Genomic DNA, 461373 nt, shown 5'->3' with positions numbered 1-461373 from the left:
GATCATTGACGCTGCTTTTCGCTCCCCCCCACGACGCCTGCAGAGCGTCATGCGCTGCTGAACGGGCAGGGTGTGGAGGAGACGGTGGATCCGGGACGCATTATCTGTAGCTGCTTCAGCGTCGGAGAAAATGCGATTCGGGAGGCGATAGCCGGAGGGTGTGAAAGCGTCGCCGCGCTGGGGGCAACGTTACGGTGCGGCACGAACTGTGGCTCCTGCGTTTCGGAGTTGAAAGGACTGTTTGGATAATGGTGTAAGGGCGTCGGGTGGCGGAGCCGCCACCCGACAATCAGTTTCAGGATAATCCTGAAATTTCCGCCAGAACTGCATTTCCAGGCTTATCGCGTTAACATAATAAGAGTTTATCCATAAACACAGGTTCTTTTTTACGACGTTGATGGTTGTATCGTCCCGCATTCGTTTTCTGCTCTTACTCCCCCTTCTTACGGCCGGAGCCGTTCACGGTGCGCCGCGTTCCTTTATCCAGCAGGCACAAAATCCTTTTGATAATAACGGGGATAATCTGCCCGACCTGGGTATGGCTGCTCCCTCAGGGGAAGGGGAAAAGCACCTGGCCGAAATGGCGAAAGCCTTTGGTGAAGCCAGTATGACCGACAACGGCCTGACAACGGGCGAGCAGGCGCGTCAGTTTGCCTTTGGTCAGGTGCGCGACGCGGTGAGCGGCGAAGTGAACCAGCAGATTGAGTCCTGGCTGTCGCCCTGGGGGAACGCCAGCGTCAATTTACTGGTCGATAACGCGGGCAAATTTAACGGCAGCAGCGGGAGCTGGTTTATCCCCTGGAATGATAACAACCGTTACCTGAGCTGGAGCCAGATTGGCCTGACGCAGCAGACGGATGGCCTGGTCAGTAACGCCGGAATCGGCCAGCGCTGGGTCGCCGGAAAATGGCTGCTGGGCTATAACACCTTCTACGATAATCTGCTGGACGAAAACCTGCAGCGTGCCGGACTGGGCGCCGAGGTGTGGGGGGAGAATCTGCGCCTGTCAGCGAACTATTACCAGCCGTTTGCCGGATGGCGCGACAGGTCTGATGTTCAGGAACAGCGAATGGCGCGGGGATATGATGTCACCGCCAAAGCCTGGCTGCCGTGGTTTCATCACCTGAACACCAGCGTCAGCGTCGAGCAGTATTTTGGCGACAACGTTGATCTCTTCAACAGCGGAACCGGCTATCACAACCCGGTGGCGGTCAATCTTGGGCTTAACTATACCCCGGTTCCGCTGGTCACGTTGACCGCCGCGCATAAGCAGGGTGAAAGCGGCGAAAGCCAGAATAACCTCGGCCTGAAGCTTAACTACCGCTTTGGCGTGCCGCTGGTAAAGCAACTCTCCGCCAGTGAAGTTGCGGCCACGCGTTCTCTGCGTGGCAGCCGCTATGATTCCCCCGAGCGCAACAGCCTTCCGATTATGGAGTTCCGCCAGCGTAAAACGCTGTCCGTCTGGCTGGCAACGCCGCCGTGGGATCTGAAAGGGGGGGAAACCGTCATGCTGAAGCTACAGATTCGTAGCACGCACGGCATCCGTCAGATCCACTGGCAGGGCGATACCCAGGCACTGAGCCTGACGTCGCCCGGAAAGGGTAACAGCAGCGACGGCTGGAGCGTGATTATGCCTGCCTGGAATGAGGCAGAAGGCGCGACAAACCGCTGGCATCTTTCGGCGGTAGTGGAAGATGAGAAGGGCCAGCGCGTCTCGTCCAATGAGATCACGCTTGCGGTGGTGCAGCCGCTGATCGCTATACCTGACGACGACCCGCGCTGGAAGCTGCTGCCGGATGAGTAATCCTTAAAAAATGCGTTCCTGATGTACCCACACGGCGGCCTCAACGCGGGATTTTAACTTCATTTTCTTCAGCATATGCTTCACATGCACTTTGACCGTGCTTTCGGTGATATCCAGACGGCGGGCGATCATTTTATTCGGCAGCCCCTGGGCGATTAGTTTGAGAATATCGCGTTCGCGCGGTGTTAACTGGCTGACGTCACGGTCAGACGTGGCGCGGTTGGCCCTCAGGCTGGCGGCCAGCACCGGCGTCAGGGCTTCACTCAGCACCATCTCGCCGGCCGCAGCCTGCTGCAGTGCTTTAAGCAGATCTTCCGGCTCCATATCTTTCAGCAGATAACCATCCGCGCCGCGCTTCAGCGCCGTGACCACATCTTCTTCATGGTTCGAGACGCTAAAGACGACGATGCGTCCGGAAAGCGATTTTTCCCGCAGCTTGTCGAGGGTCTCCAGGCCGTTCATGCCGGGCATGTTCAGATCGAGCAGGATCAGATCGGGATCGAGGGACTCGGCGAGCTCAATGCCCTGTTCCCCGTTGCTGGCTTCGCCAACCACGGTAATATCAGGTGCCATGCTGACCAGCTGTTTTACGCCAGTACGCAGCATCGGATGGTCGTCGATCAACAGGATGGATGCCGGTTCCTGATTAGTCATGGGTTTCTCCTTGAGAAGTTGTAAGCGGTTTTTCGGGAATAAAGGTGACCACGACTTCCGTGCCACCCGTCTCTCTCCGGCGAACCTGACAATCACCGCGCAGGCTTTGGGCGCGGTCTCGCATAATGATTAAACCATAGTGGTTCGTGCGCTCGGCATTTTCCGGCACGCCGCGGCCGTTGTCGTGAACCGTGAGTCTGACCTGGTTAGCGTGCTGGCTGACGGTGACCGTGACCGCCGTCGCTTCCGCGTGTTTAAGCACGTTGCTGAGTGCTTCACGGGCGATCTGCAGTAGATGAATAGCCTGATGTGACGGGACAAACCGCGGCGGCAGCTGGTAATCCAGCTTCACCGGGAACCCCAGCCGGGCGCTAAACTCCTGACAGCTGGCTTCCAGCGCCGGACGCAGGCCCGGCTCGGTCAGCTGCAGGCGGAAGGTGGTCAGCAGCTCACGCAGCTGTACCCAGGACGTATTCAGCTCGTTGCGTATCTGGCTGAGCAGCTGTTTATTACTGTCCGGCATCTGCGCATCCTGCATCTGCAGGCAGCTTACCTGCATTTTCATACAGGAGAGCGATTGGGCGATTGAGTCATGCAGCTCGCGGGCGATGGTGGCGCGTTCTTCCATAACGATCAGCTGCTGCTGTTTTTCCTGATGCCTGTCGAGCGCCAGCGTGGCCGTTAGCTGTTCAACCAGCGTATCAACCAGCTGTTGCTGATCGTGGCTCAGGTGACGCCCGGCGGGCAGGGTCGCCAGCAGAATACCGTACTGGGTATGGCTGTCCGTTAGTCGCCATTTCAGCGTCGTGCCGCCAGTGGTCGACGGCGGCAGGCCGCGAGGGCATAAATGACAGCCTTTATCATCACAGGACATGTCGGACTGACAGGTAAACTCCTGATGATTATCTTCATCTTCCACGTCGTAAACTCGCAGTTCCAGGTCATGCAGCAGGGTCAGATTTTGCAGGCCATTCAGCACCGGGGAGAGGCGTTCACAGAGCGGCACCTGCATGTGCAGCCGGCGGTTGGCCTGCCACAGGAAAGAGAGGATTTCGTTTTTCTGCTCCAGCCCGGCCGTTTTTTCCTGTACGCGCTGCTCAAGCACCGCGTAGCTTTCGGACAGCTCTGCCGACATGGTGTTGAGCGCCTGGCCGAGCATCGCCATTTCGTTGCGTCCGCTGATGTGCGTGCGCTGGGTAAAATCCCGGGCGGTAACCGCCCGGGCCATGGCCAGCAGTTGTTTCCACGGATTCAGCAGCCGCGCGCGAAGCCAGATAATGGTGAAGATCAGCAGCAGGCCCATAAACATCGCCATGGCACGGTGTACCATCACCACCCGATCGATGCGTAATTCAGTGGTTTGGTCAAAAGAGGAGACCAGGGCATCAATGCGTGAGACAAAACCCGCCACGTCCTGCGCGACCGTCTCAGGGCTTTGCGCCTGTTTCAGTCCGGGTTCCAGTTGGGTGTGCCAGTAGCCCTGAAGGGCTTTAAGCTGGGATTGCTGACCGGCGCGGATGGCTGCATTTTCCAGTTCAGGGCTGAAAGCCGTGCGCTCCATTTCATCAATGAGAGGCTGGTCGTCCTGCGTCAGAGGCACCGACGCCAGCAGACGGTAACTCTGCATGCGTAGTGAGCCTGCCTCATTGATGGCATGCGCATTACCCTGTACCCCTTGTACCAGCCAGCCGGAAATCGCCATGCCGGTCACGCCGAGTGCGGTGGACAGCAAAACGATCAGGGCTAACTGATTGACGAGTGTCAGTGGTGATAAACATCTTTTTAACATAGAGTTGCCGGGCTCCTGACGTGGCCTGCTTGCAGGAATGGCGCTATTCTGGTGCATACCCTGGAGTATACCCATACCTATAAATGATTACTCCTAAATTGCCAGTGGAGTATGCATCTGAGGGTAGGGGGAGCAGGGACGCGTCAGCGCCGTGAAAAACAACGTCTTTTTGACCTGATTTGCCTACTCACTAAGGATAAGACCTTTTTTCGTGCCGCAAATCCTCGCACTTTTCCTTTGATTTATATCAACTTACCGCCGCTCTAAAACCCTAATGTTTGCAGCATCATTCGAGAATCAGAGGTGTCTATGAGTCACTCATCCGCTCCCGAAAGGGAAAATGGTGCCGTTATTACAGACTGGCGTCCAGAGGATCCGGCGTTCTGGCAACAGCGCGGCCATCGTGTAGCAAGCCGGAATCTGTGGATTTCCGTTCCGTGTCTGTTATTAGCGTTTTGCGTATGGATGTTGTTTAGTGCAGTGGCGGTAAATCTGCCAAAAGTTGGGTTTACGTTCACAACCGATCAGCTGTTTATGCTGACCGCGTTGCCGTCACTGTCTGGCGCGCTGCTGCGCGTTCCTTACGCCTTTATGGTGCCGGTCTTTGGTGGCCGTCGCTGGACGGCATTCAGTACCGGGATCATGATCGTGCCTTGCGTGTGGCTCGGCTTCGCGGTGCAGGATACGTCCACGCCGTTTAGCGTGTTCGTGATCATCTCCCTGCTGTGCGGTTTTGCGGGTGCGAACTTCGCCTCCAGTATGGCGAACATCAGCTTCTTCTTCCCGAAAGCGAAACAGGGTGGCGCGCTGGGCATTAACGGTGGTCTGGGCAACATGGGCGTGAGCGTGATGCAGCTGATCGCGCCGCTGGCGATCTCGGTGTCCATTTTTGCTGCCTTTGGTGGCGGTGGCGTTGAACAGGCGGATGGTTCTTCCCTCTACCTGCAGAACGCCGCCTGGATTTGGGTGCCGTTCCTGGTGGTCTTCACCCTGGCAGCGTGGTTCTTTATGAACGATCTGTCTGCGTCGAAGGCGTCACTGAGTGAACAGCTGCCGGTGCTGAAACGTGGACACCTTTGGGTGATGGCGCTGCTGTATCTGGCCACCTTCGGGTCGTTTATCGGTTTCTCTGCCGGTTTCGCCATGCTGTCGAAAACCCAGTTCCCGGACGTGCAGATCCTGCAATTCGCCTTCTTTGGTCCATTTATTGGCGCGCTGGCTCGCTCACTGGGCGGCATGGTTTCTGACCGTCTGGGCGGTACCCGCGTGACGCTGGTGAACTTTGTCGTGATGGCTGTCTTCTGTGCGTTGCTGTTCCTGACGCTGCCAGCGGACGGACAGGGCGGAAACTTCATCGCCTTCTTCGGCGTGTTTATGGTGCTGTTCCTGACGGCCGGTTTGGGGAGTGCGTCCACCTTCCAGATGATCTCCGTGATCTTCCGTAAGCTGACGATGGATCGCGTGAAAGCGCAGGGTGGAAGCGAAGAGCAGGCGATGCGTGAAGCGGCGACGGATACCGCTGCTGCGCTGGGCTTTATCTCTGCCATCGGCGCCATTGGCGGCTTCTTTATCCCGAAAGCGTTCGGTATTTCGCTTGACCTGACCGGTTCCCCGGCGGGTGCGATGAAAGTGTTTCTTGTGTTCTATATCGCCTGCGTTGTGATTACGTGGCTGGTATATGGCCGTAATACCAAGAAAAATAAGTAAGTGTGATTATCCGTTTGCGCGGCCTTGGGGCCGCGTTTTTTTTGATCTGGAAGTAGTTACAACATACTGGTGGGTTTGCACAGAAGCGCACCGGTAACACTGTGATCGCCGTCGCCTTGCAGGGAGGTCTACCCCTTAATACCTGAGATGTTAAATTTTGCCGTGGTTATTGTACGACGAAATGAAAATGTCATTAAAAATCATATTATTATGAATTTTTAAAATCTACCACTTTGGTGGTATTTGGCCTAACCCCACCCCTGAAAGTCCCTCGTCGCCTTGATCGTTATCAATTCTCCTCCTCTTTCAGAGCGTTACCTTCGCTGCAAATCAGCAATGTCGATTTAGAGAGCCACAGGCTCCACACAGGAGATACCCGATGAGCAAATTTTTGGACCGGTTTCGCTACTTCAAACAGAAGGGTGAAACTTTTGCCGATGGGCACGGCCAGGTTCTGGATACCAACCGGGACTGGGAAGACGGTTACCGTCAACGCTGGCAGCATGACAAAGTTGTCCGTTCTACCCACGGCGTAAACTGCACTGGCTCATGTAGCTGGAAGATTTTCGTTAAAAACGGTCTGGTGACCTGGGAAATGCAGCAGACCGACTATCCGCGCACCCGCCCGGATATGCCGAACCACGAACCGCGCGGCTGCCCGCGTGGCGCCAGCTACTCCTGGTATCTCTATAGCGCTAACCGTCTGAAATACCCGTTGATGCGTAAGCGTCTGATGAAAATGTGGCGTGAAGCGAAAGTGCAGCACAGCGATCCGGTTGATGCCTGGGCGTCCATCATCGAAGATGCGGATAAAGCGAAAAGCTTTAAGCAGGCTCGCGGCCGCGGTGGCTTTGTTCGTTCCTCCTGGAAAGAGGTGAACGAGCTGATTGCCGCCTCTAACGTCTACACTGTCAAAACCTACGGCCCTGACCGCGTGGCAGGCTTCTCGCCGATCCCGGCGATGTCGATGGTCTCTTACGCCTCCGGCGCGCGCTATCTGTCACTGATCGGCGGCACCTGTCTGAGCTTCTACGACTGGTACTGCGACCTGCCGCCTGCGTCTCCGCAGACATGGGGCGAGCAAACCGACGTGCCGGAATCTGCTGACTGGTACAACTCAAGCTACCTCATCGCCTGGGGCTCTAACGTTCCGCAGACCCGTACCCCGGACGCGCACTTCTTTACCGAAGTCCGCTACAAAGGGACCAAAACCGTTGCGATCACCCCGGACTACGCGGAAATTGCCAAACTGTGTGACCTGTGGCTGGCACCGAAACAGGGTACCGACGCCGCGATGGCGATGGCGATGGGCCACGTTATGCTGCGCGAATTCCACCTCGATAAACCAAGCCAGTATTTCACCGACTATGTACGTCGCTACACCGACATGCCGATGCTGGTGATGCTGGAAGAGCGTGACGGTTACTACGCCGCTGGCCGTACGCTGCGCGCCGCCGATCTGGTGGACGCGCTGGGCCAGGAAAATAACCCTGAATGGAAAACCGTTGCGTATAACAGCAACGGCGAGCTGGTGGCACCTAACGGCTCTATCGGCTTCCGCTGGGGTGAGAAGGGCAAGTGGAACCTCGAACAGCGTAACGGTACCACCGGTGAAGAGACGGAACTGCGTCTCAGCATGCTGGGCAGCCAGGACGAGATCGCCGAGGTCGGCTTCCCGTACTTTGGAGGCGAAGGATCAGAGCATTTCAACAAGGTTGAACTGAAAAATGTTCTGATGCATAAACTGCCGGTTAAACGCCTGCAGCTGGCTGATGGCTCAACGGCGCTCGTCACTACCGTTTACGATTTGACCATGGCGAACTACGGTCTGGAACGGGGTCTGAATGATGAAAACTGCGCAACCAGCTATGACGACGTAAAAGCCTACACCCCGGCATGGGCGGAGCAGATCACCGGCGTTCCTCGCGCACAGATTACCCGTATCGCCCGTGAATTTGCAGAAAACGCGGATAAGACGCACGGTCGCTCAATGATCATCGTCGGCGCGGGTCTGAACCACTGGTATCACCTGGATATGAACTATCGTGGCCTGATCAACATGCTGATCTTCTGCGGCTGTGTCGGTCAGAGCGGCGGCGGTTGGGCCCACTACGTAGGCCAGGAAAAACTGCGTCCGCAGACCGGCTGGCAGCCGCTGGCGTTTGCCCTTGACTGGCAGCGTCCTGCACGTCACATGAACAGTACCTCGTACTTCTATAACCACTCCAGCCAGTGGCGCTACGAGACGGTTACCGCGCAGGAATTGCTGTCGCCAATGGCGGATAAATCCCGCTACAGTGGCCACCTGATTGACTTCAACGTCCGTGCTGAGCGCATGGGCTGGCTGCCGTCTGCGCCGCAGCTGGGTACTAACCCGCTGCGCATCGCGGAAGAGGCGAAAAAAGCAGGAATGTCACCGGTGGATTACACCGTTAAGTCCCTGAAAGACGGCTCAATCCGTTTCGCGGCTGAACAGCCAGAGAACGGCAAAAACCATCCGCGTAACCTGTTCATCTGGCGCTCCAACCTGCTGGGCTCGTCCGGTAAAGGTCACGAGTACATGCTGAAATACCTGCTCGGTACCGAGAACGGTATCCAGGGGAAAGATCTCGGCAGGCAGGGTGGCGTGAAGCCGGAAGAGGTGGAATGGAAAGACAACGGTCTGGACGGCAAGCTGGATCTGGTGGTGACCCTCGACTTCCGTCTGTCCAGTACCTGCCTGTATTCCGATATCGTGCTGCCAACCGCGACCTGGTACGAAAAAGACGATATGAATACCTCGGATATGCATCCGTTTATTCATCCACTGTCTGCCGCGGTTGACCCGGCGTGGGAGTCGAAAAGCGACTGGGATATCTACAAAGATATCGCGAAGAAATTCTCTGAAGTGTGCGTCGGGCATCTGGGCAAAGAGACCGACGTGGTGACGCTGCCAATCCAGCACGACTCTGCGGCCGAGCTGGCGCAGCCGCTGGACGTCAAAGACTGGAAAAAAGGCGAATGTGACCTGATCCCGGGCGTGACCGCGCCGCACATCATTCCGGTGGAGCGTGATTACCCGGCGACGTACGAGCGATTTACCTCTATCGGTCCGCTGATGGAGAAAATCGGTAACGGCGGGAAAGGGATTGCCTGGAATACCCAGAGCGAAATGGATCTGCTGCGTAAGCTCAATTACACCAAAGCGGACGGCCCGGCGAAAGGCCAGCCAATGCTGAACACGGCGATTGATGCCGCAGAGATGATCCTGACCCTGGCGCCGGAAACCAACGGCCATGTGGCGGTGAAGGCGTGGGCAGCGCTGAGCGAGTTTACCGGTCGTGACCACACGCATCTGGCAACGAATAAAGAGGAAGAGAAAATCCGCTTCCGCGATATTCAGGCCCAGCCGCGCAAGATTATCTCTAGCCCGACCTGGTCAGGACTTGAAGATGAGCATGTCTCCTATAACGCCGGTTACACCAACGTTCACGAGTTGATCCCATGGCGCACGCTGTCCGGTCGTCAGTCCCTGTATCAGGATCACCAGTGGATGCGTGACTTCGGTGAAAGCCTGCTGGTGTACCGTCCGCCAATCGACACCCGCTCCGTCACCGCAGTTATGGGCGCGAAATCCAACGGTAACCCTGAAAAGGCGCTGAACTTCCTGACGCCGCACCAGAAGTGGGGGATCCACTCGACCTATAGCGACAACCTGCTGATGCTGACGCTTTCGCGCGGCGGTCCGATTGTCTGGATGAGCGAGACGGATGCCAAAGATCTGGGTATTGAAGATAACGACTGGATCGAGGTGTTTAACAGCAACGGTGCCCTGACGGCACGTGCGGTGGTGAGCCAGCGCGTACCGGCCGGGATGACCATGATGTACCACGCGCAGGAACGTATCGTTAACCTGCCGGGGTCAGAAATCACCGAACAGCGCGGCGGGATCCACAACTCCGTGACCCGTATTACGCCGAAGCCGACCCATATGATCGGGGGCTATGCGCAGCTGGCCTACGGCTTTAACTACTACGGCACCGTAGGATCGAACCGCGATGAGTTCGTGGTGGTACGTAAGATGAAGAACATTAACTGGTTAGACGGCGAAGGTAATGACCAGGTACAGGAGAGCGTAAAATGAAAATTCGTTCACAAGTCGGCATGGTGCTGAATCTGGATAAATGCATCGGCTGTCACACCTGCTCGGTCACCTGTAAAAACGTCTGGACCAGCCGTGAAGGTATGGAGTACGCCTGGTTCAACAACGTGGAAAGCAAGCCGGGTACCGGCTTCCCGACCGACTGGGAAAACCAGGAGAAGTGGAAGGGCGGTTGGATCCGTAAAATCAACGGCAAGCTGCAGCCGCGCATGGGTAACCGCGCGATGCTTCTGGGGAAAATCTTCGCTAACCCGCATCTGCCGGGCATTGAGGATTACTACGAGCCGTTTGACTATGACTACCAGAACCTGCACAACGCGCCAGAAAGCAAACACCAGCCGATCGCGCGTCCTCGCTCGCTGATCACCGGCAAGCGCATGGACAAAATTACCAGCGGTCCAAACTGGGAGGAGATTCTGGGCGGCGAGTTCGAAAAACGCGCCAAAGACCAGAACTTCGAGAACATGCAGAAGGCGATGTACGGCCAGTTCGAAAACACCTTCATGATGTATCTGCCGCGCCTTTGCGAGCACTGCCTGAACCCGGCGTGCGTGGCGACCTGCCCAAGCGGCGCCATCTACAAGCGTGAAGAGGACGGCATCGTTCTGATCGACCAGGACAAATGCCGCGGCTGGCGTATGTGCATCACCGGCTGCCCGTACAAAAAAATCTACTTCAACTGGAAGAGCGGGAAATCAGAGAAGTGCATCTTCTGCTACCCGCGTATCGAAGCAGGTATGCCAACCGTCTGCTCCGAAAGCTGCGTAGGCCGTATCCGCTACCTCGGCGTGCTGCTGTATGACGCAGACGCGATTGAAAATGCCGCGAGCACTGAGAACGAGAAAGATCTGTATCAGCGTCAGCTTGACGTGTTCCTTGACCCGAACGATCCGAAAGTCATTGAGCAGGCGCTGAAGGACGGTATTCCACAGAGCGTTATCGACGCGGCGCAACAGTCGCCGGTGTATAAAATGGCGATGGACTGGAAGCTGGCTCTGCCGCTTCATCCGGAATACCGCACGCTGCCGATGGTCTGGTACGTGCCGCCGCTGTCGCCAATCCAGTCTGCTGCCGATGCAGGCGAGCTGGGCAGCAACGGCATTCTGCCGGACGTCGAGAGCCTGCGTATCCCGGTTCAGTATCTGGCAAACCTGCTGACCGCAGGGGATACCCAACCGGTACTGCTGGCGCTGAAACGTATGCTGGCGATGCGTCACTTTAAGCGTGCGGAAACCGTTGATGGCGTTAACGATACCCGCGCGCTGGACGAGGTCGGTCTGACTGAAGCACAGGCCCAGGAGATGTACCGCTACCTGGCAATTGCCAACTATGAAGACCGTTTTGTGGTGCCGAGCAGCCACCGTGAACTAGCTCGCGAGGCCTTCCCGGAGAAAAATGGCTGTGGCTTTAGTTTTGGCGACGGTTGCCATGGGTCAGACAGCAAATTCAACCTGTTTAACAGCCGCCGCATCGACGCCATGGATGTGACCAGCAAAACGGAGCCGCACCAATGATTGAACTCGTCATTGTTTCGCGTCTGCTCGAGTATCCGGATGCTGCGCTTGCGCAGCATCAGCAGGAGCTTTTTGATGCACTCGCGTCATCTGAAAACCTGGATAAAGAGGATGCCCAGACGCTGGGCGTTTTCCTCCGCGACCTGTTAGCGCGCGATCTGCTCGACGCGCAGGCGGACTACAGCCAGCTGTTTGACCGTGGCCGTGCAACGTCGTTACTGCTGTTCGAACACGTTCATGGTGAATCCCGCGACCGGGGTCAGGCGATGGTGGACCTGATGGCTCAGTACGAGCAGCACGGCCTGATGCTCGACAGCCGCGAGCTGCCGGACCATCTGCCGCTGTACCTGGAGTATCTGGCTCAACTGCCGAAAGACGAGGCGCTGGGCGGTCTGCAGGACATCGCGCCGATCCTGGCGTTGCTCAGCGCGCGTCTTCAGCAGCGTGAGAGCCGCTATGCGGTGCTGTTCGACCTGCTGATGAAGCTGGCAAACGCCGCAGTCGACAGTGAAAAAGTGGCGGAGAAAATCGCGGATGAAGCCCGCGATGATACCCCGCAAGCGCTGGATGCGGTCTGGGAGGAAGAGCAGGTGAAATTCTTTGCTGACCAGAGCTGCGGCGAGTCTGAAATCTCCGCTCACCAGCGTCGTTTTGCCGGGGCGGTCGCTCCGCAATATTTGGATATCTCTAACGGAGGACGGCACTAATGCACTTCCTGAATATGTTCTTCTTTGACATTTACCCGTATATCGCGGGCACCGTGTTCCTGGTGGGAAGCTGGCTGCGTTATGACTACGGCCAGTACACCTGGCGTGCTGCCTCCAGCCAGATGCTGGATCGTAAGGGGATGCACGTCGCGTCTAACCTGTTTCATATCGGGATCCTCGGGATTTTTGCCGGGCACTTCCTCGGGATGCTGACCCCGCACTGGATGTACGAAGCGTGGCTGCCGATTGAGGTGAAGCAGAAGATGGCGATGATCGCGGGCGGTGCCTGCGGCGTGATGACCCTCGTCGGGGGCCTGCTGTTGCTGAAACGTCGTCTGTTCAGCCCGCGTGTGCGGGCAACGACCACCGCGGCGGACATCCTGATCCTTTCCCTGCTGGTGGTGCAATGCGCGCTGGGTCTGCTGACCATTCCGTTCTCGGCGCAACATATGGACGGCAGTGAAATGATGAAGCTGGTCGGCTGGGCGCAGTCCGTGGTGACCTTCCACGGTGGCGCGTCCGAACACCTGGATGGCGTGGCGTTTATCTTCCGCGTTCACCTGGTGCTGGGGATGACGCTGTTTGTGCTGTTCCCGTTCTCCCGTCTGGTACACATCTGGAGCGCGCCGGTGGAATACCTGACGCGCAAGTATCAGATTGTGCGTGCCCGTCGCTAATTCACCGTTTTAATACCAACCCCGCACTCGCGGGGTTTTTTTTCGCCCCAGCCCAGGTTGTTGCCCGCTGCGGCAAACAGGATTAACGCGCCACCCGCCAGCTGCGTCAGGTTCAATGCGTGTCCGAACACCAGATTATCTACAATAATTGCCACCACCGGATAGATAAACGACAGGGAGCCGGTCACCGGCGTTGGCAGTTTCTGGATCGCGCTATACAGCAGTTGATACATAATACCGGTATGGACGATGCCCAGCGTCAGCAAGATCGGCCAGGGAAAATCACCGGAGAGCGACGGCTGACTGGCAAAAGGCAGCAGCATCACCACGCCGGTCAGCACCTGGATAAAAGCGATATGCTGTGGGGCGATTGTTTTGAGTTTGCGCGCAATGATTGCCGTCAGCGCATAGAAGAAGGCCGCGGCCATGGCCAGACCAACCCCTGCGAGCCATTTACTGTTATGGGCTCCGGTCAGCTCGCTGGAGAGCAATATCACCACTCCGCCAAAGGCGAGGAACAGCCAGCCCCATTTTACCAGGCTGACGCGCTCACCTAAAAACATCCCCATCAATACCAGCATAAACGGCTGGGTGTTATATACCACGGTAGACAGGCCAATAGAGATACGTTCGTAAGCGGCGAAAAGCAGTAGCCAGTTCACAACTAATGCCACACCCCCGAGAATCGCCAGCATCAGCGTGGTGCGGCTGAGGGGACTAAAGGGCTTTTGACTGACCCGGATAAAAATAAAAAGTGTTATGGCCCCAATAAGACAGCGCCAGAAGACCACTTCCGTGACGGGCAGACCGGAGAGTAAAACAAACGCACCGATAGAGCCGGAAATTAACATCGCCAGGCTCATTTGCCAGACGCCTTTATGGAAATCACGCATTATCCACCTCCTGATTTAATGACCTTATTGTCGAAAATCGCTGTCGGGTTTTACAGGGGTGATATAAGGTGAAAGAGAGTGATGACTTTTTAAAATGAGGCAAAATCGATGGAAAACCTTCTCGATGAGATCGACAGACACATATTAACCTGCCTGGTTGAAGATGCGCGCATGTCGCTGAAGGTGCTCAGTGGCCGTATCGGTTTGACCTCACCCAGCACGGCGGAACGGCTGAAAAGGCTGGAAGAACGCGGTGTGATTCAAGGATATCGTGCGCGGGTGAATCTGGCGGCGTTGGGATATACGCTGCAGGCGCTGGTGCGCGTGCGGCCGCTGCCTGGGTTGCTGCATAAAGTCGATAAGTACATTCAGGCGATGCCGGAGTGTATTGAGAGCGACAAAGTGACCGGGGAAGATTGCTTCGTGATCAGGCTGGTGGTGCGCTCGATAGAGCAACTGGATGTGTTGCTGGACGGGCTGGCGGAACATGCGCAGTGTAATACGTCGATTGTGAAGAGTTCGCCGGTGAAGCGACGATTGCCACCGATGTAGCTGCCTGTCGCCTGCGCCTTACCCGGCCTACAACGGCTTAGTCGAAGCTTCTTATCCTTCCCCATAACGGAAATGCATGACATCGAGTGCGAGCAGATAATTCAGAGGTGTTTGGAAATGATGATGGTGGGGGAAGGATTCGAACCTTCGAAGTCGATGACGGCAGATTTACAGTCTGCTCCCTTTGGCCGCTCGGGAACCCCACCAGGGGTAATTCACATTTTGAGGTAATGCTGAGAGATGGTGGTGGGGGAAGGATTCGAACCTTCGAAGTCGATGACGGCAGATTTACAGTCTGCTCCCTTTGGCCGCTCGGGAACCCCACCACGGGGTAATGCTATTTACTGGCCCGCTTCCTGCTGGAAGCGGGGCGCATCATATCAAATGACACGCCCCTGTAAAGCGTTACCACAATAAAAATAAACTGGTTGCCTGATTTTTACACGCAAAGCTGGAAAGCTAACCAGTTCATTTCATTGTCGATTAAAGAATAATCGTTCTGTTACCGTAGACAAAGACACGCTGTGCCAGCACCTGATACAGCGCACGGCTTAACACATTCTTCTCAACGTCGCGGCCTGCGCGCATCATGTCTTCAGCCGTGTAGGTGTGATCCACGTGAATGACGTCCTGCATGATGATTGGGCCTTCGTCCAGATTGTCATTCACGTAGTGCGCGGTCGCGCCGATGATCTTCACGCCGCGCTCGTACGCCTGATGGTAAGGGCGGGCACCAATGAAGGCTGGCAGGAATGAGTGGTGAATGTTGATGATCTTGTTCGGGAAACGCGCCACGAAAGAGGGCGTCAGCACGCGCATATATTTCGCCAGCACCACGTAGTCCGGATTATGCGCTTCAATGGCTTCAGCCATCAGGTTGTCATGCTCTTCACGGGTATGGCCTTCATGGCTCACCAGTTCAAACGGAATATCAAACCGTTCAACCAGCGTGCGCAGGGTCTCGTGGTTGCCGATAACCGCGGCGATTTCAACATCCAGACCGCCGTAATTGGCTTTCATTAGCAGATCGCCCAGGCAGTGAGCTTCTTTCGTCACCAGAATCACAACGCGGCGACGGCCCGCTGGATTCAGCTCGCGCACCGAACCTTCCGGCAGCGCGCTGTCCAAATCGGCAAGCAGGGTGGTGTCGTTGAAAATACCTTCCAGTTCGGTTCGCATGAAGAAACGACCGGTACGGTGGTCAACGAACTCGTTGTTCTGCACGATATTCAGTTCATGTTTGTAGCAAATGTTGGTAATTCGTGCGATCAGCCCTTTTTGATCGGGACAGATAGTGCGCAGAACTTTACGTTGTAATGATTGCATCGCCGGGAAATCCTGTTTGTATTTGCGAAGTCTGGGTTGTCAGGCGTTACTGCCCGCAACACTTTTTAAATTTTTTACCTGAACCACAAGGGCAGGGATCGTTACGACCAAACTGTGGGCGCGTACCGTCAATATAATACCATTGCCCGCTTTCCTTTAAGAACCGGGAACGCTCGATAATGGCGCCAGGTTTATTGTTCTCGGTAAAGCGGGCGACAAAGCTGACAAAGCCTTCGTCGTCGTGACTGCCGGGTGACGATTCAAAGACGGTAAGTCCTAGCCATTGGGTATGCGTAAACCCGGCTTCGATCTCTTGTCTGAAGTCGGCGGCGTGGCAGGATGGGTGCCAGGTTTTTATCAGGTAGTCTGCGTCTTTGATCACAAAAGCAGTATACCGTGAACGCATGAGGTGTGACGGGTCCGGTGCAACCTGATTGCCAGAAAGATATCGCTGGCAACATAGGCTATACTCCAGAGCGCTACCACAGGGGCAGAGTTGAGACACGATTCTCTTCCTGGAATAAAAAATAAGGGCGTTAAACGCCTCGGGTAGCACTATGTTAACTGAGCTGTTGCGTTGACGCTATGTCAGGAATCCAGGGGAAGTAAAACAGGGCTAATGAGAAAGGTTAAAATTGGACTGGCGCTGGGCTCAGGTGCAGCCCGGGGATGGTCCCACATCGGCGTGATTAATGCCTTAAACAAGATGGGCGTTGACGTCGATATCGTTGCGGGATGTTCCATAGGATCGCTTGTCGGCTCCGCGTATGCGTGCGGCAAACTCCCGGAACTCGAAACCTGGGTACGTTCCTTCAGCTACTGGGACGTGCTTCGCCTGATGGATCTCTCCTGGCAACGCGGTGGACTGTTGCGCGGCGAACGCGTCTTTAACCAGTTCCGCCAGGTTATGCCTCTTCAGGACTTCACGGATTGTCAGATGCCTTTCGGCGCCGTCGCGACGAATCTCAGCACCGGACGCGAACTCTGGCTGACCGAAGGAGATATTCACCTTGCGGTGCGTGCCTCATGCAGCATTCCCGGGCTTATGGCACCTGTCCCCCATAACGGTTATTGGCTTGTCGATGGTGGCGTCGTTAATCCTGTTCCCATCTCTCTGACGCGTGCCATGGGGGCCGATATCGTTATTGCCGTGGATTTGCAGCACGATGCTCACCTGATGCAGCAAGACCTTATGCCGGTCAATCTCCAGAGCGAAGATGGCGAAGGCGAGAAGCTTGCCTGGCACGCGCGTTTGCGTGGAAGGATTGGGCGTCTGGCCGCACGACGCTCGGTCGCCGCACCGACGGCGATGGAAATCATGACCACCTCTATTCAGGTTCTTGAGAATCGCCTTAAACGTAACCGTATGGCTGGCGATCCTCCGGATATTCTTATTCAGCCATACTGTCCACAAATCTCTACCCTTGATTTCCATCGGGCTGAGGCCGCCATCGCAGCGGGCTCATTAGCCGTCGAAAAGAAAATAGACGAGTTGCTGCCATTTGTGCGAACAGCACGTTAAGCACCTTTTTTTGACTACTTCAGCAAAATCTGACAGGCGATAGTACCGATAGCATGCCACTATTTAGTAACTATCAGCCAGGGGAGGAACCATGACGCAGCCATTGGCCGGAAAACACATTTTGATTGTTGAAGACGAGCCCGTTTTCCGATCGCTACTGGATTCATGGTTATCCTCACTGGGCGCAAACACGTTACTGGCTGAAGATGGCATCGACGCGCTGGAAAAAATGACCAGCATTACGCCCGATCTGATGATTTGCGATATCGCGATGCCGCGCATGAACGGACTGAAACTGGTTGAACATCTGCGTAACGAGGGTGACCAGATGCCCATTCTGGTGATCTCTGCGACAGAAAACATGGCGGATATCGCCAAAGCATTGCGCCTTGGCGTCCAGGATATCCTGCTTAAACCCGTTAAAGATCTGAACCGGTTACGTGAAACGGTATTAGCGTGCCTCTATCCGAATATGTTTAATTCCCGCGTTGAGGAAGAGGAACGTCTTTTCCAGGACTGGGACGCGCTGGTAAGTGATCCGCCTGCAGCAGCCAAACTGTTGCAGAAACTTCAGCCACCCGTTCAGCAGACTATTTCACACTGCCGCGTAAATTATCGCCAGCTGGTGGCGGCTGACCAGCCTGGGCTGGTGCTGGATATTGCGCCACTGTCTGACTCTGATCTCGCGTTTTATTCTCTGGACGTAACCCGTGCAGGGGATAATGGCGTATTAGCCGCGTTGTTACTTCGTGCGCTATTTAACGGTTTATTGCAGGAACAGTTATCGCATCAGGGACAACGGCTTCCTGAGTTAGGCAGTTTACTCAAACAAGTAAACCAGCTTTTTCGTCAGGCCAATTTACCGGGACAGTTCCCGCTGCTGGTGGGTTATTACCATAGCGGTTTAAAAAATCTTATCCTCGTTTCAGCAGGTCTGAATGCGTCACTGAATACGGGCGAACACCATATTCAGGTGAGTAACGGTGTACCGCTTGGAACACTGGGTACGGCGTATCTTAATCAAATTAGCCACCGTTGTTCCTCATGGCAGTGCCAAATTTGGGGGGCTGGGGGAAGGCTACGCTTAATGTTGTCCACGGAATAAGCAACTGGAGCGTAATTTTAAGATTGCTTTACCTCTGTTTTCTCGGGAGTGCTACTATCGCAGCCCAGAATCATGCGTATTTGTCCTAATTGATCGGCAACGCGTTCTTTTCAGACCCGGACTGTAGGGCGAGGCTGATATACTCAACGCGTTATTTATTGCATAAAAGTTCAAAACTTGAACAAATCAGGAGAATTTGAATGGCTGCCCTAAATTCGAAAGTCAGAAAGGCCGTCATCCCGGTAGCGGGATTGGGGACCAGGATGTTACCAGCAACTAAGGCGATTCCTAAAGAGATGTTGCCTCTGGTTGATAAGCCATTAATTCAGTATGTCGTCAATGAGTGTATTGCAGCCGGCATCACTGAAATTGTGCTGGTTACGCATTCATCAAAAAACTCTATCGAAAACCACTTCGATACAAGTTTTGAACTCGAAGCCATGCTGGAAAAACGTGTTAAGCGTCAGCTGTTAGAAGAAGTTCAGTCTATTTGCCCTCCGCACGTCACCATTATGCAGGTGCGTCAGGGGCTGGCTAAAGGCCTGGGTCACGCGGTGATGTGTGCACACCCGGTTGTCGGTGATGAGCCGGTAGCGGTTATTCTGCCTGACGTTATTCTGGATGAATACGAATCCGATCTTTCCCAGGACAACCTGGCAGAGATGATCAAGCGTTTCGATGAAACGGGTAGCAGCCAGATCATGGTTGAGCCTGTTGATGACGTGACGGCTTACGGCGTGGTTGACTGCAAAGGCGTTAACCTTGAACCAGGCGAAAGCGTACCCATGGTTGGCGTTGTAGAGAAGCCTAAAGCCGACGTAGCGCCTTCTAATCTGGCGGTTGTGGGGCGCTATGTCCTGAGTGCTGAAATCTGGCCTCTGCTGGCGAAAACGCCTCCAGGCGCAGGGGATGAAATCCAGCTGACGGATGCTATCGATATGCTGATCGAGAAAGAGACCGTTGAGGCTTACCATATGAAAGGTAAGAGCCATGACTGCGGTAATAAGCTCGGTTATATGCAGGCTTTCGTTGAATATGGCATTCGCCACAATTCACTGGGTGAAGAATTTAAAGCCTGGCTCAATGAGAGTATGGGTATTAAGAAATAACCCCCCGGTGTAAATGTCTGAAACCGGTGTGGCGTTGCCCACCGGTTTTTTTATGCCCATAAAACGCCCCGGGGTGCCTGATTGTAAGCATAGCTATATCGATGAATAAAGCTTTATGACGTTGTGTAAGAGGATGTTTGCAATAAATTGCGGCCAAAAAAAATCCCGCCAGAAGCGGGATTTTTCTGAATTCGGCGTGATTAATCCTTGATCAGGAAGTCATCAAGCTGTTTACCTTGCTCATCCATAGCTTTCTTGATTACAGCAGGAGTGCGGCCCTGGCCAGTCCAGGTTTTAGTTTCGCCGTTCTCATCAACGTAGCTATATTTAGCAGGACGCGCAGCGCGTTTTGCTTTGGTACCGGTTTTAGCTGCAGCCATGCTGTTCAGCAATTCATTTGGATCGATACCATCAGCAATCAGCATTTCACGATATTGCTGCAGTTTACGAGTACGCTCTTCGATTTCAGCAGCAGCAGCGCTTTCTTCTTCGCGACGTTCATTAACTACAACTTCTAATTTTTCCAGCATTTCTTCGAGCGTTTCAAGGGTACATTCTCTTGCCTGCGCACGAAGAGTACGGATGTTGTTCAGAATTTTAAGTGCTTCGCTCATTGTAGTAATCTCAAACTTATAATGGGGGGTGGTTTGTTGTCCTAATAATAGAGCCATAAATTCAGTTGTGCAATAGCCAGGAATGTAAGGAATTCAAAAAATACTAAATAAAGCCGCTATTATTAATTACGCTAACTTAAATTTCCTCTTCGACTGTGTGTCGCTTGTTATCACGTTAACCTGCTTAACCCCGCCGATTGCATCTTTTTTTTGTGACATTTACCGCAGGAATTATAGTTTCGGCGGATAAATATCAGCCTTTTGTATTAGTTCCAGGCTGGGGTGTTAAGGCAGGAATAGTTAATAAATAGTGAATTTTAATGAACGCTGATGCCACTATAAAAAGAAGTGTTATGTTTGGCTCACCCTATAACATATTCACAAATGAGCTTATCTTTACTCTCTGTTTTAACGGATTATTTTCGCCAGAAGTAGCTGTTTTACACCTTTCAGCAAGGCATCTTCTGTGCGGCCTGTCGCGGAAGACCAGACAAAATATGGTACAATGAATCATCGGTAATATTACACATTGATTAGGGTTTTACGGCCAATGGCACAGCTTTATTTCTACTATTCGGCAATGAATGCCGGCAAATCTACCGCACTGCTGCAATCCTCATACAATTACCAGGAACGAGGGATGCGTACCGTTGTTTATACCGCTGAAATCGACGACCGCTTCGGTGCGGGGAAGGTGAGTTCAAGAATAGGCCTGTCTTCGCCAGCCAGATTGTTTAACCCGCAAACTGACCTGCTGAATGACATCCGCGCTGCGCATGCGTCAGAGCCTATTCATTGCGTTCTGGTTGATGAGAGCCAGTTCCTGACGCGTGAACAGGTTCATGCGCTCTCCGAAGTGGTGGATGAGCTGGATATTCCCGTTCTGTGCTACGGACTGCGTACGGACTTTCGCGGGGAGCTGTTTGCCGGGAGCCAGTATCTGCTCGCCTGGTCAGATAAGCTCGTGGAACTGAAAACTATCTGCTTCTGCGGACGTAAAGCCAGCATGGTGCTTCGACTCGATCAGGCCGGAAAACCTTATGCAGATGGGGAGCAGGTGGTGATAGGCGGCAATGAACGTTATGTCTCGGTCTGTCGTAAGCATTATAAAGAAGCGCTGTCAGTCGGCTCTCTGACGGCGATTCAGCACGACAACAGAAAATAACCTCTTTGTTATTCAGACATAAAAAAACCCGCCTGGAAGGCGGGTTTTTTTCATCAGGCTGTCAGTTAAGCGCTTTTCTTCGCTTTCTTGTCAGCTTTAATGACAGGTGCTTCTGTTTTCACAGCAGCAACGTCACCTTCTTTGAACTCACGACCGTAGTAGGTATCCAGCAGAATCTGTTTCAGCTCGGAGATCAGTGGGTAGCGCGGGTTAGCACCAGTACACTGGTCATCGAATGCATCTTCAGACAGCTTGTCTACGTGAGCGAGGAAGTCAGCTTCCTGAACGCCTGCTTCACGGATAGATTTAGGAATACCCAGTTCAGCTTTCAGGCTTTCCAGCCATGCCAGCAGTTTCTCAATCTTCGCAGCAGTGCGGTCGCCCGGTGCGCTCAGACCAAGGTGGTCAGCGATTTCAGCATAACGACGGCGCGCTTGCGGACGGTCGTACTGGCTGAAAGCCGTCTGCTTGGTTGGGTTGTCGTTGGCGTTATAACGGATAACGTTGCTGATCAACAGGGCGTTCGCCAGACCGTGAGGAATGTGGAACTGTGAACCCAGTTTGTGCGCCATAGAGTGGCAAACACCCAGGAAGGCGTTCGCAAACGCGATACCGGCGATAGTGGCTGCACTGTGGACACGTTCGCGCGCTACAGGGTTCTTAGAACCTTCGTTGTAAGACGCTGGCAGGTTTTCTTTCAGCAGTTTCAGTGCCTGCAGAGCCTGACCGTCAGAGAACTCAGATGCCAGAACAGAAACGTAAGCTTCCAGAGCGTGAGTCACGGCATCCAGACCACCGAAGGCACACAGTGATTTCGGCATTTCCATAACCAGGTTGGCATCAACGATAGCCATATCTGGGGTCAGTGCGTAGTCAGCCAGTGGGTATTTCTGACCGGTTGCATCGTCAGTTACTACTGCAAATGGCGTAACTTCTGAACCCGTACCGGAAGTGGTGGTGACGGCGATCATTTTCGCTTTCACGCCCATTTTCGGGAACTTGTAGATACGTTTACGGATGTCCATAAAGCGTAGCGCCAGTTCTTCGAAGTGGGTTTCTGGATGTTCGTACATAACCCACATAATTTTCGCGGCGTCCATTGGGGAACCACCACCCAGAGCGATAATCACATCTGGTTTGAAGGAGTTCGCCAGTTCAGCACCTTTACGCACCACGCTCAGGGTTGGGTCAGCTTCAACTTCAAAGAACACTTCAGTTTCAACGCCAGACGCTTTCAGAACAGAGGTGATCTGGTCAGCGTAGCCGTTGTTGAACAGGAAACGGTCAGTCACGATGAGCGCACGTTTGTGGCCATCAGTAATCACTTCATCCAGCGCGATTGGCAGAGAGCCACGGCGGAAGTAGATAGATTTCGGAAGTTTGTGCCACAACATGTTTTCAGCTCGCTTAGCAACGGTTTTCTTGTTGATCAGGTGTTTTGGACCAACGTTTTCAGAGATGGAGTTACCACCCCAGGAACCACAACCCAGAGTCAGGGAAGGTGCGAGTTTGAAGTTGTACAGGTCACCGATACCACCCTGAGAAGCAGGGGTGTTAATCAAGATACGGGCAGTTTTCATCATCTGACCGAAGTGAGCAACACGTTCAGGCTGGTTATCCTGGTCGGTGTACAGGCAAGAGGTGTGACCGATACCGCCCATGGCAACCAGTTTCTCGGCTTTCTCTACCGCGTCTTCAAAATCTTTCGCACGGTACATGGCAAGCGTAGGAGACAGTTTTTCGTGAGCAAACGGCTCGCTTTCGTCGACAACTTTTACTTCACCGATCAGGATCTTGGTGGTTGCCGGAACGGTAAAGCCTGCGAGTTCAGCAATTTTATAGGCGGGTTGACCTACGATAGCGGCGTTCAGTGCGCCATTTTTCAGAATGATGTCCTGAACCGCTTTCAACTCTTTACCCTGCAGCAGGTAGCCGCCGTGGCTGGCGAAACGCTCGCGTACAGCGTCGTATACGGAATCAACCACAACAACAGACTGTTCAGATGCACAGATAACGCCGTTATCGAAGGTTTTAGACATCAGTACAGAAGCAACGGCACGTTTGATATCAGCAGTTTCGTCGATAACAACAGGGGTGTTACCCGCGCCAACACCGATGGCAGGTTTACCGGAGCTGTATGCAGCTTTAACCATGCCAGGACCACCGGTCGCCAGGATCAGGTTAATGTCAGGATGGTGCATCAGTGCGTTGGACAGCTCAACGGAAGGTTGGTCGATCCAGCCAATCAGATCTTTTGGTGCGCCTGCGGCAATCGCAGCCTGCAGAACGATATCTGCTGCCTTGTTGGTCGCATCTTTTGCACGTGGATGTGGAGAGAAGATAATTGCGTTACGGGTCTTCAGGCTGATCAGAGATTTGAAGATAGCCGTTGAAGTTGGGTTAGTCGTTGGAACAATACCGCAGATAATACCGATAGGTTCAGCGATGGTGATCGTGCCGAAGGTGTCGTCTTCAGACAGCACGCCACAGGTTTTCTCATCTTTATAGGCGTTGTAGATATACTCTGAAGCAAAGTGGTTTTTGATCACTTTATCTTCAACGATACCCATGCCAGATTCGGCAACGGCCATTTTAGCGAGAGGGATTCGAGCATCTGCAGCAGCCAGAGCGGCAGCGCGGAAGATTTTATCAACCTGTTCTTGGGTGAAATTGGCATATTCACGCTGGGCTTTTTTAACGCGCTCGACGAGGGCGTTCAGTTCAGCGATATTAGTAACAGCCATAATGCTCTCCTGATAATGTTTAAACTCTTTTAGTAAACCAGCGCTCGATACGTCAGACAGTATAGACAGTGCCAATACGACTTGCGTTACATAAAGTAAAACAATGGGTTACTTTATGCTCCAGCACACTAATTTACTAAAAGAGCCTTACCTTAGCATCATCCCTTTTTGACAGGTGACCTTCCTGGGGGGCGTAATCAAGATTACTCACTTCTGAGTACGGAAATCATGATCTGCGTCAATTTCTCCCCAAGCTGATACCTTTCAGCAGGGTTATTTCATGGATATTTTTCCACTGTTAATTAATTAAGTAACTATTGGAAGTGGTGGCATCAATGATTCAACATATGTTTAACATTCTGAAATGCTAACGTTTTGGCACAGATTTCTGGTGAAGTATGCTAATAAAAAGCGTATCTTCAGCGCGATTTTTCATGACAACGTTGTCAGTCCCGGGCATGTGCAAAGGCGGAGCAAAACGTGATCCAAACGCTCTTTGATTTTCCAACGTATTTCAAATTTTTTATCGGTTTGTTTGCCCTGGTTAACCCGGTGGGTATCATTCCTGTCTTTATTAGTATGACCAGTTACCAGACGGCGGCGGCCCGGAACAAAACCAATCTCACCGCTAACCTGTCTGTGGCGATCATCTTGCTCACCTCGCTTTTCCTGGGGGATGCCATTCTCCAGGTCTTCGGTATCTCCATCGACTCCTTCCGCATTGCGGGTGGGATCCTGGTGGTGACCATCGCCATGTCGATGATCAGCGGTAAGCTGGGCGAGGATAAACAGAACAAGCAGGAGAAGTCAGAAACCGCGATACGCGAAAGTATCGGCGTGGTGCCACTGGCTTTACCGCTCATGGCCGGTCCCGGTGCTATCAGTTCGACCATTGTCTGGGGTACGCGTTACCATAGCCTCATGCACCTGATTGGTTTTTCTGTCGCCATTGCTGTTTTCGCGCTCTGCTGCTGGGGGGTATTTCGTATGGCGCCCTGGCTGGTTCGCTTGCTGGGACAGACGGGGATTAACGTCATCACCCGTATTATGGGGTTGTTGTTGATGGCGTTAGGGATCGAATTCATTGTCACCGGTATTAAAAGCATTTTCCCCGGCTTGCTACACTAATATTTCGAATGAAAGAACGGAGCTACGGCTCCGTTTTTTTTACGTGAATATCAGCAAATCATATAACTAAAGTTGAAATGCTCACATATCATAATAAATTCTACTAATAATGTTCATCTCTTTTATTTCAAAGAGTTATGAATTTCGCACAATCCCGCCTGCACAGAAAATCTTCGAACGCTCTGTTATTTTACTCACACGATACTCTGGGGCTTGCTGAGAGATAACCGAAATGTTATTAGTAATTTCAACTTTCCCTTAGAGGAATGTGCTAAATAATGATCAGTTGTTAAATTTTTGTACAAAATCACTCAAAAGTAGCGCAGCGACGCGCGAGTAGAGGAAGTTTTCTCTACCTTATTGAATACCCGGTGTTTTTACCGGCTTTCGATGTCTGGCAGGGCTGCCCCCAACGATACGACGTACTTCGTAAAAGAGAATTGCTTAACAAATTTGCAAAATGTATTGGCGCGCGTTTACGCCATTTGATACTTTCCGGCCTATTATTTTGCAGCATAAAACAATCAGATGAGAATTATTTTCATATAGCTCTCTTCTCAGATATCCAGCTCAGGTCTCAAACAGGGGAGGCCTGTGAAGAATCGACGCAAGACGGCCATACGAGCAGTCAGTAATAAAAAAAGTCGGTGATAGCAAGTAGTAAAAGAAGAACCTGACAGCAGCAAAAAAAACTCCTGCGCTGTACAGGCCCCAACAGGGGAATAGACAGCTGGCGAAAGCCAGTAATTATAATGAGTGGAGTACCAACACAATGTCCATCATCACAAAAAAAAATCTGGTAGCGGCGGGGATTTTAACTGCGCTAATCGCGGGCAATGCTGCAATGGCTGCGGACGTTCCTGCAGGAGTACAACTGGCGGAGAAACAGACGCTGGTGCGTAACAACGGTGCGGAAGTTCAGTCTCTTGACCCGCACAAAATTGAAGGTGTTCCTGAGTCAAACGTTAACCGTGACCTGTTCGAAGGTCTTCTGGTGACTGACGTTGACGGCCACCCGGCACCGGGTGTGGCAGAAAAGTGGGAAAATAAAGATTTTAAAGTCTGGACCTTCCATCTGCGTAAAGATGCCAAATGGTCCGACGGTACGCCGGTTACCGCCGAAGATTTCGTGTATAGCTGGCAGCGCCTGGCGAATCCAAATACCGCCTCTCCGTATGCGAGCTATCTGCAATATGGCCACATCGCCAATATCGATGACATCATCGCCGGTAAAAAGCCGGTCACCGACCTGGGCGTGAAAGCGATCGATGCCAATACCTTTGAAGTGACGTTGAGCGAACCTGTTCCGTACTTCTATAAGTTGCTGGTTCACCCATCCGTTTCCCCGGTACCAAAATCCGCTGTGGAAAAATTTGGTGAAAAATGGACGCAACCTGCCAATATCGTGACCAACGGTGCCTATAAGCTGAAAGACTGGGTGGTCAACGAACGTATGGTCCTGGAGCGTAACCCGCAATACTGGGATAACGCGAAGACCGTGATTAATCAGGTCACCTACCTGCCAATCTCTTCTGAAGTAACGGATGTTAACCGCTACCGTAGCGGTGAAATCGACATGACCTATAACAACATGCCGATTGAACTGTTCCAGAAGCTGAAAAAAGAGATCCCGAAAGAAGTTCACGTCGACCCATACCTGTGCACTTATTACTACGAAATCAACAACCAGAAAGCACCGTTCACCGACGTACGCGTTCGTACTGCGCTGAAGCTGGCACTGGATCGCGATATTATCGTGAACAAAGTGAAAAACCAGGGCGATCTCCCGGCGTATAGCTACACCCCTCCTTATACCGATGGAATGAAACTGGTTGAGCCTGAATGGTTCAAGTGGTCTCAGGAAAAACGTAACGAAGAAGCGAAAAAGCTGCTGGCTGAAGCGGGCTACACTGCCGATAAGCCATTAACGTTTAACCTGCTGTACAACACGTCAGATCTGCATAAAAAACTGGCTATCGCCGTCGCGTCTATCTGGAAGAAAAACCTGGGCGTCAACGTTAAGCTGGAAAACCAGGAGTGGAAAACCTTCCTCGATACGCGTCATCAGGGGACCTTCGACGTGGCGCGTGCAGGCTGGTGTGCGGACTATAACGAACCGACCTCCTTCCTGAACACGATGCTCAGCGACAGTTCAAACAACACTGCGCACTATAAGAGCCCGGCGTTCGACAAGATCATCGCTGATACGCTGAAAGTGTCTGACGATGCGCAACGCGCAGAATTGTACGCGAAATCTGAAGAGCAGCTCGATAAAGACTCTGCAATCGTACCGGTTTACTACTACGTTAACGCCCGTCTGGTGAAACCGTGGGTAGGGGGTTATACCGGTAAAGACCCGTTGGATAATATTTCCGTTAAGAATCTTTATATTATCAAGCATTAATGGCAATACGTGGGGTGAGCCTGGCTTGCCCCACTGTGTCTACTTTGTAACATTCATCAGGCACACGCCAGAAGGTACGGGCAATGTTGAAATTTATCCTGCGTCGCTGTCTAGAAGCGATACCAACGTTATTTATTCTAATTACGATTTCCTTCTTTATGATGCGTCTCGCACCGGGAAGTCCATTTACCGGTGAACGTACGCTGCCGCCGGAAGTTATGGCGAATATCGAGGCGAAGTATCACTTAAACGATCCCATCACTACCCAATACTTCAATTATTTGAAGCAGCTGGCGCACGGTGATTTTGGACCGTCATTTAAATATAAAGACTATTCCGTAAACGACCTGGTGGCCTCCAGCTTCCCGGTTTCGGCAAAACTGGGTGCTGCGGCATTCATTCTGGCCGTCGTTCTCGGGGTCACCGCAGGCGTTATCGCCGCGCTCAGACAAAATACCAAATGGGATTATGCCGTAATGGGGGTGGCAATGACCGGGGTAGTGATACCCAGCTTCGTTGTCGCGCCATTACTGGTGATGATATTTGCCATTACGCTGAAGTGGCTGCCTGGCGGCGGCTGGAACGGCGGGGCGCTGAAGTTCATGATTTTGCCAATGGTGGCATTATCTCTGGCCTATATCGCCAGTATCGCGCGTATCACCCGTGGTTCTATGATCGAAGTGCTGCATTCGAACTTCATCCGCACCGCGCGCGCGAAAGGGCTGCCGATGCACCGGATTATCTTCCGCCATGCGCTCAAGCCGGCGCTGCTGCCGGTGCTCTCCTATATGGGGCCTGCATTCGTTGGGATCATCACGGGCTCGATGGTTATCGAAACCATCTACGGCCTGCCGGGCATTGGTCAGCTGTTCGTTAACGGCGCGCTCAACCGCGACTATTCGCTGGTACTGAGCCTGACGATCCTCGTTGGTGCGCTCACCATTCTCTTTAACGCGATCGTTGATGTGCTGTATGCCGTCATCGACCCGAAAATCCGTTACTAACTGGAGCACGCCATGATGTTGAGTAAGAAAAACAGCGAGGCGCTGGAAAACTTCAGTGAAAAACTGGAAGTGGAAGGTCGTAGTCTCTGGCAGGATGCACGCCGTCGCTTTATGCACAACCGTGCCGCCGTCGCCAGTCTGGTGGTTCTGGTGATCATCGCGCTGTTTGTGACCCTGGCACCGATGCTGTCGCAATTTACCTATTTCGATACGGACTGGGGCATGATGTCCAGCGCGCCGGATATGGAATCCGGTCACTATTTCGGGACCGACTCATCCGGCCGTGATCTGCTGGTGCGCGTCGCGATTGGGGGGCGTATCTCGTTGATGGTCGGTATCGCCGCCGCGCTGGTGGCGGTAATTCTGGGTACGCTCTACGGCTCACTTTCCGGCTACCTTGGCGGCAAAGTGGACTCAGTGATGATGCGTTTGCTGGAAATCCTGAACTCCTTCCCGTTTATGTTCTTCGTCATTCTGCTGGTGACCTTCTTCGGCCAGAACATTCTGTTGATTTTCGTGGCCATCGGGATGGTTTCCTGGCTGGATATGGCGCGTATCGTACGCGGCCAGACGCTGAGCCTGAAACGTAAAGAATTTATCGAAGCCGCGCAGGTTGGTGGCGTATCTACCCGAAATATCGTGGTTCGCCATATTGTTCCTAACGTGCTGGGGGTGGTTGTGGTCTATGCCTCACTGCTGGTGCCAAGCATGATCCTGTTTGAATCCTTCCTCAGCTTCCTGGGGCTGGGTACGCAGGAACCACTGAGCAGCTGGGGCGCGCTGTTGAGCGATGGTGCAAACTCGATGGAAGTATCACCGTGGCTGTTGCTCTACCCGGCGGGTTTCCTGGTGGTCACACTGTTTTGTTTCAACTTTATCGGCGATGGCCTGCGTGATGCCCTCGACCCGAAAGACCGTTAAGGAGCGCCGTCATGACAATTATTGAAACGGCCACTGCGCCACAGGCGCAACAGCAGAGCAATCTTCTGCTGGACGTAAAAGACCTCCGTGTGACCTTTAAAACCCCTGACGGGGATGTTACCGCCGTCAACGATCTCAACTTCAACCTGAGCGCGGGTGAAACGCTGGGGATTGTCGGTGAATCAGGCTCCGGAAAATCCCAGACCGCCTTTGCGTTGATGGGCCTGCTGGCATCTAACGGTGTGATTGGCGGTTCCGCAAAATTCAATGGTCGCGAAATCCTCAACCTGCCGGAGCACGAGCTGAACAAGCTGCGTGCCGAGCAGATCTCGATGATTTTCCAGGACCCGATGACCTCGCTGAACCCGTATATGCGCGTCGGTGAGCAGCTGATGGAAGTCCTGATGCTGCATAAAGGTCTGGGGAAAGCGGAAGCGTTTGAGGAATCCGTCAAAATGCTGGATGCGGTAAAAATGCCGGAAGCGCGTAAGCGCATGCGCATGTTCCCGCACGAATTCTCCGGCGGTATGCGTCAGCGCGTGATGATTGCTATGGCGCTGCTGTGCCGGCCAAAACTGCTGATTGCCGATGAACCGACTACCGCACTGGACGTTACCGTTCAGGCGCAAATCATGACCCTGCTGAACGAGCTTAAGCGTGAGTTCAACACGGCGATTATCATGATTACCCACGATCTGGGTGTTGTTGCCGGTATCTGTGACAAAGTGCTGGTGATGTATGCCGGTCGTACGATGGAATACGGCAAAGCGCGGGACGTGTTCTATCAGCCTGCCCATCCATACTCCATTGGCCTGCTGAACGCGGTGCCGCGGCTTGATGCGGAAGGGGAATCCCTGCTCACCATTCCGGGTAACCCGCCAAACCTGCTGCGTCTGCCAAAAGGCTGTCCGTTCCAGCCGCGCTGTCCGCATGCGATGGAAATCTGCAACAGCGCACCGCCGCTGGAAGCATTTGCACCAGGCCGTCTGCGCGCCTGCTTTAAGCCGCAGGAGGAGCTGGTATGAACGCATTAGATGAAAAACGCAATGTGCTGCTCGAAATCGCTGACCTTAAAGTGCATTTCGACATTAAGGACGGTAAACAGTGGTTCTGGCAGCCGCCGAAAACCCTAAAAGCGGTCGATGGCGTCACCCTGCGTCTGTACGAGGGGGAGACCCTGGGGGTCGTGGGCGAGTCCGGCTGTGGGAAATCCACTTTCGCACGTGCCATTATCGGCCTGGTCAAAGCTACCGACGGAAAAGTGGCGTGGCTGGGTAAAGACCTGCTGGGGATGAAGCCCGACGAGTGGCGCGACGTGCGAAGCGACATCCAGATGATTTTCCAGGATCCGCTGGCATCACTTAACCCGCGTATGACCATCGGAGAGATTATTGCCGAGCCGCTGCGCACCTATCATCCTAAGATGCCGCGTCAGGAAGTCCGTGATCGCGTAAAGGCGATGATGCTGAAAGTGGGGCTGTTGCCTAACCTCATTAACCGTTATCCGCACGAATTCTCCGGCGGTCAGTGTCAGCGAATTGGTATTGCGCGTGCGCTGATCCTTGAGCCGAAGCTGATTATCTGTGATGAGCCAGTTTCCGCGCTGGACGTTTCCATTCAGGCGCAGGTGGTAAACCTGCTGCAGAAACTGCAGCGTGAGATGGGGCTGTCGCTGATCTTCATTGCGCACGATCTGGCCGTCGTAAAACACATTTCTGACCGCGTGCTGGTGATGTATCTGGGTCATGCCGTGGAGCTGGGCACGTATGATGAGGTGTACCACAATCCGCTGCACCCTTACACCAAAGCACTGATGTCTGCAGTACCCATCCCCGATCCCGATCTGGAGAAAAATAAAACGATCCAGCTTCTGGAAGGAGAATTGCCTTCACCGATTAATCCGCCGTCAGGTTGCGTGTTCCGTACGCGCTGCCCGATGGCCGGGCCGGAATGTGCGAAAACACGACCGGTTCTGGAAGGCAGTTTCCGACATGCGGTTTCCTGCCTTAAAGTAGACCCGTTATAATCGCAAGGGCTGACATGATGTCAGCCCTTATTTATTGCGAGGTTACCGTGTCGCGTTTATTCACTTCAGCCCGTCGACGGCTCTATCATCTTTTATTCGATCCAGAAACGGTATCGGGACGCCGTTTTGAGGGACTCTGCGCGCTGTTTGCGTTACTTAGCGTCATTGTCATCTTTATTGAATCCGGTGTCGGGACACAATATCACCTGACTTTTGATGAATGGCATGCCTTTGTCTGGCTTGAACTGGCGATCACCCTGGTCTTTACCGCTGAGTATATTCTGCGGGTCGTTTGCTGGCCCAATCCGGCAAAGTACGTATTCAGCTTCTGGGGTTTTATCGATTTAGCGACGATCCTGCCGCTCTATGTCATGTGGCTATGGCCAGAAATCAGTCTCAACTATGTTTTCGCCTGGCGCGCCATGCGCGTGATTCGCGTATTGCGAATTCTTAAATTGCTGCGTTTTATGCCGTCGCTGCGCGTATTCTGGAGTGCCATCGTTAGCGCACGACATCAGCTTATTCTGTTTTACTCGTTTATTGCCATTGTGATGATTGTTTTCGGCGCGCTGATGTATTTGATAGAAGGGCCCAAATACGGCTTCACAACGCTCAACGCCTCCGTCTACTGGGCCATCGTGACCGTGACGACCGTGGGGTACGGTGATATCACACCCCATACGCCGCTGGGGCGCATAGTGGCATCTGTGCTCATTCTGATTGGGTATTCGGTGATTGCTATCCCGACGGGGTTAATTACCACGCACATGAGCAGTGCATTTCAAAGCCACAAAGCGCAGCGTAAATGTCCGCGCTGTCATCAGGGCGAACATGAGCAGAGCGCGCGGTTTTGCAACCGCTGTGGGAGCGAGTTACCGTAGTAAATAAAAAAGGCTGCCATCGCAGCCTTTTTTATTATTCGCGCCAGAGAATGTGGCACAGCTTGTGGTCTTTCTCCCGGCAGAGCAGGACGCGAGCGAAAATGTCGTTAATTTCCCCACCATCTTCATCAGCCAGCCCAATCACCACTTCGGCAAAGAAGTCAGGATTCAGGTCGAAATCCACATGTTCAGCCCAGTCTTCTGCAGGGTCGAACAATTCGGCACCGCCGCGCTCTTCGAACTGCAGATTAAAGAGGATCACGTCCGCGGGATCGAGGTTATCAACCGCCAGTTCGAGAAAAATGTCATAGGCCTGCTCGAGCGTTTCGTCTTCGGTCAGGCGATTGTTCAGATCCATTTCCATGATGACTACCTGTTTAACATCGTTGGGCACGTTTTACAGCAACGGACTAAAGAAGTAAAACAGTCGTTCAGCTATTCTCTGCCACAGCGGGCGTTTTACCCACAGCCTGGCATCCAGCAGCCGCGAGCGGGAGATATAATCATCCTGCACCGCCGCCAGGTCACCGCCAAATCCGGCGTCATCAATCACCAGGGTGATTTCAAAGTTCAGCCACAGGCTGCGCATATCGAGGTTTACCGTGCCCACCAGGCTTAATTCGCCGTCGACAAGCACGCTCTTGGTGTGCAGCAGCCCGCCTTCAAACTGGTATATTTTCACCCCGGCGGCCAGCAGTTCGCTAAAGAAGGCGCGGCTGGCCCAGCCCACCAGAAGCGAGTCATTTTTGCGGGGCAAAATGATACTCACATCGACACCGCGCTGCGCTGCGGTACAGATCGCGTGCAGCAGGTCATCGCTGGGGACGAAGTAGGGCGTCGTCATGATCAAATATTCACGCGCTGAGTAGGTAGCCGTCAGCAGCGCCTGATGAATTAAGTCTTCCGGGAAGCCAGGCCCGGAGGCAATGGTATGAATAGTATGACCGCTGGCCTCTTCAAACGGCATGATGTTGCCATCTGGCGGTGGGGGCAGAATACGCTTGCCGGTCTCTATCTCCCAGTCGCAGGAGTAAACGATACCCATCGAGGTGGCAATCGGCCCCTCCATTCGTGCCATCAGATCCACCCATTGCCCGACGCCGGAGTCCTGTTTAAAGAAGCGCGGGTCAACCATGTTCATACTGCCGGTATAGGCAATATAATTATCAATCATGATCATTTTACGGTGCTGGCGTAGGTCCATCCGGCGCAGAAAGACGCGCAGGAGATTTACCTTTAGCGCCTCAACCACTTCGATACCGGCATTACGCATCATGCCTGCCCAAGGGCTGCGGAAAAACGCCACGCTGCCTGCGGAGTCCAGCATCAGACGGCAGTGGATCCCCCGACGCGCGGCCGCCATCAGGGATTCAGCGACCTGGTCGGCCATGCCGCCGGGCTGCCAGATATAGAACACCATCTCAATGTTATGGCGAGCAAGCTGGATATCGCGGATCAACGCCTGCATCACGTCATCGGAGGAGGTCAGAAGCTGGAGCTGGTTCCCCTTAACGCCGCCAATCCCCTGACGCCGTTCGCAGAGCTTAAACAGCGAGGAGGCTACGCTGCTGTTCTCCTCGGCAAAGATATGTTTGCAGGCTTTAAGATCGTTAAGCCACTTCGCGGTGGAAGGCCACATGGCACGCGCCCGCTCGGCCCGGCGTTTACCCAGATGAAGCTCACCGAAAGAGAGATAGGCAATAATTCCCACCAGCGGGAGGATGTAAATGATCAGAAGCCAGGCCATGGCAGAGGGTACGGCTCTGCGCTTCATCAGGATGCGTAATGTCACACCCGCGATTAACAGCCAGTATCCCAAAATGACCAGCCAACTCACCACGGTGTAGAAGGTTGTCATGGTTAAAAAATCCTTTTGAAAGCGTATTGTTATGAGTGTACGCATCAGGATTCATCTGGCAAATAAAAACGCCAGGTAAAAGCGCTGGTTTGCTGCCGGGTTGGGTTTATAATGGCGGCTCTGTTTGAGAAAGAGTTGTAGACATGAAGCGCAGTAGAACAGAAGTAGGGCGCTGGCGCATGTTGCGACAGGTGAGTCGTCGTAAGGCTCGTTGGCTGGAAGCACAATCCCGCCGCAATATGCGTATCCACGCCATCAGAAAATGTGGATTGAACAGGCACCGCAACGCGTTGCTGTTCGCCGTCCAGGATATCTGAAAACCCTGAGGGCACCGCAAGGTGCCCGCTGATTTTATAGTGTCTTATTTAGAGAATATCGTTATTGCTGCGATATTCCGGTGATGTTTAGCAAAAGGAGGGAGAGGTGTTTGCGGAGTTTGGCGTACTGAATTTCTGGACGTATGTTGTTGGCGCATTTTTTATTGTGCTGGTGCCGGGCCCGAATACCCTGTTTGTGCTGAAGACCGGGATCGGTCACGGCGTTAAAAAAGGATATCTTGCCGCCACAGGTGTGTTTATCGGCGATGCGGTTCTGATGTTTCTCGCCTGGGCCGGTGTCGCGGCTTTAATCCAGACCACGCCTGTACTGTTTAATATCGTACGCTATCTGGGTGCTTTCTATTTACTCTGGCTGGGCGGCAAAATGCTCTGGTCGGTGATTAACCGTCAGAATCATGCTCATGAGAGCGGAACTGAACCTGCCAGTATGATCATGAAACGTGCCCTGGTACTGAGCCTGACGAATCCAAAAGCGATTCTGTTCTACGTTTCGTTCTTTGTGCAGTTTATTGACGTGAATGCACAAAATACCGGGACCTCTTTTCTGATCCTCGCCACCACGCTTGAGTTGATTAGCTTTATGTATATGAGCTTCCTGATCTTCTCCGGTGCGTTTGTCACGCGTTATTTGAAAACCAAAAAGAAACTGGCAAAGCTGGGGAACGGGCTGATAGGGCTGCTGTTTGTCGGATTTGCGGCGCGGTTAGCGTCACTGCATTGATGTGAAGAAAGGCTCCTGAGGGAGCCTTTTTAATGTCTGGCGTAGCTGGGAAGCCGCGCCAGACAAGGCTTCACGTTTTACTACTAGCAGTCAAAAGCCATAAAAAGCGGCTAGGGTGTGGACACATTGTGGACATTCTGACAACCATTTGCACCCTTCAACGGGTTAAGCGAAATCGCATCCTGCAGGTACTGAGGAGCGAAGTGCGCATAGACCATCGTCTGCGCTATCTTCGTATGACCTAAGATCCTCTGCAGTGTGATGATGTTGCCCCCGTTAATCATAAAGTGCGTGGCGAAAGAGTGTCGTAACGCATGTGTTGCTTGCCCCGCCGGTAAGTCGGGCTTAACTTCTTTGAGGATTCGCCTGAATTCAGCATAACTGGCATCAGGAAACAGAAAGCCTCGTGCTTTGCCGACTACGTAAGCTGCAACGTCATCAGAGATCGGGACCGTGCGCGGTGTGTTGGTTTTCGTCTTAACGAAAGACACCCGGTTATGAATCACGTTCTCCGCTTTTAGCCTTGCAGCCTCACCCCATCTTGCCCCGGTACTCAGACACAAGACGGCAATTTTACGATTATCTCCTGATAGCGCTGCCAGTAAGGCGTCAATTTCCTCAAGAGTGAGATAGCCTGTTTCGGCAGTCTGCTCTTTCAGTTTTTTGAACCCCCTAAACGGATGCTCGCCGTTATACATTTCTGACTCAATCAGGGTAGTAAACATCCCACCTAATGTAATCAGGTCGCGGTTGATGGTAGTTGGCTTAATACCTTCAGCCCGGCGTTGAGCACAATATTGCGTTATCAGGCTCTTGGTGATCTGGAAAGCGCATGGGTTACCGGTCATCGTTTCGAAACGCTCAATTTTCCTTAGATACGATTGACCGTGTTCCTCGTGTTTACCTTTCAGCTTCCACCATAACTCTTTCAGTTCTGACAGTTGGCGTTTGTCCGTGGGTTTTGAAAGCCATTCCTTTGAGTGATGGTTATATTGAGTATGCTTTTCAAAAGCCATCGCCTCGCTTTTCTTGTCGAACTTCCGACGGATGCGTTTTCCGTTACGCCCAGCCGGTCTAATGTCCACTTCATATCGACCATCATCGAGCTTTTTAACAGACATAAAGCCTCCCGATGATGTTACTGCGTACTTCAATTTCCTGATTTAGATAGCAAAAACTCACTGTGCATTTATTGCACAAAAAAACGCCGTAAATGGTTAGCCAGTTTTCTGGTCTGAGTGGGGTGACGTTGTTGTCTGCTGCCCAAAGTGCGCGAGAGCCGGTGCAATCTGCCCAGCTTCAGGTGATATCGTCTCTGTCATGAACCACATCGTGTATTTTTTGAACTGAGGATGATTCAAAATCTTCATCACCGCCTGTATGCCCATATCTTTTACACCCTTTTCGTAACTCGAAAGAGAGCTGTATGGAACGCCTGTTAAGTCACTGAATTCCTTCCTATTCATACGTTCTGACTCACGCATGATCGCTAGCTTTTCATTTACGGGTATCATCGTAATTAACACTCCACTATTGATAGAAAAACGATAACGGAGTAATCTTAAATTCGTTATCGCAAACCAATGGCTCCAATATGGCAATTAATAGCCATTAGGAGCAATTAAAACACTAACGAGGAATACTCACAAATGAATAGGGTCATTGATAGTGTGAGCGACGCAGTTCCATACCAGGAATTCGCGCGCCTTATTGGTAAAACACCTGCAGCCGTTAAAGGCATGATTGAGAAGGGCAAGCTGCCTGTAGTCGAGATGACTGATCCACAGTCAACGAGTGGGCGCGCAGGGGAATATTGGGTTTATCTGCCAGCGTGGAACAAGGGCATGAAGATGGCCTATGACAGCCGCCCGAAGGAAATTAGAGATGGTTGGTTGATGTGGCTCGGATTAGGGGAGCCAGTATGAAGAATGAACCTCGCTGTATCGCACAGCTGCTTCGAAGAGAAAGCCCTAATCCAATCAACTTCACTATCACACACGGTCGCGGACGCAAGGGCATCATCATCCGAACCCGTAAGACGGGTGTAATCGAGAAGCTTCGTCGCTTGGTCAAAAAGAGAGGGCTGTGGTTATGACAGTAATGACACTTGATGTGATCCAGAAACAACCAACAGCGCTCCGCGGTCTGGTCTGCAAGTATCTGGCTCAGCCTCGCTGGCAGGACACTTGTGATTTTTACAATCAGATGATGGAGCGGGAGCGTCTTACGGTTTGTTTCCACGCTCAATTAAAACAGCGTCACTCTGTGATGCGCTTAGAGGAAATGGCTGAAGCCGATCGTGAGCGTCTTGTTTGTGCGCTTGATGAATTGAGAAATGCATTCGCCCGGCACCGCCAACTTGGCGTGTCGAAAGCAACTTTCATCAGTCGCCTAACCGTTAGCCAAAGGCGAACACTGTTTCTTCATGCGGGACTGACCGAGCAGGAATTTATGATGCCGCACTGGCGTTTGAATGAAGAGGGCTGTTATTGGCGCGACAAACTTTTCCGCGCTTTGCGAGAACTGTTTAGCCTATTTGAGTACGCACCAACCATTTTAACCTCGGTAAAACCTGAGCAGTATTTACATTAATTAATCTGGATTCGTTTTATTACGCGCCTTACAGCGTGGGGACTCCCTTTGTCCGGAGATAGGCAAATGCAAAAACAAAATACAGCTCCAAGTGGCATGTTTTCCGCTCTTCTGGAGCAGGCAGTAAACGAAGCACAGCGCGACCTCGTGACACGATTCTCATCTCGATTTGACGGGCTTATCGCGCATATCAGCAAGTCTGAGCTCAATCGTACCGAGATTATCGAGTTATTAGGTCAAGAGTCGGCAAATTTGCACAACTCAATTTTCGATTGAGCAGGCAAACCACTTTTAAAAGGAAGCCAGAATGAGCATACGCATCGAGATTAATAACCAATACGTCATCACCAGTGACCGCTATCAATTCATTTTGCAGGAAAAAAAGACCACTACATCCGGGAAGAATGAAGGTAAGGAATGGCTGGACGTTGTGGGTTACTACCCAACTATCCCTAAGCTTATCTCAGGCCTGGTATTGCATGATCTTTTGACCAGCGATCTTACTGGCTTCACAGCTCTGGAAGCTCGGATTGAACGCATGGGGAAGCAATGTCTGGACGCCTTTAAATAGTATGTCCATCGAATCTCGGGGGCGTATTGCCCCCTCGCCACCACCACCATTTTTGAAGGGCACCAGTGATTCATTCGTTGGTGCTTATCCCTGGAATAACGTCAACGAAAAGGCTATTGGCCGCGACAGACCCCTTACACGTGCCGAACTCCGTCAGGTGCAAGGTGTTTTAAACCGTATTGGCCGTCTGCCGTTTTTCCTGCAAACGCTGTATACATCGCGTTATAACTTCATCCGCCGTAAAAAGAGCCCTTTGGGTGGGCTGTATTTCCTTAAAAACACGTTTGAGCGCAAGCTGCTGCCGCGTCTTGAGCGTGTTAATGAGCTGTGCGGGATGAATGAATCCGCCTCGATTGGTTTTCTGTCCGAGCGCGACCAGTATGCGCGCTTACCAGATATGAATGACAAAGAGCTCAGGAAATTTGCGGCCAGAATTGCCTCTCAGCTCTGGAGCAAATACGAGGAGTTAAGCGACGCCTGGGGGGATGCTCACGGCGGGAAAGAGACACTTTTCACCGATGAAGCTCAGTCGCACCTATACGGGCAAGTGGCCGGGGTTGCTCGCGCATTTAACATCACCCCGATGTACTGGAAAAAATACCGTAAGGGTCAGATGACGATCCGCATGGCATTTTCCGCTATTTCACGTCTGATCAAGGATGAGTGGTGGGTTAACCAGCTCAAGGCGCAGAGGATGCGCTGGCGCGAGGCGCTGCTCATCGCAGCAGGTGAGGTCAACAAAGACCGTTCACCTTACGCAAGCAAAATAGCGATCCGCGATGTTCACACGCGCCGCCTGGCTAATCTCGAATACCTCAAATCCTGCGAGCTGGAAAACAAAGTCACCGGTGAACGTATCGACCTCATCAGCAAGGTTATGGGGAGTATTTCTAACCCTGAAATACGTCGTATGGATCTGATGAATACCATCGCCGGGATTGAGCGCTACGCGGCCAGCGCCGGTGATGTGGGGATGTTTATCACCCTGACCACACCCTCGAAATACCATCCGACCCGACAGGTCGGCAAAGGCGAAAGCAAAACAGTGCAGCTCAATCACGGCTGGAACGACACCGCATTTACGCCAAAAGACGGCCAGCGCTATCTCTGCCGAATCTGGAGCCTGATGCGTACCGCTTTCAAGGATAACGATTTGGAAGTGTACGGGATGCGCGTTGTCGAACCGCACCACGACGGCACGCCACACTGGCACATGATGCTGTTTTGCAAACCCTGTCAGCGTAAAGCCATCAACGAAATCATGCGTCGTTATGCCCTCAAAGAGGACGGACACGAAAAGGGCGCGGCAAAACAGCGCTTTGAGTCCCGTCATCTTAATCAGGGCGGCGCGGCGGGTTATATCGCTAAATACATTGCCAAAAATATCGACGGCTACGCACTTGACGGCCAGCTCGACCACGACACCGGCAAGCCCCTGAAAGATACGGCCGCAGCCGTCACCGCATGGGCGTCTACATGGCGCATCCCGCAGTTTAAACCGATTGGCCTCCCGACGATGGGCGCTTACCGCGAACTGCGCAAGCTGCCGCGCGGAGTGAGTATCGCGAGCGAATTTGACGACAGGGTCGAGGCCGCGCGTGCTGCTGCAGATGAAGGGGATTTTGAGCGGTACATCATCGCGCAGGGTGGGGCAAACATGCCGCGTGATGCTCAGGCCGTCAGGGTCGCCCGTAAGGTGACGGATGAGGTCAACGAGTACGAGGAAGATATCGAGAGGGTGGTCGGGATTTATGCCCCTCATCTCGGGGCTGACCGTGTCCATGTAACCCGTACAGCCGAATGGCGAATCGTTCCAAAGGTTTTGGCCGTTGAGCCTTTGACCTTAAAAAGCGGCTCTGCCGCGCCTCGGAGTCCTGTCAATAACTGTGGAAAGCTCACCGCCGCTGGCGATCCAGTTATGACACCCACACCGTCTGAGCAAGCCGCAGCGGTGTTAAATCTGATTGAGCGCGGGGTTATCGGCTGGAATGAGCCGGACGTCGTGAAGGTGCTTAACAGGGCGTTAAAAGCTGGCGCACCGCGCAAAAATCGGCAGCAAAGAAGCAATGCGCCGCTCAAAACCAGCGAGCAAGCGCCATCAGCCAGGATGACAAAACCCGAAAGGGATCGCGTCGCAAAAATTCGTTTCGATTTAGCTCAGGAGGGCATTTCCCCGGAACGGTGGGAGCTCGATGCGCTGACTCGTGGGGCAATGGTGATTTATGGCGATAAAAAATTCAGATATCCGGTTGCTGATGAGTGGCCGGGAAATTCAACTAAAAAGGAGTGGGCTTTATGAAAACTTATTACATCCATCCGATGGCATTCGGTAGCACACAAGACCCAGGACACGGCCATGTGCACGTTGTTAAGGCTGATGAAGCAGAGAAGCGCATAGCAGAACTGCAGGCGCGGGAGGTGAAATTACCTGAACGTTATGAAGTTGAAATGTGTCCCACGCCGTCCCCGAATGGGGAAGTGCGCATTCTCTACGCAGCCCTTAACAGTACACCAACGATAGCAACGCCACCGGTGCTGAAACTTGCTTTCAGTGCCGGTGGTGTTGAACAACGTTATTAATCAGATATCTGCAAAAAAATTGCTCGCTTTGACATTTTGCATTTACGGGACGAATTATTTAGATATAGGATTAGCTCAGGCTGACAAGAGCATGACTTTATAAGTCATTAATTAGTATGTAATTTATGAGCATTTAAAGGTGTAATGATGTCAAAATTCGATGAACTATGCGCGGCATACAAAAACTTTAGGTCTGAATATTCATCTGTAAGGGAGGATGCAATTAGTTTTTCAGGCTGGCTAGTTGCACAATATCTATCATATTTGGGGATAGACCACAGCTCACCCGCATTCAGGTTGATACCTTTAGTGGGTGAGGAAAAGGTCAATTCAACATACAGCCCTTTCGGCGCAACACATCTTGGCGATGATGGCTACTGGTGTATGGGGATTAGGCTTACAATTTACGAGCAGAAAAATATGCACCCTCAACTTCCTTTGCAAATCGGGATCAAGTTCCTCCGCAACATTGATAGTTCTCATACTGTAGGTCTCTTGGGCTCGGACTCAACATTTAAGGTATCGCGTGATGATGACGGGCGTGAATTGAATGTCTTCTTCGATTCGATACAAAAAGAAATCCAAAAAGTCCTAAAGGCTCAGGCTGATTTTTTGCATGGAAAAAATAATAAAATGAGCACCATCGGATTTATACAGCAACAAGTTGATGATGATCTCAAAGCAGAAAGTAGCGGGGAATAATGAGTTTTAGCTGGCCTTTTTGGGGCCAGCTTTTCACTGTTAGTGTCAAAGATAGCTGCGCATGAATCAGGTGCATTAGATTGCATGCGATTAGGATATTTATTAATAGCATTTAGCGCCAGCGCTGGCGCGGGTCGGCTCTCCCGTTGCACCTGCATGAAAAGAGATACATCAAGCGGGCAGGCGAGGCGGGGATAGCACTGCGCGCCGGGCGTGGTGACAGGATTTATTTTACGCGTCTGCGTGCGTCGTGGTGGCGCGTTGTTGGGTGCGGTCGGCTTATGAGGTCTTGGCGCAGTTGCGTCACGTGTGCGGCGTCTGGCTCGCTCTGAGGTGATGCCGCCCTGAGGCGGCATTTTGGGCGGAGTTTAGTCGGTCTCGATGCCGTAATCCTTAAAGCGGATCACCTCCATTTCTAACCAATCATTAATCTCTTTGAAACGCTCCTGCAGCGGCGTCAGCTCATTACGCACAAACACCCGCGCCACCTTCTCGATATCGCCCATCGAGCCGAGATTTTCAGGCTTGCCGCCCATGAGCTGGAACGGCACGCGATGCGCGTCGAGCAGGTCGGCGGCGCTCACCTTCTTGATGTTAAAAAAATCATCCTTTGTAGCGACTTCACTCAGCGGCACGATCTTGATGCCGTCCGGTTTTCCGTTCGGGGCATAGAAGAAAAGGTTTTTGAAATTCCCGAGCCCTTTCGAATCCCGCATCGCGGAGCGCAGCGACTCAACGTCAGTGCTGCTCTGCGCCGCGTCGGTCACGTACATGATGTAACCCGCGTGCGCGCCGTTCTGGTAATACTTGCGACGAAACAGCGTGGCGGATTCATTCAGCCAGGCTGAATTGAGCGCGCTCAGGTATTCGGGCATCCCGTAGAGCTCCTGATTGATATCGGGCTCCAGCAAATGACATACCGAGCCGGGCGCAAACTGGTGCGGGTGTGTGAAGTCAGACACGTACCAGTAAACGCCATCCTCGACGCCACGGCGGGTATATTTGGCCGGTGAGGTTTCCAACTTCAGGAGCTGGCCGGTGACGCTCATGCGCTTTTCGAGATAGCCGTTGGCAAAGACCAGATAATCGAGCACAAGGCGGCTGAAATCCTGACGTGACAGCAACGGGTGCGGGATATAGGTACTCGTCAGGATGTTGCGCTTTACGTAAATCGGAGAGCTGTGGTGCACGGCGGCGCGCAGGCTTTTCGCCAGCCCGGAGAAGTTGACCGGCGGCTCGTACCATTTTCCGTTATTGATGCACTCGACATAGTCGAGTATGTCGCGGCGATCCAGAACGGGTGACGGTTCGCCAAAGGTGAACGCCTCGATTTTCTGCGGTGCGCTGGCGGTCATGTTGGTCTGCTTTGTCTGTTTCTTTTGACGTTTTTTCATCTTAGTTAATGTCCAGAATTGAGCTTGATTGCATACCGCTACCGGCTGAAAGCGGCTCGTTTAACAGGGCGTGCATGGTCGCCCACGCGATATCCGCGTGGCTGGCTTCCTCACTGCGGCTGGCTTCATAGGTGGCGCTGCGGCCACTGCTGGTCATGGTTTTGCGGATAGCCATAAATGATTGAGTGATGTCGGTTGCACCGGCGTCATATTCCAGACACCCGCGCCTGATGGTGTCTTTTGCTTTCAGCACCATCGCGGTTTTCATTTCCGGCGTGTAGCGGATGGCACGCGCTGCCGGGAAGAATGAGCGCACGAGCTGATAGACACCCTGGCCGATGCCTGTCGCATCAATGCCGATATAGTCGACGGTGTATTTCTCGGTCAGCGCCCGGATGGCCTCGGCCTGCGCGGCAAAGTCCATGCCTTTCCACTGGTGACGCTCAAGGATGCGGAACTTGCCACCGGCAACCAGCGGCGGAGCTAGTACCGCGCACCCGGCGCTGTCGCCGGTGTGTGACGGGTCATAGCCAATCCAGACCGGTCGCCAGTTAAACGGACGGTCGGCGAACGGCTCGAAGTCCTCCCATTCTTCCATCGCATCGACCATGCAGCGCTGCAGCTCCTCGAACGGGAATACCGACGCCTTATCGTCGACAAACTCGCACATAAACAGGTTACGGAAGTCATCCGCGCTGTTTTCCTGCTTAAGCTGGTTGAGGTTAAACAGGGTGCAGCCACCGGCGAGCGCGTCCTCAATGGTGACAATCTGCCGCCATTGTCCATCACCGCACAGCATTCCACCGGCAAGCGCCTGATGACTGATATCGATGTCGACACGTTCGTAGCGGTTGCTGCGGCCACGGTTAAACAGCTCGCCTGACCAGAACGGGTAAGCGCCGTGCGCCAGCGTCGACGGGGTCGAAAAATAGGTGGTGCGCAGGTGCGACTGCGAGGCCATGCCCGAGGCGACTTTGCGCAGCTTCTGGAAATTGGGTATCCAGAAAATTTCATCGACGTACAAATCCCCGTTGTGACTCTGCGCAGTGTTGGAATTGGTCCCGAGAAAAATCAGCTCAGCGCCATTGTTGCCAATGACGATCGGGTCGCCTGACAGATCGACATCAACCAGACGGGCAAAGGCGATGATGTACTTACGGAACACGTAAGCCTGCGTTTTACTGGCCGACAAAAATATCTGGTTTTGCCCGGTCTTAAGCGCGCGCAGGAGTGACTCGCGCGCAAAGTAGAACGTCGCGCCAATCTGGCGGGATTTCAGGATGTGGCGGATGCGGTGCTCTAATCCCGCTTTATGCCAGCGGAGCTGATAGTCAAACGACTGGTCGAAGAAAATCTCTTCCAGCTTTTCAATCGCTTCATCACTGAAGAAATTGCGTTTCGGCTTTTTGCGATCCCCTTTATTACGGCTGGCGATATTGGGGTTTAAATCCACCTCGTTTCCGGTCTGGCCGTAGCGGTTAATGCGCGCGAGCCGCTCCATCTGGCGCGACAAAAAATCCGCGACTTTGAAGTCATGCGCGGTCAGGTCTGGCTTAGCGTAGAGCTGGATAAGCCGCGCCTCTAATGTCGATTCCACGCGGTTAATCGGCGCGGTTTCTTCCCATCCATCCCGCTGTTTCCAGCTCTGCACGGTCGGGCGCTTGAGCTGCAGCATGTCGCAGATTTGCGGTACGGCGAACCCCTGCCAGTACAACAGCCGCGCCTGTCGTCGCGGGTCATTTAACAGTGAAAGATCAGTTGAAAAGGTCATGCTTGCCTCGTTTTTGGTGTGACGTGGCAAGGCTAAGGAAATAGGGGGGTATTCGCGCTAAGTGCCTGTTGTGTCAGATCTAATCAGATCGTAAGCGGTGGCTGATACGGGTCAGAGTCGGGAAACTAACCCCGACCCGAAAACCCAACATCAGGACACCTGAACAATGGCAAAGAAAGTTTCTAAATGGTTTCGCATCGGCGTCGAGGGTGACACCTGCGACGGCCGCGTCATCAGCGGCGATGATATTCAGGATATGGCCGACATGTTCGACCCGCGCGTCTACGGCTGCCGCATTAACCTCGAACATATCCGGGGGTTGATGCCTGACAGCCAGTTTAAACGTTATGGCGATGTGACCGAGCTTAAGGCGGAGATTATCAGCGATGGATCTGCGCTCGATGGCAAAAAAGCGCTGTTTGGCAAAATTCAGCCGCTCGACGAGCTGGTCAGCATGGTGAAAGCCGGTCAGAAGGTTTACACCTCGATGGAGATCCGCCCGAACTTTGCCAACAGCGGTAAATGTTACCTCGTTGGCCTTGCCGTCACCGATGACCCGGCAAGCCTCGGCACGGAATACCTCGAATTCTGCAGCCGCGCCACGCAGAACCCGCTCGCCGGTAAAAAAGACCAGCCAGACGACGTTTTTTCTGTCGCCTCACTGGCTGAACTGGAATTTGAGGACGTTCCCGACACCATGCTCAACAGCCTGACCGACAAGGTTAAGGCCATCTTCAGCCGCAAACAGGTCAGCGATGATGCACGTCTCGCCGATGTGCATGAGGCTGTCACCACCGTCACCGAGCTGGTGCAAACCAACCTCACTGCCACCGACCAGCGCATCACCGAGCTGGAGACCGCTTTTGCGCAGCTTAAGCAGGACGTGACCAGCAAAGTCGATGAAAACGCGCAGGCGTTTACCTCACTGAAAAGCTCCCTCGACTGCACCGAAAGCCAGCGCCAGCCGCGCCGCGAGCTTTCAAAAGGCGGTACCGGCGACGAGCTGCTGACCAACTGCTGATAACCCGCCGGGCGTGCAGCCCGGCCAGATACCTATTACCCGAACAGGAATAACCATGCGTAAAGATACCCGCTTCAAATTCAATGCCTACCTGTCCCGCGTTGCGGAGTTGAACGGCGTTTCCGCCGATGACGTGGCGAAGAAATTCACCGTCGAGCCGTCGGTCACGCAAACCCTGATGACCACGCTGCAGATGTCATCCGCGTTTCTGAACAAAATCAACATCGTGCCGGTCGACGAGCTGAAAGGCGAAAAGGTCGGGGTGGGCGTTAACGGTACGATTGCCAGCACTGCCGACACTGCCGGTGATGATGAACGTAAGACCGCTGATTTCACGGCGCTGGAATCCAATAAATACGAGTGCGCGCAGATTAACTTTGACTTCCATATCCGCTACAAACAGCTCGACCTGTGGGCGCGATTCCAGGACTTCCAGACCCGCATTCGTGACGCGATTATCAAGCGCCAGTCGCTCGATTTCATCATGGCCGGATTCAACGGCATCGAGCGCGCGGCGACGTCCGACCGCAAAAAGAATCCGATGCTGCAAGACGTGGCGACCGGCTGGCTGCAGAAGTACCGCAATGAAGCGCCAGCGCGCGTGATGTCCAAAATCACCGACGAGGAAGGGGCGGTGATTTCTGAAGTGATCCGCGTGGGTAAAAACGGCGACTATGCGAACCTCGACGCGCTGGTCATGGATGCCACCGGCAATCTGATTGACGAGATTTATCAGGACGACCCGGAGCTGGTTGTCATCACCGGGCGTAAGCTGATGGCGGATAAATATTTCCCTATCGTTAATCAGGAGCAGGCAAACACCGAGTCGCTGGCCGCTGACATCATCATCAGCCAGAAGCGAATCGGCAACCTGCCAGCCGTGCGCGTGCCGTATTTCCCGGCTAATGCCCTGATGGTGACGCGCCTCGACAACCTGTCGATTTACTTCATGGATGACGCACACCGCCGCGCCATCATCGAAGAACCGAAAAAAGACCGCGTCGAAAACTACGAGTCAATGAATATCGACTATGTGGTCGAGGCTTACGCCGCCGGGTGTCTGATTGAAAATATCACGCTCGGTGACTTCACCGCACCTGCAGCACCGGAAAGCGGAGAGTAAGCCATGACGAGTCCCGCAGCGCGTCACATGATGCGGGTCTCGGCCTCTGAAACTGCGCAGCGGGCTGCAGTCCCGCTGCGTAATGCAACTGCCTATGAGCAGATGCTCGTTAAGCTGGCCGCAGACAACCGCACGCTGAAACAAATCAGTTCAAAAGAGCGTAAAGCCGCGAAAAAACGCGAGCTGCTGCCGTTCTATCTGCCGTGGGTGGCTGGCGTCCTCGACAGTGGTAAAGGGGCGCAGGATGACATCGTCATGACGGTCATGCTGTGGCGTCTCGATGCTGACGATATCGCCGGGGCGCTGGAGATAGCCCGTTACGCCATGACCTACGGCCTCACCATGCCGGTCGGTCGCCGTCCGACGCCGTGCCTGCTGGCCGAAGAGGTCACGCTCGCCGCGCAGCGCCTGCTCGCTGCAAAACAGCCGGTCGAACTGGCAAACCTGCTCGACACCATTGCGCTGACGGAGCGCGCGGATATGCCCGATATCGTGCGTGCGAAGCTGCACAAAATCACCGGCTACGTGCTGCGTGAGGCGAAGCAATTACCCGAGGCGCTGGCGCACCTGCAGCGTGCGATCCAGTTAGAAAGCACTATCGGGGTGAAAAAGGATATCGAGCAGTTAGTGCGCCAGCTCAGGCCAAAACCTGAACCCGCCCCGAAAACCCAAAAGACTAAACCGCGCACGCGCAAACCTGCCGCTAAACCGGCGGCACGGCACGGGCGTCCACCAAAGGCGGTAAAAGCCGCAGGTTAACCGAGCGCTCCCCGAGCCGGGCGGCACGCCGTTCAATGCGGGTATTCCTTACCCTGACTGCGAACGGCGTCCACCGCCCACCTATTACCCGAGGTTGTCATGACGACGCTGATTATTGAGCCAAAAAAAGAGCCGCAGGATGTGCCGGGCGTGGTGATACCGCCACCGGGCGTGAGTGAGCCGGTAATCAAAAACACCCCATTTTTTCCTGACGTGGATCCGAAGCGCGTGCGGGAGGAAATGCGGTTAGAACAGACCGTTTCCCCCGTGCGCCTGCGCCGGGCGATTAAGACCGCCATCGCGGAAACGAACGCGGAGCTGAGCGAATGGCGCGAGCGTCAGCTCGAAGCCGGTCACGCCACGCTGGCGGATGTCCCGACCGACCAGCTCGACGGCGAGAGCGTGCGCGTTTTCCACTATTTCAACGCCGTGTGTGCCATGGCGACGGCAACGCTTTACGAGCGCTTTCGCGGCGTGGATGCGACCGCCAAAGGTGACAAAAAGGCCTACAGCATCGACAGCACTATCGATGAGATGTGGCGGGATATGCGCTGGTCAGTGGCGCGTATCCAGGACAAAGCGCGCTGTATTGTGGGGCAAATCTGATGAAAGCGTATGCGCTGCAGGGCGACACCCTCGACGCGATTTGCGCCCGTTATTACGGGCGAACTGAGGGCGTAGTCGAAACCGTGCTGGAGGCTAACCCCGGCCTGTCTGAGCTCGGCGTCATTCTGCCGCACGGCACGGCAATTGAGCTGCCCGAGACCGACAGCGCGGCCAGAACCGAAACGGTGAATCTATGGGACTGAGCATGGAAAAAATCACCACGTTTATCGCCTACTGGCTGGCCGTTGCGCTGGCGTATCTCGGGGCAATTTCACCCGAAAAGATGGCGCTTTACGTGGGCGGCGGATGCGCCATTTTTACCGCGCTGACGAACTACTGGTTTAAGCGCAAAACCTATCTCTATCTGACGTCACTCGGACTCGATAAGGGGGCTATTCGTGAAATTAATCGTTAAACGTTGCAGTGTGGCCGCAGTGCTGGCGCTGGCGGCGCTGATGCCTGACTTTCGACTGCTTAACACCTCGCCCGAGGGGCTGGCGCTGATTGCTGACCTCGAAGGTTGTCGCCTGACGCCTTACCAGTGCAGCGCGGGAGTGTGGACGTCAGGCATCGGCCACACTGCAGGCGTCGTCCCGAAAGGGGACATCACCGAGCGTCAGGCTGCGGCGAACCTTGTCGCAGATGTGATGAACGTCGAGAAACGTCTCGCGGTCTGCGCGCCGGTAGAAATGCCGCAGCACGTTTACGACGCGCTGGTCAGCTTCTCATTCAACGTGGGAACCGGCGCGGCCTGCCGCTCAACGCTGGTTTCGTACATCAAGCGTCATCAATGGTGGCAGGCGTGCGACCAGCTCACCCGCTGGGTTTATGTGAATGGCAAAGTCAGCACCGGGCTGGAAAATCGCCGCGCGCGCGAGCGTGCCTACTGCATCAGGGGGATTCAATGAAAGTGATGTTGTTTTTACTGGCCGCGCTGATGGCGATTGTGCTCTGGCAGCGTCATGAAAACGGCAACCTGATCCGCTCCTTTGAACGGGCAAACAAGGTCGCAGGTGAACAGAACAACGTGATCGGAATGCTGAAAAATCAGCTTTCCGTTTCGCAGGGAATTGCCAGGAAAAACGAAACCGCGCAGGTCACTTTACGCGGTGAGTTAATCGCCGCCGGTGCAATGGCCGTGAGACGGGAAGAAACCACCACGAGGCTGATAAATGAGAATGAAACGTTACGCCGCTGGTATAGCGACAAGCTGCCTGATGTTGTGCGCAGGCTGCACACCCGCGCCGGTTGCGCCTCCGCCGGTCATTGTTTACAGCGCCTGCCCGAAGGTGAGCTATTGCCCGATGCCGGAAAGCGATCCGGTCACTAATGGCGACCTGAGTGCAGATATCCGCAGGCTTGAGCACGCGCTCGCCGCCTGCGCGCTACAGGTTGAAACCATCAAAGACTGTCAGGATAAACTCGATGAAGAAAGCAATCAGCCTGCGCAAGGCGTTAACTGACGCCGTACCGCAGCTTAAAACCAATCCCGAGATGATGCGCATTTTTGCCGACGAGGGGAATATCGATGCGCGGCTCGCGGCTTCCCTGTCCCACGAGAAAATTTATACCCTGAATGTGATCGTGTGTGACTTTGTGGGCGACCCTGATTTGATTTTCGTGCCGGTGGCCGCATGGCTCAGGGAGAACCAGCCGGATATCTGCACGCTCGATGACGACCGCAAAAAGGGCTACCGTTTCCAGATGGATTTGAACGACGGGGACAGCGTCGATATCAGTATCAGCCTGCACCTCACCGAGCGCACCATCATTAAAGAGGAAAACGGCGCGCTGCACGTGAGCTATGCCCCTGAGCCGCCGCTGCCGGAGCCCGTTACCCGGCCAAAAGAGCTCTATATTAACGGCGAACTGGTGAGCAAATGGGATGAATGAATTTAAGCCCTTTGACGACAGGCTCAATGGTCTGATCGCTGCCCTGTCACCTGAAGCGCGTCGGAAGCTGGCCGGTGAAATAGCAAAGGAGCTGCGCAAGTCGCAACAGCAACGCATCAAGCTGCAGAAAGCCCCGGACGGCTCGCCGTATCAGGCGCGAAAGCGTCAGCCGCTCAGGGCTAAGACCGGGCGGATTAAGCGGGCTATGTTCCAGAAACTCCGCACGAGCCGGTACATGAAAGCCACTGGCAGTGAAAGCAGTGCAGTGGTGGAGTTTACCGGCAAAGTGCAGCGAATTGCGCGTGTCCATCAGTACGGTCTCAAAGACCGGCCAAGCCCTCGCGCTCAGGTTATGCGCTACTCGGAGCGACAGCTATTAGGATTTTGTAGGGAGGATTTACGTTCAATTGAGTACTCCATTTTAAAAAAAATTGGATGAGGACTACTATAAAAAATAAAATATTTTATATAATGTTTTATGCCGTGATTGCCATATTTGTTTTTGATTTTAAGTTGATTCATAGGTAGTGGCATGGTATATAAAAAGCTGAGAGAGGCAGGCATTTCCTCTTACCTCAGGTAAGGGCGGCTCTGATAAAGAACAGCGTTAGCTGTTGAGTTTGACTCATGATCCTACGGGATGTTCAAAGTATCCAAACCTTCCTGCCTCTCTCTTCATTTAAATGGAGTTATCTCATGTTAGATAAAGTTTGGTTTACTTATAAAGCAAGAATTCATGCATACCATCGCTTGGAATGGATGGATTCGCATTCACAGTTTATTCTCGTTTGGTATGCAGTGCTAGGTGCGGCACTGGCGGTTGTTGTTATACGTTTCCCTACTTTGTTAGGAAGTAATACAGATATATTTAGTGCCATTTTATCCATTGCTTTGCTTGGTGTGTCATTATCCGTTGCAAACAGAAATTTTCGCGGCCGTGCAATTAATATGCGTAGTAATTATTTGGCATTACAAAATCTTTATAATCTAATCTATACCAGAGGAAAGGTAGAAGATGAAGATATAGTTAAATATGATGAGTTACTTAACGAGGTAGATAATCATAGCGATATGGATGATAAGGTTTTTCGAGTGAAGAACTTTAGAAGTTTAAGCACTCGCAAGCCTGACTGGAAAGAGTTTGCACATGTATACATTGTTTGCATAGTTAAATATATGATATTATTTTTAGTGTATCTTGCCCCTCTATTAATTGGATGGAGTCTTTATGAGCAGTGCGGCTCGGGCCTTTAAGAAATGTTTTAGTGAAAAATACCTAAGATCTTTATATTTTGATAAAATTAAAGAGACTGGTGCTATCGGTATCGATAGGGTTAGACCAAGTTCCTTTGAAAAGGAATGCGCTAAAGAAGTAGCTCTAATATCCAAAAAGGTTTTTAATTGCAGTTATAAATTTACTGCCTATAAGGAAAAGTTGATTTCTAAAGGTGCTCATTCTTTCCCTAGACAAATATCAATCCCTACTGTACGGGATCGTATAACATTACGAGCTCTATGCGATGCTTTAGTTAAAGTATATCCTGATGCAAAACTATCGCTACCTCAGGTAGTAATTGAGTCACTAGATAGTGCTGTGAAATCTGGTAAATATTACGAGTTTGCTAAGATTGATCTTAAAAACTTTTACCCATCAATACCACATGGTTTAATAATAGCGTCAATTAAGCAGAAAATTAGAAAGCCAGAATTTCGTCAGCTAATTAATAAGGCTATTTCTACCCCTACAGTTAATGAGTCAAGAGGCAGTAAAGGAAGCCTGGCGTGTTCAATAGGGGTTCCTCAAGGTTTATCGATCTCAAATATTTTAGCGGAAATCGCATTGCAAAAGATAGATGCTGAGATCGAAGGTATCAAAGATATATGGTATAAACGATACGTAGATGATATTTTAGTGCTTAGCCCTATCGGGCGAGCATCTGATGTAGCCAATTTAATTATCAATAAATTGACAAAAGTTGGTCTCTCACCTCATCCGCTCGGAGAAGAAGGATCTAAATCTGTAGTAGGCATGCTAAGTGATCCTTTCAATTTCTTGGGATATGAGATTAGCGATCAGGGTATCAGTATCAAAAGGGATAGCATATTAAGATTTGAATCATCTCTGGCAAAGATATTTACTGCCTATAGACATGCTCTCGTTAGGGCTGAAAGTAAGAAAGAAAAAGAAAAAGCGTTAGCATATTGCCAGTGGAAGCTTAATCTACGCATTACTGGATGTATTTTTAATGGCAAGAGAATGGGGTGGGTTGCTTATTTCTCTCAGATTTCTACTACAGCTCAGCTTAGGGTCGTAAATCATACTATTGCTAACCTGGTGAAACGTTTTGAACTAAATTCAGAAATTAAACCAAAATCATTGATTAAAACATACTATGAATGGCGACGAGGAGAAAAAAGCTCACATAAATACATCCCAAATTTTGATGAGTTATCTATCGAACAGCAAAGAGAGATTGTTTCATTATGGATAGGAAAGGAAAAAGCAAAAGGATTGAGTGCAGCGTCAATAGAAAGAATGTTTAAGTATAAAATAAACACATCTGTTAAAGAGCTTGAACAAGATATTTCAGGTTTCTCATGAGATGGACTGGTGCTGTTCTTCAACATCTATGAAATGACATTTATTATCAATAGGGTTGTGAGCAGTGCCTAATTTTATTTTTATATATCATCAGTTTCAGATGGATAAAGTTCTTTTCTCATTACTTTTAACTTATCATCAGTTAAGCCATACTGCAATTCAAGTCTTTTCGAGATCGGCTGGAGAAGGTTCTCGGCTAAGTTAAATAATTCTATAATCTCTTCAAGCTCGCCTATCATTTGATTTCGACCGCTTTTGTTTAAAAACTCAATAGCGCGATCTACAAAATAACCATGCGCTAACCAGTTTCTTTTGGTCAAAGCTTTTGATAGTGTGCTTTCAATCACTTCATTTAGTACCCCTAATTCCTTTAATGCGCCAAAAAGATGTCCCATGGTTTTTTTTGATAAGGTTTTATCGAAATTATCAAAATCCAACTCCCACTTTTCTATTGACGAAAATTTTGTTGCGTTTTCTTTAAAAAACACTAAAAAAATAAGCAGTTGTATTATTGATTGTTCCACACATTGTGCACGGAACATGGCTAATCCAAAATAAGCGTACACTTCCTTATAATGCTCTGCTTTATTCATTGCTACCTGCTGAATATATAATTGGTTAAAGTCCATCGTAACAATTAGGTGTTCTCAAATGACCTTCACATATTACATTATGTCGCAAATAATTTAAGTCAGATAGACATTTGCCAAAATTTGTAGTGAAAAATTCAGTTGTTGTTACATCCACCACAAAACCTACCTCGATTGTCGCAGACCTTGCCCGGCGGCATCCTTTACCCATGAATAATTTAAATTCTCTGCAGGAAATCGCACGCGCGATCCGCAACCTTATCCGCACCGGCATTGTGACAGACGTCGACCACGACGAGGGGCTTTGTCGTGTCCAGACCGGCGGCATGGAAACCACCTGGCTTAACTGGTTGACCTGCCGCGCCGGTCGCTCGCGCGTATGGTGGGCTCCATCCGTTGGCGAGCAGGTGCTTTTGCTGGCGATCGGCGGCGAACTCGATACTGCGTTTGTGCTGCCCGGCATTTTATCGGATGACCATCCCGCGCCGTCTGCCTCCCCTGATGCGCTTCATGTTTCCTTTCCTGACGGGGCGGTTATCGAGTATGAGCCCGAAAACGGCGCGCTCACCGTGTCAGGCATCAAAACCGCAGACGTCACCGCGTCTGAGTCCATTACGGCCACCGTGCCGGTGGTGCTGGTGAAAGCGTCGAGCCACATCACGCTCGATACGCCGGAGGTGGTGTGCACCAACAAGCTGACAACCGGCACGCTCGAAGTGAAGAACGGCGGGAAGATGAGCGGGGACATCGAGCACACCGGCGGGACACTGAAATCAAACGGCGTGCAGGTGGATAACCACGCGCACGGCAACGTACAGAGCGGCGGAAGCTGGACTAAGGGGACGCAATGACGGTGCGTTATCTGGGAATGAACAGCCAGACCGGCCTCAGTATCTCTGAGGTAGAGCATATCCGGCAAAGCGTGCGCGACATTCTGGTCACGCCGGTTGGCTCGCGCGTCATGCGCCGTGAATACGGCTCGCTTCTGTCGCAAATGATTGACCAGCCGCAGACCCCGGCGCTGCGCCTGCAGATTATGGCCGCGTGCTATTCCGCGATCCAGAAGTGGGAGCCCCGCGTCAGCCTCACGACCATCACCTTTGAACGGTCGGAGACCGACGGCGGCCTGTATGTCGATATCACCGGCACGCGCTCCACCGGCGGCCAGTCTTTTTCTCTCACCATTCCACTGAGTTAAACGCTATGGCAATTGTTGACCTTAACCAGCTCGCCGCGCCTGACGTCGTGGAAGAACTGGACTATGAAACCATCCTGAGCGAGCGAAAAGCGACGCTCGTCTCGCTCTACCCGGAAGACCAGCAGGACGCGATCGCGCGCACGCTGTCGCTTGAGTCTGAGCCGCTGGTCAAGCTGCTGGAGGAAAACGCCTACCGGGAAGTCATCTGGCGACAGCGCGTCAACGAGTCCGCGCGCGCGGTCATGCTGGCCTATGCCGCCGGTGCTGACCTCGACCAGATAGGCGGAAATTACAACGTCGAGCGCCTTGTCATCACCCCTGCAGACGACACGACGTTACCGCCGACGCCAGCCGTGATGGAGTCGGATACCGACTACCGGCTGCGCATTCAACAGGCCTTTGAGGGGCTGAGTACCGCAGGCTCTACCGGCGCATATCAGTTTCATGGCCGCAGCGCTGACGGGCGGGTCGCCGATATTTCGGTTATCAGTCCCGCGCCTGCGTGTGTCACGGTGACGGTGCTGTCCCGCGAAAATAACGGCGTGGCGTCTGACGAGCTGCTCGCTATCGTGCGCAACGCGCTCAACGATGAGGACGTCAGGCCGGTTGCAGACCGTGTGACCGTGCAGTCGGCGAACATAGTCGACTATAAAATCACCGCGTCGCTTTACCTTTACCCCGGTCCCGAAAGTGAGCCGGTGCTCAGTGCTGCGAAAGCAAAGCTGCAGGCGTATATCACCGCGCAGCACCGGCTCGGGCGCGATATCCGCAAATCGGCTATTTATGCCGCGCTCCACGTCGAAGGCGTTCAGCGTGTCGAGCTGGCCGAACCGGTGGCCGACATCGTGCTCGATGACACGCAGGCGTCATGGTGCAGCGAGTACAGCGTGACGATCGGGGGCAATGATGAATGATACCCGCCTGCTGCCGGTGGGCTCGTCACCGCTTGAGGTGGCGGCGGCGCGCGCCTGCGCTGAGATTGAAAATACCCCCGTTCCGCTGCGTCGCCTCTGGAGTCCTGACGACTGCCCGGCAAATCTGCTGCCGTGGCTGGCGTGGGCGTTTTCCGTTGACCGCTGGGACGAGAACTGGCCGGAGGCCACAAAACGGGAAGTGATCCGCGCGGCGTGGTTTATCCACGCGCACAAGGGGACGATTGGCGCGGTGCGTCGTGTGGTGGAGCCGCTCGGCTACCTGATTAACGTGTCCGAGTGGTGGGAAACCAACGACCCGCCCGGCACGTTTCGCCTCGATATCGGTGTGTTAGAGACCGGCATCACAGAGGAAATGTATTACGAGATGGAGCGGCTCATCGCGGATGCCAAACCAGCCAGCCGCCACCTTATCGGCCTGACTATCATTCAGGACATTCCCGGCAACCTCTACACCGGAGCCCTGACCTATGACGGCGACATCATCACGGTTTATCCCGGATAAGTGAGAGAACAATGACAGTGAAATACAAAACGGTCATCACCAAAGCCGGTGCAGTTAAGCTGGCCGCAGCGACCGTCCCTAACGGTAAAAAAGTGAATTTTACGGCGATGGCCATCGGCGACGGTGGCGGCACGCTGCCGGTGCCTGACCCGAACCAGACAAAGCTCGTCAAAGAGGTCTGGCGTCACGCGCTGAACAAAATCAGCCAGGACAATAAAAACAAAAATTATGTCGTGGCGGAGCTACTTATCCCGCCGGAGACCGGCGGTTTCTGGATGCGTGAAATGGGGCTTTATGATGATACCGGCACGCTGATTGCGGTCGGTAACATGGCCGAAAGCTACAAGCCAGCGCTGGCAGAGGGGTCAGGCCGTGCGCAGACCGTGCGTATGGTCATCATGGTAAGCGACATCGAATCAGTCGAGCTGACCATCGACACCTCAATGGTAATGGCAACGCAGGACTACGTTGACGACAAGCTCGCGGAGCATGAGCAGTCCCGCCGGCACCCTGACGCCACGCTCACAGCAAAGGGTTTCACGCAGTTAAGCAGTGCGACCGACAGCACGTCTGAGAGCGTCGCAGCAACGCCGAAAGCGGTAAAGGCGGCGTATGACCTTGCTAAGGGGAAATATACGGCTCAGGACGCCACCACGACGCAAAAGGGTATCGTCCAGCTCAGTAGCGCGGTAGACAGCGCGTCTGAGAGCGTCGCAGCGACGCCAAAAGCGGTTAAAGCGGCTAACGATAATGCAAATAGCCGTTTACCGCTTGCGGGCGGCTGGCTGACAGGTGGGTTTGGAATTAAAACCTCTATTGGCAGCGTGTCGTTTGGGGTGGGTAACTCTGATGTGTATATCGCTAACGGTGCGTCGAATAAGTTTCTGCAACTGAAGCATACGGGCGAGCTGAAGTATGACGACAAGGCTATCTACCATGAGGGGTATAAGCCCACAGCTGACGATGTCGGCGCGTTACCAGTTAAGGGTACAGCGGAAGCCGCAAATAAACTCGCCACCGCGCGAAAAATTGCAGGTGTGGATTTTGACGGCACCAAAGATATCAGCCTGAAAACCTCGAATCTGGATGATGCGGGCACGGCGGCTAAAAAAGATGCGACCACCTCCCGCACAGATACCACCGACGGGCGAGTCTTACAGGTCGGTGACTTTGGTGTGGGTGCGGTGGCAGGTGTCAGTCTGACTGATGCTAATAATATCAATTTTAATGGTTTTTTCAGAATGAGCGCCGAGGGTGTTCATGGCCCGGTTGCGAATAAGGCCTCTGAGCTGATTCATTGCCAGTACGACCAGAATACTGGTCGACAGATTGGCTGGCGTGCAGGTAGCCCGGAAGAGCCCCTGCGCCACCGGACAAAAATTAACGGCCAGTGGCAGGGCTGGATTAAGCTTTACGATTCAAATAACCCGCCCACGGCTGATGAAGTCGATGCCGTTTCAGCGTCAAAGGGGGGCACTTTCCTGAAAGAGGTCGCTTTCTCTGAAGGCGTGAAAATCAGGAACGCAACGGGGATTTATCAGGGCGAGGATAGCGCAGGTTTTTCCAGTAATAACCTGATGCTGAAATCATGGAACGGTATCGGATTCTATTGCACCCTCACCGGCAGTGAGGGCGTCACGGTCTTTGTCGATACCCGTGGCGGGCATGTGGAGGCGAGAGGCCAGATTAAGCCGGGTAGCTATGAGAATTTCGATAACCGTTTTTATACCAAGTCGCTGGCTAACAGCACTTTCCAGAAGGTCAATACCGCATCGAGAGGGTCGCGCGGATGGTTTAAAGATTCCAACACGGGAATGATATTTCAGTGGGGGATTGAGAGCGTTAGCGGGGCAACCACGCGAACATTAAGTTTCCCGGTTTCGTTTCCGACTGGTTGCGCATCGCTGACGGTATCAAACAACATCGAGCGAACGGCTGGCGAAAACTCAATGACGGGATTTATTAAATCGGCATCACAATATTCCCTGTCAAATACTGCCGCAACAGATCGCCAGTTATGCTGGTTTGCAATTGGTTATTAGGAAGATAAAAGATGAATTATTATTTTTCGAAAACAACGCTGGGTTTTTATTGCGACGAGGTGAATAAATCCACTCCTGCTGATGCCGTGGAAATCAGTGAAGAATCATACTTTTCGCTGCGTGAGGGGCAATCCACGGGCAAAGTGATTGCTGCTGACGAGGCCGGAAACCCCATTTTAGTCGACCCGCCGGAGCCCACGCCTGATGCGCTCATTGCACTGGCTGAAGAAACCCGGACTGCACTGATGGCTGAGGCTAACGCCAGAATCACGCCGCTGCAGGATGCATACGAGCTCGGGATTGACACCGGGGAAGAGGCTGAATTGCTCACCCGCTGGAAGCGTTACCGCGTGATGTTAAACCGACTCGATATCAGCGCGGCGCCATCAATAGAATGGCCTGAAAAACCAGTCTGACCTGAGCCCTCCACCCGGAGGGCTTTTGTTTGTTGTTTCATTCCCCCACCAACGGCATTGCATCGCACCCGTGCAGCACACAACAGAAAATAGTCGCACCCCTTAACCACGGAGTTAAACAGATGGGCGACTATCATCACGGCGTCGAGGTCATTGAGATTAACGATGGCACGCGCACCATTTCCACCGTCTCGACGGCCATCATCGGCATGGTCTGCACGGCCAGCGATGCTGACGAAAAGACGTTTCCACTTAACGAGCCGGTGCTGATTACCAGTGTGCAAACAGCTATCGGTAAAGCCGGTAAAAAAGGCACGCTGTCAAAATCCCTGCAGGCCATCGCCGACCAGTGCAAGCCGGTCATTGTGGTGGTGCGCGTTCCCGAAGGTATCGACGACCCGGAAGACCCGGAAGCGGCGCAGAAAGAAACCATTTCCAACATCATCGGCACGACCGACGAAAACGGCAAATACACCGGGCTGAAAGCGCTGTTAACGGCGAAAACCGTCACCGGCGTTAAGCCGCGCATTCTCGGCGTGCCGGGACTGGATACGCAGGAAGTGGCGACCGCGCTTGCGTCGACCTGTCAGAGCCTGCGCGCGTTCGGCTACGTGAGCGCGTGGGGTTGCAAGACCATTTCCGAGGCGATCGCCTATCGGGAAAACTTCAGCCAGCGCGAGCTGATGGTCATTCACCCTGATTTTCTGGCATGGGACACCACGGCGAACGAAACCGATATTGCATGGGCGACCGCCCGCGCGCTCGGCCTGCGCGCCAAAATCGACCAGGAAACCGGCTGGCACAAAACGCTCTCTAACGTCGGCGTGAATGGCGTCACCGGCGTCAGCGCCTCGGTGTCATGGGATTTGCAGGAGCAGGCTACCGACGCCAACCTGCTGAATCAGGCCGGGGTGACAACGCTCATCCGTAACGACGGTTTTAAATTCTGGGGCAACCGCACCTGCTCAGATGACCCGTTATTCGTGTTTGAAAATTACACCCGCACGGCGCAGGTGCTGGCCGACACGATGGCTGAGGCGCACGCGTGGGCGATGGATAAGCCCGTTTCCGCAACGCTCATCCGCGACATCGTCGCCGGTATCAATGCCAAATTCCGCGAGCTGAAAAATAACGGCTATATCGTTGACGGCTCCTGCTGGTACGACCCGGAGTCAAACACCGTGGAAACCCTGAAAGCCGGGAAGCTGTATATCGATTACGACTACACCCCCGTCCCGCCGCTGGAAAACCTGACCCTGCGCCAGCGCATCACCGATACCTATCTGGCAGACCTGTCAGACTCGGTCAACAGCTAAGGAGCTCAGAGCATGGCGTTACCACGCAAACTGAAATACCTGAACATGTTTAACGACGGTCTCAGCTACATGGGCGTCGTTGAATCCGTCACCTTGCCAAAGCTGACCCGAAAACTTGAGAAATATCGCGGCGGCGGGATGCCGGGCTCGGTGTCGATTGACCTCGGCCTCGACGATGACGCGCTGTCACTTGAGTGGACGCTGGGCGGCCTGCCTGACGTTGAGCTGTGGGCGCAGTACGCGTCACCGGGGGCGGATAGCGTGCCGCTGCGCTTCACCGGCTCATTCCAGCGCGATGACACCGGCGCTATTTCTGCCGTTGAGGTGGTCATGCGTGGCCGTCATAAGGAGTACGACGGCGGCGAAAACAAACAGGGCGAAAGCGGCACGACCAAAATCGCGACCGAGTGCTCGTACTACCAGCTCACGATTGACGGCAAAGAGGTCATTGAGATTGACGTCGTCAACATGGTGATGAAAGTCGACGGCGTCGACCGTCTCGCTGAGCACCGCCGGGCGATTGGCCTGTAACCCCTTAACCGGTCAGCCAGGCTGGCCGGTCACTTACTCACGTTCAAAGAGAGCAACATCATGGAAAACATTAACGAAACTGCCACCACCGAAACCGAAAACTTAAACATTGTGATCCTCGATAATCCCGTCATGCGCGGTGAGCAGAAAATCGAACAGGTGACCGTCACTAAACCCAACGCGGGAACCCTGCGCGGCGTGAGTCTGGCGTCGCTGGCAAACTCGGACGTCGATGCGCTGATTAAGGTGCTGCCGCGTATGACGTACCCGGCGCTGACCGAGCATGAGGTCATGCGTCTGGAAGCGTCAGACCTGATTTTGTTCGCCGGTAAGGTGGTCGGTTTTTTGTCGCCATCTTCGGCTCGCTGACCTTCCCGGATAACCTTTCGGTCGATGACCTGATGGCGGATATCGCGGTGATATTTCACTGGCCGCCATCAGAGCTGAATTCCCTAAGCGTGACCGAGCTCATCACATGGCGCGAAAAAGCGCTGCAGCGAAGCGGACACCACCATGAGCAATAACGTCAGGATTGAGGTACTGCTGAACGCAGTCGACCGGGCAAGCCGACCGCTTAAAGCTATCCAGAATGCCAGCAAGACCCTTGCTGGCGATATCCGCACTTCTCAGAACAGCCTGCGCGATCTGAATGCGCAGGCGTCCCGGATTGACGGATTCAGGAAAGCGAGCGCACAGCTTGCCGTGACCGGCCAGTCGCTTAACAAGGCGAAACAGGAAGCCGCCGCGCTGGCCGTCCAGTTTAAGAACACGGAAAACCCCACTAAAGCGCAGGCGCGGGCGATGGAGGCGGCAAAGAAATCCGCCGCTGACCTGCAGCTCAAATACAACAGCCTCAGGCAGTCGGTGCAGCGCCAGCGCACGGCGCTCGCGCAGGCTGGCATAACCACCAGAACTCTGTCGGCGGATGAGCGCCGCCTGAAAACCAGCATCAGTGAGACGACCGCGCAGCTCAACCGGCAGCGCGGGGCACTGGCGCGGGTCAGTCAACAGCAGGCGCGACTGAGTCGCATTAAAGAGCGTTATCAGGCCGGTAAATCCCTTGCCGGAGGCGCTGCAGCGGCAGGCGCGGCGGGCGTCGGTATCGCCACGGCGGGAACGATGGCCGGAGTAAAATTACTCACGCCCGGTTATAACTTTGCACAGAAAAACTCTGAGCTGCAGGCCGTGCTCGGGGTCGAAAAACAGTCGCCCGAAATGGAGGCGCTGCGCAAACAGGCGCGCCAGCTCGGGGACAATACCGCTGCGTCTGCAGACGATGCGGCGAGCGCGCAGATTATCATTGCGAAAAGCGGCGATGATGCCGCAGCGATTCAGGCGGCGACGCCGGTCACGCTGAATATGGCGCTGTCTAACCGTCGCTCGATGGAAGAAAACGCCGCGCTGCTGACAGGGATGAAATCCGCGTTTCAGATGTCAAACGACCAGATCGCACACATCGGCGACGTGCTGTCGATGACGATGAACAAAACGGCCGCTGACTTTGACGGGCTGAGCGACGCGCTGACGTATGCTGCGCCGGTGGCAAAAAATGCCGGGGTCAGTATCGAGCAGACCGCCGCAATGGTCGGCGCACTCCATGACGCCAAAATCACCGGCTCGATGGCGGGGACCGGCAGCCGTGCCGTCCTGAGTCGCCTGCAGGCTCCGACCGGCAAGGCATACGAGGCCATCAAAGAGCTCGGCGTTAAAACGTCTGACAGCAAGGGCAACACGCGCCCGATATTTGCCATTCTGAAAGAAATGCAGCGCAGTTTTGAGAAAAACAATCTCGGAACAAGCCAGCGCGGCGAATACATGAAAACCATCTTTGGTGAGGAAGCCAGCTCGGCGGCGGCGGTACTGATGACCGCGGCCTCAAGCGGTAAGCTCGACCAGCTCACGGCGGCGTTTAAAGCCTCGGACGGCAAAACCGCTGAGCTGGTCAAAATCATGCAGGACAACCTCGGCGGCGACTTTAAAGAATTTCAGTCAGCTTATGAGGCCGTTGGTACTGACCTGTTTGACCAGCAGGAGGGCTCACTGCGTGAGCTCACTAAAACCGCCACGAAATATGTGTTAAAGCTCGACGGCTGGATCACCAATAACAAAACACTTGCGTCAACCATCGGCATCATAGCAGGCGGCGCACTGGCAATTATTGGCATCCTCGGGGCAATTGGTCTGGTCGCCTGGCCGGTCATTACCGGCATTAATATTTTGATTGCCGGTGCATCACTGCTAGGGACTGTTTTCTCTGCGGTGGGCGGTGCCATCATGACCGTGCTCGGGGCGCTTACCTGGCCGATTGTGGCTATTGGCGTTGCCATCGTCGCCGGTGCGCTGCTTATTCGCAAATACTGGGAACCAATAAGCGCATTTTTCTCAGGCGTAATGGAGGGGATAAAGCAGGCTTTTGCCCCTGTAGTGGAGTTATTCGAACCGTTAAAGCCGGTTTTTGAATGGCTGGGTGAAAAACTTAAAGCTGCGTGGCAGTGGTTTAAAGACCTGATCGCACCGGTTAAGTCGACGCAGGAGACGCTCGACAGCTGCAAAAATGCGGGTGTGATGTTCGGTAAGATGCTGGCCGACGCGCTGATGTTACCGCTCAAAAGCTTTAATACATTGCGTACCGGCGTTAACTGGCTGCTGGAAAAGCTCGGGGTTATCAATAAAGAATCGACCGACCTTGACCATAAGGCAGCAAAAGCCAATGCCGCCACCGGCTCGCAAAATGAATCTTATATTCCGACAACCTCAACATATGGCGGTTATCAGGCATATCAGCCGGTAACGGCGCCGACTGGTATGACTTACGTCGACCAGAGCAAGCCAGAATATAACATCAACCTGAATGGTGGCATCGCGCCGGGCAGCGACCTCGACCGTCAGCTGCGTGAGGCTGTCGATAAACTTGACCGTGAAAACCGTGCGCGTCAGCGCTCAAGTATGCGTCATGACTCAAGGGGATAAAGCATGTTAATGGTTTTAGGTTTGTTTGTGTTTGAGCGCCGCACGCTGCCCTATCAGTCCATGCAATATTCGAAGGATTACCGCTGGGCGTCAAACGACCGTATCGGCAAGCCACCGGCTTACCAGTATCTCGGGGAAGGTGAAACCACGCGCACGCTGTCGGGCGTGCTTTATCCCGAAATTACCGGCGGGCGTCTTTCACTGACCGCCATCGAGCTGATGGCAGACGAGGGGCGCGCGTGGCCGCTGATTGACGGAACGGGCATGATCCACGGCATGTATGTCATCGACAAAGTGACGCACACGCACACCGAGCTATTCAGCGACGGCGCGGCGAGAAAAATCGAGTTTAGCCTTTCTCTTAAGAGGGTCGATAAGTCGCTGGCGGCCATTTATGGCGACCTGAAAACGCAGGCCGACAATCTGGTCACGTCTGCCGGTGACTGGCTGGGAGGGCTGGCGGGATGATTACGGGTATGAATATTCAGGCCGGGGCGAAGATAGCCCCGGCGTTTATGCTCAAGCTGGATAACGACGATATCACCCAGGATTTTAGTGACCGTCTTATCAGTCTGACCATGACCGACAATCGCGGATTCGAGGCCGACCAGCTCGATATCGAGCTCGATGACACCGACGGCCAGATAGCAATGCCACCGCGCGGCGCAACGTTGACGCTGTGGTTAGGCTGGCAGGATTCCGCGCTGATAAAAAAAGGGACGTTCACGGTCGACGAAATCGAGCACAGGGGCGCGCCTGATACGCTGACCATCCGGGGGCGAAGCGCTGATTTTCGCGGGTCGCTGAACTCGCGCCGGGAACAGTCATGGCATGACACCACGCTCGGGCAAATTGTCGAGACGATTGCGGCACGCAATAAGCTGACGGCCAGCGTGGCCGACACGCTGAAAGCCGTCACAGTGCCTCACATTGACCAGTCGCAGGAATCCGACGCGGTGTTTCTGTCCCGCCTGGCAGACCGGAACGGGGCGGCGGTTTCGGTAAAAGCAGGGAAACTGTTATTCCTGAAAGCGGGGAGCGGTAAGACTGCCAGCGGGAAGCCCATTCCGCAGATGACGCTTGAGCGCGGGGACGGCGATCGTCATCAGTTTGCCATTGCTGACCGGGAAGCCTACACCGGCGTGTCGGCAAAATGGCTGCACACCAAAGACCCGAAGCCGCAAAAGCAAAAGGTGAAGCTCAAGCGTAAGCCCAAAGAGAAGCACCTCCGCGCGCTGCAGCACCCGAAAGCGACAAAAGCCCCGGCAAAGACTAAAGCCAAAAAAGAGCAGGAGGCGCGCGAGGGTGAGTACATGGCCGGTGAGGCTGATAACGTGCTGGAGCTGACGACCATCTACGCGACTAAGGCGCAGGCCATACGCGCCGCTCAGGCGAAGTGGGACAAGCTGCAGCGCGGCGTTGCGGAGTTTTCAATCTCGCTGGCGATTGGCCGGGCAGATTTATTTCCTGAAACGCCAATCGCGGTGAAAGGGTTTAAGCGCGTTATAGACGAGCAGGCGTGGATAATCAGCCGGGTGGTGCATAACCTCAACGGGAGCGGCTACACGACGGGCTTAGACCTTGAGGTTAAGGTTTCGGACGTGGAGTACGAAAGCGAAGAATTAACGCAGTGACTTGTTTTTAAGTGTTTGTTATATAATGATAAAATGAGTAAAATTAACGCATCGAAAAATAAATGAGGTGCTCGCCATGTTTCACTGTCCAAAATGCCATTTCGCCGCTCACGCCCGCACAAGTCGCTATTTTACTGAGACGACGAAAGAGCGGTATCATCAGTGCACAAACATCAATTGCAGCGCGACATTTGTGACCACCGAGACGGTCGAGCGTTTTATCGTATCGCCGGGGGTAGTAGTACCAGCTACACCGCACCCAACATCATCCGGACAGCAACAAATTCACTGGCAGTGACTAATTTAAGCCCTTAAATAGGGCTTAATTTTTTCTATGAAGTTGCCGATAACTAGTAAATCTATATTAGAAAGTTTGTGTTCAACATTAATTTGAAAGGTTTAAGGTTGTTAGTGTGAAAGAGAGAATGCAAGTAACAAGGCGTCAGCATTATGTATTCAGGAAGTATTTAAAAGCTTGGGCTGACACTAAGACAAGTGACCCGCAACTATCTGTAATTGACAAAAAATCAAAAAGAACTTTTCGATCTGGGCTTATGGGAGTTGCACAGCAAAATTATTTCTATGAATTTAAATTGCTGACTGAGGTTGAGAAAATGATGGTTTTCATTCTCTCGACTACAAAATATAAAGCATTAAATGACTTTGACCCATATTCTGTACTTCGCGATGTGGAAGCTATCAACTTAAATGAAAGATTAGAAACCGCTAAATCAACAAGTCAGTATACTCCTCAGCATTTTACTGACGAACGTCGGCAGCTAGGTGAAACGAAGCAATCACGGTATGAAAACATTGGGCAAAAGTTCCTTGATCAACTCTTACGTGAAAATGTAGATTTTTATTGTATTGATAAAGATAGAAACGACTTTATTTTTTTCTTAATGATGCAGTATGTTCGAACAAAGGCGATGAGAGAAAGCCTTAACAGCACTTTTTCGAACATAAATGATGATTTGGAAAAATTGAAACGTTCAGTTGATTTTGTCAATAATTTAGCAATACAATATAATATACCTTTCGATAAGGCAAAGGCAGAGGAGGAGTTAGAGAATTTAAACGCTAACTTTAATTTTGATAATGTCACACCCTTCATAATATACAGTACGGTTGATGAACTCACTTACGCATTTGCCTATCTGCAAAAAATGAATTTAAATTTTATAAAAGCACACCCAGACATAAAGTTCATAACTGGAGATCAGCCAGTAATAAATATTCACTCACCATCTCGAAATTCTCAAGAGGAAATATATGATCTTGAGTTTTATTATCCAATATCACCCATGTTCGGCATTATTTTAAATTTCAAAAAACACGAGCCATGGCCGGAGGAAATAAGCAAGGAGCAAACTTTGGAGCTAAATAAAAAAATATTTGAGGCTGCACATCTTCAGATTTATGCAGGCGAAGAAAATGATTTTCGTTCAGGGGGGGTTATATAATGAAGGTCATTCATTAATAACCACTGATTTTTATTGAGACTAATATTGAAAGGCATACATATTGGTTATGCCTTATTTACCTCAAAAAATATAAGTTCCTTTAAATGTTATCATTTCAGCTAATTTATTTGACGGAACGGAATGTTAGTTCATTGCTTACACAGAATTCCAAAATAGTAAGCATTGCTTGCTAAATATGTCAATCCTACTTTTACCAATTCAAAGTATAAGCCCCGCTTGTGCGGGGCTATAGATATCGATGTGGTCAATATGTGGACGCTAGATAAAATAAATCCTTTTAATTCATCTTGTTGAAGCGATTTTAAAAGCTCCTGAGGGAGCCTTAGTTATATCAGAACACTTTCTTATACGGTCGCACCGTCACCTTCGCATACACGCCCGCCGCAACGTACGGGTCTGCGTCAGCCCAGGCCTGCGCCGCTTCCAGAGATTCAAACTCTGCAATAACCGTGGAGCCAGAAAAACCGGCTGCACCCGGGTCGTTGCTGTCGACAGCAGGCATTGGGCCAGCGGTCACCAAACGACCTTCATCCTGTAGCAGCTGTAAGCGTGCCAGGTGAGCAGGGCGGACAGACTGGCGTTTCTCAAGTGAATCAGCGACATCTTCAGAGTAAATCACGTAAAGCACGGTGAAGCTCCTTAAGCGTTTTAAAGTGTCAGTTACGTTATGTGAAAGGGCAACTGACTGCAATGTAAAGATAAAAACAATGTTAATACCCTGATCTGAATGCCCCTTTTTTGGCCACATTGACGCTTAAATTGCGCCAGAACAAAGTGTCTTATTGAATATGATTGCTATTTGCATTTAAAATCAGGGTTCGATTTTTTAACGTTGATGACTATGACTTCGATGACCCTTGATTTACCTCGCCGCTTTCCCTGGCCGACGCTGCTCTCCGTCGTGATTCACGGTGCTGTCGTGGCGGGTTTGCTCTATACCTCGGTTCATCAGGTTATTGAAATGCCCGCACCCGCGCAGCCGATTTCGGTGACCATGGTATCGCCTGCGGATCTCGAGCCGCCGCAGGTCGCACCGCCACCGCCACCGCCACAGCCGGTTGCTGAACCGGAGCCAGAGCCCGAGCCTGTTCCGGCGCCACCGAAGGAAGCCCCGGTGGTGATCCATAAACCTGAACCGAAGCCCAAACCTAAGCCGAAGCCAAAGCCGGTGAAGAAGGTCGAGGAGCGTCCGAAACGCGAAGAACGTCCGGTTGAGCCACGCGCGACCCAGACGGTTGAGAATGCCGCACCTTCACGTCCGGTAATGAACAACTCCGCACCGGCGCCAAAACCAACGGTTGCCGCGCCAGCGGGCCCGCGAGCACTGAGCCGAAACCAGCCTCAGTATCCGGCGCGAGCGCAGGCTTTACGTATTGAAGGCCGCGTGCGGGTGAAATTTGACGTTACCGCAGATGGCCGCGTTGATAACGTGCAAATCTTGTCCGCTCAGCCTTCTAATATGTTTGAACGCGAAGTGAAATCGGCGATGCGCAGATGGCGCTACGAAGCCGGTAAACCGGGTAGCGGACTGATCGTGAACATTGTCTTCCGCCTGAACGGCGGGGCGCAGATGGAATAAAAAAAGCCTCCGGATGGAGGCTTTTTTGTCAGATAATCAGGCCTGCGGAAGCTGACGAGGTTTACCCTCGCTATCCACTGCCACATAAATAAACAGTGCTTCAGTAGCTTTATAGCGCTGTCCAATCGGTTCTGAAGAGACCTTCTTCACCCAGACTTCAATGTTGATAGAGATGGAGGTATTGCCGCGTTTGACGCAGCGCGCGTAACAGCACACCACGTCACCTACCGCCACCGGGCGCAGGAAGGTCATCCCATCGACCCTCACGGTTACCACGCGTCCATGAGCTATCTCTTTTGCCAGAATTGCGCCGCCCATATCCATTTGCGACATCAGCCAGCCGCCAAAAATATCGCCATTGGCATTGGTGTCAGCGGGCATTGCCAGTGTGCGTAAAACCAGTTCGCCCTGAGGGGCGTTAGTTGTTGTCATTGTTTTAACTCGTAACGGAAGACTTCAGGCGGGATGCTACTATGATTTCACAGCGGAGAGAATAGACCAGAACGCCTGTCGAACACGTTCTGGTCAACCAGCAGTTAGTGCTTATCGTCCTGCGGCATATGGCGATAGATGTAAACGCCGCTGAGCAGGGTGAAAATCAGCGTCAGGGCGGTCAGGCCGAAGACCTTAAAGTTGACCCAAATGTTTTGCGGCAACCAGAAGGCAATGTAGATATTGGCAAGACCGCAAAGAATAAAGAACACCGCCCAGGCGATATTCAGTCGGGACCAGACCTGCTGCGGCAGCGTCAGCTCTTTACCCAGCATGCGCTGGATAAGCGGTTTTTTCATAACCCACTGGCTGATTAACAATGCGCCTGCAAACAGCGCGTATATCACCGTGACCTTCCACTTGATGAATTCATCATTGTGGAAGAACAGGGTCAGCCCGCCGAAAACAGCGACCAGCACGAACGTGACCAGCGCCATTTTTTCAACTTTACGGTAACGTACCCAGCTGTAGATCAGCACAACCGCGGTCGCGATAATCAGCGCAGTGGTCGCAGCATAGATGTCATACAGCTTATAAAACGCGAAAAAGACCACGAGCGGTAAAAAATCAAGAAACTGCTTCATTCTGTGATTCCATCTCTCTGTTGAGCCGGGAAGCGGGTCATGCTCCCGGCATCAGGATTACTGACGAATTAACATATACAGGCGGAACAGATAGACCAGCAGTACCGCTGAAATCAGGTTGCTCAGCGTATTCGCGACTACCGCGCCAACATTAGGTGTTAAAACCGCAAAATTTGGCGCAAACAGGAGCAGAAGCGTTTTCGCAAGCAGCCAGCCGATCACGGCAGGGGCCACCAGGCGCATATTCGCCCATGCGAGCCTGATGCTGCTGCGCATTGCGGTAAAAATCCCCATTTTGTCCTGCACGATCATGATCGGGGCAAAAGAGAGCACGATAGCCAGCAACACGCCCGGTACCACGACCAGCATAATCCCCATCTGCACCAGCAGGGTGGTTAAGAAGATCAGGATAAACAGCTTCGGCAAAACGGGAGCACTGGCGCCAATCGCGCGTAAGGCACTGACCCGATGGCCCGCTGACACCAGCTGAATCATCAGGAGAACGCCGCCCGCCAGAATCGCATTACCAATGAGACCAGAGAACGTCGATGCGGCTGAAGCCCGCAGCAGGATTTGCTGCTGCTCTGGCGTCATGTTTTGCACCAGTTCAAACAACCCGACGCTTCCTGCCAGATTGTCACCCTGGCTCAGGCTGGCAATCTGTTCATCACTCGGTGAGAAGGCATGGCCCAGCACCACAGTGATAAAGGCGCAAAGCAACGCGATCAGTAAAAAAGTTATGAACTGATTGCGGAAAAAGTTTCCCGTGTCACGGTAGACAGACTTCGCCGTGATAGACATGCACTCTCCTTGAGTATTGCAGGTGTTAATTAGCCGGCAATTGTACACCGGATGCACCTGCTGTGGCAGCATCAAGGCTTGTATGGAAAAGCATATCTTTGTAAAGCGGCGGTAATCCGACCCGTGCGCGGGCGCGATTACAGGCGTCGTTGACCTGCCCATCTTCCCCCGACATAGCAAATTCCCGGCAGGGGCTGGGGCGATCCTCATAGATGGAACACCGGGTTGAGACCCCGGGTTCACCCTGTAGCGCGACGCAGCGGGCTTGTTTTTGGTTCGTGCCGCGCATACAGCGCAGAAAAGGGGTCAACGGCTCAGTGAGATGAACCGGAACGGTACCGCCGCCATCGCTGGCCTCGGCCCAGTAGAAAGAGACTCGAAAATACGCACAACAGGCTCCGCACGTCATGCACGGGTTAACTTCACTCATGGCACACCTGCAAAAAAGAACGCATCAAATCAATTTGTGAGAGCGATAAATTAGCCAGCCGCCTGAGGAAGAGCAAGAGGGGGAAAAGAGAAAATTTTGTAACTGTGAAATGCCAAAAATTGACATGGAAACAACTTACTGCCTTTCAAAGCGCCACAAAAAATTAACCCAGATCAATGAATGTTAACTTACTGGTTTTAATGTGATCTGTGGCAGATCACTTATTACTCATTTGTGAGTATATTCTCACCCGCGATTAAAACCACAACGATGGAGCGGATATGAAAAAATTAGCGGTGGCAGCCCTTGTATTAAGCAGTCTCTCTGGCGGCGCGTACGCGCACGAAGCAGGTGAATTCTTTATTCGTGCCGGTTCGGCCACGGTTCGCCCAACTGAGGGCTCTGATAACGTGCTGGGTATGGGCGGTTTTAACGTCAGTAATAACACCCAGTTAGGCTTAACGTTCACTTATATGGCGACGGATAACATTGGTGTCGAGCTTCTGGCGGCAACGCCGTTCCGTCATCGCGTCGGTCTGGGGGCAACTGGTGATATTGCCACCGTACACCATTTACCGCCAACGCTGATGGCGCAATGGTACTTTGGCGATGCCAGCAGCAAGGTACGTCCGTATATTGGCGCCGGTGTAAACTACACCACCTTCTTCGATGAGAAATTTAACGATACCGGTAAAGAGGCCGGTCTGACTGACCTCAGCCTGAAAGATTCATGGGGTATGGCGGGACAGGTGGGGCTGGATTACCTGATTAACCGTGACTGGCTGATCAACGCCTCAGTCTGGTACATGGACATTGATACGGACGTACGCTTCAAGCATAACGGTGACCAGCAAAGCATCAACACGAGACTGGACCCGTGGGTGTTTATGTTCTCTGCGGGGTATCGTTTCTAATCCCCCGGTTAAACTGGCCACGCGGTGGCCAGTTTGCATCGCACTCTTAAAACGACGGATAAACCGGTCGTTCGTCCAGCTTAAGGCAGTGCCTGAGGCGCGTTTCCCCATCATATAAATAGCTGAATGCATCGCTGGACACCGAATGGAACAGAATATCACCGTTGGCAAACGGGATAATTTCCGTGTCACCCGCGCGCTTGTGCCCCGCCCCGGTTTCAAAATGATCTCGCCAGCGTTCCTGCGTATGGTCGTAAACGTGCAGAATAACCTCGACAAGTCCTCTTTCCGGACAGTTAAGGCGCAGGAAGGTGGAAGAGTAATTCATGGACAGCACGTGAAAGGGAATCAATAAGGCGAAAACCAGTAAAGCTCGTAAATACATCAAACTGCGAAAACCTCCTTCAAAATGGATGTGAGATTTTACTTAAGTCAGATGCGGCGGCTTTGCCCTCGATCAAGAGGTCTTATAATTCAATGCGATAAAGGCCTCTGACGAGGCCTGAACGTTCATTTTTGAATCAAATAGCGGATTGTTGGCCCGTCCTGCTGAATATCCAGCACCGTGTAGCCATGGTTTTTAGCATCCAGCGGAATGTTGTTAATGGATTGCGGGCAGTCGCTCACCACCTCCAGAATTTCCCCTTTTTTGAGCTGCGGTAGCGCTTCAAGGGTAGCCACTGCCGGATAAGGGCAAGGTTCGCCGATCATATCCAGTCGATAATCAGGCACGATCTCTTTCATGCAGCGTTCTCCTGCGTTTCAGGTTTAGCGGTGGTGCGACGGAAGAAGCGTTTCTCCTGCGCGACAACCAGTAAAAAAGCGACCAGCAGCAAGGCATAGGTTACCAGCAGGCCGCCGAGCGGACCGAAGGTGCTCAACAGATTGACCTTATCCCAGTTTGTTGCGAGTACAGGTGAGACATCATCCCAGTAGTACGCCAGAATGGTTGAACCAATGACATTACCAAGGCCGACCCACCAGTAATGCACCTGGCCTTCGACGGCGCGATACATCCAGCCGGTTTCACACCCGCCTGCCAGCACAATTCCGAAGCCAAACAGCAGGCCACCAATCACCGCGTTAGGACCGGCCCACATGATTTTCGGTTCAACACCGAGTTGTACATAGCTGAAAATGCCGATGGCACTCACCGCCATACCGGCAATGATCGCTTTTGCCATCATGGTTCGTCCGGTGATCCACATATCGCGAAACGCAGAGGTAAAGCAGATCTGCGCGCGTTCGATCAGCAGACCAAACCCTACGCCAAACAACATCGCCAGGCCGAGTTTCGGTTGATTCAGCGCTGTGCAGATTGCCCACGCGATCATGGCAAAAAAGACAAGCATACCGAGGCGAAAACGGCGTTTCGCCTGGTCCGGCTTCTGGGTCAGCGGCGACGCCGCGCTAACTTTGGTCATTTTTACCGGAATACGGAACAGCGGCAGCAGGGTGAATTTTGCACCGAAGTAAGAGCCAATTGCGGTGGCGACGGCAAAGAACCAGGCATGCAGTGAGAATTGCGGAATACCCGTGAAGAACGCGGCAAGGTTACAGCCCATCGCCAGGCGAGCACCAAATCCGGCAATAATCCCGCCGACGACCGCCTGCATAATGCGGATGCGGCTTTTGGGCATGCGCAACTTGACGTTATTTGCCCACAGCGCCGCTGCGAAACAGCCGCCGAACATCCCGATGATCATCATTCCGTCGATGCGGGTAAGCGGAGTACCGTCAAGGTGAATGAGTTTAAAGTAGCCCCACTCTTCGGCATGCACGCCAGCGAGTTGCAGAAGTTGACCACCCCAGCGGGTAAACTCGCCGGTCACGGCCCAGAAGGTACCGGTAATGCCGAAATAATAAGTAGAGAGAATGCCTGCCGCGATAACGGCCGGAACAGGTGACCAGAACTTAACTAAATAAGTCTGTTTGAAGTATTGCCATGACATGAGTAAGCCTCTGAACTCAGAAGGTGTATTTGGATTTAACGGGCCGGAATATATAACTTTTTGGCTTACTCTAAAACCTCTCCAAACCTACTCTCCGGGATAGCGTCTTTTTTTATGACCTCCGTCATTAAATCTTCCGGTTATTTCCTGGCAATCACACCCCCGGCTGCAAAATATTCATTCCTTTCGCGGAGCCTTACTCAGAATGCGAGAGCGGCAGACATCCAGAATTTCGTCAGCCAGCGCGGAATTATCCGGGCAGGCACGGGACAACACCAGAGCCCCGACAAGATGTGCAAAGGTGTTTATCAGGTCAGCACGTGAGACATTTTCGTCGCTTAACATTGCCAGCTGACGTTCAACCCCGGCTGCAAATGTCTCTTTGATGGACTCAGACTGGCGTGCGGTGTCCGTGCCCAGGGCAGACATCACGCAACCTCCGGCCATATCATCGCGATGCTGCCGGGAGAGGTAATATTCAATGAATTTGTCTCGATCTACACCCGCCAGGTTTTCCGCGGCATGCACAAACCCGCAATTCATGGCCTCTGACATCAGGTCGGCCTTCGAACCAAAGTGCTTATAAAACCCGCCGTGGGTTAAACCCGCAGCAGACATCAGCTCCGCCACGCCCACGCCGTCATAGCCGCGTTCACGAAAAAGTTCGGATGCCGTTTCAACTATGCGCATCCGGTTCTCCCGGACCTGCTCTTTTGACACTTTCATGCTGCCCACCCCCTATAAAACAAGGCTCAATTATACATTGATGATGACCATAATCAAACCAGTTGACTTTATAGATTATGATCATCATCATTAAATCCGTATCTCCGACAGCGCTTCGCAGAGAAAGGCACGCTCTGTCAGTCTGGCTGAGATCAGCAAAGAGAGCCGGATATCTCCCGGATTTACCTGCATCGAACGGTGCAGATTGTGTTTAACATTTGATAAAGAAGATCACACATGACGAAAACTTCAGTTCTCATTACAGGCGCATCGACGGGTATTGGTGCTGTTTATGCGGAAAGGTTTGCAAGCCGTGGACATGACCTGATTCTGGTTGCCCGGGATAAAACAAAATTAGACGCACTTGCCGAACGTCTGAGACAGGAGAAGGGCGTTTCTGTAGATGTCCTGCCTGCCGATCTCACTCAGGCAGCGGAGTTAGCGACGGTGGAAACGCGTCTTCGTGAAGACGAAAAAATAGGGGTGCTGATCAATAACGCCGGCATCGCACAGTCGGGCCATTTTATCGGCCAGACGTCCGAGGCAATTGAGCGTCTTATCGCCCTGAATGTCACCGCGCTGACGAGACTTGCCAGTGCCGCGGCACCAAGGTTTGTCAACGCCGGAGAAGGTGCGATCGTCAATATCAGTTCAGTCGTTGGGCTCGCCCCGGAATTTGGCATGTCGATTTACGGTGCAACCAAAGCCTTCGTGCTTTTCTTGTCGCAGGGATTGCATCTTGAGCTGTCCTCCGCAGGCGTTTACGTCCAGGCGGTACTTCCGGCCGGCACTTACACTGAAATCTGGGAACGTGCCGGTATTGATATCAGTAAGGCGCCCGAGATGATGGAAGTGGATCAGTTAGTTGACGCAGCCCTGGCGGGCTTTGACCGTCGCGAACTCGTCACCATCCCTCCTTTACAACACGCTGCCCACTGGGATGACCTGGAGAGGACGCGTCAGGCTCTGCTTGCGGACATCAACCAGGCTAACGTGGCAGAGCGCTACAAAGTGTAGTCACGGGGGATTCGGCATAGGACTGAGTATCGTTTTTTCACTCAGCAACAGCGTTGTTAAGAAACATGCCACAGGCAAACCCGGCAGAGTAAAAGACAAATGAATAAGAAGACGATGAAAGCGTTTACGTTTAAACGCTATGGTAAATCCCCGGGACTGGGGATCGATGACGTCGATTTTCCGTCCCCCGGTGATGATGAAATTCTGGTCAAAGTGTATGCAGTAGGTCTGAACCCAATCGATAACATGATCCCGACCGGCATGTTCAAACGCGTTCTGCATTTCAGTCTCCCCGCGACCTTGGGCAGTGATGTGTCCGGCGTTGTCGTTGCCACAGGACGTCGCGTGACGCGATTCAAGGCAGGCGACGAGATTTTCGCCAGTATTTTTGACAGGGGAACGGGGTCGCTGGCCGAATTTGTCCGGGTGCCAGAAAGCCTTGCGGCGTTAAAACCCGCCAGTCTGGATTTCGTACAGGCCGCGTCACTTCCTATGGTCAGTCTCACCTCCTGGCAAGCGCTGACAGAACGCGCGATGCTGCGAGCGGGGCAGAAAGTATTTATCCCTGCCGGATCCGGTGGAATCGGCAGTTTTGCTATTCAGCTGGCGAAACACTTTGGCGCAACGGTTGGGACGACCACCAGCGCAGCCAACATTGACTGGGTGAGCCGCCTTGGTGCAGATGACGTCGTTGACTATAGAAAGCAGGAATTCGAAAAAGTGCTGAGCGGCTACGATATTGTCCTCGGTACTATCAGAGGTGATGCGATTGAGAAATCCACGCAAATCCTTAAGCCGGGAGGGAAAATTATTTCCCTGATCGGGCCGTTAGATGCTGCTTTCGCGCGGGAACGACACCTAAATGTTTTCCTGCGTTTCGTATTAGGGCTGATGAGCCGCAAAATCATGCGGCTGTCAAAAAAGCGAGGTTTGACCTATTCGTTTCTCTTTGTTCGCCCTGATGGCAGCCAGCTCAGCCAAATCGGTGAACTCATGGACGCTGAACTCATCAAGCCCGTAATCGACAAGGTTTACCCCTTTGCCGAAACGAGCGACGCCTTCACCTATCTGGCTCGCGGGCATGCAAAGGGGAAAGTCGTCGTTAAAGTTCATGGGTAATAGCCACGAAGGCTTGAGCGCCGTTGCAGCGGCGGACCGCAGATAATGGTGATGCGCTGAGTGGAACCCTGCGCATTGCCCCCCTATGCTGCCGGACCTTGTTACTGAAGGCGTGGATATTTCGCTACGTTTTGGTGAGACGGGGGAAGGATGAACCCAATATACGTTGTACTCTGCGCGGGATTAAAACCTGGGCATTACGGATATGGCCACCCCTCAGGCGAGGGGTGGCTTTCGGGGCGGGAGAGTGATGTTTACTTCGCCGCTTCCTCGATAAGTGTGGCGACATCCTGGGGATGTGAAACCATCACGACATGGGATGCGCCTTTAATCACAACGGTGTGTTTTGATCCCGCGCGTTCAGCCATGAATCGCAAACCCTGGGCGGGGATATTCTTGTCGCCGTCACCGTAAATGAAGTAAGAGGGCAGTTTTTTCCAGGCTGGTGCACCCGATTTTTCAGTTAAAGCCGCTTCGGTAATCGGTCTTTGCCCTGCGGCCATCAGCGCCGCCTCTTCAGCTGAAACGTCATGCGCGAATTGCTGGTGGAACTTCACCCGATCGATGGAGAGATCGACGCTACCATCAGCCAGCTTCACGGGGGTGGCAAGCGCCTGACCAAGCGTGCCGCCAGGGAATTTCCCTGCCAGGTCGGCCGCGGCTTCACCCGCGTCCGGAGCAAATGCGGCGACATAAACCAGCGATTTGACATTGTTTGTATCACGGGCCGCGTTCGTAATAACCTGGCCACCATAGGAATGCCCGACAAGGACGACCGGCCCCTTAATGTTGTTCACCACAGAAGAGACGTAAGCCGCATCACCCGAAACACTGCGCAGCGGATTCGCGGCAGCAACGACATTGTATCCATCCTTTTGCAGGATCCGGGTAACGCCATTCCAGCTAGAAGAGTCGGCAAAGGCACCATGAACCAGGACAACGGTCGGCTTAGCGGTTTCGGCGATTGCGCTGGCAGACAGCAGAACGGCGGCAACGGCAAGGGAGGCAGCAAATTTGGACATGATCATTCCTCTTTTCAATACAGTTTAAAGGGTATGCGTAGGGGGGATTGTGGCCTGTCTGAAACAGGCCACCTGGTTAGCCGCGAATAAAGGCCAGTACGTCAGCGTTAAAGCGATCGGCCTCTGTCTCCGCCAGTCCATGTGAACCGCCGGCATATATCGTCAGCGTCGCATTCGCAACGATCTCAGCGGCGCGGTGTGCGGATGCCTTAATGGGGACAATCTGGTCATCGTCGCCATGAATAATCAGCGTAGGGCGATCAATCTGCTGCAGGTCGCGTGTGTAATCGACTTCAGAGAACTCATGGATGCAGTCATATTGCCCTTTAATGCCGCCCTGCAGGCCAATTCTGCGGAAGTTTTCCCGTAACCCGTCATTGGTGGGGACATGGTCACGGTTAAAGCCATAGAACGGAATTGTCAGGTCAAAGTAAAACTGTGAGCGGTTTTTGGCCGTGCCTTCGCGGATAGCATCAAACACCTCAATCGAAGTACCGTCTGGGTTGGCATCCGTCCGGAGCATAAGAGGAGGGACTGCGCCGACCAGAACGACTTTAGCCACGCGTGAGGTACCATGACGGCCGATATAATGTGCAACTTCGCCGCCCCCTGTGGAGTGACCCACTAAAATCAGATCCTTCAGATCCAGCGACTCAATCAGCTCAGCGAGATCGTCCGCATACTGATCCATATTGTTGCCGTGGAAAGTCTGGTCTGAACGCCCATGGCTGCGACGGTCATGCGCGATGACCCGGAAACCATTCTGGCTGAAAAACAGCATTTGCTGATCCCAGGCATCAGACGATAACGGCCATCCGTGAGCGAAGAGGATAGGCTGACCTGAACCCCAGTCTTTGTAAAAAATGCCTGTTCCGTCTTTGGTGATGAAAGTTGTCATTTTGTACTCCTGTTATGTGTTGTGTTATTTGTTTGTGTGCGATTTGTTTGTGTGTAAATGAATGTGGCAGCCCTTTTTGCCTTTGTCAATCGCTTGCAATTAAATCGTATGCAAATTATTTTAAGGGGACTGGAGGACATATGACTAAACACACTAATTCCGAGGATTCCCTGCCAGATGTGCACGGTATGCTCTGTTTTTCTCTTTACTCTGCGGGACATGCTTTTACTCAGCTCTATCGTCCCATGCTTGATAAGCTTGGCCTGACCTATCCCCAGTATCTGGTGATGGTTACCTTGTGGAATCAGGATGGGCGAACAGTGAAGGAACTGAGTGGAATTCTTTTTCTTGAGTCCAGCACGTTGACCCCTTTACTGAAGCGGCTGGAGACTGCGGGGTTGATCACCCGGACACGTAATCCGAAGGATGAGCGCGAAGTGCTTATCCACCTGACGGAGAAGGGGGAGGAGCTGAAAAGCGAGACCAGCACTATCACGCGCTGTATTGTGGATACCCTGGGGATGGACGCCGACATCATTGCTGACATCAAAGCATCAGTCGATAAGATCCGTGACAAGATCCACCGTGCGCAGAAACCGGACGCCAATGACCTGGCCTGATGGGGTCATTCGGGCAGAGACATACTGTCCATTCGTACGCTCTATGAAACACTGAATTTACTGGAGGGCTGTTTTTCGCATTGAGGAATCTCATTATGATGAGGGCTAATCATTCCCAGGGCATACCACATGCGCATTGACAATCTACAGTATTTTTTTGACCCACTTTGCGGCTGGTGTTATGCCAGCTCGCCCGCCCTGAATTATCTGGCACAGCATTACATCGAAAAACTCACGTTAATGCCCAGCGGTCTTTTTTGTGATGAGGGTGCCCGGCACATCACCGCCCAATGGGCAGAATATGCGTGGACAAACGATCGGCGTATCGCTTCGCTGACCGGTCAGCCATTCAGTGAGAGCTATCACCAGCTCCTGAGCTCAGGTGCGCGCTTTGATTCGACGTTTATGAACCGGGCACTTACGGCTTTTCATGAAATCAGCCCGGCGGCAGAGGCAGGGCTGCTTCGTGCACTGCAACATGCCCGCTATGTACTGGGGCGTGATACCGCGCAAAGTGATGTGGTGGAAGAGATCGGCATCGCCTGGGCTCGGGAAAATAACGTTGACCTCAACCCTAATGACTTTGCCGGCCGGCTTGATGCCGATAACGCGCTTCGCAGCCTGACGGACGACAGGATCGCTGACGTAAAGCGTCTTATGAATCAAAAAGGTTTCAGCGGGGTTCCGCTGCTGTTGGTTACGGTTGACAGCACTGAGCACATTATCAGCGGCCACGATCTCTACGGTGGAGCAAAAAGCATCGGCGAGGCGCTGGCAAAGCTTGCGTAGCCAAAACGAGGCTTCCGGTTTTACACACCGGAGCTTCGTTTAACACCTGTTCGAATGCCCGAATCATTTCTGGCGGGAGAGGGAACGGAAAGAGCAGTAGTACCCTGCAGATGCGATAAGGCAGAGCATATACCCGAATGATTCGCTACCTTCCTCCACGACATTCTTGACCACCCTGACGTAGCTTTGATCGAGTATCGCGTACCATAATTCGTGCATTCCAAACAGCCTGGAGAAAACCAGGACTGCCAGCAGACCACTGAGCATCATGCCGTACCACGGGGTACGGGTATAGTGGGTCAGTTGCGTAAGAGTAAGTCGGAAATGGATAACGGGATAAAGCAAAGCGCAAATGGCGGAAAGTAGTGCAAACCACACCCAACTTCCATGAGTCAGAAGATCAAAAAATGCATCCAGTTCGCGAATCAGCATGGAGAGGAAAAAGCCGCCGATCAGGATGTTGCAATAGCGCATGAATTCCCATTTCTTCGCCAGGAGGAAGTGAATAAATACGATGCTCACTAAAACCGATTCCTGCACAATTTCGGTCAGCGATATCTCCGGTATATCCAGATTAAATAAAGAGATATCCGCCCACAGACAAAGTACGGGCAAGGAGCAGGCTGCTGACGCGAAAAGAAAGAAGAAAAAGCTTTTGAGCACAGACATTAACACCACCACTTTCATTCAAAATACCTATGATAAGTGGCTTCGAACGAAAATCTATTTCACTTTGTGCGCTATAGGCATGAATTTTAAGCATATTGAGCTATTTAGTGAGGGTGCGTTACCTTTCCACATCAGACTTCAGCCTTGCACCAGAAATCCAGGTGGGAACTCGCCAGGGGGATGTTATCACAAGTGTTACTGACAACCTGAGCACCAGGGAGGCTTGCGAGATAGGGGATTATATAAAGAAAGCATTATTTATTACGTTTTTTTTATTAATACTTTTTGGGTAAAACACCTATACTAATAAGCTTGCCCTGCTCAATATTTATGTAACCACCTGACTTTAATGAGGAAAGGATTTTCATTACACCACTGCGTGACAGCGGTGTTTTGTTACGAATATATCTTTCAGCGGTTATGGATCCACGTACAGACTCATCTTCACTCATTAGTTCGTGCAGTTGAGAACAGATTATTTCATACGTTGTAGGGGCCGAGAGTTGCATGCCCACTGTATATAACTTTGCAGCAATAATAAGCATATGATTTGCCAGTGGGCGCCATAGATCTTCCTTTTCAATCAGACCGAGCGCTTCTTGTGCAGAAAGCATACCGATTTTGCATGTTGTCAGTGTTCTGATAAACATACCTTCATACATATTGGTAATGCTGCCTAACCCTAAAACTAACGGGGCCTTACCAATGGCAATGACAATGCTATCTTCCCGACATAATTCAACTTTTCCCTCTGCAATGATATAGCAAAAATTTGCGTTATTACTCGAAATGTATAATGTTCGCCGCGCAGGGTAACTTTTAACAGGTGTATGGGGTAAAAGTTTTTCAACCAACTCACCTGCGTAAAGGGAGGGTATTGAAAGTGGCGTAGAAGCATTGTCGCGAGTGCTCATTTCTTGATCCTGAATATAAAATGCTGAGTCGTAGATTACAAAGTCGAAGGGGAACAACGCAACACTATTTTTTTAAGGATAGCACAACAGATCGAAGTCTAGTATTTTTGCGGTAAATTATTTATTTTAATAAGAATTCCTCGGTTTAAGGTGATACAACCTGCTTCCTTCAGTTTCGAGAGAATACGCATGGTTCCGCTGCGGGAAAGATAGCTTCGATTAAGAATATAAGTTGCAGCTGTCGTATTTAGCCGCAACCTTTCTGGCTCCTGCATTAATTCAACCAGATGAAACCTTATGATTTCGTACGCAGATAGCTGCGAAATCATGGTGCAATGCTGATAAACCCTGCCTGCCGTGTAGAGGATGAAGTAGCACAAATCTTCCCACAAGTTTTCTCTTTCTATCAGGAGAATGAAACGTTCTGAGGGGATACGGCTCAATTTAACATCGCTGGTTGCCCTTCCGTAAAGATGTTCCTGGCGGGCTTTCATGTTACTTACGCCCATAATGAACGGCGCTTGTTCGGAATTAAGGACCATCCCATCTCCACGGCGATAAAGAGTGGTATGACCTTCATGAAGTAGATAGCAAACACGCTTGTTATTATAGCTGTAACGTAAAACCTCGCCTTTTGATACTGAAAAATCTTCTGCGTAGGGGGCCACGATATCGATTATACGTTGGATACGAGTAACTGGCTTCAACTCGGTCGTTGATGTAACCGGCGCGGGGGGCTCAATTGTAAACTTAGCCTTCATGGTAAACTCCATACATATAAATAAAGAAATACGTGTAAGAGATAATTATCAGGCTAATGATCTAAGAATTACACTGGTATGTAATCCATAAGTAGACTGGTTTTTTAACATACATTTCATATTTAAACGCATGGACTTTATTGTAGCGATGATTTTTAAGTTGAATTGAAATTAAAACTAATGCAAATGGTTGTTAATCATGGTTTTTCCTTTAATCAAAATAAATGTTTAAATGTTGTTAATGTTTGAGTCTATAGTTGGTCTCGATAAAGTTTGAAAAGGGTTTAAGAATTATCTAAATTTAGCCCCAGCAAGGCGGCCCCATTTTCTCACAGTGTTATGAACTATGTGGTTATCATTTTTCTGCACCAAGTTAGTATTGGCGATTAAATGATTTCAGCTGCCTGCACTTCAATTTGAAGTAAGGAAAAACTGTCGGGGTGCTCACGAGAATAATGATTTATTTCTCGTAGTGGCTTGCAGGTAAATAATTTTATTCTCAAGGAATTAGTAAATGAAAAAGTCTATTATCGCAGTTGCTTTTGCCACTGTTGCAACACTCTCTGCTGCAAATGCTTTTGCTGCCGCCGGCACTGTTAACTTCACTGGTGAAATTCTGGATGCAGCTTGTGATGTTTCTGTTGCTTCTCAGAACCAGACTGTTGCTCTGGGTTCTTACAACAAGTCTGAATTCACCGCTGCTGGTGATGTGACTGCTGCGAAGAAATTCACCATCGTACTGCAAAACTGCCCTGTAGCTGTTACTTCTGCACATGTGCGTTTTGATGGTACACCAGAAACGACCGACTCAACACTGCTGGCAATCGACAGTTCTGTCGCAGGTGCTGCAACAAACGTTGCAATCAATCTGATGACTGCAGATAAAGCTCAGCTGCCACTGCATGGTGATACCGCTTACCGTTACCCACTGGTAAGCACTGCCGACAACAACCTGGATTTCTACGCTCAGTATAAATCAACAGCAGCATCAGTAACCGCTGGTCCGGCAAACTCTGTAGCTAACTTCTCTGTAATCTACAACTAATTTCCTGCCGGGAATTAACTAAGGGTCCGGGGCAACCCGGTCCCTGTTTTTAGAGGTATAAAATGAATTTCCTTAGTAAATCTTTAATTGCCCTGACTATAATGAGTGCTGGTTTCACTGCAGCAAATGCAGGCGTTGTTATTGGAGGCACGCGTGTAATTTATGATGGCAATAAAAAAGAAGCAACCCTCAGCGTAAATAATCCTGACAATACGCCTTATCTTATTCAGTCCTGGATTGAGACATTGAACGGTGGCGCTGAGAAAGCTCCTTTTGTTATTACACCTCCGCTATATCGTCTCGATCACGGCCAACAAAACGTTGAACGCATTATCATGGCCGGTGCATTGCCTCAGGATAAAGAGAGCCTGTACTGGCTAAACATTAAATCTATTCCATCCGCGCCGCGTAAAGACAATACGCTACAAATTGCCATTAAAACTCGTATTAAGTTAATTTATCGACCCGCTGCATTAAAAGGTACTGCCCCCGAAGAAGTAGCGGATAAATTAACCTGGTCCGTTGCGGGTAATCAACTTCAGGTCACCAATCCAACAAATTATGTGATGAACTTTAACGAAGTTACCGTCAACGGTAAGAAACTTGATGATGTGACTTTTGTTATGCCTGGTTCAAGCGCTCGCTTTAATTTACCTCAGGGTGTTCACGGCGGTGCTATGACCTTTACCATTATTAATGATTATGGCGGCCCGGGTAAAAAACATAACGCAAACATTTAAAAATAACGACCGCAAAATTAATGGATTCACAGGTAACCGGTGATGATAAGTAGTAATGTTTGTTTAAAACCTGCCAGGCTGGCAATCTTGATCGCGGTCGCTTTAAATGGTTTCATTCCGTTTGCCAGCGCCCGCGACTATTTTAACCCTGAATTGCTGGAGCTTGATAACCCCACGGGCGGTAAAATCGATCTTACCGCTTATGAATCTGGTGCGCAGGCACCGGGGACCTATCACGTTGATATCGTGCTCGATGAACAGCTCGTTGATACCCGTGATATAGAATTTATAGCCGTAAAAGATAAAGATGGGGATGCTACGTTACAGCCCTGTATCAGCGCGGAGTTATTGAAAAGTTGGGGTGTGAAGACGGAACTCTTCCCCGATCTTTCACCAGATTCAAAATGCGCCAATTTGGCAGCCATCCCACAGGCTTCCACTGATTTTCAATTCAGTACTCAGAGACTACTTGTCAGTATTCCGCAGGCGGCTTTGATACCGCAGGCGAGAGGCTATGTTTCTCCCGATAAATGGGACGAAGGGATAACGGCCATGTTGCTTAACTACAGTCTGAGCGGTGCCAGTAATCGGGGGCGTGGCAGTAACAGTTCAAATGACAATACTCAATATGCCAACCTACGTCCGGGTATTAATATTGGACCATGGCGCCTGCGCAACTATACAACCTGGAACCGTGACAGCAACGGTCAGGATAAATGGGATACCGTTTATACCTATGCTCAACGCGATATTATTTCGTTAAAAGCACAGCTCACTGCGGGTGATAGCTCCGCGCCTGCTGATGTTTTTGACAGTATCCCGTTCCGGGGGGCTCAACTTGCGTCAGATGACGATATGTTGCCCGATTCATTAAAAGGATATGCACCGGTGGTACGTGGCATAGCCCGTACTAATGCGCAGGTGGTCATTCGACAGAATGGTTATGTTATTTATCAGAGTTATGTCGCACCGGGTGCCTTCGAAATTACGGATATGTACTCAACTGGCGGAGCGGGTGATCTTTATGTCACCGTTAAAGAAGCTGATGGTAGCGAGCAGCATTTCACCGTACCTTTTGCGTCACTGCCAGTGCTCCAGCGTGAAGGCCGTTTGAAATATGCTATTACCGGTGGTCAGTACCGTTCCTATGACAACAGCGTAGAAAAGACACCCTTTTCACAGATGACAGCCATCTATGGTTTGCCAAAAGGCTTCACCCTGTATGGCGGTCTCCAGGAATCGAGCAAGTATCAGTCTCTCGCAACTGGACTTGGCAAAAATATGGGCGACCTGGGCGCGGTGTCTGTAGACGTGACCCAGGCCTGGTCAAAACCGCAGGATGAAGCAAAAACCAGCGGTCAGTCCTGGCGAGGGCGCTTCAGTAAGAACTTCGCTGAGACCGGGACTAACTTTGCTATTGCCGGCTATCGCTATTCGACCAGCGGTTATTATGGGATGCAGGAAGTGCTGGATTCGTATAGCAACAATTACGCACTGATTGACCGCCGCCGTAACCGTATGGAGTTGACGATGAACCAGACACTCGGTGCTGACTTCGGCTCACTGACGCTGGGGGCGGTGCGTGAGGATTACTGGACGTCAGGCAAAACGATGCAATCCATCAGTGCAGGCTATAACAACTCCTGGAATGGTGTTAACTACGGTATCACTTACACCTACAGCAAAAATGGCGCAGCGGATGGCTACAGCGAGCAAACGCGATACGATAAAGATCAGCAGATTGCACTAAACATCAGTATTCCGTTAGAGAAGTTCCTCCCGGGGACATGGGCAAACTACGGCATGAACGCCAGTAAGATGAGTGGCACAACGCATACCGTGGGTCTCAACGGTGTGGCGCTGGAGAACAACGCGCTTAACTGGAGCGTTCAGCAAGGTTATGGCACGGATAATGTCGGCTATAGCGGCACAATGAATGCCGATTATAAAGGGACATATGGTGAAGTCACCGCGGGTTACGGTTATGACCGTAATAGCGATCGCCTCAACTACGGCTTACAGGGCGGTATTCTGGCTCATGCTGATGGGGTGACGCTCTCCCAGCCGCTGGGAGAAACTAACGTACTGATTAAAGCTCCGGGCGCCAAAGGCGTAGGCGTTCAGAACCAAAGCGGGGCGAAAACGGACTGGCGAGGTTATACCGCTGTCAGTAACGTCACTCCTTTCCGCAAAAATGACGTGACGCTATCTCCTGATTCTATGCCAGATGACGTCGAACTGGACCTGACAACCAAAACCGTTATTCCAACCCGAGGCGCAATTGTTCGGGCCGACTATGTGGCGAGTGTGGGAATGCGCGCATTATTAACTCTGAAACAGACAAACGGGGAACCCGTACCTTTCGGTGCCATCGTGAGCTCTGCAGGAAACAGTGAACAGGGTGCAATAGTCGGGGATCAGGGACAGGTTTATTTAACGGGTTTACAAGGTAGCGCAGACCTGAGCGTGAAATGGGGCGATGAAACATCACAGCAATGCCGGGCGAGAGTCAATATTCCTGAGACTGCGCCAAAAAATGGGATTGCGTCCCTTAATGCGATCTGTAGATAAATTTAACGCACAATAAAATTTTATACTGGATTAATTATCAGTATGAATTTACATCTCAGTAATGGTATGAATATGAAATTATCATTCAGAATATTATTTATATTTCTGACGCTCGCGTCGGGTTATAGCTATGCGGGTTGTAGCAATTTAATTTCTTCTGCAACCCTTAACTTTGGCAATGTGATTGTTCAGCGGGATGCGCCTTCTAACTCGGCGGTCAGTGGCCTAATTTATGGAGTTCAACAGGATGTTGCGACATGTGTCGACCCTGGCGGAACAGGCGTTGCGAATGGAATTGTTTCTGTTTTAAATACTGCAGGGTCCTATAATGGTAATGCGGTCTTTAACACGTCACTAAACGGTATTGGTATCTCCATGGGGCTCCTCGGTGGATTTTACGCCGGTCAGTATGATAAGCCTATGCTTGCGGGTACCACTTTCACAAGCGAAGGGTGGTCATCGGGACCTCCAACCCGTACCTGGACCTATCAGCCCTATATACAATTTGTAAAAACGGCCGCATTAGCGACCTCAGGTTATATTAATCAACAAATAGCTTACTATCGCCCTGAATATGGCTCTACTAATTTTATGGCGGGTGTCAATTCTGGAGTTATACCCCTATATATATCAGGCACTGTAACGGTAGTGGCATGTTCTATAAGCACGCCAAATTTAACGTTTCCTATTGGAGATGTACCTGTTTCTTCTTTTGGAAGCACAGTCGGAACTACCCCAGCGGTTGCTCAGAACACACAGAATCTGGGATTAAATTGTGATGTAGGTGCAAATATTAACGTCAGCCTTTCAGGTACCCAGAATCCCGATATAAGCGATAGCAGCGTTTTGGCTCTAACCGGACAGGGGGGGGCAGGGGTGGCAAAAGGTGTGGGTGTGCAAATTGTCTATAACGGTGCGCCACTGATGCTGAATAACCGAATTGTTCTCAAGACATCCTCGGGTGGACAGGAAACGTTCCCGCTGACGGCGCGTTATTACCAGACAAGAACAACAGTATCAACAGGTACGGCTAATGCATCAGCAACCCTGAATTTAACGTATCAATAAGAAAGAAGAGCGACTCATGAAAAAACATTATTTAAAAACCCTGGCGATTGGTTGTTTCTCTTTAAGCATGCTGGCGCATGCCGCTGATCCCGTCACACTGAATATTACGGGAAATATTATTGCCTCCCCTTGCCAAATCAGCAGCGATAGCGTCACAAAGGCGATAGATTTAGGGCAAAATATCCAGGCGTCATCGCTACAGGCTGCGGGCGCGTCCAGTACCTGGGTACCCTTTACGATTAACCTTACCTCCTGCCCGGCAGGGACCACTAAAGCAATAATGACCATGCACGGAGCGGCGGATCCTGCACGGCCGGCAGATCTGTATCTTAGTACTGGCACAGCAACCAACGTTTCAGTCCAACTGCAAATGCAAAGTGGGGAACCAATGGGTGACGGCAAGTCCTATGCGGGGAATATTTCCAGCAATGCATATTCTTATAATATGCAGGCACGCGCTTATTCCGTGAGCGGCGGGGCTACACCTGGCACTATTAGTTCAGTCGTGACGGCAACGTTTGTCTATCAATAGTTATCAGTTCTTCCTGTCTGGTAGCCAAGTTTAGTCGCACCATATCAACACTTCATAACCGCATGAGAAGCTTGTAAAGGGGCGCGTCACGATCTTTTAGCGCTTCTTATGCGATATGGGGTTTAAATACAATGGGTGATCTATTTTTTATTCCTATTATTACGGGACGATTTTCCTAAAATTAATGATTGTGCTTGTTTTAATCACAAGTGTGATCTGGTGTTTTATTCCAGAATAAGACGTGGCATGCTGATGTAAGGTTTTTTATGATTAGTGCTCTTCGCTTTCAGCCAATTTTTTCCGTTAGGCAGCTAAACATTTTAGGCTATGAGGTCTTAAGCCAGCTCAAAAGCTCAGTGGACAACGAGATTTATTTCAGTGCGCTGGATATTCCAGCGCACATTACTCTTCTGGAAAAACAACTTACCATTTTGAATCAACTTGATGATAATGAAAAATATTATATAAACCTGCCTGTTTCAATGCTGTGCAACGTAACGGCAATTCATTTTATATTAAGTTCTTTAAATAAAAACATCATCATTGAACTTCAGGATCCTGCTAATCTTGATAAGCTTAATGGTTTTGAACGCATGGCGTTGATGAGCAATCTTCATCTTATTCATTCGAATGGATTTGAAGTATGGATTGACGATCTCACACCAGCACTATTACGGGTGCTATCATCTTTTATTTTTGCATTTGATGGGGTTAAAGTGGATAAAAATTTTTTCTGGCAGCAGTTAGAAAATCCGAGCTTATTGCGTTCCTTTGTTTACTGTTCTAGTCTGTTAACTAACAATATCCTTATTGAAGGAATAGAAACTATCGAGCACTACAATATAGCCATTGAGTGTGGCGCAACGCATTTACAGGGTTATTTGTGGCCAGAGCATCACTATACCTTACCATTGGTAGTGGGATGATTTTATGATGAATGTTGTGATTAACGATAAGGACTTATTCTTTCGGTTTGGGCTGCTTAAACTTCTTCAGCAAATTTTCTCCCTTGCAGAAACGGATTTCATTGTTAGTGATAAACTGGATGCAACGACAGTTCATGACGTTGACGTTATTGTTATGAATTTTTCGGTAGGCGAAACGGTTATTTGTCATCAGGTTCTCAAAAAAAGGAAGAAAAAAAGTTTATTGATAGGCATCTATCCGGAGAAAAAAAATCCTCGGTTCGCAAGACTACCGTTGTGTGTCAAGAACAGTGTTTTTATTGCTCGTGACGATTCTATCAAAGCGATCACAGACAAAATTCATTTTGCTGCTAAGAGTCTTACCGTGTCGCGAAAAGGGGAGTATGCCTTTAGCTGTTTAGACTGCGCGTGTAGAGTGTTGTCGCCACAACAAATGAAAATTGCTGTTGGGTTTTTCCATGGACAAGATACGAAACAGATTGCGAAGGTGTTAAGTATCAATGCCAAAACAGTCAGTGCCCACAAGCGACAGATCATGCAAAAGTATGATCTTGACTGTGATTTTGAGCTGCTGACTCTCCTGAATCGAATGGGGCATCAACAGAATATGCGATATTTATTTAGTGAGCGATTAATCTTCATTGTGTAGCATTGTCAGGGATGACATGCACGTAATCCGTCCTGCTCGAGTATGCATTAAGTTAACAGCAGTACGGGTAGGTCAAGGGCATCCTGGCGGGACAAGGGGCAGTATGCTCTGGCTAAACAGGGCGTGAATACGCTGCTCCAGCGCCTTAATTTCCATAGCCATTCAGCCGTCCGGGTGTTTAAGCGGTTATAATAAAAAATAAAAACTTTGCTTAAAAAAATTTTCTGTGCCTAAATAGCGTCATCGGTTTGGAATACAGACCTTATAAAAGCAGTTTAGTAAAGCAGTCCTCAGTTCAGGTGTTATCAATAGATACTCTTCTTCGTGAGCCTCCTCCTAAGTGCCAAATAAGTTACTCTTTAAATACAGGCCATCATCGCCGCGCTTAGTGGCTCAAAAAATAAGGAATTATCTATGTCTAATAAAATGACTGGTTTAGTAAAATGGTTTAACGCTGATAAAGGTTTTGGCTTTATCACGCCTGACGACGGCAGCAAAGATGTATTCGTACATTTCTCTGCTATTCAGAGCGACAGCTTCAAATCGCTTGATGAAGGCCAGAAAGTGTCCTTCACCATTGAAAATGGCGCTAAAGGCCCGGCAGCGGGTAATGTTTCTCCGCTGTAAGTCGCGCCTGTTATCTATGACCCTTACGATAGCGATGAAGACGCGAGTCTGAGCAGTTAAGCTTCACTGATAACAAAAAACCCGCCGAGTGCGGGTTTTTTTATGGCTCCAGGAAAATTGTTATTCTGTTTTGCCGACCTGTTTTCAGAGACAATTATCCTTCACCCGGAGGCGGGATGCGGTCCCGAAGGCTGTATTCCTGTGATAAACGCCAGAAATCATGACCAGCCGGATGCTGATATAAGCGGAGCGAGAATTGACCGGCGACAGCAGTGATGTATTCAAATATCGCTGACTGGGTATTTTCATACTCCATCCACAGTACGGATGAGGTAAAACAATAAATTTCCAGGGGAATACCCGACGGCGTAGGCTTTAGCGTTCGCACGACAATATACATATCTTTGATAATATCAGGCCGATCGGCGAGCCATGCCATCAGGTAATGCCGAAAAAGCGTTAAATTTGTCAGGCCATTATCCATAAACCAACTGTCCGGTACGCCCATGGGATCACGCCCGTCGATGAGCTTTGCCAGCGGTTCATTCGTGCCGCGCAGGGCCAGCATCGGGGCCAGCGTTTCCTGAGTGAGGAATTTAACAGAGTGCTGATCGATAGTGGTGCTGCGCATAATCCGGCGCGCCCCTGACGAAAACATGGCCTGCCAGTTGGTATACGTTTCGGTCAGGAAGTTTTTGGTCGGGATACGCGAGATTGTGTTATCCCAGTTACGGATGGTAATAGTGTGCAGCGCTATGTCGGTCACTTCGCCACTCAGGTTCTTATCGGGCATTTCAATCCAGTCCCCCAACTGCAGGACATCATTTGACGAAAGCTGGATATTGGCCACGAGCGAAAGCAGGGTGTGCTGAAAGACTAACATCAGTACGGCTGCTACGGCCCCGAGGCTGGAAATAATGATCGCGGGGGATTTATTCGACATGACGGCAAGGATCATGATCGCAGCGATGATGTGGATAAATATTTTCCCTATCTGAATATAGCCTTTGATAGAGTGATTTTTACGCTTCGTCTTGCGTAAATAAGAGCTGTTGACAATATCCAGCATCTCATTGAAGAAAACCGACAGAAAAATAAAGAATAAAATCCCACAGATGGTATTTATTGTCGTCACCAGCGATGCCGGCATATTGGGCATAAACTGCAGGACGTAATAAACGATAATAACCGGAATGAAATTCGACAGCTTCTCGGCAATACGACGATCTTTTTCCAGCGGGACATCCTGTTTATGGCTGGAAAAGAAGACCTTACGAACGATTTTTATGAGCAGGAATTTGCACATCAGGTGCGCAAAGAAACCGGAGATGACCAGCAAAATAAGATTAAATCCAATGGCCAGAGCCGGATTGCTTTCTATGAATGTTAATAAATAATCCAAGTACACCACCGCTTATCGCCTGAATCGTATGCCATTTTGTATTTACCTCATTCAGGAGGTAAATACAAAGATTTAACCAAATCATATAATGGCATATCCGGTACAGGCAAGTCCACGACCTGAATCCTAAGCCGCACCGAGCTATTTTGTTGCGGTCAGTAACTTTATTTTCAAATTCGTTCCAGGCGATAAAAGCAGGCGAATGTGCGTGGCAGTGCCCAGAATGGCGGCGCTAAAGAAACACCGTCTGGCGGCGAAGCCAGACGGTGGAGAGATTACGCTTTGCGCGTTGCTGCTTTCATTGCGCTGACAAAGGTTTTCAGCTCAGCCAGCATTTGCTCTGGCTTGTCCACGTTCTTCTCAATGATTTTAACGATAGCGGAGCCTGAGATTGCACCGGCTGCGTTAGCGTCAATCGCCGCCGTGACCTGGTCGGGAGATGAAATCCCAAAGCCCTGCAGCGGAGGCGCGGCATGGTACTCGGCCAGCTTTTCGACCAGATGATGCAGAGGCAACGCCGCTTTGTTCTCCGCGCCGGTTACACCCGCACGGGAGAGCAGGTAGGTATACCCGCGACCATAGGAGGCAATCTGGCGCAGCAGTTCATCATCGGCGTTTGGCGGGCAGATGAAGATAGGTGCCACGTTATGGCGCATCGCCGCCTGACGGAACGGCGCAGACTCTTCTACCGGTACGTCTGCCACCAGAACGGAGTCGACACCCACGCGCGCGCACTCGGCGTAAAACTCATCAATACCACGGTTAAACACCAGGTTGGCGTACATCAGCAGGCCAATCGGGATCGTCGGATGCTTCTGGCGGATCGCCGCCAGCATCTCGAAGCACTGAGTGGGCGTCACGCCTGCGGCAAACGCGCGCAGAGTGGCGTTCTGGATGGTCGGGCCATCCGCCAGCGGGTCAGAGAACGGAATACCCAACTCCAGCGCGTCAGCACCCGCTTCAATCAGGGCATCGATAATCTTCAGCGACTGCTCCGGGCCAGGGTCGCCCAGCGTAACGAAGGGAACGAACGCGCCTTCCTGGCGGGATTTCAGTTCGGCAAATGCATTATCGTAGCGTTCCATCAGATTTCCCCTCGTGCTTTCAGAATATCGTGAACGGTGAAGATGTCTTTGTCACCGCGACCGGAAAGGTTAACGACCAGCAGTTGCTCTTTTTCCGGGTTCTCTTTCATCATTTTCAGCGCGTGCGCCAGGGCGTGGGAAGACTCCAGCGCCGGGATAATCCCTTCGCTGCGGCACAGCGTTTTGAAGGCTTCCAGCGCTTCGTCATCGGTAATAGAAACGTAATCCGCCCGACCCGTGCTGTTCAGATACGCATGCTGGGGTCCAACGGACGGGAAATCCAGGCCCGCAGAGATAGAGTAGGACTCTTCAATCTGGCCTTCCTCGGTTTGCATCATCGGCGATTTCATACCGAAGTAGATCCCCACGCGGCCATGCTTCAACGGTGCGCCATGCTCACCCGATTCAATGCCGTGACCGGCAGGCTCGACGCCAATCAAACCCACGCGGGTGTCGTCGATGAAATCAGCAAACATGCCGATGGCGTTAGACCCGCCGCCGACGCAGGCGATCACCGCATCCGGCAGACGACCTTCTTTTTCAAGGATTTGCGCTTTGGTCTCTTCACCGATCATGCGCTGGAATTCGCGCACGATGGTCGGGAACGGGTGCGGACCCGCCGCGGTACCGAGCATGTAGTGCGCGGTTTCGTAGCTGCCAGACCAGTCGCGCAGCGCTTCGTTACAGGCATCTTTCAGCGTCGCGGAGCCGCTGTGCACCGGGATCACTTCCGCCCCCATCAGGCGCATACGGAACACGTTCGGAGACTGACGCTCAACGTCTTTCGCACCCATGTAAATGCGACATTTCAGACCCAGCAGGGCGCTGGCGAGCGCAGAGGCTACGCCGTGCTGCCCTGCACCGGTTTCAGCAATAATTTCGGTTTTCCCCATACGCTTCGCGAGCAGCGCCTGGCCGAGAACCTGGTTAGTTTTATGTGCGCCACCGTGCAGCAGATCCTCACGCTTGAGATACAACGTCGTGTTTGTGCCTTCGGTCAGGTTGCGACATTTCGTCAGCGCTGTCGGACGGCCCGCATAGTTTTTCAGCAGGTCGGTAAATTCCGCCTGAAATGCCGGATCTTTCTGCGCACTGACGAACGCCTCTTCCAGCTGGCGCAGGGCGGGCATCAGGATTTGCGGGACGTACATCCCGCCGAACTCACCAAAATACGGGTTAAGTAATGTCGTCATCTTCTCTTCCTTAATATGCACGCAGAGTGTTAAAAACCGAGGCCAGTTTGCTGGCATCTTTAATACCCGGTTGTGACTCTACGCCTGAATTGAAATCGAGGCCTGCGCAGCCCGCTTTGGCGGCTTCCACGCAGTTATCCGGGCTTAATCCACCCGCCAGCAGGACGTTGTCCAGCTTTTCGCCATTTAGCAGTGACCAGTCAAAACGCTGACCCGTACCGCCCTGGCCGTTATCGAGCACATATTTATCAACATGATTCAGATTACGTGCGGGCAGGGTGGTACCCACGCTTTGCGCTTTCCAGATCTGCACCTGAGGGGCGAGGTCTGCACGCAGCTTATCGATGTAGGCTTGATCCTCATCGCCATGCAGTTGCACCGCACTCAGGGATAACGTTTCGGCTTTTGCCACGACGTCTGCGATATCCGCATTACGGAACACGCCCACATAGCTAAGTGGCGCTGCTGCGATCACATTGCGCGCCTGTTCCTCACTGACGGCACGAGGCGAGGCGTCAATAAAGATCAGGCCGCCGTAAATGGCCCCCGCGTCATACGCGGCCAGGGCATCCTGTTCGCGAGTTAAGCCACACACTTTGTTTTCACCGAGCAGGACGCGACGAACCGCGGCGTTAAGGTCGTCATGTTCCATCATGGCGGAACCAATCAGGAAACCGTTGGCGAAGTGGCTCAGCTCGCGCACCTGAGCGTAGCTGTTAATGCCGGATTCGCTGATTACCGTGACGCCAGAACCCAGACGCGGCGCAAGCTGGCGCGTACGGTTCAGGTCAATCGACAGGTCGCGAAGATCGCGGTTGTTAATGCCGACCACTTTGGCTTCCAGCGCGATAGCGCGCTCCAGTTCTTCTTCATTACTTACTTCGGTCAGCACGCCCATGTTCAGACTGTGCGCTACGGCAGACAGCTGGCGATACTGCTCGTCGTCAAGTACCGAGAGCATCAGCAGGCAGGCGTCAGCCTGGTAAAATCGCGCAAGCCAGATCTGATACGGGTCGATAATAAAGTCTTTGCACAGGATCGGCTGCGGCGCGATGCCGCTGACGATGGGCAGAAAATCGAAGCTGCCCTGGAAATATTTCTCATCCGTCAGCACGGAGATGGCTGACGCATGATGCTTATAAATACCGGCGATACGCGCCGGGTCGAAATCGTCACGAATAACGCCTTTTGACGGAGAGGCCTTTTTGCACTCCAGAATAAAGGCGGTGCGTGCGCCCTGCAGGGCGTCATAGAAACGACGGCTGCTGGGAACAACATCATTCTGGAAACTGGCAAGCGGCTGCTCTGCTTTGCGGGCTTCCACCCAGATGGCCTTATCGGCAACGATTTTCGCTAAAACGGTCTGCATTCTTTACCCTCTTGCCGCAAGTGCGGTAACGCGATCGTAAGCTGCACCGGAGCGCAGTACATCCAGAACTTTTTGGGCGTTAGCCTTCAGGTCTTCCTCACCGTGCAAACGCATCAGCATGGCGACGTTGGCTGCCACGGCGGCCTCATGCGCGGCCTCACCTTTACCTTGTAGTAAGCGCGTCAGAATGTCACGGTTTTCTTCTGGCGTGCCGCCCGCCAGCGCGTCCTGATGATAGGGTGTTAAGCCGAAATCAGACGCCTCCAGCTGATAGCTAAGCACTTCGCCGTTGTTCAGCTCGGCTACAAGCGTCGGTGCATGGAGAGAAACTTCATCCATACCGCCGCTGTGTACCACGGCGGCACGCTGGTAACCCAGGACGCGCAGCGTCTCGGCAATCGGCAGGACCAGCTCAGGGCTGTATACGCCAATCAATGCCAGCGGCGGATGGGCCGGGTTAATCAGCGGACCGAGCACGTTAAAGAGCGTGCGGGTTTTAAGCTGCTGGCGCACTGGCATCGCATGGCGGAAACCGGTGTGGTACTTCGGCGCGAACAGGAAGCAGACGCCCAGGTCATCCAGCGCTTCGCGGGAACGTTCGGCATTCATGTCGAGGTTAATACCGAATGCGGCCAGCAGATCGGAGGAGCCAGACCGACTGGAAACGCTGCGATTACCGTGTTTCGCCACCTTCATCCCGCATGCCGCCGCCACAAAGGCGCTGGCAGTCGAAATATTGATACTGTTGCTGCCGTCGCCACCGGTACCCACGATATCGGCGAACGGATAGTCCGGGCGCGGGAACGGGGCGGCATTTTCCAGCAGGGCCGTAGCGGCACCGGCAATCTCCTGCGGGCTTTCGCCGCGCACTTTCATGCTCACCAGCGCCGCGGCCAGCTGTTCAGGCTTCAGCTCGCCACGCACTACAGCGGAGAAGAGCTGGTGGCTCTCCTGCTGGCTAAGGGTCTGCGCCTGGTACAGTTTCTCCAGAATCGGTTGCAGGGTATTGGTCTGCTCCAGCTTCTGTAGCGCCCAGTCGAGGGTCTGCTCCAGCAGACGAGCACCGTGTGATGTCAGGATCGATTCCGGGTGGAACTGCATGCCGCAGACGCGATCCGCGTCGTGACGTACCGCCATCACCATCCCTTCAAACGAGGCATTAATCGTCAGCCCGGCGGGAATATTACTCCCGACCAGCGAGTGATAGCGCGCAACCGGAAGTGGATTCGGTAACCCGGCAAACATCGCCTGGCCGTCATGTTCAATGCTGGAGGCTTTACCGTGCAGGATCTCGCCCGCCTGGCCGACATAGCCGCCGTAGGCTTCAACGATCGCCTGGTGACCGAGGCAGATGCCGATAATCGGGAGCTTGCCGCGCATGCGGGTCAGCAGCTCCGGCATACAGCCTGCTTCGCTTGGCGCGCCCGGACCCGGGGAGAGCATCAGCACCGGGTTTTGCATGGTCGCCAGACGGTCAATCAGGGTCTGCGCCGGTACGTGGTTGCGGTAAATAACGACGTTATGGCCATTCGCACGCAGCTGATCTGCCAGGTTATAGGTAAAGGAGTCGATATTATCGAGCAGCAGAATGTCAGCCATCAGAAAATCTCCTGTGCATGATGTGCGGTAGCAATGGCGCGCAATACCGCGCGAGCCTTACTGCGGGTTTCGTCAGCTTCAGACTGCGGAACAGAGTCGAGAACAATCCCGGCGCCGGCCTGGACGGTGGCAATTCCGTCTTCAACGTAGGCAGAGCGGATCACGATGCAGGTATCGAGATCGCCGTGGGCGGTGAAGTAACCCACCGCGCCGCCGTAGCTGCCGCGACGACGACCTTCGGCGGCGGCAATCAACTGCATCGCACGCACTTTCGGCGCGCCGCTCAGGGTGCCCATGTTCATGCAGGCCCGGTAGGCGTGCAGCACATCGAGGTCGCTGCGCAGTTCACCCACCACGCGTGAGACCAGATGCATGACGAAGGAATAACGGTCGACTTTGGTCAGATCGGCCACGTAGCGGCTACCCGGCGTGCAAATACGCGCAAGGTCGTTACGCGCCAGGTCAACCAGCATCAGATGCTCGGAGAGCTCTTTGTGGTCAGTACGCATTTCCAGTTCGATGCGGCTGTCGAGATCGCGATCCAGTGAACCGTCGGCACGACGGCCGCGGGGGCGGGTGCCTGCAATTGGGTAGATCTCAATCTGGCGGCTTGTAGCGTCGTATTTCAGGGAGCTTTCCGGTGACGCACCAAACAGAGTGAAATCATTGTCCTGCATAAAGAACATGTAAGGGCTCGGGTTACTCTTTTTCAGCACATCGTACGCTGCCAGCGGCGACGGGCAGGGCAGAGAGAAACGACGGGAAGGCACTACCTGGAAAATTTCCCCGGCGCGAATCGCTTTTTGCATCTGGCGAACCACGGCCCCGTACTGATCGTCGGTCTGGTTAACCTCACACGTCATCTGCTCGACGCGATGTACCGGCAGCGCAGGGGGCGCCTCCGTCATTTGCTGCTGGAGTTGAGCGATGCGATTTTCGAGGCGCTCTTTCTCAGCCGCGGACGGTGTGAACAGGCTGGCCTGGATGCGGGTGTATTTTTTCTGATGGTCGATCACCAGCAGGGTCTCGGCCAGATAGAAGCAGTAATCCGGGCAGCGGTTACCCTGCTCGGTTTCCGGCAAATCTTCAAACCCGGCGACCAGGTCATATGCAAACAGCCCGCCGAAGAACATCGCTTCACGCTCATCTTCCGGCACGGTGACCAGATTTTGCAGCAGGCGGAAGGCGTCGAAAACGGACAGCGAGCAGAGGCGGGCATCTTCGTCCAGCAGCTGGCTTACCGGAGGAAAATGCAGAATTCGCTGGTCCGGGTGACGTTTATTCTCGATGCCCGCAGGCAGGGCAGCATCGAGCAGCGGCAGCAGCGATGCGCCATTGTCAGAAAGTGCCTTGATGGTGACAGTGTCACCTAACGCGGTAATGCGCAGCGCGCTGTCGACCAGCAACAGGCTTTTGAGATCGTCCTTGCTGTCTATATCTGCAGACTCCAGCAGCAGCGTTGCCGGACGTGCGCCGCACACCTGATGAAACAGCGCGGTCGGGTTGTGGCGATAGGCCGCCTCGCAGGTCAGCAGGTCGAGATGGGGTTTGGCTGTTTGCATGTTGTTGTTCTCATTTATTCTGTTCAAAAAAAAGCCCGCTGGGTAGCGGGCTGGGTATCTGTTTGCATTTCGCAGACGCGTGACACTGCCCGAAAATCAGGAAGTGCGCCACCAACCGTGCAGAGTGAAATGTGCTGTCATTTTCAGATACCTTTCTCGTGTGAACTTGCGTACTAGTTAACTAGTTCGGTGGCGAGTTGTCAACCCTTGATTTCAGAATTTCGCGTTAAGTCGGTATCATGGCGGTTTCGGATGTCTCCAACCTGTTATGGGAAGTGCTTTGAGCGATACCACCTACGCAATTATTTATGATTTACACAGCCATACGCAGGCTTCTGATGGTCTGCTGACACCCGAAGCCCTGGTTCATCGCGCGGTTGAGATGCGCGTCGGCACGCTGGCGATAACCGATCACGATACCACTGATGCCATTCCGGCAGCGCGCGCTGAGATTGCCCGCAGCGGGCTGGCGCTGAATCTGGTCGCCGGGGTTGAGATCTCAACCGTCTGGGAAAACCATGAAATTCATATCGTTGGTCTGAACATCGATATAGAACATCCGGCACTTGTAACGTTTTTGCAAGAACAAAAAACGCGCCGCAACCAGCGAGCGGAGATGATCGGCGAGCGTCTGGAAAAGGCGCATATTCCGGGCGCGCTGGAAGGGGCACAAGCGCTCGCGAACGGTGGGGCAGTCACGCGCGGTCATTTCGCCCGTTTTCTGGTTGAAGCGGGCAAGGCAACGACCATGGCGGATGTTTTTAAAAAGTATCTGGCGCGCGGGAAAACCGGATACGTTCCGCCACAGTGGTGTACAATAAAACAAGCTATTGATGTGATTCATCATTCTGGCGGTAAGGCCGTGCTGGCCCATCCGGGGCGGTATAATCTTTCTGCTAAATGGCTGAAAAGACTGCTGGCACACTTTGCTGAATGCGGTGGCGAGGCGATGGAAGTCGCCCAGTGTCAGCAGGCACCCAATGAGCGTGCGCAGCTTGCGACTTATGCTCGCCAGTTCGGCCTGACAGGGTCGCAGGGCTCTGATTTCCATCAGCCCTGCGCGTGGATTGAACTGGGGCGCAAGCTTTGGTTACCGGCAGGCGTTGAGCCGGTCTGGCAGCTCTGGGAACAGCCGCAGCAAATTGAAGAGAGGGAAGTATGAGTCAGTTTTTCTATATTCATCCGGATAACCCGCAGCCACGTCTGATCAATCAGGCCGTGGAGATCGTCCGCAAAGGCGGCGTGATTGTTTACCCGACCGATTCTGGCTACGCGCTTGGCTGCAAAATTGAAGACAAAGGGGCGATGGAGCGTATCTGCCGTATTCGCCAGCTTCCGGACGGCCATAACTTTACGCTGATGTGTCGCGATCTCTCTGAGCTGTCGACCTATGCGTATGTTGATAACGTGGCGTTTCGCCTGATTAAAAACAACACGCCGGGTAACTACACCTTCATCCTGAAAGGGACGAAAGAGGTTCCGCGCCGCCTGTTGCAGGAAAAACGGAAAACCATCGGGATGCGCGTGCCGTCCAACCCGATTGCGCAGGCACTGCTGGAAACCCTCGGCGAACCGATGCTCTCGACTTCGCTGATGCTGCCGGGAAGTGAGTTTACCGAGTCCGACCCGGAAGAGATCAAAGATCGTCTGGAGAAGGTGGTTGAGCTGATTATTCACGGCGGCTATCTTGGTCAGCAACCGACCACCGTGGTCGACTTAACCGAAGATGCGCCAGAAGTGATTCGTGAAGGCGTGGGCGATGTTAAGCCTTTCTTGTAGAGGTGTAAGCAGATATACTACGCGGCCATCAAAGCAGGGCCAGGCCCTCTTTTGACCTGATTCGACGCCTGTGAAGGCGACACCTGAGGAAGCTCAATGAGCGAGAAGTTACAGAAAGTGCTGGCGCGCGCCGGCCACGGTTCGCGCCGTGAAATCGAAGCCATTATTGAAGCGGGCCGCGTGAGTGTGGACGGTAAAATCGCCACGCTGGGTGACCGCGTAGAAATCGTACCGGGGCTTAAGATCCGCATCGACGGTCATCTTATCTCCGTGAAAGAGTCTGCTGAACAGATTTGCCGCGTGCTGGCTTACTATAAGCCGGAAGGCGAGCTGTGTACCCGCAACGACCCGGAAGGTCGCCCGACGGTGTTTGACCGTCTGCCTAAACTGCGAGGTGCGCGCTGGATTGCCGTGGGTCGTCTGGACGTTAACACCTGCGGCCTGCTGCTGTTTACCACCGACGGTGAGCTGGCAAACCGTCTGATGCACCCAAGCCGTGAAGTGGAACGTGAATATGCCGTGCGTGTCTTCGGCCAGGTTGATGAAAATAAACTGCGCGACCTGTCGCGTGGTGTTCAGCTGGAAGACGGTCCTGCAGCATTCAAAACCATCAAATTTACCGGTGGTGAAGGGATTAACCAGTGGTACAACGTCACCCTGACAGAGGGGCGTAACCGCGAGGTGCGTCGTCTGTGGGAAGCGGTAGGGGTTCAGGTCAGCCGCCTGATTCGCGTTCGTTACGGCGACATTCTGCTGCCAAAAGGTCTGCCGCGTGGCGGCTATACCGAACTGGATCTGACCCAGACCAACTACCTGCGCGAGCTGGTGGGGCTCACGCCGGAAACCACCTCAAAAGTGGCGGTGGAGAAAGATCGTCGTCGTATGAAGGCGAACCAGATCCGTCGTGCGGTGAAACGCCATAGCCAGGTGAACAGCAGCAACCGTCGCTCTGGCAGCCGCAATAACAACGGTTAATCTAAAAGCCCGGTGAACGCACCGGGCTTTTTTCTTTAGTAATCAATCCCAGGCTGCGCTTTGATACCTGCATCAAATGCATGCTTGACCGGACGCAGCTCGCTGACGGTATCTGCCAGTTCCAGAATATCCCGATGACACCCACGACCCGTGACGATTACCGTCTGATGTGCAGGGCGGTTTTTCAGTGCATCCAGCACGGCATTCAGCGGCAGGTAGTCGTAGGCGACCATATAGGTGATCTCGTCCAGTAGCACCATATTGAGCGTCGGATCGGCCAGCATTCTTTTGGCGTGCTCCCAGACAGCAAGGCAGGCTGCGGTGTCGGTTTCCCGGTTCTGCGTGTCCCACGTAAAACCGGTTGCCATCACCTGAAACTCAACGCCGTGAGGTTCCAGCAAATTGCGCTCCCCATTGGGCCATTCGCCTTTGATAAACTGGATTACGCCCACTTTTTGCCCGTGTCCGACGGCGCGGGTGGCGGTGCCGAACGCGGCGGTGGTTTTGCCTTTGCCGTTGCCGGTAAATACGATGACGATCCCTCGCTCGTCCTGGGCTGACGCAATGCGCGCATCAACCTGTTCTTTCAGACGCTGCTGGCGCTGCTGGTGACGTTCTTCACTCATTGCGAAATCCCCGGTTTACGGCCCGGTTGGGCATCAAAAGTCATTCCGGTTTTGCGACGGCTGTCGTCGCCCATTAGCCAGAGATAGAGTGGCATAATATCGGCCGGGGTTTTCAGCTTCTGCGGATCTTCTGTCGGGAACGCGCTGGCGCGCATTTTGGTGCGTGTTCCGCCCGGATTAATGCAGTTTACGCGCAGATGGCGGCTCTGATATTCCTCCGCCAGCACCTGCATCATACCTTCGGTCGCAAATTTAGAGACAGCATATGCCCCCCAGTTTGCGCGCCCCTCACGGCCTACGCTGGAAGAGGTAAAGACCAGAGAGCCTGACTCGGATTTGAGTAATAAAGGAAGTAAGGCCTGGGTGAGGAAAAAGGTGCCATTGACGTTAACCTGCATGACCTGCTGCCAGATATCAGGATCCTGCTCATCCATTGGACGAACTTCGCCTAACAACCCGGCGTTATGCAGCACACCGTCCAGACGTGGATAATGGGTGCTGATACGTTGGGCTAATTCCTGACATACCGCTGGCGTACAGGTCAGTAAATCAAGAGTATACCAGGGGGCCGGTATGCCACCTGCCGCTTCAATTTCCTGAGCGACACCTTTGAGTTTTTCTTCGTTGCGACCGATCAGAATAACGCTCGCGCCATATTCAGCATACGTCAGGGCCGCTTCGCGACCAATACCCGCGCTGGCACCGGTGACAAGAATGATCCGGTTCTGCAGCAGGTTTTTTTGCGGTTGATAGTGCACGGTGACTCCTCAGGCGCACGGTGACTCAATGGCGCCTTCATAATGACTTTTCGGCTTTATGCCCGAATTAGCGTGAGAATTCAATCAGTCTACAGGACGTATTACTGTAAAATTAACAATTTGCAAATATTTAAACCGCCGGGCGGGGATTCCTGAAGATGGCTCGCACAGGTAATGTCACGGGCGAGACGCAAAGGCAGGGCTGTTGTACACTGCCGTGAAAGATTCGTGGTTAAATCAAGGTGGAACGCGTGGAATTACTTTCTCAATATGGGTTGTTTTTGGCTAAAATCGCGACGGTGGTGATTGCCATTGCGGTCGTTGCCGTTCTGATTGTCAATCTCACGCAGCGCAAACGTCAGCGTGGGGAGTTACGCATTACCCGTCTGAGCGAGCAGTACAAAGAGATGCAGGAAGACATGTCCCTCTCACTGCTTGATAGCCATCAACAGAAGGCATGGCTGAAGGCCCAGAAGAAAAAGCACAAGCAGGAAGCCAAAGCCGCAAAGGCGAAAGCTAAGCTTGCAACGCCACAGTCTGACGCGAAGCCTCGCGTCTATGTACTCGATTTTAAAGGCAGTATGGATGCGCATGAAGTCGCTTCGCTACGGGAAGAGGTGACTGCCGTTCTGGCCGTGGCCACTCCGCAGGATCAAGTGGTGGTGCGTCTTGAAAGCCCAGGCGGCGTTGTGCACGGCTACGGACTGGCCGCTTCTCAGCTACAGCGTCTGCGAGAAAAGCAGATCCCGCTTACCGTGGCGGTAGATAAAGTCGCGGCAAGTGGTGGCTATATGATGGCCTGCGTGGCGGACAAAATTGTTGCGGCACCGTTCTCCATCATTGGCTCTATCGGCGTGGTCGCACAGATCCCAAACTTTAACCGTTTTCTGAAGAATAAAGAGATTGATATCGAACTGCACACGGCGGGTCAGTACAAACGTACCCTGACGCTGCTGGGGGAAAATACGGAAGAAGGGCGCCAAAAATTCCGTGAGGATCTCAACGAAACGCACCACCTGTTTAAAGATTTCGTACACCGTATGCGCCCAACGCTGGATATTGAGCAGGTCGCGACAGGCGAACACTGGTACGGTATTCAGGCGCAGGAAAAAGGGCTGGTTGATGAAGTGGGAACCAGCGACGATCTGCTGCTCAACCTGATGGACGGAAGGGAGCTGATAGGCGTGCGGTTCACCCAGCGTAAGCGCCTGATGGACCGCTTTACCAACAGTGCAGCGGAAAGCGCAGATCGCCTGCTGCTTCGCTGGCTACAGCGCGGACAAAAACCGCTGCTGTAAGCAAAAACGCGAGGCATATGCCTCGCGTTTTGCATTAATCGACCAGGTGATATTTTTCAGAAAGCGTATGCGCCAGGTATTTAAACATATTAAACACAGCGGTGCTTTTTGGGGTGGGTAATCCCTGTTCGTCAAGGAAGTATTCGCCGCTGAAAACCAGCACGCCATTACGCTGCTCTACACCGGTGGCTTCAATGCCCGCCAGGGTATCTTCATGGTCACGGATAAGCTTATTTGCTTCGATAAGCAGAGAGGCTCGGTCAATAGGTTGGGTCGTATTCTGCATAATCCACTCCTTAAACAGTGACAATAGTCTACGCCGGGGCCGCTTTGGGGGCAAATTTTCCCTGTATTGTGAGGGGATAAGATACAGGGGGCAGGTTGGCGGGATTTGCTTTTGCATGCTAATAAAGTTGCGTAACGAATTTTATCAGGTAGAGTGTGCGCTTTCGTCATTCTGGCAACAGAATTGCTTGACATTCGACCGGGAACTCGTCACGAATTATACGAGGTGTGAGAAAAATACCCGATAACTCAATCACCTGGGCGTCTTTCCTCAGACACCCGGTAGGACAAAGGGGTTGATATCTCCTGACGCAGCCGCAATATCATTGGCTCGTCGTCAGCGGAAGGGAAATCAACGTGCGGCGTATTCCTGGAAGAATTAAATTAGGTAAAGGTGAATATGGGTAAAGCTCTCGTCATCGTTGAGTCCCCGGCAAAAGCCAAAACGATCAATAAGTATCTGGGTAATGACTACGTGGTTAAGTCCAGCGTGGGTCATATCCGCGATTTGCCGACCAGTGGCTCAGCCAGCAAAAAGAGCGCAGACTCTACCTCCACCAAAGGGGCTAAAAAGCCTAAAAAGGATGAACGTAGCGCGCTTGTCAACCGCATGGGTGTTAACCCATGGCACAACTGGGATGCACAATACGAAGTGCTGCCCGGAAAAGAGAAAGTCGTTAACGAGCTGAAGCAGCTGGCTGAAAAAGCAGACCACATTTATCTCGCAACCGACCTTGACCGCGAAGGGGAAGCCATTGCATGGCACCTGCGGGAAGTGATCGGGGGCGATGACAAACGCTACAGTCGCGTAGTGTTTAACGAAATTACAAAAAATGCGATTCGTCAGGCGTTTGAGAAGCCTGGCGAGCTGAACATCGACCGTGTCAACGCCCAGCAGGCGCGTCGCTTTATGGACCGCGTTGTAGGCTATATGGTCTCTCCACTGCTGTGGAAAAAGATTGCCCGTGGCCTGTCCGCAGGACGTGTGCAATCCGTCGCCGTGCGTCTTGTCGTTGAGCGTGAACGCGAAATTAAAGCCTTCGTGCCGGAAGAATTCTGGGAAATTGACGCCAATGTGACCACGCCGGGCGGTGACGCTCTGCCACTGCAGGTGAGCCATCAGAACGATAAGCCTTTCCGTCCTGAAAACCGTGACCAGACCATGGCTGCCGTCGCGTTGCTGGAAAAAGCACGCTATCAGGTGCTGGAACGTGAAGATAAACCGACCAGCAGTAAACCTGGCGCGCCGTTTATCACGTCTACCCTGCAACAGGCGGCGAGTACGCGCCTTGGCTATGGCGTGAAGAAAACCATGATGATGGCCCAGCGCTTGTATGAAGCGGGTTACATCACCTACATGCGTACTGACTCAACGAATCTGAGCCAGGATGCGGTAAACATGGTACGCGGTTATATCAGTGATAACTTCGGTAAAAAATACCTGCCGGAAAGCGCCAATCAATTCGCCAGCAAAGAGAACTCTCAGGAAGCGCACGAAGCGATTCGTCCTTCTGATGTCTCTGTGTTAGCCGAGTCGCTGAAAGATATGGAAGCCGACGCCCAGAAGCTGTATCAGCTGATCTGGCGTCAGTTTGTCGCCTGTCAGATGACGCCTGCGAAGTATGACTCCACGACGCTGACCGTCGGTGCGGGCGACTTCCGTCTCAAAGCGCGCGGTCGTATCCTGCGTTTCGACGGCTGGACAAAAGTCATGCCTGCGCTGCGTAAAGGTGATGAAGACCGTACGCTGCCAGCGGTGAACAAGGGAGATGAGCTCTCTCTGGTTGATCTCGTTCCTGCTCAGCACTTCACCAAGCCGCCTGCGCGCTTTAGTGAAGCGTCGCTGGTGAAAGAGCTGGAAAAACGCGGTATTGGTCGTCCATCGACCTACGCGTCAATCATCTCGACGATCCAGGATCGCGGCTACGTTCGAGTTGAAAACCGTCGTTTCTATGCGGAAAAAATGGGTGAGATCGTCACCGACCGTCTGGAAGCTAATTTCCGCGAGTTGATGAACTACGATTTCACCGCGCAAATGGAAGACAGCCTCGACGAGGTTGCCAGCCATAAGGCGGAGTGGAAGAAGGTTCTCGACAGCTTCTTCAGCGATTTTACCAACCAGCTTGAAAAAGCGGAGAAAGATCCTGAAGAGGGCGGCATGCTGCCTAACCAGATGGTTCTGACCAGCATCGACTGCCCAACCTGCGGCCGCAAGATGGGTATTCGTACGGCAACCACGGGCGTCTTCCTTGGCTGTTCCGGCTATGCGCTGTCGCCAAAAGAGCGCTGCAAAACCACCATCAACCTGGTGCCGGAGAACGAAGTTCTCAACGTGCTGGAAGGTGAGGATGCGGAAACCAACGCTCTGCGTGCTAAACGCCGCTGCAAAAAATGCGGCACGGCGATGGACAGCTACCTGATCGATCCTAAACGTAAGCTGCACGTCTGCGGTAATAACCCAACGTGTGACGGGTATGAGATTGAGGAAGGTGAATTCCGCATTAAAGGCTATGACGGCCCGATTGTGGAGTGCGAGAAGTGTGGCTCTGAAATGCACCTGAAAATGGGGCGTTTCGGGAAGTACATGGCGTGCACCAACGACGAGTGTAAAAACACGCGCAAAATTCTGCGTAACGGTGAAGTGGCTCCGCCGAAGGAAGATCCGGTTCCGTTGCCAGAGCTGCCGTGTGAAAAATCCGACGCGTACTTCGTGCTGCGTGATGGTGCTGCGGGTGTCTTCCTGGCGGCCAATACCTTCCCGAAATCGCGTGAAACACGTGCGCCGCTGGTAGAAGAACTGCACCGCTTCCGTGACCGTCTGCCAGAAAAACTGCGTTACCTGGCCGATGCGCCACAGCAGGATCCTGAAGGCAATAAGACGGTGGTTCGCTTTAGCCGTAAAACGAAGCAGCAGTACGTGGCGGCAGAGAAAGAGGGCAAAGCGACCGGCTGGTCCGCCTTCTTTGTCGATGGCAAATGGGTTGAAGGCAAGAAATAAGCTTGCCTGACCGTCACTTACCTGTGAAAGGGCCGGACTTCCGGCCCTTTTTTATTACCTTATTATTATTTTTTGTTCCGTACTATACAGTCAGGCTATAAATGATATAGTGGTTATAGTTAACCCATTTCTTATTATCAAATCGTCTTAAGCGATTGACCGCGTGCGCTAAATCGGATGGTCTGGCATGAAATTACAGCAGCTTCGTTATATCGTTGAGGTGGTGAATCACAACCTTAATGTCTCTTCTACTGCCGAGGGGCTATATACCTCGCAACCGGGCATCAGCAAGCAGGTTCGCATGCTGGAGGATGAATTAGGTATTCAGATTTTCGCCCGTAGCGGTAAGCACCTTACGCAGGTGACGCCAGCGGGGCAGGAAATTATTCGCATTGCGCGTGAAGTCCTCTCCAAAGTCGATGCGATTAAATCTGTTGCAGGAGAACATACCTGGCCAGATAAAGGCTCGCTGTATATTGCCACCACGCACACCCAGGCGCGCTATGCATTACCTGGCGTCATTAAGGGCTTTATCGAGCGTTATCCGCGCGTCTCTTTGCATATGCATCAGGGGTCACCGACGCAAATCGCTGAAGCGGTGTCGAAGGGGAATGCCGATTTTGCCATCGCGACGGAAGCGCTCCACCTGTATGACGATCTGGTAATGCTTCCGTGCTATCACTGGAACCGATCGATCGTAGTGACTCCCGATCACCCGCTGGCGGGGAAAGGGTCGGTGACGATTGAAGAGCTGGCGCAATATCCGTTAGTCACTTATACGTTTGGCTTTACCGGACGTTCCAGCTTGATACCGCCTTTAACCGTGCCGGGTTAACCCCACGCATTGTCTTTACCGCTACCGATGCCGATGTCATCAAGACTTACGTACGGCTTGGTCTGGGCGTGGGCGTTATTGCCAGCATGGCGGTCGACCCGGTGTCAGACCCTGATCTGGTACGTCTTGATGCACACGATATTTTCAGCCACAGCACCACAAAAATTGGCTTCCGTCGCAGTACCTTCCTGCGTAGCTATATGTATGATTTTATTCAGCGCTTTGCCCCGCATTTAACGCGTGACGTGGTGGATACCGCCGTTGCATTACGCTCAAATGAAGATATTGAAGAGATGTTTAAAGACATCAAACTCCCCGCAAAATAATCACACCCGGTATCTTTCCCTAACGGAAAGATACCGAAATACCGCCTTAAAGCTAAATTAGAATTATCATCATCTGCGCTCTCCCTGCCATATATTGTCATTATCCTTTTATTTTGTATGGTTTTAATGTCGTGAATTGGCGACAAAAATAGAAACTAATTAACGGCTACGCAAATTTTTCTTTTCAAATATTTATTTGTGGTCAAAAGAATGAATATTTCATACCTCCGGATGCGTAAATTCACTGGCTTTTCGGCTAAAGTTTCTTTAGGATTTATCTCAACAGATGATTAATTGTACCAATTGTTTGGTCCTAAATGATAAGCGATATCGATTGTATGAGGTTAGCAATGCCTTCAGGAAGTGAAGAACCGCAAAGGGATCCTGCGCTCAAGCGTAAAGCCTGGCTGGCGGTCTTTCTCGTCTCCGCCCTGTTCTGGCTGATGGTTGCTCTCCTGGCCTGGAAATATTGGGGTTGAATATGGCAGTGACGGTACGTACAGAAACGGTAAAACAGATGTGTCAGCGTCATGACACTGTCCACAAAGGACGTAAGGCTCCTGCGACAGTTGTGCCTGCATCCTGGAAACTGACGCCGCAGCAGCAAGCCTTTATTGATGTGTTCGCGGAAGACGAACCCAAAAAACAATAATCTAGTTTTTTGCGTAATGATGCATTGGGTCTGAATAACGACTATGCACCTTTGTACTCTTTAATAAATACACATCAGCAATATCGCACTGAGGACCTGCCTCGGAATGTTTAATAAATAATGCCTGGTGTCCCTATGATGAATAACATGACGTCTCACAAATACTGGTCATGGATTGGCGTGTTTACCCTGTCGATCCTGTTCTGGAGTCAGCTCATCTGGCTGGCCATCCGCTAAATGATAAAACCTCGCTGCGGCGGGGTTTTTTGTTTTGACGTCCTCTGGACCATTCCTAAATTTATCAATTCGGGTTGTTATCAAAACGTTACGACATCTTTGTGTTATCTTTAATTACGGCCCTGATGATTGTCAGGACATCTCTGTAATTAAGGAGGAGCTTATGTCGTTAACCCTACGCGAAGCCAGTAAGGACACATTACAGGCAGAAAATAAAACCTGGCATTACTATAGCCTGCCGCTGGCTGCCAGAACGCTTGGGGACATTTCGCGTTTACCCAAGTCCTTGAAAGTTCTGATGGAAAACCTCTTGCGCTGGCAAGACGGTGATTCCGTCACGCTCGATGATATCCAGGCGCTGGCGGGGTGGCTGAAGCATGCCCATGCCGACAGAGAAATCGCCTACCGCCCGGCAAGGGTCCTGATGCAGGACTTTACCGGCGTACCTGCCGTGGTGGATCTCGCCGCGATGCGCGAGGCGGTTAAACGCCTCGGCGGCGATACGGCCAAAGTGAACCCGCTTTCCCCCGTTGACCTCGTGATTGACCACTCCGTGACCGTTGACCATTTCGGTGATGACGATGCCTTTGGCGAGAACGTCCGTCTGGAGATGGAGCGTAACCACGAACGTTATGTTTTCCTGAAGTGGGGCCAGCAGGCATTCAGCCGCTTTAGCGTGGTTCCACCGGGCACGGGTATTTGCCACCAGGTTAACCTTGAGTATCTCGGTAAAGCCGTCTGGAGCGAATTACAGGACAAAGAGTGGGTGGCTTATCCGGATACGCTGGTGGGTACAGATTCCCACACCACCATGATTAACGGCCTCGGCGTGCTGGGCTGGGGTGTCGGCGGAATCGAAGCGGAAGCCGCCATGCTCGGTCAGCCGGTCTCCATGCTGATTCCGGATGTCGTGGGCTTTAAGCTGACAGGAAAACTTTCAGAAGGCATTACCGCGACCGATTTGGTACTCACCGTTACCCAGATGCTGCGTAAGCATGGGGTGGTGGGTAAATTTGTTGAGTTCTACGGGGACGGGCTGGATTCGCTGCCCCTGGCTGACCGGGCGACCATTGCCAACATGGCACCAGAATATGGCGCAACCTGTGGCTTTTTCCCAATTGATGACGTCACGCTGGAGTACATGCGTCTGAGCGGACGCAGCGAAGAGCAGGTGGCGCTGGTAGAGGCCTATACCAAAGCGCAGGGCATGTGGCGCAATCCGGGCGATGAACCGGTATTTACCAGTACGCTTGAGCTTGATATGGGCAGCGTTGAGGCAAGCCTAGCCGGGCCAAAACGTCCGCAGGATCGCGTCGCGTTGACAGACGTGCCGAAAGCCTTTGCCGCCAGCAATGAGCTGGAAGTCAACGTGGCGAAAAAAGACCATCGTCCCATCGACTATGTGTTGAACGGCCATCAATATCAACTTCCGGACGGGGCGGTTGTGATTGCCGCCATCACCTCCTGTACCAACACCTCAAACCCCAGTGTTTTAATGGCGGCCGGTCTGCTGGCGAAAAAAGCGGTTGAACTGGGTCTGAAACCTCAACCGTGGGTCAAAGCCTCGCTGGCGCCGGGCTCCAAAGTGGTTTCGGATTACCTGGCGCAGGCTAAGCTGACGCCTTATCTTGATGAGCTGGGCTTTAACCTCGTGGGGTATGGCTGTACGACCTGCATTGGTAACTCCGGTCCGCTGCCTGAGCCCATTGAAACGGCGATCAAGCAGGGCGATTTGACGGTAGGCGCCGTTCTTTCCGGCAACCGTAACTTTGAAGGGCGTATTCATCCACTGGTCAAAACCAACTGGCTTGCTTCGCCGCCCCTGGTGGTGGCCTATGCGCTGGCCGGGAACATGAACATTAACCTGGTGACCGATCCGATTGGTCACGATCGCAAGAACGATCCCGTCTACCTGAAAGATATCTGGCCGTCCTCGCGTGAAATTGCGATGGCCGTTGAAAAGGTCTCTACAGAAATGTTCCGCAAAGAGTATGCGGAGGTCTTCGAAGGCACGCCGGAATGGAAAACCATCAATGTCGTGGGGTCGGACACCTATGACTGGCAGGATGACTCGACCTATATTCGTCTGTCTCCGTTCTTTGATGAGATGCTCGCCGAGCCTGCGCCGCTTAAAGATATTCATGGGGCGCGCATCCTGGCCATGCTGGGGGATTCTGTCACCACTGACCATATCTCTCCGGCGGGGAGTATCAAAGCCGATAGCCCGGCGGGCCGTTATTTGCAAAGCCGGGGAGTGGAGCGCCGCGATTTTAACTCCTACGGTTCGCGCCGCGGTAACCATGAAGTCATGATGCGGGGCACGTTTGCCAACATTCGCATTCGTAATGAAATGGTTCCGGGGGTGGAAGGGGGGATGACGCGCCATCTGCCGGGGACGGACGTCGTGTCGATTTACGATGCAGCCGTGAAATATCAACAGGAAGGTACGCCGCTGGCGGTGATTGCCGGGAAAGAGTACGGTTCCGGTTCCAGCCGTGACTGGGCGGCGAAAGGGCCGCGGCTGCTGGGCGTTCGTGTGGTGATCGCCGAATCGTTTGAACGTATTCACCGCTCGAACCTCATCGGCATGGGGATCCTGCCGCTTGAGTTCCCGCAGGGCGTAACCCGTAAAACGCTGGGGCTGACCGGAGAAGAGCAGATTGATATTAGTGGTCTGCAAAACCTGCAGCCGGGTAAAACGGTGCCGGTGAAGCTGACGCGAGCTGACGGGAAGACGGAGGTACTGGACTGCCGGTGCCGTATTGATACGGCAACCGAATTGACCTACTACCAGAACGACGGCATTTTACACTATGTGATTCGTAAGATGCTCGATTGATAAAAAAGCCCGGCGCTTATGCCGGGCTTTTTACTTTCACTCTTTCAGCAGATGGCCCATCTTGGCGGCTTTAGTATCAAGATAGTGGGCATTTTTCGGGTTGCGGCCAACAATCAGCGGCACACGTTCGACAATGTTGATTCCCGCTTCGGTGAGGATTTCCACTTTTTTCGGGTTGTTCGTCAGCAGACGAACCTCGTCGACGCCCAGCAGCTTGAACATGTCCGCACACAGAGTGAAGTCACGTTCATCGGCGGCAAAACCGAGCTGATGGTTGGCTTCTACCGTATCGTAGCCCTGGTCCTGCAGCGCGTATGCGCGGATTTTATTCAGCAGGCCAATATTACGACCTTCCTGACGGTGATAGAGCAACACACCGCGGCCTTCTTCGGCAATATGAGAAAGGGCAGCTTCCAGCTGGAAACCGCAATCACAGCGCAGGCTGAACAACGCATCGCCGGTCAGACACTCCGAATGGACGCGGGACAGCACCGGCGTCTGCCCTGAAATATCGCCGTAGACCAGCGCAACATGATCCTGTCCGGTTGCCAGTTCTTCAAACCCCACCATCAGGAAATCGCCCCATGGGGTTGGCAGTTTGGCTTCTGCCACACGTTTAAGCTGCATGTGATTCTCCAGAGTAGGCTGACACGTTTCGTGTCTTGCGCCTGTTTTACTTTCTGTATCTGTTCATTTTGCCACAAGCTCAGCACGTTCGCCTAATGGGCACCATGCTATATGAACGTTAAACGCACGATCCGACATCTCCACCCATCGGATGAATTTCAGTTATGATTGTGAGGCTTAGCGTAAAAGGAGAAGACATGCTTTCAATCGCCAGACGTACGGCAGCAGGCGCGGCCATTTTACTGATTATGCCTTTGACCGTATGGGTCTCCGGCTGGATGTGGCAGCCCGGGCATAATGCCACGTGGCTGAAAACGTTGTACTGGGTAACGGAGACGGTCACGCAACCGTGGGGAATTATCACCCATATCATTCTCTGTGGCTGGTTCCTGTGGTGCCTGCGTTTTCGTCTGCGCGCGGCGCTGATGCTCTTTGCTATCCTGGGTGGTGCGATTGTTATTGGTCAGGGCGTTAAGTCCTGGGTGAAAGACCATGTTCAGGAGCCACGACCGTTTGTCGTCTGGCTGGAAAAAACACACCATATTCCGGTAGATGAGTTCTACAATTTAAAGCGTAAAGATCGCGGTGCGCTGGTGAAAGAACAGCTTACGGAACAGCAGGATATTCCGAAGTTCTTGCGTAAACACTGGCAAAAAGAGACGGGCTTCGCGTTTCCTTCCGGCCACACGATGTTTGCGGCCAGCTGGGCGCTGTTGGCTGTTGGGCTGCTTTGGCCACGACGTCGAACGGTTACCATCGGGATATTACTGATCTGGGCAACGGGAGTGATGGGCAGCCGCTTGCTGCTGGGGATGCACTGGCCACGGGACCTGGTGGTCGCTACGCTGATCTCATGGCTGCTGGTGACGCTGGCAACCTGGCTTGCAGAACGACTCTGTGGCCCGCTTACGCCACCGCCTGAAGAGAAAGAAGAAATCGCCGAAAGGGAGCAAAGCGACGCCTGACGGTTGATATTGCGCATTTCGCCCATAAATCCATGACGTGTGCGTCACTTTTTCCGTTTCGCGCCCGTCGCTAAAATGGTAGTTTATAAGGCTGATTGCGGTAAGTTGAACACACTTTATTCGCTTGAACCACATAACGGGAAGTAATGTGAAATATTTACTCATTTTCTTACTGGTATTGGCGATTTTTGTCATTTCAGTCACATTGGGTGCACAAAACGATCAACAGGTGACGTTTAACTATCTGCTGGCGCAGGGCGAGTATCGCGTATCAAGTCTGCTTGCGGTCTTGTTTGCCGCAGGCTTTGCCATTGGCTGGCTGGTTTGCGGTCTGTTCTGGCTGAAAGTCCGTGTTTCTCTTGCACGCGCTGAACGTAAAATTAAACGACTTGAGCATAACATTGCGCCTGCGTCCGACATTCCGGAAAGCTCTGGTGTGCCGGTCGTAAAGGAATAATCGACGATGCTGGAGTTGTTGTTTCTGCTTTTGCCTGTAGCCGCTGCCTATGGCTGGTATATGGGCCGCAGAAGTGCGCAACAAACAAAGCAGGATGAGGCTAACCGTCTCTCTCGCGACTACGTTGCGGGGGTGAACTTCCTCCTGAGTAATCAGCAGGACAAAGCGGTAGACCTGTTCCTCGATATGCTGAAAGAGGATACGGGGACCGTCGAAGCCCATCTCACGCTCGGTAACCTGTTCCGCTCGCGTGGCGAGGTTGACCGTGCCATCCGTATCCACCAGACCCTTATGGAAAGCGCCTCGCTGACCTACGATCAACGTCTCCTCGCGGTCCAGCAGCTGGGGCGCGATTACATGGCTGCCGGGCTGTACGACCGCGCTGAAGATATGTTCTCGCAGCTGATTGATGAAACGGATTTCCGTATCGGTGCGTTGCAGCAATTACTGCAAATTTATCAGGCCACCAGCGAATGGCAAAAAGCCATTGATACTGCCGAGCGGCTGGTGAAGCTGGGTAAAGATAAGCAGCGTGTTGAGATAGCCCATTTCTACTGTGAACTTGCCCTTCAGCAGATGGGCAACGACGACATGGACAAAGCCATGGCGTTGCTGAAGAAAGGTGCAGCAGCAGATCGCAATAGCGCGCGTATCTCTATCATGATGGGACGCGTTTTTATGGCGAGTGGCGATTACGCCAAAGCCGTTGAAAGCCTGCTCCGGGTGATTGACCAGGACAAAGAGCTGGTCAGTGAAACGCTGGAGATGCTGCAAACCTGCTATCAACAGCTGGGCAAGCAGGAAGAGTGGGTAGCATTCCTGCGCCGTTGCGTGGAAGAGAATACCGGCGCAACCGCAGAGCTGATGCTCTCAGACGTGGTTGAGCAGTACGAAGGGACCGACACCGCACAGGTGTATATTACCCGTCAGCTACAGCGTCATCCGACGATGCGGGTATTCCATAAGCTGATGGATTACCACCTGAACGACGCAGAAGAAGGGCGAGCCAAAGAGAGCCTGATGGTGCTGCGCGACATGGTCGGCGAGCAGGTGCGGAGTAAACCGCGCTACCGTTGCCAGAAGTGTGGTTTTACCGCGTATACGCTTTACTGGCATTGTCCCTCCTGCCGGGCCTGGTCCACCATCAAGCCAATCCGTGGTCTTGACGGCCAGTAATTTTTTAAAACACCCCATTTTAGTTACAACATACTGATGGTTTTTACCCCTTCCTTAACACCGTGCGGTGTGCCAGCCTGGCAGGGGCGCAAATGGATTCTGTCAATTTGCGGCGGCGGCAGGTAGAATGCTGGCCGTTTATCTGTTCCGCGCCGCTGCGCGCCCATAGACGAAAAGGGCTGGTCATGACGTCTGTTACTTCCTCCACTTCCCGCGTTATTACGGATTCTCCTGTTGTTGTCGCGCTTGATTACAATAAGCGTGACGCTGCACTGGCCTTTGTCGACGGTATCGATCCTCGCGATTGCCGCCTGAAAGTTGGTAAAGAGATGTTCACGCTGTTTGGACCGCAAATCGTCCGCGATCTGCAGCAGCGTGGTTTCGATGTCTTCCTCGATCTCAAGTTCCATGACATCCCGAATACCACGGCGCACGCCGTTGCCGCCGCCGCAGAGCTGGGTGTATGGATGGTCAACGTCCATGCGTCGGGCGGGGCGAGAATGATGACTGCCGCCCGTGAAGCCCTCCTGCCGTTCGGGAAAGATGCGCCATTGCTGATTGCGGTGACCGTATTGACCAGTATGGACGAAAGTGATTTACGCGATCTTGGCGTGACATTGTCACCTGCCGAACATGCCGAGCGTCTTGCGCGTCTGACGCAGAACTGCGGTTTAGATGGCGTCGTCTGCTCCGCACAGGAAGCGGTCCGCTTCAAATCAGAACTGGGCAAAGATTTTAAACTGGTCACGCCGGGTATTCGTCCGGCAGGCAGCGACGTAGGCGATCAGCGCCGTATTATGACGCCTGAGCAGGCGCTGGCTGCTGGTGTGGATTATATGGTTATCGGGCGGCCAGTAACGCAGTCAGCTAACCCGGCAGAGACGCTTAAGGCAATCAACGCATCACTGAAAAAGGGGGCGTAATGACCGATTCCAACAGTCGTCTGGTCTACTCAACGGAGAGTGGGCGCATAGATGAGCCGAAAACCAAAGTGGAACGTCCGAAGGGCGACGGTATTGTGCGTATCCAGCGTCAAACCAGTGGACGAAAAGGGAAAGGGGTTTGCCTTATCTCAGGAATTGACCAGGATGATGCTGAACTAACAAAACTGGCGGCTGAGTTGAAAAAGAAATGTGGCTGCGGTGGGGCCGTGAAAGACGGCATTATCGAAATTCAGGGTGATAAACGCGATTTAATTAAATCGCTGCTTGAAGCAAAAGGCATGAAAGTCAAACTGGCAGGCGGTTAAAATAAATGAGCCACGGCAAATGCCGTGGCTCGTGATATATACGTGCGTAAGTCAGACCTGAAATGCGACGCTAAATCGCGATGTCGGGAAGGCTTATAGAATAATTATTTGCCAACCTGGTGACCGATAATACCACCGACAGCAGCGCCACCCAATGTACCCAGCGTGCTACCATCTGTTAAGACTGCACCACCGAGTGCACCTGCACCGGCACCAATGGCGGTGTTACGGTCACGTTTAGACCAGTTAGAGCATGCGCTCAGGGACATTGCTACAGTGATTGCCAGAACAGCGGCGGCTAATTTTTTGCTGGTTAAGGTCATAATACTTTCTCCTGAATTATCGATTCACGGAAAGAGGTACACGTTAAGTATAGACAAAACGAATACCTAATTCTTTTTTCCGTGAAAGCTGGTCGCGCAGGCGTTACGTAATCACGCAAGTGATAGTCACTTCCTGTTATATCGCTAACATTAATTTTACGACTTTAATGCGGGTTAAACAGGTAAAAACTCTTAAAGGGGGGTTAGGAATCGTCTCAGACGAAGGGATATGCAGGCGCCCGAATGACGGGCGCGAAATGGACTCAGGCGGACGTTTTAATAATATCGACAATCAGACCGTCTTCTTCCAGCTTATTACGATGCTCGTCACTTAACCGTTCGTCGGTAATGACGCGACTGAAGCGTGAGACGGGACCCATTGTGTAAGGATGGACGGCGCCAAATTTGGAACTGTCAGTGAGCACAATGGCTTCACACTCTTTTTCCAGTACGGCATTCACCACGTCAGTGCGCATCATATCCCGGCCGGTGAAACCTGTTTCCGGCTGCCAGCCGTCAATGCCGATAAAGGCCTTACTGAAATGCACCTGCTGAACATATTGCCGGGTCAGCGGGCCCACCATGCTTTCACTTTTCTTTTGGTAAATGCCACCCAGCAAAATGACCTCACAGCGCGTCTCTTTGAGTAAATGGGCGATATAGCTGCTGACAGTGATGATAGTCACGTCTTTTTGTTCCGCGAGCGTCCGTGCCAGAAGGGCGTTGCTGCTGCCGTTTTCAATAAAGACCGTCTCGCCAGGGTTTACCAGTGATGCGGCAAACTCAGCCAGTTCACGTTTAAGCGCGTAGTTATTCATCATGCGCGTCTCAACGTCGTCGCTGTCCAGCGGCACGGCATAACCATGCGCACGGCGCAGGTAACTCTGTTTTTCCAGCAGATTAAGATCCTGACGAATGGTGACTTCGGAGACGCCGGTGGTTTTAGCGAGATCGACCACGCTTACACGCCCCTGATCGATGACCATCTGCAAAATGAGTTGTTGTCGGGAATTCATAGCATCCATTTAATAAAGCGAAACGAGGTCGGAAACGGTGGGATTAAACTTCCCACGGCGCTTTTGGCTGTTTGTTTTCGGGGGCGTTGTCAGCGCCATTCTGAGCAAGAAGTTCAGACTTCAGGATCTCGAGATTACGGATCGCAGAGTGATAATCACCCGCCACCAGAATATCCAGCACGGTATCAATACGTTGTGCTACAGCTTGTGGATCAATAGTAGACATAATCTCTCCCCGGGAGCGAAAAGTGAATAATTTCAATGATGCAGAAAATGGGGTCAAAAGAGAAGGGAAAAAATGCGATAACGAAATTACATAAATGAAAGTGATAAATTTATTCCCCCTCATATAGCAGGCTTAATCGGTGGATTAGTCTAAAACTGCGCGCAAGGCGCTTTTTTATATGAGGAATTGGACTATGACAGTTATCAATCAGCCTACCTGTACACTGTTTACCGATACTGAACGTTTCACGCAGCTCTCAGGGTATTACGAGGCGGAGCGACGCACCGTCTGGATGATGCTGCGGGCTCAGCCGCGTCCTTGCTTCAACCATGCCTTAATTGAGGAGATCATGAACCTTTCCTGGCTGGTCCGTCAGTCGGGTTTTGCGGTCGATTTTTGGGTTACCGGCTCGCTTGTTCCTGAAATGTACAACGTGGGAGGGGACTTGCAGTTCTTCGTCGAGTGCATTCAGAACGGGCGGCGTGAAGCGTTACGGGCCTATGCCCGCGCCTGTGTTGATTGCGTCCATGCGGCATCAAGAGGGTTTGATACGGGGGCCATCACGCTGGCAATGGTCGAAGGCAGCGCATTAGGCGGCGGATTTGAGGCAGCGCTGGCGCACCATTTTGTCCTGGCTCAGCGTGATGCCCGGTTAGGTTTCCCGGAAATTGCCTTTAATCTGTTCCCGGGGATGGGGGGGTATTCTCTGGTCGCACGACGTTCAGGCATGAAGCTGGCGGAGGAGCTCATCTACAAAGGGGAGTCCCACACGGCAGAATGGTACGAGCAGCACGGGCTGGTGGATGTGCTGTATGAAACCGGGCAAAGCTACGTCTCGGTCAGGACCTTCATCGACACATTGCGGCCAAAACTGAACGGCGTAAGAGCCATGCTGCGTGCTCGTACGCGCGTTCTGCAGTTGCCACGCAGTGAGCTGATGGATATTACCGAAGACTGGGTCGATGCCGCATTCTGCCTTGAGCCAAAAGATATCGCCTACATGGAGCGTCTGGTGATGCTGCAAAACCGCCATCATGCGGCGGGCTTACGCAAGGCCAGCTAGCGCTGTTGTCGCGCCTGATAGCGTTTTAGCCATCGCTCGAATGCGGCAGCGGGCATCGGCTTAGCAAAAAGGAAACCCTGCCGTTCGTTGACGCCATTCTTAGTCAGAAAGGCGTCTTCTTTTGCATTCTCCACACCCTCGGCGATCACCTGAAGATTCAGGGCCTGTGCCACTGCGACAATGGCGCGTACCAGAGACTGAGAGATGGACTGCTTATGAATATCTCTGACAAAAGATTGATCGAGTTTAATGGCGTCAATAGGAAAACGCGCCAGCTGGGAAAGGGAAGAGTAGCCCGTACCAAAGTCATCCAGATGTATTTGTGCCCCGAGTCGGCTGAATTGCTGGATCACCGAAAGCGCCAGCTCTTCGTTTTCGATGAGACAGCTCTCTGTTAACTCGACGTCGATAGGGCAGTACTCAAAATGCAGATCCTTAAGCGCCTGCTTTAAATCGCTGAAAATCGTCTGGTCGGCAAGCTGACGTGCAGAGACGTTCACGGCCACGCGCAGGTTAATCCCCTTGTCACGCCATTTCGCCACCTGACGAACCACGTCGAGCATCACCCAGCGCCCCAGCGGCACAATCAAACCGGACTCTTCGGCATAAGAGATAAATTCCAGCGGTGGGATCAAGCCGCGCTCCGGCGACTGCCAGCGGACCAGCGCCTCAAGACTTCTAACCTCACCGCGCCAGGTCATTTTAGGCTGGTAGTGAATCAGAAGCTGATCGTTATCCAGCGCTTTACGCAGATTGGTGTCCAGCCAAAGATACTCAAATACGCGCTGGTTCATTTCAGGGGAGAAGACGCAGAACTTACCCCTGCCATTTTCCTTGGCGGTGTACATGGCCGTATCGGCATTGCGAATCACACTTTCCCGATCGTTCCCGTGCTGCGGCGCGAGGGCGATCCCCAAAGAACAGCCGGTATATATCTCAATCAGCCCGATTCTGAACGGCTGGCGCAGGCGGGTCAGAATGCGCGACGCCATCGCTTCCAGCGAGCCCTGAGACGTATTCGTGGCCATCACGATAAACTCATCGCCGCCGAGCCGGGCCAGAACCTGCCCCTCGTCAAGGCAACTCAGAATGGCGAGTGCAACCGCCTGTAAGAGCTGATCGCCAAACATATGCCCGTAGGCATCGTTGACCTTTTTGAAGTTATCCAGGTCAAGATACACCACGCCAACCTGCGTTTCGCCCCGATGGTTGATGGCGTCTGAGATCTGTTCGTGGATGGCATTGCGGTTGGGTAAACCGGTGATGGTATCGGTATTGGCCAGCACGCGCAGGCGCTCCTGCGCCCGACGTTCCTCGGTAATGTCGGTGCCGGAGCAAATAAGAAATATTTCGTTTTTACCGCTGCCGCTGTGAACGAATTTGTTTCTGAACAGAAACAAGCGTTGTCCTTTCCGCGTCTTGATCCAGCGTTCGACTTCGTAGGAGCTGCCGTTACGGAAGAAACCGGTAATATTTCGCTTCGAGGCTGCCGCCTCGCTGCGACTCATAAACAATTTGAACACGTTCTGACCGATCACTTCCTGCTCTTTCAGACCGGTATACTCTTCGCTCAGGCGATTAAAACGCTGAATATTGCCGTGCTGATCGAGAATCACAATGACGGAATTCGCTTCCGAAACCACCTGTTCCGCGAAGGAGAGTCCTTGAGCGAGATCGCGTGCTACGGAGGGGGTATCGTTCCAGGCCGATGCCGTGCCGGCCCACTCGTTTCGGGTGATTTTGCGGCCGACAAGATGCACGGGAACCTCTTCGCCATACAGGGAGAGGTTCATTGAAATGCTGGAGGTAATTACCGTTAACTGGCGGATCAACGTGGCTTGTTCATCGTCCAGCGTCACCACCTGAGTCGCATCGGCATTTTCGCTGGCGGCAAGGTGCAGAGCGTTGCTGTCTGCCGACAATCGCCACCACGGACTGTGAGTACCCATGTAACGAAACAGCAAATTCTGCTCAAGATCGTCGATCATGATTTCTCCCGCTGCTACTCATTAGCGCACAAATTATTCATTTGCAGTCGACTTTTCCGTTGTGAAACAGCGGTAAAACCGAAGTGAACGTATTGTTTTTTCCCTACTTTCTTATAATAAAACGAGTCTGCCAAAAAAGAATACTGAGCATCCAGCTATTCAGGTGACCGAATATGACGGCACTCTTTTACTGTAGATAATTATGGCCATTTTGGGCGGGGGGAATCGGAAAATAGTCAGAAAAAATGATGAATTTGTGGTGCGGGTTAAAAAGAAAAATTGTCGGCCTTTCCGAACGGAAATGGCCGACAATTTAGCGGGTTATCAGACAGCTGGTCGCGCGATAATACTGCGGGTTTCCATGCGGACTTCAGCGATAGTTACGTCAATCACCTCAGTGACTTTGTAAACTGTTTCACCTTTAATCTGCACGGTGCCACTTTCCTGGCTACAGACCAGTTCGTCACGAACGGCATGCAGGAATGGGGCAGGGATAAAGGCGACAGCACCGTTATCCACCAGACGGACACGCATCCCGCCACGGCTGATATCAATAATCTCCGCAGCGAAGCGGGTGTCGGTTCCGGCCTTATCCTGCAGGAAACGCGCGTACAGCCAGTCTCCAACGTCACGTTCCGCCATGCGGTTCAGACGGCGACGCTCTGCCATCTGCACGGTCGTGTCGTCCTGAGGGCGTGCAATCGTTTCGCCTTTGATAATCGCTTTCAGCAGACGGTGGTTAACCATGTCGCCATATTTACGAATTGGGGATGTCCAGGTGGCGTAAGCTTCCAGACCGAGGCCGAAGTGCGGGCCTGGTTCGGTGCTGATTTCAGCGAAGGACTGGAAGCGGCGAATACGGCTATCAAGGAAACCGGATGGCTGTGCGTCCAGCTCGCGGCGAAGCTTGCAGAATCCTGGCAGCGTCAGGACTTCTTCCGGATCAACATGCACATCGTGATTCTTCAGCAGGGCCGCCAGCGCTTCGGTATTGGCCGGATCGAATCCGGTGTGAACGTTGTAAATACCAAAGCCCAGCTTGTCGCGCAGCACGCGTGCGGCGCAAATGTTGGCGGAAATCATCGCTTCTTCGACGATGCGGTTAGCAATGCGTCGCGGCTCGGCCACGATATCCAGCACTTCGCCTTTCTCACCGAGAACAAAACGGTAGTCCGGACGATCTTTGAACACCAGGGCGTGGGTTGTACGCCATTCGCCACGCTTCAGGCAAATACGGTGCAGCAGACGAATCTGCGCCGCAATGGCATCGGATTCAGGTTTCCAGCTGCCGGTGTTTTCCAGCCAGTCAGAGACATTGTCATAGGCCAGCTTGGCTTTGGATTCGATGGTGGCGGCAAAGAATTCGATATCGTCTTCAATCGTCCCATCCGCGGCGATGGTCATGCGGCAGGCGAGAGCCGGGCGCACTTCATTTGGGCGCAGCGAGCAGAGATCGTCTGACAGTTCGCGCGGCAGCATCGGGATGTTAAAGCCTGGCAGGTAGTTGGTAAACGCACGGATTTTGGCCGTTTCGTCCAGTTTACTGCCTTGTGCAATCCAGGCGGTAGGATCGGCAATGGCGACGGTCAGATGCAGTTTGCCATCGGCGCTCTCTTCAGCGTAGAGCGCATCGTCCATATCTTCTGTGCTGGCGCTGTCGATGGTGACAAATTCCAGCGCAGTGAGATCGCGGCGCGTCAAACCTTCGTCCTGCATTTCAGTCGCTACGCCGTTCGGCGCTTCTTTTTCAAGATTATGGCGCGCCAGCGTGACCCACCACGGGACGAAATGGTCATCGCCAAAGGTAATGAACTGCGTCAGTTCTGCATAGAAACCACGGTCGCCTTTCAGAGGATGACGGCGCATTTCTGCTACGGCCCAGTCACCTTCTTTAAAATCATGCTCAACGCCGCGGGCGGCCCGGCAGGGAATGGCATCTTTCAACAGGGGATGATCCGGCACGATAGAAAGACGATCGTCTTTTCGCTGAACCTTACCGACAAAGCGGGTCAGGAACGGTTCAATCAGTTCTTCCGGCTCAGCGGATTCACGTTCCTTCTCTGTATGAATGACGGCCATGACGCGATCGCCATGCATCACTTTCTTCATCTGCGGTGGCGGAATGAAGTAGCTTTTCTGCGCGTCAACTTCAAGGAAGCCAAAGCCCTTTTCCGTGGCTTTCACGACCCCTTCTGCACGCGGCGTCTGGGAATGCAGTTGCTGTTTAAGCTGCGCTAGCAGCGGGTTGTCCTGAAACATAATGTTCTATTTTCGTAGCCATTGAGCGGCTGACAGTTTTACGCGATTCTCACTTCTACAGCAAGCGGTCTTTGGGGAATGCGTGTGGTTATTCCGCTTTGCCAGCCGCGACTTTTAGTCGATTAAGCCAGCCCTCAAACGCGCTTTGAGACAGGCGGTTGATCGCCTGGGCGACAGTCAGTCCTTCTTCCATGAGTGGGGTAAACTGCGCGGCACTAAAGCGGTCCGGCGAGCGTGTCAGCAAGTCGACTGCTGCCAAAAGCGACGGCGGGGAAAGCGCACTCTCTTCCCGGCTGTTTATCAGGATCTCTCCCGTCAGGTCGAGCAAGGTCGGTTCATGGCACAGGACGGGTGTCAGCGCCTCAAGCGCAGGTTCTGCCTGCCAGCGGGAGAGGGACTCAAGCTGATGCGCACTCGCATAGCGAAGCTCGACTACGGGAAGAAGCGTCACCCACGCACCGGCGCACGCTGGCAGAGCGTGCGGCTGAATATGATGGCCCGGCAACCAGCGAACGGGATGGCCAAGCAGAGCCTGAAAGACCGCCACCACGCGCGCCTGAAAACCGATAAAGCCGATGATCTGGTTAATCACCACAATGTCATAGATGGAGAGACCCACCTCATCAAGCTGGTTTCGCGCCTTGTCGTCAATGACATCCGGTGAGCTGGCGAGCTGACGGGCATACTGCGTGATTTGCGCCAGCCGCCGGTTACTTTCGCGGGAGGAGTCAGGACCCGGCAGCGGCGCAAGAAGGGCGGCGTAATGGTTGCATAGCCGCTGAACGCCACAGGCCTGCGCAACCGTCAACGCGGTACTTAACCGGTCATAGGCGCTGAGCGTTCGCAGACGATTGACGGGAAGTGAGAGGGGAAACAGCTGATGGCATAAGGCTCTGGCAGGGGCAAGCCAGCCGGTACAGGCGGCGACAATCTCATCGGGCAGGGCTAAATCGAGCAAAAAACGATCGTCAACGTTAGCGGCTTCGGGCACCAGGGGCAGCGCATCCGACTGCGCGTGGTTTGACTGGGTTTCGTGATACCAGTGGCCTTTGCCGGAAAAACGGCGTTGTTCCATGGGCGTTCCTTGATCTCAAAATGGCGATCAATATCCTGGCGTAACGCAGATAAAGGGAAAAATATTGTTAGGTGATAACAAATAGCAGAACGGAATAACGAGGGGATGGTGCGGGGAAAACTCTCTTCCCGTGCGGGAAGAGAGTCTGAGCTTATTTAATTTCCAGCTCGTTCATTGCAGCGATGTTGAAGCCGCCGTCAACGTGAACCACTTCGCCGGAGATACCTGCGGACAGGTCAGAGCACAGGAATGCAGCAGAGTTACCCACATCCTCAATGGTAACAGTACGACGAATCGGGGTAACCGCTTCGCAGTGTGCCAGCATTTTACGGAAATCTTTGATGCCGGATGCCGCAAGGGTGCGGATAGGACCCGCGGAGATGGCGTTAACACGCACACCTTCAGGACCCATTGCGTTCGCCATATAGCGTACGTTGGCTTCCAGAGACGCTTTAGCCAGACCCATCACGTTGTAGTTAGGGATAGCACGTTCCGCGCCCAGGTAGGACAGGGTCAGCAGCGCTGCGCCTGGGTTCAGCATCGCGCGGCAAGATTTAGCCATCGCAACGAAGCTGTAGGAGCTGATGTCGTGAGCGATTTTAAAGCCATCACGGGTAACCGCGTTCACATAGTCACCGTCCAACTGGTCGCCAGGCGCGAAGCCGATGGAGTGAACGAAACCGTCGAATTTCGGCCATGCTTTTGCCAGCTCAGCAAACATGCCATCGATGCTTTCATCTTGTGCAACGTCACATTCCAGAACGATGCTGGAACCCAGCTGCGCGGCAAACTCTTCAACACGGCCTTTCAGCTTGTCGTTCTGGTAGGTGAACGCCAGCTCAGCGCCTTCACGATGCATTGCCTGTGCGATGCCGTATGCGATGGACAGTTTGCTGGCAACGCCAGTCACCAGAATGCGCTTACCGGAAAGAAAACCCATAGCTTTAATCCTTATATTCATTGCTTATTTTGCCTTGTAATTCATAGCGTTACAGGCAGTATTTCAAAATCATTCGAAATTAGCTCGAAATTATAGCCCACTCACAGCCCCTTGTGTCACGATATTTCTCGCCGATCGCCAAAGACGAATGCCCCAGAAGGTGAGGCGTGGGTTCAAAATTTCAGCATTCGTCCAGTATATCACCCGGCAGCAGCTTCGCCTCATCCAACCAGCGTGGATGCGCGATCCCTCACGATAGTGACCCTTTCCTGGCGCTTTCTATAAAACGCGCGATGACAATAAAGAAAACCGGGACGAAGAAGATCGCGAGAAGCGTACCGCTAATCATGCCGCCAAAGACGCCGGTGCCGATGGCGTGTTGTGTGCTGTCACTTGCGCCACTGGCCAGCATTAAGGGAACCACTCCCAACGTAAAGGCTAACGATGTCATCAGAATAGGGCGCAGGCGCTGGCTTGCGGCCTGTATCGTTGCCGCCACCAGAGGGTTCCCTTCACGATGCAACTGTCTGGCAAACTCCACAATCAATATGGCGTTCTTGGCAGACAGGCCTATCAGGGTGATAAGGCCGACCTTGAAGAAAACATCATTCGTCATGCCGGCAACAGACACGGCCATGACTGCACCGATCAGTCCCAATGGCACCACCAGCATGACGGCAAAAGGTATTGACCAGCTCTCATACAGGGCAGCGAGCACCATAAACACCACCAGAATCGACAGGGCGATCAGACCCGGGAGCTGCGACTGGGATTTTATTTCCTGCAATGAGCTCCCGGCCCATTCTCCCGCCAAGCCCTGAGGTAAATCCCTGGACAAATTCTCCATAACTTTCATTGCGGTACCGCTGGATTCACCTGTGGCCGCACTGCCGGTAATGCGGATAGCAGAATACCCCTGATAACGCGTTAGTTGTTGCGGTGCAACGTTCCAGGAGAGCGTCGCAAACGTTGACACTGGCACCCTCTGCCCCTGGCGGTTTTTAACGGATAATTTCAGGATCTGCTCAGGTTGCATTCGGTAAGGCGCATCGGCCTGGATAATCACCTGCTGAACACGCCCATTGTTCGTGTAGTCATTAACGTAGTTTGAACCCATGGTAACGGAGAGCGTCTGGTTGATTTCATCAAATGAGACGCCCAGAGCTTCCGCTTTTTCCCGGTCAATCTGAAGCGCCAGGCTAGTGCCTTCCGGCAGGCCGTCGATATACACGCCACTCAGTTCAGGACGTTGATTCGCTTTCAGCACCAGCGCATCGGCCGCCTGCTTTAACGCCTCGTAGCCCAGTCCCGCTCTGTCCTGCACGTACCAGGTGAAGCCCGATGATGTGCCCATATCCGAAATGGCAGGCGGGAGCAGGCTCATCGTTACGGCATCAGAGACGTTTGCCATACTGGCCTGCATATGGTCGGCTTCATCCTCGGCTGTAGAGCCGTGCCTTTCTTTCCAGTCCTTCAGCGTGGTGAATGCCATGGCCGAATTCGGTCCTGATCCTGAAAACCCAAAACCCAGGATCATAATGTTGCTTTCAATATCCGGTCGGGTCGCAATTTCCTGTTCAAATGTTTTTACTACTTTCAGGGTGCGCTGCATTGTGGCATCAGAGGGAAGCTGAATAGAGGACATAAAATAGCCCTGATCTTCGTCCGGCAGAAAGGATGAGGGCAGCGAAGACAATCCAAAAAATAGCGCAGCACAAAGCGCAACATACAGAAGCAGCATTCGGCCGGTTCGTTTCAGAACCGCACCCAGGCCGGATTCGTACCATGTCGTCAGGGTATGAAAACGGGCGTTAAAGCCTACCGCGAACCTGCCGCCACCGTGTTTTTGCGCGCTGTGGGGCTTAAGCAACGTCGCACAAAGCGCGGGAGTCAGCGTGAGGGCAAGAAATGCCGACAACAGTATGGATACCGCCATGGAAATACAAAATTGTCGATAAATAATGCCTACGGACCCTTCAGCAAAACCCATGGGTATAAAGACAGCGGTAAGTACCAGCGTGATCCCGATAATTGCCGGGGTGATTTCGGCCATGGCCTCCCGGGTAGCGTCGTGCGGAGAAAGTTTTTTTTCTTCCATCAGCCGTTCAACGTTCTCCACGACCACAATGGCGTCATCCACGATAATCCCTATCGCCAGCACCATGCCGAACATGGTCAGAATATTGATCGAGTATCCACTCAATAGCATCACTGTGAAGGTGCCCAGCAGCGCGACGGGGGCCACAATCGCGGGGATAAGCGTACAGCGTATCTTATGTAAAAACAGCAGCATAACGAGAAAGACAAGGACCATCGCTTCCACAAAGGTTTGCACCACCTTCATGATGGACAGCTTTACAAACGGTGCGGTATCGAAGGGAACCGTAAACGCCATTCCTTCCGGCAACACCTGAGAAAGTTCGTCGATACGTGCACGTACGCCTGACGCCGTGCTCATCGCATTGGCGCCTGGCGACAACTGGATTGCCGCAGCTGTTGCCGGCACCCCATTTTCGCGGATACCGAAAGCGTAACTTTGCAGGCCAGACTCAATCCGCGCAACGTCGGACAGTTTCAGCCTTGCGCCAGACGCATCTGCTTTAAGGGTAATGTTTCTGAAAGCCTCTACAGAAGTGAGTTGCCCTTTCACTGTGATGGGATAGGTTACGCCTTGTCCTGCAGTTGCCGGTTCGTCTCCCGTTTTCCCCGGCGAAACAAGGGCATTTTGCTGACCTACAGCGGTAAGAACATCGCTCACCGAAAACCCGTAACTGTGCAGCTGCATGGGATCCAGCCAGATGCGCAGCGCTTTTTCGCCACCAAACAGCTGGACTTTTCCGACTCCCGGCACACGGCGTAGTTCGTCGCTGACGTTGCGGGCAAAATAATCGCTTAAATCCGCCTCTTCAAATTTGCCGGTTGTGGACTTCAACCCCACCATCATTAAAAATCCGGAATTGGCCGCCTCGACGTTGATGCCATTTTGCCTGACCGCCTGCGGCAAACGTGGCTCTACAATCTTGATCTGGTTCTGAAGATCCATCTGTGCCAGCTTAATGTCTGTGCCGGGCTTAAAGGTCACGGTAATAGATGCAGAACCGGTTGTGTCGCTGGATGATTCGAAATAGAGCAAATTATCCACGCCCGATATTTCACGCTCGATGAGCGACACCACGGACGTATTCATGATATCGGGGCTGGCCCCCGGATAAGTGACAGAAATAATGATCCCCGGCGGTGCCACCGCCGGATACTGCGCAACCGGCAACCGGGGTATAGACAGGACACCCGTTAGGACAATAAAAAGCGCCACTACCCAGGCGAATACGGGGCGTTCAATAAAAAAATGAGGCATTAAATTAACGTCCAGATACGTGAATTTCGTCATCGGCTGATACGCGTTTACCGATATCCCTGAGCTGAGAAAATTTCTCAAGAAGCTGCGGGGCGTCATCGAGACTTGTCGCGAACATCCACATGTATGTCATCACGGAATAAATATGTCCGGCGGTGATGCCAGCCGATTGCGTCATCCAGATAATGGTCAGCGTAAAAAGCAGGGCAACGAGTATACCCACCCATAAATAGCCCCACGCCTCCCGGTCCGATAACGCAATGCGTAAACGTGCAAGCGTGACGTAATGGCGGTGAAGGGTGGCGGTGCCTGCCTTATGAACATAATCAACTTCTTTCTCAAGACGATTATTCAGGCGCATGAATAACCATTCATTTTTACGGGCATATTCCGAGACAAATCCCATCAGAATGATGACGATTGCACAGCACATGATGCCGGCCCAGAATTCGATAAATAACAGCATGATTGCCGCACCAAAGAGAGAACTCAGCGAGGTAATAAGCAGGGGCAAGTGCATTTCAAAGAAATCCACATACTCGCGCGAGAGTGTGACCCTGGCGGCGATAGCCGAATGGTTAAGCTGGTATTTCCGCTGTGAAAGCACAACGGAGACCGCAAGCCCGGCATAAATACGAGCAAACGTTCGTGTATCAACACTCCGTCTTGTCGCACCTATGATCCACATACAGAGCACCATCAGTCCGTACAGTGCGGCGTTAAGTGTCTTACCCGCAAGAATGGCATTAATCGCGATGCCTGCCAGAACGGGATACAGTAAAAACATCACGTTTTCAGCCACGACAAGGAAAAAAGTCACAACCAGTTTTTTCCGGTGACGTACCGCGAGTTTTTTAAGTGAGTACATAACGCCAGCTGTATCTGGAGAACGACGATTGTTATTAAGGTTATTCATTCTGGGTAACAGGTTTCAGACTCTTTAAGTGAGTGTATTTTGAGCAATAAGGGTTGGCAGGAAGTCTACAACTCGCCTGTTTAGCGGAAATGGCAGTTTTATGGAGAGAGTGTGGAGCGCAACCGTGCGGTTGTTCAAATCATTCTCATAATGAGGTACAACGGCGAACCGCAGAAAAAAAGAATTAAATAACACTCGTAGTAAAACACCAAATCGTCGAAATCTGGCGTAGCGTTCAGCAGCACAGTGAACGTAATTATGAGATATATAAAAATCACCATTAGCCAGAAGGCGATGACAAGTAATTCAATGAATGCACCTGCTTTGTTTTGTATTATCAAAGAGACAACCGACAAAGCGATGCAACCATAAATAATGGGAGAGGAGGGCAGCGTCGCGGCAACTTTTTCATCCATTTTATGCATCAACACCAGCCAGGTATAAAGTAATCCCCACGACAGCAGCAGGAACAGCGTATATATACCGATTTTCTTAGTAGAGAAATATTTCGAAAATTCCATGTTCATTATCTCAGCCAGATTCATAAAGCCTTAAAGCGACAGGGTTAATTCTCACCGTTCTATGAAAGAAGGGTTCTGCCCGAATAACTATTCTGGCCAGGCATTGTCGAGTCTTTATTGACTGAATGTGTAGGCTGTGTGGAGGCATGGCCGGACATTTAAATTAGTGCTGGAAATTTTCATGGCTACGGCACTTTTTCCCGGAGGCTGTGTCTTATTGTGCTAAAGATATCTGATAGCGTGCTCAAAGGGATTTCACCCGCGGAGATAAAATGAACAAAAATACTCTAATCCTTGTTGTTGAAGATGAAGACGACATTGCTGAAATACTGATGAGTTACTTAGAGCGTTCAGGGATGAAAACGCTGAGGGCCAGACAGGGCGAGCAGGCGATAGCGCTTAATCGCCTTCATAAACCGGATCTCATCTTGCTGGACATTCATCTGCCCGTATGCGACGGCTGGAGCGTCCTCACGACGCTTCGTCAGGAAAGTTCCGTGCCCGTCATTATGGTTTCTGCCCTCGATCAGGACGTAGATAAACTCATGGGGCTGAGGCTTGGCGCAGATGATTACGTTATCAAGCCTTTTAACCCTTCTGAAGTTGTCGCGCGGGTTGAAGCGGTGCTGCGCAGAACCAAACCCGCTATTCAGCAGGCGGGGGCCGCGCCTATCAGGACGCCTTTTATTACGGTCTATCCGGATGATTTCTACGTTGAGGTTACCGTGGGACCTGAAGTGATCTCCCCGGTGTTAACGACGACGGAATTTAAGCTTCTTACGTATCTGGTCAGATATCCGCGAAAGGTCTGCTCCCGCGAAGAGTTACTCAACGCATGTCTTCCGGAAGGTGATACCCTCGACAGAACAGTAGATAGCCATATGAGCAAGCTGCGTAAAAAACTTGAGCTCGCGGGGCTTTACGGCGTCCCTGAGAGCATCAGGGGCATGGGTTACCGGCTTGGGGAGAAAAAATGAACAGAGAGTCTGTCCTGAGTCGTCAGATCTTAACGTACATGATGTTGCTGACGTTTACGATCATTGCCATTTCCATACTGGGCTCCTGGTTTTTTTACTCCTTTATTCTGGATCACCTCCCCGGCGGCGCTGCGGCGGGGGAAGACGAGCAGATGACCCTGTGGGACTGGGTGTGGATCGGGACAGCAACAACAATCAGTCTGATATTCGCGGTTTTTTTAACGATCAAACTTTCCTCGCGGATACTCACCCCGCTAAACGCGGTCGCGTCCAGCCTGAAAAAAATTTCGCAGGGCCAACTGGATGCCCGGGCTTATTGTGCCAGTTCCAGGCTGGGAGAGATCAATCACCTGGTCATGGATTTCAATGAAATGGCGGAAAAACTGCAGACGCTGGATATGCAGCGTAAATCCTGGAATGCCGCCATTGCCCATGAACTCAGAACCCCGGTCACGATTTTACGCGGGCGGCTTCAGGGTCTGGTAGACGGCGTTTTTGAACCGGATCCGGTGCTTTTTAATAATCTTCTCAGGCAGACCGAAGGGTTAACCCGCCTGATTGAAGATCTACGGGTTGTCAGCTCTGACGGTGGGGCGGGTTATACGTTGTCTAAATCCAGAACGGATCTCAACGGGACAATACAGGACGCGCTTGATACGTTCATGCCCGAATTTAAACGTAATCAGTTTACGATAAAGACAGCGTTGAGGGAGCAGCGTTGTGTGTTCGATCCGTTGCGTATCAACCAGTGTCTGGCCGTTCTATTTGACAACGCATTACACTATTCAACCTCGCGGACGCTCATTGTCAAAAATGGCGTGTCTGATAAAGGCAATTATATTCTTATTCAGGATGGCGGACCGGGCATCCCTGAGGCCTTCCACGATTTTTTATTTCAGCCTTTTCAGCGGGATAATGGCGCCAGGGCATTGAATCCCGAAGGGTGTGGTTTAGGCTTATCGGTGGTAAAAGCCATCATGCTGGCCCATGGTGGCGATGTCACTTATACCTTATCAAAGCAAAACCACTCAATATTTAAACTCACCTGGCCCGACCCGTGAGTTTCAGCGGCAGATTAAATGTGCTTGCTGGCGATAAATGCCATATTTGTCCTAGCTTAGCATCCCATTCCTGTGGGGTAATCGTCAGTTTACCGCGTCTCGGGCTTAGGGTTATTTCACTGAAATAGATTTCATCTTTTTTTAGCATAAGATCAACGCGGCAGTAATCAATTCCCTGCGCCATCTCCTGGGAGGCCAACAATGCTTCTCGGAATAAAAGCGGTTCGCCAGGATCTGCTGAAGTATTCGGATATTCCATCTGGAAAGGTTGTAAGTTCCAGTGCCTGTCATAAACGTTGATAAACCCTTTCCCGTTATCATCCGTAAAATCCGCTTCAACATAGTGGGCAACGCCATGAAAGCAATGGATCCTCAACATTTCGGGCGTTGTATTCCTGTCAGCATCGTCGAAGAGATCGACAAATGGCTCGCAAAGTATACTCGGCGTAATGTTTTTGTACTGCCATTCGCGTGTGGTGTAGTACAGATTTTTCTTTAACGCGAGGCTCAGTTTTTTACAGGCTTCCCTGTCATTAAAGTGCGCTTTGTCGGTACATACTATTGTGCTACCACTGTCATGGTTGCACTTAAGGACGAATTTGTCAGGAAGTACTGAAAAATCAATTTGCGATGCCTTGGTATAAACACCAAGTAAGGGCACCGTTTTCACGCGCGTAGTTCTGGAAGAAACGTATTCCCGAACGGCGAGTTTATCGGCAAGCATTGTATAGACGTTAGTATGGTCATAGACCAGACGATGGCATATTTTTTCACTCAACGTCGAGGGTGATTTAATGTCAGGGGTTTTCCCGGTTGTTCTCTTGAGCCTCACAGTATGGAAGTGCAGGTCCGTCATTAAAAATGAACGGCATTTTCTGATGAGATACTCTGTGTATTTTAGAACATAAGTGGCGGTGATCATTTTTTCTCCTCCGTAATGTCCTGATATTCTGGAGAAGAACTGTTGATGGATATTGCGTAAAATATGGAGCAAGGATGGAGACGAAAATTAAAAGGATTAAATAACGTACGCAGGTTATTTAATCCTTGATTTAGCGGGGGGGTTACCGTTGTGCTTAGCGGTCCTTTCTCCACGCATCGGCGGTCAGCGCTTCACCGAAATGACCGGCAATCAGTCGTTTCGTCAGCTCATGAAGCGGAGAGGCCATGACATCCGCTGTGCTGCCACGTTCGACAACTTCCCCCTGGTGCATCACCATCACCTGGTCGCTGATGTGCTTCATCATTCCGAGATGTTGGGTAACGTAGATATAGGAGATACCCTGTTTTTCCTGCAACTCCAGCATCAGGTTAATCAGTTGCGAACGCATCGACATATCCAGCGAGGCAAGCGCTTCGTCGGCAATGATTACCTTCGGGCGCAAAATCAACGCGCGCGCCAGACCGAGGCGCTGTTTCTGGCCGGGGGCCAGCATGTGCGGATAGTAGCTTTCGTGATCCGGTAACAGTCCCACCATGCGCAGGGTTTCAAAGACGCGCTTTCGTCGCGCCTCGGGCTCCAGCTCGGTGTTCAAACGCAGAGGAAAATCCAGAATCTGCGAAATACGCTGGCGGGGATTGAGCGAGGTTGACGGATCCTGGAAGATCATGCGGATACGCTGGCTGCGGAAAGAGTAATCCCCAAACGCCAGAGGATGATCGTCAATCAACACTTCTCCAGCGGTAGGCTCTACCATGCCGGCAAGCATCTTCGCCAGCGTCGATTTCCCGGAACCGTTTTCGCCAATAATCGCCAGCGTCTGTTTTTCACGCAGGGTAAAACTTAGCGGCTTTACCGCCTCGACAGTCTGACGATGAAACAGCCCCGTACGATAGCGAAAGGTCTTACTCAGGTTGCGGACTTCCAGTAAGGTTTCGACCATTTCACTCTCTCTCCATGTTCAGCGGGAAATGACAGGCGTAAAGATGATTTTTGGCGCCGGTCAGGCGTGGTGTCTCAATACATTTACGCTGAGCATACGGGCAACGAGGCCCAAGACGGCAGCCTATCGGCAAGGATTCCAGCAGCGGAATCGCCCCTGGCAAGGTATTCAGGCGGCTCTTGTGCGGCATGGCACTGCCAAAATCAGGAATAGCCCGGATAAGCGCCTGCGTATACGGATGATGCGGGGCGTTGATCAGGTCTTCGCTGGGGGCGGTTTCGACCGTTTGCCCGCAGTACATCACATCAATTTTGTCCGCCCATTTGCTTAACATCTGCAGGTCATGGCTGATCAGCAAAATGGTGGTGTTGTTGTTCTGGTTCAGACGTGACAGCAGGCGGAAAATTTGCGCCTGCGTGGTCGGCTCCATCGCGTTAGTGGGTTCATCCGCAATCAGCAAGCGCGGCTGATTAGCCAGCGCGATAGCAATCATCACTTTCTGACATTCACCGTCGGTAAGCTCATACGGGAAGCTGCGCATCGCGTCTTTATGATCTTTGATCCCGACGCGGTGCAACAGTTCGATGGCGCGACGTTTACGCCAGCCGAAACGCTGCCACCAGCGGCCTTTATAGGTCCAGCCGGGGATGTTCTGCATGAGCTGTTTACCCACGCGCTCGGACGGATCGAGACAGGATTGCGGTTCCTGGAAGATCATCGAGACGTTGTGGCCAACCAGCTTACGCCGCTCGCGCGGGGAGAGGCGCAGCAGGTCAATGTCGTCGAAGCGCATACGGTCGGCGGTCACGCGCCAGTTGTCTTTCGCCACGCCGCAGATAGCTTTGGCGATCAGGCTTTTCCCTGAGCCAGATTCCCCCACCAGCCCGCGGATTTCACCCTCAGCAAGCGTGATACTGATGCGATCGACGGCCTTAACCCAGCCTTCACCGGTTTTGAATTCGATGGTGAGGTTGCGGATATCTAGAAGCGGCATTATTGCACCCCCGCGTTAATTGCACGGCGAATACCGTCGCCCAGCAGGTTGATCAGCAACACGCTCACCATAATCGCCGCCCCCGGCAGCATGACTGTCCACGGCGCCACGTAGATTAACTCCAGCGCGTCACCCAGCATTGCGCCCCATTCAGGTGACGGCAACTGGGCGCCAAGGTCGAGGAAGCCGAGCGCAGCAATATCGAGAATCGCCATCGACAGCGCACGGGTGATCTCGGTGACCAGCCCGGCGGCGATATTCGGCAGCACGGCAAACCACAAGATGTTGAAGGTGGTCGCGCCGTCCAGACGGGCGGCGACGACATACTCTTTCTCCAGCTCGTCATGCACCATGCTGTAAACCGAGCGCACGATGCGGGGCAGGATTGCCAGCCAGACGGCAAACATTGCATGCGACAGATGCGGTCCGGCAAAAGCAACCACAATGATCGCCAGCAGCAGAGACGGAATCGACAGCAGGGTGTCCAGAATGTGGTTCAGTACCGCCGAACGCAGGCCATGCGTGGATCCCGCAAAAATACCGAGCGCCAGTCCACAGACTGTCGCCGCAAGCGTGACCACAAATGCGCCACCCACCGTCGGGGCAGCGCCGCTTAACAGGCGACTCAATACGTCACGTCCGAGGTCGTCAGTGCCGAGGAAGAAAGAGACTTCGCCGTAGCGTGACCAGGAAGGCGGCAGAAGCTGATAGCCGAGGAACTGCTGGTCAATGCCATACGGGGCAAACCACGAGCCAAAGAGGCAGAGTAATACCAGCCCGGCGCAGCCATAAAGGCCGATCATCGCCGTGGTGTCACCATAGAACTTACGCCACACGGTACGCAGCGCACCGGGTGTGCGCTTTTCACTGTATACGTTATCGTAAGGCATACCATTCCTTATGCTTCAACGGGTTAGCCATCGCACCCAAAATATCGGACAACACGTTAACAATAATCACCAGCGAACCAATCACCATCACACCCGCTGAAATAGCGGCGTAGTCCTGCTGGCGAATCGCGTTGATCATCCACCGTCCCAGCCCGGGCCAGCTAAAGACCATCTCGGTGATCATCGCCAGAGTGAGCATGGTGGAGAACTGCAGCCCCAGACGCGGAATCACCGGCGGTAGCGCGTTATGGAGAACGTTGCGGCGCAGGATGGTCAGGCGTGACAAACCCCGCGTGGCGGCGGCTTTGACATAGTTCTGGTCAAACACCTCGATGGTGCTCAGGCGCATCAGGCGAATTACTTCCGTGGTCGGGGCGACGGCCAGCGTCAGTACCGGCAACACCATATGGCGCACGGCGCTGACGATCATCTCATGACGCCACACTGAATCGGACAGCCAGGCGTCAATAATGGCAAAACCCGTCACCGTTTTCACCGTGTAGAGCAGGTCGAAGCGGCCCGAGACTGGTAGCCAGCCCATCGTCAGTGAGAAGAAGAGCGTTAACAGCAGCGCCAGCCAGAATACCGGGATGGAGAAGCCTAACAGGGCGAGGGCGCTGATGAACTTATCCTGCCATTTGTTGCGATAGATCCCGGCCAGCATACCCACGGGGATCCCCACCATTAGGGCAAAACCGAAGGCCAGAATGCACAGCTCCATCGTGGCCGGAAAAACCTCTTTCAACTGGTCGGAGATAAGCTGCCCGTTGATGCTGGACACCCCGAAATCCCAGTGCAGCAGACCGTTAAACCAGAACAGCCAGGCATCCCACAACGATGAGCCCTGAAGCGGGGCGTGCGGCGTAAAATAGCTCAGGCTGAAACCGACAAAGGTCAGCAGAAAGAGCGTCACCAGCAGCAGCAGGAGTCGGCGCAAGGTAAAAATAATCATGGTTTTTTCACCTCTTGTTCTTTTTCGCGTGAGACGCCCGCGAACGAGGCATTGCCGAACGGACTCAGCACCAGACCTTTAATATCATAGCGATAGGCCTGGAGACGCAGGGAAGAGGCCAGCGGCAGCACGGGCAACTCCTCGGCGAGGATTTTCTGCGCTTCATCATAAGCATCGATGCGTGAGGCCAGCTGTTGGGAAGAGAGCGCTTTTTGCAGCACGGCGTCAAACTCCCGGTTACACCAGTGAGCGTAGTTGGTCTGCGAGTTGATCGCCGCACAGCTCAGCAGCGGCCGGAAAAAACTGTCCGGGTCGTTACTGTCGGTAGCCCAGCCGGTCAGCGTGAGATCGTGATTCATGTCCATCAGGCGCGCCTCCTGGAAACGGCCTTCAACCGGCACGATGATCACCTTGACGCCCACCTGTGCCATATCTGCCTGCAACAGTTCGGCCGTTTTCAGCGGGCTCGGGTTCCACGCCTGGGAACTGGTCGGCACCCAAAGCTGGAGGGTGAGGTTTTCCGCGCCCAGCGCTTTCAGTTGTTCGCGTGCTTTTGCCGGATTGTATTCCGTAATTTTAGCTTCACCGTCGTAGGCCCACGAGGCGCGCGGTAAAATAGAGGCCGCGGTTTCCGCCGTGCCGTAGTAGATCGACTGCATCAGACGCTGGTTGTTAATCGCCAGCGCCAGGGCATGACGGACGGCAGGGTTGTTCAACGGCGGCTTATCCGTGTTAAAGGCCAGATAAGCGATGTTCATTCCCGGGCGTAGCGTCAGACGCAGACGCGGATCGTCACGCAAAATAGTGAGCTGGCTGGCGGCAGGCCAGGCGAGCACGTCACATTCCCCGGTGAGCAGTTTTGAGAGACGTCCTGTTCCGCCAGAGCCGAGGTCAACCACCACCTGCGGCATAAGCGGCGTGCCGCGCCAGAAATGTTCATGACGCTGCAGGCGTATATATTGCCCCGCACGGTATTCCGCCAACTGGAACGGACCGGTGCCCACCGGCTGGCGATCGAGCAACTCCTGGCGATCTTTTTTCGCAAGCTGCGACGCATATTCAGCAGACATGACGGACGCATAGTGGGTCGCCAGATGCCAGAGGAAGGAGGCATCCGGGCGCGTTAGCGTAAATTCAACCGTTCGGTTATCCAGCTTACGCACGCTCTTAACCGTGTCGGCAAACTGCAGACTGTCGAAGTAAGGGAAATGATCCCCGTTGACGTTATGCCACGGATGATTGCGATTAAAGATCCGCTGGAAGGTAAAGACCACATCGTCCGCATTCAGCTTGCGCGTGGGGGTAAACCACGGCGTGCGCTGAAACGCGACATCATTGCGCAGGTGGAAGCGGTAGGTTGCACCGTTGTCCAGCACTTCCCAGCTTTCCGCAAGCTCAGGGACCAGACGGTAGGTGTACGGGTCGACATCAAGCAGACGGTCATACAATTGCGCGGCAAGCGTATCGACAATCAGGCCGCTGCCCGCTTTTTGCGGGTTGAAGGTATCCACCTGGCCGCTCACGCAATAGACGAAGCCACTGTCACGGATGTCAGGCTGCGAAGTCTGCCCCGGCGCGGCAAAAGCCATGCTGCTGAACAGACCGAGTGCAAAAAAGGACGATAAAACCAGACGCATAATTTTTAAGGTTTTTAGGTTCGATCTGCAAAGTGTATCGCACTTACGCCTGCTTCGTAAAAATGTCTGCGGGTAAGTGCCGATATTGTCAGCGCATTTGATGCTTTTTGAGCAATGCCCGTAACTGATGGTAGGTCAGACCCAGGAGTTCAGCCGCCCGTTTCTGGTTATATTTCGCCGTCTTCAGGCTTTGCTCCAGCAATTCTTGTTCCTGGTCGTGCTGGAACTGACGTAAATCAAGAGGGAGGGCGGGGGCGTGGTCAGACGATGAGGGGGCGGTGACCGGCGGCGCATGACGCTGAAAAGGATCGATAATGATGTTATCCAGTTCCGCCTCGCTGCTGCCGTGGCGGTAGACAGAGCGCTCCACGACGTTTTTCAGTTCGCGAATATTTCCCGGCCAGTGATAGGCCAGTAGTGTCTCCTTTGCATAATCGCTGAAGCCGGAGAACAGAGGCAGGCCGAGCTCGCGGCACATCTGAATCGCAAACTGGTCTGCGAGCAGCATAATGTCACTTCTTCGCTCGCGCAGGGGGGGAAGCTGAACAACGTCAAAGGCCAGGCGGTCGAGCAGATCGGCTCTGAATTTCTCCTCCGCGACCCTCTCCGGCAGATTGGCGTTGGTGGCGCACACCAGACGCACGTTAACCTGCAGCGGCTGGCTACCGCCGACGCGCTCCAGTTCGCCATACTCAATGACGCGCAGCAGTTTTTCCTGCACCAGCATGGGCGCGGTGGCGAGTTCATCAAGAAACAGCGTACCGCCGTCGGCGCGCTCAAACCGTCCCGGATGGCGCTTCTGGGCGCCGGTAAAGGCGCCTGCTTCGTGGCCGAAAAGCTCTGTATCGAGCAGGTTTTCATTTAGCGCCGCGCAGTTTAACGAGATAAAGGGGCCGTCCCAGCGTCCGGATAAATAGTGCAGGCGGTTGGCAATCAGTTCCTTACCCGTGCCGCGCTCGCCGATAATCAGCACCGGCTTGTTGAGCGGTGCAAGGCGGGACACCTGTTCCAGCACCTCCAGAAAGCTGTTTGCTTCCCCGAGTAAATTGTCTTTGTATCCAGCCATGATGAAATTAACCACTCCTTAGCGATATTCACCAGGTCAGCATAGTTCTTCATTGCGTATAAATCAAACACATCAAGCAAAATCAATAGGATAAAAAACTGGCACGGGAATTGTATTATCTCAACAGCAGGGCATTGCCCGACCACAGAAATAAGAGGATTTTTATTATGGGTATTTTTTCTCGTTTTGCCGACATCGTGAACGCCAACATCAACTCACTGCTGGAAAAGGCGGAAGACCCGCAAAAGCTGGTGCGTCTGATGATTCAGGAGATGGAAGACACGCTGGTTGAAGTGCGTTCTACCTCTGCTCGCGCGCTTGCTGAGAAAAAACAGTTAACGCGCCGGATTGAGCAGGCTACCGCCCAGCTCAATGAATGGCAGGAAAAAGCGGAACTCGCCCTGCGTAAAGATAAAGAAGATCTGGCTCGTGCGGCGCTGATTGAAAAACAGAAGCTGACGGACATGGTCGCGACGCTTGAGCATGAAGTGACGCTGGTGGATGACACGCTCACCCGCATGAAAAAAGAGATTGGTGAGCTCGAAAATAAACTGAGCGAAACCCGCGCACGTCAGCAGGCGCTGTCGCTGCGTCATCAGGCGGCAAGCTCTTCCCGCGACGTACGTCGTCAGCTGGACAGCGGCAAGCTGGATGAGGCCATGGCGCGATTTGAGTCCTTCGAGCGTCGCATCGATCAGATGGAAGCGGAAGCAGAAAGCCACAGCATCGGGAAGCAAAAGTCACTGGATCAACAGTTTGCCGACCTGAAAGCGGACGATGAAATCAGCGAGCAGCTGGCGGCATTGAAAGCCAAAATGAAGCAAGATAACCAATAATACTGTTGCGGCACCTGAGCGTGCCGCTATGCATCCTAAGACAAGGAGTACACATGAGCGCGCTTTTTCTGGCCATTCCCCTGACGATTTTCGTGCTGTTTGTTTTGCCGATTTGGCTATGGCTGCACTACAGCAACCGTTCTTCACAAGGCGATCTTTCCCAGAGTGAACAGCAACGTCTTGCGCAGCTTACCGAACAGGCGAATAAGATGCGTGACCGCATTCAGGCGCTGGAAGCGATCCTGGATGCAGAACATCCAAACTGGAGGGATCGTTAATGACCGGACTGAATCTGAACAAAAAGTTGTGGCGAATCCCACAGCAGGGGATGGTGCGTGGCGTTTGTGCCGGGCTGGCACACTATCTTGACGTTCCGGTAAAACTGGTTCGTGTGGTGACGGTACTGTCTATTTTCTTCGGTCTGGCGTTTATCACGTTCGTGGCATACATCGTTCTGTCATTTGTCCTTGATCCCATGCCCGACGGAGAACTGGCCGCAGAAAGTGCGCCAACCAGTAACGATCTTCTGAACGCGGTTGACGAGCAACTGGCCGCAGGGGAGAAGCGGTTACGTGAAATGGAACGTTATGTCACGTCGGATACCTTTACGCTGAGAAGTCGTTTTCGTCAGCTTTAAGAGAGAATTTATATGAAGCAAAACTGGCAACAGGCCGGTCATAAGGTAAAACCCGGCCTGAATATCGCAGGTAAGCTGGTTCTGATGACGGCATTACGTTACGGCCCGGCAGGTGTGGCGGGTTGGGCGATCAAATCTGTTGCCCGTAAGCCGGTCAGAATGTTGCTGGCCGTAGCGCTCGAACCAATGCTGCAAAAAGTGGCAAAACGGCTATCGCGCCGTTACTTATCCCGCTAATTCACACGCGCGTCAGCCCCTACTTTCCCAGAGAAGGGCTGGCGCCGTCTCAAACATTTCCCTCCCTTTAATGTGCTTTCTTTGCGGCAGCTCACAATACTGAGCAGACCCGCTTTGGAATTGCGTTTTTCAGCCTCCCGCTTCGTTGACAGATATTTTTCATGGGAGTAGATTGCCCTTCGTGGGACCGCTACCATGGAAAATAAAGTGAACGCAAAAATTAAAAAACTTATCAATCATATCTACGGTGAATCATTTTCTGACGCACATTTAGACGTGTTATTATCAAAGCTTGAGCAAGCCGCTATTGATATTACAGAAAAGCGCAAATCAGGCTGGGATGAAAAAGATGTTGTCCTGATTACTTACGCCGATCAGTTCTCCGCGAAAGGGGAGAAAGCGTTGCCGGTGTTTACCCGCTTTTATAATGAATGGCTTGCCCGCACGTTTTCCCATGTCCATCTTTTACCTTTTTATCCGTGGTCCTCTGATGACGGATTTTCCGTTATTGATTACCACAGCGTCGCGCCTGAAACCGGAAGCTGGCAGGATGTTGCTGAATTAAAACAGTCTGCCAGCTTAATGTTTGACTTCGTGTGCAACCATATGTCAGCAAAAAGTGAATGGTTTGCTAATTATCTTGCGCAGAAGCCGGGCTTTGACGATTTCTTTATTTCTGTCGATCCTGAAACTGATTTATCTGCCGTGACGCGGCCTCGTGCATTACCGCTGCTGACGCCATTTAAGCTGCATGATGGAAGCGTGCGTCATCTTTGGACCACGTTCAGTGATGACCAGATCGATCTCAACTTCGCCTCGCCTCAGGTACTGATTGCGATGGTTGACGTACTGCTCCATTACCTGGCGGAAGGGGCGCGTTACATTCGCCTCGACGCCGTTGGGTTTATGTGGAAGATTCCAGGAACCAGCAGCATCCATCTTGAGCAGACACACTGCCTTATCCAGCTTTTCCGTGCGATTACCGACGCTGTGGCACCCGGCACGGTGATCATTACCGAGACAAACGTCCCGCATAAAGACAATATCTCGTACTTCGGTGATGGTGAAAATGAAGCCCAGATGGTCTATCAGTTCTCCTTGCCACCGCTGGTGCTGCATGCTGTTCATCGTCAGGATGTAAAAGCACTTTGCCAGTGGGCGGGTTCGCTGGCGCTGCCTTCAACAAAAACGACCTGGTTCAACTTCCTGGCGTCTCATGACGGTATCGGCCTGAACCCGTTACGCGGCATTCTTCCGGAGTCAGAAATACTGTCACTGGTTGAAAAACTTCAGCAGGAAGGGGCGCTGGTTAACTGGAAAAATAATCCTGACGGAACGCGCAGTCCTTACGAAATCAATGTGACCTATCTGGACGCATTAAGCTCGCAAGACAGCCCGGATGATGAACGTATTGCGCGGTTTATTCTGGCGCATGCTGTACTGCTGAGTTTCCCGGGTGTACCTGCCGTATATATTCAAAGCATTCTTGGCTCGCGTAACGATTATGAAGGCGTTGAACGCCTCGGCTATAACCGCGCGATAAACCGCAAGAAATACACCGCCGGTCAGGTTGACCTTGAGCTCAATAATAAACAAAGCATTCGCCATAAAATCTATTCCCGTTTAAGCGAGTTTATTGCTATTCGTCGTGGAGAACGCGCATTTCATCCTGATGCTCAGGCAATGTTTGAATCACTTGATGAACAGATTCTTAAAATTGTTCGCGTGGCTGATAATGGTGAAAGAATTACCGCGCTATTTAATTTTAGTCATAACGTTCATACCGTTTACGAGAAAGTACTTTCCGGTGTGGAATTGCTATCAGGACAGGCTATTGACGGTACGGAACTGACCCTCAATCCATGGCAGGTTATGTGGATTAAAGAAAACTAAAAAAGGACCCTTAAATGAAAATGCCTAAAATTGTGCTGTTATCAGCACTGGTTTCGTGCGCCCTGTTATCAGGCTGTAAGGATGATAAAACGTCTGCTGTGACCATTGAGTTTATGCACTCTTCAGTAGAGCAGGAGCGTCAGGCGGTTATTACGAAACTGATCGAGAAATTTGAAAAAGAGAACCCTGGCATCACGGTGAAACAGGTGCCTGTGGAAGAAGACGCCTACAACACCAAGGTGATTACGCTCGCGAGAACCGGGGCGCTGCCTGAGGTGATTGAAGTCAGCCATGATTACGCAAAAGTCATGGATAAGGAACAGCTGCTGGATCGCAAAGCGATAGGCGAAGCCATTAAAGCGGTAGGCGAAAACACCTTCTATGACGGGATCCTGCGCGTAGTCCGTACCGAAGACGGTACCGCCTGGACGGGCGTGCCAATGAGTGCCTGGCTGTCCGGCGTCTGGTATCACAAAGATGTGCTGGCTGCTGCGGGTATTGAGGAGCCTCACAACTGGGAACAACTGCTGAAGGCCAGTGAGAAACTAAACGACCCGGCCAAAAAACATTACGGCATTGCGCTGCCTACCGCGGAAAGCGTCATGACCGAGCAGGCATTCTCCCAGTTTGCACTTTCCGGCGGTGCGAACGTTTTTGATGCCAACGGGAACGTCGAAATCGATACCCCTGTGATGGCGAAAGCGCTCTCTTTTTATAAAGCGCTGGCCGCGACCACCATGCCGGGCTCGAACGACGTCATGGAGATCAAAGATGCCTTCATGAACGGTTCCGCACCGATGGCGGTTTATTCCACCTACATCCTGCCTGCGGTATTCCATGATGGAAACCCTGCCAATCTTGGCTTCGTAGTCCCTACCGAAAAGACCTCTGCAGTCTACGGCATGATCACATCGCTGACGATCACCACGGGGCAATCTGAAGGTGAAACGCAGGCGGCTGAAAAGTTTGTGACGTGGATGGAGCAGGCTCAAAACGCAACCGACTGGGTCATGATGTCTCCTGGTGCGGCGCTGCCGGTGAACAAGCTGGTGGTAGGTACGGATACCTGGAAAAACAACGAGGTCATTAAAGCGTTTGGGCAACTGCCTTATGAGCTGATTGCTCAGTTCCCAAATGTGCAGGTGTTTGGCGCTGTGGGCGACAAGAACTTTACCCGCATGGGCGATGTCACCGGGTCCGGCATTATCAGTTCCATGGTGCATAACGTCACGGTGGGTAAACAAGATCTCAGCGCTACGCTCAGCAATAGCCAGAAGCGACTGGCTGACCTGATTTCACAACGATAGGAGCGCTTTGCGGAAGGAAATTATGAAGACGTTGTTTTCTGGTCGATCAGATATGCCTTTCGCCATGCTGCTGTTGGCCCCCAGCCTGATTTTGCTGGGGGGCCTGGTGGCCTGGCCAATGATTTCCAATATTGAAATCAGTTTCTTACGACTGCCGCTTAACCCGCGCATTAGCGCTGTGTTTGTTGGGCTGGACAATTATATTCGCATCCTCAGTGATGCGGCATTCTGGCACTCGCTGTGGATGACGTTCTGGTATACGGCGCTGGTGGTGATGGGCAGCACCGGGCTGGGGCTGGCCGTGGCGATCTTCTTTAATCGCGAATTTCGGATGCGCAAAACGGCACGTTCACTGGTGATTTTATCCTACGTGACGCCGTCTATTTCCCTGGTGTTTGCCTGGAAATATATGTTCAACAACGGCTACGGCATTGTGAACTATCTGGGCGTTGATCTGCTGCATCTTTATGACCAGGCACCGCTGTGGTTCGACAACCCCGGCAGTAGCTTTGTGTTGGTCGTGCTGTTCGCCATCTGGCGCTACTTCCCGTACGCCTTCATTTCATTCCTGGCGATTTTGCAGACCATCGACAAATCGTTGTACGAAGCCGCAGAGATGGACGGGGCTAACGCCTGGCAGCGTTTTCGTATCGTGACGTTGCCCGCCATCATGCCAGTGCTGGCAACGGTGGTGACGCTGCGAACCATCTGGATGTTCTACATGTTTGCGGATGTCTACCTGCTGACCACGAAGGTCGATATTTTAGGCGTCTATCTCTATAAAACCGCATTCGCATTCAATGACTTGGGTAAAGCAGCAGCAATTTCTGTGGTGCTGTTTGTGATCATCTTCGCTGTGATTCTGCTGACCAGAAAAAGGGTAAACCTCAATGGCAACAAATAAACGCGTACTTAGCCGTATTGGTTTTTATCTGGGGCTGGCGGTATTTCTGATCATCACGCTGTTCCCGTTCTTCGTGATGCTGATGACGTCGTTTAAGAGCGCGAAAGAGGCTATATCGCTGCACCCGACTATTTTGCCGCAGGCGTGGACGCTTCAGCATTATGTCGACATCTTTAACCCGCTGATCTTCCCGTTTGTGGATTACTTCCGCAACAGCATGGTGGTATCGCTGACCTCGTCGGTGGTTGCGGTGTTCCTTGGCACGCTGGGGGCTTACGCCTTGTCGAAACTGCGTTTTAAAGGACGCACGACGATCAATGCGAGCTTCTACACCGTCTATATGTTCTCCGGGATTTTGCTGGTGGTGCCGCTGTTCAAGATCATCACCGCGCTCGGCATTTATGACACGGAACTGGCGCTGATCATCACCATGGTGACCCAGACATTGCCTACGGCGGTATTCATGCTGCGCAGCTATTTCGACACCATCCCGGACGAAATAGAAGAGGCCGCGATGATGGATGGCCTGAACCGCCTGCAAATTATCTTCCGCATTACCGTGCCGCTGGCGATTTCCGGACTCGTGTCGGTGTTTGTTTACTGCTTCATGGTGGCATGGAACGACTACCTGTTTGCCTCCATTTTCCTGTCCAGCGCCAGCAACTTTACGCTGCCGGTCGGGCTGAACACGCTCTTTAGCACACCAGATTATATCTGGGGTCGCATGATGGCGGCATCGCTGGTGACGGCGCTTCCGGTGGTCATCATGTATGCACTTTCTGAACGTTTTATTAAAAGTGGTTTGACCGCCGGTGGCGTTAAGGGCTAAGGCGGCCAATTTTTTATCAGGAGCAAGTTATGAAAAAGTTAGTTGCGACAGCGCCTCGCGTGGCGGCGCTCGTGGAATATGAAGATCGTGCTGTGGAAGCACATGAAGTGAAAATTCGTGCCCGTTTTGGTGCACCAAAACACGGTACCGAAGTTGTGGATTTCCGTGCGGCAAGCCCGTTTATTGATGAAGAGTTCAACGCGGAGTGGCAGATGTTTACGCCGCGTGAAGAGGGCGCTGCGCGCGGAATCGAATTCGGTAAGTTCCAGCTGGGGAATATGATCGTCGGCGACATTATTGAATGCGGTGCTGACGTAACGGAATACCGGCCAGGCGACAGCGTCTGTTGCTATGGTCCGCTGCAGGAGACGGTCATTGTCAATGCGGTTAACAACTACAAGCTGCGCAAAATGCCGCAGGGCGCATCCTGGAAAAACGCTGTTTGCTACGATCCGGCGCAGTTCGCCATGAGCGGCGTGCGTGATGCCAATGTCCGTGTAGGCGACTTTGTGGTGGTGGTCGGTCTGGGTGCCATTGGACAGATTGCCATTCAGCTGGCAAAAAAAGCCGGTGCGTCAGTGGTCATCGGTGTCGATCCTATCGAGCACCGCTGTGAGATCGCTCGCCGTCATGGCGCAGATCACTGTCTGAACCCAATCGGTACCGATGTGGGTCTGGAAATTAAAAAGCTGACCGGCAAGCAGGGCGCGGACGTGATCATCGAGACCAGCGGTTTTGCGGATGCGCTGCAGTCTGCGCTGCGTGGACTTGCCTACGGCGGCACCATCTCCTACGTTGCGTTCGCTAAACCATTTGCCGCGGGTTTCAACCTCGGCCGCGAAGCACACTTCAATAACGCGAAGATTGTTTTCTCCCGCGCCTGCAGCGAACCCAACCCAGACTACCCGCGCTGGAGCCGCAAGCGTATCGAAGAGACCTGCTGGGAATTGCTGATGAACGGTTATCTCAACTGTGACGATCTGATTGACCCGGTCGTGACCTTCACCACCAGCCCGGAAAGCTACATGAAGTATGTCGATCAGCATCCGGAACTCAGTATCAAAATGGGCGTCACTTTTTAAGCTAAGGACAGCAAATCATGAAAATCGCAACACAAAACCAGGCCTTTTTCCCAACTAACATCATGGAAAAGTTCGAGTACATCAAAGCGATGGGTTTTGATGGCTACGAAATTGACGGCAAACTGCTGGTCGAAAACCTCGACGAAGTGAAAGCGGCTATCAAAGCCACGGGTCTGCCGGTGACGACGGCATGTGGCGGATACGATGGCTGGATCGGTGACTTTATCGAAGAGCGTCGTCTCAACGGGCTGCAGCAGATCGAACGCATTCTGCAAGCCCTGGCTGAAGTGGGTGGAAAGGGCATTATCGTGCCTGCGGCCTGGGGAATGTTTACCTTCCGTTTGCCGCCAATGACCTCCCCACGCAGCCTGGACGGCGACCGCAAAGCGGTAAGCGCGTCGCTGCGCTGGCTGGATGAGGTTGCTGCACGCACCGGTACGACCGTCTACCTGGAACCGCTGAACCGCTACCAGGATCATATGATCAATACCCTGGCAGACGCGCGTCGTTATATCGAAGAGAACGATCTCAAGCACGTGCAGATCATCGGTGATTTCTATCATATGAACATTGAAGAAGACTCGCTGACGGATGCGCTGCATCAGAACCGCGATCTGCTGGGGCATGTGCATATTGCTGATAACCACCGCTATCAACCGGGCAGCGGCAGCCTCGATTTCGCCAGCCTGTTCGATCAGCTGCGTGCCGATAACTACCAGGGTTATGTGGTGTATGAGTGCCGCGTTCGCGCCGACAATCCGGCTCAGGCTTATCAGGACTCACTCACTTATTTGCGTGAATGCTAAGGATGACGAGCGTGATGAGTGCTTCTACACCTTCGCCTCTGCGCGTCGCCATTATTGGCGCCGGGCAGGTCGCGGACAAAGTGCATGCCTCGTATTACGCCACGCGCAGTGATGTTCACATGGTGGCTGTCATGGACAGCCGCCTTGAGCAGGCACAGGCGTTCGCGGAACGTTATGCTATTCCATCGGCATGGCAGGACGCTCACGAGATGTTGCAAACGGTGAAGCCGGACGTGGTGAGCGTCTGCTCGCCTAACCGGTTCCATTTTGAACATGTCATGGCTGCCCTCGAAGCGGGGTGTCATGTGATGTGTGAAAAACCCCCGGCGATGACGCCGCAACAGGCCGACCAGATGCGCATCGCGGCGCGTAAAGCAGGCAAAGTGCTGGCCTATGATTTTCACCACCGCTTTGCCCTGGATACCCAGCAACTGCGAGAGGCGGTAATGAATGGCACGCTCGGTGAAGTTTACTTCACATCGGCGCAGGCTGTGAGGCGGTGCGGTGTGCCGGGGTGGGGCGTGTTTACCAACAAATCATTACAGGGTGGCGGACCGCTGATTGATATCGGCATTCATATGCTTGATGCCGCCATGTATGTCCTGGGTTTCCCTGCGGTAAAGCGTGTGACCGCGCACAGCTTTCAGAGGCTGGGAAACCGCAAAAGCACCGGCCAGTTTGGCGAGTGGGATCCTACGCAATACACCGTTGAGGATGCCCTGTTTGGCACGATTGAATTCTGTAACGGCGGCATTCTGCGTCTGGACACCTCCTTTGCGCTTAACATCCGCGAGCAGTCCATCATGAATGTCGCTTTCTGCGGCGAAAAAGCGGGAGCAACGCTGTTCCCGGCGCACATCTATAACGACGAAGCCGGGGCGTTAGTCACCCTCGCGCAGCGTGAAGAGGCTGATGACCAGCGACATTTACGCAGTATGGATGCCTTCGTACGCCATGTGCAGGGAGAACCCGTCATGATCGCGGATGCAGAACAGGGCCTGGTTATTCAGCAGCTTGTCGCCGCGCTTTATGAATCAGCAGAAACAGGGGAATGCGTGACATTATGCTGAACGTGTCTGTCTTAACCGATCCGGGCTTTTGTCCTCACAGCCTGAATAAATACGCCTCTGTTATGGCCTGCGGCAATGGCTACATGGGCATTCGCGCTGCGCATGAAGAAGATTACACCCTGCAAACCAGAGGCATGTACCTTGCGGGTCTGTATCATCGTGCGGGACGCAACGAAACCACCGAGCTCGTCAATCTGCCCGATATCACTGGCATTGATGTTGAGCTGGATGGCGTCAATTTCACCCTCCTTGCAGGGGAGATTCTGGAGTGGCAGCGCGAGCTGGCCTTTGCCAACGGCGAGCTGCATCGTCGCGTTGTCTGGCGTTCGCCCGACGGAAACCGTTATCGGCTGGAAAGCCGTCGTTTTGTGTCGCTGGACCAGTTGCCTCTGGTGGCCATGCAGCTTTCGATCACACCGCTTGATGCTGCTTCGCAGGCCGTGCTGAAAACCGGTATTGATGCAACGCAAACGAACAGCGGCAGACAGCATCTGGATGAAATCTCGGTCAGAGTCTTTGACCAGCACTACATGCAGGGCGTGTATGAAACGCAGGACCGGGCGTCAGACGTCGTCGTTTCGGCGTTTTGTCAGCTCTCAACGAAGAGCGACAGCTGTTTTACCGCCAAAAATCGTCGTCTTAACGTGCACCATTCCCTGACGATTGCGCAGGGTGACACTGTCACGCTTGAAAAAATTGTCTGGGTAACCCACCGCTGTGACAAAGCGCTTTCGCAGGAGTCTTTCGCTCGCAACGCGCTGGCCGATCTCAAAGTTTGCGCAGCAAGAGGCTACGACGCCTTGCTGGAAAGTTCAGCGTATGCCTGGAAAGCCGTCTGGCGTGACGCTCGTGTGGAAGTGACGTCTGCGGAACCTCAGGATCAGATGGCGCTGGATTATGCGGTCTGGCACCTGACCACGATGACGCCTGCCCATAACGAGCGAAGCAGTATCGCCGCGAAAGGGCTGACGGGAAAGGGGTATAAAGGCCACGTATTCTGGGATACCGAAATATTCTTGCTGCCTTTCCATCTCTTTACTCGCCCGCAGATTGCCCGCAGCCTGCTGCGTTATCGCTGGCTTAATCTCGCTGGCGCCCGGGAGAAAGCCCGTCGTAACGGCTGGCCCGGCGCGTTGTTCCCATGGGAAAGCGCGGCGAGTGGGGAGGAAGAAACGCCAGAGTTTGCCGCTATCAACATCCGTACCGGGATACGCCAGAAGGTGGCCTCCGCGCTTGCTGAGCATCACATCGTGGCAGATATCGCCTGGGCCGTCGTCGCTTACTGGCAGGCGACACATGATGATGCCTTTATGCGTAATGAGGGTCTGACGCTGCTGATGGAAACCGCCTCGTTCTGGATGGGACGCGCAACGGAAATCAATGGTCGTCTCGAAATCCATGACGTAATAGGGCCGGACGAATACACCGAGCATGTGAATAACAATGCCTACACCAACTATCTGGCCTGGCACAACGTTGCCTGTGCCCGTCAGTTTATGGCGATGTTTGGGCGTGAAGATGCGCGTTTTACGGAGAATGCCACGCAGTTCCTGGCGCGCTTATGGCTGCCAGAGGCCGATGCAGAGGGTGTGATCCCACAGGATGACTCCTTTATGTCAAAACCTGCCATTGATCTGACCCGCTATAAAGCCAAAGCGGGTAAGCAGACGATTCTGCTCGATTATTCCCGTGCGGAAGTGAACGAGATGCAGATCCTGAAGCAGGCCGATGTGGTGATGCTTAACTACCTGCTGCCGGAACGGTTTACGCCGCAGCAGTGTGCCGCCAATCTGGCGTTCTATGAGCCACGCACGATCCATGATTCGTCATTGAGCAAAGCCATTCACGGGATTGTTCTCGCGCGCTGCGGTGACACGCAGGGGGCCTATGCCTTCTGGCGTGATGGCATCGGCATTGATTTGGGTGACGATCCGCACAGCAGTGATGAAGGGATACATGCTGCGGCCACCGGTGCGATCTGGTCTGGCGCGGTTCAGGGGTTTGCTGGCCTACAAATTATCGAAGGGGAACTGCATCTTGCGCCGAAACTGCCTGCTCATTGGCAGAAACTGGCATTCCCACTGCGGTGGCGCAACGCAACCCTGCATTTCACCTATGAAAACGAGGTGTTAACCATTGAAACGACGGCACCTGCCACGCTAACGCTGTGGGGCAAAACGCTACATGTGTCGGCGCGAAAAGTTATCACCCGTAAGGACTTTCTTGCATCTAAAGATGGGACCGCTACCACGGAGGGGCACCATGGCGCTTAAGGCTGTTGTATTCGATCTGGACGGTGTGATCACCGATACCGCACATCTCCACTTTCTGGCCTGGCGAGCCGTGGCGGAGGAAATTGGCATCACCTTCGACGAAGTCTTTAACGAACAGCTGAAGGGAATAAGCCGTATGGATTCTCTTCTGCGCATTCTGAAGCATGGCGGAAAAGAGGGGATGTTTAGCGATGAGCAGTGCCTTGCGCTTGCGACGAAAAAAAACGCGCGTTATGTCCAGTCGCTGGCATCGCTGACGCAGGATTCGCTGCTTCCGGGGATTCGAGACGTGCTGGCGGATATCCGTGCAGCGAAAGTCAAAATTGGGCTCGCGTCCGTATCGCTCAATGCTCCGGGGATTTTGCACGCGCTGGGCATTCATCAGGCATTTGATTTTTGCGCGGATGCTTCCCGCATTCACCGCTCAAAGCCAGACCCGGAAATCTTCCTCGCCGCCTGTGCCGGTCTGGACGTACGTCCTGAAGAGGCTATCGGCATTGAAGATGCCGCTGCGGGCGTTCAGGCAATCAACGCCGCAGGGATGTTGTCGGTAGGGATTGGGCCTGGCCTTAACCATGCAGGACTACAACTTCATTCAACGCAGGAACTGACCTGGACATGCCTGACTGAATTCTGGGCAACCCGGCGTATTGATAAGGAATAAATTATGGCTCAACTGTCTCTAAAACATATTCAGAAAATCTACGATAACCAGGTCCATGTGGTTAAAGATTTCAACCTCGAAATAGAAGACAAAGAATTCATTGTGTTCGTTGGTCCATCGGGATGTGGTAAATCCACGACCCTGCGCATGATTGCCGGGCTGGAGGAGATCAGCGCCGGTGAGCTGATCATTGACGGGGTCTGCATGAATGATGTCCCCGCTAAATCTCGCGATATCGCGATGGTCTTCCAGAACTACGCGCTTTACCCGCATATGACGGTCTACGACAACATGGCGTTTGGCCTGAAAATGCAAAAAATAGCGCCTGCGGTGATTGAGGAGCGTGTTAACTGGGCGGCGCAGATTTTGGGGTTACGTGATTATCTCAAGCGTAAGCCTGGCGCACTGTCCGGTGGTCAGCGCCAGCGCGTGGCGTTAGGCCGGGCGATCGTGCGTGAAGCCGGTGTCTTCCTGATGGATGAACCGCTGTCCAACCTTGATGCCAAGCTTCGCGTGCAGATGCGTGCTGAAATCAGCAAGCTGCACCAGAAGCTTAATACCACCATGATTTATGTTACGCACGACCAGACGGAAGCCATGACGATGGCCACCCGCATCGTGATCTTAAAAGACGGCATCATTCAGCAGGTCGGGGCGCCGAAGCAGGTGTACAACGAGCCGGCCAATATGTTTGTCGCAGGGTTCATTGGCTCACCGGCGATGAACTTCATTCGGGGCGCTATCGACGATCGTTATTTCGTCACGGAAACGTTGCGTCTGGAGATCCCTGAAGACAAGCTGGCCGAACTGAATGCGCAAGGTTACCAGCGTAAAGCGGTCGTCTTCGGTATCCGTCCGGAAGACATTCTTACCCTGCAGAGCAGCGGAGAAGACATCACGGCGAAAGTCAGCGTGGCTGAACTGACCGGCGCTGAATTTATGCTTTATGCCACCGTAGGGGGGCATGAACTGGTTGTCCGTGCAGGTGCAGCGAATGACTACGTCGCCGGAGATAATATTGGCATCCAGTTCGATATGAATAAGTGCCATTTCTTCGACGCTGATACAGAAGCGGCTATTAGATAAGAAAGGTGTTTGCCGGAAATGCAAATTTCCGGTTTTTTTGTTGGTTAATTAGAAAGGGAATATCTCATGAGTACTCTACTAAAAAGTGCTGCGCTCGTTCTGTGCGCAGGGGTTAGCTGTGCGCAAGCGGCAGAAACTGCGAAAAAGTGGGAATTTAATATCGGGGCCATGTATGAAATTGAAAACGTCGAAGGTCAGGGCGACGATAAAGATGGATTATATGAACCTTCCGTGTGGTTTAATGCGACCTGGGATGCCTGGACAATTTCTCTGGCGATGTATCAGGAAGGGCCCGTTGATTACAGCAGCATGACGCGCGGAACCTATTTTGACCGTCCGGAATTTGAATTACGCTATCGCTTTATTGGAACCGATGATTTTACTTTTGGTCTGACCGGCGGCTTCCGTAATTATGGTTATCACTTTAAAGATGAGCACGGTGCCAAAGACGGCAGCGCAAATATGCAGCGCTACAAAGTACAGCCAGACTGGGATATTAAATTAACCGATGACTGGCGCTTTAGTGGCTGGCTTGCTATGTATCAGTTTGCTAACGATCTGGAAAAAACCGGTTATGCTGACAGCCGTGTTGAGACCGAAACGGGCTTTACCTGGACTATCAATGAAACCGTCTCCGCAAAAGTAAATTACTATTTAGAGCGCGGTTTCAATATGGACAGCTCACGTAATAACGGCGAGTTTTCCACGCAGGAAATTCGCGCCTATCTGCCTGTTTCGTTGGGCCAGACAACCTTAACGCCTTACACCCGCTTGGGTCTTGACCGCTGGTCAAACTGGGACTGGCAGGACGATCCGTCGCGTGAAGGGCATGATTTCAACCGCCTGGGTATGCTGTATGCCTATGACTTCAACAACGGTTTATCCATGACGCTGGAATATGCGTATGAATGGGAAAACCACGATGAGGGCGAGAGCGACCGCTTCCACTATGCGGGCGTAGGTGTGAATTACGCGTTCTGATACATCACTTACCAGGGGCGATCCGCCCCTGGTTTTAGCGCAGAGAAGCCGCTAACACGAAGTGGGTGTCGACAAGCACTTTTTGCGGGGCAGGTTGACCACCAATGCGCCTGAAGAGCAGATTGCAACTCTCTTCACCCAGCTTGCGAGTAGGGATATCAAACCCACCTGGCGCTGGCGTGAGAATGAGAGAGAGCATCGGGTCGCTGTATCCGGCTATCACGACCTGCTCAGGGATCATCAGATTTAACTCATCCGCAGCACGATAGAGGCTTAGCAACTTCATGCTGTCGGTGGCGAATACCGCATCAGGAGGAACTGGCGAGGATAATAATGTAATCGCCGCAGCGAGTGCACTCTCGTGGGTATAACCACCATCCATGATCCAGTCGTAATGAATAGCAATATTATGTTTTGCCAGACTGGCTTTATAGCCCGCCAGACGATCAATTGAAACGTGGTAATCAAGCGGTGCATGCAGACAGGCAATTTTCCGTCGCCCATTTTTAATGAAATTATCCGTCAGCGTGGCGCTGTCATTAAAATTATCCGTATCGACGGAATAGATATTCTGATAATCACCTTCCACTTTGCCAATGACGACGACGGGTACGCCATACGCATCCAGCGTGCTGAAAAAAGATTCATTTGCCGGTGAACTCAGCATGATGACGCCTTTGATCATCTTCTGCTTTATTTTGCTCACACATTTCAGCAGATCGTCTTCGCTGCTTTTGGATGTTTGCAAAATAACGTCAAAACCTTCTTCTTCCGCTTTTGTTGTAATCGCATGAAGAACATCAGAGAAAAAAGGGTTACCGGCTGTGGTTTTGGTCGAGCGGGTCGAAATAACCATAATGGCATCAAAGCCAGAAGAGGTCAGTGCGCGGGCCAGTTTGTTGGGCTGATAATTTAATTCGTCTATCGCCTTCAGCACTTTGTCACGTGCTTCGGGGGATATATTCGTTTGTTTATTCAGAACGCGGGATACGGTTGATTTCGATACGCCCGCAACCCGTGCGATATCATAGATGGTGGGTGACATACACCTTACTCACTCCGGACTGACAGCAATGCCGCTCATCTTACTGGAGAGAAAACGGCAATAGCAATAAATAAGAATTGATAATCAACGATCTGCCCCCATTTATTGTATTCTGAAGCCATGCATTCCAGGCTTCCGGGCAATGAAGGATGGCGATGAAGCGACTTAAGAACGAACTCAATTCACTGGTGAACCGTGGCGTTGACCGACATCTGCGCCTGGCCGTCACCGGGCTAAGCCGCAGCGGCAAGACGGCATTCATAACGGCGATGGTGAACCAGCTCCTGAGCCTGCACGCCGGAGCGCGCCTGCCGTTGCTCAGCGCCGTAAGAGAAGAGCGTCTGCTGGGCGTTAAGCGCGTCCCTCAGCGCGATTTTGGTATTCCTCGTTTTACCTATGACGAAGGGCTGGCACAACTTTACGGGGATCCGCCCGCGTGGCCGACGCCGACGCGAGGCGTGAGTGAAATTCGCCTTGCGCTGCGTTTCCGCTCAAATGAATCCCTGATGCGCCACTTCAAGGATACCTCCACCCTGTATCTGGAAATCGTCGATTACCCGGGCGAATGGCTGCTCGATTTGCCGATGCTGGCACAGGACTACCTCAGCTGGTCCCGTCAGATGACAGGGTTGCTGCAGGGAGAACGCGCTGCGTGGTCAACGAAATGGCGAGCGCTGTGTGAAGGCCTGGATCCGCTGGCACCAGCGGATGAAAACCGTCTGGCGGCGATTGCCGAGGCCTGGACGGACTATCTTCATCAGTGCAAACAGGAAGGGCTGCACTTCATCCAGCCGGGTCGTTTTGTCTTGCCGGGGGACTTAGCTGGAGCGCCTGCGCTGCAGTTCTTCCCCTGGCCAGATGTGGACGGCGCCGGTGAATCGAAGCTGGCCCAGGCCGGTAAACACACGAACGCCGGGATGCTGCGCGAGCGGTACAATTACTACTGCGAAAAAGTGGTCAAAGGATTTTATAAAAACCACTTCTTGCGTTTCGACCGCCAGATTGTGCTGGTAGATTGCCTGCAGCCGCTTAACAGCGGGCCGCAGGCATTTAACGATATGCGCCTCGCGCTGACCCAGCTGATGCAGAGTTTTCACTACGGGCAGCGGACGCTATTCCGTCGTCTTTTCTCGCCGGTGATCGATAAGCTGCTGTTCGCGGCCACGAAAGCCGATCACGTGACGGTCGATCAGCATGCCAACATGGTTTCTCTGCTGCAGCAGCTGGTGCAGGATGCGTGGCAAAATGCCGCGTTTGAAGGGATTAGCATGGATTGTCTTGGGCTGGCCTCCGTCCAGGCGACGCAGAGCGGGCTGATTGATCTCAACGGCGAGAAAATACCGGCATTGCGCGGGAATCGCCTCAGCGACGGTGAGCCGCTTACGGTCTATCCGGGCGAAGTGCCTGCCAGGCTGCCGGGCCAGGCCTTCTGGCAGAGCCAGGGTTTCCAGTTTGAAGCCTTCCGCCCTCAGGCGATGAGCGTCGATCGGCCGTTACCACACATCCGTCTGGATGCGGCGCTGGAGTTTTTGATTGGAGATAAATTGCGATGACGGAACCGTTAAAACCACGCATAGATTTTACCGGAACGCTTGAGCAGGCGGATCGCGAAGCGTTTAAAACGGCGCAGACGTTCAGCGGTACGCAGGCAGAGAACTTTGCCCCGGCACTGCCGGACGATCCCGCGGTTGAGGAGGGGCCAGCAGAGGCGGTCGTGGAGGCCGCTTTGCGTCCAAAACGCAGTGTGTGGCGCAGGATGGTCACCGCCGGTCTGGCACTGTTCGGCGTCAGCGTGGTCGGGCAGGGCGTCCAGTGGGCGATGAACGCCTGGCAAACGCAGGACTGGGTCGCACTGGGCGGATGTGCCGCAGGTGCGCTGATTGTTGGCGCGGGCGTGGGGTCTGTTGCGACGGAGTGGCGACGTCTCTGGCGTCTGCGACAGCGCGCGCATGAGCGTGATGAAGCGCGGGATCTCCTCCACAGCCACGGAACCGGCAAAGGCCGCGCGTTTTGTGAGAAACTGGCCAGCCAGGCCGGTATCGATCAGTCGCATCCGGCGCTTCAGCGCTGGTATGCCGCCATCCATGAAACGCAGAATGACCGGGAAGTGGTAACGCTCTATTCCCATATGGTTCAGCCGGTACTGGATGCCCAGGCGCGACGCGAGATTAGCCGTTCTGCGGCAGAGTCCACGCTGATGATTGCCGTCAGCCCGCTGGCGCTGGTGGATATGGCGTTTATCGCCTGGCGTAACCTGCGTTTGATTAACCGTATCGCTCATCTCTACGGTATCGAGCTGGGTTACTACAGTCGACTCAGACTGTTCAAGCTGGTGTTACTCAATATCGCCTTTGCTGGTGCGAGCGAACTGGTGCGTGAAGTGGGCATGGACTGGATGTCGCAGGATCTGGCTGCGCGTCTTTCGGCTCGCGCTGCGCAGGGTATTGGCGCGGGCTTACTGACGGCGCGTCTGGGTATCAAGGCGATGGAAGTGTGCCGACCGCTGCCGTGGATCGATGGCGATAAGCCACGGCTGGGGGATTTTCGGCGCGAACTGATTGGCCAGCTTAAAGAGACGCTCAATAAAAAACCTGCTCCGTGAGGTTTTGTTCACTTATCGTGCTGGCTGTCAATATTTGTTGACAGCCATCTTCCGGTTCACCGTGTTCTGACATATCATTTTAACGTTACTGGCTTAAAACGGTGAATTTCCCATGCGTCTTGAAGTCTTCTGTGAAGACCGTCTCGGTCTGACCCGCGAGTTACTCGATCTTCTTGTTTTACGTAGCATTGATTTACGTGGCATTGAGATCGATCCTGTCGGGCGAATTTACCTCAATTTTGCCGAAATTGAATTCAATACCTTTAGCAGTCTGATGGCGGAAATCCGTCGTATCGCTGGCGTTACGGATGTACGCACTATCCCCTGGATGCCCTCCGAGCGTGAGCACCTGGCACTGAGCGCGCTGCTGGAAGCCATGCCTGAACCGTTCCTCTCTCTGGATCTGAAAAGTAAAGTCGAGCGCGTTAACCACGCAAGCTGTCAGCTATTTGCACAGAGCCAGGAGAAGCTCAGCAATCAACATGCCGCACAGCTGGTCCCGGGTTTTAACTTCCAGCGCTGGCTGGACAGCAACCCGCAGAATACCCATAGCGAGCATGTAGTGATAAACGGGCAGAATTTCCTGATGGAGATCACACCGGTTTATCTGAAAGGGGAAAGCGACACTCGCGTACTGACCGGTGCCGTGATCATGCTGCGCTCGACTTTACGTATGGGCCGCCAGCTGCAAAACCTCTCCAGCCAGGATGTCGGCGCATTCAGCCAGATTATTGCCGTCAGCCCGAAAATGCGTCATGTGGTTGACCAGGCGCGCAAGCTCGCCAGTCTGACCGCGCCGCTGCTGATTACTGGCGATACCGGTACCGGGAAAGATCTGCTGGCTCACGCTGTGCATCTGGCAAGCCCGCGTGCGGCAAAACCGTATCTGGCACTTAATTGCGCCTCTATCCCGGAAGATGCTGTCGAAAGCGAACTGTTTGGACATGCGCCGGAAGGCAAGAAAGGGTTCTTCGAGCAGGCTAACGGCGGCTCCGTGCTGCTGGATGAGATCGGTGAAATGTCGCCGCGCATGCAGGCCAAACTGCTGCGTTTCCTGAACGACGGAACCTTCCGCCGCGTTGGTGAAGATCATGAGGTGCATGTGGACGTGCGCGTCATCTGTGCCACCCAGAAAAACCTGGTGGAACTGGTGCAAAAGGGGATATTCCGCGAGGATCTCTATTACCGCCTTAACGTCCTTACGCTGAACATTCCACCGCTGCGCGATTGTCCGCAGGACATCATGCCGTTAACGGAACTGTTTGTCGCCCGCTTTGCCGACGAGCAGGGCGTCCCGCGTCCGAAGCTTTCTGCCGATCTCGGCACGGTGTTAATGCGCTACGGTTGGCCGGGCAACATCCGTCAGCTTAAAAATGCCGTTTATCGTGCACTTACCCAGCTTGAAGGGTATGAACTACGTCCGCAGGATATTCTGCTGCCTGATTACGACGCCGGAACGGTATCGGTAGGTGAAGAGGCGATGGAAGGGTCGCTGGATGATATTACCAGTCGCTTTGAACGCTCCGTCCTGACGCAGCTTTATCGCAGCTATCCAAGTACTCGCAAACTGGCAAAACGGCTTGGCGTATCGCATACCGCGATTGCGAATAAGCTGCGTGAGTATGGTTTGAATCATAAGAAAGGTGACGAATAGCAAAAAGCCTCTGTAAAGAGGCTTTTTTAATGTTTATTCCTTCGCCAGCGGTGTGGTCACGATTTCTGTTTTTGTCTCTCCCTGAATGGCCGCAATCCTGTTTTCAACCTCTTTCACCTGTTGTGGGCTATGAAGCAGGGTATAGGTGAGATCAAACTGCGCGCTGGCTCCAGGCTGTAATTGCTTAACCCGTTTCTGCTCACGTTCTATGGTCACGGGGTAGGCGTAGCTCGTACCCGGCTCAATCCCCGTAACGTACCCCTGTTTTGGCGTATCGGTATTTTTCCATAAGGTCAGCACGGGTAGCTGGCGTGTATCAAACTGAATTGACGCGCCTTTATCGCCGGCTTTGTTGACCACCGCCGCGAGGGTTTCGTGGTTGTTGTCCGCAAGCGGTTTGATGTTAAAGACCATCTCATCAAAGCCTTTTGTCGGCCCGGCATAGGTTTGCCAGTTGTCTACGCCCGCTTTAGCGTAATCGTTGAAGGGGCTCACGCTTACCGCCGGAGCAAGGAAGCGTGCGCCTTCTTCGAGGATCGGCGTCCCGAAGTTACTGTGATAGATGATTTGATAGTCATGAGGGTAATCGGCATGGTTTGTCAGGACATCATGCAGGCTGAACTGGTTAGTTCCTGGAACGTAACGCAGTTCGGTCATGGTTTGCAGATCCGCTTTTTTAAACGTGCTCTCTTTGATTAACCCGCGAATACGAATTTCATACGGGGCGGTATCCGCAACGTCAACTTCGACCTGAGAAGCCGGGGTATTACCGGCCTTGCCGTGAAGCGTATAAATCTGGCCGTCAGCCGTGACCGGGTGTCCCGTCCACTCATAACCACAGCGGACCATCATCTCATTGAATCCTTCCAGCCAGCCGAGGCCGTTTCTGCTTTCCAGATTTATATACGCCGGGTTAACGACCTCTTTAACGGGAGAATTCCACCCCAGTCGGGTACCAAAACCTTCCACATGCAGAAGATTCATTCCACGCGTCGGGCTGAGGGTAATTGTCAGACCGTTTTTACTGCTGATAATGATAACTTTACTGCCTTCCTGCTTTCCGCCGTGCAACACTTTCTGCTCAATGCTGAACGTTTGGTTGTTAATTTTCAGCTCATCGCTGGAAATCTTCCAGTTTCCTTTTTCTACGCTGCTTTCAGCGCTGGTCAGCACCCAGGTTTTTGCGGCGGCGTGACCCGAAACCATTACCGCAAGGAGCGTTAAAGCCAGTTTTATTTTCATTTTGATCCCTTTTTGCTGAAACGATTATTTGATTTCGTAAGCAAATCTAATGTTTTGACGTAAAGGGAAATGTGATGGGCTTCACTGAGGGCGAAGATGATAAATATTAACCAGTATTATGTGGGAAAGATCGCGTTATTGTTGAGTTGCTGATATTGAATTGCATAAATACTGTGAAGTTATCATATTTATGCTTTAACGATTCAGCTTGTGGGTAATAAAAAACCCCGCCATCGCGAGGTTTTGAAAACGCAGTATAAATTGCTAAGTCACTGTTATGCTTTAAGCGTGTCCAGTGCGGCGGTGTAATCCGGCTCGGTCGTAATTTCGTTAACCAGTTCGCTGAAAAGGACAGTGTCGTTTTCATCAATAACCAGTACAGCGCGTGCTGCCAGACCTTTCAGTGGACCTTCCGCGATGCTAACACCGTATTTTTCGAGGAAATCCGGGCTACGCAGGGTGGAGAGGGTGATAACGTTGCTCAGGCCTTCAGCGCCGCAGAAGCGGGACTGGGCGAACGGCAGGTCAGCGGAAATGCACAGCACAACGGTGTTGTCCATTTCGGTGGCCAGCTGGTTGAATTTACGCACGGAGGCAGCGCAAACGCCGGTATCAATGCTTGGGAAAATGTTCAGCACTTTGCGTTTACCCGCAAACTGAGCCAGTGTGACGTCAGACAGATCTTTAGCCACCAGAGTAAAAGCCTGCGCTTTGCTGCCAGCCTGCGGAATGGAACCTGCAACAGCAACCGGGTTGCCCTGGAAATGAACGAGTTGTGACATAGATATCTTCCTGTTTACATATAGTTAACGTCGGGGCTAGTGTATGCCATCAGCAGATAACACGGCAAACCAATTTTTTCGCCTTTCCGGGCCGCAAGGAGTCAGTGATGAGAAGCGTTAAGGTCTATGAAGAAGCCTGGCCATTGCATACCCCGTTTGTGATCTCTCGCGGCAGCCGAAGCGAAGCCTGCGTGGTGGTCGTTGAAATCGAAGAGGACGGTTTTAAAGGCGTGGGTGAATGCACGCCTTATCCACGCTATGGGGAAAGCCTCGCGTCGGTCATGGCGCATATCATGACGCTGGTTCCGGACCTGCAAACCGGACTTTCTCGCGAGGCGCTCCAGCACCGTTTACCCGCCGGGGCCGCGCGCAACGCCATTGATTGTGCGCTCTGGAACCTGGAAGCGGCAAAACAGCAAACATCGCTGACGTCATTGCTGGGCGTGGTGCTGCCGGAATCGGTGGTTACCGCGCAAACGGTGGTAATCGGTGAGCCGGAACAGATGGCCGCCAGCGCAAAAGCGCTCTATGACGCCGGTGCAACGCTATTGAAAGTGAAACTCGACGATCGCCTGATCAGCGAGCGAATGGTCGCTATTCGCTCAGCGGTTCCCGCCGCCACGCTCATTGTTGACGCCAACGAATCCTGGCACCCGGAAGGGCTGGCCGCACGATGTCAGCTGCTGGCCGACCTGGGGGTCGCCATGCTGGAGCAGCCTCTGCCAGCAGAAGATGATGCGGCGCTGAATAATTTTATCCATCCATTGCCCGTCTGCGCGGATGAAAGCTGCCATACCCGGGAACGTTTGAGCGACCTTCAGGGGCGCTATGAGATGGTCAATATTAAGCTCGACAAGACCGGCGGCCTGACAGAGGCGCTGGCCCTGGCGGAAGAGGCCCGGGCGCAGGGATTTGCGCTGATGCTGGGCTGCATGCTCTGCACGTCCCGGGCGATCGGCGCGGCGCTACCGCTGGTTAATCAGGTCCGTTTCGCCGATCTGGATGGCCCGACGTGGCTGGCGGTTGATGTGTCACCCGCGCTTGATTTTACCGGCGGCGTGCTTCATCTCTGAGGCTGCCAGCGTAAAAGCTCCATCATGGCTTTTAAGTACTTTTCGCTGGCTTCGTCGGCCGAGATCGCCGGGAATTCAGCGGTAATGCAGGGCAGGCTCAAATCGGCGCACCAGCTACCGAATGATCCTGGCGTTTCATAGCCGACGCTGGTAACGAGTGGCAGGGCAAATGCTTCCGCCAGCCAGGCGCCCAGCTCGGAGTGACGCGGATCTTCAATACACGCCAGCGGATCGTGGAAAGAGACAATCCATGCAGGGTGGATCTTATGGATGAGCTGGCACAGCGCCTGGGTTTCAGGCTCCGAGCCCGGTTTATCTCCCGTCAGCAGAACCACATCACGCTCCTCGGCGGAGCTGTTCCAGCGATAAACGGTTTCTCCGGCGCGCCAGTTTGCTGCCGGGAAATTACGATTTAAGTCCACGCCTCTCGCATTGGCGCGTAGACCGAGCTGACAGCCGTCCGGGTTAACCGCCAGAATCACGTGATGACGCCTTAATGAGGGCGTTAGTGTCCGCAGCGCGCATGAAAGCGTCACGATGGAGGAGTTTTCGTCACCGTGCGTGCCGGCAAGAATCAAGCCGCTGTCGCGGTCGGCATCGGGGGCGGGGAACCAGATCAACGATGCGCCTAAAAATGAGCGGCCATATTGCTCAGCGCCCGGCGGAAAGGCGCCGCGTTCCGCTCTCGGTCGGGTGGTTGTCATACGAAATCCTGATAAAAAGATCACTACTCGCAGTGTTGTGCAAAACACGCGGTTAATCAAATAGTTTCCGAAATGGTTGAGAATTGCCTTAAATCACTATTCGGGAGTAAGTTATTTGCATTTCTTTTTGTCGAAACAAATAATTACGCATCTGCTTGTTACCTGAATTCATTAAAGGGGATCTTATGAAGCATCCTGTTTCGCGTCTTTTTGCCGCACTGTGCCTGTGCGGACTCTCTTCACTCTCTTTCGCTGCGGATGTGCCACAGGGTACGGCACTGGCGCAAAAACAGGAGCTGGTCAGACACATTAAAGACGAACCGGCTTCACTCGATCCGGCAAAAGCGGTGGGGCTGCCAGAGATTCAGGTGATTCGCGATCTCTTCGAAGGTCTGGTGAATCAGAATGAGAAAGGGGAGTTGACGCCGGGAGTGGCAACGCGCTGGCAGAGCAACGATAACCGCATCTGGACATTTACCCTTCGCGATAACGCGAAGTGGTCCGACGGTTCGCCTGTCACCGCCCAGGATTTTGTCTACAGCTGGCAGCGTCTGGTTGATCCGAAAACGACCTCTCCGTTTGCCTGGTTTGCTGCCCTGGCGGGTATCAACAACGCGCAGGCCATTATTGATGGAAAAGCGGCACCCGATACGCTTGGCGTAACGGCGGTCGATGCCAGAACATTACGCGTCCAGTTGGACAAACCGCTGCCGTGGTTCAGTAATCTGACGGCTAACTTTGCCTTCTACCCGGTGCAAAAAGCCAACGTAGAAAGGGGTAAAGAGTGGACCCGTCCGGGATCTCTGGTCGGCAATGGTGCCTATGTCCTGAATGACCGCGTGGTGAATGAAAAACTGGTTGTCGTCCCCAATACCCACTACTGGGACAATGCAAAAACCGTCCTGCAAAAGGTCACCTTCGTACCGATTAACCAGGAATCATCGGCCACCAAACGTTATCTGGCGGGTGATATTGATATTACCGAATCGTTCCCAAAAAACATGTATCAGAAGCTCCTGAAGGATATTCCGGGCCAGGTTTACACACCGCCTCAGCTGGGCACGTATTACTATGCGTTCAATACGCAAAAGGGCCCAACGGCCGATTCCCGCGTTCGCCTGGCGCTGAGCATGACCATCGATCGCCGCATTATGGCGGAAAAAGTGTTAGGCACGGGAGAGAAGCCCGCATGGCACTTCACGCCTGACGTGACGGCCGGGTTCACCCCGGAGGCCTCGCCATTTGAACAGATGTCGCAGCAGGAGCTGAACGCCCAGGCGAAAACCTTGCTGCAGGCTGCAGGGTATGGCCCTCAGCGTCCGCTGAAGCTGACCCTGCTGTACAATACTTCAGAAAATCATCAGAAGATTGCCATCGCGGTGGCGTCCATGTGGAAGAAAAATCTCGGTGTGGATGTCAAACTGCAAAACCAGGAGTGGAAAACGTACATTGACAGCCGTAATACCGGTAACTTTGATGTGATCCGCGCCTCCTGGGTGGGCGATTACAACGAGCCATCGACCTTCCTTTCACTGCTAACCTCAACCCACAGCGGTAACATCTCGCGTTTCAACGACCTGGCCTACGATAAAATTATCCACCAGGCGACGCTGGAAACCACCGCGAAAGCGCGCAATACGGACTACAACATGGCGGAAAAAATCCTCACGGAGAAAGCGCCTATCGCGCCGATTTATCAGTACACCAATGGCCGCCTGATTAAGCCGTGGGTGAAAGGCTATCCTATTAATAACCCGGAAGACGTGGCGTATAGCCGGACGATGTATATTGAGAAGCACTGACGGGAGAGAATAACCTTGTCGCACTAAAAACTGGCGCATTCTGGCGCCAGTTTTTACTTATGCCCGCGCGTGCCGCTGAATGGGCAGCACCCCTGTTACTCCAGCAAAGCGCTAAACTTCGCCAGCCACTGTGGATGAGCGGGCCAGGCGGGGGCGGTGACCAGATTACCGTCTACATGTGCCTGGTCGATGCCGATACTGGCGTAGTGTCCACCGCTAAGACGCACTTCAGGCGCACACGCCGGGTAGGCGCTGCAGGTTCGGCCTTTTAGTATGCCGGCAGCAGCAAGCAGTTGCGGACCATGGCACACGGCGGCGATTGGCTTACGTGCCGCGTCAAATGCCTGCACCAGCTTGAGCACATCGTCATTTAACCGCAAATATTCTGGCGCTCTGCCGCCCGGGATAAGCAGTGCGTCATAATCCTGCTCCCGTGCGGCGGAAAAATCAGCATTGAGGACAAAACGGTGGCCGGGCTTTTCGCTGTAGGTCTGGGCACCGTCGAAGTCATGGATTGCCGTCATGATGTAGTCCCCCTTCGGTTTGTCGGGGCAAACGGCATCCACCTGATGACCAATCATCTGTAATGCCTGAAACGGGACCATGGTTTCATAATCTTCGGCGTAATCGCCCACCAACATCAGGATTTTCTTGCTCATCTTTCCTCACCTTTATTTTTAGAGATGATTAAGATATAGCCTGGTATGGCTCAATTGCCGGAAATAAAAAAGCCCGTCAGAGCACGGGCGATATAAGCAAATGAATTATTGCACTACAGCGCATCGAAGGTCGGGTACAGGGTATTTTCCAGATATTCAACGAAATACCAGATCTCACCGCTAAAAATAAACCACAAGCCAAATATAATAAGGATGAAAATGATTAAGGTGAGTATTATTTCAGTCTTTCCCATTGTAGCGACTACCCACCTGTCAGTGATTTACTTAAGTGGGGCATTGTAACGACGCTTTCCCGTATACTCCAGTCTCATGCCGCAAGGACTTTATTACGTCCATCGTTTTTGGCGCGATAGAGCGCGTCGTCTACGCGTTTAAACAGCTCATCAATACTCTCTTCCGGTTCATGCCTTGCCACACCAATGCTGACGGTAAAACGGGGTAATCCGGGTATGGTGATACGGGTTACCGCCGCACGGACGGATTCGGCAATCTTCATGGCAGTGTCGAGAGAGGTGCGCGGCAGGAGGATGACAAACTCTTCCCCTCCCCAGCGAAACACGAGGTCATCTTGCCTGCTGCAGGCTTCCAGCGTGCGGGAAAGGGCGATAAGCACCTCATCACCTTTCAGATGGCCGAAGAGGTCGTTGATGTTTTTAAAATGATCGGTATCCACCAGCAGCAGGCTAAATTGCTGTTGCGCGGAAAGGTGGCTCAGGTTGGTTTGATCGATAATATTGTAGAACTGGCGTCGGTTAAGTAAGCCTGTCATTGAGTCACGTAACGCCGCATTTTCCAGCTCCAGCTCGAGCCTTTTTTGTTCGGTGATATCATGGATGATGCACAGCATCAGTTTGTCACCGTAAATCTCAATGGGCCCCGCGTAGGTCTGGACATGGCGGGTGGTGCCATCGGCAAGACGGTGAACAAAATTAAACGGCTTATGTCCGCCGGGCAGTGCGGCAATCTCCGTCATAATGGGCATGACACCTCTCCCCAGGGTATTTATCTCCCAGGTGTGTTTATTGCACATTTCATCATGCGAATAGCCATAAAAGCTGAGCGCGGCCAGGTTTGCATCGACAATTTGCCCGTCGCGAGCTGGGTCGATTAACAGCATTGGCGCACTGTTGGTCAGGAAAAAACGGGCGTAAAAACCCTGTTTTTTACGCTGATAGGTTGTGGAACGGCTGGCTTTCAGGCCTGATGGGGCCTGAGAAGAAATCCCTTCAAAAACGATAACATCGCCATAAGGCGTGAAGTGGGAGAGAGAGAGGCGGCAGCTTAACGGTGTATCTTGCCCGGCACGGCTAATCGTCCAGATCTCGACAATATCGTGATCGTTTTTCAGTTCAGGAACATACATCGACAACACGCTTTGCGCACTTGCGGAACAGGTGCCTTTACGCAAGCCATCCAGTGTTTTATTACCCATCAGCTGTGTTGCGGCCACATTGGCAAAAATGATCTGTTCTGAAACAGGAGATATGAGCCACACGGGCGTTTTAATTGCATTCAGCGCATCAAAACCATTTTGCGACATAGGCATTTCCTGTTCATCGGCATGTTATGCCTGACAATCACGTCAGATTAACTCGCGTCCACTCCTCTGAAACATACGCTATTCAATCCTGTCAGGCATGATTTTTTTGTGAAATAAATGCGGGATCCGTATGAATTTTACTCATGGGTATAATTTGTTTATCTGAGTTTTTCTGTAGCAGCAGCCACGGAACCTGTTCCGCAGGCAATGGGCGGGAGAAAAGGAACCCCTGCAGATAGTCACAGCCAAGGCTGGTCAGTATCGCCTGCTGTTCGTCCGTTTCAATGCCCTCAGCAACGACATTCATCTCCATGGTCCGGGCGATATTAATAATGGTTTCCACCAGCTTACGGCTTTTCTCGTTTTCCAGCATAGAGGTGACAAAACTCTTATCAATTTTTAGCTCTTTTGCCGGGAGAACGCTTAACATCAGCAGGTTAGAATAGCCAGTACCAAAATCATCAATAGAGACGGTGACACCCGCATGGTTAAAGGCGTTCAGGAGCTCGATACTGCGGTCGAGATTTTTAAGCGCGGTACTCTCTGTTACCTCCAGAATCAGCCGGGAGGGAGACAGATTATATTTTTCCAGCATCGACGAGACGATGTGAAAGATATCCGGCTGTTCGAACTGAACGGGGGATAAATTGAGCGACAATGTCCACTGACTGAAACCCTGTTCCGTCCAGAAATGAAGCTGCCGACACGCGGCCTCAATCGCCCAGTTGCCAACCGGAATAATCAAACCCGTTTGTTCCAGCGTGGGTAAAAACAGTCCCGGCAGCAAAACGCCTTGCTCCGGATGACGCCAGCGGAGAAGTGCTTCAAAACCGTGGATCGTCTTATCTTCCGCGTGCCAGGTTGGCTGATACCAGAGCTCAAACTGATCGCGTTCCAGGGCCTGAGAAAGCGCCTGAAGAAAACCCGGTTGTGCCGGCACTGTTGTTGACATCTCCGGACGGTAAATTGCCCAGCCGTTACGTCCATCCTCTTTAATATGTTGTAAGGCTGCATCAGCCTTAAACTTCAGTTCATGTAGCGTTTCGCCATCTTTCGGATAGAGGCTGACCCCCGCGCTGATGGTGGTGTTCAGCGTGTGACCGCAGAGTGAAAGCGGGCGGCGCATATCCGCGAGGAGGGTGGTGAGCAGGGTATTAAGCTTTTCATCATCACATTCGGGAACCAGCAGGATAAAAGCATCCCCGCCCAGTCTGGCCAGCGTCATCTCACGGGTAAGCCGGGACGTAATGCGCTGGGCAATAGTGATTAGTAACTCATCACCCACGCTGTGGCCCCAGGTATCATTCACGCGTTTGAAGTGATCGACATTCAGGAAGATCACGGCAAACTGTCTCTTGCTCAGCAAGGCGCTGCGAAGACAGTCCTGCATTCGGATATCCATCTGATGATGGTTTGCGAGCCCGGTGAGGGCATCGAAGCGAGCCTGAAGCTCCAGCTGGCGATTGAGTTGTCGCAAATTGTCCGTCAGCCGGGTGGTGCGCCAGTGCGAATCGATTAGCGAAATAATTAACATCACGCCAAGAAGTGAGAGTGTGGTGACGGAAACCCATATGGATAATCCCAGCTCGCCGATCCCGCCGGGAAGCGTGCGTGCCATCTCATGGAAATGCGCGGCACTCATGCCCGTATAATGCATTGCGCAGATGGCGGCACCCATCACTAAGGCCGCGAGAATGCGATTTACAAAGACCCCTTTGTGCTTATCCCGGAGACGAAAAGCCAGCCACAACGCCACACCGGAGGCGACAACCGCAATTACCACGGACAAACCGACAATCCGCTGATCCCAGAGGATGCTTCCCTCCAGCATCAATGCGGCCATACCGATATAGTGCATCGAGACCACGCCAGCGCTGAGAATGATCGTGGCGACTGTCAGTCTAAACAGGGAGAGGTGTTTGCCCGTAACGGCAATATTAATGGCCGTTGTGGAGGCTATAACCGCCGCACCAAGTGAGGCCAGGGTTATCCAGAGGTCGTAGCTCATCATCATGGGCATTTGCATCGACAGCATGCCGATGAAATGCATTGACCAGATCCCAATGCCCAGCGTTACGCCTCCGGCAATCCGCCAGAACAAAGCCGCTTTTCGGCTGGAAAGGGGAATTTTCCCGGCGCTGTCCAGAGCTACAAAGGAGGCGATAAACGCCACCAGATAAGAGACAGCAATCAACACAGGGTCCCACGATATATTGAGCATTATGCAATCCCACGCCTGAGAGGGTTACCGATTTCGCCTGCCGGCACATTTTTATCGGGCAACGAAAATGCGCATTCAAACCATATTAGTTATTTATCGTGAAAAATGACCAGTCATATAACAACTCTATACTCACCGGGAATATAAAATATATTCTCGTTTTTAACTTATTAAGCATTGCTAAACATAGACCACTATCACTAGCAAAGCGCCTTAAATACGTGGACGAACGAATCGTCTCGTCGCAGGTGATGGTATCGCTTAACGTGGTTGTGAACCAGTATCACAGCATTCGGCGCAGCACATTTTTACTAATACGCTTTTTTTACCTGACTTAAGCTAAATATTGGGTGCGTAACGGCGAAACGAGAAACCAGCGCGTTAGGTGAGGACAAACGTAAAAGTGAATGCTATAAGTCTTAATGCCGACCAAAATATAAGTTGTGGGTAAAATCATGCTAAGAAATATTAGTGTCAGGACCTTCATTGCCTGGTTCCTGTTATGCCTTTTTTTGGTAAATGCAGGTATCGTTGCTCTATTTTCCAGCAATTTCTCTCTCTTCATTTCGATTAATCTGGTTAATTTCGTTGCGCTGTTTTTGCTCTGGAGTTATATGACGAAGTTTCTTGTGACGCCGATCAATACTGTGAAAAAAAGTATTGAAGAAGTGACCGCAGGTAATCTTGGTGTTTCAATCCCTGAGTTTGGCAATAACTGCGCGGGACGATTAATCCCCGGAATTAATAGTCTTTCCAGTAACATTGCGACGCTGGTACGTGAGATCAGGGCGTCATCTCAAAACGCCATGACCTTGTCGGATCAACTCTCTGCCCGTAGCGCTCAGCTCTCGGTGAAAACCGAGCAGCAGTCTGCCTCTCTGGTGCAAACCGCTGCCAGTATGGAGCAGATGGCGGCAAGCACCCGAAACAATGCCGATAACACCCGTCTGGCGAGCGAGCAGGCAAACGTCGCGACATTGCAGGCGCGTAAGGGAGGAGAGCTGATGGAGCAGGTTGCCAGCAATATGCAATCCATAACCGAGTGCGCGCAGCAGATGACGGAAATTATCTCCCTAATCGACGGGATTGCATTCCAGACAAATATCCTGGCGCTTAACGCGGCGGTTGAGGCGGCGCGGGCGGGCGATCACGGCAAAGGGTTCTCCGTCGTCGCGGAAGAGGTGAGAAACCTGGCACACCGCAGTGCGGAGGCCGCGAAAAACATCAAGACGCTGATTGACGTCACCAGCAGTAATGTTACCCAGGGTGCCAGCGTCGTGTCGGAAGCGGAAAAGAATATGCATGAAATCGTGACCGGTTCCGGCAATGTCAGCCGGTTGATGGATGAGATTTCTACCTCGACCGCTGAGCAGGAGAAAGGCATTTACCAGATCACCCTGGCGCTGTCTGAACTGGAGCGGGTCACGCAAAGTAACGTCGCGATGGCGGAGGAACTCAATGGTTCCTCTGATGTCCTGCGTAATCAGGTGATTGAACTGCAAACGCGGACACGCAATTTCAGGCTTGAGCAGGGACACTCGCCGTCATCGTTGACCGGCCCTGCACCTTTCCTCCAGCGGCCCGAGCACTCGCTCTGACAGCACTTCAAAGCCTGGCATGCCAGGCTTTTCTTCTCCTGAAACACAGTATGTACAATTCCTGAACGATTTCAGCGCCATGCGAGACATAGTTGTTGCTTAACCCCCGACGGAAGCTAGACTGACATCGAAAGAGCTAAACAGGGGGGAGGCGCAGTGGAGAGCATTAAAGGATCAGAACTTAACGTTCCTGACGCAGTTTTTGCGTGGGTGCTGGACGGTCGCGGCGGTGCCAGGCCGCTGGAAGATAATGATGTCATAGATAAAGAGCATCCCTGCTGGCTACATCTCAACTATACCCATCCGGAAAGTGCTGACTGGCTGGCCACGACCCCGTTGTTGCCCAACAACGTGCGCGACGCCCTGGCAGGAGAAAGCCTGCGCCCACGTGTGAGCAGAATGGGTGACGGAACGCTTATCACCCTGCGCTGCATAAACGGCAGTACGGATGAACGTCCCGATCAACTGGTGGCGATGCGCGTCTATATGGACGACGGGCTGATTGTGTCCACCCGCCAGCGGAAGGTCCTGGCGCTGGACGACATTGTGAACGATCTCAAAGAGGGAACCGGACCGGTCGACTGCGGTAGCTGGCTGGTGGACGTCTGTGACGCCCTGACCGATCATGCGAGCGAGTTTATTGAAGAGCTGCACGATAAAATCATCGACCTGGAAGATAACCTGCTCGATCAACAGATCCCGCCGCGCGGCTTTCTGGCGTTATTGCGTAAGCAATTGATCGTGATGCGTCGCTATATGACACCGCAGCGGGATGTGTATGCCCGTCTGGCCAGCGAAAGACTCAACTGGATGAATGACGATCAGCGCCGCAGAATGCAGGACATAGCGGACAGACTCGGCAGGGGACTTGATGAGATCGACTCCTGTATCGCGCGAACGGCGGTGATGGCGGATGAAATTGCTCAGGTGATGCAGGAGTCGCTGGCGAGAAGAACCTATACGATGTCTCTGATGGCGATGGTCTTCTTACCCAGTACCTTCCTGACAGGGCTGTTTGGCGTCAATCTGGGGGGGATCCCCGGTGGTGCTTACCATTACGGCTTCACCGCGTTTTGCGTCATGTTAGTTGTTTTGATTGGTGGTGTTGCATGGTGGTTGCATCGTAGTAAATGGCTGTAAATTTACGTTTTTTTGCCCTTTTGCAGAGATTAAAACGCTCTTTTAATTGAGCGAAGTCAATAAACATCAGCCCGGCAAGGTGCAATATTACTCCCGCAGGTGAATGCAACGTCAAGCGATGGGCGTTGCGCTCCATATTGTCTTACTTCCTTTTTTTGAATTACTGCATAGCACAATTGATTCGTACGACGCCGACTTTAATAGTCGGCTTTTTTTTGCCTCCTGTTTCTCAGCGTCTACCCTAAAAGGGACGACAACCAAGCCTGGAGGGAAAGATGAGCATTTTACTCGCTCTGCTCGTGCAACAATCGCGTCAGTCCGATCCTGTTCCCACCGATCCCGTGCCGATGCCCGATCCCATACCGCGTCCGCAGCCGATGCCCGATCCGCCGCCGGATGAAGAACCGATTAAATTGTCGCATCGAACCCTGAGATCTGCGAGGATACGCGCCATCTGACCGTAAAGATCACCACGAGAGACTACTGTGACCGCTTTTTCTACCCTGAATGTTCTGCCTGCCGCCCAACTCGACAACCTCAACGAGTTGGGATATCTCACGATGACGCCTGTTCAGGCGGCCGCGCTGCCCGCTATCCTTGAGGGCCGCGACGTACGCGTGCAGGCGAAAACCGGCAGTGGGAAAACGGCCGCATTCGGTCTTGGTCTGCTGCAGCATATTGACGCGTCGCTGTTCCAGACTCAGTCGCTGATATTGTGCCCGACCCGCGAGCTGGCAGACCAGGTCGCGGGTGAACTGCGTCGCCTGGCGCGCTTTATGCCCAATACCAAGATCCTGACGCTCTGTGGTGGACAGCCGTTCGGCGCACAGCGTGATTCGCTCCAGCATGCGCCACACATTATTGTCGCGACGCCTGGCCGCCTGCTTGATCACCTGCAAAAAGGCACCGTTTCGCTGGATGCATTAAGCACGCTGGTGATGGATGAGGCGGACAGAATGCTGGATATGGGCTTCAGTGATGCCATTGATGAAGTGATCCGCTTCGCGCCGGACGATCGCCAGACGTTGCTATTCTCTGCGACCTGGCCTGAAGCCATCGCCGCAATCAGCGGTCGCGTGCAGAAAAATCCGCTCACTATCGAGATAGACAGCGTCGACGCGCTCCCGGCCATCGAACAGCAGTTCTTTGAAACCTCACAGCAGGGAAAAATCCCGCTCCTGCAGAAATTGCTGAGCCAGCATCAGCCTGCGTCGTGCGTGGTGTTTTGTAATACTAAAAAAGACTGTCAGGCGGTGTGTGATGCGCTGAATGCGGCGGGGCAGAGCGCCTTATCTTTGCATGGCGATCTGGAACAGCGCGATCGCGATCAGACCCTGGTGCGTTTCGCCAACGGTAGCGCCCGTGTTCTGGTGGCGACCGACGTGGCGGCGCGCGGTCTGGATATCAAATCCCTTGAGCTGGTAGTGAACTTTGAGCTGGCATGGGATCCCGAAGTCCACGTCCACCGTATTGGCCGTACCGCACGTGCAGGAAACAGCGGTCTTGCCATCAGCTTCTGTGCGCCGGAAGAGGCGCAGCGCGCCAATATTCTCGCTGAAATGCTGCAGATCACGCTGAACTGGGTGAATGCACCGGGCAGCGTTAAACTCGTGCCGCTGGAGGCCGAAATGGCGACGCTGTGTATTGATGGCGGCAAAAAAGCCAAGATGCGTCCGGGTGATGTGTTAGGGGCATTAACCGGCGATATCGGTCTGGAAGGGGCGGATATCGGTAAGATTGCGGTTCATCCGGCGCATGTTTATGTGGCCGTGCGTCAGGCAGTTGCCCATAAGGCATGGAAGCAGCTGCAAAATGGCAAGATTAAAGGTAAAACCTGCCGCGTACGTCTACTGAAATAAGGCATAAAGCGTCTCAGAAGTTCTTTCTGAGACGCTAACCGATTACTTCACTTCCAGCACGTTCAGACGCAGTTCGTCCAGTTGGTTATCATCGTCTTCCGGCTGCCAGCCCGCAGGCTGCATGGGGATCTCTTCCCGGTCAAATGCCAGGTCACCGCCATTCACCACCTCTGAATCATGGTTGATGCCTTTGAAGTCGAAGAGCTCAACGTCAGCGAGGTGTGAAGGGACTACGTTTTGCATCGCGCTGAACATGGTTTCGATGCGACCCGGGTAACGTTTGTCCCAGTCGCGCAGCATGTCGCCAATCACCTGACGCTGCAGGTTTGGCTGAGAGCCGCACAGGTTACATGGAATGATCGGGAACCCTTTCGCCTGTGAAAAACGCTCAATGTCTTTTTCGCGGCAGTAGGCAAGAGGGCGGATCACAATGTGCTTGCCGTCATCGCTCATCAGTTTAGGCGGCATGCCTTTCATCTTGCCACCGTAGAACATATTCAGGAACAGCGTCTGCAGGATATCATCGCGGTGATGGCCCAGCGCAATTTTGGTCGCACCCAGTTCCGTCGCGGTACGATAGAGAATGCCACGGCGCAGACGGGAGCAAAGCGAGCAGGTCGTTTTCCCTTCCGGGATCTTCTCTTTCACTATGCCGTAGGTATTTTCTTCGACGATCTTGTACTCAACGCCCAGGTTTTCAAGGTATTCCGGCAGGATGTGTTCCGGAAAACCCGGCTGTTTCTGGTCAAGGTTGACCGCTACCAGCGAAAAATTAACCGGCGCGCTTTGCTGAAGATTGCGCAGGATCTCCAGCATGGTGTAGCTGTCTTTACCGCCTGACAGGCAAACCATGATGCGGTCGCCTTCTTCAATCATGTTGAAGTCTGCAATGGCTTCGCCCACGTTACGGCGCAGACGCTTTTGCAGTTTGTTCAGGTTGTATTGCTCTTTCTTGTTAATTTCTTGATTAGCTTGCATTTATTCTTAACTCAAACCTCAAATGGGCACCAGCGGGATAGCATGCTTTCAAACACCCTCTGCGCATTTGTGTGCCCATCCGACGGGTAATAAAAGACGGGTTCGCGCCTGCAGTGAAAACCAGCCTGCGAAAGTGTGCCGTGTATGGTACGGATTGCTGCGACGAATGCCAGCATGTTTTACGGAATAATCACCTTAACCTGACACTATCTTAAGATAGCGTATAATGGCTTTCCAGATCCGCCCGCCAATCCAGTGACTGTTCCTATGACGCTCAATCGTTTTTGTTTTTTGCTCCTGCTTGTCGCTGCGATCGGCAGCTTTTTCTCCTCGTCTTCCTTTGCCGTGTGGTTCCTGCTGATCAATGTGCTGACAATGGCCATTTATGGCGCCGATAAAACGGCAGCACGGAAAGGGATGCGCAGGGTGCCGGAAACTACGTTACTCCTGTACGGTGTTGTGGGAGGGTGGCCTGGCGCGATTTTGGGTCAACAACTCTTTCGCCATAAAACGCAAAAGCAGCCGTTCAAAACCTGGTTTTGGATCAGTGTTGTGGTGAGTCTCTCAGCCATGATGGCGCTGTTTTATTTCTCTCCTTTTACCCCTTATTGAGCGTTATCAGGACCGCACACATTCCCGTTGACCTCAAGTTAACTTGAGCTTTTAAGATGTCTTCGACATGTTGATACAGGAGTAACAACTTAAAATGAAAGACATCGATGTAGGCTTCACGCATGTTGCGTTTATGGTCAGGGACCTGGAAAAAAGCATCACGTTCTATCGCCGATACGCCGGGATGGATGTTATTCATTCGCGTGAACCCGGTCTTCCTGATGCCCGAAAAGTGGCATGGTTGACTGACCACACCCGTCCTTTTGCGCTGGTTCTGGTGCAGGCAGACAACGTGACCGATACGCCGCTGGGGAATTTTGGCCACCTTGGGATTGCCTGCGCTACGCGTGAAGAAATTGACAGAAAAACGGCGATGGCCACTGAGGAAGGGGTATTACGTAAAGCACCGGAGGATCTGGGTGATCCCGTCGGGTATTACGTATTCTTTGCCGATCCTGACGGAAATACCTTAGAGCTCTCATATGGTCAGCGTGTCGGGCTGACAGCGACGGGTGAGAACGCATCTGAATAACGTGAAACGGGCCTACTGCCAAAAGTAGTAGGCCAATTCCTGGTGGGTTGCTGTTTTTTGCACAATCTGAATAATACGTGCAACAACACGGACGACAGCATCCCATGAATAGAAAATCTATTGCACTGGCAGCACTGGTGTTTTTCTCTGCGCCTGGCTGGTCAGCGTTTCAGGAGCGGGAATATAATACCTGGTATATAAAAAATGCCGTTCTCTATGACATGACGCAGACCTCGGACGGTTTTCCTGTCATGGTGAGTATATTCCAGCCTGAGCGTAAATCCGCAAATCTGGTGGTGTCGTACATCACTGAAGGCCGTTGCGATGATAATAACCAGCAGCTTAATGTGAATGGCAAAGTGCTGGCCGCAAAATATCGCTGTGTTCAGGTTGGACAGAACAGAATAGACCATTTCTCCGTGGTGGATGCGAACAGCGTCAATAGCCTGGTGACCTATCTAAAATCCGATTTCACGCTACTCCTGCAAAATGATATCAAGATTTGGGCGGCAAATATCAAAACGCCCAAATACGGTCTGACGCCGCGTTTTTAAAATCCTGCTACGCTTGTTTGTTGTATCAGGAGCATGAAGATGAAGAACAAAGACGAACAAACAGGATTAGTGGGGCTGGCGATCGGTGCCGCTGTTATTGGACTGGTTTCCGCACAGAGACCGATCGATCGCGACAGCATAGTGGATGAACTGGTCAGGCTGGGCAGGCAGAAAGGCGATGGTGTCGAAGATGAGGTTTTCGTTAAAGCCGCCCAGCTGGTGAGAAAAGGGGTATAACGATGGCTGAAGTACGTCATGCGCAGTGCCATTGTGGCGCGGTAGCCTTTACGGTTGAACTCACTGATGGCTTTAACACCGCGCGGCGCTGCAGCTGCTCTTTTTGTCGTATGCGGGGCGCAGTCGCGGTTTCTGCTCCGTTATCGGGAATTACCGTAACCAAAGGCGAGGATAAGCTGACGGAGTACCGTTTTCACACCGGGACGGCGCGGCATTTCTTTTGCTCAGTCTGCGGAATATATACGTTCCATCAGCGTCGCTCTAACCCTAATGAATACGGCGTAAATGTGTCCTGTATTGAAAATGTCTCGCCGTTTGATTTCCCCGAAGTGACGGTAATGGACGGTGTAAACCATCCGAAGGACGGCGAAAGTGGGGTGTTTGGTTATCTCTCGTTTCGCAAAAGAGAGACCCATAAAAGCTAATTACTGCATGGGCAGGATTAACCGCCTTCCAGTCGGGTCAACAACGCACCGAGATGTCCGACAATATCGCGGAAATCAAAAATCAACGCCATCCACAAACAGGCTAAAAGAGTCAGTACGGTTAAGGATAGACGAGCAAACAACGCAGTTGTCCTTAATGAAGAAAGGGCTATCTGCGCAGTCTAACCTGCTTTCTCTCAACTTAGCCTCAACCAAAACCTTTCTGAAGCTACCATTTGTGATGGCATTCAAAAAAAAGCCCGCATTTTGCGGGCTCTGATCATCAGAACTGGTAAACCAGACCTAACGCGACGACATCATCGGTGCTGATGCCGTTGTCTTTGTAGAAGTTATCATCTTCATCCAGCAGGTTGATTTTGTAATCAACGTAGGTGGACATGTTCTTGTTGAAATAGTAGGTAGCGCCTACATCCGCATATTTAACCAGGTCCTGATCGCCCTGACCGTTGGCCAGGTCTTTACCTTTAGACTGCAAATAAGAAATGGCCGGACGCAGACCGAAATCGAACTGGTACTGCGCAGTCACTTCAAAGTTCTGGGTTTTGTTCGCCACGGCGTCGGTATTATCACCATACGGGGTCATGTTGCGGGTTTCAGAATACATCGCCGCCAGATAGATATTATTGGCGTCATATTTCAGGCCTGCCGTCCAGGCATCTGCTTTATCACCGCCCGCAGTGGTATTCGTCACCTGGTCGTTGGTACGGTCAGAAGAGGTGTACGCAGCACCGGCGCTGATGCCCATGCCAAGGTCGTAGGTGGTCGAAATACCGAAGCCGTCACCGTTCTCATGACGCGTGTCGCGGCCATTATTGGTGCCTTCCTGGTTGTTGCTGGCATCTTCATTTTTGCCCTGATACTGCAGCGCAAAGTTCAGACCCGGCACCAGACCGTAGAAGTCGGTGTTACGATAGGTTGCGACGCCGTTCGCACGGCCAGTCATAAAATTATCCGCATTGGTGTAAGAGTCGCCGCCGAATTCAGGGAGCATATCGGTCCAGCCTTCCACGTCGTACAGCACGCCATAGTTACGGCCATAATCGAACGAGCCGTAATCACCCACTTTTACACCGGCGAAGGCCAGACGCGTCCAGGACTGGTTATCAGACCCTTCAGTGTTATTAGCCTGAATGTTGTACTCCCACTGGGCGTAGCCGGTCATCATGTCATTGATCTGCGTCTCACCCTTGAAACCCAGACGCATGTAGGTTTGGTCGCCATCTTTAGAGGTGTCATCAGAGAAGTAGTGCAGGCCGTCTACTTTTCCGTACAGGTCTAATTTGTTGCCATCTTTATTATAAATTTCTGCCGCATGTGCTGCGCCAGCCATTAACAGAGCCGGAATCATCAGAGCCAGTACTTTTCTTTGCATTTTAGTATTCCTTTGCGGTTGTTTTTATTTAATTACCTGTTGAACTTTCCAAATAAGAAAGTGGTCTCATGCTAAAACACTCCGCAGAAGAGTAATAAAATATAATTGTTACGAATTGAGTTAAATCTAAACTGAATTAAACCACGGTAATGATCATTTGTTTGGTGAATAATTAAGGTTATACCATAACAAATAAAAATTTTTAATGAGTCGCCAGTTCAGGTAGTCTTTGCGTCGTTATATGCCTTTAAGATTATTTATCCATAATTCACATGAATGTTATTTAGGTAACTAGAACGATATTCATTGATTATCTGGATTAGCCCGATGTGAAAGCATCGGGCTTTTTTTATGACAAAAAAATGCCCGGACGAGCCGGGCAGTGGCGTTAGTCGCTGGCTGATTTTTCGGCTTTCCCGGCCAGCTGTGCCAGGAAGTCATACCGTTTTTGCAGATCGGCAGCGGCGTCTTTCCAGAGTTGTTCCGCCACCTCAGGCTGTTGCGCATTGAGGCGACGGAAGCGCTGCTCCTGCATCAGCGTCTCTGCCAGCGCATCTGACGGCGGACGCGAATCCAGCGCCAGCGGTAATTTCCCCTCGTCCGCACGGCGTGGATCGAACCGGTACAGCGGCCAGAAGCCGGTCGCCGTCAGTTGACGCATCTGATCGTGGCTGAGCGCCAGATCGTAGCCATGCTCTTCGCACGGGCTGTAGGCAATGATCAGCGATGGGCCGGGATAGGCTTCTGCTTCCTGAATCGCTTTCACCGTCTGGTTAAGCTGCGCGCCGAGCGAGATTTGCGCGACGTAAACGTGGCCGTACATCATCATACTCACGCCGAGATCCTTGCGTGCTTTGCGCTTACCGTGTTCACCAAATTTCGTTACGGCGCCCAGCGGTGTGGCTTTCGACGCCTGCCCACCCGTATTGGAATAACACTGCGTATCCAGCACCAGGATGTTGACGTTTTCGGTGAGGCTCAGGACGTGATCCAGCCCGCCAAAGCCGATGTCGTAAGCCCAGCCGTCGCCGCCAATCAACCAGATGGATTTTTCGACCAGCGCGTCAGCGTCGGTCAGCAACTGCTCTGCACCCGCGACCCCCTGAAGGGCGTGACGCAACGCTGCCACCTGCTCGCGACGCACGTCGGGTGTCGCTTCGGCGTGAAGCGCGGCATTCAGTTCGGCAGGAATTTGCCCGGCGAACTGCTCCAGCAAGCGCATCACTCGCGCGCGGTGTTGATCGACGGTGAGGCGGAAGCCCAGGCCAAACTCGGCGTTATCCTCAAACAGCGAGTTTGCCCAGGCCGGACCGCGACCCTTTTCATCGGTGGTATAAGGCGTAGAGGGCAAATTACCGCCGTAGATGGACGAGCAGCCGGTGGCGTTAGCAATCAACATTCGGTCGCCGTACAACTGAGTAAGCAGTTTGATATACGGCGTTTCACCGCAGCCGGAACAGGCACCAGAGTATTCGAACAGCGGCGTGATGAGCTGCGAAGTCCGAATATCAATCCGTTCCAGTTTGCTGCGATCGATTTCCGGCAGATTCAGGAAGAAGTCATAGTTCTCTTTCTCTTCTTCAACGTGCTCCAGGCGCGACATCATGTTGATTGCTTTAATGTCCGGGTTCTGCCTGTCTTTCGCCGGGCAGACCTCAACGCAGAGGTTACAGCCGGTGCAATCTTCCGGCGCGACCTGGAGAACGTATTTCTGTCCGCGCATATCGCGGGATTTTACATCCAGCGAGTGCAGGCTGGCCGGTGCGTCCTCCATCGCTTCCGGTGACACGACCTTGGCACGAATGGCCGAGTGCGGGCAGGCCGCGACGCAGTGGTTGCACTGAGTGCACAGCTCTTCTTTCCAGATCGGGATTTCTTCGGCGATATTGCGCTTTTCCCAGCGCGTGGTTCCCATCGGCCAGGTTCCATCCGGCGGCAGCGCGGAGACGGGCAGGGCGTCACCCAGCCCGGCCAGCATGGCTGCCGTTACGGTCTTAACGAAATCAGGCGCCGCATCAGAGACCACCGGAGGACGGTTCGGACTGGCGTCATTCACCGGCTGCAGCGGCACCTCGGACAGCGACTCACGCGCCAGCGCCAGCGCCTGCCAGTTACGTTCTACCAGCTCCTGTCCCTTGCTGCTGTAGCTTTTGGCGATCGCGCCCTGCAACTCTACCAGTGCGCTGTCGCCCGGCAGGATTTGGGTCAGATGGAAGAAGGCCATCTGCATCACGGTATTGATACGTGCAGCCAGGCCACATTCGCGGGCAATTTTTGCCGCGTTGACCACATAGAATCGGGCTTTTTTCTGGTTCAGGACCGTCTGTACTTCCTGCGGCAGACGCGCCCAGACCTCATCCGCGCTGTACGGCGTATTGAGGAGGAAAATACCGCCTGGCTTCAGGCGCTCCGCCATCTGGTATTTGTCGATAAACTGCAGCTGGTGGCAGCCAACAAAGTCGGCCTGAGAAATCAGGTAGGCCGAGCGGATAGGGTGCTCGCTGACGCGCAGGTGGGAAACGGTCAGGCCACCCGCTTTTTTGGAGTCGTAAACGAAGTAGCCTTGTGCGTACCACGGGGTCGAGTTACCGATGATCTTGATGTTATTTTTGGTCGCCGAGACGCTGCCATCGCTGCCCAGGCCGTAAAACAGTGCTTCAAGTTTGGCGGTTGAAGGCAGAGTATTTTCCGGCAACGGCAGGGACAGGTTCGTGACATCATCATAGATACCCACCGTGAAGCGCGGTTTGGGTTTTGCTTCCCGCAGTTCATTAAATACCGCCAGCACGCAATCCGGCCCGAACTCTTTGGAGGATAAGCCATAGCGACCGCCGATCACCCGCGGAAGTGTTTCACGCTCGCCCTGATTAAAGGCTTCTGCCAGGGCGGTCATGACGTCCAGGTAAAGCGGTTCAGCGTGCGCCCCAGGTTCTTTGGTTCGGTCGAGCACCGCCACCGTACGCGCGCTTTCCGGCAGGGCAGAGAGCAGATGTTTGGCCGAGAACGGGCGATACAGACGCACTTTAAGTACGCCGACCTTTTCTCCACGTGTCAGCAGCTCGTCAACCACCTCTTCACAGGTGCCGATGGCGGAACCCATTAGCACAATCACGCGTTCAGCCTGCGGATGGCCGTAGTATTCGAACGGCTTGTACGTGCGCCCGGTCGCGGCGGCAAAATCATTCATTGCCTGCTCGACGTGGTCATAAACCGCGTTGTACCACGGATTCGTGGCTTCACGGGACTGGAAATAGGTGTCCGGATTGGCTGATGTCCCGCGAATTACCGGGTGTTCCGGGTTAAGGGCACGGGCGCGATGCGCGTCGATTTCCGCCTGCGGCAAAAGAGTAAGGATCGTATCGTCCGCCAGCGGGACGATTTTGTTGATTTCGTGAGACGTGCGGAAACCATCAAAGAAGTGGATAAACGGAACGCGGCTTTTAAGCGTGGCGATATGCGAAATCAACGCAAAATCTTGTGCTTCCTGAACGCTGCTGGCGCAGAGCATGGCGCAGCCTGTCTGACGCACGGCCATCACGTCGGAGTGATCGCCAAAGATGGAGAGCGCATGGGTCGCAACGGTACGTGCGGCGACGTGCAGGACGAAGGGGGTCAGCTGGCCGGCGAGTTTGTACAGCGTCGGGATCATCAACAACAATCCCTGTGAGGAGGTAAACGACGTGGAGAGCGCGCCTGACTGCAGCGCACCATGAACCGTAGCGATCGCTCCCGCTTCAGACTGCATTTCAACCACTCTCGGGACATCACCCCAGACGTTTTTTACCCCGTTTCCCGCCCAGGCATCCGCCTGTTCCGCCATGGTCGAGCTTGGCGTAATCGGGTAGATGGCGATAACTTCGCTGGTGCGAAACGCGACTGAGGCAACTGCACCATTACCGTCAATAGTTTGCATAGGACGACACCCTTACATTGCGCAAAAAAGAGGGCCTGTCATAAGACGACAAGCCTTGAATATTATCTCTTTAGTCTAGCAAACAGGGGGGTTTACGATTTTCGCTTTTGTGTCTTCCATATTCTCATCATCAATGAGTAGATCAACTAAAGGGCAAAAAAATTGCGAGAAATTGTTTCAGTAGCGCATAAATACGCACATCCGCTCTCGACGACACGGGAGGTGATGCCTATTATGCATAGGTTTCGCATTATTTACGGGGGAGAGAGCATGCGTTCAGCATTTTTGATTGGGTGTGCCGCATTATTATTGTCGGCATGTAGCAGTGAGCCTGTTCAGCAGGCGACGGCGGCTCACGTAGCGCCGGGAATGAGAGCGTCAATGTCCAGCTCAGGACAAGCCAACTGTGCCATGATTGGCGGCTCGCTGTCGGTTGCCCGCCAGCTTGATGGTTCAGCTATTGGGATGTGCGCGTTGCCAAACGGCAAACGCTGCAGTGAACAGTCGCTTGCCGTTGGAAGCTGCGGTAATTACTGATCAGTCAACACGTTTAAACATCAGCGTTTTGTCGGCGGTCGCCAGCGTTAACTGGTCTTCCGTCAGGTCGACCTGCGCCCCTTTGCGCAGCATGTCGCCGAGGGTGTGATCCAGTTCGTTAAGCTGCGGTTCAGTACAGAGTTTGCGCGTCATTGCCAGCGTTTTCACTGTCAGCTCACCTTCGGACAATTTCCCCTGTCCGTTGAAGCGGTTACACATCGTGCCAGACACGCTGATGTTATCTACCAGGTTCAGAGCGGGCAGCGCGTTAAAACTGATCTCAGGTGGTGTTGTCATGCCCTTCACGGCTTTGCCATCCACATTTTCCAGTACAAAACGATGGTTCTTCAGTTGCTCTGGCTGAACGGACGCTTTGCCCGGATTAACGCAGCCGGTCAGGACAAGACTGATAACACTTAACGCAATGAGCTTTTTCATTTTTGTTCTCAAATAATAAATACTGTGAATCTTTTACCAGTGTAACGATACGCTGACGTGCGTTAATGGGGTTTATCTGAAAGTGCGGGGAGAGCCGGGCAACGCAGCGGTTGCCCGGAATGACGATTAATGAGATTTAAACCCGGCTGCCGTCATCAATATGCGAAAGAGCATACTGACCGCAGCCAGCGCCAGTACGCTGCCGCCCCAGATAATGGCCAGCCACAACACTCTTTTCCAGACCGGTTGTTGCATCAGTGATAACCCTCCCCATGCTGAACTTTGCCGCGAAATACGTAGTAACTCCAGAAGGTGTAGACCAGAATGACGGGGATGATCAACAGTGCACCCACCAGCATAAAGCCCTGGCTTTGCGTTGGCGCAGCGGCCTGCCACAAGGTGATGGATGGCGGAATAATATGCGGCCAGATGCTGATCCCAAGCCCGCTAAAACCAAGGAATATCAGCCCTAACGTCAGGATAAACGGACGGTTATGGTTGTCAGGATTATTCAGGCAGCGCCACTGATACAGGCTAAAAATCACGACCAGCGCAGGAACCGGCAGCAGATAAAACAGATTCGGCAGCGTAAACCAGCGTGCGGCAATGGCCGGGTGGGCAAGCGGCGTCCAGAGGCTGATCGCCGCAATAAATGCCAGCAGGATAATCAGTAACGTTTTGGATAACGCCCGCATCCTTTGCTGCAGCGCATTTTCGCTTTTCATTACCAGCCACGTCGATCCCAGCAACGCGTAGGCCACCATCAGACCCGCACCGCAGAACAGGTTAAATGCGGTAAACCAGTCAAACGGACCACCCGTATACGTTCGGCCTGTCACGGTAAAACCGTTAATGACGGCGCCCACCGTCACGCCCTGGGTAAACGTTGCCAGAATGGAACCGCCAATAAACGCTTTATCCCAGAAGGGGCGGTGGGCGGGCGTGGCTTTAAAACGAAACTCGAATGCCACCCCGCGGAAAATAAGTCCGATCAGCATTAATGTCAGCGGAATGGTGAGGGCATCAACGATCACCGCATACGCCAGCGGGAATGCGCCGAACAGGGCGGCGCCGCCAAGCACCAGCCAGGTCTCATTGCCGTCCCATACCGGCGCGACGCTGTTGACCATCACATCACGATCGTCAGCGTTTGGCGTTGCGGGGAACAACATCCCGATCCCCAGATCAAAGCCGTCCATGACGATATACATCAGCGTGGCAAAGACGATGATCACAAACCAGATAATGGAAAGATCGATACCCATTACGGCTGCTCCTTATGTTCAGTAGTGACGGCTGAAAGCGGGCGCGCAGGACGTCCATCGGACGCGGTGGCGAAAGATTCGTGTGGCTGCGGGCCTTTTTTGATGAGGCGAACCATATAGCTGTAGCCGACGCCGAACACCGAGGTGTAGACGACGAAGAAGGCCAGCAAACTCACGCTCATATGCAGATCGCCGTGGGCTGATACCGCATCCTTCGTTCGCTGGAGTCCATAGACCACCCACGGCTGGCGGCCCACTTCGGTGGTGACCCAGCCTGCCAGAATCGCAATCAGGCCGGATGGGCCCATTAACAGGGCAAACCACAGGAACGGGCGGGATGAATAAACGCGCTTTTTGTAGCGCAACCAGAGCGCCATCACCCCAAGCAGCAACATCAGCATGCCTAAGCCCGCCATGATGCGGAATGACCAGAAGACGATGGTCGAGTTTGGGCGATCTTCTTTCGGGAACTCCTTAAGGGCTGGGACCTGTTTATCCAGGCTGTGCGTCAGGATAAGACTTCCCAGCGCCGGGATCTCCAGACCAAAGCGGGTGCGCTCTTGCTCCATGTCAGGCCAGCCAAACAGCAGCAACGGGGTCGGCTCACCCGGTGGGTTTTCCCAGTGGCCCTCAATGGCGGCAATTTTGGCGGGTTGATGCTTTAAAGTATTCAACCCATGCATATCACCAACCATAGCCTGGAGGGGAGCGACAATCAGCGTCATCCACAGTGCCATTGAAAACATTGCCCGTATGGCAGGATTATTATTCCCGCGCAGCAAATGCCATGCTGCGGATGCACCAACAAACAGGGCGCTACTGAGGAACGCGGCGATCGACATATGCAGCAGGCGGTAAGGGAAGGAGGGGTTGAACACCACAGCGAACCAGTCCACCGGCACCACCTGGCCGTTGACAATCTCATAGCCCTGCGGGGTCTGCATCCAGCTATTCGAAGAGAGGATCCAGAAGGTGGAGATAATAGTCCCCAGCGCCACCATGCAGGTGGAGAAGAAGTGCAGTCCCGGTCCGACTTTCTTCCAGCCGAACAGCATCACGCCGAGGAAACCGGCCTCAAGGAAGAAGGCGGTAAGCACTTCGTAGGTCAGGAGTGGGCCGGTAATACTGCCCGCAAACTGTGAAAAGCCGCTCCAGTTGGTGCCAAACTGGTAGGCCATGACCAGGCCGGAGACTACGCCCATGCCAAAGTTAACGGCAAAAATCTTCGACCAGAAATGGTAAAGCGAGCGCCAGACCGGATTTTTTGTTTTCAGCCATAATCCTTCGAGCACGGCAAGATAGCTTGCCAGGCCGATGGTGATTGCCGGGAAAATAATGTGAAAGGATACGGTAAAGGCAAACTGTATCCGCGCAAGGTGAAAAGCATCCAAACCAAACATGCAAAACTCCGCGATGTAATTATGTCGATGCCATTCTAAGCCGCGTCAGCTCTGGGGGGCAGAAACAGACCGGGTGTATTTACCTATAACAGTTTGCTTACTTGCCTTTGCTGAAATTATTTCTGGGCGGCAATATTTCCGCCCAGCAAGAGGTTTACTTTCTTAATGCCCAAAGATAAATCAGTATGGCATTGAACAAAAATGAAACAATGAACAGAAATAGTGTATAGCTTTCACTCCATTCAAGCTCAGTGACAAAACCAAAATGCCTCGTGTAGAGATGATACAGGAATACATCCGGCAGGAAGTAACATAAAAGAGAGTAAATAACTAACAACATCAATGTTTGTACGACCCAGGTAAGGGCATGCTTTATTGCATTCATCAATATACCTGTATTGTTCCAAGCGCATTTAATCCAGCAGTAACGTTTACCGTACCTGAAGCGAGTAACCCATGCATGAGTATTCTGTAATGAGAGTGGTTAGGTAAGGTTATACATCCATTACTAATTCCAGACTGACCAGCAGGATGTAAGCGGAAAGATCCACGCTCAACGTTATTGATGAACGTTCTATCATCAATGCGATTATCGTGGCGGTAGAGGGCAAACCAAAAATCACGATTAGATCCACTCTCTAAACCTTTTATTGCGTCATGCCAGTGGGTACCAAGCCCGCCTCGTGGACGTGTAACAATATAATAGAGTCCCGGAGGTAAGGGGCCTACTTCCGCAGTTGCAACGGCATCAGGATTATTTCTGTTATAACCCGCATTTCCAGAAAACGCGGGGAAAAATCCTAAACCGGGACAGCTCAATGTAGAAAGCTGATTGCCATTCAAATGAAAAGTGCAGCGAATCATCTGTCTTTCCACTCGTCACAAAAAATAATGTTCCCGTCACAGTGCTTCCAGGTTATTTTTTCGTAACGCAATGCGATACTTTCTAGATGGTTATGTCTCTCTGTTGCTGGGTTTTTGATATCATGCATGAGTGGAGATATGGATACGACTTTAACGTCTTCCAAAAACATATTGAAGTATTCAACTTCCTGTCCAGCATCGTTGATCTTATACCATTTGAATTCGGCACTTTTTAGAGTCTGACCTTTTGCGACGGCTTTGTAGAGATATGGACTTGAACTGTCAAATTCTTTCTCAAAGACAAGCGCTGAATGGATACGCGTGCCAGTAATTTTTCCCGTCATGTTATCTGTTGGCAAATGTAGCCCATGACCGAATCCCAACACCTCGATACTGCCCTCGCGTCCCTGTACATCAACAGCGCCCCTAATATCTGCACCGCCGTCATCTTTAAGCCATAGGTATGCCGGAATTGCCATTTTATACTCCTTTTTTCATTAACAGTTTGTATCTGTAAGAAGGGTAATACTCCCGAACTGATAAGATTTTTAGGCATAAAATGTCATGCAAAAAATTTATATTTAATTGATTTATAAGTCTTTCTTGTAGGATTGATTTTGTCTATATGTAACGCTGTGCTCAGCATGGGTGAATAAAAAATTTATTTTTATGCATTTTACGCATCAATCCGCTTGCTTTGCCGTCAGCAACATGCGTTAATGGATTTCTGGTTTTGAGTCCAAAAAAATATCTGACGTAGTTTTATAAAGCAGTTCTCATCACGTTGTGCCTCTCCGCAGCCTCTCTTGGGTCTTTATCTACATTCCGATTCGTTTTGTTTAAAACCAATATTGCCCAATCGGCCCATTAGTAATTTACGTTTTTACGTTAACAGGAGAATCCTATGACTTCTTATATCCATTTCCGCTGCCCATGCTGTCATGGCTCGCAGTACCGCACTTCAGTCTTTGATGTGTCTGAGAAAAACCCATTCGGCGCAAAATGCATTTTTTGCAAATCGTCGATGATCACGCTCGACCACCTCGCTGCTGCGCGTTCCGCGATGAATCACACCACCGAGTACCGTAAGTAATCTACCCGGTTTTTCATAACAGTTAGCAAAATCTTCTCTTTTTCTCCTGCTGATATACACTGTCGGCAATAAGGAGAATCTGATGAAAAAATACCAGCGTCTGGCGCAACAAATTATCTCGCAAATTGAGCTTGGCGTATGGCTGCCGGGCGATAAACTGCCTTCCCTGCGAGAGCAGGTGGCGAGCAGCGGCATGAGTTTCATGACTGTTGGCCACGCGTATCAGATGCTGGAAAGTCAGGGACGCATTGTCGCCAGGCCACAATCGGGCTATTACGTTGCCTCGCGCCCGACCACGCACCAGCCTGTGCCGCCTGCCCAGGTGATGCGTGACGAAGCGGTGGATATCAACACCTATATCTTCGATGTCCTTCAGGCCAGCCGCGATCCGTCTGTCGTTCCTTTCGCATCCGCCTTTCCCGATCCCCGGCTTTTCCCGCTTCAGCAGCTCAACCGCTCGCTGGCTAACGTCAGCAAAACGGCGACTGCGATGAGCGTGATTGAAAACCTGCCGCCGGGTAACGCTGAACTCCGCCACGCCATTGCGCGCCGCTATGCGCAGCAGGGGATGAACATCTCGCCGGACGAAATTGTCATTACCGCAGGCGCGCTCGAAGCGCTGAACCTGAGTTTGCAGGCGGTGACGGAGCCTGGCGACTGGGTGATTGTCGAAAACCCCTGCTTTTATGGCGCGCTGCAGGCGCTGGAACGCCTGAAGCTCAAAGCGTTGTCGGTCGCCACGGACGTCCGAGAGGGGATAGACCTGAACGCCCTTGAACAGGCGCTGAATGACTATCCGGTAAAAGCCTGCTGGCTGATGACCAACGGCCAGAATCCGCTTGGTTTTACGCTAAGTGCAGAGAAAAAAGCCCGTCTGGTCGCCCTCCTGACGAAGCATAACGTCACCCTGATTGAGGACGATGTATACAGCGAGCTCTATTTCGGCCGCGAAAAACCGCTTCCGGCAAAAGCCTGGGATCGTGACGACATGACGCTTCACTGCTCCTCTTTTTCAAAATGTCTGGTGGCGGGATTTCGTATCGGCTGGGTGGCGGCCGGAAAACATGCGCGACGCATTCAGCAGTTGCAACTGATGAGCACGTTATCGACCAGCTCCCCTATGCAGCTTGCGCTGGTGGACTACCTGGCGACTAAACGCTACGACGCCCATCTTCGCCGCCTGCGACGAACGCTCGCTGAGCGAAAACAGCAAGCCTGGCAGTCACTGCTGCGCCATATGCCCGCCGGGGTCAAAATTCACCATAACGACAGCGGCTACTTTTTATGGCTGGAGCTTCCGGCACTGCTGGATGCCGGGCTGCTGAGTGAAAAGGCCTTAACGCACCATATCAGCATTGCGCCAGGAAAAATGTTTTCCACTTCTGACACATGGACACCGTTCTTCCGTTTTAATACCTCCTGGGCGTGGGGAGAGCGAGAAGAGCAGGCGGTGATTCAGTTAGGAAAATTAATTAGCACGATGTTGAAATAATCTTTTTCCCCTTATTTAAATAAACATTTCTTATCCTGATGACGGCGCTACGAATATTTCGCGGTGCCCGGTCATAGGAAATCTGCATACTGCCTCGCGCCGCTAACCCCTTGTCTATAATCCAGTTAACGGGGAATGCGCCCTCGGTCACACCTTGATGAAATTTCCTGAAGCCAAACGGTGCGGCGCAATTGCGCGGTCTACGTTTAATAAGGGAGATATTTTTACGGCACGGCTGCCGCTAAATTTCATTGCGACAGGAGTAATTCTTATGAGCAAAAAATTTGCCCGCAGCAGCCTGTGCGCGCTCGGCATGACTATCATGACAGCGCACGCCGCAGAACCACCTAAGGCGATGGGTGACGGGGAAGGTCGTCTGGATATTATTGCCTGGCCGGGCTATATCGAGCGTGGGCAGACCGATAAAAACTATGACTGGGTCACCCAGTTTGAAAAAGAGACCGGTTGTGCCGTTAACGTGAAAACGGCGGCCACGTCAGATGAAATGGTCAGCCTGATGGCGAAAGGGGGATACGATCTGGTCACCGCGTCAGGCGATGCATCGCTTCGCCTGATCATGGGCAAACGCGTTCAGCCGATAAATCCCGAACTCATCCCAAACTGGAAAACCCTCGACACGCGCATTGTGAAGGGGGAATGGTTTAACGTCGGCGGCAAGGTCTACGGTACGCCCTATCAGTGGGGGCCAAACCTGCTGATGTACAACACCAAAACCTTCCCGACGCCACCGGACAGCTGGAGTGTGGTCTTTACCAAACAGGATCTGCCGGACGGTAAAACCAATCAGGGTCGCGTGCAGGCATATGACGGGCCAATTTATATCGCCGATGCGGCGCTGTTCGTCAAAGCCACCCAGCCACAGCTGGGCATCAGCGATCCCTACCAGCTCACCGAAGAACAATATGCCGCGGTGCTGAAAGTGCTTCGCGACCAGCATGCCCTGATCCACCGCTACTGGCATGACACCACCGTCCAGATGAGCGACTTCAAAAATGAAGGCGTTGTGGCTTCCAGCGCCTGGCCATATCAGGCAAATGCGCTGAAGGCTGAGAACCAGCCCATCGCCACCGTCTTCCCGAAAGAAGGGGTAACCGGCTGGGCGGATACCACCATGCTCCACGCCCAGGCAAAACATCCGATGTGCGCCTACAAATGGATGAACTGGTCGCTGACGCCAAAAGTGCAGGGCGATCTGGCGGCATGGTTTGGCTCACTGCCCGTCGTGCCTGAAGGGTGTAAAGCCAGTACGCTGCTGGGTGATAAAGGTTGTGAAACAAACGGTTATAACGAGTTCGACAAAATCCTGTTCTGGAAAACCCCGACTGCTCAAGGTGGCAAGTTCGTGCCGTACAGCCGCTGGACGCAGGATTACATCGCCATCATGGGTGGACGATAATCGCCCGGGAGCAGAACATGACGTACGCAGTAGAATTTAACAATGTTTCCCGGCTGTATGGCGATGTGCGGGCGGTGGACGGGGTGACCATTGCCATTCGCGACGGGGAGTTTTTCTCCATGCTGGGGCCTTCGGGCTCCGGCAAAACTACCTGCCTGCGCCTGATAGCGGGTTTTGAACAGCTGTCAGGCGGCACGATTTCTATTTTCGGCAAAGAGGCGAGCGCGCTACCGCCATGGGAGCGGGATGTAAATACCGTCTTTCAGGATTATGCGCTGTTCCCGCATATGTCGATCCTCGATAATGTCGCCTACGGGCTGATGGTGAAAGGCGTCGACAAGAAGAAACGCCATGCCCAGGCGCGTGATGCCCTGGAAAAAGTGGGGCTGAGCTTTGCCATCGCCCGCAAACCTTCGCAACTTTCCGGCGGCCAGCGCCAGCGTGTCGCCATCGCCCGGGCGCTGGTCAATGAACCGCGCGTCCTGCTGCTGGACGAACCGCTGGGCGCGCTCGATCTCAAACTGCGCGAACAGATGCAATTCGAGCTGAAGAAACTTCAGCAGGAACTCGGCATTACCTTTATTTTCGTCACCCACGATCAGGGCGAAGCGCTCTCCATGTCGGACCGGGTGGCGGTATTCAATAACGGCCGCATCGAGCAGGTGGATACCCCGCGCGATCTCTATATGCGTCCGCGCACGCCGTTTGTCGCCGGTTTTGTGGGCACGTCCAACGTCTTTGATGCAGCGCTTGCGCAGAAAATTTGCGGCATGGAAGGTATCTATTCCCTGCGCCCGGAACATATTCGCCTGAACGAGGGCGGCGAGGTTCAGGTTCAGGGTATCGTGCAGGCCGTTCAGTATCAGGGAGCCGCCACGCGCCTGGAGCTGAAGCTTGCCGAGGGGGCCAAACTGCTGGTCAGCCAGGCCAACCTCAGCGATGTCTCGCTGCTGAGCGGCATTGCGCCGGGGCAGGCGGTGATGGCCTCGTGGTCACGCGAGGCGATGATTCGCCTGCATGAGGAAAGGTGAAATGGATATGAGTGTCGCTCATCCTCCCGCACCGCACGGCCGCTTGAGCCGCATGACGGCACTGTTCTGGCGTAAGCCGTCGCTCGGCCTGTTCCTGCTGCTGCTTGCCCCGCTGATGTGGTTTGGCATCGTCTATCTCGGATCGCTGCTGACCCTGCTGTGGCAGGGGTTTTACACCTTTGACGACTTCACCATGGCGGTCACGCCGGACCTGACGCTGGCGAATATTCAGGCGCTCTTCAATCCGGCAAACTACGACATCATCCTGCGCACCTTAACGATGGCGGTCGCGGTCACGTTGGCCAGCGCCATTCTGGCATTCCCGATGGCCTGGTATATGGCGCGTTACACCCGCGGCAAGTGGAAAGCGTTCTTCTATATCGCCGTGATGCTGCCGATGTGGGCGAGCTACATTGTCAAAGCCTACGCCTGGACGTTGTTGCTGGCGAAGGATGGTGTGGCGCAATGGTTTCTCAGTCATATGGGGCTGGAGCCGATCCTCACCTCACTTCTTACGCTCCCGGCGATAGGCGGTAACACGTTATCCACCTCCGGGCTGGGGCGCTTTCTGGTCTTTGTCTATATCTGGCTGCCGTTTATGATCCTGCCCGTGCAGGCCGCGCTGGAACGTCTGCCAGCGTCGTTACTGCAGGCTTCAGCCGACCTCGGCGCGCGCCCCCGCCAGACCTTTCGCTATGTTGTATTGCCGCTGGCGATCCCGGGAATTGCCGCGGGTTCGATATTTACCTTTTCCCTGACGCTGGGGGATTTCATCGTCCCGCAGCTGGTGGGGCCGCCGGGCTATTTCATCGGTAACATGGTCTACGCTCAGCAGGGCGCTATCGGCAATATGCCCATGGCGGCTGCGTTTACGCTGGTTCCCATTGTGCTAATTTCGCTTTATCTGGCGTTCGTGAAACGTCTGGGAGCATTCGATGCACTCTGAACGCGCACCGTTGTTCCTGAAAGTGGCGGCATGGGGAGGCGTCATCTTCCTGCACTTCCCGCTGCTGATTATCGCGATCTACGCCTTTAACACTGAAGATGCTGCCTTCAGCTTCCCGCCGCAGGGGCTGACGCTCAAGTGGTTTAGCGTGGCGGCGGGGCGTGGCGATATCATTGAATCCGTGACGTTGTCACTTCAGATTGCCGCGCTCTCCACCGCCATTGCCCTGGTGCTTGGCACGCTTGCTGCAGCGGCACTGTGGCGAAGCGACTTTTTTGGCAAAAACGCCATTTCACTGTTGCTGCTGTTGCCCATTGCCTTACCGGGAATCATTACCGGTCTGGCGCTGCTGACCGCATTTAAAACGATCAACCTTGAACCGGGTTTTTTCACCATCGTTGTCGGGCACGCCACATTCTGCGTGGTGGTGGTGTTCAACAACGTCATTGCCCGGTTCAGACGCACCTCCTGGAGTCTGGTGGAGGCGTCAATGGATCTCGGGGCCGACGGGTGGCAAACCTTCCGCTATGTGGTGTTGCCCAATCTGGGTTCAGCACTTCTGGCGGGCGGAATGCTGGCCTTTGCCCTGTCGTTTGACGAAATCATCGTCACAACCTTTACGGCGGGACACGAGCGCACGTTACCGCTGTGGTTGCTCAATCAGCTCGGCCGTCCTCGCGACGTGCCGGTCACCAACGTTGTTGCACTGTTGGTCATGCTGGTGACAACTTTCCCCATTCTGGGTGCCTGGTGGCTAACCCGCGATGGCGAGAACATCGCCGGCAGCGGGAAATAACATTGATTTGAACAGGACAATGCTATGCAAACACATCTGCTGATAAAGGGTGAACTGGTCGCCGGACAAGGCGAAAAGCAGCCGGTATATAACCCGGCCACCGGAGAAGTACTGCTGGAGATTGCTGAAGCCTCTGTCGCGCAAGTTGACGCGGCTGTTCAGGCCGCCGATCGGGCTTTTATCGACTGGGGGCAGACCACGCCCAAAGCGCGTGCGGAATGTCTGCTGAAACTGGCTGACGCCATTGAGGTGCAGGGTGAAGAATTTGCCAGGCTTGAATCGCTCAACTGCGGGAAGCCGCTCCACTGTGCTCTGGGGGATGAAATTCCGGCGGTGGTCGACGTGTTTCGTTTCTTCGCCGGGGCGGCCCGCTGCCTGAACGGTCTGGCCGCAGGTGAATACCTTGAGGGGCACACCTCGATGATCCGCCGTGATCCGGTGGGGGTAGTTGCATCGATTGCGCCGTGGAACTACCCGCTGATGATGGCAGCATGGAAGCTGGCACCCGCGCTGGCTGCCGGTAACTGCGTGGTGATAAAACCCTCTGAAATCACGCCGCTGACGGCGTTAAAACTGGGAGAGCTGGCGAAAGATATCTTCCCGGCAGGCGTCGTGAACGTGTTATTTGGTCGCGGTAAGACGGTTGGCGATCCGCTCACCGGGCATGACAAAGTCCGCATGGTGTCGCTGACCGGTTCAATTGCCACCGGCGAGCATATCATCGGCCATACGGCGTCCTCCATTAAGCGCACCCACATGGAGCTGGGCGGTAAGGCTCCGGTAATCGTTTTTGATGATGCTGACCTGGACGCGGTTGTCGAAGGGGTGCGAACGTTTGGTTTCTACAATGCCGGGCAGGACTGTACGGCGGCCTGCCGCATTTATGCCCAGAAAGGCATATATCCTGCGCTGGTTGAAAAGCTGGGTGCTGCGGTCGCCAGCCTCAAAATGGGGGCGCCGGAAGATGCCGCTACTGAACTGGGGCCGCTCAGCTCGGCCGCTCACCTTTCACGCGTCTGTCAGGCTGTCGATCAGGCGAAAGCGCTCGGTCATATCAGCGTTGTGACGGGCGGAAGCAAAAAGGAGGGGGCTGGCTACTACTTCCAGCCGACCCTGCTGGCGGGGGCAAAACAGGACGATGCCATTGTTCAGCGCGAAGTGTTTGGGCCGGTGGTGAGCGTCACTGAATTTGACGATGAAGCGCAGGTGCTGGCCTGGGCGAATGATTCACAGTATGGCCTGGCGTCATCGGTCTGGACCAAAGACGTGGGCCGTGCTCATCGTCTGAGTGCGCGGTTGCAGTACGGCTGTACCTGGGTGAATACCCACTTTATGCTGGTGAGCGAAATGCCGCACGGCGGCATGAAGTTATCCGGCTACGGCAAAGATATGTCGGTGTACGGGCTTGAGGATTATACGGTCGTCCGGCATGTGATGATCAAACACTAAGCCATCCTGCCTGGCCGCTTGCGCGGCCGGGCATTCTCCTTCTTCGCCCTGCGTGTTAAGCAAGCTACTCCATTGTTATTAGCCATAATATTTAAGTGGTTATTCTGTAACGAAAAAACTTGATCTGTATCAACATATGACGCATATTGCGTGCGGTTATTTTTTCGGCTCTGGTATACAGAATGACGTTGTATCAAAAGATGTTGGTTTTTTACGCAGTGATGGCTTCCATCTGTGCATTAATTACCTGGTTCCTTTCAAAAGATCGCAAACGCATCCGCCTGCTCAGCGCGTTTCTGGTGGGGTCGACCTGGCCGATGAGCTTCCCCGTTGCGCTCCTGATCTCGCTTTTCTGAAGCACGCTTCCACTTTTTCCAGATGAACATGGCATTCCTGATTCGATAACTGTATAAATACACAGTGCATCGTAAAAGGAGTGCTTATGAACAGTTTTTACTCGCAGCAGGCGGGTTGCACCGTGCGCTGGCATGATTTGCCCGGCTCAGGCGAGCCCGTGGTCTTCATCCACGGGCTGGGGTGTGCCTCTTCCTATGAATATCCCCGCGTTGTCCGTGACCTTCAGTTTGGCGCACGCCGGGCCATTCTCATTGATTTGCCCGGCAGCGGTTACAGCGATAAACCCGAGCATTACAGCTATCACACCACTGACCAGGCCCGCGTGGTGGCAGAGCTGATTGACCATCTTGAATTGGATGCCTTCTGGTTATACGGCCACAGCATGGGCGGCAGTATCGCGATTGAAACGGCGGCAATGCTGGGAACGCGTGTTAAAGGACTGATGGTGTCGGAACCTAATTTTCACGCGGGTGGTGGGATGTTCAGCCGCTCGATTGCGGCGCAAACCGAACAGCAGTTTCTGGAACAGGGTTATGACGCCATGCTCAGCGCAGAAACCTCAGCGTGGGCGGGGTGTCTGCAAAGCAATGCGCCGTATGCAGTCTGGCGCGGAGCAAAGAGCCTGGTTGAGGGTGTAATGCCGGTATGGGAAACGCAATTCCTGTCGCTCTCGTGCCCGGTGACGCTGATCTTCGGCGAACATTCTCTGCCTGACGACGATGTTGATAATCTGAAGCAGAAAGGCGTTGAGGTAAAAATTATCCCTGCGGCGGGGCATTCTATGTCGTGGGAAAATCCGTCAGCACTGGCTCAGACGTTAGCCGGGTGTATGACGGAGTGATGTGCGCAAAAGTTTCGCCCGGCGGCGCGACGCTTGCACGGGCCTACGATGAATTGTGCAAGGTATTGATATTATGGCGGAATATAGGCCGGGTAAGCGCAGCGCCACCCGGCAAGAATGGCAACTACATGATTAAAGCCCGTAATGCCTGACGTGCGTCAGGTTGAATATCATGCGGATGCTGGTAATCAATGTTCTCTATCGCCCGGCTATAGAGGGCAACCAGCCAGTCGTAAACGTACGCGGTGGCCGCATGGACTGGCTGTTCCGCCAGACGCGTCAGACGTGGCACGGCGCTGCTGACGACAGGCGTAACGAAGATAGCCTGTCCCTTGCGGATGCGGCTTGCCGGACGCTCTGCTGAAGGCGTTTGGTCATACCCCAGCCAGCCAACGAAATTGCCCATCACGGCGTGCAGTTGCGCGGCGCTGCTCTTATCCGCTTCGACAATACGCTGAAGCTGTTGCGCCAGATTAAGCCGGTAGCTGGTGACCACCAGAACATCCGCGATTTGCTGTAATACTGCGGGTTCCAGACCGAGACGGGCGGCCGTGGCCTCATTACGGCTCCACTGACGCAGATGATTTATCCATACTCTGTGTGCCAGACGCGCCTTGTCCTTCATCTGGAACTGACCTGCACTTTCCTGGGCGTTATCGGTAAACAGATCAATGGTATCCGTAAACAGCCCATTGACCTGCTCCTCGCGCGGTTGCTGGACGGCGAGCAGTGTTTCAAACGCTTTCATCGGCGGCATCAATCCTTCAAGCAGCTCGCCGTGACGGGCGGCACTGCTTTGCAGGGTGCGCACCATGTTTTCGGCCTGTGCGCGTCGGGTAGCCGGTTCCTCAACCAGCGGGGCGAGATAGCTGCGCATCAGCGCCGAAAGCTCCTGGCGAAGCAAGCTTTTCAGCGTTCCAAGGCGCTTCTGCCGCTGTGCAGGGAGCGTGGCCTGAGACAACCACTCAATGACGCGCTGCATGCTGTGGCTATCCAGCGCCTGCAGCGTGCCCCAGCGTAAACCCGGTTTACCGAGCAGATGCTGTACGGCTTCATCAAGATTCTGGCGGGTGGTAAAGCGGGCGTCATGCGGGGTAATCGCCCACACCAGCCCCGGCAGGGCAGACTCTTCAGCAGGCTGCGTCTCTTTGACCCAGCTCATTAACACTTTTGCTTTTTTGGCCGTCTGCTCGTGCTGCGCTGTCGCATTGCAGATAACCAGCACGTCAGGCTGTAGCTGCTGGCGGTAATGGTCGAGCAACCACTGACATTTTGCCTGCGCTAACGGATCGGCACTGCTGTCTTCAAAGACCGGAATATCAATGATATCAACGTTATCCAGCGCACCACTCTCAACCGGCAGGACCAGCTCGCGGGTCAGGAAGGCCAGCACGTCAACCGGGAGGCTGATGGCGTTGAGCATGTCGCCGTTATTCAGCGGATGCAGCAGCGTCTCCTGTGCGTCCTGCTGGGTTAAGGTGCCATGCGTCAGGAACCCTTCACCCGGCAAGCCAAAGCTATCTACCAGCAGACTCAGCGGAGCAGCAAGCTCGCTGGCATGGCTGGTCTGATGCAGAACATGGGCGAGCTTCAGCCACTGTTGGGTGAATTCCTGTTGCTCACCCCACAGCAGCGACCAGACGCTTGCCCGGGTGCTGAGATCAAGTGAAGGCACCAGTTGGGCAAGCTCATACCACAGGGCATCATCAATTTGCTGTTTCGCAGCGGGTATTGTGCACTGCCAGAAGCGGGCGATGGCACCCACTTCCTGCGCCGTGATACCCGGTACGCCCTGCGGCTGACGCAGGCCACGCCATTTCTCAAGACGGGTCTCAATGACCGCCTTATCCACTGCGCGCATTTGCGGATGCAGCGTCGTGCGGGCAATAAACAGCTGTACCAGCTCGGCCTCGGTGATCAGACTCAGACGTAGCGGAAACGCCTCATCAACCACCTCCCGGTTTTCCCGGGTAAAGCGGACGGCCATGTTGGTCAGGGCATGACCCGGATTGATATGCGAAAAATAGTCAAAGGTGCGCTGGCCTGGCGTAACGTTTAGCCGTCCATTACCGCTGCCGCACAGCGACAGCAGCAGGTGTGCTTTTGCGCTCTGCGAATGACCGTAAAGTCCAATGCTGCTCTGGCGGGTCAGGGCACGTTCAATAGCCTGCTCTCGCGCCTGCGCCGCGTTGATGCGGGCAAGCAGGGCGTCAGCATCGTTGTCCAGAACAGGGGCATTCATGCGCGTCTCATTAATCCACCCGATTAACGCCTGAGTGGTGGTGGTCGTCGCTGTCATTTCAGGTATACGCTCCCGCTGTCGATCCAGTAGTGGCTGCCGCTGTGTCGGCGATCGGCCAGAGTATTCAGTTTGAAGGTTAAGGCGTCAGGCGCTACCGGTGTGCCGTCCTGTAGCCAGGCATCGCTCAGTTCAAAGGACTCAGGACCTTCCTGCTTGCTGCCGCCGCAGAGCTTAAGCCGCACGTTCAGCACGCCGTCACCGGCAATCGCTTTCGCCAGTTCAGCCGAATTGATGCTGAGCGTATAAAGCGGCGTGGCAGGCCAGCGTGCGTTCGCCAGCTGGCGGAAGCCGAGGGTGACGTTGCCGCGTAGCGGGAAGTGCAGGCGTGCGTCGAGTTTTGCGCCCGGCTTATCGAGGTCGATATCCTGATACCAGACGTTTTCCTCACGCAGGGTATTAACGGTGTTATCCAGCACGCCGAGATAACGCACGGTAGAATACGCGCCAATGTCCGCGGCTTTAAAGTTGAAGCGCGGCAGACGCAGGTCGAGCGCCAGGCTGCACAGCATGGCACCCACGGCGGCGGTTGATTTAGGGTTACCAATGCGCCCCTGCTGACTGAACGGATACCACTCATGTACCTGGTATTTATCCAGCCAGACGATGCGATTGACCGGCACCGGCTGCAGGTGACGGATCAGCGCCTGAACGCCTGGCAGGCAGCCAGGGCGACCGGTAATCAGCAGAATATCGCAGCTGTAGTGGGAAATCGCTTCACAGACTGCGTGAAGCGGAGAGGTCAGCGTAAACTGACCGGCCAGCATCGCATCCTGCATCTCGCGGAAATTGACGTGCAGCGGTACGGCGAACAGGTCGAACGCTTCTGAGCCCGCAGGCAGGGCATGATCAATCGCCTGCTGCAGATAATTCATGACGTTGCGGGTTGGTTTCTGCGGCAGAAGATCGCCAAAGGTGGCATGCAGGCCAGCCAGCGGATCGTCAACGTCACTGGATTCCCACGCCGCAAGAATGGCGTGGCCAATCGGCATAAAGAGCTGTAGCGCCGTTTGCTGGCGCAGCACGGCCTGGGTATCAATACGCCCGGAGTCGCCGAACAGCGACGCCATGAGCAGCGAGGCGTCCGCAATCCCGGATTTCTGCAGCTGCGTTTGCAGGGCGGGCAGCACGTAGCGCTGAATCACGTCCAGAAGGGTATCATCGCCCGCCACTTTAAACCCTTCGCGGAACAGCAGCTGCGGCGTGATTTTGACGTTATTACCGGAGCCGTCATCCAGTTGATAATGGGTGATCGCCATATCCGTGGTGCCGCCACCGATGTCGATAGACGCGACGCGCAATGCGCGGCCGGGCTGCACACCCGGCTCAGGCTCACGATCCGTGCGGGCGAGGGAGGCAAAGAAGGCTTCCGTCTGGCCGCCAAAATGGGAGATCGCTTCGTTATACAGCCAGACCAGTTGACCACAGCTGGCCTCATCCCACTCCATCTGGATTTCAGGGACCGGCACCACGCTTTTTTCCTGCTGTTTGCGGGTGGCAAAATCCTCATCCTGCGGGTGCCAGCCCATCGCTTTCCAGACGATGGCGATGGCTTCGAACATGCGGCGACGGAAAATCTCGCGCTCCTGCTTTGGCATTGCCGAGGGCAGGGTCAGGATCAGGGTGCGCAGCTGGCGTGGCGAGGCAGGGAAGCCCAGACGCAGGCGGGTGGCGACGCTGTTGATCTGACCCAGCGCCTGCGCCAGCAGCTCGCACAGCATATGCGTCATCAGGGTGCTGCGGCTGTACTGCGGCGAGAAGACCGGCAGTCGCTCGTCCTGCGGTAACGTAAACAGCGGTTCACCGTCATCGTTCATCAGGTTCATCAGCGGGAACGCCGTGGCAAGCGGCTCACGCTGGGTTTTGCCGTTCATCTGACTAAAGCGCCAGTCCTGCACCACCGGTGTTTCATCCCACAAATAGCGACGCGGGCTGGAGATGCCGCTGTTCCCTTCGGTTCCCAGACGCTGCATCGCCAGCTTGCGGGCTTCATCACCCACGCGAACGATCGACGGCCAGACAAACGCATCTTCGCGGCCACTTTCAACCGAGAAGTGCTGTTTGCCAAAGCGTGCTTCGGAAAACTCGAGACGGCTGGTAAACAGAGGCTCATTGAGGAATTGCGGCTCGCTCAATGAACGAACCTGTAACTCGGCGGTCTGCCGCAGTCCATCGTTCGCATCGCCGTGGTCTTCAATAATGACGCCGCAGGTGTGAGTGTTACCGACGTCGAGGATCAGGTCGACCGGAATCGCTGGCGTACTGAGGGTATGGGTAACAAATTTCACTTCCGGCACGGTGAGCTGTTCACCGAGCATGGTCAGCAGGTTAAGCCAGTGAGCCTGATATTCAAAGCTGCGCATCGCCTGATGCAGGTCACGTTCAGAACGATTTTCAACGCCGTCAGCATACTGGGTAAATGCTTCACGCAGCCAGCCGTCAATCCAGGTCTGGTCGAGGAAGCTTTCAACCTCGCTATCGCGCCATGCCAGCGCGAAACGGGTGCCGTTCAGAATATCGTTTTCAACCGGCGACAGCGCGGAGGTGGCATGTTCCGCAATCTGGCTGTCGAGGGCGAGGGTCACGCGGTGCGTATTGCCTGCGGTGTCGGGGGTGTCGAGCTTGCGGACCTGCACGCGGGCCCAGTTATCCGGCCCCTCCACAAAGGTGCGCGGCGGGTTGAAGCGCAGGAACGGGACAGGAAGCCAGACGCCGTCCAGCACCGCAAGGGACTGCTGCAGCGGGATAGTCGTTTCCGGTTTAACCACTTCAGGCTGGCCGCCGTGCGTTCCCGGCACGGTATAGCGACCGTTAACCAGATCGAAATCGAGGCGTAAAAGAGGGCCGTTGGCGGTCTTACGTACGAAGCGCCCGTGGCTGGCGGTGTCCTGCGGCGTCAGCCCGAAATCGAGGAATTGCACGCCGCTGTTGGCAATAAGCGTAACGCTTTGTTTATAGTCGCAAAGATTTACCAGCATAGGATCAGGCACCTGCTTTCTTGAACGTCAGGGGGACGACGGTGTTGGCATCATAACGGGCGCGACATTCTGCGATATCGCTGGTGCCGGCTTTACAGGCGACTTCCGGCATCGGGTAGCGGGAACCGTCGGTGCAGCGGGCCGTGCCGCGACTCTTGATCATCAGCTCACCATTGCTGTGTAGCCCGGAGAAGATCTCCGCGCGGCAGACAATATTGTCGCCATGGACTATGCGGGCGAAACCTTTATTGTTCTGGATTTGATAGCGCATTGACGGTGGCTTGCCGGTGACCGGGTCTTTCACGTCGAGAATCGCGCGCCAGGTACCGTTCAGGAAGCGTGTCGATCCGGCTTTCACCTGACCGGCCTCCATCACCATGGCATCTTTCGGGATCGCGACAATCACCACGGGAGCGGGTTCAGGCTCTTTTTCTTTGCTCGCCACCACCTCAGCCTGATGCAGGGGTAAATTCATCGCCAGTGGCTCAACGGCTTTGATCGGTTTTGGGGCGATAGCCACGGGCTCAGGGACCGGCGCAGGCGGGGGCTCTGCAGAAGGGGCCGGTTTTGGCCACATCAGCGGGGCGGCAATAGCGGCAACGATCACCGCCGCGACCGGCAGCGTCCAAAGGGGAACGCGACGCTTCTTCGTGATGACGACAGGCGCGGCTTCAGGCGCAGGTTGCGCAACAACCGGTGCGGGCTCGGGCGCATACAGGTCTTCCGGCGTAATCCGTATCGCGGCGACCGGGGCAATCAGCGGCTCGTCAGCTTTTTCAAAGGTGATGGCCGGTTCGGGCACCCGCTCGGGCTCGGGTTCAGGATCTTCAATCACAACGGGGGCGGGCTCAGGGATCAGCGATTCACGCAGGCAGTCGAGGACATCGTCACGCGCATTTTCATTCAGGTTCACAAAACCCCAGAAGCACAGGATCGGTTTTCCGTCGACGAGAAAAACGAAATTTTCCCCAGGGAACTGAAATGCTTTCGACAGCAGCGAGCCGAAGAGCTGTTGCGCTGTTTTCGGCGACTGAAGGCATTTCTTGCTTAACGACTCTACGCTCGCAAGGGTGTTTTCCAGATAGCGCAGGGCGCGATAGCGGTCGTCCTCATCAGCCGCTTTCCAGCTGGTGACGTTTCCCTCCACCGGGGAGTACCAGTCCACGCGGTCGCCGCTGTCGTTGACCTGCGGAATCGCCAGACAGTCAACGATAGCCTGTTGTTTGCGCAACCGGAGCGCTTCCCGAATTTGTAACGCTGATTCAAAAACGGCTTGTCCGCCGCCGCCCACGGCCTGAAAATCATCCAGGTTACCGCTGCGTAAAAGAGTTTTAGCCACGATTTGATCCCATATACTTCTTCACGCCGTTACTTTAACGAAACGAGGAAGAAAACAAACGGAGGAAGAGACGCTAAAAGGGCCGATTTCTTGCGGCATAGAAAGTGACGGTTGTGCTTGACGGATAATGGCACTTAAGGCAAATCATCTTTTCGGATGCTGACCGTAAAACCAGCAAAAAACGCGGCTTTAGAATAACCTGATAGTGTTTCGTTATTTGCCAGGTCATAACGGCTGTGCTGTTATTACTGTCCTATATAATAAAACTGTCAGGGTTATAACCATGTCTACAGGGAAAACACTGCTCGCCCTTGCGCTGAGCGCGCTTTTACCAGCCGGTGCCGCGTGGGCGGCAAACAACGACACCTTAATTTACTGTTCTGAAGCATCACCCGAGTCGTTCAACCCGCAAATCGCCAGTTCCGGCCCCTCTTTTGTCGCCAGTTCTCAGGTACTGTACAACCGCCTGATCAATTTCGACCCGGTGAAAAACACGCCGGTTCCGTCGCTGGCGGAATCCTGGACGATTTCACCGGACGGTAAGACCTATACCTTTACCCTGCGCAAAGGGGTGAAGTTCAACAGCAACAAATACTTCAAGCCGACCCGCGACTTTAACGCCGATGACGTTATTTTCTCAGTTATGCGTCAGAAAGACCCTAAGCATCCGTACCACAACGTGTCCCAGGGTAACTATGAATACTTTAACGACGTGGGTCTTGATAAGCTGATTCAGGACGTCAAAAAAGTCGACGATTACCACGTTCAGTTCACCCTGAGTGAACCCAACGCCGCGTTCCTGGCCGACTGGGGGATGGATTTTGCCTCGATTCTCTCCGCAGAATACGCCGATGCGATGCTGAAAAAAGGTACGCCTGAAAACGTGGACACCTGGCCGATCGGTACCGGTCCTTATGTGCTGCAGCAGTACAAAGTGGATTCACTGATCCGCTACGTCGCTAATCCGAACTACTGGGATGGCGAGGTGCCGACCAAACATCTGATCTTCTCCATCACGCCAAATGTGGAGACGCGTCTGGCGAAACTGCAGACCAACGAATGCCAGATTATACCCGCGCCGTCTCCGGTGCAGTTTGAGGTGATTAAGAAGAACAAAGACCTGACGCTGCACTCGGTTGATGCGCTGAACGTCGGCTATCTGGCGTTTAACACCGAGAAAAAACCGTTTGATAACGTGCTGGTGCGCCAGGCGCTGAACTACGCGACCGACAAGAAGGCTATCGTTAACGCGGTCTTTATGGGGTCGGGGACGGTGGCAAAATCGCCGATCCCACCCAATATGATGGGCTTTAATAACGAGCTGAAGGATTACAGCTACGATCCGGAAAAAGCGAAAGCGCTGCTGAAGCAGGCCGGGCTGGAGAAGGGCGCAGACGTTACGCTATGGTCAATGCCGGTTCAGCGTCCGTATAACCCAAACTCGCGTCGCATTGCGGAGATGATCCAGAGCGACTGGGCGAAGGTGGGCGTAAAGGCAAAAATCGTCTCTTACGAGTGGGGCGAATATCTCTCCGGAATGCGTAAAGGCGAACATGATTCCGCACTGTTTGGCTGGATGTCCGATAACGGTGACCCGGACAACTTTGCCGATGTGCTGCTGGGCTGCAACAGCATTAAAACCGGGTCAAATGCCGCACGCTGGTGCGATAAAGATTATGATTCCCTGGTACAAAAAGCGAAGCTGACCAGCAATCCGGCTGAGCGTGCGAAGCTCTATGGCCAGGCGCAGGAGATTTTCTACCAGCAGGCGCCGTGGATCGCACTGGCAAACGGCAAAACGTTCTATGCGACCCGCAGCAACGTGACCGGGTACAGCGTGAGCCTGATGGGCAGTGATTTTTCAAAAGCGAAGCTGAACTAAGCATTTTATTGCCGGGTGGCGGCTACCCCTTACCCGGCCTACATTTTGCACCCGTAGGCCCGGTAAGCGTAGCGCCACCGGGCACGTGAGGAGGAGTGACAATGTCACATTTAAACGACGTGATCGCCCGCGTGGATGCCGCCATCGACGAGAGCGTGATTGCCCATATGAACGAACTGCTGATTAAACTGAGCGATGATGCCGAGCTCAGCCGGGAAGAACGCTATACCCAGCAGCAGCGTCTGCGTACCGCGATTTCGCATCACGGTAAGCAGCATAAAGAAGAAATGGACGCGCGGCAGGAACAGCTGACCAAAGGCGGCACGATTCTGTAGCCTCAAAACTGGCGTCGTGCGACCAGCCAGGCCCCGACAACCAGCATCACCGCACCGCACACCGGGCCTGCCAGGGCGCGGAGTGGAACGCCATGGCTTCTCAGAACGTCCATCACCAGCCCACCGATCAGCTGGCTGGCCACCAGTACGGCGATGGTGGTCGCTGCGCCAACGTTCTGATATCCGCTGATACTGGCAAAGACGAAAAACGAACCCAGCAGTCCCGGAATAAGCGTCCACCAGCGCACCGTTGCGGCCAGCTCGCTAAACCCGGCGACGCCCTGTTTCAGCAGCAGAATGCTGACAAACAGCACGATGCCGACCAGCGAGTTGAGCAGCATCGCGATCAGAATGGTGGAGGAGGATTGGGTGATGCGCACCATCAAGGTATTCTGTACCACCAGACCGATCCCCGCCGCCACCAGAAATGCCAGCGTCAGTGATTGATTCATGGAATAGCGTCCGGGTCGCTGCGCTCGTCAAGCTGCAGCTGCATAAAGATTAAGTCCAGCCACCGGCCAAACTTGGTTCCCACCTGCGGCATTTGTCCGGTAGTCACGAAACCGAGGGTTTCATGAAGGTGAATGGAGGCCTGATTTTGCGCTTCAATACCGGCCACCATCACATGTTTACCGAGGGTGCGGGCCTCGTTAATCAGCGCTTTCATCAACGTGCGGCCAATCCCCTTGCCCTGATGATCCGGATGGACATAGACCGAATGTTCTACCGTATGGCGGAAACCATCAAAGGCTCGCCAGTCACCGAAAGAGGCGTATCCGGTAATCACACCATTTTCCTCGCTCACCAGAACCGGATAGCCTGCAAGTGTACGAGCCTCAAACCACGCGATACGGTTATTGGTATCGACGGTTTTATCGTTCCAGATCGCGGCAGTGTGCAGCACCGCGTGGTTATAGATCTCTCCTATCGCAGCGCAGTCTTCTTTGCAGGCATGACGAACGATCATGATGTTCCCTCTGTGTGTTGTTCACTATAGTATTACGTTGTAGATACGATATTACACAACTGCATCGTCCGGGCGCTACGCCATAAGCCCTATTTTTTGTTATCAGAACCCCATTGAAATGCCATTCATACACTATAGTATGACGTCATGAACACAATAACAGACACAATGAATCAACGAATTAGTGCAAGAATTCGTCTTGAACGCGAGTCCCGCGGATGGTCCCTGAGCGAGCTGGCTGACCGGGCAGGGGTCTCGCGCGCGATGATCCACAAAATTGAGCGCGGAGACAGCAGCCCGACAGCGACTCTTCTTGCCCGCCTGTCCGGCGCGTTTGGCATCAGCATGTCCACGCTGATTGCACGCGCGGAGATGCAGGAAGGTAAACTCCTGCGCCTTGCCAATCAGCCTGTCTGGCGCGACCCGCAAACGCACTATCTCCGCCGTCATGTTTCTCCCCGTACCGATCTGCCCATCGACCTTGTTCAGGTAGAACTGCCTGCCGGGAGCGATGTGCCGATGCCCGCATCGTCTTACGCGCTGGCTCGTCAGCTCATCTGGCTGCAGTCCGGCGAGCTGGTGTTTCAGGAAGGCGACACACGCCACGAGATGCAGGCCGGTGACTGTCTTGAACTTGGGCCGCCAAATGACTGCCGTTTCATCAACGAAACGAATGAAAGCTGTGTCTATCTGGTTGTACGGCTTAACCAGTCGGGCTCGTAAAGGAAGCGATAACGCCGTTCATGAGCCAGGCTGTAATGACATTTGTAGCAGAAGGAGATCCTGATGAATCACGCTGTTTCGCAAAATCGCCGCTGGGTGCTGGCTTCTCGTCCACAGGGCGCGCCGGTCGCGGAAAATTTTCGTCTGGAAACACAACCTGTTCCCACGCCCGTTGAGGGGCAGCTGTTGCTTCGTACCGTCTGGCTGTCGCTGGATCCGTATATGCGGGGTCGCATGAGCGATGCGCCATCCTATTCCCCTCCGGTAGAGGTGGGTGCCGTAATGGTTGGGGGAACGGTCAGCCGCGTTGAGCAGTCAAACCATCCCGATTTCAAACCCGGTGAATGGGTGCTGGGCTACAGCGGCTGGCAGGAATATGAACTTTCGGATGGCAGCGGCCTGGTCAAGCTGGGCGACAATCCGTCTCATCCTTCCTGGTCGCTGGGTATTCTGGGTATGCCTGGTTTTACCGCCTATATGGGGTTACTGGATATCGGACAACCGAAAGCGGGTGAAACGCTGGTGGTCGCTGCGGCGACAGGTCCGGTTGGCGCCACCGTTGGGCAGATTGGCAAAATCAAAGGTTGCCGGGTAGTGGGCGTTGCCGGTGGGGCAGAAAAGTGCCGTCATGCCGTTGATGTTCTTGGGTTTGATCAGTGTCTCGATCACCACGCGGCGGATTTTGCTGACCAGCTGAAGCACGCCTGCCCGAAAGGGATTGATGTCTATTATGAAAACGTCGGGGGGAAAGTCTTTGACGCCGTACTGCCGCTACTGAATACCTCTGCGCGCGTGCCGGTTTGCGGCCTGGTGAGTGGCTACAATGCGACGGGCTTGCCTGAAGGACCGGATCGCTTGCCGCTGCTGATGGGCACCATTCTGAAGAAACGTATTCGGATGCAGGGGTTCATTATCGCTCAGGACTATGGCCACCACATTAAGGCGTTCCAGGACGAGATGGGGCGCTGGGTGCAGGAAGGTAAAATTCATTATCGTGAACAGGTCACGGATGGGCTGGAGAACGCGCCCGAGGCGCTTATTGGCCTGCTGGAAGGTCGAAATTTCGGCAAAGTCGTGATTCGCGTCGCGGGTGACAATAAATAAAAAGCATGATGGCGGGGTTTCCCGCCATATTTATTTGTGAAGATACGATATATTGTCTTTAATTAACGGACATGGTTTTTCGCGCCTTCATCCCGGATGAGCCCGAAGCCGATAAAAAATCACAGTTTGCTTTTTTTGCTGTTTTTACGTACTTCCCACCACCAGGCATGACGATACAGGATATATCGAAGCAGCGTCGTTTTATTAAACCGACGCTTAAAAATAGCATTAAGTTTTAGCTACAGGAATTGAACATGCTTGATTTGGATCACTTAGAAAAAGCCCAAAGGATCAGTCTTACCATGCAAGTTGAACTCAGTTTGAAAGGAGCATTAATTACAGGCTCCCTCAAACCTGGCGCACGGCTGATTACGAAAGAGATTGCCGATAAATTGGGAACCAGTATTACGCCGGTCCGCGAAGCGCTGCTGCGTCTGGTGTCGGCAGGGGCGTTACACGCTACGCCCGCGCAGGCCTTTCTGGTGCCAGAGGTCACGCTGGATCGTTATAACGAAATTAACGCCATTCGCAAACAGCTTGAGCCCATGGCAGTCGCCGCAGCCTGTCAGAATATGTCTGAGCAAAAGCTGGAGACGTTGCGCAAATTGTCGGACGTATTTCATGAGGCCATGCGCAACGGGAACGTCCAGCAGGCGCTCCATGCGAATCGTGTCTTCCGGTTTACGCTTTATCAGTATGCCGAAATGCCGACGCTGAATGCGTTGATTGAACAGCTATGGGTGCGCATCGGCCCGTGTATTAACTATCTTCACCGTGAGCTTGATGACATCAAAGTGTCGACTTATCACTATGACGAGCTGCTTTCAGCCCTTGAGAGAAGAGATGTTGATGCCAGCCAGAAGGCGATTGATAAGTTGATTGATGAAGCGAATACGCTTTTACAGCGACAATATTTTAACTAAGAGATTATTTAGCAGAGCGACTATATCCCGCACCTAATTATTTATCTGGTGAATAACTCCTGATGGCTTATTGCCATCAGGAGCATTATTTCATTTATAAAATAAACTTTACTTTTTTTCTCACTCGAAGCGATAAGAGACCGACAGACCAACACCGTAGTTACGTCCAGGTGCGGGCTCGTAATAACGCCCGTTCGATTCGTTAACAATAACGGAGCCGACATACTCTTTGTCGAACAGGTTATCTACGCGGCCAAAGACGTCCATCCCCCAGTTGCCATAGTTAAATTTATACCCGGTATTGAGCCCAACCACCGTGTACGACGGCGCTTTCGCCGTGTTTTCGTCATCAGCCATGATGTCGCTCATATAGCGCACGTCAGAACCCGCGTACCAGCCTTCTTCTGGCTGCCAGCCAAACGACGCGAAGCCCATATTGCGGGCAATGCCCGGCATACGGTTGCCATTACAGTCGGCATCGCCGCAGACGTTGGTGCGGTAGGTGGCGTCCAGGTACGTCCACGCCATTTTCAGTTTCCAGTTCTCAGCAAACTGCTGATCGAGAGAGACTTCTACCCCCTGACGGCGAGTTTTCCCGGCATTTTTATAGCTTGTACGACCGCCAGCGCTGGCATCTACCACGATCTCATCATCTGTGTCTGTGCGGAACAGCGCTGCCGTCAGCAGACCATTACCGATGCGGGTTTTGCTGCCCACTTCATAGGTGTTGTTCGTGGAAGGTTTCAGGCCGATGTTCAGGCCGCCCTGATTATCGGCGCGATAAGAAAGTTCGTTGATGGTCGGCGTTTCGAATCCACGTCCTGCGGCCGCATAGAGGTTCCACGCGTCCGTCACCGCATATTTCACCGAGCCTGCCGGGAGCCATTTGTGATAGCTCGCGTCACCGCTGTCATCGCCGTTCCCAGGCGTAACGTAGTGGTCGTTGGAATCGAACCAGACCGAGCTGTAACGCACGCCCGCGTCGACGGAAAGTTTCTGCGTTAACTGCCAGCTGGTTTGCAGATAAGGATCGACGTTCCACATCAGATTGCGTTCATCACGACGCTTATCGCCTTTAACGCCGTAATCCGGCACGCCGTTGTTCATCACGAAGTTTTCGTACCCGCGACGATCTTCGCTCATGTTTTCATAGTTCAGACCGGTGGTGAAGGTGACCGGCACCAGCAGCTCACCACGGTGCGTCCAGCGGGTATCAACGCCCTGATAGTGGCGCTGCATATCAATCACGCCGCCGGAGTGAGAAGGTCGCAGCTGCGGCTGATACGGAATCGACTGATACTGCGTCATTTCACGCTCACCGGCATACATCATCACGCTCAGATCGTCCTGAGCGCTAAGCTGGCGGTCATAGCGCAGCCCGGCCTGGGTCTGCTTGATGGTCTTGCGCGTGTTGTACTGATCGCCGCGCGGAGACTGACGTGGGTTGTTTTGCCACTCCTGATAGCTCAGCCCGCCCGGATCGTTGGCTTTCATGTCCACGCTGTTGAAAATCAGCGTCAGCTTGCTGGCGTCGTCAATGCGTACACCCAGTTTGGCGTTAGCCAGATTCTTCCGCGCGCCGCTGTGGTCGCGGAAGCCTTTGGTGGTGAAGCGGGTAGTCGAAACCGTGTAATCCACGTCTCCCGCATGCGTTCCGTCCCCCATGGCGCCGGTGGCTTTCATTCCATAGCGCCATGTACCGTAACTGCCATAATAGCTGCTCGCCTCAAGGGTCGGTGGCTGCTGCCCGGTCTGGGTAGTCATGTTAATCACGCCGCCAGAGGCGTTACCGTACAGGGCAGAGAAGGGGCCACGCAGCACTTCAACGCTGTCAATGCTGGAGAGATCGATGTTAGACGTCTGGCCCTGTCCGTCCGGCATGGTGGCAGGGATACCGTCGACATACATGCGAATGCCGCGCACGCCAAACGTTGATCGGGCACCAAACCCACGCACTGAAAGCTGGAGATCCTGGGCATAGTTCTGCCGGTTCTGGATTTGCAGCCCGGGAACGCTGCCAAGCGATTCAGAGAGGTTAATGCGTGGCGTGGCATGACGCATATCATCGCCATTCACGACGCTGACCGCCGCCGGGGTATCAAGTTCTGATACGGTTTGCGGCGTGGCGCTGACGATCATGGTTTGTTCCTCTGCGCCGATCGCACTAAGCGGCACAAAAACAACGGGGACCAGCAGCAGCGGGAGAGATGCCTTACGGGCAGAAATGATTTTCATGAGTAAAACCGGTTGTGGTGTGTAAACGAACCAAATGGAACATGTCCATACATGTTAAAGGTTTTGTAAATGTTTTGAAAACTATAACCGCACATTGCGTTAATGAAAGGCGAGAAGGGAAAGAAAAACTCCACTTTTAACTCATTAATGATTACTATTCTCATTATCATAACGGCGACGCCATGACGTTGCCAGCCGGAAGCGATGTCAGCCGTACTCCCATTTTTCAAAAAAGGAATTGTTATGTCTTTACGCCATCTGTGCTCACCGCGACTGAGCACCTCTCTGCTGTCTGCCGCTTTACTGTTTGCCGGAACCTTCCAGGTGCATGCCGCCGAAGAGATGCTGCGTAAAGCAGTGGGTAAAGGTGCCTATGAAATGGCGGTCAGCCAGCAGGAGAATGCGCTGTGGGTTGCGACGTCGCAAAGCCGTAAAACTGACAAGGGTGGGATTATCTATCGTCTTGATCCTGCCACGCTGGAGGTCACGCAGGCCATTCATAGCGATCTCAAACCTTTTGGTGCAACCCTCGACGGCGCGACGCAAACCCTGTGGTTGGGTAACACGATCAACGGTGCGGTGACGGCCATTGATGCGAAAACGGGCGACGTGAAAGGGCGTCTGGTGCTCGATAGTCGCCAGCGCAGCGAAACGGTGAAACCGCTGCAGCCGCGACAGCTGGTGGCGGATGACGCGAGCAACACGATTTACATCACCGGGGTGGGCAAAGAGAGCGTGATTTGGGTGGTGGATGGCGCCACGCTGAAGCTGAAAGGAACCATCGCAAATACGGGTACCTACAGCACCGGGCTGGCGCTTGATGCCAGGGCGAAACGCCTGTATACAACGAATGCGGACGGCGAGCTGGTCACCATTGATACCGCCACCAACACCATCCTCAGCCGCAAAAAAGTGCAGGACGACGGCAAAGAACACTTCTACCTGAATTTGAGCCTGGACACCGCCGGTCAGCGTGCCTTCCTGACCGACTCAAAACAGCCGGAAGTGCTGGTGGTGAGCCTGAAAGACGGCAGCGTGATTGAGAAAATTGCGGCGCCTGAATCACTGGCGGTTCTGTTTAACCCGGCTCGCAATGAAGCCTACGTGACGCACCGTGAAGCCGGTAAAGTGAGCGTGATTGACGCGAAGTCTTATAAGGTGACAAAAACCTTCGACACGCCTGTCTACCCGAATAGCCTGGCGCTGTCTGCCGATGGCAAAATCCTGTACGTGACGGTGAAACAAAAATCCACTCGCCAGCAGGAAGCCACTCAGCCTGACGATGTGATTCGTATTGCACTCTAATGTGGGAATTGCCCGGTGGCGCTGCGCTTACCGGGCCTACAAAAACGATAAGATATAGGCCGGGTAAGGCGAAGCCGCCACCCGGCTTTTTTATTAACGCGAGGTCTCTTCCACCAGCGGTGCGTCGTGTTTTTCATCATCAGGATGAACCGGCGCGGTGCTGTGAATTTCGTGAACGCGTTTACGTACGCCGAACCAGCCTGCGATCAGCAATACGGCCAGCAGCGGAATGGTGGCGATGGTATAGGTACCGTTCGGGTAGTCGAACGCCATCAGTACCAGCACGCTAAACAGGAAGAGCAGGGTGAGCCATGAGGTCACCGGTGCGCCCGGCAGCTTAAAGCTGACGTCAGCGGCTTTGCCTTCTTTAATGGCTTTACGCAGTCGCATCTGGCAAACCACGATAAAGGCCCAGGAGGCGATAATCCCAAGTGCGGCCACGTTCAGAACGATCTCGAAAACCTGAGACGGCACCAGATAGTTCAGGAATACACCGAAGACATACACCACCAGGGTCGCCAGAATACCGGCATACGGTACGTGCTGCTTGCTCATCTTCGACATGAACTTCGGCGCAGAACCGCCCATCGACATAGAGCGCAGGATACGACCGGTAGAGTAAAGGCCGGAGTTGAGGCTGGAGAGTGCCGCCGTCAGTACCACGATGTTCATGATGCTGCCAACGTAAGGCACGCCGAGCTTAGAGAAGAAGGTGACAAACGGGCTCTGACCAGCCTGATAGGCATTCCACGGCAGCAGCAGAACCAGCAGCACCACGGAGCCAACGTAGAACAGACCGATACGCCAGATCACGCTGTTAATGGCTTTCGGCACCATGGTCTGCGGATCTTTACATTCACCCGCTGCGGTACCGACCAGTTCGATAGAGGCAAAGGCAAACACGACGCCCTGAACCAGAACCAGCGCAGGCAGCAGACCGTGCGGGAAGAAACCGCCGTTATCGGTTATCAGGTGGAAGCCGGTGGCATTGCCATCCAGCGGCTTACCGCTGCCGAGGAACACGGTCCCGACGACCAGGAAAATCACAATCGCCAGCACTTTTACCAGCGCAAACCAGAACTCCATTTCGGCGAACCACTTCACGCCGATCATGTTCATGGTGCCGACAATCGCCAGCGCACCAAGGGCAAAGACCCACTGCGGCACGTCACCGAACGCGCCCCAGTAGTGCATGTAGAGCGCAACGGCGGTGATATCGACGATACCGGTCATCGCCCAGTTGACGAAGTACATCCAGCCTGCCACGTAGGCCGCTTTTTCACCGAGGAATTCACGGGCGTAGGAAACAAAACTCCCACTGGACGGACGATGCAGCACCAGTTCACCCAGTGCGCGAAGAATGAAGAAAGAGAAGATCCCGCACACCAGATACACCAGGGCGAGAGCCGGGCCAGCCATTTGCAGACGCGCACCAGCACCTAAAAACAGACCTGTTCCGATAGCGCCGCCGATGGCGATCATTTGCACCTGACGGTTGCCCATCGCTTTGTGGTAGCCCTCTTCGTGGGAGTTCAACCAGCGACGTTTAGCAGCGTGATGATCGGCTGCGCTTTTATTGCTTGTTTTCATTGAGTTACCTGTTTGCCTGTCTGAACCATTATCGTGATAGTCCTGCCTGGCAGAGAGCGATACAAACGATTGCTTCTGCGCAAACACATGTCGCCTTCCCAGTCATTCTGCGTATGGATAAGGCGAAACATGGCGAGGCATCCTACCTGCAATTCATAAGCGACGCAAAATATAACCGTGTCGAAAGTGATGCAGGTCGAAGGAAATCGTGTGGTCAGAGCAGATGAGGATTACAACACGCTGAATCGTGGCGAGTTTTTAGACAGAACTAATAGTGAAGTGCTGCTTTAATCATCAGAAATCCTTAATAATTACGTTGAGGTAGCGCGCAATGCGGCAGCGCGTCACGGGCATTTCATTAACAAAAATAAAACGATATGATCCGAAATGTTTTCTTCAGCATGGCCAGGCGGAACGGTGAAAATCAATATTATCGGTACCAGCGGGAGCGGAAAGAGTACGCTTGCCCGGCGCATCGCGACGGAACTGTCGCTCCCTTATATTGAGATGGACAGGCTCTACTGGCGTTCTGAGTGGAAGGGAACGCCCGATGAGGAGCTACTGGAGACGCTGGAAAATACGCTCGCTGCCACACCCGGCTGGGTGCTTGATGGCAACTACAACCGCACGCGCCCGGTGAAATGGCGTGAGGTTGATCTGGTCGTGTGGGTGGACTGCGGTTTTGTCCGTACGCTCTGGCAGGCGGTGACGCGCGCGTTTAAACGCGCATGGCACCAACAGGAACTGTGGCCTGGCACCGGAAACTGCGAAAGCTTCCGCCGCTCATTTTTCAGCCGGGAATCCATCATCATCTGGACCCTTAAAACCTGGCGCATTAACCGCGAGCGTTACGACGCTGATATGAAAAACCCGCAATACGCCCACATTCAGTTTGTTCGCATCACCCATCGCCAGGAGGCGGATGCGCTGATTGCTTCGCTGAAAACTCATCCCTAGCAGGGCGCTGTATATCTGATTTCCAGAAAACTAAATGTAAATTAATTGTTTCTCAGTGGTGAAATACGCCTTTAATAATGTCGACATGTTAAGTCAAACGAGAACGCAACATGTCATGGCGAATCAGCATTCTGGACAAAAGCCCCATCGCTGAAAACGAAACGGCTGCCGATGCACTGGCGCGTACGTTAGCGCTGGCGCAGCAGGCAGAAAATCTGGGCTATCACCGCTTCTGGATTGCCGAACACCACAATACCCCTCAGCTTGCCAGTCCCTCGCCGGAGCTGCTGATTGCCTGGATCCTCGGGCAAACAACGCGCATCCGGGTCGGTTCCGGGGGCGTCATGCTCCAGCACTACAGCCCTTATAAAGTCGCCGAGAATTTCAACGTGCTGGCCGCGCTGGCGCCCGGCCGCGTGGATCTTGGTGTCGGAAAAGCGCCTGGGGGATTACCGCTCTCGACCCGCGCGCTGCAGCTGGGGCTGGATCAGCAGGAAAAGGGCAGCTTTGCCGAACAGCTGGCCCAGCTCGATCGCTGGATCCGCCCTGAAAACCACTCAGCGGAGGAAGCCGTTCGCGCCACGCCGCAGCCGCCGGTACCTGCACAGGGTTTTCTGCTGGGCGCCAGCACGGAAAGCGCGCTGCTCGCCGCATCACTCGACTGGCACTTTGTCTTTGCCGCGCATCTGAACGGAGACCCGGAACTGTTACGCGAGGTGGTTTCGACCTGGCGTAAGAACAGCGCGCGGGAGGTGATAGTGGCGGTGCAGGCGATTATCGCACCGACCCAGGTTGAGGCCGAAGCCCTGGCGCAGAAGGTCGAAGTGTGGGGTGTTGAGCTGGCAAACGGCCAGCGCGTGACCGTCGCCAGCGAGGATCAGGCCTATGCCTTTGCGCGTCAGGCCGGGAGTGAGCCGGTGCGCATCGCCCGTCGCGCCCAGTCGCTGCTGGCGGGGACGGCGGAGTCGGTGCTGGAACAGCTGAACGCGCTACACGCGCAGTGGGGGATCGACGAATTTATCATCGACACGCCGATTGCGGAGGGGGCAACGCGCGTGCAGTCCCTGCGTTTGCTGGCCGAGGCGCGTCTGAACAGGGAGGTTACCGTATGAGCTTTGGTGAACAACTGATTGCCTGGCGTCGCGAGCTGCATCAGAACCCGGAGCTGTCCGGCCAGGAAGTGGAAACGACGGCGCGCCTGCGCCGGTGGCTGTCAGCCGCGGGCATCACGCCGCTGCCTTACGACCTGCCGACCGGTGTGGTGGCGGAGATCGGGACCGGTAACAAACTGATCGCGCTGCGGGCAGACATTGATGCCCTGCCCATTGAGGAGCGCAGCGGCGTGCCGTTTAGCTCGCAGCAGCCCGGCGTGATGCATGCCTGCGGACACGATATCCATACCAGCGTGATCCTCGGTGCAGCGTTAAAACTGAAAGCGCGGGAAGCCTCGCTTAAGGGGCGGGTGCGGATCCTGTTTCAGCCAGCCGAAGAGAACTTTGGGGGGGCGAAGAGCATGGTGCGGGCCGGTGCCCTGCGGGATGTCAGCGCGATTTTTGGGATGCACAACGAGCCCGGCCTGCCGGTGGGGAAGTTCGCGACCCGTGGCGGGCCGTTCTATGCCAACGTCGACCGCTTCGCGATCCGCATTACCGGTAAAGGCGCGCACGCCGCGCGCCCGCATGAAGGCAACGACGCTATTCTCCTGGCCAGCCAGCTGGTGACCGCGCTGCAAAGCGTCGCCAGCCGCAATGTGAATACGCTGGATTCGGTGGTGCTGAGCGTGACGCGCATCGCCGGGGGCAACACCTGGAACGTGCTGCCGGAAAGCGTTGAGCTGGAAGGTACGCTACGCACTCACCGCACGGAAGTGCAGCAGAACGTGAAGGCCCGCGTGGGGGAAATTGCGGCCGGTTTTGCCAGTGCCTTTAGCGCGCAGATTGATATCACCTGGTTTGCCGGGCCCACTGCGCTGGTCAATGACCAACGCTGGGCCGATTTCGCCACCTCGGTCGCCCGTGAAGCGGGGTATGAAACCCATCACGCCGAGCTACATATGGGCGGAGAAGATTTCGCAGTCTATCTCCAGTCTGTGCCCGGCGCGTTTGTCAGCATCGGCAGCAACAGTCCGTTTGGTTTACACCACCCGGCATTTAATCCGGATGAAGCCTTAATTGAACCCGCTGCCCGCTATTTTGCCCAGCTTGCGGAACACGCCCTGCAACACGTCTGATTAATCATGAGGTAAATATGTCTGCACATCGTCAACTGCGGCTCGGGACCATTTTGCATGGCGCATCCGGAAATATGTCCGCCTGGCGTCATCCGGCGGCCGTCGCGGATGCCAGTATCAATTTTGATTTCGTTAAAGAGACGGCATTAAAAGCGGAAGAGGGCAAACTCGATTTCTTATTCGTTGCCGACGGTCTTTATATTAACGAAAAATCGATCCCGCATTTTTTAAACCGGTTTGAGCCCTTAACGGTGTTATCCGCGCTGGCAAGTATTACCTCGCGACTGGGGCTGGTGGGAACCTTCTCCACCTCCTACAGCGAGCCCTTTACCACGGCACGGCAGTTCGCCAGCCTCGACCACCTGAGCAACGGACGTGCGGGCTGGAACGTGGTGACTTCGCCGCTGGAAGGTTCAGCGAAGAACTTTTCCCGCGAAAAACACCCGGAACATGCGCTGCGCTATCGCATTGCCGATGAGTATCTCGACGTGGTGAAAGGGCTGTGGAATTCCTGGGAAGAGGATGCCTTTATCCGTAATAAAGAGAGCGGTCAGTTTTTTGACCCGGCTAAACTGCACACTCTGAATCATCACGGGGATTTCTTCCAGGTCGCCGGGCCGCTCAATATTGGTCGCACGCCGCAAGGACGTCCGGTTGTCTTTCAGGCCGGTGCGTCGGATGACGGGAAAAAACTGGCGGCAAAACATGCCGACGCCATTTTTACCCACCATGACACCTTCGAAGAAGCAAAAGCGTTTTATCGCGACGTGAAGCAGCAGCTGGAAACGAACGGTCGGCGCGCGTCAGATTTGCATATTTTCCAGGGCGTCAGCGTCATCGTTGGCAACGATGCCGAAGACGTGGAAAACCAGTACCAGACTACGGCGGCGCTGGTGTCGATTAACGATGCCCTTAATTACCTCGGACGTTATTTTGAGCATCACGATTTTAGTCAGTACCCGCTCGACGAGCCGTTCCCGGATATCGGCGATTTAGGGAAAAACAGCTTCCGCAGCACCACCGATGAAATTAAGCGTAACGCCCGCGAACGCAACTTAACCCTGCGTCAGGTGGCGCTGGAAGCCGCGTCGCCGCGCCCGCGTTTTTCCGGCACGCCGGAAGAGGTTGCAGACGGCCTTCAGGCCTGGTTTGAAGGCTATGCCGCAGACGGCTTCATCATTCAGGGCGGCACGCCGGATACCTTCCCGCGCTTTGTTGACCAGGTAGTGCCCGTTTTGCAGGCCCGCGGCCTGTTCCGTACCGACTATCCCGGCACCACGTTGCGCGACAGCTTAGGTCTGGATCAACCGAAAAACACGTTCACACAACAATAAAAGAGAACACCGCTATGCAGAAAACATCGCTTATTCTGGCGCTCGCGCTGGCCTTTACCCCTGTCGTCCGGGCAGAGAATGTCACGATTAACGGCACTGGCGTGAGTATTGAGGCCAATAAAACGCCGATCAACACCGTCAAAAACGGTGATGCGGTGGCGCAGCTACCGAAGGATTATCGCTTTGCCGTACCCGGGAAATTTACCGTGGCGGTGGCGGGGCTGAATCAACCGCCGCTCACGGTTTTCTCCGATGACAACAAAACGCTGTTGGGAAGCGAGGTCGACGTCGCTCGCCTGGTGGCTGACAGCCTCGGGCTGGAGCTGAACGTGGTGCCGACCTCGTGGGAAGACTGGCCGCTGGGCGTGGCGTCCGGAAAATACGATGCCGCCATCAGCAATATTACCGTCACCAAAGCGCGCAAAGAGAAGTTTGATTTCGCCACCTACCGTAAGGACTCCCTCGGTTTCTACGTGAAATCGACCAGCCCGATTACCTCGCTTAAAAAAGCAGAGGACATCGCCGGGCTCAGGATTATTGTGGGCTCCGGTACCAATCAGGAAGCCATTCTGCTGGCATGGAATGCCGAGAACCTCAAGAAGGGGCTAAAACCCTTTACTCCGATCTACACCAAAGACGATGCGGCGCAAACGCTGGCGCTGCAGTCCGGGCGCGCGGATGCCTACTTTGGCCCGAACGTGATTGGCGCGTGGAAAGCGGCGCTCAACGGCAAAACCAAACTCGTCGGCAGCGTGGACGGCGGCTGGCCGAAAGCGGCGCATATCGCGGTCACGCTGAGAAAAGGCAGCGGCCTGGTCGAGCCGGTGCAAACCGCGCTTAATGGCGTAATCAAAAACGGCGATTACGACAAAGTACTAAACCGCTGGGGAGAAGGGGTTGAGCGCATTGCTCATTCCGAGGTAAACCCGGCAGGTCTGGGAGATTAAGGAGGCGCTATGCGTGAACAATTTCGTGATGTTTCGCCGGAAGATGCCGAACTGCAGCCGATTATCGAGGGACTGTTCGGTGAATATGCCGCCCGCTACGGCGACTACTTCTCTAAGGACGCGGAAGTTGAGCTCACGGCGTGGTATTTGGCGCCACAGGGGCTGTTTATCGTGCTGGAACGTGACGAGAAGATTATCGCCACCGGTGCGTACAAACCCTTTGATGAACGGACCGCCGAAATTAAACGCATCTGGACGGACAAATCCCTGCGTCAGCAGGGGCTTGCTGCCCGCGTGGTGCAGGAACTGGAGCGCAGGGCGGTGCTGGCGGGTTACAGCCAGATCTACCTGACGACCGGTTTTCGTCAACCGGAAGCGGTGCGGCTCTATCTCAGCCAGGGATACCAGCCGCAGTTCGATCTCACCCGTGACCCGGAAGAGTACAGCCAGCCGCCGTTTGACGGTCGGCTGCGTTTCACCAAAACGCTGGTACGCGAAGCGTTCAGTAAAACCGCATGAGGAACGACGATGAGCAACGTTGAAACCATTAAGGTGGTCCCGGCGCGTTATCCGCTGCGGACCGTCGGCGCCGTGGTGGCCCTGTTTATCCTGGCCGTTGTGATCCAGTCCGTGGCCTTTAACCCGCGCTGGGAGTGGGCGGTGTTTGCCCGCTGGTTCTTTGACCCGGTGATCCTCGCAGGTGTCGGGCAGACCCTGCTGCTGACCCTGATCGGCACTGCGCTGAGCGTGGTGATTGGCGGCCTGCTGGCCCTGGCGAGACTCTCTTCCTCCTGGCTGTTAAGCAGCCTGGCGTGGGGATACATCTGGTTGTTCCGCTCGCTGCCGCTCATAGTCGTGCTGATCATCCTCTACAACTTCTCCTATCTCTACGACACGCTCTCGATCGGCGTACCGTTCACCCGCATCACCTGGGGCAGTTTTGAAACCATCAACGTGCTCGGGCAATTTTCTACCGCGGTGGTGGGGTTAACCCTCGTTCAGAGTGCCTATACCGCCGAGATCATTCGTGGCGGATTCCTCGGGGTCGATCACGGCCAGTATGAGGCCGCCGCCGCGCTCGGCCTGCCCGCATGGCGTCGCACGGTGCGGATCATTCTGCCCCAGGCGCTGCGTACCATATTGCCGTCGGGGTTCAATGAAATTATCAGTCTCGCCAAGGGTACGGCGATGGTGTATGTCCTGGCGATGCCGGAGCTGTTCTATACCATCCAGATGATCTACAACCGCACGCAGGAGGTGATCCCGCTGCTGATGGTCGGTGCCGCGTGGTACCTGGCGATCACCACCGTTCTGTCCGCTATCCAGTATGGTGTTGAGCGCGGGCTCGCCCGCAGCGAACGCCGCTCCGCCGTGAACCAGAACAGCGCCACCCGTCGTAGCCGCGCTGTCACCACCACGCCTGCACAGGAGCCCGTCCATGCAAGCCTCTCCTGAAGGACATATTTCAATTACCGGCGTCAGCAAATATTTTGGCCGCCATAAAGCGCTCGACAACGTCACGCTTGAGATCCCGCCGGGCTCCGTAACGGTGATCCTCGGACCGTCCGGCTCGGGTAAATCGACGCTGCTACGCACCATTAACCACCTGGAGCGCGTCGACGAAGGCTTCATCCAGATCGACGGGGACTACATTGGCTACCGTCGTCAGGGTGACAGGCTTTACGAACTGAAAGAGAACGAGATCCTCAAGCAGCGCGTCAACGTGGGCTACGTGTTTCAGAACTTCAATCTCTTTCCGCATCTCACGGTGCTGGAAAATCTGATTGAGGCGCCCATCGCGCATAAAAAGCTCAGCAGGAAAGAGGCGGTGGAAAGGGCATATAGCCTGCTGGATGTGGTGGGGCTGAGGGATAAAGCGGACGCCTGGTCCCGCCATCTCTCCGGCGGCCAGCAGCAGCGCATTGCCATTGCCCGTGCGCTGGCGCTGCGTCCGCGCGTAATGCTGTTTGACGAGCCTACCTCGGCGCTGGATCCGGAGCTGGTGGGGGAAGTCCTGGACGTCATCAAAAAGCTGGCCCGCTCTGGCACCACGCTGGTGGTGGTCACGCATGAGATCGGATTTGCCCGGGAAGTGGCGGATCAGGTGGTATTTATGGTCGACGGGAAAATTGTGGAGCAGGGCAACAGCGACGACGTTTTAAACCGTCCGTCGCACCCGCGAACGCGCCAGTTCCTCTCTAAAGTGCTGTAAGGAGCGCAGATGAAATATGGATGTCTGGTTGGGTTGTTCTTCACGACGGTGAGCCACGCCGGGATTGATGTGCAGGCCAACGAGCAGCCGCTGCCGGTGACGGTGGATCGGCAGGCGGTGGCGAAGATCCCCGCAAACTACAGGTTTGTTGAGCCGGGAACGCTTACGGTTGCCGTTTCCATGCTGAACTCTCCACCGCTGGCGCTGCTGGCCAGCGACAATCGCACGCGCATCGGCAGCGATCCGGATATCGCCCGCCTGCTGGCGGGTAGCCTGGGGCTCAAGCTGAAGCTGATACCGACGGCGTGGGAAGACTGGCCGCTGGGGATCGCCTCCGGACGCTACGACGTGGCGCTGGTGAACATTGCGGTGACCGAACAGCGTAAAGAGAAGTTTGATTTTGCGACCTACCGCGTCGATTCGCTGGCGTTCTCGGTGAAATCCACCAGCGAGATTCAGTCGATCAAAAGCCCGGAAGATCTGGCCGGGAAAAAGGTGATTGTCGGCTCGGGGACCAATCAGGAGCGCATCCTGCTGGGCTGGAACGAGGAGAACAAAAAGGCGGGACGCGAACCTGCGCTGCCGGTCTATCTCCACGACGATGCCTCGGGCAATCTCTATATTCAGTCTGGCCGGGCGGATGTGTTATTTGGTCCGCAGTCGGTTTCGTCCTGGAAAGCGGCGCTCACCGGAAAAACGCGCGTCGTGGGGTTAGGCCCAAAGAAAGCCTTTGTCGCCACGACCACGAAAAAGGGGAATGGGCTGGTGTACGCCCTGCAGGCCGCGCTGGACGGGGCGATTGCGCGGGGTGAGTACCAGAAGGTGCTGGCGCGCTGGGGTGAACAGGGCGAAGCGGTCACGCAGTCGGAGGTCAACCCGCCTGGGATAACCTACTAATGGTGCTCTACACTTAGGGTTTTCATCCCTGAGGGGGCAACATGATGAAACTTTATGGCGTACCCGGCTGGGGCTCGACAATCAGTGAAGTGATGCTGACCCTGGCCGATATCCCTTATCAGTTTGTGAACGTGGACGGGTTTGACCAGCCTGGTCCGCAGCGTGAGTTGCTGCAAAAGCTCAATCCGCTGTGTCAGGTGCCCACGCTGGCGCTGGAAAATGGCGCCATCATGACCGAAACGGCGGCGATTGCCCTGATGGTACTCGACCGCTGTCCCGATCTTGCGCCGCCCGTGGGGCAGGTCGAACGCCAGCAGTTTCAGCGTTTGCTTATCTGGTTTGTGGCTAACGTCTATCCCACTTTTACGTTTGCAGATTATCCCGAACGCTGGGCGCCCGACGCACCGGAACAGTTGCAGAAAAACTGCATTGCGTACCGGAAATCCCTCTATTTATGGTTCGAAAGTCAGCTTAAAGCCGCGCCGTTTGCATTGGGAGAACGACTGACGCTGCTGGATGTGTATATTGCCGTGGCGCGCACCTGGGGGGCTCGTCACGACTGGTTTGCTGCCAATACCCCGAAATTTACGGCGATCGCCGATACCGTCTGTCAGCTGCCAGAACTGCACAAGGTGTTAAAGGCAAATACTATTATCTGATAACGTGAAGCGCTCAACCACAACAGGAAACCTGCATATGCCACACGTAGATATCAAATACTTTCCCCGCGATCTCAATGACGAACAAAAAACCGCGCTGGCGGCCGATATTGCCGAAGTGATTACGCGCCATCTTAACAGTAAAGACCGTTCCATTTCGGTAGCGCTGAATGAAGTTCAGGAAGCAGACTGGAAAGCCAAGGTCTGGGATACCGAGATCGCCCCGAAGATGGATGACCTGATTAAGAAACCGGGATATTCAATGTAAGTTTTATGCCGGGTGGCCGCTTCGTCTTACCCGGCTTTGTCTGCCTCTCCAGCCTTCTTTCCGCAAAAAACGATAAAAATAAGTTTAATCTTATCCGGTACACTTTACGTTCCTGACTGACATTTTATAAATCCTTAGGAAAGATCGACAACAGAATCAATTAAGGACAGCAACGTTAAAGGATAATTTTCTCATGACAAAATTACCCCGGTTTTCACCTGCCTTTTTCCATCCTCGATACTGGCTAAGCTGGACAGGCATCGCCGCGCTATGGCTCATTATGCTACTGCCTTATCCGCTGTTATTCAGAATTGGACATCGCCTCGGGCGGCTGGCTATGCGCCTTCTCTCTCGCCGCGTGGCGATTGCCCGCCGCAACCTTGAGCTATGCTTCCCGCAGATGAAAGCAGAGGAGCGTGAAGCCTTGCTGCAGCGTAACTTTGAATCCGTGGGGATGGGGGTAATTGAAACCGGCATGGCGTGGTTCTGGCCCGAGTGGCGGGTGCGTAAATGCTTTACCGTGTGCGGGTATGAGCATATGGAGCAGGCCAGGGCGCAAGGAAAGGGCGTGGTGCTGGTTGGCATGCATTTTCTCACCCTTGAACTGGGCGCGCGGATTTTTGGCATGCTCAACCCGGGGATTGGGGTTTATCGTCCGAATAATAATGCGTTGCTGGACTGGCTTCAGACGCGCGGGCGTCTGCGTTCTAATAAAACCATGCTGGACCGTCATGATTTAAAAGGCATGATCCGCGCCCTGAAGCAGAATGAGATTCTGTGGTACGCCCCGGATCACGACTATGGCAAGGCTAACAGCGTGTTTGCACCCTTCTTTGCTGTCCCGGATGCCGCAACTACGGCAGGAAGCTATATGCTGGTAAAAAGCGCTCAGCCCGCCGTGATTCCGTTCGTGCCGCGTCGCAGGGCGGACGGAACCGGTTACGAACTGATTATTCTTGAGGATATCAGCGCGTCGTTGCAGGGTGCTGACAAAGAGACGGTTGCAACGCAGATGAACAGGGCTATCGAGCGAGCCGTGCTGATGGCACCGGAGCAGTATATGTGGCTCCACCGACGCTTCAAAACGCGCCCGGAAGGCCAGCCGGACAGGTACGCCCGCCGCAAGAGCGTGGCATCGCGAGCGGATATTCTCTCCGCCGACGAGCTTACTGACCGCTCGGGCGTCCAGCACTAAGGGAGCATCCTGCCCTCACCATGCGGTGAGGGCCTGCGGTACGGCGCATAGTCCGCAGGCCACCAGGGCTGCTGTCGAGTATCTACAGTGGCGAGAGATAACAACATGACCGGAAAATTGCGGCCAGCTTTTTTACCGCGTCTTCTATTTCCCTTTCGGTGTAAGCGGCAAATCCCATTAAAAAACCGGTGGATACCGGGCTGCCTGCATATAAGCCGGTAAGTCCTAATATATCAATATCAGCGCGACGGGCCGCGGCGGCAATATCCTTCTCGGATAACCCGTGCCTCAGGTGGCAAGGCATCTGCATGCCACCCGCTGGCGTTGCGTACACAACATAATCAGAAAGATACTCGTCCATCAGGCTGGCCAGTTTGTCGCGACGAGCAACATAAACGTTCCTCATCTTGCGAATATAGGCACCAAAATGGCCCCCCTCCAAAAATTTAGCCAGCGTCAGTTGAGTGATTGATGCGGTATGGCCGTCCATTAATGTCCTGGCCATGGTAAAGGGCTCGGTCAGTTCTGAGGGGACGATCATGTACGCAATACGTAGCCCGGGGAACAGCGACTTGGTGAACGTGCCGATATAAATTGTCCGGTTGTAAGCATCCAGCCCCTGAAGGCAGGCCATAGGCTTTCCTTCATAGTGAAACTCACTGTCATAGTCATCCTCAATGATCCAGGCGGCGTGACGGTTTGCCCAGTCAATGACGGCCAGTCGTCGGTCAAGAGAGAGTGTCACCCCGGTTGGATACTGATGAGAAGGGGTAAGGTAGATAGCTCTGGCAGGTTCGGTTAGCGAATTAAGTGCGCCAACGGATATGCCTTTTTCATCAAGAGGAACCGGGACAGGGTGCAGTCCGGCAGCCTTAAACGCTTTGTGTGCCCCTTGATAGGTGGGATCTTCAATGACAATACTCTCCCCGTTGTCCAGCAGCACGTGTGAACAGAGCGCTAGCGCCTGTTGAGAACTTGTCAGAACGATCACCTGTTCTGCACTCGCACGTGTCCCGCGCTCAAGATTGACATATTCCGCGATGGCCCGCCGTAAGCGCTCCATGCCCTGCGGTGGACTTTGCTCCAGTATTTTGTGCTGATATTCCTTCAGGACCTGCCGCTGAAGACGCTCCCAGGTTGGAATGGGGAACAGGCGGGTTTCGGGGATACCGGGCGCCAGCGGACGTGGCGAAGAAAACTCGCGGATCCCGCCACTTTCATAGATGACCTTTCCACGGGCGCTAAGTTTTGCTTTTCGTGTTTCCGCGGTTGGCGGATGCTGTCGGGAACGAGGTTTTAAAAACCGGGCGCTGGAAGAGACGAAGCTCCCTCTGCCTGTTTGCCGCTCAATAAAACCTTCTGCATGCAGGCTGGAATAGGCTGCTTCAACCGTATCCCGCGAAACATTCAATGAGGTAGCCAGCGCACGTGAAGCAGGAAGCGCCTTACCGTGCGATAAGGTCCCTTCAAGTATCAATGTGCGTATCGCTCTCTGGATCCTTTCATGAAGCGGTAGTGAACCGTTTGCAGGGTCGGAAATCCATGCCTTAACCGTTTCAAGCTGCGCGTGCTTAAACATTATGTTGTCCACGTTTCCCTCTGTGTCCCTTGATTCTAAAGCAATATTGCATGCAGCAGGATGAAAAATTGGTCTGCCTTTGTGATGAGAATTGGCGGGGCAAAACGGGCCATTCAGCGAATACACTCTTCCTGAAACAAATACGGGATAAGCACAGAGGCAATATGAATAATACGAGCGTGACCATTGAGGCAGTTAAAGAACGTGATTTTGAAAGCTGGATGCCACTATGGAGAAAATATCAGGAATTTTACAACGTCGATCTATCCGGGGCAGTGACAGAACGAACCTGGCAACGATTTTTCAGCCCCGTTGAGCCAGTATTCTGCGTAGTGGCACTATGCAATGGAGAGGTGGTGGGGTTTGCGCATTATCTTTTTCACCGTTCGACCTGGTCCGAGAGCGATTATTGCTACCTCGAAGATTTATATGTCAGCGATGCAGCAAGGGGCAAACACACGGGCAAACAGTTAATAGAATATGTGCAGAGAGAAGCAAGAAAACATCACGCCAGCCATCTTTACTGGCATACGCATGAAGCCAATTATCGCGCGCAACGATTGTACGACTGGATTGCGAAAAAAAGCGGGATGATTGAATATCGTATGCACGTAAGATAAATCCCTTCGCTGTCCGTGTGCCCCTTAAAAACTTTAAGGGGCATTAAACCAGACGTACTCTTATCATTTAGCCTGCAAAAGTATCTCCATCAACCCTGGAAAACGGGTATCCAGGTCGTCTCTTCGCAAAGAAATCATGTTTTCTCGTCCCTGCGGACGCTGCCAGATGACGCCGCTGTCCCGCAATACGCGCCAGTGGTGGGTCATGGTGGATTTCACCACATCTTCCGGGCGCAGCGCGTTACAGCTGAGTTCGCCGCCGTCGGCAAGTCGGCGGATAATTGACAGCCGGAGCGGGTTGCCGAGGGCAAACAGCACATTTTCCAGCAGTATTTGTTCTGTTTCAGGGTGGTTTGGGATCATCGTTTTCCTGCGTATGGCGTCAGATTGAGCTATATCAACAATAGGTCAACCCGTAAAAAATAGTTCGATAATACTCGTACAATAGGACTATTATAGCAAACGAACGAATACACGACCATCCCGGTCGTCACAGACAAGTCAGAAAGACTTAAGGAAATAGTATGCCCCGACCCATCCCTCTCGAACGTTATCGCAACATCGGTATCTCCGCGCATATCGATGCCGGTAAAACAACCACCACTGAGCGCATCCTGTTTTATACCGGGATGAGCCATAAGCTGGGTGAAGTACACGATGGCGCGGCAACCACTGACTGGATGGCGCAGGAGCAAGAGCGCGGGATCACGATTACCTCCGCGGCGGTCAGCTGCTTCTGGCCAGGCATGGACAGAGGGTTTGAACCGCACCGGATCAACATCATCGACACCCCGGGGCACGTGGATTTCACCATTGAGGTCGAACGTTCCATGCGCGTGCTCGACGGCGCGGTCATGGTGTATGACTCCGTGGGTGGCGTGCAGCCACAGTCGGAAACCGTCTGGCGTCAGGCGAACAAATACAAAGTTCCTCGCATTGCGTTTGTTAACAAAATGGACCGTCCGGGGGCCGATTTCTTCCGCGTGGTGCGGATGATGCAGGAACGCCTGAAGGCCAACCCGGTGCCGATTGTGATTCCGGTTGGCGCGGAAGAGCACTTCACTGGCGTGGTGGATCTCATCAAGATGCGCACCATTTTGTGGGACGATGCCACTCAGGGCATGGTGTTTACCTATGCACCCGTGCCGGATGATCTCGTCAGTACCGCCCAGGAATGGCGGGAAAAAATGGTCTCAGCCGCGGCGGAAGCCAGCGATGAGCTGATGGATAAGTACCTTGAAACGGGAGATCTGACGGAAGCGGACATGATTAAAGGCCTGCGTATCCGCACCATTTCTGGCGAAATCCAACCGATGCTGTGCGGCAGCGCGTTCAAAAACAAAGGCGTGCAGCGCATGCTTGATGCGGTGATTGAGCTGATGCCGTCCCCGCTGGACGTGCCGGCCATTGATGGTGTGGATGAAAAAGGGCAGCACGCGGAGCGTCATCCGAGCGATGATGAGCCGTTCTCCGCCCTGGCATTCAAGCTGATGAGCGACCCGTATGTCGGGCAACTGACCTTTATCCGCGTTTACTCTGGCGTGCTGCGTAAAGGTGATGCGGTCTATAACCCGGTGAAAGGAAAAAAAGAGCGCATCGGGCGTATCGTGCTGATGCACGCCAACGACCGTCACGAGGTGGATGAACTGCGCGCCGGGGACATCGCGGCCTGCGTTGGGCTGAAAGACGTGACCACCGGTGATACGCTGACCGACCCGAACGCCGTCATCACGCTTGAACGCATGGAGTTCCCGGATCCGGTTATCTCGCTGGCGATCGAACCGAAAACCAAAGGCGATCAGGAGAAAATGGGGATCGCGCTGCAGCGTCTGGCAGCGGAAGATCCGTCGTTCCGTCTGCATACTGACGAAGAGTCCGGTCAGACCATTATTTCCGGAATGGGTGAGTTACACCTGGAGATTATCGTCGACCGTATGAAGCGTGAGTTTGGCGTCGAGGCGAACATTGGTCGTCCACAGGTGACCTACCGTGAAACCCTGCGTAAGGCGGTGAAGGATATCGAAGGTAAGTTTGTCCGTCAGTCCGGTGGTAAAGGGCAGTACGGCCATGTTGTCCTGAGCCTGGAGCCGACAGAACCTGGCAGTGGCTTTACGTTTGAGGATGCGACAAAGGGCGGCGTGGTGCCACGCGAGTATATCCCGTCCGTTGAGAAAGGGCTGCGGGAGGCGATGAACAGCGGTGTGCTGGCGGGCTATCCGGTTGTCGATGTTAAAGCGACGCTGACGTTTGGCTCGTACCACGATGTCGACTCGTCTGAGATGGCGTTCCGCATGGCGGCAATCCTTGGTTTCAAAGAGGGCGCTCGCAGGGCGGATCCGGTGATTCTTGAGCCGATCATGCACGTGGAGGTGGAAACACCGGAAGAGTACGCCGGTAACATCATGGGCGATCTCTCCTCCCGACGCGGCATGGTGCAGGGCATGGAAGAGCAGTACGGCAGCCAGATTATCCGCGCTGACGTGCCGCTGGCCGAGATGTTTGGCTACGCCACGACATTACGCTCGATGTCCCAGGGACGCGCGACGTATACGATGGAGTTCCATCATTTTGCGGAAGCACCGCGGAATGTTGCGGATGAGATTATTTCGAAGCGCGCGAAGAGTTAATGAAGTGCACATGGTAGTCCCTGGGCTACCATGTGTCTTTTCCTTGTATCATCTTTTACTTAATCAGCGTTGCCGATCGGATTTTCCATTTACCTTTCTCCTGAACGAGACAATCTGCCACAACGTGATCTTGTTTTTTACCAAACGCGATATAAACGTTTGTGCAAACCGCATCAAACTCAGAATGCAAGACGGTGATCTGATTCCAGTCTTCGTCCCAATCCTGAGACTTGATGAACATATCCGCATCGGGCATATCTTTTTCGTTGCTGTCGCCTGAGTACATTTTTTTAATTGCTGCAATTGTTCCTGAGGTAACGTAATCATTCATGATGTCGGGATTCAGTACTGGCGGTTTATTCTGATTTAACTGCGCGATATACCACTGATTGAATTTAAGCGCAGCCTGTTCCGGTGCAGAGATGCTCTCTGCGACCGCGAAAGGAGACAGGGCGAAAAGAACAAAGAAGAGTATTTTCATTAGTCGTGCCTGAACAGTTCATAATGGGGTTGCATAGTACGGTATGCTTGCCCTGGATACAGGGTGCGTTGTATGAAATCGCTAATCCACTGCTGACCATCGTATATGCAAACGTGCCCGCTATCGTGACCAACAATATTCTGAATAACGGCTACGTCTCCGGCGTGGGGTTGATCATACACTAAGCGGAAACCCGCATTGACCAATGTCCGTCCCATATCTTTTGCCAGACGCGTATTGGGAATCTTTAATCTCCCACCCATTCTGATTGCTTCGGTGACGTAGTGAGCACAATAACCCGTGCTCTTCGGTTGTGCGTGCGATTTCGCATAGGAGATTGCGCCTTCTTTATTCCATGACATTGATATTTCCTCAATAAGAGTTTGCATCCGCAGCAACTCCAGAAATATCCTCCGATTTACAGGATTATGATAAACATAAAATGTCATAGAAAATTATTATAATTTAATGCAATGACATTGATGAATTCAATCCAGAGCCTTCACCATCTTCCCGCTCGTCACAAACGTCCCGGCCCCAAGATGATGCAGCGTATTCAGTTTATCCCCGTCAAACTGCCAGCGTCCGGCGACGAACGCGCGCTCATCTGCTGCCGCCGAAACCACTTCGCCAAACAATGTGTCATATTTTTCCGCCGCGGAGGTAACGGGTAATAACCGACACTCCATCCACGCCAGACATTTTTCTTCGATAACCGGCAGGCCGAGTTCAGGGCCGTTTACGACCGGAATGCCGTAGCAGTTGAATTTGTCCTCGTCGCGCCCGCTGACGCTGCCGACCGCGTAAGTCCAGTTGGCCGCCGCTACTCCGGGAATGACAATCCCAAACTTCCCGCTGCGCTCAATCAGCTCGCGCGACCAGGTACTTTTGTCCACCACGATAGCGATGCGCGGCGGTTCAAACTCCACGGGCATTGACCATGCGGCGGCCATCACGTTGCGTCTGTCGAGAGATTCGTCCCGACTGGTAATCAGTACGGTAGGACCGTGGTTCAGCAGGCGGCTGGCATGCCGTAATTCAACAGGGCGAAAGTGGCTCATAGGATCTCCTCATCTACACGATGAGTATGGCGAAAAAGCACGTAAATCAAAATGAATGCGCAAAATTAGTTTATAAACAGAACATCACAATCAAAGGAAACTGATGCATGTCCCCATTTCTGACTGGCTATTTCGCGCGTATCGGCTGGACGCAACCCACACGGGTAGATATCGAAACCCTGCGCGCGCTGCATTTACACCACAACTGCGCCATTCCATTCGAAAATATTGATGTCGTCCTGCCGCGCGAAATTCATCTTGAAGATCAATGTCTGGAGGACAAACTGGTGATCGCGCGCCGCGGGGGATATTGCTTTGAGCAAAACGGTCTGTTTGAGCGAGTTTTGCGTGACGTCGGGTTTACGGTGCGCAGCGTGCTCGGGCGCGTGGTCCTGGCGAATCCGTCGCAGATGCCGCCGCGTACGCACCGCCTGCTGCTGGTCGAGCTTTCCGGTGAACGCTGGATTGCAGACGTTGGGTTTGGCGGCCAGACGCTGACGGCGCCGATTCGTCTGCTGGCTAACGAAGAACAGGAAACGCCGCACGGGCAGTATCGTCTGCTGAGCGAGGGGAACGACTGGGTGCTGCAGTTCCGCCATCATGAACACTGGCAGTCGATGTATCACTTTGACCTGACGACGCAATATTTCAGTGATTATGTTATGGGGAACTTCTGGTCGGCGCACTGGCCGCAATCGCATTTCCGCCATCATCTGTTGATGTGCCGCCATCTGCCGGACGGCGGTAAGCTGACGCTGACCAACTTCAACTTCACCCACTGGCAGAATGGCCATGTGGAGGAGCAGATCCATTTGCCGGATGCAGAGGCGCTGTATCAGCTGATGCAGTCGCGGTTTGGTCTTGGGGTTGACGATCCGAAGCACGGCTTTACACTAGCAGAATTGACGGCGGTGATGGCGGGGTTTGATACGCATCCGCAGGCAGGAAAATAGCCCGGTGGCGGCTACGCCTTACCGGGCCTACATGGGTTCGAACGTAGGTCGGGTGAGGCGCAGCCGCCACCCGACAACATAAAAGGCATACTGATATGGAAATCTTGATTCGGAATAAATTTAGTTCTGTGGGAATGTTGCTCGGTGTTATTGCGCTGCTTCTCTCCTTAGCTCAGTTCACCCTCGGTCCGTTTTCTTCAAAGTCGACAGCACTTGAAGTTGTTGTGGCTGAAAAGGTTTCGGCAGTAAAAAAAGGAATAATGGCTGGTTTAAAAGGAGAGCAGCCGATCGTTGAGACGAAAAAGAAACCAGTAGATATCGACCGGTTACTGATCGCCAGCGGAATAGTGTTGTCTTTCTTGTCCCTTGGACTTGCTTTCATTAGTGGTCTGCGTAAAGAGAACAAATGGACCGTGAGTGGGGCACTCTTTTTTTCCGGGGCCACGATCGCTTTTCATGCGGCGTTACTGGCTTTTAGTCTCATCATTGCGGTTTTAGTTCTGATGTTAGTTGTTTCAATCATAAGCGGAAGCACTCCGTTCTGACCTTATAGCCCGGTGGCGGCTACGCCTTACCGGGCCTGCAAGGGCTCGAACGTAGGGCGGGTAAGGCGTAGCCGCCACCCGACACACTCAGCGGCGCGATCTCACCACCTGATACCGCCGGGTAAAATACTCAAACGGCGCGCTCCAGACGTGGACCAGGCGGGTGAACGGGAAGATAAGGAAGATCGTCATTCCCAGCACCAGATGTACGCGGAAGATCGGTGCTACGCCGCTTAACATCTCCGACGAGCCGCCCTTAAACGTCACGATCCCCTGTGCCCAGCCGACCAGCTTCATCATCTCGCTTCCGTCCGGATACTGAGCGGAGAACGGAATGGTCGACAGCCCAAGAATGCACTGGATCAGCAGGATACTCATGATGATGATATCCGGCGTGGTGGACGTTGCACGCACGCGCTGGTTGAACAGGCGGCGGATCAGCAGCATTGACCCACCGATGAGTGTCAGCACGCCGCAAATCCCGCCCGCAATCATAGCCAACTGCTGTTTAACCGCGACGGGCAAAAACCAGGCATACATCCAGTGCGGGGTTAACATGCCGAACAGGTGGCCGAAGAAAATCCCCAGGATCCCGATGTGAAACAGGTTAGAAGCCCAGTTCATACCGCGTTTGCTGAGCATCTGGCTCGACGAGGCGCGCCAGGTGTACTGCCCGTAGTCGTAACGCAGCCAGCTGCCGAGGAAAAAAACGGTGGCGCAGATGTAGGGGTAAATGTCATAGAAAAACACGTTCAGGTAATGTGTCATTTTGGGCCTCCGGCACTGACGTCCACGTACTGCGGCGCGACGTCCTGGCTAAAGCGTCGTTGATAGTGCTGCATCGGCGAGCTGTCGCACGATGTGGCGTTGTCTTCGATAAACTTCACCTGTTCCTCTTCCCACACGGCATCCAGCGCCTGGCGGGTGTCGTCGCGTTTCTCGCCTGACACCTGTTGAGTGACACTGTCACTTGAAAGGCGGCTTCCGGCGAGGGCGAGCAGGGCGTCAAACAGCTGATAATGCGCCACGCCGCGCTGTTTCAGACGACCGCCAACCAGGGCGAGGATTGGCGCGACGTTCTGCAATCCCTCACGCGCTTCGTCGTCGGTTACGATGCTGAGATATTCCAGATAGAGCGGCAGGTAATCCGGTAGTTCACGGCAGTCCAGCACCAGGCCCGCTTTTTCATACTGACTCATCAGGTCAACCATCGCCTGGCCGCGATCGCGGGATTCGGCGTGAACGTGCTCGAACAGCAGCAGCGAGGTCGCGCGCCCGCGTTCGAACACTTCACACCACTCGGCCTGTTTATCCAGCAGCGGGGCGCTCAGGTGCTGTCGAGCAAACGGCAGCAGCATGGGCGCGTCCTGCGCAATCAACGAGAGCGCTTCATCACGGTTCTCCCACAGCGTGTCATCGGGATACTCAATCAGCAGCGCGACGATCTTGAGGATCTGCATTATTCTCCCTCCCCATGTTCGCGCACCTCGGTAATGTTGATGGCATCGATGCGGCTGCTGTTGAAGAGGTTGAATTTGGTGTCGGAGCCGTGGCAACCGTCACCAAAGGTGAAGCCGCAGCCGTTTTTCTCCGGGAACGCGTCGCGCGCCATTTCACGGTGGCTGGTGGGGATCACGAAGCGATCTTCGTAATTCGCAATAGCCAGATAGCGGTACATCTCCTCAACCTGCGCTTCGGTCAGGCCGACTTCTTCGATGGCGCGAGTATCGGTCACGCCTTCCACGGTCTGGGAGCGTTTGTAGTGGCGCATCGCCATCATACGTTTCAGAGCACGCAGCACCGGGCCTGGGTCACCTGCGCTAAGCATATTTGCCAGATACTGCACCGGGATGCGCAGGCTTTCGACAGCAGGCAGTACGCCATCACTCTGCGGCAGGCCGCCGGCATCCGCGTAGGACTGAATCGGTGACAGCGGTGGCACGTACCAGACCATCGGCAGGGTGCGGTATTCCGGGTGCAGCGGCAGAGCCAGCTTCCAGTCCATCGCCATTTTATAAACAGGCGATTTTTGCGCTGCCTCAATGACGTTCGCCGGAATGCCCTGTTTCAGCGCTTCTTCGATGACCGCCGGATCGTGCGGGTTCAAGAACACGTCGCACTGACGTTCGTACAGATCGGTTTCGTGCTCGGTGCTGGCCGCTTCTTCAATGCGGTCCGCGTCGTACAGCAGCACGCCGAGATAGCGAATGCGCCCGACGCAGGTTTCTGAGCAAACGGTCGGCTGGCCGGACTCAATGCGTGGGTAGCAGAAGATGCATTTCTCGGATTTACCGCTCTTCCAGTTGAAGTAGATTTTCTTGTACGGGCAACCGCTGATGCACAAACGCCAGCCGCGGCACTTGTCCTGATCGATCAGCACAATGCCGTCCTCTTCGCGCTTGTAGATGGCACCGCTCGGGCAGGTGGCGACGCAGCTCGGGTTCAGACAATGCTCGCACAGGCGCGGCAGGTACATCATGAAGGTATTTTCAAACTGGCCGTACATCTCCTTCTGGATCTTCTGAAAGTTGCGGTCGCGGGCGCGCTTTTCGAACTCACCGCCCAGCAGCTCCTCCCAGTTAGGCCCCCAGACGATTTTATCCATCCGCTTGCCGTCAATCAGCGAGCGAGGGCGGGCTGTAGGGAGATGATCGCCCTCCGGGGCGCGATGCAGGTCCTGATAATCAAAGGTGAAGGGTTCATAGTAATCGTCAATTTGCGGCAGAACAGGGTTAGCGAAAATTTTCGACAGAACGCCCATTTTGCCGCCGAGACGCGGGGTCAGTTTGCCGTGGATCCCTCGGATCCAGCCGCCTTGCCACTCATCCTGGTCTTCCCAGTTTTTTGGATAGCCAATGCCCGGCTTGGTTTCGACGTTGTTGAACCACGCATATTCCATGCCTTCACGCCCGGTCCAGACGTTCTTACAGGTGACCGAGCAGGTGTGGCAGCCGATGCATTTATCGAGATTCAGAACCATGCCAACCTGTGAGCGTATTTTCATTTTTTCGTCTCCTGTACCTGATCCCGACCTTCGCCATCCAGCCAGTTAATATTTTTCATTTTGCGGATCATGATGAATTCGTCGCGGTTCGAGCCGACGGTGCCGTAATAGTTAAAGCTGTACGCCAGCTGCGCATAGCCGCCGATCATGTGCGTCGGTTTCGGGCAGACGCGGGTAACGGAGTTGTGGATCCCCCCGCGCCGGCCGGTCACTTCAGAGCCCGGAATGTTCAGAATGCGCTCCTGAGCGTGGTACATCATGGTCATGCCCGGCGGCACGCGCTGGCTGACTACCGCGCGGGCGGTGAGGGCGCCGTTAGCGTTAAAGGCTTCGATCCAGTCGTTGTCCTCAATGCCCAGCTCACGCGCGTCGGTTTCGCTTATCCAGACAATCGGCCCGCCGCGCGACAGGGTCTGCATCAGGAGGTTTTCGCTGTAGGTGGAGTGAATGCCCCATTTCTGATGCGGCGTCAGGAAGTTAAGCGCTTTTTCCGGGAAGCCGTTCGGCGGGATCTCGCGCATATGGCTCACGCTACGGGTATCAATCGGCGGACGGTAGGCCACCAGACTCTCCCCGAAAGCACGCATCCACGGGTGATCCTGATACAACTGCTGACGACCGGAAAGGGTGCGCCAGGGGATTAGCTCATGAACGTTGGTATAACCCGCGTTATAGGAGACATGCTCGCTCTCAAGACCGGACCAGGTTGGGCTGGAGATGATTTTGCGCGGCTGCGCCTGGATGTCGCGGAAGCGAATTTTCTCGTCTTCTTTGTTCAGCGCCAGATGCGTGTGGTCACGTCCGGTCAACTCCCCAAGCGCTTGCCAGGCCTTAACCGCCACCTGACCGTTGGTTTCCGGCGCGAGGGCGAGGATCACCTCTGAAGCGTCAATGGCGGTTTCAATCCGCGGACGACCTTTTGCCGGGCCGTCGGGCTTGACGTAATTGAGCTTGCCGAGGAAATCGACCTCGTTCTGGGTATTCCACGATATGCCTTTTCCGCCGTTACCGAGCTTGTCCATCAGGGGGCCAAGAGACGTAAAGCGCTCGTAAGTTTCCGGGTAGTTTCGCTCAACGACCGCAATGTTTGGCGCGGTTTTGCCGGGGATCAAATCGCATTCACCTTTGCGCCAGTCCTGGATATCAAACGGCTGAGAGAGTTCCGCCGGAGAGTCGTGCTGCAACGGTTGCAGAACCACGTCGGTTTCGGTGCCCAGGTGACCGACGCACACCTCGGAGAAGACCCTGGCGATGCCTTTGTAGATCTCCCAGTCGCTGCGCGATTCCCACGCCGGATCGACGGCGGCGGAGAGCGGGTGAATAAACGGGTGCATGTCCGAGGTATTCATGTCGTCTTTTTCGTACCAGGTGGCAGTCGGCAGGACGATATCGGAGAACAGACAGGTGCTGGACATGCGGAAGTCGAGCGTCACCAGCAGATCGAGCTTGCCCTCGATGGCAGCGGTTTGCCATTCGACCTCTTCAGGCTTCACGTCGTCTGTGGAACCCAAATCTTCACCCTGAATGCCGCTCTCGGTGCCGAGCAGGTATTTCAGCATGTACTCGTGACCTTTCCCGGACGAGCCAAGAAGGTTAGAGCGCCAGACAAACAGGTTACGCGGGTGGTTCTTGCCGTTATCGGGTTGCTCGCAGGCGAAGCGAACGTCACCCGATTTTAGCCCCTGAACGGTGTAGTCCTGCGGCGTCATGCCCGCCGCATCGGCACGTGCCTTAATGTGCAACGGGTTCAGGTTGAGCTGCGGCGCCGAGGGCAACCAGCCCATGCGCTCGGCGCGAACGTTGAAGTCGATCAGGTGCCCGGTGAATTGGGTGGCATCCGCCAGCGGGGAGAGGAGCTCCTGCGCAGTCAGCTTCTCATAGCGCCACTGGCTGGCGTGGTTGTAAAAGAATGACGTGCTGTTCATCTGACGTGGCGGGCGGTTCCAGTCCAGCGCAAAGGCCAGCGGCAGCCAGCCGGTTTGCGGACGCAGTTTCTCCTGGCCCACATAGTGCGACCAGCCGCCACCGCTCTGCCCGACGCAGCCGCAGAAGACCAGCATGTTGATCATCCCGCGGTAGTTCATGTCCATGTGGTACCAGTGATTCACCCCGGCACCGAGGATAATCATCGACCGCCCGTGCGTTTTGTGCGCCGTGTCGGCAAACTCGCGGGCGATTTTTTCAATCAGATACGCGGGTACGCCGGTGATCTGCTCTCCCCATGCGGGAGTGTAGGCTTTTATCTGGTCATAGCTGTCTGCAGCGTTACTGTCCTGCAGACCACGATCGAGGCCGTAGTTCGCCAGCACCAGATCGTAAACGATGACCACCCGTTTCTCGCGACCGTCGGCGAGCGTCAGGGTTTTGCTCGGCACGCGGCGCGTCAGCACCGGCTCCTGCTTCACGCTGCGAAAATGCGGGTTCTCATTACCGCCAAAGTAGGGGAAGGCGACATCTGCGACGCTATCGTGCGTAATCAGCAGGGAGAGGGTCAGCTCGCTTTCATGGCCTGCCGACCGGGGCTCCAGGTTCCATTTGCCTTTTTCTCCCCAGCGGAAGCCGATGGAACCGTTTGGCACTACCAGGTTCCCGGCAATATCAAAGGCGACCGTTTTCCATTCAGGATTATTGGCTTCACCCAGCCCGTCGACAAGGTCTGAGGCCCGCAGCATCCGCCCCGGTACGACGCGACCATCGGCCTGTTCGTCCAGCAGGACCAGCATCGGCATGTCGGTGTAGCGGCGGCAGTAGTTGAGGAAGTAGTCGCTCGGGTTATCGAGGTGGAACTCTTTAAGGATCACATGGCCCATTGCCATGGCGAGAGCGCTGTCGGTGCCCTGTTTAGGCGCCAGCCACTGGTCGCTCAGCTTCGCGACTTCCGAGAAGTCCGGCGTAATGGCGACGGTTTTGGTGCCTTTGTAGCGCACCTCAGTGAAAAAGTGGGCGTCCGGGGTACGCGTCTGCGGCACGTTCGAGCCCCAGGCAATGATGTAGCTGGAGTTATACCAGTCTGCTGATTCCGGCACATCGGTCTGCTCACCCCAGGTCATTGGGGAGGCCGGAGGCAGATCGCAGTACCAGTCGTAAAAGCTCAGGCAGGTGCCGCCCAGCAGCGAGAGATAGCGGGTCCCGGCGGCGTAAGAGACCATCGACATCGCCGGGATAGGGGAAAAACCGGCGACGCGATCGGGGCCATAATTTTTGATGGTCCAGACGTTGGCGGCGGCAATCAGCTGGTTCAGCTCTTTCCAGTTTGAGCGGATAAAACCGCCTTTTCCGCGCGCTTTCCTGTAGCTCTGCGCTTTCTGCGGATCGTTCTGAATGGCATCCCAGGCCAGCACCGGATCGGTATGCTGCGCCAGCGCTTCTCGCCAGAGTTCAATTAACCTGCGGCGCACCAGCGGGTATTTGAGTCGGTTGGCGCTGTAGAGATACCAGGAATAGCTTGCGCCACGCGGGCAGCCGCGCGGTTCGTGGTTGGGCAGGTCAGGGCGGGTGCGAGGATAGTCGGTTTGCTGGGTTTCCCAGGTCACCAGGCCATTTTTGACATAAATCTTCCAGCTACAGGAGCCGGTACAGTTCACGCCGTGGGTGGAGCGCACAATCTTGTCGAACTGCCAGCGCTGACGATAGCTGTCCTCCCAGTCGCGGTTGGTGTGATACACTTGCCCGTGCCCATCGGCGAAACTGTCGCCTTTGGTTTTGAAGTAACGAAAGCGGTCCAACAGTTTGCTCATGACATTTCTCCTGCTTCGATAGCATGGCCGGAGGGGGGGCATCCCGCTCCGGCAAAGAGGTCGTTATTATTTTTGTGACGATTTGCGGCCGTACACCAGCCAGGTGACAAGGACACAGACGATGTAAAACACGAGGAACACTTTCATGGCCCCGACCGGCGATCCGGTCATCGCCAGCGAGGTGCCAAACGCTTTGGGAATGAAGAAGCCGCCCACGGCGCCGATGGCAGAGATAAAGCCCAGCGCGGCCGCTGTTTCGGTCACCGCTTCATGCTGCGCCTGCTCGTCAGTGCCGCCCTGCTTTTTGACGCGGTCGAGGGTGATTTGGCGGAAAATAATCGCGATCATCTGGAAGGTGGAGCCGCTGCCCAGTCCGGCAGTGAGGAACAGCCCCATAAACACCAGATAGAAGGCGAAGAAACTGCCTGAACCGGAGCCCGGAAGCGTCAGGAAAATCAGGGCGCTAAAAATCGCCATAAAGACGAAGTTCATCAGCGTCACCCGCACGCCGCCCAGTTTGTCGGAGATCATCCCGCCCGCCGAGCGGGCCAGCGCGCCGATCAGGGGACCAAAGAAGGCAAGGTGCAGGATGTTCACGTCCGGAAACTGGGTTTTCGACAGCATGGCAAAGCCCGCCGAGAAACCGATAAACGAGCCGAAGGTCGCCAGATAGAGCAGGCTTAGCAGCCAGAGGTGAAAGCGTTTCAGGACCGGAAGCTGGCTGGCGATGGAGGCCTTTGAACTGGCAATATCGTTCATGCCAAAAAACGCCGCAATGGTTGCCAGCAGCAGGAGGGGGGCCCAGATCCAGGCCGCGTTTGCCAGCCACATCGTCGAGCCATCCTCCTGTGGCACGCCGTGCACCCCGAGGAAGGTGAACATCGGGAGGAAAATGACCAGCGGCGCAACCAGCTGCATCACGCTGACGCCCAGGTTGCCCAGCCCGCCGTTGATGCCCAGCGCGCTGCCCTGTCTGGATTTCGGGAAGAAAAAGCTGATGTTGCCCATGCTCGATGCGAAGTTAGCGCCAGCAAATCCGCAGAGCAGGGCGATGATGATAAAGATCCAGTACGGCGTCGCGGGGTTTTGAATGGCAATTCCCAGCCACACGCAGGGGATAATCAGGATGACGGTACTCAATACCGTCCAGTAACGACCACCGAATATCGGTACCATAAACGAGTAGGGGACGCGCAATATCGCACCGGAGAGAGAAGGTAATGCTGTTAGCATAAAAAGCTGATCGGTGGTGAAATTAAATCCGACTTTATTCAGGTTGACGGCGATGGCGCTAAATAACATCCAGACGCAAAACGCTAATAGCAGGCAAGCCACAGAAATCCATAGATTTCTTCGTGCGATATGTTTTCCTTTATTCTCCCAGAATTGCGCGTTTTCAGGTTTCCAGTTACTCAACAGATGCGGATTATTCTTTTCACTTTGTTGCGACATAGCGCCCTCTTGCTTACCTTAATGGAAAGAAAAAAAGAAGTAAAAACAAAAAGATGAGTGAGAATTTGCTGTTGGATTTATTGGATGTTTTGGGATACATCTGAAAGGATAGATAAAAAAGCGCGCCCCTGAGGTGAGAATGGAAATTGCGGAGCGCTTAATATGTTACCAATTGTAAGTGTTGCGGGAATTAATACTCCGGAAGGAGTATTAAAACAATTCCAGCGTGATAAGTTTGTCGAGATGTTTATTTAGCGCCGCATCGTCCATTTCCGGCATATTTAATACGGTGATCCCATCCAGGCCGCAAACCAGCCCTATCAAACGCCAGGCAATATTTTCCGCCCGATCGGTGAGTGTGAATGCCCTTGCTTCCGCCCCGGCACGGATAATAACCACCGTCTCGTGATGCCACATCTCCATGGTCAGGACATAAGCCGCTTTGATCTCGGGATCCCGGCTGGCGAGAATTTGCGCTTCCCGCCACAGTCGGATATAAGGCTCAAACTTACCGTCGTCGCTGCCGAGCATGCTGTGCAACCGTTCCCGCCAGGTGGCACGTTCATCCGCTACGTCGGCATCTAATAGTTCGCGGATCAGGCGAACGAATGCCAGCGATTTCAACTCACCGCCGGAGGCAAAGTGGTGATGCACCTGCCCGGTAGCGACGCCCGCTTCAGTCGCAATGCGCCGCACCGTCATCGCCGCCAGCCCCTCGGCGAGCGCCACGCGCATGGCGGCCTGTAAGATTGCTTCCCGCCGTTCATCCTTGCTCAGATATCGCATGTTTACTCACTCTCAATGGGAATGAAACGAGTGTAACAAAAAGCTGGACACTCGTTCAACTTTACGTAGGATCGCATCCTGGACATGTGTCCATGTTTAAAATGAAAAGGAAATTTATGTTTCGTCAGTGGTTAGCGTTAGTGATTATCGTGCTGGTTTATATCCCGGTCGCGATCGACGCGACGGTGCTGCACGTGGCGGCGCCGACATTGAGCATGACGCTGGGCGCCAGCGGTAACGAATTACTGTGGATTATCGACATCTACTCGCTGGTGATGGCGGGTATGGTGCTGCCGATGGGCGCACTCGGTGACCGCATGGGGTTTAAACGATTGTTAATGATCGGCAGCATGCTGTTCGGGGTGTCGTCCCTGGCGGCAGCTTTTGCGCCGTCAGCCGGGTGGCTGATTGCGGCGCGCGCCTCGCTTGCAATCGGTGCGGCAATGATCATTCCGGCCACGCTGGCCGGGATCCGCACGCTGTTTACCGACGCGCGGGATCGTAATATCGCGCTTGGCGTCTGGGCGGCCGTGGGTTCAGGTGGGGCGGCATTTGGTCCGCTGATTGGCGGTATCCTGCTTGAGCATTTCTACTGGGGATCGGTGTTTTTAATCAACGTCCCGATCGTGCTGGTGGTGGTGTCGCTGGCCGCGCGTTTTGTACCCCGCCAACAGGGGCGTCCTGAGCAGCCGCTGAATATCAGCCATGCCATCATGCTGATTGTGGCGATCCTGCTGCTGGTCTACAGCGCCAAAACCGCGTTGAAAGGCGTGCTGTCGCCGTGGCTGGTAGCCTGTACGTTGCTTACCGGGGCTGTGATGCTGTTGATTTTCGTGCGTATTCAACTGCGCGCCCGCGTGCCAATGATCGACATGCGCCTGTTTTGTCACCGCATCATTCTCAGCGGTGTGGTGATGGCGATGACGGCGATGATCGCGCTGGTGGGCTTTGAGCTGCTGATGGCGCAGGAATTGCAATTCGTTCACGGCTTTACGCCATTCGAAGCCGGCATGTTTATGCTTCCGGTCATGGTGGCGAGCGGGTTTAGCGGGCCGATCGCCGGAGTACTGGTGGGGCGTCTGGGGCTACGCATTGTCGCTGCGGGTGGCATGGGGCTCAGCGCGGTCAGTTTCATTGGCCTCTCGATGCTCGATTTCAGCACGCAGCAGTGGCAGGCGTGGAGCCTGATGGTGCTGTTGGGCTTCAGCGCCGCCAGCGCGCTGCTGGCCTCGACCTCTGCAATCATGGCCGCCGCGCCGAAAGAAAAGGCCGCCGCTGCCGGGGCGATTGAAACCATGTCTTATGAACTGGGGGCCGGGCTTGGGATCGCTATCTTTGGTCTGCTGCTGACCCGCAGTTTCTCTGCGTCGATTGATTTGCCGCAGGGGCTGAATGCGTCTCTCGTCGACAAAGCCTCGTCATCCATCGGCGAGGCGATGAAGGTGGCGCAGGATCTCACGCCAGCACTGGCGGTTTCGGTGACGGAGGCGGCGAAAAGTGCGTTTATTACCTCCCACAGCGTGGCGCTGGGGAGTGCGGGGGGCATGCTGTTGCTGCTGGCGGCAGGAATGTGGTTTAGCCTGGCGAAGGTGCCAAAGCAGTAAACAAGCCTGGTGTGCAGGCTGGCCGGGCAGCAGTTTAGGGCGTTAGCAGGCAGTGTTCATCTCGTGCTTCAATTTCCGAACCGCTGTAGCGTGCGTATTGCCCGGTCAGGCCAAAAAACGCGGGTTGGGTTTCAGTATAGATTTCTGCTGCAAGTACCAGCCGGCGTCGTTCATCTTCGCTCATCTCAAGCAGCGTCCAGGGAATAAAATAGCGCGCCGTTGCGGTCAGTTTGAACCACAGCGGGCAGCCGCAGCCTGGACAAAACCAGCGTTCTCCGCGTGCGGATGAGGCGAAATGAGAAGGAGCAATGGAATCTTGCTCCACAAGCGGCTCGCCCTGCGTCTCAAGATACATGGCAATGCCGCCTGACCACTTCTGGCATTGCGTACAGTGACAGGCATATACATCAAAATGGTTGAGGCTCACGCTGAACTGACTCATTCCGCATAAGCAGCGTCCTTTGAACAGGTGCATGGCGTTCTCCTTTTTGACGCCAGAAATCCGTATAAAAAAAGCCAGCCACATGGGCTGGCTTTTTAGCGTGACAAATCTTAGAACTGGTAGGTCAGGCCGACAGCAACGATGTTGTCGGTAGCAACGCCAGTTGCTTTGGTGAAGCTGTTGTCGTCAACCAGGTTGATTTTGTAATCAACATAGGTAGACATGTTTTTGTTGAAGTAGTAGCTCGCGCCAACGTCAACGTATTCAACCAGATCCTGGTCGCCGTATGAACCCAGATCTTTACCTTTGGATTTCAGGTAAGCGATGGATGGACGCAGACCGAAGTCGAACTGATACTGAGCAACAACTTCGAAGTTCTGAGCTCTGTTCGCGATATAACCGTCACCGAAGTTGGTCATGTTGCGGGTTTCAGAGTAGGTGGTTGCCAGGTAGATGTTGTTCGCATCGTATTTCAGACCAGCAGCCCAAACTTCTGCGTTTTCACCGCCAGCGTTAACGGTATTGGCTACGCGACCTGCAGCAACCTGACGGTCAGTACGGTCAGATTTCGCGTAGGTGGCACCGACAGCGAAGCCGTCCATTTCATAGGTAGAAGACAGACCCCAGCCGTCACCGTTCGCTTCGGTGATGTTACGGTCATCGTTTTTACCCTGGTACTGAGCAGCGAAGTTCAGACCGTCAACCAGACCGAAGAAGTCGGTGTTACGGTAGGTTGCAACGCCAGTCGTACGGCCAGTCATAAAGCCATCAGTCTGCGTCCAGGTATCACCACCGAACTCTGGCAGAACGTCAGTCCATGCGCCGATGTCGTAAGCAACACCGTAGTTACGACCGTAGTCGAAAGAACCGAATTCGTTGAATTTCAGACCTGCGAAGGCCAGACGCGTTTTGCTGCCGTCAGTGCCCTGGGATTCAGAACGGTTGCCTTTGAACTCATATTCCCACTGGCCGTAACCGGTCAGCTGATCGTTGATCTGAGTTTCACCTTTGAAGCCCAGACGAACGTAAGTTTTGTCGCCGTCGTTGCCAGCGTCATCAGAGAAATAGTGCAGACCTGTTACTTTACCGTACAGATCCAGCTTGTTACCGTCTTTGTTATAAACTTCAGCCGCGTTTACAACGCCTGCTGCCAACATGGAAGTCACTGCCACTGCAACTAATTTAAGTTTCATCTTAAATATTCCTTATAATTTTCTTAGGTATTTCCTGAGCCACTTTGAACGAGTTTTAAACGAGGCTGCTCGTCAATGGCACGTTATTTTTAAAAATCTTGTAGTCCTCTTTCAATAATAAGTTTCAAAATATTAATAATAATTTCATTTAGTGTGATCGAGATCGGATAAATGGCCTAAAAATAGCCTGAAGTGATGAGTATTTAATCAATTTTGGGTGGGGTTTATTTCCGTCAATATAGTTTCATTGGGTTGTTATAAAATATGTTAATTATCGGTAATGCCGTTCTTTTGGTTGGGGTGGCAGAGTGTATTTAACCGAAAAGGGCGGCCTTGCGCCCTTAATTGCACGGAAATTCCGTTGCTTAGACAGAAACACACAGAAACATACTATTGCACTTTGTGCTATTAATATTGTGAGTATTTGACGGCAATTAATCACATAGCGGTGTCAGTTTGTGTCAATATTAAGAGACGCAAATTTACGAAAAGAGGGTAATATAAACAGAAGTTAAACGCGCGCCCAAATATTAAATTTATGTTAATTTTTTTGCTGTCGGGATGAATATTACCCGACAGCTGACCCGGAATTATTTTTTGGTGGCGTACCAGCAAAGCAATGACCCGACGCAGACCATCAGCGCGCCTTGCCAGAACGAGAAAGAGAGGGGGAACTCAGCAGCGCGGCGGCAAGCGCGGCAGAGAGTACGGGAGTAAAATAGGATACGGCGGCCAGCACCGTGACGTTACCGTGCAAAATGCCAATATTCCAGGCGGCATAACCTAACCCTAGCGCCACACCACACATAACGAGTTTCACGACAACCGGAACAGTGAAGACCATTTCCGGCTGATCGCTCAGCGCATATTTCACCCACAGGCTCAGGGCCGTCAGCAAAACAAACAGGGTAATGCCGTTTTGCCCGTTAGCAAATTTACGGGTTACCGTACAGTAGGCGGCCCAGATAAATGCCCCGGCAAAAGCCAGCGTATAGCTGAGTGGATTCGATACAATATTGCGCATTATTTCATCAGGGTGTAATCCTTGCTCACCCCCTAATACCCAACATACACCGAGCAGTGCGAGGATTAAGCCGGGGATAACCCACAGCGTTGATTTTTGTCCGTTGAACAAAATAGCAAAGACGATCGTCAGGCTCGGCCAGAGATAATTGACCATTCCCACTTCAATGGCCTGCGCTCGCGTGGCGGCATAGCCTAACGACAGGGCAAGACAAATTTCGTAACTGACAAACAGTACGCTGCCGGCAATAAGATACCTGGGTGAAAAGCGTTTAATGTCAGGAAATCCTACCGTTACCAGACACAATAATCCGCTGAGGGTGTATATCATCGCCGCACCGCCGACGGGCCCCAGCCCCTCACTCACGCTACGAATCAGGCCCACCATTGTGCTCCACAACAGAATCGCTGCCAGCCCGATAAGCGTTGCTCTCTTTCTGTCCATTACGTCTTCATCGCTAAAAAAATCAAAGGAAAAAGATATAGCATTAATCCTGACGCTGTTGCGAATTATTCTCGCATGTGTTTAACCCTAAAGGATTATTTGAAGGCGCGAGCGGTGACCATTAAGAGGGCGAAGTCACGCGACCTTGATTTGACGCAAAAAAAAAAGGGGTTTTGCTGTTAGTTTGCGGCGCGAAGTCTTATTTGAACACGAGGACAACAATGGACGTCAGCCGCAGACAATTTTTTAAAATCTGCGCGGGCGGTATGGCAGGAACAACAGCCGCTATGCTGGGATTCGCTCCTAAAATGGCGCTGGCTCAGGCACGCAACTATAAACTGCTGCGCGCGAAAGAGATCCGTAACACCTGCACATACTGCTCCGTGGGTTGTGGGCTTTTGATGTACAGCCTGGGTGATGGCGCGAAGAACGCCAGAGAAGCGATTTATCATATTGAAGGGGACCCGGATCATCCTGTGAGCCGTGGGGCATTATGCCCGAAAGGCGCGGGTCTGCTGGACTACGTTCACAGCGAAAACCGCCTGCGTTATCCGGAATACCGTGCGCCAGGTTCGGACAAATGGCAGCGTATTTCCTGGGATGAGGCCTTCTCCCGTATTGCAAAATTAATGAAAGCCGACCGCGACGCCAACTTTGTTGAAAAGAATGCAGAGGGGGTGACGGTCAACCGCTGGCTTTCCACCGGTATGTTATGTGCCTCTGCGGCCAGTAATGAAACCGGCATGCTGACGCAAAAATTTGTGCGCTCTCTCGGCATGCTGGCGGTTGATAACCAGGCGCGCGTCTGACACGGACCAACGGTAGCAAGTCTTGCTCCAACATTTGGTCGCGGTGCGATGACCAACCACTGGGTTGATATCAAAAACGCTAACGTCGTGGTGGTAATGGGCGGTAACGCCGCTGAAGCCCATCCGGTGGGATTCCGCTGGGCGATGGAAGCGAAAAACAACAACGATGCGACGCTGATCGTCGTCGATCCGCGCTTTACGCGCACGGCTTCGGTGGCCGATATCTATGCGCCGATCCGCTCCGGTACGGACATTACGTTCCTGTCCGGGGTACTGCTGTACCTGATCGAAAACAACAAAATTAACGCGGAATACGTTAAGCACTACACCAACGCAAACCTGCTGGTGCGGGATGACTTTGCCTTCGACGACGGGCTGTTCAGCGGCTATGACGCGGAAAAACGTCAGTACGACAAGTCCTCGTGGAACTATCAGTTCGACGAAAACGGCTATGCGATGCGCGATGAAACACTGACGCACCCGCGCTGCGTGTGGAACCTGCTGAAGCAGCATGTTTCCCGCTATACGCCGGACGTGGTGGAGAACATCTGCGGTACGCCGAAAGCGGACTTCCTGAAAGTGTGCGAAGTGCTGGCCTCCACCAGTGCGGCAGACAGAACAACGACCTTCCTGTATGCGCTGGGCTGGACGCAGCACACCGTGGGTGCGCAGAACATCCGCACCATGGCAATGATCCAGCTGCTGCTCGGCAACATGGGGATGGCAGGGGGCGGCGTGAATGCGCTGCGCGGTCACTCCAATATTCAGGGGCTCACCGACCTCGGCCTGCTCTCCACCAGCCTGCCGGGTTACCTGACGCTGCCGTCGGAAAAGCAGGCAAATCTGCAAACGTATCTTGAGGCCAACACGCCAAAAGCGACGCTGCCGGATCAGGTGAACTACTGGAGCAACTATCCGAAGTTCTACGTCAGCCTGATGAAATCCTTCTACGGCGACGCGGCGCAGAAGGAGAACGACTGGGGCTTCGAGTGGCTGCCGAAGTGGGACCAGGCGTACGACGTCATTAAGTATTTCAATATGATGGATAAGGGGAACGTCACGGGGTATATCTGCCAGGGCTTTAACCCGGTAGCGTCCTTCCCGGACAAGAACAAAGTCGTTCGCAGCCTGAGCAAGCTGAAGTACATGGTCGTCATCGACCCGCTGGTGACCGAAACCTCGACCTTCTGGCAGAACCACGGTGAAGCGAACGATGTCTATCCGGCGTCGATTCAGACCGAGGTGTTCCGCCTGCCGTCCACCTGCTTTGCGGAAGAAGATGGCTCCATTGCCAACTCCGGTCGCTGGCTGCAGTGGCACTGGAAAGGCCAGGAGGCGCCGGGTGAAGCGCGGAATGACGGTGAGATCCTGGCCGGGATTTACCATCGTCTGCGCGAAATGTATCGCACCGAGGGCGGTAAAGGCGCTGAGCCGCTGCTGAAAATGCGCTGGAACTATAAGCAGCCGGATCGTCCAGAGTCAGAAGAAGTGGCGAAAGAGAACAACGGCGTTGCGCTGGCGGATATTTATGATGCCAACGGTAGCCTGGTGGCGAAAAAAGGCCAGCTGCTGAACAGCTTCGCGCTGTTGCGTGATGACGGTACCACGGCATCTTCCTGCTGGATCTACACCGGCAGCTGGACGGAGCAGGGTAACCAGATGGCGAACCGCGATAACGCCGACCCGTCCGGGCTGGGCAATACGCTGGGCTGGGCCTGGGCGTGGCCGCTGAACCGCCGCGTGCTGTATAACCGCGCCTCCGCCGACGTGAACGGCAAGCCGTGGGATCCAAAACGCATGCTGATCCAGTGGAACGGCTCGAAGTGGGCAGGGAATGATATCCCGGACTACAACACCGCCGCGCCGGGCAGCAAAACCGGGCCGTTTATCATGCAGCCGGAAGGGCTGGGTCGCCTGTTTGCGCTCAACAAGCTGGCAGAAGGGCCATTCCCGGAACACTACGAGCCGATGGAAACGCCGCTCGGCACTAACCCGCTGCACCCGAACGTGGTCTCCAGCCCGGTGGTGCGGATCTATGAAGACGACGTATTGCGCTTAGGCAAAAAGGACAAATTCCCGTATGTGGGTACAACCTATCGCCTGACCGAGCATTTCCACACCTGGACCAAGCACGCGCGGCTTAACGCCATCGCCCAGCCGGAACAGTTTGTGGAGATAAGCGAAACGCTGGCGAAAGCGAAGGGGATTGCCAACGGTGACCGCGTGAAGGTGAGCAGCAAGCGTGGCTTTATCCGCGCGGTGGCGGTGGTGACCCGTCGTCTGCAGAGCCTGAACGTTCATGGTCAGCAGGTGGAAACGGTCGGTATTCCGCTGCACTGGGGCTTTGAAGGGGTGGCGCAGAAAGGCTACATCGCCAATACCCTGACGCCAAACGTTGGCGATTCCAACTCGCAAACGCCGGAGTACAAAGCGTTTCTGGTCAACATCGAGAAAGCGTAAGGAGCGATTAAATGGCGATGGAAACACAAGACATTATTAAACGCTCCGCGACCAACCCGATAACCCCCGCGCCTCGTGCGCGGGACTATAAGGCAGAAGTCGCTAAGCTTATCGATGTCTCTTCCTGCGTGGGCTGTAAAGCCTGCCAGGTGGCCTGTTCGGAGTGGAATGATATCCGCGACGAGGTGGGGCACTGCGTCGGGGTCTACGATAATCCGGCGGATCTGAGCGCCAAATCCTGGACGGTGATGCGCTTTAGCGAGACCGAGCAGAACGGCAAGCTGGAGTGGTTAATCCGTAAAGACGGCTGCATGCACTGTGAGGATCCGGGCTGTCTGAAGGCGTGCCCGTCCGCGGGGGCGATTATTCAGTATGCCAATGGGATCGTCGACTTCCAGCAGGACAACTGCATCGGCTGTGGGTACTGCATCGCGGGCTGTCCGTTTAATATTCCGCGCCTCAATAAAGAGGATAACCGGGTCTATAAATGCACACTGTGCGTGGACCGCGTGAGCGTCGGGCAGGAGCCTGCCTGCGTGAAAACCTGTCCGACCGGGGCGATTCACTTCGGCACCAGGAAAGAGATGCTTGATGTGGCGCAGGCGCGGGTGGACAAACTCAAAGCGCGCGGCTACGACAAGGCGGGTATTTATAACCCGCAGGGCGTGGGCGGTACGCACGTTATGTACGTGCTACACCATAACGACCAGCCGGAGCTGTATCACAATCTGCCGAAAGATCCGGCGATCGACACCTCAATCAACCTGTGGAAAGGGGCGCTCAAACCGCTCTCTGCAGCGGGCTTTATCGCCACCTTTGCCGGGCTGATTTATCACTACATTGGTATCGGGCCAAATAAAGAGGTGGATGACGACGAGGAGGAGCATCATGAGTAAGTCGAAAATGATCGTGCGCACGAAGTTTGTCGACCGCGCCTGTCACTGGACGGTGGTCATTTGCTTCTTCCTGGTGGCGGTCTCCGGCATCTCGTTCTTCTTTCCTACGCTCCAGTGGCTGACGGAAACTTTCGGCACCCCGCAGATGGGACGCATTCTGCACCCGTTCTTCGGCGTGCTGATTTTCGTGGTGCTGATGTTTATGTTCGTGCGCTTCGTCCATCACAATATCCCGGATAAGCAGGACATTCCGTGGCTAAAAGGAATTGTCGAAGTGCTGAAGGGCAACGAGCATAAAGTGGCGAAAGTAGGCAAATATAATGCCGGACAAAAGATGATGTTCTGGACCATCATGAGCATGATTTTTGTGCTGCTGGTGACGGGCGTCATTATCTGGCGTCCGTATTTTGCCTCGTATTTCCCGATTCAGGTGGTGCGCTACGCGCTGCTGATCCACGCCACCTCAGCCATTATTCTGATCCATGCCATTTTGATCCATATGTATATGGCGTTCTGGGTGAAGGGGTCGATTAAAGGAATGATTGAAGGGAAGGTGAGTCGTCGCTGGGCGCAGAAACATCACCCGCGCTGGTATCGCGATGTGGAACGACTGGAAGCGAAACAGGAAAGTACGGAAGGGATGAAGTAAGACCTGCGCCGTCGGCTTTGCCCGGCGGCGCTGCGCTTGCGCGAGCAGGGCAAATGCCTGGCCGACTGGCGTCATGTATTAGTCAATAAACGATCAATTGCGGCTATAACATCATGACGTGTGTTACGTAAATTACAAACAAAATCTTTGGGGTTAATTTTATTGTTGTTAAGGTTGGTTATCATGGGTGAATAAATTAGAAACGTTTCAAAATCGATATTTACGGCTGGTGCCAGCTGACTCTGCCATAACGGTAATTTATTCACTCTCGCAAGTGGCACAATTACGCGCGTGGCAAGATCATCATAATAATCATCCTGAATGAGCATATAGTAAGGCAGCTTATCCCTGGTTGCTGTAGAGGTATTCCGGTAAACATTAAATTGTCTCAGCATTAAAGCACCCTGAAAAACTCATCATCAGTAATAGTTCCATGTTTTTCCACAAACTCATTCATTGAGTGAATGAATGAACGATCCGCATCTGATGACTGACACGGCGCAACGGAGTCTGGTGAGGTATGGCTCGACGGTACTGTTGGTTTAATGCTTCGCGAGAGGGTGTGGTCAACTGTGTGTTTCATTCGTATCTCCTTTGTTGGTGCGGCCATTATCAACCGCAGCCAACAAAAAACAATACCTTTTCCCCTGGTAATCTACATTCTGCGAGCCGTCTTCCAGTAATCTTAGAACCGCTCCTCCACATAACGGAACGGGTATTTCGTCGGTTTCACTTTGCCAATTTTACGTTTCGGTAATTCCACCTTTTCAACGTGAATTTCTTTATACGGGATCTGCGTCAGGAGATGCGAAATAATATTCAGCCGCACGCGTTTTTTATCTTCTGAACGGGCCACATACCACGGTGCCCAGGCGGTATCGGTTGCCGCAAACATGGCATCGCGCGCTACGGTATATTCATCCCACAGGTTAAACGATTTAATATCCATCGGTGAGAGCTTCCATATTTTACGACCGTCGTTAATACGGTCACGTAAACGGCGCTCCTGCTCTTTAGGTGTCACCTCGAGCCAGTACTTCAGCAGAATAATCCCGGCATCAACCATCGCTTTTTCCATCACCGGCGTACCGTCGAGAAACTTCTCCACCTGTTCCGGCGTGCAGAACCCCATGACCCGCTCGACGCCCGCGCGGTTGTACCAGCTTCGGTCGAATATCACGATCTCCCCGGCAGCGGGCAGATGGGGAACATAACGCTGAAAATAGAGCTGGGTTTTCTCTTTCTCGGTGGGTGCGGGAAGGGCAACAACGCGGAAAACGCGCGGGCTGACGCGCTCGGTGATCGCTTTTATGGTGCCGCCTTTACCGGCGCCATCGCGCCCTTCAAAAACAATACACACTTTTAACCCTTTGGCGACGACCCACTGCTGGAGCTTCACCAGTTCAACGTGGAGGCGGCGAAGCTCTTTTTCGTACTCTTTGGTTTTCAGCGGGGCATTTTTTTCGACATCAACAGCGACACTGGTTTTCTTCTTGCTTCCCATGATTGTCATCCTCAGGTTGTCCGGCGCGGGAAAAAGCGAGGCCGCACTATGAAGTGTAATCCACCTGAATTAATGGATTAACGTGTCAGCCAGCTGATTTGAACTGGCTCACCATACAAGTTTGTTCAATAATGCCCGTCGCGAGTTTTTAACCTGTGGTCGTGGTATGAAAAAGACAATTTTTTCGTTGGCGCTTGGCACGTTTGGCCTGGGGATGGCTGAATTTGGCATTATGGGTGTGCTCACCGAACTGGCGCACGATACCGGCATTTCTATTCCCTCGGCCGGGAATATGATTTCGTTTTATGCTTTCGGCGTGGTGATTGGTGCCCCGATTGTGGCGCTCTTTTCGGGCAAGTTCTCGTTAAAAACCACGCTGTTGTTCCTGGTGGCAATGTGCGCTGTCGGCAATGCGCTGTTTACTTTCTCCACGTCCTATTTCTGGCTGGCGCTGGGGCGTTTAATTTCTGGTTTTCCGCACGGGGCCATTTTTGGCGTCGGGGCGATTATCCTCTCTAAAATAGCACCACCGGGGAAGGTAACGGTTGCCGTGGCCGGGATGATCGCCGGTATGACCGTGGCTAACCTGGTCGGTGTCCCGCTGGGTACCTGGCTGGGGCACGCATTTAGCTGGCGCTATACCTTTTTCCTGATTGCCGTGTTCGATGCGCTGGTGATCCTGTCGGTTATCCTTTGGGTGCCACACCTCCATGACAGATCAGAAATCAAATTGACCGAGCAGTTCCAGTTTCTGAAAAGACCAGAACCGTGGCTGATTTTTGCCGCCACTATGTTTGGTAACGCCGGTGTGTTTGCGTGGTTCAGCTTCGTTAAGCCCTTTATGGTTAACGTCTCCGGTTTTTCGGAAGGGGTGATGACCGCCATCATGATGCTGATGGGTCTTGGGATGGTGTTGGGCAATCTGTTAAGCGGTAAACTCTCTGGTCGCTTTAGCCCGCTGCGCATTGCCGCCACCACCGATATGGTGATTGTCGCCTCACTGCTGCTGCTTTTTGCCACTGGCGAACAGAAAACGGCCTCGCTGGTCATGGGCTTTATCTGCTGTGCCGGGCTGTTTGCGCTCTCTGCGCCGCTGCAAATCCTGCTTCTGCAAAATGCGAAGGGCGGTGAGATGCTGGGGGCGGCAGGGGGGCAGATGGCATTTAATCTCGGCAGTGCGATTGGCGCGTACTTTGGCGGGATGATGATTACCCTTGGCTTTAGCTGGCGTTACGTCACGCTACCAGCGGCAATACTCTCGTTCTCGGCCATGAGCGCATTGCTGTTGTACGGATATCTGCGGACAAGACAGTCACACGTTAAGGCTCGTACGGCTGTATAAAAACCGCTCCCTTTCGGGAGCGGTGATAAATGATGAGCGCTTATGAGCGTAAATCAATCACCATACGGCCACGGATCTGACCCTGTTCCATCTCTTTGAAGATGGCGTTGATATCTTCGATTGGACGCATTGTCACCTTCGGTACCACTTTACCTTCCGCCGCAAACTGGAACGCTTCCTGCAGATCCTGACGGGTACCAACCAGTGAACCCACCACCTGAATGCCGTCCAGCACCAGGCGCGGAATATCCAGGCTCATCGCTTCCGGTGGCAGACCAACCGCGACCACGCGACCACCGGCGCGCACGGCATCCACCGCGGAGTTGAAGGCCGCTTTTGCGACGGCAGTGACGACAGCAGCATGTGCGCCGCCGGTTTTTTCCTGCACAATTTTAGCGGCATCTTCACTGCGGGAGTTGATGGTCAAATCCGCACCCATGCTGGCGGCAAGCTTCAGCTGTTCGTCATTAACATCCAGCGCGATGACTTTGGCGTTAAAGACGTTTTTAGCATACTGCAGCGCAAGGTTGCCCAGTCCACCCAGACCATAAATGGCAATCCACTGGCCCGGTTTAATACCTGAGATCTTCACCGCTTTGTAAGTGGTGACACCTGCGCAGGTGATGCTGCTGGCGGCAGCAGAATCCAGGCCATCCGGTACTTTTACCGCGTAGTCGGCGGTGACGATGCACTCTTCCGCCATGCCGCCATCAACGGAGTAACCGGCATTTTTTACATCGCGGCACAGGGTTTCGTTGCCGGTATTACAGTATTCACAGTGACCACAGCCCTCAAAGAACCAGGCTACGCTTGCGCGATCGCCGACCTTCAGCGACGTCACGCCAGGGCCGATTTCTTTGACGACGCCAATCCCTTCATGGCCCAGGATCACCCCGGTTTTATCGCCAAAGTCACCGTTCTTTACGTGAAGATCGGTATGGCATACGCCACAGCATTCCATCTTCAACAGGGCTTCCCCGTGCTTGAGCGGGCGCAAGGTTTTTTCGGTAACGTTAACCTGATGATCCTGAGTAACAACAGCAGCCTTCATGTATATCTCCTTGTTCATGATGAGTATCTGCATAGCAGGTGTAATACTCCTCAAGGATTAATGCTTAAGCGCTGTAATGCAAGGTGCCCGCAACATAATGTCATCATTTAAGGTGATTTCAGATTAAGAAAAGGATGTTCCTCTAATAATTAAGGGGGAAAATACTGGCCCGACGAGAGGCTCGCCGGGCGCAGTGTTACAGCTGTGCTTCTATCTCCTTAATTTCTTTACGCCATTGAGCCTGCAGCTGTGGTTTCTGATGCTTTGGCTTACGCGCCAGATCGTCTTCCAGCAATGTTTCCAGCGCGACAAGCCGTTCAAGCAGATCGTCAGAGGGGGATACAGGCATGGTCGTGGCGTCGACGGGAGCTGGGGATGTTACCAGTCCCGCGCTTTCACGCAGCCGCTCGAATACCGCTTCTGCATCATGCCATTCGCTCAGCTTTCCCTCTTCAATTAACCAGAAACGGTTGCAGCTTTGGCTAATTAACTGACGGTCGTGGCTGACCAGCAGGACGCCGCCCTCAAACTGCTGCAGGGTTTGCGCCAGCGCCTCTCTGCCCTCCATGTCGAGATGGTTGGTCGGCTCATCGAGCATCAGCAGGCTATAGCGGGCAAGCGTCAGGCCGACAAACAGCAGTCGAGAGCGTTCGCCACCGCTGAGCGTACTGACGTTTTGTCCGTGACGCGCCCACGGAAATCCGGCGCTGATGAGCGCCATTTTTCTGTGTTGCGGGTCGGGCGCGAACGGCTCCAGCGCGTCAAACAGCGTGGCGTCATCCGGCAGCTGGTTCAGCGTCTGATCGTAATAGCCAGCTGACACGCGTGGATGAAGTTTCAGCCCCGTATCGCTCTGCTCATCACTAAAACAGCGCCAGATAAGCTTCATCAGGGACGATTTTCCGCAGCCATTACGACCCACAATCGCTACGCGATCGCCGCTTTTCAGACGCGCGATGTCGATGTTAAACAGCTCAGAAAGCCCCGGCGCAGGCGGCACGCCGAGGTTTTCTATCTCCAGCAGTCGGTCGGCGCGAAGCGCATCGCCGCGCAGGGTTAACGTCCACTGGCTGCCAGCCGTAAGCGCCGTCTGGCTCTCCTTCAGCCGTTCGACCTGTTTTTCCATCTGTTTGGCTTTCCGGGCCAGGTCTTCGTTATCGTAAACCTTGCCCCAGGTCGCCAGCCGCTTCGCGCTGGCGGTCACGCGGTCGATCTCCTTTTGCTCCGCCTTGTGGCGCTGCGCGTCGCTTTCATCTTTTGCTTCAAGCGCCTTGCGTGCGGCCGTGCAGGGAAGGGCAAAGTAGTGCAGCGTTTTATCGCGCAGGATCCAGCTGCCGTTTGTGACGGCATCCAGCAACTGTCGGTCGTGCGAGACCAGCACGAAGCTGCCTGACCAGTTCTGTAAAAAATGTTCCAGCCAGAGCATGGTCGGCAAATCGAGGTGGTTACTGGGTTCATCCAGCAGGAGCAGATCCGGCTCGTGAATCAACGCCCGCGCCAGCAGCAGCCGGGTGTGTTGCCCGCCGCTCAGCGTGGCGGAGCGCAGCGTCATATCCTGCGGGGTAAAGCCCATGCCGGCCAGCAGCGTTTCGGCTTTCCAGCGCAGGCTATCGCGCTCAGCTAAAGGCAGCTGTGCGAGTACGGCATCCAGCATGGTCAGCGGGAAAATAGCGTCCGGAAGATGTTGCTCAACGCGCGCCATCAGGCAGTGCCCGGCCAGCGCTACCGTACCGGCGGCGGGGGAGTCTGTGCCGTCCAGCACCTTTAAAAGCGTACTTTTTCCGCAGCCGTTATCGCCCAGCAGGCCAATGCGGTCGCCTTTTTTCAGCGCAAAAGAAAGGGAGTCGAAGAGCGTGCCAAACGCCGTATCAACACGTAAAGATTGTGCAGTGAGTAAAGTGCTCATTGTTGCTTACCCAAGAGTTACAGGCATGTTTATGCCTCGTCAAACATCGCTGACGATAACTCAGTAAGCCCGAGAGAAGGGATTTCAGGGGTTGGTGTCTTCGCTCAAGCAGAAGTTATCGCAGCACGATACCGATAACGCTTGAGCGGGTGCGATCACCAAATGTATGTGAAACATTGAAAATTTCACAGTACAGCATAATTGGCCTCCTTATATATTCAGTAAGTTAATGGATGAAAGGAGTGTAGCGGGGGAAAGGGGGTTTGGCTAGTGGGATTCGATGGTGCGGTCTGATGCCCTCACCCTAACCCTCTCCCACGGGGAGAGGGAACGGTCGGAGCGAATTAAATCGAGGTACGGCGATAGCTGCGGTATTCAGGCTTCCAGAAGTTATCGTCAATAGCCTGCTGCAGCGCGTCGGCAGAGGTTTTCACCGCCACGCCCTGCTGCTGCGCCATTTTACCTACCGCAAACGCGATAGCGCGCGACACCTTGTGGATGTCCTTCAGCTCAGGCAGTACCAGCCCTTCACCATCATTGACCAGCGGCGAGTGGCCCGCGAGGGTTTCGCTCGCGGACATCAGCATCTCATCGGTAATGCGAGACGCGCCGGAGGCGATCACGCCCAGACCAATACCCGGGAAGATATAGGAGTTGTTGCACTGGGCAATCGGATAGGTTTTATCCTTCCATACCACCGGATCGAACGGGCTGCCGGTCGCAACCAGCGCGTTACCTTCGGTCCAGGCGATGATGTCCTGCGGCGTCGCTTCTACGCGGGAGGTCGGGTTGGAAAGCGGCATCACGATAGGGCGCTCGCAGTGCTTGTGCATCTCACGAATAATCTCTTCCGTGAAGAGGCCGGTTTGTCCGGAAACGCCGATCAGAATATCCGGCTTCACGTTGCGCACCACGTCCAGCAGGGAGAGGACTTCGTTGTCAGTATCCCAGTTTTTCAGGTTCTCGCGTTTCTGCACCAGTTTGGTCTGGAACGGCAGCAGGTTCGGCATACCGTCTGTCAGCAGGCCGAAACGGTCAACCATAAACACGCGGGAGCGGGCCAGCTCTTCACTCAGGCCTTCACGCTGCGTCTGGGCAATAATCTGTTCGGCGATACCGCATCCTGCGGAGCCTGCCCCGAGGAAGACGATTTTCTGGTAGCTCAGCTGGCTGCCGGCTGCGCGGCTGGCGGCGATAAGCGTACCCACGGTCACGGCTGCGGTGCCCTGGATATCGTCGTTAAAGGAGCAGATCTCATCGCGATAGCGGTTCAGAAGCGGCATCGCGTTCTTCTGCGCAAAGTCTTCGAACTGCAGCAGCACGTCCGGCCAGCGGTGTTTCACGGCCTGGATGAAATCGTCGACAAACTGGTAGTACTCTTCGTCGGTAATACGCGGATGACGCCAGCCCATATACAGGGGATCGTTCAACAGCTGCTGGTTATTTGTACCCACATCCAGCACTACCGGCAGGGTATACGCCGGGCTGATGCCGCCACAGGCGGTGTACAGTGACAGCTTACCGATCGGAATACCCATTCCGCCGATGCCCTGGTCACCCAGACCCAAAATGCGCTCGCCGTCAGTGACCACAATGACTTTGATGTTGTGGTTAGGCACGTTCTGCAGAATATCGTCCATGTTGTGACGGTTCTGGTAAGAAATGAATACCCCGCGGGAGCGACGGTAGATCTCAGAGAAACGCTCGCAGGCAGCACCCACGGTCGGGGTATAGATCACCGGCATCATCTCTTCCAGATGGTTCTGCACCAGGCGGTAAAAGAGGGTTTCATTGGTGTCCTGAATGTTGCGCAGGTAGATGTGCTTGTCGATTTCGGTTTTGAAGCCCTGATACTGGATCCACGCGCGCTCTGCCTGTTCTTCGATGGTTTCAACCACTTCGGGCAGTAAACCCAGCAGGTTGAAGCTGCTGCGCTCTTCCATGCTGAAGGCGCTACCTTTGTTGAGCAGGGGGAATTCGAGTAAAACCGGTCCGGCATAAGGGATATATAAGGAACGATGTTTTTTCAGTTTGTTGTCCATGTCACTCACTCTTTTTTTGAAGATCCGTCCCTGACACTGCTGTTTGTCATCTTTCTGGCCTGTGCGATGGGGTGCGGTCGGGCGGTATTATAAAGGAGCTGAATATTAATTACCGCAACACATAAACAAAAACACCATCGGTTTTGCCGATGGTGTTCTCTGTCTCAGTCTGGAACTTACTTGCCCGCGTGGCGTTTTCTGCCGGTGGCGTGAGTGACTTGCGTTTCGTGGTCGCCTTCAATCACCACTTTACGCTGATTAGAAAGCTTGTAGTTCAGTCCCAGAATGTGGCGTGCCTGACGGTTCGATTTCATGTTAACTCCTCAATCCTGTTGATAGTTTTAAGGACCAGATTGCTTACGCAAACGAAATGTAACCCCTTAGGTTGCAGATCCAGCTTAGCAGGTTTTTACAAAGGTGCGTTTCGCCCGCTGACGACGTAGTTAATGGTCTGCTGGTAGATGTCACTGAGGATGTCATTATCCGTGGATTCCACCCACCTGGTCAGTTCCATCAAAATGTCATCTTCAGTCACAGCACCGTGTTCGGCGTGAAGACCCTGCGCAATCGCGTTAACGAGTTCAGGTTGTGCTGCTGCAGTATTAGCCGGGTAATAAGTAAACATGCTGCCTCCGTGTCGTTGTCTGTTTAATGGTACGGCTCGCAAAAAATGTAATTCATAAACAGAATGGCAAATATTTTACCCGTTGTGGCTAAGATTCATCTTAGAAACGAAAATGTCATAAGTGCATGCTTTTATGCACTTTTAAAACGTGGGGATAAATTGACGTTGGGCAACGAGGATATTTGGGCGGTGCTCCTGCTATGGGGGAAATATAGCAGGAGCCGTTTTTAACTTACCACTTCATTTCGCCGGTATTTACTTTGGCGCTTAATTCCAGGGAGCTCTCTTCGGCAAGATCCGGGTACTGTTTTTTCATCGCGCCGATAACGCCCGCGGAGTCTTTGTGTGCGGATAAAGCCTGTTCAAAATGCTGCAGGTAGCCACGCGTAAAATCAATCGCGCTCGTTCCGGCAGGCGGAGTCCCAAGATAGTGACCCGGGATCACGCGTTCAGGTTTGTGCGCAGCCATATTGTCCAGGGTTTGCTGCCACTGCTGGCGGCGAGCAGGCGTCTGGGTATCTGCCGTCCAGACGTGAATACCCCAGGAGACACCGGTGCCACCGAGGATCGTTTTCGCAGACGGGATCCACACGTAAGCCGCGTAACTGTCTGGTTGTTCAATGTCGATCTTTTCCCCGTCAACCATAAACGTGGTTGAGGCGAGCACCTGCGGAACGACCAGCGTCGTTGGCGCGCCGTCTTTCATCTGCGGGCCCCAGAAGGCGAGTTTGGCGTCTTTGGTGGCCTTAATATGGTCAACCACCTGCTGCGTGGCCACCACTTTGGCATTCGGGAAGGCTTTTACCAGCGGTTGCAGACCAAAATAGAAATCCGGATCGCCGGAAGTGATCACAATCTTGTTCAGCGTTTTACCGCTGCGGCGAATTTTCTCCACCAGCGCTTCGCCATCTTTCACGCTGAACTGAGCGTCAAAAAGAACGGCTTCTTTCGGGCCAGAGACCAGTGTGGAAGAGACCGCGAAAATGCCTTTTTCCTGCGGGTTATACGTGTCAATGGTCAACGGCGCGGCAAAAACAGCCGGTGTGAAAAGGGCGCAAAGCAGTGCAAGGCGAGTAAGCTTCATCATCATGTCTCTGTGGTTCAGGAAAGTCTCTATTGTACGGATATTTGTATTTGCCAGAATTCCTGAAACAAGACATGCTTAGTTTCATAAATCGAGCAAATGGAGCGTATATGGATCGCGTTATCGCCGCTCAGGTCTACAACCGGATATGCGAGCTGGGAAGTTTGAGCGCGGCGGCCCGCGCATTGGGGATCTCGCGCCCGATGGTGAGCCGCTACCTGGAACAAATGGAAAAGTGGGCGGGAACACGGCTGGTTAACCGCTCCACGCGCAAGCTGACGCTGACGGCAGCCGGCGAAAAAGTGTTGCAGAAAACGCGGACGCTTTCGCAGCTCTCGCAGGAGATTGAGGGCCAGTCGGAGAAAGATTTGCCGTCAGGCACGCTGCGGGTCGCCTGTGCACACTTTACCGCCATGCACCTGATTGCGCCGGTGCTCCCCGGGCTGCTCGCGCGCTACCCGCAGCTGCGCATCGAGCTGGATGTGAACAACCACCCGGTGAGCCTGGTAGGGGAGCGTATTGATGTCGCCGTGCGCATTACCGACACCCCCGAACCGGGCATGATCGCCCGCCGACTCGGGGAGTGTCGTTCAGTCCTTTGCGCCTCGCCGGACTATCTTGCTCAGCACGGAACGCCCGTCAGTCCCGAAGATTTAGCGCAGCATAATTGCCTGCACTACAGCTTTTTCGCCGGGCAGTCCTGGCATTTTCTTACGCCGGAAGGTGAAAGCCTGAGCGTGGCCGTCAGCGGCAACCTGAGCGCCAGCATCTCATCGCTGTTGATGGACGCCGCGATTAACCACTGCGGTATCGCCATGTTGCCGGAGCGTGAGGCATCTGACGCGCTGGCGCAGGGATTACTGGTGCCGGTTCTGAGCGTGCTGGAGCCGAAACCGCTTGCCATCCATGGCATTTACCAGTCCCGGGAATATCAACCTGCCGCACTGCGCGCATTCCTTGATGCACTGGCGCAACATGTGTTCAGTGGCTAAGACTCTTCTGTCTTCGCCGCAGAATCTGAGTAGCCTTCTATACTTAACCCTTTGTAAGCCAAAAGGAGAGCAAGAATGACTATTCATAAGCACGGTTCAGCACACTGGTCTGGCGACATTAAACGCGGGAAAGGAACGGTTTCTACCGAGAGCGGCGTTCTCAATCAGCAGCCTTATGGCTTTAACACCCGCTTTGAGGGTGAAAAGGGGACCAACCCTGAGGAGCTGATTGGCGCGGCACACGCCGCCTGTTTCTCGATGGCGCTTTCGCTGATGCTGGGCGAGGCGGGCTATACCGCCGATTCCATTGATACCACTGCAGACGTCTCGCTGGATAAAACCGACGGCGGTTTTGCCATCACAAAGGTTGCGCTGAAAAGCAAGGTGACTGTTCCCGGCATCGCACCTCAGCAGTTTGACGGCATCATTCAGAAAGCGAAAGCAGGCTGCCCGGTGTCGCAGCTGCTGAAAGCCGACATCACGCTCGATTACAAACTCAACTAAGCCCCAGCCGGGTTCGCGCCCGGCTATCCCTTCAGCGCGGCGGGGAATACCTCCGCCAGCCAGGCAATAAATACCTTCAGGCGGTGCGTTAAATGCCGGTTTTGGGGGTAAACCACATGAAACGGATAGGCCGCAGGGCGCCAGTCGCTCAGGATTGCCGTCAATGTTCCCGTCTGCAAATAGTGCTTTGCCGAATACTCAAAAGTCTGAACAATCCCAAGTCCCGCCGCGGCAGCCGCGAGATGGGCATTGCTTTCATTAACGCCGAGATAGTGTGGAATGCTGATTTCCAGCGCCTCGCCATCCTGTCTGAAGCGAAACGGAAAGGCCCGCCCGGTGACCGGAGAGAGATAGCTTATCAATTTGTGGCCGTTGCGCAGCTCCTGCGGATAGGCCGGGACGCCATGATTCTTCAGATAACCCGGCGTCGCGCAGGTAACCATTTCAGCATTGCCGAGATGTCGGGCAATAAGTGTTGAGTCGTTCAGCGGGCCGCCGCGAATAACACAGTCTACGTTACCGCTGATTAAGTCTACGGGCCGGTCGGCCACCCCAAGATCGATCCGGATATCCGGGTAGCGCTGCATGAAATCTGGTAGCAGGGGGATGAGCACGTCGCGGGCGGTGGAGCCGCCGATGTCGACGCGCAGATGCCCCTTTGGCGTCGCGCGAGAAACGCGAAAAGAGGTGTCAATATCTTCGATATCAATCAGCACCCTGAGTGCTTTTTCATAGTATTCCGCCCCCTCAGGCGTGGTGACGACCCGGCGGGTGGTGCGGTGCAGGAGGCGGATCTCAAGATGCGTTTCGAGAGATTTCACCAGCTTGCTCAGGGTGGCTATCGGCATATTCAGCGAATCCGCCGCGCGCGTAAAACTGCCGGATTCCACCACCCGCGTAAAGGCACGCATTGCCATTAACTGGTCCATCAGGCCCTCTGATTATTTCTGTATGTGAATAGTCATTTTCATTTTTGCCTATTTTTCATTAATGCTGCAAGGGCTAAAGTTTGTTCAACGCGAGCGAAAGCGCGCAAATCAAACCCAACAAAAGGTAAATGACATGAACACGACTCTTTCAGGAAAAATTGCACTGGTAACCGGGGGCAGCACTGGTATTGGTCTTGCCACGGCGCAGGAGCTGGCGGCTCAGGGGGCGAAGGTGTACATCACCGGACGTCGTCAGGCCGAGCTGGACGCGGCGGTGGCTGAAATTGCTTCAACGGCAGTGGGCATTCGTGCGGATGTCTCTAAACTCGGCGATCTGGATGAGGTTTATGCCCGGATTGCAAAAGAGGAAGGCCGTCTCGATATCCTGTTCGCCAATGCGGGGGGCGGTGATATGCTGCCGCTGGGCGCGATCACCGAAGAGCAGTTTGACCGTATTTTCGGTACTAACGTCCGCGGCGTGCTCTTTACGGTGCAGAAGGCGCTGCCGCTCTTATCCGCCGGATCGTCGATTATTCTGACCGGCTCGACGGTCTCCATTAAGGGGACGGCAAACTTTAGCGTCTACAGCGCCAGTAAGGCCGCCGTTCGCAACTTTGCCCGCTCCTGGGCGCTGGATTTGCAGGGCCGCGGGATCCGCGTCAACGTGGTGAGTCCGGGCCCAATCAAAACCCCGGGTCTCGGTGATTTGGTGCCGGAAGAACACCGTCAGGGGCTGTACGATGCGCTGGCCGCGCAGGTCCCGCTCGGACGTTTAGGCGCGCCGGGTGAAGTAGGGAAAGCGGTGGCGTTCCTGGCCTCCGATGCGGCCAGCTTTATTAACGCCACCGAGCTGTTTGTGGACGGCGGGATGGCGCAAATCTAACCCAGGTTGCGCCAGCAGCGAACGTGACGGCCCTCGTGAGAGGGCTGTAAAGCCTGGGGATCTTCACACCCCTGCGTGGCCAGCGGGCAACGGTCGCGGAAAAAGCAGCCTTTGGGCAGATGACGGTTTCCGGGAAGCTCCGTTTTGCGTAACGCCAGCGTTTCATCCAGCGGTTCACCGGTGCGGGGAACCGAATCGAGCAACAGACGGGTATAAGGATGGCGCGGTTCCCCCAGCACCTGGGCGGCGCTGCCCAGCTCCACAATCTGCCCGAGGTACATTACCGCCACGCGGTCACTCATGTGTCGGACCACCGAGACGTTATGCGAAATTAACACATAAGTCAGATTACGCTGCTGTTGCAGGGTCACCAGCAGATTGAGGATTTGCGCCTGCACGGAGATATCCAGCGCGCTGGTCGGTTCGTCGAGCACGATGATGTCCGGATCGGACGAGAGAGCCCGGGCGATGGCGATGCGCTGGCGTTGGCCACCGGAAAAGGCGTGCGGTAGCCGGTCGAGATATTCCGGACGAATGCCAACCTGCAACGCCAGGTTTTCCGCCATCTGTCGGCGTTCCCGTTCGGGGCTGCGTTTTTGCACCCACACCGGCTCGGTGATGATGCCCCAGACCGGCAAGCGCGGATCGAGCGACGAGAGCGGGTCCTGAAACACCATCTGCATGCCGCCCGCGTGGTTTACCCGCTGGTATGCCCCAGTGCTGGGCTTAAGCATGCCCATCAGCAGCTGGGCCAGCGTGCTTTTACCGCAGCCGGATTCCCCGACAATGCCCAGCGTTTCTCCCCGGCGGATCTGCAGATCGAGTCCGTTGAGCGCATGCACCTGCTCGGTGACGCGGCCCAGCCAGTTTTTACGTGCCGCAAAGTTTACGTGCACGCTATCCAGTTCCAGCAGCACATCAGACATGGGGTTTCTCCTGTTGCGGATACCAGCAGGCGGCCTGTTGACCTTCTGCGCCATGGGGGTGTAAGCGCGGAGTTTCGCTGCATTTCGCCCCGGCGGCAAAGCAGCGGTCGCGGAATGCGCATCCCTGCGGAAGCTGGCTGAGGTTGGGGACGGTGCCGGGGATGGCCGGGAGCAGATCGCGCGGCTGACCGTTCTCCGGCGCACACTTCAGCAGGCCAATGGAGTAGGGATGAACAGGGGCATGGATCAGCGTTTGCGTGGCGCCGCTCTCTATCACGCTACCGGCATACATCACATACATTCTGTCGCAGAGCTGGGATACCACGGCCATATCATGGCTGATAAACAGCACAGAGGTGCCGCTGGCCCGCGCCTTATGCTTCAGCAAGCGCAGTACCTGCAGCTGGACGGTAACGTCCAGTGCGGTGGTCGGTTCGTCGGCAATGATCAGCTCCGGCTCGCAGGAGAAGGCAAGGGCGATCATCACCCGCTGGCGCATGCCGCCGGAGAGTTCGAACGGATAACGCGCCATCACCTGGTGCGCGTCCGGGATTTGCATCTCTTCCAGCAGGGTAATCGCCTTTTGTTGCGCCTCCCGCCGGGAAAGTGGTCGATGCTGGCGGATCACCTCCACCATCTGTTTGCCAATCTGTCGCGTCGGATTGAGGGCGGTCATCGGCTCCTGAAAAATCATCGCCACTCTGGCGCCGCGCCACTGGCGGAGCTGTTTCTCAGATGCCGCGAGGACATTTTCACCCAGTAGCATCACCTGGCCCTGATGGATCCGGTAACTGCCTTCCGGCAGCAGCCGCATGGCGAGCATTGCGGTCACGGATTTCCCCGATCCCGATTCGCCCACCACGCCGACGATCTCACCCCTTTTGATCTCCAGCGAGACGTTATTCAGCGCGTGGACCTCACCGCGAAAAATCGGGAAGCTCAGGTGCAGGTCTTCAATGCGTAATACCGATTCGGTCATGACTGTTTCCCTCCTGACTTTGGATCCAGCAGGTCGCGGATACCGTCACCGAACAGGTTAAAACCCACGGCGGTAATCAAAATGGCCGCACCGGGAAAGGCGCAATACCACCACTGGTCGAGAACGTAGTTACGGCCAACGGCCACCATCGCCCCCCATTCGGCGGTCGGCTGCTGTGCACCCAGACCAATAAACCCCAGCGTCGCGGCCATCAGAATAGCGCTACCAATGTCCAGCGAAGCCTGCACAATCAGCGGCGGCAGGGCATTACGCAGAATATGCCAGCGGATCAAATGCCAGCGCGATGCGCCAAACGTGCGGGCGGCCTGCACGTAGGTAAACTGGCGGACCACCAGCGTCTGGCCGCGCGCCAGACGGACGTAAAACGGAATGCGGACAATGGCGATCGCCAGCATGGCGTTAAACAGGCTCGGGCCGAGCGCGGCAGCCAGCGCCATGGTCAGCACCAGAGAGGGTATAGAGAGCATGATGTCCATCACCCGCATGATGATGGCGTCACCGCGCCCACCCAGTACGCCGGACAAACAGCCCAGCAGCGAGCCAATGCCGCCTGCAATCACCACCACCGCCAGCCCGGCGGCGATCGACTGCTGGCTGCCTGCCAGGACGCGGCTGAACAGATCGCGTCCCACTTCATCGGTACCAAACCAGTGTTGTGCGGACGGTGCCTGCAGACGGGCGGTCAGATCCAGCGCGTTCGGGTCATGCGGCACAATCCACGGTGAGGTCACCATCACCAGGAGCATCGCAATCATAATCACGCCGCCAACTATCGTGAGTGGGCTTTGACGCAGCATCCAGAACAGTTTTGCCCAGTTGATACGTTGTCTGGCAGTTTTAACCGGGACGGGCGTTTCCTGCGTTAACATCATTCGGCACCTCCGCGCCCAATTCGTGGGTCAATCCACAGATAAAGCAGATCGACCACCAGATTCACCAATACGTAGGCCAGAGAGACGACGACAGCGAAGCCCATCACGGCAGGGAAATCGAGCGCCTGAATGGACGTCACCACCCAGGCACCCATCCCCGGCCAGGCAAAGACGGTTTCGGTCAGTACTGCACCGTACAGCAGATCGCCCAGCGCCAGCCCGAGCACGGTAATCGACGGGATCATCGCATTGGGCAGAGCGTAACGCAGGACGATATACCAGCCAGGCAGGCCGCTGGCGCGCGCCGTGCGGATGTAGTCCTCGCTAAGCTGCTCCAGCATCGCGGAACGCACCTGACGCGCCACGATGCCCAGGTGAACAAACGCCAGCGTCAGCGAGGGTAAAATCAGATGCTGAAGCGCATTGAGAAAGACCTCGACGTTGCCCTCCAGCAGGGCATCCAGCAGGTAAAACCCGGTGACGTGCGTCGGCGGATCGAGCCAGTCGTCCAGTCTGCCGCCGCCCGGCAGGATCTGCAGGTGCCCGTAGAAAAGCACAATAACGCCCAGACCGAGCCAGAAGGCTGGTGTGGAAATGCCAGTCATCGCCATTAATCGCACCAGATGATCCAGCCAGCGGTTGCGATAGACCGCCGACAAAATCCCCAACGGCACGCCGATGACCAGCGCCAGTAGCAGGGAGCAAAAGGCCAGCTCCAGCGTGGCAGGGAAAAAGGCCTTCAGGTCTTGTGCAACCGGACGTCCGGTACGAATGGACGTGCCGAGATCGCCATGGGCGAGAGCATCGACGTAGCGACCAAACTGGATATACAGCGGCTGATCCAGCCCCAATTGCTGGCGGATGTTTTGCACGATGTCGTCGCTGGCACGGTCTCCGGCCAGCAGACGGGCCGGATCGCCGGGGATCATGTGTGAAATAATAAAGGTAATGATACAGACACCGGCCACCACCAGGAGTAATCCCCAGCAGCGCTGGCGCACGATGCTCCAGAACGTCATACACTTTCCCCCGGCGAATTCGTTATTTACTCATGGTGGCGATGTTGAACACCTGCTCAAGCATCGGATTAAAGGTGAAGCCTTTAACCTCTTTGTTCATCGCCAGCTGATAGTTCTTCTGGAACAGATAAACGTAGGCCGCCTCGTCAATCACCACTTTTTGCGCCTGCTGGTAATCTTTGGTGCGTTCTGCCTGATCGGTGGTTTTCAGCGCGGCCTGCAGCAGCGAGTCGACCTCTTTGTTTTCATAGAATGAACGGTTGCCCGGCAGCCCTTTTTTGTCTGATTCGAACCAGTAGTTCATGAACATATAGGGGTCGGCAAAGTCCGGGCTCCAGTTACCGATCGCAATGTCGTAATCGCCTTTACCGACGCGGTCGCGCATGGTGGCGTTCGCCAGTTTCTCAAGCTTGACGTTAATGCCGATCTTGCCGAGGCTGGCCTGGGTTGAGAGGGCGATAGGCTCCCAGTTCGGATCGTTATCCGAGTAAAGGAAGGTCAGGCTGGCGGGCTTGTCTTTGACCTTCTCCAGGGCCGCTTTCGCTTTGGCCTCATCATAGCTGTACTGCATTGCCGTGGCGTCAAAGCCCCACATGCCTTCCGGGATCGGGCCGCGCATCTGCTTGCCGTTGCCGCTCAGAATGCCCTTCACCATGCCCTGGTAGTCCGTCGCCCATGAAATGGCTCGACGTAAATCCACCTGATTGAGCGGCGCTTTGCTGTTGTTGAGGTAGAGATAGGTCACGCGCAGGGACGGGTATTCCGCGACGGCGACTTTTCCTTCCTGCTTCAGAGCCGAGAGCTGATCGACCGGCAGGGAGTCGGCAATGTCCAGATCGCCGCGGGAAAGCTGCAATCGGCGGGAGGCGCTCTCTCCGATAATTTTTACCGATACACGCTTAAAGTGCGGTTTTTCACCCTGCCAGTGTGGGTTAGGCACCAGCACCAGCTGCTGGCCTTTCTGCCAGCTTTTGAGCATAAACGGCCCGGAACCGGCGGTGTTTTGCGCCAGGAAACCGCGCGCATCGTCCGCGGCATTTGCCTTCAGCACTGTCGGGTTAATGATGGATGCCCCGTCATTTGCCAGCGTGTAAAGGAAGGGGGCAAACGGCTGGCTGAGGGTGAATTTCACCGTATGGTCATCTACCGCATCAATTTTCAGATCTTTCGGGAAGGCTTCAGACGGTCCCTGGCCGAGCTTCAGCAGGCGTTCAAAAGAGCGTTTTACCGCTTCGGCGGTGACCGGCGTGCCGTCGGAGAATTTCGCGTTATCCGCCAGGGTAAAGGTCCACTCTTTCTGGTCGTCGGACGCTTTCCAGCCTGTCGAGAGATCGCCCTCCACCTCGGTAGAGCCTGGCTTGTACTTGACCAGACGCTGATAGGACGGATAGGTGACGGTCCAGTCGTTGTTATCAATGGTGATGGCAGGGTCGAGCGTTTGCGGGTCGGCGGCTTTACCAATCACCAGCATGTCTTTCGGGACGGCAGCCAGCGCCAGCGGAGCGTTCATTACCAGCGTGGCGGCGATCAGGGTCGTGAGAAGCGATGTTTTCATGGCAGTGCTCCAGGTTTAAAGAGGGGTGTGCGTCAGGGGAAAACAGGCAAAACGGTCATCAAGCAGAGGGTAGCTGGCGGCGTTCGGCAGTTCAAAGTGCCACCATTCGCTGCTGATACCGACAAAACCGCCACCGAACATGATGGCATTCAGCAGCAGACGGTTGCGCTGGGCGTGCGGCGGTACGGAAGGGTGATACGGATGCGAGCGGTCGTGCATTTCGTCAAAACCGGCGCCCATATCCAGCACGGTATTGTGTTCGTCCATCAGCGTGACGTCGATGGCCGTGCCGCGACTGTGATTGGAGCCAATCGCCACGTCGACCACATACTCCGGGTTCGGGCAGGCATCCCACAGCTGGGCCTGCGCCTGCTGCGGTCGGTAGGCGTCGTACACCACCAGCTTCAGCCCGGCCAGCGTGGCAATGCTGATGGCTTTTGCCAGCGCGGTGGCGGCGTCGGTATGCAGCAGGCACAGCGCCTCTTGGTAGATCGGGCGACCGGTGATGTTGTCGGCAGTGGCGTACTTCAGATCGATATGCAGCGTGGGAAATGTCTTCGCCACATCAATCAGTTCACTCTCTTCGGGCATAGCTCCGCTCCTTTAGCGTTCGAATTGACCAAACTCTTGTTGTAATTGCCGGTTTACCGCCAGACGTGCCGGGAGCGCATCACCCAACGCTTCCACCACGCCCGACAGCAGCAGGTTGAACAAACAGCTCACGGGGGCAAGTGAATCCCAGAAATGACCGGTATCGGTTTTCACCTGCAGTAAGTCCATCGGATAATCCCGCGCCCACGGACACCAGATGTCGGTGATTAAGGCCAGCGGAATGCCTTTTTCGCTCGCGACGCGGCAGTACTGGCGGGCCATCGCGGAGTAGGCGCGCGTATCGGTCAGCACGACATAAGGGTGCGAAAACCCCGAGTTGAGGGATTCCACCCAGCTTCCGGATGCCCCCTCCGAATAGCTCACGCGCGGGCGCAGGTACTCAAGGTGGCTGAAGAAGGCGTTGGCGATCCCGCGGGTGGACTGGATCCCCAGCACAAACACCGCATCCGCATGGGCCAGGTTGTGTACGACCTGGCGGAAGACGTCCGTTTGCGCGAGCTGATACACCTGCGTGATGGCGTCCACTTCCAGCGAAAGGGCGTGCTGAAGGCGGTTGGGCAGGGGGCGCTGCTGTTGCCAGGAGTCCAGACGTTCGTTCATACCCCAGGGCTGATACGGATCGCGCAGGCTCTTTTTGACATCCTCCAGGTTGCGGTAGCCCAGCTTGCGCAGAAAGCGTCCCACGGTGATCCCGCTCGTCCCGCTCGCCTGACCGACGCTTTCAGCCGTTTCAAACGGTATCTGCGCGGCGTGGGCAAGCAACCAGCTTCCGACCCGTTTTTCGCTGGGCGTGAACTGGCTAAACATCGTTTCGATACGGCTCAACATCTCAGGTTTCGTCGTCATACCGCCTCGCTGTTAACACGCTGTCAAAAGCCGATCTTGTGTTACCTCGTTAACAATGCATGACGCGTGCCAGGAACACAGGCGAGGGAATGCCTGCTCTGCTGTAAACTTCATGCAATATTTAGTTAACGGATGATCAACATTTGTGCAGCGTAGTTCACTTTTGGTGCAGTGACAGAATCTGCACGTATGAATTTGGTGAATACGTCAGCCCGTTCACATTTTTGATAAGATAGAAACACAGTAGACATGAAAGGGATCCCGGCATGGCGAATTGGCCCTGGCGAGTCAGCGAGCATCTGATGGTGCTTGTTAAGAAAATAGCGATGGTGGTGGGGATCGTACTGGTCGTCCTGTTGGCAGTGCGGGTCTATCTCTCGCAGCAGGGGCCTGAACTGCATCTCTGGCATACCTGGCGGGCAGATGAGATGTCCGTACGCGAGCTCGATGGCGCCGACTTTGCCGGGTATGTTGCCCGCGAAAATGCCATTTTCGCCGATCTTAATACCGCGGTGACGGCAAAAACAGAGCATGAGGAACAAACTCCGCTAAACCGCTATTACCGCCAGAGCCTGGTCTGGCCGGGTCAGTTTTCACCGGATGCCAACCGCTCTTTTGTACTCATGCCAGCCGGAAAGCCGCGCGGCGCGGTGGTGTTGCTTCATGGACTGACGGATTCACCCTATAGCGTCAGACATCTTGCTCAGAATTATCAGGCCCACGGCTTTGTGGCCGTGGTTCCGCGCCTGCCCGGACACGGCACCGCGCCTGGCGCGCTGACGGACGTTGACTGGGAGATGTGGCTGGCGGCGACGCGCCTTGCCGTTCGGGAAGCGACGCGTCTGGCGGGAGAAAATGTGCCCCTGCATCTGGTGGGCTACTCCAACGGCGGGGCGCTGGCGATGAAATATGCCCTCGATGCACTTGACGCGCCATCGCTGCGTAAACCGCAGCAGCTGGTGCTGCTGTCGCCGATGATCGGCGTGACGGCATTCGCGCGATTCGCCGGTTTCGCCGGGTTACCGGCGCTGCTCCCGGCGTTTGCCAAAGCGGCGTGGCTGAATATTTCCCCGGAATATAACCCGTATAAATACAACTCGTTCCCGGTGAACGCCGCCCGCCAGTCGTGGCTGTTGACGAAGGCGCTGCAGGAGCAGATTGGCCGGGAGGCGCGGGAAAACAGGCTGGCAACGCTGCCGCCGGTTTTGGCATTCCAGTCGGTGATGGATTCCACCGTCAGCACCCGCGCGGTGGTGAGCGGCTTGTTTGATCAGCTTCCGGCAAATGGCAGCGAGCTGGTGGTATTTGATATCAACCAGGCGGCGAGCTTCCGTCCGCTGTTCAAGCCCTCGTCCTGGACGGCCACCTCAGCGCTGCTGCCTACTGTTGAACGACGTTACACTGTCACGGTTATTACCAATGCGAATGAACACAGTTTCTCAACGGTAGCGAAAATCACCCCGGCAGGAAGCACTCACGAGACGGTCGTGCCGCTTGGGCAGTCCTGGCCGCAGGATGTCTATTCCCTGTCGCACGTTGCGGTGCCGTTCCCGCCGAATGACGATCTCTATGGCCGGGAGCCTGACGTGAAAAACCGCTACGGCATTAGCCTGGGGACGATAGCGCTCTGGGGGGAAACCTCTGTATTGAGTGTCGGGAAAGAGGCGCTTATGCGGGTCACCTCAAACCCGTTCTACGGCTACATGGAGGAGAGGATTAACAGCCGAATCGGGGATGAGAAAAAGTAACGTTCTTCTGTTGTGTGAATATGTTAGGTCGCAATGATTAAGTATGTTAAATAATACCTTCAAGGCACCTCTCTCATCGGAACCCGTTTTGTGCTGACGACTCTCATTTACCGAAGCCAGTTGAATTTATCCCACCCGTCAACCGAACTCCGGGAGGTGGTGGAGCGCGCCAGACGCCGTAACGCGAAGCTGAATATAACCGGTGTGCTCCTCTCTAAAGGGGATGACGTACTGCAAATTCTTGAAGGTTCCGAAGAGGGCGTGGTCAGGCTGTTCAATAAAATCCGTGATGACAAGCGGCACAGCGGAGTGGTTGAACTGATGCGGGATTATGGCCCGCGCAGACGATTTGAAAACGTCGGGATGCTGCTGTTCGATCTGCAGACGCAGTCGCCGAAAGAGGTGCTGCAATCGGTGCTGCGTTACAGCAAACTCGACAGTTACCTGGCCTCCGATGACCGCGTATTCAAATTTATTCAGACGTTTATTACAGATAAGCGTCCGAACCCGTCGGGTGGACGTTACGATCCGGCAAAGTGGGCGCTCGAACCCGAAACCTTACCCTTTGGCGAGTCTCTGGGCCTGATTGCCGCGCAAACCTGTCAATTTGCGCTTCAACCGATTGTTGAGCCTTCGGAAGGCAAGATCAGCTCCCTTGAAGCCCTTATCCGCAGCAATGACGGCGGCAGTCCGGAGCAGTTCTTCCGCGCCCTTGACCCGGACACCCTCTATCAGGTCGATCTCCAGACGAAAGCCTATGCCTTTGCGCTGGCGGAAAAGCTGGGGATTGGCAGCCACAAAATTGCGGTCAACCTGTTGCCGATGTCGCTGGTGAATGTCCCTGGCGCAGTGGAATTTCTGGTCGGTGAGATTAAAAAACACGGGCTTCAGCCAGAGCAGGTGGTGCTGGAAATCACTGAAAACGAGATGATATCCGGACTGAATCAGTTCAACAGCGCCATTAAACAACTTCGCGGTGAGGGGGTTGGCATGGCGATTGATGATTTTGGTTCCGGCTATGCCGGTCTCTCTCTGCTGACGCGCTTCCAGCCGGATAAAATTAAGATTGACCGGGAGATTATCAGCGATATTCACCTGAGCGGTCCGAAACAGGCGATTGTACGCTCGATTATCAGCTGCTGCTCCGATCTCGAAATCACCCTGGTGGCGGAAGGTATCGAGAAAATAGAGGAGTGGTGCTGGCTCGAATCTGCCGGGATCCGCCGCTTCCAGGGCTTCCTGTTTGCCCGCCCGCTGCTTAACGGCGTCGGTGATATTCACTGGCCGCACCTGGTGCGTTAAGGCAATTTTCCACTCGCGTTATTTCCCCGTCGTCCTGCCTGTGCTTAAATAGCTAAAACGGTTTAACATAGTTTAGCTTCGAGGTTCACATGGAAAAAATCTGGGTACTGGGTGATGCGGTGGTGGATCTGCTGCCTGATGGAGAAGGAAGATTGCTGCAATGTCCGGGTGGCGCCCCGGCAAACGTTGCGGTCGGTATTGCCCGCCTGGGGGGGCGTAGCGCGTTTATCGGCAGAGTTGGAGACGATCCTTTCGGGCGCTTTATGGCTCACACACTGGCTGACGAGCGGGTCGATGTGCAGTGGATGCGCCTTGACCCGGCACACCGCACCTCAACGGTGGTGGTCGATCTCGACGAACAGGGCGAACGTTCGTTTACCTTTATGGTGCGCCCGAGCGCCGATCTGTTTCTGGAACCTGCCGATCTGCCTACCTTCAGCAAGGGTGAATGGCTGCACGTCTGCTCCATCGCGCTAAGCGCTGAACCCAGCCGCAGTGCGGCCTTTCAGGCGATGGATGCCATCAGGAAGGCGGGCGGTTACGTCAGTTTTGACCCCAATATACGCCCGGATCTCTGGCCGGATGAAACCGCACTTCGTCGCAGCCTTGAAGAGGCGCTGCAACGTGCTGATGTGGTGAAACTCTCCGTCGAGGAACTGGCATTTTTAACCGGCGAGGAGCAGGTGCACGCCGGTCTGGCTGCACTCATGCGCCGCTGTCCGGCGCGGCGGGTGCTCGTCACGCAGGGTAAAGAGGGCGTTATTGCCTGGCATGAAGGCACCGTGAACCACTATCCGGCAACCCCGGTTAAGTGTGTCGATACCACCGGCGCGGGGGATGCCTTCGTCGCCGGACTGCTCTACGGGCTGGCCGCCGGTCTTGAACTGGTTCCCGCCATCGCCTTAGCCCAGCGCTGCGGCGCGCTAGCCACCACCGCGAAAGGGGCGATGACCGCCTTGCCCTGGCAGCACGAGCTGTAATATCTCCTATCACAGGCCGTCGGTCGACGGCCTGAATTGTCGCCCCGATCACACTTACTAAAACGGTTTAGCAAAAAAGATTGCCGATCCAAAATTCACCAGTTTAGTATCAGCAACCTAAACCGGTTTAGCAATTTAGCACGTTTAATGACTTCTTTGAGGGATGCGACAAAATGTATAAAAAACGCAGACTTGCCGTGATGATAGGCATGCTGGCCGGAAGTACCTCTGTTTTTGCCCAAACGGATATGACAAGTATCGAAGCGCGGCTTGCCGCAATGGAACAACGCCTTCAGGACGCAGAGACGCGCGCGCAGAGGGCGGAGAAACGCGCCACGGAAGCAGAACAAAAAACGCAGCAGCTCGTTGCCGCGCAGCAGCAGACGCAGTCAACAACCCAGGCGGTGGCGCAGCGCACCACTGCGCTGGAGAAGAAAGCGGATCAAAGCAGCGGGTTTGAGTTCCACGGCTACGCTCGTTCCGGCCTGCTGATGAATGACGCGGCCTCCAGCAGCAAAAGCGGTCCGTATCTGACCCCAGCCGGCGAAACCGGTGGTGCAGTAGGGCGTCTGGGTAATGAAGCCGACACCTACGTTGAGCTGAACCTGGAGCACAAACAGACCCTGGATAACGGGGCGACGACGCGCTTTAAAGCGATGCTGGCCGACGGCCAGAGAACCTATAACGACTGGTCAGCTGATACCAGCGATCTCAATATTCGTCAGGCCTTTGCGGAGCTGGGCAATCTCCCTGATTTCACCGGCGCGCTGAAGGGCAGTACCTTCTGGGCAGGTAAACGCTTCGACCGCGATAACTTTGATATTCACTGGCTGGATTCCGACGTGGTGTTCCTGGCCGGTACCGGTGGTGGCGTCTACGACGTGAAATGGAACGATTCGCTGCGCAGTAACTTCTCCCTCTATGGCCGCAACTTCGGCAGCGTGGAGCAGACCGACAATAACGTTCAGAACTATATCCTCAGCATGAACCACTTCGCCGGGCCGCTCCAGCTGATGGTGAGCGGCCTGCGGGCTAAAGATAATGACGATCGTAAAGACGCGAACGACGATCTCATCAAAACGGATGCCGCCAACACGGGCGTTCATGCCATGGTGGGCTTGCACAACGAGAGCTTCTACGGCCTGCGGGAGGGGACGGCCAAAACCGCGCTGCTGTATGGTCACGGGCTGGGGGCGGAAGTGAAAAGCATCGGCTCCGATGGCGCACTGCTGTCCGAGGCAGATACCTGGCGCTTTGCAAGTTACGGTGTCACGCCAATTGGCGGTGGCTGGAGCATTGCGCCTGCCGTCCTGGCGCAGAGCAGTAAAGATCGCTACGTCAAAGGCGACAGCTATGAGTGGGTCACGCTCAACACCCGCCTGATTAAAGAGGTGACCCAGAATTTCGCGCTGGCGTTTGAGGGAAGCTATCAGTACATGGACTTAAACCCGGAAGGTTATAAAGACCGAAACGCCGTCAACGGCAGTTTCTACAAGCTGACCTTTGCTCCGACGTTAAAAGCGAGCAAAATCGGCGATTTCTTCAGCCGTCCGGAGCTTCGCCTGTTCGCCACCTGGATGGACTGGAGCAGCAAACTGGATAATTACGCCAGCGATGATGCCTTTGGCAGCAGCGGTTTCAACGCCGGCGGGGAATGGAACTTTGGGGTCCAGATGGAAACCTGGTTTTAACCCATCACGCTCCCGCCTGGCGGGGGCGTTTCGCACATCATAAAAAAGAAGTCAGGCAGAGGTATCTATGGATTTTAATCAAATCGCCCGCGAGCTTATTCCGCTGCTGGGTGGCAAGGAAAATATCGCCAGCGCGGCGCACTGCGCAACGCGTCTTCGTCTGGTGCTGGTTGATGACGCGCTGGCCGATCAGCAGGCGATCGGCAAGGTCGACGGCGTTAAAGGCTGTTTCCGTAACGCCGGGCAGATGCAGGTGATTTTTGGTACGGGCGTGGTGAATAAAGTCTACGCCGCGTTTATTCAGGCGGCGGGGATTAGCGAGTCTAGCAAGTCTGAGGCGGCGGACCTGGCGGCGCGCAAGCTGAACCCGTTCCAGCGCATTGCGCGTCTGCTCTCCAATATCTTTGTGCCGATTATTCCTGCTATTGTGGCGTCCGGCCTGCTGATGGGCCTGCTCGGCATGGTGAAAACCTACGGCTGGGTCAATGCGGACAACGCTATCTATATCATGCTGGACATGTGCAGTTCGGCGGCGTTTATTATTCTGCCGATCCTGATCGGCTTTACCGCCGCGCGGGAGTTTGGCGGTAACCCGTACCTGGGCGCGACGCTGGGCGGCATCCTGACCCACCCGGCGCTGACTAACGCCTGGGGCGTGGCGTCCGGTTTCCACACCATGAACTTCTTCGGCCTGGAGATCGCGATGATTGGCTACCAGGGCACGGTATTTCCGGTGCTGCTGGCCGTCTGGTTTATGAGCATCGTGGAGAAAAACCTGCGCCGCGTGATTCCGGATGCGCTGGACCTGATCCTGACGCCGTTCCTCACCGTTGTGATCTCTGGCTTTATCGCCTTGCTGATTATTGGTCCGGCGGGACGCGCCTTAGGGGATGGTATCTCCTTTATCCTGAGCACGCTTATCGCCCACGCGGGCTGGCTGGCCGGGCTGCTGTTTGGCGGACTGTATTCGGTGATTGTGATCACCGGTATTCACCACAGCTTCCACGCGATTGAAGCGGGGCTGCTGGGCAACCCGTCGATTGGCGTGAACTTCCTGCTGCCGATCTGGGCCATGGCGAACGTGGCGCAGGGCGGAGCCTGTCTGGCGGTGTGGTTCAAAACCAACGATGCCAAAATCAAAGCCATTACGTTACCGTCGGCGTTCTCTGCGATGCTGGGCATCACCGAGGCGGCTATTTTTGGTATCAACCTGCGTTTCGTTAAGCCGTTTATTGCCGCGTTGATTGGTGGCGCGGTGGGGGGCGCCTGGGTGGTCTCTGTGCATGTCTACATGACTGCCGTCGGGTTGACCGCCATTCCGGGTATGGCCATCGTGCAGGCCAGCTCGCTGCTCAACTATATTATCGGCATGGTGATTGCCTTCGGCGTGGCGTTTACCGTCTCGCTGCTGCTGAAATATAAAACGGACTCTGAATAATGACGTTACCTTCCCGCTGGCCTGCGATTCTGCAGGCCGTTATGAAAGGGCAGCCGCGCGCGCAGGCTGACAGCCATTATCCGCAATGGCACGCCGCGCCGGTGACGGGGCTGATGAACGATCCCAACGGGTTTATCTGGTTTGCCGGTCGCTACCATCTGTTCTATCAGTGGAATCCGCTGGACTGTGAGCATCGTTTTAAATGCTGGGGGCACTGGAGTTCTGCGGACCTGGTCCACTGGCAGCATGAGCCGCTGGCGCTGATGCCCGACGAAGAGTATGACCGCAACGGCTGCTACTCCGGTAGCGCCGTGGATAACCAGGGCGTGCTGACGCTGTGCTATACCGGCAACGTGAAGTTCGATGACGGCAGCCGTACCGCCTGGCAGTGCCTGGCCGAGGAACAGCCGGACGGCACCTTTAAAAAGCAGGGGCCGGTGCTGGCGCTGCCGGAGGGCTACACCGGTCATGTGCGTGACCCGAAAGTGTGGCAACACGACGGGCTGTGGTACATGGTGCTGGGCGCGCAGGATCTGCAAAAGCGCGGCAAAGTGCTGCTGTTTAAATCCGCTGATTTACATGCCTGGGCTTCCTGCGGTGAAATCGCTGGTCACGGGGTCAACGGCCTGAAGGACGCAGGTTATATGTGGGAGTGCCCGGACCTGTTCGCGCTCGACGGTACGCACGTGTTGATTTGCTGTCCGCAGGGGCTGGCGCGCGAGCCGTATCGCTATCTCAACACCTATCCGGCCGCCTGGATGAGTGGGGCGTTTAGCTATGAACGCGGCACGTTTGCGCACGGCGAGCTGCACGAGCTTGACGCGGGCTTTGAGTTTTACGCCCCGCAAACGACGCTGGCGGAAGATGGACGACGCATTCTGATTGGCTGGATGGGCGTACCGGACGGGGAAGAGATGCTTCAGCCGACGCGGTCGCACGGCTGGATGCACCAGATGACCTGCCCGCGCGAATTGCAGTATCGCGACGGCAAGCTCTGGCAGACTCCGGTGCGTGAGCTGGCGGCGCTGCGTGAAGAGGAGCAGCACTGGCAGGGACGTGCCAGCGATGCTCCCGTTCTGGATGCCGCGCGACTGGAGTTTGAGTTAAGCGCCTCGCAGGTGAACGTCGATTTTGCGGGCGCGCTGCGCCTCACGGTTGATGAGCAGGGCGTGCGGCTGGAACGCGCAAGCCTGAAAACCGGTGAGACGTTGACCCGCTACTGGCAGGGGGACGTCCACCATTTACGCGTCCTGTGCGACCGCTCCAGCGTTGAAATTTTCATCAATCATGGCGAAGGGGTGATGAGCAGCCGCTATTTTCCTGACCATCCGGCCTGGGTGCGCTTCGAAGGTGCGTCCGATATCACATTACGCTACTGGTCGCTGCGCGCCTGCATGATAGAATGAGGGTTTTGGCAGCCGGATCTAAGTCGTTGTGAGAAAAACAAAACGCGTCACCATTAAAGACATCGCGGAGCTGGCGGGTGTGTCAAAAGCCACCGCCAGCCTGGTCCTGAACGGGCGCAGCAAAGAGCTTCGCGTGGCGGAAGAGACGCGTGAACGCGTGCTGGCGATTGCGAAAGAGCACCACTATCAGCCCAGCATTCACGCCCGGTCACTGCGCGATAACCGTAGCCACACCATTGGTCTGGTGGTGCCGGAGATCACCAACTACGGCTTTGCCGTCTTTTCTCACGAGCTGGAAACGCTGTGCCGCGAGGCGGGCGTCCAGCTGCTGATCTCCTGTAGCGATGAAAATCCGGGGCAGGAGACGGTGGTCGTCAACAACATGGTGGCGCGTCAGGTCGACGGACTGATTGTCGCCTCCAGCATGCTTAATGATGCGGACTACCTGAAACTCAGCGAGCAGCTGCCCGTGGTGCTTTTTGACCGCCATATGAACGACAGCACGTTGCCGCTGGTGATCACCGATTCCGTCACCCCAACGACGGAACTGGTGGCGGATATTGCCCGCCAGCATCCGGATGAATTCTATTTTCTGGGCGGACAGCCGCGCCTTTCTCCGACGCGCGACCGTCTGGAAGGGTTTAAGCAAGGTCTGCGAGCGGCCGGTGTGGAACTGCGCCCCGAGTGGATCATTCACGGCAACTACCACCCTAGCTCCGGCTACGAAATGTTCGCCGAACTCTGCGCCCGTCTGGGGCGCCCACCGAAAGCCCTGTTCACCGCCGCCTGCGGGCTGCTGGAAGGGGTACTGCGCTATATGGGTCAACATAACCTGATGCAAAGTGATATCAGATTAGCCAGCTTTGACGATCACTATCTCTACGATTCGCTGACGATCCCGGTGGATACCATTCGCCAGGACAATCGCCAGCTGGCGTGGCATTGCTTTGATCTGATTGGCAAATTGATCGAAGGGGAGACGCCGCAGCCGTTGCAGCGCAAGCTCAATGCCACCCTGCAGCGGCGCTATAAGTCAGCGGTATAGCCTCGTTCGATACATCAATAACTTTAATTAATTTAAGTTTTGGATGCGCCGATAACCATAAGGAATAATTCTCCTTGAGGTATTGGTTTATGTCGTTGAAAAAGTCATCCCTGATTGTCCTGTTCTCACTGCTTTTGTTCTTTGTGGTCAGCACCGTCACCAGCGTTGGCCTCATCATTAAAAGTAATAATTCCCTGGATAACGTCAACAAAGAGATCCAGGTTGTGCTGTCGATTATTGACCCCATCAACCATAGCCGTACGCTGCGCGTTCGCGTGATGGAGTATGTGAAGATGGTGGAAGCGGGCAACTCGGCAGACGGGGCGGCGAAGCTTGCTACAGTAAAAGAGGCGCTGACCAAAGCGGACCACGCCTTTGCGGCCTTTATGGCTTCGCCGCGACTCACGGATGAAGCGCCTCAGGTGAGTGCCTATCAGGATGCCTGGCAAAACTACCGCAACCAGGGGCTGGCGCCGCTGATCGATGCCGCTGAGGCACAAGATGTTGCTAAATTTAACGCGCTGATCCCGGAAGTTTCCCGCCTCGACCGCCAGTACGAAATCGTTCTCGACCAGGTCCTTTCCGTCCACCAGAAATACGCCAAAAGCCTGAACGAAGACGCGAGCAGTAATTTCGTCTCCGGCCTGGTGATGATTGCCGTTATCGCCTGCCTGTTTGTGCTGGTGATTGTTGCCGTCAGCCTCTTCATGAAGCGCTTCGTCTTTGCGCCGGTCAACCTGGCGCGCGAGCACTGCAGCCAGATCGCCGCGGGCAAGCTCGACATTCCGGTGCCGGTGAAGGGGAGTTCGCATAATGAAATCGACCACCTGATGGGCTCGATGGAGCAGATGCGTCAGGCACTGCTGGCCACTATTGCTCAGGTGCGCGATGCGAGCCACACCGTGACGCACGCGGCGCAGGAGATTGCCTCCGGCAATATCGACCTCGCATCACGTACCGAGCAGCAGGCTTCCGCGTTGACCCAGACGGCGGCAAGCATGGAAGAGCTGAGCGCGACGGTGGCGAACAATACCGATAACGTGTATCAGGCCGGAAAACTGGTGCAGGATGCGGTGCACAATGCCCATACCGGCGAAGCGGTGACCCGCGAGGTGATCGACACGATGAATACCATCGCGGCGAATTCGAAGCGCATCGAAGACATTACCAGCGTGATTAACAGCATTGCCTTCCAGACCAACATTCTGGCGCTGAACGCAGCGGTGGAAGCGGCGCGCGCCGGTACGCAGGGCCGCGGTTTTGCGGTAGTGGCCAGTGAAGTGCGAACCCTCGCACAGAAAAGCGCGGTGGCGGCCAAAGACATTGAAAGCCTGATTGCGCAGTCGGTTTCCAGCGTGAAAAACGGTGCGGAGCTGGTCAACCGCTCGGGCGAGGTGATTGACTCGATTATTTCATCGGTGAACAAAGTGAATACGCTGATGGAGCAGATCTCCGTGGCTTCGGAAGAGCAGAGCCGTGGGATCAGCCAGGTCGGGCAGGCGGTGACCGAAATGGACGGCGTGACCCAGCAGAACGCCGCGCTGGTGCAGCAGTCCGCTGCGGCGGCTGCCTCGCTGGAAGAGCAGGCGCAGCAGCTTTCACGGAGTATTTCGAGTTTTAGGTTGCCGGTGCAGGCGTAATTCTTTGAATCTGCCGGGTGGCGCTGACGCTTACCCGGCCTACGACATCTGTAGGCCCGTGCAAGCGTTAGCGCCGCCGGGCACTCGCTGCGATTGCGCATCCGTAAAAATTATTTCATTCCCCTCAGCAATATTTCCCTCTCTCATCCGTCTACCTCATCACAAGCCATAATCAGTTACTGTAAACGAGGTAAACACCATGAGAGATTTTGAACTGCACGGCAGAGGTCACGGGCGCGGATTCGGTCGTCATCGTATGGGCAAGGGCTTAGTCATCGGCGCGGTGATTTTCATCGTGCTCGGCCTGCTGGTGATGTCCCTGTGGAACGCCTTGCTCCCGGCAATCCTTGGCGTGAAAGCCATTGGTTTCTGGCAGGCGCTGGGCATTCTGGTGCTGAGCCGCATTCTGTTTGGCGGGTTAGGTTTCCGTCCAGGAATGTTTGGCGCGCACCGCCGGATGCACGAGCGCTGGATGAACATGACGCCCGAGCAGCGCGAGGCGTTTATTCAGCAGCGACGCGAAGGCTTTGGTCGCCACGGGCGCGGCCACTGCGGCTGGCACGGTCATCGTAACGATAAGCGCGATGACGCTACGCCAAAAGCGCCGGACGCAGAGTGAGCGAGATGAAAGCCGGAGAGGTGGGCGGATCCCTGTTGATGTCGGCGCTCAACGCCTGCCGCGCCCGGCTGAAGGCCTTTATTCGCGGGCGAACATCCGTGCGCGACGACGCCGACGACATTTTGCAGGAAGTGACCTATCAGCTGATGAAGGTGGAGCAGCCGGTCGAAAACGTCGCCGCCTGGCTGTTCCGCGCGGCGCGTAACGAGATGACCGACCGGGCGCGTAAGAAACGCGAGGTGTCGCTCTCCGGCTATTTTACGGATGAAGAGGAGGAGGGCTTCCCGGAGGACGAGCTGGCCGAAACCCTGTTCGGTGTCCCGCAGACGCCGGAAGAGGAGTATCTCAAAACGCTGCTGTGGGAAGAGCTGGGGCAGGCCCTGTCTGAACTGCCGCCGCCGCAGCGCGAGGTGTTTGAAAAGACCGAGCTTCACGGCTACAGCATTAAAATGCTGGCAGAGGAGACGGGGGCCAGCGAACGAGGCGCTGTTATCCCGCAAGCATAAGGCGGTGCTGTTTCTGCGCACGCGGTTGCGGGATATCTATGATGCCCTGACGGACGAATAGCGGCCTCAGACAAAACCTTACACTTCCGGTACTTGTAGATTCATCACTATCGTTTATGATCGGGGCGTCTTGTTACTCTGGAATGTTATGCGCAACCGTCAGCTCCTCGGAAAATGGCTTTTGATCGTTACCTGTCTCGCGATGGCGCTTTGCCTCGTGCAGCGTGCGGTCATGCTCAACCATTTTTTACAGGGACTGGAGCCGCAGATCGCCCTGAGTGCAGATGCCCCGTCGCAAAGCAACACCGGGGAGTCAGGGCCATCGCCCTGTCAGCTAGGTGCGCACTCCCTGCTTTGCGCGCAGCCGCTGTTCTTCGACGGCGCGCTACCGGCCATTATTATCTTCTTCGCGCTGCTGCAGCTGTTTACGCAAGGGCGGGCATTTGCGCCCGTGGAACAGCCCGTTCAGGCACCGCCTCCCCGAATACACCTTAAAAACTGCGTTTTCCGTGAATGAAAATCATCGTCATCACACGATAATTTTTCACTGTTCACGGAGTAAAACATGGTTAACCTCTTCAGGGGATTCGTCTTCCTGTGGCTGTCCTGCATCGGCATTGTCCATGCGGCGGACACCGGCTGGCTGGTCTCCCCACAAAACGATCACGCCCGCATCCGCTTTCAGGCGGAAAGGGAACAAACGCACATTAAAGGCCTGCTCACCGTTGAGCTAAAGCCCGGCTGGAAAACCTACTGGCGGTCGCCGGGCGAGGGTGGCGTCGCGCCAAAAATCACCTGGCCGCAGGGCGTTACGGATAGCTGGTCCTGGCCGGTACCGTCGCGATTCGATATCTCCGGTATGACCACGCAGGGCTATCACGATAAGGTCACGATCCCCATCGTGCTCGACGGCGTGAAGGGCGACACGCTCGACGGCACGCTCACGCTCTCCACGTGCAGTAACGTTTGTCTGATGACGGACTACCCGCTGCACCTCGATTTTACACAGCCGGTGGATGACGGTTTCCGTCACGCCTTTGACCGCGCGATGCAGGCCGTGCCGGGCACGTCTGGCGTTTCCGCCGATCTGTCCGCCTGGCTCTCTGACGGCAACCTGGTGGTGACGGGAACGACCGACGGGAAATGGGATAATCCGGGGATCTACTTTGACCCGCTGGAGGGGGATATTCTGCCCGGCGAGCCGGCCATTAAGCACGATGGCAATACGCTTCGGGTCACGGTGCCCGTCACCGACGAATGGGGCGATAAGCCCACGTCGCTGGAAGGAAAGAGGCTGTCATTTGTACTGACCAATGGCAGTGACGCACAGCAAACCACGATGACCGTTGGCGCTACGCCCGCCGAGCCTTCCGCCCCAGGCGGGACGGGCAAAATGGTGCTCTTTGCCCTGCTGGGCGGGCTGATCCTCAACCTGATGCCGTGCGTGCTGCCGGTGATGGGAATGAAGCTTAACAGTATTCTGCAGGCGGGTTCGGACAGACGCGTCATCAGGCTGCGCTTCCTGGCAACCAGCGCCGGGATCCTCACCTCCTTTATGCTGCTGGCCGCCATGGTGACCGGGCTGAAGCTGGCCGGGGCGTCCCTGGGCTGGGGCATTCAGTTCCAGAACCCGTGGTTTATCGGGCTGATGGTTACCGTGACCTTCCTCTTTGCGCTGAACCTGTTTGGAACGTTTGAGATGCTGCTGCCTTCTGCCGCTACCGGGCGACTGGCTACGGCAGGCGGGGCGGGGCTTGGCGGCAGTTTCTGCGAAGGGATGTTTGCTACGCTGCTAGCCACGCCGTGCTCCGCACCGTTCCTCGGTACCGCAGTTGCCTTTGCCCTTGGCGCGCCGCTGCACGCCCTGTGGCTCATCTTCCTGATGCTCGGCGTGGGCATGAGCCTGCCGTGGCTGTTTGTCGCCCTGGTGCCCAAAACGGCCATGCTGCTGCCGAAGCCTGGCCGCTGGATGAACACGCTTAAAGCGATCCTGGGCCTGATGATGCTGGCCTCCAGCCTCTGGCTGGTGACGCTGCTGAGCCTGCATCTGGGGGCAATGGTGAGTCAGATCGTGGTGCTGGTGCTGATTGTTGTCGCGCTGGTGCTGTTCGCGTTGAAGGGGCAAACCTCCTCGCCGTTGTTCTGGATCGTGGTCATCGCGCTGTCGGCGTTTGGCGGGTATCAGCTGCGCGGAGTGTTTACCTCGCCGCCGGACGCTCCGGCGCAACATATCGCTGAGACCATCCCGTGGCAGCCACTGAGTGAAGACGCCATCCAGCAGGCGCTTTCTCAGGGGAAACGGGTGTTTGTGGATATTTCGGCGGACTGGTGTGTGACCTGCAAAGTTAACGAGCATCGGGTCCTGAATCAGCCAGACATCATTGCCGCGCTGAGTCAGCCGGACGTAGTGGCGCTGCGCAGTGACTGGAGCCAGCCGTCCGTCTTTATCGCGGATTTTCTGGCGAAGCGAAACCGCTACGCTATTCCGTTTAATGCGGTATATGGCCCTGGTCTGCCGGAGGGCGAAATCCTCTCGCCGCTGCTGGATAAACGCACCCTGGTCACCACCCTGAACAACGCAAAAGGCTAAACGTATTATGAAAAAATTCCTTATCACGCTGATGCTCCTGCTGGCCTCGGCTCAGGCGATGGCCGCTCAGCCGCTGACGCCAGATCAGGAGCAACGTGCGCAGAAGATGATCGCAGATTTTCTGTTTAACGATCCGAATTCCCCGCGTATCGGCGCGAAAAATCCGAAGCTCACCCTGGTGGTGTTTACCGACTACAACTGCCCGTACTGCAAGAAATTCGACCCCTATCTGGAGAAGATCGTAGAAAAACATCCCGATGTCGCCGTGGTGTTTAAGTTTTTACCTTACCGCTCGGAAAGTTCGCTGACCGCGGCGCGCGATGCGCTCACGCTCTGGCGTCAGGATCCCGGGGAGTTTATGAAACTGAACAATACCCTGATGGCTAAAAAGGGGTACCACGATGACGCCAGCATTCAGGAAGCGCAGAAACGGGCAGGGGTCAGCGTTACCACGCCTGATGAGGAGAGTCTGATGACGATCAAGCGCAGCCTGCTTGTCGCGGAAAAAATGGGCATTCAGGGTACGCCCGCCACGCTGATTGGTGAGGGATTGCTGCCCGGCTGGGTGCCTTTTGAACAGTTCGATGAAATCGTCAGCGACGCGCTGAAAAACCGCTAACCTGAAGGGGGCGTGATGCCCCCGATAAACCGGAGAGGGATATGAAAAAATTACTGTTACTTTCGGCACTGGCGACCTCAGGGCTGGTTCAGGCGGCTGACGCTATACCGGATGTGGTTAAGCACTTCAGCGAGCAGCAGAACATTACAATCATCAAGAAGCTGGATGCTCCCGGCGGCGCGCCGGCCTGGCTGGGGCAATATCAGGACATGGGGGTGACGCTCTTTTTAACCCCGGACGGCAAGCACGTGATTTCGGGCTATCTGTACGATGACAAAGGGAAAAACCTCAGCGAGGGGTATTTCCAGAAAGAGATCTATGCCCCGATGGGACGCGAAATGTGGAAGACGCTCAACGCGGCGCATCCCCTGAAGGAAGGGGCGGATAACGCGCCGCGCAAAGTCTTCGTCTTCGCCGATCCGTTCTGTCCGTACTGCAAGCAGTTCTGGTCAGAGGCGCAGCCGTGGGTCAAGGCGGGCAAGGTCCAGCTGAATACGCTGCTGGTGGCGTTTCTTAACCCTAACAGCGGACGTAACGCTGCCGCGATCCTGAATGCGAAAGATCCGGTCTCGGCCTGGCGCGAATACGAGCTCTCCGGTGGCAAAAAGTTACCGAAACCTGAGGGGGAAGGGTCTCGCGAAACGGTAGCGATCCTGCAGAAACACCAGGCGCTGATGGACAGTCTGGGGGCCAACGCCACCCCGGCCATATACTATATGAACGCGGAAAATGAGCTGCAGCAGGTTGTCGGGATGCCGGACGCGCAGCAGCTTGAAGCGATGTTCGGGCCGAAGCCGTAAAGAACGCAGGCAGAAACAGGACGTTTCTGCCCGGTCTTCCGGTTAGCTACCCCAGCGTCCTTTGAGATAGTTGACCGCCTGCTGCGTCTGCGGCTTGTTCAGGTAGTCTTCCCGGAACAGGATGGTGCCGTTGACGTTGGGCAGCGAATCATTGAGATCGAGCTGTTTTTTCAGTTCCGGCACGCCGCCCTGAACCGTCCAGTCCGGCTCATTTTTCGACGGTTCGCCCACTTTGTAGAACGCGATGCCGATGTACAGACGCGTGTGGGTCGGCTTCACGACGTCGGCCCACCATTTGGTCAGTACGTCATAGCGCGCGGCATCCCGGGAGAAGGGCCAGTAAATCTGCGGGGCGATGTAGTCCAGCAGGCCCTGCTGCACCCACTGACGCGTATCGGCGTAGGATTCATCGTAGGCGGCGGCACCCCGGGTGTCGGAGCCTGCCGGGTCAAAGGAGCGGTTACGCCACACGCCAGCCGGGCTGACGCCAAACTCAACGTCGGGTTTGGTTTGTTTTATCGCGCGGGAAACCTGAACGATCAGCTGATGCGTGTTGTGTCTTCGCCAGTCGGCCTTAGAGGCAAATCCCTGTCCGTACTGCCGGTAAGTCTGAGAATCATTCAGCGCGGATCCCGGTGATTCGGCATAAAAGTAATCATCAAACTGCACGCCGTCTATCGGGTAGTTCGCCACGACTTCCGTGACGACACGGGTTATCCAGTCGCGCACTTCCGGAATGCCGGGATCGAGCACGAAGCGATCGCCCGAGACGCGTACCCACTCCGGGTGCTGGACATAGACGCTGGACGGGGTCTGATACGCCGTCCGGTTCAGGGCAGCGATGGTTGACGGCTTCGTGTTGGTCGACACGCGGTACGGGTTGAACCAGGCATGGACTTTCATACCGCGCTTGTGCGCTTCATCCAGCATAAACTGAAGCGGATCGTATCCCGGATATTCGCCGATGTTGCCCGTCAGCATATCTGACCACGGTAATATTTTTGATGACCAGAGTGCCGTGCTGTCCGGCTTTACCTGGAAAAACACCGTGTTAATCCCAAGGTGTTTAAGGTTATCGAGCTTGGCGATAAGCGCCTGCTTTTGCATTGCGATGCGCTGGTCAGCGCTGGTGCCATTCACCGAGGCCACCGGTGGCCAGTCGAGGCGAGAGACGGTCGCAAGCCAGATCCCGCGCATCGGCTCGTTTGCCTGTTGGGTCGGTTTGCTGACGGTGGGGAGCGGGGTAACTAATGATTTTGGTGGTTTTGAGGAGCAGCTTACAAGTAAAAGTGCGCAGCCAGCCAGCGCACCGATCCGTTTTACGTGTCGCGTCATTTGCGTATTAGCTCTTGATAATCCGACTGTTAGCCCAGGGATTAAAGGCGGGTGCCTCCTGTTCTTTATGTCCCTCGTCGTGGAGGGAATCCAGATACAGGGCTTCGACCTCCGCGCGTGCCCACGGGGTACGGCGCAGAAATTTCAGGCTCGATTTAACGCTGGGGTCTTTTCTGAAACAGTTAATTTTGATGCGGTCACCCAACTCGCTCCAGCCATATTTCGCCACCAGGGCGTTGACCATCATCTCCAGCGTGACGCCATGCAAAGGATCGTTAGAAATGTGTGCAGTCATAGGTGTCCGGATGTCTCAATTTTTGTGGGGGTGGAGTTACCGGTGAAAGGGTACAAGAAAGCAGGGGAAGCGGCAATTTAAGCGTGAAATTCTTCACCCCCGAGGGGTGAAGAAAGAGGAACGTTCGTTTACTTTTTGTCTTTAAACAGTTCAGGTGCCCACGGTGTCGGATCAACCTCCATAAACGGCGCGCGCTCGAAGCGATCCTTCAGCGCCCACGGCACCGTGCAATCAAAGATGGTCTTGCAGGAGATGCCGTTTCCGCGAATTGAGTTGCTGTAATCCGGCGACTGAGACGGATCCAGCTGGTGACCGCGGATCCCCGGAATATTCGTGATGCTGACATCGCCCTGCATACGGGTGGTCATCGCCCACAGGATGTCGTCGCTGTCGAAAATATCCACGTCTTCATCGACAAGGATAATGTTTTTCAGCTCCGAATAGGTGGCTAACGCGATAAGTGCTGCCTGGCCCTGGCGTCCTTCATCTGACGGCTGGCGTTTTTTCACCTGCAAAATACCCAGGAATTTACCGCCACCCGCGGTATGCGCATAGACGTTTTGCAGGAAGCCCGGAATCGCCTCCTCAACCGCATTGCGGATGCTGGCCTCCGTCGGCAAACCGGCCAGGGTGGTATGTTCTTCTCCGGGGCCCACCAGCGTTTGCAGGATAGCCTGATGGCGCATGGTCACCGCTTTTACTTTGATCACGGGCAGAGACGGGTTCGCCTCACCGCAGTAGCCCGGGAATTCCGGCATCGCGTGGCCGGTGTTGGTATGCTGATCTTCTCTTACGCGCACGCCGGGAAGCAGTTCGCCTTCAATGATAATTTCCGCCCGCGCGATGGCTTTCTCTTTTACCGCCACGCCCTGTACCAGCTCGACCGGCTGCTGGCGCAACGCCCCGGCGACGCCCAGCTCATTGTAACCAAACGGTGTGGTGGGGGCCTCAAAACACGCGCCGATATAGATAGCGGGATCGAGCCCCATGTTGATCGTCACCGGCAGCGGTTTTCCGGCCGCTTCCGCTTTTTTGCGAAAGACTTCAATATGGCGACCGGCGGCCAGGAACATGGATAGCTCATCGCGCTCCTGCACGCAAAGGCGGTGGATGGTGACATCCGTCAGCGAGCTGTCCTCCGGATCGCTTGCCAGCACCAGTCCCAGGCAGAAGAACGGGCCTGCATCAATCGGCGTATTGGTTGGTGCTGGCAGCAGTTTGCGCAGATCGAAGTCCGGATCGTCAGCGTAGAAGACCTGCTCCTGACAAGGGGCCTGCGAGGCCGGGACGACAACGGGTGCGACCGGTTTTTTCACCGCCTGACCGACATGTTTTGCCAGTTCAGAAGGCGCACAGCCTAACAAAAGTGCCGCGCGTTCACGGCTGGCGTGCATGCCCACCAGAATGCGCGAGCCCGGATAGCCCTTCACGCTGTTGAACATCATGGCCGGCCCCGTGCGGGTCGGGCGTTTTACCGTACCGCCCGCGCCAATATGACGATACACACCTGCCAGCTCTGCATTAGGATCGACGGGATGATCGGTTTCAATATACTGGCCTTCGTGGCGCTGCAGTAAGGCGATGGCACTTCTGAGATCGTTGACTGAGTTTTCCATATTTTCCTCCCTCGGTTGAATACCTCCATTTTTACGACAATGACCCATAGCATCAATTGCATCATTACTGCTAAATTGATAATAAATTTATTATCAAAAAAGGAAGTCTCCCGTGCAGTTTCGTCAGATGCGCCATTTCATTGTCGTTGCCGAAGAACTCCACATGCACCGGGCCGCCGAGCGTTTAAACATGGCGCAACCGGCGCTGAGCCAGCAGATAAAGGCGCTGGAAGAACGTTTAGGCGTCACGCTCTTTAGCCGGGCGAACCGTCGCTTAACCCTGACGCCCGCGGGCGACGCGTTTCTGGTGAAGGCCAGGCTCGCCATCTCCCTGACTGAGCAGGCGGTACTGGACGCCAGGCAAACGGCGAGAGGCGAGCAGGGGGTGTTAAACCTGGGATGCGTGTCGAGTGCGATGTTCGACGGTAAGCTGCCCGCTGCACTGCGCCAGATGCACAGCCGCTGGCCGGCGATAACCATGTCTTTGATGACGGGCAATGTGCAGACGCTCTATGCCGCCGTGCAAAGTAACCAGCTGGATGTGGCGATTATTCGGGCACCGCTGCCATCGCTGCCTGACGATCTGCAAAGCCGGCCGTTCACCTCAGAAAAAACGGTGCTGGCGCTGTATCGCCAGCATCCTCTGGCCGACTCTTCCGCTCTGACGCTCGCGTCAGTGAAGGATGAAAAATGGATCTCGCTTCGCGATCCGGAGGGCATGGGGCTGGAGCAGTACTTTTATGACGTCTGTAGCGGGGCGGGTTTCCAGCCGGACGTAGTGCAGAATGCGACGGATGTTCCCACGGTGATAAGCCTGGTCTCCGCGGGATTTGGTCTGGCGTTGCTGCCTGCGTCAGCAAAGGCAGTGAGTGTCGAGAATGTCGTTTACGTGGACATTCTCGACCGTCTCAGGGAAAGCGAACTGACGCTGGTGTGCCACCGAATTATTCGCTCAGAAGTGCTTAAAAAATTTCTGGTGACCCTCGAGCACACCTGACGGCGTCATCCGCTTATTTCACGCTGCTGGCGTCCCGGTTGGTATAGGTAACGGGAACCCAGGCATAGCCACCGTTTTCACCTTTGGTGACATAGCCGATACCCGGGAACGGCAGATGGGGCGCGGCAATCAGGTCTCTGTTTTTCACAAAGTCCGCAAACGCCTGTTCGCGCACGCTTGCCGCTTTGTTCTGATCTTCATCGTAGGTGATGGTCACACCAGGCTGCGGGAACTGGACCGCCCCGGCATGAATGATGTCGCCGACAAAGGTGATCTTCTCGCCTTTGCTTGTCAGCGTGTAGAAGGCTGAACCCGGCGTATGGCCGGGATGAACCGTGCCGGTCAGCCCCGGAAGAATCTCAGCCGTGCCGCTAAAAGGCACCACTTTACCGGCGTCAAGATAGGGCTTTAAGGTCTTCTGCGCGACGTCAAAGTAGTTCTTGCCGTAGCCGGTTTTCTTTTGATTATCGTCGTTAAAGAAAAAGTCGACGTCGGGTTTGCCAACGAAAACGCGTGCGTTGCTGAATACCACCTTGCCGTCTTTGACCAGACCGCCCGCGTGATCGGAGTGGGCGTGGGTCAGCAGGACTTCAGTAATGTCCTCGGGTTTAACCCCTTGCGTGGCGAGGCTTTCAACCAGGCGTCCACCCGCATCAGGACCAAAGAGCTGGCCCGAGCCGGTATCCACCAGAATTTTATGTCCGGGGATCGCAATCAGGAACGCGTTAATGGAGACCTCGGCCGGGTTGGTCTGGAAATTTTTCGCGAGCAGCGCATCAATCTTTTGCGGCGTTGTCCGGCGCAGCAGCTTATGCAGATCCTGCGCGACGGTTCCGTCGGTAAAAGACGTGACAATGACATCGCCGACCTGCACGCGGTAACCGCCCGCCGGTTGTTTAACGACGTGCTGGGGCGTTTCTGCCGAAGCCTGCAGCACAGGGTAGAAAAGCAGTGAACTGGACATCAGCGTGGAAAGAGCAAGTTTTTTCATGGTAAGCATACGCGTCTCCTTTGAAAGTGCTCATCTTACTCATAGCGGCCTTAGAGCAGCGAGTTTCCTCTACACCAGCATGTAATACCAGAACAGGGCAACTTCGTCTTTTTCCGGTAAAGCGTTGTACAGATAACGGTCGTATCCGCCCAGGGTGAAACCGTAGTTTCGGTAAAACAGACAGGCCGAGACGTTCACATTTTGGGTTTCCAGCCGCAGTCCGGGCGCGTTTACGCTTCGCGCCCACACGTGCGCGGCGGCCATCAGTTTTTGTGCTGCGCCGGTTCTGCGTTTTGTACGATCTACGGCTATGTAATCCACCGAGATAAACTTATTCCAGCCAATTGATGCAGTAATAAAGCCGGCTATTTCACCCTCGTCCGTTTCTGCAACAAGAAATATGGCGTCCGGGTTAACACAATGATTTTCAAGTGTCTGGATATCGAGCTCGTAGGTTTTTATCCAGGGCTCGGCGATAGCTTCAATATGCAAATCACAATGGAGAAAAGGCTCTCGTGCAATGTGGTTAACGGTGAAAGAGAAGTCACAACATTCGAGGCGTACGAGGTCGGTATTTAATCCTTTTCGAATCTGCATAGTATTCCCGGTAGTGAGTGAGTTCATAAAGAATAGACGAAGCGGTTAAATCCGCTGAGCCAACATACTTTTAATCCTGAACTAAGCTTGTACTTCGTTCCGCGTAAAATGTGGGTCATTCGAGGACAATGAATGGAATTCAGGACATTTCAAAAGCAGTGGGGTGCTGAGTTTATTTCCGATGACGTTGTACGTTTTCGCGTCTGGGCAGAAGGACAGAAAGCGCTTACGCTACGTCTGGCCGTCACCGACGTGCCGATGACGGCAGTGGGTAACGGTTGGTTTCAGGCAGACGTTCCGGGCGTTACGCACGGCACAGAGTATCAGTTTGTCCTGCAGGACGGCATGACGGTGCCCGATCCCGCGTCTCGCGCACAGGCGAGAGACGTTAACGGCCCCTCCATCGTTATCGATCCCCGACGTTATCAGCCGGTTAACCGGGACTGGTCAGGGCGGCCGTGGGAAGAGACGGTTATCTATGAACTGCACATTGGCACGTTTACCCCGGAGGGGACCTTCCGGGCCGCGATTGAAAAACTCCCTTACCTGGCAGAACTGGGTATTACCCAGCTTGAAGTTATGCCCGTGTCTCAGTTTGGCGGATCCCGCGGCTGGGGATACGACGGTGTGTTGCTTTATGCTCCGCACGCCGCATACGGTACGCCAGAGGATTTCCACGCGTTAATCGATGCCGCGCACGGTCTTGGGCTTTCCGTGGTGCTGGATATCGTACTCAACCACTTCGGCCCGGAAGGCAACTATCTCCCGTTGCTGTCGCCTGCCTTTTTCGATGCAGAGCGGATGACGCCCTGGGGCAACGGAATCGCCTACGAGCGCGAGCCGGTAAGACATTACATTACCGATGCGCCGCTCTACTGGCTGACCGAGTACCGCCTGGACGGCCTGCGTTTTGATGCCATCGACCAGATTAAAGACAGCTCGAAGACGCATATTCTCCAGGAAATTGCAGAGAAGATCCGTGAGGCGATCCCGAACCGTCATGTTCACCTGACCACGGAAGACAGCCGCAACGTCATTTTCCTGCATCCGCGTGATGAGCACGGCAATACGCCGCTGTTTACCGCTGAGTGGAATGATGATTTCCACAACGCGGCTCACGTGTTTGCCACCGGTGAGACGCACGCGTACTACCAGGATTTTGCGTTTGAACCAGAGAAAAAATTCGCCCGGGCGCTGGCAGAAGGGTTTGTCTACCAGGGCGAGGTTTCGCTGCAAACCGGCCAGTCCCGCGGGGTGGAGTGTCACACGCAGCCACCGCAGTTCTTCGTTGATTTTATTCAGAACCACGATCAGACCGGGAATCGCGCCCATGGTGAGCGGCTTATCACCCTCGCAGGTGCCAATAAAACCCGTGTGCTGCTTGCTGCACTACTGCTTTCCCCCCATATCCCGCTGCTGTTTATGGGCGAGGAGTTTGGTGAATCACATCCGTTCCTGTTCTTCACCGATTTTCACGGCGATCTGGCCGACTCGGTGCGGGAAGGGCGCGCAAAAGAGTTTACTGGCCATGCCGGGCACGATGACGCTGTCCCGGACCCGAATGACGTGAACACCTTTGTCCGCTCAAAGCTTGACTGGAATAAAATTGCCACCGACGACGGCAAAACGTGGCTCCGCTTCACGCGCCATCTGCTTACGCTGCGTCATCGTTATATCGTTCCGCTTCTGCATGAGGGAAGTCGCGTCGAGGGCAAGGTGATCGGGACGGCACCCGGTATGGTGGCCGTAAGCTGGCGCTTCCCGTCCGGAACGCTTTCGCTGGCGCTCAATATCGGCAATAAATCTGTCAAACCGCCCGCTCTCCCGGGGGAGACGCGCTTCGCCTGGCCGGAGGTAACCGACATTTTGCCGCCGAACAGTATTGTCGTTCGCTTTGCTGATGGAGAAGCATCGTTATGATCCCTTCCGCCACGTACCGTATACAGTTCCGTAATGGCATGACCTTCGATCGCGTTGTCGGGCTGGTACCCTATCTGAAAGACCTCGGCATCAGCCACCTTTATGCCTCCCCGGTGTTTACTGCCACAACGGATTCCACGCACGGCTATGACGTCACCAACCCGAATGAAATAGACCCTGCGATCGGCGGACGCGAAGGTTTTGACCGCATGTCCGCGGCGCTGAAGCAGGCCGGCATGGGGCTGATTCTGGATATTGTTCCTAACCATATGTCGACTTCTCTGGAAAACACCTGGTGGCGGGACGTGATTGAGTACGGACAGCAGAGCCGCTATTTCCGCTATTTCGATATCGACGGGTCTCGCCCGCTGACGCTGCCGTTTCTCGGGGACACCTTTGAGGCGGAGCTGGAGAAGGGGGCCATTACTTTAAAACGTGACCCTGTCACAAAAAAAGCCGCTCTGATCTATTACGACACCGCATATCCGCTCAACCCGGGCACGTTCAGCGAGGATAAGAGCCTTGCGGAACTGCATGAAGCACAAAGCTGGCGATTGATGTCCTGGCGGGAAGCGCCGAAACAGCTTTCGTGGCGACGTTTCTTTGAGATTACCGGTCTGGTGGGCGTGCGGGTTGAAGATGACGCGGTATTCGACGATACGCATCGCCTCATCCTTGAACTGGTTCACGCGGGTGTGGTGGACGGTCTGCGGATCGACCATATCGACGGTCTGGCCGATCCGCTGGGCTATCTGCAGCGCCTGCGGCAGGCAACCGGACCGGACTGTTATATCACGGTCGAGAAAATTCTCGCTAAAGGAGAACAGCTTCCCGCCGAGTGGCCCGTCTCCGGGACTACCGGGTACGAATTTATCGCTTCGCTGGCGGAAGTGCTGGTCGACGACGATAACCTGTCGCGTCTGGAAAAAATTCACGACGAGACGCTGGGGGTAACGGTCGATCGCCACGCGGAACTGCGCGATGCGAAAGGCCTGATGACCGATCGTAATTTTGAGGGTGAATTCATCACGCTGCTTAACCTTGCTGACGATCTGGCCCGCCGCAATGACGTTGCGCTGCAGCGCGATGATATTCGCCACGCGTTACGCGAGCTGCTTATCGCCTTTCCGGTGTACCGCACCTACGGCACCCGGGAGGGGTTAACCCCGCCAGATGTCGCGCTGCTTAACCGCGTGGTCGCCAGCGTCGAGACATCCGAAGCCGCCCTGGGCCTGATAGTCCGCATTCTTACCGGCGACTTGCCGGAAGAGTGCCGCGAGTCCGCCGCGCTTTTCAGAACCCGCTTTCAGCAGTTGACCGGGCCGCTGATGGCGAAGTCCGTTGAAGACACGCTGTTCTTTCGTCATAACCTGGAGCTGGCGCTTAATGAAGTGGGCGCCGACCCGACGCCGCGAGCGTTCTCGCTATCCCGCTTTCATCAGGAGATGCGCATTCGTCTGGCCCGTCAGCCCGATGCGCTGCTGGGCACCTCCACGCACGATACCAAGCGCGGGGAAGATGCCCGGGCGCGGCTTTACACCCTGACGGAAGCCCCGGAACAGTGGGGCGAAAATCTGGCCCGCTGGCGCCAGATGAACCAGACCCAGGTGCGGTTTCTCAATGACGGTACCGCGCCAAACGCCGCCGACACCTGGATGATCTATCAGGCGCTGGCAGGCGTCTGGCCCGCCACGCTGTCGCCGGACGACGCCGACGGGCTTGCCTCGCTGGAGGCGCGTTTTATCGGTTTCCTCGAAAAAGCGCTGCGCGAGGCGAAACAGCGCACCGACTGGATCGACAGCAACGAGAGCTATGAGAGCGTGGTGCTGAGCTATGCCCGACACCTGCTTTCACCTGACAACACGCTGTTTCTGCATGATTTCAGCGAGTCCATGCGGCCCTTTATCCGCGCCGGACTGATGAACAGCCTCAGCCAGACGGTGATTAAGCTGACGGCGCCCGGCGTGCCGGATATCTATCAGGGCAGCGAGGTGCTAAACGTTAGCCTTGTCGATCCGGATAACCGCCGCGAGCCGGACTTTCCGACGCTGGTGCAAAACCTCAGCGTGGCGAATGCCGGTATGTTTGAAAACCCGGCGTGCTGGCAGGACGGAAGGGTGAAGCAGTTTGTCACCGCTACGCTCCTGCGTCTGCGGCCACACTATCCCGGGCTGTTTCGCTATGGCGACTGGCTGCCGCTTAAAGTGTCCGGCGAGCGGGAGGAGCATCTGATTGTCTATGCGCGAGTGAAAGACGGCGAGGTGCTGATTGTTGCCGTGCCGCGACTGGTTTTTGGCGTCACCGATAACCGCACGCTGTGGGGCAATACCACGGTGGCGATACCCGAGGCGCTGGCAGGAAAACGCTATCGGGATCTGTTCAGCGGTGAAAGCCGCATGCTGCAAGAGACGCTGGATTTAACGTCAGAAAAGGGATGTGTACTGGTTCTGCTTACCTGCGAATAATCGTGGAGAACGAAAATGGCAAAGGATACAACGTTTGAAATTCGGGCCGGTCATGGCCAGCAGTTGGGTGCAAACTATGACGGGAAGGGGGTCAACTTCGCGCTGTTCTCCGCTCACGCTGAGCGGGTGGAGCTCTGTCTGTTTGACCCCTCCGGGAAAACGGAAATCGCCCGGCTGGAGCTTCCTGAATATACCCACGAAGTCTGGCACGGCTATGTGCCGGATCTGAAGCCCGGTACGCTTTACGGCTATCGCGTCTACGGCCCCTATGACCCGGAAAACGGTCATCGCTTCAACCCGCATAAACTGCTTATCGACCCCTATGCCCGCGAACTGGTGGGTGATATCGACTGGAACGAGGCCCATTTCGGCTATGCGCTGGGGCATGACGAATTAGATTTGAGCTTTGATACCCGTGACAGCGCCCCGTTCACGCCAAAATGTAAGGTTATCGACCCGAACGCCTGTGACTGGCAGGACACTAACCGACCCACTATCCCCTGGCCGAACACCGTGGTGTATGAAAGCCACGTAAAAGGGTTTACCCAGATGAACCCGGCAATTCCTCCCGAACTGCGGGGCACCTTTGAGGGAATGGGGCATAAAGCCTCCGTGGACTACATCAAAAGCCTCGGCATCACCTCGGTGGAGCTGCTCCCGGTTCACTGGTTCCCGGACGATCAACATCTTCTCGACCGCGGTCTGAAAAACTTCTGGGGCTATAACACGCTGGGCTTTTTTGCGCCGGCGTCGCGCTACTTCGGCCCGGCGGGGATACAGGGCTTTCGCGATATGGTGCGCGCTTATCATGATGCGGGCATCGAAGTGATTCTCGACGTGGTGTATAACCACACGGCGGAAGGCAATGAGCTTGGCCCCACGCTCTCGTTTAAAGGCATTGATAACTACAGCTATTACCGCACGCTGCCTGACCAGCACCGGTATTACATCAACGACACCGGAACGGGGAACACGGTCAATACCTCTCACCCGCGTGTGCTGCAGATGGTGATGGATTCGCTGCGCTACTGGGCGGAGTCGATGCATATTGACGGTTTCCGTTTCGACCTGGGAACGATACTGGGCCGCGAACCGGAAGGGTTTGATCCGCGCGGCGGCTTTTTCGACGCCATGACCCAGGATCCGGTTTTATCCCGACTGAAGCTGATTGGTGAACCCTGGGATATCGGCCCCGGCGGCTATCAGGTGGGCGGTTTTCCGCCAGGCTGGGGTGAATGGAACGACAAATACCGAGACACCGTGCGCGAGTACTGGAAGGGGGACAACGTCTCTAACGACTTTGCCGCCCGTCTGCTGGGATCCGGTGACTTGTACGATCTGCGCGGGCGTCGCCCCTGGGCCAGCGTTAATTTCATCACCGCCCATGACGGCTTTACGCTGAATGACCTGGTGTCGTACAACGAGAAGCATAACGCCGACAACGGGGAAGAAAATAATGATGGCCATAACGATAACCGTTCATACAACTATGGCGAAGAAGGGCCGACGGAGAACCCGGATATTATTGCTACCCGCGAAAGGCAGAAGCGTAATTTCCTGACCACGCTGCTGTTTTCCCATGGTACGCCAATGCTGCTGGCCGGCGATGAGTTTGGCCGCACGCAGAAGGGCAACAACAACGGCTACTGCCAGGACAGTGAGATCTCGTGGATCGACTGGAAAGGACTCTCCGAGAACGACGCTGCGCTGCGCGAGTTTACCCGACGTTTGATTGCGCTTCGTGCCGCGCAACCGTTATTGCGTCGTGAAAGCTGGCGCGACGGGCTGGAGATCCGCTGGTTTAACGCCGGCGGCGGTCCGCAGCAGGCAGAGCAGTGGGATGAGGGCTCGACGCTCGGGGTGTCCATCAGCAGGCCCGATCTCAAACAGGAAGAGGGGATCTGGCACGATGTGCTCATGCTGTTCAACCCGTTTGAAGGCAGCGTGGCATTCCAGATCCCACAGTTTGGTGAAGGGGGATGGGTGCTGGAGCTGTCTACAGCCGATGACGCCGTGACCGGGAAGGCGATCACCGAAGCGGTAGAATTCGAGCTGGCCGGACGCAGCATTACTCTTTTCCGACGGCCCTGAGTTTACAGTGATGCCGCCGCCCTGGCGGCGGTGTCGTACAGGGAGGAAATCGTGCGTAACAGCTGCGCGGTTTCGCCAATGGATTTTCCGGCAATGCCGCTCTCCGCATGTATCGCGATCAGACACGCCTCCCGCACGTCGCGGTATTTCATACATAACGCTTTCCCTTCCTCCGTGGTGGAGAAAAAGAGCTCTTTACCCGCTTTCTCACTTGTCACGTAGCCTGCTTTAACCAGCTTTTTCAGGGCATAAGTCACCACATGCGTATCTTCCACGTTGAGAACAAAACAGATATCAGCCAGCTTTTTCTTGCGGTCGCGGTGGTTCACATGGTGCAGAAGTGAGACATCAAAGGCGCCCATATCGGGCTCGCCGGCAGCCGTCATGCAGCGCACCATCCATTTGTTGAACGCGTTGCTGGTCATGATCAGCGCGTATTCCAGCTCTGACAGTTCCGCGCAGCGCTCGGACACCAGATGGCGGGACGAGACGATCCGGCCATCGTTGATGTCGTCGTGATGGGGTGAAGCATGCTTTTCTGAGGTCATAACGTTCCTTAGTCAGAAATGTAAACCCATCGATAAAATAAGAACATTTTATTGATAAATTGTTTACATGTTTTTGAGGTTCAGATATAGCTTTTTAGCGCAGGTTTTGCAAAGCCTGACGAAAACACAACATCGCTCGCCGCAAATTAAAAAAATAGCCGTCGGCGCGCAACGCTCACTTTCGATAGGGTAAACGTTATGGACGGTTCTACGCTGTTGCCGCTGATCGGGATACCGATCGTGGTTATTGGTTTTGCTTTGCGCTTCAACCCGCTACTGGTGGTCGTGGTCGCGGGGCTGGCTACGGGTCTGCTGGTCGGTATGGATCTCGGCATGCTGCTTGAGACCTTTGGCGAGAAGTTCGTCAATAGCCGATCGCTCGCGACCTTCATTCTGATCCTGCCGGTCATTGGTCTGCTGGAATATTACGGGCTAAAAGAGCGCGCCCAGGCCTGGGTCGCGAAGATCGCCAGCGCTACCTCGGCGCGTATTTTGATGCTCTACTTTGTCGCCCGTGAAGGCACGGCCGCGTTAGGGTTGATGTCGCTGGGCGGGCATGCCCAGACGGTACGCCCGCTGCTGGCGCCGATGGCGGAAGGGGCCGCTCTGAACGAGTATGGTGAACTGCCGCAGCATATCCGCGACAAAATCAAAGCCCATGCCGCCGCGTGTGACAATATCGCGGTCTTCTTTGGGGAAGACATTTTTATCGCCTTTGGTGCAGTGCTGCTGATTGACGCGTTCCTGAAAGAGAACGGCATTCAGGGGATTGAACCGCTGCATATCGGCCTGTGGGCCATTCCGACGGCCATTGCGGCATTGATTATTCATATGACACGCCTGCTGCGCCTGGATGCCAGTATCCGTCGTGACGTGATGGCCTGGCGTGCAGAGCAGGCAACGCAGGGGGCCGCGCAATGATGACGCTTATCACCATTAACCGCGTGTACTACCTGATTGGCTTCGTCGTAATGTTGCTGGTGGTCATGACCCTGCGCGATCGTGCGAATCCGAAGCGTTTCACCACCGCGCTTTTCTGGTTTTTATTTGGTGGGATTTTCCTGTTCGGTGATCTGATGGTTCAGGAGCTCGGCAAATCGCTGGCGTACCGGATCATCGGCGGCAGCGTTATTGTTATCGCGCTGCTGGCGGGCTTTGGTCTCGTCGGAAAGGGGCACTACAAAATGGCCTCTGACGAGGAACGGGTTGCCTCGTCAAACCGGCTCAAAAACTGGCTGTTCCTGCCCGCGCTGATGATCCCCGTGGTGACGGTTATCGGGACGCTGTTCCTGAAGGGCGTGTCGATTGGCGGCGTTTATCTTCTCGACCAGAAACAGCTCACCCTTGCGGCGCTGTGCGTGGCCTGCGTCGCGGCGATCCTCACCGGCTGGTGGCTGACGAAGGGCACGCCGCTGCACGCGATTCGCCAGTCTCGCCGTCTTGTCGATACCATCGGCTGGGCGGTGATCCTGCCGCAGATGCTGGCCATGCTGGGTGGGGTATTCGTGGCGGCCAATACCGGTGACTCCGTGCAAAAGGTAGTGAGCCTGTTTGTGAACCCGGATAACCGCTTCATGCTGGTGGTGATTTACTGCGTGGGGATGGCGCTGTTTACCATGATCATGGGTAACGCCTTTGCCGCTTTCCCGGTATTGAGTGCCGGTATCGCCTTACCGTTCCTGATTAACGTGCATCACGGTAACCCGGCGCCGCTGCTGGCGATTGGCATGTACGCAGGGTATTGCGGCACGCTGATGACGCCGATGGCCGCGAACTTCAATATCGTGCCCGCCGCGCTGCTGGAGCTGAAAGACAAATATCAGGTGATCAAGATCCAGATCCCGACCGCGTTAACCTTGCTGGTGGTGAACGTGTTCTTAATGTATTTCCTCGTTTTTCGCTAAGGAGTGGTTATGGAATTAACGCAACAACAGGCTGACGCGTTTGCCCGAATGCCTTTAACCTATTTGTGCCAGGAATACCCGAACCACATCATGCACCTGCTGAATGATGATGGTGATGTTCTGCCGCCTCGCGAACTGCACCCGATTTTCTACGGCTGTTTTGACTGGCACTCGGCCGTGCACGGCTACTGGTTGCTGCTGCGCTGCGTGCGTCTCTATCCCGAATTGCCGTGCCGGGATGAAATCGTCGCGCTATTCGACGAGCACCTGACCGAAGAGAACGTGGCTAAGGAACTGGCCTATTTTACTGCGCCGTTCCGCGCCTCGTTTGAGCGCCCGTATGGCTACGGCTGGCTGCTGGCGCTGGCCCAGGAACTGAAACAGTCTTCGCTGCCGCACGCCGCAGGCTGGTATCAGACGCTTGAACCGTTAACGCAGGATATTCGCAATCGTCTGGTGGATTACCTCGGCAAGCTCACCTATCCGATCCGCGTCGGGACGCATTACAACACGGCGTTTGCTCTGGCGCTGGCACTCGACTATGCGCGTACAGTGAGTGACAGCGGGCTTGAGCAGGCTATTCTGGCATCAGCGGAACGGTTTTATCTCGCCGACACGCGCTACCCGGCGCACTACGAGCCCGGCGGTGATGAGTATATTTCCGGTGCGCTGACAGAAGCGTTGCTGATGAGCAAGGTGGCAGATGACTTCCCGGCCTGGTTCGACGCGTTTCTGCCGGAGGTGGGCGCCGTTGCAGCCCTGATGAGCCCGGCGCAAGTGAGTGACCGTACCGACCCGAAAATTGCCCATCTGGACGGGTTAAACCTGAGCCGCGCCTGGTGTATGAAGCATATCGCAAAAGCGCTTCCCGCAAACCATCCGGCGCAGCAGGCGCTGCGTGATTCCGTGGCGAAACACCTGATGGCAAGCGTAGAGCATGTTGTCGGCAGCCACTACAGCGGCGGGCACTGGCTGGCGAGCTTTGCGCTGCTGGCGCTGGAGTAAATAAACGTGCAGCGCCGTAAGGCGCTGCATAAAATCAGGCGGATACGGACCTTACAAACCATACCTTTATCTAGTGTTACTAAACCAAAACTCCATTTAACCTAAGTTTCTTTGATTTTAAATGCGATCAATATCTTAAATAGATGTTTTCCCGTCGTTTCTCTGGAAACAGAGATCTGTTTTACTATCGCGAAGTGTATGATAATCGGCCATATAACCATGGAGAGTTGAGGGTTAATATGGCTGTTATACCTTTGTTACCAAAAGAAGGCATCGCTCTTGTATTGGCAAACATGAGGATTGCAAGAGCGCATGGTATGAGCAGGGATATGGCTATCCCTACAACCTATATTTGGTTTTATCAAAAAGTGAGAAATAAGGGGCCGTGGGATTACAAGCAAGGACACCCTGACCTGGCAAACTTTGGTAACTTCAATTATGGTTCGGCTGGATATGCCGCCGGGATACCATCAGAAATATTATTGATGGGTGCAGGATGGGCGCAGGAAAGGGCTAAAACATCCAAAAATAAATGGGGTCACTGGTATCAAAAACCCCCTTATGGGGATGATCCTCATGATCAGTTCTGGATAAAGCAAGGAATTGAATATGCGAAGAAATCCGGTTATTAAACGGCTTCATTGCTTACTCACAACGACTCTATTACTCGTTGTTTGTGGGTTTTTGACATACCAGTACTATTTCAATGCACCTCCTCACGATAGCTTTGTCAGCAAACAGAAGCTATCTGAGACCGTCACACTGTACATAACAAAGTATGATGATGGAGGAGCGACCGTGTCAGATGTTTACCGCTTCTATTTAGATAAAGATAACAGCGGAAACATTATGAAAGACCTTGAAGACCGATCACCATTCCTGGAAGCCAATACAAGCAATGTTACAGCTTCAGCTTATGGAAACACGGTAAATGTAAAAATCACGGGTAAGGTTTATTCATTCACTAATTCTGATCTGTTCTATGCAGATGGTGTAGCGATCATGCCTGTCATTAACCTCATAGCCAATGGAACAAGAGATTAATTAGCACAAGGAGTTTGAGAAATGGCTGTACCAGTTCACCTCTTTTTGAAAGACGACGGCGGAGCAATGATCCGTGGCGGTTCTGATGTTGCAAACCGTGAAGGAAGCATAGAGCTTAGAGATCTGATCCATAACTTGAGCATACCAACAGATGGAGCAACAGGTAAACTCACAGGTACAAGGCAACACTCCGCTTTCAGTTTAACAAAATCAATTGATTCATCTTCACCCTATCTATACAAAGCTGTTGCAACTGGTCAGACGCTTCAAAGTGCTGAATTAAAGTTCTATCACATCAATAATGCGGGTCAGGAAGTGGAATATTTCAACATCCTTATGGAAGGTGTGAAAGTCATTTCTATAACGCCAATAATGCACGATACAAGAGATTGCCCCGGTACCGGTCACATGGAAAATGTATCTTTGCGATATGCAAAAATCACATGGAAAATTCTGGACGGAAATATTCAGTATACTGATGCCTGGAACGAACGACCTTCAGCGTAGGCGTTATAAACATGCAGCGCCGTCAGGCGCTGCACAGAATCAGGCGGATGCCCGAACCGCAGGGCGTAGCCTGCTCAGGCTAAACAAAACCGATCCTGTGGAGGCTATGACTGCGATCCACAGCGCAACATGCACGATCCGGTCATCAAGGGTTTGGCCGGTTGTTGCCGCCAGCAGCACGCCCACCGTAGCGGCGCCGAGACACTGGCCGAATGTCCTGACGATAGACAACACGCCGGAGGCATAGCTGGCATAGTCCCGCGCCACGTTAGCGAGCATTTCCCGGTTATTGGGGCTCTGGAAGCAGCCAAACCCTATCCCGCAAACCAGGCTGCGTAGGCAGATGTTCCATACGGATGGGCTTTCAGGCAGGGTCGCCAGCAGAACCAACCCACCGACAAATATCATCAGCCCGAGGGTCGAAATCAGCGGCGCGGAAATCGTATCAGCCCAACGCCCCGCGTGCGGCGCAATCAGCACAATACCTATCGGCCACGGGGTAAAGAGCAGCGCAGAAACCACCGGACTGTAGCCATACACGCTCTGAAACAGGAACGGCAGCGCGACAAAGGTGATGCCCTGGCTCACAAACGAGGCCAGCGAGGTTAGCGCAGCGAGGGTAAAGCGTCCGTTTTGGAATATGACGGGCGGAAATAAAGGGTGACTTGCCCGCCGAATCCGCCAGATAAAGGCGAGGGCGCTCATCAGCGCGAGAAGTCCCCAGCCGATGGCTTCGTGATTAATGTGCTGCGTGACGCGCTGAAGACTGTTGGCCGTCATGATCGTGGCTCCCAGAAATGTTGCGGAGAGCACCGCGCCTGGCGCATCAAAGGAGGATTTATCACCCGCTGATTCCTTCGGTAAAGCGTGCCATGCCAGCAGCAGGGCGATGCAGCCTGGAATAAGGTTAATGGCGAACAGCCATTGCCAGCTCAGCGCGTTCAGAATCGTTCCGCCCAGCACCGGGGCTATCGCCGTGCTGGAGGCGATAAGCAGGGCGTGCAGCCCCAGAACGCGGCCAAGCAGTCTGCCGGGGAAAACGGATCGCAGGATTGCCGGGGCGATGCTCAGGGTGGCCGCGCCGCCGATGCCCTGCAGAATACGCATTCCGATCAGCACATCCGGGGTCTTCGCCAGCGCGCAGCCGAGAGAGGTAAGCGTAAAGGTAGCAAGCCCGGCCAGAAACACCGGGCGATAGCCCACGCGCGCCGCCAGCGCGGCAAAGATGGCGAGGGTCATGGCCGCTGACAGCAAATAACCGTTGGCGAACCAGACAGCAACATTGGCAGGAACCTGCATTGCGCTTGCCATGGAGGGGAGCGCGATGTTGATCATCGTTCCGTCAAAGACCCCCATCAGCGTGGTGGTCATCACGGCGGCCAGGACCCGGGCGCGCTCATGCCCGGATAAACCTTCATCGCCGGGCAGGTTTGAAAATAGCGTCATCGTCGTTACTCCAGATAAGAATAGTAATGACGAAACTATAATCATCAGGTATACAGGGCGGAAGACGCAGCATTTGCACTTAAACGTTGCATATAACGCCTTATCTGAGGATTCCTCGTGACCGATCCTGACTTTAATCTGCTTGTCGCGCTCGATGTCCTGCTGGCCGAAGCCAGCGTGGCGGGCGCGGCGCGACGCTTAAACCTGAGCACCTCCGCCATGAGCCGAACCCTGAGCAGGCTGCGGGAGGTCACCGGCGATCCTATTCTGGTTCGGGCGGGTCGTCAGATGGTGCTGACCCCCTGGGCGGAAGCCACACGGGATCGCGCCCGCAACGCCGTACACGAGGCGAGGGCGGTGCTCCAGCCCTCCAGCGATACGCTGAAGGTCGAGAATCTGGCGCGCCTGTTCACCATCAGAGCCAACGACGGTTTTGTGGTGGCGTTTGGGCCACTGCTTATTGCCGCAGTCGCGAGTGTTGCCCCCGACGTTTGTATCCGTTTCTCCCCGAAACCTGAAAAAACATCGCGCTATCTGCGAGAGGGGCTTGTCGATCTGGAAATCGGCGTGCAGAGCAATATGGGTCCTGAAATACGTCTGCAACGGCTGTTTCAGGACAGGTTTGTTGGCGCAGTGCGCCAGGGGCATCCACTGGCTTCGCGCCCGTCAGTTAGCCTGCAGGATTATATCTCCTGGGGGCATGTGGTGGCCTCGCCCGACGGATCGTTACACGGGTTTGTCGATGACGCGCTGGCGGAGCGCGGGATGAAACGTAACGTCGCCAGCGTTGTGCCCGGTTTCCCGACGGCGTTATCCGTGGCGTTGGCCTCCGATCTGATTGCCATGGTCCCGGCGCTGTATTTGCTCAATCAGCCCATGTCAGAACGCGTACACGTCTTTGAACTGCCGTTTAAAACCCGGAGCATTACCGTCTCACAGATGTGGCATCCGCGCATGGAAAAGGATCCCGCGCACCGGTGGCTCAGGGAGAAGGTGCTGGAAGTGTGTCGGCCGGTTCGCTGACCGATTAAACGGTTTTCTTCGGCACGGAAAGTATAAAGCGCGTCGATACCGCATCGGATTCCACACGGATTTTTCCGTGATGGGCGCTGACGATGGATTTCACGATGGCAAGGCCGATGCCGCTGCCTTCGCCTTTACGCTGTCTTGATGGATCCACCCGGTAAAATCGGTCAAACAGCCTTGGCAGATGTTCTTCCGGGATCGGCACGCCGGGGTTGGCAACCACCAGTTCAACATTGTTTTCCTGCTCTCGGAGTGAGACGGTCACCGCTTTTCCTTCCGGCGTATAGCGCAGGGCATTGGATAACAGATTGTTAATCGCCCTTCTGAACATCTGCGGATCGCCTTCTGTCAGGCAGGGCATTCCGTTAAATTTCAGCGTGACGTTACGTTCTTCCGCCCAGGCTTCGAAGAAATCGAACACTTTCATGACTTCAGCGCGCAAATCAAAGATCGCCCGGTCCGGGATGAGCTGATTATTATCCGCCTGCGCCAGGAACAGCATGTCGCTGACCATCCGGGTCATTCGGTTGTACTCTTCAAGGCTGGAATACAGCACATCTTCCAACTCCTTCTGAGAACGGTTCTGGCTCAGCGCAATTTCCGTTTGCGTCACCAGATTGGTAACAGGTGTTCTGATCTCATGCGCGATATCGGCGGAAAAATTGGCCTGGCGGGTAAAGACATCTTCTATTTTTTCAATCATATGGTTGAAAGAGATCACCAGCTGTTCCAGCTCAACGGGCACGCGGGACGGTTCAAGTCGCGCGTCGAGATTCTCTGAGGTGATATTTTTAATGGCGGTGCTGACGTTACGCAGAGGCAGATGGCCCTGGCGTACCGCAATACGAATGACAACAATAATCAGCAGACTGATTGCCGCGGCAATCGCGAAGAGATTCTTCTTCAGGGCATCCAGGTAGTGCAGATGAAAATTAATGGAGAGGCCAATCAGCATCACGTAGTCCTGCGATTTGCCCTGCAATGTCGCCGTGCCTGACGAGGCGATAATCCGGTACGTGTCCATTTTCATGTCGGGCCCCGCGTGCATGGAAGCAGAAGAGTCCTCCACCGTCCACAGAAAGACATCCTGGGTGCGACGGTGCACGTTAAAATCCGGTGTATTCATCGCAGGGCGTAATGCTGCCCCGTGTGCCGAGCTGAACAGGGTATTTCCCTGCGGATCCACAAGCAGAACGGCAACGTTGCGGTAACTGGCGATCGACTCGTTGAGTTTACTGATTTTCTTCCGCTCGGGTTCGGCAGGTGACTGTAGGATACGGTGCATCGCGATGCTGATTTGCTGCAGATCGCTGATGTCCTGCTCAGCAAAATGATTTTCAACGGAATGCACCATAAACCACGTGAAGGCGAAAAACGCCAGGATCGTGGAGAGACTGATAAAAAAGGTCAGCCGAAGAGCCAGCGAAAAAGGGCGCCGGAAAGGCTTAATGCGCATCCGGCGCCTCCAGCATATAGCCCACACCGCGCACCGTCTGGATCAGCTTGTGTTCATAATCGTTATCGATTTTTGCCCGAAGCCGTTTTACCGCCACATCAATGGCGTTCGTATCGCTGTCAAAGTTCATGTCCCACACCTGAGAGGCAATCAGGGAGCGGGGCAGCACTTCTCCCTGATGACGAAGGAAAAACTCCAGCAGGCTGAACTCCTTACTGGTTAACAGGATGCGATTCCCCGCCCGGCTCACTTTTCTCGACACGAGGTCAACCGTCAGGTCAGCCACCTGAAGCTGGCTTTCCGCAATCACCGTATTTCCGCGCCTCAGCAGCGTTCTTACCCGGGCGAGAAGTTCAGCAAAGGCAAAAGGCTTAATCAGATAATCATCCGCACCCAGCTCAAGCCCTTTGACCCGGTGTTCAATGGTGCCGAGCGCCGTGAGGAGCAGTATGGGCATTCCTTTCCCGGCCGAACGCAGCATGCGGACAATATCCCAGCCGTTCACGTCGGGAAGCATAATATCCAGAACCAGCAGATCGTATTCCGCAGTCATGGCGAGATGGTAACCGTTGAGGCCATTGTCAGCGTGGTCGACGATAAACCCCGCTTCAGTCAGTCCCTTGCTGAGGTATTCACCGGTTTTCATTTCGTCTTCGACGATCAGTATCTTCATCTTGCTCCCCTGACTGGCTGCTGACGACATTCTATTGTGCTCGCGGCCGTTAACAATGACTTACGTTAAAAATGACAACATTGTCATTATCCTGTCACCCGTCAAACAGGATGCGTTCAGTAGAGTGACCCTAAAAATACTCTGGACTTCATTTGAACCATTATGTTCCTGTTAAAACGACTTAGCATCAGTACGGTATTTTTCCTGACAGGCTGCGTCTCGCTGGCGCCTGAGTACCAGCGACCCGCGTCACCGGTGCCCCAGCAGTTTTCGTTATCCCGAAATGGCCTGACACCTGCGGTGGCGGGGTATCAGGATACCGGCTGGCGTCACTTTTTTGTCGACCCCCAGGTCGTTGGGCTGATCAGCGAAGCCCTGGAAAACAACCGCGATTTAAAAATGGCCGCCCTGAAGGTTGAGGAAGCCCGGGCGCAGTTCACGGTGACGGATGCGGATCGTTATCCTCAGCTGAATGCCTCCTCGGGTATCACCTATAGCGGCAGTCTGAAAAGTGACAAACCTGCCTCGCAGCAGTACGACGCAGGTCTTGCAGTAAGCTATGAACTCGATTTCTTCGGCAAGCTCAGGAACATGAGCGAGGCTGACAGACAAAACTTTTTTGCCAGCGAAGAAGCCCGTCGTGCGGTGCATATTCTGCTCATCTCTAACGTGTCGCAGAGCTATTTCAACCAGCAGCTGGCCAATAAACAACGCCGTATTGCGCAGGAGACGCTGAAGAATTACCAGCAATCTTACGCGTTCGTTGAGCAACAGCTGGTGACCGGCAGTACAAACGTCCTGGCGCTGGAGCAGGCCCGGGGGCAGATTGAAAGCACTCAGGCAGAGATAGCCAAAAGAGAGGGTGAGTTGGCGCAGGCCAATAATGCCCTGCAGCTGGTCCTCGGAACGTATCGCGCACTGCCGGGCAACAGCGGCATGAACGCCAGCGATATTGCGCCGGTCAGGCTGCCGCCTCATCTTTCATCAGCGATACTGCTGCAGCGCCCGGATATTATGGAGGCGGAGTATCAGCTTAAAGCGGCCGATGCGAATATCGGTGCGGCACGTGCTGCCTTTTTCCCGTCCATTTCACTGACCAGCGGACTTTCAACGGGCAGCACGGAACTCTCCAGCCTTTTCACAACGGGCAGTGGGATGTGGAATTTTATCCCTAAAATTGATATCCCCCTGTTTAATGCAGGCAGAAATAAAGCCAACCTGAAGCTGGCTGAAATTCGCCAGCAGCAGTCGGTTGTGAATTACGAACAAAAAATTCAGTCCGCCTTTAAACAGGTTGCTGACGCGCTCGCGCTGCGGGAAAGTATTAACCAGCAAATTAATGCCCAGCAGCGGTATCTTGATTCGCTAAATATCACCCTGCAACGTGCCAGAGGGTTATATTCCAGCGGTGCGGTGAGCTATATCGAAGTGCTTGATGCAGAACGTTCTCTGTTCTCCACGCAGCAAACTCTTCTCGACCTTATTTATGCCCGTCAGGTGAATGAAATAACGCTCTTCACCGCACTGGGTGGCGGTTGGGTCGAATAAATTCATTTAATTAAACAGGAAAGTAAAAATGCGTAATTCACTTAAAACCGTTGTACTCGGTGCGATCGCCGTAATGTTTTCTGCCAGCCTTCAGGCCGAGGTTCATCAGCACGCAGGAATGAATGTTGCCAGTGACGGAACCTCAGAGCAGATTATTAAGGGGACCGGCATTATCAAGGATATTGATCTCACGAGTAAAAAAGTCACTATTGCCCATGATGCTATCCCGGCGGTGGGCTGGCCCGCGATGACGATGCGCTTCACCTTTCTTCAGGCTGACGAGAGTATTTCGGCCCTGAAAGTCGGTAGCCACGTTGATTTTTCGTTTGTCCAGCAGGGCAATATCTCTTTACTGAAGAGCATTAAATAGCGAGAAGTAGCATGGCATCTTTAAAAATAAAATACGCTGCCATGATAGTCAGCAGCCTTATTGCAGGAGGGCTGATATCCGTCACGGCATGGCAGCATATTCACGCCTCTGCAAAACCAGAAAATCAGGTTTCTGAAAGAAAGGTACTTTTCTGGTATGACCCGATGAAGCCAGACGTTAAATTCGATAAACCTGGCAAATCACCGTTTATGGATATGGATCTGGTGCCAAAATATGCGGATGAAAATGATGATAAAAGCGGTGCCGGAATACGCATTGACCCCACGCAGGTCCAGAACCTGGGGTTAAAAACGCAAAAAGTCACCCGCGGAACGCTGAATTATAGCCAGACGATCCCAGCCAATGTCAGTTATAACGACTATCAGTTTGTTATTGTGCAGGCGCGCGCGGAAGGTTTCGTTGAGAAAGTATACCCGTTGACGATCGGCGACCATGTCAGGAAAGGCACGCCGCTGATTGATATCACCATTCCGGACTGGGTAGAGGCGCAGAGTGAGTTTTTGCTGTTATCCGGTACCGGTGGAACGCCTGTGCAAATCAAAGGCGTACTTGAACGTCTTCGGCTGGCCGGGATGCCGGATGAAGATATTCAGAAGCTAAGGGCGACCCGAACTATCCAGACCCGATTTACCATCAAGGCTCCCATTGACGGGGTTATCACGGCGTTTGACCTGCGCACCGGCATGAATATTTCAAAAGATAAGGTGGTCGCTCAAATTCAGGGGATGGATCCGGTCTGGATCGGCGCGGCGGTCCCTGAGTCTATTGCTTATCTGCTGAAAGACACGTCGCAGTTTGAGATTTCAGTACCCGCTTACCCTGATAAATCCTTCCCGGTTGAAAAATGGAACCTTCTGCCGAGCGTGGATCCCAGCACCCGTACGCTGCAGGTGCGCCTGCAGGTCTCCAACAAAGACGAGCGTCTGAAACCGGGCATGAATGCGTATCTCAAACTGAATACGCAAAGTCCGGAGATGCTGTTGATCCCGTCCCAGGCCGTTATTGATACCGGCAAGGAACAGCGCGTGATTACCGTCGATGAAGAGGGGCATTTTGTGCCGAAACCGATCCACGTTCTGCATGAATCTCAGCAGCAGTCCGGTATTGGTTCAGGCCTCAACGAAAGGGAGACGGTGGTGGTTAGCGGTCTGTTCCTGATTGACTCCGAGGCCAATATTACCGGCGCGCTGGAGCGCATGCGTCACGCTGAAACAGCAGACAACACGCATTCAGGTCATTAAGGGGACGATGATGATTGAATGGATTATCCGGCGGTCCGTCGCCAACCGTTTCCTGGTGATGATGGGGGCGCTGTTTCTTAGCATCTGGGGCGCATGGACCATCATCAACACACCGGTCGATGCCTTGCCCGACCTGTCTGACGTTCAGGTGATTATCAAAACCAGCTATCCTGGCCAGGCCCCGCAGATAGTTGAAAATCAGGTGACCTATCCGCTCACTACCACCATGCTGTCGGTACCGGGTGCCAAAACCGTGCGCGGTTTTTCTCAGTTTGGTGATTCGTATGTGTATGTCATTTTTGAAGACGGTACTGATTTGTACTGGGCCCGGTCGCGCGTACTGGAGTACCTGAACCAGGTTCAGGGCAAACTGCCTGCTGGCGTGAGTTCAGAAATTGGCCCGGATGCCACGGGGGTGGGCTGGATATTTGAATATGCGCTGGTCGATCGTTCCGGTAAGCACGATCTCGCAGAATTGCGCTCTTTGCAGGACTGGTTCCTGAAATTTGAGTTAAAAACCATCCCCAACGTGGCTGAAGTGGCATCGGTTGGCGGTGTGGTTAAGCAGTATCAGATCCAGGTCAATCCGTTAAAACTGGCCCAGTACGGCATAAGCCTGCCGGAGGTTAAGCAGGCCCTTGCGTCGTCGAACCAGGAAGCAGGGGGATCGTCGGTTGAAATGGCGGAAGCAGAGTATATGGTCCGGGCCAGCGGCTATCTACAGACGATAGACGATTTCAATAATATCGTGCTGAAAACCAGTGAGAACGGTGTCCCGATTTACCTGCGCGATGTTGCTCGCGTACAAACGGGGCCGGAAATGCGCCGCGGTATTGCTGAGCTGAACGGGCAGGGGGAAGTGGCGGGTGGCGTGGTGATCCTGCGCTCGGGCAAAAATGCGCGTGAAGTCATTACGGCGGTGAAGGATAAGCTGGAGACGCTGAAGGCCAGCCTGCCGGAAGGCGTCGAGATTGTGACGACCTACGATCGCAGCCAGTTAATCGACAGAGCTATCGATAACCTGAGCGGCAAGCTGATTGAAGAATTTATCGTGGTGGCCATCGTCTGTGCGCTGTTCCTCTGGCATGTCCGCTCTGCGCTGGTGGCGATTGTCTCTCTGCCGCTCGGCCTGTGTATTGCCTTTATTGTGATGCATTTTCAGGGACTGAACGCCAACATCATGTCGCTGGGGGGCATTGCCATTGCCGTCGGTGCGATGGTGGATGCGGCCATTGTGATGATTGAAAACGCGCACAAACGGCTGGAAGAGTGGGATCATCAGCATCCGGAAGAGCAGATCGACAACGCCACCCGCTGGAAGGTGATCACCAATGCCTCTGTGGAAGTGGGGCCCGCACTGTTTATCAGCCTGCTGATCATCACCTTATCGTTTATTCCCATCTTTACCCTTGAGGGACAGGAAGGGCGACTGTTTGGTCCACTGGCCTTCACGAAAACGTACTCCATGGCGGGGGCGGCCATGCTCGCCATCATCGTTATCCCCATCCTGATGGGCTTCTGGATCCGCGGAAAAATCCCCGCAGAGAACAGTAACCCGCTGAACCGGCTGCTGATTAACGCCTATCATCCGCTGCTGATCAGGGTTCTCCACTGGCCAAAAGCCACCCTGTTGGTTGCAGCCTTATCTATCTTCACGGTTATCTGGCCGCTGAGCCAGGTGGGCGGTGAGTTTTTACCGAAGATCAACGAAGGCGACCTGCTGTATATGCCCTCGACCTTGCCCGGTGTGTCTCCGGCAGAAGCGGCGGCGCTCCTGCAAACCACGGACAAACTCATCAAAACGGTGCCTGAAGTGGCGTCTGTTTTCGGCAAGACAGGTAAGGCAGAAACGGCAACGGATTCCGCACCGCTTGAAATGGTGGAAACCACGATTCAGCTCAAACCAGAGGATCAGTGGCGGCCCGGCATGACGATTGACAAGATTATTGACGAACTGGATAACACCGTTCGTTTGCCTGGCCTGGCTAACCTGTGGGTTCCGCCTATTCGTAACCGCATTGATATGCTCTCCACCGGGATCAAAAGCCCGATAGGTATCAAAGTGTCCGGTACCGTTCTGTCTGATATCGACACCACGGCGCAGCGCATCGAGGCGGTCGCCAAAACGGTGCCCGGCGTGGTGTCTGCTCTGGCGGAACGCCTGGAGGGCGGGCGTTACATTGATGTGGATATTAACCGGGAAAAAGCCGCCCGCTACGGAATGACGGTGGGCGATGTGCAGCTGTTTGTCTCTTCGGCCATTGGCGGCGCAACGGTAGGTGAAACGGTGGAAGGCGTCGCCCGCTACCCGATCAATATTCGTTATCCTCAGGACTACCGGAGCAGCCCGAATGCGTTAAAACAGATGCCTATCCTGACGCCGATGAAACAGCAGATCACGCTGGGCGATGTGGCTGATATTAAGGTTGTTTCCGGCCCCACGATGTTGAAAACGGAGAATGCCCGGCCAGCCAGCTGGATTTACATCGATGCACGGGGCAGGGATATGGTATCGGTGGTGAACGACATTAAGACGGCCATCAGTCAGAACGTGAAGCTGATGCCAGGTACCAGCGTGTCTTTCTCCGGACAATTTGAGCTTCTCGAACATGCCAATAAGAAGCTGAAACTGATGGTACCGATGACGGTGATGATCATCTTCATTTTACTTTACCTGGCGTTTCGTCGCGTGGATGAAGCAATGCTGATCCTGATGAGTCTGCCGTTCGCCCTGGTCGGTGGAATATGGTTTCTCTACTGGCAGGGTTTCCATATGTCAGTCGCAACCGGAACCGGATTTATCGCCCTGGCCGGGGTCGCAGCGGAATTTGGGGTCGTTATGCTGATGTATTTACGTCATGCCATTGAAGCGCAACCGGAACTGTCCCGTCGGGAAACGTTCACAGAACAAGGGCTTGATGAAGCACTATATCATGGTGCCGTGCTCCGTGTGCGGCCAAAGGCCATGACCGTCGCGGTGATCATTGCGGGCCTGCTGCCAATACTTTGGGGGACTGGTGCCGGTTCGGAAGTCATGAGCCGGATAGCGGCGCCCATGATCGGCGGGATGATCACAGCGCCGCTGTTATCGCTGTTTATCATTCCTGCGGCTTACAAGTTGATTTGGTTGCGCAGGCATAACTCAGCGACAATCGTTCGCGAAGATGACAGGGGGCCCAATACCTGATAAGTTAGCTATTCAATATGCTATTCATAAAGCGATTCACTACGATGATAAACCGATCCGAAACGTTACGACAACTGCTGAGGCAAGGCCCAATATCGGTAAGACAACTAATTGATATTATGGGTATTAGCCAGCCAACCATCTCCAGGGCGATTAAAGCACTTGGCGATGAGGTTGTTCGGATCGGCTCCGGTCCATCTATTCACTATGTGCTACGCGATACGCGTCGGGGGTTCAGTTCGGCCCCCATTTACCGCATAACGGAAGAGGGCCAGGTTAAACCGCTGGGCAGACTCGTTCCGGTTTATCCAGACGGATTTGTAATGGAGCAAACGGACGGTATTTGCCTCCATAGCGACGGGTTGCCGTGGTGGCTGTTTGACATGCGGCCCCAGGGATATCTTGGCCGCGCGTATGCCTCCCGATTTTCATTCGAACTGGGCCTGCCGGCAAATCCAGAGAGCTGGAGTGATTCGGATGTTATCAGGGCATTGCTGGCACACGGACACGATGCGGTGGGGAATCTGTTAATAGGTGAACAGGCGCGGAACCATTTTGTGGAGATGCCGTCGCCTGTAGCCGTGGATCGGCCCACGGCATACCCGGCGCTGGCGCTGGCCGTTAGCTCCGGAGAGGTGCCGGGTTCCTCCGCTGGTGGTGAACAACCCAAATTTTGCACCTATACAGAACGAGGTCACGTCATCGTGAAATTCACGGCGCCGGACGATAACCCTATTAGCGAACGCTGGCGGGATCTGTTGCTGGCGGAACACGTTGCATTAAAGGTGCTCGGCGTCGAAACAGAGGTGTTTGATTTTGGCGGACAGCGCTTCCTCGAAATCCCGCGCTTCGATCGCACAGGCGCGCTTGGTCGCAATGGTCTCTTTTCTTTACGAGCGCTGGAAGCGGAATTTGTCGGCCGGGCGAGAGAGACATGGCCCGTGCTGGTTAATGAGCTGGTAAAGCAGGGCTGCGTTCACCCTGATGCGGTGGCCGCTACGGCACGGCTTTGGGCGTTTGGCATGCTGATTGGCAATACCGACATGCACCACGGTAATCTGTCGTTCATCAGCGCGCATGGCCGACCTTACCATCTTGCGCCAGCCTATGACATGCTGCCCATGGGATTTGCACCTAAGTCAGGTGGCGGAATGGTGAATACGCTTCGTCCGGCATCGCTTCCTGAGGTGATAGAGGGAGATACCTGGCACGAGGCGCTGGAACTGGCTGAGCGTTTTTATGCTTTGGCCAGCAATTGCGACCGTTTCTCTGCCAGTTTTACGCCATGCATGGTGGCGTTACGCGCACATATTGACGACGCGGGGGCGAGGATAGCGCGCCTGGGATGATGCGCATGGAGAGATGCATTTTTATGGACTAAGGAAGATATCACAGAAGGTATGGAGACCTGGAGTGTCTCAATATTGTATTTAACATAATATACATTATGCGCACTTGCATTAGGTAAGGCGAAATCTGGCGTTTCGTGGCTGTCATTGTCCTGAATGCTGATAGTCTCTGAAAGCGTCTCCGTTGACCATCTCACAGTGCCTTCCGCTTTTGCTCAGAGTTTCAATCCTGCGTGTTTAGAAAAAGTTGAACGATGCCTGATATACTTCGGCTTTTGGAAAACGCAGCCCTGAGCAAATGGAAATTGAATTAAATAAAAGCGTTAAAGAACGAATCTTCCATGCTGTCATTTTTGAAGTCATAGCTAACGTTATCATCGCGCTGTCGCTTGCCTGGTTGATGAACGTTTCGATACTTCAGTCTGGCTCGCTGTCCGTGATATCTGCACTGACCGCGACGGCATGGAATTTTGTTTTTAATAAACTCTTTGACTCGCTGCAGAAAAAATACCGCTTTCAACGAACCTTCCTTGTTCGTGCTATCCATGCGGTGGGTTTTGAAACAGGACTGATCATCACCTTAATCCCCGTTGCGATGGTTATGCTGGATTTACCCCTCACTGAGGCATTTTTCGTTGAGATTGGACTGGTGCTGTTTTTCCTGCCATACACAATGCTGTTTAACTGGCTATACGATTACCTGCGTTGGATGTTCGTTGGACGGAGGCGTTCGGCTTCGTTGCAATAGCCCTTCTGCCTAAGTGATTACATGCTTTGTCATGCATGATTTTGCACGATAATGCACGAAAACATTTCATAACGCGGCGGTAATCTCGTAAGATATTGTCTGCAAACGTGCAACTTCATGCAATCACACTGACAGAGGTATCTATGACACAACAGCTCATTTTAATTGCCGGCCCCTATCGAAGCGGCACCGATGGCCTTCAGGCGCGCATTGATGAGAATCTTGCGCGTCTCGAAAACGCCGCATTAGCCGTATACCAGCGTGGTCACGTTCCGGTCATTGGCGAATGGCTGGCTCTGCCGCTGGCGAAGGCCGTGGGCTCGACATCGTTGGGAGATGACATCGCAGAATCAATGCTTTACCCCGTAGCTCACCGGCTCATCGCAAAATGCGATGCGATTTATCGGATTGCCGGTGCGTCTAAGGGGGCGGATATGGACATTGAAGTGGCCAGGGAACTTGGCCTCACGATTTATACTACGCTGGAGAGCATTCCTCAGGCTTAACGATGACCGTGCCAGTCAGTCATCTGACTGGCTCATGAGGAAGCCAGTACGACCGATACCCCTTTTTCGGATAGCGTATGCACCCAGCCACGATCGGTATCGTCTTCGACGACAAGGGTATTCGCTAAGGATACGTCCCCAATCACAAACGATGACGCCGTATTGATTTTTTCCGGTGAAGCCAGAACAACCGTCTCGGCCGCTCTGCCGGAAAATGCACGTTTGATGCACGCCTCTTCGAAATCGCCCGTGGTCAACCCTGCTTCCGGATGGATCCCGGTCACGCCCATAAAGAACAGATCGGCATGAATGTTTTCGATACCTTCGATGGCCGCCGCGCCGACTGCAACAATCGAGTGTTTATACAAACGGCCGCCAATCAGAATCACTTCAATAGCGGGATGATTAACCAGCCCCAGAGCAATGCTCGGACTGTGCGTCACCACGGTAATACGCAAATCAGGCGGTAAGAAAGTAATCAGTTCAGAGGTGGTCGTTCCACCGTCAATGATCACTACCTGGCCCGAAGAAATCAGCTGCGCGCCCTTCTGCGCTACCTTTCTTTTGGCATCCATTTTAACGGACTGACGCTCTGCAAAAGGTACAATAGCGGAAGACGACGGCAGCGCACCGCCGTGAACACGCTGTAAACGCCCTTCTGCCGCCAGCTCGCGTAAATCACGCCGGATGGTGTCCTCAGAGACATCAAAGAGAATGCTGAGCGCTTTAGACTGGACCTGGCCTTCGGCGCCGAGCTTCTCTAGTATCAATTGTTTTCGCTGACTGGTGAGCATTCTGGATTCCTGATATTGCATGATAAATCTTGAAACTGCACGTTAATGCTGTTATTGATCGTTACTCTACGTAAGGAGGACAAAACGTGCAATCGAAACGTGCAGATGTGCGCATCATTAACGATGAAATATTGTCAGATAACTGGTACTTACTCAAAAAATATACCTTTGACCATCAACGACGCGATGGCGAATGGCAGCGACAAACACGTGAAGTCTATGACCGGGGGAATGGCGCGACTATTCTGCTCTACAACCGTGATAAAAAAACGGTGATTCTGACTCGCCAGTTCCGTTTCCCGGTCTTTATCAATGGTCATCAGGGTGATCTGATCGAGGCTGCTGCGGGCCTGCTCGACAATATGGATCCAGAGAGCCGAATAAAGGCAGAAGCGGAAGAAGAGACCGGGTTTAAGGTGTCGAGCGTGCAGAAAATCTTTGAAGCCTATATGAGCCCGGGTTCCGTTACGGAGAAACTCTACTTCTACCTTGCCGAATATCAGCCAAAGGATAAAACCAGCGCAGGCGGCGGTATCAAAGCGGAGGGTGAGGATATCGACGTGCTGGAGCTCCCCTTTGAGGACGCTTTGCGGGGCATTGAAACGGGCATGATTGTTGACGGGAAAACCATCATGCTGCTCTATCATGTTGCACTGAAAGGCATTCTGTAATCTGACCTTGTTGCGGCACCTGTCCCGGTGCAGGTGCCGGCCTGTGCTATCCTTGCTGGTACACGCAAAAAGGAGATCTAAAGATGGCCGACTGGAACCCTTCTCTTTATCTGCAATACGGTGCTGAACGCACGCGTCCTGCCGCTGAGCTACTCGCCAGAATCCCACTGGATGACGTCGCCACCCTCGCCGATTTGGGCTGTGGTCCGGGAAACAGCACGGCGCTGTTGCGCCATCGCTGGCCGAACGCACAGATTACCGGGGTCGATAACTCGCCTGCCATGCTGGAAGAGGCGCGCAGTGCGCTGCCGGGCTGCCGCTTTGTTGAGTCCGATATCCGCCAGTATAAGCCGGACCAGGCGCTGAATTTGATTTATGCCAATGCCTCATTGCAATGGGTTCCAGACCATTACGATCTTCTGCCTCACCTTGTTTCTCTCCTCGCGCTTAATGGCGTCCTGGCGATCCAGATGCCGGACAACTGGCTTGAGCCTACTCACGTAGCCATGCGCGAAGTGGCCCTGGAGCAAGACTATCCTGACCGCGGTAGAGAACCGCTGCCTGGGGTCCATGCCTACTATGACATTTTGTCCGAAGCCGGGTGTGAGGTGGATATCTGGCGGACGACCTATTTCCATAAAATGCGCTCGCATCAGGCCATCATTGACTGGGTCAGCGCCACCGGGTTACGCCCATGGCTCCAGGAACTGAACGAGCACGAACAGAAACGTTTCCTGAAACGCTACCATGAACTACTGGAAGAGCAGTATCCGCTCCAGGAAAACGGGCAGATACTGCTGGCTTTTCCTCGGTTGTTTATGGTTGCTCAGCGTCAACCCTGAGGCGGTAATCAGGAACGGGCTTCTTTCAGCAGCTGTTGAATCACCTGTTCCTGTTTATCGTAATTTCCCTCCCCAAAGGAGGTGTAGCGCAGCTGCCCTTTAGCATCAAAGTAATAATGCGCTGGCCAGTACTGGTTGCCGAAAGCATTCCAGATTTGGTAATTATTATCCGTCACAACCCGATACGGCAGCTGCCATTTATTCACCGCATTTTTTACCGACGAAATCGGTTTCTCCCACGGATATTCCGGGGTATGAACCCCAATCACGACCAGACCTTCCGACTGATACTTTGTGGCCCAGTCGCGCACATGCGGAAGCGTATGCTGGCAATTAATGCAGTCCCAGGTCCAGAAATCAATCAGGACCACCTTCCCGCGCAGCGATTCAGACGTGACAGGGTCACCGTTTATCCACCCTGTTCCACCGCTCAACGACGGCAGCTGGCTACTCGGCTCGGTCATCACCACCGGCTGGAGCTTCACCGCTTGTGTAGCGGGTTTTGCCAGATTCAGCAGCGTGGTTTCAAGACGGTCCGCCACCCCATTTGCGCCTTTCAGAACAGACGTCATTCCGGTCGCGTTAAAGACGACAGCCGCTAACATCACCACGCCAGCCCCCTGGCGAAGCTTCGCCATCAGCGCCGATTTTGCTCTCAGTGGTGCCATCAGCGTGCGGCCTCCGAGAACGAGTAAACCCAGCATTAACGCGCATCCACTGCCGTAGGCGGCAAGTAACGCCCCTGTCGCGATGGCTGAATGTCCCGCAATATTAAGGCTGAATATCGCCCCCAGAATGGGACCTGCGCAGGGGGACCAGAGCAACCCGACCGCCAGCCCGGCCAGAAAAGCAGATGCCATGCCGCGTGTTTGTCCGCTTCGGGTGTTCAGGACGTTTCCCGCGCTGACTGCTGGCCCGGCAATTCGCTGGGCAAAGGAGGGAAAAATTAACGCCAGCGCGGCCGTAGCCAGAATGATAAGCGCGATCCAGCGTCCAACGACGGTGGCTTCAGCTATCCACTCGCTGGCGACGGTGACAACCATCGCAACCAGGGTGAACATCACGATCATCCCCGCGAGCAGTGCCATAATATGTCGTCTTTGCCCCTGAAAACCGGCAAACAGGAGGGGAATAACCGGGAGCGTACATGGACTGAGCAGGCTTATCATCCCGCCCAGAAAAGCAATTATCAAAAACATAGAGACCTCACGATACAAGTCCTGCGACGCTGCAGTGAGGCTATTTCATCGTGCGGATGTGTTCAGGATATGTGTAAAAGCGCGGGTTTTGTCTGGCTCTGTATCTTCCCGGAAGGCAGATACAAAGCCATACAATTAACGTCGTGGGAGCGTAACGGAGACATCCAGCCCGCCCTCGGCGCGGTTCACCAGCTTCAGCTTGCCGTCCAGCTGTGCGGTCAGTTGCGCAGCAATTGCCAGACCCAGTCCGGTTCCACCGGTATCACGGTTGCGCGATGTTTCAACCCGATAAAACGGCTGCAATACGGCCTCCAGTTCGGCATCGGGTATTCCCGGGCCGCCATCAATAATGTGGATCACCACCTCACTGGCGGATGAATCATCAATGACAATGTTGGCGCGCTCGCCAAATTTCAGGGCGTTATCCAGCAGGTTGGTCATCACCCGGCGAAGCGCCTGCGGACGCGTGACAATCGGCAAACGGGATTCGCCCGCCTGAAATTGCACGTTTTTACCGATGTCCTGATAATCACAGGCGATGCTGTTTATCCAGGCATTAAGTTCCAGCTTCAGCGATGTCTCTTCCAGTGATTCTGATGACCGGGCATAGGCAATTCCCTCGCGCACCAGACGCGACATATTATCAAGGTCATCCATGAGCTTGTCGCGCAGTTCAGGGTGTTCCGCCATTTCGACCCGCAGCTTCATGCGGGTAATCGGCGTCTGGAGATCGTGCGAAATGGAGGCCAGAATCTGCGCACGTTCCCGGAGATAAGACTGAATACGTGCCTGCATGGCGTTGAAGGCATGGGCAGCCCGTTGTACCTCAAGCGGCCCTTTCTCGGTCATTGGCGTATTGGCCGCCGGATCCAGGGCGTCAACCGCGCGGGTAAACTGTGAAAAAGGCCGCACTACCTGCCGCACGGCAAACCAGGAGCAGGCCGCGAGCAGCAACAGTTGCAGGATGAGAACAACGGGCAGCCAGCTGGCGACCGGTGGCATGCGCGGGATCAGATCAATGGTCAACGGCGCGCCGTCGTGTAACGTAAGATGCGCCTGGATATGTGAAATGGCGCCAGGAACAGCCGTAAAGCTGAGCGGGTATTGTGCTGCCAGTGTCGCTTTTAGGGTACGGATGGCATCCCGGGAACGCATATCCGTCGGTGCGTTGCCCGGCTCACCCGGACCGAGGATATAACGATAGTTACCCCGCTCAAGGCGCGGCAGCCAGGCCGCCCGTTCAGTGGCCGGCAAGCGGTCTAAAATGGCCACGCTGGTCGCGACATCGTATTCCAGGTTACCGAGCATCACCGTGCGGGCGCTGTGCATTCGTTCTATCATGACCAGCGTCAGGCTCAGGGCGTTGGCCAGCAACAGGCCGGGAAGCACAATGATCAGCAAACGGGCCAACAGTGAGCGTGGCCAGAACCTCATTCGTTCGCCTCTTTGATCGTGACCGGCATGGTAAACACATAGCCCTCGCTGCGCACGGTTTTAATATAGGCGGGTGTACGCGCATCTTCATTCAGGCGTTGACGTACCCGGCTGACCAGCAGATCGATAGAACGTTCAAACAGTTCGGCGTCGCGCCCCTGCGTCAGGTTGAGCAGTTGATCGCGAGTCAACACGCGCTGAGGATGATCGAGGAAAACGCGCAGCAGGCGATACTCCGCCCCGCTGAGCGCCACAATCACCCCTTCCGGGTCTATCAGGTGGCGGGCAACGGTATCGAGCTCCCATTCACCAAACGTCACCAGTCGCCCTGCTTCTGTTACCTGTAAATTGGGCGGCATTGTACGAAAACGGCGTAAAATCGCTTTGATTCGCGCCAGCAATTCGCGCGCAACAAAAGGCTTCACAACGTAATCATCCGCGCCCATCTCCAGCCCCAGGATCCTGTCCGTCTCCTCATTACGCGCCGTCAGCATCAGGATAGGCAGATCTTTATGTTTGCCGACACGCAGTTGCCGACACAGCGTAAGACCGTCATCGCCGGGCATCATGACGTCCAGCACCACCAGGTCGATATGCTGTTTATCCAGCACGGCGCGCATCTCCTTGCCGTTGGCCGCGCCGGAGGCGCGATAACCGGACTTAACGAGATAGTCGACAATCAGTTCACGAATATCCCTGTCGTCATCGACGACAAGGATATGGTCAATATGCTCCACCGAAATCTCCAGACTGAAGGGTAACGTATTGAAAATAGCACATTTCAGAGTTTATCTGCGTCGACCACAGCGTTAACGAAATCCTGCGGATCTTCCTGAGGTGGATTGTGACCCACTGTCGCCCCAAAGGTGCGGTGTTCATACTTACCGGTAAATTTACCCGCGTAGGCCTGTGGTGCCGGATGCGGTGCCCCGTTATTTCCGCCTTCGATGGTGATCGTTGGTACGGTGATATTCGGCAGCGCGGCCAGTTTTTGTTCGTAGCTGTCGTATTTGCGCTCACCTTTTTCCAGCCCTAAGCGCCAGCGGTAATTGCTGAGCGTCACCGCGACGTGATCCGGATTATCGAGCGATTTGGCGCTGGCGTTGAAGGTTGCATCGCTAAATTTCCAGTCCGGTGAGGCCTGCGACCAGATCAAACGGGCGAAGTCATGCGTGTTTTTAGCGTAGCCTTCCGCACCGCGCTCGGTGGCGAAGTAAAACTGATACCACCACTGCTGCTCTGCTTTTGGCGGCAACGGTTGTTTGCCAATCTGTTGGCTGCTGATGAGATACCCACTCACCGAAACGAGTGACTTAACGCGTTCTGGCCACAGCGCCGCAACGATGTCCGCGGTGCGGGCACCCCAGTCGTAGCCTGCAAATACGGCCTGTTTAATATTCAGGGCGTCCATCAGATTAACAATATCTTTCGCCATCGCAGACGGCTGGCCGTTGCGCGGGGTTTTAGCTGACAGGAAGCGAGTGGTGCCGTAGCCGCGCAGAGAAGGCACAATGACACGGTAACCTTTTGCCGCGAGTGCGGGAGCGACTTCAGCATAGCTGTGAATATCGTAGGGCCAGCCGTGTAATAAAATGACCGGTTGACCGTCTTTCGGGCCGATGTCGACATACCCGACGTTAAGGTCGCCGGCGTTAATTTGCTGCGGGTGGTCAAAGGCTGCCGTGAAGCTGGTGCCGGTGACTTCGGCCTGACAGGACATCACGGTGCCAAGAGAAACGGTCAGAGCAAGGGTCGAGTAAGCGAGTTTGCTGAACATATTTGGTGTCTCCGATTGAGTTCAATTCACGGGGATATAACAACACCTCAATGTATAGCGGATATGTGCGAAAGCGGGTTTATTGCAAGCCTGTGTATGTATCAGGAAAACAGATACAGTGTGATACAAACACAGGCGTTTTAGCCTTAAAGGGAAAGGCGATAGCGAACGTAATCGTCGGCCTCACCGTATTGATCGTAGAGTTTACGCGCCGGGTTATTCTCCCGGGTGACCCAGTACAGTTTTGACCACCCTTCACGCTTACCTTCTGCAATCAGGGCATCTATAAGCGCTTTGCCCGCCCCCGCGCCGCGTTCAGCAGCATCAACAAACAGATCTTCCAGGTAGCAAATGGGCGCTGTTGACCAGGTTCCTTCGTGCAGAATACACATTGCGAAACCGATCACTTTTTCGTCCTTCTCTACCACGCGGCAGAACATCGACGATTGCGCTGAGAGCGCCCTCTCCCAGGTTGATGCGGTAACGGATTCCTCTAGATAGCACTCATAGAAATGGGTATAGCCATCCCACAGCGGTCGCCATTGAGAATAATCATCTTCGCGTAGCGGTCTTACCGTAACTGACATGTGTTCCTCGCAATATAAATTAATCATCATTTCTAAGCAGTGTAATATTGGATAAGCCCAGAAAAATACGCCTGTGCGTTTTGTGTGTTTCGCCCAGCGGCGCTACGCTTGCAGGGCCTACAATGAAATGTGCAATTTATTGATATTTAGGAAAATGTAGGCCGGGTAAGCGCAGCGCCACCCGGCAAGATAACAGAACCCAAACAAAAACATAACGCTTAAATACGGAGATCCGCGGATGACAATACCTACGCTCACGACTGAACGCTTACTGTTAAAACCGCTGGTTGCCGAAGATGCTGTCCAGATACAGAAGCTCTATCCGCGCTGGGAGATCGTGCGTTATATGGTCTCTTCGGTGCCCTGGCCTTACCCGGATAACGGTGCGGAAAATTATGTTAACAACGTGGCGCTGCCCGATATGGCAAAAGGGATTGCCTGGTTCTGGAGCATCCGGCGTCGCGAAGTACCGGATGAACTCATGGGTATTATCTGCCTGTACGATATTGAAGATAACAACCGCGGATTCTGGCTTGCACCGGAGTTTCAGGGTAAAGGCTATATGCGGGAGGCGAGCATTGCGGCGACGGATTACTGGTTCAATACGCTGAACAAAGCGGTGTTGCGTGCGCCGAAGGCCGCCGCCAACAGCCGCTCACGTCGTATTTCAGACAGCAGCGGCATGCGGCTTGTCAGAACGGAAAAGAAAGCCTACGTCAGCGGTATGCTTGACTCCGAACTGTGGGAGATCACCCGCGACGAGTGGAACGCCCGTCAGGTCAGCTGATAATGCTTATCTGGCATCAGCCTTTCCGGAATGTTCTCTTCATCGTTCATCTGCAGCAGATCGCGTTCCATATTGTTGCAGATGGCGTCCAGCGGCAGGTCGTTATCTTCCGTACCAAATGGATCTTCCAGCTCTTCTGCCAGGGTATCCAGCGAGATAAAGGTGTAAGAGATCAGCGCGGAGACAAACGGTGTCATGTAATGCAGGTCCACAACCAGCGCGAACGGCAGCATGATGCAGAACAGATACACCGTGCGGTGCAAAATCAGCGTATAGGCAAACGGCACTGGCGTCGTCGCGATACGCTCGCAGCCGGAAAGGACGATGGACATGTCGTTCAAGCGGTTGTTCAGGCTATGGAAAAGAATGTCCGAAAGCTGACCGTTACGCCGCCGCACGGCAAGCCACTCCCCCATGATCAGTAGAATACGGTTGGCCGGCGAGTTGGCAGCCATCACGTGCCGTAAATCATCCGCAGCAAGATAACGAGCGAGTTCTTCAGCGTTCAGTTCCCGGCGCAAGGTCATACGCAGGCAGTTGGCAAAGGCAATCTGCAGGCGGACAAACTCACCCAAATATTTATCGTCAGGCAAGGTGTTTTTTACCTCGCGAAACAGCGAGCGTGCCGCTATCATCAACTGCCCCCAGAGCAGTCGAGCCTCGACGTAACGTGAATAACAGGCGTTGTTTCTGAAACCCAGAAAGATAGCAATCGCCACGCCGAGAATGCTGAAGGGCGCGACGGTAAATTTGATGCCCAGCGAGGTGTACCACGGCAGCATCAGGATCACGGCGATAGAAAGCAGGAAGTTGAGCAGCAGTCGGGTATAGATTTTGGGAAGTACCGAACCGTGCCAGACAAAAATCAGTTGTAGCCAGTGCTGTTTAGGACGAACAATCATAGTGAGTTTCAGGCAAGAAAAGAGCGTGGCTATTAAACGTGATCCCCCTCACGGTTGCAAGCATGTTAACGGGACATTGCATTTTCCCATCTACAAAGCGAAACATGCACGGTGCTGATTCTCTTTTTTAAAAACGGAGTCAATAGTATGTTGTAACTAAAATAGATTCTATTTAAACCCGGCCGCAGCCGGGTGACGTGATTAGCAAAGTGGTTTCACCGCTGCGCGCATTCCCTTCAGCAGAATGGCATCAAGATCCAGCGTCACCTGGTCCACCAGGCCGTTCACCTGCGTCAGGTCCAGCTCCCAGTGCTCTCTCTCGCTCAACACAGCCTGCACCAGTTCACGGGTACTTATCTGATTATCGCGGTGCCGCGCCCATAACTGCTGATAGCATTCCAGCCAGTACGCATCATCCTGTACCGGATAGCCCTCCCCGTTACGCTCCGCGCGATAAAACGCAATCAGGGCCGCTAACGCAAACGTCAGACGGGATGGTAACTGCCCCCTGACCTTCTGCCCGGCCAGCAATTGCGGCAGAATGCGGGTGCGGTATTTAGTCATGCCGTTGAGCGCAATCGAGAGCAACTGGTGTCTGATGTAAGGGTTCCGAAAACGCCCTGTTACCGCGCTGGCGAACGATTCCAGTTCATCACGTGGCAGATCGAGGACCGGAATAATTTCCTGATAAATCGCTTTTTCGACGAAGGCACAGATATCGGCATCATTCATCGCCTCACCGACCGTATCCAGCCCCGCCAGGAACGCTACCGGCACCAGTGCCGTATGCGCACCATTCAGGATGGCGACTTTACGTTCTTTATAGGGTTTGATGTCATCCACAATCAGCACATTAAGCGGATACTTATCCAGACGCAGTTCTCGGGCAAGGAATGCAGGCCCCTGAATAACAAATAGGTAGAAGTGTTCTGCGGTATCCAGGAACGCATCGTGATATCCCAGCTCAGCTTCCAGCGCGGCCGCTTCATCGCGCGGGTAACCGGTCACGATACGGTCAACCAGCGTTGAGCAGAAATGGTTTGCTTCATTTAGCCACTGGATGAAAGCGGCAGGCAGCGCCCACTCCTGCGCATAACGCAAGACCAGTTCACGCAAGGCGTCTCCGTTGTAGTCTATCAGCTCACACGGAATGATGATCCAGCCCTTATCGGTCGCACCATTGAAGTGGCTGAAGCGCTCAAACAGCAGGCGCGTCAGTTTCGCCGGATAGCTCACGGCAGGCGCATCGTCGAATTTGTCACCCGCGTGATAGCCGATCCCGGCCTCGGTGGTGTTCGAGAAGACAAAACGCATATCGGGGTTGTGGGCCAGTTTCAGGAACGCATCATACTGGCTGTAGACGTCGATCTCCCGGTTAACCGAGCGGATAAGACGGCTCTCACTTACCGTTTCGCCCTGCTCATTCAGGCCGCGAATGATGGTGGTATAGAGGCCATCCTGGGTGCTCAGCGAGGGCGGGAAAGCACTCTGAATGGGGCGAACGATAACCACACCGGCATTGAGATCGGTATGTTCATTTAGCAGGTCAATTTGCCAGTCGACAAACGCACGCAGGAAGTTGCCTTCACCAAACTGGATGATGCGTTCAGGGTATTGAGCACCGGGAAAATCACGACGGTTAAGCGTGTTCACAATGGGTTCCTTTTATGATTAGTCATACAGCCTGATAAGATTGGTACGATAACTTATCAAAACTTTCCGACCAGGAACCCTGTTTCGATCAATTCACGGCGTGGTTGTGACGAAAATTATAAGAATTTGTAGAACACGGACGTCGCCGTCATGGCACCGTCCGGCATCAGGGCGTAGCGCGGGATCTCACCGACCTTTTGCCAGCCGGCACGCTGATAAAACGTCTCAGCGCCGCTGCCGGTGGAGGTATCGAGTACCAGAACCGAAATATTTCTGGCGCGGGCTTCAGCCTCAAGCGCTTCCATCAGCGCCATCGCGGCCCCTTTGCGACGCGCTTTTTCATGTACCAGAAGTTTTGCCACATCGGCACGATGAGGTTGATTCTCTGGCTGGTCGGTAATCAGTTGCACCGTTCCGATAACCCCCAGCTGGGGATCAACGCTGGCAAGTACAACGCGCTCATGGCGCCCTACGCTTTCAGCAATACCGAGCCAGAATGAACGGGCCTTCTCGAGGCTAAACGGCAACATGAAGCTGACGGATGCGCCGCCGCTCACGCAGTTTTCGAGGATCCCGGCCAGCGCATCAAGATGAGTGAGAATGTCGTCACGGGTGAAGTTTTGGATATGCAGTGAGGTATTCATTGTTTGTCCTTACGTTGAATACCCACACTTTGCATTTAACATTTTCTTAACGCAATCGGGTCAGTCATACGCTTTTGTTATATCACCGCCCGCGCTGCCGCTGCTGCTTCATGGCATACATTTTTGCATCGGCATCGTTGAGCCACTTTTGCAGGTCGTTACTGTTGTGATCAAATTCACTCAGCCCCCAGGAGAACTTCAGCGACCATGGGTGTAACTTGCGCGCATTGTAGTTTTCGACCTGCTCGGCGAGATACTGCATGGCAATCCACGCCCCCTGCTCATCCGTGTCGGCAAACAGCACCGCAAACTCATCGCCACCGAAACGAACCAGCAGATCCGCTTCACGGAAAGAGGTACGCATCAGTTGCGCCATGACTTTAAGCGCCTTATCCCCCTCCTCATGCCCGTAACGATCGTTAATCTCCTTGAACCGATCCAGATCCAGCCATCCGAGCGTCAACGGCTCAGCACGGCGTCGGGCAATGGAAAGCGTGAACCGCACAAGCTGATTAAAGCCGCGTCGGTTGAATAACCCGGTTAACTCATCCGTGGTCGCCGCGCTGATGGCGGCAAACTCATCCTCAGCCAGCGCGCCCAGGTCACCCAGTACGGCGAGATCGGCCGCTGAAAACTCGCGAGGAGCGTAATCAATCAGGCAAAGCGAGCCAACGCTTGCGCCGTCTCGTAAGCGCAGCGGGAAGCCCGCGTAAAAACGCACGCCGGGCTCACCGGCCACCAGCGGGTTATCCGCGAACCGGTCATCCTGACGCATATCCCCTACCACCAGCGGAGCTTCAGCGAGGATCGTATGGCCACAGAAAGATATGTTACGCGGAACGGAACCGGGTGCCTGTCCATCCGCCGATTTCACGATCAGCGAGTGCTCATCAATAAGATTGACCATCGCCAGTGGCACCTGGAAAAAGCGTTTCGCCAGGCGCGTTAAGCGGTCAAACGCCGGGGAACTGTCGATCTCAAGCAGACCCGATTCGCGCAGCGAGTGAAGTCGGTCTGTTTCATTTTCAGGTGTTGCAGGTGCTTTCATAATGTCTCCTGACGTAAAGCGTTACTCAAAGCGTAGCTTAAACAGAGACATTGTCAGTGTGCGAATATCCTGTTAAGCCGCTATCTAATTCACGTCAATGCCTTATAACGATTAACGCAGCTCAGTTTCACTCCCGGCACTGGCGGCAAGTTGCTCATCCGCCAGCCGGGCGCTGGTACGATTTCGACCCGCCTTTTTTGAACGATAAAGATGATCGTCCGCCTCGGCCATCAGCTTGTTGAAGACCTCCGTCAACTGCCATGACTCCGCCTTTCCGCTTCCAAGGCCAATACTGACCGTCAGATAAAGCGTCTGCTGACGCCAGGTGAAAGGATGGCTGGCCACGGTACTCCTGATACGTTCCGCCAGTGCATAGCCGTGTTGTTCATCGCCCGAATTAACGACCACAGCAAACTCCTCTCCCCCCATGCGGGCCACCATCCCGTCTTCACCAACGACCTGCTGAACCTGGCGGGCAAAGGATGCCAGCACGCGGTCGCCGCACTCATGACCGTAGTTATCATTGATGCTTTTGAAGTAATCAATATCGAGCAGCATGACGGTCAGAAAACGTGGATGACGGTGCGTTTCTTCGCGTTTTAGCGCCTCGTAAAGCCCGGAACGCGAGTAGACGTGGGTCAGAAAGTCATAATCCGCCCGCAGGGATACCTGACGGATCAGGGAATTAATCGCCGCCATGCTGACGGAGACCATCACCGGGCAGATCGCCATCGTGGCAATACCCAGCCGCGCAGAAAACATCATCGGGGTCGAGAGCGGCGTCGCCACGGCGATATTTATGATGGAGTTGGCGACCAGAATGATTTCAATCGCCCCTGTAATAAACGTCAGCAGGCAGGTCGCAGGCAGCGAGTAGCGTACCGCACACCAGATAAGCGCAGGCAGCGGAAATGCGAGGCTTCCCGCTCCGCCAATCACCACCGAGGCAGCCACCGAAACAACCAGCGCGACGATCGGTAACAGTTTCTCCAGATTTACCCTGAGTTCCCGCACCGGCAAACCGAGGGTAAGTATGCACGGCACAACGAGTACGCCAGTGGAGAATTGTTCGCTAAACCAGTCGGCAAACAGCGGCCAGAAGGTATGACTGTCTATCCCCACGGACCCGAACGCACCGAGCAAGGCACACAGCAGCGCAGCAATCAGGCAGTAGTTAAACAGCCGTAATGCGTTGAGCGGATCGGGGGTTTTCTTCATCAACCGTCTGTCACGCTGAACCAGCACGGCGACAACGACGATAAAGATCATATTAGACAGGTTTATGACCACCGAGGCCATTCCCCAGTTAGTCGTCACCGCGTCGTACATCAGCATCGCGACATAACATACCGCGTAGTAATGCAGGCGATGCAGAAACACATAACGGGCAAAGATCCCTGCCATAACGCCATTCAGCGGCCAGAACAGGGATAAGGCCTCGACCAGCCGCAATTCCGCGCCCACAAAATAAAAGAGAGTGGTGAGAATAAATATCGCCGAGGCATTACGCAGCGGCGTGTCGGGTTGGAACAACCTGAAGGCGGTGAGAGCAGAACGCATTAAATATCATTCCATATGAATGCTTATGGCAAATATTGCGGTCGTCAGCATGATCGGGACTAACTTAACCTGCATCTATAACACAATTACAACAGGATCATAACTCGTCAAATTTGGCTGTTCATCTGTATCACCAGCCAGTGGTGGATCACGCTGACGATATAATGTTGTTGCTGCGCAGTCAGTTGCACGCCCTGGGGAATATTATGCCATTTTGCCAGACAGCCCCGGCAGCAGGTCGCCGTGGCATGCTGGGCGATAAATACCGGGTGACCGCGCATGGGCGTCTGTTTACCGTCGTTGGCAGGTTGCGCCGGTGCAAGGCGTTTTTTAACGAAATCCGCAGCATGCTGGTCAATGGTGTCGGGTCCTTTGTCCCAGCAGTACTGCCGTTCTTTATTGCCTAAACGAAAGCGCGAGCGAAACGTCGATCGCGCCAGGCGGGAAAAAAGCGGATCCAGATCGGACATCAGTATACGGAACGTCCCAGACGTTGGGTCAGTTTCTCCAGCACCGCCACACCGGCAAGTGAATTTCCCGTTTCATCCAGCTCCGGGCTCCAGACGGCAATCGCCATTTCATGCGGCACAATCGCCACGACTCCGCCGCCAACGCCGGATTTGGCCGGAAGCCCAACCCGCCAGGCAAACTCGCCCGCGTTTTGATACATGCCGCTGGTCGCCATCAGGGCGTTGACCTGCCGCGCCTGCAGTGGGGAAACGACGTCCTGATCGAGATGCGGCGCGTGCCCCTGGTGCGCCAGAAACAGGAACGTCTGGGCCAGCTCAACGCAGCTCATTTTCAACGCACAGTAGTGGAAGTAGTTTTGCAGTACGGTCGCCACGTCGTTATGAAAGTTGCCGAAGGATTTCATCAGCCAGGCGATGGCCGCGTTACGGGCGGAGTGCTCAAACTCCGAGCGGGCCACTACCGAATCATAGGCAAGATCGTCAACGCCCGAGAGCTGACGAACAATCTCCAGCATTCGCTGACGCGGTGCGCTGAGACGGCTTTGCAGCATATCGCAGACCACCAGCGCCCCGGCATTGATAAAAGGGTTACGCGGTTTACCCTGCTCGATTTCAAGCTGAAGCAGTGAGTTGAAAGGCTGGCCGGACGGATCTTTACCGACACGCTGCCAGATCTCGTCTTCCTCGTACTGGCGCATCGCCGCAACCAGGCTCAGCACTTTCGAAATTGACTGAATCGAAAAACGTTCAGTGGCATCCCCTGCCTGGTATCGCTGTCCGTCGATGGTACAGATCGCAATCCCCAGCTTATTCCCGCTGACCGAGGCAAGAGCCGGAATATAGTCGGCAACCTTACCCTTTCCCAATAACGGACGAACCTGCGCCAGAATCTCGTCCAGCATCTCATTATGGATGACCGCAGCCACTCTTTGCTCCTTGCCCTCAGGCTAAAACGGGCTGCGAGTATAACAGAGGCTTATGTATTGCGTCAGGCGCTAAGACGAAAACGCGAAACGGCCTGCAATAAAAGATCGGATTGCTTTTGCAGTCGCTCAGAGGCCTCTGAGGCGTCAGAAACCAGCAGATCCGTCTGGCGGGAAACCTGATTCAGCGCCTGAAGCTGACGCGTCATCTGGTGAATGCTCTCCCCCTGGCTGAGCGTAGCGGTTGAGATTTCATTCAGCAAACTGCTTAAGTTACCGACCAGACCGGTGACCTGCTGCAAATTGTCTTCCATTAAATTCACCGCCCGGGATCCGTCTTCAATGCCCTGCAAAGAGCGATTGATAAGTTCCTGGATGGTCTGCGTTGAGTGGCTACTCTTTCTGGCAAGCAGGCCGACTTCCCGGGCGACAACGGCAAACCCGCGTCCATGGTTACCGGCATGGGCGGCTTCAATGGCGGCGTTTAACGCCAGAATATTGGTCTGAAACGCCACGCTGTCGATCATCGCCACGATCCCGCGCATTTCAGAAGATCGCTCGACGATCGCCTGCATGGACGCATTCACGGTCGACATCATCTGGTCACCGCCTACCGCGGCCTGACGCGCTTCGTCCGCGCGCGAGCTGGCGAGTCTGGCGTAGCCGGTATTCCCTTCCACATGCGTTTCCAGCGTCGCGATATGGGTCGTGACCTCTTCCAGCTCTTTTGCCTGACGCGCCGATTGCTGATACAGCTTCTGATTCCCCTGCGCCAGGGAGCCGATATTTTCAACCATTGCGGTCGTGGCATGGCTGACCTGGGTCACCAGCTGCTGCAGACCGTGCTGCATGGTGGCGATACTGTCGCTAAGCTGCCCCGTCTCACGATTAAAACGCCTGACGGCAGGCGGCGTACCGGAAAGATCTCCGGCTGCCAGCTGGTTAATATGCGCAATCAGTCGACGTAACGGCGTGATCACCCACCTGGACATGCCGAACCAGACGGCAACGGCGATGGCGAGCAGTAAAACCGGCGCAAACAGGAACAACGTCTGCAGCCTTGAAATCTGCGTCATAAGTCCCTGACGCCCCTGCATGGCCTGCTTCTCGCTGGCCTGCTGATAACGGGCGTAGTTATCGTTGAAGTCGCTCTGAAACGCCTGGGCCGGGACAGCAAAAAAGGCATCAATGGTGTGGTTTCTGACAAGCGCTTCCGATTGCTCTTTAATGGCACCGTAAAAAAGCTGATAGCTGTTCACCAGGGCCTCATCTTCCGGCGGATTGAGTGCCCGCCAGGCTTGCCACGCCTGCTGAGAAACCGCCAGCGACGCTTGCGCCTCATCCATCAGACTGTGCCAGCTTCCTTCTGAACCGGTCTCTTTATCCTGCATAAACCAGACGCCGGAGCGGTTAAGCAGATCGCTTGCCGCCAGCAGGGAGACCCGCGCCAGATCAAGCTTGCTCTGTTGCTGATACGCCAGCAGATTTTGCCGCTCGTTGCGCTGAGCGTCCTTCAGGGAGGCGTTAAGCAGAAAAGATGAGGAGAGTTGCAGTGCGGAGAAAAGGCCAATAATACAAAAGATCCCCGTCAGCAGGCCAAATTGACGTGGGATACAGCGCTGCGCAATACGACGAAAAATTTGCGTTAGGTTCATAATTTTCTTCAGTAACAAGACGTTAGACGCGTGCGAGTCTACGAAACGAAAATGACAGAACCATTGCAGAGAAATGACAGTGGCCCTCAAATTGAGGGCCGTTACAAACGAATTACACTCTGTTCTTCCACACCGTCTGCACGTTACAGAATTCATGCAGGCCGAAATGGGAGAGCTCGCGGCCAAAACCACTCTTCTTCACACCGCCAAAGGCCACGCGCGCATCGCTGGCGCTGTAACCATTGATAAACACCCCACCGCACTCCAGCTCGCGAGAGAATTTATCCGCAAGCGCGGCGTCGGCGGTGAAGACCGTAGCAGAGAGGCCAAAGTCGCTGTCGTTTGCCAGCGTCAGGGCGTGCTCAGCATCTTTCGCGACGGTAATAGCCGCTACCGGACCAAACAGCTCCTGGCGGAAGGCCGTCATCGACAGCGTGACGTTCGCCAGCACGGTAGGCGCGTAATAATTCCCCTCGCCGCTGATTTTCTCTCCGCCCAGCAGCAGCGTGGCCCCCTCAGCCAGGGTGGCCTGAACCTGCTGATGCAGTTCATCGCGCAGGTCAAAACGCGCCATCGGGCCAATGTAGTTCTCTTCTTCATCGGGTGTGCCCATCTTCAGGGCGGCTACGCCCGCGACGAAGCGTTGGGTAAAGATATCCACAATACCCTCTTCAACAATGAAGCGTTTGGCGGCCGCGCACACCTGCCCGGTATTCTGATAGCGACCCGCCACCGCCGCTTTCACGGCGAGATCCAGGTCAGCGTCGTTGAGCACGATGAACGGGTCAGAGCCGCCCAGCTCAAGCACGCATTTTTTCAGCGCAGCACCTGCCTGGGCACCAATTGCGGCCCCGGCACGCACGCTGCCGGTCACGGTCACCGCCGCAATGCGACGGTCGTTAATCGCCTGGCTTACGCCGTCATTGGTGGCATTAACCCAGCCAAAAACGCCTTCCGGGAAACCGGCATCCGCGAAAATCTGTGCGATAAGATCCGCCGAGCCAAGCACGTTTGGCGCGTGCTTAAGCAGATAGCTGTTACCTGCCAGCAGGATCGGCACCGCCCCGCGCAGTACCTGCCAGAGCGGGAAGTTCCACGGCATCACCGCCAGAATCGGCCCCAGCGGGCGGTATTCAATAACCGCGTTGTGGTTTTCCACCTGGGTTGGCTCTGCATTCAGCATGGCCGGGCCGTGTTCCGCATACCAGTCACACAGACCCGCAGATTTTGCCACTTCCGCCCGCGCCTGCAGAACCGGTTTGCCCATCTCCCGGGACATCATCCGGGCCATCTCTTCCGCACGATGACGCAGCGCAGCACCGAGATCGCGCAGCTTCTGCGCCCGCCAGGCGACGCTTTCGCTCCGCCACTGACGAAAACCGGCATCAGCCCGGGCGATAGCCTGTTCAACCTCTTCCTGCGTCGCCCACGGATACGCGGCGATCGTTTCACCCGTAGCCGGATTAACAGACAGGGCATGTGTAGCAGATGAATAAGTCATGATGTTCTCCACGCATTTCGGTTGATTAATTGTGGCTCACTCTGCTATTTCTTAGAAATGAATAATACTAACCACCTTATTCACGAAACGAGAATGCTATGGATTTAACCCAGCTTGAAATGTTTAACGCCGTCGCGCTGACGGGGAGCATCACCCAGGCGGCGCAGAAGGTGCATCGCGTTCCCTCGAACCTGACAACACGAATCCGCCAGCTGGAGGCCGATCTCGGCGTTGAGCTGTTTATTCGTGAGAACCAGCGTTTGCGGTTATCTCCCGCCGGGCATAACTTCCTGCGCTACAGCAGACAGATTCTGGCGCTGGTGGATGAAGCGCGTATGGTCGTCGCGGGGGATGAACCACAGGGGTTATTTGCTCTTGGCGCGCTGGAAAGCACTGCCGCCGTGCGCATCCCTGAATCGCTGGCGCAGTTTAACCAGCGTTATCCGCGCATTCAGTTTGCCCTCTCTACCGGCCCTTCCGGAACGATGATAGATGGTGTACTGGAGGGAACGCTGAGCGCCGCCTTTGTTGACGGACCGCTGTCACACCCGGAACTGGAGGGGATGCCGGTCTACAGGGAAGAGATGATGCTGGTCACGCCTGCCGGGCATACGGAGGTCACACGCGCCACGCAGGTGAGCGGCAGCGACGTTTATGCCTTTCGCGCCAACTGCTCATATCGCCGACATCTGGAGAGCTGGTTTCATGCAGACGGCGCGACGCCTGGCCGCATTCACGAGATGGAGTCCTATCACGGCATGCTCGCCTGCGTCATTGCGGGCGCGGGCATCGCGCTGATGCCGCGCTCCATGCTGGAAAGTATGCCAGGACATCATCAGATTGAGGCCTGGCCGCTGGCTGAAAACTGGCGCTGGCTCACCACCTGGCTGGTGTGGCGACGGGGGGCGATGACCCGCCAGCTGGAAGCGTTTATAGCGCTGCTAAACGAACGTCTTCAACCAGCGCCTTCTCCATAAACAGGCTAAGCGGGTCGTCAACATAGGGGGCAAATGCCGGGCGCAGTTCGTACCCGCACTGTTCATACAGACGAACCGCAGCGTGTTGTTTTATCCCTGTCTCCAGCCGTACCGTGTGGCAATGACGGCTCAGGGCCTCATCTTCCAGAGCAGCCAGCAGCCTCTCTCCCAGATGCTGTCCCCGGTGGGTCGGGTCAATATAGACCCGTTTCATCTCACCGGTTCCATCCCCGTTAAGCACGATGGCTCCACAGCCAACAGCCTGAAGCTGCTGGTCACGAATGATCATCAGGATAAGCGATGCGTCGGGCAGCGCTGAAAGATCGAGCAGATGATTGCTCTCTGCGGGATAGAGTTCGCTCTGATAGCGGTCAAGGGCTGCAATCAGTGTGAGGATGTCCGGATGACGAGCGGATTCAGAGGTAATGGAATACATGGCAGGCTCCTTGCTGTTTTTATTTTAAAATAGCGCAGCTCTGCCATGGTGCTTCATAGTATTAACTTATCGCGCTGCCCGGCTAGCGCAAAAAGATACGGCCTTTCAGATACAACGTGGCCTGACCGGCGATCAACACGCGATCGCCCTTAAGTTCACAGCGCAGATCGCCGCCACGATATGACACCTGACGTGCGTTCAGTGACGTTTTTCCCAGCTTTTCGCTCCAGTAGGGGATCAGCATGCTGTGCGTGGATCCGGTAACCGGATCTTCCGGCACCCCTTCGCCCGGGCAGAAAAAGCGGCTGACGAAGTCATAGTCTTCTCCAGGCGCCGTTACGCAGACCATTTTCCCCAGCGGAACCATTGCCGCGATATCCGGCGTGAGCGCCTCCACCTGCTGCTGGCTCTCCAGCACCACGATATAGTCTCGTCCGGCGCGTACCTCTTTCGCCTTTGTGATGCCCAGCGCGGTGAACAACGCTGCCGGGGGATTATCGACGGCCTCCGTCGGCCACGCAGGGAAATTCAGCGTCAGCCAGTCGCCGCTGCGCTTGACCGTCAGCTCGCCCACGAAGCGCGTGGTAAAGTGAATTTCGGTATGCGGATAATCCAGATATTCAAAAATCACGTGTGACGCCGCGAGGGTCGCGTGTCCGCACAGGTTAATTTCGTGCAGCGTGGTAAACCAGCGCAGTTCAAACCCGTCGTCGGTTCGCACAAAAAAGGCGGTCTCAGACTGATTATGCTGCTGCGCCATTTTAAGCAGCGTCTCATCGGGCAGCCACTCCTCCAGCGGGCAAACCGCCGCCGCATTACCGCCAAACGCCCTGTCGCTGAAGGCATCCACCAGATAAAAATCAATTTCCTGCATTGTCTCTCCCTCTCTTGTTATCAGTTTTTAGCGCAGATACACCGTGCCTTTCAGGTAGCACGACGCCTGACCGCTCATCAGCACCCGTTCCCCTCTCAGTTCACAACGCACGTCACCGCCCCGCGCCGACACCTGACGGGCAAACAGGGTCGTTTTGCCCAGTGTTTCACTCCAGTAGGGGATCAGCATCGTGTGCGCGGACCCGGTGACCGGATCTTCCGGGACGGAAACGCCCGGAGAGAAGAAGCGGCTGACAAAGTCATATTCCCCCTCGCCCGGTGCCGTCACGCTAACTTTGTGCTCACCCGGTGTCATCGCAGACAGGTTCGGCATAAGGGCTTCAACCTGCTGGCGGTTTTCCAGGACGATCACCCACGCGCGCCCTTTACGGGCGTCAACGTAGTGGCGGATACCCAGCGCCGCGATCATCTCTGGCGGTGGCGTCTCTTTATGTGTCGGACACGCCGGGAAATCCAGCGTCATCCACTCTCCCTCCCGGCTGACCGTCAGGCGGCCAGATGCGGTGTCGAAGTGGATCCGCGAGTCGGGGTAATCCAGTTCATGAAACAGGACGTACGCGGCGGCCAAAGTGGCATGCCCGCAGAGATTGACTTCGGTGAGCGTTGTAAACCAGCGTAGCTCAATGCCCCCTTTGCTGCAGACGAAAAAGGCCGTTTCCGATTGATTATGCTGTTGCGCCATTTTCAGTAGCGTTTCATCGGGTAACCATTCTTTCAGCGGACAAACCGCCGCCGGATTGCCACCAAACGAAGTTTCGCTGAACGCATCTACCAGATAAAAATCAATCTCCTGCATTGTCTTACCGCCTGTTTTTGTTGTGTTGTTCTTTTATATTCAATGAAAACACCCTCCCCGGCTACCGCTTTCACAAGGTAAATATTGAGATCTGCGTCACATAATGGTTGAGTTTTCGCCGTTTGACGTTTTAAGATCGTCTCCTCTTCTTTCCAGCAACGAATCTCCGACATCCCTATGACAACGAACACAGTTTCCCGCAGGGTTGCGTGGCTACGCGTGGTCACGCTGGCCATTGCCGCGTTTATTTTCAACACCACAGAGTTTGTTCCGGTTGGGCTGTTGTCTGACATTGCCGACAGTTTCCAGATGGAAACGGCTCAGGTGGGCATTATGTTGACCATCTACGCCTGGGTGGTGGCGCTGATGTCATTGCCGTTTATGCTGCTGACCAGCCAGATGGAGCGGCGCAAACTGCTGATCGGTCTCTTCGTGTTGTTCATCGCCAGCCATGTTCTGTCGTTTATGGCGTGGAATTTTACGGTGCTGGTCATGAGCAGGATTGGCATTGCATTCGCCCATGCGGTGTTCTGGTCAATCACCGCGTCGCTGGCTATACGCCTGGCCCCGGCGGGTAAACGCGCCCAGGCGCTGAGCCTGATTGCCACCGGCACCGCGCTGGCGATGGTGCTGGGTCTGCCGATTGGCCGTATCGTGGGGCAATACTTCGGCTGGCGTACGACCTTCTTCGCCATCGGCATGGGGGCACTGGTTACGCTGGTGTGTCTGATTAAGCTGCTGCCCGCGCTGCCGAGCGAACACTCTGGCTCGCTGAAAAGCCTGCCGCTGTTGATGCGTCGCCCTGCGCTGCTGAGTATCTATCTGCTTACTGTAATCGTGGTGACCGCCCATTACACGGCATACAGCTACATTGAACCGTTTGTTCAGGTTGTGGCAGGCTTTAGCGCCAATTTTGCTACCCTGTTACTGCTCATCCTCGGCGGTGCGGGCATTATCGGCAGCGTGCTGTTTGGCAAGCTGGGTAATCAGCATGCTTCCTTGCTTGTGAGCGGCGCCATTGGCCTGCTGCTCGCCTGCCTGCTGTTGCTGATGCCCGCCGCGGGCAGCGAAAACCATCTGGCGATCCTGAGCCTGTTCTGGGGCGTGGCGATCATGATCATCGGCCTTGGCATGCAGGTAAAAGTGCTGGCGCTGGCACCGGACGCGACGGACGTTGCCATGTCACTGTTCTCGGGGATATTTAATCTGGGCATCGGCGCGGGCGCGCTGGTGGGAAATCAGATTAGCCTTCATGTCTCGATGTCGGCGATTGGGTATCTGGGCGCTATTCCGGCCCTGGTCGCGCTTATCTGGTCAGTGCTCATCTTCCGCAAATGGCCGGTGGCGCTGGAGGAACAGAGTCAGCACGGGTGACGTTTGTTTGTGCCGGGTGGCGCTGCGCTTTCCCGGCCTACAAGCCTGTAATAACCCAGGCCGGGTAAGGCGAAGCCGCCACCCGGCAATCACCTCAGTGGTAAGTTTTAATAATCTCCAGCACGCCGTTAATAATAAACTGCACGCCCATACAGACCAGTAAGAAGCCCATCAGACGGGAAATAGCTTCGATACCGCCCTTGCCTACCCAGCGCATAATCGCACCGGAACTGCGCAGTGACCCCCACACAATGATCCCGATAATCGCAAATATCAGCGGTGGCGCAACCGTCAGGACCCAGTCCGGGAAGGTGGCGCTATCACGTACCGTAGAGGCGGAACTGATGATCATCGCGATGGTACCCGGCCCCGCCGTGCTCGGCATAGCCAGCGGCACAAAGGCAATATTTGCACTCGGTTCGCTTTCCAGCTCTTCGGATTTGCTTTTGGCCTCCGGCGACTCATGCGCTTTCTGCGCCGGGAACAGCATGCGGAAACCGATAAAGGCGACAATGAGTCCCCCGGCGATGCGCAGGCCAGGGATGGAAATCCCGAAGGTGTTCATCACCACCTGCCCCGCATAGTAAGCCACCATCATGATGGCAAACACATAGACGGAAGCCATCATTGACTGATGGTTACGCTCGGCGCTGTTCATATTCCCTGCCAGCCCGAGGAAAAGCGCCACCGTCGTTAACGGGTTTGCCAACGGCAGCAGCACCACCAGCCCAAGACTCACTGCTTTAATTAAATCCAACATAATGCATCGTCGTCCTTATCCATATTCATCCCCGCAAGTATAGGGGGAAAGTGTGACGTTAAGCCATCTGCGCAACGTAACGATTATTTTCCGTAAGTAAGGATAACCCTGAGTTATCTATATGATTTGAAAGCGTTCAAAAAAAGTTCATGAAACGTTTTAGCAATTCGTGGCATCGGCCGATTCATTCAGTTGACTTATACTTGCCTGAGCAATAATATCTGCCGTGACTAAACTACTTGCCAGGGCAACCATTGTGAAAAGCACCAGTGATATCTTTAACGACGTTGTTCCGCTGGGTCGTCTTATTCATATGGTTAACCAGAAAAAAGATCGCCTGCTCAATGACTATCTGTCACCGCTGGATATCACCGCAACACAGTTCAAAGTGCTGTGTTCCATTCGCTGCGAAGTGTGTATCACGCCGGTTGAGCTGAAAAAGGTGCTCTCTGTCGATCTGGGTGCGTTAACCCGCATGCTGGATCGTCTCGTCTGCAAAGGATGGGTAGAACGAAGCCCTAACCCGAATGACAAACGCGGCGTACTGGTCAAGCTCACCTGCGATGGCGCGGCCATGTGCGAGCAATGTCATCAATTAGTAGGACAAACACTGCATCAGGAACTAACAAAAAACTTAACGGCAGATGAAGTGGCAACCCTTGAGCTTTTGCTGAAGAAAATACTGCCGTAAACAGAAAAGAGGTATGACGATGTCCAGACGCAATACTGACGCTATCACCATTCATAGCATTTTGGACTGGATCGAAGATAACCTGGAATCGCCGCTCTCCCTTGAAAAAGTGTCAGAGCGTTCAGGTTACTCCAAATGGCACCTGCAACGGATGTTCAAAAAAGAGACCGGCCATTCACTAGGTCAATATATTCGCAGTCGCAAGCTGACGGAAATTGCCCAGAAACTGAAAGAAAGCAATGAGCCGATCCTTTATCTGGCAGAGCGTTACGGATTTGAATCACAGCAAACCCTGACGCGTACGTTTAAGAACTATTTTGACGTGCCGCCTCATAAGTACCGAATCACCAGCGTACCCGGAGAGTCCCGATACCTGTATCCGTTAAAACACTGTAGTTAATCATCGCCTGTAAAAGACGTAACCGAGGAAATCATGAAAGTTATCGCCTCCGCCGCCCTCGCCTTGCTGGTGCTGTTTTCCAGCCAGACCTTCGCGGAGCAAACCCCAGGTGCAACGCAGCAAAATAATCGTGGCACGATGATTTTGCCGTCAGCACATGACCAGTCACCCTATGATTTCAACCACATGGGGACTGGTAGCGACAAATCCGACGAATTAGGCGTGCCTTATTATAATCAGCACGGCTTCTGATTCGTTTTTGCCCCGCCACTGCGGGGCTTTTTTATGCTCTAGCCTCTGACGCGCGCCGCCCGCCGTACCCGCAGGCCAAACACGTTGATATACAGCCCCGCCATAATCAGCACTGCCCCCAGCAACTGCAGCGCGCTCAGCGTTTCATCCAGCAATAGCGCCGCACTGGCGAGCCCAACCACCGGCACCAGCAGAGACAGGGGCGCCACGCGCCAGGTTTCATAACGCCCCAGCAGCGAACCCCAGATCCCATAGCCCACAATCGTGGCGACAAAGGCCAGATAAATCAGAGAAAGGATCGTGGTCAAATCGATATCGACCAGGCTTCTCAGCATCACATCCGGACCATCCAGAATAAACGACGCCGCCAGAAACGGGATGACCGGAATTAACGCGCTCCAGACCACCAGCGACATCACCTGCGGCCGCGCCGCGTGCTGCATAATCAGTTTGTTGAAGATATTCCCGCACGCCCAGCTCAGCCCCGCCGCCAGCGTAAGCATAAAGCCCAGCAGCGCCACATCCTGACCATTCAGGCTGGCTTCAATCAGCACCAGTACGCCAAACACCGCCAGCGTAATCCCCGCCAGCTGTTTGCCCTGCAAACGTTCGCCAAATACGAACGCACCGAGAATGATGGTAAAGAACGCCTGCGCCTGCAAAACCAGCGAGGCAAGACCGGCAGGCATACCAAACTTGATGGCGCAGAAGAGAAACGCGAACTGGCCAAAGCTGATGGTCAGGCCATAGCCCAGCAGTAATTTGAACGGGATTTTTGGACGCGCAACAAAAAAGATCGCCGGGAACGCCACTAACATGAAACGCAAACCGGCCAGCATAAGCGGGGGCATATTGTGCAATCCCAGCTTAATGACGACAAAATTGAGCCCCCATACTACGACCACCAGCAACGCCAGCAGTCCGTCTTTACGCGTCATACCCTGCCCCTGAATTATTAATAATTTGTTAACACTTCAAGGTAACAGAAAAAAGGACGCTGCGAGAAGATCATTAATTCTGGCAGGCAGCTGAAGCACTTACGGATAAACCAGGTGCTATACAAGCCCCTTATGTCATGGTAATCCTGTTAACACACCTCTAATAAAAGCATAAGCAACTGTCGGGCAGAAATATGAAACCATCTCTCAGGCGCTCAACCGCAGCGCTGCTGGCATCGTCATTGTTGTTAACCATCGGTCGGGGAGCGACGCTGCCCTTCATGACCATTTATCTCACGCGCGTCTACAACATGAGCGTCGAGAATATTGGTTATGCCCTGACGATTGCGCTGACCATCGGCGTGGTGTTCAGCCTGGGATTTGGCATTCTGGCGGATAAGTTTGATAAAAAACGCTACATGCTGATTGCGATCGTGGCGTTTATTGCCGGATTTGTCGCGATCCCGCTGGTGGATAACGTCACGCTGGTGGTGCTGTTCTTTTCCCTGATCAACTGCGCCTACTCCGTATTTTCGACGGTGCTGAAAGCCTGGTTCTCCGACGTGCTCACCTCAAGCCAAAAAGCGCGTGTTTTCTCGCTCAACTATAGCTTCCTGAACATTGGCTGGACGGTCGGCCCGCCCATCGGCACCCTGCTGGTGATGTACAGCTTACAGCTGCCCTTCTGGCTGGCCGCTTTTTGCGCCGCGCTGCCGCTCGCGTTTATCCATTTCTTTGTGCAAAAAAGCGTCGCGCTGGATACCGCCGAGGAAAAAATGCCCTGGCAGCCGTCGGTGTTGCTGAAAGACCGCGCCCTGTTCTGGTTCACCCTCTCCGGCCTGCTCGCGTCGTACGTGGGCGGATCGTTCGCCAGCTGCATTTCGCAGTATGTTCTGGCCGCCCACGCCGACAGCGATTTCGCGCAGAAGGTCGTCGCCGTGGTGCTGCCCGTTAACGCCGCCGTGGTGGTGACGCTGCAATACGCGCTTGGGCGCAAGATTTCCGCAAGCAATATTCGCCCCCTGATGACCGCCGCGACGCTGTTTTTTATCCTGGGGCTGGGGGGCTTTATGTTCTCCGGGGAGAATCTGATTTACTGGGGTATCGCTGCCGCGATCTTTACGCTGGGTGAGATTATTTATGCACCCGGTGAATACATGCTGATCGACAACATCGCCCCGCCGGGGATGAAGGCAAGCTATTTCTCCGCACAGGCGCTGGGCTGGCTGGGCGCGGCCGCAAACCCGATGATCACCGGGATTATCCTGACCAACCTGCCGCACTGGTCGCTGTTTGTGATTATGATGGTCGCCATCGTCATTGCGTGGCTGATGATTTTGCGTGGGATGAACGTGAAGGCGTGGTGTGAGTCACCCAAGGTAGCGTAGCAACTTGTAGGCCGGGTAAGGCGTAGCCGCCACCCGGCAAACGCAACAACCTAGTGGTGCAACATCTCTTCTACCACCTGCTCTTTGTACATCTCATTCGGATAATAGGTCGGCCAGTTATCCATCTCTTTCAGCAGCGCCTCGTGGGAGGTGTTGCCCATAAAAATATGGAAGTGCGAGGACGCTTTCGGCCCGATGGTATGGTCGCTGAACTGCACAAACTTCGGCGCCGTGCTGCTGGCATCCTGACACTCAAACAGATAGCGAACGCCTTTTTTGCCTGACGCATAGGTCAGAATTTTGTAGCCGCTGTAATTATAATGGCAACGGCTAACCGCTTTGCCCTTGTGGAACTCCATCACGTTATTTTCAATGCCAATGGCATCCACGTCCGTCGCATAGCCTTTACGATAATAGGCTTTCACCTCGTCGAAGGTTTTGCTTTTATCCTTCTGCGCTTTCTGTTTGAAGACCGGATCCAGCGATCCATCCAGCAGGAAAGGATAAACGGACTGCCAGGTACCGTCCCAGTCAGACAGCGCTCTGTCCTTCACGTCTTTATCCTCAAACACGCCGTTCGCCGCTTTCTGCTCCGCTTCGGTCATCTGATGACCGTGCGAGTGCGCTAACAGCTGGCCGCTGACCAGCAGCGCCCCCAGAGTCATGATCCATTTACCAGCATGTGCAGCCAAAATAACCCCCTCATTCCGTTTTATAAGAATGAGAATGTTACATTATAACATTTCAAATCGCAACCAGCCCGCGAACGCCCTCCTGCGCCATGTTTTCCCCCCGTCCACGCTGGATAATGGTGCCGCGTGACATCAGGAGATAGCTGTCGGCCAGCTCGGCGGCAAAGTCGTAAAACTGCTCGACCAGCAGGATCGCCATATCGCCTCTGTTCGCCAGCGTGCGGATCACCTGGCCAATCTCTTTTATCACCGAAGGCTGAATGCCTTCCGTCGGTTCATCCAGAATCAGCAGCTGCGGGCGGCTTGCCAGCGCACGGCCAATCGCCAGTTGCTGCTGTTGTCCGCCGGAGAGATCGCCTCCGCGGCGGTGCTTCATCTCTTTGAGCACCGGGAAAAGCTGCCAGATCTCCTCCGGTACCTGCTTCGCCTCGCGGGCGGAAAAGCGCGACAGCCCAAGCAGAAGATTTTCTTCCACGGTCAGGCGCGGAAAAATCTCGCGTCCCTGCGGGACATACGCCACGCCAGACTGTACCCGCTGGTGCGGTTTGTTGTGGGTGATCGTCTTACCCTGCCAGATGACCTCCCCGGTTTTCGCCGGGATCAGCCCCATCAGACACTTCAGCAACGTCGTTTTCCCGACGCCGTTGCGCCCCAGCAGGCAGGTGACTTCTCCGGTGACGGCCTCAAAACTGACGCCGCGCAGGATATGGCTGCCACCGTAATACTGATTCAGTTCGTTAACCTGTAACATCTTCTCTCCTTAGCGCCCCAGATAGACCTCAATCACCTGCTCGTTGGCCTGCACCTCGCGAAGCGAGCCTTCGGCCAGCACGCGCCCCTGATGCAATACCGTCACGTGGTCGGCAATGGTTTCGACAAAGCCCATGTCGTGCTCCACTACCATCAGGGAGTGCTTACCCGCCAGGGTTTTGAACAACTCGGCGGTGTATTCCGTCTCTGCGTCGGTCATCCCGGCGGCGGGTTCGTCCAGCAGCAACAGATGCGGATCCTGGACCAGCAGCATACCTATCTCCAGAAACTGCTTTTGCCCGTGCGACAGCAGCCCGGCGCGGCGATCGCGTTCGTTGCCAAGACGCAGTAAAACCAGCATCTCATCAATGCGATCGCGTTGCTCACCGTTGAGTTTTGCCCGCAGGCTCGCCCAGACGGATTTATCGGTTTTCATGGCGATCTCAAGGTTTTCCCACGCCGTCAGCGCCTCAAAGACCGTGGGTTTCTGGAACTTTCGCCCGATCCCCTGACGGGCTATGGCCGCAGGCTCCAGCGCGGTCAGGTCGATCGATTGATCGTAAATAGCCCTCCCGCTTTTTGGTCTCGTTTTGCCGGTGATCACATCCATCAACGTGGTTTTACCGGCTCCGTTGGGGCCAATCACGCAGCGCAACTCGCCCACGCCGATATTCAGCGAGAGATCGGTCAGCGCCTGGAAACCGTCGAAATTGACGTTAATGGCCTCAAGCTGAAGCACCGGATCCGTCTGGTCACGGTAGCGGTCGCCGGGCAACTGGCGGGTAAATAATCCTTCCGTTGGCTGCATTATTTCTCTCCCTTACGAAACAGACCGTAGACACCGCGTGGTAAGAACAGCGTGACGGCGATAAAAATCAGCCCCAGGAACAGCTGCCAGTACTCCGGCATGGCGACGGTGAAAAAGCTCTTCGCCCCGTTCACCAGCGCCGCGCCAATCACCGGCCCCACCAGCGTGCCGCGCCCGCCCAGCGCCACCCAGATGGCGGCTTCTATCGAGTTCGTCGGCGACATTTCACCGGGGTTGATAATGCCCACCTGCGGGACATAGAGCGCCCCCGCCAGGCCACACAGCACCGCGGACAGCGTCCAGACCAGCAGTTTGAACCCGCGCGGGTCGTAACCACAGAACGTCAGACGGTTTTCTGCGTCACGAACGGCGGTCAGGATTCGGCCAAATTTGCTTTTTGCCAGCGCAAATCCCGTCCCCAACGCCAGGAGCAGCAACAGTACGGTCGCCAGAAACAGTGCAATACGCGTGGAGGTTTCCGTCACCGAAAATCCGAGCAGCGTGGTAAAGCCGGTGAAACCGTTATTGCCGCCAAAACCGGTCTCGTTGCGAAAGAACAGCAACATCCCGGCATAGGTCAGCGCCTGGGTCATAATCGAGAAATAGACCCCTTTGATCTTCGAGCGGAAGGCAAACCAGCCAAACACCAGCGCCAGCAGCCCCGGCACCATGACAATCAGCACCAGCGCCCAGGCGAAGTGTTGGGTGCCCCACCAGAACCACGGCAGCTCACTCCAGGAGAGAAATGACATAAACGCGGGCAGACCGTCACCCGCCGCCTGGCGCATCAGATACATGCCCATCGCATAACCGCCGAGTGCGAAAAAGATACCGTGCCCAAGAGACAGCATACCGGCATAGCCCCACACCAGATCGAGCGCCACCGCAACGATGGCATAGCAGAGGATCTTACCCGTCAGCGTCAGCATCCAGGTCGATAACGCCAGCGGATGCGTTGCAGGCAGTAAGGCGAAAAACGGTAATATCAGCAGACACGCCACCAGCAGGCTGCCTGCGATCTGCGTTGTGCGTGGCGCTTTGCGCGCCAGCGTTAAGGTAAGCGGCTGGCTCATCAGTCAATAACCCTCCCTTTCAGCGCAAATAACCCCTGAGGACGCTTCTGAATAAACAGCACGATCGCCACCAGAATCACGATCTTGCCCAGCACCGCGCCCATCTGTGGTTCAAGGATTTTATTGAAAATGCCCAGACCAAAGGCCGCGGCCACGCTCCCTGCCAGCTGGCCCACGCCACCGAGCACCACCACCAGGAACGAGTCGATGATGTATCCCTGGCCCAGCTCCGGTCCGACGTTACCCAGCTGCGATAATGCCACGCCGCCTAACCCGGCAATGCCGGAGCCCAGCCCGAATGCGAGCATATCGACACGCCCTGTCGGCACCCCACAGCAGGCAGCCATGCTGCGGTTTTGCGTCACCGCGCGCACGTTTAGCCCCAGACGGGTTTTATTCAGAATCAGCCAGGTAAAGAACAGTACCAGCAGCACAAAACCCAGCACCACAATACGGTTCCACGGCAGCGTCAGGTTGGCGAAAACCTGTACCCCGCCGGAAAGCCATGCCGGGTTCGCCACCTCCAGGTTCTGGGCGCCAAACGTCATGCGCACCAGCTGGATAAGCATCAGGCTGATGCCCCACGTTGCCAGCAGCGTTTCCAGCGGACGACCGTACAGATGACGGATCACGGTGCGCTCCAGCACCATTCCGATTGCCGCCGTCAGGCAGAACGCGACCGGTAAGGCGATAACCGGATAGAGCGCCAGCCACTGTGGCGCGAGGCTGGTCATGGCCTGCTGCACCATCCAGGTGGCATACGCGCCCAGCATCAGCATTTCACCGTGCGCCATATTGATGACGCCCAGCAGGCCGTAGGTGATAGCCAGCCCCAGCGCAGCCAGCAGCAGCACCGAACCGAGGGAAAGCCCCATAAACGCCTGACCCAGCAGATCGCCCCACATCAGGCGGTGCGTAATCTGGTTAAGGCTCTCTTCGGCAGCGGCGCGAACGCCGGCGTCCGGCTCGGTCTGCGCCTGGGTATACGGGGTGAGTCGGGACACCACGTCCGGATCGTCGGACTGGCCTAACAGTTCAGCAGCGTGGCGACGCACCTCCGCCTGCGGGCTTGCCAGCTGGAGATTCGCCACCGCCAGCAGCAGCGTCTGACGCGCTACCGCATCCGTTTCACGGTTTACCCGATTTTCCAGAAAAGCGAGCATCGCAGGTTGCGCATCTCGCTGCAGTTGACGGGCCGCCGCCCGCCTTTCCGTGACACTGTCACTGACCAGCTGATGCGTAGCGATAGCCGTGGCAGCAAGTACGCGCAGTCGGTTCGTCAGCCGTACCGCTTTGGTCTGCCCTTCAGTCGCCTTTGCTTCACCGAGGGGAACCATTCCGCCATTACGCTGCGCAAAAGCGTGCTTTTGGCTGTCGGTATACAGGTTTTCCTTTTGCAACGCCTGAAGCAGCGGCAGCCTGGCGGCATCCGGCGCGGCGGCCCACTGCGTCAGTAATTCCGCCTGCTGGGTGCGGCTGGCAGCAACGAAACGATCGGCATCCGATGCCTGCGCCATCCCTGGCAGCAGTCCGGTAAGCCATATAAGAGCGACGATCGTGCGCATGACGTTCATGGCTTGTCTCCCTGAGGTGATGGCTTAGTTGCTGGCGGTTTTCATCGGCTGGTCGGGCTTTTTGTCATTCCCGGCGATGAACGGACTCCACGGTTGTGCGCGGACCGGCTGTTCCGTCTGCCACACCACGTTGAACTGGCCGTTGCCTTCAATTTCACCGATCATGACTGGCTTATGAAGATGATGGTTGGTGGCATCCATGGTGAGCGTAAAGCCGGAAGGCGCTTTAAACGATTGGCCGGCCATTGCGGCACGCACTTTATCTGCGTCGGTCGTGCCCGCTTTTTCCACCGCCTGCGCCCACATATGGATCCCTACGTAAGTGGCTTCCATTGGGTCGTTGGTGACGACAGTGTCGGCATTCGGCAGTTTGTGCACTTTCGCATAGGCTTTGTAATCCGCCACGAAGGCCTGGTTAGTGGGGTTGTCCACGGACTCAAAATAGTTCCACGCAGCCAGGTTACCCACCAGCGGTTTGGTGTCGATACCGCGCAGCTCTTCTTCACCGACGGAGAACGCCACTACCGGCACGTCGGTTGCTTTCAGCCCCTGGTTTGCCAGCTCTTTATAGAACGGCACGTTGGAATCGCCATTGATGGTCGAGACCACGGCAGTTTTGCCGCCTGCGGAGAATTTCTTGATGTTGGCGACAATCGTCTGGTAGTCGCTATGACCAAATGGGGTGTAAACCTCTTCGATGTCCTTATCCTCAACGCCTTTCGAATGCAGGAACGCACGCAGGATCTTGTTGGTGGTGCGCGGGTAGACGTAGTCGGTGCCCAAGAGGAAGAAGCGTTTCGCCGCGCCGCCGTCTTCGCTCATCAGGTATTCCACCGCCGGGATGGCCTGCTGGTTCGGTGCGGCACCGGTATAAAAGACGTTGGGTGACATTTCTTCACCCTCATACTGCACCGGATAGAACAGCAGGCCGTTCAGTTCCTCAAAGACAGGCAGCACCGATTTACGCGAAACGGAGGTCCAGCAGCCAAACACCACCGCGACTTTATCCTGGCTCAGCAGCTGACGCGCTTTCTCGGCAAACAGCGGCCAGTTTGAAGCGGGATCCACCACCACCGGCTCCAGTTTTTTCCCCAGTACGCCCCCTTTGGCGTTGATCTCGTCAATGGTCATCAGCGCGACATCTTTCAGCGGGGTTTCGGAGATGGCCATCGTGCCGGACAAAGAATGCATGATCCCCACTTTGATGGTATCGGCCGCCTGCACACCAAAACTCATTCCCATCGCCGCGACGGACGCGGATAACGCAAAGGCTTTTAATAAGGTACGACGCTGCATATTTTCACTCCTGAAAAAGAACGCTGTGCAAAAACGTCCGTTACGGCATGGACGCGGAAAAAAATGTGTCAGCGAAGCAGGAGCAAAAAGGATGCCAGAATGAACATTGCGCTATGGCGGGAGATTGAACGCGGGATGTAAAGAGAACGACTCAGAATGGCACAGCGCTGCACTTTTATAATGCAGCGCTAGGGCGGTGTTTTTACCAAACTTCACTGGCGATCTGTGTCACCAGACGGACTTTGTCCCACTGCTGAGTTTCACTCAGGCTGTTGCCCTCTTCGGTCGAGGCAAAGCCGCACTGCGGGCTGAGGCAGATCTGCTCTTTGGCCACGTATTTTGCCGCCTCTTCCAGACGGGCTTTAACCCCTTCCGGGTTCTCCAGCTCTCCATTTTTGGTGGTTATCAGCCCCAGCACCACCTGCTGCTTGCCCGGGCGAATAAAGCGCAGTGGCGCAAAATCACCGCTGCGGTCGTTATCATATTCCAGGAAGAAGGCATCTACGTTCACCGTACCGAACAGCACTTCCGCCACCGGCTCGTATCCCCCTTCCGAAATCCAGGTTGAACGGAAGTTGCCGCGGCAGACATGCAGCCCGATGGTCAGATCGTCCGGTTTACCTTCCAGCGCCTTGTTCAGCACGCGGGCGTAGATCTGCGCAAGCTCATCGGCATCATCTCCGCGCTCGCGGATCTGACGACGCTGATCGTCCGAACAGAGGTAGGCCCAGACGGTGTCGTCAAGTTGCAGGTAACGGCAGCCTGCATCATAGAAGGCCCGGATAGCGTCGCGCCAGGTGGTCGCCAGATCGTCAAAATAGACGTTCAGGTCCGGGTAAACCGTCACGTCGATATCTTTGCGGCCGCCGCGGAAATGAAGGACGCTTGGGCTGGGAATGGTCATCTTCGGCTGCGCATTACCGCTGATGCTTTTCAGATAGCGGAAATCGTCCAGCATCGGATGATCGCCAAAGCCCAGCTTGCCGGTGACGCGCACGCCGTGGGCTTTGGTCTGTACACCGTTGAACTGAATACCCTGCTGCGAATCGTAACGCTCAACCCCCTGCAGGCCATCGAAGAAATCGAAGTGCCACCAGGCACGGCGAAATTCACCGTCGGTCACCACATGCAGACCGCACGCACACTGCTGCTCGACGACGTGGCGAATGGCATCGTCCTCCACCGCGCGAAGCTGTCCGGCATCTATCTCACCGCTGGCGAACTTCAGGCGGGCCTGTTTAATGGCATCCGGACGTAAAAAACTGCCTACTACATCGGCGCGGTATGGGGCGTGCTGTCGTTGCATGGAAATCTCCTCTGTCTGACGGTAATAATTGCCGGCAGTGATAATTCATTATTTGAATCTTTAGACTTCTGGATGTCTAAATGTCCAAAAAAGATGTCATACCTCACTGGCTCCGGCAAACGAGAAAATTTCACGGGTGTTGAAAAAAATTCATCTTCACAGGGCGGAAACGGATCCCTGACTGGCAAACGCGTAGCGTTCATCTTCCCAGCCGGTGATCCCGCCCAGCATGATTTTGACCGGCAACCCGAGTCGCGCCAGCTTCAGCGCAGCCCTGTCCGCGCCGTTACAGTGCGGCCCCGCACAGTAAACGACAAACAGCGTGCCGTCCGGCCACCGGGCCATGCGTTCAGCAGTAATCTGGCTCCACGGCATGTGCAGTGCCCCGGGGACATGACGACGGGCGAATTGTTCCGCACTCCCTACCACATGCAGCAGCACGAAGTCCTGCTCATGACTGGCGATGGCATGATGCACATCGGCACAGTCGGTTTCGACACTCAGGCGACGCAGAAAATGGGTAACGGCTTCCTGCGGCTCGGCAGCCGGAAATTCAGTAACATAGCTCATGATCCTTCCTCATCTTTGGCGTTTGTGTTAACACTACTCTATCCACAAATTCAGCCCATGAATGCGCTTGCTTATGCCAGAAAACAGCAAAAAGATGACAAACTTAAGACAGGTTTCCCGCCCTCAGGTGGTGGTGCTGGCGTATGACGGCCTCTGTACCTTTGAGTTTGGCGTGGCGGTTGAGATTTTTGGCCTGCCACGTCCTGAGCTGGGCGACGCCTGGTATCGCTTTGCTGTGGCAGGTGTGGATAGCGGAGAATTGCGGGCGACGGGCGGGATCCGCATGGTGACTGATGGTGATTTGAGCCTGCTTGAGTCTGCGGATCTGATCGTGGTTCCCGGCTGGCGGGGGCTGGACGCGCCGGTTCCCAGGGCCCTGTGCGACGCATTGCGTGAGGCCAGCGCTCGTGGATGCCAGCTGCTGTCCATCTGTTCGGGTGTGTTTGTGCTGGCCGCAACGGGACTGTTGAACGGGCGCAAAGCCACAACCCACTGGCGCTACATTGAGGCGCTTAAAGCCCGCTACCCTGACATCGACGTGATTGAAGACGTACTCTATCAGGACGAGGGGGATATTCTGACTTCTGCTGGTAGCGCGGCGGGCATCGATCTCTGTCTACACGTCGTCCGCCGGGATTATGGCATGGAAACCGCCAACAGCGTGGCGCGTCGGCTGGTTATTCCTCCCCACCGGGATGGTTCGCAGCCGCAACAGCTGAGCCGCCCGGTGGCACAGCTACGGGAGAGCCAGCGTCTGGGACAGCTGTTTGATTTCCTGCACAACCATCTCGTTGAACCGCACAGCGTCGACTCGCTGGCGCGTCGGGTGGGCATGAGCCAGCGTACCTTCCTTCGTCGCTTCGAGGCGGCAACGGGAACGACACCGTCGCGCTGGCTGATCAATGAGCGTCTGTTGAGAGCAAAAGATTACCTGGAAAGCAGTCGGTTGAGCATCGACAGCATCGCTGAACAGACCGGTTTTGGACAGGCGGCGACGTTGCGCCACCACTTTCGTCAGCAATTTGCCCTTTCCCCGGCCCAGTACCGCAAGCAATTTTCGCGTTCAGGTCCTGCCCGTTGAGGGATCCCCACAACATAATACCGACACAGACGCCCCTCTCCCTGAGGGAGAGGGCTGGGATGAGGGGCACATACGCGAAATGGCAAAAAAAAACCGCCATTATCTGGCGGTAAATGCTTGCATGGATAGATTTGTATTTTGGTCTCTACGTCCCCGACGCTCCATGGTCGGGCTGCGGATCCCTTACAAACTAACACTGATTAACTTAACGAAAGCTAAACAGCTCTATTAACTCGCCTTCGTGTTGATTTGCAAATAACGCATCAGACCCTGTTCGGCGCTCTGTTTTGCTTCATCATTAATCGCTTCGAGATAAAACGAACGCGAAACACCATAGGGGGCTTTTTCAGAAGGATACACCGCAAACTGGAATACTTTTCCTCTTGCCTGATGCAGGCAATCTAATTCCCAGCGCTGATCGTCTACTTGTTTGCTATTGCAGGCTACACGCCCGTAATCGCTGGTTAAATATGAACCAACACGGGTTTCTGCGGACTGAATATATTCTGGTTCGTCATTCCCGATATAGCGAACCCCTGCCGTAGCACCCACAGCAGCCACGAGGAGCGCAAACGCGATTATTTTTTTCATTTATTAAGACTCATTCCTTAGCCAGAGAATCCCTATTATATAGGATTATCCCTAATTCAAACGCCTGTTTATGGTCCAGAAGTGGTAGTTGACAGTGCTTTAGGCGCATTTAGGATATTTCTTAAAAACAATTCTGAGCCAACACTATTTGACATTTTCTTTGCCGTACTTTGAATTATTGAATAATAACACTAAGAAATAATCGCCATGATTATCCCCGCAACGTCACTCAGCGGTGAAACCATGATTAAAAAAGGGTTATCTCTCGTCATGCTTATTTGTGCGCTGTTTTCAGGGCAGCTTATAGCCGGGCACAAAGGGCATGAATATGTATGGGTAAAGAATGTGGGGCATCAGCTGCGGCACGAGGCCGACAGCGATGAATTACGCAGCGCAGCGGAAGAGTCAGCGGAGGGTTTGCGCGAACACCACCTGTGGCAGAAATCGCGCAAACCGGAGACGCACGTAAGGTAGTTAGCTCCCCTTACGTTTTGGCAGGGTTTTCATCAGATCGTCAGGACTGACGGAAGCGACAATGCTGCCCGGCTGCGGCATTTTGAAAATATGGTTTTTCATCTTGCCAATAACATGCATTTCGCAGGGACGGCAGTCAAACTTCAGGGTAAGGACTTCATCACCGTTGACCAGCTGCATGGGCGTCGCTTTCCAGCTCTTAATATTGCCTTTTGCCTGTTTCGGGCACAGATTGAAGGCGAAGCGGAGACAGTGCTTGGTGATCATCACCGGCACGTCGCCCTTCTCTTCATGCGCTTCATAGGCCGCGTCGATCAGCTGCACACCGTGGCGATGATAGAATTCACGCGCCTTATGGTTGTAGACGTTCGCCAGGAAAGATAAATGCGTGTCCGGGTATACCGGGGCCGGAACAACTTCCGCTTTACGGCTACCGCGTGGATACTGGGCCAGACGCGCTTCATCCAGCAGCTCTGCCGTTTCACGGCGGAACTGGTTAAGCAGGCTGTTCGGCACAAACAGCGCGTCCGGCAGGTTAACCTCGATAGCGCGCGCGTAGTAAATCGTCTGTCCCAGCTTCGCTACGCCATCCTTCAGGCTGTTAAGCGCTTTTTCCGCGTTGTTTGCCACCTCGAACAGGCCATCCAGCGTATGCGTCACGCTGATACCGTCTTCACAGGTCATGGTCAGAATCAGCTGTTCTTCCCAGCCGCCAAGCTCGATATCCACCGCGATACGACGCTCGCTGGAGGTTTTCAGCAGCGCCTGCTGCCAGTTATGATCGAGGTTACGGTTAAGTGGCGCGTTCGGACGCGCCTTGTAGAGATCGGCAGGCATTTCATTCGGCCATACGCGATAGCGATTTTCACCGGTTTTTTCGACCGTATTAGCCCTGAAACCCACCACTTCACGCTTAATCATCACGTTCAGGCCATCGCCATTCGCCAGCGGCTCCGTCACTTCAACATCAAGATGATCTTTCGCCACCTTCAGCACTTCACCGACCGGTAAACCGATGAACTTCGGAGAGTCGAATGCGCCGATATCGCCTTTACGGGCGTTCACGAAATAGTCCGTGCTGCCGCGGTGGAAGGTTTTGTCCGTCGACGGAATAAAGAAATGCTCGGTACGACCTGCCGACGCGCGCGCCAGATCGCCGCGGTCTTCGATGATGGCGTCCAGCATCTGACGGTAGTGCGCGGTGATGTTCTTCACGTAGCTCATGTCTTTATAACGCCCTTCAATCTTGAAGGAACGGACGCCCGCATCAATCAGCGCGCCCAGGTTGGCGGTCTGATCGTTATCCTTCATGGAGAGGAGGTGTTTTTCGAACGCCACTACGCGGCCCTGATCGTCTTTCAGGGTATACGGCAGACGGCAGGCCTGCGAACAGTCGCCACGGTTGGCGCTACGGCCCGTCTGGGCGTGGGAAATGTTGCACTGACCGGAATAGGCCACGCACAGCGCGCCGTGGATAAAGAACTCGATCGTCGCGTCTGTCGCCTGGTGGATATCACGGATCTGATTCAGGTTCAGCTCACGGGCCAGAACGATCTGCGAAAAGCCGACGTCGGAGAGGAACTTCGCCTTCTCCACCGTGCGGATATCACACTGGGTACTGGCGTGCAGTTCAATCGGCGGAATATCCAGCTCCAGAACCCCCATGTCCTGAACAATCAGGGCATCGACGCCGGTCTGATAGAGATCGGCGATCAGTCGTTGCGCAGGCTCCAGCTCATCATCATGAAGAATGGTGTTCAGGGTCACGAACACTTTCGCCCCGAAACGGTGGGCGAACGGCACCAGGTCGGCAATATCGCGCAGGCTGTTGCTGGCGTTATGGCGGGCACCAAAGCCAGGGCCGCCAATGTAGACGGCGTCCGCGCCGTGAAGGATCGCTTCGCGGGCAATGGCGGCGTCACGGGCCGGGCTTAAAAGTTCAAGATGATGGGATTGCAGGCGCATACTTCGTCGTTATCCGTTATGGTCAAAATGGCGGCTATTGTAGTCAGAAGTCTACGACAGCGAAACAGTTTTGCGTAGCCTCAGCGGGGATAATGGATCAGAGAGTGAAAATGCACCGGCCGGTCGCTGCTGTTGCGGTAGGCATGCGGTTTATCACCGGCAAAACGGACGCCCGAGTCGGCATAAACCGTCTGCCATTCGCCGTCGATTTTCATCTCCAGATCTCCGCTAATGACCACCACATGTTCAATCACGCCCGCCTCATGGGGCGTGGATTCGCTCAGGGCACCCGCCGCCAGCGTAATAGAGAAATGATCGAACCTCAGGGTCTCATCCCACGGAAAGAGCGGTTTGACGACCATCGCCTGCTGCTGGGGATCAAACACAGCCTGCCTGTCTGCCTCTGGCGTGATGAACGCGGAAAACGGAACGTTCAGCCCGGTGGCGATTTTCCACAGGGTCGATACCGTCGGGCTGGATTCATTGCGCTCAATTTGGCCGAGCATCGCTTTCGACACGCCGGCCTCGTCCGCCAGCTTTGACAGGCTCCAGCCGCGGGCCTGACGCAGTGTTTTCAGTGTTGCTGCAAGATGTTGTGTGATGTCCATGTTCCCTCCTGGTGCCGATGATCATACCACTTGTACGCTATAACGCACAGTGCTACCGTAATACGGACGTTATAACGCACAACGGAGTTGCCATGCGCCCTTCCTCTCATCTTATTCCAGTCACACTGGCTGGATTTGTCGCCGTCCTGGTGGGTTATGCCAGTTCGGCCGCCATTATCTGGCAAGCCGCCGCCGCGGCAGGTGCCAGCGCGCAGCAAATCGCGGGCTGGATGACCGCGCTGGGGATTGGGATGGGGGTCAGCACGCTGGCGCTCTCCTGGTGGTTTAAAGCGCCGGTACTGACGGCCTGGTCAACCCCCGGGGCCGCCCTGCTCGCCACCAGCCTGCAGGGGGTGACGCTGTCTGAAACTATCGGTGTGTTTATCTTCGCTAACGCGCTTATTTTACTCTGCGGTATTACGGGGCTTTTCGCTCGTCTCATGACGCTGATCCCCCATTCGCTCGCGGCCGCCATGCTGGCAGGCGTGCTTCTGCAGTTTGGCCTGCACGCGTTTGCACATCTTGACGGCCACTTTCTGCTGTGCGGGAGCATGATTGCCGCGTGGCTGCTGGCAAAAGCGCTGGCGCCGCGCTATGCCATCGTGGTTACGCTGCTGGCAGGTGGTCTCGTGGCATGGATAAGTGGTGACGTTGCCACCGATAAAGTCAGCCTCTCCGTTGTGATGCCTGAGTTTATTGCCCCCGACTTTACTTTTACCAGCCTGGTGAGTATCGGTTTGCCCTTCTTCCTGGTGACCATGGCCTCGCAGAATGCGCCGGGCTTCGCCACGATGAAAGCCTCCGGCTACTCGCTGGCGGTCTCACCGCTCATCATCGTTACCGGTGGCCTGGCGCTGCTGCTTTCACCCTTTGGCGTCTTCTCCATCTGCATCGCGGCCATTACCGCCGCCATCTGTCAAAGCGCTGATGCCCACCCGGATACGACTAAACGCTGGCTGGCGGCCATTGCAGCCGGTGGGTTTTATCTGCTGGCTGGAGTTTTCGGCGGGTCTATTACCGGGATCATGGCTGCACTGCCGCTGAGCTGGATCCAGACCCTGGCGGGGCTGGCGTTGCTTGGAACCCTCAGCGGGAGTTTATTTCAGGCCCTGAATCATGAAGCCGAACGTGACGCAGCCATCGTCACGTTTCTGATGACCGCGAGCGGAGTCACCCTTCTGGGCATCGGTTCGGCATTCTGGGGGCTGGTGCTGGGCGGGATATGCTATGCCCTGTTTTCACGCGCTCGCCGCGCGCAGCTGGGACGGCGTCATACCCATCACGCTGCGAAAACGGTTACTGAAGTGGCTGGCGGAGTTAAATCCGCAGGCCAGCGCGATGTCCGTTAGTGGCATTGCGCTATGCTGCACCAGGTTTTTTGCTTTTTCCATGCGTCGCTGCATCACGTACTGATGCGGTGCCAGTCCCGTCGACTGGCGGAACATGCGGGCAAAATGGTATTCGCTGAGGGCTGCCTGCGCCGCCAGCTCGGCCAGGGTTAACGGCTGGCCAAGATGCTCTTCTATGAAGGCCAGCACGTTGCGCAGAACGAAAGGCGATAACCCGCCGGTGACGACCGGCAGCTTCCACTGAACGTTGGAGTAGTTTTGCAGCAGATGGGTCATCAGCAACGTGGATGCTGTACTCAGGGTGAGCTGATTGGCCTGCTGCTGCCAGTCGCAGCCAAGTAAAAACTGGCGATACAGCGCGGTGATCTTCGGGTCACTGCCAAAAATGCGTTCGTCCAGCGTCAGCGACAGCGGCCGCTTATCCCAGATTTTTTCGCCCACGTCGCGCAGGTGTTCATCGGTGCAGTAGAGATGGACAAACGACAGGTCATCACGGATATCCCACGTCGATTCACTCTCTTTCGGCATCAGGCAGAAACGGTCCGGTCCCCCGCCGTTCTTCCAGCCGCCCGGCGTTTTTTGATAGCTCTCATAACCGTCGGCCACGTACAGGCTCAGGGTGTGATGATTGCTTTTAACCGTTATCGTATCGTGCTTGTTGTACCACGCCGCCAGTTGAATACCCGAGTTCAGCGAGACCGTCTCCCGCAGGACGGCATTCTGCTGACTAAGCGTTTCAAAGGTATCGTAAGCGTGAGACATAACCGTTAGCGCGTGAGTGATCGAACTGTCAGTCTAAGAATTGTTGTTCCCCGTTGCCAGTCCCCCGGAGAGAAAAAAGCGCAAGATTTTGCAAGTCTGCCGCAAGCCGGTGAAAGCCCACGGCGTATTTCAGCGCCATACTGCGGGCTTTCGTGGTTTGAGAAGAGAAATGATATGAACGCATTATTATACGGACTGGTCGTGGTCATCTGGGGAACCACCTGGATTGCCATTTTCCTGCAGCAAGGTCCCGTGGCGGCCCCGGTGTCGATTTTCTGGCGTTTCGCCGTGGCCAGCGCCACGATGATGGTGGTGTTACTTGCCCTGCGTCGACTGCGTAAGCTGGCGCTACGGGATCACCTTTTTTGCATGCTTCAGGGATGCTGCGTTTTCTGCTTTAACTTCTGGTGCTTTTATACCGCGGCCGCGCACATCAATACCGGGCTGGAATCCGTCATCTTCTCCATGGCGGTGCTCTATAACGCCATTAATAGCTTTATTTTCTTTGGTCAGCGCCCGCCCGCGCGTTTCTGGACGGCGGCGGCATTGGGTCTGGTCGGGATTATTACCCTTTTCTGGGACGATCTGCTTGCCAGCGGCTGGAGCGTATCGCTTCTGACGGGCATTGGCCTTTCTGCGCTTGGAACCTATGGTTTCTCGCTGGGCAACATGATCAGCATGCGCCATCAGCGCAGAGGCCTGGAAACCATGACCACCAACGCCTGGGCGATGCTTTACGGTACGCTGGTGATGGGCTGCATCGCCCTCTTCAGAGGGGACAGCTTTACCCCGGAATGGACGGTAACCTACATCGGCGCACTGCTCTATCTGGCTCTGTTTGGTTCGGTGATTGCTTTCGGCGCTTACTTCACGCTGGTCGGGCGTATTGGCCCCGGGAAAGCGGCGTACAGCACGCTACTCTTCCCGCTGGTGGCGCTCTCCATCTCAACGGTGTATGAAGGCTACGTCTGGCATCTCAACGGGATCGTCGGTTTACTGCTGATTCTGGGTGGGAATATGGTGATGTTCACTAAACCCGAAACCTGGTTCAGGCGTTTACGGACGGCGTAAAAAAACGGCCTGCAATCTGCAGGCCGTGCATGATTTATTTTGCTGTTTTATGCACATCAAACATGGTGGCATCTGTCGCCATATCATCCACAACCTGCTTCAGCGTCGCAAAGGTCATTGGCGTATTTTCATTGCTCAGCTCTTTACCTTCGCCCTTACGAACAACCTTCATCACCGGTTTGTTGGTGGCTGCGTCGATCAGCTCACCTTCAAAGTAGAGATGGGTATCCATGGTGCGATGGCCGGTTGCCATCTGCGTCCCCGCCACCACCAGCGCGACAGGCACCACTTCGTAGAACTGCAGGCCTTCTTTCTGCGAACTCACCCCTGTAATGGCACCCCGGAAAATCAGGCTATGTTTACCTGGTGTCGCCACTATAGGCTTACGAGTACCAATAGCCGTTTTCATTTTGGTATTGGTGTAGTTCAACAGCTCATCAAGGGTTTTCTGCCCAATCTGAGTGGTCGGTTTAGGCGTAGGGTAATAGGTAATCGGCGTCCAGATAATACTGTCGTAATTCGCTTCGTTATAATTAGGATCGACCCAGCGCAGCGTCGGTTTGCCCGTCGCAGATGTCGTCTGTTGCAAGCCGGAGTAATCTTTTAAAAAGCCTGAATATTGTTCGGGGGCGGCGACTTTTGAAGAACAGCCTGCCAGAGCCAATAAACCAGTAAGCACTGCAACTTTAAAAAAAGTTTGAGTACGCATGATAGTTTTCCATGTTATCTGCAAGTATGCATTTGAAGTTATAGCAAAAGTCAGGCGGGTTTGTTGTGACAAAAAATGATGTAAGTAGCACAAATTGCAAAAAGAAGGCCCGGCTTCATACCGGGCAGCGAAAAATTACGGATTGATATCCACCTGCCAGAAGATATGTTTGCCAAACGGATCGATTTCGTAGCCTTTCACCTCCTTGCGCACCGGCTCGAAAATCGTTGAGTGGGCAATCATGACCGCTGGCATCTGGTCATGCATCATCTGCTGGGCCTCTTGATACAGCGCCACACGTTTATCGTGATCGGTTATCGATTTTGCTTCGGCGATGAGGTTATCAAACGGTTTATAGCACCATTTCGCCGAATTGGATCCGCCATTTGCCGACGTACAGGTAAACAGCGGACCAAAGAAGTTGTCAGGATCGCCCGTTGCGGTCGTCCAGCCCATCAGCGCAGCCTGATGCTCCCCGCCCTTCACCCGCTTGAGGTATTCTCCCCATTCGTAAGTGACAATGTGGGTTTGTACGCCGATTTTCGCCCAGTCAGCCTGAATCATCTCGGCCATACGTTTCGCATTCGGGTTATAGGGCCGCTGCACCGGCATCGCCCACAGGTCAATGCTCACGCCGTTAGCAAGACCCGCCTCTTTCAGCAACGCTTTTGCTTTTTCAGGATCGTACGCGTAATCCTTTAGCTCGCTGTTGGCGCTCCAGACGCCGGGCGGTAACAGATTTTTCGCGACGGTTCCGGTGCCGTGGAACACCGCGTCGATAATGGCGGGCTTATTGATGGCCATCGCCAGCGCCCGGCGGACGTTCACATTATCCAGCGGCGGTTTTTGCGTATTAAACGCCAGGAAACCGGTATTCAACCCGGCCTTGTTCATCAGGTTAATATTTTTATTGGCTTTCATGCGCGGCAGGTCCGCCGGGTTCGGGAACGGCATTACCTGACACTCGTTCTTTTCAATTTTGGCAAAACGTACGGAGGCATCCGGCGTGATGGTAAACACCAGCCGGTCCAGCTTTGATTTGCCCTGCCAGTAGTCGGCAAACGCCGTGAACAGGATGCGGGAATCTTTTTGATACTGCGCCAGCTTAAACGGCCCGGTGCCGATCGGCTCCATATCCACCTTCTCCGGCGTGCCTGCTTTCAGCATCGCATCGGCATACTCGGCAGAGAGAATCGAGGCAAAATACCAGGCCAGATCGGCGACAAACGGCGCTTCCGGGTGTGCCAGGGTAAAGCGCACGGTGTGGTCATCGACTTTATCAATGGCGGTTATCAGGCTGCCAAACTCCAGGCTTTCAAAGTTGGAGTAGCTGCCGTTAGAGACGTTGTGATAAGGATGATTGACGTCTTTCTGGCGCATAAACGAGAAGATCACGTCATCGGCGTTAAAGTCCCGGGTCGGCGTGAAGGATTTATTGCTCTGAAATTTCACGCCCTGGCGCAGATGGAAGGTGTAAACCTTACCGTCATCGCTCACCTCCCAGCGCTCTGCCAGGCTCGGCACCAGTTCTGTGGTGCCGGGTTTGAAATCGACCAGCCGGTTATAGACCGGTACGGCGCTGGCATCCACGCTGGTGCCTGAGGTATATAACTGAGGATTAAAGTTTTCCGGTGACCCTTCGGAGCAATACACCAGCGTTTTCGCGGCAACGGAGGAACTGACCGTAAGCGCAGCAAGTGCCAGCATTAATGTTGTGCGTTTGCTTGTCATCATTTATTCCTGTCTTTTTAATTCGACGGCTAATTAATTCTTTTGCCATTTCATAAATAACATTAAAGTGATGTGGCAAACACCCGAAAAATAAATAAGGAAGAAAACACTATGGGCACGCCGCTTTCCAGACAATTAACACATCGCTTTTTCCGTTATCTCGCCATCACCAGTCAGAGCGATCCCAGCGTCAAAACCTTACCCTCAACACCGGGGCAGCACGAGATGGCACGAGAGCTGGCGCAGGAGCTGGCACAGCTGGGATTAGATGACATTGTGATCGACGAATTCGCCACGGTAACGGCGGTTAAAAAAGGTAATGTACCCGGCGGACCGCGCATTGGATTTATTACTCACATTGATACCGTGGACGTGGGATTATCGCCGGATATTCATCCACAAATATTAACGTTTACCGGTGAAGATCTCTGTCTGAATAAAGAGAAAGGGATCTGGCTACGGGTAAGTGAGCATCCGGAAATTCTGTCTTACCCGAATGAAGAGATTATTTTCAGCGACGGTACCAGCGTATTAGGCGCAGATAATAAAGCAGCGGTGACCGTGGTCATGACCGTGCTGGAAAACCTGACCGCTGAGCATAAACATGGCGACATTGTGGTCGCGTTTGTCCCCGACGAAGAGACTGGCCTTAAGGGGGCAAAAGCGTTAGATCTGAAACGCTTCGATGTCGACTTTGCCTGGACCATCGACTGCTGCGAGCTGGGGGAGATTGTCTATGAGAATTTTAATGCGGCAGCCGCTGAGATCCGCTTTACCGGCGTAACGGCGCACCCGATGTCTGCTAAAGGGGTGCTGGTAAACCCGTTATTAATGGCGACCGACTTTATCAACCAGTTTGACCGCCAGCAAACGCCAGAGTGCACGGAGGGCCGTGAAGGCTACATCTGGTTTAACGGCATTCAGGCCGGGCAGAACGAGGCCGTTCTGAAGGCCAATATTCGGGACTTTGACAAGGACAACTTTGCTTCCCGCAAGCAGCAGATTGCTGATGTCGCCGCCCGGATCGCCGCCCGGTATCCGACGGCAAAAGTGGACTATCGCATTGAAGAGACTTACAGCAATATCAGCAATGCGATTGGCGAAGACAGGCGTGCCATCGATCTAATGTTTGCGGCGATGGAATCACTGGGTATCACCCCAAAACCGACGCCGATGCGCGGCGGTACAGACGGCGCAGCGCTCTCGGCAAAAGGGTTGCTCACCCCGAACTTCTTCACCGGCGCGCATAACTTCCATTCGAAGTTTGAATTCTTGCCGCTGTCGTCGTTCGAGGCGTCTTACCACACTGCCCTGCAACTCTGCCTGCTGGCCGCGCGTTAAGCAGGCTTGCGCGCCAGCATCGTAGCAAAGCGCAGCTTGATGCGGTTGCCGTGTTCATCGGTGCGGTGCAGTTCGCCAACCTCTTCGTTGTATTTGAGCAACTCCCAGCCTTCATAGTAGTTGCTCAGTTCACCGCTTTTAAACGCAAACGGGAAGCCGACGGTGCACGGATAATCCGCCGTGTCCATCGCAGCAACGATCAGGTTATAACCGCCAGGTTTGGTGCAACGCTGCATATTGGCGATAAGACCCGGAATGGTTTTTGCCTCCAGGAACATCAGCACCACGGTAGACAGAATAAAGTCATACTCGCCGTCAATGCTCAGGTTGTTGAGATCCTTGATGGCTGAGTGAAGATTCTCAATGCCTTCTGCCGCTTTGATGCGCTCGATATTATCGATGCTCATCGGATTTTTATCCCAGGCAGTGACCTCGTACCCGTTGGCCGCCAGATAAAGGCTGTTACGGCCATTGCCACAGCCCAGATCCAGGGTTTTACCCGGTTTCACGATCCCCGCGCTGTACACCACCTCTGAGTGTGTACGGGTTAAACCATATTTCTCTGTGAAGTAATTTTCATCGACGGACATTATTTTTCCTCAGATTGCATAAGCAGTGCTTTTTCAGTGCGCAGCAGAAGTTTGCCCTGAAGCAGTAGAATAAAAGTACGGACCAACAGGATCCCAATGATGACGTTGGTGAAGATAAAAAGCGGTACGGCAATCACGTGGAAAAAGCCCGACGGGCTGCTGTGCCCCAGATGCAGCCCGGTGGTTGCCAGTGCGGATATACCAAAGGAGAAACTCCAGAAAGAAGCATTAAACGGCTGGGATACGTACCAGGGCAACAGACGCAGCATAAACAGCAGTTGCAACAGGCCATAACCGAACAACATTTTGGCAAAGGTGTCGGCTTCACCGCCGTTAACGCTAAACCAGGCGCTACAGGCCACCAGCGCGGGCGCAAGCTGAATCCCCAAAGAGGTGCGCTGCGCGGTCGGAAGTTCTCCGGCACTGCGAAGGCGCTGAAGTATAACCGGCTCCAGGCTGAGCCAGGAGAAGACACCCGCCCCCAGGAACACGAAACCGGCGTCGTTAAACCCCAGGGCGCCGCACGCCATGGCGCTAATAAAATTATTCGCCACGGTTGGCAGATATAAACCCGGCGTCGTGGCTTCTTGCGGATGGTTGCCGCGCCAGAGTCCCGCGCTTTGCCAGGCGGAATAAGACAGCTGTGTCACCACCCCCACGCCAAAAAGCACGACTGAAATCGGGCGGCACCAGGGCACAAAACCGATGGCGACCAGCATCGTCGTCGCCGGAAAAAGGCTGACAAAGCTACTCATCACCGGATGCCTCATCTCTGCCAGCACGCTGCGCGGGAAACGGATCGCGCGGATGATAAAGGCCACCGTCAGCAAAAACCAGCACGTAACGGCAAGGACCACCAGCGCATCACCCGGCCACCGTGTCACCGGCCAGAGCGTGCTGGCGTATCGCCAGGCGAAACCCATGCCAATGATGCCAAGCACCATGCCAAAATACCCAGCGGGCAAGTTAAGCACTTTCTGTGAGGGATTGAGTTTATCCATTAATTTTAATTTTTAAAATGTATTTTAAATGCCATTTTAAGGGGTTTCCGCAACGGAAGCCAGCACAACGAAAAACCAAAAGTTTGCTACGTTTAGTGAAGACGCTTATCAGGGATAACACGATGAAAAAGTATCGGCTCAGCGATGAAACCCGCCTCTGGCAATGGAAAAGCGGCGAAACAACCCACACGACAACCTTACGGCAGATCATCGCCACGGCAGATTTTAACGATGTCACGGCCGGTACGAAAGGTGGCTGGATTGATGACGCGCGCGCCCTGTCACAGAATGGGGATTGCTGGATCTATGACGAGAACAGCGTGGTGTTCGCCGGTGCTACCGTGTCGGATCACGCGCGCCTGACCCTGCCCTGTACCGTCAGCCATGACGCCCGCATCAGCGGTCACTGCTGGCTGGACGGCGCCGAAGTCAGTCACGGCGCGCGGATAAGTGACAACGTCACCATTCAGCACTCCTGCGTGCGGGGCGAGTGCCACATCTTCGGCGACGCGCGCATCCTGCATAACAGCGTCATCATCGCCGCCAAAGGACTGACGCCGGACCACGACCAGATCCTGCAAATCTATGACAAAGCGACGGTAAGCCGGTCGCGCGTTGTGCATCAGGCACAGATCTACGGCGAAGCGATGGTGAACAATGCGTTTATTGAACACCGCGCTGAGGTATTCGACAGTGCGATCCTCGAAGGGAACGATCTCAATAACGTCTGGGTGTGCGACTGCGCAAAGGTATACGGTAACGCCCGTCTGATTGCCGGTTTCGACGACGACGCCATCCCCACCGTGCGCTACAGTTCACAGGTGGCGGAAAATGCCGTCGTGGAAGGCAACTGCGTCATTAAGCACCACGTCCTGATCGGCGGTCAGGCATGGCTGCGCGGGGGGCCGATCATGCTTGACGATAAAGTGGTGATTCAGGGACGCGCCCGGATCAGCGGCGATGTGTTGATCGAGCATCGGGTTGAAATCACCGACGATGCGGTCATTGAAGCCTTTTCGGGTGAGAGCATTCACCTGCGTGGCGAAAAGGTGATTAACGGCGACCAGCGCATCACCCGCACACCGCTGCTGGGGGCGTTATAGGGTAAAAATTTTTCCGTAGATGTTCACATCGTCAAAGCGGCCATTCAGGTATTCCGCTTCCCGCAGGCACCCTTCCAGCGTAAAACCGTTGCGCCGGGCAACGTTGTTGCTGCTCTGATTCGCCACCCGGCACTTAATCACAAAACGGCGGATCTCGCCGCGCTCAGCGTAATAGCGCATAAACGCCTGCAATGACTGAGAGAGGATCCCCTTCCCCTGATGCGCCTCGTCCAGCCAGTAACCGATATAACCCGCTTTGTTGGCAGGCTCTATCGAATTAAACGACAGCACGCCGACCAGCGCATCATCCCGGAAGATCAAAAACATTTTGGCGTAGCCGCGCTGGTGCAGCATCTGGTTACTTAGCACATTACGGCGGGTATCCTCTTCCGCGCCCACGTGCTGCGCCCAGTCAAAGGCGGTTTGCAGCCAGGTTTTGTTTTTGACGACGAGGTGATGGAGATCGGCGGTATAGCGCTCTTCGACGGCGCGAAGCTCGATATTCTGGGTAACTGGGATAATTTCTGCAGACATGGTGCCCCTCAATTGCCGGGTGGCGGCTGCGCCTTACCCGGCCTACTCTGGACGCATTTGTAGGCCGGGTAAGCGTTAGCGCCACCCGGCACAATCCCACAAGGATTAACGCATTATCCGGTCATCAACGTAGTGACGTTTATCCGGCGCTGGTGGGAAATACTGATACAGCCAGGTTTCACTGATGGCATCCCCCTGACAGCGCAGGAACAGGCGCATATCTACCGGCTCGGTCGAATCTGAGGTTGGGTACCAGTCAAACAGAATGCGATAACCGTCAAACGGTTCTACGTACAGGATCTCAACCTGCTTCGCCTCACCGCTGGAGAGAGTAATCACCGGCTCGATGCCTTTTGGCGCAGCGGCCTTCAGGTCGCCACCGACAAAGTCGATAGCAAAGCGGCGCGCCCACACTTTCGGGTAATTTTCACCTGGCGCCCAGCCTTCCGGGAAACCGCCCATGCCGGTGCGGGTGGCGAAAACATTAGCCAGCGGGGAACGCACCGGCGGCATTGCGCTCCAGTACAGGCGATATTTAAAGTCCAGCTCGTCGCCCGCTTTCACCGTTTTCTCCGGCTGCCAGAAGCAGACAACGTTATCCAGCGTTTCACCGGTGGTCGGGATCTCCATCAGACCAACCGAGCCTTTACCCCAGTCGTTGCGCGGTTCTACCCACAGGCTTGGACGCTTGTTATACCAGCCCATCACGTCCTGATAGTGCGAGAAATCACGATCCAGCTGCAGCAGACCAAACCCTTTAGGGTTTTTGTCCATATAGGCGTTGAACTGCAGCTTCTGCGGATTGTTCAGCGGACGGCAGATCCACTCTCCGTTGCCGCGCCACATCGCCAGACGGTCTGAGTCATGGATTTGCGGGTGGATGGTGTCGCACATGCGTCGTTCGTTATTGCCGCAGCTGAACATACTGGTCATCGGCGCGATGCCGAGCTGTTTAATGTCTTTACGCGCATAGAGGTGGTTTTCCACCTCCATGATCACCTGGCTCTTCTCGCAGTGGATCACGAACTTATAGGCACCGGTAATGCTCGGGCTGTCCAGCAGCGTATAGACGGTAAACGTGGTGTCACCTGGCTTAACGGTTTCAAACCAGAAGGAGGTGAAGTCCGGGAACTCTTCCGGCGTGTCAGTAAAGGTATCTACCGCCAGACCGCGCGCGGAAAGGCCGTACTGGTAGGTATCGTCAACCGCACGGAAATAGCTTGCGCCGAGGAAAGAGACGATATCGCGACGCGCCAGTTCCGGCGCCTTAAAGGCGCGGAAGCCTGCAAAGCCAAGATCGCTTTGCCCTTCCAGCTGTTTGGTATCCACACCGGTTTCACCGTAGCTGAACAACTCCGGTCGGAAGTGGATCTCACGCGCCATAGAGGTCGACTGGTCCAGCGAGAACATCCGCACGCGGCGGCGGAACCCCATTCCCATATGGAAGAACTGCACGTCCAGCTGACGCCCTTCAATGTTGTTCCACAGAGACTGCTTCTCATCGTAACGGATGGCGTTGTACGCCTGCGGCGTCATGGTCGCCAGCGTGTCCGGCAGCGGACGTGGCGCACCACCCCACGGGGTTTTCGCCAGGTCATGCGCCAAGGATTGCAGTACGGAGAAGTCAAAACGACGGCTCTGACCGTCAGCGATGTCAGAGTCAGCAGCGTATGCCGCTTTGGAAAACAGGGAAGCAAGGCCAGAGGTGCCGCTCAGGGCTGCCACTGCCAGCGAGCCTTTTAGAAAACGTCTGCGATTCATGCCTGGAAAAACGTCCTTATGGTCGTGTGAATGTGTTTCGCGCTCGGCGAAATGACGGCAAGAAAGAACGCACAGCCTAAACAAAAATGGTTAAGAATCCAATTGTTGCCCGGTGATTATATGAACAAAGTGAGAAATATTTTCTGTCGACCAGAACGGCCCGAAAGTGGTGTAAAGAAAGCCTGGAAAATGTGTAGAAAAATGCCCCGGTGCGACATCAGTCACCGGGGCTAATGAGGCGGTTATTTTACGCTGACATCGATACCCGGAAAGTACTTATCAGCGAGTTTAGCGATCGTGCCGTCGGCACGCACTTTATCAATCGCGGCATCAAGCTGCTTTTTGGTGGCCTCGTCACCTTTACGCAACCCAAAACCGATCCCACTCCCGAGGATAGTGTCGTCAGACACCGGTTTGCCGATGAAGCCAAACCCTTTCCCCTGCGGCTTGCTGAGGAAACCTGCCTGCCCGGCCGCGGACATCACCAGCGAGGCGTCGATACGGCCATTAAGCAGGTCGCCCCAGGCCATATTCTGATCTTTATAAGACACCACGGTGACACCCTGCTTTTCCCAGTGCTCTTTCGCATAGGTTTCCTGAATTGAGCCCTGCAGCACGCCAATGGTTTTCCCCTTGAGCCCTTCTGGGGTCGCTTCTACCGCCGTACCGGCCTTGCCGACCAGCTGCGACGGAATGCGGTAAATCGGCTGGGTAAAATCAATGCTCTTGCGGCGCTGCTCGGTGATATTCATCGCCGAATTAATGGCGTCGAATTTCTTCGCCACCAGGCCCGGGATCAGCGCGTCAAACGAGGTTTCCACCCAGCTGCACTTCAGCGCTGCCGCTTTGCAAATGGCATTCCCCAGCTCAACGTCAAACCCTTCCAGTTCGCCTGAGGCATTACGGCTTTCAAACGGCGGATATTCCGCTTCCAGACCATAACGCAGCTCGGTCGCCGCGAAGGAAGAAAAGGTACACAGCAATCCCATGCCGACGACTAACGCGCGTAATTTCATCTTATACTCCTCAGCGTGATTTAACCCGACACAGGGCCTGGGCACCTGCCCGTAACGTCGCCTCATCTTTCGCAAAAGAGAGACGAATCAATTTATTATCCGTACCGTCCGCATAAAACGCCGACAGCGGAATGGTGGCAACGCCGTACTCCACGATCAGCCGTTTCACCAGCTCGCTGTCGCGCTCATCGCTGAACGCGCTGTAATCCGCCAGCATGAAGAACGACCCGGCGCTCGGTAGCAGGGTAAACGGCGAATCGGCCAGCAGACCGTGCAGCAGATCGCGCTTACGCTGGTAAAACGCCGACAGCGAGAGCCAGGTTTGCGGATCGACCATATGCTCCGCAAAGGCGTGCTGCATTGGCGTATCGGCAGAGAACATTAAAAATTGATGGACTTTACAAATCTCATCCATCAGTACCGCCGGGGCGACACAATACCCTACGCGCCAGCCGGTGACGTGATAGGTTTTTCCGAAAGATGAAATAATCACGCTGCGCTCCGCCAGCTGCGGGTGCGTGGCCATTCCATGATGCGGTTCACCGTCAAAAACCACGTGTTCGTACACTTCGTCAGACAAAATAATGATGTCGGTCTGGCGCGTCAGCGCCGCCAGCTGTTGCAGGTCATTGGCACAGAAGACCTGACCGCTCGGGTTGTGCGGCGTGTTAATGATGATCATGCGCGTGCGCGGGGTGATCGCGGCACGCACCTCATCCCAGTTGACGGTAAAATCCGGCACCGTGAGTTTGATAGCAATCGGGGTAGCCCCCTGCAGACGGACAATCGGCGCGTAGCTGTCAAAGGACGGTTCAAAGTAGATCACCTCATCACCGGGGTGCACGAGACCGCTTATCGCTGAATAGAGCCCTTCGCTGGCGCTGGCGGTCACCAGCACCTCGCTGGCAGGGTCATACTGCGTGCCGTAGAGCGTGGCAATTTTATCGGCAATGCGTTCTTTCAGCGGCTGCAGGCCGGTCATCGCCGCGTACTGGTTATGCCCTGACGCCATCGCTCGGGTGACGCCTGCAATCAGTTTCGGGTCACAGGAAAAATTCGGTGCGCCCTGAGAAAGGTTAATGGCGTTATGCTGTGCCGAAAGCTGGCCGATAACGGTAAAAATGGTGGTCCCCACATCTGGCAGTTTGGAGCGCGTTTGTACCGGCGTTCGTAAAGTCATCCTCTTTCCCTTCTCATGGACATTGCATAACTATTCAAACAACAAGTGCGTTGCCGGGACAATCGAATTGTTGTCATAATAGCCATGAGAAAAATGCATAGCTGAGGTGTTTCAATGTCTCGCCGTTCGCTCCCCCTTAACGCCATCGACGCATTTTTAGTCACCGCGCGTCATCTGAATCTTACCCATGCCGCCGCAGAGCTGTGTCTGACCCAGGGGGCCGTGAGCCGTAAGATCGCCTCCCTTGAGGCGTGGTTTGGCTTTCCGCTGTTTGAGCGCCACGCCCGCGGGCTGCGCCTCTCACCGCAGGGCAGCGCCCTGCTTCCGGAGCTGCAATCCACTTTCGAACAGCTGCTGACCGTGGCCGACCAGGCCCGTAGCCAGCATACCGTGATCCGGCTTAAGGCCCCTACCTGCGCCATGCGCTGGCTGGTACCGCGCCTGCTGGAGGTGGAGCACGCGCATCCGGATCTGCAGATCGCGCTGACGACCACCACCGATCATAACGTCAATTTCAAAACCGAATCTTACGACGCGGCCATTGTGTTTGGCACGCATATGAGCGCAGGCGATCTGCTGTTCGAAGAGGCGCTCACGCCGGTCATCAGCCCGGTGCGGGCAGGTACAACGCTGGGTTCACTGACGTTCCTTCACCCGACGCGGGATAAGACCGACTGGTCACTGTGGCTGGCGAAGCAGGAAGGTCCCGGGTTTGTTATGCACAAAAATCAACACTTCGATACGATGGATCTCGCCATTACCGCCGCCATTCAGGGGCTGGGCGTCGCCATTGCCGACGAAACGCTGGTGGCAGAAGATGTGGGTGCCGGAAGGCTGATGCGGCCCTATGAGACAAGCGTAAAAACCGGCGCGAGCTACCGGCTGGTGCTGCGCGAAACGCCTGACGAAGAAAATGGTCTGGCGGCGTTTCGCGCCTGTTTACTTAATCGAGGCTGACGTGGTGCTTCATCACCCGTTTAAAGAGGCTCATGCGCGCGCGCATAAAGCGGTTTTCAAGCCGGAAATCTGCATGTTTATTCACACCGATACGTAGCAGCACGTCCCGCCCTTTACGGCACGCGGGCCAGTGCGTCGGCCCCGACAGGCTATCATGCGTTCCGGCATCGCGCGCAAAGCTTACCCAGTAATCGGCTACCCTGGCAGCAAACTGTAAATCCCGTTCGTTGACATACTGACGTGAAGGCTCCACCTGGCCGAGGGTATCGAACACGTAGGGCACTTCATTGCCATGCCACGCGCCGTTGATATAGGTGGCATGCTCCGCTTCAGCGACATAGTCAAACCAGTAACGCCAGCAAAGCCCGCCGACACGCTGCTGCGCCTGCATCACGACATAGCCCATGGTGGTAAACGCCATATCGCGACACACCTGTCTGCCCAGCTCTTCGTCGCCTTTCACACCCGGATAAAGCAGCTTGATGAGCCCCAGCCCAAAACGACGCTCCCGGCGAAGCTTCTGGATTTGCCCGGCGAGATCGATGCCAAACACCGCCATGACGCTGGCTTCATCGCTGTTAGAACCTATCATCACCGGCACAGGGTGCTGGCGGGCAGCGAAAAAGACATCCAGCATGGCCTCCGGCAGGACGCAATCCCCGACGATCGGCGCCGGGGCGATGTTGAGTGGCGCGGTCAGCGGCCAGAATGACTCAGGCGGGATCGCGCGCAACTGCTCTGCCGTCGCGTTTTCCAGCCCAAAATGGGCGGCCAGTGCTTCCCCTTTTTGCAGCGCCTGCTGGCGCGGCGTGTCGGGCAAGGTATATCCACTCTGGACTATCGCCTTGTGGAACAGCCCTTCCGCCAGCGGCGAGGCCAGCAACGACAGTACGCTGCGGGCGCCAGCGGACTCACCAAACAGGGTCACGTTATGCGGATCGCCCCCAAACGCGGTGATATTCTCCCGCACCCATTCAAGCGCGGCAATCTGATCAAGCAGAGCAAAATTATGCACTACCCGCTCTTCTTCCCCCTCCAGCGCGGGATGGGCGAAAAAGCCGAGATGGCCGAGACGGTAGTTAATCGTGACCACAACCACACCGCGCGCGGCCAGCGATTTGCCGTGATACGGAGGCAAGCCACCGGCACCAATCGTAAACCCGCCCCCGTGCAGCCAGACCATCACCGGAAGCGATCCCGGGCGGTCGACGGGGGACCAGACATTCAGATAGAGACAGTCTTCAGAGAACTGGCCGGGATCGCCCCCGCCCAGCTCCTGACAATATTCACTGCTTTGCCAGCTTGAGGCCGAAAAGGCAGTGGCATCGCGAACGCCATCCCAGCGTTCTGGTGGACGCGGTGAGCGCCAGCGCCAGTCACCCACTGGCGGTGCAGCATAGGGAATACCGCACCAGCGGTGGACATTTTCATCGGTTAAACCAGTCAGTGCGCCCTGGCGCGTTTCAACCACAGGGGCGGAAGGATTTTGCATAACGACCTTATTTTTTCCATCACACCCCTGCAGAGTAACGGTTTCAGAGCAAACCGCAACGCTGTTTGCTGCGCGTTTCAGCCTCCTCATAGAGGGAGAATTCGTCATACACCGGGCAGCCGAGCGCGGCTTCAAACGCGTCGCGGCTGGCATTACCGTGACTGCGCGCCTGAGTTTCATTCCCGAGATTGGACTGGAAAATCCCGGCGGCGCTGACCGGAAGAAAATCTTCGTAGGTAATCGGCTGGGCAACGACCCACCCGCGCTCAATCAGCGGCTGCGGATCGTCGCCGGGACGGAACGCATGACGATGGGCTTCCCCGGCGGGCGTCAGACGGTAGCGGAAATAAGCCAGTTCCTGGCGGCGCATTAACAGCTCGCTGTCCGGGAAGGCGCTGAAAATCTCACGCAAATGAAGCTGGTGCGTCAGGTTATCTTTGCCGGTACCGGCCTTAGCCAGCAGGCTATCGTACAGTTCACGGCCTTTCGGCGTCAGCGCCACGCCGCGCTGTTCTATTTCACCGAAGCGGGCGGTGTGGGTGCCCTTATGTTCACCGGCAAACAGCACCGGCTCTTCGAGCGCCTTGAAGCTGGTTTGACGCAATAACACGGGCACGTCACGACGCGGCGGCCCTTCGATCAGAATTTTGGGCTCAATACCATACTTCGGCATCAGCTCCTGCACCCGGTCAATATCCAGCGTGCGCGGCGTGAGGTGGTTAATATGGCACCCCGGGAAGCAGACCACATCCGCAATCAGGCGATGTTCGTTATGCAGTGCCAGATAAGTTTCCTGATCGACCGTCGCATGGCGGTGCCAGCGGAAGGTTTCCAGCGCTTCCTGAACAAACTCACGCGCCTGGACGTCAGTAAACTGCCCTTCTGATTCCCAGAGATCGAGAAGTGCCAGACAGCGCGGGGTAAAAATGTTCCGCTGAGCAAGGATCTCCGCCGCGCGCTCGCGTAGCGGGACGTTTTCTATCAGCTCAAGGCGCAGCAGTGAGGTAAAGATACGAAACGGATTCCGGTACAGCGCCGCATCATCTACCGGACGAAACGCCGTTGAGTGAACCGGCACCCCCGCCTGAGAGAGATCGTAATAGCTGACCGGATACATGCCCATAATGGCAAACATACGACGCAGGGTGGAAAGCTCTTGCGCCGTGCCGACGCGGATCGCGCCGTGGCGCTCCACGTTCAGACGGGCAAGTTCATCGGCGTTCGCCAGTTGTTCATGTAATAGCGGGTTATTTTCCAGAACCGCCAGGTTTACGTCCGCGACCAGTTCGAGCAACGTGCCGTACTGCGGAACTTCCTGCTGGTACATCGCCGACATAGCCTGCGAAAAATGTTCCCGAATATCATCAGCCGTGATGGTGTTCGCCATGATGTCATGCCTCCAGTGAATATTACCTGGAGTGTAGAGAAACCCGTTCCTTCCGGGGGGAAGAATTTCTGATTTGTGATCTTAAGACGACAGTGGTCAAACCGTGTGCTACCGTCGCCTGCACAGCCCTTCCTGACGACAAATTAATCGCATTCGGTGCGCCATTATTATTTACCCTCAGCTTTCAAATTTTTAGTGAAAACTTAGGACTAATCCCACCCTTCGTTTACAAGTCCTTCCCACCCCTTCATATTTTCCAGGTAAGCGAAGCGTAAAGCCGTCATTATTTCAAAATAACGATACCGCAAATAGCAAAGCGCATTTGACGAATAGCACACAGCGACTAGAGTTATTACTCGAACGACGAGTGATACGGAATATATTCGTATCGTACTGACATAACCAATATATGAATATGAGGTTTAATATGGCAGAGCATCGTGGTGGTTCCGGTAATTTCGCGCAAGACCGTGAAAAAGCATCAGAAGCTGGACGTAAAGGTGGCCAGCATAGCGGTGGGAACTTTAAAAACGATCCACAACGCGCATCAGAAGCGGGTAAGAAAGGAGGACAGAATAGTCACGGCGGAGGCCGTAAATCTGATAACTCCTGATTTAATTTAATACTCTTTTATAAAACCCGAGAGTATGCTGCGGGCTGAAAAGCTCGCAGTAATCATTCTTTTTTTACCCTTTACCGGAGCGTAATAATTATGAATATGAAAAGTATAGAGGACGTATTTATTCATCTTCTCTCTGATACCTACAGTGCGGAAAAGCAACTTACCCGGGCATTAAGCAAGCTTGCGCGTGCCGCGTCCAGTGAGAAACTGAGCGCCGCCTTTACCGCACACCTCGAGGAGACGCAGGGTCAGATCGAACGCATCGATCAGATTATCGAGCAGGAAGACGGTATCAAGCTCAAGCGCATGAAATGCGTGGCAATGGAAGGCTTAATTGAAGAGGCGAACGAAGTCATCGAAAGCACGGAAAAAAATGAAGTGCGTGATGCCGCGTTAATTGCCGCAGCCCAAAAAGTGGAGCATTACGAAATTGCCAGCTACGGTACCCTTGCCACCCTGGCAGAGCAGCTTGGCTATAAAAAAGCCGTTAAGCTTCTTGCAGAAACACTGGAAGAAGAAAAAGAGACCGACCTTAAACTCACCGATCTGGCCGTAGGGAATATTAACCAAAAAGCGCAAAAATGACGCTATAACACAGGTTAAATAAAATGAGCATCAGTCCCAGGACAATTAAACGGTGCCATTTAACGGCAGCTATAATATGGTTCATTCTCGCTATCCCTTCCGTAATATGGTGGAAGAGCAGCGTACTATGGGTCATTATCATCAGCATCTACGCTAATATTGTCGGCCATTTGTCTGGCTACAGTGCCGCGCGTGCCGATCAGGCTGCTGAAAGTGAGACTAAATAAGCGAACCCTAATGAGGATACAATGATGAATCACGTAGAACACTACCATGACTGGCTACGCGATGCCCATGCGATGGAAAAGCAAGCCGAATCTATGCTGGAATCCATGGCCAGCCGTATTGATAATTATCCTGATGTTCGCGCCAGAATTGAGCAGCATATTAATGAGACAAAACGGCAAATAACCTTGCTGGAAGAAATCCTCGACCGGAATGATATTTCTCGTTCAGTTTTAAAAGACTCGATGAGCAAAATGGCGGCGCTGGGGCAGTCCATCGGCGGCATGTTCCCGTCTGATGAGATCGTTAAGGGGTCGATCAGCGGCTATGTTTTCGAACAGTTTGAAATCGCCTGCTATACCTCCCTGCTCGCGGCGGCGAAAAAAGCGGGCGATACCGCCTCGATACCCGCTATTGAAACGATCCTCGCCGAAGAGCGCGAAATGGCCGACTGGTTGATTCGTCATATTCCGCAGACCACGGAACAGTTCCTGCTGCGTTCAGACGCATCGGGCGTCGAAGCAAAAAAATAATCAGGGAGAATCGCCATGTTCCGACACGTTAAACAGCTGCAATACACGGTTCGCGTTGCTGAACCGAACCCAGGCCTCGCCAATCTTTTACTGGAACAGTTCGGTGGGCCGCAGGGCGAACTGGCTGCCGCCTGCCGGTACTTTACGCAAGGATTGAGCGATGACGATCCGGGCCGTAAAGATATGCTGATGGATATCGCGACCGAGGAGTTAAGCCACCTCGAAATCATCGGTACCCTGGTGGGCATGCTGAATAAAGGCGCGAAAGGCGCGCTGGCGGAAGGGGTGGAAAACGAGGCCGAGCTGTATCGGTCCATGACCGAAAACGGCAATGACAGCCATATTACCTCCCTGCTCTACGGTGGTGGCACCCCGCTCACTAACTCTGCGGGCGTGCCCTGGACGGCGGCCTACGTGGACACCATCGGCGAGCCAACGGCGGACCTGCGCTCAAACGTGGCAGCAGAGGCCAGAGCGAAAATCATCTATGAACGGCTGATCAACGTGACCGACGATCCCGGCGTAAAGGATGCCCTGGCGTTTCTGATGACGCGCGAGGCGGCGCATCAGCTCTCCTTTGAGAAGGCGCTGCAGTCTATCCGTAATAATTTCCCGCCGGGAAAATTGCCGCCAATCGAGGAATTCACCAACAAGTACTACAATATGTCTGAAGGTGGAGAGGTTCGCGGAAGCTGGAACAGCGATAAACATTTCGATTACGTTGAGTCCCCCCAGCCTGCGGTTGACGGCGGCGATGGCAGCGCAAGCGTCACGCTCACAACCGAACAGGCAACCCTGGTCAAGGCGATGTCTGCCCGTACGAAGTCCGATCCACATTCCGACCCGCTGACCGGTGCCGAGCTGGGTGCCGGTAAGACTAAACCGTAATCGGTTTTGCCGGGCAGCCATAAACTGCCCGGCAATTCTCGTGCCCCATCGTTTCAGAGGTACGGACCATGTTCGAACTCGACGCGTTCCATCTGGCCAGAATTCAGTTCGCTTTTACCGTCTCGTTTCATATCCTTTTTCCTGCGATCACCATCGGCCTCGCCAGCTATCTGGTTGTGCTGGAGGGCATGTGGCTGCGCACCAAAAACGACGTCTGGCGATCGTTGTACCATTTCTGGCTCAAGATATTTGCCGTTAACTTCGGTATGGGGGTCGTTTCCGGATTGGTCATGGCGTACCAGTTTGGCACCAACTGGAGCGGATTCTCACAGTTCGCGGGCAGTATCACCGGTCCACTCCTCACCTATGAAGTCTTAACCGCTTTCTTCCTGGAAGCCGGTTTCCTGGGTGTAATGATGTTCGGCTGGAATAAGGTTGGCCCGGGCCTGCACTTCTTTTCCACCTGCATGGTCGCGCTCGGCACCTTAATGTCGACCTTCTGGATCCTCGCCTCCAACAGCTGGATGCATACGCCGCAGGGGTTCACCATCGAGAACGGACAGGTCATTCCGCAAGACTGGCTGGCAATCGTCTTTAACCCCTCCTTCCCTTATCGCCTGATTCATATGGCTATTGCCGCGTTTCTGAGCAGCGCGCTGTTTGTCGGCGCGTCGAGTGCCTGGCACCTGCTGCGCGGTAACGATACGCCCGCCATCCGGACCATGTTCTCGATGGCCATGTGGATGGCGCTACTGGTCGCCCCCATCCAGGCTGTTGTGGGCGATATGCACGGCCTGAACACGCTTGAGCATCAGCCCGCCAAAATCGCCGCCATTGAGGGACACTGGGAAAATCCGCCCGGCGAGGCCACCCCACTGCTGCTGTTTGGCCTGCCGGATATGGAGGAGGAACGCACCAAATACGGCCTCGAGATCCCCGCGCTCGGCAGCCTGATCCTGACACATAGCCTGGATAAACAGGTTCCGGCCCTGAAAGATTTCCCGAAAGAAGATCGCCCAAACTCGACCATCGTTTTCTGGTCGTTCCGCATCATGGTCGGGATGGGGCTGCTGATGATTACCCTCGGTCTGCTCAGCCTCTGGCTACGCTACCGTCACCGGCTTTTCCACTCGCGTCCGTTCCACTGGTTTGCGCTCTGCATGGGGCCAGCGGGTCTGCTGGCGTTGCTCGCCGGCTGGGTGACCACCGAAGTGGGCCGTCAACCGTGGGTGGTCTACGGTTATCTGCGCACGATTGATGCGGTCTCCCTGCACAGTGCTCTGCAAATGAGCATCAGCTTGCTGGCCTTCTTCGTTGTTTACTCGTCGGTGTTCGGCGTGGGGTATGTTTACCTCATCAGGTTGATTAAGAAAGGTCCGCAGCCCGTCGATACGCTGACGTCAAACACGTCGGGCACTCCCGCCCGTCCGCTGTCTGCCGCGGAGTCCGTTTCAGAACAGGAGAGAATCTGATGGGCGTTGATATCGCTGTTATCTGGTTTGCCATCATCGTCTTTGCCACGCTGATGTACATCATTATGGATGGCTTTGATTTGGGCATCGGTCTGCTGTTCAACTTCGTGGGCGATGCCAGGGAACGCGATGTGATGGTTAATAGCGTGGCCCCGGTGTGGGACGGTAACGAAACCTGGCTGGTACTCGGCGGCGCGGGATTGTTCGGCGCGTTTCCGCTGGCCTACGCGGTGATTATTGATGCGTTGACCATCCCCCTCACCGCCATGCTCATCGGCCTCATCTTTCGCGGCGTCGCCTTTGAGTTCCGTTTTAAAGCTACGCCCTCACACCGCAAATTCTGGGACTACTCCTTCGCAGGCGGGTCCTTGCTCGCCACCTTCAGCCAGGGGATCGTCGTAGGGGCAGTGATCAATGGCTTTGACGTGGAAGGCCGGCGCTTTGTCGGCTCTGCGCTTGACTGGCTGACGCCCTTCAATCTTTTCTGTGGCATCGGGCTGGTCGTTGCCTATACGCTGCTGGGGACCACCTGGCTCATAATGAAAAGCGAAGGCGCACTGCAAAACCGCATGCGCGAGCTGACGCGCCACGTGCTGCTGGCACTGGTGGTGGTTATTGCGGTGGTCAGCGTCTGGACGCCGCTTGGCTGGCAGTACGTGGCCGACCGCTGGTTTACCTTGCCCAACTTCTTCTGGTTCCTGCCGGTTCCCCTGCTGGTAGGGCTGTTTACGGTGCTGATCTGGCGGTTGACCCGCAACCCGGCCAGCCACTCGCGTCCGTTCCTGCTCACGCTGGGGCTGATCTTCCTCGGTTTTAGCGGCCTGGGTATCAGCCTGTGGCCAAACATTATTCCGCCCCATATCACCCTGTGGGAAGCCGCGGCACCGCCCGCCAGCCAGCTGTTTATGCTGGTCGGCACCCTGCTGATCATTCCGGTGATTCTGGTGTACACCGCCTGGAGCTACTACGTCTTCCGGGGCAAAGTGTCGGATACTGAAGGCTATCACTGAGGAACGCTATGACAGACTGGCATACACGGGCCATTATTTATCAAATTGATACCGCACTGTTTTATGATATGAACGGCGATGGTTGTGGAGACATCGCCGGAATTGCGGCCAAGCTGCGTTATATCCGCCGCATGGGCGCGACGGTTATCTGGATCACCCCATTTTACCTCACCCCCTTTCTGGACGAAGGCTACGACGTTAGCGACCATCTGCAGGTGGATCCGCGCTTCGGTAAACTGGCCGATATCATCGCCTTTATCGAACAGGCCCGGGAGCTGGGCATGCAGGTCATAATTGAGCTGCTGATCCAGCATACCTCAGACGCGCATCCGTGGTTCCAGCAGGCCCGCCGAAACCCGGCATCCCCCTATCGTGATTACTACCTCTGGTCGGACAACGACGATGACGACACGCCCCCAATGTTTCCCGGCGTGGAAAAGAGCGTCTGGAGCTGGGACGACGAGGCGGGACAGTACTACCGGCATATGTTTTATCGCCATGAGCCGGATCTGAACCTGACCTCGCCTGCGGTACTTAAAGAGATTGAGAACATCATTCTGTTCTGGCTTAAGCTGGGGGTGTCGGGCTTTCGCCTGGATGCCGCCACCCACCTCACCAGACAGGCAGGAAACGGTGACGAAAAAAAAGGGCTGTGGATCCTGGAGCATATGCGCCGTCTTATTGAGCAACGTAATCCAGACGCTATCCTGCTGGGTGAAGTCGACGTCGACGTCAAGACGTATAAAGACTACTTCGGCAAGAACGATCGCCTGAATCTGGTGCTCAATTTCTGGCTCAATAAGTATTTCTACGTCAGCCTGGCGAGGAAAAGCGCCCGTCCGCTGCGTAATGCGGTGAAAAAGATGATCGTCCCGCCCGACTCATGCTGTTTTGCCAACTGGCTGCGCAATCATGACGAGCTGGATCTGGAGGGCATTAGTCAGAAAGATAAGCAGTTTGTCCTTGATACCTTCGCCCCTGACGAAGAGATGAACGTCTATCAGCGCGGGATCCGCCGCCGCCTGGCGCCGATGCTGAATGGCGATCACAAGCGACTGGCGTTCTGTCACGCCGTGCTCTTTTCCTTGCCGGGTGTCCCGGTGATGCGCTACGGGGATGAGATCGGCATGGGCGACGACCTGGAACTGGAGAGCGTTACGCCGTTCGTACGCCGATGCAGTGGGCCGGATCGGCGGGGGGCGGTTTTTCCGCGGCCAATCCGGAAAAATTTATTGCCCCCATCATCGATCGCGGCCCGTATCGCTATCAGAAAATCAACGTCGCTGATTCGCTGCTTCACCGCAACTCGCTTCTGCACCGAATCATGGATATTGCCAATACCCGCTCAGAGTTCCCCGAAATTGCCGTTGCGCCCTTTCGTCTCATTACCCTCGATCATGACGCGGTGCTGGGGCTGTATTACGAGACCGATGAACGCAGCATCCTGACCTTCGTCAACTTCAGCGACCAGCCGGTGAAGTTCGCCGCAAAAGGGATCCGCAATGCCACCTGGACTGCCTGTCTCTCGGACAAACGCTACGACGACGCGCTGGTGTGCGGCAAAACCGTCGAGCTCACTCTTGGCGGCTACGGTTACCGCTGGTTCTGGACCCACCGTAGCGCGCTGCGCTGATTATCTTCTCCCTCGAATTATCAGGCGGGTCAGCATAATCCCCGCCACCGCGAGGGCGCCCAGTGCCACCTTGCCAGGCATACCGGAGGTGACAGCCGGGGCTCGGTTCTTCGCCTCGTCTGTAAAACGGCCATGGATTTTGTGCAGATCATTAACCGGCTGGTCAAGATAGTCCCGGCGATCCGGTGCGTTCAGATCGTCGGTCATCTGACCTTCCCAGGCTTTTTTAACCATCAGCCGGTCAAGTAAACCCGGGAAAAGAAATTGCCCGACGATCGACTGAATCGTGCTGCTTCCCACCCACAGTTCCCGTACCGGTTTTTGTGCAACCTTAAAGATGGCGCGGGCGGCGACTTCGGGCTCAAAAACCGGTGGCACCGGGCGCATCGCCCAGGCGAACTTATTCCTCGCCCATTCGAACTGCGGCGTGTTAAGCCCCGGCATCTGAACCATCGAAAGCTGAACCCGGCTGTTTTCATGCATCAGTTCGGTACGCACCGCATCGGTGAAGCCGCGGATCGCCGCTTTGGCGCCACAGTAAGCGGACTGCAAAGGAATGGAACGGTAGGCCAGCGCGGATCCCACCTGGATAATCACGCCTCTGTCGCGGGGCACCATCAGCTCCAGCGCGGCGCGAGTGCCGTTGACAAAGCCGAGGTAGGTCACGTCAGTCACACGACGAAACTCATCCGGCGTAAGGGTGCGAAACGGTGCCAGCACGGCGCCCATGGCATTGTTAACCCACACGTCAATCGCCCCAAGGCGATACTCAATCTCGTTAGCCGCATCCACCACCGCCTGACTGTCGGCGACGTCCGCCTGCACCGCGTGGGCATTGACCCCAAAGCGCTTTAATTCCTCCTGAGTGGAGTGCAGGCTGGCTTCATCGCGGGCGATAAGTCCCACATCGTAGCCCGCCTTTGCAAAGTGCAGTGCCGTGGCTTTTCCCACGCCCGCCGTCCCGCCAGTAATCACTATGACAGCCATACAACCTCCACGTGAATTTACCCGATATTGTCGTCCGACAAGGTTGTTACCAGTTCAGCCAGCGCAAAATGCACCGCTTTTTCCACCACGTCCTGACAGTCACCGGAGAAAAGAACGGTGCGGGTTTTCGTCTCGCCGCAAATATTCCAGCCAAAGCAGACCGTCCCTGCCGCCGTCCCATCGTCGCCCCCTTCAGGGCCTGCGTATCCGCTGATGGCAATGCTGATATCCGCCTGGGCCATATCGCGGATACTGGCGGCCATCTCGCCCACCGTCGGTTCGCTGACGGCGGTATAGCGCGCCAGCGTTTCAGAAGCGCACGCCGAGGATCCGCGCTTTTGCTTCATCGCTGAACACCACCAGCCCGACATCATAAAAATCGGCGGTGTTCTCTTCTGCGCACAACGCGACCGAGAGCTTTCCCCCCGTACAGGATTCCGCCGTGGTTAAGCGCAGCCCGGCATCGGTTAATTTACTCGCCAGCTTTTTCGTTAATTCACTTACGGTATAATGATCGTCGTGAAAAAGATTGCTCATTTTGCCGCCTCTTATTTCTCAAAAGGAATGATTGAAATATGCCCATTACGTTCGAATATGGCATATTTGATTTCACTCATTTTTGTAATGCCATTATTCTGACGCGCTGACACCAGAATATCATCACAGGATACGTCGACTTTTTTGAGTTTATCCGCTAACGGCACGCCATTCTCTACCAGAATGACGGGATTACCATCCAGAATATTTTCCACCGGGGAAAAATATTTCTTCATCAACCCAAAGAGAATATCCACTACCACCAGCGTGGTAATCGTTATCATCGCCCCGGTGACAGAAAAGTCCTGCCCCAGAAGCGCCTGCTGCGTGGCTTCACTAATAATTAACAGTAGAATAAGGTCAAAGCTGGTCATCTGTAGCAGCGCGCGTCGCCCCGCCACTTTAAATACCACCACGAGAAACAGATAAATCGCCAGCGCACGAAAGACCATATCCATATCAGCCTCCTACGGGTAAATAAATTGCCAGACGGTGATCTCCGGCTCGTTGTTTGCGCGGATGACAGTATTCCACTTACCGGCCCGGATCGGGGTCGTGAAGTACAACACGGAGAACCTGTCTGACTTCTGGAGCGTGTCATAGACGAAATAAAGGGTTTTCCCACGGCTATACATTCTGTCCGGCTGCGGCCAGACGCTGCCGGGTTCGTAAACGTCGCTGCGCTCGCTGGTGATGCTGAGCGTGAAGTGACCCGCCGTTTTCACCGGAAACGTAAATTGCATCCTTGACTCGGTCTCCCGACGGCCAAAACGTTCATAGTGAATGGTCAGAGATTTAGCAGAATTGGTCCTGGACGTGTCGCTCACCATGCCGCTGGAAAACAGACCGGCCATCGCTGCGATGATAATACCTAAAAGCAGCACAAAACCCACCTGGCGAAATGCATATTCAAACCTGAGCAAGCGATAACTCTCATCTATCCCGGGTAACTTTTCATTTTCACGCTTCATGGTTGTCGTCACCGTTTCGCTTATTTTAAGAGTGTTTTGATTTCAAAAGAGATTGTTTTTAAGACTTATCACATTTGCCACATAAAGGAATAGCAACAATACTTAATAAGTCAAGACACCCAAAAATGAAGGATATCAGATGAAATTATCACTTATTTCCGCTTTTTTGATATTTTTGGTTCCATCAGCATGGGCAGATAATAACGGCGGGTTACAAAAAGGTGACGCGCCGCCCCCGCCTCACGCGCTGGATAGCGGATATCGTGGAACGGATGATGCGCGTATTATGACCATCGATCAGGCAAAACAAATGCATGACGGTGCGACAATTTCATTACGCGGTAATCTTATTGATGGTAGCGGCGATAAGTTTGTATTCCAGGATAAAACCGGAAAAATCGACGTTATTATTCCCCAAGCAGTCTTCGACGGCAGAACGGTAAAACCCGACCAGATGATCAGTATCAACGGTTCGCTTGATAAAAAATCATCTCCTGCCGTCGTCCGTGTTGATCGTTTGCAGAAATAATTCAGCGAAGCGTTAACGCTGCAACTATCCATCAAATCTCACCCCTTGGCTTAAGGAGTCAGCTATGAGTGATACTACACAACGTACGAACGCTTACCCGCAACCCCCGTTCCCGGAACAGCCGCAAACGCCGCCGGGACTGGCATCAGAGATGCAACCTGTACCCGATCATGGGGAAAAAAGCTACAAAGGGCATGGCCGCCTTACCGGCAAAAAAGCGCTGATCACCGGGGGTGACTCCGGGATAGGTCGCGCGGTGGCTATCGCCTATGCCCGTGAAGGGGCTGACGTTGCCATCAACTATTTACCTGAAGAGGAAAAAGACGCCGCAGAGGTGATCGCGCTGATCAAAGCGGAAGGACGCAAAGCCATCGCGCTGCCGGGGGATATCCGGGATGAAACCTTCTGTCAGAATCTGGTCGAGGAAGCCGTCTCGAAGCTGGGTGGCCTGGATATTCTGATCAATAACGCGGGTCGTCAGCAGTACCGGGAATCCCTGGAAGAGCTCACCACAGAAGACTTTGACGCGACGTTTAAAACCAACGTTTATGCCCCCTTCTGGATCACCAAGGCGGCGCTGCGCCATCTGAAGGCGTCGTCCGTTATCATTAACACCTCCTCGGTTCAGGCAGTGAAGCCCAGCCCCGTGCTGCTGGACTACGCCCAGACGAAAGCCTGTCTGGCCGTATTTACGAAATCCTTAGCCAAACAGCTGGGTCCAAAAGGCATTCGCGTCAACGCGGTGGCGCCTGGACCGTACTGGACGGTGCTGCAGTCAAGCGGCGGTCAGCCAATGGAAAAAGTGAAGGAGTTTGGCGGCGATACGCCACTGGGGCGTCCGGGTCAGCCGGTAGAAATTGCTCCGCTGTACGTCACGCTGGCCTCGGATGCGTGTTCCTATACGTCCGGTCAGGTGTGGTGTTCTGACGGCGGGGATGGCGTGATCTAATGGGTTACTGATGTAACCCCTCAGCAATGAGCAATAAATGAACAAGGACGTTCGCCTGCAGCCCCTCCTGAAAAACATGTTGTAACTCAAACAGATCAAATGTTAAAAATATTTTGCTATCAGGTTATCAAAATTAAACAACTTAACTTGTCACCCGCATCGCTCTGTTTTTAACATCGCCTATGGAAAAAAATGGTCTGTTCAGTCAGCGCATACGCTTGCGCCATTTGCATACATTTGTGGCCGTCGCTCAACAGGGAACGCTGGGGCGAGCGGCTGAAACCCTTAATCTGAGCCAGCCTGCGCTCTCAAAAACCCTTAACGAGCTGGAACAGCTCACCGGCGCCCGTCTTTTCGATCGCGGTCGGTTGGGCGCACAGCTTACCCTTGTGGGCGAACAATTCCTGACGCACGCCGTTAAGGTGCTGGATGCGCTCAACACCGCAGGCCAGTCCCTGCACAGAAAAGAAGAGCACACCAGTGACGTGGTACGTGTGGGTGCCTTGCCTACCGCGGCGCTGGGCATTTTGCCGCCCGTGATTGGTCAATTCCACAAGCAGCAACGGCATACCACGATTCAGGTTGCCACCATGAATAACACCATGCTGCTCGCCGGGCTCAAATCGGGGGAACTGGATCTGGGTATCGGTCGTATGTCCGACCCTGAACTGATGGGCGGTCTCAATTACGAACTGCTGTTTCTGGAATCCCTGAAGCTGGTGGTGCGTCCCGACCATCCTTTACTGCAGGATACCGTGACGTTAAGCCGCGTCATGGAATGGCCCGTGGTGGTCTGCCCGAAAGGCACCGTCCCGCGCCAGGCCGCCGAAAACTTGCTGCAAATGCAGGGATGTACGCTACCCTCAGGGTGTATCGAAACGCTGTCGGCCTCGCTGTCACGCCAGCTCACCCTCGATTATGACTACGTCTGGTTCGTTCCCTCCGGTGCGGTAAAAGACGATTTGCGTCAGGGAACCCTGACCGCTCTGCCGGTGACCGCCCCGGGTGCCGGTGAACCTATCGGCATTTTAACCCGCGTAGACACGCCGCTCTCAACGGGTGCGCAGACGCTGCTGAGCGCCATCCGTAAATCCATGCCGGTGTGAATTCTTCCCTTCACCCTAACCCTCTCCCCAACGGGGCGAGGGATCTGTCCTGTGCGCTAATCAAATAATGCGGAATGATTCATTAACAATTGCGTAAAACAATTTAACAGTTTTATCATAGCCACGAATTCACCAAATGGTTCGCAAATCTTTTGATAAAGATGAATTCACCCGTGTTAATCATTATTCCCGCCGATTTTATTACCCAACTGGTACACCCGGCATAGCGGCGGGATCTAAGGAGACAGAAATGGCATTTGGCAGCGCGCCACGTGGGATACCGCGTATCCTGCAGTGGCTTCTTGCCGGACTGATGTTGCTCATCGGTCTGGCCGTCGGCGGGCTGGGGTTTAAGCTCGCCACCGTGGGCGGAAGTTGTTACTTCCTGATAATGGGCGTGGTAATGGTGATTGCCGCGATCCTGATTTTCCTCAATCGCACCAGCGGGATTGTCCTTTACAGCATCGCGTTTATTGCCTCGCTGGTCTGGGCGGTAAGCGATGCGGGCTGGGATTTCTGGCCGCTCTTCTCCCGCCTGTTTACCTTCGCCGTACTGGCTTTCCTTTGTGCCATCGTCTGGCCTTACCTGCGTGGAGCAAACCACAATTCCCCCAACAAGGCGCCTGCTTTTGGCGTTGCGGCGGTCCTGGCCGTGGCGATGCTGGTTAGCCTTGGCTGGATGTTTAAGCCCCAGACTCTCGTGGCGGCGAATGAACCCGTTCCGGTTAAACCCGTCGCACCCGGTGAGCAGCAAAAGAACTGGGCGCACTGGGGCAACACCACACACGGTGACCGCTTCGCCGCACTGGATCAAATTAACAAGCAAAACGTCAGCGAACTGAAAGTCGCCTGGGTTGCCCATACCGGCGATATTCCACAGAGCAACGGCTCTGGCGCGGAAGACCAGAACACGCCTTTACAGATTGGCGATACGCTGTACGTTTGTACCCCGTACAGTAAAGTGCTGGCGCTGGACGTGGACTCCGGGAAAGAAAAATGGCGCTACGATTCTAAAGCCACCGCGCCTAACTGGCAGCGCTGCCGCGGTCTGGGCTATTTTGAAGACCACCAGAACGTGACAACGTCACAGGAAACCGCGCAGCCTGCCGCATGCCCTCGCCGTCTGTTCCTGCCGACCACCGATGCCCGCCTGATTGCCATCAATGCGGATAACGGCAAGGTCTGCGAAGATTTTGGCGAACACGGCACCGTGGATCTGAGCATCGGTATGGGTGAGATCAAGCCGGGATATTATCAGCAGACCTCCACGCCGCTGGTCGCCGGGAACGTGGTCGTCGTCGGCGGTCGCGTCGCGGATAACTTCTCCACCGGCGAACCCCCGGGCGTGGTACGTGCGTATGACGTTCACACCGGTAAGCTGGCCTGGGCGTGGGATCCGGGTAACCCGAACCTGACCGGCCTGCCGCCGGAAGGACAGACCTACACCCGCGGTACGCCAAATGTCTGGTCGGCCATGTCTTACGACGCCAAACTGAACCTGATTTATCTGCCAACCGGCAACGCCACCCCGGATTTCTGGGCGGGTGAGCGTACCGCGCTGGACGATAAATACAGCTCTTCTATCGTCGCCGTTGATGCCACCACCGGCCAGGTGCGCTGGCATTTCCAGACCACCCACCACGATCTGTGGGACTTCGACCTGCCTTCCCAGCCGCTGCTGTATGACCTGCCTGACGGCAAAGGCGGCACCACGCCTGTACTGGTGCAGACCAGCAAGCAGGGCATGATCTTTATGCTCAACCGCGAAACCGGTAAGCCGGTCGCGAAGGTAGAAGAGCGTCCGGTACCGGCTGGTAACGTTGAAGGTGAACGCTACTCACCCACCCAGCCGTATTCCGTCGGCATGCCGATGATTGGCAACCAGACGCTGACTGAATCCGACATGTGGGGCGCGACGCCTGTCGACCTGCTGCTGTGCCGTATTCAGTTTAAAGAGATGCGTCATCAGGGTGTCTTCACCCCGCCGGGTCTTGACCGTTCCCTGCAGTTCCCTGGCTCGCTGGGTGGAATGAACTGGGGCAGCGTCTCGGTTGACCCGAACAACAGCCTGATGTTCGTCAACGATATGCGCCTCGGACTGGCAAACTACATGGTGCCGCGCGCTAACGTGGCGAAAGACGCCAGCGGCATTGAGATGGGCATCGTCCCGATGGACGGCACGCCGTTCGGCGCAATGCGTGAACGTTTCCTGTCACCGCTTGGCATTCCGTGCCAGAAACCGCCGTTCGGCACCATGTCCGCGGTCGATCTGAAATCCGGCAAACTGGTGTGGCAGGTGCCTGTCGGTACGGTGGAAGACACCGGCCCTCTGGGCATTCGCATGCACATGCCTATCCCAATCGGGATGCCAACGCTGGGCGCGTCGCTCTCAACCCAGTCCGGCCTGCTGTTCTTCGCCGGTACTCAGGATTTCTACCTGCGTGCGTTTGATACCGCCACCGGGAAAGAGATCTGGAAAGACCGACTGCCGGTTGGCAGCCAGTCCGGCCCGATGACTTACGTCTCACCGAAAACCGGTAAACAGTACATCATCATTAACGCCGGGGGCGCTCGCCAGTCACCGGATCGCGGTGATTACGTTATCGCATACGCGTTACCTGATAAGAAATAAGCTGTAAAAAAGGGACCGAAGGGTCCCTTTTTTTGTAGGTCGATTTTGTAGGTCGGGTAAGCGAAGCGCCCCCCGACACTGCTGGCGACTCAGAACGTCTCCCAGTTATCTCCGGAAACCGTCGCCGCCGGGCGCAACGGCGCGTTCTTCGCCACTGGCACAGACGTCACCGCGCGGCCAGGCTTCGCGCCGCTTAAACGAAACGCCCCCACAGCCTCGGTCAGACGTGCGCCCTGTTCTTCCAGGGATGCCGCGGCTGCGGATGCTTCTTCCACCAGCGAGGCGTTCTGCTGGGTCACTTTATCCATCTCCGAAATCGCCTGGCTGACCTGCACAATACCGCGGCTCTGCTCATCCGATGCGGCGGCAATTTCCAGCATGATGTCGGTCACGCGCTTAACCGCGTCGACGATTTCATTCATGGTGTTACCCGCAGCCACCACCTCACCCGACCCCTGATCGATAAGGGAAACCGACTCATTGATCAGGCTTTCGATCTCTTTTGCCGCGTTGGCGCTACGGCTTGCCAGCGTACGCACTTCACTGGCTACCACCGCAAATCCACGCCCCTGTTCACCCGCGCGCGCCGCTTCTACCGCCGCGTTCAGTGCCAGAATATTGGTCTGGAAAGCAATGCTGTTAATCACGGCGGTAATCTCAGAGATCTTCTTCGAACTGCTGGAGATGTTGCCCATCGTTTTGACCACGCCGGAGACCATCTGGCCGCCACGGCTGGCTTTTCCGGAGGCATCTTCCGCCAGCTTGCTGGCATGATGCGCGTTATCTGCGTTCTGTTTCACCGTGGCGGTTAACTGTTCCATGCTCGCGGCGGTCTGCTCAATGGCCGCGGCCTGCTGCTCGGTGCGCGAAGAGAGGTCAGTATTACCGGCAGAAATCTCGCTGGTTCCGCGATAGATCTCCTCCGCGCCCTGACGCACGGTGCCAACCGTTGTTTCGAGGGAGTGCTGCATGGTTTGCAGATCGCGCGTCAGACGGCCAATTTCGCTGCGTCCGGCCACATCGTCCGGCATCGTCAGGTCACCTTTTGCAATATTCTCGATACGTTTCGCAGCACGCTGTAGCGGATGAATGACCGTGCGGCGCAGCACAACGAAGGTCATCGCGGTCAATACCAGCGCCAGCACAAACGCGCCCACCATAAACATCAGCCCCAGCTGCGTGCGGCTGTGCGCCTGCGCCGTTAGCGCATTGGCACGGTCGGTGCGGATCTTAATCGCCTTCAGCAGCACGGCATTGTAAGCGTCATCCAGCGGGCGCGCGGTTTCATTTTCGTGGTTGATGATAGCTTCGAACATGCCGTTTTTGGCAAATTTGACCATCGGCTGCATGCCCACGATATAGGCGTCGTAGCGCGCTTTAAGGTCAGCATCCAGCGCTTCGTCTTCAGCGGTACGCACGGAGCGATTCATATACGCGTTAAAGCTATCCTGGGACTGCTTGATACGCGTTTCCGCCTCGCTGATGTTCTGCTTCATCGCATCCATCTCTGCGATACGGCTTGCCGCGCCGGCGTGGATCAGATTGATACGCGCGGTGCGCAGATGGTTTGAGCTGTTCGACAGCCCCATACGCACCTGAATCTCTGATGTGACATCCTGCAGATCGTTATCGGCCTGCAGCAGGAAATATCCCGCCAGACCCGAGCTCAAGGCAAACAGCAAAATAATGCCACCGAGAATGGAGGAAAACAGCGGAACCAGCCTGATGTGATGCAAGAAGCCCAGCTTACGCTGCGCCTGCATCGAAGTAGTGTTGTCCATGACCGTCGACTCTCTTATAGGTAAGATGCGTAAAAACACGCCTGTTAGATAGTCATCGGCACGGCAGAGATTTAGATTACGGCTAAAAACGCCGCACTGGTCACACTTTAGAGAAGATTATTAAAGAAATGCCAGCGGCTAAAAACCGCTGGCAGAAGAGTTACTTGTCGCCGAAATGAATAACCGTACGGATAGATTTTCCGTCGTGCATCAGATCAAACGCTTCGTTGATCTGCTCCAGCGGCAAACGGTGAGTAATGAACGGATCGAGCTGAATCTTACCGACCATAGCATCTTCAACCATCCCCGGAAGCTGGGTACGGCCCTTCACGCCGCCAAACGCGGAGCCGCGCCACACGCGTCCGGTGACCAGCTGGAATGGACGGGTTTTAATCTCCTGACCCGCGCCGGCCACACCAATAATGATGCTCTCGCCCCAGCCTTTGTGGCAGCATTCCAGCGCGGAACGCATGACGTTAACGTTGCCGATACACTCAAAGCTGAAGTCCACGCCGCCGTCGGTCATCTCAACAATGACATCCTGAATCGGTTTTTCGTGATCTTTCGGGTTAACGAAATCGGTCGCGCCCATTTCACCCGCCAGTTTGAATTTCTCCGGGTTAGTGTCGACCGCAATAATACGCCCGGCCTTCGCCTGCACCGCGCCCTGAATCACCGCCAGACCAATGCCGCCGAGACCGAACACCGCCACGGTATCGCCCTCTTTGACTTTTGCCGTGTTATGGACCGCGCCAATGCCGGTAGTCACGCCGCAGCCCAGCAGGCAGACTTTATCCAGCGGCGCCTGCGGGTTCACCTTCGCCAGAGAGATCTCCGCGCAAACGGTATACTCGCTGAAGGTGCTGGTGCCCATGTAGTGGTAAATCGGCTCGCCGTTATAAGAGAAACGGGTCGTCCCGTCCGGCATCAGCCCTTTGCCCTGCGTGGCGCGAACAGCCTGGCAGAGGTTGGTCTTGCCGGATTTACAGAACTTACACTCGCCGCATTCCGCCGTGTACAGCGGGATAACGTGATCGCCAGGCTTCAGGCTGGTCACGCCCTCGCCCACCTCCACCACGATCCCGCCGCCTTCGTGTCCCAGTACCGCCGGGAAAACACCTTCCGGATCGTCGCCGGACAGCGTGAACGCATCGGTATGGCAAACGCCGGTATGGGTAATTTTGATCAGCACTTCGCCTTTTTTCGGTGGTGCGACGTCGATTTCAACGATTTTCAGCGGCTGGCCGGGGCCAAATGCAACAGCAGCGCGAGATTTCATAGGTCTTCCCTTTTTGTCAGGTGTGTGGGTTTATTTTAGATAAGAGCGCAGCAAATGGCCGACTTCTGCCATGCGCACGGCTCGCTGATCCGGCGTTGTCTCTCCCGTCACCAGCTCATCTTTGAGATGAATTTCTACCATTTCGCCCATCAGGCCATTGGCAGCACCGCGCACGGCGGCAATTTGCTGCAGGATAGCCAGACAGGGATCGCCCGACTCCAGTGCGCGTTCAAGGGCATCGACCTGGCCCCGAATGCGACGGACGCGAGTAAGAATACGTTTTTTATCTTCGGGTGAATGCGGCATACGCCCTCCTGATACTATAGGGGGGTATGGTATCAATGAAATCAACTTTCTGTAAACATGAAGTTTTATAGGGTTATTGCATGGGTTTATGCGATATGGGTAAAAGACAATATTATGACAAATGACGAATCAGGATGAGTGCTCCTCGGTATGCGAAATAACTACCACAACAAGGCGTTCTTAAAACTTATTTATGTCGATGTATTATCGGCAACATTCTCACCAGCGTGTTATCACGAACGAAGTAATGATGAAATAATGCGGCCAGAGCATGGAAACCGACAAGAAAATACCCGGCATTTGCAATAAACTCATGCACTTCTTTGAGGGTATGCTGTGCATCTGTATTAAGATAGGTGGCTATAGGCATTTTTATTCCAAAAAAGGACCATTCAATCTGCCCAAAGTAAAGCGATGCAATCCCCAGCAACGGTAACAGGAGAAACATTAAATACAACAATCCGTGTATTATTTTTGACGCCACAATTTGCCAGCGTGGTGGTGGTGGTATAATTTCAGGGTCGCGATGTGTCATTTTCAGGACAACCCGGATAATCATTAGCAACATAACGCTAAAGCCCGCAGTATAGTGCACTATCGCCATAGTTACACGGATCGGGCTACCCTTAACCGCCAGCCCTTTTAACTCCATAGCTGCATAGGCGATAATAATGGCTGCAAATACAAGCCAGTGCAATGCGATCTGACTGCTGGCGTAATTTCTGTTCATTGCTCAATCCTTTTTTTCGAGTATACGCCAGTATGTGTTGTTTATTCTTAAGAATACCTTAATTTCATTCACGACTTACAACATAAGAAAAAAACCTTTCTTAAGGTTGTCATAATATTAATCGCTCATATTGAAGAGACTCATATGAGAGGTCTCATGATGCGAATAATGCCCCCCTACACTCTTAAATGGCTTCACGGTGAACACGAACAGAATGATATTTCAGCGTTAATCCGTGAAAACTATCAGCAGGTTTATCAGGCTTCGATTTCCCGTTGCATGCCATGGCTTATTGGCCTTTATGATGCAAATGGTGAACTTAAGGCTGCCAGTGGCGTACATATCGCCTCTCAGGGATCTCTTTATCTGGAAAAATATCTCGATAGCCCCATTGAGGTAACGCTTTCGTCACGGCTGTCGCAATCTGTTTCTCGCGCCGCAATTGTCGAAATTGGAAATTTTGCAGCGAGGGATGGTGCAAGTGCACGAATCATGTTTGCAGCGCTCTGCCAGGTCCTTACTGAGTATCAATTTTCATGGATCGTGTTTACCGGTACGAAAAAAATTCGCAATACCTTTCATCGACTTAATTTGAATCCCATCCTCATCATGCCGGCCAATCCCGCTCGCCTTGGGAATGATGCACATGAATGGGGAAAATACTATCAATATGACCCACAAATTATGGCCGGTGAACTGGCTGGCGGTCATTCTGCGCTAACTCAGGGCAGTCTATTGATGAAGTTAATAAACACTTTACCCGAGGCTCCATGGACTAATCTGTCGGGAGAACATCATGTTTCTTAACGCACTGAAACAGCAAGCTCTTCAATACCCTGATCAAACTGCTCTTAGGGGTGAAACAACGTTATGGAGCTGGAAGCAATATTTAGAGGCAGTCGTAAACGCCGCATCGTTGCTCCACGCCCTGGGGATTAGAAGGCTGGCGCTTGAGCTTGATAATAGTCCGGAGTGGGCCATTATCGATCTTGCCTGTATATCTGTCGGGATCGTCATTGTACCCATTCCTCCCTTTTTCTCGGAAACGCAAAAAGAATGGGTGCGTGCTTCAGCGTCGATTGATGCGCAAATTGGTGGTGAGAGTATGTCTGGATGGCACAGACATGATTTCCCATTCGGTAAGCTGCAGGTTAGACAGTTAACTGCCCCAACGTCGTTGCCTGTGGGAACATCCAAGATTACCTTTACCTCGGGAACCACCGGTGAACCTAAAGGCGTGTGCCTCAGTCAGAAGGGAATGTTATGGACCGCGCAAACACTCGCTACCGCTCTGCGTCCAATCGCACCGGAGAAACATCTTGTCAGCCTGCCGCTCAGCATTCTGCTCGAGAATTTGTGCGGAATCTATATCCCATTATTAATGGGTGCAGAAACAGTGATATTACCCACGGCCCAGACAGGCTTTGAGGGTTCAAGTCAATTTAACCCCAAACGTTTTTTACAGGCCTTAGTGACATGGCAACCTGAAAGCCTGGTTCTTGTACCTGAAATATTACGGGTGTTAGTCCATCTGCATCAGGTGGCACCTGAAAGTACACGTTCTCTGCGGTTTGTTGCCGTGGGTGGCGGGAAAATTCCGACGCCGTTAATGGAACTGGCAGCAAATGCAGGCTTACCCGTTTTTGAAGGCTATGGGTTATCAGAGTGCGGTTCTGTTGTCGCTCTTAATTTGCCTGGTTCTTCCAAAAAGAGCAGCGTTGGCAAACCTCTGCCAGGTATAAACGTTACCGTTGATCCCTTACAGCAACTACACGTAACGAGTCCAGCCAATGCCCTGGGGTATCTCGGGGAGGAATCACAAAATACAACGGTTCCTACTGGCGACCTTGCAAGCGTTGATGATGATGGATTTATTCATATTATTGGCCGTTTAAAAAACGTTCAGATAAACGCATACGGTCGCAATTTTTCTCCAGAATGGCCTGAAGCAGAAGCGATGGCATGCCCTGCTGTGCGCCGTGTAGTCATTTTTGGTGATGGTTTAACACGTAACGTTGCGCTTGTTGATGCTTTTGAAGGACAAAAGGAGCTGGCGCGTCAACAGTTAATGCGTATCTCCGCGCATCTTCCAGACTACGCGCAATTTCACCGATTGCTGTTTACGTCCGAAATATCTTCTGCCGAAATGATTACCGCAAATGGTCGCCCTAAACGAAGCGCCATCTGGCAGTCCCTGAAACATATTATTCTCACCTGCAGCCAGGAGGAAGACGCATGAGCTTTTATCAGGAATTACAGAATCAGACCGCTGTAGAACGTCAACGTTTACTTAATTCACCTGTTATTGCGCGTTGCCAGACAGGCGATATCTCGGCGGAGATGTATATCGCGTTTTTGACACAGGCTTATTATCACGTCAGTCATACCGTCCCGCTACTAATGTGTGCTGGCAGCTGCCTTCCTGCCTCTCACGAAGCCGTACGTGGCGCAATCGCTGAATATATTGATGAGGAATATGGGCATCAGGAGTGGATCCTCAATGATATTCGCGCATGTGGGGGGAATTCTGAGGCGGTAAGAAATGGTATGCCGGGCCTGCCCATCGAAATGATGATCGCTTACCTCTACTACCGAATTGAGCGGGTAAATCCGATGAGCATATTTGGCATGGTGCTCGTGCTGGAAGGCACTAGTGTGTCAATTGCAACAGCTGTTGCGGCTCAGCTGGAAAATACTCTGGGGCTGCCTGAGCAGGCAACCACCTACCTGCGTTCTCACGGAGAACTCGATCAGGGCCATCTGCAATTCTTTGCGTCCCTCATGGATTCAATCACTGACAAGAGCGATCAGGAGGCCATCATCCACACGGCTCGTCGTATTTATCATCTCTACGGACAGATGCTTGACCAACTGGGAGATAACGCCCATGAATCTGCTTAATAAAACCGTTCTGCTCACCGGTGCCAGCGGAGGAATCGGTCAGGCGCTGGCGCGAGAGCTGGCGCATAAAGGCGCGAGACTCTATCTCGTAGGGCGTAATGAAAAGGCAATGTCGCTTTTAAAGAATGCCATTCCTCACCCGGAGCGACACAATATCGCCCTAATGCGCAGCTATTCCGACGAAGAGATATTAGGGCTGGCGAACAGCCTGTCTCAGAATGGTGGGTTGGACATTCTCATCAATAACGCAGGAAGCAGTCGCTTTGCATTGCTTGAACAGCAATCATTCGACGATATTCGTGAACAGATCCGAACCAATATCGAGATTCCTGCCCTTCTGACCCGGGCCTTGCTGGATAAAATGAACAGACCTGGCATCGTGCTTAATATTGGTTCAATTTTTGGGGAAATAGGGCATCCGGCGTGGAGTGTATACAGCGCAACCAAGGCTGCGACACACCGTTTTTCCGAAGCACTTGGTCGGGAATTGCAGGGAAGCGGTATTACCGTTTTGTATGCCGCTCCACGCGCAACAAAAACCACGCTCAACAGCGAACAGGTTTACGCCCTTAACCAAAAACTCGGTAATAACAACGATTCGCCGATTTATGTCGCATCCCAGCTTGCACGGCTTCTTGAAACGGAGCAGAAACGGTATCGCTTTGGAATTATGGAGCGTCTGTTCGTCAAAATTAATGCCTGGTTTCCTCACGTCGTCGACGGAGCATTAGCAAAAAAATTACCTGTCATTCAGGAATTCGCCAGAAAATCGTTAAAAGGAGAACACAAATGAGAAAACTGTATGCTCTATTTCTTGTTGCAGCAGTTCCGACTGTAGCACTGGCGGACACCCCCCTCGAGGAATTACAACACGATTGGTCTGTGTGCCAGTATCAAACTCTGGAAGCCAAAAAAGAGAACTGCTTTAGTTCACTTAGTCAGAAAGCGCATCAGGCAAGTCAGATGAAAAACAACACAAGCGCACCACTGTTAATTTGGTCTGCAATCATTGATAGCAGCTGGGCTGGCGCAAAAGGTGGTCTGGGAGCATTGAGCCTTGTTAAACAAGCCCGCACTAACCTGGAGAAAGCGATTGAAATTGAACCTAACGCGCTTCAGGGATCAGCCTGGACAAGCCTGGGGGCTCTTTATTATCAGGTTCCCGGCTGGCCGATCGGTTTTGGTGATAAAGACAAAGCTGATGAAATGTTGAAAAAAGCGCTGGCCATCAACCCTGACGGTATAGACCCTAACTATTTCTACGGCGATTACCTTCTAAAAGAGAAAAGAACGGATGAAGCCAGGCGTTTTCTAACCAAAGCACTGAAAGCACCGGCTCGCCCAGGGCGCGAAATCGCTGACAACGGACGCCGTCGTGATATTGAAAGGGATTTGCAAAGCATTCCATAAAACACTTTCGCAGAAAATTACTGGATGCCGTTCGATAATTGACGTCAGAACGGCATACCAGCGACTAACATTCTTTCCGAAACAGGGTCATGTCAATATCAAGAACGCCTCTCTCATTCCTAATCAAATCCTGCGAAACCCTGTTACAAATAAAAATCGCAAGATCGGTCAGGATCCTGCCCGACCGCGCAGGCAAGGACGATACGCTGTCGGGCGTCACACTGGCTCGCTGGATACGATCTCCAACATCAATTTTGTCCACGAGGTGCCGGAACATGCGCTGCAAACGGATATCTATCTGCCGTTAAATTAAGACGAATGACTTCCCCCGCCATCGGCTGAACGTCTTACCGCCTGCGCCAGTTTATGCAGCTCCTCCTTAAGCCAGCGGGTCGCACCCCGCTGGCCGCTGCGTTTATGCGAGTAAATTTTCACTTCAAACGCGCGGATTGAAAACGGTAAAGCAAATATCCTGAGATCCGCAGCCGCGACCAGCTTCTCAGCCGCAAACCGCGGGATTGCCATCAGCAGATCGCTTTGTGCAACGATAAACGGGGCGCTGAGCATCGACGGCGTTTTGATCGCTATGTGCCGGGTATAGCCCAACTGCTCAAGCCGCAGATCCAGAACCCCTTGTTTCTCATTCCAGGGCGTGACCACCAGATGTCGGGCCGCGAGATAATCCTCCAGCGTCAGCCGTGTCCGGCTGGCGTTACTGATGACCACATACTCATCTTCGAACCAGCCTATCTCCTCCAGTTCCGGATGACGAATATCCTCCGAGGTACTGAACCCGAGCGCCAGATCCACTTCCCCGGCTAATAGCTCCGTCAGCGCCGGGCTGTGGGGCAAATAACGCAATTCAAAACGCAAACCAGGGGCAGCATGCTGCAAGGTGTGCATCAGGGTCGGAAAAACGCAAAGCGCGGTAAAATCCGTAATCGCAATGTGTAAGCCCTCGGTACTGCTGGGGGCGTCAAACTCCGGCTGCGGGGTCAGCTCATGATTCAGAAATGACAGTGCGGAAGCGATGGAAGGTGCGAGCTGAGCAGCATACACGCTGGGGGACATACGATGCCCTTCCCGGAAAAAGAGCGGATCGTTCAGCGTCGCGCGCAGACGCGAAAGCGCATGGCTCAGTGCCGATGTGCTCATCGCCAGCTCATCGGCTGCCAGACGAACAGAACGATGGCGGTAAATCGCGTCGAAAACGGGCAGCAGGTTTAAATCAAGACGTCGTAAAGCCGGATGCATAATATTCATCATTTGTTGATTTCATTGCACTTAATTCTTCGGACAATACTCCGTATGCTTAACGCCATCAATCGCGAAACAGACAAAAAGCAGGAATAACAATGAGCATTATCCTTCGTCAGGCCCGTCCCGAAGATGCCGCGGCCATTTACGCCATGATCTACGAGCTGGCAGTCTATGAAAAAGCGCCGGAAGAAGTGGTTACCACGCCAGAGGAGATCCGTGAAACGCTCTTTGGCGCGGGAAGTAACACCGAAGCGTTGATCGCTGAGTATGAAGGCGACATCATCGGCTATGCCGTGTTCTTCACCAGCTATTCAACCTGGCTCGGACGCAACGGGATCTATATGGAAGACCTGTACGTTTCCCCGGAGTATCGCGGTAAAGGCGCGGGAAGAGCGTTACTGAAACATATCGCGCAACTCGCGGTAAAGCGGCAGTGTGGTCGCCTGGAATGGAGCGTTCTGGACTGGAACCAGCCCGCCATTGATTTTTACCTGAGCATTGGCGCGCTGCCGCAGTCTGAATGGGTGCGCTATCGCCTTGATGGCGACGCGCTGCTGAGTTTTGCCGAATAACAGCGTCTCTCTGTGCGAGTCCTTTCGCACAGAGATATATCCGAAAACAGCCCTGCCAGGTGCCGAAATTAACCTTTCGTCTCTCATATCTGCAAAGAGCGGCTATCCTTTAATTATCAACACAAGGAGGCAAAGATGTCTGATTTCGGTACTGATAAAAACACCCAGTTTGCTGAAGATAAAGCAAAAAATAAGCTCGATGAAATTGCAGGTTCTGCACAGCAGCAGTTTGGTGAATTCGTCGATTCACCAAAGCACCAGGTAAAAGGCGCGGCTAAAAAATATGCCGCGCAGGCCAGCGATGCGGTTTCTGATGTAACAGAAGCGGTCAGAAATAACCCGCTAACCGGCCTTATCGCCGCCGGTGCCGTCGGTATTGTTCTCGGCCTGCTACTGGGTCGTAAATAATCAAGGCCCTTCGGGGCTTTATTTTTTAGCTAAACTGTCTTACCATGCGATCTAATTCCTCCTCCTTCACAGCCCGTGAGAGATAATATCCCTGAAAGTTTTTCACGCCCAGTTCGACTAATTTTTCAAATTTCTCTTCACTGTCCACCCCTTCAGCAATGCAGTCCGTTCCGGTCATGTCGCTGTATATCTGAATCGCTTTAATCAGATTATAATCGTTGTCGTTCGCCACAAAATGCTCGACGATGTCGCGGTCCAGTTTCAACCCGTCAAAATGCACCTGCCTGACAGGAAACATGGTGTGATGGTTAGAGAAGCAGTCATCCAGAAACAGTCTGCACCCGGTATTACGCAGATGCCGCATGGTTTCAGGGATCTTCTTGTCTTTGGTCACATCGATATCTTCTGCAAATTCAAAGACAAGCTTTTCCGCCCACTGGGGTTTGAGCAACATGCCGATGGCTTTCCGGGCCATCTCCGGCAACGCTTTCCCGGAAGCGAGACGAGGCGGAATATTGACTGAAAAATAGAATTTCCCATTATATTTATTAATCCCGGACACGGCAGCGTGGATCACCAGGGCCGTTATTTTTAACCATATCTCGTGATTTGAAATGTCATTAAGAAAAAAGGCTGGCTTGACTATTTTGCCGTTTTTATTCCAGCGGATCAGTATCTCAAAGCCCACCCCTTTTTTGTCGCGATCGGTAATGATCTGGTAGGCCGGGAAGATTTCCCTTTTCACCAGAGCATTAAAAATATCTGCTTCTTTATCCGTGAATTCTGCTTTAAGACGATGGTTTTTGTGACTTCTTTCCGCTTTGAAGTTATGCGGATCGTTTAACCATCGTTTAATATAATGTAACTTCTGCACACCTTCCTTACGATGGGTATAAACCGTTTTATTAGAAAGCCCTAGCTTTTCGCACAGATCTTTTACGGACATACCGCGGTAGAAATTTAATAAAACGTCAATTTCTCTTCTTGTTAGCCATTTCAGATTTTCCTGCGGAGAATACCCCAGACAGTGATCGCGTAATAATCGCGAGTGGTCTTTAAACCCCTTATTATGGGTGTGGAAGCAGTTGATGACATCAGAAACGCTGGCGATCCGAATCAGTGATAATTGATGGCTGTTATGTAAAAGGCTACCCAGAGTGCGATATAACCAGCTGTCAGGTATATCACTATAAAGGGTCACGCATCGGATAACAGGCAATGCATTCAAAACGGATGCCAGTCGCGTCAGACTTTCCAGCAGAGTGACAATCCCTTTACCCGGAAATACAACAATGTGAGCATGTTGATTATTAAGGATATTTTCCCTATCCCGTTGGCAGACATCATCTCCCTCAAAGTGGATATGCGAAGCGTCTATGCCGTACTTTTTCAGGAGCAAAGCATACCCCTGGAAGGTAAAACCGCAGGTTGAGATGACAAACCGCCGATCGTCGCGAGCAACATTTCTGTGAGAAATTTTGTGGGTCATAACCTGCTCCTGGGCACAAAATCGCCATTCTTATTATGAATACGGAATATGTAATACAGCTGGTGTATAGAATAATTTTACAGTACGCCATCAGGTTAAGATACTGTTATCAACGTTCCGCAACGGAACATCTTTGCGTTAATCACTCTCTCTTCTGTCGACAAATGTAAATATATCTTTCTTTTCAAATAACGACGGCAAAACACTGTTTCTCAGGTATAATGAAAATTCCGAAAAAGAAGACTGGATACTTCATCTATCGGTTCATCAAACACGAGAAAAATGCTATGGATAATCACATCTCATCCAGGGCCTTGCTACATCGACGGGATGTTATAAAGAGCAACCCACGATTTGGTGAGGCAATATTAGAGCACTACACAATTAATGACACCATCTATAAAAAACAACCTTTGTTCTACAAGACAATGCTTCAGGAAGCGCGGTTCAACATTATTCTCGCTATGTGTTGTTTTATATTTGGCAATCAGGCCGAGTCAGTATCTGAGATTAAAGAGCTATGCTCCCGCTATAAAATAGCCAGCCCTAATAGTGTGATTGCGATCATTACTCTTCTCAGAACCACGGGACGCATCAGGACCTGGCGCTGTACGGATGACCGTCGTAAAACACGAATAGCCCCGACCGAAAAAGGATTGAGTGAACTTAAACGCTATATGTCCGGTGCATTTTTGCCCGTCAGCATTCTTTATCCGACGTTTAATATTGATGTAAACCTGCTGGATAATGACACATTGAGAAATAATTTTTTCCGCCGCGCAGCGGAATATCTCTTCCGGGGATTAACCTTCAGGAAAGTGTTACCCGAGGTAGGATTATTTATCGATAAAGATGGCGGACGCATGATTATGCTTTATCTTTATCTGCAGGCCATAAAAAACAAATCTGCTCATGGTGCAGTTATTGATTATTCAGCCAGCACGCTCGCGAAAGAATTCTTTGTTTCGCGGATCCACGTCAACCGGATTATCAAAACAGCGCAAGAGGCAGGATATCTGAAAGATCGCGGTGACGGTCGCCTGTCGGTGTATCCGGCTTTTCTCGAACTGGTCGAAAACTATGCCGGACTCTATTTCGCGTATGTCACCCATTACATTAACGTGGTACCGAAAGAACGACGCCACCCCAACAACGTCACATTAACGGTATAATAAAAATGGCGTTCGGTTCCCCGAACGCCCTGCCCTTATCTCTCCCGCAGCGCTTCTTTCGCTTTGTTGAGCGGCTTCAACAGATAATCAAGAATGGTTTTACTGCCGGTTTTGATATCCACCGTCGCAATCATCCCCGGAAAGACCGGAAATTCCTTACCTTGCTTATTGGTCAGATGGTTACTGTCGGTGCGGATATAAACGCGGTAGTAGTAAACATCCCTTTTCACCTCATCCTGCAAAGTATCCGGTGAAATCATGGTCACTTCCCCTTCCAGCCCACCGTAAATGGAGTAGTCATAGGCCGTCACTTTTACCAGCGCTTTCTGGCCGGGATGGATAAATGCCACGTCGCGCGGGGAGATTTTTGCCTCAACCACCATCTGATCGTCCAGCGGCACCAGGCTCATCAGCTTGCCATTCGGCGGAATAACGCCTCCCACGGTCGTCACGTCAATATCCTTCACGATGCCACGCACCGGCGCATTGAAGGTCAGCCGGGTCAGGGAATCCTCACGTCCTTTCATCACCGAACGCTGAGCTTCAATTTCCGCGTTGGCTTTTGCCAGTTCTTCACGGGCGCGAACGTAATACTGGTTTTTCATCTCGGTGATTTTATTCTCAAGCTCATTTTTTTGACGCTCAAGACGTAACACCTCCACCTTGCTGGCCGCCCCCTGGGTCACCAGCGGACGGGTTAACGACAGTTCACGCTGCACCAGTTCAGCCCCCTGACGCAGGCCGGCCAGCCCTTTTTCCAGGCTTTCGCGACGGGACTGATAGAGCGCCGTCTCTTGTTTGACCAGTTCAACGTCGTCATCCAGTTCTTCGGGAAAAATCAGCGCCGTGTCGTTGACCTCGGCCTTCAGGCGCGCCGCCGTTGCCAGCGCGGCATTCAGACGGGACTCACTCTCCAGCACGCTGGACTCGGTTTTTGTCCGGTCTAACTGCGCAAGCTGCTGACCGCGTTCGACAATGTCGCCTTCGCGCACCATCAGGCTGTGAATAATGCCCCCTTCCAGGGACTGAATCACCTGCTCATGCGAAGACGGAATCACCTTGCCGCTGCCGGTGGTGACTTCATCAAGCTCGAACAGGCTCGCCCAGGCGAGAAATACCGCCAGCAGGGCGAACAGCGCCCATGCCACCAGCGACGACCTCGGCAGGCGTGGCTCTTTCAGACGGCTATTAAAACGGGTTAAATCATTCATGCCACACCCTCCTCTGCAACCGCCGCCGCTTTCATGGTCACGGTGCGCTGCGCGGCTTTTGGCGTCGCCATACCGTGCTGATGCAGGATCGCGTCGCGCGGGCCGTCCATCACCACCTTGCCGTTTTCCAGCACAATGATGCGGTCAACCAGGTCCAGAATTGGCAGACGGTGGGTGGCCACCACCAGCGTCCGGCGCTTGCCCAGCCACTGGTGAAGATGCTGAATAAACTGCTTCTCGCTCACTTCATCCAGCCAGGCGGTAGGCTCATCCAGCAGCAGAATCGTCGGAGAAGTGATCAGCGCGCGCGCCAGCAGCAGCGCCTGACGCTGCCCGCCGGACAGCCCCGTGCCGCCTTCATTGATAAGGGTGTTCAGCCCCATTTTCTGCTTGCGCACAAACTCCAGCGCGCCGCTGTTCACCAGCGCCTGATGAATTTCTTCGTCAGTCGCCAGTGGGTTACCCATCAGGATATTGTCCCGCACGGAGCCAAAGAACAGCCGCGCCTGCTGGCTGAGCAACTGCATGTCGCGACGCAGATCGGCCGGGTCCAGATGGTTAAGCGCGATATCGTCCAGCAGGATGCTGCCCTGCTGCGGCTCCTGCATGCCCGCCAGAAGTTGCAGCAGCGTGCTTTTGCCGGAGCCATTTCGGCCAAGCACCGCCACGCGCTCCCCGGCACGGATCTGTAGCTTGCTGATGTTAAGCACGCTGAGTTTCTCTTCTTCATCGTAGTAAAACCCGACGTCCTCCAGAACGTAGTCGCCGCGCAGATGGGCTTTATGCACCTTCTTCCCGTGCTGCGGATCGTCAATCGGTCGCTGCATCAGGTCGTCCAGCCCCTTACGGGCCACTTTTGCCGACTGCCAGCGGGAGAGCACGCCTGAGATCTGCGACAGCGGCGCGATGGTGCGCGACGCCAGAATCGAGGTTCCTACCAGCGCACCGGTGGTCATATCCCCGCTGATCACCAGATAACAGCCCACCAGCAGGACTACCGCATAGACGATAGACTGCACTTCCTGGGTCCAGGTCAGCAGCAGGCCCGTCAGCCAGCGCTGCTTCATGCCGACGCTGGCGGCGACATCGTTGGTGTTATTCCACTGGTTCTGGAAACGCTGTTCGGCGCGCATCAGCTTGATGTCCTCAATGCCCTGTACCGCCTCCACCAGCGTGGCGTTACGGATCGCGGATTCGCGCATCCCCTCGCTGGAGAGTTTGCCCAGCGGACGCTGCACCAGCAGGCCCGGAATCAGCAACAGCGGCACGGCGAGAAGCACCACCAGCACCAGCGGGCCGCCGATCATCCACAGAATAAAGACGAACAGCAGGAAGAACGGCAGATCGGAGATCGCCGCAATGGTGGTGGAGGTGATGAGTTCACGCACCGACTCCAGCTCGCGGATCTGCGCAATAAACGAACCTGTTGATTTGGAGCGTGCGCCATTTTTAATCCGCAGCGCGTGGGCAAACACACGCTCTGAAATGCGCAGGTCGGCGCGTTTCCCCACCACGTCAGATATATGCACGCGCAGCATGCGCATGACGAATTCGAAGACAATGGCAATCATGACGCCGCCAAACAGCACCCACAGCGTGGCTTCTGATTGCGACGGTACTACCCTGTCGTACACCTGCATGGAAAAGACCATGCCAGAGAGAGCCAGTACGTTAGCCACCAGCGCCACCAGCATAATGTCGCTGTAGCGTCGCCAGTCTTTCAGCGCCAGCTGCCAGAACCAGTTTTTCTCATACGGTTTAATGTAATCGTCCACGCGGGCATCCGGTGTGGACTCCAGCGGGCGCAGCACCAGCAGGGTTTTTAACCGTGTCCCGAGCGCTTCCAGCGTCAGCGTCGTCTCCAGGCCACCGTCTCCGCTAAACTGCAGGCTGACGTTGCCTTCGTTGTCCATGCGGGTAATCACTGCGATTTGTCCGCCGGTGAACTCCGCCAGCAGCGGTAAACGCCACGGATCGAGAGAGACCGCTTCCGCCGCCACTACACGCATCCCCAGCCCTAGCTGGCGCGCCATCTCCTCCAGCACCAGCTGGCGCGGAGACTGACTTTCATGGTTAATCGTGACCCGAACATGTTCCGCGGAAAAGTCCAGCCGATAGTGCTTCGCGATGATCAGCATGCCCTGCAGCCAGGGTTCGTACTGTGGATGTGTCTTCATAATCTCCGGGTTAACGCTATTCGTGTATAGAAATGCCAAAAGGCCGCGGGGATCGCTCCCCGCGGCAGGGTTTTACGCAATTAACAGTTGATGATTAGCCAGCAGCGTCGCCAGATCCGTCTGCACGCCGTTCAGCGTCACCAGAGTGGTTGGCGAGAACTGGCCGCCGGTACCGTCCAGGTCAACCTGGATCTCGGTATTGCTGCCGTTTTGCACCACGCGGATGTAATCGGTGATATTGCCCGCGCTACTGTCCAGCGTCGCCACGCCGTTCACATAGCTCGCTGAGCCCGTGCCGGTATAGCCGCTGTCTGAGAGCAGATCGCGCAGGTCAATACGGTCCGTGTCCGCCGTCCCTTCCCAGGTGCCGACGGTAAAGCCGTTCACCACATCGTGACCGTTACCGCCCGTGGCATCCGACGCGTTGATCAGCTTGTAGAGCAACGTATCGTGACCGCCGCTGCCGATGTTGAAGGTGTCATTCCCGCCGCGGCCTTCGAACCGGTTATCAGCGCTGTTGCCGGTGATAACATCGTCGAAGTCCGAACCGTTAATGCCTTCAATATTCAACAGCCGTGTGGTACCAAAGCCAGTGTCCTGTGCGGTTGAAAGGCGCAGGTCAACGGTCACGCCGGAGGTCGCATTGCGGTAATCCACCACGTCCATCCCACCGGTGTTGCTCCAGGTGTCGTAGTCGGAATGGGTATTCCAGCCGCCGGAGCCGTTGTAGGTATAGGTGCCATCTTCTGCAATGAAGGTGTCGTTATACCCGGTCCCGGTGATTGTCCCGCTGTGGCCGCCGGTCGCCGCTTCGGCCGTCAGGACGTAGCCCTCTTTGCCGTTGCCCGCGTCCAGACCGCTCCAGGTGACGTTATCCGACACACCGTTGGTGATCTTCACAATCTCTGCCGAGTAGGTTTCATTCGGATCCAGACCGTAGAAGCTCACCAGCGCAGAGGTATCGTTCGACCCGATACCGGACTGGGCGTTGATGATCTGCGAGGCCACCAGCACGCCTGCGGCGTTATACAGGTTGACCGTGTTGCCGTAGTAAGCGTTGATACCCTCGCTATCGACAATGTGCAGATGCATCGCGGTGCCGTCCGCAATGGTTTTGCTGTTCTGAACCAGCACCACCTTGCCGTTCTGCTGAGACACCAGCAGATCCTTCGCGCCGTCCCAGTTGTAGTCCACCGCGGCCACGCCGGTAGCGTAGGCGATACCGGATGCCAGCTGGCTGGAGGTCCAGGTGGAACCGTACCCGTTGTTGGTGAACAGGGTCGCCGTTTGTGACGCGCCGTAGGTGCTGAGCTTGATGATGTCCATCTGCCCGTCGCCGTTCCAGTCCACCGCCACCGACAGATACCCCGCCGACGCGTTAGAGGCTTCCACCGCGCTCTTGGTGGTTGAGAGCTTCCCGGTGCCGTCGTTGTAGTAGATCACCCCGCCGTTGTTGTTGTAGCTGCTGCCCAGGTACAGATCCATGTAGCCATCGCCGTTGAAGTCTGCCCACGTCATGGACGCCGCCGTGGTGGTGTTCGCGGCGTTGACCACAAACACGTTGGTCAGGTTCTGGCCGATAGAGAGCGTGCCGTTGCCGTTGTTGTTGATTACGGTTAACGAGTACGCGCCGCTGCGGTTGGTGTGCTGAACAATATCCACCGTGCCGTCGTTGTTCAGGTCAACGCCGGAGATTTCACGCATGGTGGTGAATTGTCCCCAGAAACCTGCGCCGCCGTTGGTGCCGTCCGGCGACAGTACCCCGTTGTTGTTGATCAGGTACGTAATGGAGTCTGCACCCGCATCGCCGTAGGCCAGATCCAGATAACCATCACCGGTTTTGTCGTACGCAATCACGCCGCCGTACCAGATGGTAGTGCCCATTCCCAGCTGGCTGGCGTTATAGGTGCTACCATCGTAGGTCCACATCACCTGCGTGGATCCCGCGTAGGTGTTCTCCGTGGCGAAAATGTCCTGCGTGCCGTTACGGTCAAAGTCAGCGGCGGTCTGGCTCACCACGTAGTAATTACGGGTGTTGGTCAGCGTATTTCCGGCATAGGTCGAGCTATCGCTGCTGGAGTAAGACTGGCCGTTCGCAATGATATTCCACAGACCGCTGCTGTTCATGCCAAGGGTCATGGTGGAGTTGTTGCTGTTCCCCGCCGTGGTTGCCCAGTCGGTATTCACCGTGGTGGTGTCAATCACCAGACTGCCGGTGGTCGTCCCGGTGGTATTGCCGTTACCCGCGCTGCTCTTCACCTGCGCCGTCACGCTGTAGCTCGCGACGTTCAGTGCATCGCTGTCCGGGATCTGCAGATACCAGGTGTTGTGATCCGGATCGACCACCACCGCACCGCCCGTCTGGGAGGTGTAGGTTTTCCCGTTCACCGTCACCACCAGATACTCACCGTTCACCAGATCGGCGGAGACGGTCCCGCTGACGATCGGCGTGGTATCTGACGTGGTCTGCGCGGTAATCGCCGCCGTGGTGGTCGGTATGCTGGTATCCACGCTCAGCACAAAGCCGTCCGATTCCGTATAGTTACCGGCCTTGTCGGTGACACGCACAATGTAGGTGTGATTGCCATCGCTCAGGCCGTTATCCTGGAAGGACCAGCTTGCGCTGCCGTTCATGGTCACCTGGCCGAGCAAGACGCCATCGCGGTAAAGCTGGACGATCTCGCCGTCGTCCGGGGCGCGGTTGAGCGTCCCGTTGATCACCGGTGAGTTATCGTCAGTGGCGACCGAGCTGCCAAAGGTGCCCGTACGTTCCCCTTCAACGTCGGTATAGCTCACGACCGTTCCCACCGTGTCTGGCGGCGTGGTATCCACTGTCACCACCTGCGACGCGGTAGAGCCCACGTTACCCGCCTGGTCGATGATCCGCACCTGGTAGGTGTAATCGCCGTCCGCCAGATCGCGGGTATCGGTGTAGCTCCAGCGCTGGTTGGTGACCGTGGCGTCAGACCAGGTATTCCCGCCGTCGAGGCTTATCTGCACGCGCTCGTCGTTTGCCAGCGCGTTGCCCAGCGAGCCGTTAATGGTCAGCGTGGTGTCCATAGTGATGAAATCACTCCCGGACTGACCGGTATCTTCGCTGATGCTGTCGATGGTGATGCCATACTGCGGCGCCTGAGTATCCACCGTCACCGCCTGCGAGGTGGTTGCCCCGACGTTACCCGCCTGGTCAATCACCCGCACCTGGTAGTTATGGCTACCGTCGGTCAGGGTACGCGTATCACTGTAGCTCCACTGGGTCCCGCTCACGGTGGCATACACCCAGGTGGTGCCGCCATCCATGCTCACCTGAACGAACTCACCCGCCCCCAGCTCTGCGCCAAGCGTGCCGTGCAACGTGTACGAGGTCGAACTGGTCAGGAAGTCATTGTTGTCAAACCCGGTGTCGACGGTAATGTTATCCACGGTCACCGTAATCGCCGCATCCGGGGCGACCGTATCAACGGTCACCTGCTGATGAGCGCTGGCCCCCACGTTGCCCGCCGCATCCACCACGCGAACGTAGTAGTCATAGGTCTGGTTCCCGAGCGTGCGGCTGTCGACGTAGTACCAGCTGTTGCCGGTCACAATCACGTTCTGCCAGGTGACGCCGCCGTCGATGCTGATCTGGGCGTACTCGCCGTCAGCCAGCGTCGCGCCGAGCGAGCCGTGCAGCGTCAGGGACGTATCGTTGGTGATAAAGTCGCTGCTGCTCAGGCCGGTATCGTCGCTGATGCGGTCGATGGCGATGGTTTTGCTGGCGTCCGGCGCGACGGTATCAATGGTCACTACCTGGCTGGTGGTGGCGCTGATATTCCCCGCGTCGTCAATTACGCGCAGCTGGTAGTTGTAATCTCCGTCGGCCAGCGTGCGGCCATCGACATACGTCCAGCTCAGCCCGCTGACGCTGACGTCGGTCCAGGTCAGACCGCCGTCGAGGCTGATCTGCGCGTGGTCACCGCTGCCCAGCGCCGCGCCGAGCGTCCCTTTCAGGCTGATCTGGTTGTCGCTGGTGATGAAGTCACTGTCGGACAGGCCGGTATCCTGGGAAACGGAATCCACGGTAATGGTCGTTGCCGCCGGTTTCGTCAGATCAATGACCACGTCCTGGCTGTCCGTTGACCCCACGTTGCCCGCGTTATCAATCACCCGCACCTGATACTGATAGGTCCCGTCGGTCAGGGTGCGGCCGTCCGTATAACGCCATGTGGTGCCGGTCACGGTCAGGTCAATCCAGGTTGCCCCACCGTCGAGGCTGATCTGCGCCTTCTCGTTATTGCCGAGCTGCGCGGTCAGCGAGCCGTTGACAACGACCTGAGCGTCGTTGGTGATGAAATCACTCGCGCTCAGGCCAGTGTCGTTTTGCAGAGAATCAATGCTGATGCCCATCGACGGCGCGGTGAGATCCACGGTGACGCTGTGGTTATCGCTGCCGCTGTTGCCGATGGTGTTGCTGACCTGCGCGTTAATGACGTACGAACCGCCGTCCGCCAGCGCGGTCACGTCTGCGCTTCCGACCGTATAGCGCCAGGTGCCGTCATTCTGAACGGTCGCCGTGTAGGTTTTACCGTTCAGCGTGATGGTCACCGTCTGGCCCGCAGGCGCGTCGGTGGTGCCGCTGATGACCAGCGGCGTGCCGTGTTCGGCGGCGCTGACAATGTCATCTTCCGCAAAGGTGTTGATGGTGATAGCTGGGACGTCACCGTTCAGCGTTACGTCGTGCGTTGCGCTGCCAGGGTTACCCGCTTTATCACTCACCGTGGCGGTAATCGCGTACTGCCCGTCACTCAGGCCGAGGAAGTCACGGCCCGGCACGAAGACCGACCACGATCCGTCTGCCCCGACGGTGGCCTGATAGCTGTGCCCATTGAAGGAGACGGTCACCGTCTGGCCCTGTTCCGCCGTGGTGGTACCGCTGATGGTCTGGCCCGCCAGCTGCTCGGCATTGTTAACGATGTCGTCATCGGCCACGGTGCTGATGGTCACGGTCGGCGCGACGGTATCCACCGTTAAGGTGTGCGTCGTCTGACCGCTGTTCCCGGCTTTGTCGTTGACCGAGGCGGTCAACGTCAGCGCCCCCTGGCTCAGCGCGGCCAGATCCGCCGCGGGTACGTCCAGCGTCCAGGTGCCGTCGTTGGCCACGGTAGCGGTATAGGTTTTGCCGCCCAGCGTCACGGTAACGGTCTGGCCGGCCTCGGCGCTGGAGGCACCGTGAACCGTCAGCGGCTGCTGCGCTTCTGCCGCGTTCAGCACATCGTCACCCGACAGCGTCGCAATGCTTACCACCGGCGCGGTGGTATCTACGCTGATATCGTGCGTTGCCGAGGCGCTGTTACCCGCGCTGTCCTGCGCCGAAACAGACACCTGATAGCGTGCGCCATCGGCCAGTGCGCCTACGTCGGCGGCCGGGACGGTAGTCGTCCAGGTGCCGTCGCTCTGAATCGTGGCGGTGTAGGTCTTGCCGTTCAGGGTCACGGTCACCTGCGTACCGCTGGCAAACTGGGCGCTGGAGCCATTAATCACCAGCGCGTTACCCGCTTCTGCCGCGTTGATAACGTCATCGCCGCTGAGGGTATTTACCGTCAACGCCACGGAGGCGGTGTTGACCACCACGTCGTGCGTCTGGGTGCTGCTGTTGCCCGCGCTGTCGGTAATGGTTGCGCTCAGCGTCACTGTGCCGTCGCTCAGCGCGGAAATCACGCTGGCCGGCACGCCCACGCTCCAGTTGCCGCTGGCGTCAACGGTGGTGGTGTACTGGTTCGAACCCAGCGTAATGACCACTTTATCCCCGACGTTCGCGCCGGTTGCCGTGCCGCTGACGATCTGCGCCTGTCCGTGTTCCACGCTGTTGATCACGTCATCGCCCGCCACAACGTTAACGCTGACGGTCGGTGGCGTGGTATCAAGCGTAATCGCTTTACCCGCGCTGCCCGGGTTACCCGCCGCGTCGCTCACGCTGACCTGCACGGTATAGCCGTTATCCGCCAGTGCGGAGAGATCGGTGCCCGGCACGTTGACGCTCCAGATACCGCCCTGCTGCACCTGCACGGTGTAGCTCTTACCGCCCAACGTCACGGTAACCGTCTGCCCGGCTTCCGCGGTGGTGGTACCGGAGATAGCCACGCCTGCGGACGCTTCGCTGGCGTTGATCACGTTATCGCCCGCGACCGTATCAATGGTGACGGCTGGCGCGGTGGCATCCACGCTGTACTCGCGACCCGCAGAGGCGCTGTTGCCGTTCACGTTAGTCACGCTCACCTGCACGCTGGCATCGCCGTCTTTGAGGCCCGCCAGATCTGCGGAAGGCACGGTAGCCGTCCAGTTGCCGTCGGCATCCACTTTCGCGGTGTACGTCTTCCCGGCGAAGGTGATGGTAACGGTCTGGTTTTCCTCAACGTTCGACGTGCTGCCTGAAAGCACCAGATCCACACCTTTCTCCGCCGCGTTAATCACGTCGTCGGTAGCAATCGCATCAATGCTGATGGCGACCGCGGCCAGATCCACGTTCACATCGTGGCTGATGGAGACCGGGTTACCCGCGGTGCTTTGGCCTGCCACGGTAATGGTGACCGTGCCTGCTGCCAGCGCACCCACGTCTGCCGCCGGGATTGCCGCGCTCCAGGTACCGTCTGCCAGCACGGAGGCGGCGTACGTTTTGCCGTTGACGGTCACGGTAAGCGTGGTTCCCACCGCCAGCCCGTCGCTGGAACCGGTGACGATCAGGTTCTGACCGTGTTCGATGCTGTTGATCACGTCGTCACCCGCGACGGTATCAACGCGCAGGCCCGGCAGGTTAGCGTCTATAACGATTTCGCGCTCGCCCGCCCCGGTATTGCCATGACCGTTGGTCACGGTCGCTGACACCGTCAAATCGCCGTTGCCCAGCGCCGTCAGAACAGACTCCGGCACGTTCACGGACCAGGTCAGATCGTTCTGCACCGTCGCGGTGTAGCTGTTGCCGCCAAGGGTCACGGTAACGATATTGCCCGCCTCCGCGTTCGTCACGCTGCCGCTGATGGTCTGGCCTGAAGCCACTTCCGCCGCGTTAATAATGTTATCGCCCGCCACGGTGTTGATAGTGACCGTTGGCAGCGCGGTATCCACCAGCAGGTTCGCGGTGTTGCTGACGCTGTTGCCCACGCCGTTGGTCGCCGTCGCGCTCAGGGTGTAATTGGCCTGACCGAGACCCGCCAGATCTGCCGCCGGAACGGTCAGGCTCCAGCTGCCGTCCGCCGCCGTGGTGGCGGTGTACTGCTTGCCGTTCAGGGTCACGGTGACCACGGTACCTTCTGCCAGGTTGGCGCTGGTGCCGCCGACGCTCAGGTCCTGGCCTTTCTCCACCGCGTTCAGCACGTTGTCGCCGCTGAGGGTGTTGAAGCCGACCGACGGCAGGCCGGTATCGACGGCCACGTTATGGCTGCCGGTGCCGGTATTGCCTGCGGCATCGGTGACTGACGCCGTGACGGTTACGGTGCCGTCGCTGAGGCCGGAAATCACGCTCGCCGGTACGCCCACGCTCCAGTTGCCCGCCGCGTCCAGCACGGTGATGTACGTCTGGCCGCCGAGGGTAACGGTGACCTTATCGCCCGCTGCCGCCCCGGTGGCGGAACCGCTGATAATCTGCGCCTGAGCGTGCTCCGCGATGTTAATCACGTCGTCGCCCGCCACGGTGTTGATGGTGACCGCTGGCACGGTGATATCTACCGTCAGGTTATGGTCAACGGAAGCAGGGTTACCCGCTTTGTCGCTCACGGACGCGGTCACGGTCACGCTGCCGTCGCCGAGCGCCGCAACATCCGCCGCCGGAACGTTCAGCGTCCAGCTGCCGTCCGCGCTGACGGTTGCGGTGTAGTCTTTACCGTTCAGGCTAACGGTCACCGTCTGGCCCGCCTCGGCGGTGCTGGTGCCGGACACGGTCAGATCGCTCCTCGCTTCGGCCGCATTGAGAATGTCGTCACCCGCGATCGTGTTGATGGTCACGGACGGCGCGGTGGCGTCCACGCTGTACTCGCGGCCCGCCGAGGCGCTGTTGCCGTTAACGTTAGTGACGCTCACCTGCACGCTGGCGTCGCCGTCCTTAAGGTGTGCCAGATCCGCGGACGGTACGGTATACGTCCAGTTGCCGCTGTCATCAACGGTAGTGGTGTAGATCTTGCCGTTCAGGCTCAGGGTCACGGTCTGCCCGGCTTCCACGTTGGTGGTCGCACCGGACAGCACCAGATCTGCCCCTTTCTCCGCCGCATTGATCACGTCGTCGGTGGCGATGGCGTTGATGCTGATGGCAACGGTCGACAGATCCACCGTCACGTCGTGGCTGATGCTAATCGTGTTACCCGCCGCGCTGTCGCCGGTGACGCTGATTTTCACGCTGCCTTCCGGCCACGCGCTCACGTCGGCAGACGGGATCGCCGCGCTCCAGGTGCCGTCCGCCAGCACCGTAGCCGCATAATCTTTGCCGTTAACGGTGACGGTCAGCGCCGTGCCCGCCGCCAGTCCGTCGCTGGATCCGGTGACGATCAGGTTTTGCGCATGTTCGATGCTGTTGACCACGTCGTCGCCCGCGACGGTATCGACGCGCAGGCCCGGCAGGTTAGCGTCTATAACGATTTCGCGTTCGCCGGAACCGGTGTTGCCGTGGCCGTTGGTCACGGTCGCCGTCACGCTCAGGCTGCCGTTGCCCAGCGCGGTCAGCACGTCAGACGGTACGTTTACGGACCAGCTCAGATCGTTCTGTACCGTCGCGGTGTAGGTATTGCCGCCAAGGGTGATGGTCACGGTGTTACCCGCTTCGGCATTCGCCACGGTACCGCTCAGGGTTTGCCCGGCCGCCACTTCCGCCGCGTTAATAACGTTATCGCCCGCCACGGTGTTGATGGTGACGGTCGGCAGCGCAGTATCCACCAGCAGGTTCGCGGTGTTGCTGACGCTGTTGCCCACGCCGTTGGTCGCCGTCGCGCTCAGGGTGTAGTTGGCCTGACCGAGACCCGCCAGATCTGCCGCCGGAACCGTCAGGCTCCAGCTGCCGTCCGCCGCCGTGGTGGCGGTGTACTGCTTGCCGTTCAGGGTCACGGTGACCACGGTGCCTTCTGCCAGGTTGGCGCTGGTGCCGCTGACGCTCAGGTCCTGGCCTTTCTCCACCGCGTTCAGCACGTTGTCGCCGCTGAGGGTGTTGAAGCCGACCGACGGCAGGCCGGTATCGACGGTCACGTTATGGCTGCCGGTGCCGGTATTGCCTGCGGCATCGGTGACTGACGCCGTGACGGTTACGGTGCCGTCGCTAAGGCCGGAAATCACGCTCGCCGGTACGCCCACGCTCCAGTTGCCCGCCGCGTCCAGCACCGTGGTGTACGTCTGGCCGCCGAGGGTGACGGTGACCTTATCGCCCGCTGCCGCCCCGGTGGCGGAACCGCTGATAATCTGCGCCTGAGCGTGCTCCGCGATGTTAATCACGTCGTCGCCCGCCACGGTGTTGATGGTGACCGCTGGCACGGTGATATCTACCGTCAGGTTATGGTCAACGGAAGCAGGGTTACCCGCTTTGTCGCTCACGCTCGCGGTCACGGTCACGCTGCCGTCGCCAAGCGCCGCAACATCCGCCGCCGGAACGTTCAGCGTCCAGTTGCCGTCCGCGCTGACGGTTGCGGTGTAGTCTTTACCGTTCAGGCTTACGGTCACCGTCTGGCCCGCCTCGGCGGTGCTGGTGCCGGACACGATCAGGTCACTCTTCGCTTCGGCCGCATTGAGAATGTCGTCACCCGCGATCGTGTTGATGGTCACGGACGGCGCAGTGGCGTCCACGCTGTACTCGCGGCCCGCCGACGCGCTGTTGCCGTTCACGTTAGTGACGCTCACCTGTACGCTGGCGTCGCCGTCTTTCAGACCTGCCAGATCGCCCGCTGGCACCGTGGCGGTCCATTTACCCTCAGCATCCACCGTGGCGGTATAATTCTTGCCGCCAAAGGTAATGGTGACGGTCTGGTTTGCTTCCACGTTCGAGGTGGTGCCGGAGAGCACCAGATCCGCGCCCTTCTCGGCCGCGTTAATCACATCGTCTGAAGCGATGGCATCAATGCTGATGGCAACGGTCGCCAGGTCCACCGTCACATCGTGATCAATGGAAACCGGATTACCCGCACCGTTCTGGCCTGCCACGGTAACGGTCACCGTGCCTGCCGCCAGGGCACCCACGTCCGCCGCCGGGATCGCCGCACTCCAGGTGCCGTCAGCCAGGACGGTCGCCGGGTAGGTTTTATTGTTCACGGTGACGGTCAGCGCCGTGCCCGCCGTCAGCCCGTCGCTTGTACCCGTAATAATCAGGTTTTGATTATGTTCGATGCTGTTGATCACATCGTCGCCCGCGACGGTATCGACGCGCAGCCCAGGCAGGTTAGCGTCGATAGTGATATCGCGCTCAGCGGAGCCGCTGTTACCCACGCCGTTGGTTACGCTGGCAGATACGGTCAACTCGCCGTTGCCCAGCGCTGTCAGTTCGGCTTGCGTCACGTTAACGGACCAGGTGAGATCGCTCTGGACCGTCGCGGTATACGTTTTGCCTCCGAGAGTCACGGTAACCGTGTTGCCTGCTTCGGCATTGACTACCGAGCCGCTGATGCTCTGGCCTGCCGCCAGTTCAGCCGCGTTAATGACGTCATCGCCCGCCACGGTGTTGATAATGACACCCGGCAGAACGGACTCGACATTCACGGTATGAGAGGTACCGGTGCTGTTGCCAACGCCGTCCGTTGCTGACGCGGTAACGGTGTAAAGCGCTTCACCCAGTTGACCAACCTGATCCGCCGGAACCGTGGTCGTCCATTTACCGTTAGCGTCCACCGTTGCGCCGTACGCTTTGCCGTTGAGCATCACGGTCACCGCCGCGCCTGCCGCCAGGCCGGAAGCCGTACCGGAGATCGTCAGATCCTGGGTTTTCTCTGAACTGTTGATCACATCGTCACCGGAAACGGTGTCAATGGTCAGCACCGGCGCGCTCAGGTTTACCTCCACGCTGTGTGTGGTGCTGTTACTGTTGCCCGCTTTATCGGTCAGCGCCGCGGTGATGGTGTAATCTCCCGCGGTCAACGCGGTCACATCCGCCGCCGGTACGCCCACGCTCCAGTTGCCGGAGGCATCCAGAGTGGCTGTGTATGATTTATTGTTGATCGTCACGGTGACCACATCACCCGCCGCCGCGCCGGACACAGAACCGGTGACAATCAGCGCCTGCGCATGTTCGGCGCTGTTGATCACATCGTCGTCGGATACGGTGTGGATGGTCAGCTGTGGAACGGTGGTATCAACCAGCACGTCGCGATCGGCGGAGGCCGGGTTGCCCGCTTTATCCGCGACGGCGGCGCTGACGGTGTAGTTACCGTCAGCAATCGCGCCCAGATCCGCAGACGGCACGGTTACGCTCCAGCTGCCGTTTGCCGCTACGGTGGTGGTGTAGTCTTTACCGTTCAGCGTGACCGTCACCGTCTGGCCCGCTTCGGCGTTGGTCACGCCATTAATGACCAGATCCTGCTGCGCTTCGGCCGCATTGATGATGTTGTTGTCGCTGATGATGTCAATCGAGACCGTCGGCGCCGTCGCGTCCACGCTGTACTCACGGCCAGCTGACGCGCTGTTGCCGTTCACGTTGGTCACGCTCACCTGTACGCTGGCGTCGCCGTCTTTCAGGCTGCCCAAATCGGCAGACGGTACGGTGGTCGTCCAGTTGCCGCTGGCATCGACAGTCGCGGTGTACGACTTGCCGCCGAAGGTGATGGTGACGGTCTGGTTAGCTTCCACATTGGTGGTGGAACCGGACAGGACCAGGTCCGCGCCTTTTTCCGTCGCGTTAATCACGTCGTCGGTGGCAATCGGGTTAATGCTGATGGCGACTGCGGCCAAATCTACCTTCACGTCGTGGCTGATGGTGACCGGCGTGCCCGCCGTGCTCTGGCCGTTAACCGTTACGGTGACCGTGCCTGCGCCCAGCGCGCTAACGTCTGCCGCCGGGATCGCCGCCGCCCAGGTGCCGTCTGCCAGCACGGTTGCCGCGTAGGTTTTTCCGTTGACGGTTACCGTGAGTGCCGAACCGGCTGCCAGGCCATCGCTTGACCCGGTGATAATCAGATTTTGCGCATGTTCGATGCTGTTAATCACATCGTCGCCCGCGACGGTATCGACGCGCAGACCGGGCAGGCTGGCATCGATGGTGATGTCGCGCTCGCCGGTGCCGGTATTGCCATGGCCGTTGGTGACGCTGGCGGACACCGTCAGATCGCCGTTACCGATGGCGGTTAAGACCGTGGACGGTACGTTGACCGACCAGCTCAGGTCGTCCTGTACCGTGGCGGTGTAGATGTTGCCACCGATGGAAATAGTGACAGTGTCACCGCTAACTGCCCCGCTCACTTTCCCGCTCAGGGTCTGGCCTGCGGCGACCTCTGCCGCATTAATCACATCATCCGTGGCGACAGGATTAATGGTCACCACCGGGAGCGCGCTGTCGACCACAACGCTGTGGCTGGTACTCGCGCTGTTACCTGCCGCGTCGGTCACGTTTGCCGTCACGGCGTAGCTCGCTTCGCCCAGCGCCGAGACGTTTGCCGCCGGTACGGTGACGCTCCAGTTGCCGCTGGTGTCCGTGATGGCGGTGTAACTGATGCCGTTCAGGGTCACCGTAATGGTGGTGCCGTCCGGCTGGTTACTGCTGCCGGAAACCAGCAGATCCTGGCCTTTTTCGGCCGCGTTGATCACGTCGTCAACCGCCAGGGTATTGATGGCAATCACCGGCGCGGTCAGGGAGACCTCAACGTCATGCGTTGCGGTGGTGCTGTTACCCGCTTTATCGGTGAGTGTCGCCGCGATCGTCTGGTTGCCGTTCACCAGCGTGCCCACGTCCGTTGCCGGAACGCCCACGCTCCAGCTCCCGGACGCATCCAGCATTGCGGTGTAGTCTTTCCCGTTCAGGGTCACCGTGATGACATCGCCCGCCTGCGCGCCCGTCACCTTACCGGAGACGATCAGCGCCTGACCGTGCTCAGCAATGTTCACGATGTCATCGCCCGCGACGATGTTGAAGCTAATCTGTGGCACGGTGGTATCCACCAGAACGGAGGCATCCGCGCTTGTCGGGTTACCGGCTTTATCGGAAACCGATGCCGTGACCGTGGCGTTACCGTCGCTGATGCCTGCCAGATCCGCCGCCGGCACGTTGAGTGTCCAGCTGCCGTCCGCCTGCACCTGCGCGGTGTACTGCTTGCCGTTGAACGAGACCGTCACCGTCTGGCCGGCTTCGGCCGTGGTGGAGCCGCTCAGGGTCAAATCCTGCCCCGCCTCAGCCGCGTTGAGCATATTGTCATTGCTGATGGTGTTGATGCTGACCGTTGGCGCAGTGGTATCGACGCTGAATTCCTGCGCGGACGATGCCGCGTTGCCGTTCGCGTTGGTGACGTTAACCTGCACGCTGGCGTCGCCGTCTTTCAGGCCGCTCAGATCGGCTGCCGGTACGGTATACGTCCAGTCGCCGTTGGCGTCCACGGTCGTGGTCCAGGTTTTACCCGCAAAGGTAATGGTCACGGTCTGACCCGCTTCCACATTGGAGGTGGTGCCGGAAAGCAGCAGATCCTGACCTTTTTCCGCCGCGTTCAGCACATTATCGTCGGTCACGTTGCTGATAGTGATGGCGACAGGCGCGAGATCGACATCCACAACGGTGCCAATATTCACCGGGTTGCCGGAGGTATCCTGTGCGCTTGCCTTGATATCGAGCGAACCGTCCGCCCACTGCGACACATCCGCGGCCGGGATCGCCGCCTTCCAGGTGCCGTCCGCCAGCACGGTGGCGAAATAGTTGCTGCCGTTAATGGTTACCGTGACGGTGCTGCCCGCGACCAGATCGGTGCTGGAGCCGGACACAATCAGGTTTTGACCGTGTTCGATGATGTTAATCACGTCATCGCCCGCCACGGTGTCAATACGCAGTCCAGGAAGCTGGGCGTCGATGGTGAAGTCCAGAGAGGATGAGCCGGTATTACCGTGGGCGTTGGTGACGCTGGCTGACAGCGTCAAATCGCCATTGCCGAGCGCGGTTAACTGGCCCTCGCTTAACGGCAGGCTCCAGGTGAGATCGTCCTGCACGGTGGCCGTGTATGTCTGGCCGCCAAGGATAATCGTGACAGTGTCACCTGGCGCCGCGTGAGTCACTTTACCGGTCAGGGTTTGCCCTGCCGCAACCTCCGCTGCGTTAACGATATTATCGCCCGCCAGGGTATTGATCGTCACAACCGGCAGCGAACTGTCCACCAGCACATCGTGACTTGCAGAGGCGCTGTTGCCCACGCTGTCGGTCACGTTCGCCGTCACGGTGTAATGCGCTTCGCCCAGCGCACCTACCGCCGTCGCCGGTACGGTGACGCTCCAGTTACCGCTGGCATCGGCAATAGCCGTGTAGTCGATGCCGTTCAGGGTGACGGTGATACGGGTTCCTTCCGGCTGGTTGCTGGTACCGGAGAGTTGCAGATCCTGACCTTTCTCGGTCGCATTGATCACGTCATCTGCTGCCAGGGTATTAATACCGATGACCGGCGTCACGGTATTCACCACCACATCCAGCGAACTGCTTCCGGTATTACCGGACCTGTCGGTCACGGAGACGTCGATGGTCCAGGTACCGTCGGCCAGCCCCTGCACCACGGACGCTGGCAGACCGAGGCTCCAGTTGCCCGCCGCATCCACCACGGTGGTGTAATCCACATTGTTGATGGTGATGGTCACCCGGTCGCCCGCTGCCGCGCCGGTCACGGAGCCGCTCAGGATCTGCGCCTGAGAATGGGCAAGCTGATTAATGGTGTTGGTGGCGGTGACAAAGTCGTTGATGGTCACCTGCGGCACGGTTGCGTCTACCAGACCGACGCGATCGGCGCTGCTGGTGTTACCCGCCACGTCGCTCACGCTGGCCGTCACGGTCACGATACCGTCGGCCAGAGCGCCAACGTCAGCCGCCGGAACGCTCAACTGCCAGGTACCGTCCGTCTGGACCGTGGTCTGGTACGTTTTGCCGTTCAGCGTTACGGTGACCGTCTGGCCCGATTCTGCCGTGCTGCTGCCGCTTAAAACTAAATCCTGCTGCGCTTCGGCCGCATTAATGATGTTATCCGCGGTCAGGTTATCGAGGGTAATCGCTGGCGGCAGGGTATCCACCGTGACCACGCGCGACGCGTCGGCACTGTTACCGTTGATGTTGGTGACGCTGACGCTCACCTGTGCGCGACCGTCGATCAACGTGTCCATCGCGCTGGCCGGTACGGTCAGGCTCCAGGAGCCATCCTGCTGCACCTGGGCGGTGAAGGTCTGGTCGGCAAATTTCACCACCACGGTCTGCCCCGCTTCCACGCCCTGCGTCTGGCCGGACAGGGTTAAATCGCTGCCTTTTTCTGTCGCGTTGAGCATGTCATCGCTGGAGACGGTATCAATGGTGACCGCCACGGCGTTGAGGTCGAGTTCAATCGGGTGTTCTGCCGAAACGGTGTTGTTCCAGGCATCTTTCGCGCTGACGTTGACCGTCACCTCGCCCGCCGTCCAGGCCTGGAGATCCGCCGCCGGAACGCCAATCTGCCAGTTGCCGCTGGCGTTAACCGCGGTGACGTACTCGACGTTATTGATGGTAACGACAATCTGTGTGCCCGCAGCCAGATGGGTGCTGGCACCGGTGACGGTCAGATCGTGCTGCTGTTCGATGGCGTTGATCACGTCATCGCCGGAAATGGTGTTCACGCGCAGACCCGGCAACTGAGCGTTAATGTTGATATCACGCTCGCCGGTGCCGGTATTACCGTGCCCGTTGGTTACCGATGCGGTGAAGGCTAAATCACCATCGCCGAACGCCTGAAGATCCGCCGACGGAATGGTGACGCTCCAGGTGAGATCGCTGCCTACCGTGGCGCTGTAGCTCTTACCGCCCACGGTAACAGACACCGTATCGCCCGCCGCCGCGCCGGTAACGCGACCGCTGAGGGTTTGATCCACGCCCGCTTCGGCGTTATTGACCAGGTTGTCGCCTGCAAAGGTGTTGATAATGACCTGCGGCAGCACGGTATCCACCAGCAGATTCGCTTCGGCAGAACCGCTGTTGCCCACGCTGTCGGTGCCGCTAACGGTAACGGTGTAAAGCGTGTTCGCCAGATTCAACACGTCGGAAACCGGCACCTGGATGGACCAGATACCGTTTTCGACGGTGGCCGGATAATTCACGTTATTCAGCGTGACGGTGATGGCGCTGCCGTCAGGCAGATTGCTGGTGCCGGACAGGCTCAGCGGCTGCATCGCCTCCTGGGCATTCAGCACGTTATCCTGGCTGATGGCGTCAATCGTGAATTCCGGCGGGTTGCCGCTCAGCGTGATGCCGTGCGTGGCGCTGCTGGTGTTGCCTGCCGCATTGGTCACGGACACCGAAAGGGTGTGGTGGCCTTCTCCCAGCGCACCCACAACGGACGCCGGGACGCCTACGCTCCAGCTGCCGTCTGCCAGCACCACGCCGGTGAAGGTCTTACCGCCCACGGTCACGGTCACCACATCGCCTGCGGCGGCACCGCTCGCCTGGCCGGAGATAATCTGTGCCTGGCCCTGCTCGCTGGTATTGAGAATATCATCGCCCGCCACGGTGTGAATGGTAATGACCGGCGCCGCAGTATGAACCGAGAAATCTGCCGTCGCTGATGTACCGTTACCCGCTTTGTCACTGACGTTCACCGTCAGGGTGTGGTTGCCCTCACTGAGAGCCTGCACCTCGCTGGCGGCAAGCGTGACGGACCAGGTGCCATCGTTGCCCACCGTGGCGTTATAGTTTTTGCCATTCAGCGTTACCGTCACAATTTGTCCGGCTTCCGCGTTGGTTTTACCGGTCAGCGTCAGCGGCTGGTTGTGCTCGGCGGCATTGATGATATTGTCCTGCGCGAGCGTATCGACAGAGAGCGTTGGCGCAGCAGTATCCACGCCAATCGTCTGGCTTCCGCTCACGGTATTCCCCGCCGCGTCTTTGCCGCTGACGTTGACCGTCCAGGTGCCATCGCCCAGTGCCTGCGCGTCTGCCGCTGGCACTTTTACGCTCCACGCGCCGTTGGCCCCCACTTCCGCCGTGTAGGTTTTACCGTTCAGCGTCACGGAAACGTCGGTTCCCTTCGCCAGATGCTGGCTGCTGCCGGACAGCGTAAAACCGGCAGACTGCTCGCTGGCGTTTATCACGTTGTCACCCGCCGTTGTCGCCAGCGTAATGGAGGCCTCGGCCGTGGAGACGGTTACCGTGATGCTGCCTGCAGAGGTGGTTTTGCTGCCGTCGATCTGCACGACCGACCACGTATGCTCTCCGTCAGACTGGGTCGGGAGTTTCACCGTCCAGGTGCCGTCTTTACCCACCATCGCGCTGGCAATGGTGCTTCCGCTGCTGTCTTTGATCTGAATGGTCGCGCCCGGTTGGCCGCTACCGCTAAAGGTCGGGGTGTTATCGTCCGTGATCGCGTTCGCGCTCAGCACACCCTGCTTGTCACCCACCTTGTCCGACAGCAAAAAGGTCGGCGTGGCACTTTCCACTTCTTTGGTATTATCAATGACTTTCGTTTTCGTTTCGCCGTCACCACCGTTGGCCAGCAGCGCCCCGATGGCGCCACCGCCTAAGGCAGCACCCGCAATCCAGCCCCACGGCGCATCGCTCAGGACACTTTCCTGCTCAAGGAAAGGTTCAATGCTGCTAATGGGTGTGGCCTGGGCGGTTAACTCAGTGACAGCAGCGCCAGACGCTTCCCCGGCATCGGCAAAAGAAATATGCGTCAGTTCCTGATGATCGTTGAATACCAGCTCTGACTGATGATGGGTTTCAGGATCTTCGACAAAATAGTTATTACAGCGAATAACGCTGCCATCTTTCATATAAATGAGAAGGTCTTTACCCTGGCGGACATAACGCACCACATCCTGAGCTGAGCCCTGGATTTCAATCACACTCGGCGATGAAATGGATACCGAGAGATTTCCGTCTCCGGTTAATTTCGTTTTTTCTGCCGTTTTGCGAATGATGACATCAACAACCTTTACGTTACTCATATTCTTCTCCTTGCAGGTGTGCGGATTCCTGTGGATATGTCCACCAGATGGATGTAGCTATCCCTGGGAAAAAACACCCATTATTTTCAGTCTTATTTTGCGCAGCTATGCGCGTCTTTTTTTAACTCAAATCGGGTAATTTTGCGGCAGCGTTTTTCTCTATTCCAATAAGCGACATTAAATTATCAACCGCGGAAGCATAATTAATTGCCGAACTCCACCCATCATACTCAGCGATTATTTTTGCCGACGTGGCCTGCCAGACATCCTGCTCAACGCTAAGCAAATCATTAATGCTCCGCTTGCTCAGGGTGTATTCATTTTTATAAACATCACGGGCACGCAGTGCATTTTCCAGCTGCAGCTTACCGGCTTCCATTCTTCCCCGTGCACCGGTCCAGTCAGCCTGCGCAACGGAGGCTTTTTGCAGAACATCGAAGCGCGCCTGATCAACCATAGAAGAGGCCATAGCCCGTGCGCCTTCTGCCTGACGCACACGTGCGGAGACCGCGCCGCCCTGATAAAGCGGTGCATCAATATTGAGCTGGATCTGGTCGTCCCAGTAAGAACGGTTGTCCGACTCATAACGGGTACGCCCCCCCTTCAGGCTTAAGGTCGGCCAGTGCTGGGACTTCGCCGTTTCCACGCCGTACTGGGCCGAACGCTCCCGGTTCTGCGCCGCTAACACCGTGGGTATCAAGGAGTAATCAATGCGGTTAAGCGAATCAGGCTCAACGGCGAGGTTCGCAGGCACAGGCGAATAAGCGTCAGCCTGCATCCCGGTTAAGACCGCAAGCCTTGCGCGGGCGCTGTTTAAGGCGGCGTTATACTGCGCGACCGTTGCCTGCATGCCAGCAATACGCGTGCGTGTCTGCAGTTCATCGGAAGTGGAGCTCACCCCTGCATCCGCACGCAGTTTTGCCAGTTGCTCAACATTTTTAAGCGCCTGAACGTTGTCCTGTGCCGCCTGGAGCAGATCGGAATAGCGTTTAACTTCCACGTAGCTGAGTGCCGTTTTCTCCGCCACATCAGAGAGCGTACTCATCAGCTGGTAGCGGTAACTATCGCGCTGGGCGGAAGACTGGCTGATGCTGTTATTGGTTTTCCCGAAATCGTACAGCAGCTGGGTCAGGCTAATCCCCCAGGCCGCAGAATTCTTCAGCGATCCGCTGGAATCGGTGGTCTGGCTATGACCCGTGCTCCCGTTCAACGCGATTTGTGGCATCCAGCCGCTACGCGCTTCATCTATTTGCGCCTGACCAATACCTAATTGCGCGGCCTGCTGACTAATTGAGGGATCGCGATCGATAGCAAAAAGAATACTTTCTTTTAAGGTCGTCTTTGCCACTGCGGCAATCCCTGCCTGGTGACTATTGGCATAAGCCGTATTTATGGCGAATGAAATTAATGCCAGTGCTGTTGTAAATCGGCGTAACATAGGCTTTCGCAATATCGTCATTTTTATCTCCCTGACTCTGAGCCAAACTCAGGCAATTACCCAAAAAGAGGTATAGATAATTAGACAAATATCTTCTTTAGCGTCCTCACTGAATTTCAGGTAAAACTCCCCCATACCCATTTCCATTGGAAGTGAGAAAGTCCGTCGTCTTATTTTAATTAAGAATTTACTTATTTCTTAAACTGATTTGCAGCATAACAAAATGTGGTATAGGCCACTACACCCACAATGTTAATGTGGTGTTACAAATAAGAAAAAAGATGGGGTTTCTGGACAAAACCATAAAAAGGGCATTTCAAATGAAACATATAAACCCTCTGTTATTTAAGGAAAATTCCTAATCTGCTCTCTGTACATTTTTGCGTTAATTTCGAAGAGCGTCAGACACAAAGATTTTCAAAGAAGTGTCAATTTAAGTCATTACCGACCTCGCACCAAAATAAAAATCCATTAAAAAACTAAAGTAAGAGATTAATAGCTACTATAAATCTTATTTACAGAGTTTTATTCTATACAATGGTATTATAATGGTTACATAACCCAAATCATTAAATAAAACATAACAATAACACTGTGGTTAACATTCAAAACGGCTTAATGATATCTGCTTAATACAAATGTAATAATCACCTACCGGAATGACTGCACCTCCCGACCGCTTACCCCATTCCCCTGCTTCCCTCTGCGCAAAAATGCTGTATTATGCGAATTATTGCGACATTTTGCAGGAGTGCAGCCATGCACAAGACCGCACGTCAACGTTATGTCCTTGATATTTTGAGCGATCAAGGTCAGGCCAGCATTACTGAGCTGGCAGAAAAGCTGCAGGTTTCAGCAGATACCATCCGTCGGGATCTCACCGACCTGGAAAATCAGGGGCTGGCCCAGAAGAACCACGGTGGCGCTATCGCCCTTAATCTTTCCGCCATGAATCGTCAGGGCCGCAACACGCTGCTGCCTGAAACCAAGCAACGCCTGGGGAAACAGGTCGCGCAGGCGGTTCCAGCCGGTTCCACCCTCTTTCTGGATGCCGGCAGCACGGTGATGGCCGTCGCGACCTTTCTTCAGGGGCCTCACACCGTGATCACCACTTCGCTGGACATCGCCCAGCATTTTAGCGACCGGGAAGACATTGATCTGATCCTGCTCGGCGGGAAATGGGACCCGAAACAGCGCCTGTTTGCCGGAAGCGCCACGTTGTTGTTGCTCTCCCGCTATCGGGCAGATATCGCCATTCTTGGGGCGTGCGCCATTCATGCCGAACTCGGTCTGAGTGCCGGTAAAGAGGCCGATGCTGAGGTGAAACGTGCGATGCTCGCCGCAAGCCATGAACACTGGATCGTGGCCGACCATCTGAAAGTTAACCGCTGTGAACCGTATCTGGTTTCGGGGTTATCCGACATTCATCAACTCTTTTTAGATCGTCCCTGGCCTGAGCTTGGGGACCCTGGCGCATTACAGGTCACCGTATGCGCGCAATAACGTGGAGAAGGTCATGAGTAAAGTTCAAACAATCAACATTGCGCTGATCGGGTATGGATTTGTGGGTAAAACCTTCCATGCTCCGCTGATCCAGTCCGTGGACGGGCTTAGGCTGGCGGTGGTCTCTTCCCGTGATGAAGAGAAGGTAAAACGCGATCTTCCGGATGTGCTTGTGGTCGCGACACCGGAAGAGGCTATTCAGCATCCTGATATCGACGTGGTGGTGATTGCCTCGCCTAACGCCACTCACGCCCCGCTGGCTACGCTGGCCCTGAACGCCGGGAAACATGTCGTCGTGGATAAGCCTTTTACCCTCGACATGAAGGAAGCCCGCGACCTGATCGCGCTGGCGGATGAAAAACAGCTCCTGCTCTCTGTTTTTCATAACCGCCGCTGGGACAGCGATTTCCTCGGCATTAAACAGATTATTGCGCAAGGCACGCTCGGCAAGGTCAAGCACCTGGAGTCGCATATTGATCGCTTCCGTCCGGAAGTCCGCGTGCGCTGGCGCGAGCAGAACGTTCCCGGGAGCGGTCTGTGGTTTGACCTGGGGCCGCACCTGATCGACCAGACGCTACAGCTGTTTGGCCTGCCTGAGTGGGTTCAGGGGAATATCGCGACGCTGCGCGAGGGTGCGGAGATCGACGACTGGGCGCACGTGGTTTTAAATTACCCGGCGCACAAGGTTATTCTGCACGCCAGCATGCTGGTCGCTGGCGGGACGGCGCGCTTTACCGTTCACGGGGATAAAGGCAGCGTGGTGAAGGCCAGAATCGATCAGCAGGAAGCACAACTGCTTGCGGGTGTGATCCCCGGCAGCGAAATCTGGGGAGAAGACAGCGACAGCATGGTGTTCTTCGGGGCAGACGGTGCTACGCAGACCCTTGCCACACCGAAAGGCGACCAGCGCCAGTATTACATCCACGTGCGTGATGCGCTGCGCGGGGAAATCCCCCATCCCGTTCACCCTGTCGAGGCGTTAGCGGTCATGGCTGTGCTGGAAGCGGCGGTGAAATCATCAGAGACCGGGACAACGCAGACGCTGGCGTTAACGGCTGAAGAGCGTGCTCTGCTGCGTTAAAAAACAAGCCGGGTGGCGCTGCGCTTACCCGGCCTACGAGTTTGAGCCGTTTGTAGGCCCGTGCAAGCGAAGCGCCGCCGGGCGAAAAGACTACTGACGCTTTTTCGGCATCATGCGCAGCAGCGTATTGTCTTTCCAGAAATAGTGATGCATTAGCGCCGCCGCCGCGTGCAGACCAATCAAGAAATAGCCGAGATTGGCGAGCGTCTCGTGCCACTCCTTCAGCATATCCACCCGATCAAAATTCCCTTCCGCCGCATGCGGCATCAGCAGGCCAAAGGCAAACCAGTCGTTTCCGCGGTTATACATCATCACAATGCCAATCAGCGGCAGCGCAATAAACAGCAGATAGACGATGAGATGCCCAAGGTGCGACATACCGGTGATCATCGCTTTGGGTTTCGGCTGAATAGGCGGTGCGGGATATTTAAGGCGGATGAGCAATCTCGCCACCATCAGCACCAGCACCGAGATCCCGCAGGAGACGTGGATCATGTTTATCACCGGGCGATCGGTACGCGGGAAAAAGCCTCTAAACTCCATCGCGCAGTAGGCGACGACAACTAACAAAAACACCAGCCAGTGAATCGCAATCTGCAGGCTTGAATATTTAGTACGCATGGGATTTCCTGAAAAAAAACAGTCACTGCGCCAACATAATCTCCTTTCCTTAAAAATTCATTAACTTTTCTGTATGACTTTTCAGTCACTTCCCTGCGGATGAAGTATCTTCAATTGCCGCCCTGTCCGTGATGGTCTAAGCCTGGATGAGTTCAAACTGTCTTATCGACATGTTCACAGGAGAACACAATGAGTAAAATTGGCATTAACGGATTCGGACGCATTGGACGCCTTGTTCTGCGCCGCCTTCTTGAAACTCAGGACAGTAATACTGTCGTCGCCATCAACGACCTCACCTCCCCGAAAGTGCTGGCTTACCTGCTCAGACATGATTCCAACTACGGTGGCTTCCCGTGGAGCGTAGATTTCACTGAAGATGCGCTGATCGTCGACGGTAAGACCATTGCGGTATACGCGGAGAAAGAGGCAAAGCATATTCCATGGAAAACGGCGGGGGTGGATATTGTCGTGGAGTGCACCGGCTTCTACACCTCTGAAGAGAAATCCCGGGCACATCTGGACGCAGGTGCGAAAAAAGTGCTGATTTCGGCACCTGCAGGTGACATGAAAACCATCGTCTATAGCGTGAATGACGACACGATTAACGCCAGTGACACCATTATTTCCGTCGCATCCTGCACCACCAACTGCCTGGCCCCGCTGGCAAAAGCCCTGCACGATGCGTTTGAAATAAAAGTGGGCACCATGACCACCATCCATGCCTATACCGGCACCCAGGCGCTGGTGGATGGACCGCGCGGGAAAGATCTACGCGCCTCGCGGGCAGCAGCTGAGAACATTATTCCGCACACGACCGGTGCGGCAAAAGCCATCGGCCTGGTGATCCCTGCGCTCAGCGGCAAGCTGAAAGGCCACGCGCAGCGCGTGCCGGTAAAAACCGGCTCCGTCACCGAGCTGGTCGCCATTCTTGGCAAGAAAGTTACCGTTGAGGAGATCAACGCTGCGCTGAAAAAGGCGACACAGGGGAATAAATCGTTCGGGTATACCGATGATGAAATTGTGTCGTCAGACGTGATTGGTTCGCACTACGGTTCGGTATTCGACGCCACACAGACGGAGGTGTCGGAAGCGGGAGACCTGCAACTGGTGAAGGCCGTCGCGTGGTATGACAACGAGTATGGTTTCGTGACGCAGCTGGTGCGTACGCTGGATAAATTCGCCGCGCTGTGAAATTCCCCCTCACCCTGACCCTCTCCCCAAAGGGGCGAGGGGATTGCCCCGTGCTCAGATGATTTTACGCGCCACCTTCAGGACCGGATCCTGCTGAAGCTGTTTCCAGGCTTCGGTGACAGCCTCAGGGAATTCGACATGCGCGATAAAATCCCGCCCGGCCGGGCCATAGCCGTTCTCATCGTCATACAGACGCGGCAGTTCCCCCATCACCAGCGAAAGGTAACGCTTAACGGCCCACAGCCCTGCGTTACCCTCGCTAAATACCACGCCGTTTTTGCCGTTTTGCAGTATTGGCGTCATTCCCGGGTGGCTAATCCACTGCGGAGAAACGGGCTCATCGCGGCAAACGCGGGCGAATGTCGCCATCGTACGGCGCTGCATCGTCGGATCCTGAACCACCAGCATTCGTCCGCTTGTTCGCTGGTGCTGTTTCAGCATGTTCCAGCTAAATCGGGCGTTTTCTCCGCAGTTAGTGGAGCGATCTTCAACCCACAGGCGCGACTCGGGGATCTGCCAGAACTCCCGCGCAATGTCGGCAAGAATGCTCGCTTCCGCCCGCCCGGACACCGGCAGTGGGTGATAACGGGGGTGGTGACGGATCGCATCATACAAAAACGTTGTCGAGTGGCCGATACCGCCGCTAATCAGCAGCGGAACCTGCTTTTCTTCGGCAATTCGGCAGGCTGCTTCAATGGTCGTGATCACCGCGTTTCCTGCCAGAATCACCCCATCAACATCCGGGGTTTGAGACGTGCCGCGGAGATCGTCCTGCGCCAGCCATTCACCGACAGTATTGATGGCCGTAAGCGTAGCGTCCGGCAGGACGGGGAAATGGGGCTGAACCATGGTGAACTCCTCGCGTTGTTGAATCACCGAATTTATCATTTTTCTGAAATAACCAGAAACATCCAAAAATCATCGGGTTGCACCTGCCTATTATGCTTTTGATTTTCAGCCCTACAAAACATTGTATTGTACAGGCGTCATGAAAAAGCACCCAACGCTGCTTATTTCACCGTGATCTGACCAGTTTTATCCCCCCTGCGCTTGCTAAATACAACATCCAACCCTAAGTTGCTTAACAATTTGACAACCTTTTGCATCATCACAGGTTGCACCTGAAGCGCGCCAGGTGACACCTCTTACATCATCAACGTGGCGAGGTTTCAGGTCATGACAGAACATGAAAGTACGACGACGGTATTACGAAAAAATAAGAAGGTATTAATCGCCAGCCTTACCGGGAGCGCCATTGAATGGTTTGACTATTTTCTCTACGGTACGGCGGCCGCGCTGGTCTTTAATAAGATCTTCTTCCCGATGGTCGATCCGGTGATCGGACTCATTCTCTCTTATCTCTCCTTCTCCTTAACCTTTTTTATTCGCCCCATTGGCGGGGTACTTTTTGCCCATATCGGTGACCGTATCGGACGTAAAAAGACCCTTGTCCTGACCCTCTCGTTGATGGGCGGTGCAACCGTCATGATTGGCCTGCTGCCGACGTATGAGATGATTGGCATGTGGGCTCCCGCGCTGCTGATCCTGATGCGTATCATTCAGGGGATGGGGATCGGCGGTGAATGGGGCGGCGCGCTGTTGCTGGCCTATGAATACGCGCCAGAAAAACGCAAAGGGTTCTTCGGCAGCATTCCGCAGGCGGGCGTGACCATCGGCATGCTGATGGCGACCTTTATTGTTTCGCTGATGACCCTGTTCAGTGAAGAGGATTTTCTCTCCTGGGGCTGGCGGATCCCGTTCCTGCTGAGCTCGGTACTGGTATTGCTCGGCCTGTGGATCCGAAAAGATATTGATGAAACGCCTGATTTTCAAAAGGTGAAAGCGTCTGGTCAGGTAGCGAAAGCCCCACTCCGCGATACGCTGAAGCATCACTGGCGCGAAGTGCTGATTGCCGCCGGGCTGAAGGTCGTGGAAACCGCCCCATTCTATATTTTCTCAACCTTCGTGGTGAGCTATGCCACCACCACGCTCACCTATCAGAAATCACAGGCGCTGGAAGCCGTGACGCTGGGAGCCCTGGTCGCCACGATCATGATCCCATTAATGGGGTTGCTCTCGGATAAAATTGGCCGGCAACGCATGTATGCCACGAGCGTCTTCATACTCGGTTTGTTTATCGTGCCATGGTTTATGCTGCTCAATACGGGCACGACGTGGGGCATTGTGCTCGCGACGGTCATCGCCTTTGGCGTGTTGTGGGCTCCGGTAACGGCGGTACTCGGCACACTCTGCTCTGAGATCTTCAGCGCAAACGTACGCTACACCGGTATTACGCTCGGTTATCAGTTAGGTGCCGCGCTGGCAGGCGGGACCGCCCCGCTGATTGCCACTGGACTGCTGGCAAAATACGACGGCGATTGGGTGCCCGTGGCCTGGTATCTGGCCGTGACGGTTGCTATCTCACTGATTGCCATTTTCTGCGCCAGCCGCGTGAAACGAACGCCCGCGGTCCAGGCACAACCTGACCAGATCTGAACGTTCGGCGGCCCTTCCCGGGCCGCTCTTTTTGTTCAAGCGCCCTCTCAACATTTGATTAACATGCGTAAATCATATTCACTTGAATTATCATTTGCGGCAGACGTAGAATCGCCAGTCGACATATTTTTCCATTATTTCTAAGGTAAACAACGTTATGCGCCTGCCCGAACGCGATCCTTATGCTCCTCGCGAGTGGCAGCCACATGAGAAACCCGCTCTGCTGGGGTCGCCTTCCACACCTGAACACAGCACGCCCAAACGGATTGCCTACGGCGTCGTGGGCCTGCTGGTGTGCCTGACGGGGGCGCTGGGTAATGCGGTGGTGACCGCCAATCTGCAAAACCTGCAGGGCACCTTCGGCGCCTGGTCAACGGAAATCGCCTGGCTGCCCGCGGTCTATGTGATGACCAACATCTCCATCAACCTGCTGCTGGTCAAATTCCGCCAGCAGTACGGTCTGCGCGCCTTCACCGAAGGGTTTCTGGTGCTGTATGTGCTGGTCACCTTTTTTCATCTGTTTGTTAACGATCTCAGCTCAGCGCTGATGGTGCGCGCCGCGCACGGGATGGTGGCCGCCGCGCTCAGCTCGCTGGGGATTTACTACCAGATCCAGGCCTGGCCGGCGAAACATCGCCTGAAGGCGCTGACCATCGGCATTACCGGCTCGTCACTCGCCATTCCGCTGGCGCGGCTGTTTTCGACTGAACTGCTCCAGCTGGACGAGTGGCGCGGATTGTATTTCTTTGAACTGGGGCTGGCGCTGATCTCCCTGGCCTGCGTGATCGCGCTGAAGCTGCCGCCGGGCGACCGACGCAAGGTCTTTGAGAAGAAAGACTTTGTCACCTTCTTTCTGCTGGCGCCGGGCATGGCCTTGCTGTGCGCGGTGCTGTCGCTGGGACGTCTGGACTGGTGGTTTGAAGCGCCGTGGATCGGCTGGTCGCTGGCGTTATCGCTGGTGCTGATTGTGTCCGCCATCGTCTTTGAACATAACCGCACTAACCCGCTGCTGAATACCCGCTGGCTGTCGAGCGGCAGCATCGTCCGTCTGGGACTGATTATGCTGCTGATCCGCATCGTGCTGGCGGAGCAAAATACCGGGGTGATTGGCTGGTTACAGTATGTGGGATTACAGAATGAGCAGATGACCCATCTGGCGTGGTCCATTTTCGCCGGGATCGTCTGCGGGATCGTCACCAGCTGTCTCACCATCAAGCCCACAAAACTGGCGTGGCCGATTATCACCTCCCTGGCGCTGATGATCATTGCCTCGCTGCTGGACAGCCAGTCCAATAACCTGACCCGCCCGGACCAGCTGATGGTCAGCCAGTTCCTGCTTGGCTTCGGCAGCGCTTTCTTCCTCGCCCCGGCCATGCTGGCCGCCATTGGCGGAGTGATCGCCGACCCGCGTAATCTGGTCAGCTTCTCGGTCATGTTTGGCATGAGCCAGAACCTCGGCGGTCTGCTCGGGTCGGCGATCCTCGGTACTTTCCAGACCTGGCGTGAGAAGTACCACTCCAGCCTGCTGGCAGACCAGCTCACCACGCTCAACCCGCTGGTCAACGAGCGCATTCAGCTTTATACCCAGATGTATAAAAGCCTGATCGGTGACAGTTCGCTGTTGGGGACTCAGGCAATTACCCAACTACAAAGCGTCACCGCCCTTGAGGCAAACATTCTGGCTTACAACGATACTTATATTCTGACGGCAAGCATCGCTGCCGCCACGCTGGTCTGGATTTTATGGCGCTTGCTGCGTCTGCGCATCACTGCCCGTATGGCGCTGAAGAACGCCACCGGCAACAAGTAATTGAAAGAGTTCTGGAGAATTTATGAGTCAGCAGGATGCCACCAAAGAGCAGGCCAACACCCGCAAAAATGTGCGCATTGTTTCCGTTTTCACCGCCGCTGCCATCGGTCTTGTCGGCGTGCTGGTGATCCTTTACGCCTGGCAGTTACCGCCCTTTACCCGACACGTGCAGTTTACCGACAACGCCTACGTGCGGGGGCAAACGACGTTTATCAGCCCGCAGGTGAATGGCTATATCACAGAGGTGAAGGTTCAGGACTTTGTGCAGGTCAAAAAAGGCGATCTGCTGCTGCAGATTGATGACCGCATCTACCGTCAGCGGGTGCATCAGGCCGAGGCGCAGCTGGCGATGAAAATTGCCGCCCTGAATAATAACCTGCAGCAGCGTAAAAGCGCCGAAGCGACGATTGCCAAAAATGAAGCCGCGCTGAAAAATGCCCGCGCCCAGAGCCTGAAAACCCAGGCGGATTTGAAGCGCGTGAAGGATCTGACGGCGGATGGGTCACTTTCCGTTCGCGAACGCGATGCCGCCCTGGCAAGCGCGGCTCAGGGCAGCGCCGATATCGACCAGGCGAAAGCAACGCTTGAGATGTCGCGTCAGGATCTGCAGACGGTGATTGTCAATCGCGGGGCGCTGGAGGCGGACGTTGAGAACGCCAAAGCGGCGCTGGAGCTGGCGCAGATCGATCTGGAAAACACCCGCATTGTGGCCCCACGTGATGGCCAGCTGGGGCAGATTGCCGTGCGTCTTGGGGCGTATGTGACCGCCGGGACCCATCTCACCACCCTTGTGCCCCCCCAGCAATGGGTTATTGCCAATATCAAAGAGACCCAGCTCGCGGAGCTGCGCGTCGGTCAGCCGGTGAAATTCACCGTCGATGCCCTGAACGACAAAGCGTATCAGGGCCGCGTGGAGAGCATCTCTCCCGCAACCGGCGTGGAATTCAGCGCGATCACGCCGGATAACGCCACCGGGAACTTTGTCAAAATTGCCCAGCGAATTCCGGTGCGCATTGAGGTACTCGGTAAGCCAGAGGAATCCGCCCTGCTGCGTCCGGGCATGTCGGTGCAGGTAACAATTGATACGCGGGAGGCGAAACCATGATCCTGCGTCCTATTGCCGGACTGGTCGTGGCGGTGATGCTGGCCGGATGCCAGTCCGTCGACGTCAAACCGGCGCAGCCCACGCTGCACATTCCTGCGCAATGGCGGGCCACCTCGGGGCCAGCCAGCCCGACGGAACAGCTCTGGTGGCGTAACTTTCATGACAACCACCTGAACCGCTATGTGGACCAGGCGCTTAAGAATAACAGTGACGTGTTGATCGCCCGCGAACGGATAAACGAGTATCAGGCGCGGGTCTTTGCGGCCGATGGAAGCCTGTTTCCCTCGCTTGACGCGGGCGTCACGGGGACGCGCGCCCGTTCGCAATCCGCTGCGACCGGGTTGCCCGTCTACGGTACGGTGTACAGAGGCAGCCTGACGGCGAGCTACGACGTTGATATCTGGGGCGTCAACCGCAGCACGGCGAATGCCGCTCAGGCGTCGCTGGAGGCGCAAAAAGCCGCCGCTGCCGCCGCGGATTTGACCGTCGCCTCGTCCGTGGCTTCCGGGTACGTCACCCTGCTCTCACTTGACGAACAGCTGCGCGTGACTGAAGCCACGCTGAAGTCCCGCGAAGAGGCGTTTAACCTCGCGAAACGTCAGTTTGAAACCGGCTACAGTTCGCGCCTGGAGCTGATGCAGTCTGACTCCGAATTACGTTCAACGCGGGCGCAGGTGCCCGTGTTACAGCATCAGATTGCGCAGCAGGAAAATGCGCTTAGCCTGCTGCTGGGAAGCAATCCCGGCGCGGTAGCGCGCAGCGAAAGCTTTGCAAGGCTAACGCCGCTGAAGCTGCCGTCTCAGCTGCCTTCCACGCTTCTGAACCGTCGGCCGGATATCGTTCAGGCTGAACGCCAGCTGGTGGCGGCGGATGCCTCCCTTGCCGCGTCGCGCGCCAGCCTGCTGCCATCGATCAACCTGACCGCCACCGGATCGATTCAGGATCGTACCCTTTCTGGCCTGCTGGACAATCCGCTTCAGCTCTGGAGCGCCGGGGGCAGTATTCTTGCCCCGCTGCTGAACCGCCAGGCGCTGAATGCGCAGGTGGATATTTCCCAGTCCCAGCGTAACCAGGCGCTGTACGCCTATGAAAAAACCGTGCGTAACGCGTTTGCGGAAGTGAACAACAGCCTTGACGCCATTACGCGCTATCAGGAACAGCTGACGGAGCTACTCGCCCAGCAGGATGTGGCCCAGGAGACGCTGCGCATTGCGCAGAACCGCTATCGCAACGGCTATTCATCCTATCTGGACGTACTGGATGCGCAGCGCACGCTGTTCTCGGTCCAGACCAGCGTCGTGCAGGTGAAAAATAACCTGCTGCTGGCGCAGATCGATTTGTACAGGGCGCTGGGCGGCGGCTGGGGCAGTGCCTGAAAGCCTGCCCGGTGGCGCGTCGCTTACCGGGTCTACATTTCGCACCCGTAGGCCGGGTAAGGCGTAGCCGCCACCCGGCAATCCTTCCCAAGGAGTCAATCTATGCAACAACAGTGGTCTGCAGTAGATAATTTCATGATTTCTTCGCTGATCCCTGACGATGACGTACTGAGTCAGATCCTGGAAAACAACAAGCGCGCCGGGCTGCCCGAACACGACGTGGCGGCCAATCAGGGGCAGCTGCTGGCGCTGTTCGTGCGCATGACGCAGGCAAGACGCATTCTCGAGATCGGGACGCTGGGTGCCTATAGCTCAATCTGGATGGCGCGCGCCCTGCCGCCGGACGGAAAGCTGATTACGCTCGAGGCCGACCCGAGTCATGCCGACGTTGCGCGTCAGAATATTCACCTCGCGGGGCTGAACGATCGCATTGAACTGATTGAAGGCCCGGCGCTGAGCTCGCTCGAAAATTTTGGTGACGTTACGCCGTTCGACCTGATCTTTATTGATGCCGATAAGCCGAACAATCCCGGCTATCTGGAGTGGGCGTTGCACTATTCCCGTCCCGGTACGGTAATTATCGGCGATAACGTGGTACGCGAGGGTGAAGTCGTTAACGGGCAAAGCGACGACGCGCGCGTGCAGGGCGTGCGGCGTTTTATCGAGATGACTGGAGATAACCCGCGCTTAACCGCCACCGCGCTGCAAACGGTGGGGGTTAAGGGATGGGATGGGTTTACGCTGGCGATTGTGAACGGGTGAAAATTGTGCGGGCTGATGCCCTCACCCCGACCCTCTCCCACAGGGAGAGGGAGAAAATCGGGCAAGGCTTTTAGCCAGAGATCTGCTCCATCGCCTGCAGGATACGCTTATCCGAAATCGGATACGGCGTACCGAGCTGCTGGGCAAAGAAGCTGACGCGTAGCTCCTCGATCATCCAGCGGATCGCCTGCACGTCTTCATCGTCGCGGCGCGCCGGCGGCAGCTTGTTTAGCCACTGCTGCCACGCCTGCTGCACGCTTTCCACTTTCAACATCTGCGCGCGATCGCGGTGCGGGTCGATGGCCATTTTCTCCAGACGTTTTTCAATTGCCTGCAGATAGCGCAGCGTATCGCCGAGACGGTTGAAGCCGTTGCCGGTGACAAAGCCACGATACACCAGCCCCGCCATCTGCGCCTTCACGTCCGACAGCCCCAGCGCCATGGTCATATCCACGCGCCCCTTCAGGCGCTTGTTGATGTTGAACACGGCGGTGAGGATCTGCTCGACCTGTTTGGCAATCTCCACCACGGTGTCGTTAAGCTCCGCGCGGACCTTTTCATGAAGCTGAGCAAAGCCCTCTTCCGTCCAGACCGGACCGCCCGCCTCGTGGATCAATTTGTCCACGCCGCAGGAGATGCAGTCGTCAATCAGATCCAGCACTTTGCCGTACGGGTTAAAGTACAGACCCAGCTTGGCCTTGTTCGGCAACTTCTCGTGCAGGTACTTGATCGGCGACGGAATGTTCAGCAGCAGCAGGCGACGCAGCCCGCGCCACATCATCTGCTGCTGTTCCTGCGGGTTATCAAACAGCTTGATCGCCACGCTGTCGCGCTCGTCCACCAGCGCTGGCCAGGCTTTCACCTTATAGTTACCGCGTTTTTGCTCGTAGCTTTCCGGAAGCTGACCAAAACTCCAGATATGCAGCCCGCTCTGCTCGATACCGTCGTCCGCCACCGCAGAGAGCGTCTCCTGGACTTTCCCTTTCAGCGCCTCTTTTAGCTCGCTCAGGGAACGCCCTTCCAGCAGCTTTTTGTTTTTATCATCCACCACGCGGAAACTGATTTTCAGGTGATCGGGTACCTGTTCCCAGTTCCAGTCTTCGCGGTCAATGGTGGTGCCTGTCATGCGGCGGAATTCTCGCTCCAGCGCGTCCAGCAGCGGCAGCTCCAGCGGCGTGACGCGGCCCAAAAACGCTTCCGCGTAGTTCGGCGCAGGCACAAAATTACGCCGCACCGGTTTCGGCAGCGATTTAATCAGCGCAATGACCAGCTCGCGGCGCAGGCCGGGGATCTGCCATTCAAACCCGCTCTCGTCGACCTGGTTTAACAGCGGCAGCGGAATGTGGACGGTCACGCCGTCCGCATCGGCCCCCGGTTCAAACTGATAGGTCAGACGCAGCTTGAGATTGCCCTGATGCCAGAAGTTCGGGTAGTCGAGCTTGCTGACCGACTCCGCCCCCTCTTTAATCAACATGCTCTTTTCAAAATTGAGCAGGTCCGGCGTCTCTTTACTGGCCTTCTTCCACCAGCTGTCAAAGTGGCGGGCGGAAATCACATCGTGACTGATGCGCTGATCGTAGAATTCGAACAGCGCCTCGTCGTCTACCAGGATGTCGCGACGGCGGGATTTATGCTCAAGCTCTTCCACTTCGGCGCGCAGCTTCAGGTTTTCGCGGAAGAACGCATGGCGCGTCTGCCAGTCGCCCTCCACCAGCGCGTGGCGGATAAACAGCTCGCGGCTGAGCGCCGGGTCAATCTGGCTGTAGTTGACCTTACGCGCGGCCACCACCGGCAGGCCATAAACGGTCACCTTCTCGGTCGCCATCACTGCCCCCTGCGCACGCTCCCAGTGTGGTTCACTGTATGAGCGTTTCAGCAGATGCTGCGCGACTGGCTCAACCCATTCCGGGTCGATCCGCGCGGCAATGCGTCCCCACAGGCGGCTGGTTTCCACCAGCTCGGCCACCATGGTCCACTTCGGCGGCTTCTTGAATAAGCCGGAACCGGGGAAGATGGAGAAACGGGCATTGCGCGCGCCGGTATACTCCTGCTTCTCTGCGTCCTTCATCCCAATGTGGGACAGCAGGCCGGTCAGCAGCGCGATATGAATTTCACGGTACTCCGCCGGCTCACTGTTCACCGGAATGCCCAGCTCTTTCACCACCTGGCGCAGCTGGGTGTAGATATCCTGCCACTCGCGCACGCGCAGGTAGTTGAGGAAATCCACGCGGCACTGGCGGCGGAACTGGTTCGAGGAGAGCGCTTTCTGCTGCTCGCCGAGATAGTTCCACAGGTTCACGAAGGCGAGGAAATCGGACTCTTTGTCGTGGAAGCGACGGTGTTTTTCATCTGACGCCTGCTGTTTATCCATCGGACGCTCGCGCGGATCCTGAATGGAGAGCGCAGAGGTGATAATCATCGCCTCGCGCACGCAGCCGTGCTTCTGGGCTTCCAGCACCATGCGCGCCAGACGCGGGTCGACCGGCAACTGGCTGAGCTGACGACCCAACGGCGTCAGTTTATAGACCGTAGCCTGCTCGTCGGTGGTAATGGCCCCCAACTCTTCCAGCAGGCGGACACCGTCCTGAATGTTGCGTTTGTCCGGCGCTTCCACGAACGGGAACGCCGCGATGTCGCCCAGCCCCAGGGCGGTCATCTGCAGGATAACGGACGCCAGGTTGGTACGCAGAATTTCCGGGTCGGTAAACTCCGGGCGCGACAGGAAATCGTCTTCGGAATAGAGACGAATACAGATCCCTTCCGACACACGACCGCAGCGGCCTTTACGCTGGTTGGCCGACGCCTGAGAAACCGGCTCTATTGGCAGGCGTTGCACCTTGGTGCGGTAGCTGTAGCGGCTGATACGCGCCGTGCCCGGGTCGATCACGTATTTGATCCCCGGTACGGTCAGCGAGGTTTCCGCCACGTTGGTCGCCAGCACAATGCGGCGTCCGCCGTGCGGCTGGAACACGCGGTTCTGCTCGCTGTTCGACAGGCGCGCGTACAGGGGCAGGATCTCCGTATGACGCAGATCGCGCTTGCTGAGCGCATCGGCGGTGTCGCGAATTTCGCGCTCGCCGCTCATAAAGATCAGAATGTCGCCCGCACTTTCGTTGCCCAGTTCGTCGACAGCGTCGAAGATGGCCTGGAGCTGGTCGCGCTCGGTATCATCCGCCTCTTCGACAATCGGGCGATAGCGCACTTCCACCGGGTACGTGCGTCCTGACACTTCAATTATCGGCGCATTGTTGAAATGCTTCGAGAAGCGCTCCGGGTCGATGGTCGCGGAGGTGATGATGATTTTCAGATCCGGACGACGCGGCAGCAGTTCTTTCAGGTAACCGAGCAGGAAGTCAATGTTCAGGCTGCGCTCGTGCGCTTCGTCGATGATGATGGTGTCGTACTGCATCAGCAGGCGATCCTGCTGGATTTCCGCCAGCAGGATACCGTCAGTCATCAGCTTGACCATGGTGTTATCGCTGACGTGGTCGCTGAATCGCACCTTGTAACCGATGCAGCCACCCGGCTCGGTTTGCAGCTCTTCGGCAATACGGTTCGCCACGGTACGCGCCGCCAGACGACGCGGCTGGGTGTGGCCAATCAGACCTTTCACCCCGCGCCCCAGCTCCATGCAGATTTTCGGCAGCTGAGTGGTTTTCCCCGAACCGGTTTCCCCTGCGACAATTACTACCTGGTGGTCGCGCACGGCTTCCAGGATGTCCTGTTTTTTCTGACTGACAGGCAGGTTTTCCGGGTAGGTAATTGCCGGACGTGCAGCTTCGCGCAGCACAACTTTCCCTGCTGCCTGTTCAATCTCTTTCGCCATCTCCTGATAAATGGCCTGTTGTGCATCAGGATTTTTAACCTTCTTCACGCCGTGCAGACGACGCGCAAACCGCTGTTTATCGCGCAGCATCAGGGCATCAAGCCTTTGAAGGAGCATCGGGAAGGTGATTTTTTGGTGTTCTGTCATAGCGTTAATGGGCAGTGCTCTGCCGGGTAAAATCTCTTTTTAATGATTGCTATAGAGTACCACATTGACGCTTTCTGCGCCTTATTCAAAAAATTCGAACATAGACTTCGATATATTGCGCTATCTCTGTGGCAGGATTGTGAATAGAGTGTCAACAAGCAACGGGGCAACCCCCTTCAATCAAATGCAAAAACAGGAATCACCCATGAGCAAAGTATTAGTGTTGAAATCCAGTATTCTGGCAGGGTACTCTCAGTCTGGTCAGCTGTCTGATTATTTCGTTGAACAGTGGCGTGAACAGCATTCCGCTGACGAAATCACCGTGCGCGACCTGGCGGCAAACCCTATTCCTGTGCTGGACGGTGAACTGGTTGGCGCGCTGCGTCCGAGCGATGCTCCGCTGAGCCCGCGTCAGCAGGAAGCCCTGGCCCTGTCCGACGAACTGATTGCTGAGCTGCAGGCGCACGACGTTATCGTGATTAACGCCCCAATGTACAACTTCAACATCCCTACTCAGCTGAAGAACTACTTCGACCTGGTGGCGCGTGCTGGCGTAACCTTCCGTTACACTGAAAACGGCCCTGAAGGTCTGGTGAAAGGCAAGCGTGCGATCGTACTGACCAGCCGCGGCGGTATCCATAAAGACACCCCAACCGACCTGGTTGCGCCGTACCTGAGCCTGTTCCTGGGCTTCATCGGCATCACTGACGTGAACTTCGTGTTCGCGGAAGGCATCGCTTACGGTCCTGAAGTGGCGACGAAAGCGCAGACCGACGCGAAAGCCGCGATCGACAGCCTGGTTGCCGCCTAAGATTTCCCCCTCTCACCGCCCGGTGGGAGGGTTTTTCTTTTCTGCACATTTCGTTATCATCCGCTCCCACTCTCCAGCCGGGCGGCCTGATGTCTGCGATTATTGATTCTTTTATTGCCCCACCGTGTCATGACGACATCGAGATCCTCTGGCAGGATGAACATCTGCTGCTGATCAATAAGCCTTCCGGTCTGCTCAGCCTCTCGGGGAAAAATCCGCAAAACCTTGATTCTGTCCATTATCGTCTGGTTCAGACGTTCCCGGGCTGCACGCTGGTACATCGTCTCGATTTCGGCACGTCCGGGCTGATGGTGATTGCGCGTAATAAAGCGATCAATGCGGCGCTCTGCCAGCAGTTCAGCCAGCGCAGCGTGGAGAAAGTTTACAGCGCCCTGCTTTGCGGACATCTGGAAAACGATGAGGGCGTGATAGATGCCCCGATTGCCAAAGATCCGGCGCTGTTCCCGCTGATGTCAATCTGCGCCATTAACGGTAAACCCGCCCGCTCCCGCTATCGGGTGGTGGAACGTTTTTATCAGGGAACGGGAGTGCCGTTAACGCGGGTGACGCTTACCCCGGAAACCGGGCGAACCCATCAGCTGCGTATTCATTGCCAGCAGCTGGGGCACCCGATTCTGGGCTGCGATCTGTATGGCGGTCTTGACGCGCCGGGGGCGGAAATTACGCCCCGGCTGATGCTGCATGCCTGCGAGCTGAATTTTATTCATCCGGTGAGCGGCGAGCCGGTTACTGCCCGTCACACCGCCCCGTTCTGACGGCGGTTTACCACATCAAATCGTCAGGGATTTTGAAGTCCGCGTAGGGATCGTCTTCATCCTGCTCTTCCTGACTGAGCGCGCTGTTTAACACAATGCAGTCGGCATCACGCTGGGCAATTTTATCGGCCACGACTGCCGGGATAATCGCGTATTCACAGTCGCCGCTGGCGTTAATCACCAGACGGGCAATCGCCAGACGGCCGTTGATCAGCTGAGTCTGGGTTTGCTTGTCGACGTCGAGTTTTTTGATCAGATTACCGTCAGTGAAGTTAAAGGTGATATTGCCTTTCGCCACGGTGATGCGGTTCATCTCAATCAGCTGCTTCACCTGTGCTTTAAACTCTTTTGCCAGCACGGCCTGCTTCTGCTGTTCGCTGAGCTGCTTGTCACGCTCGATCTGCGCTTTTTTATTCTCTTCTACTGCTTCGCGCGCCTCACGAGCCTGAACGCGTGATTTCTTTGCCGTACGCTGCACTTTCGCCGCTTTCTTGCTGCTAACGAGGCCCGCTTTCAGCATCTGCTCTTGTAAGGTGAGTTTTGTCATGATCGTTTCTAAACCGGTTGGAAATTTTGGGGATTATAGCGGGAATTGAACAGAAATAAAAAAAAGCCAATCCTCTACAGCGGGTTAACGGCAACGGCAAAGCACATATACGACGCTGCACCGTAGGCCGGGTAAGCGCAGCGCCACCCGGCAAGAAGGCAGCGACACGCGAGTATCACGCTTCATGAACTTCGCTCATGTTGCAGTGAAATTAAGTCACTTCCCCTGCGCCGCGGGGTCAGGCATAAATTATGCATCGGTAACTTCTTAGCAACATGAACTTAGGATGCATAACGACAATGAGCAAAGCTTTCACCTATACCCTTAAGCGCAGTTGCTTCGATGAGAATTACAACCCGTCAGAAAATACGCGTACCACCACCAACTTTGCCAACCTGGCGCGCGGAGAAAAGCGTCAGGAAAACCTGCGCAATACCCTGGTGATGATCAATAACCGCTTCAACGCACTGGCGCGCTGGGATAACCCCAACGCCGATCGCTACGCGGTTGAGCTTGAAATTATCTCTGTCGATCTGAACATTGGTGCGGATAAGCCGTTCCCGGCCATTGAGATATTGCAAACCACCATCGTCGACAAGAAAAACAACCTGCGTATCCCGGGGATTGTCGGCAATAACTTTTCGTCTTACGTGCGGGATTATGATTTCAGCGTTCTGCTGCTGGAACATAACAAGAACCAACAGCACTTCAGCGTTCCGGAAAAGTTTGGTGAATTGCACGGCAACATATTCCGCCATTTTGTGAGTTCGCCGGAATACAAAGAGAACTTCAGAAAAGGACCGGTGATCTGCCTCAGCGTTTCCAGCAAAGACACCTACCGCCGCACCGGCAACCAGCATCCTGTACTTGGCATTGAGTATCAGCCGGATGGCGAGTCATTAACGGAACTGTACTTTGCCAAAATGGGCCTGAAGGTGCGCTATTTCATGCCAGAAAACAGCGTGGCGCCTTTTGCGTTCTTTTATACCGGTGATTTGCTGAATGATTACAGCAATCTTGAACTGATCGCCACCATCAGCACGATGGAAACGTTTCAGAAAATCTATCGCCCGGAAATTTATAACGCCAACTCGTCGGCGGGACTGTGCTTCCGACCGGATCTGAACCAGCAGGATCACTCATTCACCAAAATTGTTTATGACCGTGAAGAACGAAGCCGTCTGGCGATTGAACAGGGTCGATTCACCGAAGAATACTTTATTAAGCCTTATAAACACATTCTTGAGCAGTGGTCTGATAACTACACGCTTTAATTCATCAAAATAGGTCTTTTATTATGAAAACATTGCTCCCGACGTCTACGGCTGGCAGCCTGCCTAAGCCGACCTGGCTTGCACAACCTGAAACGCTGTGGTCTCCGTGGAAATTAGAGGATCAGGAATTACTGGCAGGAAAACAGGATGCGCTGCGTTTGTCACTGGATGAGCAGATCCGTGCGGGAATCGACATTGTCAGCGACGGCGAACAGACCCGCCAGCACTTCGTCACCACCTTTATCGAACACCTGAGCGGCGTGGATTTTGAAAACCGCCAGACGGTACGCATTCGTAACCGTTATGACGCCAGCGTGCCGACCGTGGTTTCTGCTGTGGCACGTCAGAAACCGGTATTCGTCGACGATGCAAAGTACCTGCGCCAGCTCACGGATAAGCCGATCAAATGGGCCCTCCCCGGACCGATGACCATGATCGACACCCTTTACGACGCGCACTATAAAAGCCGCGAAAAGCTGGCCTGGGAATTCGCCAAAATCCTCAATCAGGAAGCGCGGGAGCTAGAGGCTGCAGGCGTGGATATTATCCAGTTCGACGAACCGGCATTTAACGTCTTTTTTGACGAGGTCAACGACTGGGGCATCGCCGCGCTGGAACGCGCCATTGAAGGGCTGAAGTGCGAAACTGCGGTCCATATCTGCTATGGCTACGGCATCAAAGCCAATACCGACTGGAAAAAAACGCTCGGCTCTGAGTGGCGCCAGTACGAAGAGGCTTTCCCTAAGCTGCAGACCTCGAACATCGACATTATCTCTCTGGAGTGCCACAACTCCCGCGTGCCGATGGATCTGCTGGCGCTGATCCGCGGTAAAAAAGTGATGGTTGGCGCGATTGATGTGGCAACGAACACCGTTGAAACGCCGGAGGAAGTCGCCGATACCCTGCGTAAAGCGCTGCAGTTTGTCGATGCCGACAAGCTTTACCCTTCGACCAACTGCGGTATGGCCCCCCTTTCCCGTCACGTCGCAAACGGTAAGCTGCGAGCCCTCAGCGCAGGCGCAGAGATTATCCGCAAAGAGCTCGGCGCGTGATCCTTTACGTTTGCCAGTACGGCGGCGTACCAAAGCGTTCGACGTAATAATCAATCACCGCCCTGACGTTCAGGGGCGGATGACGTGCATGTGGATAGATCGCCGCAATGTTCAGCGGCTCCGTGTTGATCGCACACGCCATTTCCGGCAGAAGTGCGACAAGCTCTCCCCGCTGGAGCCTGTCGCCAATCAGCCAGTCCGGAAACAGGACGATCCCCATCCCGCCAAGCGCGGCAGTGAGCAACGACTCCGCATTATTGGATGTCATCCGCGCCACCACCGGATAGTGTATCCAGTTCTCCCCCTCGCGACGCACCAGCCAGCGGTTAGGCCCGGACGAACCGCGATAGACCAGACATTGATGATCGCTCAGCGTGGCCGGATCGTCCGGCACACCGTGTTTGCGCAGATACGCGGGCGACGCGGCAAGGTGGTAACGCTGCTGACCAAAAATGCGGGCGTGGAACGTCGAGTCCGTCAACATGCCAATGCGAAAGATAAGATCGGCCGCATCCCGGTGCGGGTCGATAAAGTCATCGGTCAGCGTGAGCTCAATGTTTAACCGCGGATAACGCTCGGTCAGCTCCGCCAGGCCTGGCGCAACATGCCTCTGCCCAAAAAATACCGGCCCATTAATGCGAATTGTGCCGGATGGTTCCGACGAACGTTCATCCAGCTCACGCCGCGCCTCTTCGACGTTTTCGACCATCGCCCGGGCATAGCGGATAAACAGATGACCACTTTCGGTGGGGATCACCGCGCGCGTATTGCGGTAGAACAGCTGCTGACCGAGGGCATCCTCAAGCTGGTGAATAACGCGCGATATCTGTGAGGCTGATATCCCCTGCCGCCGCGCGACGACGGAGAAATTCTGCGCTTCATAGACCTCAATAAAGATCAGCAGCGCGCGGACGTTGATATTACTGGCATCGAACATTAATGCATTTCCTGCAAAGGTGTTTCCTGCATTATGGCATTTTTCTCACTGGACGACCGACGTAATCTTCTTCGCCTTAAAACGGAGGAAGCGTTATGCAGTTTGTGTTGATTTTACTGGTGATAGCCGGAGGGATGGGTCTCTCCATCGAGGCGGGGTTACTGGGGCCACTGGGGGGCGAAGTGGGCGACTTATGGGCCACGTTCAGCATTTTTGGGGTCGGTGCCGCGCTGACGTTTTTACTGATGCTGTTTTTTAGCCCGCGTAACAGCCCCTCGTTTTTTGCCCAGCCCGGCTGGCAGTTGCTCGGCGGCGTGCTCGGCCCGGTGTACGTGGTCATCCTGACCGTTGCGACACCCGCCATCGGCATCGCAATGACCATGATTGGGATTTTGGCCGGTCAGGTCTTTAAAAGCCTGATCATTGACCACTACGGTCTGCTGGGCTCGCCGCACAGAAAGATAAATGCGAAGCGCATTATTGCACTGGGGTTCATCATTGCGGCACTGGTTCTGGTCGCACAGGGGTAACGTATGACACTGATTATGATTCTTCTCGCCGTTTGCGGCGGCGCTACGCTGAGCATTCAGGCCGCGATTAACGGACAGCTCGGCAGCAGCGTGGGGGTATTCAAAAGCGCGTTTCTGACCTTTTCCGTCGGCGCACTGGTGACCGCCCTGCTCATATTTTTCTTTGAGCCTAAGCATGCGGTCACGCTGCTGGACGTACCCAAATGGCAGCTCCTCGGCGCGATGTTTGGCGTGCCCTATATCGTGATTATGGTGCTTGCCGTACAGCGCATCGGCACCGCCGTCGCCACGGTGGCGGTGATATTCGGCCAGCTCACCATGAGCATGTTGATAGATAACTTTGGCTGGTTGGGTAATCCCGCTATTCCCTTTTCGCCGAGCCGTCTGGGCGCGGTTATCTGCCTGGGGATTGCGCTGTATTTCATCTACTCGAGCAGCAAAATCTACAGCGCCCGCGACTAGACTCACGTCTTCCGGGTAAAGAACAGCGTCACCGTGGCGACGGTGACGCCAAATTTCTTCATCTCGGTTTTATTAAACAGATGGGTCTCATCCTGAAGGTACATCCAGTCGTCAAACTTCAGTAGCCAGCTACTGCCGTTGGCTTTGACCTTCATGCTGTAATGCCAGTTAAAGGCGTTACCTGCCGCCTGCCCCGTAGCGACCCCTTCGATATCCCCCGCCGTTCCCTCGTAGCGATCGTTCCCCAGCCTGCGGATGTGCCATACCCGCTGTTGCTTCTCGCCATCGTCATACACGAAGTGCTCATTGAGCGTCAGCGTATCGCCGATAACATCCCCGGCAATCTCCACGTGAAAGCGGCGGATCTGTTTACCGCTGCGATCCTGCACCATGCCCCACGCTTCGGTTTTCCCCTGGAAGTAGTCGAAGATATCAAGCCGTGGCTGCTGCTGGCGATACTCGGCCACCTCTGTGCTACAGCCTGCCAGCAGCATGGTCAATGCCAGCACCATCATCAGGAAACGTTTCATTTTTGTCCTCCAAGTAACTGCTGACGCAGTTCAGGATATTGCGTGCGGGGATCGAGCCAGATGGCCAGAAAGCGCGTGCTGAATGCTTCTGACTGGCGCGGGCCAAGTGGAATAAAGCTTTTCTGCGTTGCTGACGCGCGGTACCAGAACTGTCCCTGCTTATCATCGAGGACAAACGCCAGCTGTGAGCCCGGCCGGACATCCGGCCACAGCGAACGAAGCATCTGTAACCAGCCTTCGCTTTGCGGCTCCCGCTGCAAAATCCCCTGCGCCTGCCACTGATCGCGCGTGGCCTCCACCAGTTCATCACGTTCAATGTCGCGCGCGTAGGTGATAATCAACGCCTGATCCTGATCCGCCGCGCGGTAGCGACCGTCCGGCGTGCGCAGCTGGGAGGTATAAACCGTAAACGGGCCCCAGGTGAGCGTGGCGTCACCCACCTTACGCCAGGCCAGCCAGTCGGCGGCGTGGGCCGCAGGGATCACCATCGTCAGCCAAAGGAGGAAAACCGCTGCTCTCATTTTTGTCTCCCCATCAGCAGGTGGAAAAACAACATTAATACCAGCCAGCCCGGCACCATCCAGCTGACGACGATAAAGGTCGGCTCCTGAAAGGTGATAGCACCCAGCCGCTCGCCAATCAGGTACGCCACCGGCCCTCCCACGGCGGCCAGCAGCGTCAGCAGCCAGCCGGGTAACGTGGTCGTGCGCGCAAGCTGTGTCCAGACGGTGGCGAACATCAGCCACAATGCCACCATCCATAGCGGCATCAGGGACTCGCCGGTGAAGGCAATCAGCCCCGTCAACGCCCAGAGCGCATCCAGTACGCTGCCCGCTGCCGCCAGACCGATGGCGTAAAGGCGGTATACCGGCGGCAAAAACAGGCAGGCGAGCACCGCCAGCGCAAGCCAGATAATCAGGCCCTGCTCACGAAAGATCACCACCAGCGCCCAGTAAAGATCGAACCCGACGGCCAGCAGAAAGACCTGAAGATAACGTCTCATACGCGTTCGGCGGTCAGTTGCACCACGCTGATGGTGCGGGCGTTAAACCCGGCTTCGCAGTAGCCAAAGTAGTACAGCCACATACGGCGGAACCGTTCGTCGAAGCCGAGCTTTTCAATCTCCTGCCAGGCATGAACAAAGCGCTGCCGCCAGTGGGCCAGCGTGCGGGCATAGTCTGGCCCCATGTCAAAGAGGTTACGGACCACAAAATCGGTATGGCGCGTCATCAGCTCATTCATCGCTGTGATGCTCGGCAGGAAGCCGCCGGGGAAAATGTAGCGCTGGATAAAATCGACGCTTTTGCTGTAGTCGCGGTAGCGCTGGTCCTGAATGGTAATGGCCTGAATCGCCATCCGGCCACCCGGGCGCAGCCGCGCCTGACAGGTTCGGAAGAACACGGGCAGATAGCGTTGCCCGACGGCTTCAATCATCTCTATCGAGACCAGCTTGTCGTACTGCCCGGTGAGGTCGCGATAATCACAAAGCAGAACCTCAACGCGGTCCTGCAACCCGGCGCGGGCGATCCGCTCGGTTGCCCAGATATACTGCTCCTGCGACAGCGTGGTGGTGGTTACCCGACAGCCGTAGTGACGTGCCGCGTATTCCGCCATCGCCCCCCAGCCGGTACCGATTTCCAGCAGGTGATCGGACTCACACAGCGCCAGCTGTTCGCACAGACGCGCCATTTTGGCCTGCTGCGCCGCCGTGAGATCCTGCTCATCCGCAGTAAACAGGGCGCTGGAGTAAAGCAGCTCCTTATCCAGAAAATGTGAATAAAAGGTATTGCCCAGGTCGTAATGCGCGGCAATATTTTCACGCGCCTGGGCCCGGGAATTGCGCCGCGTCCAGTGGCGCAGCCGCTCCAGCGGTCTACCGAGCAGCCGGAACCCTTTCTCCAGACGGCCAAGCACCTCGCCATTAAGGGCCAGGATTTCCAGAAGCGGCGTGAGTTGCGTGGTTTCCCATTCGCCATCCATCCAGGCTTCTGCGGCGGCAAGGCTCCCGCCCGTTAAGACGCGCCAGTAGACGCCGGGCGCGAGGATCTGAATGTCGGCGTGCAGCGCGGAGGATGTCTCGCCAAAATGGAATGTCTGTGCCCCTTCACGCAGCGTGAGCGAGCCGCCACGAATACCGCTTAACAGACGGAAAAGCAGCCAACGCGCAATGCGGACGTTGCGCGGGATATCGGGTTCTAGCGCAAAGACGGGATCGGTCATGAGCGTTCACTCCTGCTGACGGGATGGTTATGCAGCGGCACGCGCTTGAGCCACAGCCTCAGCGCCTGCCAGTAAATAGCGAAAACGGTTTTCAGGGTCATCAGTGGAATGCGCAGCAGTAACGCACGCAGTGCCGGACGCGTCAGAGGCTCCCGGCGTAGCGCCAGCGTGGCGTCAAACACCTTCGCGTCCTGATGATTTTCAATGTGCATATGCAAGGTGTTATCCGGGTTGTTGAAGCGCCAGTGGTAGATCATGTCCATTGGGTTGAAGGGGGAAACGTGAAACGCTTTTTCCGTCGGCTGCGCGTCCTGTCCGTTGACGGCATAGTAATGCCGCTCGTTCCACGGCGTGTTGCGGACCTCCGCCAGCACCCAGCCCAACGTCCCCTTCTCGTCATAGCAGTAGTAAAAGTTGACCGGATTGAAATGAAACCCGAAATAGCGCAGCTGCGTCAGGAGCATGACTCGTCCGCCGGGACGTTCTCCGGTGAGCCCCTCCAGCGTGTTCAGGACGTTCTCTTTGAGCGGCGTACCCAGCGGATAGTCCGTGTCATAAAACGCGGCGGCGGCGAAGCGATTGCGCCGTACGCCGACGTCAGCCAGCAGCGGCAGTTCATCCAGATCCAGCCAGGCCATAAAGACGCTGTAGCGAAATTCGTGGGTTTTCGGCTGGAGGCGGCGGTGGCGTAATACGCCGTGATAGAGGCAGCTGTTCATCTTAGTTCCCCTCTCCGGCCGCGATCGCGTTGACCACGTCCAGCGCGCTGCGCACGCCATCCTCGTGAAAACCGTTGTACCAGTAAGCCCCGCAGAACCAGCTTCGCTGGTGACCGTTGATCTCACCGCGACGCGCCTGCGCCCGCCAGCTTTGCGGGTTAAATAGCGGATGTTCATAAACAAAGCGCTGTAACACGAAGCGTTCATCCACCGGCGTTTCCGGGTTCAGGGTGACGCAGAACAGAGGGCTCCCCTCTGGCAGCCCTTGCAGAATGTTCATGTTGTAGGTGACGCAGGCGCTGGCCTGCTCATGCTCGCTCAGGCGGTAGTTCCAGCTGGCCCACGCGCGCTTGCGTACCGGCAGCCAGCGCGGATCGCTGTGCAAAATTACCTCGTTGCGCTGCCAGCCGATATCCCCCAGCACCTCGCGCTCTGCTGGCGTCGGCGCCTCAAGCATGGCCAGCGCCTCGGCGGAGTGGCAGGCAAAAATCACCTGATCGAAGGTATGGCTGGCGTTTTCGAGCTGAAGCGTGACCCCGTCTTTGTGGCGGCTGACACGCTGCACCGGCGCGTTCAGGCGTAACGTCAGGCGGTCGCCCAGCTTTTCCAGCATGGCGCGGATGTACTCCCGCGAGCCGCCCGGTACCACGTACCACTGCGGACGATGGGTAATATCCAGCAGACCATGATGATTAAAAAAGCGCAGGAAGAGCGGCAGCGGGAAACGCTTCATCTCCTGCAACGACGACGACCAGATGGCGGCGCCCATCGGCAGAATGTAGTGGCGCGCAAAAAACGGCGTGAAGCCATGCTGTTGAAGAAACGTCTCCAGCGTAGCGTGCGGATCCACGTCCCCTTCCAGCGCCTGTTTTGCCAGCCGATTAAAGCGGACGATCTCTCCGAGCAGACGCCAGAATGCCGGATTCACCAGATTTCGGCGCTGGGCAAACAGCGATGTCAGGGTGTGTCCGTTGTACTCCAGCCCCGTCTGGGGGTTGTGCACCGAAAAGCTCATCTGCGTTTTTTGCCCGCTGATGCCGAGCTCGCTGAGCAGGCCCATAAAGCGCGGATAGGTCCGGTCGTTGTAGACGATAAAGCCGGTATCAATCGCCCAGTTGCCCTGTGGCGTCGAGACATCTACCGTTGCGGTATGGCCGCCAGGCGTGGCTCCCGCTTCAAACAGGGTCACCTGATGGTGACCGGCCAGCCGCCAGGCGCAGGTCAGCCCGGCAATTCCGCTGCCGATAATCGCAATCTTCATGAACGTACCATCCTGCGCAGCAGTGTGCGCTGCAAAAACGCGGGTAGCCTGGAGAGCAGCCGCAAAATGAAGCCGAACCGGGTGGGAAACGCGATGTGCATTTTCCCTTTCGCCAGTCCGGAACGGATCGCCTTGACCGCCTCGTCAACGCTCACCCTGCCCGGCATGGCGAAATCGTTTTTGCGCGTCAGGGGGGTATCGACAAAGCCTGGGGAGATCACCGTGACGGCAATCCCTTTGGGCTCCCAGTCCAGGCGCAGACTGTCCGCAAACCAGCTCAGCGCGGCTTTAGACGCGCCGTAGGCTTCTGCCCGCGGGAACGGAAGCCAGTGGGCCATCGAACTCACCAGCACCACGCGGTTGCCGGCAGCCAGCTGCGGCTGCAACGCGGCAAGACAGTTCACCGGGCCGAGGAAATTGGTGTTCATAACCCGCTCCACCAGCGCCGCGTCCACTACGCCCCGATCGAGGTACTCGCAGGTACCGGCGCAGAGAATAACCAGATCGGCGTAAACGCCGCTCAGCGCCTGGCGACAGGCGTCCCTGTCTGTCATATCGAACAGGCGAACCGTGAGATTGGGGCAGGTCTGATGCAAGGCTTCAAGGCGCGCAGGATCCCGCCCACAGGCAATCACGTGGTACCCCTCCGCAGCGAAGGAGGTCGCCAGCCCGGCGCCAATACCCGAGCTTGCGCCGGTGATCAGTACCGTTTTCATGATTTCACCCTCCGCTTCACGCCGCGTACCGCCCAGCCCAGCAGCGGAAGATGTTCGTAGATCATCTCTCCCGCATCGTAGTAGTCGCGCTGACGCGTGATAAGACCCTTTTCCGTGTCCACCACCGAACAGCCCGGCAGTTCGAGCGGGTCCCCTCCGGCGATGCGCGGGTGCGACCAGTGCATCACCCAGGTCACAACAAAGCGGTTTTCACTGCACAGCGGTGGATCAATGGTAAAACGGCAGTTTTCGACATTCGCCAGCAGATGGGTGAAATAGCGCTGAAGCGCAAAGATACCGTCGTGCTCGCCGAACGGATCGATTAGCGTGGCATCCGAATGATAAAGCCCGACCAGTGCGGAGGGCGGCTGGCTATCCAGTGCGCTGTAGTACTCAACAAACCGACTCACGACAGAGGGCAAAGTGCTCATGGGTCACATCCTGGCTGTAAACAACGTGGCGTAATCGCATAATTAAAACTTACACAATTAACGTTATTTGTCCAAGTTTGTGCATATCTATTTTTAATATTTCAAATATATCAATAAGTTAATGTCAGACCAAAAACTGTCTTTTGTAGGCCGGGTAAGGCGTAGCCGCCACCCGGCTTTGTTTTTTCAGTTTAAACTTAAGGCAAATCTCCCAATCTTCTTCCAGGCTTATTCTTTTAAATTCATAAGGATGCCTGACGTGAGACGTTTCTTTTTCTCATTTTTCTCAAGCCCTGAATCCTTGCTGCAGGTGATGAGTCAGCAGGAGATCATCGAAGCCGTGGAGGATGGTGACCGCATCATCATCGACCAGGACGGGAATGCATCGGTGAACTACAAAAGCAATGAGGTACGGCAGGATTTTCTGCGGCACGTCAACGCGCTGAAGAGGGCCTGATATGGGAACGGCGATATTTATGGTGCTGATGGTGTGCGGGTACTGGTACACCAGTCGCGATCTGTCGACGCGCTTTAAAATCAAGCGCTCTTTCGGCTGGGACGTCTATTTCCTTGTTGCGCTTTATGGCTGTATTTTCGTGCTCCAGGGCGTGGTTGCCACGGGACTGCTTTGGCTCCTGCTTCTCGCCCTTTCTGCCGCCAATAACGCCTTTCACTTTGCCTCACCGAAATATACCGACTGGCAAATCGACTTTATGAACTGGAGTTTTTTAGGCATTCAGGCGCCTGTGGTCGTGATGCTGGCGTTTGCCATCCTGTTTTGCCTCTATCGCTCCAACTGGGCAGGCAGCGCCAGGCTGGACGGTGAAAGCCGGAAAAAGCTCTACAAACGGCTTGCCCAGTCGAGCGGTATTGAACAACTGCTCTATCAGTGTATGGAGCAAGGCGAGCTGGCGCAGGTGACGCTTCGGTCGCGGCGGATATATATCGGCATGATCCACACCGCGACGCTGGAATACGAAAACACGGCCAATATTGTGCTAATACCGATGTTAAGCGGGTACAGAGACGAGAAGACAATGAATTTGCGCATCGAGAATAATTACAGCAAGTGGTATGCGGAGCATGACATTACGCTCGACTCCGAACCCCGCAGCGCTATGTCATTCCGAAAGGTGATTTTACTCAATCAGATAGAGAGCCTGTCACTGTTCGATCCCGCCAGCGCCAGCGCGCTTTCTCTGGCGCAGCGGGAGTGACCAATATTCTGGTGCGATTCAGCCCTGGGCCTTTTGAAAGAGGTCCCAGCGGTTGCCGTAGAGATCTTCAAACACCACCACCGTACCGTACTCTTCCTCACGAGGTGCTTCACAGAAATGAACGCCTTTTTCTTTCATGGCATGGTAATCGCGCCAAAAATCATCCGTCTGAAGGAACAGGAAAACACGGCCACCGCATTGATTGCCGATAAAGGCTTCCTGCCTCTCATTAGAAGCTCGTGCCAGCAGAATATTGCAGTCGCTTTCCGGATTTGGCGTGACGACGACCCAGCGTTTATCCTGCTGCGGCGTGTCCTCGACAAGGGTAAACCCCAGCTTGTCGGTGTAGTATTCAATTGCACGATCGTAGTCATCAACCACAATAGCCACGCACCCCAGACATCGCTTCTGTGTTCTCATTTTCCGTTTCCTTTACCCTGAATGGTTATGCCCAGCGCATTCCCACAGAATAAGCGCGCATAAAAATATTTTATAGATCGGTTAGCGTCGCAAAAATCCGTGCCGCTAAGGCGGCGGGGATCCTGATGAAGGCAGCGAAGGATGCCGACGCACCCGTCCTGCTGATGGGACACGGAATTATCAACCGGTATATTGCGAAAGAACTGCTCGCATCAGGCTGGAAAGAACAGACCCGCCCCCGTACCGGTTACTGGGGTGCGGGTGTTTACAGCCGTTAAGCCCCCCGGAAAAGCTTATTTTTCCATTAACTGTTCCAGACCGCGTGATAACGAGTGGAGGACAGCATCCGTCTCCACGCCCATTTGCGCATGAATAATGGCGCCGTCAATAAGCAACATGATTTCGTTGATCACGCGCTCATCAGTGACCTTCGTCAGCGACGTAATCATTTTCTTTGTTTCGAGTTTATGGTCACGGCATATCGCCTTTATTTCACTTTCAATATCTTCAGACTTCGCCTCAGCACTGGCGTTAATAAACGCGCAGCCGTGAAACTCGGGTGAAACAAACCATTCGTAAAGCGTGGCAGATAATGCCTCTGACGATGTCTGACCGGCGTTGAGATTACGCCGCAATGAGGCTTCAAACCAGTTCATCCATATTTCATGCCGATAGTTCAAATAGGCGAGAATCAATAAACTTTTACTCGGAAAGTGGCGATAGAAAGTTACCTTGGTCACTTTCGCCTCTTTAATCAACGTATCCACGCCCGTTGCCTTGAAGCCCGTGGAATAAAAGAGATCGTGAGCGGTATGTAATATTTTATCCCTGACGCTGATTTTTGTCTCGTTGCTTGCGGGTTCTGTTTTCATTTTTCGGCAGCCTCAAAAAGGGATGTTGACAACGTTATTTTTCAGGCATAGATTAACGCAAGTAGACAGATCTGTCTACATAATATCACACTGAGGTAATCGCCATGAATACACGCCCTCCTTTACCGCCCTTCACCCGTGAAAGCGCCATCGAAAAAGTCAGACTCGCCGAAGACGGCTGGAACAGTCGCGACCCGGCAAAAGTCGCGCTGGCCTATTCGCTGGATACCCAATGGCGCAACCGCGCAGAATTCGCCACCAACCGTGAAGAAGCGCAGGCGTTTCTGGAACGGAAGTGGAAAAAAGAGCTGGGTTACCGCCTGATTAAGGAGCTCTGGGCATTTACGGATAACCGGATCGCGGTGCGCTATGCTTATGAATGGCATGATGATTCCGGCAACTGGTACCGTTCCTACGGCAATGAAAACTGGGAGTTTGAAGCGGACGGGTTGATGAAGCGTCGTTTTGCCTGCGTGAACGATATGCCAATAAAAGAATCTGAGCGACTGTTCCACTGGCCGCAGGGCAGACGCCCGGACGATCACCCCTCGCTGAGCGATCTGGGGTTATAGGATTTTCGCATCACTCCGGGGCGCCCCCGGAGTGATGAATTTACAGTGCGCCCAGCTGTTTCATCAGCGTCAGGTTGTCCTCAATATGCCAGTTAACCACAATTTTACCGTCATTAATTTCATAGATATCCGTGGCGATAAAATCTATTTTCTGCCCCTTTCCTTTTAGCTCGCCAAATGTTCCGGTAAACGTGCCGTGAAAATGTAAATGGGAGACCACACGATTACCGGAAATAACCATCTGCTCAACGTCACAGCGCAAATCAGGTACGGCAGTACGAAATGCCCGGGAGGCTAAAATAGCGCCCTCGGGTCCCTGCTTACGCCCTTCCGGCGGCGTTTTATCAATAAAGTTAACTGCAAGCGCTTCACGCGCCAGAGACGGCGTCCCCGTATTCCAGAACGTTGCATATTTTCTGGCTGCAGCCTCATTCGCGGCTAATTGCGCCTGCGGCAGGCTTTTATCGACAATCAGCTGCTGTGGTTTCACCCACTCCTCCTGCGCCGAATAAGCAGCGCCCGACAGACCGATAAAAATAAGCGGCAATAAGGCAGAACGAAAACAGGTCGAATAGTTCATTATTTTCTCTCGATAATTTATCAGGATAACGGCAAGGTGGGATAATCGGTATATCCCGTCGCACTGCCACCAAACAGCGTGGCGGGATCGCGCACCTGGGCCAGCGGCAACTTGTGCGCCAGCCGGTGAGGTAAATCCGGGTTGGCAATAAATGGCCTTCCGAAGGCAATTAAATCGGCATAGCCAGCCGTAAGTATTTGTTCGGCTTTGTTAAGGTCATAGTTGCCCGCGACGATAAGGGTTCCGCTAAACGTCTCGCGCAGGGATTGACGGAAAGTGTCGGGTACCTGCGGCGCGTCGTCCCAGTCGGCTTCCGCCAGGTGGATGAATGCTATCCCGTGTTGTTCGCACCAGGCCGCCAGAGCGAGGATGGCATCGATCACCTGCGGGTCATTCATCCCCCGCTGGGTAATAAACGGCGAAAGGCGGATGCCCGTACGCTCGGGCCCAATGGCCTCCGCAATCGCGTTCAAGACCTCCTGGGCAAAGCGGATCCGGTTAGCAAGCGTGCCGCCATACTCGTCCGTGCGTTTATTGGAGGTTTGACGCAGGAACTGGTCAATCAAATAGCCGTTTCCGCCGTGAACTTCCACGCCATCAAAGCCGGCCTGGACGGCATTCAGTGCCGCCTGGCGATAGTCCGCGATGATGCCGTGAATGTCTTTGCGCGTCAGCGTTCTTGGCTGCGGGCAGTCAACCATTTGGCCTTCGCCCTTTTCGTTCACCACCCACACTTTCGCGTCCGGTGCCAGCGCTGACGGGGCCACGGGCAGACCATCCTGATGAAAACTGGCGTGCGACATTCGCCCGACGTGCCAGAGCTGAGAAAAAATCACCCCGCCCGCCTGATGCACGGCCCCCGTCGTGAGTTGCCATCCTGAAACCTGCTCCGGCGAATGGATGCCGGGAGTCCAGGAGTATCCCTGGCCCTGCGGGGAGATCTGGGTGGCTTCGGTGATGATTAAACCCGCGCTGGCCCGCTGCCGGTAGTATTCCGCCATCAGCGACGAGGGAATATTGCCTGGCTGAAGGGAACGCGCGCGGGTCATTGGCGCCATAACGATACGGTTTTTCAGGTCCTGCTGACCCAACCGGTAACGGTCAAAAAGTGAGGAACGGTTCATGTTTTCATCCCTTATGGTTTGGATGAAATCACTTTACAGGCGGTATTTCATTTTGATAATCACACTGAAAACTGATGCACTTTTCGGAAAATATGAATAATGGGCAAGCTTGAAGATATGGCATTGCTGGTTGAAGTGGCCGAGGCCAGGGGACTTTCCGCCGCCGGACGACGGCTGTCGCTCTCTCCTGCGACCATGACGGCCAGACTGAAGGCGATTGAAGAACGTTACCAGACTCGCCTGTTTCACCGTTCAACGCGATCCATCACGCTGACCCGTGCCGGAGAAGAGTTTTATCATGCCGCGCTGCGCGTGCTGGAAGAGATGCGCCATGCCGAGTCGCTCCTGACGCAAAAAGAGGGCGTCCTCAGCGGCAATATTCGCCTTTCTGCCCCCTCGGATTTTGGCAGACAGTATCTTAGCCCCGCCGTGGTGGAATTTTCCCGACACCATCCTGACGTGAAATTTTTCATCGCGTTAAGAGAACATGTTGAAGATCTGGTCGCTAACCGGCTGGATATGAGCGTGCGTTTCGGTAACCTGCCGGACAGCAGCCTGGTCGTCAGAAACATCCGCCCAAATCATCGGGTGCTGGTGGCCTCTGCGGCGTATCTTAGCAACCGCGGCGTCCCCGCCACATTTGCGGAGTTAGCCCATCACCGATGCCTTGCACTTGAGTCTCAGGGCGTGGTGATGAACGAATGGCGCTTTGAAAAAGATGGCGAGGAAAGTGTCGTTCGCGTAGAGCCAGCCATGGTGTGCGACGACGGGGCATTGCTTCGTCAGTGGGCGCTCAGCGGCGCTGGCATTGCGGGGAAATCCTGGTGGGATGTGAAGGACGATGTTGAGGCCGGAAGACTCACCGTCCTGTTTGCTGACAGTTTTACCGGTTTTAGCCGATACGACCGCAAAGATGTCGGGCTACAGTTTGTTTACCCGCAGCGTAAACTGCAGCCGCTTCAGGTCACGGCGTTTAGCCAGTTTTTTCTCGACTGGCTAAAAAAACGGTAGCGTGAATGTTGGTTAAACCCGCTTAAAATTCATCGACACAATGCTGCCTTAATGCGCGAAAAACAGTGATACACTTACCCCACCGGGTGGGTCTTCCCGTTTGAACTCATGAGGAAACAACAGTAACCAAATGACAAA

429 protein-coding genes, 2 tRNA genes, 10 pseudogenes and 1 other annotated feature (1 of these 442 running past the window's edge) are annotated in these 461373 nt (G+C 54.6%); of the genes and pseudogenes, 243 read left to right on the top strand and 198 right to left on the bottom strand.

Annotation, left to right across the window (positions count from 1 at the left end):
- Both ACMGGM_RS03610 and ACMGGM_RS03605 read left to right on the top strand, forming a co-directional pair.
- Positions 1 to 249 (top strand): annotated as a pseudogene (locus ACMGGM_RS03610) (molybdopterin-dependent oxidoreductase); it begins 2228 nt to the left of the window's first position.
- A gap of 148 nt (positions 250 to 397) precedes the next feature.
- Entirely contained in the window at positions 398 to 1804 is a 1407-nt protein-coding gene (locus ACMGGM_RS03605) for a YchO/YchP family invasin (RefSeq protein WP_050862647.1), read from the top strand.
- A 3-nt stretch (positions 1805 to 1807) separates the two neighbouring features.
- Here the strand turns inward: ACMGGM_RS03605 and narL are convergent, their stop codons facing one another.
- Together narL and narX are read right to left on the bottom strand one after the other, a co-directional pair.
- Positions 1808 to 2458, bottom strand: coding sequence for a two-component system response regulator NarL (narL, locus tag ACMGGM_RS03600; RefSeq protein ID WP_008499531.1), 651 nt, complete (start codon positions 2456 to 2458; stop codon positions 1808 to 1810).
- Complete coding sequence (narX, locus tag ACMGGM_RS03595; RefSeq protein ID WP_414149120.1) at positions 2451 to 4247, bottom strand: nitrate/nitrite two-component system sensor histidine kinase NarX; 1797 nt, start codon at positions 4245 to 4247, stop codon at positions 2451 to 2453. Before narX ends, narL begins: the two co-directional genes overlap by 8 nt.
- 309 nt (positions 4248 to 4556) lie before the next feature.
- Between narX and ACMGGM_RS03590 the strand changes: the two genes are divergently transcribed.
- From ACMGGM_RS03590 to narI (ACMGGM_RS03570), 5 genes are all read left to right on the top strand, one after another.
- Complete coding sequence (locus ACMGGM_RS03590; RefSeq protein WP_014884177.1) at positions 4557 to 5954, top strand: NarK family nitrate/nitrite MFS transporter; 1398 nt, start codon at positions 4557 to 4559, stop codon at positions 5952 to 5954.
- Between the two features lie 379 nt (positions 5955 to 6333).
- Entirely contained in the window at positions 6334 to 10077 is a 3744-nt protein-coding gene (locus tag ACMGGM_RS03585) for a nitrate reductase subunit alpha (protein ID WP_023338400.1), read from the top strand.
- Positions 10074 to 11609, top strand: a complete 1536-nt coding sequence (narH, locus tag ACMGGM_RS03580; protein WP_063943228.1) for a nitrate reductase subunit beta — start codon at positions 10074 to 10076, stop codon at positions 11607 to 11609. Before ACMGGM_RS03585 ends, narH (ACMGGM_RS03580) begins: the two co-directional genes overlap by 4 nt.
- Positions 11606 to 12316, top strand: coding sequence for a nitrate reductase molybdenum cofactor assembly chaperone (gene narJ, locus ACMGGM_RS03575; RefSeq protein ID WP_023338399.1), 711 nt, complete (start codon positions 11606 to 11608; stop codon positions 12314 to 12316). Before narH (ACMGGM_RS03580) ends, narJ begins: the two co-directional genes overlap by 4 nt.
- Positions 12316 to 12993, top strand: a complete 678-nt coding sequence (gene narI, locus ACMGGM_RS03570; RefSeq protein ID WP_023330579.1) for a respiratory nitrate reductase subunit gamma — start codon at positions 12316 to 12318, stop codon at positions 12991 to 12993. Before narJ ends, narI (ACMGGM_RS03570) begins: the two co-directional genes overlap by 1 nt.
- Here narI (ACMGGM_RS03570) and ACMGGM_RS03565 read toward each other — a convergent pair.
- Positions 12990 to 13886 (bottom strand): DMT family transporter, encoded by an 897-nt coding sequence (locus ACMGGM_RS03565; protein ID WP_063433948.1) that lies wholly within the window; start codon positions 13884 to 13886, stop codon positions 12990 to 12992. The genes narI (ACMGGM_RS03570) and ACMGGM_RS03565 overlap by 4 nt on opposite strands.
- A gap of 108 nt (positions 13887 to 13994) precedes the next feature.
- On the opposite strand from ACMGGM_RS03565, the gene ACMGGM_RS03560 reads away from it, so the two are divergent.
- Positions 13995 to 14438 (top strand): Lrp/AsnC family transcriptional regulator, encoded by a 444-nt coding sequence (locus ACMGGM_RS03560; RefSeq protein WP_032636269.1) that lies wholly within the window; start codon positions 13995 to 13997, stop codon positions 14436 to 14438.
- A 124-nt stretch (positions 14439 to 14562) separates the two neighbouring features.
- Here ACMGGM_RS03560 and ACMGGM_RS03555 read toward each other — a convergent pair.
- The 4 genes from ACMGGM_RS03555 to ACMGGM_RS03540 form a co-directional block, all read right to left on the bottom strand.
- Positions 14563 to 14644: transfer RNA gene (locus ACMGGM_RS03555), tRNA-Tyr, on the bottom strand.
- Between the two features lie 35 nt (positions 14645 to 14679).
- A tRNA-Tyr gene (locus ACMGGM_RS03550) sits at positions 14680 to 14764 on the bottom strand.
- Positions 14765 to 14921: 157 nt separating this feature from the next.
- Complete coding sequence (gene purU / locus ACMGGM_RS03545) at positions 14922 to 15764, bottom strand: formyltetrahydrofolate deformylase (protein ID WP_014884171.1); 843 nt, start codon at positions 15762 to 15764, stop codon at positions 14922 to 14924.
- Positions 15765 to 15810: 46 nt separating this feature from the next.
- Positions 15811 to 16269, bottom strand: coding sequence for a YchJ family protein (locus ACMGGM_RS03540; RefSeq protein ID WP_023330576.1), 459 nt, complete (start codon positions 16267 to 16269; stop codon positions 15811 to 15813).
- Positions 16270 to 16383: 114 nt separating this feature from the next.
- Here ACMGGM_RS03540 and rssA point away from each other — a divergent pair, with 114 nt between their 5' ends.
- From rssA to galU, 3 genes are all read left to right on the top strand, one after another.
- Positions 16384 to 17286 carry a patatin-like phospholipase RssA gene (gene rssA, locus ACMGGM_RS03535; RefSeq protein ID WP_063943226.1) on the top strand — a complete coding sequence of 301 codons (903 nt, stop codon included), beginning with the start codon at positions 16384 to 16386 and terminating at the stop codon, positions 17284 to 17286.
- A gap of 91 nt (positions 17287 to 17377) precedes the next feature.
- A complete protein-coding gene (rssB, locus tag ACMGGM_RS03530) occupies positions 17378 to 18391 on the top strand; it encodes a two-component system response regulator RssB (RefSeq protein ID WP_414149119.1) in 1014 nt (337 codons plus the stop codon).
- Positions 18392 to 18591: 200 nt separating this feature from the next.
- Positions 18592 to 19500: a UTP--glucose-1-phosphate uridylyltransferase GalU gene (gene galU / locus ACMGGM_RS03525; RefSeq protein ID WP_014884167.1), complete on the top strand. Its 909-nt coding sequence runs from the start codon at positions 18592 to 18594 to the stop codon at positions 19498 to 19500.
- Between the two features lie 200 nt (positions 19501 to 19700).
- Here galU and hns read toward each other — a convergent pair whose 3' ends face one another.
- On the bottom strand, positions 19701 to 20114 hold the full coding sequence (gene hns / locus ACMGGM_RS03520) for a histone-like nucleoid-structuring protein H-NS (RefSeq protein ID WP_008502781.1): 414 nt from the start codon (positions 20112 to 20114) through the stop codon (positions 19701 to 19703).
- Positions 20115 to 20664: 550 nt separating this feature from the next.
- Here hns and tdk point away from each other — a divergent pair.
- On the top strand, positions 20665 to 21279 hold the full coding sequence (gene tdk, locus ACMGGM_RS03515; RefSeq protein WP_023330574.1) for a thymidine kinase: 615 nt from the start codon (positions 20665 to 20667) through the stop codon (positions 21277 to 21279).
- Between the two features lie 65 nt (positions 21280 to 21344).
- Here tdk and adhE read toward each other — a convergent pair whose 3' ends face one another.
- Positions 21345 to 24023: a bifunctional acetaldehyde-CoA/alcohol dehydrogenase gene (adhE, locus tag ACMGGM_RS03510; protein ID WP_023330573.1), complete on the bottom strand. Its 2679-nt coding sequence runs from the start codon at positions 24021 to 24023 to the stop codon at positions 21345 to 21347.
- Between the two features lie 480 nt (positions 24024 to 24503).
- On the opposite strand from adhE, the gene ACMGGM_RS03505 reads away from it, so the two are divergent.
- From ACMGGM_RS03505 to ACMGGM_RS03475, 7 genes are all read left to right on the top strand, one after another.
- Positions 24504 to 25151, top strand: coding sequence for a YchE family NAAT transporter (locus ACMGGM_RS03505; RefSeq protein WP_014884164.1), 648 nt, complete (start codon positions 24504 to 24506; stop codon positions 25149 to 25151).
- Positions 25152 to 25923: 772 nt separating this feature from the next.
- Positions 25924 to 27555 (top strand): oligopeptide ABC transporter substrate-binding protein OppA, encoded by a 1632-nt coding sequence (oppA, locus tag ACMGGM_RS03500; RefSeq protein WP_023330572.1) that lies wholly within the window; start codon positions 25924 to 25926, stop codon positions 27553 to 27555.
- An 83-nt stretch (positions 27556 to 27638) separates the two neighbouring features.
- On the top strand, positions 27639 to 28559 hold the full coding sequence (oppB, locus tag ACMGGM_RS03495) for an oligopeptide ABC transporter permease OppB (RefSeq protein WP_063943224.1): 921 nt from the start codon (positions 27639 to 27641) through the stop codon (positions 28557 to 28559).
- A gap of 12 nt (positions 28560 to 28571) precedes the next feature.
- Positions 28572 to 29480, top strand: a complete 909-nt coding sequence (gene oppC, locus ACMGGM_RS03490; protein ID WP_014884161.1) for an oligopeptide ABC transporter permease OppC — start codon at positions 28572 to 28574, stop codon at positions 29478 to 29480.
- Positions 29481 to 29491: 11 nt separating this feature from the next.
- Positions 29492 to 30505 carry an ABC transporter ATP-binding protein gene (locus ACMGGM_RS03485; protein WP_014884160.1) on the top strand — a complete coding sequence of 338 codons (1014 nt, stop codon included), beginning with the start codon at positions 29492 to 29494 and terminating at the stop codon, positions 30503 to 30505.
- Positions 30502 to 31506 (top strand): murein tripeptide/oligopeptide ABC transporter ATP-binding protein OppF, encoded by a 1005-nt coding sequence (gene oppF, locus ACMGGM_RS03480; protein WP_014884159.1) that lies wholly within the window; start codon positions 30502 to 30504, stop codon positions 31504 to 31506. The genes ACMGGM_RS03485 and oppF overlap by 4 nt, the downstream gene beginning before the upstream one ends.
- Positions 31507 to 31520: 14 nt before the next feature.
- Positions 31521 to 32387 carry an ion transporter gene (locus ACMGGM_RS03475; RefSeq protein ID WP_050862652.1) on the top strand — a complete coding sequence of 289 codons (867 nt, stop codon included), beginning with the start codon at positions 31521 to 31523 and terminating at the stop codon, positions 32385 to 32387.
- A 34-nt stretch (positions 32388 to 32421) separates the two neighbouring features.
- Here ACMGGM_RS03475 and ACMGGM_RS03470 read toward each other — a convergent pair whose 3' ends face one another.
- Positions 32422 to 32751, bottom strand: coding sequence for an HI1450 family dsDNA-mimic protein (locus ACMGGM_RS03470; protein WP_003856748.1), 330 nt, complete (start codon positions 32749 to 32751; stop codon positions 32422 to 32424).
- Between the two features lie 33 nt (positions 32752 to 32784).
- Complete coding sequence (gene cls, locus ACMGGM_RS03465; RefSeq protein WP_008502791.1) at positions 32785 to 34245, bottom strand: cardiolipin synthase; 1461 nt, start codon at positions 34243 to 34245, stop codon at positions 32785 to 32787.
- A 143-nt stretch (positions 34246 to 34388) separates the two neighbouring features.
- Between cls and ACMGGM_RS03460 the strand changes: the two genes are divergently transcribed.
- Positions 34389 to 34562: a YciY family protein gene (locus ACMGGM_RS03460; protein WP_017384232.1), complete on the top strand. Its 174-nt coding sequence runs from the start codon at positions 34389 to 34391 to the stop codon at positions 34560 to 34562.
- Positions 34563 to 34668: 106 nt separating this feature from the next.
- A complete protein-coding gene (gene leuE / locus ACMGGM_RS03455) occupies positions 34669 to 35304 on the top strand; it encodes a leucine efflux protein LeuE (RefSeq protein ID WP_014884157.1) in 636 nt (211 codons plus the stop codon).
- Positions 35305 to 35414: 110 nt separating this feature from the next.
- Here leuE and ACMGGM_RS03450 read toward each other — a convergent pair whose 3' ends face one another.
- Together ACMGGM_RS03450 and ACMGGM_RS03445 are read right to left on the bottom strand one after the other, a co-directional pair.
- Positions 35415 to 36425 carry a tyrosine-type recombinase/integrase gene (locus ACMGGM_RS03450; RefSeq protein WP_414149118.1) on the bottom strand — a complete coding sequence of 337 codons (1011 nt, stop codon included), beginning with the start codon at positions 36423 to 36425 and terminating at the stop codon, positions 35415 to 35417.
- Between the two features lie 96 nt (positions 36426 to 36521).
- Positions 36522 to 36818, bottom strand: coding sequence for a helix-turn-helix domain-containing protein (locus ACMGGM_RS03445; protein ID WP_000613396.1), 297 nt, complete (start codon positions 36816 to 36818; stop codon positions 36522 to 36524).
- Between the two features lie 135 nt (positions 36819 to 36953).
- Between ACMGGM_RS03445 and ACMGGM_RS03440 the strand changes: the two genes are divergently transcribed.
- The 7 genes from ACMGGM_RS03440 to ACMGGM_RS03410 all read left to right on the top strand — a co-directional run bounded on the left by ACMGGM_RS03440 (position 36954) and on the right by ACMGGM_RS03410 (position 41749).
- Complete coding sequence (locus ACMGGM_RS03440; RefSeq protein ID WP_032658818.1) at positions 36954 to 37229, top strand: regulatory phage cox family protein; 276 nt, start codon at positions 36954 to 36956, stop codon at positions 37227 to 37229.
- A gap of 166 nt (positions 37230 to 37395) precedes the next feature.
- Entirely contained in the window at positions 37396 to 37896 is a 501-nt protein-coding gene (locus ACMGGM_RS03435) for a replication protein B (protein ID WP_414149117.1), read from the top strand.
- A gap of 66 nt (positions 37897 to 37962) precedes the next feature.
- On the top strand, positions 37963 to 38172 hold the full coding sequence (locus ACMGGM_RS03430; protein ID WP_414149116.1) for a DUF2732 family protein: 210 nt from the start codon (positions 37963 to 37965) through the stop codon (positions 38170 to 38172).
- Between the two features lie 31 nt (positions 38173 to 38203).
- A complete protein-coding gene (locus ACMGGM_RS03425) occupies positions 38204 to 38467 on the top strand; it encodes a DUF5405 family protein (RefSeq protein ID WP_414149115.1) in 264 nt (87 codons plus the stop codon).
- A 1-nt stretch (position 38468) separates the two neighbouring features.
- Positions 38469 to 40766 carry a replication endonuclease gene (locus ACMGGM_RS03420; protein ID WP_414149173.1) on the top strand — a complete coding sequence of 766 codons (2298 nt, stop codon included), beginning with the start codon at positions 38469 to 38471 and terminating at the stop codon, positions 40764 to 40766.
- A complete protein-coding gene (locus ACMGGM_RS03415) occupies positions 40763 to 41047 on the top strand; it encodes a hypothetical protein (RefSeq protein ID WP_032609411.1) in 285 nt (94 codons plus the stop codon). Before ACMGGM_RS03420 ends, ACMGGM_RS03415 begins: the two co-directional genes overlap by 4 nt.
- Before the next feature lie 147 nt (positions 41048 to 41194).
- Positions 41195 to 41749, top strand: a complete 555-nt coding sequence (locus ACMGGM_RS03410; protein WP_032609409.1) for a hypothetical protein — start codon at positions 41195 to 41197, stop codon at positions 41747 to 41749.
- A 368-nt stretch (positions 41750 to 42117) separates the two neighbouring features.
- Here the strand turns inward: ACMGGM_RS03410 and ACMGGM_RS03405 are convergent, their stop codons facing one another.
- Together ACMGGM_RS03405 and ACMGGM_RS03400 are read right to left on the bottom strand one after the other, a co-directional pair.
- The gene (locus ACMGGM_RS03405) at positions 42118 to 43143 is read right to left on the bottom strand and encodes a phage portal protein (RefSeq protein WP_414149114.1); all 1026 of its coding nucleotides are present in this window, start codon (positions 43141 to 43143) and stop codon (positions 42118 to 42120) included.
- Position 43144: 1 nt separating this feature from the next.
- Positions 43145 to 44914, bottom strand: coding sequence for a terminase ATPase subunit family protein (locus tag ACMGGM_RS03400; protein WP_414149113.1), 1770 nt, complete (start codon positions 44912 to 44914; stop codon positions 43145 to 43147).
- 166 nt (positions 44915 to 45080) lie between these two features.
- Between ACMGGM_RS03400 and ACMGGM_RS03395 the strand changes: the two genes are divergently transcribed.
- The 13 genes from ACMGGM_RS03395 to ACMGGM_RS03335 all read left to right on the top strand — a co-directional run bounded on the left by ACMGGM_RS03395 (position 45081) and on the right by ACMGGM_RS03335 (position 52918).
- Positions 45081 to 45935 carry a GPO family capsid scaffolding protein gene (locus ACMGGM_RS03395; protein ID WP_253161877.1) on the top strand — a complete coding sequence of 285 codons (855 nt, stop codon included), beginning with the start codon at positions 45081 to 45083 and terminating at the stop codon, positions 45933 to 45935.
- Positions 45936 to 45990: 55 nt separating this feature from the next.
- Positions 45991 to 47058: a phage major capsid protein, P2 family gene (locus ACMGGM_RS03390; protein WP_253161878.1), complete on the top strand. Its 1068-nt coding sequence runs from the start codon at positions 45991 to 45993 to the stop codon at positions 47056 to 47058.
- A 3-nt stretch (positions 47059 to 47061) separates the two neighbouring features.
- A complete protein-coding gene (locus ACMGGM_RS03385; RefSeq protein WP_414149112.1) occupies positions 47062 to 47817 on the top strand; it encodes a terminase endonuclease subunit in 756 nt (251 codons plus the stop codon).
- Between the two features lie 99 nt (positions 47818 to 47916).
- Positions 47917 to 48423, top strand: coding sequence for a head completion/stabilization protein (locus tag ACMGGM_RS03380; protein WP_414149111.1), 507 nt, complete (start codon positions 47917 to 47919; stop codon positions 48421 to 48423).
- Positions 48423 to 48626, top strand: coding sequence for a tail protein X (locus ACMGGM_RS03375; protein WP_006175797.1), 204 nt, complete (start codon positions 48423 to 48425; stop codon positions 48624 to 48626). Before ACMGGM_RS03380 ends, ACMGGM_RS03375 begins: the two co-directional genes overlap by 1 nt.
- Positions 48617 to 48838, top strand: a complete 222-nt coding sequence (locus tag ACMGGM_RS03370; RefSeq protein WP_014170137.1) for a hypothetical protein — start codon at positions 48617 to 48619, stop codon at positions 48836 to 48838. The genes ACMGGM_RS03375 and ACMGGM_RS03370 overlap by 10 nt, the downstream gene beginning before the upstream one ends.
- Positions 48822 to 49331: a lysozyme gene (locus ACMGGM_RS03365; protein WP_414149110.1), complete on the top strand. Its 510-nt coding sequence runs from the start codon at positions 48822 to 48824 to the stop codon at positions 49329 to 49331. The genes ACMGGM_RS03370 and ACMGGM_RS03365 overlap by 17 nt, the downstream gene beginning before the upstream one ends.
- Positions 49328 to 49753, top strand: a complete 426-nt coding sequence (lysB, locus tag ACMGGM_RS03360) for an Rz-like lysis system protein LysB (RefSeq protein ID WP_414149109.1) — start codon at positions 49328 to 49330, stop codon at positions 49751 to 49753. Before ACMGGM_RS03365 ends, lysB begins: the two co-directional genes overlap by 4 nt.
- Positions 49641 to 49886 (top strand): Rz1-like lysis system protein LysC, encoded by a 246-nt coding sequence (lysC, locus tag ACMGGM_RS03355; RefSeq protein ID WP_231501499.1) that lies wholly within the window; start codon positions 49641 to 49643, stop codon positions 49884 to 49886. Before lysB ends, lysC begins: the two co-directional genes overlap by 113 nt.
- A complete protein-coding gene (locus ACMGGM_RS03350) occupies positions 49849 to 50316 on the top strand; it encodes a phage tail protein (protein ID WP_414149108.1) in 468 nt (155 codons plus the stop codon). The genes lysC and ACMGGM_RS03350 overlap by 38 nt, the downstream gene beginning before the upstream one ends.
- On the top strand, positions 50309 to 50755 hold the full coding sequence (locus ACMGGM_RS03345) for a phage virion morphogenesis protein (RefSeq protein WP_414149107.1): 447 nt from the start codon (positions 50309 to 50311) through the stop codon (positions 50753 to 50755). Before ACMGGM_RS03350 ends, ACMGGM_RS03345 begins: the two co-directional genes overlap by 8 nt.
- A gap of 257 nt (positions 50756 to 51012) precedes the next feature.
- Positions 51013 to 51570 (top strand): SLATT domain-containing protein, encoded by a 558-nt coding sequence (locus tag ACMGGM_RS03340; protein ID WP_414149106.1) that lies wholly within the window; start codon positions 51013 to 51015, stop codon positions 51568 to 51570.
- Positions 51545 to 52918 carry a reverse transcriptase domain-containing protein gene (locus tag ACMGGM_RS03335; RefSeq protein ID WP_414149105.1) on the top strand — a complete coding sequence of 458 codons (1374 nt, stop codon included), beginning with the start codon at positions 51545 to 51547 and terminating at the stop codon, positions 52916 to 52918. Before ACMGGM_RS03340 ends, ACMGGM_RS03335 begins: the two co-directional genes overlap by 26 nt.
- Before the next feature lie 80 nt (positions 52919 to 52998).
- Here ACMGGM_RS03335 and ACMGGM_RS03330 read toward each other — a convergent pair whose 3' ends face one another.
- Entirely contained in the window at positions 52999 to 53511 is a 513-nt protein-coding gene (locus ACMGGM_RS03330; RefSeq protein ID WP_414149104.1) for a hypothetical protein, read from the bottom strand.
- Positions 53512 to 53717: 206 nt separating this feature from the next.
- On the opposite strand from ACMGGM_RS03330, the gene ACMGGM_RS03325 reads away from it, so the two are divergent.
- The 15 genes from ACMGGM_RS03325 to ACMGGM_RS03255 all read left to right on the top strand — a co-directional run bounded on the left by ACMGGM_RS03325 (position 53718) and on the right by ACMGGM_RS03255 (position 66515).
- Positions 53718 to 54359, top strand: a complete 642-nt coding sequence (locus ACMGGM_RS03325; RefSeq protein ID WP_414149103.1) for a phage baseplate assembly protein V — start codon at positions 53718 to 53720, stop codon at positions 54357 to 54359.
- Positions 54356 to 54706 (top strand): GPW/gp25 family protein, encoded by a 351-nt coding sequence (locus ACMGGM_RS03320; RefSeq protein ID WP_414149102.1) that lies wholly within the window; start codon positions 54356 to 54358, stop codon positions 54704 to 54706. Before ACMGGM_RS03325 ends, ACMGGM_RS03320 begins: the two co-directional genes overlap by 4 nt.
- Before the next feature lie 5 nt (positions 54707 to 54711).
- On the top strand, positions 54712 to 55620 hold the full coding sequence (locus ACMGGM_RS03315; RefSeq protein ID WP_414149101.1) for a baseplate assembly protein: 909 nt from the start codon (positions 54712 to 54714) through the stop codon (positions 55618 to 55620).
- Positions 55613 to 56143 carry a phage tail protein I gene (locus ACMGGM_RS03310; protein ID WP_414149100.1) on the top strand — a complete coding sequence of 177 codons (531 nt, stop codon included), beginning with the start codon at positions 55613 to 55615 and terminating at the stop codon, positions 56141 to 56143. The genes ACMGGM_RS03315 and ACMGGM_RS03310 overlap by 8 nt, the downstream gene beginning before the upstream one ends.
- An 11-nt stretch (positions 56144 to 56154) precedes the next feature.
- Positions 56155 to 58185, top strand: coding sequence for a phage tail protein (locus ACMGGM_RS03305; RefSeq protein ID WP_038421049.1), 2031 nt, complete (start codon positions 56155 to 56157; stop codon positions 58183 to 58185).
- An 11-nt stretch (positions 58186 to 58196) separates the two neighbouring features.
- Entirely contained in the window at positions 58197 to 58601 is a 405-nt protein-coding gene (locus tag ACMGGM_RS03300; protein ID WP_032665574.1) for a tail fiber assembly protein, read from the top strand.
- A 122-nt stretch (positions 58602 to 58723) separates the two neighbouring features.
- Positions 58724 to 59917, top strand: a complete 1194-nt coding sequence (locus ACMGGM_RS03295) for a phage tail sheath protein (protein ID WP_414149099.1) — start codon at positions 58724 to 58726, stop codon at positions 59915 to 59917.
- 12 nt (positions 59918 to 59929) lie between these two features.
- The gene (locus tag ACMGGM_RS03290) at positions 59930 to 60448 is read left to right on the top strand and encodes a phage major tail tube protein (RefSeq protein ID WP_023333115.1); all 519 of its coding nucleotides are present in this window, start codon (positions 59930 to 59932) and stop codon (positions 60446 to 60448) included.
- Between the two features lie 60 nt (positions 60449 to 60508).
- Positions 60509 to 60817, top strand: a complete 309-nt coding sequence (locus ACMGGM_RS03285) for a phage tail assembly protein (RefSeq protein WP_414149098.1) — start codon at positions 60509 to 60511, stop codon at positions 60815 to 60817.
- Positions 60814 to 60972: a GpE family phage tail protein gene (locus ACMGGM_RS03280; RefSeq protein ID WP_240326290.1), complete on the top strand. Its 159-nt coding sequence runs from the start codon at positions 60814 to 60816 to the stop codon at positions 60970 to 60972. The genes ACMGGM_RS03285 and ACMGGM_RS03280 overlap by 4 nt, the downstream gene beginning before the upstream one ends.
- Complete coding sequence (locus tag ACMGGM_RS03275; RefSeq protein WP_414149097.1) at positions 60962 to 63418, top strand: phage tail tape measure protein; 2457 nt, start codon at positions 60962 to 60964, stop codon at positions 63416 to 63418. Before ACMGGM_RS03280 ends, ACMGGM_RS03275 begins: the two co-directional genes overlap by 11 nt.
- 3 nt (positions 63419 to 63421) lie before the next feature.
- Complete coding sequence (locus ACMGGM_RS03270; RefSeq protein WP_023333118.1) at positions 63422 to 63886, top strand: phage tail protein; 465 nt, start codon at positions 63422 to 63424, stop codon at positions 63884 to 63886.
- Complete coding sequence (locus tag ACMGGM_RS03265; protein ID WP_414149096.1) at positions 63883 to 65052, top strand: phage late control D family protein; 1170 nt, start codon at positions 63883 to 63885, stop codon at positions 65050 to 65052. The genes ACMGGM_RS03270 and ACMGGM_RS03265 overlap by 4 nt, the downstream gene beginning before the upstream one ends.
- 76 nt (positions 65053 to 65128) lie before the next feature.
- The gene (locus ACMGGM_RS03260) at positions 65129 to 65350 is read left to right on the top strand and encodes a DNA-binding transcriptional regulator (RefSeq protein ID WP_414149095.1); all 222 of its coding nucleotides are present in this window, start codon (positions 65129 to 65131) and stop codon (positions 65348 to 65350) included.
- Positions 65351 to 65465: 115 nt separating this feature from the next.
- Positions 65466 to 66515, top strand: a complete 1050-nt coding sequence (locus ACMGGM_RS03255; protein WP_414149094.1) for a DUF4238 domain-containing protein — start codon at positions 65466 to 65468, stop codon at positions 66513 to 66515.
- Between the two features lie 352 nt (positions 66516 to 66867).
- On the opposite strand, the gene ACMGGM_RS03250 is transcribed toward ACMGGM_RS03255, so the two are convergent.
- Positions 66868 to 67164, bottom strand: a complete 297-nt coding sequence (locus tag ACMGGM_RS03250; protein ID WP_045281228.1) for a YciI family protein — start codon at positions 67162 to 67164, stop codon at positions 66868 to 66870.
- A 222-nt stretch (positions 67165 to 67386) separates the two neighbouring features.
- On the opposite strand from ACMGGM_RS03250, the gene tonB reads away from it, so the two are divergent.
- On the top strand, positions 67387 to 68115 hold the full coding sequence (tonB, locus tag ACMGGM_RS03245; RefSeq protein ID WP_014884119.1) for a TonB system transport protein TonB: 729 nt from the start codon (positions 67387 to 67389) through the stop codon (positions 68113 to 68115).
- Positions 68116 to 68151: 36 nt separating this feature from the next.
- Here tonB and yciA read toward each other — a convergent pair whose 3' ends face one another.
- From yciA to ACMGGM_RS03225, 4 genes are all read right to left on the bottom strand, one after another.
- On the bottom strand, positions 68152 to 68547 hold the full coding sequence (gene yciA, locus ACMGGM_RS03240; RefSeq protein WP_008502796.1) for an acyl-CoA thioester hydrolase YciA: 396 nt from the start codon (positions 68545 to 68547) through the stop codon (positions 68152 to 68154).
- Positions 68548 to 68651: 104 nt separating this feature from the next.
- A complete protein-coding gene (locus ACMGGM_RS03235) occupies positions 68652 to 69191 on the bottom strand; it encodes a septation protein A (protein WP_014884118.1) in 540 nt (179 codons plus the stop codon).
- Between the two features lie 57 nt (positions 69192 to 69248).
- Entirely contained in the window at positions 69249 to 69992 is a 744-nt protein-coding gene (locus ACMGGM_RS03230; protein WP_014884117.1) for a YciC family protein, read from the bottom strand.
- Positions 69993 to 70017: 25 nt separating this feature from the next.
- Complete coding sequence (locus ACMGGM_RS03225; RefSeq protein WP_014884116.1) at positions 70018 to 70422, bottom strand: YkgJ family cysteine cluster protein; 405 nt, start codon at positions 70420 to 70422, stop codon at positions 70018 to 70020.
- A gap of 281 nt (positions 70423 to 70703) precedes the next feature.
- Here ACMGGM_RS03225 and ompW point away from each other — a divergent pair, with 281 nt between their 5' ends.
- On the top strand, positions 70704 to 71336 hold the full coding sequence (gene ompW / locus ACMGGM_RS03220) for an outer membrane protein OmpW (protein WP_063943222.1): 633 nt from the start codon (positions 70704 to 70706) through the stop codon (positions 71334 to 71336).
- Between the two features lie 46 nt (positions 71337 to 71382).
- On the opposite strand, the gene ACMGGM_RS03215 is transcribed toward ompW, so the two are convergent.
- The 4 genes from ACMGGM_RS03215 to ACMGGM_RS03200 all read right to left on the bottom strand — a co-directional run bounded on the left by ACMGGM_RS03215 (position 71383) and on the right by ACMGGM_RS03200 (position 74014).
- The gene (locus ACMGGM_RS03215) at positions 71383 to 71664 is read right to left on the bottom strand and encodes a hypothetical protein (protein WP_233099039.1); all 282 of its coding nucleotides are present in this window, start codon (positions 71662 to 71664) and stop codon (positions 71383 to 71385) included.
- 182 nt (positions 71665 to 71846) lie between these two features.
- Positions 71847 to 72080 carry a sulfurtransferase-like selenium metabolism protein YedF gene (gene yedF, locus ACMGGM_RS03210; RefSeq protein WP_014884113.1) on the bottom strand — a complete coding sequence of 78 codons (234 nt, stop codon included), beginning with the start codon at positions 72078 to 72080 and terminating at the stop codon, positions 71847 to 71849.
- Positions 72077 to 73288, bottom strand: coding sequence for a selenium metabolism membrane protein YedE/FdhT (gene yedE, locus ACMGGM_RS03205; RefSeq protein WP_023338394.1), 1212 nt, complete (start codon positions 73286 to 73288; stop codon positions 72077 to 72079). Before yedE ends, yedF begins: the two co-directional genes overlap by 4 nt.
- Before the next feature lie 177 nt (positions 73289 to 73465).
- On the bottom strand, positions 73466 to 74014 hold the full coding sequence (locus tag ACMGGM_RS03200; protein WP_023330563.1) for a TetR/AcrR family transcriptional regulator: 549 nt from the start codon (positions 74012 to 74014) through the stop codon (positions 73466 to 73468).
- A gap of 237 nt (positions 74015 to 74251) precedes the next feature.
- Between ACMGGM_RS03200 and ACMGGM_RS03195 the strand changes: the two genes are divergently transcribed.
- Together ACMGGM_RS03195 and ACMGGM_RS03190 are read left to right on the top strand one after the other, a co-directional pair.
- Positions 74252 to 75031, top strand: a complete 780-nt coding sequence (locus ACMGGM_RS03195; protein ID WP_023330562.1) for an SDR family NAD(P)-dependent oxidoreductase — start codon at positions 74252 to 74254, stop codon at positions 75029 to 75031.
- Positions 75032 to 75130: 99 nt separating this feature from the next.
- Positions 75131 to 76150: an NADP-dependent oxidoreductase gene (locus ACMGGM_RS03190; protein WP_045269029.1), complete on the top strand. Its 1020-nt coding sequence runs from the start codon at positions 75131 to 75133 to the stop codon at positions 76148 to 76150.
- 254 nt (positions 76151 to 76404) lie between these two features.
- Here the strand turns inward: ACMGGM_RS03190 and ACMGGM_RS03185 are convergent, their stop codons facing one another.
- On the bottom strand, positions 76405 to 77172 hold the full coding sequence (locus ACMGGM_RS03185) for an alpha/beta fold hydrolase (RefSeq protein WP_414149093.1): 768 nt from the start codon (positions 77170 to 77172) through the stop codon (positions 76405 to 76407).
- Between the two features lie 76 nt (positions 77173 to 77248).
- Positions 77249 to 78070, bottom strand: coding sequence for an alpha/beta fold hydrolase (locus ACMGGM_RS03180; RefSeq protein WP_014884108.1), 822 nt, complete (start codon positions 78068 to 78070; stop codon positions 77249 to 77251).
- A gap of 140 nt (positions 78071 to 78210) precedes the next feature.
- On the opposite strand from ACMGGM_RS03180, the gene ACMGGM_RS03175 reads away from it, so the two are divergent.
- Positions 78211 to 78690, top strand: a complete 480-nt coding sequence (locus ACMGGM_RS03175; protein ID WP_063943217.1) for a MarR family winged helix-turn-helix transcriptional regulator — start codon at positions 78211 to 78213, stop codon at positions 78688 to 78690.
- A gap of 129 nt (positions 78691 to 78819) precedes the next feature.
- Positions 78820 to 79479, top strand: coding sequence for a DsbA family protein (locus ACMGGM_RS03170; protein ID WP_063943216.1), 660 nt, complete (start codon positions 78820 to 78822; stop codon positions 79477 to 79479).
- A 63-nt stretch (positions 79480 to 79542) separates the two neighbouring features.
- Here ACMGGM_RS03170 and ACMGGM_RS03165 read toward each other — a convergent pair whose 3' ends face one another.
- The 3 genes from ACMGGM_RS03165 to ACMGGM_RS03155 form a co-directional block, all read right to left on the bottom strand.
- On the bottom strand, positions 79543 to 80148 hold the full coding sequence (locus tag ACMGGM_RS03165; protein ID WP_063943214.1) for a hypothetical protein: 606 nt from the start codon (positions 80146 to 80148) through the stop codon (positions 79543 to 79545).
- Positions 80149 to 80423: 275 nt separating this feature from the next.
- Positions 80424 to 81062: a helix-turn-helix domain-containing protein gene (locus tag ACMGGM_RS03160; protein WP_045269033.1), complete on the bottom strand. Its 639-nt coding sequence runs from the start codon at positions 81060 to 81062 to the stop codon at positions 80424 to 80426.
- 98 nt (positions 81063 to 81160) lie between these two features.
- Positions 81161 to 81823, bottom strand: a complete 663-nt coding sequence (locus ACMGGM_RS03155; protein ID WP_045270029.1) for a helix-turn-helix domain-containing protein — start codon at positions 81821 to 81823, stop codon at positions 81161 to 81163.
- Positions 81824 to 82337: 514 nt separating this feature from the next.
- Here ACMGGM_RS03155 and ACMGGM_RS03150 point away from each other — a divergent pair.
- The 8 genes from ACMGGM_RS03150 (at position 82338) to cspA (ending at position 89981) form a co-directional block, all read left to right on the top strand.
- Positions 82338 to 82868: a fimbrial protein gene (locus ACMGGM_RS03150; RefSeq protein WP_045135465.1), complete on the top strand. Its 531-nt coding sequence runs from the start codon at positions 82338 to 82340 to the stop codon at positions 82866 to 82868.
- Positions 82869 to 82930: 62 nt separating this feature from the next.
- The gene (locus tag ACMGGM_RS03145; protein ID WP_045135464.1) at positions 82931 to 83608 is read left to right on the top strand and encodes a molecular chaperone; all 678 of its coding nucleotides are present in this window, start codon (positions 82931 to 82933) and stop codon (positions 83606 to 83608) included.
- Between the two features lie 42 nt (positions 83609 to 83650).
- Positions 83651 to 86179, top strand: a complete 2529-nt coding sequence (locus tag ACMGGM_RS03140) for a fimbria/pilus outer membrane usher protein (RefSeq protein ID WP_045135463.1) — start codon at positions 83651 to 83653, stop codon at positions 86177 to 86179.
- A 42-nt stretch (positions 86180 to 86221) separates the two neighbouring features.
- Positions 86222 to 87247, top strand: coding sequence for a fimbrial protein (locus ACMGGM_RS03135; RefSeq protein WP_127341544.1), 1026 nt, complete (start codon positions 86222 to 86224; stop codon positions 87245 to 87247).
- A 16-nt stretch (positions 87248 to 87263) separates the two neighbouring features.
- Entirely contained in the window at positions 87264 to 87779 is a 516-nt protein-coding gene (locus ACMGGM_RS03130; protein WP_080470437.1) for a fimbrial protein, read from the top strand.
- A gap of 266 nt (positions 87780 to 88045) precedes the next feature.
- Positions 88046 to 88705, top strand: a complete 660-nt coding sequence (locus tag ACMGGM_RS03125) for an EAL domain-containing protein (RefSeq protein WP_063943212.1) — start codon at positions 88046 to 88048, stop codon at positions 88703 to 88705.
- Positions 88706 to 88709: 4 nt separating this feature from the next.
- Complete coding sequence (locus tag ACMGGM_RS03120; RefSeq protein WP_063943209.1) at positions 88710 to 89354, top strand: helix-turn-helix transcriptional regulator; 645 nt, start codon at positions 88710 to 88712, stop codon at positions 89352 to 89354.
- Positions 89355 to 89768: 414 nt separating this feature from the next.
- Complete coding sequence (cspA, locus tag ACMGGM_RS03115) at positions 89769 to 89981, top strand: RNA chaperone/antiterminator CspA (RefSeq protein ID WP_014884103.1); 213 nt, start codon at positions 89769 to 89771, stop codon at positions 89979 to 89981.
- A gap of 154 nt (positions 89982 to 90135) precedes the next feature.
- Here the strand turns inward: cspA and ACMGGM_RS03110 are convergent, their stop codons facing one another.
- From ACMGGM_RS03110 to trpL, 7 genes are all read right to left on the bottom strand, one after another.
- On the bottom strand, positions 90136 to 91392 hold the full coding sequence (locus ACMGGM_RS03110; RefSeq protein WP_063943207.1) for a mechanosensitive ion channel family protein: 1257 nt from the start codon (positions 91390 to 91392) through the stop codon (positions 90136 to 90138).
- Between the two features lie 266 nt (positions 91393 to 91658).
- Entirely contained in the window at positions 91659 to 92468 is an 810-nt protein-coding gene (trpA, locus tag ACMGGM_RS03105; protein ID WP_014884101.1) for a tryptophan synthase subunit alpha, read from the bottom strand.
- A complete protein-coding gene (trpB, locus tag ACMGGM_RS03100) occupies positions 92468 to 93661 on the bottom strand; it encodes a tryptophan synthase subunit beta (protein ID WP_014884100.1) in 1194 nt (397 codons plus the stop codon). Before trpB ends, trpA begins: the two co-directional genes overlap by 1 nt.
- Before the next feature lie 10 nt (positions 93662 to 93671).
- A complete protein-coding gene (gene trpCF / locus ACMGGM_RS03095) occupies positions 93672 to 95030 on the bottom strand; it encodes a bifunctional indole-3-glycerol-phosphate synthase TrpC/phosphoribosylanthranilate isomerase TrpF (RefSeq protein WP_063943205.1) in 1359 nt (452 codons plus the stop codon).
- A gap of 3 nt (positions 95031 to 95033) precedes the next feature.
- Positions 95034 to 96629 (bottom strand): bifunctional anthranilate synthase glutamate amidotransferase component TrpG/anthranilate phosphoribosyltransferase TrpD, encoded by a 1596-nt coding sequence (gene trpD, locus ACMGGM_RS03090; protein WP_014884098.1) that lies wholly within the window; start codon positions 96627 to 96629, stop codon positions 95034 to 95036.
- Positions 96629 to 98191 carry an anthranilate synthase component 1 gene (locus ACMGGM_RS03085; protein WP_045135523.1) on the bottom strand — a complete coding sequence of 521 codons (1563 nt, stop codon included), beginning with the start codon at positions 98189 to 98191 and terminating at the stop codon, positions 96629 to 96631. The genes trpD and ACMGGM_RS03085 overlap by 1 nt, the downstream gene beginning before the upstream one ends.
- 25 nt (positions 98192 to 98216) lie before the next feature.
- Positions 98217 to 98311: a sequence feature (Trp leader region), on the bottom strand.
- Entirely contained in the window at positions 98288 to 98332 is a 45-nt protein-coding gene (gene trpL, locus ACMGGM_RS03080; RefSeq protein WP_106993556.1) for a trp operon leader peptide, read from the bottom strand. It overlaps the preceding feature by 24 nt.
- Before the next feature lie 139 nt (positions 98333 to 98471).
- Here trpL and rnm point away from each other — a divergent pair, with 139 nt between their 5' ends.
- The 3 genes from rnm (at position 98472) to rluB (ending at position 100945) form a co-directional block, all read left to right on the top strand.
- Positions 98472 to 99353, top strand: a complete 882-nt coding sequence (gene rnm / locus ACMGGM_RS03075; protein ID WP_063943203.1) for an RNase RNM — start codon at positions 98472 to 98474, stop codon at positions 99351 to 99353.
- Positions 99350 to 99970, top strand: a complete 621-nt coding sequence (locus ACMGGM_RS03070) for an L-threonylcarbamoyladenylate synthase (protein ID WP_003856793.1) — start codon at positions 99350 to 99352, stop codon at positions 99968 to 99970. The genes rnm and ACMGGM_RS03070 overlap by 4 nt, the downstream gene beginning before the upstream one ends.
- Before the next feature lie 96 nt (positions 99971 to 100066).
- Positions 100067 to 100945, top strand: coding sequence for a 23S rRNA pseudouridine(2605) synthase RluB (gene rluB / locus ACMGGM_RS03065; protein WP_014884095.1), 879 nt, complete (start codon positions 100067 to 100069; stop codon positions 100943 to 100945).
- Positions 100946 to 100980: 35 nt separating this feature from the next.
- Here the strand turns inward: rluB and cobO are convergent, their stop codons facing one another.
- A complete protein-coding gene (gene cobO, locus ACMGGM_RS03060; protein WP_023337380.1) occupies positions 100981 to 101571 on the bottom strand; it encodes a cob(I)yrinic acid a,c-diamide adenosyltransferase in 591 nt (196 codons plus the stop codon).
- Positions 101568 to 102329: a YciK family oxidoreductase gene (locus ACMGGM_RS03055; protein ID WP_014884093.1), complete on the bottom strand. Its 762-nt coding sequence runs from the start codon at positions 102327 to 102329 to the stop codon at positions 101568 to 101570. The genes cobO and ACMGGM_RS03055 overlap by 4 nt, the downstream gene beginning before the upstream one ends.
- A gap of 251 nt (positions 102330 to 102580) precedes the next feature.
- Here ACMGGM_RS03055 and sohB point away from each other — a divergent pair, with 251 nt between their 5' ends.
- Positions 102581 to 103627 (top strand): protease SohB, encoded by a 1047-nt coding sequence (gene sohB, locus ACMGGM_RS03050; RefSeq protein WP_014884092.1) that lies wholly within the window; start codon positions 102581 to 102583, stop codon positions 103625 to 103627.
- A 34-nt stretch (positions 103628 to 103661) separates the two neighbouring features.
- Here the strand turns inward: sohB and ACMGGM_RS03045 are convergent, their stop codons facing one another.
- Positions 103662 to 103913: a YciN family protein gene (locus ACMGGM_RS03045; protein ID WP_003856804.1), complete on the bottom strand. Its 252-nt coding sequence runs from the start codon at positions 103911 to 103913 to the stop codon at positions 103662 to 103664.
- A 399-nt stretch (positions 103914 to 104312) separates the two neighbouring features.
- Between ACMGGM_RS03045 and topA the strand changes: the two genes are divergently transcribed.
- From topA to acnA, 6 genes and pseudogenes are all read left to right on the top strand, one after another.
- Positions 104313 to 106910: a type I DNA topoisomerase gene (gene topA / locus ACMGGM_RS03040; protein WP_023330550.1), complete on the top strand. Its 2598-nt coding sequence runs from the start codon at positions 104313 to 104315 to the stop codon at positions 106908 to 106910.
- A gap of 187 nt (positions 106911 to 107097) precedes the next feature.
- Positions 107098 to 108071, top strand: a pseudogene (gene cysB, locus ACMGGM_RS03035) (HTH-type transcriptional regulator CysB).
- 338 nt (positions 108072 to 108409) lie between these two features.
- The gene (locus ACMGGM_RS03030; RefSeq protein WP_213391151.1) at positions 108410 to 108550 is read left to right on the top strand and encodes a YmiA family putative membrane protein; all 141 of its coding nucleotides are present in this window, start codon (positions 108410 to 108412) and stop codon (positions 108548 to 108550) included.
- A gap of 2 nt (positions 108551 to 108552) precedes the next feature.
- Positions 108553 to 108723 carry a hypothetical protein gene (locus ACMGGM_RS03025; protein ID WP_032629003.1) on the top strand — a complete coding sequence of 57 codons (171 nt, stop codon included), beginning with the start codon at positions 108553 to 108555 and terminating at the stop codon, positions 108721 to 108723.
- A 138-nt stretch (positions 108724 to 108861) separates the two neighbouring features.
- Complete coding sequence (gene ymiC / locus ACMGGM_RS03020) at positions 108862 to 108960, top strand: small membrane protein YmiC (protein WP_014884088.1); 99 nt, start codon at positions 108862 to 108864, stop codon at positions 108958 to 108960.
- A gap of 163 nt (positions 108961 to 109123) precedes the next feature.
- Positions 109124 to 111799 carry an aconitate hydratase AcnA gene (gene acnA, locus ACMGGM_RS03015; protein ID WP_023338386.1) on the top strand — a complete coding sequence of 892 codons (2676 nt, stop codon included), beginning with the start codon at positions 109124 to 109126 and terminating at the stop codon, positions 111797 to 111799.
- A 36-nt stretch (positions 111800 to 111835) separates the two neighbouring features.
- On the opposite strand, the gene ribA is transcribed toward acnA, so the two are convergent.
- Positions 111836 to 112426, bottom strand: coding sequence for a GTP cyclohydrolase II (gene ribA, locus ACMGGM_RS03010; protein ID WP_008501210.1), 591 nt, complete (start codon positions 112424 to 112426; stop codon positions 111836 to 111838).
- A gap of 197 nt (positions 112427 to 112623) precedes the next feature.
- On the opposite strand from ribA, the gene pgpB reads away from it, so the two are divergent.
- From pgpB to yciH, 5 genes are all read left to right on the top strand, one after another.
- On the top strand, positions 112624 to 113391 hold the full coding sequence (gene pgpB / locus ACMGGM_RS03005) for a phosphatidylglycerophosphatase B (protein WP_063943201.1): 768 nt from the start codon (positions 112624 to 112626) through the stop codon (positions 113389 to 113391).
- A 148-nt stretch (positions 113392 to 113539) separates the two neighbouring features.
- On the top strand, positions 113540 to 113848 hold the full coding sequence (locus tag ACMGGM_RS03000) for a LapA family protein (RefSeq protein ID WP_014884085.1): 309 nt from the start codon (positions 113540 to 113542) through the stop codon (positions 113846 to 113848).
- A gap of 6 nt (positions 113849 to 113854) precedes the next feature.
- On the top strand, positions 113855 to 115024 hold the full coding sequence (gene lapB, locus ACMGGM_RS02995; RefSeq protein ID WP_014884084.1) for a lipopolysaccharide assembly protein LapB: 1170 nt from the start codon (positions 113855 to 113857) through the stop codon (positions 115022 to 115024).
- 185 nt (positions 115025 to 115209) lie between these two features.
- On the top strand, positions 115210 to 115947 hold the full coding sequence (gene pyrF, locus ACMGGM_RS02990; RefSeq protein ID WP_014884083.1) for an orotidine-5'-phosphate decarboxylase: 738 nt from the start codon (positions 115210 to 115212) through the stop codon (positions 115945 to 115947).
- Positions 115947 to 116273: a stress response translation initiation inhibitor YciH gene (gene yciH, locus ACMGGM_RS02985; protein ID WP_014884082.1), complete on the top strand. Its 327-nt coding sequence runs from the start codon at positions 115947 to 115949 to the stop codon at positions 116271 to 116273. The genes pyrF and yciH overlap by 1 nt, the downstream gene beginning before the upstream one ends.
- Positions 116274 to 116377: 104 nt before the next feature.
- Here yciH and osmB read toward each other — a convergent pair whose 3' ends face one another.
- From osmB to ACMGGM_RS02970, 3 genes are all read right to left on the bottom strand, one after another.
- Entirely contained in the window at positions 116378 to 116596 is a 219-nt protein-coding gene (gene osmB / locus ACMGGM_RS02980) for an osmotically-inducible lipoprotein OsmB (RefSeq protein WP_008501216.1), read from the bottom strand.
- Between the two features lie 263 nt (positions 116597 to 116859).
- Entirely contained in the window at positions 116860 to 117612 is a 753-nt protein-coding gene (locus ACMGGM_RS02975; protein ID WP_014884081.1) for a DNA-binding transcriptional regulator YciT, read from the bottom strand.
- A gap of 43 nt (positions 117613 to 117655) precedes the next feature.
- On the bottom strand, positions 117656 to 117838 hold the full coding sequence (locus ACMGGM_RS02970) for a hypothetical protein (protein ID WP_014884080.1): 183 nt from the start codon (positions 117836 to 117838) through the stop codon (positions 117656 to 117658).
- Between the two features lie 193 nt (positions 117839 to 118031).
- Between ACMGGM_RS02970 and ACMGGM_RS02965 the strand changes: the two genes are divergently transcribed.
- The gene (locus tag ACMGGM_RS02965) at positions 118032 to 118901 is read left to right on the top strand and encodes a crotonase/enoyl-CoA hydratase family protein (protein WP_045269663.1); all 870 of its coding nucleotides are present in this window, start codon (positions 118032 to 118034) and stop codon (positions 118899 to 118901) included.
- Here ACMGGM_RS02965 and pdeR read toward each other — a convergent pair.
- The 7 genes from pdeR to ACMGGM_RS02930 form a co-directional block, all read right to left on the bottom strand.
- Positions 118898 to 120889, bottom strand: coding sequence for a cyclic di-GMP phosphodiesterase (gene pdeR, locus ACMGGM_RS02960; RefSeq protein WP_014884078.1), 1992 nt, complete (start codon positions 120887 to 120889; stop codon positions 118898 to 118900). The two genes, ACMGGM_RS02965 and pdeR, sit on opposite strands and share 4 nt — an antisense overlap.
- Before the next feature lie 324 nt (positions 120890 to 121213).
- Complete coding sequence (locus ACMGGM_RS02955; RefSeq protein ID WP_023337374.1) at positions 121214 to 123148, bottom strand: exoribonuclease II; 1935 nt, start codon at positions 123146 to 123148, stop codon at positions 121214 to 121216.
- Between the two features lie 88 nt (positions 123149 to 123236).
- Complete coding sequence (locus tag ACMGGM_RS02950; protein ID WP_045269665.1) at positions 123237 to 124223, bottom strand: CMD domain-containing protein; 987 nt, start codon at positions 124221 to 124223, stop codon at positions 123237 to 123239.
- Positions 124224 to 124374: 151 nt separating this feature from the next.
- A complete protein-coding gene (gene fabI / locus ACMGGM_RS02945) occupies positions 124375 to 125163 on the bottom strand; it encodes an enoyl-ACP reductase FabI (protein ID WP_003856831.1) in 789 nt (262 codons plus the stop codon).
- 250 nt (positions 125164 to 125413) lie between these two features.
- Positions 125414 to 128518, bottom strand: coding sequence for a multidrug efflux RND transporter permease subunit (locus ACMGGM_RS02940; protein WP_063943343.1), 3105 nt, complete (start codon positions 128516 to 128518; stop codon positions 125414 to 125416).
- Between the two features lie 4 nt (positions 128519 to 128522).
- Entirely contained in the window at positions 128523 to 129434 is a 912-nt protein-coding gene (locus tag ACMGGM_RS02935; RefSeq protein WP_032629001.1) for an ABC transporter six-transmembrane domain-containing protein, read from the bottom strand.
- A gap of 134 nt (positions 129435 to 129568) precedes the next feature.
- Entirely contained in the window at positions 129569 to 129961 is a 393-nt protein-coding gene (locus ACMGGM_RS02930; RefSeq protein ID WP_196362010.1) for a transporter, read from the bottom strand.
- A gap of 266 nt (positions 129962 to 130227) precedes the next feature.
- Here ACMGGM_RS02930 and ACMGGM_RS02925 point away from each other — a divergent pair, with 266 nt between their 5' ends.
- Both ACMGGM_RS02925 and ACMGGM_RS02920 read left to right on the top strand, forming a co-directional pair.
- Positions 130228 to 130932, top strand: a complete 705-nt coding sequence (locus ACMGGM_RS02925; protein WP_023338377.1) for a response regulator — start codon at positions 130228 to 130230, stop codon at positions 130930 to 130932.
- The gene (locus ACMGGM_RS02920) at positions 130929 to 131993 is read left to right on the top strand and encodes an ATP-binding protein (RefSeq protein ID WP_023330540.1); all 1065 of its coding nucleotides are present in this window, start codon (positions 130929 to 130931) and stop codon (positions 131991 to 131993) included. Before ACMGGM_RS02925 ends, ACMGGM_RS02920 begins: the two co-directional genes overlap by 4 nt.
- Here ACMGGM_RS02920 and ACMGGM_RS02915 read toward each other — a convergent pair.
- From ACMGGM_RS02915 to pspF, 7 genes are all read right to left on the bottom strand, one after another.
- Positions 131974 to 132915 carry an ATP-grasp fold amidoligase family protein gene (locus ACMGGM_RS02915; RefSeq protein WP_063943199.1) on the bottom strand — a complete coding sequence of 314 codons (942 nt, stop codon included), beginning with the start codon at positions 132913 to 132915 and terminating at the stop codon, positions 131974 to 131976. The two genes, ACMGGM_RS02920 and ACMGGM_RS02915, sit on opposite strands and share 20 nt — an antisense overlap.
- A 154-nt stretch (positions 132916 to 133069) precedes the next feature.
- Positions 133070 to 133876, bottom strand: coding sequence for a putrescine export ABC transporter ATP-binding protein SapF (sapF, locus tag ACMGGM_RS02910; protein ID WP_014884069.1), 807 nt, complete (start codon positions 133874 to 133876; stop codon positions 133070 to 133072).
- A gap of 1 nt (position 133877) precedes the next feature.
- Positions 133878 to 134870, bottom strand: coding sequence for a putrescine export ABC transporter ATP-binding protein SapD (sapD, locus tag ACMGGM_RS02905; RefSeq protein WP_014884068.1), 993 nt, complete (start codon positions 134868 to 134870; stop codon positions 133878 to 133880).
- Complete coding sequence (gene sapC, locus ACMGGM_RS02900) at positions 134870 to 135760, bottom strand: putrescine export ABC transporter permease SapC (RefSeq protein ID WP_014884067.1); 891 nt, start codon at positions 135758 to 135760, stop codon at positions 134870 to 134872. The genes sapD and sapC overlap by 1 nt, the downstream gene beginning before the upstream one ends.
- On the bottom strand, positions 135747 to 136712 hold the full coding sequence (sapB, locus tag ACMGGM_RS02895; RefSeq protein ID WP_023337369.1) for a putrescine export ABC transporter permease SapB: 966 nt from the start codon (positions 136710 to 136712) through the stop codon (positions 135747 to 135749). The genes sapC and sapB overlap by 14 nt, the downstream gene beginning before the upstream one ends.
- Positions 136709 to 138349 carry an ABC transporter substrate-binding protein SapA gene (sapA, locus tag ACMGGM_RS02890; protein ID WP_014884065.1) on the bottom strand — a complete coding sequence of 547 codons (1641 nt, stop codon included), beginning with the start codon at positions 138347 to 138349 and terminating at the stop codon, positions 136709 to 136711. The genes sapB and sapA overlap by 4 nt, the downstream gene beginning before the upstream one ends.
- Positions 138350 to 138437: 88 nt before the next feature.
- Positions 138438 to 139415 carry a phage shock protein operon transcriptional activator gene (pspF, locus tag ACMGGM_RS02885; protein WP_023338374.1) on the bottom strand — a complete coding sequence of 326 codons (978 nt, stop codon included), beginning with the start codon at positions 139413 to 139415 and terminating at the stop codon, positions 138438 to 138440.
- A 167-nt stretch (positions 139416 to 139582) separates the two neighbouring features.
- On the opposite strand from pspF, the gene pspA reads away from it, so the two are divergent.
- The 15 genes from pspA to ACMGGM_RS02810 all read left to right on the top strand — a co-directional run bounded on the left by pspA (position 139583) and on the right by ACMGGM_RS02810 (position 154020).
- A complete protein-coding gene (pspA, locus tag ACMGGM_RS02880) occupies positions 139583 to 140251 on the top strand; it encodes a phage shock protein PspA (protein ID WP_023337367.1) in 669 nt (222 codons plus the stop codon).
- Between the two features lie 53 nt (positions 140252 to 140304).
- Positions 140305 to 140529 (top strand): envelope stress response membrane protein PspB, encoded by a 225-nt coding sequence (gene pspB, locus ACMGGM_RS02875; RefSeq protein ID WP_014884062.1) that lies wholly within the window; start codon positions 140305 to 140307, stop codon positions 140527 to 140529.
- Positions 140529 to 140888: an envelope stress response membrane protein PspC gene (gene pspC, locus ACMGGM_RS02870; RefSeq protein ID WP_014884061.1), complete on the top strand. Its 360-nt coding sequence runs from the start codon at positions 140529 to 140531 to the stop codon at positions 140886 to 140888. The genes pspB and pspC overlap by 1 nt, the downstream gene beginning before the upstream one ends.
- Positions 140889 to 140900: 12 nt before the next feature.
- Positions 140901 to 141125 (top strand): phage shock protein PspD, encoded by a 225-nt coding sequence (gene pspD, locus ACMGGM_RS02865; RefSeq protein ID WP_063943197.1) that lies wholly within the window; start codon positions 140901 to 140903, stop codon positions 141123 to 141125.
- Between the two features lie 195 nt (positions 141126 to 141320).
- Entirely contained in the window at positions 141321 to 143018 is a 1698-nt protein-coding gene (locus ACMGGM_RS02860; protein WP_063943195.1) for a sugar phosphorylase, read from the top strand.
- 14 nt (positions 143019 to 143032) lie between these two features.
- Positions 143033 to 144325: an ABC transporter substrate-binding protein gene (locus ACMGGM_RS02855; protein ID WP_063943193.1), complete on the top strand. Its 1293-nt coding sequence runs from the start codon at positions 143033 to 143035 to the stop codon at positions 144323 to 144325.
- Between the two features lie 22 nt (positions 144326 to 144347).
- A complete protein-coding gene (locus tag ACMGGM_RS02850; protein WP_014884057.1) occupies positions 144348 to 145229 on the top strand; it encodes a carbohydrate ABC transporter permease in 882 nt (293 codons plus the stop codon).
- A complete protein-coding gene (locus tag ACMGGM_RS02845) occupies positions 145216 to 146058 on the top strand; it encodes a carbohydrate ABC transporter permease (protein ID WP_063861424.1) in 843 nt (280 codons plus the stop codon). Before ACMGGM_RS02850 ends, ACMGGM_RS02845 begins: the two co-directional genes overlap by 14 nt.
- Before the next feature lie 29 nt (positions 146059 to 146087).
- Complete coding sequence (locus ACMGGM_RS02840) at positions 146088 to 147140, top strand: zinc-dependent alcohol dehydrogenase (protein ID WP_045135279.1); 1053 nt, start codon at positions 146088 to 146090, stop codon at positions 147138 to 147140.
- A gap of 17 nt (positions 147141 to 147157) precedes the next feature.
- Positions 147158 to 147946: a sugar phosphate isomerase/epimerase family protein gene (locus tag ACMGGM_RS02835; RefSeq protein WP_045135278.1), complete on the top strand. Its 789-nt coding sequence runs from the start codon at positions 147158 to 147160 to the stop codon at positions 147944 to 147946.
- An 11-nt stretch (positions 147947 to 147957) separates the two neighbouring features.
- The gene (locus ACMGGM_RS02830; RefSeq protein WP_088126779.1) at positions 147958 to 149016 is read left to right on the top strand and encodes a Gfo/Idh/MocA family protein; all 1059 of its coding nucleotides are present in this window, start codon (positions 147958 to 147960) and stop codon (positions 149014 to 149016) included.
- Positions 149010 to 151289 carry a glycoside hydrolase family 65 protein gene (locus ACMGGM_RS02825; protein WP_063943339.1) on the top strand — a complete coding sequence of 760 codons (2280 nt, stop codon included), beginning with the start codon at positions 149010 to 149012 and terminating at the stop codon, positions 151287 to 151289. Before ACMGGM_RS02830 ends, ACMGGM_RS02825 begins: the two co-directional genes overlap by 7 nt.
- Complete coding sequence (pgmB, locus tag ACMGGM_RS02820) at positions 151279 to 151953, top strand: beta-phosphoglucomutase (RefSeq protein ID WP_045135277.1); 675 nt, start codon at positions 151279 to 151281, stop codon at positions 151951 to 151953. The genes ACMGGM_RS02825 and pgmB overlap by 11 nt, the downstream gene beginning before the upstream one ends.
- Positions 151954 to 151956: 3 nt before the next feature.
- Positions 151957 to 153039, top strand: a complete 1083-nt coding sequence (locus ACMGGM_RS02815; protein WP_014884050.1) for an ABC transporter ATP-binding protein — start codon at positions 151957 to 151959, stop codon at positions 153037 to 153039.
- Between the two features lie 66 nt (positions 153040 to 153105).
- Positions 153106 to 154020: an OmpG family monomeric porin gene (locus ACMGGM_RS02810; protein ID WP_045135276.1), complete on the top strand. Its 915-nt coding sequence runs from the start codon at positions 153106 to 153108 to the stop codon at positions 154018 to 154020.
- 34 nt (positions 154021 to 154054) lie between these two features.
- Here ACMGGM_RS02810 and ACMGGM_RS02805 read toward each other — a convergent pair whose 3' ends face one another.
- A complete protein-coding gene (locus tag ACMGGM_RS02805) occupies positions 154055 to 155065 on the bottom strand; it encodes a LacI family DNA-binding transcriptional regulator (protein ID WP_045135275.1) in 1011 nt (336 codons plus the stop codon).
- 155 nt (positions 155066 to 155220) lie between these two features.
- Here ACMGGM_RS02805 and ACMGGM_RS02800 point away from each other — a divergent pair, with 155 nt between their 5' ends.
- The 3 genes from ACMGGM_RS02800 to tyrR all read left to right on the top strand — a co-directional run bounded on the left by ACMGGM_RS02800 (position 155221) and on the right by tyrR (position 159321).
- Positions 155221 to 156618: a YcjX family protein gene (locus ACMGGM_RS02800; protein WP_045135274.1), complete on the top strand. Its 1398-nt coding sequence runs from the start codon at positions 155221 to 155223 to the stop codon at positions 156616 to 156618.
- The gene (locus ACMGGM_RS02795) at positions 156615 to 157667 is read left to right on the top strand and encodes a YcjF family protein (protein WP_038421131.1); all 1053 of its coding nucleotides are present in this window, start codon (positions 156615 to 156617) and stop codon (positions 157665 to 157667) included. Before ACMGGM_RS02800 ends, ACMGGM_RS02795 begins: the two co-directional genes overlap by 4 nt.
- Before the next feature lie 112 nt (positions 157668 to 157779).
- The gene (tyrR, locus tag ACMGGM_RS02790) at positions 157780 to 159321 is read left to right on the top strand and encodes a transcriptional regulator TyrR (protein ID WP_014884045.1); all 1542 of its coding nucleotides are present in this window, start codon (positions 157780 to 157782) and stop codon (positions 159319 to 159321) included.
- Positions 159322 to 159354: 33 nt separating this feature from the next.
- On the opposite strand, the gene ACMGGM_RS02785 is transcribed toward tyrR, so the two are convergent.
- Entirely contained in the window at positions 159355 to 160563 is a 1209-nt protein-coding gene (locus ACMGGM_RS02785) for an aldose 1-epimerase family protein (protein WP_045135273.1), read from the bottom strand.
- A gap of 275 nt (positions 160564 to 160838) precedes the next feature.
- Positions 160839 to 161345, bottom strand: coding sequence for a thiol peroxidase (gene tpx / locus ACMGGM_RS02780; RefSeq protein ID WP_045135272.1), 507 nt, complete (start codon positions 161343 to 161345; stop codon positions 160839 to 160841).
- A 107-nt stretch (positions 161346 to 161452) separates the two neighbouring features.
- Here tpx and ycjG point away from each other — a divergent pair, with 107 nt between their 5' ends.
- A complete protein-coding gene (gene ycjG, locus ACMGGM_RS02775) occupies positions 161453 to 162418 on the top strand; it encodes an L-Ala-D/L-Glu epimerase (RefSeq protein ID WP_063943191.1) in 966 nt (321 codons plus the stop codon).
- Here ycjG and mpaA read toward each other — a convergent pair.
- Positions 162409 to 163122, bottom strand: coding sequence for a murein tripeptide amidase MpaA (gene mpaA / locus ACMGGM_RS02770; RefSeq protein ID WP_063614322.1), 714 nt, complete (start codon positions 163120 to 163122; stop codon positions 162409 to 162411). The genes ycjG and mpaA overlap by 10 nt on opposite strands.
- Before the next feature lie 185 nt (positions 163123 to 163307).
- Between mpaA and ACMGGM_RS02765 the strand changes: the two genes are divergently transcribed.
- The gene (locus ACMGGM_RS02765) at positions 163308 to 164924 is read left to right on the top strand and encodes a peptide ABC transporter substrate-binding protein (RefSeq protein WP_063614321.1); all 1617 of its coding nucleotides are present in this window, start codon (positions 163308 to 163310) and stop codon (positions 164922 to 164924) included.
- Positions 164925 to 165019: 95 nt separating this feature from the next.
- Here the strand turns inward: ACMGGM_RS02765 and ACMGGM_RS02760 are convergent, their stop codons facing one another.
- The 4 genes from ACMGGM_RS02760 to ACMGGM_RS02745 form a co-directional block, all read right to left on the bottom strand.
- Positions 165020 to 165583, bottom strand: coding sequence for a DJ-1/PfpI family protein (locus ACMGGM_RS02760; RefSeq protein ID WP_023330522.1), 564 nt, complete (start codon positions 165581 to 165583; stop codon positions 165020 to 165022).
- Between the two features lie 113 nt (positions 165584 to 165696).
- The gene (locus ACMGGM_RS02755) at positions 165697 to 165837 is read right to left on the bottom strand and encodes an Ecr family regulatory small membrane protein (protein WP_014884038.1); all 141 of its coding nucleotides are present in this window, start codon (positions 165835 to 165837) and stop codon (positions 165697 to 165699) included.
- Positions 165838 to 165911: 74 nt separating this feature from the next.
- A complete protein-coding gene (locus tag ACMGGM_RS02750; RefSeq protein ID WP_023330521.1) occupies positions 165912 to 167144 on the bottom strand; it encodes a sensor domain-containing diguanylate cyclase in 1233 nt (410 codons plus the stop codon).
- A 91-nt stretch (positions 167145 to 167235) separates the two neighbouring features.
- Positions 167236 to 169365, bottom strand: coding sequence for a putative bifunctional diguanylate cyclase/phosphodiesterase (locus ACMGGM_RS02745; RefSeq protein ID WP_045135269.1), 2130 nt, complete (start codon positions 169363 to 169365; stop codon positions 167236 to 167238).
- A 455-nt stretch (positions 169366 to 169820) separates the two neighbouring features.
- Here ACMGGM_RS02745 and ACMGGM_RS02740 point away from each other — a divergent pair, with 455 nt between their 5' ends.
- The 4 genes from ACMGGM_RS02740 to dbpA all read left to right on the top strand — a co-directional run bounded on the left by ACMGGM_RS02740 (position 169821) and on the right by dbpA (position 173962).
- Entirely contained in the window at positions 169821 to 170963 is a 1143-nt protein-coding gene (locus tag ACMGGM_RS02740) for a methyl-accepting chemotaxis protein (protein ID WP_023338360.1), read from the top strand.
- A gap of 156 nt (positions 170964 to 171119) precedes the next feature.
- Positions 171120 to 172103, top strand: coding sequence for a zinc transporter ZntB (gene zntB / locus ACMGGM_RS02735; RefSeq protein WP_014884034.1), 984 nt, complete (start codon positions 171120 to 171122; stop codon positions 172101 to 172103).
- Between the two features lie 275 nt (positions 172104 to 172378).
- Positions 172379 to 172561 carry a hypothetical protein gene (locus ACMGGM_RS02730; RefSeq protein WP_000025608.1) on the top strand — a complete coding sequence of 61 codons (183 nt, stop codon included), beginning with the start codon at positions 172379 to 172381 and terminating at the stop codon, positions 172559 to 172561.
- 27 nt (positions 172562 to 172588) lie between these two features.
- Positions 172589 to 173962, top strand: a complete 1374-nt coding sequence (dbpA, locus tag ACMGGM_RS02725) for an ATP-dependent RNA helicase DbpA (RefSeq protein ID WP_014884033.1) — start codon at positions 172589 to 172591, stop codon at positions 173960 to 173962.
- Positions 173963 to 174004: 42 nt separating this feature from the next.
- Here dbpA and ttcA read toward each other — a convergent pair whose 3' ends face one another.
- Positions 174005 to 174940: a tRNA 2-thiocytidine(32) synthetase TtcA gene (gene ttcA / locus ACMGGM_RS02720; protein WP_023337352.1), complete on the bottom strand. Its 936-nt coding sequence runs from the start codon at positions 174938 to 174940 to the stop codon at positions 174005 to 174007.
- 73 nt (positions 174941 to 175013) lie between these two features.
- Positions 175014 to 175126, bottom strand: a pseudogene (locus ACMGGM_RS02715) (hypothetical protein); the annotation flags it as partial.
- Positions 175127 to 175207: 81 nt separating this feature from the next.
- Here ACMGGM_RS02715 and ACMGGM_RS02710 point away from each other — a divergent pair.
- The 5 genes from ACMGGM_RS02710 (at position 175208) to ACMGGM_RS02690 (ending at position 177300) form a co-directional block, all read left to right on the top strand.
- Positions 175208 to 175552, top strand: coding sequence for a DUF1294 domain-containing protein (locus ACMGGM_RS02710; protein WP_045135220.1), 345 nt, complete (start codon positions 175208 to 175210; stop codon positions 175550 to 175552).
- Between the two features lie 94 nt (positions 175553 to 175646).
- A complete protein-coding gene (locus ACMGGM_RS02705) occupies positions 175647 to 176084 on the top strand; it encodes a VOC family protein (protein ID WP_045135219.1) in 438 nt (145 codons plus the stop codon).
- 104 nt (positions 176085 to 176188) lie between these two features.
- A complete protein-coding gene (locus ACMGGM_RS02700) occupies positions 176189 to 176638 on the top strand; it encodes a hypothetical protein (RefSeq protein WP_014883976.1) in 450 nt (149 codons plus the stop codon).
- Positions 176639 to 176677: 39 nt separating this feature from the next.
- The gene (locus ACMGGM_RS02695) at positions 176678 to 176875 is read left to right on the top strand and encodes a hypothetical protein (RefSeq protein ID WP_014883975.1); all 198 of its coding nucleotides are present in this window, start codon (positions 176678 to 176680) and stop codon (positions 176873 to 176875) included.
- Between the two features lie 2 nt (positions 176876 to 176877).
- Positions 176878 to 177300, top strand: a complete 423-nt coding sequence (locus ACMGGM_RS02690) for a GFA family protein (protein ID WP_045135218.1) — start codon at positions 176878 to 176880, stop codon at positions 177298 to 177300.
- 17 nt (positions 177301 to 177317) lie between these two features.
- Here the strand turns inward: ACMGGM_RS02690 and ACMGGM_RS02685 are convergent, their stop codons facing one another.
- From ACMGGM_RS02685 to nifJ, 3 genes are all read right to left on the bottom strand, one after another.
- A complete protein-coding gene (locus ACMGGM_RS02685) occupies positions 177318 to 177443 on the bottom strand; it encodes a hypothetical protein (RefSeq protein WP_255199877.1) in 126 nt (41 codons plus the stop codon).
- 140 nt (positions 177444 to 177583) lie between these two features.
- Complete coding sequence (ompC, locus tag ACMGGM_RS02680) at positions 177584 to 178693, bottom strand: porin OmpC (protein ID WP_032636339.1); 1110 nt, start codon at positions 178691 to 178693, stop codon at positions 177584 to 177586.
- A 388-nt stretch (positions 178694 to 179081) separates the two neighbouring features.
- Complete coding sequence (nifJ, locus tag ACMGGM_RS02675) at positions 179082 to 182606, bottom strand: pyruvate:ferredoxin (flavodoxin) oxidoreductase (RefSeq protein WP_063614320.1); 3525 nt, start codon at positions 182604 to 182606, stop codon at positions 179082 to 179084.
- 270 nt (positions 182607 to 182876) lie between these two features.
- Between nifJ and ACMGGM_RS02670 the strand changes: the two genes are divergently transcribed.
- Complete coding sequence (locus tag ACMGGM_RS02670) at positions 182877 to 183143, top strand: DUF333 domain-containing protein (RefSeq protein ID WP_023330510.1); 267 nt, start codon at positions 182877 to 182879, stop codon at positions 183141 to 183143.
- Here the strand turns inward: ACMGGM_RS02670 and hslJ are convergent, their stop codons facing one another.
- The 6 genes from hslJ to ACMGGM_RS02640 form a co-directional block, all read right to left on the bottom strand.
- Positions 183144 to 183581: a heat shock protein HslJ gene (gene hslJ, locus ACMGGM_RS02665; RefSeq protein ID WP_014883970.1), complete on the bottom strand. Its 438-nt coding sequence runs from the start codon at positions 183579 to 183581 to the stop codon at positions 183144 to 183146. It abuts the gene before it with no gap.
- A gap of 126 nt (positions 183582 to 183707) precedes the next feature.
- Positions 183708 to 183836 carry a DUF2474 domain-containing protein gene (locus tag ACMGGM_RS02660; protein ID WP_023330509.1) on the bottom strand — a complete coding sequence of 43 codons (129 nt, stop codon included), beginning with the start codon at positions 183834 to 183836 and terminating at the stop codon, positions 183708 to 183710.
- Complete coding sequence (gene cydB / locus ACMGGM_RS02655) at positions 183836 to 184846, bottom strand: cytochrome d ubiquinol oxidase subunit II (RefSeq protein ID WP_063614319.1); 1011 nt, start codon at positions 184844 to 184846, stop codon at positions 183836 to 183838. The genes ACMGGM_RS02660 and cydB (ACMGGM_RS02655) overlap by 1 nt, the downstream gene beginning before the upstream one ends.
- The gene (locus ACMGGM_RS02650; protein ID WP_014883967.1) at positions 184846 to 186246 is read right to left on the bottom strand and encodes a cytochrome ubiquinol oxidase subunit I; all 1401 of its coding nucleotides are present in this window, start codon (positions 186244 to 186246) and stop codon (positions 184846 to 184848) included. The genes cydB (ACMGGM_RS02655) and ACMGGM_RS02650 overlap by 1 nt, the downstream gene beginning before the upstream one ends.
- 384 nt (positions 186247 to 186630) lie before the next feature.
- Complete coding sequence (locus tag ACMGGM_RS02645) at positions 186631 to 187110, bottom strand: DUF2778 domain-containing protein (protein WP_014883965.1); 480 nt, start codon at positions 187108 to 187110, stop codon at positions 186631 to 186633.
- Complete coding sequence (locus tag ACMGGM_RS02640; RefSeq protein WP_063614317.1) at positions 187107 to 187589, bottom strand: Hcp family type VI secretion system effector; 483 nt, start codon at positions 187587 to 187589, stop codon at positions 187107 to 187109. The genes ACMGGM_RS02645 and ACMGGM_RS02640 overlap by 4 nt, the downstream gene beginning before the upstream one ends.
- A 425-nt stretch (positions 187590 to 188014) precedes the next feature.
- Between ACMGGM_RS02640 and ACMGGM_RS02635 the strand changes: the two genes are divergently transcribed.
- The 9 genes from ACMGGM_RS02635 (at position 188015) to ACMGGM_RS02595 (ending at position 196532) form a co-directional block, all read left to right on the top strand.
- Positions 188015 to 188203: a hypothetical protein gene (locus ACMGGM_RS02635; RefSeq protein WP_023330507.1), complete on the top strand. Its 189-nt coding sequence runs from the start codon at positions 188015 to 188017 to the stop codon at positions 188201 to 188203.
- An 82-nt stretch (positions 188204 to 188285) separates the two neighbouring features.
- Positions 188286 to 189695 (top strand): PLP-dependent aminotransferase family protein, encoded by a 1410-nt coding sequence (locus ACMGGM_RS02630; protein WP_063614316.1) that lies wholly within the window; start codon positions 188286 to 188288, stop codon positions 189693 to 189695.
- Positions 189696 to 189966: 271 nt separating this feature from the next.
- Positions 189967 to 191112, top strand: a complete 1146-nt coding sequence (ydcS, locus tag ACMGGM_RS02625; protein ID WP_023330505.1) for a putative ABC transporter substrate-binding protein YdcS — start codon at positions 189967 to 189969, stop codon at positions 191110 to 191112.
- A 17-nt stretch (positions 191113 to 191129) separates the two neighbouring features.
- A complete protein-coding gene (locus tag ACMGGM_RS02620; RefSeq protein WP_014883960.1) occupies positions 191130 to 192143 on the top strand; it encodes an ABC transporter ATP-binding protein in 1014 nt (337 codons plus the stop codon).
- Position 192144: 1 nt separating this feature from the next.
- Positions 192145 to 193089 (top strand): ABC transporter permease, encoded by a 945-nt coding sequence (locus ACMGGM_RS02615; protein WP_063614315.1) that lies wholly within the window; start codon positions 192145 to 192147, stop codon positions 193087 to 193089.
- Positions 193079 to 193885 (top strand): ABC transporter permease, encoded by an 807-nt coding sequence (locus tag ACMGGM_RS02610; protein ID WP_045135193.1) that lies wholly within the window; start codon positions 193079 to 193081, stop codon positions 193883 to 193885. Before ACMGGM_RS02615 ends, ACMGGM_RS02610 begins: the two co-directional genes overlap by 11 nt.
- 24 nt (positions 193886 to 193909) lie before the next feature.
- Positions 193910 to 195334 carry an aminobutyraldehyde dehydrogenase gene (gene patD / locus ACMGGM_RS02605; RefSeq protein ID WP_414149092.1) on the top strand — a complete coding sequence of 475 codons (1425 nt, stop codon included), beginning with the start codon at positions 193910 to 193912 and terminating at the stop codon, positions 195332 to 195334.
- A 182-nt stretch (positions 195335 to 195516) separates the two neighbouring features.
- Complete coding sequence (locus ACMGGM_RS02600) at positions 195517 to 195690, top strand: GhoT/OrtT family toxin (RefSeq protein WP_014883956.1); 174 nt, start codon at positions 195517 to 195519, stop codon at positions 195688 to 195690.
- Between the two features lie 86 nt (positions 195691 to 195776).
- Positions 195777 to 196532 carry an alpha/beta fold hydrolase gene (locus ACMGGM_RS02595; RefSeq protein WP_045135195.1) on the top strand — a complete coding sequence of 252 codons (756 nt, stop codon included), beginning with the start codon at positions 195777 to 195779 and terminating at the stop codon, positions 196530 to 196532.
- Between the two features lie 124 nt (positions 196533 to 196656).
- Here the strand turns inward: ACMGGM_RS02595 and ACMGGM_RS02590 are convergent, their stop codons facing one another.
- From ACMGGM_RS02590 to ACMGGM_RS02580, 3 genes are read right to left on the bottom strand one after another with little or no spacing between them, the layout of a single operon-like run.
- Positions 196657 to 198831: a virulence factor SrfC family protein gene (locus tag ACMGGM_RS02590; protein ID WP_063943189.1), complete on the bottom strand. Its 2175-nt coding sequence runs from the start codon at positions 198829 to 198831 to the stop codon at positions 196657 to 196659.
- Positions 198828 to 201809 carry a virulence factor SrfB gene (locus ACMGGM_RS02585; protein WP_023330500.1) on the bottom strand — a complete coding sequence of 994 codons (2982 nt, stop codon included), beginning with the start codon at positions 201807 to 201809 and terminating at the stop codon, positions 198828 to 198830. The genes ACMGGM_RS02590 and ACMGGM_RS02585 overlap by 4 nt, the downstream gene beginning before the upstream one ends.
- Positions 201810 to 201813: 4 nt before the next feature.
- Positions 201814 to 203148, bottom strand: a complete 1335-nt coding sequence (locus tag ACMGGM_RS02580) for an SrfA family protein (protein WP_063943187.1) — start codon at positions 203146 to 203148, stop codon at positions 201814 to 201816.
- Positions 203149 to 203431: 283 nt separating this feature from the next.
- Here ACMGGM_RS02580 and ACMGGM_RS02575 point away from each other — a divergent pair, with 283 nt between their 5' ends.
- Entirely contained in the window at positions 203432 to 205030 is a 1599-nt protein-coding gene (locus tag ACMGGM_RS02575) for an ABC transporter substrate-binding protein (protein ID WP_047625847.1), read from the top strand.
- 101 nt (positions 205031 to 205131) lie between these two features.
- Positions 205132 to 205365: a YdcY family protein gene (locus ACMGGM_RS02570; protein WP_250365864.1), complete on the top strand. Its 234-nt coding sequence runs from the start codon at positions 205132 to 205134 to the stop codon at positions 205363 to 205365.
- Positions 205366 to 205367: 2 nt separating this feature from the next.
- Here the strand turns inward: ACMGGM_RS02570 and ACMGGM_RS02565 are convergent, their stop codons facing one another.
- Together ACMGGM_RS02565 and ACMGGM_RS02560 are read right to left on the bottom strand one after the other, a co-directional pair.
- Positions 205368 to 205817 carry a DMT family transporter gene (locus ACMGGM_RS02565; RefSeq protein ID WP_014883949.1) on the bottom strand — a complete coding sequence of 150 codons (450 nt, stop codon included), beginning with the start codon at positions 205815 to 205817 and terminating at the stop codon, positions 205368 to 205370.
- Entirely contained in the window at positions 205814 to 206332 is a 519-nt protein-coding gene (locus ACMGGM_RS02560; protein ID WP_045135200.1) for a GNAT family N-acetyltransferase, read from the bottom strand. The genes ACMGGM_RS02565 and ACMGGM_RS02560 overlap by 4 nt, the downstream gene beginning before the upstream one ends.
- Positions 206333 to 206479: 147 nt before the next feature.
- Here ACMGGM_RS02560 and ACMGGM_RS02555 point away from each other — a divergent pair, with 147 nt between their 5' ends.
- From ACMGGM_RS02555 to ACMGGM_RS02545, 3 genes are all read left to right on the top strand, one after another.
- A complete protein-coding gene (locus tag ACMGGM_RS02555) occupies positions 206480 to 207055 on the top strand; it encodes a helix-turn-helix domain-containing protein (RefSeq protein ID WP_014883947.1) in 576 nt (191 codons plus the stop codon).
- A gap of 63 nt (positions 207056 to 207118) precedes the next feature.
- Positions 207119 to 208159 (top strand): NADP-dependent oxidoreductase, encoded by a 1041-nt coding sequence (locus ACMGGM_RS02550; RefSeq protein ID WP_023330497.1) that lies wholly within the window; start codon positions 207119 to 207121, stop codon positions 208157 to 208159.
- Positions 208160 to 208413: 254 nt separating this feature from the next.
- Positions 208414 to 209082, top strand: coding sequence for a GntR family transcriptional regulator (locus ACMGGM_RS02545; protein ID WP_014883946.1), 669 nt, complete (start codon positions 208414 to 208416; stop codon positions 209080 to 209082).
- 120 nt (positions 209083 to 209202) lie between these two features.
- Here ACMGGM_RS02545 and pqqU read toward each other — a convergent pair whose 3' ends face one another.
- Positions 209203 to 211317 (bottom strand): TonB-dependent receptor PqqU, encoded by a 2115-nt coding sequence (pqqU, locus tag ACMGGM_RS02540; RefSeq protein WP_014883945.1) that lies wholly within the window; start codon positions 211315 to 211317, stop codon positions 209203 to 209205.
- A gap of 243 nt (positions 211318 to 211560) precedes the next feature.
- On the opposite strand from pqqU, the gene ACMGGM_RS02535 reads away from it, so the two are divergent.
- Entirely contained in the window at positions 211561 to 212622 is a 1062-nt protein-coding gene (locus ACMGGM_RS02535; protein ID WP_045135531.1) for a YncE family protein, read from the top strand.
- A 93-nt stretch (positions 212623 to 212715) separates the two neighbouring features.
- Here the strand turns inward: ACMGGM_RS02535 and ansP are convergent, their stop codons facing one another.
- Positions 212716 to 214212 (bottom strand): L-asparagine permease, encoded by a 1497-nt coding sequence (gene ansP, locus ACMGGM_RS02530; RefSeq protein ID WP_014883943.1) that lies wholly within the window; start codon positions 214210 to 214212, stop codon positions 212716 to 212718.
- A gap of 417 nt (positions 214213 to 214629) precedes the next feature.
- On the opposite strand from ansP, the gene ACMGGM_RS02525 reads away from it, so the two are divergent.
- The 11 genes and pseudogenes from ACMGGM_RS02525 (at position 214630) to ACMGGM_RS02475 (ending at position 224911) form a co-directional block, all read left to right on the top strand.
- Positions 214630 to 215169: an AAA family ATPase gene (locus ACMGGM_RS02525; protein ID WP_045282143.1), complete on the top strand. Its 540-nt coding sequence runs from the start codon at positions 214630 to 214632 to the stop codon at positions 215167 to 215169.
- Between the two features lie 110 nt (positions 215170 to 215279).
- Positions 215280 to 216281 (top strand): LLM class flavin-dependent oxidoreductase, encoded by a 1002-nt coding sequence (locus ACMGGM_RS02520; protein ID WP_248234790.1) that lies wholly within the window; start codon positions 215280 to 215282, stop codon positions 216279 to 216281.
- The gene (locus ACMGGM_RS02515; protein ID WP_014883940.1) at positions 216278 to 217399 is read left to right on the top strand and encodes an amidohydrolase; all 1122 of its coding nucleotides are present in this window, start codon (positions 216278 to 216280) and stop codon (positions 217397 to 217399) included. Before ACMGGM_RS02520 ends, ACMGGM_RS02515 begins: the two co-directional genes overlap by 4 nt.
- A 17-nt stretch (positions 217400 to 217416) precedes the next feature.
- A pseudogene (locus ACMGGM_RS02510) lies at positions 217417 to 219680 on the top strand (NtaA/DmoA family FMN-dependent monooxygenase).
- A gap of 9 nt (positions 219681 to 219689) precedes the next feature.
- Complete coding sequence (locus ACMGGM_RS02505; RefSeq protein ID WP_023330489.1) at positions 219690 to 220199, top strand: GNAT family N-acetyltransferase; 510 nt, start codon at positions 219690 to 219692, stop codon at positions 220197 to 220199.
- 9 nt (positions 220200 to 220208) lie between these two features.
- On the top strand, positions 220209 to 221135 hold the full coding sequence (locus ACMGGM_RS02500) for an amino acid ABC transporter permease (RefSeq protein WP_032636418.1): 927 nt from the start codon (positions 220209 to 220211) through the stop codon (positions 221133 to 221135).
- Positions 221119 to 221892, top strand: a complete 774-nt coding sequence (locus tag ACMGGM_RS02495; RefSeq protein ID WP_032636419.1) for an amino acid ABC transporter ATP-binding protein — start codon at positions 221119 to 221121, stop codon at positions 221890 to 221892. Before ACMGGM_RS02500 ends, ACMGGM_RS02495 begins: the two co-directional genes overlap by 17 nt.
- A 9-nt stretch (positions 221893 to 221901) precedes the next feature.
- Complete coding sequence (locus tag ACMGGM_RS02490; RefSeq protein ID WP_014883934.1) at positions 221902 to 222789, top strand: transporter substrate-binding domain-containing protein; 888 nt, start codon at positions 221902 to 221904, stop codon at positions 222787 to 222789.
- A gap of 41 nt (positions 222790 to 222830) precedes the next feature.
- Positions 222831 to 223448, top strand: coding sequence for a glutathione S-transferase family protein (locus ACMGGM_RS02485; protein WP_045282141.1), 618 nt, complete (start codon positions 222831 to 222833; stop codon positions 223446 to 223448).
- Positions 223449 to 223485: 37 nt separating this feature from the next.
- Entirely contained in the window at positions 223486 to 223716 is a 231-nt protein-coding gene (gene pptA / locus ACMGGM_RS02480; protein ID WP_045282140.1) for a tautomerase PptA, read from the top strand.
- 193 nt (positions 223717 to 223909) lie between these two features.
- The gene (locus ACMGGM_RS02475) at positions 223910 to 224911 is read left to right on the top strand and encodes a Kdo(2)-lipid IV(A) acyltransferase (RefSeq protein ID WP_045282139.1); all 1002 of its coding nucleotides are present in this window, start codon (positions 223910 to 223912) and stop codon (positions 224909 to 224911) included.
- Positions 224912 to 224993: 82 nt separating this feature from the next.
- On the opposite strand, the gene ACMGGM_RS02470 is transcribed toward ACMGGM_RS02475, so the two are convergent.
- The gene (locus tag ACMGGM_RS02470) at positions 224994 to 226490 is read right to left on the bottom strand and encodes a PLP-dependent aminotransferase family protein (RefSeq protein WP_248189277.1); all 1497 of its coding nucleotides are present in this window, start codon (positions 226488 to 226490) and stop codon (positions 224994 to 224996) included.
- A 164-nt stretch (positions 226491 to 226654) separates the two neighbouring features.
- Between ACMGGM_RS02470 and ACMGGM_RS02465 the strand changes: the two genes are divergently transcribed.
- Positions 226655 to 227110: a GNAT family N-acetyltransferase gene (locus tag ACMGGM_RS02465; protein WP_063943337.1), complete on the top strand. Its 456-nt coding sequence runs from the start codon at positions 226655 to 226657 to the stop codon at positions 227108 to 227110.
- A gap of 63 nt (positions 227111 to 227173) precedes the next feature.
- On the opposite strand, the gene ACMGGM_RS02460 is transcribed toward ACMGGM_RS02465, so the two are convergent.
- A complete protein-coding gene (locus tag ACMGGM_RS02460; RefSeq protein WP_023330483.1) occupies positions 227174 to 227473 on the bottom strand; it encodes an ArsR/SmtB family transcription factor in 300 nt (99 codons plus the stop codon).
- A gap of 161 nt (positions 227474 to 227634) precedes the next feature.
- On the opposite strand from ACMGGM_RS02460, the gene fusA reads away from it, so the two are divergent.
- Positions 227635 to 229737: an elongation factor G gene (fusA, locus tag ACMGGM_RS02455; protein ID WP_023330482.1), complete on the top strand. Its 2103-nt coding sequence runs from the start codon at positions 227635 to 227637 to the stop codon at positions 229735 to 229737.
- 55 nt (positions 229738 to 229792) lie between these two features.
- On the opposite strand, the gene ACMGGM_RS02450 is transcribed toward fusA, so the two are convergent.
- From ACMGGM_RS02450 to ACMGGM_RS02440, 3 genes are all read right to left on the bottom strand, one after another.
- A complete protein-coding gene (locus ACMGGM_RS02450) occupies positions 229793 to 230218 on the bottom strand; it encodes a DUF3828 domain-containing protein (protein WP_014883927.1) in 426 nt (141 codons plus the stop codon).
- Positions 230218 to 230580 carry a hypothetical protein gene (locus ACMGGM_RS02445; protein ID WP_023330481.1) on the bottom strand — a complete coding sequence of 121 codons (363 nt, stop codon included), beginning with the start codon at positions 230578 to 230580 and terminating at the stop codon, positions 230218 to 230220. Before ACMGGM_RS02445 ends, ACMGGM_RS02450 begins: the two co-directional genes overlap by 1 nt.
- A gap of 126 nt (positions 230581 to 230706) precedes the next feature.
- Complete coding sequence (locus ACMGGM_RS02440; protein WP_023330480.1) at positions 230707 to 231279, bottom strand: flavin reductase family protein; 573 nt, start codon at positions 231277 to 231279, stop codon at positions 230707 to 230709.
- Positions 231280 to 231386: 107 nt separating this feature from the next.
- Here ACMGGM_RS02440 and nhoA point away from each other — a divergent pair, with 107 nt between their 5' ends.
- Both nhoA and ACMGGM_RS02430 read left to right on the top strand, forming a co-directional pair.
- Positions 231387 to 232232 (top strand): N-hydroxyarylamine O-acetyltransferase, encoded by an 846-nt coding sequence (gene nhoA, locus ACMGGM_RS02435; RefSeq protein WP_063943173.1) that lies wholly within the window; start codon positions 231387 to 231389, stop codon positions 232230 to 232232.
- Between the two features lie 95 nt (positions 232233 to 232327).
- The gene (locus ACMGGM_RS02430) at positions 232328 to 232777 is read left to right on the top strand and encodes a hypothetical protein (protein ID WP_063943171.1); all 450 of its coding nucleotides are present in this window, start codon (positions 232328 to 232330) and stop codon (positions 232775 to 232777) included.
- An 87-nt stretch (positions 232778 to 232864) separates the two neighbouring features.
- Here the strand turns inward: ACMGGM_RS02430 and narI (ACMGGM_RS02425) are convergent, their stop codons facing one another.
- From narI (ACMGGM_RS02425) to ACMGGM_RS02400, 6 genes are all read right to left on the bottom strand, one after another.
- Positions 232865 to 233545: a respiratory nitrate reductase subunit gamma gene (gene narI, locus ACMGGM_RS02425; protein WP_014883923.1), complete on the bottom strand. Its 681-nt coding sequence runs from the start codon at positions 233543 to 233545 to the stop codon at positions 232865 to 232867.
- A complete protein-coding gene (gene narW, locus ACMGGM_RS02420; RefSeq protein ID WP_014883922.1) occupies positions 233542 to 234237 on the bottom strand; it encodes a nitrate reductase molybdenum cofactor assembly chaperone in 696 nt (231 codons plus the stop codon). The genes narI (ACMGGM_RS02425) and narW overlap by 4 nt, the downstream gene beginning before the upstream one ends.
- A complete protein-coding gene (gene narH, locus ACMGGM_RS02415) occupies positions 234237 to 235781 on the bottom strand; it encodes a nitrate reductase subunit beta (protein WP_032636429.1) in 1545 nt (514 codons plus the stop codon). Before narH (ACMGGM_RS02415) ends, narW begins: the two co-directional genes overlap by 1 nt.
- Positions 235778 to 239518, bottom strand: a complete 3741-nt coding sequence (locus tag ACMGGM_RS02410) for a nitrate reductase subunit alpha (protein ID WP_063943169.1) — start codon at positions 239516 to 239518, stop codon at positions 235778 to 235780. Before ACMGGM_RS02410 ends, narH (ACMGGM_RS02415) begins: the two co-directional genes overlap by 4 nt.
- Positions 239519 to 239584: 66 nt before the next feature.
- Positions 239585 to 240970: a NarK family nitrate/nitrite MFS transporter gene (locus ACMGGM_RS02405; RefSeq protein ID WP_063943168.1), complete on the bottom strand. Its 1386-nt coding sequence runs from the start codon at positions 240968 to 240970 to the stop codon at positions 239585 to 239587.
- Between the two features lie 210 nt (positions 240971 to 241180).
- Positions 241181 to 241756, bottom strand: a complete 576-nt coding sequence (locus ACMGGM_RS02400; RefSeq protein WP_014883918.1) for a TetR family transcriptional regulator — start codon at positions 241754 to 241756, stop codon at positions 241181 to 241183.
- A 116-nt stretch (positions 241757 to 241872) separates the two neighbouring features.
- On the opposite strand from ACMGGM_RS02400, the gene ACMGGM_RS02395 reads away from it, so the two are divergent.
- A complete protein-coding gene (locus tag ACMGGM_RS02395; RefSeq protein WP_032636434.1) occupies positions 241873 to 243360 on the top strand; it encodes an MFS transporter in 1488 nt (495 codons plus the stop codon).
- Between the two features lie 34 nt (positions 243361 to 243394).
- Here the strand turns inward: ACMGGM_RS02395 and ACMGGM_RS02390 are convergent, their stop codons facing one another.
- From ACMGGM_RS02390 to yddG, 3 genes and pseudogenes are all read right to left on the bottom strand, one after another.
- On the bottom strand, positions 243395 to 243835 hold the full coding sequence (locus tag ACMGGM_RS02390) for a GFA family protein (protein ID WP_014883916.1): 441 nt from the start codon (positions 243833 to 243835) through the stop codon (positions 243395 to 243397).
- A gap of 77 nt (positions 243836 to 243912) precedes the next feature.
- Complete coding sequence (gene ompC, locus ACMGGM_RS02385) at positions 243913 to 244995, bottom strand: porin OmpC (RefSeq protein WP_014883915.1); 1083 nt, start codon at positions 244993 to 244995, stop codon at positions 243913 to 243915.
- A 590-nt stretch (positions 244996 to 245585) separates the two neighbouring features.
- A pseudogene (yddG, locus tag ACMGGM_RS02380) lies at positions 245586 to 246463 on the bottom strand (aromatic amino acid DMT transporter YddG).
- A gap of 221 nt (positions 246464 to 246684) precedes the next feature.
- On the opposite strand from yddG, the gene fdnG reads away from it, so the two are divergent.
- From fdnG to fdnI, 3 genes are read left to right on the top strand one after another with little or no spacing between them, the layout of a single operon-like run.
- Complete coding sequence (fdnG, locus tag ACMGGM_RS02375; RefSeq protein WP_176261041.1) at positions 246685 to 249732, top strand: formate dehydrogenase-N subunit alpha; 3048 nt, start codon at positions 246685 to 246687, stop codon at positions 249730 to 249732.
- Between the two features lie 11 nt (positions 249733 to 249743).
- Entirely contained in the window at positions 249744 to 250628 is an 885-nt protein-coding gene (gene fdxH, locus ACMGGM_RS02370) for a formate dehydrogenase subunit beta (protein ID WP_014883911.1), read from the top strand.
- On the top strand, positions 250621 to 251277 hold the full coding sequence (fdnI, locus tag ACMGGM_RS02365; RefSeq protein ID WP_014883910.1) for a formate dehydrogenase-N subunit gamma: 657 nt from the start codon (positions 250621 to 250623) through the stop codon (positions 251275 to 251277). Before fdxH ends, fdnI begins: the two co-directional genes overlap by 8 nt.
- A gap of 71 nt (positions 251278 to 251348) precedes the next feature.
- On the opposite strand, the gene ACMGGM_RS02360 is transcribed toward fdnI, so the two are convergent.
- The 3 genes from ACMGGM_RS02360 to ppk2 form a co-directional block, all read right to left on the bottom strand.
- Positions 251349 to 251672, bottom strand: a complete 324-nt coding sequence (locus tag ACMGGM_RS02360) for a CcdB family protein (protein WP_023337335.1) — start codon at positions 251670 to 251672, stop codon at positions 251349 to 251351.
- A complete protein-coding gene (locus ACMGGM_RS02355) occupies positions 251672 to 251860 on the bottom strand; it encodes a hypothetical protein (protein WP_023330470.1) in 189 nt (62 codons plus the stop codon). The genes ACMGGM_RS02360 and ACMGGM_RS02355 overlap by 1 nt, the downstream gene beginning before the upstream one ends.
- 102 nt (positions 251861 to 251962) lie before the next feature.
- Complete coding sequence (ppk2, locus tag ACMGGM_RS02350) at positions 251963 to 252781, bottom strand: polyphosphate kinase 2 (protein ID WP_014883908.1); 819 nt, start codon at positions 252779 to 252781, stop codon at positions 251963 to 251965.
- A gap of 166 nt (positions 252782 to 252947) precedes the next feature.
- Between ppk2 and araJ the strand changes: the two genes are divergently transcribed.
- Complete coding sequence (gene araJ, locus ACMGGM_RS02345) at positions 252948 to 254123, top strand: MFS transporter AraJ (RefSeq protein ID WP_045133992.1); 1176 nt, start codon at positions 252948 to 252950, stop codon at positions 254121 to 254123.
- A 40-nt stretch (positions 254124 to 254163) separates the two neighbouring features.
- On the opposite strand, the gene adhP is transcribed toward araJ, so the two are convergent.
- The 6 genes from adhP to ACMGGM_RS02315 all read right to left on the bottom strand — a co-directional run bounded on the left by adhP (position 254164) and on the right by ACMGGM_RS02315 (position 260831).
- Entirely contained in the window at positions 254164 to 255174 is a 1011-nt protein-coding gene (gene adhP / locus ACMGGM_RS02340) for an alcohol dehydrogenase AdhP (RefSeq protein ID WP_045133993.1), read from the bottom strand.
- Between the two features lie 196 nt (positions 255175 to 255370).
- On the bottom strand, positions 255371 to 257080 hold the full coding sequence (locus ACMGGM_RS02335) for an ABC-F family ATP-binding cassette domain-containing protein (protein ID WP_414149091.1): 1710 nt from the start codon (positions 257078 to 257080) through the stop codon (positions 255371 to 255373).
- Positions 257081 to 257424: 344 nt separating this feature from the next.
- Entirely contained in the window at positions 257425 to 259122 is a 1698-nt protein-coding gene (locus ACMGGM_RS02330) for an NAD-dependent malic enzyme (RefSeq protein ID WP_014883904.1), read from the bottom strand.
- 176 nt (positions 259123 to 259298) lie between these two features.
- Complete coding sequence (sra, locus tag ACMGGM_RS02325; protein ID WP_008501714.1) at positions 259299 to 259436, bottom strand: stationary-phase-induced ribosome-associated protein; 138 nt, start codon at positions 259434 to 259436, stop codon at positions 259299 to 259301.
- A 95-nt stretch (positions 259437 to 259531) separates the two neighbouring features.
- Positions 259532 to 259747, bottom strand: coding sequence for a biofilm-dependent modulation protein (bdm, locus tag ACMGGM_RS02320; protein WP_023337329.1), 216 nt, complete (start codon positions 259745 to 259747; stop codon positions 259532 to 259534).
- A gap of 232 nt (positions 259748 to 259979) precedes the next feature.
- On the bottom strand, positions 259980 to 260831 hold the full coding sequence (locus ACMGGM_RS02315; protein WP_047344274.1) for a Vmh family MBL fold metallo-hydrolase: 852 nt from the start codon (positions 260829 to 260831) through the stop codon (positions 259980 to 259982).
- Between the two features lie 110 nt (positions 260832 to 260941).
- On the opposite strand from ACMGGM_RS02315, the gene ACMGGM_RS02310 reads away from it, so the two are divergent.
- Together ACMGGM_RS02310 and ACMGGM_RS02305 are read left to right on the top strand one after the other, a co-directional pair.
- A complete protein-coding gene (locus ACMGGM_RS02310) occupies positions 260942 to 261823 on the top strand; it encodes a LysR family transcriptional regulator (protein ID WP_014883901.1) in 882 nt (293 codons plus the stop codon).
- A gap of 75 nt (positions 261824 to 261898) precedes the next feature.
- Positions 261899 to 262327 (top strand): OsmC family protein, encoded by a 429-nt coding sequence (locus tag ACMGGM_RS02305; RefSeq protein WP_014883900.1) that lies wholly within the window; start codon positions 261899 to 261901, stop codon positions 262325 to 262327.
- A 23-nt stretch (positions 262328 to 262350) separates the two neighbouring features.
- Here the strand turns inward: ACMGGM_RS02305 and ACMGGM_RS02300 are convergent, their stop codons facing one another.
- A complete protein-coding gene (locus ACMGGM_RS02300) occupies positions 262351 to 263256 on the bottom strand; it encodes a LysR family transcriptional regulator (protein ID WP_014883899.1) in 906 nt (301 codons plus the stop codon).
- Positions 263257 to 263389: 133 nt separating this feature from the next.
- Here ACMGGM_RS02300 and ACMGGM_RS02295 point away from each other — a divergent pair, with 133 nt between their 5' ends.
- Entirely contained in the window at positions 263390 to 264139 is a 750-nt protein-coding gene (locus ACMGGM_RS02295; protein ID WP_023337325.1) for an SDR family NAD(P)-dependent oxidoreductase, read from the top strand.
- Here the strand turns inward: ACMGGM_RS02295 and ACMGGM_RS02290 are convergent.
- The 7 genes from ACMGGM_RS02290 to ACMGGM_RS02260 are packed head-to-tail and all read right to left on the bottom strand — an operon-like array spanning position 264136 to position 270969.
- A complete protein-coding gene (locus ACMGGM_RS02290) occupies positions 264136 to 265065 on the bottom strand; it encodes an ABC transporter ATP-binding protein (RefSeq protein ID WP_336219822.1) in 930 nt (309 codons plus the stop codon). The two genes, ACMGGM_RS02295 and ACMGGM_RS02290, sit on opposite strands and share 4 nt — an antisense overlap.
- Positions 265058 to 266044, bottom strand: coding sequence for an ABC transporter ATP-binding protein (locus ACMGGM_RS02285; RefSeq protein ID WP_014883896.1), 987 nt, complete (start codon positions 266042 to 266044; stop codon positions 265058 to 265060). Before ACMGGM_RS02285 ends, ACMGGM_RS02290 begins: the two co-directional genes overlap by 8 nt.
- Positions 266041 to 266937, bottom strand: coding sequence for a D,D-dipeptide ABC transporter permease (gene ddpC / locus ACMGGM_RS02280; protein ID WP_014883895.1), 897 nt, complete (start codon positions 266935 to 266937; stop codon positions 266041 to 266043). Before ddpC ends, ACMGGM_RS02285 begins: the two co-directional genes overlap by 4 nt.
- Positions 266934 to 267956 (bottom strand): ABC transporter permease, encoded by a 1023-nt coding sequence (locus ACMGGM_RS02275; RefSeq protein ID WP_014883894.1) that lies wholly within the window; start codon positions 267954 to 267956, stop codon positions 266934 to 266936. The genes ddpC and ACMGGM_RS02275 overlap by 4 nt, the downstream gene beginning before the upstream one ends.
- Positions 267957 to 267978: 22 nt before the next feature.
- Positions 267979 to 269511: an ABC transporter substrate-binding protein gene (locus ACMGGM_RS02270; protein ID WP_047344273.1), complete on the bottom strand. Its 1533-nt coding sequence runs from the start codon at positions 269509 to 269511 to the stop codon at positions 267979 to 267981.
- A 15-nt stretch (positions 269512 to 269526) separates the two neighbouring features.
- The gene (ddpX, locus tag ACMGGM_RS02265; protein WP_014883892.1) at positions 269527 to 270102 is read right to left on the bottom strand and encodes a D-alanyl-D-alanine dipeptidase; all 576 of its coding nucleotides are present in this window, start codon (positions 270100 to 270102) and stop codon (positions 269527 to 269529) included.
- A 12-nt stretch (positions 270103 to 270114) separates the two neighbouring features.
- On the bottom strand, positions 270115 to 270969 hold the full coding sequence (locus tag ACMGGM_RS02260; protein ID WP_014883891.1) for a MurR/RpiR family transcriptional regulator: 855 nt from the start codon (positions 270967 to 270969) through the stop codon (positions 270115 to 270117).
- A 266-nt stretch (positions 270970 to 271235) separates the two neighbouring features.
- Between ACMGGM_RS02260 and ACMGGM_RS02255 the strand changes: the two genes are divergently transcribed.
- The 14 genes and pseudogenes from ACMGGM_RS02255 (at position 271236) to dsbG (ending at position 287353) form a co-directional block, all read left to right on the top strand.
- The gene (locus ACMGGM_RS02255; RefSeq protein WP_063614294.1) at positions 271236 to 272717 is read left to right on the top strand and encodes an alpha/beta hydrolase; all 1482 of its coding nucleotides are present in this window, start codon (positions 271236 to 271238) and stop codon (positions 272715 to 272717) included.
- Positions 272718 to 272807: 90 nt separating this feature from the next.
- Entirely contained in the window at positions 272808 to 274019 is a 1212-nt protein-coding gene (locus ACMGGM_RS02250; protein WP_032636460.1) for a diguanylate phosphodiesterase, read from the top strand.
- 89 nt (positions 274020 to 274108) lie between these two features.
- Positions 274109 to 274999 carry an aminoimidazole riboside kinase gene (locus ACMGGM_RS02245; RefSeq protein ID WP_063943166.1) on the top strand — a complete coding sequence of 297 codons (891 nt, stop codon included), beginning with the start codon at positions 274109 to 274111 and terminating at the stop codon, positions 274997 to 274999.
- Between the two features lie 173 nt (positions 275000 to 275172).
- Positions 275173 to 276690: a carbohydrate porin gene (locus ACMGGM_RS02240; RefSeq protein ID WP_250365863.1), complete on the top strand. Its 1518-nt coding sequence runs from the start codon at positions 275173 to 275175 to the stop codon at positions 276688 to 276690.
- 67 nt (positions 276691 to 276757) lie between these two features.
- Positions 276758 to 278128, top strand: coding sequence for a sucrose-specific PTS transporter subunit IIBC (locus ACMGGM_RS02235; protein WP_014883886.1), 1371 nt, complete (start codon positions 276758 to 276760; stop codon positions 278126 to 278128).
- Positions 278128 to 279534 carry a sucrose-6-phosphate hydrolase gene (locus ACMGGM_RS02230; RefSeq protein ID WP_014883885.1) on the top strand — a complete coding sequence of 469 codons (1407 nt, stop codon included), beginning with the start codon at positions 278128 to 278130 and terminating at the stop codon, positions 279532 to 279534. The genes ACMGGM_RS02235 and ACMGGM_RS02230 overlap by 1 nt, the downstream gene beginning before the upstream one ends.
- 28 nt (positions 279535 to 279562) lie before the next feature.
- Complete coding sequence (locus tag ACMGGM_RS02225) at positions 279563 to 280579, top strand: LacI family DNA-binding transcriptional regulator (protein ID WP_023338335.1); 1017 nt, start codon at positions 279563 to 279565, stop codon at positions 280577 to 280579.
- A gap of 89 nt (positions 280580 to 280668) precedes the next feature.
- A complete protein-coding gene (locus ACMGGM_RS02220) occupies positions 280669 to 282219 on the top strand; it encodes a methyl-accepting chemotaxis protein (RefSeq protein ID WP_045268176.1) in 1551 nt (516 codons plus the stop codon).
- A 199-nt stretch (positions 282220 to 282418) separates the two neighbouring features.
- A complete protein-coding gene (locus tag ACMGGM_RS02215) occupies positions 282419 to 282838 on the top strand; it encodes a hypothetical protein (RefSeq protein ID WP_047344268.1) in 420 nt (139 codons plus the stop codon).
- Positions 282839 to 282843: 5 nt separating this feature from the next.
- Positions 282844 to 283405: pseudogene (locus ACMGGM_RS02210) on the top strand (RNA polymerase sigma factor).
- An 87-nt stretch (positions 283406 to 283492) separates the two neighbouring features.
- Positions 283493 to 283861: a hypothetical protein gene (locus ACMGGM_RS02205; RefSeq protein WP_047344266.1), complete on the top strand. Its 369-nt coding sequence runs from the start codon at positions 283493 to 283495 to the stop codon at positions 283859 to 283861.
- Between the two features lie 48 nt (positions 283862 to 283909).
- On the top strand, positions 283910 to 285934 hold the full coding sequence (locus ACMGGM_RS02200; RefSeq protein WP_063614288.1) for a protein-disulfide reductase DsbD family protein: 2025 nt from the start codon (positions 283910 to 283912) through the stop codon (positions 285932 to 285934).
- Positions 285935 to 285941: 7 nt separating this feature from the next.
- Positions 285942 to 286553 (top strand): DsbA family protein, encoded by a 612-nt coding sequence (locus ACMGGM_RS02195; RefSeq protein ID WP_045282121.1) that lies wholly within the window; start codon positions 285942 to 285944, stop codon positions 286551 to 286553.
- A 41-nt stretch (positions 286554 to 286594) separates the two neighbouring features.
- Positions 286595 to 287353, top strand: a complete 759-nt coding sequence (gene dsbG, locus ACMGGM_RS02190; RefSeq protein WP_014883877.1) for a thiol:disulfide interchange protein DsbG — start codon at positions 286595 to 286597, stop codon at positions 287351 to 287353.
- 42 nt (positions 287354 to 287395) lie between these two features.
- Here dsbG and ACMGGM_RS02185 read toward each other — a convergent pair whose 3' ends face one another.
- The 3 genes from ACMGGM_RS02185 to ACMGGM_RS02175 form a co-directional block, all read right to left on the bottom strand.
- Positions 287396 to 288688 carry a glycoside hydrolase family 10 protein gene (locus ACMGGM_RS02185; RefSeq protein WP_023330449.1) on the bottom strand — a complete coding sequence of 431 codons (1293 nt, stop codon included), beginning with the start codon at positions 288686 to 288688 and terminating at the stop codon, positions 287396 to 287398.
- 7 nt (positions 288689 to 288695) lie between these two features.
- Positions 288696 to 288983 (bottom strand): VF530 family DNA-binding protein, encoded by a 288-nt coding sequence (locus ACMGGM_RS02180; RefSeq protein WP_014883875.1) that lies wholly within the window; start codon positions 288981 to 288983, stop codon positions 288696 to 288698.
- A gap of 128 nt (positions 288984 to 289111) precedes the next feature.
- Positions 289112 to 290599 carry a UbiD family decarboxylase gene (locus ACMGGM_RS02175; protein WP_063308662.1) on the bottom strand — a complete coding sequence of 496 codons (1488 nt, stop codon included), beginning with the start codon at positions 290597 to 290599 and terminating at the stop codon, positions 289112 to 289114.
- Positions 290600 to 290711: 112 nt separating this feature from the next.
- Here ACMGGM_RS02175 and ACMGGM_RS02170 point away from each other — a divergent pair, with 112 nt between their 5' ends.
- On the top strand, positions 290712 to 291596 hold the full coding sequence (locus ACMGGM_RS02170) for a LysR substrate-binding domain-containing protein (RefSeq protein ID WP_023330447.1): 885 nt from the start codon (positions 290712 to 290714) through the stop codon (positions 291594 to 291596).
- Between the two features lie 13 nt (positions 291597 to 291609).
- On the opposite strand, the gene ACMGGM_RS02165 is transcribed toward ACMGGM_RS02170, so the two are convergent.
- Positions 291610 to 292596: an MBL fold metallo-hydrolase gene (locus ACMGGM_RS02165; protein ID WP_023330446.1), complete on the bottom strand. Its 987-nt coding sequence runs from the start codon at positions 292594 to 292596 to the stop codon at positions 291610 to 291612.
- Positions 292597 to 292656: 60 nt separating this feature from the next.
- Complete coding sequence (locus tag ACMGGM_RS02160) at positions 292657 to 293184, bottom strand: GNAT family N-acetyltransferase (RefSeq protein WP_023330445.1); 528 nt, start codon at positions 293182 to 293184, stop codon at positions 292657 to 292659.
- A gap of 132 nt (positions 293185 to 293316) precedes the next feature.
- On the opposite strand from ACMGGM_RS02160, the gene treZ reads away from it, so the two are divergent.
- Genes treZ through glgX form a run of 3 tightly spaced genes read left to right on the top strand, consistent with a single transcriptional unit; the run spans position 293317 to position 299660 of the window.
- Positions 293317 to 295104 (top strand): malto-oligosyltrehalose trehalohydrolase, encoded by a 1788-nt coding sequence (gene treZ / locus ACMGGM_RS02155; RefSeq protein WP_045134010.1) that lies wholly within the window; start codon positions 293317 to 293319, stop codon positions 295102 to 295104.
- A complete protein-coding gene (gene treY / locus ACMGGM_RS02150; protein ID WP_414149090.1) occupies positions 295101 to 297569 on the top strand; it encodes a malto-oligosyltrehalose synthase in 2469 nt (822 codons plus the stop codon). Before treZ ends, treY begins: the two co-directional genes overlap by 4 nt.
- Positions 297570 to 297584: 15 nt before the next feature.
- Complete coding sequence (gene glgX / locus ACMGGM_RS02145; RefSeq protein WP_023337316.1) at positions 297585 to 299660, top strand: glycogen debranching protein GlgX; 2076 nt, start codon at positions 297585 to 297587, stop codon at positions 299658 to 299660.
- 2 nt (positions 299661 to 299662) lie between these two features.
- On the opposite strand, the gene ACMGGM_RS02140 is transcribed toward glgX, so the two are convergent.
- Complete coding sequence (locus tag ACMGGM_RS02140) at positions 299663 to 300208, bottom strand: winged helix DNA-binding protein (protein ID WP_045134012.1); 546 nt, start codon at positions 300206 to 300208, stop codon at positions 299663 to 299665.
- A gap of 198 nt (positions 300209 to 300406) precedes the next feature.
- Between ACMGGM_RS02140 and ACMGGM_RS02135 the strand changes: the two genes are divergently transcribed.
- From ACMGGM_RS02135 to ACMGGM_RS02110, 6 genes are all read left to right on the top strand, one after another.
- Entirely contained in the window at positions 300407 to 301129 is a 723-nt protein-coding gene (locus tag ACMGGM_RS02135; protein WP_045134013.1) for a DUF969 domain-containing protein, read from the top strand.
- On the top strand, positions 301126 to 302112 hold the full coding sequence (locus ACMGGM_RS02130; protein ID WP_023330441.1) for a DUF979 domain-containing protein: 987 nt from the start codon (positions 301126 to 301128) through the stop codon (positions 302110 to 302112). The genes ACMGGM_RS02135 and ACMGGM_RS02130 overlap by 4 nt, the downstream gene beginning before the upstream one ends.
- 9 nt (positions 302113 to 302121) lie before the next feature.
- A complete protein-coding gene (locus ACMGGM_RS02125) occupies positions 302122 to 303117 on the top strand; it encodes a DUF2891 domain-containing protein (protein WP_045134014.1) in 996 nt (331 codons plus the stop codon).
- A gap of 239 nt (positions 303118 to 303356) precedes the next feature.
- Positions 303357 to 303749 carry a polymorphic toxin type 44 domain-containing protein gene (locus tag ACMGGM_RS02120; RefSeq protein WP_045134015.1) on the top strand — a complete coding sequence of 131 codons (393 nt, stop codon included), beginning with the start codon at positions 303357 to 303359 and terminating at the stop codon, positions 303747 to 303749.
- A 166-nt stretch (positions 303750 to 303915) separates the two neighbouring features.
- Positions 303916 to 304161, top strand: coding sequence for a hypothetical protein (locus ACMGGM_RS02115; protein WP_237755545.1), 246 nt, complete (start codon positions 303916 to 303918; stop codon positions 304159 to 304161).
- Between the two features lie 21 nt (positions 304162 to 304182).
- Complete coding sequence (locus ACMGGM_RS02110) at positions 304183 to 304668, top strand: Hcp family type VI secretion system effector (protein ID WP_045134017.1); 486 nt, start codon at positions 304183 to 304185, stop codon at positions 304666 to 304668.
- Positions 304669 to 304707: 39 nt separating this feature from the next.
- Here ACMGGM_RS02110 and ACMGGM_RS02105 read toward each other — a convergent pair whose 3' ends face one another.
- Complete coding sequence (locus tag ACMGGM_RS02105) at positions 304708 to 306114, bottom strand: MFS transporter (RefSeq protein WP_045134018.1); 1407 nt, start codon at positions 306112 to 306114, stop codon at positions 304708 to 304710.
- Between the two features lie 117 nt (positions 306115 to 306231).
- On the opposite strand from ACMGGM_RS02105, the gene ACMGGM_RS02100 reads away from it, so the two are divergent.
- A complete protein-coding gene (locus ACMGGM_RS02100) occupies positions 306232 to 307137 on the top strand; it encodes a LysR family transcriptional regulator (RefSeq protein WP_014883862.1) in 906 nt (301 codons plus the stop codon).
- 4 nt (positions 307138 to 307141) lie between these two features.
- Here ACMGGM_RS02100 and ACMGGM_RS02095 read toward each other — a convergent pair whose 3' ends face one another.
- Positions 307142 to 308596 (bottom strand): Cu(+)/Ag(+) sensor histidine kinase, encoded by a 1455-nt coding sequence (locus tag ACMGGM_RS02095; protein ID WP_045134019.1) that lies wholly within the window; start codon positions 308594 to 308596, stop codon positions 307142 to 307144.
- Positions 308586 to 309269: a copper/silver response regulator transcription factor gene (locus tag ACMGGM_RS02090; RefSeq protein ID WP_045134020.1), complete on the bottom strand. Its 684-nt coding sequence runs from the start codon at positions 309267 to 309269 to the stop codon at positions 308586 to 308588. The genes ACMGGM_RS02095 and ACMGGM_RS02090 overlap by 11 nt, the downstream gene beginning before the upstream one ends.
- A 162-nt stretch (positions 309270 to 309431) precedes the next feature.
- Here ACMGGM_RS02090 and ACMGGM_RS02085 point away from each other — a divergent pair, with 162 nt between their 5' ends.
- From ACMGGM_RS02085 to ACMGGM_RS02055, 7 genes are all read left to right on the top strand, one after another.
- On the top strand, positions 309432 to 310817 hold the full coding sequence (locus tag ACMGGM_RS02085) for an efflux transporter outer membrane subunit (protein ID WP_063614286.1): 1386 nt from the start codon (positions 309432 to 309434) through the stop codon (positions 310815 to 310817).
- Positions 310818 to 310845: 28 nt separating this feature from the next.
- On the top strand, positions 310846 to 311187 hold the full coding sequence (gene cusF / locus ACMGGM_RS02080; protein WP_045134022.1) for a cation efflux system protein CusF: 342 nt from the start codon (positions 310846 to 310848) through the stop codon (positions 311185 to 311187).
- 11 nt (positions 311188 to 311198) lie between these two features.
- Complete coding sequence (locus ACMGGM_RS02075; protein WP_414149089.1) at positions 311199 to 312449, top strand: efflux RND transporter periplasmic adaptor subunit; 1251 nt, start codon at positions 311199 to 311201, stop codon at positions 312447 to 312449.
- Positions 312450 to 312459: 10 nt separating this feature from the next.
- Positions 312460 to 315636: a Cu(+)/Ag(+) efflux RND transporter permease subunit SilA gene (silA, locus tag ACMGGM_RS02070; protein ID WP_063614284.1), complete on the top strand. Its 3177-nt coding sequence runs from the start codon at positions 312460 to 312462 to the stop codon at positions 315634 to 315636.
- Between the two features lie 44 nt (positions 315637 to 315680).
- Positions 315681 to 316985, top strand: coding sequence for a type II toxin-antitoxin system HipA family toxin YjjJ (gene yjjJ / locus ACMGGM_RS02065; RefSeq protein WP_063943334.1), 1305 nt, complete (start codon positions 315681 to 315683; stop codon positions 316983 to 316985).
- 298 nt (positions 316986 to 317283) lie between these two features.
- Positions 317284 to 317733, top strand: coding sequence for a PACE efflux transporter (locus ACMGGM_RS02060; RefSeq protein ID WP_045134025.1), 450 nt, complete (start codon positions 317284 to 317286; stop codon positions 317731 to 317733).
- Between the two features lie 143 nt (positions 317734 to 317876).
- Positions 317877 to 318239 carry a DUF4406 domain-containing protein gene (locus tag ACMGGM_RS02055; protein WP_063943142.1) on the top strand — a complete coding sequence of 121 codons (363 nt, stop codon included), beginning with the start codon at positions 317877 to 317879 and terminating at the stop codon, positions 318237 to 318239.
- Between the two features lie 32 nt (positions 318240 to 318271).
- Here ACMGGM_RS02055 and ACMGGM_RS02050 read toward each other — a convergent pair whose 3' ends face one another.
- On the bottom strand, positions 318272 to 319033 hold the full coding sequence (locus ACMGGM_RS02050; RefSeq protein WP_014883850.1) for a DeoR/GlpR family DNA-binding transcription regulator: 762 nt from the start codon (positions 319031 to 319033) through the stop codon (positions 318272 to 318274).
- 86 nt (positions 319034 to 319119) lie between these two features.
- Here ACMGGM_RS02050 and ACMGGM_RS02045 point away from each other — a divergent pair, with 86 nt between their 5' ends.
- Positions 319120 to 319704 (top strand): GDP-mannose pyrophosphatase nudK, encoded by a 585-nt coding sequence (locus ACMGGM_RS02045; RefSeq protein WP_014883849.1) that lies wholly within the window; start codon positions 319120 to 319122, stop codon positions 319702 to 319704.
- Positions 319705 to 319787: 83 nt separating this feature from the next.
- Positions 319788 to 320546 (top strand): trans-aconitate 2-methyltransferase, encoded by a 759-nt coding sequence (tam, locus tag ACMGGM_RS02040; RefSeq protein WP_014883848.1) that lies wholly within the window; start codon positions 319788 to 319790, stop codon positions 320544 to 320546.
- 8 nt (positions 320547 to 320554) lie between these two features.
- On the opposite strand, the gene ACMGGM_RS02035 is transcribed toward tam, so the two are convergent.
- From ACMGGM_RS02035 to ACMGGM_RS02015, 5 genes are all read right to left on the bottom strand, one after another.
- Positions 320555 to 321745: a cytochrome c biogenesis protein/redoxin gene (locus ACMGGM_RS02035; RefSeq protein ID WP_023330428.1), complete on the bottom strand. Its 1191-nt coding sequence runs from the start codon at positions 321743 to 321745 to the stop codon at positions 320555 to 320557.
- A gap of 135 nt (positions 321746 to 321880) precedes the next feature.
- Complete coding sequence (locus ACMGGM_RS02030) at positions 321881 to 323179, bottom strand: ATP-binding protein (protein ID WP_023330427.1); 1299 nt, start codon at positions 323177 to 323179, stop codon at positions 321881 to 321883.
- The gene (locus ACMGGM_RS02025) at positions 323176 to 323916 is read right to left on the bottom strand and encodes a response regulator (protein WP_014883845.1); all 741 of its coding nucleotides are present in this window, start codon (positions 323914 to 323916) and stop codon (positions 323176 to 323178) included. Before ACMGGM_RS02025 ends, ACMGGM_RS02030 begins: the two co-directional genes overlap by 4 nt.
- 44 nt (positions 323917 to 323960) lie before the next feature.
- A complete protein-coding gene (locus tag ACMGGM_RS02020; RefSeq protein ID WP_023330426.1) occupies positions 323961 to 324956 on the bottom strand; it encodes an alpha/beta fold hydrolase in 996 nt (331 codons plus the stop codon).
- Between the two features lie 146 nt (positions 324957 to 325102).
- The gene (locus ACMGGM_RS02015; RefSeq protein WP_045134027.1) at positions 325103 to 325543 is read right to left on the bottom strand and encodes a GNAT family N-acetyltransferase; all 441 of its coding nucleotides are present in this window, start codon (positions 325541 to 325543) and stop codon (positions 325103 to 325105) included.
- Positions 325544 to 325781: 238 nt separating this feature from the next.
- Between ACMGGM_RS02015 and ACMGGM_RS02010 the strand changes: the two genes are divergently transcribed.
- A complete protein-coding gene (locus tag ACMGGM_RS02010) occupies positions 325782 to 326330 on the top strand; it encodes a GNAT family N-acetyltransferase (RefSeq protein WP_014883841.1) in 549 nt (182 codons plus the stop codon).
- On the opposite strand, the gene ACMGGM_RS02005 is transcribed toward ACMGGM_RS02010, so the two are convergent.
- The 9 genes from ACMGGM_RS02005 to sad all read right to left on the bottom strand — a co-directional run bounded on the left by ACMGGM_RS02005 (position 326318) and on the right by sad (position 336686).
- Complete coding sequence (locus ACMGGM_RS02005) at positions 326318 to 327232, bottom strand: bestrophin family protein (RefSeq protein ID WP_045134028.1); 915 nt, start codon at positions 327230 to 327232, stop codon at positions 326318 to 326320. The two genes, ACMGGM_RS02010 and ACMGGM_RS02005, sit on opposite strands and share 13 nt — an antisense overlap.
- A gap of 201 nt (positions 327233 to 327433) precedes the next feature.
- Positions 327434 to 328885, bottom strand: coding sequence for a tagaturonate reductase (locus tag ACMGGM_RS02000; protein ID WP_023330422.1), 1452 nt, complete (start codon positions 328883 to 328885; stop codon positions 327434 to 327436).
- Between the two features lie 116 nt (positions 328886 to 329001).
- Positions 329002 to 329529, bottom strand: coding sequence for a GNAT family N-acetyltransferase (locus ACMGGM_RS01995; RefSeq protein ID WP_023330421.1), 528 nt, complete (start codon positions 329527 to 329529; stop codon positions 329002 to 329004).
- Between the two features lie 82 nt (positions 329530 to 329611).
- The gene (locus ACMGGM_RS01990) at positions 329612 to 330577 is read right to left on the bottom strand and encodes a sensor domain-containing diguanylate cyclase (RefSeq protein ID WP_023337295.1); all 966 of its coding nucleotides are present in this window, start codon (positions 330575 to 330577) and stop codon (positions 329612 to 329614) included.
- Between the two features lie 111 nt (positions 330578 to 330688).
- Positions 330689 to 332137 (bottom strand): GGDEF domain-containing protein, encoded by a 1449-nt coding sequence (locus ACMGGM_RS01985; RefSeq protein WP_047345025.1) that lies wholly within the window; start codon positions 332135 to 332137, stop codon positions 330689 to 330691.
- 107 nt (positions 332138 to 332244) lie between these two features.
- Entirely contained in the window at positions 332245 to 332607 is a 363-nt protein-coding gene (locus ACMGGM_RS01980) for a DUF4186 domain-containing protein (RefSeq protein ID WP_023337293.1), read from the bottom strand.
- Positions 332607 to 333509, bottom strand: a complete 903-nt coding sequence (gene glsB / locus ACMGGM_RS01975) for a glutaminase B (RefSeq protein ID WP_176602036.1) — start codon at positions 333507 to 333509, stop codon at positions 332607 to 332609. The genes ACMGGM_RS01980 and glsB overlap by 1 nt, the downstream gene beginning before the upstream one ends.
- An 86-nt stretch (positions 333510 to 333595) precedes the next feature.
- Positions 333596 to 335185 carry a methyl-accepting chemotaxis protein gene (locus tag ACMGGM_RS01970; protein WP_045134032.1) on the bottom strand — a complete coding sequence of 530 codons (1590 nt, stop codon included), beginning with the start codon at positions 335183 to 335185 and terminating at the stop codon, positions 333596 to 333598.
- Between the two features lie 112 nt (positions 335186 to 335297).
- Positions 335298 to 336686 carry a succinate-semialdehyde dehydrogenase gene (gene sad / locus ACMGGM_RS01965; RefSeq protein ID WP_063943140.1) on the bottom strand — a complete coding sequence of 463 codons (1389 nt, stop codon included), beginning with the start codon at positions 336684 to 336686 and terminating at the stop codon, positions 335298 to 335300.
- Between the two features lie 98 nt (positions 336687 to 336784).
- Between sad and ptrR the strand changes: the two genes are divergently transcribed.
- A complete protein-coding gene (gene ptrR, locus ACMGGM_RS01960) occupies positions 336785 to 337663 on the top strand; it encodes a putrescine utilization regulator PtrR (RefSeq protein ID WP_414149088.1) in 879 nt (292 codons plus the stop codon).
- Here ptrR and ACMGGM_RS01955 read toward each other — a convergent pair.
- The 3 genes from ACMGGM_RS01955 to ACMGGM_RS01945 all read right to left on the bottom strand — a co-directional run bounded on the left by ACMGGM_RS01955 (position 337617) and on the right by ACMGGM_RS01945 (position 339789).
- Complete coding sequence (locus ACMGGM_RS01955) at positions 337617 to 338099, bottom strand: GNAT family N-acetyltransferase (protein ID WP_023330415.1); 483 nt, start codon at positions 338097 to 338099, stop codon at positions 337617 to 337619. The genes ptrR and ACMGGM_RS01955 overlap by 47 nt on opposite strands.
- A gap of 82 nt (positions 338100 to 338181) precedes the next feature.
- Positions 338182 to 338973, bottom strand: a complete 792-nt coding sequence (locus tag ACMGGM_RS01950; RefSeq protein ID WP_023337289.1) for a PhzF family phenazine biosynthesis protein — start codon at positions 338971 to 338973, stop codon at positions 338182 to 338184.
- A gap of 27 nt (positions 338974 to 339000) precedes the next feature.
- Complete coding sequence (locus tag ACMGGM_RS01945; RefSeq protein ID WP_045134034.1) at positions 339001 to 339789, bottom strand: PhzF family phenazine biosynthesis protein; 789 nt, start codon at positions 339787 to 339789, stop codon at positions 339001 to 339003.
- 177 nt (positions 339790 to 339966) lie between these two features.
- Between ACMGGM_RS01945 and ACMGGM_RS01940 the strand changes: the two genes are divergently transcribed.
- A complete protein-coding gene (locus ACMGGM_RS01940) occupies positions 339967 to 341163 on the top strand; it encodes a sugar transporter (protein ID WP_014883827.1) in 1197 nt (398 codons plus the stop codon).
- Between the two features lie 94 nt (positions 341164 to 341257).
- Here ACMGGM_RS01940 and ACMGGM_RS01935 read toward each other — a convergent pair whose 3' ends face one another.
- On the bottom strand, positions 341258 to 341923 hold the full coding sequence (locus ACMGGM_RS01935; protein WP_014883826.1) for a MarC family NAAT transporter: 666 nt from the start codon (positions 341921 to 341923) through the stop codon (positions 341258 to 341260).
- 256 nt (positions 341924 to 342179) lie between these two features.
- Here ACMGGM_RS01935 and marR point away from each other — a divergent pair, with 256 nt between their 5' ends.
- The 3 genes from marR to marB are packed head-to-tail and all read left to right on the top strand — an operon-like array spanning position 342180 to position 343266.
- Positions 342180 to 342614: a multiple antibiotic resistance transcriptional regulator MarR gene (marR, locus tag ACMGGM_RS01930; RefSeq protein WP_014883825.1), complete on the top strand. Its 435-nt coding sequence runs from the start codon at positions 342180 to 342182 to the stop codon at positions 342612 to 342614.
- A gap of 19 nt (positions 342615 to 342633) precedes the next feature.
- Positions 342634 to 343014, top strand: coding sequence for an MDR efflux pump AcrAB transcriptional activator MarA (gene marA, locus ACMGGM_RS01925; protein ID WP_008502237.1), 381 nt, complete (start codon positions 342634 to 342636; stop codon positions 343012 to 343014).
- 33 nt (positions 343015 to 343047) lie between these two features.
- A complete protein-coding gene (marB, locus tag ACMGGM_RS01920) occupies positions 343048 to 343266 on the top strand; it encodes a multiple antibiotic resistance protein MarB (protein WP_014883824.1) in 219 nt (72 codons plus the stop codon).
- A 38-nt stretch (positions 343267 to 343304) separates the two neighbouring features.
- On the opposite strand, the gene eamA is transcribed toward marB, so the two are convergent.
- Positions 343305 to 344204 carry an O-acetylserine/cysteine exporter gene (gene eamA, locus ACMGGM_RS01915; protein WP_014883823.1) on the bottom strand — a complete coding sequence of 300 codons (900 nt, stop codon included), beginning with the start codon at positions 344202 to 344204 and terminating at the stop codon, positions 343305 to 343307.
- Positions 344205 to 344398: 194 nt separating this feature from the next.
- On the opposite strand from eamA, the gene ydeE reads away from it, so the two are divergent.
- The gene (gene ydeE / locus ACMGGM_RS01910; protein WP_032636542.1) at positions 344399 to 345592 is read left to right on the top strand and encodes an efflux MFS transporter YdeE; all 1194 of its coding nucleotides are present in this window, start codon (positions 344399 to 344401) and stop codon (positions 345590 to 345592) included.
- Between the two features lie 50 nt (positions 345593 to 345642).
- Here the strand turns inward: ydeE and zinT are convergent, their stop codons facing one another.
- The 8 genes from zinT to ACMGGM_RS01870 all read right to left on the bottom strand — a co-directional run bounded on the left by zinT (position 345643) and on the right by ACMGGM_RS01870 (position 353661).
- On the bottom strand, positions 345643 to 346284 hold the full coding sequence (zinT, locus tag ACMGGM_RS01905; RefSeq protein WP_014883821.1) for a metal-binding protein ZinT: 642 nt from the start codon (positions 346282 to 346284) through the stop codon (positions 345643 to 345645).
- Between the two features lie 52 nt (positions 346285 to 346336).
- A complete protein-coding gene (gene urtE, locus ACMGGM_RS01900; RefSeq protein WP_045134035.1) occupies positions 346337 to 347035 on the bottom strand; it encodes an urea ABC transporter ATP-binding subunit UrtE in 699 nt (232 codons plus the stop codon).
- Positions 347036 to 347044: 9 nt separating this feature from the next.
- Positions 347045 to 347842 (bottom strand): urea ABC transporter ATP-binding protein UrtD, encoded by a 798-nt coding sequence (gene urtD, locus ACMGGM_RS01895; protein WP_063943138.1) that lies wholly within the window; start codon positions 347840 to 347842, stop codon positions 347045 to 347047.
- Positions 347842 to 348915 (bottom strand): urea ABC transporter permease subunit UrtC, encoded by a 1074-nt coding sequence (gene urtC / locus ACMGGM_RS01890; RefSeq protein ID WP_023330406.1) that lies wholly within the window; start codon positions 348913 to 348915, stop codon positions 347842 to 347844. The genes urtD and urtC overlap by 1 nt, the downstream gene beginning before the upstream one ends.
- Entirely contained in the window at positions 348915 to 350489 is a 1575-nt protein-coding gene (gene urtB / locus ACMGGM_RS01885) for an urea ABC transporter permease subunit UrtB (RefSeq protein WP_047344234.1), read from the bottom strand. The genes urtC and urtB overlap by 1 nt, the downstream gene beginning before the upstream one ends.
- Positions 350490 to 350513: 24 nt before the next feature.
- Entirely contained in the window at positions 350514 to 351785 is a 1272-nt protein-coding gene (gene urtA, locus ACMGGM_RS01880) for an urea ABC transporter substrate-binding protein (RefSeq protein WP_063943136.1), read from the bottom strand.
- Positions 351786 to 351987: 202 nt separating this feature from the next.
- Positions 351988 to 353091, bottom strand: coding sequence for a cobalamin-independent methionine synthase II family protein (locus ACMGGM_RS01875; protein ID WP_063943134.1), 1104 nt, complete (start codon positions 353089 to 353091; stop codon positions 351988 to 351990).
- A gap of 156 nt (positions 353092 to 353247) precedes the next feature.
- Positions 353248 to 353661 carry a rhodanese-like domain-containing protein gene (locus tag ACMGGM_RS01870; protein WP_014883814.1) on the bottom strand — a complete coding sequence of 138 codons (414 nt, stop codon included), beginning with the start codon at positions 353659 to 353661 and terminating at the stop codon, positions 353248 to 353250.
- A gap of 73 nt (positions 353662 to 353734) precedes the next feature.
- Here ACMGGM_RS01870 and ftrA point away from each other — a divergent pair, with 73 nt between their 5' ends.
- Positions 353735 to 354742: a transcriptional regulator FtrA gene (gene ftrA, locus ACMGGM_RS01865; protein WP_063943132.1), complete on the top strand. Its 1008-nt coding sequence runs from the start codon at positions 353735 to 353737 to the stop codon at positions 354740 to 354742.
- Between the two features lie 228 nt (positions 354743 to 354970).
- Here the strand turns inward: ftrA and ACMGGM_RS01860 are convergent, their stop codons facing one another.
- Positions 354971 to 355333, bottom strand: coding sequence for a hypothetical protein (locus ACMGGM_RS01860; protein ID WP_023330401.1), 363 nt, complete (start codon positions 355331 to 355333; stop codon positions 354971 to 354973).
- A gap of 243 nt (positions 355334 to 355576) precedes the next feature.
- Between ACMGGM_RS01860 and ACMGGM_RS01855 the strand changes: the two genes are divergently transcribed.
- A complete protein-coding gene (locus tag ACMGGM_RS01855) occupies positions 355577 to 355807 on the top strand; it encodes a DUF2554 family protein (RefSeq protein WP_063943331.1) in 231 nt (76 codons plus the stop codon).
- Here the strand turns inward: ACMGGM_RS01855 and ACMGGM_RS01850 are convergent, their stop codons facing one another.
- A complete protein-coding gene (locus tag ACMGGM_RS01850; RefSeq protein ID WP_023330399.1) occupies positions 355808 to 357772 on the bottom strand; it encodes a peptidase U32 family protein in 1965 nt (654 codons plus the stop codon).
- 80 nt (positions 357773 to 357852) lie between these two features.
- Complete coding sequence (locus ACMGGM_RS01845; protein ID WP_063943130.1) at positions 357853 to 358380, bottom strand: helix-turn-helix domain-containing protein; 528 nt, start codon at positions 358378 to 358380, stop codon at positions 357853 to 357855.
- Between the two features lie 92 nt (positions 358381 to 358472).
- Here ACMGGM_RS01845 and ACMGGM_RS01840 point away from each other — a divergent pair, with 92 nt between their 5' ends.
- The gene (locus ACMGGM_RS01840) at positions 358473 to 359729 is read left to right on the top strand and encodes a benzoate/H(+) symporter BenE family transporter (RefSeq protein ID WP_014883808.1); all 1257 of its coding nucleotides are present in this window, start codon (positions 358473 to 358475) and stop codon (positions 359727 to 359729) included.
- On the opposite strand, the gene ACMGGM_RS01835 is transcribed toward ACMGGM_RS01840, so the two are convergent.
- Positions 359619 to 360491 (bottom strand): helix-turn-helix transcriptional regulator, encoded by an 873-nt coding sequence (locus ACMGGM_RS01835; protein ID WP_014883807.1) that lies wholly within the window; start codon positions 360489 to 360491, stop codon positions 359619 to 359621. The two genes, ACMGGM_RS01840 and ACMGGM_RS01835, sit on opposite strands and share 111 nt — an antisense overlap.
- 174 nt (positions 360492 to 360665) lie before the next feature.
- Here ACMGGM_RS01835 and ACMGGM_RS01830 point away from each other — a divergent pair, with 174 nt between their 5' ends.
- On the top strand, positions 360666 to 361562 hold the full coding sequence (locus ACMGGM_RS01830) for a DMT family transporter (protein ID WP_014883806.1): 897 nt from the start codon (positions 360666 to 360668) through the stop codon (positions 361560 to 361562).
- Between the two features lie 34 nt (positions 361563 to 361596).
- On the opposite strand, the gene ACMGGM_RS01825 is transcribed toward ACMGGM_RS01830, so the two are convergent.
- Entirely contained in the window at positions 361597 to 362271 is a 675-nt protein-coding gene (locus tag ACMGGM_RS01825) for a DUF3313 domain-containing protein (protein WP_014883805.1), read from the bottom strand.
- Positions 362272 to 362406: 135 nt separating this feature from the next.
- Positions 362407 to 364002, bottom strand: a complete 1596-nt coding sequence (locus tag ACMGGM_RS01820; protein WP_071922247.1) for an ABC transporter substrate-binding protein — start codon at positions 364000 to 364002, stop codon at positions 362407 to 362409.
- A 111-nt stretch (positions 364003 to 364113) separates the two neighbouring features.
- Here ACMGGM_RS01820 and pepT point away from each other — a divergent pair, with 111 nt between their 5' ends.
- Entirely contained in the window at positions 364114 to 365343 is a 1230-nt protein-coding gene (pepT, locus tag ACMGGM_RS01815; protein ID WP_047344225.1) for a peptidase T, read from the top strand.
- Here pepT and tehB read toward each other — a convergent pair.
- A complete protein-coding gene (gene tehB / locus ACMGGM_RS01810; RefSeq protein ID WP_014883802.1) occupies positions 365340 to 365933 on the bottom strand; it encodes a tellurite resistance methyltransferase TehB in 594 nt (197 codons plus the stop codon). The two genes, pepT and tehB, sit on opposite strands and share 4 nt — an antisense overlap.
- Positions 365933 to 366934, bottom strand: a complete 1002-nt coding sequence (gene tehA / locus ACMGGM_RS01805) for a dicarboxylate transporter/tellurite-resistance protein TehA (protein ID WP_063943128.1) — start codon at positions 366932 to 366934, stop codon at positions 365933 to 365935. Before tehA ends, tehB begins: the two co-directional genes overlap by 1 nt.
- Before the next feature lie 122 nt (positions 366935 to 367056).
- Between tehA and ydcK the strand changes: the two genes are divergently transcribed.
- Positions 367057 to 368037: a YdcK family protein gene (gene ydcK / locus ACMGGM_RS01800; protein ID WP_063943126.1), complete on the top strand. Its 981-nt coding sequence runs from the start codon at positions 367057 to 367059 to the stop codon at positions 368035 to 368037.
- On the opposite strand, the gene rimL is transcribed toward ydcK, so the two are convergent.
- The 4 genes from rimL to ACMGGM_RS01780 all read right to left on the bottom strand — a co-directional run bounded on the left by rimL (position 368032) and on the right by ACMGGM_RS01780 (position 372528).
- Positions 368032 to 368571 (bottom strand): 50S ribosomal protein L7/L12-serine acetyltransferase, encoded by a 540-nt coding sequence (rimL, locus tag ACMGGM_RS01795; RefSeq protein ID WP_045134045.1) that lies wholly within the window; start codon positions 368569 to 368571, stop codon positions 368032 to 368034. The genes ydcK and rimL overlap by 6 nt on opposite strands.
- Positions 368572 to 368676: 105 nt before the next feature.
- Positions 368677 to 370332: a glucan biosynthesis protein D gene (locus tag ACMGGM_RS01790; RefSeq protein ID WP_063943124.1), complete on the bottom strand. Its 1656-nt coding sequence runs from the start codon at positions 370330 to 370332 to the stop codon at positions 368677 to 368679.
- A gap of 242 nt (positions 370333 to 370574) precedes the next feature.
- Positions 370575 to 371348, bottom strand: a complete 774-nt coding sequence (locus tag ACMGGM_RS01785) for a transporter substrate-binding domain-containing protein (RefSeq protein WP_023330389.1) — start codon at positions 371346 to 371348, stop codon at positions 370575 to 370577.
- A gap of 10 nt (positions 371349 to 371358) precedes the next feature.
- Entirely contained in the window at positions 371359 to 372528 is a 1170-nt protein-coding gene (locus tag ACMGGM_RS01780; RefSeq protein ID WP_200925231.1) for a pyridoxal phosphate-dependent aminotransferase, read from the bottom strand.
- A 114-nt stretch (positions 372529 to 372642) separates the two neighbouring features.
- Between ACMGGM_RS01780 and ACMGGM_RS01775 the strand changes: the two genes are divergently transcribed.
- Complete coding sequence (locus tag ACMGGM_RS01775) at positions 372643 to 373485, top strand: LysR family transcriptional regulator (protein WP_014883795.1); 843 nt, start codon at positions 372643 to 372645, stop codon at positions 373483 to 373485.
- Here the strand turns inward: ACMGGM_RS01775 and ACMGGM_RS01770 are convergent.
- Positions 373472 to 374977, bottom strand: a complete 1506-nt coding sequence (locus tag ACMGGM_RS01770) for a carboxylesterase/lipase family protein (RefSeq protein WP_048997007.1) — start codon at positions 374975 to 374977, stop codon at positions 373472 to 373474. The two genes, ACMGGM_RS01775 and ACMGGM_RS01770, sit on opposite strands and share 14 nt — an antisense overlap.
- Positions 374978 to 375020: 43 nt before the next feature.
- On the bottom strand, positions 375021 to 376364 hold the full coding sequence (locus ACMGGM_RS01765) for a VOC family protein (protein ID WP_063943120.1): 1344 nt from the start codon (positions 376362 to 376364) through the stop codon (positions 375021 to 375023).
- 427 nt (positions 376365 to 376791) lie between these two features.
- On the opposite strand from ACMGGM_RS01765, the gene ACMGGM_RS01760 reads away from it, so the two are divergent.
- From ACMGGM_RS01760 to ACMGGM_RS01725, 8 genes and pseudogenes are all read left to right on the top strand, one after another.
- On the top strand, positions 376792 to 376977 hold the full coding sequence (locus tag ACMGGM_RS01760) for a general stress protein (RefSeq protein ID WP_014883792.1): 186 nt from the start codon (positions 376792 to 376794) through the stop codon (positions 376975 to 376977).
- A gap of 99 nt (positions 376978 to 377076) precedes the next feature.
- The gene (locus ACMGGM_RS01755) at positions 377077 to 377571 is read left to right on the top strand and encodes a ferritin-like domain-containing protein (protein ID WP_014831873.1); all 495 of its coding nucleotides are present in this window, start codon (positions 377077 to 377079) and stop codon (positions 377569 to 377571) included.
- A gap of 23 nt (positions 377572 to 377594) precedes the next feature.
- Positions 377595 to 377798, top strand: coding sequence for a hypothetical protein (locus ACMGGM_RS01750; RefSeq protein WP_023335667.1), 204 nt, complete (start codon positions 377595 to 377597; stop codon positions 377796 to 377798).
- Between the two features lie 24 nt (positions 377799 to 377822).
- The gene (locus ACMGGM_RS01745) at positions 377823 to 378329 is read left to right on the top strand and encodes a ferritin-like domain-containing protein (RefSeq protein WP_014883791.1); all 507 of its coding nucleotides are present in this window, start codon (positions 377823 to 377825) and stop codon (positions 378327 to 378329) included.
- A 15-nt stretch (positions 378330 to 378344) separates the two neighbouring features.
- Entirely contained in the window at positions 378345 to 379217 is an 873-nt protein-coding gene (locus ACMGGM_RS01740) for a manganese catalase family protein (RefSeq protein WP_008502274.1), read from the top strand.
- A gap of 68 nt (positions 379218 to 379285) precedes the next feature.
- On the top strand, positions 379286 to 380689 hold the full coding sequence (locus ACMGGM_RS01735) for a cytochrome ubiquinol oxidase subunit I (RefSeq protein ID WP_045134052.1): 1404 nt from the start codon (positions 379286 to 379288) through the stop codon (positions 380687 to 380689).
- Positions 380689 to 381699 carry a cytochrome d ubiquinol oxidase subunit II gene (cydB, locus tag ACMGGM_RS01730; RefSeq protein WP_014883788.1) on the top strand — a complete coding sequence of 337 codons (1011 nt, stop codon included), beginning with the start codon at positions 380689 to 380691 and terminating at the stop codon, positions 381697 to 381699. The genes ACMGGM_RS01735 and cydB (ACMGGM_RS01730) overlap by 1 nt, the downstream gene beginning before the upstream one ends.
- A gap of 8 nt (positions 381700 to 381707) precedes the next feature.
- A pseudogene (locus ACMGGM_RS01725) lies at positions 381708 to 383332 on the top strand (alpha-amylase family protein).
- Here the strand turns inward: ACMGGM_RS01725 and ACMGGM_RS01720 are convergent.
- The 4 genes and pseudogenes from ACMGGM_RS01720 to ACMGGM_RS01705 form a co-directional block, all read right to left on the bottom strand.
- Positions 383333 to 384319: an SDR family oxidoreductase gene (locus tag ACMGGM_RS01720; protein ID WP_063943116.1), complete on the bottom strand. Its 987-nt coding sequence runs from the start codon at positions 384317 to 384319 to the stop codon at positions 383333 to 383335.
- A 17-nt stretch (positions 384320 to 384336) separates the two neighbouring features.
- A pseudogene (locus ACMGGM_RS01715) lies at positions 384337 to 384856 on the bottom strand (2-oxo-tetronate isomerase).
- An 11-nt stretch (positions 384857 to 384867) separates the two neighbouring features.
- Positions 384868 to 385314, bottom strand: coding sequence for a DUF421 domain-containing protein (locus tag ACMGGM_RS01710; RefSeq protein ID WP_014883785.1), 447 nt, complete (start codon positions 385312 to 385314; stop codon positions 384868 to 384870).
- A gap of 9 nt (positions 385315 to 385323) precedes the next feature.
- The gene (locus tag ACMGGM_RS01705; protein ID WP_063943114.1) at positions 385324 to 385827 is read right to left on the bottom strand and encodes a hypothetical protein; all 504 of its coding nucleotides are present in this window, start codon (positions 385825 to 385827) and stop codon (positions 385324 to 385326) included.
- Between the two features lie 139 nt (positions 385828 to 385966).
- Between ACMGGM_RS01705 and ACMGGM_RS01700 the strand changes: the two genes are divergently transcribed.
- The 4 genes from ACMGGM_RS01700 to ACMGGM_RS01685 all read left to right on the top strand — a co-directional run bounded on the left by ACMGGM_RS01700 (position 385967) and on the right by ACMGGM_RS01685 (position 391043).
- A complete protein-coding gene (locus tag ACMGGM_RS01700) occupies positions 385967 to 386356 on the top strand; it encodes a YdeI family stress tolerance OB fold protein (protein WP_014883783.1) in 390 nt (129 codons plus the stop codon).
- A gap of 64 nt (positions 386357 to 386420) precedes the next feature.
- On the top strand, positions 386421 to 387305 hold the full coding sequence (locus tag ACMGGM_RS01695) for an SDR family oxidoreductase (RefSeq protein WP_014883782.1): 885 nt from the start codon (positions 386421 to 386423) through the stop codon (positions 387303 to 387305).
- A gap of 182 nt (positions 387306 to 387487) precedes the next feature.
- A complete protein-coding gene (locus ACMGGM_RS01690; RefSeq protein ID WP_014883781.1) occupies positions 387488 to 388411 on the top strand; it encodes a LysR substrate-binding domain-containing protein in 924 nt (307 codons plus the stop codon).
- 250 nt (positions 388412 to 388661) lie between these two features.
- Complete coding sequence (locus ACMGGM_RS01685) at positions 388662 to 391043, top strand: glucose/quinate/shikimate family membrane-bound PQQ-dependent dehydrogenase (protein WP_048997012.1); 2382 nt, start codon at positions 388662 to 388664, stop codon at positions 391041 to 391043.
- 89 nt (positions 391044 to 391132) lie between these two features.
- Here the strand turns inward: ACMGGM_RS01685 and ACMGGM_RS01680 are convergent, their stop codons facing one another.
- The 4 genes from ACMGGM_RS01680 to ACMGGM_RS01665 all read right to left on the bottom strand — a co-directional run bounded on the left by ACMGGM_RS01680 (position 391133) and on the right by ACMGGM_RS01665 (position 395139).
- Positions 391133 to 392824, bottom strand: a complete 1692-nt coding sequence (locus tag ACMGGM_RS01680) for a methyl-accepting chemotaxis protein (protein ID WP_063943112.1) — start codon at positions 392822 to 392824, stop codon at positions 391133 to 391135.
- A 160-nt stretch (positions 392825 to 392984) separates the two neighbouring features.
- Positions 392985 to 394103, bottom strand: a complete 1119-nt coding sequence (locus ACMGGM_RS01675; RefSeq protein WP_014883778.1) for an S-(hydroxymethyl)glutathione dehydrogenase/class III alcohol dehydrogenase — start codon at positions 394101 to 394103, stop codon at positions 392985 to 392987.
- 30 nt (positions 394104 to 394133) lie between these two features.
- A complete protein-coding gene (locus ACMGGM_RS01670) occupies positions 394134 to 394409 on the bottom strand; it encodes a metal/formaldehyde-sensitive transcriptional repressor (RefSeq protein WP_003857256.1) in 276 nt (91 codons plus the stop codon).
- A 187-nt stretch (positions 394410 to 394596) separates the two neighbouring features.
- Complete coding sequence (locus ACMGGM_RS01665; RefSeq protein ID WP_059373413.1) at positions 394597 to 395139, bottom strand: cytochrome b; 543 nt, start codon at positions 395137 to 395139, stop codon at positions 394597 to 394599.
- Positions 395140 to 395307: 168 nt separating this feature from the next.
- Between ACMGGM_RS01665 and ACMGGM_RS01660 the strand changes: the two genes are divergently transcribed.
- The 5 genes from ACMGGM_RS01660 to ACMGGM_RS01640 are packed head-to-tail and all read left to right on the top strand — an operon-like array spanning position 395308 to position 399450.
- A complete protein-coding gene (locus ACMGGM_RS01660) occupies positions 395308 to 395946 on the top strand; it encodes a thermostable hemolysin (RefSeq protein WP_230688497.1) in 639 nt (212 codons plus the stop codon).
- On the top strand, positions 395936 to 397378 hold the full coding sequence (locus ACMGGM_RS01655) for an AMP-binding protein (protein ID WP_063434415.1): 1443 nt from the start codon (positions 395936 to 395938) through the stop codon (positions 397376 to 397378). Before ACMGGM_RS01660 ends, ACMGGM_RS01655 begins: the two co-directional genes overlap by 11 nt.
- Positions 397375 to 398040, top strand: a complete 666-nt coding sequence (locus tag ACMGGM_RS01650) for a TenA family transcriptional regulator (RefSeq protein ID WP_063434416.1) — start codon at positions 397375 to 397377, stop codon at positions 398038 to 398040. The genes ACMGGM_RS01655 and ACMGGM_RS01650 overlap by 4 nt, the downstream gene beginning before the upstream one ends.
- Entirely contained in the window at positions 398027 to 398833 is an 807-nt protein-coding gene (locus ACMGGM_RS01645) for an SDR family oxidoreductase (RefSeq protein WP_032636602.1), read from the top strand. Before ACMGGM_RS01650 ends, ACMGGM_RS01645 begins: the two co-directional genes overlap by 14 nt.
- The gene (locus tag ACMGGM_RS01640; protein WP_047625446.1) at positions 398830 to 399450 is read left to right on the top strand and encodes a tetratricopeptide repeat protein; all 621 of its coding nucleotides are present in this window, start codon (positions 398830 to 398832) and stop codon (positions 399448 to 399450) included. The genes ACMGGM_RS01645 and ACMGGM_RS01640 overlap by 4 nt, the downstream gene beginning before the upstream one ends.
- 309 nt (positions 399451 to 399759) lie before the next feature.
- Here the strand turns inward: ACMGGM_RS01640 and ACMGGM_RS01635 are convergent, their stop codons facing one another.
- Complete coding sequence (locus tag ACMGGM_RS01635; RefSeq protein WP_045134058.1) at positions 399760 to 400716, bottom strand: LysR family transcriptional regulator; 957 nt, start codon at positions 400714 to 400716, stop codon at positions 399760 to 399762.
- An 89-nt stretch (positions 400717 to 400805) separates the two neighbouring features.
- On the opposite strand from ACMGGM_RS01635, the gene ACMGGM_RS01630 reads away from it, so the two are divergent.
- Together ACMGGM_RS01630 and ACMGGM_RS01625 are read left to right on the top strand one after the other, a co-directional pair.
- Positions 400806 to 401282, top strand: a complete 477-nt coding sequence (locus ACMGGM_RS01630; protein ID WP_045134059.1) for a GNAT family N-acetyltransferase — start codon at positions 400806 to 400808, stop codon at positions 401280 to 401282.
- Between the two features lie 135 nt (positions 401283 to 401417).
- A complete protein-coding gene (locus tag ACMGGM_RS01625) occupies positions 401418 to 401690 on the top strand; it encodes a DUF883 family protein (protein ID WP_014883773.1) in 273 nt (90 codons plus the stop codon).
- 25 nt (positions 401691 to 401715) lie between these two features.
- On the opposite strand, the gene ACMGGM_RS01620 is transcribed toward ACMGGM_RS01625, so the two are convergent.
- Entirely contained in the window at positions 401716 to 403179 is a 1464-nt protein-coding gene (locus tag ACMGGM_RS01620; RefSeq protein ID WP_063434417.1) for an EAL domain-containing protein, read from the bottom strand.
- A 287-nt stretch (positions 403180 to 403466) separates the two neighbouring features.
- Here ACMGGM_RS01620 and ACMGGM_RS01615 point away from each other — a divergent pair, with 287 nt between their 5' ends.
- Positions 403467 to 404351, top strand: coding sequence for a hypothetical protein (locus tag ACMGGM_RS01615; protein ID WP_032629235.1), 885 nt, complete (start codon positions 403467 to 403469; stop codon positions 404349 to 404351).
- Positions 404352 to 404386: 35 nt separating this feature from the next.
- Here ACMGGM_RS01615 and ACMGGM_RS01610 read toward each other — a convergent pair whose 3' ends face one another.
- The 5 genes and pseudogenes from ACMGGM_RS01610 to ACMGGM_RS01590 all read right to left on the bottom strand — a co-directional run bounded on the left by ACMGGM_RS01610 (position 404387) and on the right by ACMGGM_RS01590 (position 427276).
- Positions 404387 to 405562, bottom strand: a complete 1176-nt coding sequence (locus tag ACMGGM_RS01610; protein WP_014883770.1) for an HlyD family type I secretion periplasmic adaptor subunit — start codon at positions 405560 to 405562, stop codon at positions 404387 to 404389.
- Entirely contained in the window at positions 405559 to 407739 is a 2181-nt protein-coding gene (locus ACMGGM_RS01605; RefSeq protein ID WP_014883769.1) for a type I secretion system permease/ATPase, read from the bottom strand. The genes ACMGGM_RS01610 and ACMGGM_RS01605 overlap by 4 nt, the downstream gene beginning before the upstream one ends.
- Positions 407740 to 407811: 72 nt before the next feature.
- Positions 407812 to 425394 (bottom strand): annotated as a pseudogene (locus ACMGGM_RS01600) (Ig-like domain-containing protein); the annotation flags it as partial.
- 78 nt (positions 425395 to 425472) lie between these two features.
- A pseudogene (locus tag ACMGGM_RS01595) lies at positions 425473 to 425817 on the bottom strand (BapA/Bap/LapF family prefix-like domain-containing protein); the annotation flags it as partial.
- Between the two features lie 121 nt (positions 425818 to 425938).
- Entirely contained in the window at positions 425939 to 427276 is a 1338-nt protein-coding gene (locus tag ACMGGM_RS01590; RefSeq protein WP_045134063.1) for a TolC family outer membrane protein, read from the bottom strand.
- Between the two features lie 738 nt (positions 427277 to 428014).
- On the opposite strand from ACMGGM_RS01590, the gene ACMGGM_RS01585 reads away from it, so the two are divergent.
- Both ACMGGM_RS01585 and ACMGGM_RS01580 read left to right on the top strand, forming a co-directional pair.
- Positions 428015 to 428758 carry a DeoR/GlpR family DNA-binding transcription regulator gene (locus ACMGGM_RS01585; RefSeq protein WP_045135161.1) on the top strand — a complete coding sequence of 248 codons (744 nt, stop codon included), beginning with the start codon at positions 428015 to 428017 and terminating at the stop codon, positions 428756 to 428758.
- A gap of 13 nt (positions 428759 to 428771) precedes the next feature.
- Complete coding sequence (locus tag ACMGGM_RS01580) at positions 428772 to 429839, top strand: oxidoreductase (RefSeq protein ID WP_414149087.1); 1068 nt, start codon at positions 428772 to 428774, stop codon at positions 429837 to 429839.
- Positions 429840 to 429929: 90 nt separating this feature from the next.
- Here the strand turns inward: ACMGGM_RS01580 and cybB are convergent, their stop codons facing one another.
- The gene (cybB, locus tag ACMGGM_RS01575; protein ID WP_045135159.1) at positions 429930 to 430460 is read right to left on the bottom strand and encodes a cytochrome b561; all 531 of its coding nucleotides are present in this window, start codon (positions 430458 to 430460) and stop codon (positions 429930 to 429932) included.
- A 189-nt stretch (positions 430461 to 430649) separates the two neighbouring features.
- On the opposite strand from cybB, the gene gap reads away from it, so the two are divergent.
- Positions 430650 to 431651, top strand: coding sequence for a type I glyceraldehyde-3-phosphate dehydrogenase (gene gap / locus ACMGGM_RS01570; protein WP_023330368.1), 1002 nt, complete (start codon positions 430650 to 430652; stop codon positions 431649 to 431651).
- A 54-nt stretch (positions 431652 to 431705) separates the two neighbouring features.
- On the opposite strand, the gene ACMGGM_RS01565 is transcribed toward gap, so the two are convergent.
- The gene (locus tag ACMGGM_RS01565) at positions 431706 to 432500 is read right to left on the bottom strand and encodes a YdcF family protein (RefSeq protein ID WP_045135158.1); all 795 of its coding nucleotides are present in this window, start codon (positions 432498 to 432500) and stop codon (positions 431706 to 431708) included.
- Between the two features lie 327 nt (positions 432501 to 432827).
- On the opposite strand from ACMGGM_RS01565, the gene ACMGGM_RS01560 reads away from it, so the two are divergent.
- From ACMGGM_RS01560 to ACMGGM_RS01540, 5 genes are all read left to right on the top strand, one after another.
- Positions 432828 to 434147: an MFS transporter gene (locus tag ACMGGM_RS01560; RefSeq protein WP_045135157.1), complete on the top strand. Its 1320-nt coding sequence runs from the start codon at positions 432828 to 432830 to the stop codon at positions 434145 to 434147.
- Positions 434148 to 434304: 157 nt separating this feature from the next.
- Positions 434305 to 435957 (top strand): MFS transporter, encoded by a 1653-nt coding sequence (locus ACMGGM_RS01555; protein WP_059373443.1) that lies wholly within the window; start codon positions 434305 to 434307, stop codon positions 435955 to 435957.
- Between the two features lie 22 nt (positions 435958 to 435979).
- On the top strand, positions 435980 to 437062 hold the full coding sequence (locus tag ACMGGM_RS01550; protein ID WP_063943103.1) for an HlyD family secretion protein: 1083 nt from the start codon (positions 435980 to 435982) through the stop codon (positions 437060 to 437062).
- Positions 437059 to 438438: an efflux transporter outer membrane subunit gene (locus ACMGGM_RS01545; protein ID WP_050863022.1), complete on the top strand. Its 1380-nt coding sequence runs from the start codon at positions 437059 to 437061 to the stop codon at positions 438436 to 438438. The genes ACMGGM_RS01550 and ACMGGM_RS01545 overlap by 4 nt, the downstream gene beginning before the upstream one ends.
- 102 nt (positions 438439 to 438540) lie before the next feature.
- Complete coding sequence (locus ACMGGM_RS01540) at positions 438541 to 439200, top strand: O-methyltransferase (RefSeq protein WP_048996323.1); 660 nt, start codon at positions 438541 to 438543, stop codon at positions 439198 to 439200.
- A gap of 70 nt (positions 439201 to 439270) precedes the next feature.
- On the opposite strand, the gene hrpA is transcribed toward ACMGGM_RS01540, so the two are convergent.
- Positions 439271 to 443173 (bottom strand): ATP-dependent RNA helicase HrpA, encoded by a 3903-nt coding sequence (hrpA, locus tag ACMGGM_RS01535; protein WP_023330363.1) that lies wholly within the window; start codon positions 443171 to 443173, stop codon positions 439271 to 439273.
- Between the two features lie 205 nt (positions 443174 to 443378).
- On the opposite strand from hrpA, the gene azoR reads away from it, so the two are divergent.
- Both azoR and ACMGGM_RS01525 read left to right on the top strand, forming a co-directional pair.
- A complete protein-coding gene (gene azoR / locus ACMGGM_RS01530; RefSeq protein ID WP_008502313.1) occupies positions 443379 to 443984 on the top strand; it encodes an FMN-dependent NADH-azoreductase in 606 nt (201 codons plus the stop codon).
- Between the two features lie 89 nt (positions 443985 to 444073).
- Positions 444074 to 444760 (top strand): RluA family pseudouridine synthase, encoded by a 687-nt coding sequence (locus ACMGGM_RS01525; RefSeq protein WP_023330362.1) that lies wholly within the window; start codon positions 444074 to 444076, stop codon positions 444758 to 444760.
- 7 nt (positions 444761 to 444767) lie between these two features.
- Here ACMGGM_RS01525 and ACMGGM_RS01520 read toward each other — a convergent pair whose 3' ends face one another.
- On the bottom strand, positions 444768 to 445307 hold the full coding sequence (locus ACMGGM_RS01520) for a DUF2058 domain-containing protein (protein WP_032636630.1): 540 nt from the start codon (positions 445305 to 445307) through the stop codon (positions 444768 to 444770).
- Between the two features lie 299 nt (positions 445308 to 445606).
- Here ACMGGM_RS01520 and ACMGGM_RS01515 point away from each other — a divergent pair, with 299 nt between their 5' ends.
- Together ACMGGM_RS01515 and ACMGGM_RS01510 are read left to right on the top strand one after the other, a co-directional pair.
- Positions 445607 to 446581 carry a DUF1852 domain-containing protein gene (locus ACMGGM_RS01515; protein ID WP_014883755.1) on the top strand — a complete coding sequence of 325 codons (975 nt, stop codon included), beginning with the start codon at positions 445607 to 445609 and terminating at the stop codon, positions 446579 to 446581.
- A gap of 23 nt (positions 446582 to 446604) precedes the next feature.
- Positions 446605 to 447633, top strand: a complete 1029-nt coding sequence (locus ACMGGM_RS01510) for a methionine synthase (protein WP_014883754.1) — start codon at positions 446605 to 446607, stop codon at positions 447631 to 447633.
- A 4-nt stretch (positions 447634 to 447637) separates the two neighbouring features.
- Here the strand turns inward: ACMGGM_RS01510 and ACMGGM_RS01505 are convergent, their stop codons facing one another.
- Entirely contained in the window at positions 447638 to 448570 is a 933-nt protein-coding gene (locus ACMGGM_RS01505) for a LysR family transcriptional regulator (protein ID WP_023330359.1), read from the bottom strand.
- 95 nt (positions 448571 to 448665) lie between these two features.
- On the opposite strand from ACMGGM_RS01505, the gene ACMGGM_RS01500 reads away from it, so the two are divergent.
- Both ACMGGM_RS01500 and ACMGGM_RS01495 read left to right on the top strand, forming a co-directional pair.
- Positions 448666 to 449100 (top strand): DMT family transporter, encoded by a 435-nt coding sequence (locus ACMGGM_RS01500; protein ID WP_014883752.1) that lies wholly within the window; start codon positions 448666 to 448668, stop codon positions 449098 to 449100.
- A gap of 3 nt (positions 449101 to 449103) precedes the next feature.
- Positions 449104 to 449562 (top strand): DMT family transporter, encoded by a 459-nt coding sequence (locus tag ACMGGM_RS01495; protein WP_023330358.1) that lies wholly within the window; start codon positions 449104 to 449106, stop codon positions 449560 to 449562.
- Between the two features lie 2 nt (positions 449563 to 449564).
- Here the strand turns inward: ACMGGM_RS01495 and ACMGGM_RS01490 are convergent, their stop codons facing one another.
- Genes ACMGGM_RS01490 through ACMGGM_RS01455 form a run of 8 tightly spaced genes read right to left on the bottom strand, consistent with a single transcriptional unit; the run spans position 449565 to position 455439 of the window.
- Positions 449565 to 450092 carry a DUF3833 domain-containing protein gene (locus tag ACMGGM_RS01490; RefSeq protein ID WP_014883750.1) on the bottom strand — a complete coding sequence of 176 codons (528 nt, stop codon included), beginning with the start codon at positions 450090 to 450092 and terminating at the stop codon, positions 449565 to 449567.
- Positions 450089 to 450613, bottom strand: a complete 525-nt coding sequence (locus tag ACMGGM_RS01485; protein ID WP_014883749.1) for a hypothetical protein — start codon at positions 450611 to 450613, stop codon at positions 450089 to 450091. Before ACMGGM_RS01485 ends, ACMGGM_RS01490 begins: the two co-directional genes overlap by 4 nt.
- Positions 450610 to 451095, bottom strand: a complete 486-nt coding sequence (locus ACMGGM_RS01480; RefSeq protein ID WP_014883748.1) for a DUF2878 domain-containing protein — start codon at positions 451093 to 451095, stop codon at positions 450610 to 450612. The genes ACMGGM_RS01485 and ACMGGM_RS01480 overlap by 4 nt, the downstream gene beginning before the upstream one ends.
- Positions 451092 to 452312: an SAM-dependent methyltransferase gene (locus ACMGGM_RS01475; RefSeq protein WP_014883747.1), complete on the bottom strand. Its 1221-nt coding sequence runs from the start codon at positions 452310 to 452312 to the stop codon at positions 451092 to 451094. The genes ACMGGM_RS01480 and ACMGGM_RS01475 overlap by 4 nt, the downstream gene beginning before the upstream one ends.
- Entirely contained in the window at positions 452309 to 453031 is a 723-nt protein-coding gene (locus ACMGGM_RS01470; protein ID WP_014883746.1) for a DUF1365 domain-containing protein, read from the bottom strand. Before ACMGGM_RS01470 ends, ACMGGM_RS01475 begins: the two co-directional genes overlap by 4 nt.
- A 1-nt stretch (position 453032) precedes the next feature.
- Positions 453033 to 454292 carry an NAD(P)/FAD-dependent oxidoreductase gene (locus ACMGGM_RS01465; RefSeq protein WP_045135154.1) on the bottom strand — a complete coding sequence of 420 codons (1260 nt, stop codon included), beginning with the start codon at positions 454290 to 454292 and terminating at the stop codon, positions 453033 to 453035.
- The gene (locus ACMGGM_RS01460; RefSeq protein WP_045135153.1) at positions 454289 to 455008 is read right to left on the bottom strand and encodes an SDR family NAD(P)-dependent oxidoreductase; all 720 of its coding nucleotides are present in this window, start codon (positions 455006 to 455008) and stop codon (positions 454289 to 454291) included. Before ACMGGM_RS01460 ends, ACMGGM_RS01465 begins: the two co-directional genes overlap by 4 nt.
- Positions 455005 to 455439, bottom strand: a complete 435-nt coding sequence (locus ACMGGM_RS01455) for a nuclear transport factor 2 family protein (protein WP_014883743.1) — start codon at positions 455437 to 455439, stop codon at positions 455005 to 455007. Before ACMGGM_RS01455 ends, ACMGGM_RS01460 begins: the two co-directional genes overlap by 4 nt.
- Before the next feature lie 259 nt (positions 455440 to 455698).
- Here ACMGGM_RS01455 and ACMGGM_RS01450 point away from each other — a divergent pair, with 259 nt between their 5' ends.
- Positions 455699 to 455896, top strand: coding sequence for a hypothetical protein (locus tag ACMGGM_RS01450; protein WP_045135163.1), 198 nt, complete (start codon positions 455699 to 455701; stop codon positions 455894 to 455896).
- A 1-nt stretch (position 455897) separates the two neighbouring features.
- Positions 455898 to 456656, top strand: a complete 759-nt coding sequence (locus tag ACMGGM_RS01445; protein WP_023330351.1) for a hypothetical protein — start codon at positions 455898 to 455900, stop codon at positions 456654 to 456656.
- 18 nt (positions 456657 to 456674) lie between these two features.
- Here ACMGGM_RS01445 and ACMGGM_RS01440 read toward each other — a convergent pair whose 3' ends face one another.
- Complete coding sequence (locus ACMGGM_RS01440; RefSeq protein WP_023330350.1) at positions 456675 to 457076, bottom strand: VOC family protein; 402 nt, start codon at positions 457074 to 457076, stop codon at positions 456675 to 456677.
- 125 nt (positions 457077 to 457201) lie between these two features.
- Here ACMGGM_RS01440 and ACMGGM_RS01435 point away from each other — a divergent pair, with 125 nt between their 5' ends.
- Positions 457202 to 457354, top strand: coding sequence for a phosphoglycerate mutase (locus ACMGGM_RS01435; protein WP_117582027.1), 153 nt, complete (start codon positions 457202 to 457204; stop codon positions 457352 to 457354).
- 15 nt (positions 457355 to 457369) lie between these two features.
- Here the strand turns inward: ACMGGM_RS01435 and ACMGGM_RS01430 are convergent, their stop codons facing one another.
- Complete coding sequence (locus ACMGGM_RS01430) at positions 457370 to 457948, bottom strand: TetR/AcrR family transcriptional regulator (RefSeq protein ID WP_063943101.1); 579 nt, start codon at positions 457946 to 457948, stop codon at positions 457370 to 457372.
- Positions 457949 to 458052: 104 nt separating this feature from the next.
- Here ACMGGM_RS01430 and ACMGGM_RS01425 point away from each other — a divergent pair, with 104 nt between their 5' ends.
- Positions 458053 to 458520, top strand: coding sequence for a DUF1348 family protein (locus ACMGGM_RS01425; RefSeq protein ID WP_014883739.1), 468 nt, complete (start codon positions 458053 to 458055; stop codon positions 458518 to 458520).
- Positions 458521 to 458560: 40 nt separating this feature from the next.
- On the opposite strand, the gene ACMGGM_RS01420 is transcribed toward ACMGGM_RS01425, so the two are convergent.
- Both ACMGGM_RS01420 and ACMGGM_RS01415 read right to left on the bottom strand, forming a co-directional pair.
- Entirely contained in the window at positions 458561 to 459100 is a 540-nt protein-coding gene (locus ACMGGM_RS01420) for an ester cyclase (RefSeq protein ID WP_063943099.1), read from the bottom strand.
- A 20-nt stretch (positions 459101 to 459120) separates the two neighbouring features.
- Positions 459121 to 460224 carry an alkene reductase gene (locus ACMGGM_RS01415; RefSeq protein ID WP_045135150.1) on the bottom strand — a complete coding sequence of 368 codons (1104 nt, stop codon included), beginning with the start codon at positions 460222 to 460224 and terminating at the stop codon, positions 459121 to 459123.
- Positions 460225 to 460323: 99 nt separating this feature from the next.
- Here ACMGGM_RS01415 and ACMGGM_RS01410 point away from each other — a divergent pair, with 99 nt between their 5' ends.
- Complete coding sequence (locus tag ACMGGM_RS01410) at positions 460324 to 461235, top strand: LysR family transcriptional regulator (protein ID WP_063943096.1); 912 nt, start codon at positions 460324 to 460326, stop codon at positions 461233 to 461235.
- Positions 461236 to 461373 lie beyond the last annotated feature (138 nt).

The organism is Enterobacter sp. BNK-14 (assembly GCF_047456095.1).
In the GTDB taxonomy this organism is placed as follows: domain Bacteria; phylum Pseudomonadota; class Gammaproteobacteria; order Enterobacterales; family Enterobacteriaceae; genus Enterobacter; species Enterobacter kobei.
This window is presented reverse-complemented; position numbering and strand designations above follow the sequence as displayed.

Bases quoted from the DNA above. Each gene is read 5' to 3' on its own strand.
- ACMGGM_RS03605 (WP_050862647.1), top strand. From the start codon at position 398: ATGGTTGTATCGTCCCGCATTCGTTTTCTGCTCTTACTCCCCCTTCTT.
- narL (WP_008499531.1), bottom strand. From the start codon at position 2,458: ATGACTAATCAGGAACCGGCATCCATCCTGTTGATCGACGACCATCCG.
- narX (WP_414149120.1), bottom strand. From the start codon at position 4,247: ATGTTAAAAAGATGTTTATCACCACTGACACTCGTCAATCAGTTAGCC.
- ACMGGM_RS03590 (WP_014884177.1), top strand. From the start codon at position 4,557: ATGAGTCACTCATCCGCTCCCGAAAGGGAAAATGGTGCCGTTATTACA.
- ACMGGM_RS03585 (WP_023338400.1), top strand. From the start codon at position 6,334: ATGAGCAAATTTTTGGACCGGTTTCGCTACTTCAAACAGAAGGGTGAA.
- narH (WP_063943228.1), top strand. From the start codon at position 10,074: ATGAAAATTCGTTCACAAGTCGGCATGGTGCTGAATCTGGATAAATGC.
- narJ (WP_023338399.1), top strand. From the start codon at position 11,606: ATGATTGAACTCGTCATTGTTTCGCGTCTGCTCGAGTATCCGGATGCT.
- narI (WP_023330579.1), top strand. From the start codon at position 12,316: ATGCACTTCCTGAATATGTTCTTCTTTGACATTTACCCGTATATCGCG.
- ACMGGM_RS03565 (WP_063433948.1), bottom strand. From the start codon at position 13,886: ATGCGTGATTTCCATAAAGGCGTCTGGCAAATGAGCCTGGCGATGTTA.
- ACMGGM_RS03560 (WP_032636269.1), top strand. From the start codon at position 13,995: ATGGAAAACCTTCTCGATGAGATCGACAGACACATATTAACCTGCCTG.
- purU (WP_014884171.1), bottom strand. From the start codon at position 15,764: ATGCAATCATTACAACGTAAAGTTCTGCGCACTATCTGTCCCGATCAA.
- rssA (WP_063943226.1), top strand. From the start codon at position 16,384: ATGAGAAAGGTTAAAATTGGACTGGCGCTGGGCTCAGGTGCAGCCCGG.
- rssB (WP_414149119.1), top strand. From the start codon at position 17,378: ATGACGCAGCCATTGGCCGGAAAACACATTTTGATTGTTGAAGACGAG.
- galU (WP_014884167.1), top strand. From the start codon at position 18,592: ATGGCTGCCCTAAATTCGAAAGTCAGAAAGGCCGTCATCCCGGTAGCG.
- hns (WP_008502781.1), bottom strand. From the start codon at position 20,114: ATGAGCGAAGCACTTAAAATTCTGAACAACATCCGTACTCTTCGTGCG.
- tdk (WP_023330574.1), top strand. From the start codon at position 20,665: ATGGCACAGCTTTATTTCTACTATTCGGCAATGAATGCCGGCAAATCT.
- adhE (WP_023330573.1), bottom strand. From the start codon at position 24,023: ATGGCTGTTACTAATATCGCTGAACTGAACGCCCTCGTCGAGCGCGTT.
- oppA (WP_023330572.1), top strand. From the start codon at position 25,924: ATGTCCATCATCACAAAAAAAAATCTGGTAGCGGCGGGGATTTTAACT.
- oppB (WP_063943224.1), top strand. From the start codon at position 27,639: ATGTTGAAATTTATCCTGCGTCGCTGTCTAGAAGCGATACCAACGTTA.
- oppC (WP_014884161.1), top strand. From the start codon at position 28,572: ATGATGTTGAGTAAGAAAAACAGCGAGGCGCTGGAAAACTTCAGTGAA.
- ACMGGM_RS03485 (WP_014884160.1), top strand. From the start codon at position 29,492: ATGACAATTATTGAAACGGCCACTGCGCCACAGGCGCAACAGCAGAGC.
- oppF (WP_014884159.1), top strand. From the start codon at position 30,502: ATGAACGCATTAGATGAAAAACGCAATGTGCTGCTCGAAATCGCTGAC.
- ACMGGM_RS03475 (WP_050862652.1), top strand. From the start codon at position 31,521: ATGATGTCAGCCCTTATTTATTGCGAGGTTACCGTGTCGCGTTTATTC.
- ACMGGM_RS03470 (WP_003856748.1), bottom strand. From the start codon at position 32,751: ATGGAAATGGATCTGAACAATCGCCTGACCGAAGACGAAACGCTCGAG.
- cls (WP_008502791.1), bottom strand. From the start codon at position 34,245: ATGACAACCTTCTACACCGTGGTGAGTTGGCTGGTCATTTTGGGATAC.
- ACMGGM_RS03460 (WP_017384232.1), top strand. From the start codon at position 34,389: ATGAAGCGCAGTAGAACAGAAGTAGGGCGCTGGCGCATGTTGCGACAG.
- ACMGGM_RS03450 (WP_414149118.1), bottom strand. From the start codon at position 36,425: ATGTCTGTTAAAAAGCTCGATGATGGTCGATATGAAGTGGACATTAGA.
- ACMGGM_RS03445 (WP_000613396.1), bottom strand. From the start codon at position 36,818: ATGATACCCGTAAATGAAAAGCTAGCGATCATGCGTGAGTCAGAACGT.
- ACMGGM_RS03440 (WP_032658818.1), top strand. From the start codon at position 36,954: ATGAATAGGGTCATTGATAGTGTGAGCGACGCAGTTCCATACCAGGAA.
- ACMGGM_RS03435 (WP_414149117.1), top strand. From the start codon at position 37,396: ATGACAGTAATGACACTTGATGTGATCCAGAAACAACCAACAGCGCTC.
- ACMGGM_RS03430 (WP_414149116.1), top strand. From the start codon at position 37,963: ATGCAAAAACAAAATACAGCTCCAAGTGGCATGTTTTCCGCTCTTCTG.
- ACMGGM_RS03425 (WP_414149115.1), top strand. From the start codon at position 38,204: ATGAGCATACGCATCGAGATTAATAACCAATACGTCATCACCAGTGAC.
- ACMGGM_RS03420 (WP_414149173.1), top strand. From the start codon at position 38,469: ATGTCCATCGAATCTCGGGGGCGTATTGCCCCCTCGCCACCACCACCA.
- ACMGGM_RS03415 (WP_032609411.1), top strand. From the start codon at position 40,763: ATGAAAACTTATTACATCCATCCGATGGCATTCGGTAGCACACAAGAC.
- ACMGGM_RS03410 (WP_032609409.1), top strand. From the start codon at position 41,195: ATGTCAAAATTCGATGAACTATGCGCGGCATACAAAAACTTTAGGTCT.
- ACMGGM_RS03405 (WP_414149114.1), bottom strand. From the start codon at position 43,143: ATGAAAAAACGTCAAAAGAAACAGACAAAGCAGACCAACATGACCGCC.
- ACMGGM_RS03400 (WP_414149113.1), bottom strand. From the start codon at position 44,914: ATGACCTTTTCAACTGATCTTTCACTGTTAAATGACCCGCGACGACAG.
- ACMGGM_RS03395 (WP_253161877.1), top strand. From the start codon at position 45,081: ATGGCAAAGAAAGTTTCTAAATGGTTTCGCATCGGCGTCGAGGGTGAC.
- ACMGGM_RS03390 (WP_253161878.1), top strand. From the start codon at position 45,991: ATGCGTAAAGATACCCGCTTCAAATTCAATGCCTACCTGTCCCGCGTT.
- ACMGGM_RS03385 (WP_414149112.1), top strand. From the start codon at position 47,062: ATGACGAGTCCCGCAGCGCGTCACATGATGCGGGTCTCGGCCTCTGAA.
- ACMGGM_RS03380 (WP_414149111.1), top strand. From the start codon at position 47,917: ATGACGACGCTGATTATTGAGCCAAAAAAAGAGCCGCAGGATGTGCCG.
- ACMGGM_RS03375 (WP_006175797.1), top strand. From the start codon at position 48,423: ATGAAAGCGTATGCGCTGCAGGGCGACACCCTCGACGCGATTTGCGCC.
- ACMGGM_RS03370 (WP_014170137.1), top strand. From the start codon at position 48,617: ATGGGACTGAGCATGGAAAAAATCACCACGTTTATCGCCTACTGGCTG.
- lysB (WP_414149109.1), top strand. From the start codon at position 49,328: ATGAAAGTGATGTTGTTTTTACTGGCCGCGCTGATGGCGATTGTGCTC.
- lysC (WP_231501499.1), top strand. From the start codon at position 49,641: ATGTTGTGCGCAGGCTGCACACCCGCGCCGGTTGCGCCTCCGCCGGTC.
- ACMGGM_RS03350 (WP_414149108.1), top strand. From the start codon at position 49,849: ATGAAGAAAGCAATCAGCCTGCGCAAGGCGTTAACTGACGCCGTACCG.
- ACMGGM_RS03345 (WP_414149107.1), top strand. From the start codon at position 50,309: ATGAATGAATTTAAGCCCTTTGACGACAGGCTCAATGGTCTGATCGCT.
- ACMGGM_RS03340 (WP_414149106.1), top strand. From the start codon at position 51,013: ATGTTAGATAAAGTTTGGTTTACTTATAAAGCAAGAATTCATGCATAC.
- ACMGGM_RS03335 (WP_414149105.1), top strand. From the start codon at position 51,545: ATGAGCAGTGCGGCTCGGGCCTTTAAGAAATGTTTTAGTGAAAAATAC.
- ACMGGM_RS03330 (WP_414149104.1), bottom strand. From the start codon at position 53,511: ATGAATAAAGCAGAGCATTATAAGGAAGTGTACGCTTATTTTGGATTA.
- ACMGGM_RS03325 (WP_414149103.1), top strand. From the start codon at position 53,718: ATGAATAATTTAAATTCTCTGCAGGAAATCGCACGCGCGATCCGCAAC.
- ACMGGM_RS03320 (WP_414149102.1), top strand. From the start codon at position 54,356: ATGACGGTGCGTTATCTGGGAATGAACAGCCAGACCGGCCTCAGTATC.
- ACMGGM_RS03315 (WP_414149101.1), top strand. From the start codon at position 54,712: ATGGCAATTGTTGACCTTAACCAGCTCGCCGCGCCTGACGTCGTGGAA.
- ACMGGM_RS03310 (WP_414149100.1), top strand. From the start codon at position 55,613: ATGAATGATACCCGCCTGCTGCCGGTGGGCTCGTCACCGCTTGAGGTG.
- ACMGGM_RS03305 (WP_038421049.1), top strand. From the start codon at position 56,155: ATGACAGTGAAATACAAAACGGTCATCACCAAAGCCGGTGCAGTTAAG.
- ACMGGM_RS03300 (WP_032665574.1), top strand. From the start codon at position 58,197: ATGAATTATTATTTTTCGAAAACAACGCTGGGTTTTTATTGCGACGAG.
- ACMGGM_RS03295 (WP_414149099.1), top strand. From the start codon at position 58,724: ATGGGCGACTATCATCACGGCGTCGAGGTCATTGAGATTAACGATGGC.
- ACMGGM_RS03290 (WP_023333115.1), top strand. From the start codon at position 59,930: ATGGCGTTACCACGCAAACTGAAATACCTGAACATGTTTAACGACGGT.
- ACMGGM_RS03285 (WP_414149098.1), top strand. From the start codon at position 60,509: ATGGAAAACATTAACGAAACTGCCACCACCGAAACCGAAAACTTAAAC.
- ACMGGM_RS03275 (WP_414149097.1), top strand. From the start codon at position 60,962: ATGAGCAATAACGTCAGGATTGAGGTACTGCTGAACGCAGTCGACCGG.
- ACMGGM_RS03270 (WP_023333118.1), top strand. From the start codon at position 63,422: ATGTTAATGGTTTTAGGTTTGTTTGTGTTTGAGCGCCGCACGCTGCCC.
- ACMGGM_RS03265 (WP_414149096.1), top strand. From the start codon at position 63,883: ATGATTACGGGTATGAATATTCAGGCCGGGGCGAAGATAGCCCCGGCG.
- ACMGGM_RS03260 (WP_414149095.1), top strand. From the start codon at position 65,129: ATGTTTCACTGTCCAAAATGCCATTTCGCCGCTCACGCCCGCACAAGT.
- tonB (WP_014884119.1), top strand. From the start codon at position 67,387: ATGACCCTTGATTTACCTCGCCGCTTTCCCTGGCCGACGCTGCTCTCC.
- yciA (WP_008502796.1), bottom strand. From the start codon at position 68,547: ATGACAACAACTAACGCCCCTCAGGGCGAACTGGTTTTACGCACACTG.
- ACMGGM_RS03235 (WP_014884118.1), bottom strand. From the start codon at position 69,191: ATGAAGCAGTTTCTTGATTTTTTACCGCTCGTGGTCTTTTTCGCGTTT.
- ACMGGM_RS03230 (WP_014884117.1), bottom strand. From the start codon at position 69,992: ATGTCTATCACGGCGAAGTCTGTCTACCGTGACACGGGAAACTTTTTC.
- ACMGGM_RS03225 (WP_014884116.1), bottom strand. From the start codon at position 70,422: ATGAGTGAAGTTAACCCGTGCATGACGTGCGGAGCCTGTTGTGCGTAT.
- ompW (WP_063943222.1), top strand. From the start codon at position 70,704: ATGAAAAAATTAGCGGTGGCAGCCCTTGTATTAAGCAGTCTCTCTGGC.
- ACMGGM_RS03215 (WP_233099039.1), bottom strand. From the start codon at position 71,664: ATGAATTACTCTTCCACCTTCCTGCGCCTTAACTGTCCGGAAAGAGGA.
- yedF (WP_014884113.1), bottom strand. From the start codon at position 72,080: ATGAAAGAGATCGTGCCTGATTATCGACTGGATATGATCGGCGAACCT.
- yedE (WP_023338394.1), bottom strand. From the start codon at position 73,288: ATGTCATGGCAATACTTCAAACAGACTTATTTAGTTAAGTTCTGGTCA.
- ACMGGM_RS03200 (WP_023330563.1), bottom strand. From the start codon at position 74,014: ATGAAAGTGTCAAAAGAGCAGGTCCGGGAGAACCGGATGCGCATAGTT.
- ACMGGM_RS03195 (WP_023330562.1), top strand. From the start codon at position 74,252: ATGACGAAAACTTCAGTTCTCATTACAGGCGCATCGACGGGTATTGGT.
- ACMGGM_RS03190 (WP_045269029.1), top strand. From the start codon at position 75,131: ATGAATAAGAAGACGATGAAAGCGTTTACGTTTAAACGCTATGGTAAA.
- ACMGGM_RS03185 (WP_414149093.1), bottom strand. From the start codon at position 77,172: ATGTCCAAATTTGCTGCCTCCCTTGCCGTTGCCGCCGTTCTGCTGTCT.
- ACMGGM_RS03180 (WP_014884108.1), bottom strand. From the start codon at position 78,070: ATGACAACTTTCATCACCAAAGACGGAACAGGCATTTTTTACAAAGAC.
- ACMGGM_RS03175 (WP_063943217.1), top strand. From the start codon at position 78,211: ATGACTAAACACACTAATTCCGAGGATTCCCTGCCAGATGTGCACGGT.
- ACMGGM_RS03170 (WP_063943216.1), top strand. From the start codon at position 78,820: ATGCGCATTGACAATCTACAGTATTTTTTTGACCCACTTTGCGGCTGG.
- ACMGGM_RS03165 (WP_063943214.1), bottom strand. From the start codon at position 80,148: ATGTCTGTGCTCAAAAGCTTTTTCTTCTTTCTTTTCGCGTCAGCAGCC.
- ACMGGM_RS03160 (WP_045269033.1), bottom strand. From the start codon at position 81,062: ATGAGCACTCGCGACAATGCTTCTACGCCACTTTCAATACCCTCCCTT.
- ACMGGM_RS03155 (WP_045270029.1), bottom strand. From the start codon at position 81,823: ATGAAGGCTAAGTTTACAATTGAGCCCCCCGCGCCGGTTACATCAACG.
- ACMGGM_RS03150 (WP_045135465.1), top strand. From the start codon at position 82,338: ATGAAAAAGTCTATTATCGCAGTTGCTTTTGCCACTGTTGCAACACTC.
- ACMGGM_RS03145 (WP_045135464.1), top strand. From the start codon at position 82,931: ATGAATTTCCTTAGTAAATCTTTAATTGCCCTGACTATAATGAGTGCT.
- ACMGGM_RS03140 (WP_045135463.1), top strand. From the start codon at position 83,651: ATGATAAGTAGTAATGTTTGTTTAAAACCTGCCAGGCTGGCAATCTTG.
- ACMGGM_RS03135 (WP_127341544.1), top strand. From the start codon at position 86,222: ATGAATTTACATCTCAGTAATGGTATGAATATGAAATTATCATTCAGA.
- ACMGGM_RS03130 (WP_080470437.1), top strand. From the start codon at position 87,264: ATGAAAAAACATTATTTAAAAACCCTGGCGATTGGTTGTTTCTCTTTA.
- ACMGGM_RS03125 (WP_063943212.1), top strand. From the start codon at position 88,046: ATGATTAGTGCTCTTCGCTTTCAGCCAATTTTTTCCGTTAGGCAGCTA.
- ACMGGM_RS03120 (WP_063943209.1), top strand. From the start codon at position 88,710: ATGATGAATGTTGTGATTAACGATAAGGACTTATTCTTTCGGTTTGGG.
- cspA (WP_014884103.1), top strand. From the start codon at position 89,769: ATGTCTAATAAAATGACTGGTTTAGTAAAATGGTTTAACGCTGATAAA.
- trpA (WP_014884101.1), bottom strand. From the start codon at position 92,468: ATGGAACGCTACGATAATGCATTTGCCGAACTGAAATCCCGCCAGGAA.
- trpB (WP_014884100.1), bottom strand. From the start codon at position 93,661: ATGACGACATTACTTAACCCGTATTTTGGTGAGTTCGGCGGGATGTAC.
- trpCF (WP_063943205.1), bottom strand. From the start codon at position 95,030: ATGCAGACCGTTTTAGCGAAAATCGTTGCCGATAAGGCCATCTGGGTG.
- trpD (WP_014884098.1), bottom strand. From the start codon at position 96,629: ATGGCTGACATTCTGCTGCTCGATAATATCGACTCCTTTACCTATAAC.
- ACMGGM_RS03085 (WP_045135523.1), bottom strand. From the start codon at position 98,191: ATGCAAACAGCCAAACCCCATCTCGACCTGCTGACCTGCGAGGCGGCC.
- ACMGGM_RS03070 (WP_003856793.1), top strand. From the start codon at position 99,350: ATGAGTCAGTTTTTCTATATTCATCCGGATAACCCGCAGCCACGTCTG.
- rluB (WP_014884095.1), top strand. From the start codon at position 100,067: ATGAGCGAGAAGTTACAGAAAGTGCTGGCGCGCGCCGGCCACGGTTCG.
- cobO (WP_023337380.1), bottom strand. From the start codon at position 101,571: ATGAGTGAAGAACGTCACCAGCAGCGCCAGCAGCGTCTGAAAGAACAG.
- ACMGGM_RS03045 (WP_003856804.1), bottom strand. From the start codon at position 103,913: ATGCAGAATACGACCCAACCTATTGACCGAGCCTCTCTGCTTATCGAA.
- topA (WP_023330550.1), top strand. From the start codon at position 104,313: ATGGGTAAAGCTCTCGTCATCGTTGAGTCCCCGGCAAAAGCCAAAACG.
- ACMGGM_RS03030 (WP_213391151.1), top strand. From the start codon at position 108,410: ATGAGGTTAGCAATGCCTTCAGGAAGTGAAGAACCGCAAAGGGATCCT.
- ACMGGM_RS03025 (WP_032629003.1), top strand. From the start codon at position 108,553: ATGGCAGTGACGGTACGTACAGAAACGGTAAAACAGATGTGTCAGCGT.
- ymiC (WP_014884088.1), top strand. From the start codon at position 108,862: ATGAATAACATGACGTCTCACAAATACTGGTCATGGATTGGCGTGTTT.
- acnA (WP_023338386.1), top strand. From the start codon at position 109,124: ATGTCGTTAACCCTACGCGAAGCCAGTAAGGACACATTACAGGCAGAA.
- ribA (WP_008501210.1), bottom strand. From the start codon at position 112,426: ATGCAGCTTAAACGTGTGGCAGAAGCCAAACTGCCAACCCCATGGGGC.
- pgpB (WP_063943201.1), top strand. From the start codon at position 112,624: ATGCTTTCAATCGCCAGACGTACGGCAGCAGGCGCGGCCATTTTACTG.
- lapB (WP_014884084.1), top strand. From the start codon at position 113,855: ATGCTGGAGTTGTTGTTTCTGCTTTTGCCTGTAGCCGCTGCCTATGGC.
- pyrF (WP_014884083.1), top strand. From the start codon at position 115,210: ATGACGTCTGTTACTTCCTCCACTTCCCGCGTTATTACGGATTCTCCT.
- yciH (WP_014884082.1), top strand. From the start codon at position 115,947: ATGACCGATTCCAACAGTCGTCTGGTCTACTCAACGGAGAGTGGGCGC.
- osmB (WP_008501216.1), bottom strand. From the start codon at position 116,596: ATGACCTTAACCAGCAAAAAATTAGCCGCCGCTGTTCTGGCAATCACT.
- ACMGGM_RS02975 (WP_014884081.1), bottom strand. From the start codon at position 117,612: ATGAATTCCCGACAACAACTCATTTTGCAGATGGTCATCGATCAGGGG.
- ACMGGM_RS02970 (WP_014884080.1), bottom strand. From the start codon at position 117,838: ATGTCTACTATTGATCCACAAGCTGTAGCACAACGTATTGATACCGTG.
- ACMGGM_RS02965 (WP_045269663.1), top strand. From the start codon at position 118,032: ATGACAGTTATCAATCAGCCTACCTGTACACTGTTTACCGATACTGAA.
- pdeR (WP_014884078.1), bottom strand. From the start codon at position 120,889: ATGATCGACGATCTTGAGCAGAATTTGCTGTTTCGTTACATGGGTACT.
- ACMGGM_RS02955 (WP_023337374.1), bottom strand. From the start codon at position 123,148: ATGTTTCAGGACAACCCGCTGCTAGCGCAGCTTAAACAGCAACTGCAT.
- ACMGGM_RS02950 (WP_045269665.1), bottom strand. From the start codon at position 124,223: ATGGAACAACGCCGTTTTTCCGGCAAAGGCCACTGGTATCACGAAACC.
- fabI (WP_003856831.1), bottom strand. From the start codon at position 125,163: ATGGGTTTTCTTTCCGGTAAGCGCATTCTGGTGACTGGCGTTGCCAGC.
- ACMGGM_RS02940 (WP_063943343.1), bottom strand. From the start codon at position 128,518: ATGCCTCATTTTTTTATTGAACGCCCCGTATTCGCCTGGGTAGTGGCG.
- ACMGGM_RS02935 (WP_032629001.1), bottom strand. From the start codon at position 129,434: ATGAATAACCTTAATAACAATCGTCGTTCTCCAGATACAGCTGGCGTT.
- ACMGGM_RS02930 (WP_196362010.1), bottom strand. From the start codon at position 129,961: ATGAACATGGAATTTTCGAAATATTTCTCTACTAAGAAAATCGGTATA.
- ACMGGM_RS02925 (WP_023338377.1), top strand. From the start codon at position 130,228: ATGAACAAAAATACTCTAATCCTTGTTGTTGAAGATGAAGACGACATT.
- ACMGGM_RS02920 (WP_023330540.1), top strand. From the start codon at position 130,929: ATGAACAGAGAGTCTGTCCTGAGTCGTCAGATCTTAACGTACATGATG.
- ACMGGM_RS02915 (WP_063943199.1), bottom strand. From the start codon at position 132,915: ATGATCACCGCCACTTATGTTCTAAAATACACAGAGTATCTCATCAGA.
- sapF (WP_014884069.1), bottom strand. From the start codon at position 133,876: ATGGTCGAAACCTTACTGGAAGTCCGCAACCTGAGTAAGACCTTTCGC.
- sapD (WP_014884068.1), bottom strand. From the start codon at position 134,870: ATGCCGCTTCTAGATATCCGCAACCTCACCATCGAATTCAAAACCGGT.
- sapC (WP_014884067.1), bottom strand. From the start codon at position 135,760: ATGCCTTACGATAACGTATACAGTGAAAAGCGCACACCCGGTGCGCTG.
- sapB (WP_023337369.1), bottom strand. From the start codon at position 136,712: ATGATTATTTTTACCTTGCGCCGACTCCTGCTGCTGCTGGTGACGCTC.
- sapA (WP_014884065.1), bottom strand. From the start codon at position 138,349: ATGCGTCTGGTTTTATCGTCCTTTTTTGCACTCGGTCTGTTCAGCAGC.
- pspF (WP_023338374.1), bottom strand. From the start codon at position 139,415: ATGGCTGGATACAAAGACAATTTACTCGGGGAAGCAAACAGCTTTCTG.
- pspA (WP_023337367.1), top strand. From the start codon at position 139,583: ATGGGTATTTTTTCTCGTTTTGCCGACATCGTGAACGCCAACATCAAC.
- pspB (WP_014884062.1), top strand. From the start codon at position 140,305: ATGAGCGCGCTTTTTCTGGCCATTCCCCTGACGATTTTCGTGCTGTTT.
- pspC (WP_014884061.1), top strand. From the start codon at position 140,529: ATGACCGGACTGAATCTGAACAAAAAGTTGTGGCGAATCCCACAGCAG.
- pspD (WP_063943197.1), top strand. From the start codon at position 140,901: ATGAAGCAAAACTGGCAACAGGCCGGTCATAAGGTAAAACCCGGCCTG.
- ACMGGM_RS02860 (WP_063943195.1), top strand. From the start codon at position 141,321: ATGGAAAATAAAGTGAACGCAAAAATTAAAAAACTTATCAATCATATC.
- ACMGGM_RS02855 (WP_063943193.1), top strand. From the start codon at position 143,033: ATGAAAATGCCTAAAATTGTGCTGTTATCAGCACTGGTTTCGTGCGCC.
- ACMGGM_RS02850 (WP_014884057.1), top strand. From the start codon at position 144,348: ATGAAGACGTTGTTTTCTGGTCGATCAGATATGCCTTTCGCCATGCTG.
- ACMGGM_RS02845 (WP_063861424.1), top strand. From the start codon at position 145,216: ATGGCAACAAATAAACGCGTACTTAGCCGTATTGGTTTTTATCTGGGG.
- ACMGGM_RS02840 (WP_045135279.1), top strand. From the start codon at position 146,088: ATGAAAAAGTTAGTTGCGACAGCGCCTCGCGTGGCGGCGCTCGTGGAA.
- ACMGGM_RS02835 (WP_045135278.1), top strand. From the start codon at position 147,158: ATGAAAATCGCAACACAAAACCAGGCCTTTTTCCCAACTAACATCATG.
- ACMGGM_RS02825 (WP_063943339.1), top strand. From the start codon at position 149,010: ATGCTGAACGTGTCTGTCTTAACCGATCCGGGCTTTTGTCCTCACAGC.
- pgmB (WP_045135277.1), top strand. From the start codon at position 151,279: ATGGCGCTTAAGGCTGTTGTATTCGATCTGGACGGTGTGATCACCGAT.
- ACMGGM_RS02815 (WP_014884050.1), top strand. From the start codon at position 151,957: ATGGCTCAACTGTCTCTAAAACATATTCAGAAAATCTACGATAACCAG.
- ACMGGM_RS02810 (WP_045135276.1), top strand. From the start codon at position 153,106: ATGAGTACTCTACTAAAAAGTGCTGCGCTCGTTCTGTGCGCAGGGGTT.
- ACMGGM_RS02805 (WP_045135275.1), bottom strand. From the start codon at position 155,065: ATGTCACCCACCATCTATGATATCGCACGGGTTGCGGGCGTATCGAAA.
- ACMGGM_RS02800 (WP_045135274.1), top strand. From the start codon at position 155,221: ATGAAGCGACTTAAGAACGAACTCAATTCACTGGTGAACCGTGGCGTT.
- ACMGGM_RS02795 (WP_038421131.1), top strand. From the start codon at position 156,615: ATGACGGAACCGTTAAAACCACGCATAGATTTTACCGGAACGCTTGAG.
- tyrR (WP_014884045.1), top strand. From the start codon at position 157,780: ATGCGTCTTGAAGTCTTCTGTGAAGACCGTCTCGGTCTGACCCGCGAG.
- ACMGGM_RS02785 (WP_045135273.1), bottom strand. From the start codon at position 160,563: ATGAAAATAAAACTGGCTTTAACGCTCCTTGCGGTAATGGTTTCGGGT.
- tpx (WP_045135272.1), bottom strand. From the start codon at position 161,345: ATGTCACAACTCGTTCATTTCCAGGGCAACCCGGTTGCTGTTGCAGGT.
- ycjG (WP_063943191.1), top strand. From the start codon at position 161,453: ATGAGAAGCGTTAAGGTCTATGAAGAAGCCTGGCCATTGCATACCCCG.
- mpaA (WP_063614322.1), bottom strand. From the start codon at position 163,122: ATGACAACCACCCGACCGAGAGCGGAACGCGGCGCCTTTCCGCCGGGC.
- ACMGGM_RS02765 (WP_063614321.1), top strand. From the start codon at position 163,308: ATGAAGCATCCTGTTTCGCGTCTTTTTGCCGCACTGTGCCTGTGCGGA.
- ACMGGM_RS02760 (WP_023330522.1), bottom strand. From the start codon at position 165,583: ATGAGCAAGAAAATCCTGATGTTGGTGGGCGATTACGCCGAAGATTAT.
- ACMGGM_RS02755 (WP_014884038.1), bottom strand. From the start codon at position 165,837: ATGGGAAAGACTGAAATAATACTCACCTTAATCATTTTCATCCTTATT.
- ACMGGM_RS02750 (WP_023330521.1), bottom strand. From the start codon at position 167,144: ATGTCGCAAAATGGTTTTGATGCGCTGAATGCAATTAAAACGCCCGTG.
- ACMGGM_RS02745 (WP_045135269.1), bottom strand. From the start codon at position 169,365: ATGCTCAATATATCGTGGGACCCTGTGTTGATTGCTGTCTCTTATCTG.
- ACMGGM_RS02740 (WP_023338360.1), top strand. From the start codon at position 169,821: ATGCTAAGAAATATTAGTGTCAGGACCTTCATTGCCTGGTTCCTGTTA.
- ACMGGM_RS02730 (WP_000025608.1), top strand. From the start codon at position 172,379: ATGAGCATTTTACTCGCTCTGCTCGTGCAACAATCGCGTCAGTCCGAT.
- ttcA (WP_023337352.1), bottom strand. From the start codon at position 174,940: ATGCAAGCTAATCAAGAAATTAACAAGAAAGAGCAATACAACCTGAAC.
- ACMGGM_RS02710 (WP_045135220.1), top strand. From the start codon at position 175,208: ATGACGCTCAATCGTTTTTGTTTTTTGCTCCTGCTTGTCGCTGCGATC.
- ACMGGM_RS02705 (WP_045135219.1), top strand. From the start codon at position 175,647: ATGAAAGACATCGATGTAGGCTTCACGCATGTTGCGTTTATGGTCAGG.
- ACMGGM_RS02700 (WP_014883976.1), top strand. From the start codon at position 176,189: ATGAATAGAAAATCTATTGCACTGGCAGCACTGGTGTTTTTCTCTGCG.
- ACMGGM_RS02695 (WP_014883975.1), top strand. From the start codon at position 176,678: ATGAAGAACAAAGACGAACAAACAGGATTAGTGGGGCTGGCGATCGGT.
- ACMGGM_RS02690 (WP_045135218.1), top strand. From the start codon at position 176,878: ATGGCTGAAGTACGTCATGCGCAGTGCCATTGTGGCGCGGTAGCCTTT.
- ompC (WP_032636339.1), bottom strand. From the start codon at position 178,693: ATGCAAAGAAAAGTACTGGCTCTGATGATTCCGGCTCTGTTAATGGCT.
- nifJ (WP_063614320.1), bottom strand. From the start codon at position 182,606: ATGCAAACTATTGACGGTAATGGTGCAGTTGCCTCAGTCGCGTTTCGC.
- ACMGGM_RS02670 (WP_023330510.1), top strand. From the start codon at position 182,877: ATGCGTTCAGCATTTTTGATTGGGTGTGCCGCATTATTATTGTCGGCA.
- hslJ (WP_014883970.1), bottom strand. From the start codon at position 183,581: ATGAAAAAGCTCATTGCGTTAAGTGTTATCAGTCTTGTCCTGACCGGC.
- ACMGGM_RS02660 (WP_023330509.1), bottom strand. From the start codon at position 183,836: ATGCAACAACCGGTCTGGAAAAGAGTGTTGTGGCTGGCCATTATCTGG.
- cydB (WP_063614319.1), bottom strand. From the start codon at position 184,846: ATGGGTATCGATCTTTCCATTATCTGGTTTGTGATCATCGTCTTTGCC.
- ACMGGM_RS02650 (WP_014883967.1), bottom strand. From the start codon at position 186,246: ATGTTTGGTTTGGATGCTTTTCACCTTGCGCGGATACAGTTTGCCTTT.
- ACMGGM_RS02645 (WP_014883965.1), bottom strand. From the start codon at position 187,110: ATGATTCGCTGCACTTTTCATTTGAATGGCAATCAGCTTTCTACATTG.
- ACMGGM_RS02640 (WP_063614317.1), bottom strand. From the start codon at position 187,589: ATGGCAATTCCGGCATACCTATGGCTTAAAGATGACGGCGGTGCAGAT.
- ACMGGM_RS02635 (WP_023330507.1), top strand. From the start codon at position 188,015: ATGACTTCTTATATCCATTTCCGCTGCCCATGCTGTCATGGCTCGCAG.
- ACMGGM_RS02630 (WP_063614316.1), top strand. From the start codon at position 188,286: ATGAAAAAATACCAGCGTCTGGCGCAACAAATTATCTCGCAAATTGAG.
- ydcS (WP_023330505.1), top strand. From the start codon at position 189,967: ATGAGCAAAAAATTTGCCCGCAGCAGCCTGTGCGCGCTCGGCATGACT.
- ACMGGM_RS02620 (WP_014883960.1), top strand. From the start codon at position 191,130: ATGACGTACGCAGTAGAATTTAACAATGTTTCCCGGCTGTATGGCGAT.
- ACMGGM_RS02615 (WP_063614315.1), top strand. From the start codon at position 192,145: ATGGATATGAGTGTCGCTCATCCTCCCGCACCGCACGGCCGCTTGAGC.
- ACMGGM_RS02610 (WP_045135193.1), top strand. From the start codon at position 193,079: ATGCACTCTGAACGCGCACCGTTGTTCCTGAAAGTGGCGGCATGGGGA.
- patD (WP_414149092.1), top strand. From the start codon at position 193,910: ATGCAAACACATCTGCTGATAAAGGGTGAACTGGTCGCCGGACAAGGC.
- ACMGGM_RS02600 (WP_014883956.1), top strand. From the start codon at position 195,517: ATGACGTTGTATCAAAAGATGTTGGTTTTTTACGCAGTGATGGCTTCC.
- ACMGGM_RS02595 (WP_045135195.1), top strand. From the start codon at position 195,777: ATGAACAGTTTTTACTCGCAGCAGGCGGGTTGCACCGTGCGCTGGCAT.
- ACMGGM_RS02590 (WP_063943189.1), bottom strand. From the start codon at position 198,831: ATGACAGCGACGACCACCACCACTCAGGCGTTAATCGGGTGGATTAAT.
- ACMGGM_RS02585 (WP_023330500.1), bottom strand. From the start codon at position 201,809: ATGCTGGTAAATCTTTGCGACTATAAACAAAGCGTTACGCTTATTGCC.
- ACMGGM_RS02575 (WP_047625847.1), top strand. From the start codon at position 203,432: ATGTCTACAGGGAAAACACTGCTCGCCCTTGCGCTGAGCGCGCTTTTA.
- ACMGGM_RS02570 (WP_250365864.1), top strand. From the start codon at position 205,132: ATGTCACATTTAAACGACGTGATCGCCCGCGTGGATGCCGCCATCGAC.
- ACMGGM_RS02565 (WP_014883949.1), bottom strand. From the start codon at position 205,817: ATGAATCAATCACTGACGCTGGCATTTCTGGTGGCGGCGGGGATCGGT.
- ACMGGM_RS02560 (WP_045135200.1), bottom strand. From the start codon at position 206,332: ATGATCGTTCGTCATGCCTGCAAAGAAGACTGCGCTGCGATAGGAGAG.
- ACMGGM_RS02555 (WP_014883947.1), top strand. From the start codon at position 206,480: ATGAACACAATAACAGACACAATGAATCAACGAATTAGTGCAAGAATT.
- ACMGGM_RS02550 (WP_023330497.1), top strand. From the start codon at position 207,119: ATGAATCACGCTGTTTCGCAAAATCGCCGCTGGGTGCTGGCTTCTCGT.
- ACMGGM_RS02545 (WP_014883946.1), top strand. From the start codon at position 208,414: ATGCTTGATTTGGATCACTTAGAAAAAGCCCAAAGGATCAGTCTTACC.
- pqqU (WP_014883945.1), bottom strand. From the start codon at position 211,317: ATGAAAATCATTTCTGCCCGTAAGGCATCTCTCCCGCTGCTGCTGGTC.
- ACMGGM_RS02535 (WP_045135531.1), top strand. From the start codon at position 211,561: ATGTCTTTACGCCATCTGTGCTCACCGCGACTGAGCACCTCTCTGCTG.
- ansP (WP_014883943.1), bottom strand. From the start codon at position 214,212: ATGAAAACAAGCAATAAAAGCGCAGCCGATCATCACGCTGCTAAACGT.
- ACMGGM_RS02520 (WP_248234790.1), top strand. From the start codon at position 215,280: ATGTCATGGCGAATCAGCATTCTGGACAAAAGCCCCATCGCTGAAAAC.
- ACMGGM_RS02515 (WP_014883940.1), top strand. From the start codon at position 216,278: ATGAGCTTTGGTGAACAACTGATTGCCTGGCGTCGCGAGCTGCATCAG.
- ACMGGM_RS02505 (WP_023330489.1), top strand. From the start codon at position 219,690: ATGCGTGAACAATTTCGTGATGTTTCGCCGGAAGATGCCGAACTGCAG.
- ACMGGM_RS02500 (WP_032636418.1), top strand. From the start codon at position 220,209: ATGAGCAACGTTGAAACCATTAAGGTGGTCCCGGCGCGTTATCCGCTG.
- ACMGGM_RS02495 (WP_032636419.1), top strand. From the start codon at position 221,119: ATGCAAGCCTCTCCTGAAGGACATATTTCAATTACCGGCGTCAGCAAA.
- ACMGGM_RS02490 (WP_014883934.1), top strand. From the start codon at position 221,902: ATGAAATATGGATGTCTGGTTGGGTTGTTCTTCACGACGGTGAGCCAC.
- ACMGGM_RS02485 (WP_045282141.1), top strand. From the start codon at position 222,831: ATGATGAAACTTTATGGCGTACCCGGCTGGGGCTCGACAATCAGTGAA.
- pptA (WP_045282140.1), top strand. From the start codon at position 223,486: ATGCCACACGTAGATATCAAATACTTTCCCCGCGATCTCAATGACGAA.
- ACMGGM_RS02475 (WP_045282139.1), top strand. From the start codon at position 223,910: ATGACAAAATTACCCCGGTTTTCACCTGCCTTTTTCCATCCTCGATAC.
- ACMGGM_RS02470 (WP_248189277.1), bottom strand. From the start codon at position 226,490: ATGTTTAAGCACGCGCAGCTTGAAACGGTTAAGGCATGGATTTCCGAC.
- ACMGGM_RS02465 (WP_063943337.1), top strand. From the start codon at position 226,655: ATGAATAATACGAGCGTGACCATTGAGGCAGTTAAAGAACGTGATTTT.
- ACMGGM_RS02460 (WP_023330483.1), bottom strand. From the start codon at position 227,473: ATGATCCCAAACCACCCTGAAACAGAACAAATACTGCTGGAAAATGTG.
- fusA (WP_023330482.1), top strand. From the start codon at position 227,635: ATGCCCCGACCCATCCCTCTCGAACGTTATCGCAACATCGGTATCTCC.
- ACMGGM_RS02450 (WP_014883927.1), bottom strand. From the start codon at position 230,218: ATGAAAATACTCTTCTTTGTTCTTTTCGCCCTGTCTCCTTTCGCGGTC.
- ACMGGM_RS02445 (WP_023330481.1), bottom strand. From the start codon at position 230,580: ATGTCATGGAATAAAGAAGGCGCAATCTCCTATGCGAAATCGCACGCA.
- ACMGGM_RS02440 (WP_023330480.1), bottom strand. From the start codon at position 231,279: ATGAGCCACTTTCGCCCTGTTGAATTACGGCATGCCAGCCGCCTGCTG.
- nhoA (WP_063943173.1), top strand. From the start codon at position 231,387: ATGTCCCCATTTCTGACTGGCTATTTCGCGCGTATCGGCTGGACGCAA.
- ACMGGM_RS02430 (WP_063943171.1), top strand. From the start codon at position 232,328: ATGGAAATCTTGATTCGGAATAAATTTAGTTCTGTGGGAATGTTGCTC.
- narI (WP_014883923.1), bottom strand. From the start codon at position 233,545: ATGACACATTACCTGAACGTGTTTTTCTATGACATTTACCCCTACATC.
- narW (WP_014883922.1), bottom strand. From the start codon at position 234,237: ATGCAGATCCTCAAGATCGTCGCGCTGCTGATTGAGTATCCCGATGAC.
- narH (WP_032636429.1), bottom strand. From the start codon at position 235,781: ATGAAAATACGCTCACAGGTTGGCATGGTTCTGAATCTCGATAAATGC.
- ACMGGM_RS02410 (WP_063943169.1), bottom strand. From the start codon at position 239,518: ATGAGCAAACTGTTGGACCGCTTTCGTTACTTCAAAACCAAAGGCGAC.
- ACMGGM_RS02405 (WP_063943168.1), bottom strand. From the start codon at position 240,970: ATGTCGCAACAAAGTGAAAAGAATAATCCGCATCTGTTGAGTAACTGG.
- ACMGGM_RS02400 (WP_014883918.1), bottom strand. From the start codon at position 241,756: ATGCGATATCTGAGCAAGGATGAACGGCGGGAAGCAATCTTACAGGCC.
- ACMGGM_RS02395 (WP_032636434.1), top strand. From the start codon at position 241,873: ATGTTTCGTCAGTGGTTAGCGTTAGTGATTATCGTGCTGGTTTATATC.
- ACMGGM_RS02390 (WP_014883916.1), bottom strand. From the start codon at position 243,835: ATGCACCTGTTCAAAGGACGCTGCTTATGCGGAATGAGTCAGTTCAGC.
- ompC (WP_014883915.1), bottom strand. From the start codon at position 244,995: ATGAAACTTAAATTAGTTGCAGTGGCAGTGACTTCCATGTTGGCAGCA.
- fdxH (WP_014883911.1), top strand. From the start codon at position 249,744: ATGGCGATGGAAACACAAGACATTATTAAACGCTCCGCGACCAACCCG.
- fdnI (WP_014883910.1), top strand. From the start codon at position 250,621: ATGAGTAAGTCGAAAATGATCGTGCGCACGAAGTTTGTCGACCGCGCC.
- ACMGGM_RS02360 (WP_023337335.1), bottom strand. From the start codon at position 251,672: ATGCTGAGACAATTTAATGTTTACCGGAATACCTCTACAGCAACCAGG.
- ACMGGM_RS02355 (WP_023330470.1), bottom strand. From the start codon at position 251,860: ATGAAACACACAGTTGACCACACCCTCTCGCGAAGCATTAAACCAACA.
- ppk2 (WP_014883908.1), bottom strand. From the start codon at position 252,781: ATGGGAAGCAAGAAGAAAACCAGTGTCGCTGTTGATGTCGAAAAAAAT.
- araJ (WP_045133992.1), top strand. From the start codon at position 252,948: ATGAAAAAGACAATTTTTTCGTTGGCGCTTGGCACGTTTGGCCTGGGG.
- adhP (WP_045133993.1), bottom strand. From the start codon at position 255,174: ATGAAGGCTGCTGTTGTTACTCAGGATCATCAGGTTAACGTTACCGAA.
- ACMGGM_RS02335 (WP_414149091.1), bottom strand. From the start codon at position 257,080: ATGAGCACTTTACTCACTGCACAATCTTTACGTGTTGATACGGCGTTT.
- ACMGGM_RS02330 (WP_014883904.1), bottom strand. From the start codon at position 259,122: ATGGACAACAAACTGAAAAAACATCGTTCCTTATATATCCCTTATGCC.
- sra (WP_008501714.1), bottom strand. From the start codon at position 259,436: ATGAAATCGAACCGTCAGGCACGCCACATTCTGGGACTGAACTACAAG.
- bdm (WP_023337329.1), bottom strand. From the start codon at position 259,747: ATGTTTACTTATTACCCGGCTAATACTGCAGCAGCACAACCTGAACTC.
- ACMGGM_RS02315 (WP_047344274.1), bottom strand. From the start codon at position 260,831: ATGAAGCTTACTCGCCTTGCACTGCTTTGCGCCCTTTTCACACCGGCT.
- ACMGGM_RS02310 (WP_014883901.1), top strand. From the start codon at position 260,942: ATGGATCGCGTTATCGCCGCTCAGGTCTACAACCGGATATGCGAGCTG.
- ACMGGM_RS02305 (WP_014883900.1), top strand. From the start codon at position 261,899: ATGACTATTCATAAGCACGGTTCAGCACACTGGTCTGGCGACATTAAA.
- ACMGGM_RS02300 (WP_014883899.1), bottom strand. From the start codon at position 263,256: ATGGACCAGTTAATGGCAATGCGTGCCTTTACGCGGGTGGTGGAATCC.
- ACMGGM_RS02295 (WP_023337325.1), top strand. From the start codon at position 263,390: ATGAACACGACTCTTTCAGGAAAAATTGCACTGGTAACCGGGGGCAGC.
- ACMGGM_RS02290 (WP_336219822.1), bottom strand. From the start codon at position 265,065: ATGTCTGATGTGCTGCTGGAACTGGATAGCGTGCACGTAAACTTTGCG.
- ACMGGM_RS02285 (WP_014883896.1), bottom strand. From the start codon at position 266,044: ATGACCGAATCGGTATTACGCATTGAAGACCTGCACCTGAGCTTCCCG.
- ddpC (WP_014883895.1), bottom strand. From the start codon at position 266,937: ATGATGTTAACGCAGGAAACGCCCGTCCCGGTTAAAACTGCCAGACAA.
- ACMGGM_RS02275 (WP_014883894.1), bottom strand. From the start codon at position 267,956: ATGACGTTCTGGAGCATCGTGCGCCAGCGCTGCTGGGGATTACTCCTG.
- ACMGGM_RS02270 (WP_047344273.1), bottom strand. From the start codon at position 269,511: ATGAAAACATCGCTTCTCACGACCCTGATCGCCGCCACGCTGGTAATG.
- ddpX (WP_014883892.1), bottom strand. From the start codon at position 270,102: ATGCCCGAAGAGAGTGAACTGATTGATGTGGCGAAGACATTTCCCACG.
- ACMGGM_RS02260 (WP_014883891.1), bottom strand. From the start codon at position 270,969: ATGACGACGAAACCTGAGATGTTGAGCCGTATCGAAACGATGTTTAGC.
- ACMGGM_RS02255 (WP_063614294.1), top strand. From the start codon at position 271,236: ATGGCGAATTGGCCCTGGCGAGTCAGCGAGCATCTGATGGTGCTTGTT.
- ACMGGM_RS02245 (WP_063943166.1), top strand. From the start codon at position 274,109: ATGGAAAAAATCTGGGTACTGGGTGATGCGGTGGTGGATCTGCTGCCT.
- ACMGGM_RS02240 (WP_250365863.1), top strand. From the start codon at position 275,173: ATGTATAAAAAACGCAGACTTGCCGTGATGATAGGCATGCTGGCCGGA.
- ACMGGM_RS02235 (WP_014883886.1), top strand. From the start codon at position 276,758: ATGGATTTTAATCAAATCGCCCGCGAGCTTATTCCGCTGCTGGGTGGC.
- ACMGGM_RS02230 (WP_014883885.1), top strand. From the start codon at position 278,128: ATGACGTTACCTTCCCGCTGGCCTGCGATTCTGCAGGCCGTTATGAAA.
- ACMGGM_RS02220 (WP_045268176.1), top strand. From the start codon at position 280,669: ATGTCGTTGAAAAAGTCATCCCTGATTGTCCTGTTCTCACTGCTTTTG.
- ACMGGM_RS02215 (WP_047344268.1), top strand. From the start codon at position 282,419: ATGAGAGATTTTGAACTGCACGGCAGAGGTCACGGGCGCGGATTCGGT.
- ACMGGM_RS02205 (WP_047344266.1), top strand. From the start codon at position 283,493: ATGCGCAACCGTCAGCTCCTCGGAAAATGGCTTTTGATCGTTACCTGT.
- ACMGGM_RS02200 (WP_063614288.1), top strand. From the start codon at position 283,910: ATGGTTAACCTCTTCAGGGGATTCGTCTTCCTGTGGCTGTCCTGCATC.
- ACMGGM_RS02195 (WP_045282121.1), top strand. From the start codon at position 285,942: ATGAAAAAATTCCTTATCACGCTGATGCTCCTGCTGGCCTCGGCTCAG.
- dsbG (WP_014883877.1), top strand. From the start codon at position 286,595: ATGAAAAAATTACTGTTACTTTCGGCACTGGCGACCTCAGGGCTGGTT.
- ACMGGM_RS02185 (WP_023330449.1), bottom strand. From the start codon at position 288,688: ATGACGCGACACGTAAAACGGATCGGTGCGCTGGCTGGCTGCGCACTT.
- ACMGGM_RS02180 (WP_014883875.1), bottom strand. From the start codon at position 288,983: ATGACTGCACACATTTCTAACGATCCTTTGCATGGCGTCACGCTGGAG.
- ACMGGM_RS02175 (WP_063308662.1), bottom strand. From the start codon at position 290,599: ATGGAAAACTCAGTCAACGATCTCAGAAGTGCCATCGCCTTACTGCAG.
- ACMGGM_RS02165 (WP_023330446.1), bottom strand. From the start codon at position 292,596: ATGCTTACCATGAAAAAACTTGCTCTTTCCACGCTGATGTCCAGTTCA.
- ACMGGM_RS02160 (WP_023330445.1), bottom strand. From the start codon at position 293,184: ATGCAGATTCGAAAAGGATTAAATACCGACCTCGTACGCCTCGAATGT.
- treZ (WP_045134010.1), top strand. From the start codon at position 293,317: ATGGAATTCAGGACATTTCAAAAGCAGTGGGGTGCTGAGTTTATTTCC.
- treY (WP_414149090.1), top strand. From the start codon at position 295,101: ATGATCCCTTCCGCCACGTACCGTATACAGTTCCGTAATGGCATGACC.
- glgX (WP_023337316.1), top strand. From the start codon at position 297,585: ATGGCAAAGGATACAACGTTTGAAATTCGGGCCGGTCATGGCCAGCAG.
- ACMGGM_RS02140 (WP_045134012.1), bottom strand. From the start codon at position 300,208: ATGACCTCAGAAAAGCATGCTTCACCCCATCACGACGACATCAACGAT.
- ACMGGM_RS02135 (WP_045134013.1), top strand. From the start codon at position 300,407: ATGGACGGTTCTACGCTGTTGCCGCTGATCGGGATACCGATCGTGGTT.
- ACMGGM_RS02130 (WP_023330441.1), top strand. From the start codon at position 301,126: ATGATGACGCTTATCACCATTAACCGCGTGTACTACCTGATTGGCTTC.
- ACMGGM_RS02125 (WP_045134014.1), top strand. From the start codon at position 302,122: ATGGAATTAACGCAACAACAGGCTGACGCGTTTGCCCGAATGCCTTTA.
- ACMGGM_RS02120 (WP_045134015.1), top strand. From the start codon at position 303,357: ATGGCTGTTATACCTTTGTTACCAAAAGAAGGCATCGCTCTTGTATTG.
- ACMGGM_RS02110 (WP_045134017.1), top strand. From the start codon at position 304,183: ATGGCTGTACCAGTTCACCTCTTTTTGAAAGACGACGGCGGAGCAATG.
- ACMGGM_RS02105 (WP_045134018.1), bottom strand. From the start codon at position 306,114: ATGACGCTATTTTCAAACCTGCCCGGCGATGAAGGTTTATCCGGGCAT.
- ACMGGM_RS02095 (WP_045134019.1), bottom strand. From the start codon at position 308,596: ATGCGCATTAAGCCTTTCCGGCGCCCTTTTTCGCTGGCTCTTCGGCTG.
- ACMGGM_RS02090 (WP_045134020.1), bottom strand. From the start codon at position 309,269: ATGAAGATACTGATCGTCGAAGACGAAATGAAAACCGGTGAATACCTC.
- ACMGGM_RS02085 (WP_063614286.1), top strand. From the start codon at position 309,432: ATGTTCCTGTTAAAACGACTTAGCATCAGTACGGTATTTTTCCTGACA.
- cusF (WP_045134022.1), top strand. From the start codon at position 310,846: ATGCGTAATTCACTTAAAACCGTTGTACTCGGTGCGATCGCCGTAATG.
- ACMGGM_RS02075 (WP_414149089.1), top strand. From the start codon at position 311,199: ATGGCATCTTTAAAAATAAAATACGCTGCCATGATAGTCAGCAGCCTT.
- silA (WP_063614284.1), top strand. From the start codon at position 312,460: ATGATTGAATGGATTATCCGGCGGTCCGTCGCCAACCGTTTCCTGGTG.
- yjjJ (WP_063943334.1), top strand. From the start codon at position 315,681: ATGATAAACCGATCCGAAACGTTACGACAACTGCTGAGGCAAGGCCCA.
- ACMGGM_RS02060 (WP_045134025.1), top strand. From the start codon at position 317,284: ATGGAAATTGAATTAAATAAAAGCGTTAAAGAACGAATCTTCCATGCT.
- ACMGGM_RS02055 (WP_063943142.1), top strand. From the start codon at position 317,877: ATGACACAACAGCTCATTTTAATTGCCGGCCCCTATCGAAGCGGCACC.
- ACMGGM_RS02050 (WP_014883850.1), bottom strand. From the start codon at position 319,033: ATGCTCACCAGTCAGCGAAAACAATTGATACTAGAGAAGCTCGGCGCC.
- tam (WP_014883848.1), top strand. From the start codon at position 319,788: ATGGCCGACTGGAACCCTTCTCTTTATCTGCAATACGGTGCTGAACGC.
- ACMGGM_RS02035 (WP_023330428.1), bottom strand. From the start codon at position 321,745: ATGTTTTTGATAATTGCTTTTCTGGGCGGGATGATAAGCCTGCTCAGT.
- ACMGGM_RS02030 (WP_023330427.1), bottom strand. From the start codon at position 323,179: ATGAGGTTCTGGCCACGCTCACTGTTGGCCCGTTTGCTGATCATTGTG.
- ACMGGM_RS02020 (WP_023330426.1), bottom strand. From the start codon at position 324,956: ATGTTCAGCAAACTCGCTTACTCGACCCTTGCTCTGACCGTTTCTCTT.
- ACMGGM_RS02015 (WP_045134027.1), bottom strand. From the start codon at position 325,543: ATGTCAGTTACGGTAAGACCGCTACGCGAAGATGATTATTCTCAATGG.
- ACMGGM_RS02010 (WP_014883841.1), top strand. From the start codon at position 325,782: ATGACAATACCTACGCTCACGACTGAACGCTTACTGTTAAAACCGCTG.
- ACMGGM_RS02005 (WP_045134028.1), bottom strand. From the start codon at position 327,232: ATGATTGTTCGTCCTAAACAGCACTGGCTACAACTGATTTTTGTCTGG.
- ACMGGM_RS01995 (WP_023330421.1), bottom strand. From the start codon at position 329,529: ATGAATACCTCACTGCATATCCAAAACTTCACCCGTGACGACATTCTC.
- ACMGGM_RS01990 (WP_023337295.1), bottom strand. From the start codon at position 330,577: ATGAAAGCACCTGCAACACCTGAAAATGAAACAGACCGACTTCACTCG.
- ACMGGM_RS01985 (WP_047345025.1), bottom strand. From the start codon at position 332,137: ATGCGTTCTGCTCTCACCGCCTTCAGGTTGTTCCAACCCGACACGCCG.
- ACMGGM_RS01980 (WP_023337293.1), bottom strand. From the start codon at position 332,607: ATGTCCGATCTGGATCCGCTTTTTTCCCGCCTGGCGCGATCGACGTTT.
- glsB (WP_176602036.1), bottom strand. From the start codon at position 333,509: ATGCTGGACGAGATTCTGGCGCAGGTTCGTCCGTTATTGGGAAAGGGT.
- ACMGGM_RS01970 (WP_045134032.1), bottom strand. From the start codon at position 335,185: ATGAACCTAACGCAAATTTTTCGTCGTATTGCGCAGCGCTGTATCCCA.
- sad (WP_063943140.1), bottom strand. From the start codon at position 336,686: ATGACTTATTCATCTGCTACACATGCCCTGTCTGTTAATCCGGCTACG.
- ptrR (WP_414149088.1), top strand. From the start codon at position 336,785: ATGGATTTAACCCAGCTTGAAATGTTTAACGCCGTCGCGCTGACGGGG.
- ACMGGM_RS01955 (WP_023330415.1), bottom strand. From the start codon at position 338,099: ATGTATTCCATTACCTCTGAATCCGCTCGTCATCCGGACATCCTCACA.
- ACMGGM_RS01950 (WP_023337289.1), bottom strand. From the start codon at position 338,973: ATGCAGGAAATTGATTTTTATCTGGTGGATGCCTTCAGCGACAGGGCG.
- ACMGGM_RS01945 (WP_045134034.1), bottom strand. From the start codon at position 339,789: ATGCAGGAGATTGATTTTTATCTGGTAGATGCGTTCAGCGAAACTTCG.
- ACMGGM_RS01940 (WP_014883827.1), top strand. From the start codon at position 339,967: ATGACAACGAACACAGTTTCCCGCAGGGTTGCGTGGCTACGCGTGGTC.
- ACMGGM_RS01935 (WP_014883826.1), bottom strand. From the start codon at position 341,923: ATGTTGGATTTAATTAAAGCAGTGAGTCTTGGGCTGGTGGTGCTGCTG.
- marA (WP_008502237.1), top strand. From the start codon at position 342,634: ATGTCCAGACGCAATACTGACGCTATCACCATTCATAGCATTTTGGAC.
- marB (WP_014883824.1), top strand. From the start codon at position 343,048: ATGAAAGTTATCGCCTCCGCCGCCCTCGCCTTGCTGGTGCTGTTTTCC.
- eamA (WP_014883823.1), bottom strand. From the start codon at position 344,204: ATGACGCGTAAAGACGGACTGCTGGCGTTGCTGGTGGTCGTAGTATGG.
- ydeE (WP_032636542.1), top strand. From the start codon at position 344,399: ATGAAACCATCTCTCAGGCGCTCAACCGCAGCGCTGCTGGCATCGTCA.
- urtE (WP_045134035.1), bottom strand. From the start codon at position 347,035: ATGTTACAGGTTAACGAACTGAATCAGTATTACGGTGGCAGCCATATC.
- urtD (WP_063943138.1), bottom strand. From the start codon at position 347,842: ATGCAGCCAACGGAAGGATTATTTACCCGCCAGTTGCCCGGCGACCGC.
- urtC (WP_023330406.1), bottom strand. From the start codon at position 348,915: ATGAGCCAGCCGCTTACCTTAACGCTGGCGCGCAAAGCGCCACGCACA.
- urtB (WP_047344234.1), bottom strand. From the start codon at position 350,489: ATGAACGTCATGCGCACGATCGTCGCTCTTATATGGCTTACCGGACTG.
- urtA (WP_063943136.1), bottom strand. From the start codon at position 351,785: ATGCAGCGTCGTACCTTATTAAAAGCCTTTGCGTTATCCGCGTCCGTC.
- ACMGGM_RS01875 (WP_063943134.1), bottom strand. From the start codon at position 353,091: ATGCAACGACAGCACGCCCCATACCGCGCCGATGTAGTAGGCAGTTTT.
- ACMGGM_RS01870 (WP_014883814.1), bottom strand. From the start codon at position 353,661: ATGAGCTATGTTACTGAATTTCCGGCTGCCGAGCCGCAGGAAGCCGTT.
- ftrA (WP_063943132.1), top strand. From the start codon at position 353,735: ATGCCAGAAAACAGCAAAAAGATGACAAACTTAAGACAGGTTTCCCGC.
- ACMGGM_RS01860 (WP_023330401.1), bottom strand. From the start codon at position 355,333: ATGAAAAAAATAATCGCGTTTGCGCTCCTCGTGGCTGCTGTGGGTGCT.
- ACMGGM_RS01855 (WP_063943331.1), top strand. From the start codon at position 355,577: ATGATTAAAAAAGGGTTATCTCTCGTCATGCTTATTTGTGCGCTGTTT.
- ACMGGM_RS01850 (WP_023330399.1), bottom strand. From the start codon at position 357,772: ATGCGCCTGCAATCCCATCATCTTGAACTTTTAAGCCCGGCCCGTGAC.
- ACMGGM_RS01845 (WP_063943130.1), bottom strand. From the start codon at position 358,380: ATGGACATCACACAACATCTTGCAGCAACACTGAAAACACTGCGTCAG.
- ACMGGM_RS01840 (WP_014883808.1), top strand. From the start codon at position 358,473: ATGCGCCCTTCCTCTCATCTTATTCCAGTCACACTGGCTGGATTTGTC.
- ACMGGM_RS01835 (WP_014883807.1), bottom strand. From the start codon at position 360,491: ATGTCTCACGCTTACGATACCTTTGAAACGCTTAGTCAGCAGAATGCC.
- ACMGGM_RS01830 (WP_014883806.1), top strand. From the start codon at position 360,666: ATGAACGCATTATTATACGGACTGGTCGTGGTCATCTGGGGAACCACC.
- ACMGGM_RS01825 (WP_014883805.1), bottom strand. From the start codon at position 362,271: ATGCGTACTCAAACTTTTTTTAAAGTTGCAGTGCTTACTGGTTTATTG.
- ACMGGM_RS01820 (WP_071922247.1), bottom strand. From the start codon at position 364,002: ATGACAAGCAAACGCACAACATTAATGCTGGCACTTGCTGCGCTTACG.
- pepT (WP_047344225.1), top strand. From the start codon at position 364,114: ATGGGCACGCCGCTTTCCAGACAATTAACACATCGCTTTTTCCGTTAT.
- tehB (WP_014883802.1), bottom strand. From the start codon at position 365,933: ATGTCCGTCGATGAAAATTACTTCACAGAGAAATATGGTTTAACCCGT.
- tehA (WP_063943128.1), bottom strand. From the start codon at position 366,934: ATGGATAAACTCAATCCCTCACAGAAAGTGCTTAACTTGCCCGCTGGG.
- ydcK (WP_063943126.1), top strand. From the start codon at position 367,057: ATGAAAAAGTATCGGCTCAGCGATGAAACCCGCCTCTGGCAATGGAAA.
- rimL (WP_045134045.1), bottom strand. From the start codon at position 368,571: ATGTCTGCAGAAATTATCCCAGTTACCCAGAATATCGAGCTTCGCGCC.
- ACMGGM_RS01790 (WP_063943124.1), bottom strand. From the start codon at position 370,332: ATGAATCGCAGACGTTTTCTAAAAGGCTCGCTGGCAGTGGCAGCCCTG.
- ACMGGM_RS01785 (WP_023330389.1), bottom strand. From the start codon at position 371,348: ATGAAATTACGCGCGTTAGTCGTCGGCATGGGATTGCTGTGTACCTTT.
- ACMGGM_RS01780 (WP_200925231.1), bottom strand. From the start codon at position 372,528: ATGACTTTACGAACGCCGGTACAAACGCGCTCCAAACTGCCAGATGTG.
- ACMGGM_RS01775 (WP_014883795.1), top strand. From the start codon at position 372,643: ATGTCTCGCCGTTCGCTCCCCCTTAACGCCATCGACGCATTTTTAGTC.
- ACMGGM_RS01770 (WP_048997007.1), bottom strand. From the start codon at position 374,977: ATGCAAAATCCTTCCGCCCCTGTGGTTGAAACGCGCCAGGGCGCACTG.
- ACMGGM_RS01765 (WP_063943120.1), bottom strand. From the start codon at position 376,364: ATGGCGAACACCATCACGGCTGATGATATTCGGGAACATTTTTCGCAG.
- ACMGGM_RS01760 (WP_014883792.1), top strand. From the start codon at position 376,792: ATGGCAGAGCATCGTGGTGGTTCCGGTAATTTCGCGCAAGACCGTGAA.
- ACMGGM_RS01755 (WP_014831873.1), top strand. From the start codon at position 377,077: ATGAATATGAAAAGTATAGAGGACGTATTTATTCATCTTCTCTCTGAT.
- ACMGGM_RS01750 (WP_023335667.1), top strand. From the start codon at position 377,595: ATGAGCATCAGTCCCAGGACAATTAAACGGTGCCATTTAACGGCAGCT.
- ACMGGM_RS01745 (WP_014883791.1), top strand. From the start codon at position 377,823: ATGAATCACGTAGAACACTACCATGACTGGCTACGCGATGCCCATGCG.
- ACMGGM_RS01740 (WP_008502274.1), top strand. From the start codon at position 378,345: ATGTTCCGACACGTTAAACAGCTGCAATACACGGTTCGCGTTGCTGAA.
- ACMGGM_RS01735 (WP_045134052.1), top strand. From the start codon at position 379,286: ATGTTCGAACTCGACGCGTTCCATCTGGCCAGAATTCAGTTCGCTTTT.
- cydB (WP_014883788.1), top strand. From the start codon at position 380,689: ATGGGCGTTGATATCGCTGTTATCTGGTTTGCCATCATCGTCTTTGCC.
- ACMGGM_RS01720 (WP_063943116.1), bottom strand. From the start codon at position 384,319: ATGGCTGTCATAGTGATTACTGGCGGGACGGCGGGCGTGGGAAAAGCC.
- ACMGGM_RS01710 (WP_014883785.1), bottom strand. From the start codon at position 385,314: ATGGATATGGTCTTTCGTGCGCTGGCGATTTATCTGTTTCTCGTGGTG.
- ACMGGM_RS01705 (WP_063943114.1), bottom strand. From the start codon at position 385,827: ATGAAGCGTGAAAATGAAAAGTTACCCGGGATAGATGAGAGTTATCGC.
- ACMGGM_RS01700 (WP_014883783.1), top strand. From the start codon at position 385,967: ATGAAATTATCACTTATTTCCGCTTTTTTGATATTTTTGGTTCCATCA.
- ACMGGM_RS01695 (WP_014883782.1), top strand. From the start codon at position 386,421: ATGAGTGATACTACACAACGTACGAACGCTTACCCGCAACCCCCGTTC.
- ACMGGM_RS01690 (WP_014883781.1), top strand. From the start codon at position 387,488: ATGGAAAAAAATGGTCTGTTCAGTCAGCGCATACGCTTGCGCCATTTG.
- ACMGGM_RS01685 (WP_048997012.1), top strand. From the start codon at position 388,662: ATGGCATTTGGCAGCGCGCCACGTGGGATACCGCGTATCCTGCAGTGG.
- ACMGGM_RS01680 (WP_063943112.1), bottom strand. From the start codon at position 392,824: ATGGACAACACTACTTCGATGCAGGCGCAGCGTAAGCTGGGCTTCTTG.
- ACMGGM_RS01675 (WP_014883778.1), bottom strand. From the start codon at position 394,103: ATGAAATCTCGCGCTGCTGTTGCATTTGGCCCCGGCCAGCCGCTGAAA.
- ACMGGM_RS01670 (WP_003857256.1), bottom strand. From the start codon at position 394,409: ATGCCGCATTCACCCGAAGATAAAAAACGTATTCTTACTCGCGTCCGT.
- ACMGGM_RS01665 (WP_059373413.1), bottom strand. From the start codon at position 395,139: ATGAACAGAAATTACGCCAGCAGTCAGATCGCATTGCACTGGCTTGTA.
- ACMGGM_RS01660 (WP_230688497.1), top strand. From the start codon at position 395,308: ATGCCCCCCTACACTCTTAAATGGCTTCACGGTGAACACGAACAGAAT.
- ACMGGM_RS01655 (WP_063434415.1), top strand. From the start codon at position 395,936: ATGTTTCTTAACGCACTGAAACAGCAAGCTCTTCAATACCCTGATCAA.
- ACMGGM_RS01650 (WP_063434416.1), top strand. From the start codon at position 397,375: ATGAGCTTTTATCAGGAATTACAGAATCAGACCGCTGTAGAACGTCAA.
- ACMGGM_RS01645 (WP_032636602.1), top strand. From the start codon at position 398,027: ATGAATCTGCTTAATAAAACCGTTCTGCTCACCGGTGCCAGCGGAGGA.
- ACMGGM_RS01640 (WP_047625446.1), top strand. From the start codon at position 398,830: ATGAGAAAACTGTATGCTCTATTTCTTGTTGCAGCAGTTCCGACTGTA.
- ACMGGM_RS01635 (WP_045134058.1), bottom strand. From the start codon at position 400,716: ATGATGAATATTATGCATCCGGCTTTACGACGTCTTGATTTAAACCTG.
- ACMGGM_RS01630 (WP_045134059.1), top strand. From the start codon at position 400,806: ATGAGCATTATCCTTCGTCAGGCCCGTCCCGAAGATGCCGCGGCCATT.
- ACMGGM_RS01625 (WP_014883773.1), top strand. From the start codon at position 401,418: ATGTCTGATTTCGGTACTGATAAAAACACCCAGTTTGCTGAAGATAAA.
- ACMGGM_RS01620 (WP_063434417.1), bottom strand. From the start codon at position 403,179: ATGACCCACAAAATTTCTCACAGAAATGTTGCTCGCGACGATCGGCGG.
- ACMGGM_RS01615 (WP_032629235.1), top strand. From the start codon at position 403,467: ATGGATAATCACATCTCATCCAGGGCCTTGCTACATCGACGGGATGTT.
- ACMGGM_RS01610 (WP_014883770.1), bottom strand. From the start codon at position 405,562: ATGAATGATTTAACCCGTTTTAATAGCCGTCTGAAAGAGCCACGCCTG.
- ACMGGM_RS01605 (WP_014883769.1), bottom strand. From the start codon at position 407,739: ATGAAGACACATCCACAGTACGAACCCTGGCTGCAGGGCATGCTGATC.
- ACMGGM_RS01590 (WP_045134063.1), bottom strand. From the start codon at position 427,276: ATGACGATATTGCGAAAGCCTATGTTACGCCGATTTACAACAGCACTG.
- ACMGGM_RS01585 (WP_045135161.1), top strand. From the start codon at position 428,015: ATGCACAAGACCGCACGTCAACGTTATGTCCTTGATATTTTGAGCGAT.
- ACMGGM_RS01580 (WP_414149087.1), top strand. From the start codon at position 428,772: ATGAGTAAAGTTCAAACAATCAACATTGCGCTGATCGGGTATGGATTT.
- cybB (WP_045135159.1), bottom strand. From the start codon at position 430,460: ATGCGTACTAAATATTCAAGCCTGCAGATTGCGATTCACTGGCTGGTG.
- gap (WP_023330368.1), top strand. From the start codon at position 430,650: ATGAGTAAAATTGGCATTAACGGATTCGGACGCATTGGACGCCTTGTT.
- ACMGGM_RS01565 (WP_045135158.1), bottom strand. From the start codon at position 432,500: ATGGTTCAGCCCCATTTCCCCGTCCTGCCGGACGCTACGCTTACGGCC.
- ACMGGM_RS01560 (WP_045135157.1), top strand. From the start codon at position 432,828: ATGACAGAACATGAAAGTACGACGACGGTATTACGAAAAAATAAGAAG.
- ACMGGM_RS01555 (WP_059373443.1), top strand. From the start codon at position 434,305: ATGCGCCTGCCCGAACGCGATCCTTATGCTCCTCGCGAGTGGCAGCCA.
- ACMGGM_RS01550 (WP_063943103.1), top strand. From the start codon at position 435,980: ATGAGTCAGCAGGATGCCACCAAAGAGCAGGCCAACACCCGCAAAAAT.
- ACMGGM_RS01545 (WP_050863022.1), top strand. From the start codon at position 437,059: ATGATCCTGCGTCCTATTGCCGGACTGGTCGTGGCGGTGATGCTGGCC.
- ACMGGM_RS01540 (WP_048996323.1), top strand. From the start codon at position 438,541: ATGCAACAACAGTGGTCTGCAGTAGATAATTTCATGATTTCTTCGCTG.
- hrpA (WP_023330363.1), bottom strand. From the start codon at position 443,173: ATGACAGAACACCAAAAAATCACCTTCCCGATGCTCCTTCAAAGGCTT.
- azoR (WP_008502313.1), top strand. From the start codon at position 443,379: ATGAGCAAAGTATTAGTGTTGAAATCCAGTATTCTGGCAGGGTACTCT.
- ACMGGM_RS01525 (WP_023330362.1), top strand. From the start codon at position 444,074: ATGTCTGCGATTATTGATTCTTTTATTGCCCCACCGTGTCATGACGAC.
- ACMGGM_RS01520 (WP_032636630.1), bottom strand. From the start codon at position 445,307: ATGACAAAACTCACCTTACAAGAGCAGATGCTGAAAGCGGGCCTCGTT.
- ACMGGM_RS01515 (WP_014883755.1), top strand. From the start codon at position 445,607: ATGAGCAAAGCTTTCACCTATACCCTTAAGCGCAGTTGCTTCGATGAG.
- ACMGGM_RS01510 (WP_014883754.1), top strand. From the start codon at position 446,605: ATGAAAACATTGCTCCCGACGTCTACGGCTGGCAGCCTGCCTAAGCCG.
- ACMGGM_RS01505 (WP_023330359.1), bottom strand. From the start codon at position 448,570: ATGTTCGATGCCAGTAATATCAACGTCCGCGCGCTGCTGATCTTTATT.
- ACMGGM_RS01500 (WP_014883752.1), top strand. From the start codon at position 448,666: ATGCAGTTTGTGTTGATTTTACTGGTGATAGCCGGAGGGATGGGTCTC.
- ACMGGM_RS01495 (WP_023330358.1), top strand. From the start codon at position 449,104: ATGACACTGATTATGATTCTTCTCGCCGTTTGCGGCGGCGCTACGCTG.
- ACMGGM_RS01490 (WP_014883750.1), bottom strand. From the start codon at position 450,092: ATGAAACGTTTCCTGATGATGGTGCTGGCATTGACCATGCTGCTGGCA.
- ACMGGM_RS01485 (WP_014883749.1), bottom strand. From the start codon at position 450,613: ATGAGAGCAGCGGTTTTCCTCCTTTGGCTGACGATGGTGATCCCTGCG.
- ACMGGM_RS01480 (WP_014883748.1), bottom strand. From the start codon at position 451,095: ATGAGACGTTATCTTCAGGTCTTTCTGCTGGCCGTCGGGTTCGATCTT.
- ACMGGM_RS01475 (WP_014883747.1), bottom strand. From the start codon at position 452,312: ATGACCGATCCCGTCTTTGCGCTAGAACCCGATATCCCGCGCAACGTC.
- ACMGGM_RS01470 (WP_014883746.1), bottom strand. From the start codon at position 453,031: ATGAACAGCTGCCTCTATCACGGCGTATTACGCCACCGCCGCCTCCAG.
- ACMGGM_RS01465 (WP_045135154.1), bottom strand. From the start codon at position 454,292: ATGAAGATTGCGATTATCGGCAGCGGAATTGCCGGGCTGACCTGCGCC.
- ACMGGM_RS01460 (WP_045135153.1), bottom strand. From the start codon at position 455,008: ATGAAAACGGTACTGATCACCGGCGCAAGCTCGGGTATTGGCGCCGGG.
- ACMGGM_RS01455 (WP_014883743.1), bottom strand. From the start codon at position 455,439: ATGAGCACTTTGCCCTCTGTCGTGAGTCGGTTTGTTGAGTACTACAGC.
- ACMGGM_RS01445 (WP_023330351.1), top strand. From the start codon at position 455,898: ATGGGAACGGCGATATTTATGGTGCTGATGGTGTGCGGGTACTGGTAC.
- ACMGGM_RS01440 (WP_023330350.1), bottom strand. From the start codon at position 457,076: ATGAGAACACAGAAGCGATGTCTGGGGTGCGTGGCTATTGTGGTTGAT.
- ACMGGM_RS01435 (WP_117582027.1), top strand. From the start codon at position 457,202: ATGAAGGCAGCGAAGGATGCCGACGCACCCGTCCTGCTGATGGGACAC.
- ACMGGM_RS01430 (WP_063943101.1), bottom strand. From the start codon at position 457,948: ATGAAAACAGAACCCGCAAGCAACGAGACAAAAATCAGCGTCAGGGAT.
- ACMGGM_RS01425 (WP_014883739.1), top strand. From the start codon at position 458,053: ATGAATACACGCCCTCCTTTACCGCCCTTCACCCGTGAAAGCGCCATC.
- ACMGGM_RS01420 (WP_063943099.1), bottom strand. From the start codon at position 459,100: ATGAACTATTCGACCTGTTTTCGTTCTGCCTTATTGCCGCTTATTTTT.
- ACMGGM_RS01415 (WP_045135150.1), bottom strand. From the start codon at position 460,224: ATGAACCGTTCCTCACTTTTTGACCGTTACCGGTTGGGTCAGCAGGAC.
- ACMGGM_RS01410 (WP_063943096.1), top strand. From the start codon at position 460,324: ATGGGCAAGCTTGAAGATATGGCATTGCTGGTTGAAGTGGCCGAGGCC.